At 59.5% G+C, this 461,373-nt stretch carries 374 protein-coding genes, 8 tRNA genes, 2 other RNA genes, 3 pseudogenes and 1 riboswitch (2 of these 388 only partly in view); of the genes and pseudogenes, 151 read left to right on the top strand and 236 right to left on the bottom strand.

Features of this window, described 5'->3' with window-relative positions; genetic code table 11:
• On the top strand, positions 1-636 hold the 3' portion of the coding sequence (locus tag ACUIAI_RS03610; protein ID WP_445342669.1) for a DsbA family protein. It extends 432 nt beyond the left edge of the window; the window shows 636 of its 1,068 coding nt (coding positions 433-1,068); the start codon falls outside the window, past its left edge; it ends in the stop codon at positions 634-636.
• A gap of 111 nt (positions 637-747) precedes the next feature.
• Here ACUIAI_RS03610 and ACUIAI_RS03605 read toward each other — a convergent pair whose 3' ends face one another.
• Genes ACUIAI_RS03605 through ACUIAI_RS03595 form a run of 3 tightly spaced genes read right to left on the bottom strand, consistent with a single transcriptional unit; the run spans position 748 to position 4,431 of the window.
• Positions 748-1,686 (bottom strand): LysR family transcriptional regulator, encoded by a 939-nt coding sequence (locus tag ACUIAI_RS03605; RefSeq protein WP_110412942.1) that lies wholly within the window; start codon positions 1,684-1,686, stop codon positions 748-750.
• A 24-nt stretch (positions 1,687-1,710) separates the two neighbouring features.
• Positions 1,711-2,493 carry a 2,3-bisphosphoglycerate-dependent phosphoglycerate mutase gene (locus tag ACUIAI_RS03600; protein ID WP_445342668.1) on the bottom strand — a complete coding sequence of 261 codons (783 nt, stop codon included), beginning with the start codon at positions 2,491-2,493 and terminating at the stop codon, positions 1,711-1,713.
• Positions 2,494-2,523: 30 nt separating this feature from the next.
• Positions 2,524-4,431 carry a bifunctional ADP-dependent NAD(P)H-hydrate dehydratase/NAD(P)H-hydrate epimerase gene (locus ACUIAI_RS03595; RefSeq protein WP_254477487.1) on the bottom strand — a complete coding sequence of 636 codons (1,908 nt, stop codon included), beginning with the start codon at positions 4,429-4,431 and terminating at the stop codon, positions 2,524-2,526.
• A gap of 169 nt (positions 4,432-4,600) precedes the next feature.
• Between ACUIAI_RS03595 and ACUIAI_RS03590 the strand changes: the two genes are divergently transcribed.
• Entirely contained in the window at positions 4,601-5,254 is a 654-nt protein-coding gene (locus ACUIAI_RS03590) for an MgtC/SapB family protein (RefSeq protein ID WP_254477488.1), read from the top strand.
• Positions 5,255-5,304: 50 nt separating this feature from the next.
• On the opposite strand, the gene ACUIAI_RS03585 is transcribed toward ACUIAI_RS03590, so the two are convergent.
• Together ACUIAI_RS03585 and ACUIAI_RS03580 are read right to left on the bottom strand one after the other, a co-directional pair.
• Complete coding sequence (locus ACUIAI_RS03585) at positions 5,305-6,906, bottom strand: ABC-F family ATP-binding cassette domain-containing protein (RefSeq protein ID WP_045935389.1); 1,602 nt, start codon at positions 6,904-6,906, stop codon at positions 5,305-5,307.
• A gap of 117 nt (positions 6,907-7,023) precedes the next feature.
• A complete protein-coding gene (locus ACUIAI_RS03580; protein ID WP_445342667.1) occupies positions 7,024-8,256 on the bottom strand; it encodes a hypothetical protein in 1,233 nt (410 codons plus the stop codon).
• 184 nt (positions 8,257-8,440) lie between these two features.
• Here ACUIAI_RS03580 and ACUIAI_RS03575 point away from each other — a divergent pair, with 184 nt between their 5' ends.
• From ACUIAI_RS03575 to hemH, 12 genes are all read left to right on the top strand, one after another.
• Positions 8,441-9,043, top strand: a complete 603-nt coding sequence (locus ACUIAI_RS03575) for a DNA-3-methyladenine glycosylase I (RefSeq protein ID WP_445342666.1) — start codon at positions 8,441-8,443, stop codon at positions 9,041-9,043.
• Positions 9,044-9,205: 162 nt separating this feature from the next.
• The gene (uvrA, locus tag ACUIAI_RS03570) at positions 9,206-12,127 is read left to right on the top strand and encodes an excinuclease ABC subunit UvrA (protein WP_445342808.1); all 2,922 of its coding nucleotides are present in this window, start codon (positions 9,206-9,208) and stop codon (positions 12,125-12,127) included.
• Positions 12,124-14,424, top strand: a complete 2,301-nt coding sequence (uvrC, locus tag ACUIAI_RS03565) for an excinuclease ABC subunit UvrC (protein WP_445342665.1) — start codon at positions 12,124-12,126, stop codon at positions 14,422-14,424. The genes uvrA and uvrC overlap by 4 nt, the downstream gene beginning before the upstream one ends.
• 59 nt (positions 14,425-14,483) lie before the next feature.
• Entirely contained in the window at positions 14,484-15,458 is a 975-nt protein-coding gene (locus ACUIAI_RS03560) for a shikimate dehydrogenase family protein (RefSeq protein WP_445342664.1), read from the top strand.
• A 2-nt stretch (positions 15,459-15,460) separates the two neighbouring features.
• A complete protein-coding gene (rapZ, locus tag ACUIAI_RS03555; RefSeq protein WP_445342663.1) occupies positions 15,461-16,354 on the top strand; it encodes an RNase adapter RapZ in 894 nt (297 codons plus the stop codon).
• 120 nt (positions 16,355-16,474) lie between these two features.
• Positions 16,475-17,434 (top strand): DNA-binding protein WhiA, encoded by a 960-nt coding sequence (gene whiA, locus ACUIAI_RS03550; RefSeq protein WP_045935384.1) that lies wholly within the window; start codon positions 16,475-16,477, stop codon positions 17,432-17,434.
• Between the two features lie 79 nt (positions 17,435-17,513).
• Entirely contained in the window at positions 17,514-18,710 is a 1,197-nt protein-coding gene (locus ACUIAI_RS03545; protein WP_198208527.1) for a phosphoglycerate kinase, read from the top strand.
• Between the two features lie 90 nt (positions 18,711-18,800).
• Positions 18,801-19,583 (top strand): triose-phosphate isomerase, encoded by a 783-nt coding sequence (gene tpiA, locus ACUIAI_RS03540; protein ID WP_445342662.1) that lies wholly within the window; start codon positions 18,801-18,803, stop codon positions 19,581-19,583.
• A 60-nt stretch (positions 19,584-19,643) separates the two neighbouring features.
• Positions 19,644-19,892 (top strand): preprotein translocase subunit SecG, encoded by a 249-nt coding sequence (gene secG, locus ACUIAI_RS03535; RefSeq protein WP_046322919.1) that lies wholly within the window; start codon positions 19,644-19,646, stop codon positions 19,890-19,892.
• A 363-nt stretch (positions 19,893-20,255) separates the two neighbouring features.
• Entirely contained in the window at positions 20,256-21,014 is a 759-nt protein-coding gene (hemQ, locus tag ACUIAI_RS03530) for a hydrogen peroxide-dependent heme synthase (RefSeq protein WP_445342661.1), read from the top strand.
• A 55-nt stretch (positions 21,015-21,069) separates the two neighbouring features.
• Positions 21,070-22,416, top strand: a complete 1,347-nt coding sequence (locus tag ACUIAI_RS03525; protein ID WP_445342660.1) for an MFS transporter — start codon at positions 21,070-21,072, stop codon at positions 22,414-22,416.
• Positions 22,409-23,332 carry a ferrochelatase gene (gene hemH, locus ACUIAI_RS03520; RefSeq protein WP_254477498.1) on the top strand — a complete coding sequence of 308 codons (924 nt, stop codon included), beginning with the start codon at positions 22,409-22,411 and terminating at the stop codon, positions 23,330-23,332. The genes ACUIAI_RS03525 and hemH overlap by 8 nt, the downstream gene beginning before the upstream one ends.
• A gap of 91 nt (positions 23,333-23,423) precedes the next feature.
• On the opposite strand, the gene tal is transcribed toward hemH, so the two are convergent.
• Positions 23,424-24,533: a transaldolase gene (gene tal / locus ACUIAI_RS03515; protein ID WP_024628055.1), complete on the bottom strand. Its 1,110-nt coding sequence runs from the start codon at positions 24,531-24,533 to the stop codon at positions 23,424-23,426.
• Positions 24,534-24,688: 155 nt separating this feature from the next.
• Entirely contained in the window at positions 24,689-26,791 is a 2,103-nt protein-coding gene (gene tkt / locus ACUIAI_RS03510) for a transketolase (RefSeq protein WP_445342659.1), read from the bottom strand.
• Between the two features lie 184 nt (positions 26,792-26,975).
• Here tkt and hrcA point away from each other — a divergent pair, with 184 nt between their 5' ends.
• Both hrcA and dnaJ read left to right on the top strand, forming a co-directional pair.
• Positions 26,976-28,049 (top strand): heat-inducible transcriptional repressor HrcA, encoded by a 1,074-nt coding sequence (gene hrcA, locus ACUIAI_RS03505; RefSeq protein ID WP_110412922.1) that lies wholly within the window; start codon positions 26,976-26,978, stop codon positions 28,047-28,049.
• Between the two features lie 84 nt (positions 28,050-28,133).
• On the top strand, positions 28,134-29,270 hold the full coding sequence (gene dnaJ / locus ACUIAI_RS03500) for a molecular chaperone DnaJ (protein ID WP_445342658.1): 1,137 nt from the start codon (positions 28,134-28,136) through the stop codon (positions 29,268-29,270).
• A 10-nt stretch (positions 29,271-29,280) separates the two neighbouring features.
• On the opposite strand, the gene ACUIAI_RS03495 is transcribed toward dnaJ, so the two are convergent.
• Complete coding sequence (locus ACUIAI_RS03495) at positions 29,281-30,075, bottom strand: fructosamine kinase family protein (protein ID WP_445342657.1); 795 nt, start codon at positions 30,073-30,075, stop codon at positions 29,281-29,283.
• A gap of 145 nt (positions 30,076-30,220) precedes the next feature.
• On the opposite strand from ACUIAI_RS03495, the gene uppP reads away from it, so the two are divergent.
• The 3 genes from uppP to ACUIAI_RS03480 all read left to right on the top strand — a co-directional run bounded on the left by uppP (position 30,221) and on the right by ACUIAI_RS03480 (position 36,179).
• Positions 30,221-31,096, top strand: coding sequence for an undecaprenyl-diphosphatase UppP (gene uppP / locus ACUIAI_RS03490; RefSeq protein ID WP_445342656.1), 876 nt, complete (start codon positions 30,221-30,223; stop codon positions 31,094-31,096).
• Positions 31,097-31,346: 250 nt separating this feature from the next.
• Positions 31,347-34,796: an RCC1 domain-containing protein gene (locus ACUIAI_RS03485; RefSeq protein WP_445342654.1), complete on the top strand. Its 3,450-nt coding sequence runs from the start codon at positions 31,347-31,349 to the stop codon at positions 34,794-34,796.
• A gap of 729 nt (positions 34,797-35,525) precedes the next feature.
• Positions 35,526-36,179, top strand: a complete 654-nt coding sequence (locus ACUIAI_RS03480; protein WP_046322910.1) for a helix-turn-helix transcriptional regulator — start codon at positions 35,526-35,528, stop codon at positions 36,177-36,179.
• A gap of 559 nt (positions 36,180-36,738) precedes the next feature.
• On the opposite strand, the gene ACUIAI_RS03475 is transcribed toward ACUIAI_RS03480, so the two are convergent.
• The 4 genes from ACUIAI_RS03475 to ACUIAI_RS03460 form a co-directional block, all read right to left on the bottom strand.
• Positions 36,739-36,811 (bottom strand) — tRNA-Val (locus tag ACUIAI_RS03475).
• A 31-nt stretch (positions 36,812-36,842) separates the two neighbouring features.
• Positions 36,843-36,914, bottom strand: a tRNA-Val gene (locus ACUIAI_RS03470).
• Between the two features lie 23 nt (positions 36,915-36,937).
• Positions 36,938-37,008, bottom strand: a tRNA-Cys gene (locus tag ACUIAI_RS03465).
• A gap of 27 nt (positions 37,009-37,035) precedes the next feature.
• Positions 37,036-37,108, bottom strand: a tRNA-Gly gene (locus ACUIAI_RS03460).
• Positions 37,109-37,270: 162 nt separating this feature from the next.
• Between ACUIAI_RS03460 and ACUIAI_RS03455 the strand changes: the two genes are divergently transcribed.
• From ACUIAI_RS03455 to ACUIAI_RS03375, 17 genes are all read left to right on the top strand, one after another.
• Positions 37,271-38,101 carry a PAC2 family protein gene (locus ACUIAI_RS03455; RefSeq protein WP_045924425.1) on the top strand — a complete coding sequence of 277 codons (831 nt, stop codon included), beginning with the start codon at positions 37,271-37,273 and terminating at the stop codon, positions 38,099-38,101.
• A 76-nt stretch (positions 38,102-38,177) separates the two neighbouring features.
• Complete coding sequence (gene thrS / locus ACUIAI_RS03450; protein WP_445342653.1) at positions 38,178-40,223, top strand: threonine--tRNA ligase; 2,046 nt, start codon at positions 38,178-38,180, stop codon at positions 40,221-40,223.
• Positions 40,224-40,226: 3 nt separating this feature from the next.
• Complete coding sequence (gene pgsA, locus ACUIAI_RS03445) at positions 40,227-40,901, top strand: phosphatidylinositol phosphate synthase (protein ID WP_445342652.1); 675 nt, start codon at positions 40,227-40,229, stop codon at positions 40,899-40,901.
• A 4-nt stretch (positions 40,902-40,905) separates the two neighbouring features.
• Positions 40,906-41,916, top strand: coding sequence for a phosphatidylinositol mannoside acyltransferase (locus tag ACUIAI_RS03440; RefSeq protein WP_445342651.1), 1,011 nt, complete (start codon positions 40,906-40,908; stop codon positions 41,914-41,916).
• Entirely contained in the window at positions 41,891-43,177 is a 1,287-nt protein-coding gene (locus ACUIAI_RS03435; RefSeq protein ID WP_445342650.1) for a glycosyltransferase family 4 protein, read from the top strand. The genes ACUIAI_RS03440 and ACUIAI_RS03435 overlap by 26 nt, the downstream gene beginning before the upstream one ends.
• Positions 43,178-43,238: 61 nt before the next feature.
• The gene (locus ACUIAI_RS03430; RefSeq protein ID WP_024627747.1) at positions 43,239-43,994 is read left to right on the top strand and encodes a YebC/PmpR family DNA-binding transcriptional regulator; all 756 of its coding nucleotides are present in this window, start codon (positions 43,239-43,241) and stop codon (positions 43,992-43,994) included.
• 4 nt (positions 43,995-43,998) lie between these two features.
• A complete protein-coding gene (ruvC, locus tag ACUIAI_RS03425; RefSeq protein WP_445342649.1) occupies positions 43,999-44,580 on the top strand; it encodes a crossover junction endodeoxyribonuclease RuvC in 582 nt (193 codons plus the stop codon).
• 42 nt (positions 44,581-44,622) lie between these two features.
• A complete protein-coding gene (ruvA, locus tag ACUIAI_RS03420) occupies positions 44,623-45,234 on the top strand; it encodes a Holliday junction branch migration protein RuvA (RefSeq protein WP_445342648.1) in 612 nt (203 codons plus the stop codon).
• 3 nt (positions 45,235-45,237) lie between these two features.
• On the top strand, positions 45,238-46,314 hold the full coding sequence (ruvB, locus tag ACUIAI_RS03415; protein ID WP_445342647.1) for a Holliday junction branch migration DNA helicase RuvB: 1,077 nt from the start codon (positions 45,238-45,240) through the stop codon (positions 46,312-46,314).
• Between the two features lie 66 nt (positions 46,315-46,380).
• Entirely contained in the window at positions 46,381-46,977 is a 597-nt protein-coding gene (locus ACUIAI_RS03410; protein ID WP_082067684.1) for a preprotein translocase subunit YajC, read from the top strand.
• Between the two features lie 107 nt (positions 46,978-47,084).
• Positions 47,085-47,669, top strand: coding sequence for an adenine phosphoribosyltransferase (locus tag ACUIAI_RS03405; RefSeq protein WP_110412910.1), 585 nt, complete (start codon positions 47,085-47,087; stop codon positions 47,667-47,669).
• A gap of 22 nt (positions 47,670-47,691) precedes the next feature.
• Positions 47,692-48,906, top strand: coding sequence for an ADP-forming succinate--CoA ligase subunit beta (gene sucC / locus ACUIAI_RS03400; RefSeq protein ID WP_313841980.1), 1,215 nt, complete (start codon positions 47,692-47,694; stop codon positions 48,904-48,906).
• Positions 48,903-49,826, top strand: a complete 924-nt coding sequence (sucD, locus tag ACUIAI_RS03395) for a succinate--CoA ligase subunit alpha (RefSeq protein WP_445342646.1) — start codon at positions 48,903-48,905, stop codon at positions 49,824-49,826. Before sucC ends, sucD begins: the two co-directional genes overlap by 4 nt.
• The gene (locus ACUIAI_RS03390; protein WP_445342645.1) at positions 49,823-51,199 is read left to right on the top strand and encodes a cell division protein PerM; all 1,377 of its coding nucleotides are present in this window, start codon (positions 49,823-49,825) and stop codon (positions 51,197-51,199) included. Before sucD ends, ACUIAI_RS03390 begins: the two co-directional genes overlap by 4 nt.
• A 52-nt stretch (positions 51,200-51,251) precedes the next feature.
• Positions 51,252-52,853 (top strand): bifunctional phosphoribosylaminoimidazolecarboxamide formyltransferase/IMP cyclohydrolase, encoded by a 1,602-nt coding sequence (purH, locus tag ACUIAI_RS03385; protein WP_445342644.1) that lies wholly within the window; start codon positions 51,252-51,254, stop codon positions 52,851-52,853.
• A gap of 131 nt (positions 52,854-52,984) precedes the next feature.
• The gene (locus ACUIAI_RS03380) at positions 52,985-54,358 is read left to right on the top strand and encodes an NAD-dependent succinate-semialdehyde dehydrogenase (RefSeq protein WP_445342643.1); all 1,374 of its coding nucleotides are present in this window, start codon (positions 52,985-52,987) and stop codon (positions 54,356-54,358) included.
• Between the two features lie 160 nt (positions 54,359-54,518).
• Positions 54,519-54,866: a DUF3017 domain-containing protein gene (locus ACUIAI_RS03375; protein ID WP_445342642.1), complete on the top strand. Its 348-nt coding sequence runs from the start codon at positions 54,519-54,521 to the stop codon at positions 54,864-54,866.
• 30 nt (positions 54,867-54,896) lie between these two features.
• On the opposite strand, the gene ACUIAI_RS03370 is transcribed toward ACUIAI_RS03375, so the two are convergent.
• Positions 54,897-56,165: an aquaporin gene (locus tag ACUIAI_RS03370; protein ID WP_445342641.1), complete on the bottom strand. Its 1,269-nt coding sequence runs from the start codon at positions 56,163-56,165 to the stop codon at positions 54,897-54,899.
• A gap of 170 nt (positions 56,166-56,335) precedes the next feature.
• Between ACUIAI_RS03370 and ACUIAI_RS03365 the strand changes: the two genes are divergently transcribed.
• From ACUIAI_RS03365 to ACUIAI_RS03355, 3 genes are all read left to right on the top strand, one after another.
• Entirely contained in the window at positions 56,336-57,109 is a 774-nt protein-coding gene (locus ACUIAI_RS03365; protein ID WP_024627734.1) for a pseudouridine synthase, read from the top strand.
• On the top strand, positions 57,106-59,214 hold the full coding sequence (der, locus tag ACUIAI_RS03360; RefSeq protein WP_445342640.1) for a bifunctional cytidylate kinase/GTPase Der: 2,109 nt from the start codon (positions 57,106-57,108) through the stop codon (positions 59,212-59,214). The genes ACUIAI_RS03365 and der overlap by 4 nt, the downstream gene beginning before the upstream one ends.
• A 246-nt stretch (positions 59,215-59,460) precedes the next feature.
• The gene (locus tag ACUIAI_RS03355) at positions 59,461-59,937 is read left to right on the top strand and encodes a GNAT family N-acetyltransferase (RefSeq protein WP_445342639.1); all 477 of its coding nucleotides are present in this window, start codon (positions 59,461-59,463) and stop codon (positions 59,935-59,937) included.
• Between the two features lie 446 nt (positions 59,938-60,383).
• Here ACUIAI_RS03355 and ACUIAI_RS03350 read toward each other — a convergent pair whose 3' ends face one another.
• Both ACUIAI_RS03350 and ACUIAI_RS03345 read right to left on the bottom strand, forming a co-directional pair.
• Positions 60,384-61,112, bottom strand: coding sequence for an SdpI family protein (locus ACUIAI_RS03350; RefSeq protein WP_445342638.1), 729 nt, complete (start codon positions 61,110-61,112; stop codon positions 60,384-60,386).
• A gap of 10 nt (positions 61,113-61,122) precedes the next feature.
• Positions 61,123-61,461 carry a metalloregulator ArsR/SmtB family transcription factor gene (locus tag ACUIAI_RS03345; protein WP_044097886.1) on the bottom strand — a complete coding sequence of 113 codons (339 nt, stop codon included), beginning with the start codon at positions 61,459-61,461 and terminating at the stop codon, positions 61,123-61,125.
• 284 nt (positions 61,462-61,745) lie between these two features.
• Between ACUIAI_RS03345 and ACUIAI_RS03340 the strand changes: the two genes are divergently transcribed.
• The 15 genes from ACUIAI_RS03340 (at position 61,746) to ACUIAI_RS03270 (ending at position 76,461) form a co-directional block, all read left to right on the top strand.
• Positions 61,746-62,420: an HAD family hydrolase gene (locus ACUIAI_RS03340; protein WP_445342637.1), complete on the top strand. Its 675-nt coding sequence runs from the start codon at positions 61,746-61,748 to the stop codon at positions 62,418-62,420.
• A gap of 174 nt (positions 62,421-62,594) precedes the next feature.
• Positions 62,595-63,164 (top strand): endonuclease III domain-containing protein, encoded by a 570-nt coding sequence (locus ACUIAI_RS03335; protein WP_445342636.1) that lies wholly within the window; start codon positions 62,595-62,597, stop codon positions 63,162-63,164.
• 248 nt (positions 63,165-63,412) lie between these two features.
• Positions 63,413-64,453 (top strand): zinc-dependent alcohol dehydrogenase family protein, encoded by a 1,041-nt coding sequence (locus tag ACUIAI_RS03330; RefSeq protein ID WP_445342635.1) that lies wholly within the window; start codon positions 63,413-63,415, stop codon positions 64,451-64,453.
• Positions 64,454-64,767: 314 nt separating this feature from the next.
• Complete coding sequence (locus tag ACUIAI_RS03325; protein ID WP_445342634.1) at positions 64,768-65,499, top strand: ABC transporter ATP-binding protein; 732 nt, start codon at positions 64,768-64,770, stop codon at positions 65,497-65,499.
• Positions 65,500-65,549: 50 nt separating this feature from the next.
• Positions 65,550-66,917 (top strand): hypothetical protein, encoded by a 1,368-nt coding sequence (locus ACUIAI_RS03320; RefSeq protein WP_445342633.1) that lies wholly within the window; start codon positions 65,550-65,552, stop codon positions 66,915-66,917.
• 281 nt (positions 66,918-67,198) lie between these two features.
• Positions 67,199-67,732 carry a ClbS/DfsB family four-helix bundle protein gene (locus tag ACUIAI_RS03315; protein WP_445342632.1) on the top strand — a complete coding sequence of 178 codons (534 nt, stop codon included), beginning with the start codon at positions 67,199-67,201 and terminating at the stop codon, positions 67,730-67,732.
• Between the two features lie 209 nt (positions 67,733-67,941).
• Entirely contained in the window at positions 67,942-68,538 is a 597-nt protein-coding gene (locus tag ACUIAI_RS03310) for an RNA polymerase sigma factor (protein ID WP_445342631.1), read from the top strand.
• 14 nt (positions 68,539-68,552) lie between these two features.
• Positions 68,553-69,398 (top strand): hypothetical protein, encoded by an 846-nt coding sequence (locus ACUIAI_RS03305; protein WP_198229338.1) that lies wholly within the window; start codon positions 68,553-68,555, stop codon positions 69,396-69,398.
• Between the two features lie 239 nt (positions 69,399-69,637).
• A complete protein-coding gene (locus tag ACUIAI_RS03300) occupies positions 69,638-70,123 on the top strand; it encodes a hypothetical protein (RefSeq protein ID WP_445342630.1) in 486 nt (161 codons plus the stop codon).
• The gene (locus ACUIAI_RS03295; protein ID WP_445342629.1) at positions 70,120-70,878 is read left to right on the top strand and encodes a murein hydrolase transporter LrgB; all 759 of its coding nucleotides are present in this window, start codon (positions 70,120-70,122) and stop codon (positions 70,876-70,878) included. Before ACUIAI_RS03300 ends, ACUIAI_RS03295 begins: the two co-directional genes overlap by 4 nt.
• Positions 70,879-70,909: 31 nt before the next feature.
• Positions 70,910-71,770 carry an ABC transporter ATP-binding protein gene (locus ACUIAI_RS03290; protein ID WP_445342628.1) on the top strand — a complete coding sequence of 287 codons (861 nt, stop codon included), beginning with the start codon at positions 70,910-70,912 and terminating at the stop codon, positions 71,768-71,770.
• A 35-nt stretch (positions 71,771-71,805) separates the two neighbouring features.
• A complete protein-coding gene (locus tag ACUIAI_RS03285; RefSeq protein ID WP_445342627.1) occupies positions 71,806-72,210 on the top strand; it encodes a DUF2511 domain-containing protein in 405 nt (134 codons plus the stop codon).
• A 459-nt stretch (positions 72,211-72,669) separates the two neighbouring features.
• Positions 72,670-74,355 (top strand): MFS transporter, encoded by a 1,686-nt coding sequence (locus ACUIAI_RS03280; RefSeq protein ID WP_445342807.1) that lies wholly within the window; start codon positions 72,670-72,672, stop codon positions 74,353-74,355.
• A 97-nt stretch (positions 74,356-74,452) separates the two neighbouring features.
• On the top strand, positions 74,453-75,835 hold the full coding sequence (locus ACUIAI_RS03275; protein WP_445342626.1) for a sensor histidine kinase: 1,383 nt from the start codon (positions 74,453-74,455) through the stop codon (positions 75,833-75,835).
• Complete coding sequence (locus ACUIAI_RS03270; protein ID WP_445342625.1) at positions 75,832-76,461, top strand: response regulator; 630 nt, start codon at positions 75,832-75,834, stop codon at positions 76,459-76,461. Before ACUIAI_RS03275 ends, ACUIAI_RS03270 begins: the two co-directional genes overlap by 4 nt.
• Before the next feature lie 195 nt (positions 76,462-76,656).
• On the opposite strand, the gene ACUIAI_RS03265 is transcribed toward ACUIAI_RS03270, so the two are convergent.
• Both ACUIAI_RS03265 and ACUIAI_RS03260 read right to left on the bottom strand, forming a co-directional pair.
• A complete protein-coding gene (locus ACUIAI_RS03265; protein ID WP_445342624.1) occupies positions 76,657-77,193 on the bottom strand; it encodes a VOC family protein in 537 nt (178 codons plus the stop codon).
• 84 nt (positions 77,194-77,277) lie between these two features.
• Positions 77,278-78,081 (bottom strand): MerR family transcriptional regulator, encoded by an 804-nt coding sequence (locus ACUIAI_RS03260; protein ID WP_445342623.1) that lies wholly within the window; start codon positions 78,079-78,081, stop codon positions 77,278-77,280.
• A gap of 328 nt (positions 78,082-78,409) precedes the next feature.
• Here ACUIAI_RS03260 and ACUIAI_RS03255 point away from each other — a divergent pair, with 328 nt between their 5' ends.
• The 5 genes from ACUIAI_RS03255 to ACUIAI_RS03235 all read left to right on the top strand — a co-directional run bounded on the left by ACUIAI_RS03255 (position 78,410) and on the right by ACUIAI_RS03235 (position 83,103).
• Positions 78,410-79,399, top strand: a complete 990-nt coding sequence (locus ACUIAI_RS03255; RefSeq protein WP_445342622.1) for an ATP-binding cassette domain-containing protein — start codon at positions 78,410-78,412, stop codon at positions 79,397-79,399.
• A gap of 95 nt (positions 79,400-79,494) precedes the next feature.
• A complete protein-coding gene (locus ACUIAI_RS03250) occupies positions 79,495-80,247 on the top strand; it encodes an ABC transporter permease (protein WP_445342621.1) in 753 nt (250 codons plus the stop codon).
• Positions 80,244-81,044 carry an ABC transporter permease gene (locus tag ACUIAI_RS03245; protein ID WP_445342620.1) on the top strand — a complete coding sequence of 267 codons (801 nt, stop codon included), beginning with the start codon at positions 80,244-80,246 and terminating at the stop codon, positions 81,042-81,044. Before ACUIAI_RS03250 ends, ACUIAI_RS03245 begins: the two co-directional genes overlap by 4 nt.
• Before the next feature lie 161 nt (positions 81,045-81,205).
• The gene (locus ACUIAI_RS03240; RefSeq protein ID WP_445342619.1) at positions 81,206-82,432 is read left to right on the top strand and encodes a sensor histidine kinase; all 1,227 of its coding nucleotides are present in this window, start codon (positions 81,206-81,208) and stop codon (positions 82,430-82,432) included.
• Positions 82,429-83,103, top strand: a complete 675-nt coding sequence (locus tag ACUIAI_RS03235) for a response regulator transcription factor (protein ID WP_445342618.1) — start codon at positions 82,429-82,431, stop codon at positions 83,101-83,103. Before ACUIAI_RS03240 ends, ACUIAI_RS03235 begins: the two co-directional genes overlap by 4 nt.
• Positions 83,104-83,171: 68 nt before the next feature.
• Here the strand turns inward: ACUIAI_RS03235 and ACUIAI_RS03230 are convergent, their stop codons facing one another.
• Both ACUIAI_RS03230 and ACUIAI_RS03225 read right to left on the bottom strand, forming a co-directional pair.
• The gene (locus ACUIAI_RS03230) at positions 83,172-83,750 is read right to left on the bottom strand and encodes an alpha/beta hydrolase family protein (protein ID WP_445342617.1); all 579 of its coding nucleotides are present in this window, start codon (positions 83,748-83,750) and stop codon (positions 83,172-83,174) included.
• 794 nt (positions 83,751-84,544) lie between these two features.
• Positions 84,545-85,069, bottom strand: a complete 525-nt coding sequence (locus tag ACUIAI_RS03225) for a hypothetical protein (RefSeq protein ID WP_198190777.1) — start codon at positions 85,067-85,069, stop codon at positions 84,545-84,547.
• Between the two features lie 943 nt (positions 85,070-86,012).
• Between ACUIAI_RS03225 and ACUIAI_RS03220 the strand changes: the two genes are divergently transcribed.
• The 3 genes from ACUIAI_RS03220 (at position 86,013) to ACUIAI_RS03210 (ending at position 88,917) form a co-directional block, all read left to right on the top strand.
• Positions 86,013-86,336 (top strand): MFS transporter, encoded by a 324-nt coding sequence (locus ACUIAI_RS03220; RefSeq protein ID WP_445342616.1) that lies wholly within the window; start codon positions 86,013-86,015, stop codon positions 86,334-86,336.
• Entirely contained in the window at positions 86,290-86,979 is a 690-nt protein-coding gene (locus tag ACUIAI_RS03215; protein WP_445342615.1) for an MFS transporter, read from the top strand. The genes ACUIAI_RS03220 and ACUIAI_RS03215 overlap by 47 nt, the downstream gene beginning before the upstream one ends.
• A gap of 1,518 nt (positions 86,980-88,497) precedes the next feature.
• Positions 88,498-88,917, top strand: coding sequence for a hypothetical protein (locus tag ACUIAI_RS03210; RefSeq protein ID WP_445342614.1), 420 nt, complete (start codon positions 88,498-88,500; stop codon positions 88,915-88,917).
• Positions 88,918-89,247: 330 nt separating this feature from the next.
• Here ACUIAI_RS03210 and ACUIAI_RS03205 read toward each other — a convergent pair whose 3' ends face one another.
• The gene (locus tag ACUIAI_RS03205; RefSeq protein WP_445342613.1) at positions 89,248-90,150 is read right to left on the bottom strand and encodes a hypothetical protein; all 903 of its coding nucleotides are present in this window, start codon (positions 90,148-90,150) and stop codon (positions 89,248-89,250) included.
• A gap of 1,870 nt (positions 90,151-92,020) precedes the next feature.
• The gene (locus tag ACUIAI_RS03200; RefSeq protein ID WP_445342806.1) at positions 92,021-92,407 is read right to left on the bottom strand and encodes an Abi family protein; all 387 of its coding nucleotides are present in this window, start codon (positions 92,405-92,407) and stop codon (positions 92,021-92,023) included.
• Between the two features lie 968 nt (positions 92,408-93,375).
• On the opposite strand from ACUIAI_RS03200, the gene ACUIAI_RS03195 reads away from it, so the two are divergent.
• Together ACUIAI_RS03195 and ACUIAI_RS03190 are read left to right on the top strand one after the other, a co-directional pair.
• Positions 93,376-94,956 (top strand): ATP-binding cassette domain-containing protein, encoded by a 1,581-nt coding sequence (locus tag ACUIAI_RS03195; protein WP_445342612.1) that lies wholly within the window; start codon positions 93,376-93,378, stop codon positions 94,954-94,956.
• 684 nt (positions 94,957-95,640) lie between these two features.
• The gene (locus tag ACUIAI_RS03190; RefSeq protein ID WP_445342611.1) at positions 95,641-96,231 is read left to right on the top strand and encodes a helix-turn-helix transcriptional regulator; all 591 of its coding nucleotides are present in this window, start codon (positions 95,641-95,643) and stop codon (positions 96,229-96,231) included.
• A gap of 661 nt (positions 96,232-96,892) precedes the next feature.
• Here ACUIAI_RS03190 and ACUIAI_RS03185 read toward each other — a convergent pair.
• Complete coding sequence (locus ACUIAI_RS03185; protein ID WP_110412869.1) at positions 96,893-97,555, bottom strand: alpha/beta hydrolase; 663 nt, start codon at positions 97,553-97,555, stop codon at positions 96,893-96,895.
• Between the two features lie 385 nt (positions 97,556-97,940).
• Positions 97,941-98,159, bottom strand: a complete 219-nt coding sequence (locus ACUIAI_RS03180; protein ID WP_045924388.1) for an alpha/beta fold hydrolase — start codon at positions 98,157-98,159, stop codon at positions 97,941-97,943.
• Positions 98,160-98,515: 356 nt separating this feature from the next.
• Here ACUIAI_RS03180 and ACUIAI_RS03175 point away from each other — a divergent pair, with 356 nt between their 5' ends.
• The 4 genes from ACUIAI_RS03175 to ACUIAI_RS03160 all read left to right on the top strand — a co-directional run bounded on the left by ACUIAI_RS03175 (position 98,516) and on the right by ACUIAI_RS03160 (position 101,490).
• The gene (locus tag ACUIAI_RS03175; RefSeq protein WP_267458827.1) at positions 98,516-99,871 is read left to right on the top strand and encodes a sensor histidine kinase; all 1,356 of its coding nucleotides are present in this window, start codon (positions 98,516-98,518) and stop codon (positions 99,869-99,871) included.
• The gene (locus ACUIAI_RS03170; RefSeq protein WP_267400013.1) at positions 99,868-100,491 is read left to right on the top strand and encodes a response regulator; all 624 of its coding nucleotides are present in this window, start codon (positions 99,868-99,870) and stop codon (positions 100,489-100,491) included. Before ACUIAI_RS03175 ends, ACUIAI_RS03170 begins: the two co-directional genes overlap by 4 nt.
• A gap of 293 nt (positions 100,492-100,784) precedes the next feature.
• The gene (locus tag ACUIAI_RS03165; RefSeq protein ID WP_267400015.1) at positions 100,785-101,309 is read left to right on the top strand and encodes a hypothetical protein; all 525 of its coding nucleotides are present in this window, start codon (positions 100,785-100,787) and stop codon (positions 101,307-101,309) included.
• On the top strand, positions 101,302-101,490 hold the full coding sequence (locus ACUIAI_RS03160; RefSeq protein ID WP_267400016.1) for a helix-turn-helix transcriptional regulator: 189 nt from the start codon (positions 101,302-101,304) through the stop codon (positions 101,488-101,490). The genes ACUIAI_RS03165 and ACUIAI_RS03160 overlap by 8 nt, the downstream gene beginning before the upstream one ends.
• 111 nt (positions 101,491-101,601) lie before the next feature.
• On the opposite strand, the gene ACUIAI_RS03155 is transcribed toward ACUIAI_RS03160, so the two are convergent.
• Complete coding sequence (locus tag ACUIAI_RS03155) at positions 101,602-102,870, bottom strand: tyrosine-type recombinase/integrase (RefSeq protein WP_052692763.1); 1,269 nt, start codon at positions 102,868-102,870, stop codon at positions 101,602-101,604.
• Positions 102,871-102,961: 91 nt separating this feature from the next.
• Between ACUIAI_RS03155 and ACUIAI_RS03150 the strand changes: the two genes are divergently transcribed.
• Entirely contained in the window at positions 102,962-103,186 is a 225-nt protein-coding gene (locus ACUIAI_RS03150) for a helix-turn-helix domain-containing protein (protein ID WP_045924380.1), read from the top strand.
• A 104-nt stretch (positions 103,187-103,290) separates the two neighbouring features.
• Here the strand turns inward: ACUIAI_RS03150 and ACUIAI_RS03145 are convergent.
• Positions 103,291-103,364, bottom strand: a tRNA-Pro gene (locus tag ACUIAI_RS03145).
• A gap of 179 nt (positions 103,365-103,543) precedes the next feature.
• Here ACUIAI_RS03145 and ACUIAI_RS03140 point away from each other — a divergent pair.
• The 7 genes and pseudogenes from ACUIAI_RS03140 (at position 103,544) to ACUIAI_RS03110 (ending at position 111,137) form a co-directional block, all read left to right on the top strand.
• Positions 103,544-104,974 (top strand): UTP--glucose-1-phosphate uridylyltransferase, encoded by a 1,431-nt coding sequence (locus tag ACUIAI_RS03140; RefSeq protein ID WP_445342610.1) that lies wholly within the window; start codon positions 103,544-103,546, stop codon positions 104,972-104,974.
• A 143-nt stretch (positions 104,975-105,117) separates the two neighbouring features.
• A pseudogene (locus ACUIAI_RS03135) lies at positions 105,118-105,901 on the top strand (helix-turn-helix transcriptional regulator); the annotation flags it as partial.
• Positions 105,902-105,975: 74 nt separating this feature from the next.
• A pseudogene (locus ACUIAI_RS03130) lies at positions 105,976-107,073 on the top strand (helix-turn-helix transcriptional regulator); the annotation flags it as partial.
• A gap of 21 nt (positions 107,074-107,094) precedes the next feature.
• Positions 107,095-107,418: a hypothetical protein gene (locus ACUIAI_RS03125; protein ID WP_445342609.1), complete on the top strand. Its 324-nt coding sequence runs from the start codon at positions 107,095-107,097 to the stop codon at positions 107,416-107,418.
• A gap of 13 nt (positions 107,419-107,431) precedes the next feature.
• The gene (locus tag ACUIAI_RS03120; protein WP_445342608.1) at positions 107,432-109,996 is read left to right on the top strand and encodes a DEAD/DEAH box helicase; all 2,565 of its coding nucleotides are present in this window, start codon (positions 107,432-107,434) and stop codon (positions 109,994-109,996) included.
• An 84-nt stretch (positions 109,997-110,080) separates the two neighbouring features.
• Entirely contained in the window at positions 110,081-110,428 is a 348-nt protein-coding gene (locus ACUIAI_RS03115; RefSeq protein ID WP_045935333.1) for an RNA polymerase-binding protein RbpA, read from the top strand.
• Entirely contained in the window at positions 110,421-111,137 is a 717-nt protein-coding gene (locus tag ACUIAI_RS03110; protein WP_445342607.1) for an HAD hydrolase-like protein, read from the top strand. The genes ACUIAI_RS03115 and ACUIAI_RS03110 overlap by 8 nt, the downstream gene beginning before the upstream one ends.
• A gap of 665 nt (positions 111,138-111,802) precedes the next feature.
• Here the strand turns inward: ACUIAI_RS03110 and ACUIAI_RS03105 are convergent.
• The 24 genes from ACUIAI_RS03105 to ACUIAI_RS02990 form a co-directional block, all read right to left on the bottom strand.
• Positions 111,803-112,399: a MerR family transcriptional regulator gene (locus ACUIAI_RS03105; protein ID WP_254477152.1), complete on the bottom strand. Its 597-nt coding sequence runs from the start codon at positions 112,397-112,399 to the stop codon at positions 111,803-111,805.
• Positions 112,400-112,412: 13 nt separating this feature from the next.
• Positions 112,413-112,856, bottom strand: coding sequence for an FHA domain-containing protein (locus tag ACUIAI_RS03100; protein ID WP_254477151.1), 444 nt, complete (start codon positions 112,854-112,856; stop codon positions 112,413-112,415).
• 6 nt (positions 112,857-112,862) lie between these two features.
• A complete protein-coding gene (locus tag ACUIAI_RS03095) occupies positions 112,863-113,696 on the bottom strand; it encodes a DUF881 domain-containing protein (protein WP_110412769.1) in 834 nt (277 codons plus the stop codon).
• Between the two features lie 4 nt (positions 113,697-113,700).
• A complete protein-coding gene (locus tag ACUIAI_RS03090; RefSeq protein ID WP_015021764.1) occupies positions 113,701-114,033 on the bottom strand; it encodes a small basic family protein in 333 nt (110 codons plus the stop codon).
• Between the two features lies 1 nt (position 114,034).
• Positions 114,035-114,991: a DUF881 domain-containing protein gene (locus ACUIAI_RS03085; protein ID WP_445342606.1), complete on the bottom strand. Its 957-nt coding sequence runs from the start codon at positions 114,989-114,991 to the stop codon at positions 114,035-114,037.
• The gene (locus ACUIAI_RS03080) at positions 114,984-115,598 is read right to left on the bottom strand and encodes a CDP-alcohol phosphatidyltransferase family protein (protein ID WP_181414894.1); all 615 of its coding nucleotides are present in this window, start codon (positions 115,596-115,598) and stop codon (positions 114,984-114,986) included. The genes ACUIAI_RS03085 and ACUIAI_RS03080 overlap by 8 nt, the downstream gene beginning before the upstream one ends.
• Positions 115,599-115,602: 4 nt before the next feature.
• Positions 115,603-116,454, bottom strand: coding sequence for an ATP phosphoribosyltransferase (gene hisG / locus ACUIAI_RS03075; protein WP_445342605.1), 852 nt, complete (start codon positions 116,452-116,454; stop codon positions 115,603-115,605).
• A gap of 50 nt (positions 116,455-116,504) precedes the next feature.
• Positions 116,505-116,768, bottom strand: coding sequence for a phosphoribosyl-ATP diphosphatase (locus ACUIAI_RS03070; RefSeq protein WP_254477147.1), 264 nt, complete (start codon positions 116,766-116,768; stop codon positions 116,505-116,507).
• 31 nt (positions 116,769-116,799) lie between these two features.
• Positions 116,800-117,465 (bottom strand): ribulose-phosphate 3-epimerase, encoded by a 666-nt coding sequence (rpe, locus tag ACUIAI_RS03065; protein ID WP_445342604.1) that lies wholly within the window; start codon positions 117,463-117,465, stop codon positions 116,800-116,802.
• A 90-nt stretch (positions 117,466-117,555) separates the two neighbouring features.
• Positions 117,556-118,467: a prolipoprotein diacylglyceryl transferase gene (gene lgt / locus ACUIAI_RS03060; protein ID WP_445342603.1), complete on the bottom strand. Its 912-nt coding sequence runs from the start codon at positions 118,465-118,467 to the stop codon at positions 117,556-117,558.
• A gap of 37 nt (positions 118,468-118,504) precedes the next feature.
• Positions 118,505-119,395, bottom strand: coding sequence for a tryptophan synthase subunit alpha (trpA, locus tag ACUIAI_RS03055; protein WP_254477185.1), 891 nt, complete (start codon positions 119,393-119,395; stop codon positions 118,505-118,507).
• Positions 119,395-121,500, bottom strand: coding sequence for a tryptophan synthase subunit beta (gene trpB / locus ACUIAI_RS03050; protein ID WP_254477145.1), 2,106 nt, complete (start codon positions 121,498-121,500; stop codon positions 119,395-119,397). Before trpB ends, trpA begins: the two co-directional genes overlap by 1 nt.
• A 43-nt stretch (positions 121,501-121,543) precedes the next feature.
• On the bottom strand, positions 121,544-121,978 hold the full coding sequence (gene hisI, locus ACUIAI_RS03045) for a phosphoribosyl-AMP cyclohydrolase (RefSeq protein ID WP_445342602.1): 435 nt from the start codon (positions 121,976-121,978) through the stop codon (positions 121,544-121,546).
• A 162-nt stretch (positions 121,979-122,140) separates the two neighbouring features.
• Positions 122,141-122,917, bottom strand: a complete 777-nt coding sequence (hisF, locus tag ACUIAI_RS03040; RefSeq protein ID WP_445342601.1) for an imidazole glycerol phosphate synthase subunit HisF — start codon at positions 122,915-122,917, stop codon at positions 122,141-122,143.
• A 114-nt stretch (positions 122,918-123,031) separates the two neighbouring features.
• A complete protein-coding gene (gene rlmN / locus ACUIAI_RS03035) occupies positions 123,032-124,219 on the bottom strand; it encodes a 23S rRNA (adenine(2503)-C(2))-methyltransferase RlmN (RefSeq protein WP_445342600.1) in 1,188 nt (395 codons plus the stop codon).
• A gap of 44 nt (positions 124,220-124,263) precedes the next feature.
• A complete protein-coding gene (locus tag ACUIAI_RS03030; protein ID WP_445342599.1) occupies positions 124,264-125,253 on the bottom strand; it encodes a phosphatidate cytidylyltransferase in 990 nt (329 codons plus the stop codon).
• A 26-nt stretch (positions 125,254-125,279) separates the two neighbouring features.
• Positions 125,280-125,834: a ribosome recycling factor gene (gene frr / locus ACUIAI_RS03025; protein ID WP_445342598.1), complete on the bottom strand. Its 555-nt coding sequence runs from the start codon at positions 125,832-125,834 to the stop codon at positions 125,280-125,282.
• 114 nt (positions 125,835-125,948) lie between these two features.
• Positions 125,949-126,704 carry a UMP kinase gene (pyrH, locus tag ACUIAI_RS03020; RefSeq protein WP_445342597.1) on the bottom strand — a complete coding sequence of 252 codons (756 nt, stop codon included), beginning with the start codon at positions 126,702-126,704 and terminating at the stop codon, positions 125,949-125,951.
• A 228-nt stretch (positions 126,705-126,932) separates the two neighbouring features.
• Entirely contained in the window at positions 126,933-127,784 is an 852-nt protein-coding gene (gene tsf, locus ACUIAI_RS03015; RefSeq protein WP_015021749.1) for a translation elongation factor Ts, read from the bottom strand.
• A gap of 27 nt (positions 127,785-127,811) precedes the next feature.
• Entirely contained in the window at positions 127,812-128,681 is an 870-nt protein-coding gene (gene rpsB / locus ACUIAI_RS03010) for a 30S ribosomal protein S2 (RefSeq protein ID WP_445342596.1), read from the bottom strand.
• Positions 128,682-128,902: 221 nt separating this feature from the next.
• Positions 128,903-129,388: a peptide deformylase gene (locus tag ACUIAI_RS03005; RefSeq protein ID WP_445342595.1), complete on the bottom strand. Its 486-nt coding sequence runs from the start codon at positions 129,386-129,388 to the stop codon at positions 128,903-128,905.
• Between the two features lie 3 nt (positions 129,389-129,391).
• Positions 129,392-131,374, bottom strand: coding sequence for an AMP-dependent synthetase/ligase (locus ACUIAI_RS03000; RefSeq protein WP_445342594.1), 1,983 nt, complete (start codon positions 131,372-131,374; stop codon positions 129,392-129,394).
• Positions 131,375-131,412: 38 nt separating this feature from the next.
• Positions 131,413-131,967, bottom strand: coding sequence for an Rv3235 family protein (locus ACUIAI_RS02995; RefSeq protein WP_445342593.1), 555 nt, complete (start codon positions 131,965-131,967; stop codon positions 131,413-131,415).
• Between the two features lie 161 nt (positions 131,968-132,128).
• Positions 132,129-133,253 (bottom strand): GuaB3 family IMP dehydrogenase-related protein, encoded by a 1,125-nt coding sequence (locus ACUIAI_RS02990; protein WP_445342592.1) that lies wholly within the window; start codon positions 133,251-133,253, stop codon positions 132,129-132,131.
• 163 nt (positions 133,254-133,416) lie between these two features.
• Between ACUIAI_RS02990 and ACUIAI_RS02985 the strand changes: the two genes are divergently transcribed.
• Together ACUIAI_RS02985 and ACUIAI_RS02980 are read left to right on the top strand one after the other, a co-directional pair.
• Positions 133,417-134,646 (top strand): NADP-dependent isocitrate dehydrogenase, encoded by a 1,230-nt coding sequence (locus ACUIAI_RS02985; protein ID WP_445342591.1) that lies wholly within the window; start codon positions 133,417-133,419, stop codon positions 134,644-134,646.
• A 211-nt stretch (positions 134,647-134,857) separates the two neighbouring features.
• Positions 134,858-136,447 carry a hypothetical protein gene (locus tag ACUIAI_RS02980; RefSeq protein ID WP_445342590.1) on the top strand — a complete coding sequence of 530 codons (1,590 nt, stop codon included), beginning with the start codon at positions 134,858-134,860 and terminating at the stop codon, positions 136,445-136,447.
• On the opposite strand, the gene ACUIAI_RS02975 is transcribed toward ACUIAI_RS02980, so the two are convergent.
• The 7 genes from ACUIAI_RS02975 to arfA form a co-directional block, all read right to left on the bottom strand.
• On the bottom strand, positions 136,417-138,243 hold the full coding sequence (locus ACUIAI_RS02975) for an AMP-dependent synthetase/ligase (protein ID WP_445342805.1): 1,827 nt from the start codon (positions 138,241-138,243) through the stop codon (positions 136,417-136,419). The two genes, ACUIAI_RS02980 and ACUIAI_RS02975, sit on opposite strands and share 31 nt — an antisense overlap.
• Positions 138,244-138,361: 118 nt before the next feature.
• Positions 138,362-138,919 carry a M23 family metallopeptidase gene (locus ACUIAI_RS02970; protein ID WP_258334429.1) on the bottom strand — a complete coding sequence of 186 codons (558 nt, stop codon included), beginning with the start codon at positions 138,917-138,919 and terminating at the stop codon, positions 138,362-138,364.
• Positions 138,920-139,527: 608 nt separating this feature from the next.
• Entirely contained in the window at positions 139,528-140,586 is a 1,059-nt protein-coding gene (locus ACUIAI_RS02965) for a LacI family DNA-binding transcriptional regulator (RefSeq protein ID WP_445342589.1), read from the bottom strand.
• Between the two features lie 152 nt (positions 140,587-140,738).
• Positions 140,739-141,638, bottom strand: a complete 900-nt coding sequence (locus ACUIAI_RS02960; RefSeq protein WP_110412751.1) for a carbohydrate ABC transporter permease — start codon at positions 141,636-141,638, stop codon at positions 140,739-140,741.
• Between the two features lies 1 nt (position 141,639).
• A complete protein-coding gene (locus tag ACUIAI_RS02955; RefSeq protein ID WP_110412750.1) occupies positions 141,640-142,566 on the bottom strand; it encodes a carbohydrate ABC transporter permease in 927 nt (308 codons plus the stop codon).
• 60 nt (positions 142,567-142,626) lie between these two features.
• Positions 142,627-143,997: an ABC transporter substrate-binding protein gene (locus ACUIAI_RS02950; protein WP_258334427.1), complete on the bottom strand. Its 1,371-nt coding sequence runs from the start codon at positions 143,995-143,997 to the stop codon at positions 142,627-142,629.
• Positions 143,998-144,053: 56 nt separating this feature from the next.
• Entirely contained in the window at positions 144,054-145,589 is a 1,536-nt protein-coding gene (gene arfA / locus ACUIAI_RS02945) for an arabinosylfuranosidase ArfA (RefSeq protein WP_445342588.1), read from the bottom strand.
• Positions 145,590-146,084: 495 nt separating this feature from the next.
• Between arfA and ACUIAI_RS02940 the strand changes: the two genes are divergently transcribed.
• Positions 146,085-147,248, top strand: coding sequence for an IS1249 family transposase (locus ACUIAI_RS02940; RefSeq protein WP_445342580.1), 1,164 nt, complete (start codon positions 146,085-146,087; stop codon positions 147,246-147,248).
• Positions 147,249-147,431: 183 nt separating this feature from the next.
• Here the strand turns inward: ACUIAI_RS02940 and ACUIAI_RS02935 are convergent.
• The 13 genes from ACUIAI_RS02935 to ACUIAI_RS02875 form a co-directional block, all read right to left on the bottom strand.
• Positions 147,432-147,504: transfer RNA gene (locus ACUIAI_RS02935), tRNA-Asn, on the bottom strand.
• A 78-nt stretch (positions 147,505-147,582) separates the two neighbouring features.
• The gene (gene tsaD, locus ACUIAI_RS02930) at positions 147,583-148,626 is read right to left on the bottom strand and encodes a tRNA (adenosine(37)-N6)-threonylcarbamoyltransferase complex transferase subunit TsaD (protein ID WP_445342587.1); all 1,044 of its coding nucleotides are present in this window, start codon (positions 148,624-148,626) and stop codon (positions 147,583-147,585) included.
• Positions 148,619-149,131 (bottom strand): ribosomal protein S18-alanine N-acetyltransferase, encoded by a 513-nt coding sequence (gene rimI, locus ACUIAI_RS02925; RefSeq protein ID WP_445342586.1) that lies wholly within the window; start codon positions 149,129-149,131, stop codon positions 148,619-148,621. The genes tsaD and rimI overlap by 8 nt, the downstream gene beginning before the upstream one ends.
• The gene (gene tsaB / locus ACUIAI_RS02920) at positions 149,128-149,916 is read right to left on the bottom strand and encodes a tRNA (adenosine(37)-N6)-threonylcarbamoyltransferase complex dimerization subunit type 1 TsaB (RefSeq protein ID WP_254477129.1); all 789 of its coding nucleotides are present in this window, start codon (positions 149,914-149,916) and stop codon (positions 149,128-149,130) included. The genes rimI and tsaB overlap by 4 nt, the downstream gene beginning before the upstream one ends.
• The gene (gene tsaE / locus ACUIAI_RS02915; RefSeq protein ID WP_254477128.1) at positions 149,913-150,515 is read right to left on the bottom strand and encodes a tRNA (adenosine(37)-N6)-threonylcarbamoyltransferase complex ATPase subunit type 1 TsaE; all 603 of its coding nucleotides are present in this window, start codon (positions 150,513-150,515) and stop codon (positions 149,913-149,915) included. The genes tsaB and tsaE overlap by 4 nt, the downstream gene beginning before the upstream one ends.
• Positions 150,512-151,489, bottom strand: coding sequence for a DNA polymerase III subunit delta (gene holA, locus ACUIAI_RS02910; RefSeq protein ID WP_254477127.1), 978 nt, complete (start codon positions 151,487-151,489; stop codon positions 150,512-150,514). Before holA ends, tsaE begins: the two co-directional genes overlap by 4 nt.
• Positions 151,486-153,006, bottom strand: coding sequence for a ComEC/Rec2 family competence protein (locus ACUIAI_RS02905; protein ID WP_445342585.1), 1,521 nt, complete (start codon positions 153,004-153,006; stop codon positions 151,486-151,488). Before ACUIAI_RS02905 ends, holA begins: the two co-directional genes overlap by 4 nt.
• 659 nt (positions 153,007-153,665) lie before the next feature.
• Positions 153,666-154,331: a ComEA family DNA-binding protein gene (locus tag ACUIAI_RS02900; protein ID WP_445342584.1), complete on the bottom strand. Its 666-nt coding sequence runs from the start codon at positions 154,329-154,331 to the stop codon at positions 153,666-153,668.
• 100 nt (positions 154,332-154,431) lie between these two features.
• Positions 154,432-157,401: a leucine--tRNA ligase gene (gene leuS, locus ACUIAI_RS02895; RefSeq protein ID WP_445342583.1), complete on the bottom strand. Its 2,970-nt coding sequence runs from the start codon at positions 157,399-157,401 to the stop codon at positions 154,432-154,434.
• A 75-nt stretch (positions 157,402-157,476) separates the two neighbouring features.
• Positions 157,477-158,307 (bottom strand): glutamate ABC transporter substrate-binding protein, encoded by an 831-nt coding sequence (locus ACUIAI_RS02890; protein WP_110412739.1) that lies wholly within the window; start codon positions 158,305-158,307, stop codon positions 157,477-157,479.
• Positions 158,308-158,316: 9 nt separating this feature from the next.
• On the bottom strand, positions 158,317-159,267 hold the full coding sequence (locus ACUIAI_RS02885; protein WP_029678922.1) for a magnesium transporter CorA family protein: 951 nt from the start codon (positions 159,265-159,267) through the stop codon (positions 158,317-158,319).
• 106 nt (positions 159,268-159,373) lie between these two features.
• Positions 159,374-160,186: a DUF1287 domain-containing protein gene (locus tag ACUIAI_RS02880; protein WP_445342582.1), complete on the bottom strand. Its 813-nt coding sequence runs from the start codon at positions 160,184-160,186 to the stop codon at positions 159,374-159,376.
• A 5-nt stretch (positions 160,187-160,191) separates the two neighbouring features.
• Positions 160,192-161,217 (bottom strand): D-2-hydroxyacid dehydrogenase, encoded by a 1,026-nt coding sequence (locus tag ACUIAI_RS02875; protein WP_445342581.1) that lies wholly within the window; start codon positions 161,215-161,217, stop codon positions 160,192-160,194.
• A 213-nt stretch (positions 161,218-161,430) separates the two neighbouring features.
• Here ACUIAI_RS02875 and ACUIAI_RS02870 point away from each other — a divergent pair.
• Together ACUIAI_RS02870 and ACUIAI_RS02865 are read left to right on the top strand one after the other, a co-directional pair.
• Positions 161,431-161,503, top strand: a tRNA-Ala gene (locus ACUIAI_RS02870).
• Between the two features lie 1,081 nt (positions 161,504-162,584).
• Positions 162,585-163,748, top strand: coding sequence for an IS1249 family transposase (locus ACUIAI_RS02865; protein WP_445342580.1), 1,164 nt, complete (start codon positions 162,585-162,587; stop codon positions 163,746-163,748).
• Positions 163,749-164,309: 561 nt separating this feature from the next.
• Here the strand turns inward: ACUIAI_RS02865 and ACUIAI_RS02860 are convergent.
• The 5 genes from ACUIAI_RS02860 to ACUIAI_RS02840 form a co-directional block, all read right to left on the bottom strand.
• Positions 164,310-164,597 (bottom strand): hypothetical protein, encoded by a 288-nt coding sequence (locus ACUIAI_RS02860; RefSeq protein WP_254477121.1) that lies wholly within the window; start codon positions 164,595-164,597, stop codon positions 164,310-164,312.
• A complete protein-coding gene (locus ACUIAI_RS02855) occupies positions 164,594-164,797 on the bottom strand; it encodes a substrate-binding domain-containing protein (RefSeq protein WP_211120908.1) in 204 nt (67 codons plus the stop codon). Before ACUIAI_RS02855 ends, ACUIAI_RS02860 begins: the two co-directional genes overlap by 4 nt.
• A gap of 818 nt (positions 164,798-165,615) precedes the next feature.
• Positions 165,616-165,969, bottom strand: coding sequence for a hypothetical protein (locus tag ACUIAI_RS02850; protein ID WP_445342579.1), 354 nt, complete (start codon positions 165,967-165,969; stop codon positions 165,616-165,618).
• 366 nt (positions 165,970-166,335) lie between these two features.
• A complete protein-coding gene (locus ACUIAI_RS02845) occupies positions 166,336-168,750 on the bottom strand; it encodes a beta-L-arabinofuranosidase domain-containing protein (protein WP_445342578.1) in 2,415 nt (804 codons plus the stop codon).
• 76 nt (positions 168,751-168,826) lie between these two features.
• On the bottom strand, positions 168,827-170,146 hold the full coding sequence (locus tag ACUIAI_RS02840) for a dicarboxylate/amino acid:cation symporter (protein WP_254477119.1): 1,320 nt from the start codon (positions 170,144-170,146) through the stop codon (positions 168,827-168,829).
• Positions 170,147-170,282: 136 nt separating this feature from the next.
• Between ACUIAI_RS02840 and ACUIAI_RS02835 the strand changes: the two genes are divergently transcribed.
• The 5 genes from ACUIAI_RS02835 to ACUIAI_RS02815 all read left to right on the top strand — a co-directional run bounded on the left by ACUIAI_RS02835 (position 170,283) and on the right by ACUIAI_RS02815 (position 177,312).
• A complete protein-coding gene (locus tag ACUIAI_RS02835; RefSeq protein ID WP_445342577.1) occupies positions 170,283-171,263 on the top strand; it encodes a helix-turn-helix domain-containing protein in 981 nt (326 codons plus the stop codon).
• Positions 171,264-172,601: 1,338 nt separating this feature from the next.
• On the top strand, positions 172,602-172,775 hold the full coding sequence (locus ACUIAI_RS02830) for a hypothetical protein (RefSeq protein ID WP_211120929.1): 174 nt from the start codon (positions 172,602-172,604) through the stop codon (positions 172,773-172,775).
• Positions 172,776-173,731: 956 nt separating this feature from the next.
• The gene (locus ACUIAI_RS02825) at positions 173,732-174,730 is read left to right on the top strand and encodes an ADP-ribosylglycohydrolase family protein (protein WP_445342576.1); all 999 of its coding nucleotides are present in this window, start codon (positions 173,732-173,734) and stop codon (positions 174,728-174,730) included.
• A 154-nt stretch (positions 174,731-174,884) separates the two neighbouring features.
• Complete coding sequence (locus tag ACUIAI_RS02820; protein ID WP_445342575.1) at positions 174,885-176,351, top strand: purine-cytosine permease family protein; 1,467 nt, start codon at positions 174,885-174,887, stop codon at positions 176,349-176,351.
• Complete coding sequence (locus ACUIAI_RS02815; RefSeq protein WP_445342574.1) at positions 176,344-177,312, top strand: PfkB family carbohydrate kinase; 969 nt, start codon at positions 176,344-176,346, stop codon at positions 177,310-177,312. Before ACUIAI_RS02820 ends, ACUIAI_RS02815 begins: the two co-directional genes overlap by 8 nt.
• An 89-nt stretch (positions 177,313-177,401) precedes the next feature.
• On the opposite strand, the gene ACUIAI_RS02810 is transcribed toward ACUIAI_RS02815, so the two are convergent.
• The 12 genes from ACUIAI_RS02810 to glyA form a co-directional block, all read right to left on the bottom strand.
• Positions 177,402-178,487 carry a glycerol dehydrogenase gene (locus ACUIAI_RS02810; protein ID WP_445342573.1) on the bottom strand — a complete coding sequence of 362 codons (1,086 nt, stop codon included), beginning with the start codon at positions 178,485-178,487 and terminating at the stop codon, positions 177,402-177,404.
• 128 nt (positions 178,488-178,615) lie between these two features.
• Entirely contained in the window at positions 178,616-179,542 is a 927-nt protein-coding gene (locus ACUIAI_RS02805) for a hypothetical protein (protein ID WP_445342572.1), read from the bottom strand.
• A gap of 94 nt (positions 179,543-179,636) precedes the next feature.
• Entirely contained in the window at positions 179,637-180,377 is a 741-nt protein-coding gene (locus ACUIAI_RS02800) for a histidine phosphatase family protein (RefSeq protein ID WP_198206513.1), read from the bottom strand.
• Entirely contained in the window at positions 180,370-180,846 is a 477-nt protein-coding gene (gene rsfS / locus ACUIAI_RS02795) for a ribosome silencing factor (RefSeq protein ID WP_445342571.1), read from the bottom strand. Before rsfS ends, ACUIAI_RS02800 begins: the two co-directional genes overlap by 8 nt.
• Before the next feature lie 41 nt (positions 180,847-180,887).
• Complete coding sequence (gene glmU / locus ACUIAI_RS02790) at positions 180,888-182,282, bottom strand: bifunctional UDP-N-acetylglucosamine diphosphorylase/glucosamine-1-phosphate N-acetyltransferase GlmU (protein WP_302328141.1); 1,395 nt, start codon at positions 182,280-182,282, stop codon at positions 180,888-180,890.
• A complete protein-coding gene (locus tag ACUIAI_RS02785; protein WP_015021717.1) occupies positions 182,279-183,076 on the bottom strand; it encodes an HAD-IIA family hydrolase in 798 nt (265 codons plus the stop codon). Before ACUIAI_RS02785 ends, glmU begins: the two co-directional genes overlap by 4 nt.
• 67 nt (positions 183,077-183,143) lie before the next feature.
• Positions 183,144-183,214: transfer RNA gene (locus tag ACUIAI_RS02780), tRNA-Gln, on the bottom strand.
• An 81-nt stretch (positions 183,215-183,295) separates the two neighbouring features.
• Positions 183,296-184,312 carry a ribose-phosphate diphosphokinase gene (locus tag ACUIAI_RS02775; protein WP_254477111.1) on the bottom strand — a complete coding sequence of 339 codons (1,017 nt, stop codon included), beginning with the start codon at positions 184,310-184,312 and terminating at the stop codon, positions 183,296-183,298.
• Between the two features lie 103 nt (positions 184,313-184,415).
• A complete protein-coding gene (nadD, locus tag ACUIAI_RS02770) occupies positions 184,416-185,096 on the bottom strand; it encodes a nicotinate-nucleotide adenylyltransferase (RefSeq protein WP_445342570.1) in 681 nt (226 codons plus the stop codon).
• A gap of 5 nt (positions 185,097-185,101) precedes the next feature.
• Positions 185,102-185,659 carry a phosphoribosylglycinamide synthetase gene (locus ACUIAI_RS02765; protein ID WP_445342569.1) on the bottom strand — a complete coding sequence of 186 codons (558 nt, stop codon included), beginning with the start codon at positions 185,657-185,659 and terminating at the stop codon, positions 185,102-185,104.
• Positions 185,656-186,969 carry a glutamate-5-semialdehyde dehydrogenase gene (locus ACUIAI_RS02760; protein ID WP_445342804.1) on the bottom strand — a complete coding sequence of 438 codons (1,314 nt, stop codon included), beginning with the start codon at positions 186,967-186,969 and terminating at the stop codon, positions 185,656-185,658. The genes ACUIAI_RS02765 and ACUIAI_RS02760 overlap by 4 nt, the downstream gene beginning before the upstream one ends.
• A gap of 118 nt (positions 186,970-187,087) precedes the next feature.
• Positions 187,088-188,395 (bottom strand): serine hydroxymethyltransferase, encoded by a 1,308-nt coding sequence (gene glyA, locus ACUIAI_RS02755; protein ID WP_445342568.1) that lies wholly within the window; start codon positions 188,393-188,395, stop codon positions 187,088-187,090.
• Between the two features lie 203 nt (positions 188,396-188,598).
• Between glyA and thrC the strand changes: the two genes are divergently transcribed.
• Complete coding sequence (thrC, locus tag ACUIAI_RS02750; protein WP_445342803.1) at positions 188,599-190,080, top strand: threonine synthase; 1,482 nt, start codon at positions 188,599-188,601, stop codon at positions 190,078-190,080.
• Between the two features lie 17 nt (positions 190,081-190,097).
• On the opposite strand, the gene ACUIAI_RS02745 is transcribed toward thrC, so the two are convergent.
• The 16 genes from ACUIAI_RS02745 to ACUIAI_RS02670 all read right to left on the bottom strand — a co-directional run bounded on the left by ACUIAI_RS02745 (position 190,098) and on the right by ACUIAI_RS02670 (position 208,734).
• Positions 190,098-190,814, bottom strand: coding sequence for an ABC-2 transporter permease (locus ACUIAI_RS02745; protein WP_445342567.1), 717 nt, complete (start codon positions 190,812-190,814; stop codon positions 190,098-190,100).
• Complete coding sequence (locus ACUIAI_RS02740) at positions 190,811-191,767, bottom strand: ABC transporter ATP-binding protein (protein WP_445342802.1); 957 nt, start codon at positions 191,765-191,767, stop codon at positions 190,811-190,813. Before ACUIAI_RS02740 ends, ACUIAI_RS02745 begins: the two co-directional genes overlap by 4 nt.
• Before the next feature lie 22 nt (positions 191,768-191,789).
• Positions 191,790-192,197 carry a GntR family transcriptional regulator gene (locus ACUIAI_RS02735; protein ID WP_110412725.1) on the bottom strand — a complete coding sequence of 136 codons (408 nt, stop codon included), beginning with the start codon at positions 192,195-192,197 and terminating at the stop codon, positions 191,790-191,792.
• Positions 192,198-192,272: 75 nt separating this feature from the next.
• Complete coding sequence (locus ACUIAI_RS02730) at positions 192,273-192,413, bottom strand: hypothetical protein (protein WP_445342566.1); 141 nt, start codon at positions 192,411-192,413, stop codon at positions 192,273-192,275.
• Positions 192,414-192,637: 224 nt separating this feature from the next.
• Positions 192,638-194,410 carry a DNA repair protein RecN gene (recN, locus tag ACUIAI_RS02725; RefSeq protein WP_445342565.1) on the bottom strand — a complete coding sequence of 591 codons (1,773 nt, stop codon included), beginning with the start codon at positions 194,408-194,410 and terminating at the stop codon, positions 192,638-192,640.
• Complete coding sequence (locus ACUIAI_RS02720) at positions 194,410-195,348, bottom strand: NAD kinase (protein WP_445342564.1); 939 nt, start codon at positions 195,346-195,348, stop codon at positions 194,410-194,412. Before ACUIAI_RS02720 ends, recN begins: the two co-directional genes overlap by 1 nt.
• 70 nt (positions 195,349-195,418) lie before the next feature.
• Positions 195,419-196,732 carry an ATP-dependent Clp protease ATP-binding subunit ClpX gene (gene clpX / locus ACUIAI_RS02715; RefSeq protein WP_445342563.1) on the bottom strand — a complete coding sequence of 438 codons (1,314 nt, stop codon included), beginning with the start codon at positions 196,730-196,732 and terminating at the stop codon, positions 195,419-195,421.
• 144 nt (positions 196,733-196,876) lie between these two features.
• A complete protein-coding gene (locus tag ACUIAI_RS02710) occupies positions 196,877-197,545 on the bottom strand; it encodes an ATP-dependent Clp protease proteolytic subunit (protein WP_198176552.1) in 669 nt (222 codons plus the stop codon).
• 9 nt (positions 197,546-197,554) lie between these two features.
• On the bottom strand, positions 197,555-198,142 hold the full coding sequence (locus ACUIAI_RS02705) for an ATP-dependent Clp protease proteolytic subunit (protein WP_029678947.1): 588 nt from the start codon (positions 198,140-198,142) through the stop codon (positions 197,555-197,557).
• Between the two features lie 181 nt (positions 198,143-198,323).
• Positions 198,324-199,700, bottom strand: coding sequence for a trigger factor (gene tig / locus ACUIAI_RS02700; RefSeq protein WP_445342562.1), 1,377 nt, complete (start codon positions 199,698-199,700; stop codon positions 198,324-198,326).
• Positions 199,701-199,749: 49 nt separating this feature from the next.
• Complete coding sequence (locus tag ACUIAI_RS02695; RefSeq protein ID WP_339346580.1) at positions 199,750-201,036, bottom strand: HRDC domain-containing protein; 1,287 nt, start codon at positions 201,034-201,036, stop codon at positions 199,750-199,752.
• 400 nt (positions 201,037-201,436) lie between these two features.
• On the bottom strand, positions 201,437-202,318 hold the full coding sequence (gene pflA / locus ACUIAI_RS02690) for a pyruvate formate-lyase-activating protein (protein WP_445342561.1): 882 nt from the start codon (positions 202,316-202,318) through the stop codon (positions 201,437-201,439).
• Between the two features lie 98 nt (positions 202,319-202,416).
• Positions 202,417-204,792, bottom strand: a complete 2,376-nt coding sequence (gene pflB, locus ACUIAI_RS02685) for a formate C-acetyltransferase (RefSeq protein WP_198176556.1) — start codon at positions 204,790-204,792, stop codon at positions 202,417-202,419.
• A gap of 242 nt (positions 204,793-205,034) precedes the next feature.
• Complete coding sequence (locus ACUIAI_RS02680; RefSeq protein WP_110412718.1) at positions 205,035-205,271, bottom strand: hypothetical protein; 237 nt, start codon at positions 205,269-205,271, stop codon at positions 205,035-205,037.
• Positions 205,272-205,276: 5 nt separating this feature from the next.
• Positions 205,277-206,956, bottom strand: coding sequence for an NAD+ synthase (locus ACUIAI_RS02675; protein ID WP_445342560.1), 1,680 nt, complete (start codon positions 206,954-206,956; stop codon positions 205,277-205,279).
• An 83-nt stretch (positions 206,957-207,039) separates the two neighbouring features.
• Complete coding sequence (locus ACUIAI_RS02670; RefSeq protein WP_445342559.1) at positions 207,040-208,734, bottom strand: MFS transporter; 1,695 nt, start codon at positions 208,732-208,734, stop codon at positions 207,040-207,042.
• 206 nt (positions 208,735-208,940) lie between these two features.
• Here ACUIAI_RS02670 and ACUIAI_RS02665 point away from each other — a divergent pair, with 206 nt between their 5' ends.
• The 5 genes from ACUIAI_RS02665 to ACUIAI_RS02645 are packed head-to-tail and all read left to right on the top strand — an operon-like array spanning position 208,941 to position 212,079.
• Positions 208,941-209,648 (top strand): TetR/AcrR family transcriptional regulator, encoded by a 708-nt coding sequence (locus tag ACUIAI_RS02665; protein ID WP_445342558.1) that lies wholly within the window; start codon positions 208,941-208,943, stop codon positions 209,646-209,648.
• On the top strand, positions 209,639-210,010 hold the full coding sequence (locus ACUIAI_RS02660) for a YccF domain-containing protein (RefSeq protein WP_110412714.1): 372 nt from the start codon (positions 209,639-209,641) through the stop codon (positions 210,008-210,010). Before ACUIAI_RS02665 ends, ACUIAI_RS02660 begins: the two co-directional genes overlap by 10 nt.
• A gap of 13 nt (positions 210,011-210,023) precedes the next feature.
• On the top strand, positions 210,024-210,563 hold the full coding sequence (locus ACUIAI_RS02655; RefSeq protein WP_445342557.1) for a peptidylprolyl isomerase: 540 nt from the start codon (positions 210,024-210,026) through the stop codon (positions 210,561-210,563).
• Positions 210,564-210,575: 12 nt separating this feature from the next.
• The gene (locus ACUIAI_RS02650) at positions 210,576-211,067 is read left to right on the top strand and encodes a very short patch repair endonuclease (protein WP_445342556.1); all 492 of its coding nucleotides are present in this window, start codon (positions 210,576-210,578) and stop codon (positions 211,065-211,067) included.
• Positions 211,033-212,079 (top strand): Gfo/Idh/MocA family protein, encoded by a 1,047-nt coding sequence (locus ACUIAI_RS02645; protein WP_445342555.1) that lies wholly within the window; start codon positions 211,033-211,035, stop codon positions 212,077-212,079. Before ACUIAI_RS02650 ends, ACUIAI_RS02645 begins: the two co-directional genes overlap by 35 nt.
• 79 nt (positions 212,080-212,158) lie before the next feature.
• On the opposite strand, the gene ACUIAI_RS02640 is transcribed toward ACUIAI_RS02645, so the two are convergent.
• From ACUIAI_RS02640 to ACUIAI_RS02605, 8 genes are all read right to left on the bottom strand, one after another.
• Positions 212,159-213,166 (bottom strand): ABC transporter permease, encoded by a 1,008-nt coding sequence (locus ACUIAI_RS02640; RefSeq protein ID WP_445342554.1) that lies wholly within the window; start codon positions 213,164-213,166, stop codon positions 212,159-212,161.
• A complete protein-coding gene (locus ACUIAI_RS02635; RefSeq protein ID WP_445342553.1) occupies positions 213,163-214,242 on the bottom strand; it encodes an ABC transporter permease in 1,080 nt (359 codons plus the stop codon). The genes ACUIAI_RS02640 and ACUIAI_RS02635 overlap by 4 nt, the downstream gene beginning before the upstream one ends.
• Positions 214,239-215,795 carry a sugar ABC transporter ATP-binding protein gene (locus tag ACUIAI_RS02630; protein WP_445342552.1) on the bottom strand — a complete coding sequence of 519 codons (1,557 nt, stop codon included), beginning with the start codon at positions 215,793-215,795 and terminating at the stop codon, positions 214,239-214,241. The genes ACUIAI_RS02635 and ACUIAI_RS02630 overlap by 4 nt, the downstream gene beginning before the upstream one ends.
• A 135-nt stretch (positions 215,796-215,930) precedes the next feature.
• A complete protein-coding gene (locus tag ACUIAI_RS02625; RefSeq protein ID WP_445342551.1) occupies positions 215,931-216,905 on the bottom strand; it encodes an ABC transporter substrate-binding protein in 975 nt (324 codons plus the stop codon).
• A gap of 177 nt (positions 216,906-217,082) precedes the next feature.
• Entirely contained in the window at positions 217,083-218,831 is a 1,749-nt protein-coding gene (locus tag ACUIAI_RS02620) for an LpqB family beta-propeller domain-containing protein (protein WP_445342550.1), read from the bottom strand.
• Positions 218,828-220,462, bottom strand: a complete 1,635-nt coding sequence (gene mtrB, locus ACUIAI_RS02615) for an MtrAB system histidine kinase MtrB (RefSeq protein ID WP_445342549.1) — start codon at positions 220,460-220,462, stop codon at positions 218,828-218,830. The genes ACUIAI_RS02620 and mtrB overlap by 4 nt, the downstream gene beginning before the upstream one ends.
• Positions 220,459-221,172 (bottom strand): MtrAB system response regulator MtrA, encoded by a 714-nt coding sequence (mtrA, locus tag ACUIAI_RS02610; protein ID WP_445342548.1) that lies wholly within the window; start codon positions 221,170-221,172, stop codon positions 220,459-220,461. The genes mtrB and mtrA overlap by 4 nt, the downstream gene beginning before the upstream one ends.
• Before the next feature lie 137 nt (positions 221,173-221,309).
• A complete protein-coding gene (locus tag ACUIAI_RS02605; RefSeq protein ID WP_445342547.1) occupies positions 221,310-221,888 on the bottom strand; it encodes a haloacid dehalogenase-like hydrolase in 579 nt (192 codons plus the stop codon).
• 405 nt (positions 221,889-222,293) lie between these two features.
• Here ACUIAI_RS02605 and ACUIAI_RS02600 point away from each other — a divergent pair, with 405 nt between their 5' ends.
• Positions 222,294-222,734, top strand: a complete 441-nt coding sequence (locus tag ACUIAI_RS02600; RefSeq protein WP_110412709.1) for a MarR family winged helix-turn-helix transcriptional regulator — start codon at positions 222,294-222,296, stop codon at positions 222,732-222,734.
• A gap of 112 nt (positions 222,735-222,846) precedes the next feature.
• On the opposite strand, the gene ACUIAI_RS02595 is transcribed toward ACUIAI_RS02600, so the two are convergent.
• On the bottom strand, positions 222,847-224,244 hold the full coding sequence (locus tag ACUIAI_RS02595) for an MFS transporter (protein WP_445342546.1): 1,398 nt from the start codon (positions 224,242-224,244) through the stop codon (positions 222,847-222,849).
• Between the two features lie 185 nt (positions 224,245-224,429).
• Complete coding sequence (locus ACUIAI_RS02590; protein WP_445342545.1) at positions 224,430-225,824, bottom strand: replication-associated recombination protein A; 1,395 nt, start codon at positions 225,822-225,824, stop codon at positions 224,430-224,432.
• Positions 225,825-226,095: 271 nt separating this feature from the next.
• Here ACUIAI_RS02590 and ACUIAI_RS02585 point away from each other — a divergent pair, with 271 nt between their 5' ends.
• On the top strand, positions 226,096-227,610 hold the full coding sequence (locus ACUIAI_RS02585) for an amino acid ABC transporter substrate-binding protein/permease (RefSeq protein ID WP_445342544.1): 1,515 nt from the start codon (positions 226,096-226,098) through the stop codon (positions 227,608-227,610).
• A gap of 86 nt (positions 227,611-227,696) precedes the next feature.
• Entirely contained in the window at positions 227,697-228,422 is a 726-nt protein-coding gene (locus ACUIAI_RS02580; RefSeq protein ID WP_045936082.1) for an amino acid ABC transporter ATP-binding protein, read from the top strand.
• Positions 228,423-228,432: 10 nt separating this feature from the next.
• Here ACUIAI_RS02580 and ACUIAI_RS02575 read toward each other — a convergent pair whose 3' ends face one another.
• The 7 genes from ACUIAI_RS02575 to hisS all read right to left on the bottom strand — a co-directional run bounded on the left by ACUIAI_RS02575 (position 228,433) and on the right by hisS (position 238,096).
• On the bottom strand, positions 228,433-231,036 hold the full coding sequence (locus tag ACUIAI_RS02575) for a DEAD/DEAH box helicase (RefSeq protein WP_445342543.1): 2,604 nt from the start codon (positions 231,034-231,036) through the stop codon (positions 228,433-228,435).
• 83 nt (positions 231,037-231,119) lie between these two features.
• Positions 231,120-232,310: an amino acid ABC transporter permease gene (locus ACUIAI_RS02570; RefSeq protein WP_445342542.1), complete on the bottom strand. Its 1,191-nt coding sequence runs from the start codon at positions 232,308-232,310 to the stop codon at positions 231,120-231,122.
• Between the two features lie 6 nt (positions 232,311-232,316).
• Positions 232,317-232,994 (bottom strand): amino acid ABC transporter permease, encoded by a 678-nt coding sequence (locus tag ACUIAI_RS02565; protein WP_110412705.1) that lies wholly within the window; start codon positions 232,992-232,994, stop codon positions 232,317-232,319.
• A 1-nt stretch (position 232,995) separates the two neighbouring features.
• Positions 232,996-233,826: a glutamate ABC transporter substrate-binding protein gene (locus tag ACUIAI_RS02560; protein ID WP_445342801.1), complete on the bottom strand. Its 831-nt coding sequence runs from the start codon at positions 233,824-233,826 to the stop codon at positions 232,996-232,998.
• 43 nt (positions 233,827-233,869) lie between these two features.
• Positions 233,870-234,724, bottom strand: a complete 855-nt coding sequence (locus ACUIAI_RS02555; RefSeq protein WP_415873604.1) for an amino acid ABC transporter ATP-binding protein — start codon at positions 234,722-234,724, stop codon at positions 233,870-233,872.
• A 144-nt stretch (positions 234,725-234,868) separates the two neighbouring features.
• Positions 234,869-236,671: an aspartate--tRNA ligase gene (aspS, locus tag ACUIAI_RS02550; protein WP_445342800.1), complete on the bottom strand. Its 1,803-nt coding sequence runs from the start codon at positions 236,669-236,671 to the stop codon at positions 234,869-234,871.
• A gap of 39 nt (positions 236,672-236,710) precedes the next feature.
• Positions 236,711-238,096, bottom strand: a complete 1,386-nt coding sequence (gene hisS, locus ACUIAI_RS02545; RefSeq protein ID WP_445342541.1) for a histidine--tRNA ligase — start codon at positions 238,094-238,096, stop codon at positions 236,711-236,713.
• Between the two features lie 84 nt (positions 238,097-238,180).
• Between hisS and ACUIAI_RS02540 the strand changes: the two genes are divergently transcribed.
• Positions 238,181-239,743 carry a DUF349 domain-containing protein gene (locus ACUIAI_RS02540; RefSeq protein WP_445342540.1) on the top strand — a complete coding sequence of 521 codons (1,563 nt, stop codon included), beginning with the start codon at positions 238,181-238,183 and terminating at the stop codon, positions 239,741-239,743.
• A 208-nt stretch (positions 239,744-239,951) separates the two neighbouring features.
• Here the strand turns inward: ACUIAI_RS02540 and ACUIAI_RS02535 are convergent, their stop codons facing one another.
• The 3 genes from ACUIAI_RS02535 to ACUIAI_RS02525 form a co-directional block, all read right to left on the bottom strand.
• The gene (locus ACUIAI_RS02535; protein ID WP_258334425.1) at positions 239,952-242,312 is read right to left on the bottom strand and encodes a RelA/SpoT family protein; all 2,361 of its coding nucleotides are present in this window, start codon (positions 242,310-242,312) and stop codon (positions 239,952-239,954) included.
• Positions 242,313-242,395: 83 nt separating this feature from the next.
• On the bottom strand, positions 242,396-242,860 hold the full coding sequence (gene dut / locus ACUIAI_RS02530) for a dUTP diphosphatase (RefSeq protein WP_445342539.1): 465 nt from the start codon (positions 242,858-242,860) through the stop codon (positions 242,396-242,398).
• Positions 242,860-243,153 carry a DUF4193 domain-containing protein gene (locus ACUIAI_RS02525; RefSeq protein ID WP_024627827.1) on the bottom strand — a complete coding sequence of 98 codons (294 nt, stop codon included), beginning with the start codon at positions 243,151-243,153 and terminating at the stop codon, positions 242,860-242,862. The genes dut and ACUIAI_RS02525 overlap by 1 nt, the downstream gene beginning before the upstream one ends.
• A 167-nt stretch (positions 243,154-243,320) precedes the next feature.
• Here ACUIAI_RS02525 and sepH point away from each other — a divergent pair, with 167 nt between their 5' ends.
• Complete coding sequence (gene sepH, locus ACUIAI_RS02520) at positions 243,321-244,406, top strand: septation protein SepH (RefSeq protein ID WP_110412702.1); 1,086 nt, start codon at positions 243,321-243,323, stop codon at positions 244,404-244,406.
• Positions 244,407-244,428: 22 nt separating this feature from the next.
• Here sepH and ACUIAI_RS02515 read toward each other — a convergent pair whose 3' ends face one another.
• Positions 244,429-245,652: an alkaline phosphatase family protein gene (locus ACUIAI_RS02515; protein WP_445342538.1), complete on the bottom strand. Its 1,224-nt coding sequence runs from the start codon at positions 245,650-245,652 to the stop codon at positions 244,429-244,431.
• A 112-nt stretch (positions 245,653-245,764) separates the two neighbouring features.
• Here ACUIAI_RS02515 and ACUIAI_RS02510 point away from each other — a divergent pair, with 112 nt between their 5' ends.
• On the top strand, positions 245,765-248,398 hold the full coding sequence (locus ACUIAI_RS02510) for a DNA gyrase/topoisomerase IV subunit A (RefSeq protein WP_445342537.1): 2,634 nt from the start codon (positions 245,765-245,767) through the stop codon (positions 248,396-248,398).
• 17 nt (positions 248,399-248,415) lie between these two features.
• Here the strand turns inward: ACUIAI_RS02510 and ACUIAI_RS02505 are convergent, their stop codons facing one another.
• The 4 genes from ACUIAI_RS02505 to ACUIAI_RS02490 form a co-directional block, all read right to left on the bottom strand.
• Positions 248,416-253,347 carry an ATP-dependent helicase gene (locus ACUIAI_RS02505; protein ID WP_445342536.1) on the bottom strand — a complete coding sequence of 1,644 codons (4,932 nt, stop codon included), beginning with the start codon at positions 253,345-253,347 and terminating at the stop codon, positions 248,416-248,418.
• A 47-nt stretch (positions 253,348-253,394) separates the two neighbouring features.
• Positions 253,395-255,752, bottom strand: coding sequence for a DNA gyrase/topoisomerase IV subunit B (locus ACUIAI_RS02500; RefSeq protein WP_445342535.1), 2,358 nt, complete (start codon positions 255,750-255,752; stop codon positions 253,395-253,397).
• Between the two features lie 129 nt (positions 255,753-255,881).
• Positions 255,882-257,306: an RNA polymerase sigma factor gene (locus ACUIAI_RS02495; RefSeq protein ID WP_445342534.1), complete on the bottom strand. Its 1,425-nt coding sequence runs from the start codon at positions 257,304-257,306 to the stop codon at positions 255,882-255,884.
• Between the two features lie 113 nt (positions 257,307-257,419).
• On the bottom strand, positions 257,420-258,028 hold the full coding sequence (locus ACUIAI_RS02490) for a DUF4192 family protein (protein ID WP_445342533.1): 609 nt from the start codon (positions 258,026-258,028) through the stop codon (positions 257,420-257,422).
• Between the two features lie 191 nt (positions 258,029-258,219).
• On the opposite strand from ACUIAI_RS02490, the gene ACUIAI_RS02485 reads away from it, so the two are divergent.
• Both ACUIAI_RS02485 and ACUIAI_RS02480 read left to right on the top strand, forming a co-directional pair.
• Positions 258,220-259,455 (top strand): polyprenyl synthetase family protein, encoded by a 1,236-nt coding sequence (locus ACUIAI_RS02485; protein WP_445342532.1) that lies wholly within the window; start codon positions 258,220-258,222, stop codon positions 259,453-259,455.
• Positions 259,448-261,679, top strand: coding sequence for a protein kinase domain-containing protein (locus ACUIAI_RS02480; protein WP_445342531.1), 2,232 nt, complete (start codon positions 259,448-259,450; stop codon positions 261,677-261,679). Before ACUIAI_RS02485 ends, ACUIAI_RS02480 begins: the two co-directional genes overlap by 8 nt.
• A gap of 25 nt (positions 261,680-261,704) precedes the next feature.
• On the opposite strand, the gene ACUIAI_RS02475 is transcribed toward ACUIAI_RS02480, so the two are convergent.
• Positions 261,705-262,394 carry a lysophospholipid acyltransferase family protein gene (locus ACUIAI_RS02475; protein WP_254477064.1) on the bottom strand — a complete coding sequence of 230 codons (690 nt, stop codon included), beginning with the start codon at positions 262,392-262,394 and terminating at the stop codon, positions 261,705-261,707.
• A gap of 48 nt (positions 262,395-262,442) precedes the next feature.
• On the opposite strand from ACUIAI_RS02475, the gene ACUIAI_RS02470 reads away from it, so the two are divergent.
• On the top strand, positions 262,443-262,988 hold the full coding sequence (locus ACUIAI_RS02470) for a hypothetical protein (protein ID WP_445342530.1): 546 nt from the start codon (positions 262,443-262,445) through the stop codon (positions 262,986-262,988).
• Positions 262,989-263,070: 82 nt separating this feature from the next.
• Here ACUIAI_RS02470 and trpD read toward each other — a convergent pair whose 3' ends face one another.
• The 3 genes from trpD to hpf form a co-directional block, all read right to left on the bottom strand.
• Complete coding sequence (gene trpD / locus ACUIAI_RS02465) at positions 263,071-264,171, bottom strand: anthranilate phosphoribosyltransferase (protein ID WP_110412691.1); 1,101 nt, start codon at positions 264,169-264,171, stop codon at positions 263,071-263,073.
• A gap of 229 nt (positions 264,172-264,400) precedes the next feature.
• Positions 264,401-267,355 (bottom strand): preprotein translocase subunit SecA, encoded by a 2,955-nt coding sequence (gene secA, locus ACUIAI_RS02460; protein WP_445342529.1) that lies wholly within the window; start codon positions 267,353-267,355, stop codon positions 264,401-264,403.
• 225 nt (positions 267,356-267,580) lie between these two features.
• Positions 267,581-268,255 carry a ribosome hibernation-promoting factor, HPF/YfiA family gene (gene hpf / locus ACUIAI_RS02455; protein WP_445342528.1) on the bottom strand — a complete coding sequence of 225 codons (675 nt, stop codon included), beginning with the start codon at positions 268,253-268,255 and terminating at the stop codon, positions 267,581-267,583.
• 177 nt (positions 268,256-268,432) lie between these two features.
• Between hpf and rnpB the strand changes: the two genes are divergently transcribed.
• An RNA gene (gene rnpB, locus ACUIAI_RS02450) (RNase P RNA component class A) lies at positions 268,433-268,809 on the top strand.
• A 36-nt stretch (positions 268,810-268,845) separates the two neighbouring features.
• On the opposite strand, the gene ACUIAI_RS02445 is transcribed toward rnpB, so the two are convergent.
• From ACUIAI_RS02445 to ACUIAI_RS02415, 7 genes are all read right to left on the bottom strand, one after another.
• Positions 268,846-269,760: a regulatory protein RecX gene (locus tag ACUIAI_RS02445; RefSeq protein ID WP_445342527.1), complete on the bottom strand. Its 915-nt coding sequence runs from the start codon at positions 269,758-269,760 to the stop codon at positions 268,846-268,848.
• A 4-nt stretch (positions 269,761-269,764) separates the two neighbouring features.
• Positions 269,765-270,919, bottom strand: coding sequence for a recombinase RecA (gene recA, locus ACUIAI_RS02440; RefSeq protein WP_445342526.1), 1,155 nt, complete (start codon positions 270,917-270,919; stop codon positions 269,765-269,767).
• Between the two features lie 228 nt (positions 270,920-271,147).
• The gene (locus ACUIAI_RS02435; protein WP_015021655.1) at positions 271,148-271,381 is read right to left on the bottom strand and encodes a DUF3046 domain-containing protein; all 234 of its coding nucleotides are present in this window, start codon (positions 271,379-271,381) and stop codon (positions 271,148-271,150) included.
• Positions 271,382-271,526: 145 nt separating this feature from the next.
• On the bottom strand, positions 271,527-272,045 hold the full coding sequence (locus ACUIAI_RS02430; RefSeq protein ID WP_373637637.1) for a helix-turn-helix domain-containing protein: 519 nt from the start codon (positions 272,043-272,045) through the stop codon (positions 271,527-271,529).
• Positions 272,046-272,315: 270 nt separating this feature from the next.
• Positions 272,316-272,885, bottom strand: a complete 570-nt coding sequence (locus ACUIAI_RS02425) for a CinA family protein (RefSeq protein WP_015021653.1) — start codon at positions 272,883-272,885, stop codon at positions 272,316-272,318.
• Complete coding sequence (gene pgsA / locus ACUIAI_RS02420) at positions 272,882-273,487, bottom strand: CDP-diacylglycerol--glycerol-3-phosphate 3-phosphatidyltransferase (RefSeq protein WP_198206425.1); 606 nt, start codon at positions 273,485-273,487, stop codon at positions 272,882-272,884. Before pgsA (ACUIAI_RS02420) ends, ACUIAI_RS02425 begins: the two co-directional genes overlap by 4 nt.
• Positions 273,488-273,594: 107 nt before the next feature.
• Positions 273,595-276,303 carry a DNA translocase FtsK gene (locus tag ACUIAI_RS02415; protein WP_445342525.1) on the bottom strand — a complete coding sequence of 903 codons (2,709 nt, stop codon included), beginning with the start codon at positions 276,301-276,303 and terminating at the stop codon, positions 273,595-273,597.
• Between the two features lie 100 nt (positions 276,304-276,403).
• Between ACUIAI_RS02415 and ACUIAI_RS02410 the strand changes: the two genes are divergently transcribed.
• Positions 276,404-277,114, top strand: coding sequence for a Fic family protein (locus ACUIAI_RS02410; RefSeq protein WP_445342524.1), 711 nt, complete (start codon positions 276,404-276,406; stop codon positions 277,112-277,114).
• 10 nt (positions 277,115-277,124) lie between these two features.
• Here the strand turns inward: ACUIAI_RS02410 and ACUIAI_RS02405 are convergent, their stop codons facing one another.
• From ACUIAI_RS02405 to miaB, 3 genes are read right to left on the bottom strand one after another with little or no spacing between them, the layout of a single operon-like run.
• Positions 277,125-277,646, bottom strand: a complete 522-nt coding sequence (locus ACUIAI_RS02405) for a MerR family transcriptional regulator (protein ID WP_445342523.1) — start codon at positions 277,644-277,646, stop codon at positions 277,125-277,127.
• Positions 277,647-277,680: 34 nt separating this feature from the next.
• Positions 277,681-278,709, bottom strand: coding sequence for a tRNA (adenosine(37)-N6)-dimethylallyltransferase MiaA (gene miaA / locus ACUIAI_RS02400; protein WP_445342522.1), 1,029 nt, complete (start codon positions 278,707-278,709; stop codon positions 277,681-277,683).
• Positions 278,696-280,114 carry a tRNA (N6-isopentenyl adenosine(37)-C2)-methylthiotransferase MiaB gene (gene miaB, locus ACUIAI_RS02395; protein ID WP_445342521.1) on the bottom strand — a complete coding sequence of 473 codons (1,419 nt, stop codon included), beginning with the start codon at positions 280,112-280,114 and terminating at the stop codon, positions 278,696-278,698. The genes miaA and miaB overlap by 14 nt, the downstream gene beginning before the upstream one ends.
• A 133-nt stretch (positions 280,115-280,247) precedes the next feature.
• Between miaB and ACUIAI_RS02390 the strand changes: the two genes are divergently transcribed.
• A complete protein-coding gene (locus tag ACUIAI_RS02390; protein WP_232347151.1) occupies positions 280,248-280,958 on the top strand; it encodes a GTP pyrophosphokinase in 711 nt (236 codons plus the stop codon).
• Positions 280,959-281,078: 120 nt separating this feature from the next.
• On the opposite strand, the gene ACUIAI_RS02385 is transcribed toward ACUIAI_RS02390, so the two are convergent.
• The gene (locus ACUIAI_RS02385; protein WP_445342520.1) at positions 281,079-281,918 is read right to left on the bottom strand and encodes an aldo/keto reductase; all 840 of its coding nucleotides are present in this window, start codon (positions 281,916-281,918) and stop codon (positions 281,079-281,081) included.
• Positions 281,919-282,558: 640 nt separating this feature from the next.
• Between ACUIAI_RS02385 and ACUIAI_RS02380 the strand changes: the two genes are divergently transcribed.
• From ACUIAI_RS02380 to ACUIAI_RS02360, 5 genes are all read left to right on the top strand, one after another.
• Positions 282,559-283,713, top strand: a complete 1,155-nt coding sequence (locus ACUIAI_RS02380) for an InlB B-repeat-containing protein (protein ID WP_445342519.1) — start codon at positions 282,559-282,561, stop codon at positions 283,711-283,713.
• 132 nt (positions 283,714-283,845) lie between these two features.
• Positions 283,846-284,628 (top strand): RCC1 domain-containing protein, encoded by a 783-nt coding sequence (locus ACUIAI_RS02375; RefSeq protein WP_445342799.1) that lies wholly within the window; start codon positions 283,846-283,848, stop codon positions 284,626-284,628.
• Between the two features lie 522 nt (positions 284,629-285,150).
• Complete coding sequence (locus ACUIAI_RS02370; protein WP_445342518.1) at positions 285,151-288,702, top strand: RCC1 domain-containing protein; 3,552 nt, start codon at positions 285,151-285,153, stop codon at positions 288,700-288,702.
• 732 nt (positions 288,703-289,434) lie between these two features.
• Positions 289,435-292,797 carry an RCC1 domain-containing protein gene (locus ACUIAI_RS02365; protein WP_445342517.1) on the top strand — a complete coding sequence of 1,121 codons (3,363 nt, stop codon included), beginning with the start codon at positions 289,435-289,437 and terminating at the stop codon, positions 292,795-292,797.
• Positions 292,798-293,125: 328 nt separating this feature from the next.
• The gene (locus tag ACUIAI_RS02360) at positions 293,126-293,929 is read left to right on the top strand and encodes a Bax inhibitor-1/YccA family protein (RefSeq protein ID WP_445342798.1); all 804 of its coding nucleotides are present in this window, start codon (positions 293,126-293,128) and stop codon (positions 293,927-293,929) included.
• A 50-nt stretch (positions 293,930-293,979) separates the two neighbouring features.
• Here the strand turns inward: ACUIAI_RS02360 and acnA are convergent, their stop codons facing one another.
• The 12 genes from acnA to ACUIAI_RS02300 form a co-directional block, all read right to left on the bottom strand.
• Positions 293,980-296,715 (bottom strand): aconitate hydratase AcnA, encoded by a 2,736-nt coding sequence (acnA, locus tag ACUIAI_RS02355; RefSeq protein ID WP_445342516.1) that lies wholly within the window; start codon positions 296,713-296,715, stop codon positions 293,980-293,982.
• Between the two features lie 109 nt (positions 296,716-296,824).
• Positions 296,825-299,323: an HAD-IC family P-type ATPase gene (locus ACUIAI_RS02350; protein WP_445342515.1), complete on the bottom strand. Its 2,499-nt coding sequence runs from the start codon at positions 299,321-299,323 to the stop codon at positions 296,825-296,827.
• 14 nt (positions 299,324-299,337) lie between these two features.
• Positions 299,338-299,952 carry a hypothetical protein gene (locus tag ACUIAI_RS02345; protein ID WP_445342514.1) on the bottom strand — a complete coding sequence of 205 codons (615 nt, stop codon included), beginning with the start codon at positions 299,950-299,952 and terminating at the stop codon, positions 299,338-299,340.
• A 1-nt stretch (position 299,953) separates the two neighbouring features.
• Complete coding sequence (locus tag ACUIAI_RS02340; RefSeq protein WP_445342513.1) at positions 299,954-301,240, bottom strand: class I SAM-dependent RNA methyltransferase; 1,287 nt, start codon at positions 301,238-301,240, stop codon at positions 299,954-299,956.
• Positions 301,233-301,919 (bottom strand): DUF3159 domain-containing protein, encoded by a 687-nt coding sequence (locus ACUIAI_RS02335; protein WP_445342512.1) that lies wholly within the window; start codon positions 301,917-301,919, stop codon positions 301,233-301,235. The genes ACUIAI_RS02340 and ACUIAI_RS02335 overlap by 8 nt, the downstream gene beginning before the upstream one ends.
• Before the next feature lie 4 nt (positions 301,920-301,923).
• Complete coding sequence (locus ACUIAI_RS02330; protein WP_445342511.1) at positions 301,924-302,772, bottom strand: DUF3710 domain-containing protein; 849 nt, start codon at positions 302,770-302,772, stop codon at positions 301,924-301,926.
• Positions 302,773-302,809: 37 nt separating this feature from the next.
• Positions 302,810-304,807: a dipeptide ABC transporter ATP-binding protein gene (locus tag ACUIAI_RS02325; protein WP_445342510.1), complete on the bottom strand. Its 1,998-nt coding sequence runs from the start codon at positions 304,805-304,807 to the stop codon at positions 302,810-302,812.
• Between the two features lie 11 nt (positions 304,808-304,818).
• Positions 304,819-305,808, bottom strand: coding sequence for an ABC transporter permease (locus tag ACUIAI_RS02320; RefSeq protein ID WP_110412670.1), 990 nt, complete (start codon positions 305,806-305,808; stop codon positions 304,819-304,821).
• Positions 305,809-305,839: 31 nt separating this feature from the next.
• Positions 305,840-306,766, bottom strand: a complete 927-nt coding sequence (locus tag ACUIAI_RS02315) for an ABC transporter permease (RefSeq protein ID WP_110412669.1) — start codon at positions 306,764-306,766, stop codon at positions 305,840-305,842.
• Between the two features lie 190 nt (positions 306,767-306,956).
• The gene (locus ACUIAI_RS02310; protein ID WP_110412668.1) at positions 306,957-308,603 is read right to left on the bottom strand and encodes a peptide ABC transporter substrate-binding protein; all 1,647 of its coding nucleotides are present in this window, start codon (positions 308,601-308,603) and stop codon (positions 306,957-306,959) included.
• 126 nt (positions 308,604-308,729) lie between these two features.
• Positions 308,730-310,400: a peptide ABC transporter substrate-binding protein gene (locus ACUIAI_RS02305; RefSeq protein ID WP_445342509.1), complete on the bottom strand. Its 1,671-nt coding sequence runs from the start codon at positions 310,398-310,400 to the stop codon at positions 308,730-308,732.
• 172 nt (positions 310,401-310,572) lie between these two features.
• On the bottom strand, positions 310,573-311,505 hold the full coding sequence (locus ACUIAI_RS02300; RefSeq protein WP_445342508.1) for a tyrosine recombinase XerC: 933 nt from the start codon (positions 311,503-311,505) through the stop codon (positions 310,573-310,575).
• 104 nt (positions 311,506-311,609) lie between these two features.
• On the opposite strand from ACUIAI_RS02300, the gene ACUIAI_RS02295 reads away from it, so the two are divergent.
• Positions 311,610-311,882, top strand: coding sequence for a DUF6725 family protein (locus tag ACUIAI_RS02295; protein WP_445342507.1), 273 nt, complete (start codon positions 311,610-311,612; stop codon positions 311,880-311,882).
• Here the strand turns inward: ACUIAI_RS02295 and ACUIAI_RS02290 are convergent.
• The 14 genes from ACUIAI_RS02290 to msrB all read right to left on the bottom strand — a co-directional run bounded on the left by ACUIAI_RS02290 (position 311,872) and on the right by msrB (position 326,308).
• A complete protein-coding gene (locus ACUIAI_RS02290; RefSeq protein ID WP_445342797.1) occupies positions 311,872-312,909 on the bottom strand; it encodes a prephenate dehydrogenase in 1,038 nt (345 codons plus the stop codon). The genes ACUIAI_RS02295 and ACUIAI_RS02290 overlap by 11 nt on opposite strands.
• Before the next feature lie 65 nt (positions 312,910-312,974).
• Positions 312,975-313,961 (bottom strand): prephenate dehydratase domain-containing protein, encoded by a 987-nt coding sequence (locus tag ACUIAI_RS02285; protein ID WP_445342506.1) that lies wholly within the window; start codon positions 313,959-313,961, stop codon positions 312,975-312,977.
• Positions 313,958-314,422, bottom strand: a complete 465-nt coding sequence (locus ACUIAI_RS02280; protein WP_445342505.1) for an alcohol dehydrogenase — start codon at positions 314,420-314,422, stop codon at positions 313,958-313,960. The genes ACUIAI_RS02285 and ACUIAI_RS02280 overlap by 4 nt, the downstream gene beginning before the upstream one ends.
• A 71-nt stretch (positions 314,423-314,493) precedes the next feature.
• Positions 314,494-316,413, bottom strand: coding sequence for a translational GTPase TypA (typA, locus tag ACUIAI_RS02275; protein ID WP_445342504.1), 1,920 nt, complete (start codon positions 316,411-316,413; stop codon positions 314,494-314,496).
• A 114-nt stretch (positions 316,414-316,527) separates the two neighbouring features.
• Positions 316,528-317,190, bottom strand: coding sequence for an SMC-Scp complex subunit ScpB (gene scpB, locus ACUIAI_RS02270; protein WP_445342503.1), 663 nt, complete (start codon positions 317,188-317,190; stop codon positions 316,528-316,530).
• Positions 317,187-317,990 (bottom strand): segregation and condensation protein A, encoded by an 804-nt coding sequence (locus tag ACUIAI_RS02265; protein ID WP_445342502.1) that lies wholly within the window; start codon positions 317,988-317,990, stop codon positions 317,187-317,189. The genes scpB and ACUIAI_RS02265 overlap by 4 nt, the downstream gene beginning before the upstream one ends.
• The gene (locus ACUIAI_RS02260; RefSeq protein ID WP_254477035.1) at positions 317,987-318,826 is read right to left on the bottom strand and encodes a ParA family protein; all 840 of its coding nucleotides are present in this window, start codon (positions 318,824-318,826) and stop codon (positions 317,987-317,989) included. Before ACUIAI_RS02260 ends, ACUIAI_RS02265 begins: the two co-directional genes overlap by 4 nt.
• Before the next feature lie 45 nt (positions 318,827-318,871).
• Positions 318,872-319,801 (bottom strand): site-specific tyrosine recombinase XerD, encoded by a 930-nt coding sequence (gene xerD / locus ACUIAI_RS02255; protein WP_445342501.1) that lies wholly within the window; start codon positions 319,799-319,801, stop codon positions 318,872-318,874.
• A gap of 79 nt (positions 319,802-319,880) precedes the next feature.
• Positions 319,881-321,641 (bottom strand): spermidine synthase, encoded by a 1,761-nt coding sequence (locus ACUIAI_RS02250; protein WP_445342500.1) that lies wholly within the window; start codon positions 321,639-321,641, stop codon positions 319,881-319,883.
• A gap of 117 nt (positions 321,642-321,758) precedes the next feature.
• On the bottom strand, positions 321,759-322,142 hold the full coding sequence (rplT, locus tag ACUIAI_RS02245; RefSeq protein ID WP_110412658.1) for a 50S ribosomal protein L20: 384 nt from the start codon (positions 322,140-322,142) through the stop codon (positions 321,759-321,761).
• A gap of 48 nt (positions 322,143-322,190) precedes the next feature.
• Positions 322,191-322,385: a 50S ribosomal protein L35 gene (gene rpmI, locus ACUIAI_RS02240; protein WP_015021617.1), complete on the bottom strand. Its 195-nt coding sequence runs from the start codon at positions 322,383-322,385 to the stop codon at positions 322,191-322,193.
• Entirely contained in the window at positions 322,366-323,058 is a 693-nt protein-coding gene (gene infC / locus ACUIAI_RS02235) for a translation initiation factor IF-3 (protein WP_295907918.1), read from the bottom strand. The genes rpmI and infC overlap by 20 nt, the downstream gene beginning before the upstream one ends.
• A 236-nt stretch (positions 323,059-323,294) precedes the next feature.
• A complete protein-coding gene (asnB, locus tag ACUIAI_RS02230) occupies positions 323,295-325,184 on the bottom strand; it encodes an asparagine synthase (glutamine-hydrolyzing) (protein ID WP_445342499.1) in 1,890 nt (629 codons plus the stop codon).
• A 146-nt stretch (positions 325,185-325,330) separates the two neighbouring features.
• Positions 325,331-326,308: a peptide-methionine (R)-S-oxide reductase MsrB gene (gene msrB / locus ACUIAI_RS02225; protein ID WP_445342796.1), complete on the bottom strand. Its 978-nt coding sequence runs from the start codon at positions 326,306-326,308 to the stop codon at positions 325,331-325,333.
• Between the two features lie 169 nt (positions 326,309-326,477).
• Here msrB and ACUIAI_RS02220 point away from each other — a divergent pair, with 169 nt between their 5' ends.
• The 5 genes from ACUIAI_RS02220 to gap all read left to right on the top strand — a co-directional run bounded on the left by ACUIAI_RS02220 (position 326,478) and on the right by gap (position 330,088).
• Positions 326,478-327,215 (top strand): AzlC family ABC transporter permease, encoded by a 738-nt coding sequence (locus ACUIAI_RS02220; RefSeq protein WP_445342498.1) that lies wholly within the window; start codon positions 326,478-326,480, stop codon positions 327,213-327,215.
• Entirely contained in the window at positions 327,212-327,568 is a 357-nt protein-coding gene (locus tag ACUIAI_RS02215; protein ID WP_254477030.1) for a branched-chain amino acid transporter permease, read from the top strand. The genes ACUIAI_RS02220 and ACUIAI_RS02215 overlap by 4 nt, the downstream gene beginning before the upstream one ends.
• A gap of 14 nt (positions 327,569-327,582) precedes the next feature.
• Complete coding sequence (locus tag ACUIAI_RS02210; protein ID WP_445342497.1) at positions 327,583-328,377, top strand: thiamine diphosphokinase; 795 nt, start codon at positions 327,583-327,585, stop codon at positions 328,375-328,377.
• Between the two features lie 40 nt (positions 328,378-328,417).
• Positions 328,418-328,843 (top strand): arsenate reductase family protein, encoded by a 426-nt coding sequence (locus tag ACUIAI_RS02205; RefSeq protein WP_445342496.1) that lies wholly within the window; start codon positions 328,418-328,420, stop codon positions 328,841-328,843.
• Positions 328,844-329,032: 189 nt separating this feature from the next.
• A complete protein-coding gene (gap, locus tag ACUIAI_RS02200; protein ID WP_390133211.1) occupies positions 329,033-330,088 on the top strand; it encodes a type I glyceraldehyde-3-phosphate dehydrogenase in 1,056 nt (351 codons plus the stop codon).
• A 74-nt stretch (positions 330,089-330,162) separates the two neighbouring features.
• On the opposite strand, the gene ACUIAI_RS02195 is transcribed toward gap, so the two are convergent.
• Positions 330,163-330,759 (bottom strand): DedA family protein, encoded by a 597-nt coding sequence (locus tag ACUIAI_RS02195; protein ID WP_445342495.1) that lies wholly within the window; start codon positions 330,757-330,759, stop codon positions 330,163-330,165.
• Between the two features lie 77 nt (positions 330,760-330,836).
• On the opposite strand from ACUIAI_RS02195, the gene ybaK reads away from it, so the two are divergent.
• Positions 330,837-331,343, top strand: a complete 507-nt coding sequence (gene ybaK / locus ACUIAI_RS02190; protein WP_445342494.1) for a Cys-tRNA(Pro) deacylase — start codon at positions 330,837-330,839, stop codon at positions 331,341-331,343.
• 18 nt (positions 331,344-331,361) lie between these two features.
• Here the strand turns inward: ybaK and ACUIAI_RS02185 are convergent, their stop codons facing one another.
• Complete coding sequence (locus ACUIAI_RS02185; protein WP_445342493.1) at positions 331,362-332,429, bottom strand: 4-hydroxy-3-methylbut-2-enyl diphosphate reductase; 1,068 nt, start codon at positions 332,427-332,429, stop codon at positions 331,362-331,364.
• Positions 332,430-332,601: 172 nt separating this feature from the next.
• Between ACUIAI_RS02185 and ACUIAI_RS02180 the strand changes: the two genes are divergently transcribed.
• Together ACUIAI_RS02180 and ACUIAI_RS02175 are read left to right on the top strand one after the other, a co-directional pair.
• A complete protein-coding gene (locus tag ACUIAI_RS02180) occupies positions 332,602-333,570 on the top strand; it encodes an aldose 1-epimerase family protein (RefSeq protein ID WP_445342492.1) in 969 nt (322 codons plus the stop codon).
• Positions 333,571-333,666: 96 nt separating this feature from the next.
• Positions 333,667-333,741, top strand: coding sequence for a 50S ribosomal protein bL37 (locus ACUIAI_RS02175; RefSeq protein ID WP_099327425.1), 75 nt, complete (start codon positions 333,667-333,669; stop codon positions 333,739-333,741).
• 153 nt (positions 333,742-333,894) lie between these two features.
• Here the strand turns inward: ACUIAI_RS02175 and ACUIAI_RS02170 are convergent, their stop codons facing one another.
• Both ACUIAI_RS02170 and ACUIAI_RS02165 read right to left on the bottom strand, forming a co-directional pair.
• Positions 333,895-334,182, bottom strand: a complete 288-nt coding sequence (locus tag ACUIAI_RS02170) for a hypothetical protein (RefSeq protein WP_110412645.1) — start codon at positions 334,180-334,182, stop codon at positions 333,895-333,897.
• A 39-nt stretch (positions 334,183-334,221) separates the two neighbouring features.
• On the bottom strand, positions 334,222-334,842 hold the full coding sequence (locus tag ACUIAI_RS02165) for a sigma-70 family RNA polymerase sigma factor (RefSeq protein WP_445342795.1): 621 nt from the start codon (positions 334,840-334,842) through the stop codon (positions 334,222-334,224).
• A gap of 153 nt (positions 334,843-334,995) precedes the next feature.
• Between ACUIAI_RS02165 and ACUIAI_RS02160 the strand changes: the two genes are divergently transcribed.
• From ACUIAI_RS02160 to ACUIAI_RS02145, 4 genes are all read left to right on the top strand, one after another.
• On the top strand, positions 334,996-335,754 hold the full coding sequence (locus tag ACUIAI_RS02160; protein ID WP_254477024.1) for an exonuclease domain-containing protein: 759 nt from the start codon (positions 334,996-334,998) through the stop codon (positions 335,752-335,754).
• 172 nt (positions 335,755-335,926) lie between these two features.
• Entirely contained in the window at positions 335,927-337,495 is a 1,569-nt protein-coding gene (locus ACUIAI_RS02155; protein ID WP_445342491.1) for a Mur ligase family protein, read from the top strand.
• A gap of 86 nt (positions 337,496-337,581) precedes the next feature.
• Positions 337,582-338,826: a carboxylate--amine ligase gene (locus ACUIAI_RS02150; protein WP_110412843.1), complete on the top strand. Its 1,245-nt coding sequence runs from the start codon at positions 337,582-337,584 to the stop codon at positions 338,824-338,826.
• Positions 338,823-339,566 carry an aspartate/glutamate racemase family protein gene (locus ACUIAI_RS02145; protein ID WP_254477022.1) on the top strand — a complete coding sequence of 248 codons (744 nt, stop codon included), beginning with the start codon at positions 338,823-338,825 and terminating at the stop codon, positions 339,564-339,566. Before ACUIAI_RS02150 ends, ACUIAI_RS02145 begins: the two co-directional genes overlap by 4 nt.
• On the opposite strand, the gene smc is transcribed toward ACUIAI_RS02145, so the two are convergent.
• Both smc and ACUIAI_RS02135 read right to left on the bottom strand, forming a co-directional pair.
• A complete protein-coding gene (gene smc / locus ACUIAI_RS02140; RefSeq protein ID WP_445342490.1) occupies positions 339,499-343,137 on the bottom strand; it encodes a chromosome segregation protein SMC in 3,639 nt (1,212 codons plus the stop codon). The genes ACUIAI_RS02145 and smc overlap by 68 nt on opposite strands.
• Positions 343,137-344,558, bottom strand: a complete 1,422-nt coding sequence (locus ACUIAI_RS02135) for a bifunctional folylpolyglutamate synthase/dihydrofolate synthase (RefSeq protein WP_445342489.1) — start codon at positions 344,556-344,558, stop codon at positions 343,137-343,139. Before ACUIAI_RS02135 ends, smc begins: the two co-directional genes overlap by 1 nt.
• A gap of 206 nt (positions 344,559-344,764) precedes the next feature.
• On the opposite strand from ACUIAI_RS02135, the gene ACUIAI_RS02130 reads away from it, so the two are divergent.
• The 7 genes from ACUIAI_RS02130 to ACUIAI_RS02100 all read left to right on the top strand — a co-directional run bounded on the left by ACUIAI_RS02130 (position 344,765) and on the right by ACUIAI_RS02100 (position 353,798).
• Positions 344,765-346,315, top strand: coding sequence for an aminopeptidase P family protein (locus tag ACUIAI_RS02130; protein ID WP_445342794.1), 1,551 nt, complete (start codon positions 344,765-344,767; stop codon positions 346,313-346,315).
• 3 nt (positions 346,316-346,318) lie between these two features.
• On the top strand, positions 346,319-346,861 hold the full coding sequence (locus tag ACUIAI_RS02125) for an NUDIX hydrolase (protein WP_254477020.1): 543 nt from the start codon (positions 346,319-346,321) through the stop codon (positions 346,859-346,861).
• 248 nt (positions 346,862-347,109) lie between these two features.
• Positions 347,110-347,814, top strand: a complete 705-nt coding sequence (locus ACUIAI_RS02120; RefSeq protein ID WP_445342488.1) for a LytR/AlgR family response regulator transcription factor — start codon at positions 347,110-347,112, stop codon at positions 347,812-347,814.
• A gap of 5 nt (positions 347,815-347,819) precedes the next feature.
• Complete coding sequence (locus ACUIAI_RS02115; RefSeq protein ID WP_445342487.1) at positions 347,820-349,076, top strand: ATP-binding protein; 1,257 nt, start codon at positions 347,820-347,822, stop codon at positions 349,074-349,076.
• 107 nt (positions 349,077-349,183) lie between these two features.
• Complete coding sequence (locus ACUIAI_RS02110) at positions 349,184-352,117, top strand: glycoside hydrolase family 3 C-terminal domain-containing protein (protein ID WP_445342486.1); 2,934 nt, start codon at positions 349,184-349,186, stop codon at positions 352,115-352,117.
• Between the two features lies 1 nt (position 352,118).
• Complete coding sequence (locus ACUIAI_RS02105) at positions 352,119-352,493, top strand: hypothetical protein (protein ID WP_211120963.1); 375 nt, start codon at positions 352,119-352,121, stop codon at positions 352,491-352,493.
• Positions 352,494-352,772: 279 nt separating this feature from the next.
• Positions 352,773-353,798, top strand: a complete 1,026-nt coding sequence (locus ACUIAI_RS02100) for an alpha/beta hydrolase (RefSeq protein ID WP_254477018.1) — start codon at positions 352,773-352,775, stop codon at positions 353,796-353,798.
• 29 nt (positions 353,799-353,827) lie between these two features.
• Here the strand turns inward: ACUIAI_RS02100 and ACUIAI_RS02095 are convergent, their stop codons facing one another.
• Positions 353,828-355,063, bottom strand: coding sequence for an ROK family protein (locus ACUIAI_RS02095; protein ID WP_445342485.1), 1,236 nt, complete (start codon positions 355,061-355,063; stop codon positions 353,828-353,830).
• 192 nt (positions 355,064-355,255) lie between these two features.
• Here ACUIAI_RS02095 and ACUIAI_RS02090 point away from each other — a divergent pair, with 192 nt between their 5' ends.
• Positions 355,256-356,797 (top strand): xylulokinase, encoded by a 1,542-nt coding sequence (locus ACUIAI_RS02090; RefSeq protein WP_445342484.1) that lies wholly within the window; start codon positions 355,256-355,258, stop codon positions 356,795-356,797.
• A gap of 19 nt (positions 356,798-356,816) precedes the next feature.
• Here ACUIAI_RS02090 and ACUIAI_RS02085 read toward each other — a convergent pair whose 3' ends face one another.
• The 20 genes from ACUIAI_RS02085 to ACUIAI_RS01990 form a co-directional block, all read right to left on the bottom strand.
• On the bottom strand, positions 356,817-360,140 hold the full coding sequence (locus ACUIAI_RS02085) for a glycoside hydrolase family 2 TIM barrel-domain containing protein (RefSeq protein WP_445342483.1): 3,324 nt from the start codon (positions 360,138-360,140) through the stop codon (positions 356,817-356,819).
• Positions 360,141-360,195: 55 nt separating this feature from the next.
• Positions 360,196-361,272, bottom strand: coding sequence for a LacI family DNA-binding transcriptional regulator (locus ACUIAI_RS02080; protein ID WP_445342793.1), 1,077 nt, complete (start codon positions 361,270-361,272; stop codon positions 360,196-360,198).
• A gap of 369 nt (positions 361,273-361,641) precedes the next feature.
• Entirely contained in the window at positions 361,642-362,934 is a 1,293-nt protein-coding gene (locus ACUIAI_RS02075) for a glycoside hydrolase 5 family protein (RefSeq protein WP_445342482.1), read from the bottom strand.
• Positions 362,935-362,941: 7 nt separating this feature from the next.
• Entirely contained in the window at positions 362,942-363,781 is an 840-nt protein-coding gene (locus ACUIAI_RS02070) for a carbohydrate ABC transporter permease (protein WP_445342481.1), read from the bottom strand.
• On the bottom strand, positions 363,778-364,749 hold the full coding sequence (locus ACUIAI_RS02065) for a carbohydrate ABC transporter permease (protein ID WP_110412629.1): 972 nt from the start codon (positions 364,747-364,749) through the stop codon (positions 363,778-363,780). The genes ACUIAI_RS02070 and ACUIAI_RS02065 overlap by 4 nt, the downstream gene beginning before the upstream one ends.
• A 2-nt stretch (positions 364,750-364,751) precedes the next feature.
• On the bottom strand, positions 364,752-366,053 hold the full coding sequence (locus ACUIAI_RS02060; RefSeq protein WP_254477013.1) for an ABC transporter substrate-binding protein: 1,302 nt from the start codon (positions 366,051-366,053) through the stop codon (positions 364,752-364,754).
• A 100-nt stretch (positions 366,054-366,153) separates the two neighbouring features.
• Positions 366,154-369,303, bottom strand: a complete 3,150-nt coding sequence (locus ACUIAI_RS02055; RefSeq protein ID WP_445342480.1) for an alpha-mannosidase — start codon at positions 369,301-369,303, stop codon at positions 366,154-366,156.
• Positions 369,304-369,797: 494 nt separating this feature from the next.
• The gene (locus ACUIAI_RS02050) at positions 369,798-370,775 is read right to left on the bottom strand and encodes an EndoS/ChiA family endoglycosidase (RefSeq protein ID WP_254477011.1); all 978 of its coding nucleotides are present in this window, start codon (positions 370,773-370,775) and stop codon (positions 369,798-369,800) included.
• A gap of 88 nt (positions 370,776-370,863) precedes the next feature.
• Positions 370,864-371,727, bottom strand: a complete 864-nt coding sequence (locus tag ACUIAI_RS02045) for a carbohydrate ABC transporter permease (protein WP_254477010.1) — start codon at positions 371,725-371,727, stop codon at positions 370,864-370,866.
• Positions 371,714-372,469 carry a carbohydrate ABC transporter permease gene (locus ACUIAI_RS02040; protein ID WP_254477009.1) on the bottom strand — a complete coding sequence of 252 codons (756 nt, stop codon included), beginning with the start codon at positions 372,467-372,469 and terminating at the stop codon, positions 371,714-371,716. Before ACUIAI_RS02040 ends, ACUIAI_RS02045 begins: the two co-directional genes overlap by 14 nt.
• Positions 372,470-372,648: 179 nt before the next feature.
• Positions 372,649-374,007 (bottom strand): extracellular solute-binding protein, encoded by a 1,359-nt coding sequence (locus ACUIAI_RS02035; RefSeq protein ID WP_445342479.1) that lies wholly within the window; start codon positions 374,005-374,007, stop codon positions 372,649-372,651.
• Positions 374,000-374,926 (bottom strand): EndoS/ChiA family endoglycosidase, encoded by a 927-nt coding sequence (locus tag ACUIAI_RS02030; protein ID WP_254477007.1) that lies wholly within the window; start codon positions 374,924-374,926, stop codon positions 374,000-374,002. The genes ACUIAI_RS02035 and ACUIAI_RS02030 overlap by 8 nt, the downstream gene beginning before the upstream one ends.
• Positions 374,927-375,261: 335 nt before the next feature.
• Complete coding sequence (xylA, locus tag ACUIAI_RS02025) at positions 375,262-376,605, bottom strand: xylose isomerase (protein ID WP_445342478.1); 1,344 nt, start codon at positions 376,603-376,605, stop codon at positions 375,262-375,264.
• Between the two features lie 127 nt (positions 376,606-376,732).
• Positions 376,733-377,320 carry a hypothetical protein gene (locus ACUIAI_RS02020; protein ID WP_254477005.1) on the bottom strand — a complete coding sequence of 196 codons (588 nt, stop codon included), beginning with the start codon at positions 377,318-377,320 and terminating at the stop codon, positions 376,733-376,735.
• Complete coding sequence (locus ACUIAI_RS02015; RefSeq protein ID WP_445342477.1) at positions 377,313-379,796, bottom strand: glycoside hydrolase family 2 TIM barrel-domain containing protein; 2,484 nt, start codon at positions 379,794-379,796, stop codon at positions 377,313-377,315. Before ACUIAI_RS02015 ends, ACUIAI_RS02020 begins: the two co-directional genes overlap by 8 nt.
• Positions 379,797-379,931: 135 nt before the next feature.
• On the bottom strand, positions 379,932-380,393 hold the full coding sequence (locus ACUIAI_RS02010) for a hypothetical protein (protein WP_445342476.1): 462 nt from the start codon (positions 380,391-380,393) through the stop codon (positions 379,932-379,934).
• Complete coding sequence (locus ACUIAI_RS02005; RefSeq protein WP_445342475.1) at positions 380,390-383,500, bottom strand: glycoside hydrolase family 3 C-terminal domain-containing protein; 3,111 nt, start codon at positions 383,498-383,500, stop codon at positions 380,390-380,392. The genes ACUIAI_RS02010 and ACUIAI_RS02005 overlap by 4 nt, the downstream gene beginning before the upstream one ends.
• 180 nt (positions 383,501-383,680) lie before the next feature.
• Positions 383,681-384,979, bottom strand: a complete 1,299-nt coding sequence (locus ACUIAI_RS02000) for an ATP-binding protein (RefSeq protein WP_254477002.1) — start codon at positions 384,977-384,979, stop codon at positions 383,681-383,683.
• A complete protein-coding gene (locus ACUIAI_RS01995; protein WP_211120876.1) occupies positions 384,976-385,716 on the bottom strand; it encodes a LytR/AlgR family response regulator transcription factor in 741 nt (246 codons plus the stop codon). Before ACUIAI_RS01995 ends, ACUIAI_RS02000 begins: the two co-directional genes overlap by 4 nt.
• Before the next feature lie 72 nt (positions 385,717-385,788).
• Entirely contained in the window at positions 385,789-387,801 is a 2,013-nt protein-coding gene (locus ACUIAI_RS01990) for a family 20 glycosylhydrolase (RefSeq protein ID WP_445342474.1), read from the bottom strand.
• A 381-nt stretch (positions 387,802-388,182) separates the two neighbouring features.
• On the opposite strand from ACUIAI_RS01990, the gene ACUIAI_RS01985 reads away from it, so the two are divergent.
• Both ACUIAI_RS01985 and ACUIAI_RS01980 read left to right on the top strand, forming a co-directional pair.
• The gene (locus ACUIAI_RS01985) at positions 388,183-389,460 is read left to right on the top strand and encodes an ROK family protein (protein ID WP_445342473.1); all 1,278 of its coding nucleotides are present in this window, start codon (positions 388,183-388,185) and stop codon (positions 389,458-389,460) included.
• Positions 389,450-390,349: a carbohydrate kinase family protein gene (locus tag ACUIAI_RS01980; RefSeq protein WP_445342472.1), complete on the top strand. Its 900-nt coding sequence runs from the start codon at positions 389,450-389,452 to the stop codon at positions 390,347-390,349. Before ACUIAI_RS01985 ends, ACUIAI_RS01980 begins: the two co-directional genes overlap by 11 nt.
• Before the next feature lie 106 nt (positions 390,350-390,455).
• Here ACUIAI_RS01980 and ACUIAI_RS01975 read toward each other — a convergent pair whose 3' ends face one another.
• The gene (locus ACUIAI_RS01975; protein WP_445342471.1) at positions 390,456-391,949 is read right to left on the bottom strand and encodes a DASS family sodium-coupled anion symporter; all 1,494 of its coding nucleotides are present in this window, start codon (positions 391,947-391,949) and stop codon (positions 390,456-390,458) included.
• A gap of 283 nt (positions 391,950-392,232) precedes the next feature.
• Here ACUIAI_RS01975 and ACUIAI_RS01970 point away from each other — a divergent pair, with 283 nt between their 5' ends.
• The 5 genes from ACUIAI_RS01970 to ACUIAI_RS01950 all read left to right on the top strand — a co-directional run bounded on the left by ACUIAI_RS01970 (position 392,233) and on the right by ACUIAI_RS01950 (position 396,322).
• Complete coding sequence (locus tag ACUIAI_RS01970; protein ID WP_445342470.1) at positions 392,233-393,855, top strand: NAD-dependent malic enzyme; 1,623 nt, start codon at positions 392,233-392,235, stop codon at positions 393,853-393,855.
• A gap of 242 nt (positions 393,856-394,097) precedes the next feature.
• Positions 394,098-395,042, top strand: a complete 945-nt coding sequence (locus tag ACUIAI_RS01965; protein ID WP_445342469.1) for a LysR family transcriptional regulator — start codon at positions 394,098-394,100, stop codon at positions 395,040-395,042.
• Between the two features lie 113 nt (positions 395,043-395,155).
• Positions 395,156-395,554: a transfer-messenger RNA gene (ssrA, locus tag ACUIAI_RS01960) on the top strand.
• A 242-nt stretch (positions 395,555-395,796) separates the two neighbouring features.
• A complete protein-coding gene (locus ACUIAI_RS01955; protein ID WP_445342468.1) occupies positions 395,797-396,051 on the top strand; it encodes a type II toxin-antitoxin system RelB/DinJ family antitoxin in 255 nt (84 codons plus the stop codon).
• Between the two features lie 10 nt (positions 396,052-396,061).
• Positions 396,062-396,322 (top strand): type II toxin-antitoxin system RelE/ParE family toxin, encoded by a 261-nt coding sequence (locus ACUIAI_RS01950; RefSeq protein ID WP_445342467.1) that lies wholly within the window; start codon positions 396,062-396,064, stop codon positions 396,320-396,322.
• 321 nt (positions 396,323-396,643) lie between these two features.
• On the opposite strand, the gene ACUIAI_RS01945 is transcribed toward ACUIAI_RS01950, so the two are convergent.
• Positions 396,644-398,017, bottom strand: a complete 1,374-nt coding sequence (locus tag ACUIAI_RS01945; RefSeq protein ID WP_445342466.1) for an FtsX-like permease family protein — start codon at positions 398,015-398,017, stop codon at positions 396,644-396,646.
• Positions 398,018-398,283: 266 nt separating this feature from the next.
• A riboswitch (guanidine-III (ykkC-III) riboswitch) is annotated at positions 398,284-398,347 on the top strand.
• Between the two features lie 8 nt (positions 398,348-398,355).
• Here ACUIAI_RS01945 and ACUIAI_RS01940 point away from each other — a divergent pair.
• Positions 398,356-398,673: a DMT family transporter gene (locus tag ACUIAI_RS01940; RefSeq protein ID WP_198176677.1), complete on the top strand. Its 318-nt coding sequence runs from the start codon at positions 398,356-398,358 to the stop codon at positions 398,671-398,673.
• Positions 398,674-398,734: 61 nt separating this feature from the next.
• A complete protein-coding gene (locus tag ACUIAI_RS01935; RefSeq protein ID WP_445342465.1) occupies positions 398,735-399,253 on the top strand; it encodes a GNAT family N-acetyltransferase in 519 nt (172 codons plus the stop codon).
• A 162-nt stretch (positions 399,254-399,415) separates the two neighbouring features.
• Here ACUIAI_RS01935 and ACUIAI_RS01930 read toward each other — a convergent pair whose 3' ends face one another.
• Positions 399,416-401,002: an oligopeptide:H+ symporter gene (locus tag ACUIAI_RS01930; protein WP_445342464.1), complete on the bottom strand. Its 1,587-nt coding sequence runs from the start codon at positions 401,000-401,002 to the stop codon at positions 399,416-399,418.
• Positions 401,003-401,458: 456 nt separating this feature from the next.
• Between ACUIAI_RS01930 and ACUIAI_RS01925 the strand changes: the two genes are divergently transcribed.
• Entirely contained in the window at positions 401,459-403,777 is a 2,319-nt protein-coding gene (locus ACUIAI_RS01925) for a beta-L-arabinofuranosidase domain-containing protein (RefSeq protein ID WP_445342463.1), read from the top strand.
• A gap of 24 nt (positions 403,778-403,801) precedes the next feature.
• On the opposite strand, the gene ACUIAI_RS01920 is transcribed toward ACUIAI_RS01925, so the two are convergent.
• Complete coding sequence (locus ACUIAI_RS01920; RefSeq protein ID WP_110412602.1) at positions 403,802-403,996, bottom strand: hypothetical protein; 195 nt, start codon at positions 403,994-403,996, stop codon at positions 403,802-403,804.
• On the opposite strand from ACUIAI_RS01920, the gene ACUIAI_RS01915 reads away from it, so the two are divergent.
• Together ACUIAI_RS01915 and dtd are read left to right on the top strand one after the other, a co-directional pair.
• Positions 403,910-404,704 (top strand): AraC family transcriptional regulator, encoded by a 795-nt coding sequence (locus tag ACUIAI_RS01915; RefSeq protein ID WP_445342792.1) that lies wholly within the window; start codon positions 403,910-403,912, stop codon positions 404,702-404,704. The genes ACUIAI_RS01920 and ACUIAI_RS01915 overlap by 87 nt on opposite strands.
• A gap of 18 nt (positions 404,705-404,722) precedes the next feature.
• Positions 404,723-405,223, top strand: a complete 501-nt coding sequence (gene dtd, locus ACUIAI_RS01910) for a D-aminoacyl-tRNA deacylase (RefSeq protein WP_445342462.1) — start codon at positions 404,723-404,725, stop codon at positions 405,221-405,223.
• On the opposite strand, the gene ACUIAI_RS01905 is transcribed toward dtd, so the two are convergent.
• From ACUIAI_RS01905 to mraZ, 12 genes are all read right to left on the bottom strand, one after another.
• The gene (locus ACUIAI_RS01905; protein ID WP_445342461.1) at positions 405,216-406,493 is read right to left on the bottom strand and encodes a cell division protein FtsQ/DivIB; all 1,278 of its coding nucleotides are present in this window, start codon (positions 406,491-406,493) and stop codon (positions 405,216-405,218) included. The genes dtd and ACUIAI_RS01905 overlap by 8 nt on opposite strands.
• Positions 406,490-407,965 carry a UDP-N-acetylmuramate--L-alanine ligase gene (gene murC, locus ACUIAI_RS01900; RefSeq protein WP_445342791.1) on the bottom strand — a complete coding sequence of 492 codons (1,476 nt, stop codon included), beginning with the start codon at positions 407,963-407,965 and terminating at the stop codon, positions 406,490-406,492. The genes ACUIAI_RS01905 and murC overlap by 4 nt, the downstream gene beginning before the upstream one ends.
• A gap of 232 nt (positions 407,966-408,197) precedes the next feature.
• A complete protein-coding gene (locus ACUIAI_RS01895) occupies positions 408,198-409,430 on the bottom strand; it encodes a UDP-N-acetylglucosamine--N-acetylmuramyl-(pentapeptide) pyrophosphoryl-undecaprenol N-acetylglucosamine transferase (RefSeq protein ID WP_445342790.1) in 1,233 nt (410 codons plus the stop codon).
• A 70-nt stretch (positions 409,431-409,500) separates the two neighbouring features.
• Positions 409,501-410,724, bottom strand: coding sequence for a peptidoglycan glycosyltransferase FtsW (locus ACUIAI_RS01890; protein WP_445342460.1), 1,224 nt, complete (start codon positions 410,722-410,724; stop codon positions 409,501-409,503).
• Positions 410,708-412,147: a UDP-N-acetylmuramoyl-L-alanine--D-glutamate ligase gene (murD, locus tag ACUIAI_RS01885; protein ID WP_445342459.1), complete on the bottom strand. Its 1,440-nt coding sequence runs from the start codon at positions 412,145-412,147 to the stop codon at positions 410,708-410,710. The genes ACUIAI_RS01890 and murD overlap by 17 nt, the downstream gene beginning before the upstream one ends.
• 79 nt (positions 412,148-412,226) lie before the next feature.
• Positions 412,227-413,330: a phospho-N-acetylmuramoyl-pentapeptide-transferase gene (gene mraY / locus ACUIAI_RS01880; RefSeq protein ID WP_254476986.1), complete on the bottom strand. Its 1,104-nt coding sequence runs from the start codon at positions 413,328-413,330 to the stop codon at positions 412,227-412,229.
• A 74-nt stretch (positions 413,331-413,404) separates the two neighbouring features.
• A complete protein-coding gene (locus ACUIAI_RS01875) occupies positions 413,405-414,931 on the bottom strand; it encodes a UDP-N-acetylmuramoyl-tripeptide--D-alanyl-D-alanine ligase (RefSeq protein WP_445342458.1) in 1,527 nt (508 codons plus the stop codon).
• 9 nt (positions 414,932-414,940) lie between these two features.
• The gene (locus tag ACUIAI_RS01870; protein ID WP_110412594.1) at positions 414,941-415,822 is read right to left on the bottom strand and encodes a UDP-N-acetylmuramyl peptide synthase; all 882 of its coding nucleotides are present in this window, start codon (positions 415,820-415,822) and stop codon (positions 414,941-414,943) included.
• A gap of 46 nt (positions 415,823-415,868) precedes the next feature.
• Positions 415,869-417,650 (bottom strand): peptidoglycan D,D-transpeptidase FtsI family protein, encoded by a 1,782-nt coding sequence (locus ACUIAI_RS01865; protein WP_445342457.1) that lies wholly within the window; start codon positions 417,648-417,650, stop codon positions 415,869-415,871.
• Positions 417,647-418,138 carry a hypothetical protein gene (locus ACUIAI_RS01860; RefSeq protein ID WP_445342456.1) on the bottom strand — a complete coding sequence of 164 codons (492 nt, stop codon included), beginning with the start codon at positions 418,136-418,138 and terminating at the stop codon, positions 417,647-417,649. The genes ACUIAI_RS01865 and ACUIAI_RS01860 overlap by 4 nt, the downstream gene beginning before the upstream one ends.
• Positions 418,135-419,226, bottom strand: a complete 1,092-nt coding sequence (gene rsmH, locus ACUIAI_RS01855) for a 16S rRNA (cytosine(1402)-N(4))-methyltransferase RsmH (protein ID WP_445342455.1) — start codon at positions 419,224-419,226, stop codon at positions 418,135-418,137. Before rsmH ends, ACUIAI_RS01860 begins: the two co-directional genes overlap by 4 nt.
• A gap of 11 nt (positions 419,227-419,237) precedes the next feature.
• Positions 419,238-419,720 (bottom strand): division/cell wall cluster transcriptional repressor MraZ, encoded by a 483-nt coding sequence (mraZ, locus tag ACUIAI_RS01850; protein ID WP_445342454.1) that lies wholly within the window; start codon positions 419,718-419,720, stop codon positions 419,238-419,240.
• 277 nt (positions 419,721-419,997) lie between these two features.
• On the opposite strand from mraZ, the gene ACUIAI_RS01845 reads away from it, so the two are divergent.
• Entirely contained in the window at positions 419,998-422,232 is a 2,235-nt protein-coding gene (locus ACUIAI_RS01845; RefSeq protein WP_445342453.1) for a HelD family protein, read from the top strand.
• A gap of 27 nt (positions 422,233-422,259) precedes the next feature.
• On the opposite strand, the gene nrdR is transcribed toward ACUIAI_RS01845, so the two are convergent.
• A complete protein-coding gene (gene nrdR, locus ACUIAI_RS01840) occupies positions 422,260-422,742 on the bottom strand; it encodes a transcriptional regulator NrdR (protein ID WP_045935180.1) in 483 nt (160 codons plus the stop codon).
• A 158-nt stretch (positions 422,743-422,900) separates the two neighbouring features.
• Complete coding sequence (locus ACUIAI_RS01835) at positions 422,901-423,299, bottom strand: LysM peptidoglycan-binding domain-containing protein (RefSeq protein ID WP_445342452.1); 399 nt, start codon at positions 423,297-423,299, stop codon at positions 422,901-422,903.
• Positions 423,300-423,618: 319 nt separating this feature from the next.
• Between ACUIAI_RS01835 and lexA the strand changes: the two are divergent.
• Positions 423,619-424,269: pseudogene (gene lexA / locus ACUIAI_RS01830) on the top strand (transcriptional repressor LexA); the annotation flags it as partial.
• Positions 424,270-424,272: 3 nt separating this feature from the next.
• On the opposite strand, the gene ACUIAI_RS01825 reads toward lexA, so the two are convergent.
• From ACUIAI_RS01825 to hflX, 3 genes are all read right to left on the bottom strand, one after another.
• Positions 424,273-425,202 (bottom strand): cation diffusion facilitator family transporter, encoded by a 930-nt coding sequence (locus ACUIAI_RS01825; RefSeq protein WP_254476979.1) that lies wholly within the window; start codon positions 425,200-425,202, stop codon positions 424,273-424,275.
• A 71-nt stretch (positions 425,203-425,273) separates the two neighbouring features.
• Positions 425,274-426,236 carry an L-lactate dehydrogenase gene (locus tag ACUIAI_RS01820; RefSeq protein ID WP_046322674.1) on the bottom strand — a complete coding sequence of 321 codons (963 nt, stop codon included), beginning with the start codon at positions 426,234-426,236 and terminating at the stop codon, positions 425,274-425,276.
• A 97-nt stretch (positions 426,237-426,333) separates the two neighbouring features.
• A complete protein-coding gene (gene hflX, locus ACUIAI_RS01815; RefSeq protein ID WP_445342789.1) occupies positions 426,334-427,797 on the bottom strand; it encodes a GTPase HflX in 1,464 nt (487 codons plus the stop codon).
• 219 nt (positions 427,798-428,016) lie between these two features.
• On the opposite strand from hflX, the gene ACUIAI_RS01810 reads away from it, so the two are divergent.
• Genes ACUIAI_RS01810 through ACUIAI_RS01800 form a run of 3 tightly spaced genes read left to right on the top strand, consistent with a single transcriptional unit; the run spans position 428,017 to position 433,660 of the window.
• Positions 428,017-428,685, top strand: coding sequence for a class I SAM-dependent methyltransferase (locus tag ACUIAI_RS01810; RefSeq protein WP_445342451.1), 669 nt, complete (start codon positions 428,017-428,019; stop codon positions 428,683-428,685).
• A complete protein-coding gene (gene hrpA / locus ACUIAI_RS01805; RefSeq protein ID WP_445342450.1) occupies positions 428,682-432,776 on the top strand; it encodes an ATP-dependent RNA helicase HrpA in 4,095 nt (1,364 codons plus the stop codon). Before ACUIAI_RS01810 ends, hrpA begins: the two co-directional genes overlap by 4 nt.
• Positions 432,773-433,660 carry a hemagglutinin gene (locus ACUIAI_RS01800; RefSeq protein WP_445342449.1) on the top strand — a complete coding sequence of 296 codons (888 nt, stop codon included), beginning with the start codon at positions 432,773-432,775 and terminating at the stop codon, positions 433,658-433,660. The genes hrpA and ACUIAI_RS01800 overlap by 4 nt, the downstream gene beginning before the upstream one ends.
• A gap of 9 nt (positions 433,661-433,669) precedes the next feature.
• Here the strand turns inward: ACUIAI_RS01800 and glnA are convergent, their stop codons facing one another.
• The 16 genes from glnA to ACUIAI_RS01720 all read right to left on the bottom strand — a co-directional run bounded on the left by glnA (position 433,670) and on the right by ACUIAI_RS01720 (position 452,043).
• Positions 433,670-435,007: a type I glutamate--ammonia ligase gene (glnA, locus tag ACUIAI_RS01795; RefSeq protein ID WP_015021547.1), complete on the bottom strand. Its 1,338-nt coding sequence runs from the start codon at positions 435,005-435,007 to the stop codon at positions 433,670-433,672.
• A 46-nt stretch (positions 435,008-435,053) separates the two neighbouring features.
• Positions 435,054-435,785 (bottom strand): bifunctional 1-(5-phosphoribosyl)-5-((5-phosphoribosylamino)methylideneamino)imidazole-4-carboxamide isomerase/phosphoribosylanthranilate isomerase PriA, encoded by a 732-nt coding sequence (gene priA, locus ACUIAI_RS01790; RefSeq protein ID WP_445342448.1) that lies wholly within the window; start codon positions 435,783-435,785, stop codon positions 435,054-435,056.
• Position 435,786: 1 nt separating this feature from the next.
• Positions 435,787-436,560 carry an imidazole glycerol phosphate synthase subunit HisH gene (hisH, locus tag ACUIAI_RS01785; RefSeq protein WP_445342447.1) on the bottom strand — a complete coding sequence of 258 codons (774 nt, stop codon included), beginning with the start codon at positions 436,558-436,560 and terminating at the stop codon, positions 435,787-435,789.
• Between the two features lie 32 nt (positions 436,561-436,592).
• Positions 436,593-437,345, bottom strand: coding sequence for a hypothetical protein (locus ACUIAI_RS01780; RefSeq protein WP_110412581.1), 753 nt, complete (start codon positions 437,343-437,345; stop codon positions 436,593-436,595).
• Positions 437,342-437,944, bottom strand: a complete 603-nt coding sequence (gene hisB / locus ACUIAI_RS01775) for an imidazoleglycerol-phosphate dehydratase HisB (RefSeq protein WP_445342446.1) — start codon at positions 437,942-437,944, stop codon at positions 437,342-437,344. Before hisB ends, ACUIAI_RS01780 begins: the two co-directional genes overlap by 4 nt.
• A gap of 99 nt (positions 437,945-438,043) precedes the next feature.
• Positions 438,044-439,192 carry a histidinol-phosphate transaminase gene (locus ACUIAI_RS01770; RefSeq protein WP_445342445.1) on the bottom strand — a complete coding sequence of 383 codons (1,149 nt, stop codon included), beginning with the start codon at positions 439,190-439,192 and terminating at the stop codon, positions 438,044-438,046.
• Positions 439,189-440,586 (bottom strand): histidinol dehydrogenase, encoded by a 1,398-nt coding sequence (hisD, locus tag ACUIAI_RS01765; protein ID WP_445342444.1) that lies wholly within the window; start codon positions 440,584-440,586, stop codon positions 439,189-439,191. The genes ACUIAI_RS01770 and hisD overlap by 4 nt, the downstream gene beginning before the upstream one ends.
• Before the next feature lie 82 nt (positions 440,587-440,668).
• On the bottom strand, positions 440,669-444,226 hold the full coding sequence (gene dnaE, locus ACUIAI_RS01760) for a DNA polymerase III subunit alpha (protein WP_445342443.1): 3,558 nt from the start codon (positions 444,224-444,226) through the stop codon (positions 440,669-440,671).
• A 43-nt stretch (positions 444,227-444,269) separates the two neighbouring features.
• Complete coding sequence (locus tag ACUIAI_RS01755; protein ID WP_445342442.1) at positions 444,270-445,199, bottom strand: RluA family pseudouridine synthase; 930 nt, start codon at positions 445,197-445,199, stop codon at positions 444,270-444,272.
• Positions 445,196-445,726 carry a signal peptidase II gene (locus tag ACUIAI_RS01750; protein WP_445342441.1) on the bottom strand — a complete coding sequence of 177 codons (531 nt, stop codon included), beginning with the start codon at positions 445,724-445,726 and terminating at the stop codon, positions 445,196-445,198. Before ACUIAI_RS01750 ends, ACUIAI_RS01755 begins: the two co-directional genes overlap by 4 nt.
• Before the next feature lie 12 nt (positions 445,727-445,738).
• Positions 445,739-447,043: a DivIVA domain-containing protein gene (locus ACUIAI_RS01745; RefSeq protein ID WP_110412575.1), complete on the bottom strand. Its 1,305-nt coding sequence runs from the start codon at positions 447,041-447,043 to the stop codon at positions 445,739-445,741.
• Between the two features lie 92 nt (positions 447,044-447,135).
• Positions 447,136-447,420, bottom strand: coding sequence for a YggT family protein (locus ACUIAI_RS01740; RefSeq protein WP_110412574.1), 285 nt, complete (start codon positions 447,418-447,420; stop codon positions 447,136-447,138).
• Positions 447,421-447,461: 41 nt separating this feature from the next.
• Positions 447,462-447,929, bottom strand: a complete 468-nt coding sequence (locus tag ACUIAI_RS01735; protein ID WP_254476966.1) for a cell division protein SepF — start codon at positions 447,927-447,929, stop codon at positions 447,462-447,464.
• A gap of 18 nt (positions 447,930-447,947) precedes the next feature.
• Positions 447,948-449,129, bottom strand: a complete 1,182-nt coding sequence (gene ftsZ / locus ACUIAI_RS01730) for a cell division protein FtsZ (protein ID WP_445342440.1) — start codon at positions 449,127-449,129, stop codon at positions 447,948-447,950.
• A gap of 231 nt (positions 449,130-449,360) precedes the next feature.
• The gene (gene dusB / locus ACUIAI_RS01725; RefSeq protein ID WP_445342439.1) at positions 449,361-450,494 is read right to left on the bottom strand and encodes a tRNA dihydrouridine synthase DusB; all 1,134 of its coding nucleotides are present in this window, start codon (positions 450,492-450,494) and stop codon (positions 449,361-449,363) included.
• A gap of 31 nt (positions 450,495-450,525) precedes the next feature.
• On the bottom strand, positions 450,526-452,043 hold the full coding sequence (locus ACUIAI_RS01720) for a glycine--tRNA ligase (RefSeq protein ID WP_445342438.1): 1,518 nt from the start codon (positions 452,041-452,043) through the stop codon (positions 450,526-450,528).
• A gap of 198 nt (positions 452,044-452,241) precedes the next feature.
• Here ACUIAI_RS01720 and ACUIAI_RS01715 point away from each other — a divergent pair, with 198 nt between their 5' ends.
• The 4 genes from ACUIAI_RS01715 (at position 452,242) to ACUIAI_RS01700 (ending at position 456,845) form a co-directional block, all read left to right on the top strand.
• Entirely contained in the window at positions 452,242-452,577 is a 336-nt protein-coding gene (locus ACUIAI_RS01715; protein WP_445342437.1) for an MTH1187 family thiamine-binding protein, read from the top strand.
• 61 nt (positions 452,578-452,638) lie between these two features.
• Positions 452,639-453,712: a LacI family DNA-binding transcriptional regulator gene (locus tag ACUIAI_RS01710; protein ID WP_110412568.1), complete on the top strand. Its 1,074-nt coding sequence runs from the start codon at positions 452,639-452,641 to the stop codon at positions 453,710-453,712.
• A 266-nt stretch (positions 453,713-453,978) separates the two neighbouring features.
• Positions 453,979-455,271 (top strand): MFS transporter, encoded by a 1,293-nt coding sequence (locus tag ACUIAI_RS01705; protein ID WP_445342436.1) that lies wholly within the window; start codon positions 453,979-453,981, stop codon positions 455,269-455,271.
• Between the two features lie 50 nt (positions 455,272-455,321).
• The gene (locus ACUIAI_RS01700; protein ID WP_445342435.1) at positions 455,322-456,845 is read left to right on the top strand and encodes a glycoside hydrolase family 32 protein; all 1,524 of its coding nucleotides are present in this window, start codon (positions 455,322-455,324) and stop codon (positions 456,843-456,845) included.
• Between the two features lie 232 nt (positions 456,846-457,077).
• On the opposite strand, the gene ACUIAI_RS01695 is transcribed toward ACUIAI_RS01700, so the two are convergent.
• The 4 genes from ACUIAI_RS01695 to recO form a co-directional block, all read right to left on the bottom strand.
• A complete protein-coding gene (locus ACUIAI_RS01695; protein WP_445342434.1) occupies positions 457,078-458,274 on the bottom strand; it encodes an MFS transporter in 1,197 nt (398 codons plus the stop codon).
• Positions 458,275-458,362: 88 nt separating this feature from the next.
• Positions 458,363-459,793 carry an amidohydrolase gene (locus ACUIAI_RS01690; RefSeq protein ID WP_445342433.1) on the bottom strand — a complete coding sequence of 477 codons (1,431 nt, stop codon included), beginning with the start codon at positions 459,791-459,793 and terminating at the stop codon, positions 458,363-458,365.
• Between the two features lie 164 nt (positions 459,794-459,957).
• Positions 459,958-460,752 carry an isoprenyl transferase gene (locus ACUIAI_RS01685; protein ID WP_110412563.1) on the bottom strand — a complete coding sequence of 265 codons (795 nt, stop codon included), beginning with the start codon at positions 460,750-460,752 and terminating at the stop codon, positions 459,958-459,960.
• Between the two features lie 3 nt (positions 460,753-460,755).
• A protein-coding gene (gene recO / locus ACUIAI_RS01680; RefSeq protein WP_445342432.1) for a DNA repair protein RecO crosses the window boundary here: on the bottom strand, positions 460,756-461,373 show its 3' portion. 105 nt of this gene lie beyond the right edge of the window; 618 of the gene's 723 nt are visible here — the last part of the coding sequence; its start codon lies off the right edge, out of view — the gene reads right to left on this strand; its stop codon occupies positions 460,756-460,758.

Here is a 461,373-nt window from a genome sequence, read left to right as displayed (position 1 = left end):
AAGAAGGTTGCTGATGCGCCCACCCTTGAGATATTCATAGACCCCATGTGCCCATGGTGCGGCAAGGTGGGCCGGGTCATCGATCCCCAGCTGCAGCGCATGATCAGTGCCGGTCAGATCAATGTCACCTACAACTTTTTGAACTTCCTGGATTCGGCATCCAGCGACCAGTACTCCAGCCGTGTGGACAACGCCCTGGCCATGGTGGCCCAGGAGGATCCGGACCATCTGCCGGCCTTCGCCGCCGCTATCTTTGATACCGACTTCCAGCCCAATGAAAAATCCTATCAGGCCGTTTCCGATGCGCGCCTGGCCGACCAGGCCGTGGGGGTGGGCGTGCCCAGGTCCCTGGCAGACCGTTTTGCCCAGGGCACCTACAGACCATGGGTGGACAAGGTCAACGCCTATGCCATCACCCGCAAGGACGCCAAGGACGCCAAGGGGGAGTTCTCGACCCCTACCATCATGATCAACGGCAAGGTCTGGGATCTGACCGCAGCTGCAAAGAGCCAGGGAGGCCTGGAACATCTGGACCGGGCCCTGTTCAAGGCCCTGGGACTCAAATCGCAGGATGTGGGCCACCAAGGGAAGATGCCCTCCATCGGAGCACAAGGAAAAGCGCTGAAGGCAGAGTAAGCGGCAACTGCTGAGCGCCTACGATCTGTGGCAAAATTCAAGGACCGCCGTTATCAGATCAGCTGTTTGCTCGGTTAGTCTTGGTCGGTTCGGCTTTTGTTTGCCTGGCTGTTACTCGCTTGGCTCCTGTTCGATCAGCGAATATCCGTGGTTGGACACAACCTGGCGCAGCTTGTCCAAGTAGAGTCCGGCGGCATGGGACAGCTTGGTCCGGCTGTTGACAATCCAGCCCACCAGCATGGACTCATCCGACTCCAGGGGAACGCTGACGATCTTCTCGTTGTTCAGGTCCTCGTTGTCGATGCCGGTGCAGACCGTGTAGGCGTTGAGCCCGACGATGAAGTTGAGCATGGTGGCCCGGTCGCTCACGGTGATCTGCTTGGGGGAGTAGTCGGGCCAGACTGCCTCCTCTGCGAAATAGAAGGAACCCTCCTCGCCCTGCTCGTACTGCAGGAAGGGGTAGGGCTCCAGGTCCTTCATGGTCACCATGGCCCGATCAGCCAATGGGTTGGTCCGGGCGATAAAGACATGCAGATCTGCACGGAAAAGGGGATGGAAGTCCAGGTGTTTCTCGCGTAGCATCTTGGACAGGACCCGTTTGTTGAAGTCGGACTCGTAGATGATGCCTATCTCGGACTGAAGGGTGGCCACCTGGTCGATGATGTCCCTGGTGCGCGTCTCTCGTATGGTGAATTCGTACTCGTCCGAATCTATGGAGTTGATCATCTCCACGAAAGCTTCCACTGCGAACATATAGTGCTGGGTGGAAACCCGGCAGAGCTGTTTGCGGGGCCTGACCTGCCGGTAGCGGGCCTCCAGCAGGTCTGTCTGATCCAGAATCTGCCTGGCATAGGTAAGGAATTCCGCCCCGTCCACTGTCAGAGCAATCCCCTGGGAGTGACGGGTAAAGATTTCGATGCCCAGCTCGTTTTCCAGCTCCTTGACCGATGAGCTCAGAGCCGGCTGGGAGATGTAGAGCTCGTGCGAGGCCTCGTTCATGGAGCCGCATTCGACAATCTTGACGATGTAGCGCAGTTGGAGCAGTGTCATATAAGCAAATCTATACCCAAGGCCCTATCGGCCCAGGGCCGCGGTTTCAGCTATGCCCTGGTTCGCGGCCTTCTGATCAAGATAGCGACCCGGACCAAGGACTTGAAGGTTGCCATCTTCATCGGTCTCGAAGTTGTAGACCATGGGAACGCCCGTGGGCACGTTGATAGACCGGATGTCCTTGTCATCAACATCTTCAAGGACCTTGATCAGGCTCCGGACCACGGAACCATGGGTGACGATGAGCACAGTCCGACCTTGGGCCAGGTTTGGGGCTATCCGGCTTCGCCAGTAGGGATGCAGACGGAGCAGCAGATCCTTGAGGCACTCGGCGCGGATCTCGGCCGGATTCCGGCTGTCCAGTCCGTCGCTCATGGCCGGGGCATAGCGCGGATCCAGTCCCTGAAAGTAGGGTGAATCGTTTTCGATGGTCGGCGGCCTAACATCGTAGGAACGTCGGTAGATGTCGAATTGCTGCTGACCGTAGCGTCCCAACATGGCCGGTCGCGTCTGTCCCTGGAAGGCGCCATAGTGGCGCTCGTTCAGCCTCCAGGTGCGCTCTACCGGAATCCAGGCCCGATCAACCAGATCCAGCACCGTGTTGGCAGTGACGATGCTGCGGGTCAGCAGAGAGGTGAAGACCAGCTCGGGCAGAAGGCCTGATTCCTTGAGCAGCTGTCCGGCATGGCGGGCCTGTTGCAGTCCGCGATCCGTCAGAGGCACGTCCACCCAACCGGCGAAACGGTTGACCGACTTCTGAGTCCAGACGCTTTCTCCGTGACGCATGACAATAAGCTGCGAGGTCATCAAATCGACTCCTTTTCTGATGAAGCGTTTTTAGAACCAGAGCGAGCTGTTTTCAAAGAAGAGGGAAGCATCGTCCCCTTCCTGGGCGGATTGGTCGATTTGGTCAGCAGTCCCCTCAGCTCTTGACATGACCAGACCTATAGCCATGGGCAGGGCATCGGCTACCTGGCTGGCACGGATCGGCTGCCCCATAAGTCCTAAAGCTGTCCCGTGACCCTCCTGCTGGCTGTCCTGGGCTACCAGATCAGCAAAATCCTGAGGCTTACGCGGGTCGAAGATCAGCGGTTGCTCCCAGCCGGTCTGCCTGCCTCCGCTGGCTAGAGAACCGGCAAGCCCGTGCAGGAAGGCCGCAGCAGCCGTCAGATCCACCATCAGCGTGGCATCATCCTGGATTAGTCCGGCATTTTGTGCCAGCATGGCCCCGATGGTTCCTGAGAGCACATCTCCTGATCCGGCTGTAGACAGCCATGCTGGGCCGAAGCCAGTGGTCATGACGCGGGGACGGTCGGTACCGTCCTCGCCGACGACCAATGTGATGGCCCCCTTGAGCAGAATGGTGGCTCCTGTCAGCTGACAAGCTCGGATTGCCCAGTGCAGGGGTTCGGCCATGACCTGGTCGCCGTCCACGTTCTCGCCATTCGAGTTGAGCAGTGCGGCCATTTCGCCAGCATGTGGGGTAAGCACCGTGCGCGGGCCCAACCGGTCCGGCAGCAGATCCAAAGCACCGGCATCGGCTACCACCGGCGGGTCAGCTGCTGCCTCATCCTCGTCCAGGTCGGCGGCCTGACGGCTGAGTATATCGGCAATCAGACCACGCTGATCGTCCTGACCCTGGGGTCCAGCTGCCTCCTGGGCTTGCCTGGTGGGTACACCAGAGCCCAGAACCCAGGATTCAACCCTTCCGCGGCCCAGGACGGTCTCGGGCAGCTCCTGCAGGATCAGGTCGCCCACCTGCTCGGGGCCGCAGTAACGGATCATGCCCACGTTGCTGCTGGCAGCAGCCTTGCTGGAGAGCAGCCCGGCGCCATGGTAGAGGGCGGAGCCGGTGACCAGGCCGACCACGCCCCGGCTGTACTTGGTGTCATCCACCCGTGGCGCTCGTAGGAGACTGGCGCAGTCTTCAGCGCTCATGCAAGAGACGCTCGGGACCAGGGCCGAGGTGTCAAAACCGAAGTCCACCAGGACGATTCTGCCACAGACATAGGCGGCCGGGGGCAGCATCAGGCAGGGTTTCATGGCCCCCATGGTCACGGTCACATCAGCCGGGATGTAGGCCCCAGGCAGGGTGCCCTCGTCCACGTCCAAACCGGAGGGGGTATCCACGGCCAGCACCAAAGGCCTATCCTGACCGGCGGGGTCGTGCCAGGCTGGTCTGTCGGGCAGACCAGTCTCCATGCCCAATTCTGCGGCCAGAGCAGCAGGAATGCCGCGCAACGCCCCCTTGAGACCGATACCCGTCATGGCATCGATAATCAGATCCGCCTGTCGGCATAGCTCCAAGACTTGGTCCAGATCCTCGGATGCCTGATCCGGTCCGGAGGGGGTCTCGCAGCCGGGGATAGCTGCCTGAGGATCCAGAGCCGTGACCACTCCGCCGGCGCGGAGAAGGGCGTCTAACCCACCCTGATGCAGGCTCCGCCCAGTGGCCACCACAGTCACGTCGGCTCCATGCCCGGCCAGATCGGCCGAGGCATAAAGCCCGTCGCCGCCGTTGTTGCCGGCCCCTGCCAGCAGGACGATTCTGGCGCCTGCAGGCTCCAGCCCGGCCTGGGTGAGCATGACGTCGGCCACGGAAGCCAGAGATCCCGCGGCGACGCGCATCAAGGGGACCCCGTCATCCAAAAACGGCTGCTCAAGTGATCGGATCATGTCGGCGGAATAGGCGCTGGTGGCGAGGGTCCGGCGGGCTTCGCGGCGCTCATCTGATGACGGCTTCATGGCATCACACCCCTCATTCAAAAGGTCCACGTGCGGCGGCGTGGCCGGCCACGTGCTTGCTCCACTCTATCCGATGGCCATGTCCTGCAAGCGTTATAAGGTCTGCCTATTTAAGAGGGCAGGAAGGGAAATCATGCAGGGATTCGCATTGCCGAACCAAGGTCAGATTATGGCGGTGGTCTTGACGGTGGTTCTCTGTGGTCTGATCGGCTTCGAGCGCGAGTTCCTCAAGCACGACGCTGGCATCCGCACTCACATTCTGGTGGGTCTGGGCAGCTGCCTGTTCACCATGGTCTCCCTCTATGGCATACAGGCCGCTGTAGGCAACTACTCCTGGGATGCCTCGCGAATCGCAGCCGGGGTGGCCTCCGGCATAGGCTTCATCGGTGCCGGCGTCATCTTTTTCAACCACGATTCTGTCAAGGGTTTGACCACGGCCAGCGCCATCTGGGTGGCCGCCGCCGTGGGCATGGCCTGTGGAGTCCAGCTCTTCGCCATCGCCATCCTGGCGGTCGTCTTCTACTTTCTGGCCGTTCTGGTCATCGCGCCCATCCTCAAGTGGTTCCTGCGCAACCGTCAGAACACAGTCCTGCGCATCGTATATCAGGACGGCCACGGTTGCCTGCGCGAATCCCTGCTGCTGGCCACCCGCATGGGCTTCGAGTCCCGGGTGCTGACCATCCACGAGCTTCATCGGGATGCCTGGAAGGGCGCCGATGTCACCGTCAACCTGCTGGGCAAGGGGGATGTGACCGAACTGGTCGAATCCATAGGGCAGACTCCAGGGGTCAAAGGGGTTGAGGTCCTAGGGGAGGATGACTGACCCGCTGACCGACACAGACGACCCACAGGCATGGGCCAACCGATGGTTGCCTACTCTTCGGCTACCAGATCCAGATAGTCGTCGCTCCAGAGGTCCTCATCACCGTCGGGCATGAGCAGCACCCGCTCAGGGTTGAGCGCCTTGACGGCCCCTTCGTCGTGGGTGACCAGCACGATGGCTCCCTCGTACTTGGCGATGGCCTTGAGTATCTCGTCACGCGAAGCGGGGTCCAGGTTGTTGGTGGGCTCGTCCAACAGCAGGACGTTAGCCCGGCTGGTCACTAGGGTGGCCAGGGCCAGGCGGGTCTTCTCGCCGCCCGAAAGCACCTTGGTGGGCTTCATGGCGTCGTCCCCCGAGAAGAGGAAGGAGCCCAGGATGGTCCGCGCCTGGGTGTTGTCCAGGTCAGGGGCCACATGCTGCAGGTTCTCCAGAACGGTGACGTCGTTATCCAGTGTGTCATGCTCCTGGGCGAAGTAGCCGATCTTGGCCCCGTGCCCCAGGGTCACCTTGCCCGTGTCGGGCTGCTCGATGCCGGCCAGCAGGCGCAGGGTGGTGGTCTTGCCAGCGCCGTTGTATCCCAGGATGACCACCCGGGAGCCCTTGTCGATGGCCAGATTGATTCCGGCGAAGACGATGTTGGATCCGTAGGCCTTGGAAAGGTCCTCGGCCATGATGGGCGTGCGGCCGCAGGGGGCAGGATCCGGGAAGCGCAGGTCGGCCACCTTTTCGGCCTTTTCCGCCTCCTGGGTGTCGGCCAGCAGGCGCTGGGCGCGGCGCATCATGTTCTGGGCGGCCACGGCCTTGGTGGCCTTGGCGTGCAGTCGGATGCCCTGACGCATGAGACGATCGGCCTTCTTCTCGGCCACCTCCCGTTCGCGGCGACGGCGCTCCTCGTCCACCACCCGCTGGCGCAGGTAGGCCTTCCATCCCATGGTGTACATGTCGATGCAGGAACGCTGGGCATCCAGGTGCCAGATCCGGTTGACGGTCTCGTCCAGCAGCTCGGTGGAGTGGGAGATGATCAGGAAGCCGCCCTCGAATCGGCGCAGGTAGCCCTTGAGCCACTCGATGGAGTCGGCATCCAAATGGTTGGTGGGCTCGTCCAGAATCAGGGTGTCGGCATCGGAGAAGAGGATTCTGGCCAGCTCGACCCGTCGGCGCTGACCGCCGGAGAGGGTGCCCAGTGCCTGCTGCAGGGTCTCCTGGCTCAGCCCCAGGCTCTCGCCCATGACGATGGCTTGAGACTGTGCCGCATAGCCCCCGGCGTTCTCGAAGTCCTGCTGGGCCTTGTCGTAACGCTTCATGGCCTTTTCCATGATCCTGGGGTCAGGATTGGTCATCTCGGTCTCTGCCTTGCGCATCCGCTGGACGATGGATGCGATGTCCCTGGCGCTCATGACCCGGTCCAGGGCGCTTTGCTCGGAATCACCCGCATGTGTGGACTGGGGCAGGTATCCCAGCTGTCCGGTCACCCGCACCTTGCCGGCCGAGGGGAGCATGTCTCCGGTGATGACCCTGGTCAACGTGGTCTTGCCGGCGCCGTTGCGACCTACCAGGCCGATGCGGTCGCCTTTGGTCACATGGAAGTCGGTGGCTTGCAGCAGTAGTCGGGCACCTATTCGGATCTCAAGTCCCTGCGCCTCAATAGCCATGCCGCCTCTGACCCCGCTTTCCTTGTGGATTCAAAACTTGCAAGAAATTATGGTAGCAAGAAGCAAGCCCTGCCAGTGCGTCTCGGCTGACGGGGCAATGGATGAGTCGTGGATGAATCAGCGACGGACCAGTCTGAACTTGCTCCAGGGGAAGTAGACCAGGAAGGCGCCCACGGCCGTCAGGGCGATGACCAACACACCCATGGCGGCCGCGAAGGAGAAGATCCTGATGCCGATGCCCAGGCATGCCCAGATGACCACCAGGCCGAAGACCCAGTCCTTGCCATGCCTATTCATCAGATAGGCGACGGCCAGGAGGGCGCCTACCACGATGATGGTGGCGAATCCCTGGACGGCATTGCCGACCTTGTGCCCGGCGACCACCATGTATCCGGCGTTGACCAGGGTGGCAACGCTCAGCCAGCTGGCGTAGATGGAAAGGGGAATCCAGTCCAAAACCTTGGCGGCGGTCGGGGTTCCGGCCTTAGTGGCGTCCCTGCGCACTAGGGCATAGAGCATCCAGGCCAGCACAGTCAGAATGAGGATGATGACCAGGGCCCAGAAGTTGTGCTCCATGTGCCACAGAGCCAGCCAGGCGATATTCAGGCAGCAAGTGGCCACAAAGAGCAACCCGCTCAGCGTGAAGGGCAGGAATCCCAGGCGTTTGCGGCTGGGGCCCGCCAGGCAGAAGCGGAAGAGCCATATGGCCAGGGCAATGTAGATGACCCCCCAGATGGCGAAAACATAGCCGGCGGGCATGATCCAGAGGTCGACCTTGCGGGCCAGGCCACCTACGGTCGTGCCATTGAAGTGGTAGACCTCCGCATAACCGTTGAAGCCCACCATTGCCACCCAGGCCACCCAGAGCAGGATGTCCTCGAAGAGCTTCCAGCCGCGACCCTTGGAGGATTCCTGTTCCTTTTCAGGCTGATTCTGCTTTTGATACTGCTCTTTTGCTTGTTCCTGAGCCCGATTTGATCCCTGCGTCGCTTCATTGCTGCTGCGATCAGAGCGACCTTTGCCTCCATTGGCGGTCTCATCAGCACTGGTTTTCCCAGCCGCTGCCTTCTTTGACGAATCATCAGACTGCTTGGCTGCAGTACCCGAAGGCGATGAACCCGAAGCAGACAAGTCTGGAGTTGATAAATCCGAAGCCGACGAATTTGAAGATGCCGAACGTGCATCTGTCGAACTCCGAGTTGCCGATGCAGAGCTCGATTTCGTGGAACCTGCACCTGCTGAATTTTTGGCTGATTGGCTGCCCTGCATGGCAGGGGAGGTACGCTTGGCTCTCTCGACCGGATCGTCCTTGTCGGTCCAGAGTCTGCGCGGATTGTCCTTGTCAGTCATGGCACATGCTTCCTCTCCTTGCCGGCCGCAACCGTACTGCCGCCATGGGGATGGCCCCGGGCATGGGCCGACCGGCCTCTGCTTCAACTCTAAATCGGCCAGCCTGTCTCGGTGGTATTGACCACCCGGTCAGGACTGCCGCCGGTGCTAGCCTGAAGCCGAATGCCAGAAAGGGGAGTACAGCATGGCCGAACCTTCACATAGATGCGACTGGGCTCGAGTAGACGACCCGCTCATGCGCAGCTACCACGACCATGAGTGGGGCCGCCCCCTGCATGGCTCCCAGAGGCTCTTCGCTATGCTCTCTCTGGAGATATTCCAGTGCGGGCTCAGCTGGCAGCTGATCCTGCATCGTCGTCAGGCCTTCTTCAAGGATTTCAATAACTTCGATATTCAAGCGGTCGCCGCCTTCGACACCGACCGAATCGACCGTCTCATGGCCGACCCTGCCATCATCCGCAATCGACGCAAGGTCGAAGCCACGGTGGCCAATGCCGTCGTGGTCGCCAGCCAATTCCCCGGGGAGGAATTCGACCGCTACTGCTGGTCCTTTACCGGTGGGCTGACAATCAACCACGACTATCCGGACGATCCCTCCATACCGCGCTACGACCACCTGTCAGCCATCGTGTGCAAGGACATGCGCGACCTGGGCCTGCGCTTCCTGGGCCCGGTGACCGTCCACTCCTTCCTCCAGGCAGCCGGCATGATCAACGACCACCAGCACGACTGCTTCCTCAACGGTTGCAGCCGCCCGCCTCTGAATTCGCCGGACTTGTCCATCTAAGCCGTCATCGAACACCTGTTCGAATTATTCGGCCCCGGCGATATTATGGTCAGGCTTTGGCCTCAGCCTTGGCCATGGGTCTTCAGGGAAGCGGATGGGAAGCACGTGAAGCAGCAGAACAAGCCTAAATCGACAGTGGACGCGGCCATTGAAAACCCGCGCATGATCGAATCCAAGGGGTCCTTGGTGGCGGACCTGTCCATGGTGCCCAACGACCGCAAAATCGTCATCCAGGGCGCCCGGGCCCACAACCTCAAGAACGTTAACCTGTCCATACCCCGCAACCGGATGGTGGTCTTCACCGGCCTGTCAGGCTCCGGCAAGTCCTCCCTGGCCTTCGACACCCTCTTCGCCGAGGGTCAGCGCCGCTACGTGGAGTCCCTCTCCGCCTACGCCCGCCAGTTCCTGGGCCAGATGGACAAACCCGACGTGGACTTCATCGAGGGCCTGAGCCCGGCAGTCTCCATCGATCAGAAGACCACCAATCGTAATCCTCGGTCCACCGTGGGCACCATAACCGAGGTCTACGATTACCTGCGTCTGCTCTTCGCCAGAACCGGCATTCCCCACTGTCCGATCTGCGGGGCCGAGGTGCGCGCCCAGACGCCGCAGCAAATCGTCGACACCCTCATGTCCAGGCCCGAGGGAACTCGCTTCCAGCTGCTGGCACCCATCGTCAAGGGCCGCAAGGGTGAGTTCGTGGAGACCCTTGAGCTCCTCCGCTCCGACGGCTACTCCCGGGCCATCATCGATGGGGACATGCACCAGCTGTCCGATTCCATCAAGCTGACCAAGCAGAAGAAGCACACCATCGAGGTGGTGGTGGACAGGCTGGTCATCCGCGAGGGCATGCGTCAGCGGCTGACCGACTCTGTGGAGACGGCCCTGCGTCTGGCCAAAGGCACGGTAGTGGCCGACTTTGTGGATATGAATGCCAAGGATCCCGAGCGTCGTCAGCCCTTCTCCGAGAAGCGGTCCTGCCCCAACGGCCACGAGTTGGAACTGGACGAGATCGAGCCTCGAACCTTCTCCTTCAACGCCCCCTATGGAGCCTGCCCGGCCTGCACCGGCCTGGGATTCAACTTGGAGATCGACCCCGAGCTGGTAGTGCCTGACCCGGAGAAGAGCCTCAAGGACGGGGCTGTGGAACCCTGGAGCGGCACCAAGAGCCAGCAGCGCTTCTATGGCCACCTGTTGGACGGCCTGGCCAAGGAGATGGGCTTCTCCACATCGACCCCCTGGAAGGACCTGCCCGAGGAAGTCCGCCACGCTGTCATGTACGGACACGACTTCAAGGTGGATGTCTCTTACCGGAACCGCTGGGGCCGCCTGCGCGAGTACACCACCGGGTTCGAGGGCGTGGTCCGCACCCTGATGCGTCGCCACGACGAGACCGACTCGCAGCCTATGAAGCAGTACTACGAGTCATACATGCGCGAGGTACCCTGCCAGGTTTGCCACGGCAAGCGTCTGAAGCCCGAGGTCTTGGCCGTGACCGTGGACGATCTGTCTATTGCCCAGGTCTGCGACATGGCCGTGTCCGCCAGCCTAAAGTGGGTGGAGGGCCTGCATATGGAGGGCGCTCAGGCCAAGATTGCCGGCGAGGTCCTCAAAGAGATCCGCGCCCGCCTGCGCTTCCTCAACGACGTGGGTCTGAACTACCTGACCCTGTCTCGGGCGGCAGCAACCCTCTCCGGCGGCGAGGCCCAGCGCATACGTCTGGCCACCCAGATCGGATCCGGCCTGGTGGGCGTTATGTACGTGCTGGACGAGCCCTCCATCGGCCTGCACCAGCGGGACAACGACCGGCTGATCAAGACCCTGCAGCGGCTGCGCGACTTGGGCAACACCCTGATTGTGGTCGAACATGACGAGGACACCATCCGCCAGGCCGACTGGCTGGTCGACATCGGCCCTGGAGCTGGCGAACATGGCGGGGAGGTCATCTTCTCCGGGCGCTCGCAGGACCTGGTCAAGGCCTCCCGCTCCATCACCGCCGACTACATCGCCGGACGCCGTTCCATCGAGGTGCCCAAGCACCGCCGCAAGACCAGCAAGACCCGCCAGCTGACCGTGGTGGGGGCTCGGGAGAACAACCTGAAGAACCTCAAGGTATCCTTCCCGCTGGGAGTCATGACCCTGGTCACCGGCGTATCCGGCTCAGGCAAGTCCACTCTGGTCAACTCCATCCTCTATCCGGTTCTGGCCGACCAGCTCAACAACGCCCGCATCGTGCCCGGCAAGCACATCCGGGTGGAGGGTGTGGACCAGGTGCGCAAGGTCATCCACGTGGATCAGAACCCCATCGGCCGCACCCCACGCTCCAACCCTGCCACCTACACCGGCGTCTGGGACAAGATCCGTCAGCTCTTTGCCAAGACCCCGGAGGCCCAGGTGCGCGGCTATGGTCCCGGCCGCTTCTCATTCAATGTCAAGGGCGGCCGCTGCGAAACCTGCCACGGTGACGGAACCATCAAGATCGAGATGAACTTCCTGCCCGATGTCTACGTCCAGTGCGAGACCTGCCACGGCAAGCGCTACAACAGGGAGACCCTGGAAGTCACATACAACGGCAAGACCGTCTCGGACGTGCTGGACATGCCCATCGAGGAGGCCGCCCACTTCTTCAAGGCCTATCCCTCCATCGCCCGCTACCTGGACACCCTGGTTGACGTGGGTCTGGGCTACATCCGCCTGGGTCAGCCGGCGCCCACCCTGTCCGGAGGCGAGTCCCAGCGGGTCAAGCTGGCCACCGAGCTGCAGCGGCGCTCCGACGGCAAGACCGTCTACATCCTGGACGAGCCCACCACGGGCCTGCACTTCGAGGATGTCCGCAAGCTGCTCAAAGTCCTGCACGGCCTGGTCGACAAAGGCAACACGGTCATTGTCATCGAACACAACTTGGATGTAATCAAGACCGCCGACTGGATCATCGACCTGGGCCCCGAGGGTGGAGACGGCGGCGGCACCGTGGTGGCTCAGGGCACTCCTGAGCAGGTGGCCGCCAACCCGAACAGCTGGACCGGCAAGTATCTGAAGCCCATGCTGGATCCTGCCAAGGTAGCCAAGGCTGCACGATCATGACCCGCAGCTGCTTCGAGCGTCACACGCCGCAGGTATGGCGACGCACCGCCCAAGCCCTGGAGGAAGAGTCCGCCACCGGCACCATAACCGGCGTCAACAAGAACGGCGCGCCCCTGCTGGGAGACAGCCGGGACCTTTTCCGCCCTAAAACCTCCGACATCCCCGCCCAGCCGGGCGTCTACAAGTGGCGGGACGGCGACGGCCGGGTCATCTATGTGGGCAAGGCCAAGAACCTGCGCAACCGCCTGACCAACTACTTCCAGCCCCTGGAAAACTTGCATCCGCGCACCCAGACCATGGTGCTGACGGCCCGGAGCCTGGAGTGGACTGTGGTGGGCACCGACCTGGAGTCACTGACCCTGGAATATACCTGGATCAAGGAGTTCGACCCACGTTTCAACGTCAAGCTGCGCGACGACAAGACCTACCCCTACCTAGCTGTCTCCGTGGGGGAGGAGTTCCCCCGGGTATGGATGACCCGCGTGCGCAAGCGGCACGACACTCGCTACTTTGGTCCCTACGCCAAGGTCTGGGACATGAAGCACACCCTGGATGCCTTGCTCAAGACCTACCCGGTGCGCACCTGCACCCCCGGCGTCTTCCGCAAGGCCAAGCTCAGCGGCCGCCCTTGCCTGCTGGCATCCATCGGCAAGTGCTCAGCCCCCTGCGTGGGCCGGATCAGCGCCAGCGAACATCGGCGTCTGTGCACTGAGCTGACCGGGGTCATCACCGGTAGGTTGGGCAAGAGCTATCGGGCAGGGCTGACCAGAAGCATGCAGAAGGCCAGCAAGGAGCTGGACTTCGAGAAGGCCGCCCGCCTGCGCGACCAGATCGCCATGCTGGACACAGTCATCGAGCAGAATGCCGTCGCCTTCGCCTCAAACGTGGATGTGGACGTCTTCGGGGTGGCCTCTGACGAACTGGAGGCATCGGTCCACGCTTTCTTTGTGCGCTCGGGTGCCATCCGCGGCGAACGCAACTGGAGTGTGGAGCGGGTCGAGGACGTCTCCGACAGCGAGTTGATCAGCGACCTGCTGGTACAGGTCTACTCAGACCTGATGAATGAGAACGACAGCGAACTGCACAAGCTGCCCGAGAATTCCCATACACCCGTCTCCATCAGCCAGGACAGGGATGCCATGGGCTCCACCCAGAAGGTCACGGCCCTGGATGCCGAGGCCCGGGCCAAGGCCACCAGGAGTCGACACCAGCATCAGGATCAGACTGGACGTGCCGACCTGCTGGCCCCGATTTCGCCGGTGCCTCCCGAGGTCATCGTCCCCATCCAGCCCGATCGGACCGGTGACCTACAGGAGTGGCTGCGGGAGCTGCGCGGGTCGGCAGTGACCATCCGAGTGGCCAGCCGGGGGGAGAAGAAGTCCCTGATGGACCGGGCCAACGCCAACGCCCGCCAGGCCCTGCAGCGCAGCAAGCTCAGCCGCATGAGCGACATGGGCACCCGCACCCAGGCCATGAACGACGTGGCCAAGGCCCTTGGGCTGGATCGCGCCCCGCTGCGCATCGAATGCTACGACATCTCTAACACAGTAGGCGGCCAGTTCCAGGTAGCCTCTATGGTGGTCTTTGAGGACGCGGTCCCCAAGAAGTCCGAGTACCGTCGATTTGCTATCCGCGGCGAGGACGGCAAGGGCGCTGTGGACGACATGAGCGCCATCTACGAGACTCTGACCCGTCGTTTCCGCCACGGCAACATCGCTGGCGACAGCGGTGACAGCATGGAAGCAGAGCGAAAGGCCAGCGACAAGGCACCAGAATTGGTGGAGCAGGAGGAGGGGGCCATCGTTCAGCAGAACACCGCCGCCCGCCACTTCGCTTACAAGCCCAACCTGATCGTAGTCGATGGCGGCAAGCCCCAGGTGACCGCTGCTGCCCGAGCCCTGCACGACTGCGGGGTGGACGATGTGGCCCTGTGTGGTCTGGCTAAGCGCCTGGAGGAAGTTTGGGTGCCTGACGATGACTATCCCATCATCCTTAAACGCCAGTCCGAGGGCATGTACCTGCTGCAGCGCGTGAGGGACGAGTCCCATCGGTTCGCCATCACCTACCATCGGCAAACCCGACGCAAGGGTGCCCTCCGGTCAGCCCTGGACGAGATTCCAGGCATCGGCCCCGCCTACCAGAAGAAGCTGCTCAATCACTTTGGATCAGTGAAGCGCATGCGCCAGGCCTCCCAGGAGGAGCTTGAGGCCGTCAAGGGCATCGGCTCAGCCAAGGCTGAGGCCATCTACCAGGCCCTGCACAGCGACCAGGATCGGGCCGGGGACAGCCAGCGATAAAATGGCTCAAGAGGCGGGCAAAGGCCATGCCCTGAATTGATTGGTGCGTGATTGCAGATATGAATGGACCTGATCGTCGCTGTGCCGTCTTGGGCGATCCTATCAGTCATTCCCTCTCGCCCCTTCTGCACAGTTCAGCCTATGATGCACTAGGCCTGAACAACTGGCACTACGACCGAGCGCGCGTGGACGCTGACGGTCTGGCGAATTTTATCTACGGCCTTGACCCGTCTTGGGCAGGGCTCAGTCTGACCATGCCCTTGAAGAGTGCTGTGGGCCCCTTGGGCAATTTTTGTGATTACTGGTCTAAGACTCTGGAAGTGGCCAATACAGCAGTCTTTGAGCACAGCGGCCCCGCCAAAGGATTGTCTCTGTACAACACAGATGTAGAGGGGATAGTGGCTGCTCTACTGGAGGCTGCCGGCTGCTGCCGCGCTGATGAAGACGCTGACGATCTGGCCGCCCTGCTGGAGGCTGCCGGTCAGGGGCGGCAGGACAAGCTTCCCGACCAACCGTATAGGGGAGCGCGGGCCCTGGTCATCGGCAACGGAAACACAGCTGAGTCCGCCTTCTGCGCCTTGAAGATGCTGGGGGTCGAGCGTGTGGACCTGCTTGCTCGCAATCCGGAGCACTGTGACCATATGCTGGACCTCGCCTCGCGGCTGGGCTTGCCTGCGCCGGCCGTCACCGCCATGGACCAGGCTGGGAAGGCCGAAAGGACTCTAATAAGGGCCAATATAATCGTCTCTACTCTGCCTTCAGGTGCAGCTGATCCCCTGGCCGATCTGCTCAATACCGCTAGGAGTCCAGAGGCCGATGCCGACAGTTGCTTGTGCTCAGTCCTGCTGGACGTAGTCTATGAACCCCGACCCACCCAGCTCATGAAAGCATTCTGTCGCCGGCCGGCTGCTCGGGCCATCAGCGGCGAACGCATGCTGCTGTATCAAGCCGTGCGTCAAGTGGCGCTGATGACCGACCGACCCCTGGCCGCTGTTCCGGCAGCTGCTATGGACCAAGCCTTGAGGGAGACATGACTATGACGACGGAAAAACCGCCCTTCGCAGGCTTCGAGGTACTGCTGATCACAGGCATGTCCGGTGCAGGACGCACTCGCGCTGCAGACTCCATGGAGGACATGGGCTGGTATGTGGTCGACAACATGCCCCCGCGTCTACTTGTACCCCTTGTCGACATGATGACTTCTGCCGGAAGCTCCCTGCACCGCCTAGCTGCCGTTATCGACGTCCGTTCACGCTCCTACTTCGACGACCTGTCGGCTGTGCTCAGCCATCTGGACGACCTGGGCGTGCGTTGCCGCATCCTCTTTTTGGATGCCTCCGACCAGGTGCTGGTCAAGCGCTATGAGTCCGTTCGCCGACCCCACCCTCTACAGGGCTCCGGCCGCCTGATCGACGGTATTCACGAGGAGCGCCGCCTGCTGGGCGGACTCAAGGAGCGTGCCGACATGGTCATCGACACCTCCAACCTGAGCATCCATCAGCTCTCCACCCGCCTCTACGAAATGGTCTTGGGCTCCGGACCGACCACCGTGGGCGTGCACATCATGAGCTTCGGATTCAAGTACGGTCTGCCCATCGACGCTGACTTCATAGCTGACGTGCGCTTCCTGCCCAACCCTTACTGGGTTCCGGAGCTGCGTGATCTGAACGGCCATGACGGCCCGGTCCGTGACTATGTGATGGCCAGCAAGGGCGCTAAGGAGTTCCTGGATGCCTACACGACCGCCATTCTGACCGCGCTCAGCGGCTACGCACACGAAGATAAGCACTATGTGACCATCGCCTTTGGCTGTACTGGCGGACAGCACCGCTCAGTGGCCATGGCCGACGCTCTGGCCGCCCGTTTGCGGTCCCGGGGAATGGAGGTGACCGTCTCGGCCCGCGAGCTGCCGCACCGTCCCCGCGGATAGCCAAAGGCGCAATTTGTCCAAGATATTCGATATCACAGTAATCCGGTGGTCGGCATGGCAGGTGTGTCGTGCGGCCAAGAAGTATTCATTTTTCAGTATTTTTTCGTAGGAGGACGGCTCTTGGCCCTACTTGATGATGTCAAAAGCGAGCTGGCCGCGATTGACAACGAACCCCCCTCTGCCAAGAAAGCACAATCGGCGGCCATGATCCGCTTCGGTGGCGGTCTGCACATCATTCAGCGCCACATTGTGGTGGAAGCGCAATTTGACTCCCTTCCAGCAGCGCAGTGGTTGCAGAACACCATCAGGGACGTCTACGGCCATGATTCCGATCTGATCCAGGTCAAGCGACAGGCCCCCACCGGCAACCTGACCCGCTACTCGGTCCGCGTGCTACGGGCAGGCGGTGCCCTGGCCCTGCAGACCGGACTGCTGGACCGTCGCAAGCACCCGGTTCGCGGTCTTCCCGCCGACATCGTCTCCGGCAACATCGCCCAGGTCAAGGCCGCCTGGCGAGGAGCTTTCTTGGCTCATGGCGAGCTGTCCGACCCGGGCAAGGCCTCCTACCTGGAGATCGTCTGCCCCGGATCTGAGGCCGCCTTGGCCCTGGTAGGCGCTGCCCGCCGTCTGGGCATCAACGCCAAGGCCCGCCAGGTGCGCAGCTCCGAGCGTGTAACCCTGCGTGACCCAGATGTGATTGAGCGCATGCTCAACCTGATGGGCGCCCCCAAGTCCTCCAGGGAGTGGACCGGCAAGCGCAGCGACGGTGAATCCCGCGGCAAGGCCAACCGCCTGGCCAACTTCGACGATGCCAACATGCGCCGCTCCGCCAAGGCAGCTGTGGAGGCCAGTGCCAAGGTCACCAAGGCCTTCGAAATTCTGGGCGACGACATCCCCGAGAACCTGCGTGCGGCCGGCCAGCTTCGTCTGGACCACCGTGAGGCCTCCCTTGAAGAGCTGGGCCGCCTGGCCGATCCACCGGTCACCAAGGACGCCATCGCCGGACGCATCCGCCGTCTGCTCCAGCTAGCCACCAAGGTCGAAAAGAAGAGGGCCGAGGAACAGGCCAAACAAGAGTGAGATAGCTCACACAGGTCGGTCTGCCTGAGTACCATGGCAGGGGAGCGGGCGCATGGACCCGCAGTCAGAAAGGATACGCATGAAAACACTGAAGAGCCTCGGTGATCTCAAGGGCAAGCGCGTGCTCGTCCGCGCGGACTTCAACGTGCCGCTGGACGGCACCACTATTACAGACGACGGCCGAATCCGCGCAGCCTTGCCAACCATCGAGCAGCTTCGTGGCCAGGGCGCCAAGGTCATCCTCATGGCCCACCTGGGTCGCCCCAAGGGCAAGGTCGTTCCCGAGCTGAGCCTGGCCCCTGTGGCCGAACGCCTGGGGGAGCTGCTGGGCGTGCAGGTTCCTCTGGCCGAGGACACCTATGGTCCCGATGCCCATGCCAAGGTGGCTGCCATGAACGACGGCGACGTGGTCCTGCTGCAGAACGTGCGCTACAACCCCGAAGAGACCAGCAAGGATGAGGCCGAGCGTGATGCCTACGCCCGCAAAATCGCCGACCTGGGCGATGTCTTCGTCTCCGACGGTTTCGGCGTGGTCCACCGCGCCCAGGGCTCCAACTACTCTGTGGCCAAATTCCTGCCCTCTGCCGCAGGCCTGTTGGTCGAGAAGGAGGTCAAGGCCCTGTCCAAGGCGACCGAGAACCCCGAGCGGCCCTTCACTGTGGTCCTGGGCGGCTCCAAGGTCTCCGACAAGCTGGGCGTCATCGAGAACCTGCTCAGCAAGGCCGACCGTCTGGTCATCGGCGGCGGCATGGTCTTCACCTTCCTGAAGGCCGAGGGCTATGAGGTCGGCTCCTCCCTGCTGGAGGAGGATCAGGTCGATACTGTCAAGGGCTACATCGCCACTGCCCGCGAGAAGGGCGTGGAGCTGGTCCTGCCCACCGACATCGTGGTGGCTGACGAGTTCAAGGCGGATTCGCCTCACCAGGTAGTTCCTGCCGACGGCATCCCCGCAGACAAGATGGGTCTGGACATCGGTCCTGACTCCCAGAAGCTCTTCCACGACAAGATTGTGGACTCCAAGACCGTGGTCTGGAACGGGCCCATGGGCGTCTTCGAGTTCCCGGCATTCGCCGATGGCACCCGTGCTGTAGCTCAGGGCCTGGTCGATGCCACCAAGGCCGGAGCTTTCACCATCGTCGGCGGCGGCGACTCTGCCTCGGCCGTGCGCAACCTGGGCTTCCCTGAGGATGGCTTCTCGCACATTTCCACCGGCGGCGGCGCTTCTCTGGAATTCCTTGAGGGCAAGGAGCTTCCGGGTCTGAAGGTGCTGGAGTAAAATCGGCAAACAGACGGGCAATGCCGGGTCACCGGGTTTCGCATCCGGCGGCCCGGCATTGCTGTTGTTGCGCGGATGGAAAGGTCTGGTATGGCACGCATTCCCCTGGTGGCCGGCAATTGGAAGATGAACTTCGACCACCTGGAAGCCACCTATTTCGTGCAGAAGCTGGCCTGGCTCCTGCGCGACGCCCACTTCGACCGCAGGCGCTGCCAGGTGGCTCTTATGCCCGCCTTCACTGCCCTGCGTTCCGTCCAGGTGCTTGTGGAGGCCGACAACCTGCCAATTGAATATGGGGCCCAGGCTGTTTCCGTTACCACCCAAGGCGCCTTCACCGGGGATGTGTCCGCGGACATGCTGGCTCAGTTGGGCTGCAGCTACGTCATCGTGGGGCACTCCGAGCGGCGCAAGTACCATCCAGAGGACGATGCCAACATTGTCGACCAAATCCGTGCCGTATTGGCTGCGGACATGAAACCCATCCTATGTGTGGGGGAGAGCTACGAGGAGCGCCGCCAGGGCATCCAGCTGGACTTCGCCGTGGGCCAAGTCAACGACGTCACCCGCGACCTGGCCAAGGAGGACATGGCCAACCTGATTGTGGCCTATGAACCAGTCTGGGCCATCGGCACCGGCATGGTGGCCACTCCGGACACTGCCCAGCAGGCCGCTCGTGCCATCCGCGACCACATCTCAAGCAAATTTGGAGACCCAGCCGGCCAGTCCGTGCGCATCCTCTACGGCGGCTCGGTCACCTCCAAGAACGCCTCCCAGATGATCAGCCAGCCGGACGTGGACGGCTTTCTGGTGGGCGGCGCCTCCCTGGATGTGGAGGAGTTCGCACGAATCGTGAGACTGGCCGCCAAGGGCTGATGCGTTTTTCGCTGGGTATCTGTATACTTGTTCCCAGTTCCTTACATGGAGGTATATGCCGTGACCATTGTCAAGATTGTGCTCGAAGTCGTTGTGATTCTTGCCAGCGTGCTGTTAACCATGCTGATTCTGTTGCACAAGGGCAAGGGCGGCGGCCTGTCCGATATGTTCGGCGGCGGAATCGGCTCCAACGCTGGCACCTCGGGTGCAGCCGAGAAGAACCTGAACCGTCTAACCATTATTGTGGCTCTGATCTGGGTGGCCATCATCATAGCTCTGGACCTCATTTCCAAGTACAAGCTGGCCTGATTCCAGCAACCAATACCTGAAATACCTGGCCCCGGCATCAACCGGGGTTTTTCATATCTGGATGATTTTTCCCTTATAGCTGTTGGTCATGCCGGCCTACCAGCGCCTTTGACATCCTATTTTGCATGCCACTTTATCGTGATTCTATATGGATGTCTTATACACGAGGTCTGTACACAAGACCTGTTTTCTTCATCGATAGTGCAAGGCTCATAGTCCTTGACTGTTACCACAATATGTCATTCACAATGCACCGATAATCCAACGATTCAGCCTCTTGGCCTATAGAGTGAGTAAGGGTGTGCCGGATGAACGGCACATCACACAATGTCGTGCAAGCTAAGCAAGCGAAAGGATGTGCTCATGGCTGAGCAAGCTGCACCGAGCCTGGAGGGCTGGTTCTGTCTCCACCTCTTCTGGAAAATCGATTGGGCTAAGTGGCGCCGAGTGCCGCAAGACGAACGCCAGGAATGCCTGGATGAGTTCAAGGCCCTTGCCGCACAGCTGGACACAGTCCAGTCCCAGGGCCAGGGAAGCCACTACTGGTGCCGGGTCAATGGGCAAAAGGCCGACCTGGGCCTGATGGTCCTCAGGGAGACACTGGACCAGCTCCAGGAGGTCGAGACCTCCCTAGAGAAGCTGCGCATCTCCGATTATTTGGAGCCGACCATCTCCTATGTGTCAGTCACCGAGGTAGGCCTCTACTCGGGCAAGCCGACCACGGACCGCGGCTGGTCCTACGTCAACGCCAGCCTGCATCCCAAGACGCCCGACAAGCCCTATATCTGCTTCTATCCCATGTCGAAGACCCGAGTTCCAGGTGCCAACTGGTACACGCTGCCCTACGACCAGCGCAAGGCCTACATGCACGACCACGGCAAGATCGGCCGCTCCTATGCCGGCAAGGTCTCCATCATCCTGACAGGCTCCATCGGCCTGGACGACTACGAGTGGGGCGTCACCCTGTTCGCTGACGACCCCGTCCAGTTCAAGAAGATCGTCACCGAGATGCGCTACATCGAAGCCAGCTCCATCTACGGCGAATTCCCCTACTTCCTGGTAGGCACCCAGACCGATCCTGAGCGCATTGACAGGCTGCTCACGGACCAGTTGGGACAGTAACACCATGTCTACAAGAGAGAGAAGATCGATCCTTTCCACGCCCATATGGTTCTTCATGGTCATCGTTTTCATCACCCAGCTGGATGGGGGAGCGGTGCCGACCATGCTGCCGTCCATCACACGGACTTTCGGCCTGACCACCATGGGCTCCTCCTGGGTGGTCGGACTCTACACCCTGGGCCTGGTGGTGGGAACCCCCATCACCTCAAACCTCTCTGACGCCCACGGGACCAGGAAGGTCTTCCTCTGGGAATTGGCCTTCTGGTTCCTTGGATGTCTGATGACGGCGGTCTCGCCCAACTATGCGGTCATGCTGCTGGGCCGGTTCATCCAGTCCTTGGGAGACAGCGGCATCATGGTCCTGTCCATGAACGTCCTTCTGCAGCGCGCCCACAGGAACAACCAAGGCAGGAAGGTCTCCACGGTGGGCATCATCGCCGGTCTTTCCGCCATGGTCAGCCCGGTCTTATCCGGCATACTCCTGGGCATCACCCACGGATGGCGGGCCTACTACTTCATGATGCTGCCCTTCCTGGCCATCTTGTTCATCCTGGCTTGGTTCATGATGGGCGACTCCCAAACCGACCGCGCTTGGAAGACCGACTACCTGGGTCTGGGCTCCTTCAGCATCGCTCTGGCCCTGCTAATGGTGGCAATCACCTTCCTCCAGTACGGAACTACCTACCTGGCCCTGATCATCGGGTGCCTCCTGGTCGCAATGGTGGCCGGCGCGGTCTTCCTGGTGCATGAGCGCAACTTGGGCGACGCCAAGGACACCATGCCCTTCCTGCCCATCCGCCTGCTGAAGCTGCCCTCCTATGGGCTGACGCTTCTGTTGGGGACGCTGGGAGGCATGTTCTTCTCCCTCTTCGTCTACATTCCAACCTATGTCCACTCCGTCTTCGGGCTTCCGGTCCGCTCGGCCGGCATGGTCATGGTCGGCGTCGGGCTGGGCTCCGTGGTCGGATCCTGGCTGGGCGGGCTCCTTGTCGACAAGTTCGGCTACCGGACCACGCTCGTCTTCTCCTCATCGCTGATAGGCCTAATGGCCCTGGTGATCACCCTGACCCTGCACAACCTGCAGCTCTTCATGGTCCTGTCCTTCCTGATGGGGGTGGGCATGGGCTCGATGATGTCCTCGCCGCTCCAGGTCATCGCCGGAAGGCTGGCCGGGCCCGAGAACCGCATGCAGGCCATCGGCGGGCTGTCGGCCTGCAAGAAGATCGGCACCACCATCGCCCCCCTGCTCTTCGCCTCAGCCATTGAACTGGGCAAGGTGGGCGGAAAGGCCGGGCTGGCCTCCTACAGGAACATGTTCCTGGTGGTCATCGTCATAGCCCTGGTCAATATCGGCCTGACATACTGCATTCCATTTTCACAGAAAGAAGTTGCTAATGACTGAACCTACAGCTGTCCTCCTCATGGCTTACGGCACCCCCTACCAGGAGTCCGATATCAAGGGTTACTACACCAATATCCGCCATGGGCAGGAGCCGCCCAAACCGCTCATGGACCAGCTGGTCGGCCGCTACAAGGCCATCGGCCTGCCCTCGCCCCTGGCCAGGATCACCAAGGCCCAGCGCGACGGTCTTCAGGCTGCGCTGGACAAGGCCCACCCCGGTGCTTACAAGGTATACGAAGGGCTGAAGTATATCGCTCCCTTCATCAAGGATGCAGTCGACCAGATTGCCTCCGATGGCATCACCAGAGTCATTGGCATACCCCTGGCCCCGCAGTACTCCTCCTATTCGAGCGAGGACTACCACAACCGCGCCCGCAAGGCCGTCGAGGCCCATCCGGGTATGGAATACCTGCCCGTGCGGTCCTGGTGGAACCACCAAGAGCTGATCCATTTCTGGAGCGACCAGCTGGTTGCCAAGAAGGGGCTGACCGACCGGCCGGACACCAAGGTGATCTTCAGCGCCCACTCCCTGCCCCTGCGCATCATCCAGGGAGGGGACCCCTACAAGGATGAGGTCATCGGTCTGTCTAATGCCGTGGCTCAGGCAGCTGGCCTCAATGAGGATCAGTACGTGCTGGCCTGGCAGTCAGCAGGCCGTACCCAGGAGCCCTGGATCGGTCCTGATTTCGTCACCGTAGCCAAGGATCTGATCACCAAGAGCGGCATGAAGACCATCGTCTCCGCCTCCATCGGTTTCATCGCCGACAATCTGGAGATCTGCTACGACGTCGATCAGGAGCTGGCCAAGGCCATCGAATCCGCCGGCGGCACCCTGACCAGGCTGAACATGCCCAATGACAGCCCCGCCCTCATTGCCACCCTGCAGCAGGTGGTCGAGGAGACCAAGGCAGAGTAACTGATACCAATTGTGCCCCGTCCGGTTTGAACCGGACGGGGCACAATCTTTAATGGCGACTACTGACAGTCAGCGACTGTCAGTCAAGCGCTCAACCGTTGACGCGGTCGATACCCTTCTGTACGTCGGAGAGGACCGAATCCCAGGAGTTGATGAAGGCGGCGACGCCATCGGCCTCCAGCTTGTCGGTCACGTCCTTGATGTTGATGCCCAGGTCTGCCAGCTTCTGCATGATCTGGTGGCTCTCCTCGTAGGTGCCCTCAATGGAGGGGGCGCCGTTGCCGTGAGCGGCCAGGGCCTCAAGGGTCTTCTCAGGCATGGTGTTGACAACGTCAGGGGCCACCAGCTCGTCCACATACTTGCAGTCGGAGTAGGCGGCGTTCTTGGTGCCGGTGGAGGCCCAGAGCGGACGCTGACGCTTGGCGCCCTTGGCTTCCAGATCGGCCCAGCGAGGATCCTTGTCGAAAGCCTTCTCGAAGAGCTCGTAGGCCAGGCGGGCGTTGGCCACGGCGGCCTTGCCCTCCAGGGACTTGGCCTCGTCAGAGCCGTTGGCCTCCAGCAGCTTGTCAACCGCAGTGTCCACGCGGGATACGAAGAAGGAAGCGACCGAGCCGATGTGCTTCAGGTCCTTGCCGTTCTTGTCGGCCTGGGCGATGCCTTCAATGAAGGCGTCGATGACCTGCTGGTAGCGCTCCAGGGAGAAGATCAGGGTCACGTTGACCGAGATGCCCTTGGCCAGGGTGGCGGTGATGGCAGGCAGACCCTCCAGGGTGGCGGGAATCTTGATGAAGGCGTTGGGCCGGTCAACCTTGTTCCAGAGCTCTTCGGCCTGCTTCTCGGTTTCTTCAGTGTTGTGGGCCAGACGAGGATCAACCTCGATGGAGACACGTCCATCCACATAATCGGTCTTCTCGGCAACCTCGCGGAAGATGTCGGTGGCGTTGCGCACATCGGTGGTGGTCAGCTCGCGGACGGCCTCCTCGACGGGGATGCGGCCCAGCTGCTTGAGCTGCTCGTCATAGGGACCCACCTGGCTCAGTGCCTTCTGGAAAATCGAGGGGTTGGTGGTCACGCCCACCACATTGCGCTCGGCGATCAGCTGCTGCAGATTGCCCGACTCGATGCGGGTGCGGCTCAGATCGTCCAGCCAGATCGAGACACCTGAATCGCTGGTGCGCTGGGTGTTTGCATTTTCTGCCATCTTGTCACTCCTTATTTGGGTTCCCGATGGAATCACATTCACTATGCACTACCGGGAAGTATTTTGCTGTATTCCCGCAGGCCGCGTTTCGGGCGTGCCTGCAGGGGAGGGGGCCGGCGTCGCGGACGGCCCCCGATTTGTCATGAACGCCGGGTTCAGCGGGCCCGACGGACTTCCTCCAGGGAGGCCTGTGCTGCTTCGACCACATGATCGGCGGTAATGCCCAGGTCGCGCATGTTCTCGTCGCCGCTGCCCTGCAGGCCGAACTGCTCGATGGAGACGGGCTTGCCATAGCTGCCCAGGTACTTGTACCAAGGCGTGGCCAGTCCGGCCTCAACAGAGACACGAGCCTTGACGGAGGCGGGCAGAACAGCTTCCTTGTAGTCGTCGTCCTGCTCCTCGAACCACTCCAGCGAAGGCACGGAGATGACGCGGGCCTTGACGCCCTGCTCGGCCAGGGTCTTGGAGGCGGCCACAGCGTGCTGCACCTCGGAGCCGGTGGCCATGATCAGTACATCCGGCTGGTCCTCGGTGTCAACCAGCACGTAGGCGCCCTTGCGCACGCCTTCGCGTGCCTTGGCCTTGGTCTCCTCAAGGGTGGGCACGCCCTGCCTGGTCAGAATCATGGCCGTGGGGTGGGTGTTGTCCTTCTCGAAGAAGGCGCGGTAGGCCTCAGCAGTCTCATACTGATCGGCCGGGCGCACAACTTCCATCTGGGGGATGGCACGCACTGCGGTCAGATGCTCGATGGGCTGGTGAGTGGGGCCATCCTCGCCCAGGGCCACGGAGTCGTGGGTCCACACATATAGGTTGGGGATGTCCATCAGGGCAGCTAGGCGCACCGAGGGGCGCTCATAGTCGCTGAACTGGAAGAAGGTCCCGTTGTAGGGCCTGGTGTCCGAACCCAGCAGAATGCCGTTGGTGATGGCGCCCATGCCGAACTCGCGCACGCCGAAGTGCAGCTGGCGGCCGTACTTGCTGGCCTTGGGCCACTGGACGGTCTCGTCGGCCTCGGGAGCGAAGGAGACTGCACCGTTGATGTTGGTGTTGTTGGAGCCGCCCAGATCGGCGGATCCACCCCAGAGTTCGGGCATGATGGGGGCCAGGGCGTTGATGACCGCACCGGAGGCCTTGCGGGTGGCCACCTTGGAGCCGGGCTCGAAGCCAGCCTCCAGGTCGTCCAGGGCCTTGTCGAAGCCTTCGGGCAGCTTGCCGGCATGGATGCGGTCGTAGAGGTCGGCCTTGTCGGGGTTGGCCTTGCGCCAGGCCTGGTACTTCTCGTCCCAGTCCTTGTGAGCGGCCAGACCGCGCTGGGCAACCTCGCGTGCGTGGGCCAGGGCCTCCTCGTCAATCTGGAAGCTCTGCTCAGGGTCGTAGCCCAGGGTCTTCTTCAGGCCGGCGACGGCCTCTGCACCTAGGGCTGAGCCGTGGGCTGAAGGATCGTTTGTCTTGCCGGGAGTGGGCCAGGCCATCAGGGTGTCCACCTTGATGAACTTTGGCCGGTCGGTGACCTGCTCGGCCTTCTCCAGGACGGCAGCCAGGCCTTCGACGTCCTCCTTGTAGGAGCCATCGGGCTGGATGAAGCTGAACTCGTCGGTGTACCAGCCGTAGGCCTGGTAGCGCTTGAGGATGTCCTCGCCCAGGGAGATGCGGGTGTCGCCCTCGATCTGGATGTGGTTGGCATCGAAGATGACGGTCAGGTTGCCCAGGCGCTGGTCGCCGGCCAGAGAGCTGGCCTCGGAGGAGACGCCCTCCTCGACGTCGCCCTCGCCGCAGATGACCCAGACCTTATGGTCGAAGGGGGACTGCCCCTCGGGTGCGTCCGGATCCAGCAGACCGCGCTCGTAGCGCTGACCATAGGCGAAGCCCACGGCCGAGGCCAGGCCCTGGCCCAGCGGGCCGGTGGTCATCTCAATGCCGGGGGTCAGGCCGTACTCGGGGTGGCCGGGAGTCCGGGTGCCAGCGGTGCGGAAGCGCTTCAGATCGTCCAGGGTCAGTCCGTACCCGGAGAAGTAGAGCTGCACGTACTGAGTCAGCGAAGCGTGGCCGCCGGAAAGAATGAACCGATCACGCCCGACCCAGTCAGGGTCGTTGGGGTCGTGACGGATGAAGTGCTGGTAGAGCGCATAAGCGATGGGCGCCAGCGAAATAGGGGAGCCGGGGTGGCCGCTTCCGGCCTTCTCGACCGCGTCGGCCGAGAGGACCTTGGCCATCTTGACAGCCCGCTCATCGAGCTCGGACCATGTGAAATCTGCCATATGGTGCTGCTTTCCTTCCAATCTAGAGGTCTCCATGTTCGACTTGTGTCGAAAATGTTCGATTACCTTCACAATGCGTTTCCATCGTATCGGTTTGAGACGACACAATTCGGCTCTTCGCGCGACGTTTTGGCACTCTCATGGCCCGAGTGCTAATAATGAAACCATGACGGAAGGAGCGACATTGCCTAATACCAGACGCATGCTGGTGCTGCGCGCGGTCGTCGAGGACTATATTCGTTCTCGCGAGCCGGTAGGGTCGGGTTCGCTCACCAGAAATCATCAGCTTGGAGTCAGCTCCGCCACTGTGCGCAACGACATGGCGGCCTTGGAGAATGAGGGCTACCTGGTCCAGCCCCACACCTCGGCCGGCCGCATCCCCACCCAGAAGGGCTACCGTTACTTCGTCGACAGGTTGGCCACCATCGTGCCCCTGTCCGCCGCCCAGCGCCGGGGGATCAACGCTTTTCTCTCCGGGTCGGTCAACCTGGAGGACACCCTGCAGCACGCCGCCCAGCTTCTGGCCCAAATCACCGGGCAGATCGCCGTGGTGGCCTCACCCTCCCTGGCCAGTTCCAACCTGCGCCGGGCCGAGCTTATAGGACTGAGCCGGGGGACCGTACTTATGGTGGTCATCACCGACACCGGCCGGGTGGTCCAGCGCACCCTGCATGGGCCCCTGCAGGAGGACCCGAATGCCTTGGCAGACCTGTCTGACCAGATCAATAGGCAGTGCCAGGATCTGCCCCTGGACCGCGCAGCTGAGCGCTGCCGAATGCTGGCCGACTCCCTTACCGAAGGCCGCGACAAGTCCATGTTGTGCCTGGTAGCTACGGTCTTCGACGAGATGGCCACCCGGGAGCAGACCAGCGGCCTCTACATGGCCGGTACCTCCCAGCTGACCCACAGCCAGGCCGTCTCCCTGGGGGATCTGGGTTCACTGCTGGATGCCCTGGAGGAGCAGGTGGTGCTCATGCGGCTCATGCGGGCCCAGAGCGAGCTTTCCCGCGAGAGTAACGGGGTCAGCGTGGCCATCGGCACCGAGACCCGGACTCCAGAACTGGTCCATGCCTCTGTGGTGACCAGTGGATACGGGCACGCCAGGGCCAGGCAGACCGACGGCTCCGAGGCCGACGAGCCGGTCGCATTTGTGGGCTCCATCGGGCCTACCCATATGGACTATCCAGCGACCATGAGCGCGGTTCGTGCCGTGGCCTCTTACTTGACCGGTTTTCTGGCCGGCGACGGGGAGCCGTGACCGTCAAGGCAACGGCACAAGTCATAGGTATCGTGGGCCCATGCAACTATAGGTCGAGAGGGCATCAAACGAAAAGGATGATCGGTGGCAGATTACTACGAGGTTTTGGGAGTCGACCGCGGCGCGAGCGATCAGGACATCAAGCGTGCCTATCGCAAGATGAGCCGCAAGTACCACCCGGACATCGCCGGGCCCGAATATGAGGACAAGTTCAAGGAGGTCAACAGCGCCTACGAGGTGCTTTCCGATCCTGAGAAGCGGCGTATGTACGACGCGGGCGTGGATCCCAACGACCCCCAGGCCTCCCAGGGAAACGGCCCCTTCGACATGGGCGATGTCTTCAACCAGTTCTTCGGCGGCGGCTTCGGAGGCACCACCCAGGGGCCCATTCCGCGCACCCAGCCCGGTCGGGACGCACTGGCCCAGGTCTCCGTGGACATGAAGACCGCCATTTTTGGAGGCGTGGTACGCACCCCCATCAGCACCTATGGCCTCTGCCAGGAGTGCGGCGGCTCGGGCGCCCAGAAGGGGACCTCCCCGGTGACCTGCCCGGTCTGCAACGGTAAGGGCTATGCCCAGAAGGTGGTGCGAACCCTGCTGGGTCAGATGATGAGCCAGGCCCCCTGTGAGCGGTGTGAGGGCCACGGCACCATCATCGAACACCCCTGCCCGGTCTGCAACGGCCACGGCCGGGTGCGCACCCGGCGCGAGGTGGGCGTCAACGTGCCCGCAGGCGTGGCTGACGGTTCCCGGCTGCGGCTTGCCTCCCAGGGCGAGGTGGGCGAGGGCGGCGGCGCAGCCGGCGACCTGTACGTGGATATCACCATCAAGCCCGACAAGCACTACACCCGCAGCGGCCAGGACCTGCACTGCTGGATTGCCGTGCCCATGACCTGGGCCGTGCTGGGCCACCAGGTCGACCTGGAGACCTTCGACGGCCAGCGTCAGGTGGACATCCCCGCCGGCTGCCAGCCCGACCAGGAGATCACCATCAAGGGCCTGGGAGTAACCAGGCTCGGCAACCGGGAGGAGCGCGGCGACATCATCGTCCACGTGCTGGTCCAGATCCCCACCAAGCTGGACGACGATCAGCGACGCCTGATTGAGGACTTCGCCAACAGCCACGACTCCGAGGCCAGACAGGTCCCGCAGAGTGCCAAGCCTGCCGGAGCCGGGGGCCGCAAGGGGATCTTCGGCAAGCTCAAGGACATCTTCAGCTGAGTCGGCTGAGTCAGCCCAGCAGCGACCGGCACATGGACCGGTACTCGCTCACATAGCCGCCGCCGAAGAAGGCGCAGTGCCCGGCGATGGCGTAGAGCTGCCAGAGCGTGGTCCGGTTCTGGTAGCCGGCCGCCAGGGGATGCACGCTCTGGTAGCCGTCCAGAATCTGCCCCAGGTAGGGGATGCCGAACAGCTGCAGCATGGCCAGGTCCTCCTCGCGGTGGCCGCCGTGGGCCGCAGGGTCGATCAGGACGGCCTGGGTGTTCCCGTCGTTCCTGGTCCACATGACGTTCCCGCTCCAAAGGTCCCCATGAACCCGGGCGGGCTTGTCATTGGCGGCCGCGCCCAGCAGCTCCGGCAGCGCCTGGATCACCTCTTCGGTCATCTTCATGTCCTCGCGGTTCAGGGCGCGCCGATCCATGGCCATGCCCACCATGGGCTCCAGCCGTCCCTCGGCCCAGTAGGTGGCCGGGTCGTCCCAGGCGCCCACGTCCATGGGGAGCGGATCCTGCAGGGGTCCGAAGTAGCAGGTGCCCGTGTAGCCCTCGGGCGCGGAGCCGAAGTGGTCGGCCCCGGCATCATGCATGTGGGCCAGCTGGGCGCCGAAGCGGTAGGCCGCGCCAGGCGTGGGGGAGGCGGAGGTCACCTCCTCGATGTCCAGGTAGTCCGGGCCCCAGTCGTAGACGTCCACCACCCGGGGACCGCCCTGCGCCTGGGCCTGGCCCAGCCATTGAAGCCCGCGCCCCTCGCACTCGAAGAATCCCGCTGGGGCCCCGCCCCTGGATTTTCTGTAGGTCTTGGCCATGATGATCCACACCCCTATTCGTCGAGTCGTCGATTCCGACAAGATCCATTGTGGGCATTCTGCGAGACATGCCCGGCCCTTGGTTCTTCCTGCCCTGCGCGGTGGCTATGCTTGCCATTGTTGTCCGACATAGCAAGAGGGGTCCATGAATTTCTTCGAAGCCATTCTGTTCGGCCTGGTGCAGGCCCTGACGGAGTATTTCCCCGTCTCATCCAGCGCCCATATCCGCATTGTGGGCGGCCTGCTGGGCCAGGACCCGGGCGCAGCCTTCACAGCCATCATCCAATTCGGCACCGAGCTGGCGGTCCTGCTCTACTTCCGGCATGACATTGCCCGCATACTGACCCACTGGTTCCGTTGCCTGACCGGCAAGGACGGCTCCTCCTGGCGCGAGCGGATGGGTTCCAAGGACCATGATGCGGCCCTGGGCTGGTACATCATTCTGGGAACCCTGCCCATCGTTGTGGCGGGCCTGCTCTTCCAGAAGATAATCGAAACCAAGCTGCGCAACCTCTGGATCACCGTGGTGGTGCTGATCGTCTTCGGCCTCCTGCTGGACTACTTCGACCGCCACGGCCGCCAGAACAAGGAGATCCGCCAGATGAACGCCCGGGACGCCCTGCTCTTTGGCATCGGGCAGATGCTGGCACTGATCCCCGGCGTATCCCGCTCGGGCGGCACCATGACCTTCGGCCGCGCCCTGGGCTATACCCGCGAGTCCGCCACCCGGGTCAGCTTCCTCATGGCCATCCCCGCCGTCTTCGGTGCCGGCATCCTCGAGACGGTAAAATCCTTGAAGAACATCAACGCGGACGCCGCCTTCCCCGGCTGGGGAGCCACCATCTGCGCCACCATTGTCAGCTTCCTGCTGGGATACATCGTCATCATCGCCTTTTTGAAGATCGTCTCGCGCTTCTCCTACCGGGGATTCGTCATCTACCGGATCGGCCTGGCCATCTTTGTTGCCATCATGCTTATGGTCGGCGCCCTGCCCGCCGTAGGCGGCGTGGCGGCCAACTGAGCCTGCAAGAACTGCCGAGGAATTCGACGCTCTCCTGAATGCGTGATAATATTTTTTTGCATGTTGTCCATGGTTCTTAGGGGTGGAATCAGTCCAGGCCTCTATAAGGTCTGCGGTAAATAAGGCATCATGAGTTTTGGGGAGGTTTGAAGTGGTTTCGTCGTCTACGTCTGCTGATTCTCGCAGTCATAGGTTTGGTCTTCGGTCACTCATATCAACATTGGTGCTGATACCCCTGCTTCTGACCGGCATGGCTGCCGGCACCGTTTTCGCCTCCGACTCAGATGTCAACGGGGGGGGGGGTCGCTATACCGATCCGGTAGATAACGGTTCGCTTAGCAATTTACAACCTACTAGTCTGCCTTCTCCGTCGCCGCTGACGACTTCATCTGTTTCACCGTCGCCTGCTCAATCTCAAACAGACCTTTACAAAACACCGGAATCAACTCCGAGCAATTCCCACGAGGATGCTAAAACCCAGTCAGCTACTGGCGATTCCCACACCGTGGTATTTGATTCTGCCAATGGAGGCAAAGCAGAACGCGTAACTGTGCCGGATGGTTCCTTGGCGTCACCGCCTATTCGCAATCCGCAGCGTGACGGCTATCGTTTTGACGGCTGGGCGGAGCATGACGGAATCATGGATTTCCGCACCCCGATTACCAGAGACATCACCTTAAAGGCCAAGTGGACCGCGGTTACTGATTGGACTCTGAGTCCCGACCATGGTCCGGCTTCCGGCGGCACCAGCATAACCATTTCACCACCAAGTGCAGATTCGCCTTCGTTCAGCGCTTTGGAAGCACATGCTGACAGAGTTATTGGTGTGACAGGCGATGGACGTCTGTTCACGTGGACATCGAACGCTAAGATGCCTGCTCAGGTGCCGTCGCCCCAAGGTGAGTCAGGCGACGTACGATTCATAAGGGGAGTCGTTGGTGAGAACGGCTACGCGGCCTTGAGCCGGGCTCACCGCATCTACGCTTGGAGAAAGAGCGGAGATACACCTGCGTTACTTAACGCAGATTCCACAACCTACACCAGCATTGCCATGACCAATGACCGCCTCATGGCAGTGGATCAAGAGGGCCATATCCACACATGGGTTAGTCAGGTGGAGTCAAACAGTCAGAAACTATTTTGGAAGTCTGCAGTGAAAACTATAAGCCTGCCCAGACAGGCCTTAGCGGTTGAGGCAATAGGCAACGCTGATCATCTTCTCGCCTTGGACCGTCAGGGTAACGTTTGGATTTGCAAGCCAACTGCAACCAATACGGATCAGATCCAACCTATTAAGCTTGCCAATCGTGTTACCCAGATATCGGCCATGGTTCATGGCTTTGTGCTTTTAAACTCATCAGGTCAAATTAGCTATCTTGATAACGGGCAGCCCCAACCAGAGCTACTGGTTTTGCCCGACAGTTCTGCCGCCACAACCATAAACAGTGATGCCACACAAGCAACTGTTGTTAATTCCAAAGGCCACCTTTGGACCTGGCAGCCTCGTGAGACGCCTGTGCGCGCGGACAGAGGGAACCAGCGGTATCTGCAGGCTGTAACCTCCGAAAACTGGATCACAGCAGTTGACCGGCAGGGGAAAATGTCCAAGTGGAACCTTGACGAGCAGGGTCAGTCCAGCAAACCGGTAAGAATCAACACCACCACGATACCCACCGTGGAATCAGCCAACTTGGATAGCGAGCCACTCAAACTCACCAAGACCGGCGACGCCTGGCAAGTGCAGACATCCGCGCACAAGCCTGGGCCTGCCGCTATTACACTCGCCGGCAGGCAGGACGGCCAGCCCTTCACCAGAAGCCTGGACTATACCGTCGACCAGCCGCTGTTACGGAACGCCCGGAAAGTCTCCACCTACCAGGTCACCTTCGAGACGGACGGCGGAAGCACCAAACCCGGAGATCAGAGTGTCTCCTACCCATACGGCAGGGTGAAACGGCCTTCTCCCGACCCCGTACGTGATGGCTACCAGTTCGATGGGTGGTTCATTGGGGAGGTCGCCTACAACTTCAGCAAGCCCGTCACCGAGAACCTCACCCTCACTGCCAAATGGACACCCAACAAGCAGAACAACACATGGAGCATCAACCCCGACAAGGGCAGCCAGCTAGGCGGGCAACAGACCGTCATCACACCGCCAGACAGCAGCAGTGGCATCAAATTCAACCAGGTCAGCGCATCAGCAACTTACGGTAGATTTTCCTTGGCTGTGGGCAGTGACGGGAACGCCTACGCCTGGGGGGACAACATGTACGGCGAGCTCGGCGACGGGACGGAAATCAGCCGGACTACGCCGGTCAAGGTGAAAAAGCCTATAGGCGCGCCGACAGATTTTACCTACGTGCAGGTCAGCGCCGGAGAAGACCATTCGATGGCTTTGGGCAGTGACGGATACGTGTACGCTTGGGGAGATGGCGCGTTTGGCCAGCTCGGTAACAATGAAAAAGGATATGAGAATCGTTCATCTGTTCCCGTGCGCATGCACGATGGCAATAATTCTAGCAAGGGACTGGCTGCTGTACAGGTGAGTGCTGGACCGGCTTTTTCACTAGCTGTCGATAAAAATGGAAACATTTGGGCATGCGGACAAAATCCATATGGCCAGCTTGGTAAAGGTAGTACATACAACTCGTGGTATCCTACGCGGGTGCTATTCCCCAGTAATACAACGAGTGCGGTGCAGGTAAGCGCCGGAGACAGGCATTCGCTGGCAGTCGATACAAATGGTAACGCCTGGGCATGGGGACAGAACAGTGATGGTCAGCTCGGCAACGGAACTACGACCGACTGGCATGAGAACCCTAATCCCATATTGGTTAAGTTTCCTAAGAACACTGGCACCGTTAAAGTTTCGCAGGTTAGCGCCGGATTGACGACTTCACTGGCTATTGACTCGAATGGTAATGCTTGGGCATGGGGAAGCAATGAATATGGTCAGCTCGGCAATGGCACCAAGGGTGGCTATTCGGACCTTCCCGTGCAAATTCAGGACCCAAATGATGTCAGTAAAGTACTGAATGTCGTACAAATTAGCGGCGGAACGAATTATTCGCTGGCTATCGACAATGACGGTAACGCCTGGGCATGGGGAAACAATGAAGATGGTCAGCTCGGCGACAATACTACCAACGATCGGCTTTCCCCTGTAAAGGTGCTAGACTCCACGCAATCCGAGACTTCGGCTGGCCCCTGGCTGAATGCCGCTCAAGTAAGCGCAGGAGAAGGTCACGCGCTAGCTATTGACGCAGACGGGAACGCAAAAGCATGGGGAGAGGGATATGGAGTTCTTGGCAATCCTGACGCAGGAAATCAGAGTCTGGCACCTGTGCCGGTGATGTTCCCGTCGCAGCCAGTAATTACCGCAGTCAGTTTTGATACCAGTCCTGCCACCGATCTGACCCCTGTCAGCAACAGCAACAGTGTCACCGTGGTCACGCCTGCACATGAACCAGGCCAGGTCAAGGTTAGCGTTGACTACAAACTAGGCGACATAGCCCAGAAGCCATACACCTCCCTTACCTATACGTATACGCCGTACACACCTGCTGGCGTGCTCCCTAGCGCCGGCGGAGAAGGTTTTCTACTCGCCCTTGCCGCCGGCACGACCAGCATGGGTGGAGTCCTGGCCTCACGCCGCCACCGAAGAGAACAGCATCTACTTCTATACGCTTCACACGAGTAAGACGGGCCGCGGGCAGATTAATCCCCCTAGCTGCGGCCCTACGGGGGGCATAAGGAGGCATGTGTCACATAAGGCTCATCCCCAAGCGAGCCGACATACCTCCCACCCCCCACACACTACGTTTTCCTCAAGAAATAGGAAGCTCAGCCGGGCAGGTGCCCAGATCTAGATAAAACATGGGCGACCTGCATAGGAATCCATAGTTTCAAGCCAAGTCGGCTGTTGTCGTTCTTTCATAACGAACAGACCTATACAGAACCCAATGCAATGTGTCTATGAAAATTCACCGATACTATGACACGTGATCAGTCTCACATTGTTCTTACATCTTGTCCTGGGCACGCATCAGAAAATGATGCTCGGCTTTAAAGACCCTCGGTTTTCCGTGATTACTAGGCTTCCAATCTCGTTCTGGCATACTTAATCCATGGGAAACAGCTCGGTTATGAAGTTAAGTCTGGACGACTGGCCGAGTTTGCGAAAAGCAAGATTCAGCCGCCTTCTTGCGTTACCATGAAAATTCATTCGGCAATTCAGCACTCCTGCGGTCTCAATAGGTCGTATGTAAAGGACTGAAGTGCACAAAAGAAGGTCTAATATACGGGATTAGAGGAGGCCGATTGGCTGGTATGGAGGTGATGGACCATATCACGCCATCCAATACCTTTCGCTTCCCGCAGCACCAACCGGTGGTTGCAAGCCGCCCTGTTAGGATGTTGAGGATCAGCCATGCATTTCACAGTAGACAACCTTGAAGAGGTATTTCCCCTGGCAGAATTCATAGCCGATTCCTTCGGTCCCATGGCCGAGATTGTTGTGCATGACATCACACGCCCGGAAAATTCTATCGTCTTCATCCGCAACGGCCAGCTCTCCGGACGCTCCCTGGGCGACGCAGTCACAGACCAGACCCGACAACTGGCCATACGGGCCGACCAGGACGGGGCCGACTTCGTCTCCGACTACAGAGGGCGCCGGCTGAACAAGCACGAGTTTCGCGTCTCCTCCTATCTGGTCCGCAACCGGGATCAGACCGTCATTGGTCTGCTCTGCATCAGCATCAACATTACCGAGTTGCAGCAGGCTGCCCATGTGCTGCAGACGCTGTCCTCAATCGACTCCGACGATGTGCAGATCTCCACTGAGACCTCCCGCCGCCACGTGAGCGAGGAGCCCGCGGAGAACATTCGCAGGATTACCAGAGATGAGGTCCGCCAGTTCAACATTCCTATGGACAAGCTGACCAAGCAGGACAGGCTGGAGATCATTCGCAACATCAAGGACCGGGGCATCTTCCTCATCAAAGGCGCGGTGGGAATCGTAGCCCCTGAGCTCAAGATATCAATTCCCACCCTCTACCGGTACCTGCAAGCCCTGAAATAAGGGCTAAAAAGTAAGACCTCCGGCGGCAGGAGAGGGGGGTATATTTCTGTGCCGCCGGAGGAGCTTTACAGCACGGCCGCCGCCATTGGCGACAACCGGAACGTGGCCATACATACAAACCACGCAAGTATCACATAGGTAAAACAGGGAGCCCTCAGTTTCCTCGAGCTGGGGTGCATTGCAGATTCAGCCAGGCTAGACACGTGCCCTCATTGGCCTAGGCCTTTCTTCATGCTATCACCTCTTCAAGGATGCATCAGGTACTCCCGTTTCTGACAGGTCCCCCGACCTGCTGCTAAGAGCAAATTATCACAAGGTCCCGGACATACTCAACACTTCGTTCGCTATCCGCCACGAAAACCGGTAGACAGCCACTGTAATTAAGCATAAACAGCAAACTTCGGTCATGCTGGTAACAATAATTTATTACTTGCATCTTTGCCGGGGGAATGACTGGTGAGGGATTATCGAGCATTCAGAAAGTTCGCAAAATGACAGTCGCTGACTAAGAACTATCCGTAGATGGAAGATAGGGGGGGGGGTAGGGAGAAAATCCAGGTGGGCGATGCAGGAATCGAACCTGCGACCCCTTCGGTGTGAACGAAGTGCGCTAGCCGCTGCGCCAATCGCCCGGATTAGGAAAGACCACCGAAGTGATCCTCGTGGGCGATACTGGATTCGAACCAGTGACCCCTTCCGTGTCAGGGAAGTGCGCTACCTCTGCGCCAACCGCCCGGGTCATTCTCGTTTCGAGAGAGAGGTGGGTACGAGAGTCGAACTCGTCTATACGGCTTTGCAGGCCGCTGCCTAACCGCTTGGCTAACCCACCGTATTGGTTAAACTGCTCGAAACCTCGAGCGGGCAACGGGACTCGGACCCGCGGTCTCGACCTTGGCAAGGTCGCGCTTTACCAACTAAGCTATGCCCGCACATTCAACCTTCACCGTGGTGGTGACTGCCGAAGCACGTTGCACTACTGTAGCGTAGACCTCCGCACTTGGCAAAAAGCGCGTGTCGCCGCGTCATAAAGCCACCCTCCGCTGATGGCAAAGCCGCGCAATACAAGGCTTCCTACCGGTAGGGTGAGAGGTATGAGTGAAGAAGCCAGGCAGCACTGCACCATGGTGGCCGCCTTCGATGGCTGGAACGATGCATGCTCAGCCTCGACCAACGTCATCCGCCACCTGTTGAACGTCTACGAGTCCCACGAAATCGGCAGCATTCCGGGCGACGGGTTCTACGACTACCAGATGTCACGGCCCATGCTCTGCCATGTGCAGGGCAGGCGGCGGATCATCTGGCCCTCCGCCAAGATCTACCGGGTGCGGATTGATGACACCCACACCCTCCTGCTGGAGATGGGCCCGGAGCCCAACTACCACTGGAGCGACTTCTGCCGGCGCAGCATCCACTGGGCCGAAGACGACGAGGCGGAGGCCATCATCACACTGGGCGCCATGTTCGCCGACTGCCCCCACACCAGGCCCCTGCCCATCGACGACCTGGCCGGCGACCAGCCCAAAACCGACACCGACGGCCACTCCGGCCCCATAGGCATTCCCACCGTCCTGGATGCCCTGGCCACCCAGGACGGCTACAGCACCGAGTCCATCTGGGTCTCCGTGCCCCAGTACCTGGGCAGCGACGAGTGCGCCCAGGGTACCCTGCAGCTGCTGCAAAGGCTCTCGGCCATGCTTGGCGTCCACCTTGACGAGGGGGAGCTGCCCCGCAAGGCCGCCGAGTGGAAGGCCCAGGCCGGAATGCTGCTGCGCTGCAACGACGACCTGGCCAACTACGTCCACCGTCTGGAGATGGACGTCGACCAGGCCCAGGTGGACGAGCCGGCCGCCGAAGAGCTGGTCCGGGAAGCCGAGGATTATCTGCGCTCCATGGGCAACAAAGGCCCCTCCTTGTCTGAGTGACGACCTAGGCTATGGCTCGATAACCATGTCCAGCCTGCACCCTGTAACGCGGGCTCCGATAGCAAGGACGGCATTCATGACACAGTCGAGCATCTCCATCATCGTCAAGGGCGAACGGAAGGAGGTGGCGGCGGATCAGACTGGCGTCCAGCTTTTTGCTGACGACAAGGACATCATCGCCGTCGACCTCAACGGGCAGCCACGCGACCTCTACACACCCCTGCACGAGGGCGACAAGGTCGAGCCCATCACCTTGGAGAGCGACCAGGGACTGGCCATCATGCGGCACTCGGCCACCCACGTCATGGCTCAGGCCGTTCAGGAGATCCGCCCGGACGCCAAGCTGGGCATTGGCCCGGCCATCAAGGATGGCTTCTATTACGACTTCGACGTGGAAAAGCCCTTCACCCCCGACGACCTCAAGCAGATCGAACAGCGGATGAAGCGGATTATCAAGTCCTCCCAGAGCTTCCGTCGTCGCGTGGTGACCGAGGAGGAGGCCCGCAAGGAGGAGGCCGACCAGCCCTACAAGCTGGAGCTGATCGGAGCCAAAGAGGCCGAGATCAATAGTGAGGAAGCCACTGAGGTGGCCACCGGTGGCGAGCTGACCATGTACGACAATCTGGACCGCGAGGGCAACACGGTCTGGAAGGACCTATGCCGTGGCCCCCACCTGCCCAACACCCGCTACATCCGCTGCTTCAAGCTCATGCGAACGGCAGCCGCTTACTGGCGCGGGGACGAGAAGAACCCCATGCTCCAGCGCATCTACGGCACTGCTTGGGCCAACAAGGATGATATGAAGGCCTACACCGCCCGTCTGGAGGAGGCCGCCCGCCGCGACCATCGCAAGCTGGGCGCCGAGATGGACCTCTTCTCCTTCCCTGATGAGATCGGGCCCGGACTGCCCGTCTTCCACCCCAAGGGCGCGGCCGTCATCAACGTCATGGAGGACTACTCCCGCCAGATGCACCGGCGCAACGGCTACTCCTTTGTGCAGACCCCGCACATCACCAAGGGCCACCTCTACGAGATCTCGGGCCATCTGCAGTGGTACAAGGACGGCATGTACCCGCCCATGCACCTGGATGAGGAGAAGGATGCCAACGGCAAGGTCACCCGCCAAGGCTTCGACTACTACCTGAAGCCCATGAACTGCCCCATGCACAACCTGATCTTCAAGTCCCGGCAGCGCTCCTACAAGGAGCTGCCCCTGCGGCTGTTCGAGTTCGGCACCGTCTACCGCTACGAGAAGTCCGGCGAGGTCCACGGCCTGACCCGCGTGCGCGGCCTGACCCAGGACGACTCCCACATCTACTGCACCCGAGACCAGATGAAGGGGGAGCTGACCAACCTGCTCCAGTTCGTGCTCAAGGTGCTCAAGGACTTTGGCCTCAACGACTTCTACCTGGAGCTGTCCACCAAGGATCCCAACAAGTTCGTCGGCTCCGACGAGGTCTGGGAGGAAGCTACCAACACCCTGGCCGAGGTGGCCAAGGACTCCGGGCTGGAACTGGTTGACGACCCCGAAGGCGCCGCCTTCTACGGCCCCAAGATCTCCGTCCAGGCACGCGATGCCATTGGGCGCACCTGGCAGGTTTCCACCATCCAACTGGACTTCAACCTGCCCGAGCGCTTCCAGCTGGAATACATCGCCGCCGACGGTTCCCACCAGCGGCCGGTCATGATTCACCGGGCCCTCTTCGGCTCCATCGAACGCTTCTTCGCCATCCTGCTGGAGCACTACGCCGGCGCCTTCCCGGCCTGGCTGGCCCCCGTCCAGGTGCAGGCCGTGCCCGTGGCCGACGAGTTCGCCCCCCACCTGGAGCACCTGCTGGACCAGCTGCGCGACGACATGGTCCGCTGCGAGATCGACCGCTCCGACGACCGCTTCGGCAAGAAGATCCGCAACGCGGCCAAGTCCAAGGCCCCCTTCATCCTGATCGCCGGCGAGGAGGATGCCTCCAAGAACGCGGTCTCCTTCCGCTTCCGCGACGGCAGCCAGCTCAACGGGGTGCCTGTGGAGCAGGCCCGCGCCTGGATCAACGAGGCCATCAAGGTCCGCGCCCAGATCAACTCGGCAGACGACTTCCGAGCGAACACCTCCTGCAGTCAGGACTGACCAATGTTCGAACATCTACGGCGCCCCTGGAAGCGCATCATCGCCCCCATCGCCCGCGGCCTGGTTCGTCTGGGCGTGAGCGCCAACGGTGTCACCATCAGCGGAGCCGTAGGCACCACACTGGTAGCCATCGCGACCGGGTTCACCGGCTGGCTCCTGCCCGGGGCCATCGTCCTGGCCATCCTGGTGGCCTTCGACTCCCTGGACGGTTCCGTGGCCGCACTGACCGGCGGTGGCACCCAGTTCGGGGGCTTCCTGGACTCCACCCTTGACCGGATAGCCGACTGGGCCGTCCTGACCGGGGTCATCATCTACCTGCGCCGCCACGAGCTGGCCTGGGTGGCCGATGGCAGCCACCAGGGTCCCGACATCTGGGCCCAGGTGGGCATGGCTGCAGCCCTCTTCGCCATCATGACCTCCTTCGTCACCTCCTACGCCCGGGCCCGGGCCGAGGCCGAGGGGTTCGAGGCCAAGAACGGCATCGCCACCAGATCGGACCGGCTGGTCATCATCCTGGTGGGCATGGCCCTGACCGGGGCCGGGCTGCCCCTGGCCGTGCTCAGCTGCTTCCTGGTACTGCTGGCCCTGTTGGGCGTCGTCACTGTCTGGCAGCGGATCAGCCACGTCGCCAAGGATATGAGTCGCAACCCACAGCCTGCCAACCCCAACCACGAGTGAGCCTATGCCGGACCGACTGCTCATCTTTCTGGCGCAGCACGCGCGCCTAGTGCCCGAGCGGCTGCTACGCGGCCTCTTCCTGGCGGCAGCCGACCTCTGCTGGCTCTTTCGGATAGGCGGCGTCAGACAGTTGGAGCGCAACCTGGCTCATGTCATGCCAGAGGCCGACCGTCGTAGTCTGAGGCGCACCTCGCGCCAGGGCATGCGCTCCTACTTTGTCTACTTCGTTGAGGCACTGACCGTGGGGGCACGCACCAAGGAGCAGCTGCTGGCACGCATACACGGTGGCGGCAACGCCTACCCGGATCCGGCCAAGACCGATATCAGCCTGCGCTCCCTGCCCATCGGCATGGGCCACCAGGGCAACTGGGACTACGCAGGCTTCTGGGCCTGTTCCACGGTCGGCCAGGTCACCACGGTGGCCGAGCGACTGCGGGACCAGGGGATGCTCAAAACCTTTGCGGACATCCGTGGCCGCCTAGGCATGAACATCCTGCTGACCGGTGAGCCGGACATCATCGGCCGTCTGACAACCCTGCTGCGGAAGCCTGACCAGGTAGTGCCCCTACTGGCCGACCGGGATCTAAGCCGCCGAGGCGTCTTCGTCAAGGCCTTCAACTCCTGGATTCGCGTGGCCGCAGGTCCTGCCGTCATAGCCCTGGATGCCCGTCTGCCCCTCTATACCGTGAATATGCACAGGGAAAAGCTGACGGGGAAGCGCCGGCGGCAGGCCAAGACCCCCTACGGCTATGTCTGCCAGGTGGACGGGCCCATCGCCATCGAGACCTACCTGGACATGCCCCGGGAGCAGGCTATCAACGATCTGACCCAGGCCTGGGTGGACCAGTGGGCCCAGGGTATTCGCGAGCATCCCGAGGACTGGCACATGCTCCAGCCGATTTTCCTTGAGGATCTGGATCTTTCCCGGATGCACGACCTGCCGGACTTCATCCTGGCCCAGGCATCCAAAAACAAGAGAGGTGACGGGCATGAAGGCACCCGAGCAAAGGCCTGAGCAGGAGCAAGAACGGGCCGCCATCAAGGCGCCTCTGCGAGTGGGGATCATCTCGCCCTACTCCTTCGAGACCCCGGGTGGCGTCCAACTGCACATCCGCGACTTCGCCAGGCATCTTATGGACCGTGGCCACCAGGTGCAGGTTCTGGCCCCGGGCCGACGCACCCAGGACATGCCCCTCTGGGTGCAGACCACCGGCTCCTCCTTCTCCATCCCCTACAACGGATCCGTGGCCAACCTGAGCTACTTCGGCGTGGCCGGTCACAAGACCCGGCAGTGGGTTAGGCAGGGCCACTTCGACATTCTGCACCTGCACGAGCCCGAGGTGCCATCCCTGAGCCACAAGCCCTTGAGGCCCGGATTCATTCCCTGCCCCTATGTGGCCACCTTCCATGCGGCCTTCGATTCGACCCCGCTGGCCCTGAGGCTGACCAGACGCTACCTGCGCCGATACCTGGCCAATATCAGCCAGGCCATCTTCGTCAGCCCCTCGGCCATGCAGAACGCCCGGAATCTGCTCGATCCGGGCATACCCAGTCAGATCATCCCCAACGGTATCGAGACCAGTGCCCTGCGCAATGCCCGTCCACGCCCGGAATGGCAGGGGAGCGAGCGTGAACCCACCATCGGATTCCTGGGACGGATGAAGGAGGAGCGCAAGGGGTTCAAAATCTTGGCCCAGGCCGCACCTGCCATTCTGCAGCGCGTGCCCGGAGCCCGCTTCCTGTGTGCAGGGGACGGCCAAGCAGAGGCACGGAAAATACTTGAGGACGCCGATCCCGGACTGGCCCAGCACTTCACCTTCCTGGGTCGGATCAGCGACGAGGACAAGGCCTCCTTCTACCACAGCCTGGGCCTGTATGTAGCCCCGCAGACCGGGGGAGAGAGCTTTGGCATCGTGCTGGTTGAGGCCATGGCGGCAGGATGCCCGGTTGTGGCCTCGGACCTGCCAGCCTTCGAGGACGTCTCCCAGAAGGGCCGCAGCGCGCGTCTGTTCGCCACCGGAAACCCCCAGGACTGCGCCAGGTCGGTCCTTGAACTGCTGGACGACCGACCTGCCCGCCTGAACCTGGCCTCGTGCGGGATGCGGCGGGCCAGCGACTACGACTGGGAGCGGGTCACCGACCAGGTCCTGGATGTCTACGCCCAGGCCTTGGCAGCCCGGCCCGATCATCGCCGGGGCCTGTTGGGCAGGCTGGTGGGTCGGAAGGCTGGTTCTCCTTACGATGAAGCCCCAACGGAAGGGCCTGAAAACCCGTAAAATTGTCGAAGAGCGGAACTAGAATTCCATTCGTTTACGCATTCGTACCGTCAGGAGACATATGTCAGGGCATTCGAAGTGGGCGACCACCAAGCACAAGAAAGCAGCCATCGACGCTAAGCGTGGCAAGCTCTTCGCCAAGCTGATCAAGAACATCGAGATCGCTGCCCGCACCGGCGGCGGTGACCCCGACGGCAACCCCACCCTCTACGACGCCATCGTCAAGGCCAAGAAGTCCTCCGTGCCCGCAGACAACATCACCAGGGCCGTCAAGCGCGGCTCGGGCGAGGAGGCTGGAGCAGCCAACTACGAGACCATCGTCTACGAGGGCTACGCTCCTGCCGGCGTGGGCATCATCATCGAGTGTCTGACCGACAACCGCAACCGCGCGGCCGCCGAGGTCCGTTCCACCCTGACCAAGGGAGGCGGCTCCCTGGCGCAGAACGGATCGGTCAGCTTCAACTTCGAGCGCAAGGGTCAGATCATCGTCCCCTCGGAGGGACTGGACTACGATACGGTCTTCGAAAAGGCCGCCGAGGCCGGTGCCGAGGACGTGCAGGACAACGGCGAGAGCTACACCGTGCTGACTGCCCCCGGCGACATGGTCAACGTCCGCAAGGCCCTGCAGGACGCCGGCATGGACTACGACTCCGCCGACCTGGTCCTCAACCCCAAGAGCGAGGTCACCCTGGACCTGGACTCCGCCCGCAAGGTCTCCAAGCTGATCGACAACCTGGACGACCTGGACGACGTGCAGGAGATCTACAGCAACTGGACTGCGCCCGACGAGGTCATGGCCCAGTTGGACGACGAGTGACTTTATGATCGTTCTCGGCGTCGATCCGGGGCTCACCCGATGCGGCGTCGGCGTCATTGAAGCCGGTGCATCGCGCCGGCTTTCCTTTGTTCATGTGGACGTCGTGCGCTCGGACCCCGAACAGAGCCAGGACCTGCGGCTGCTGGCCATCTACCAGGGGCTGACGGCCGCCCTGGACCGTTTCAGCCCCGACGTGGTGTCCATCGAGCGGGTCTTTGCCCAGTCCAACCACAACACCGTGCTGGGAACCGCTCAGGCGGCGGGGCTGGCCATGCTGGGGGCGGCGCAGCGGGGGATTCCCGTGGCCCTGCATACCCCTACCGAGGCCAAGATGGCCGTGACCGGCAATGGCCAGGCCGACAAGATCCAGGTGCAGCGGATGGTGGCCCGCATCTTGGGGCTCAACCAGCTGCCCAAGCCCGCCGATGCAGCCGACGCTCTTGCCCAGGCCATCTGCCATGCCCTACGGCCTGCCGGGGCCATCCAGGGCGGGGAACGCGAGGAGCATCTGACCCAGGCCCAACGCCAGTGGGCCGAAGCCTCTGCAAAGTACGGCAAGCATCGGGGAGTCCAGCGAGACATGTAAGCTGATTCGAACAGACGTTCGATTCCATCGAGGGGTGATCAAGTGCTGGCAATGCTGACCGGGCGGGTGGCCGCCATCGAAACGGGCTCCGCCGTCATCGATGTTTCGGGGGTGGGTTTCGAGGTGCGCATGCCCCAGTCGGACCTGGCCTCCATGCGGGCCGAATCCACGGTCACTGTCTACACGTCCCTCTCCCTGACCCAGGATGCACTGACCCTCTACGGATTCCTCAGCCGCACGTCGAAATCCCTCTTCGCCCAGCTGCAGAAGGTCAGCGGCATCGGACCGCGCGTGGCCCTGTCCATACTCGCCACCCTGAACTCGGACCAGCTGGCCCAGGCCGTGGCCGACGGCGACGCTGCGGCCCTGTCCCGGGCGCCCGGCCTGGGCAAGAAGGGCGCTCAAAAGATCATCCTCGAGCTCTCCGGCAAGCTGGATCTGGATGCCGGCACGGGCAGACAGGGACCCGCCCACACCGACGACGGCGCCCACCAGGTGGTCGAGGGACTGATCTCCCTGGGCTGGCTGCAGCGTGATGCCGAGCAGGCCGTGGAGCAGACCTGCAGCGAGGGCGGCTACACCCTGCCCCTGCAGCCGGCCGACATTCCCAAGGTGCTCAAGCAGGCCCTGACCCGGCTGGACAGGGGGCGCTGACCCATGGCTGACAAGCAGATGTCCACCGGGTACATCGACTCCCAGAATGGCGATGCCCAGGAGGAATCCCTGCGGATGGTCTCGGCCAAGCCCATCGAAGGCGAGCCGGTCAGCGACGAGGAGCTGCGTCCGGAAACCCTGGACGGATTCATCGGACAGCCCCGGCTCAAGGCCCAGCTGGGCCTCTTCCTGAAGGCCGCCAAAAAGCGGGACGTGGCCCCCGATCACATCCTTCTGGCGGGCCCTCCAGGCCTGGGCAAGACCACCCTGGCCATGATCGTCGCCCACGAGCTGGAGGTGCCCATCCGCGTCACCTCGGGGCCGGCCGTCCAGCATGCCGGCGACCTGGCCTCCATCCTGAGCTCCCTGGAGGCCGGAGAGGTGCTCTTCATCGACGAGATCCACCGCCTGCCCAGGGCCGCCGAAGAGCTGCTCTACATCGCCATGGAGGACTTCCGCGTGGATGTCATGGTGGGCAAGGGTCCCGGAGCATCCTCCATTCCGCTGACCCTGCCCAGGTTCACGGTCATCGGCGCCACCACCCGTGAGGGCATGCTGCCCTCGCCCCTTCGGGCCCGCTTCGGCTTCACCGCCCACCTGGACTTCTACCCGGAGGATGAGCTGGAGAAGCTAGTCGAGCGGTCGGCCAAGGTCCTGGGCATCGTCCTGCAGGATGACGCAGCTCACCAGCTGGCCCTGCGCTCCCGTGGCACGCCCAGGATCGCCAACCGCCTGTTGCGTCGTGTGCGCGACTGGGCCATAGTCCACGATCTTGACCAGGTCGGCCCTGATGACGTCAAGCAGGCCCTGTCCCTCTACCAGATCGACTCCGAGGGGCTGGACCGTCTGGATCTGGCCGTCCTCAAGGCCATCGTCGACAGTTTCGACGGCGGACCCGTGGGCCTGAACAACCTGGCCGCCATGGTTGGCGAGGAGGCCGAGACGGTCGAGACGGTCTGTGAGCCTTATCTGGTGCGCGAGGGCTTCCTGGTACGCACCCCGAAGGGGCGTGTGGCCACCACCAAGGCCTGGGAGCACCTGGGTCGCAAACCGCCCGAGGATGTCATGAAGCTGTTCTAGACTGGGGTCTTCGCAGCAATGCATATCGCCGTTTGATACCCGCCGAAACAAGGAGTGGAAACAGCCATGGGATCCATGATTTTCATGATCGTCATCATCGCCCTGATGATCGCCATGATGTGGGGAAGCTCCCGCAAGAGCAAGCAGCAGCAGGCCGCGGTCCAGGACTTCCGCCAGTCCCTGCAGCCCGGTGACGAGGTAGCCACCACCACGGGCCTTCTGGGCAAGGTCGTCTCCGTGGACCTGGAGAAGGAACAGGTGGTCATCGACTCCGAGGGTTCGCAGTCCCGCTGGCGCATCCAGGCCATCACCAAGCCGCCCATCGTTCCGGCATACATCCACGATGACGAGGTTGACGAAAACGGCAACCCCCTGCCCGAGGACGCGGATGCGCCCGCCGAGGTCACCGCCGCTGAAGAAGACGACAAAGCCAGCGACAATGCCGACGGTGAGGAAACCGCCGCCGATGATGCTGCCGCCCAAAACTCTGCCGCCTCAGAAGGCAAGGATGATGCCGAGGCTAAGTCGGATACCCAGCCGGATCCTGAAGACGAATCGGACAAGGAAGAGACTGCGGAGAAGTCCGATGACACTGACGAATCGGATGCGTCCAAGGCTGCCAAGGCTTCCAAGACTTCGGATTCGACTTCCACCAAGTCCTGAACCTCATACGCGCGGCACACCTCCCGTCAGGCTGACTCCGAACGGAAACGCGGCGCGCGTATGATGGCCCCGCAACCACTTCCAAGGAGCAAAACAGAAAGAAGATCATGGCTCAATCGGACGATATCAAGGTTGGAGAACTTAAGCAGGTGGGCGATGATGACGCCGCTTATCTGATCTCATTGATCCGTACCATTCCGGATTTTCCCAAGAAGGGGATCCTTTTCAGGGACTTCATCCCCGCCATGTCGGATCCCAGAGGGTTGGCCATCATCCTCGACGCCATGAAGCGCACCCTGCCCGTCAAGCCGGAGGACTTCGACCTGGTGGCCGGGCTTGAGGCACGCGGCTTTCTGATCGGCCCCCAGCTGGCCACCGATCTGGGCAAGGGCTTCCTGCCCATGCGCAAGGCCGGCAAGCTTCCCGAGCCCACCTACAGCCAGGAGTATGCCCTCGAATACGGCAACGCCCGCATCGAAATCGAGCAGGGCTCCCTGCGCCCTGGCCAGCGGGTCCTGATTGTCGACGACCTGATCGCTACCGGCGGTTCCGCCCAGGCAGCAGCACGTCTGGTGGAGCAGGCCGGGGGCCAGGTGGCTGGTTTCAGCTTCGTCATGGAGCTCAACGGTCTGGACGGTCGCAAGGCCCTGGGTGCCTACCCGGTCACCTGCCTGATGAACATGCCTGCCTGAGCACGATTGGGGGACCTTCACCATGGATTTGTACGAATACCAGGCCAGGCAGCTGCTCGCTGAACATGGCATCTCCCAACCCAGGGCCGTCTATGCCTCAACCGCAGAAGAGGCCGGCCAGGCAGCCGACGTCATCGGCTACCCATGCATGATCAAGGGCCAGGCCACCATTGGCCATAGGGGACAGGCCGGAGCCGTCAAGCGAGCCGAGAATCACGATCAGGCCGTAGCCTTGGCCGAGGCCATCCTGCCCATGAACATCGATGGCCATCCGGTCAGCGGAATCCTGGTCACCGAGGCACGCAACATCCTGCACGAGTACTACCTGTCCATCTCGGTGGACCGCACCTCCCGGGACTACGATGTCCTGGCCACGGCCAGCGGCGGCACCGAGGTGGAGACCATCGCCCGCGAGCACCCTGAATCAGTCCGGCGCCTGCACATCGGCCCCCTGGAGGATTTCGACAGGCAGGCCGCCCGCACCATGGCCGAGCGCATCGGCTTCTACCATGCGGATCTGGAGCAGGCCGCGCAGATTCTTCTGGGCATGTGGCACACCTTCCAGGACAGCGACGCGACCCTGGTCGAGATCAACCCCCTGGCCAAGGTGGGCGACCCGGACGACGAGGCCACCAAGCACCTGGACGCCCTCGATGCCAAGATCTCCCTGGACGGGAATGCGGCCTTCCGGCACGACGGCTGGAAACGGTTCACGGACCCGGCGCAGGTCGACCCTCTGGAAGCCAAGGCCAAGGCCGCAGGCCTGCACTACGTCCATCTGGACGGCCAGGTAGGCGTCATCGGCAACGGCGCAGGACTGGTCATGAGCTCCTTGGATGCCGTGGCTGGGTCAGGACGCCGGCAGGGCGTTCCTGTTGGACCCGCGAACTTCCTTGACATCGGCGGCGGCGCCTCGCCCGAGGTCATGCGCACCAGCCTGGACGTGGTCCTCTCCGACCCCAAGGTCCGTTCGGTCATGGTCAATGTCTATGGAGGCATCACCTCCTGCCAGCAGGTGGCCCAGGGCATCCTGGCAGCCGTGAACGCTGCGGGCGAGCAAGACCAGAACGACGACCGGCCCATCGTGGTCCGATTCGACGGCAATGAGGCTGCCGAGGGACTGGACCTGCTGGCCAAGGCCCAAGAGCCTCGGCTCAAGGTGGCCCGCACCATGGAGGAGGCGGCGGACCAGGCCGTGGCCCTGGCCGCCCAGGCAGGAAAGGAGACGGGACGATGACCCTCTTCGTTGAAGACGGCGCCCCCGTCATGGTTCAGGGCATGACCGGTCGCCAGGGCATGGTCCACACGGCCCGCATGATGGCGGCAGGCACCAACATCCAGGCTGGGGTCAACGCCCGCAAGGCCGGAATCAGGGTCGACTTTGACGGCCCTGACGGCCAGGCTCGTCATGTGCCCGTCTATGCCGATTGCGCAGCAGCGCGGCAGGCGACCGGGGCTCGCACCTCCGTGGTCTTCGTCCCGCCCAGATTCGCCAAGGACGCCATGGTCGAGGCCATCGAGGCCGGCATCACCCTGATCGTGGTCATCACCGAGGGCATTCCCGTGGCCGATACCGCTTACTGCGTGGCCCTGGCCAGGGAACGCGGCTGCCGCATCGTCGGCCCCAACTGCCCGGGGCTGATGACCATGTCCGACCGGTCCAACGGCGTCGGGGCAGACCTGGGCATCATCCCACAGGGCATCGCCGGTCGCGGCCCGCTGGGTCTGGTCTCCAAGTCCGGCACCCTGACCTACCAGCTCATGGGGGAGTTGTCCTCCATCGGCTTCACCGCCTGCCTGGGCATCGGCGGCGACCCCATTGTGGGCACTACCATGCTGGAGGCTCTGCAGGCCTTCAACCGCGATCCCGAAACCAAGGCCTGCGTCATGATCGGCGAAATAGGCGGCTCGGCTGAACAGGAGGCCGCCCGCTGGGCCTCCACCCACATGACCAAGCCCATCGTGGCCTATATCGCCGGCTTCACCGCACCAGAGGGCAAGCAGATGGGCCACGCCGGAGCCATCATCTCGAGCGGCAAGGGCACGGCTGCAGACAAGAAGGAAGTGCTTGAGTCCGTCGGCATCCAGGTGGGCACTACACCCGGCGAGACCGCCCGGCTGACACTCGACCTGCTACGGGAGCATGCCATCATATGACCGACAGGGTGAAAGTATGGCTCCGGGGGGCCCTAGAGGCCTTCCTAGCCATACTTATCTACACTGTCGCCCTCGGGGCCTGCATGGCCCTGCTCCTGCTCATCATCTCCATCGAGGAGGGCGGGCCCTCCCTGTCCATGGCCACCGTGGCCCTGACAGAAACCATCACCCTGCTCACTCAAGGCTGCGGGTTCACGGCCGGGGCCCTGACCCTGACCATCATCCCCCTGCTGCTGACCGGCCTGCTGATCTGGATGATCCGCTCCCTGGTCAGTCGGCTGGGCATGTCCGTCGGCGGCTGCATTGCCGGCCTGGTCGTCTGGGTGCTCTGCAGCCTCATCCTCATGCAGGGCAGCCAGACCATCCAGGTGGACACCACCCCGGTCATTCTTTTGCGGACCAGCCTGGTCTTCCTATTGGGTTACGGCTGGGCCTGGGTCCGCTCTGAACCGTTCCGCCAGGCTTTCACCAGACGCATTGAAGAGGTTCTGCCGGTCCAGGTCCGCAGGATCATCCGGCTCGGGCTCACGGCCGGCTTGATCCTCCTGGCTGCCATGCTGGCCGCCGGCCTGATCGCCCTGATCGTCTGGATTGTTCTCTATCACGGAGACGTGGGCCGCCTGTTCAAACTGACACGTATGGGCACCGCCTCGGCTGTGACGACCAGCCTGGCGTCCCTGGCCTGGCTGCCCAATCTGATTGTCTGGGCTGCCTCCTGGCTCTTCGGTGACGGTTTCAAGATAGGCCAGCTGGCCGCCTTCACCCTCTGGTCCGGACACGCCTCAAGCCTGCCCTCGCTGCCCCTCTTTGGGCTTTTCCCAGAGCCTGTCTCCCGGCAGGGGGTTCGTCTGCTCCTGCTCAACCTGCCCCTGCTGGCCGGAGTGGTTGTCGGCATTCTCTTGCTGACCGGGCCCTGGGGTGTCAGAATTCACGCTGCCGTGCGCCAAGCAGGTCTGAAATCCCGAGATACCGCAGTTTGCTTCCTGATGGCAACCCTGGCCATGGTCCTGGCCTGGATGTTCGCCCTGCTCGGTCTTGCCCTGCTTTTCCAGCTCTCCAACGGGGCCCTGGGCCGCCAGCGACTGGCCGGAGTGGGCGTGCCCATAGCCTCCTCCCTGCGCATGATCGGGACCTCCCTGGGGGTCGGCCTGCTGGGAATATGGCTGCTGGCACTTGTCATCGCCGCCCTGATCATCATCAAGGACGTCCTGATTGACTATCTGCGCCAAGCAGACGCCAAAAAGACTTCCGCCCAGGTGGAAAACAAGAAAAAACACAACCAATCACGCGGTCAGGAGGGAAAGGAGCCCAAGGCAACCGACCGAGCAGACACACCACGACAGGTCTCGTCCACCCGCAGACCAGGCAAGTAGGTCCGAAGGTGGCGGGGCGCCTCGGCATTCAAGCATAGGAGTAGGAGTTTCCATGGTCACCACGAATCGAACCATCAACCGAGCGCTGGTCTCGGTCTACCACAAGCAGGGCCTTGAGGCCCTGGCATCGGCCTTCCGCCAGGCAGGCACCGAGGTCGTCTCCACCGGCAGCACCGCAAAGAAGCTGCAGGATCTGGGCGTCCAGGTCACCCCGGTGGAAAAGGTCACCGGTTTTCCCGAAAGTCTTGACGGCCGGGTCAAAACCCTGGACCCGCACATCCACGCCGGGCTATTAGCCGACATGACCAACGCTGATCATGTCCAGCAACTCAAAGACTTGGGCATCGCCCCCTTCGACCTGGTAGTGGTCAACCTCTACCCCTTCGAACAGACCGTCCTTGAGGGTGCCGATGCTGACCAGTGCCTGGAGCGCATCGACATCGGCGGACCCGCCATGATCCGGGCCGCCGCCAAGAACCATGCTAGCGTGGCTGTAATCACCGACCCGGACGACTATGCCCTGGCCGCCGAGCGCATCGCTTCCGGCACCGGTTTCAGCCTGGCCGAGCGCGGACGTCTGGCTGCCAAAGCCTTCGCCCTCACCGCCTCCTATGATGCGGCAATCGCCGAGTGGACTGCACGCACATGGGTCGACGACAAGCAGGACAAGACCGAAGATCAGAAACCGGCTCCGGCACTGACTCGCACTTGGCGTCTGACTAGCCAGCTGCGCTACGGCGAGAACCCCCACCAGAAGGCCGCCCTCTACCTGGATCCGCTGAACCGGGACGGCTTCGCTGCAGCAGAGCACCTGGGCGGGGCCAAGGAAATGAGCTACAACAACTATGTGGACGCCGATGCCGCCTGGCGCTCGGTTTGGGACTTCCCCGACCTTCCCGCAGTAGCCGTGGTCAAGCACTCCAATCCCTGCGGTCTGGCCGTGGGGGAGGACATCGCCCAGGCTCACCGCCGTGCCCACGCCTGCGACCCCATGAGCGCCTATGGCGGGGTTATTGCCGCCAACCGCACTGTCACCCTGACCATGGCCCAGCAGATCAAGCCGGTCTTCACCGAGGTAATCGTGGCACCAGGCTATGAGCTCGAGGCTCTGGACCTGCTGCGGACCAAGAAGAACCTGCGCATCCTGTCTGTCGAGCGCCGCCCGCGTCAACGCCCGGTCATCCGTCAAATCGACGGGGGAGCACTTGTGCAGACGCCCGACCTGATCGATGCCACGGGAGACAATCCCTCCACCTGGCGTCTGGTATCCGGCAGCCCTGCAGACCAGGCAACCATGGACGATCTGACCTTCGCTTGGCGGGCCATCCGCTCAGTCAAGTCCAACGCTGTGCTCTTAGCCAACCAGGGAGCCACCGTGGGCATCGGTATGGGCCAGGTCAACAGGGTGGACTCCAGCCACCTGGCAGTCGAGCGTGCCAACACCCTGGACAAGGGCCGTAACCGGTCCAAAGGTTCGGTAGCTGCATCCGACGCCTTCTTCCCCTTCGCAGACGGTCTGGAGTATCTGATTCAGGCTGGCATCAGGGCCGTGGTGCAGCCGGGAGGTTCCATTCGTGATCCCGAGGTGATCAAGGCCGCCCAGGACGCCGATCTGACCATGTATCTGACCGGAACCCGCCACTTCTTCCACTGATAAAACCAGACCCCTCGGTCAAATGTCGCCCTGCGATAAAATCCTTGACCGCGGGGTCCAATACGGTGATATGCTGAATGAACTGACCAGCGATGATGCTGACTAGGTACCCATAATTCGAAGGAGATATTGTGACCTATCAGACAGTCAATCCCTTTAACAATCAACTGATTAAAACCTACCCCGATGCCACCGACGAGGACCTGGAGAACGCCTTGGCCCGCGGCCATGACCTCTACAAGACCTGGCGCAAGCAAGAAGGCCCCGGAGACCGTCCCGCACAACTGCGCCAAGTCGCCAAGCTCTTCCGTCAGAACGAGGACGCCCTGGCAGCCAACCTGACCCTGGACATGGGCAAGCTGGTGGGCGAGGCTCGCGCCGAGGTGGAGCTGTGCGCAGACATCGCCGACTACTTCGCCGATCACGCCGAGGAGCTGCTGGCTCCCGTCCCCCTGGACAACCCCGCTGGCAAGGCCTACTACGTCAAGCAGGCCACCGGTATCGTGTTCATGGTTGAGCCATGGAACTTCCCCTACTACCAGATCATGCGCGTGTTCGCCCCCAACTTCATTCTGGGCAACCCCATGATCCTCAAGCACGCCTCCAACGTGCCAGGCTCGGCTGTGGCCTTCCAGGAGACCGTGACTGAGGCAGGAGCTCCCGAGGGGAGCTTGACCAACCTCTTCGTCAACTATGAGCAGGTGGACCATGCCATCGCCGATCCCCGCGTCTCAGGCGTGGCCCTGACGGGGTCGGAGCGCGGTGGTGCCTCTGTGGCTAAGTCGGCTGGAGCCAACCTGAAGAAGTCCTCCATGGAGCTGGGCGGCAACGACGTCTTCATCGTCCTGGATGACGCTGACTGGGATCTGCTCAAGAAGGTGGCTCCAGGCGCCAGGCTGACGAACGCCGGCCAGGTCTGCACCTCCTCCAAGCGCTTTATCGTCACGGAGAACCGTTACGACGACTTTGTCTCACTAATCGTCGACGCCTTCTCGCACGCGGTTCTGGGCGATCCCAGCAACCCCGAAACCACCTTGGCCCCCATGTGCATGGTCTCCGCCCGCGACAACCTGGCCAAGCAGGTCGAAAGCGCTGTGGCCGGTGGAGCCAAGGTCGCCTACGGCAATAAGCCCTACGATTCGCCGGGGGCCTTCTTCACCCCGACGGTTCTGACGGACATCGACCGCAACAACCCTGTATACAACCAGGAGATGTTCGGCCCTGTGGCTTCCATTTACAAGGTGGCCAACGAGGATGAGGCCATTGAACTGGCCAACGACTCCAGCTACGGCCTGGGCGGTGTGGTCTTCTCCTCGGATACTGACCATGCGGATGCCCTGGCCCGTCGCATTGAGACCGGCATGACCTTCATCAACGGCGGATGGGTGACCATGCCTGAGCTGCCCTTCGGTGGCGTCAAGAACTCCGGCTACGGCCGCGAGCTCTACAGCCTGGGCTTCGACACCTTCGCCAACGAGCATCTGATCTTCCAGCACAAGAACTGATCTGACTGCTCCGGCTTCTTGTTGAAACAGCGACCGTGCCGTCATCGTCCAAAAGCGGAGGCGGCACGGTCGATTTGCGTCATCAGCGCTGGTAGGCTCGAACCTGCAGAGCATGTGCAGCAGCAAGTGGAGGTCGTTGGGAATGCAGAAACTGGGGAGCATGGCAGACACAGACAAGGCCGAGAACCCAGACCTCAAGCCGCCACAGCCGTCCAAGTCATCTGGTCGAGGCCATCCCTTCGTCTCGGAGGCTCAGGAGGGTCGTCCTATATGTGAGGGCGTCATCTTTCTGGTGGTGCTGATCGCCGCGCTTGTAGCTTTCCTTGGATACACCTGGGCCGCGACTGGACTAGTGTCCGTCGCGGCCCTGGTTTGCGGCGCTCTGCGTCTGACTCTCAAGGATCGCAGCCCTTGGAAGGTTCGATCAGTGCCCTTCGATGCCTTCATCAGCATCGCCCTGGGCATCGGCCTTCTGGTCACCTACTTCAGCATTCAGCTGTTGCTGTGACCCCTTTCAGGCTTTTCGGTCCTCAGTGGTTTAGTTTCCAGTGGGCTTGTCTTTGGATGCCTCGTCACCGTCTTCTGTTTTGGATGCAGTGCGAAGGGGCTCTACCTGAAGGTCGGGAATAGTTCCTGCATCGGCAGGGGCAGCATCATCCTGGCCATCCTCAGCACTCTTGTCTGAATTGGCGTCTTGGCCAGCATCGACATCGGAAAGAGCCGATACATCAACAGTCTGAGCCGTGGTGTCTGCAGGAGCATTTTGAACCGGTGCAGGAGATGCCTGGGTCGATTGATTCTGAGCCTGGACACCCGCGGCAGCAAAAGCATCAACCTGTGCTTCAGCGCCCGCCTGAGTCTGGACACCGGTCGCAGCAAAGGCTTCAGGTTGTGCTTGCGCTTGAGCATCTGCACTTGCCTGTGCAAATGGCTGGGCATCAGTAGCGGTGCCCATGGCGCGCATGGCCATATTGTCGGTGATGATGTTGGTCATGATGATGACCAACGCCACCAGAGAGGCAGCCAGCAGGGGGCAGATCCAGAAGAGCCAGAGCTGCGAGATCGGGCTGACGGCCATGTGCTTGGACTGGGCGAAGATGGCGATGCCGGTAGACCGAGCCGGGTTCAGCCCCGAACAGGTGATGGGGTAGGTGACCAGCACGCCGACGCCGTAGGCCAGCCCAGTATAGAGGGCATGGTTGCGACGTGCGCGGCCGTCGGAGCGCAAGGTGGTGATGGCCGCAGCCACCACGATTATGCATCCGATCAGCTCAGCCACGATGGCCATGGGCGCCCCGAAGGCGATGTGTTGCTGGCCCAGGGTGGCTGCAGCAGGCGAACCGCCGGAAAAACCGTTGACAGAGAACATGAGCCAGGTCCTGTCCGGCACGGACTTGCTGACCGGAATAAGGGCGACGGCGATCGCACCGGCGCCAATAGCACCGATCACCTGGGCGACGATATAGATCAGTCCGTCCACCATGCCGATTTGCGAGGTGAACATGGCGGCGACGGTGACGGCAGGGTTGAAGTGTCCGCCGGAGACGCCGCCCAGCATGGCCGTCACGGCCAGGTAGGTCAGGGCGGTTCCCAGGACCGGCAACACCACACTCGGCTGGCCCATGACCAGTTGGCCGAAGCTGTAGGACAAGTAGATGACCGCGCAGATCAAAAAGGTGCCCGCCAGCTCGGCGGCCGCACGAATCCAACGAACATCACGAGGCCTGATCCGCCTGCGGACGGGCTTTGCGGCAACCTGCCCGTCGGCCTTTTCGAGGACCGGCTCAGCACTTGCTTCCATAGTCATGTTCCCCACCTTGCAATCCCTTCGACGACAATGAACAACAACAGTTTCAAGCTTAGGGCAAGCCAACAACACTTCCTTAGGCTCCGATATAGTATGATATGACCTTTCGGCGGCCGCGGCCGCCCAGAACGGTATCCGTTACATATCTATCGGGCCACGTTGGGAGAACGATGCCACATCCATACACACAGGCGATCAGAGCGCGCGAACAGGGGGAGGAGGGCATCCGCCTCCAGAAGGTGCTGGCCCAGGCCGGATTCGGCTCTCGTCGCAAATGCGAACAGATCATCACCCAGGGCAGGGTCGAGGTCGACGGCGAGCTGGTCACCACCCTGGGCAGCCGGGTTGACCCCTCCCACCAGCAGATCCGCGTGGATGGATCCCGCATCCATCTGAACGACAAGCACGTCACCCTGGCCCTGAACAAGCCTCGCAAGGTCCTTTCGACCATGGACGACCCCAAGGGCCGGTTCACCCTGCGCGACATCATCGGGGACCGCTACGAGCGGGTCTTCCACATGGGCAGACTCGACTACGACTCCGAGGGCCTCATTCTCATGACCGACGACGGGGAGCTGGCCCAGCACGTCATGCACCCGCGCTATGAGGTGGAGAAGACTTATATCGCTACACTCAGCGGCCACATTGGCGGCAATGTCTGCCGACGGCTGGTCACCCAGGGTGTAGAGCTGGACGACGGCCTCATCCGCCTGGACCATTGCGCCATCATCGACCACAACCGCGAGCACACCATCGTCAAGGTGGTCCTGCACTCGGGCAAGAACCGGATAGTCCGGCGCATCTTCGGCGCCATCGGCTACCCGGTGACCCGGCTGGTGCGCACCCAGATCGGCCCCATCCGACTGGGCGAGATTCGTCCTGGCTCCTACCGGGTCCTCTCCGCCGCCGAGATCAAGGCTCTGGATAAGGAGGTCGGACTGTGATCACTGTCGCCATTGATGGCCCTGCGGGAGTGGGCAAGTCCTCCACCTCGCGGGCCCTGGCCAAGCATTTCGGCCTGGCCTATCTGGACACTGGAGCCATGTACCGGGCGGTCACCCTCTGGTGCATGGATCGCGGGCTGGACCTGGACGTGGACCAGCCTGACCAGGAGGCGATCACCGAGGCCGTGGCGGATTCCATCACTGGCGGCCACCTGGTCATGGGGCTTGACCCCGAACGTCCCAGAGTCAGCCTGGATGACCGTGACGTGGATGAAGAGATACGCTCAACTGAGGTATCCGAACAAGTCTCCGTGGTCTCTTCGATTCCAGCTGTGCGACATATCCTCATCGCCGCCCAGCGAGCCATCATGGCCGACCAGGAGCGGGGTGTGGTGACCGAAGGGCGAGACATCACCACCGTGGTGGCCCCGGACGCCCAGGTCCGTGTGCTGCTGACAGCCCGTGAAGAGGTCCGCCAGGCCCGTCGCAGCGGCCAGGCTCAGGCCGGATCAGCCGGCGCCGAGGATCTGGCTGCCCGGGATGCCCGGGATTCCAAGGTCACCTCCTTCATGAGCGCCGCCGACGGGGTTACTACTGTAGACAACTCCGATCTGTCCTTCGAACAAACCCTGCAGGTCCTGATTGATCTGGTCTCCTCGGCCATGGAGGAGGACTCCTATGACGAGTACGCTCGCAACCTTGACGACTACGAACTGGACGAAGAAGACCGTGCCCTGCTGGAGGGCGGCTCTGAAAACCAGAATGACCAGGACCAAGGCCCTAAGGCCGTAGGCGTTCTGGCCGTGGTGGGAAGGCCCAACGTGGGCAAGTCCACCCTGGTCAACAGGATTCTCGGACGCCGTGCCGCTGTGGTCGAGGACACCCCTGGCGTGACCAGAGACCGGGTCAGCTACGAGGCCGAGTGGGCCGGCACCCAATTCAAGCTGGTGGACACCGGCGGCTGGGAGAGCGATGTGGAGGGCATCGAATCCGCCATCGCATCCCAGGCGCAGGTAGCCGTATCACTGGCTGATGCCGTCATTCTGGTCGTGGATGGCCAGGTGGGGCTGACCGCCAGCGACGAACGGATCGTCACCATGCTGCGAGCCGCGGGCAAGCCAGTCGTCCTGGCCGTCAACAAGCTGGATGATCGGATGGCCGACTACACCGCTTCCGAATTCTGGAAGCTTGGGCTGGGTGAACCCTATGCCATCTCCGCCATGCACGGCCGGGGGATAGGCGACCTGCTGGATGCGGCGCTAGAACAGCTCAGCAAGGCCGAGAAGACCTCGGGATTCCTCACCCCGGAGGGTCTGCGCCGAGTGGCCCTGGTCGGACGACCCAACGTCGGCAAGTCCTCCTTGCTCAACCAGCTGGCTCACGAGGAGCGGGCCGTCGTTCACGATGTGGCGGGCACCACCCGCGATCCGGTCGACGAAGTGGTACAGGTGGACGGCGAGGACTGGCTCTTCATCGACACCGCCGGCATCAAGCGCCGCCTGCATAAAATCTCGGGTGCCGAGTACTACTCCAGCCTGCGCACGCAGGCGGCCATCGAACGTTCGGAACTGGCGCTCATCCTCTTCGATGCCTCCCAGCCCATAGCTGACCAAGACTTGAAGGTCATGAGCCAGGCCGTGGATGCTGGTCGGGCCATCGTCCTGGTCTTTAACAAGTGGGATCTGCTGGACGACTTCGGTCGGCAGCGTCTTGAGCGACTCTGGCAGACCGAATTCGACCGGGTCACCTGGGCCGAGCGGGTCAACCTGTCTGCGAAGACCGGCTGGCACACCAACCGGCTGGCCAGGGCCATGCGGACCGCTCTGGAATCGTGGGACAAGCGCATACCGACCGGCAAGCTCAACTCCTTCCTAGGCAAGGTTCAGGCTGCACACCCGCATCCGCTGCGGGGCGGCAAGCAGCCAAGGATTCTCTTCGCCACCCAGGCCTCCACCAGGCCACCGCGTTTCGTGATCTTCGCCACCGGCTTTCTGGAGCACGGCTACCGCCGCTATCTGGAACGCTGCCTGCGCGAGGAGTTCGGCTTCGAGGGCACTCCCATCCAGATCTCCGTGCATATCCGCGAGAAAAAGAAGCGCAAATAAAGATGGTAGAAGGTCCCTAGCCCGGCTCTTAAGTCAGCCTAGGGACCTTTTCATACCCCTGCAGATTGGGCGCAGCACATCGATCATCTCACTCCAATAGCCTCGCAATGCAAACTTGGCTGACAGTATTTGTGTCTGTCCCCCAGTTCGGATTTTATTGATTAACCTTTGGGTTACTTAAACAAGATCTCTTGACTATTACTACCGATATTAATTCGGAGTCTGCACATTGAGTAAGGAGTAAATATGATATTTAAGAAAATAGCACACTTAACTCAGGCAAATGCAGACCAGATCGCTAGAAAATGGCACTATGGTGGCCAATACAGCTTTTATGATATGGAAAATGATCTAGAGGATCTTGAAGAGATAATCACTCCGAAGTTGCGCGGAGATAAGTATTACCAGGTTGTGGACGATCAAGATGAACTGGTTGGTTATTTTTGCCTGGAAAGGCTATCAGAGGTAAAAGTAGAAGTTGGTTTAGGATTGAGACCGGATTTGACTGGACACGGGTTGGGATTAAATTTCGTCAAAGGAATCGGAGAATTCATACAGAATAATTTTAATTATAGAATTATTGTTCTTTCAGTAGCCAGCTTCAATAAACGTGCAATTAAAGTTTATCAGGGCGCAGGATTTAAAATAACGGGTTCTAAAATGCAAAAATCGAACGATGGCGTATATGAATTCCTTAATTTAAGCAAGACTATGGATCGGTAATAGGACGTACGAACTTCCCTGAGATCTAAACTGACTAAATGGCTAAACGAATTTTATAGCATGCACGCAGAAGATCGCCGGGTGTGTAGACGGTCGTTATTGGGGTAATTAGATGAGAAAGGTGATGTTAAAGCTCTTACATCTCCAACAATCCCCGATAGGAGCGCACTGCTTTCGTCCTCATTTCGAGTGCATTCAACCTTGTTGCCATGAAATACAGGGTTTGTGCGGTGTCTGTTATTCCAGTTTCTAGGGTGAGAGCAGATAGCCTGTCCAGACTGTTGCAGCTTGGCTCGTGAAATGATACTGATGATGAAGGACCGTGTTGGCAGGTGCTTGATTTGATCTAAATCAGCTTTGAGTCCTTCAACGGACTCAAGAAGTTCTTACTTGTATCCTGAGCTGTCATTTACAGTCTCTTTTAGCTCACGCATTGCATACAGGAACTAACGGTGGTAGATAGGTTCTCCCTGCCCGGCATACTTTCTGCCAGCGTATGAACCATAGGCACATATGAGTACAAGGACGATTGCCAGAGCGGTTCCACAGATCCAGTAGAGCCTGACTCCGCTATAAGCCAGGGCGGCCAGGATCATGACCACGCCCAGAATCATGAAGAGCACCCCGCCAAACTGCTGACAACGGCGCCAAGCCTCGCGGCTGGAGTAGGCACCTGGCACCCGAAAACTGCTGATGCCATTGGGTCCGGTTTTAGGAGCAAGATTGCCGATGACTATGAGAGTCAGACCAGTCAATAGCATGGCGACCTTATCAATGCCGAAATCCGTCGGCCACCATCCCCAATGAGGATCAGCAACAGCTATTTCGAACAGATCTATAACCGCAAAAATAATCTGCATGCATAGACCACCAAGCAGAAAAACGGTCAAGGTATGCCCCGCTTCATCACCACGTTTAATCAAATATGCGCGCAGGACGAGCATGAGGATGGTCCAAATCAGCGCAATGACCAGACAGAAGCAGGGCATCCAAACCAGCTCCTGGGGAGAGCCCCAGCGATCCACCTGGTTCTGTGCATTCCAATGAAGCGGGACGTTTTCATTCGGCAGACGATTGACCACTATGCTGCTTACGCCCAGCATGATCAGCCCCGGTATCCACTGAGCCGCGACAAGGGTCGGGACGAACCGACCCGCTTTGCTGCCATCCGCCATGAGAGTCTCCTTAGGACTCAGAAACCGCCGTCGAACCAGTTTCCTTGCTCACGGTCTGCGGCTCGGGCAGACTTCTCTTGTCGCTGGCGCTTGTCCGCAAGCGGTAAAGCCACTGAATGGTGCTGTCCAGCACGCTCAGATTGAGTTCATAGATGACCCTGGTGCCCTGCTTGTGGCCGACAATCAGGTCTGCTTCTTTCAACTTCCTCAGATGATAGGACAGCTTGGATGGCGTCATTCCCAGCTTTTCGGCCAGACGTCCGGCCTCCATGCCGCCCTGTTCCAAAAGATCCAGCACACGACGACGCAGCGGATCAGCCAGAGCCGCTGTTGTTTCCTGAATAGCCATAAGACTCCTTTTTCGATGATTTTCTCTAGTATTTGCATGCTAACATTGTTTCAACCAATATTGTATATCTTCTTCAATTTTTATGCGCTTTTCACTCACTGAGCGCAAAATAATTGACAATCGCTCGGATTGATGCCTGGCGTGGCGACGTTAAACTATTGAACATACCTACTTTTCTGAAGCCAAGGCTGATTGGCGAGAACATTGGCTCAAAACCGGTGAGCCAGACCCGATCTGAGGTCATGCTACTATAAATAACTTCGGCGAATAGGAGAATTTGCAGCATGGGCGAAAATGGAATAAAAGTCAACATTGGCAAGGCTGCTATCTTCGATCTCGACGGCACACTTCTGGATTCAATGGGAGTCTGGAAGGAAATCGACCAACGATTCTTCGCTCGCCGCAACATTCCCATGCCGGACGATTACGCATCCGCAGTGGCCTCCATGCAGACCGGCGCCATCGCCAGGTACACCATCGACCGCTTCCACCTTGACGAGCGCTCGGAGGATCTAATTGAGGAGTGGAACCAGGACGCGCTCCTGCTCTACGCCACGGCTGTGCAGCCCAAGCCACATGCACTCGATTACCTGCGAGCGCTGAGGGCCAGCGGTGCCGCCCTGGCTGTGGCGACCAGCCTCCCTCCGCGCCTGCGACAGGCTGCCCTGAAACATGCAGGCATGATCGACTGTTTCGACCAGGTCTGCAGCGTGGATGACGCCGAAAGCATCGGTAAGGAAGAGCCGGAAATCTACCTGCTGGCTTCGCGGATGCTGGGCGTATCACCTGACCAATGCACGGTATTCGAGGATCTTCTCGTCGCCGTCGATTCGGCCAAGCGCGCTGGGATGAAGGTCTGGGCCATGTACGACCAGTCTTCGGCCAAGGATTGGGATTCCATCCGCTCTGAGGCCGATGGCGCTATCACAGACTTCGCCCAGGCGCCTGCCGTCCTCTGACTCGCTCCGCGCCGGCTGGAGCCAACTGTTACCATGAAAAGCGTCAAATAATTTTGTGGAGGCGCTATGGGCAATTCAGCCAGAATAAATGCCGGTTGCTCACAGTGGCTGTACTCACGTTTGCTCGCTCGTCTGGGATTGCAGAATTGGTGGCCGGCAGAGACTGACTTCGAAATGATGATTGGAGCGGTGCTGGTCCAACATACAGCCTGGGGAAACGCGGCCATGTCCATCGAGCAGCTACGCAAGGCCGATCTGCTCAACCCCTGCAATATGGCTGATGTCGACCTGACAAGGCTGACGAACCTGATCAGATCCAGCGGCTTCATGAAGGCCAAAGCGCGCACCTGCAAAGCCCTGGCTCAGTGGCTGCTGGCTCACGGCATCCGCACGGCTGATGTCGAGGACTGCGCGGATGAAGGCCTGCGTGACGACCTGCTCACCATTGCCGGGGTTGGACGCGAGACAGCGGACGTCATACGGCTCTATGCCTTCGGCCAGCGCTGCTTCATCTGGGACGCCTATGCACGCCGGATGCTGGACGGTCTGGGACGGGCCTCCTTGCGGTCATACCAAGAGGGTGAAGAGTACGAGGCGGATTTTATTCAGGTTGATCAATGGCCACTCAACGATCTGCGCGAATATCACGGGTTGATCGTCCAAGCAGGCAAAAACCATCGCAATCCCCAGGCCTATGCTGCCTTCCTCAAGGAACTTGGCAGTCCTGAAAGCTCTTCCAAGTGAGTTGATCCCTTGTGGTTCGGCCGAGTCACAAGGCATATGACGGCACCCTTATACGGCATTTATATATGATTTATATATGATTGCATCTTATGACCGTATTCCCGCGCAACAATCTTGTCCGCACCTCGGTGAATCGCGCACAATAAGGTATTGACTTGACTTCAAGCGGATTGAACTCCGTAGACTATGTTTCATCCGCATACTTGGCAGGCGAATACGCCAGGTAGTGAAGAATGGGGAGCAAGAGCATGAAGGCAGCAAAGTTTGTAAAGCCGGGCCGCATCGAGCTGGAGGAATCGCCGATGCCGACCATCGAAAAGCCTAAAGATGCCGTGATTCGGGTCATCCGGGCCTGCGTGTGCGGATCCGACCTGTGGTGGTACCGGGGTATTTCCTCAATGCCCTCAGGCAGTTACGTAGGGCACGAAGCCATCGGCCTGGTCGAGAAGGTGGGATCGGATGTCTCTCATGTCAAACCTGGTGACTTCGTCATAGCGCCTTTCACTCATGGCTGTGGGCACTGCGCAGCCTGCAGGGCCGGCTTCGATGGTGACTGCCTTGATCCGGACAGGCGGGGGAGCGGCGGCTATCAGAGCGAGTATCTGCGATTCACCAACGCGGACTGGGCCTTGGTGCAGATTCCAGGCCAACCTGAGGACTACAGCGACGACATGCTCGACTCCCTGCTGACCCTCTCCGACGTGATGGCCACCGGTTATCATGCAGCCGCTACAGCCCAGGTCAAAGAAGGCGACACAGTCGTGGTCATGGGCGATGGAGCGGTGGGTCTGTGCGGAGTCATAGCAGCCAAGCTGCGCGGGGCCGAACGCATCATCGCCATGAGCCGGCATGAGGACCGCCAGAAGTTGGCGCGTGAATTCGGGGCGACTGACATTGTGGCTGAACGCGGCGACGCTGCTGTGGAGCAGGTCATGGCCCTCACCGACGGAGGCGGAGCCGATGCGGTCCTGGAATGCGTGGGCACCGAACTGTCCACCGATACCGCCGTCAGGGTGGCCCGGCCCGCCGCAGTGGTCGGCAGGGTGGGTGTGCCGCAGCAGGCTACCATGGACACCTCTAAGCTGTTCTGGCGCAATGTTGGGCTGCGAGGAGGCACGGCCGCAGTCACCACATATGACAGGCATCTGCTGCTTGACCAGGTGCTCAAGGGCAGCATCCAGCCAGGCAAGGTCTTCACCCAGCGCTTTGCCTTGGATCACATCCAGGAGGCCTATGAGGCCATGGACCAGCGCACCGCCATCAAATCCCTGTTGCTTGTTGGCGAATGAGGCTGCAGCAGTAATCAGCTGATTCTCGGCGCTGCTGACATTACCGGTGGCGCCGCGTAAGCATACCTGCCTGAACATGCCTCTTATTCCGAAAAATCAGGGCCGAGTCAGGGATAATTCAGGGTAAATCAGGGTATTTCATCCCTTCTTTCGCTGATATCAATGGAATTGACTGATGACGACAAGGATGACCGTCATACAGGGTCAAGCGACGAACGAGGGCACATGACATCTGCGAGGCGAATCAGCATTACTGAGCGTAGATGCCTCGGTCTGGAAGGTAGTCGATGATCATCCAAGGGAAAGATGCAACCATGAATAACCCCAACGTAAGCGAAAGCAGAGGCCCGACACCAACGATTGAAGCTACGGGACTGTCCATGGTGGTCTCCCCGCGCCGCGGCGATTCACTGACCATTCTCAATGACATAGCATTCACTGCCTATCCGGGGGAGATGACCGGCATCATAGGGCCGTCAGGCAGCGGCAAATCGACGCTGCTGTACTGCCTGGCTGGGCTGGAGAAGGCCACTAGCGGCAATGTGCTTCTGCTGGGTAAGGACATAACCCGTCTGGGGCTGTCGGCCATGACCAAGTTCAGACGCCAGCATCTAGGCTTCGTATTCCAGTCCTACAACCTGATCACCAGCATGACAGTCGAGCAGAATCTGGCTCTGCCATTCACCCTTCGCGGATCCCGCTTTCCTAGAAAGACGGCGGATTCCCTCTTGAAGTACTTTGGTTTGATCGATCAGAAAAAGAAAAGCGTCACCCTACTGTCAGGCGGCGAGCAGCAACGTGTTGCCCTGGCCCGGGTTCTGTTATCCGACGCAGACGTGGTATTCGCGGACGAGCCAACTGGCGCCCTGGATCAGGAATCCGGAGAAAAGGTCATATCGGTGCTGAAGGAACTTGCCAACCACGAAAAGAAAACCATCGTACTGGTGACGCATAACAATGAGGTGGCAGGCCAGTGCGATCGGCTTTTTGCCGTGCGCGATGGCCGTATCAGCCAGTCATTCTCTGCGAAAGCGCCCATGGCATGAGAGGCGCTCTGTCCGAACTCAAAGCAGCGCCCATGGTCTGGAGCGCCGTCTTGCTGGCCATGGTCGTATCCCAGACTGTCATCTGCTCCCTCATCGCGATCGCCACGATCATTGATCAGGACTATCAGGGCCCGGAGCAGGTACTTGGATCCACATACACTGGTCCCGCCTTGGCATTCAGCGTGATCATCACCATAGCTGTGCTGCTATGGGTCATGAATTCAGCACTGAATCAACGCCGGCATCAACTGGCGCTCATGGTTTTGCAAGGCGCTCTGCCTTGGCAACTGCTGGCCTGGAATCTGCTGATAGTCATGGGATTATTCATCCTGTCCATTGCAGCCACCTGCCTTTTGCTGCCGGTGATTACGCCCTTGACCTTCGCCATGGTGACAAATCCATTTGATTTGCATTTGACCTATGCCGGCAGCCACCTGTTCGATTCGCTAGGCAAAGGCCTCGCTTTCAGCGCTGCGCCCATCTTCATAAGCACCTTGTTGACTATCCGTTCGCTCTCGAAAATACGACCAATGGAAGCCCTCAGGCAATCCCAGGACCCTCCAAAGCGGATAGGCGTCTTCCGCTTCCTCCTGGGAATCGTATGCTTGATTGGTGCTGGCTGCATGTTGCTGATTCCAGCTTTTGCACTTGCAACTAACCCTCGTGCCAGTCAGATGAGCAGCGCTGCCGCTCCAGATCGGATGACGGTATTTCTCGCCTTCGCCATGGGCGGCATGTTCCTCCTGATATTTTCGCTGGCAGCTTTCGCGCCATATCTCCTGCCCGGCTTCACGGCGATATGGACGCGTATTGTAGCGTTGCCATCCAGAACCTGGAGGCTGGCAGGCCAACAGGCTGTCGGCAGCATACAGCGCCAGGGAGCGACGATAATCCCGATGACTGCGGGTCTATCATTGCTGATGACCGTCAGCGGAGGGTTGAGCACAATGATCACCACCTTGCTAGTCGCTTTTCCCCACACACCAGGCAGCGTTCCGGCGACCACAGACATGTTTGCGAGTCTCTTGGCGCTCACTGGACCGCCAATAATCATCGCGATAACAGGTGCAATTGCAGGCACCTTGATCACTTCCAAAGGCAGAGGACTTGATCTGGCGCTGACCTACGTATCAGGTGCTGGAATCGGCCAGCTCAGAGTATTGGGCGCGCTTGACGGCATCATCACTATGATTACCAGCACACTGTTCTCCCTGGTCATCACATTGCTCTGCACCTCATCCCTGACTTTCATGCTCTCACGCTTCATGGGCAAAGCACAGATGAGCGTGCAATGGGGCGCTTGGATTGTAGTGGTGCTCATCGCATCCCTGCTTGGTGCCGCAGCCACAGGTATCCAAGCCCTGACCACCAGGTTCGAGAACTCTGTCAGTGTCATATCTCATGCCATCGGCGAGTAATAAAGCCTCGCCGCATACACGCGAATACATATTTGAGCCACAGCGAGCCTGCCGACCTCTGTCATTCCTCCATGTCTCTTGTTAAATAAATTAAGTCGATATATGCAGCGCTCGGCTTGATGAATTCAATTGGTAGGTGCAACTGTGAGCACTTGAATTCGCGACGATTTCCTACACGCGAGCATTTGCAAGGCTCATATAGGGTACAGTCGATGACAAACCGAGACAGGTGACGATGGACCAGTCAAATCTTGTCAACAACAGACAAATGGAGGACCGTCATGGCGCGACCTACCACCAAGGAAGAACTCATCAAGGCGGCTGATGATGGCTTCGACAAGCTGATGGCGTTGCTTGAGCCGCTGACACCCGAGGAACGCAACGGCCGCTTCTCCTTCGACCTTAACAAGAAGAAGGAGGCCCACTGGGCACGCGACAGGAACATCAAGGATGTGCTGGTCCACCTCTATGAGTGGCATCAGCTGCTGTTGAACTGGGTGGAAGACAACCAGGAGGGCAGGACCCACGACTTTCTTCCGGACGGCTACAACTGGCGCAATTACGGCGAGATGAATGTGAAGCTGCGAGACAAGCATGATGACACCACCTACGATCAGGCCTTGAACCTGTTTATCGAATCCCATAAGAAGGTCATGGCCCTGGCGCAATCGTTCACCAACGAACAGCTATTCACCAAGGGCGCCCTCCCATGGACCGGAAACTCTACCTTGGGCTCCGCCTTCATCTCTTCGACCTCCAGCCATTACGACTGGGCCCTGAAGAAGATACGGAAGTACTTGAAAGGACGCAAATAAGCGCTAGGACACCTGAAAAGAGCCAGCTTCACTCACAGACAGTAATGGGTTGCCCTGCGACTTTGCGACTAAATTCACAGTACGGGCGACCCTAAAGCAGCATCCCAGTATATTCGTAATAGCAATGGAGCATAACCGCGACAACCGCTTGCATAACAGTATGCAGGACGATATCTAGGATGTAGACAATACGGAGAAGGACATCATCAGTGAAACGATCTCGCATTGATCCAGATGCTGATGATATAAGGCTGATCAAAATGGTGGCTGACGAAAACGAAACGGCCTTTGAAACACTTTACAATAAGTATGCTCATACCGTCCAAGCCTTTATTTCCCTGCGAATATCCGACGATGAGGATGCTAGTGAAGTTTTTGCTGACACATGGCTGGGCTGCTGGCGTTCCTCAAAAACCTTCCGCGCAGACAGCAAGGTGCTTACCTGGATACTCAGCATTGCCCGACGGCAAATCTATATGAAACGTCGCAAACCGAAACCACCTGACCAAATGGATCAGATGGAACTTAACTCGATAACCGATGATCAGCTGGAGCCTGTAGAACTGGTCAGTAAAGATCTGACGATGGAAATAATACGGCAAAGGATTGATGCACTCCCAGCAGAAATGGCATATACGGTGACGCTGGCTTGGCTTCACGAGTTACCCTACCCGGAAATAGCCTCCCTGCTCGACGTTCCGGTCGGGACTGTGAAATCTCGCATTGCCCGGGCAAGACAGATCCTGCGCCCGCAGTTGACCGACCTCGCTCCAGTCAAAACCCAAAAACTGCAGAGCCAGAGATAATTGAAGGGGTGATTATGGCAGACCGATATAAGAGCACAAGCCCAGACAGCACAGGCCCGCTCACCGAAGAATACCGGGGTGAAGTTCAAGAGGCGCTTAGGGAAAGAGAGCAGAATGTTCAGCCGGCAGTTCCAGCTTTTAATAGCGTACTGAAGGCCATCCAACAGAAGCCGTCGCTGGCAACGGATCGACCAATACCATTCATGCGTCGAGTGCGTTCCTGTGGCCCGCTTGTTCTGGCACAATTCCGCCTCATACCGCGATATATCTTACTGGTGGAAATTGCGATAGCAGCGTGCTCCGTTTTAATTAGCAACCTTATGCAAGGTGCACGTTACGGCAGTCTCGGTACGCATATCTTTTCAAATATACTCATGCTCAACATGGCACTGACCATGATCCTGGTCTTTTCCATTAAAGATGATCGTGAATTAATGCTCAGTATGCCCCTGGGACCTCAAGTTGTAGTAGGTTCTAGGCTATTGCTGGCCTTCATCTCCAATATTGTCGTCGGGGGAGTAACCTTATTGATTGTCACTGCAATCAACCCTGGAATAAGACCCCTGACAGTTATTGCCCAAACGATAGCCCCCATAACACTCCTGGCGAATATTGTGGCCCTCTTATGCATATGGCAATGCTCGTGGATTGCACTGCTCCTAGGGGTACTTGCACCACTATTGAGAACTTTGCAGAACTTGAGGCCATCATTTTTCCTACCGGCATGGGTCAATTCGGTACCCACTACAACCGCAGCCTGGGCAGGGACCATCCTACTGACAGTGGGACTCCTATCTGCTGTTATCCTTACCGCTCCTCTTGCCTGGCATACTCGACTCGCCGGTGGAGATAAAAATTAATGAACCTTTTCATCCTCTCTCGCTACTAACTAAGCAGACGGAACGAGTAGCGAACAATGTCTGGCAGCAGCCGAGGCCAAAACCAGATATGAGGAAGGTGGACGAGGTTGGCTTTCGTAGGTATACAGCTCAAGAGGCTTTATAGGCTAGTATTACTGCCGTTCATACTGACTGCAGGTGTTCTTCTTGCGGGCTTCGTACTGGAGGGCATCTGGTCATTGAGCCGCATACGGCCGGTTATGATGGTTCTTACTCAGGTGCCAGTAATTGCTGCTGGCCTATCTACAGCTTTTGTGCTCAATGGTGACCCAATCGTTGAACTTACTGAGTCAACTCCAACTGGATGGCGGAAAGTTCAAGTGACCAGGCTGCTTATCATTACCGGAGCATTTCTTGCTGCCGCAGGCCTTCTTTTTATTGGCTTGCATATGATGCGACTTTGGCCACGCGACATGGGATGGGTGAGCATCATTACCCCGGTTGGCAGTATATTCATTGTCAACTGTCTGGTTTTCCTTATAGCCGTATTTACCATGTCTAAGCCAACCTCGTCGCTGGCTTCCATGGCTATTTGGCTGTTTTTATGTTTTATATGGGATCCATACATAACCGATCCGGTCCGGCAACGACTCATTCCATTGTTTATTGCAGCAGCAGGCGCAATCTTCGGATGGAACATGTGCGGTGATGCGGAGCGCAATGTTGCAAAGGTGGCAGCCCTATGAGGATACTGAGCCTTGTACGCATCACGCTACTGATGTTTTATCGGCGCAAAGCCTTGTGGATAGCCAGCATACCGCTGGCGCTCTTCGCCCTCTTTTTAGCCTACGCCTCTCCCATGTCACCTGGACTCAACACCATACAGGGTCTTGTCTTTACCGGACAGGTTCTTGCCATATTCACCTCGTTGGCATACGCAGCATCATTCAGCAACCTGATGACTGCCGGTAGGCGGACAGGAATGGACGAGCTTGAATCCACCTCCCCTTTACCGATGGCAGCCATCCGCGCAGCTCATGTCATGGGAGCATGGGTTATCTGCATATCATCATCCCTGCTTTTCCTAGTATTGATCGCGGTCTACCAAACCTTCCGCGGCAACGGTATGGCAATGCTTGCGGCCCTGGCAGTAGCGCTTGTCATACTCTCACCGTCAATGCTGATTGCCATGGGGATATCCGCCCTGCTGGGAGCCCTGTTACCCACAATCCTGGCCCGAATTCTCGCCGTCCTGGTATGGGCTTGGCTGGCTTTCTACACCCCCCTCTTACCACTTCCAACGCTCAATGGCGGCCCGCTGGCCGTCATTGGTGATCCCATTGCGCAGGGATGGTTCCATACAGATACTATGTACGTACCGGCGAATGGCCCCTTTACCGTCCAATCTGGGGTCATATCCCTGCTCTGGCAGGTGTGTATTATCTTCCTTCTTTTCACTGGTGCAAACATAGCCTCCAACCACATAAAAGCTCGGGTCTGACTTTCATCTGACTTTGAAAGGAATTACTCACATGTTTATCTCGATTGACCATCTAACCAAGGATTTTCGGGGGAGACCGGCCGCTTTGAACGATCTGACCGTCGATCTTCCACAGGGCATGATAGGGCTCATAGGACCAAATGGTGCCGGCAAAACAACCCTCATGCGTATTCTCACCGGAATAATCAAACCGACTAAAGGTAAAGTTATTATTGATGGGCAAGACCTGTCATCGCCGGCCAACAGGCGAAATCTAAAACGGCACCTGGGTTATCTGCCACAGCACATCACCCCCTACGACAACCTGACGCCACTTGAATTCCTTGACTATATCGGCATCTTGAAAATGATTGACAACAAACACGTGCGGCAGGAGCAGGCGCATACCCTCCTGGAACAGGTGGGATTGGAAGACATAATGAACCAACCCATCGGAGGGCTATCCGGGGGTATGAGGCGCAGGGTAGGCATCGCACAGGCACTTATGGGCGACCCCCGGCTACTGGTAGTCGACGAACCCACAGCGGGGTTGGATCCCGAAGAGCGCATGCGGTTCCGCACGCTCCTTGCCCAGCTGGGGCAGGATCAAACCGTTATCCTCTCCACCCACATACTCGATGATGTTGCACAAACCTGTCCTTGGGTGTGTGTATTACGTTGCGGACGCAACCAGTATGACGGGCCGACAGAGGGGCTGATCCATGAAGCTGCCGGTCACACCTGGGCCACGCCCCCCATCGCAGCCCCACCGGATAATGCCACAATCATCAACGCGGAACCTACCCCACAGGGGACAAGGTACCGCATAGTCACCGACACCCCGCCCGCAGGCTCTGTCGAAACCGCACCCAACCTTGAGGACGGATATATGGCTTTGGCCAGCGAGCGCTAGAAACCGTCCCCAAGTATGAAAGAACGTCGATAATTATGAAACAAATCAAGCAGAGCCTCAGAACCCTTTTCCTGATATGCGCCACAATTATGCTGACAGTAGGGGTTGGCGGCTGCACTGATGGCATGAAGCACCCTGAAGAATATTCCACTGATGGAAGCAACAGGGTTGCAGCTACCAGCAACCCGCAAACAATTTCGAAAGAAGATCTGGGTCACACCTGGCCTCTTAAAGTTGATGAGGGCACCGTATCATGCAAGCTCAGCAAGCAGGGAGACCCCATCCTCCGCTTTACCACCTCAGATGGTGAACAGTACGCGCTGAACCAGGTGCCAGAGAATGAGCATCTCAATAGCATTGAAACATTGAAATCGGATAAGGGTAAGTCAGTAGGAGCCCTGATGAGTTTCGCCTTCTCGGTCTGCGACATACCGAAATAAACCAATTTACAGAGCCAACAGCTAGCCAAACGGCGGGCAACAATGACGACAGGTCAACAAGATTGACCGCGTGGAGAATGTCCTCACATTGCATTGTCTGTCGCTGATATTACTCATTCATAGCGTCAGACGAATCCCGCTCACATTGGCCAGTGGAGAGGGCAGTTGCTCACGGGTCTTCTGGGTAATCTGCCTGCCATAACTATCGATTCCCCCCCCCCACCAATTGGCTTATAAAATCACTCGATAAACTGCGAGACAGTACTTTTCCCAGCATCAGATGGCCCTATAACTCACACAGTCAGATTTTCGCAAACTGTTGCATTGCTGATCTTCTAGCCCCAGCTCTGACACGACTGACATCATGTCATCCGAATGGGGGACAGAGATATAGCGACTGGGATGACATAAGAAGCGAGAAGATCTTTTTACTCTCATGGTGTAGCGCCTCCAAAGCCGATTACAGCGATACCAATTGCGCGAACACGAAAGAGAGACAGCATGCAAGATCGCGAAGTCAAAAGACAAGAAGACCCCTTGCCAGTGATTGAGGGTTCACAACCTCCTATCAATCACAAAAAACTCAGCCTGATCATGATTGGACTTATTGTCGCCGTCTCTATGACCAACATAGATTCGACAATCGTCTCCTTATCGAGTCAGGCAGTCCAATCAGGTCTGGGTCTGACCGCAAGCGGCATACAGTGGATTGTTAACGCCTATATGCTGGCTGCAGCCGCCACTTTCCCCATCTGCGGGCATCTGTCTGATCTAGCGGGCTACAAACGCATCATGCTTTCAGGTACATTCCTCTTTGGAATGGGCAGCTTATGTTGCGGACTTGTTCCTGCAAATTCACTGTCGCTGATGCTGATGATTCTCTCTCGAGCCCTGCAAGGCATCGGTTCAGCCATGATGTTCCCGGCCGCCATCGGTATTCTGTTCTCCTACTCGGGAGAAAACAAGAGGGCCGGAAACATGGCTCTGTTCTTCGCCATCACAGGCGCCATGACATGCTTGGGCCCCATTCTGGGATCTTGGCTGATTCAATACTCCTGGCGCGACATCTTCTTCATCAATCTGCCTCTTGCTCTGGTGGCCATCGTCATGATCGCCTCGATGATTCCAAAGGACTCACCCACAACCGAACACGGTAGTCAGCGTATTGACTGGGCTGGCGGCCTGGCCGTAGGACTCGCCATGATAGCTCTGATCGTGCCGATTCAACAGGGCAGCACCGTTGGCTGGTCGGATTGGCGCATTATTGCCAGTTTTGGTGCCAGCCTTGTGCTATTCCTGGTGTTCGGCTTCTGGGATTCGCACGTTGACAATCCAATCATTAAACTCAGAATCTTCCGCAACCCACCATTCGACATTTCCCAGCTCGCCATGTTGGTAGCCGCCGTGATCTTCCAACCCATCATGTACTTCCTCAGCGTCTATGGGCTCCTTGCACTCAACCGGTCAACATTGATGACCAGCCTATTCATCCTCTACTTTTTCTTAGGTTTCCTGGTTTCCGCCTTGTTAGGCGCCCAACTCTTCAACAGACATGGTATGAAACCGGTATTGCTGATTGCCGGCTTGATAGCCGCAACGGGTTTCTCCCTCATGTCGCTTACAGCCGGTTCACTCGATAAAGGACTTCCCTCCAATACCGTCTGGCTGTCACTTTCCATGGTGGTTGCGGGTGCAGGTATCGGATTCATGTTCTCGCCATCATCCACTGATGCGGTCAATCGGGCCATCAACGCCTCTTATGGCGAAGTCACTGCCATCAATCAGACCTTCAAAAACTTCGGCGGCGCCTTGGGCATGGCAATGCTTGGACCATTGTGCACCCATTATTTTGCCCTGGATATTCATAAAGCTTTGGGCAAGTACGGAGTAAGTGCATCCCGAGCGCAAGCCATCGCAGATACTATTGGATCCGGAACTTCGGCAGGTGCTCAATCACAATTCGCCAGTATGCCCCAATCCATGCGGAATATGATCATGCCTCTGATCAGGGCCGCCTATGCCAGCGGCAGCAGCAAGGTCTTCCTAGCAATGGGTTGTCTGTCCTTGCTATTCATTCCCTTGGCTCTCTTGTATCCCCGAAAAGGCAAGCAAATTTTCGCCGGGAAGACAATCAAAAACCAATGAAGATCCCGGTTTCGAGGCTCGGAAACAGGAAAACCCGACGATTTCTACAGGCATTTTGGCAGTAGGGTGAAAAGTGTGCAAGTCGTGGGAGACATGAGTGAAAATCACTGAGGGAATTAATCGAGAAAACCAACAGCAAGACCAGCTCTCGATGAATCTAAATGGTGATTGCGGCGACGGTCAACTTGACGCGACCGCAAGAACCGATGCCCAGCGTCAACGTCTTCATAACACCTGGAACTGGTATTTCATTGTGGAAGCAGGGTGCGTAATAGGAGCCGATTGCTTCTTCTCGACTGCATCCGTGACCCATAAGCTAGCTTCAAACCTTCTCATCTTATTGCCCTGCCTGTTTTTCATGATCTTGGTTCTGCCTAGGGTATTTGACAAACCTCAAGGGTCTGACCGGCAAACGGCAGATCAATCGGTGAGTAAAACAGGAGCATATGGTTGGATTTTTGCTCTGCTGACGCTGGTCTGCCTGCCCATGGGCGCTTGGTTGGATGGTACCGCTATTCTGGCTCAACTGTTTATCGTGCCACAACTCTTCATTGCTTTTGCCTACCTTCCTGCTCTCGGGTTGGTAGGAGTCCTGAATATAGCCTATTTGGCCATGGCTTTGGCTGGAAAAAGGTTCTTGAGTACAGATCTAACCGGCAACCTTATGCTCATGGTTCTCGTGGTGGTATTCTCGGCAATGATTGGAAAGTCCTTCAATGTCCTGGCTTTGACCAACGGACATAATCAAATGCTGCTGGATAAAATGGAGTCTCAACAAGAGACGATTCGCAGACTCAGCAGAGCCGAAGGAGCGTCCATCGAGCGTGAACGTGTGGCCAACGAAATGCATGACACGATCGCCCAGTCTTTGACTTCCATTCTGGCCTTGGCCAGGGTAGCTCATGAAGAACTGATCGACGACATACCTGCAGCTCAGAAACATTTGGAAATGATCGCCAGCACGTCGAAGGGTTCTTTGGATGACACCAGAAGAATGATTGCGGATTCGGTACCGGCTGATCTTGATGGCAGGGACCTGAAGACGGCCCTGGAGCGGACAGTGCATGCCACCGCAGCAAAGACAGGTTTTCAATCACAGTGTCGGATTCAACGAACCTTGCCGCCCTTGCCTAAGCAGACCGAGGTCAACCTGCTGCGTATAGTCCAGGAGTCCCTGACTAATATTTCCAAGCATGCCAATGCCCAGCATGTACAGGTGAGCTTGCTTTTGAAAGGGCAGGAACTGTTACAGCTTCGGATCAAGGATGATGGTCGTGGTTTTGATATTCAGAACTTGGATTTCCAGGAGATGGAAAAGGCTGGGCATGGCTATGGTCTGCGAGATATGGCCAAACGAGCTCAAGACGCGGGTGGGCGCTGTACGGTAACCTCCGTTCCCGGGGAAGGCACCTCCATAACTGTAAATATTCCTGTCGAAAGACCAAGTAACACTACTCGACCAGATAAGGAGGAAAGATGATCCGACTTGTCATGGCCGACGACCACCCCATGGTTCGGGAGGGCATACGCAGCATGCTGAAACGCCATGCAGACCTTGAAGTGGTTGCCGAAGCATGTAATGGCGCCCAGGCCATAGAGGCTGTAGCGAAAACACGTCCGGATTTGTTGCTACTCGATCTGCGGATGCCTGACATGAACGGTCCTGAAGTCACTCGGAAAGTGCTGGCTTCTTATCCCAAAACCAAGGTATTGATCCTGACTACTTACGATTCTGACGACGATATTCTGCCGGCCATAGAAGCCGGAGCCAACGGCTATCTGCTGAAAGACGTAGAACCTCATGTCTTGGCCCAAGCTATCCGTGACACTGTTGCAGGGTCCACTGTCCTGAATCCGACCGCCGCGGAAGCAGTCAGCAAGGCGCTGCGCCCTGCGACCAAACCAGCATTGTCCGAACAAGAGACACGTGTGCTGCGCGAGGCCGCCAAAGGCATGACCAATCGGCAAATCGCAGAACACTTATACATCAGCGAGTCAACAGTGAAAACATACTTCAGTCGGATCTTCGCCAAATTGGAGGTCAGCGATCGTACGGCTGCAGTAGCGGAAGCCATCGAAACTCTAGGCTTGAAATCCGAGCAGTAAACCTGCTGGCCTAACTTCCATAACTGGACTAACTTCATAACCAATAGCCCGCTAACCGATAGCCTCTTTCGAATCCAGGGGCAAGAACCGGCTTTATACATGAACAAACGTTATAAGTCTTATATATTTTCCATTCGGCCGTTCGAGACATCTAATCGTTGCTCTTTCAATCAAATCACGAGTAGGGGAGGTACTTCATCTTTGTTCAAGACCGTGCGAGTTCAGATAAACTTGACCCTTCTGTTTGTCGACAGCCAAAGCGGCTGTCAGAATAAGAATCAGGCCTTCCGGAGTGTGAATCCTGGCTTCGAGTGAGTTCCACGGCTTACGTAATGGAGCTGAAGTGGAGCCAGGACGGAGGCGCTCGCATGCATCCACAATCTTGCTGATCTGCTTTTCCGTGACTGCTACGCTCAGGCTTCCTATGGACTCCATATCCGTATCAGGGTCGCCAGTATTGGCACCACTCTTACGAATCAGCACATCCTGAAAGGCCCAGCGCCTCAAGTGAATCATCATGCCCGGCATGGTGTATAAATTGATGAAGCCCAATCCCTGCGTCCAGAAAACCTCTGATTCATCTAGATCGTCGCTATACAGGCACATGAACATGGGCATGAGATAGATGCCCCTATAAGGCTCCGGCGGTTCCGCATCCTTCCCCGGCTCCGGCACGGGACTTATGCCTGCACCTGCATAAGCAGTAGTTTTGGGCTGGTCATGGTTGTCCATGGCTACCTCGTTCCTTAGTTGAAGTGTTTTGAATTGGGTAGTCAAACAGAAAACGTGATACGTATATGGAAGGTACTGACTGCATCACTCCCATTTGACGGTTGCCGGATCTATCCCGTTTGCACGCGCTGCAGTTTCGATTGCAACCAGCATCCATTTCGCCAATCCAGGTTCCAGTTGTTCGTAATGGCGCCTGAAACGCGGGTCGGCCACATACATTCGCCCCAGAATGACATGCATGGACGGCGTCACATGGAACCATGACAAAGCCTGCCGATGCTCGTCAATCAGTTCGAGAACCTTATCTGATGTCGGAGCCAGACCTTTTCGTTTGGCTTGTGCAAGCTCACTTTCCACGTCTTTAAGCCGGGTCATGTCCTTTTTCTGTTCTTGTTCGGAGCGGGAAGCTTTTCGCTCCGCATACTCAAGCCACTGCCTGCTAGCACCCCAGCGTTCGTATGCTTCCGAAAAGTACTGGTCCTCCTGATCGATCTTCGTAGGAGCTGAATCATTACCTGACCTTCCCTCGGCAAAGGCTATGAGTCGGTCCAGACGATCCGCAGCTTTCCTAAGATGCTGGATTTTCTCATCAATTCGCGAGCGCTGTCCCTGCAACTCGTCCAAAGCAAGCGGTGTCTTGCAATCGAGCAATGCCTTGATTTGTCTGGCATTGAATCCCATCTCCCTGTAGGTCACAATTCGCTCCAGCCGTGCGAAGTCATCCTGCATATATTGCCGGTAATTCGACAGTCCACGAATGGGATAGATCAGTCCTTCCTCTTCCCAGTGGCGCAGCATTCTCCTACTGACCCCTGTAAGTTCAGACATCTGACCGATGCTCAAGCCGCTCTTGCTGCCTTCGCCACTGAATTCGCTCTCACGTGTCATGCCTTGACCCTAAACCCTGCCATCATGTCAAGGTCAAATCAATTGTTTCCTGGGGATGGATGAGGCAGTGCATGCACACACCGGCCCCAAACGCCCCAATAACAGGTTCTTGAGGAGGCAGCTTTTGATCCTGCTTGTTTGCGAAGTATTCCCCCTCCGATTATGAAAACGACTAAATCCAGCGCGACTCCTTTCTCATGGGTGCAAATTAGCCTCGTCAGCAGCGACGTGTCCCCTGCAGGGGACAGTTTCTTTTCCCGCGTTGAAGGATTGCGCCCGTCGAACTTGCATAGGAATCAGTTGAATTCCGATTGGAAGGGGAGGCGCAATGGCATATACGGACGGAAACAACGAACCGCAACTGGCTGTGTCCACACAGGGGTTGGTCAAGGCCTATGGCGGATTCAAAGCCGTGGATGGACTGAATCTACGGGTGCCGGCAGGCGGGGTCTACGGACTGCTGGGACCAAACGGAGCCGGAAAATCGACCACCATGAAACTCCTCCTGGGATTGACAAAACCGACTGCTGGAAGCATATGGATGCTTGGACAGCAGGTCGGAAAGAAGAGCAGGATTCAGCCGGGCCGTGTGGGCTCCATGATTGAAGGACCCAGCTTCTACCCAGGCCTGTCAGGTCTCGATAACTGCCGCATGGTAGCCGATTATCTGGATCTGCCAGTTTCGGCTGCCTCAGAAGTGCTCACCAAGGTTGGATTGCGGGGATACGAGAAGAGGAAGGCGGGCGCCTACTCTCTGGGGATGAAGCAGCGGCTGGGCATCGCCATGGCGCTGATCTCGCATCCGGAGCTCCTGCTCCTGGATGAGCCCACCAATGGCTTGGATGCCGAGGCAGTGGTCGAGGTGCGACGAATGATTATGGACTTGGCCGCCTCGGAGGGGGTCACTGTCATCATCAGCAGCCATATCCTGTCGGAGATTGAAAAGATGGCTCCGGTAGTTGGCATCATTGCCGATGGTCATTTGCTCTACCAGGGGACATTGGAAAATCTGCGCGAAGAGGGTCATATCGATCTACGGGTGTCCGATCTTGGGCTCGCGTCAGAGATGCTCGAAACTCAAGGCATTCAACACGAATATATCAGGAAGAGCGCAACCCTGCGCATTCCCGAGATACCAGATCCGCAAATCGGGTCGCTGGTAACTCGACTAGTATCGCATGGTCTGCAGGTATACCGTGTCGCCTCCGAACGCAAGAGCTTGGAAGAAGCCTTCCTCGAACTAGTGGAAAACCCGCAGAACCATGTAGCGCAGGGTCCTGTGAAGCCGTTCGGTCATAAACAGAGGAGCGCACGATGAGCTCTGTCGAATCATTCTCCATGCGGCCCAAAGAATTTCGATCGGGAAAGCCCCCACGCTCATCCCATCCAGGAAGGCTGCTTGTTCTGCTTTCGATGGAGCTTCGCAAGTTGAAAGGCTCCTCATTTTGGTGGATGGCCTTGGGCATGATTGCCCTGGTTTCGGCATGGTCGGGCTTGGCCTTCATGAAACGAGCCGAGTCTGCGAACCCCGCCACTCGTACCGTAGCCCTTGCACAAGGTGAGATCTTCCAAACTGTCGGTCTGCTGGCACCCATCCTTGCAGCGCTGCTGACCAGCCGGCTTGCCGTTCTGGAGAGCAGCGAGCGCATGGATCTCAAATGGCGATCCCTAGGCCAGAATGCGATTGGGAGGTTTCTTGCCAAGCTCGTAGTTGCGGGGTGTGTGATTTCGCTATGTTTCGTGATTCCTTTGGTGTGGATACCGCTGGCAGCTTCAGCACAAGGGTTCCATCTCGATGGCAGTCTGGCCGAATACATACTCCTTCCGGCACTGATTGCTTGCTTGTCATCCATGGCTGTCACGGCCATACAACTCGCCCTCTCCCTGACTATCGAAAGGCAGGCCATAGGCCTGGGTCTGGGTGTGATAGCCGGTTTGATCGGGACTGGACTGGGCCCGATGAATATGCCGGCTCTGGGCTGGTTCTTCCCAGCCGGGATCAGTTCCGCGGCCAGCCCGTTCCTGTTTTCAGCCAGCTCTGATGGTTTTGCCAGAATGACCTTGGTCACCAACCCCTGGATGAAGGTCCTGACCAGCCTTCTGGTCTGCATTATCTGGTCGGGAATATCAGCATTCGTCATCAAGGTCAAGGAGTCAGACCGATGAACAGACAGTACTCGACAAACACCATAACCATTAGCCCGATGAATCGCCCAAGGCCATCGATCACTGCCGCCTTCAGATGGGAGATCCGCAAGGCCGGCAATCTCTGGTACTGGCTGGCCACAGTGCTCTTCGACGCCATAGGAATATTCAACGGTTGGGACCAGTACCAGAGCTACAGACCGGACTTCCAGGCTCAAGGAGTGACCTGGGCTGCGGTCTGGGGGCAGGCGATCCTTCTGCCAAGTATGGTCTTCATACCAGTCCTGGTCGCAGCCTTTGCAGCCCAGGTTGAAGCCAACGAGCACAAGGGACGCAACTGGCAGCGCCTTAATGCCTCAGGCATGGTCGGGACTGCCATAGCCGGGAAGATGCTGCACGGACTGCTGGCATCCCTCCTTACCGTCGCCATTTTCGAATCCGAATTCATACTCGTGGGTGTTCTGGTAGGAGGCTTCGACCCTGCGGAACTCGGTCCCTATCTTATGCGTGGCGTACCGATGACGTTGTCAGTGTGGGCCATTATGACTCTGACCCAGGCCATAGCTGCCAGAGCCGAATCCTTTGCCTCAACCATGAGCATCATGTTTCTGCTCACTCTGGCAGGCTGTGCGCTGTCGATTGCCGCACCAGCCTTGGCGCTGCCTTATCCTCTGGCCCTGATCACCACTGCATCCGCCGCCCGCGACATGGGCAATATCGCGTCTACGGCCTCTATGGCGGCCTCGTGCATGACGGCAATCCTCTGGGTGCTGATCAGCCTCCTTATATTCCGGCACGAGGCCCGCAGAGCAGTCTAATTTTGATGCAGAGTCAATGAAGAGAGGATGCAGCACTCGCAAGGTCGCATATCTCAGTGTCTGACAGCATAATGGAATACCGGCAGTTATCAGGAAGAGGCTCACCGATGAGAGCAGGCAAGAAGACTCAAGGCTGGATTCAGTTGTGGAACCGGCCATATATGACCTTCGTGGCAGTCTTTTTCTGCGCCCTCTACGAGACAGGGATGCTGACCAGGCTGATCCTTGCCCCAAGCAGCGCCAACCAGACCCTCTACCAGGTCATGAAGTCTGCCAGCTGGGGCTTGCCCCTGTTTGTGGTCATTATTTTTCTCGCACTTGTCACCCTATGCCTGCGCCGTCTATATCCTATGGCGACCCTGCTGGTGGTCAGTGGCATGCTTGCCCTGACTGCCGCAATCTATGGCTCGGGATGCACCTATCTGATCATTCCCTGGCTCGTCAGCCTCTACGCCTGCGCGGTAGAATATAAGAGCATGGCATCATTGACAGCTGGGCTGGGCAGTTCCGCCATTCTGGACCTGCTCAGCATTGCATTCTCTGCCAATTGGCATCGTGATGTCCACTTCACCGACCTTCTGTATCCGATCGGATTGACTTTCGCCCTCTGCCTGACAGTCGCCTTTTTCTCACGCTCCGTAAGGCAATCACGCATGTCGGAGCAGGCGCTGGAGGAGGAGCGCTCGCATGCTCTAACCCTGGCCCATGAGCGGGACCAGGCCATGCATCAGTCCAGAATTGCCGCCCAACTGCATGACAGCGTGGGTCACGACTTGACCGCCATCATCGCCTTATCCGAAGGACTGGATCATGCCAGCGGAAAGCCGGAAATTGATGAGGCTATATCGGTGATTAATGACCTGGCACGGCAGGGATTGGACGACACTCGAACTGCTGTCAAAGCCCTGCAATCAGAGACAGATCCGAAAAACGACCTACAGCCGGCCACAGGGGAGAGGCATGGCTGGGAAGACATCAAACCCATCCTCGACCACGCCCGTCAAGCCGGCATCAGCACTGCCCTGACGGAAACGGGTCTTCGGCCACAGGATTCCGAACAGGCCGACCTTACCTTCACTGTCACCAGGGAGGCGATCACCAACGCCCTCCGCCACGGACAGGAGGTTAACCGTATTGTGGTCTCCTGGGATCACAACAGCCGGGGCGGCATAGATATCACCGTTCGCGATGATGGACGAATCTTGAATAACGAAGCCGACAATACCAGTAGCAGCGGTACAGGTCTTGCCAGGTTAAGAGCCGAGGTGCAAGCTCATGGTGGCAGCTTCCATTCGGGTCCTGGTTCTGATGGTTGGACCTTGCAGGCCCACATACCCTCGCTAGCCGCAATGGCAGCTAACAATATAGGCATGAAGGAGAACGCATGATCCGCGTCATGATCGTCGACGACCAGCGCCCGACCCGCATGGGACTGGCACTCATGGTCGCTAAGGATCCAACCTTGCAGGTCGTAGCACAGGCGGTCAACGGCCAAGAAGCTTTGGATAACTTGGCCACATCCGCCGAAAATCAACAGCTTCTGCCCGATGTGATTCTGATGGATGTGCGCATGCCTGTCATGGACGGGCTGGATGCCACCAGCCGTATCAAAAAGCTCCATCCTGAAATTAGCATTCTCATTCTGACCACCTACGACGAGGACGACTATGCCTTCACCGCTCTAGGGGCGGGGGCCTCCGGGTTCCTGCTCAAGGATGTCAAGACAGCGGATCTGCACAGAGCCATCCACGCGGTGCATGCAGGCGATGCAATTCTCACGCCGCGCATCACGGCCGAAGTAATCAGGAAAGGAGTTCCAAGGCCAAAAGCCAATGATGAATCTGAGGCTCGCGAGCAATTTGCCAAGCTGGGCAAACGCGAACTTGAGGTCGCTTCGCTGGTCAGCCGAGGCCTGACGAACGCAGAGATTGCCGAGCAACTCCAGCTACAGCCTGACTCTGTCAAAAAGACCGTCAGCCGCATACTGGCAAAACTCAAGGTCAGGGACCGGATCAACATCGCTGTCCTTTGGTATCAGGCCAACATGGCAAACTACTAAGTAGCACCGAATGCGGTCTCTCTCATTCGTTGATGAAAGAGGCTGTATCCGGCTGTATTTTTTGGGTCCTAATCCATATATTGGCGATAGAAGTCCGCCATTTGGTTCATCAACGGCACATCCAGCTCCAAGCCCTTTGACTTGTCGAAATGCTTGGTCGAATATACGTTATAGCTTTCGTTAGAAGGCTTTTGACCCAGTCGTCTCATGTGCTCCTTGTATTCCTGGTCGAATTGCTTTCGGTATCGCACCGAGTCCTGTGAATAGTAGACATAGGCGTGCCCGCGATCCTGGTATTCACGAAAACGGAATCGTGGGTTGGACTGAAATGTCTCATGGAAGAGGTCATAACTATATCTGACCGGGACCACCTGATCGTCACGGCTCTGAGTTATGAAAATTCCCGCCTTGGATTTCTTCAAGCCATCCAAAGCGGTATAGCCCGCAAACTTCCCGAACTTTACATGCTCATATAAGTCCAGGCAGGGCAGGATAAGCGAGACGGCAGGGCCAGCGATTTTTCTGCCGGGCTGACGCATCATATCGATTGAACGATTGAATCCAGAAACCATGACTGCGGCCTTGACCTCTGGGTGAAGATTGAGAACAGCGCCGACCGCATAGCCTCCCCAGCTCTGCCCGAACAAGAAAAGAGAAATTAGACGATTACATATCTCGATGGGAGTAAGGTAAAATACTAAAACCCTGGCGACCCACAGCTATAACACGATTTAAAAGCGCTATCTATCCGAAATACTACGAGACCACATGGGGTGCTAACACAAAGCAATCGAATAGGTCGTACGGGCACAATAAACCGGACTATTGCTCAATGCCCGGCGTTGTTCCTTTACAGGTGTATTACGAAACACTTGACTAACCGACCCAACCCCTTCAGCCTCAAATCCGGCAAATCTAAGCTCGTGCTCATCGCGCTCAACCTTACTAATGTCGTTTAGCTGTATTTGGATGTCGAATAAGACTGGCCCAACCTTCAAGAATTCATCTTCCACGAGCATAATGGTTCCCAAAACACACGTAATAAAACACCATCGAGTTGAAGAAACTTGTTTAGATCACTGACATGGACACGCAAACGTAAAACCTAACACGGAACCCATTAGCATGCTGTCCATGCATCTCGCCTCACTAGGTACCGCCTCCAAAAACCCACCCAGGAAATCGCGTACCACTCCATATAAGTGATTAGAGTGCGTCCTGTCGCACCATTAGTTTAGACAAACGCGTATAAGCCATATAAAACTCGACTCGGCTCCCGCCATCGAATAGTAATTGGAATCTAACTATTAGATGTGGAATTTGAGACAAGGTTGTATATAGAGTTGTCCTACAGTTTTGATCACAATACCTTTATGCAAAAATTGCATTGCTGCAAGACGGGAGGTGGGATATATAGACTAACCATTCTTTTTGAACAAGATTACTCTCTCTCCCATAGAGCTATCTGTAAACCTTCGGTCTGTGCCTCATCTTCTGTGATTGGGAACAGAGCAACAATCCTGTATTGACCGAGATATGTGTATATGTTGCGTCTTGTGTCTTGCTTATACATTATGAAGATATGGCGTTTAAGACCTATAGAATTACCATCACGCTTGGAATTCTCTTCTTTCGGCCAACGTTCAATAATGTATTTTCTATTTGGTGTAGATGAAACAAAGTCCCAGTTATCTTTTCCTTCTTTAAAAAATGATATTTGAAGGCTGGTTAAACCTGGAGAGGCAGCAGTGACATGAGGTGAATTTTTTGCATTTAAACCGGTAGATACCGTTGGCGACCATGAGGAATGCTGATAGAAGCTGTAAACTGACGGAACTTGTTGATTTGTAAAACTAACCTTATTTTGCGCCATGAAAGTAAGTGCTTCTGGAATTGTGTGGAATGTAGCCCCCTCATCAGGAATACGCAATGATTGCGATGCAATACCAATAGGATAGGAATCCATTTTTGTTTTCCTCCATATTCAGTGATCCAAAAATTCATCTAACACCTCACTAGTTTAGGATATGTATCATGTACTAAAAGCTGGTTCGTAAGCAGATTTCCGAGAATTTGCAATAGCATTAATTACGGTCCAAGATTCTTTATATAAAGCTTGTTTTCAATCTTTGTCATTCCTAGCCATCAAAGTTGTCTTCTAGAGTTTTATGGACTCTTCGATACTGCTTACTTTGCCATGCCTAAGTATCGCTATTTGTCTTGTCCTAATAACTTTTATATGATTCCAAGGGTCTTCATAAAATCCTTGCTCGTTGGGATTCTTTGCACGAATCCTTCATTTATATACGATTATTTTGTCTTTGAGAAACTACGACAATTCTATCAATGCCGTAAGAAGTAGCTAATTCCAAAATTGACTTATTAGCAAAACTAGTTTGTCACAGTCGTTATCTATTTTACAATATCTTGATAGCAAATGATGATTGAGCATTTGAAGAATAAGTGGCTTTTTTAAATTTGTCTATTTTGCTACGGGTATCTTTACATTTTTCTTACTTTACCCTCATAAGATATATACGACACAGTCTTACGCACGATTTTTTTATTTTGATCATTACTCTCACAATAGCATTTTATAATGCGTTCATTGTTTTCTCGTCGTTATATCTATTTTAGAAAATACCATCTTTGTGTAAGGCTTCAATAACCTTTACTGTTAATGCATGTGACCTATAGCGACTCAGGTAACAGAAAGAGCCGTTATAGGTATTTGAATCTTGCTGGTTCCATCATCAACGCCTTACCAGTAAATAATCATTGTGTGATATGCGGTACAACCGGCATTTGGCAGCGTCGCCGCTGACTTCGGCGTTTCAACAGCTGTGACAGTGCAGATTGTTACTGTTGTGATGGCCGGTTATCTTATCTGACTGGTACTGCTGGTTCCGTTGGCTGATCGCTTTTCGCCTGGTCGATTAGTTCCCATTCAATTGGTTGGACTTGCCATCGTGCTAGCAGCCGCAACCAGCGCTCCTACTGCAGTAGTATTGGTGGGCGTATTCGGACTTGTCGGGGTCGCTTCCCCAGTCGCTGCAGAAGCCGTTTCCGCCGTCGGGCGGTTCACGCCGCTCGAAGTTCGTGGCAGCCCAGTAGGAATCGTTCTTGCAGGAAATTCGGCTGGTATTCTTCTCAGCCGCTTCGTCGGAGGAGCCTTGACGAGCTTGCTTGGATGGCGCCTGGCATGCTTATCTGCTTCGCAACCCTGCTCGTAGCGACAGGCGTGCTCTGTGCAATCGTATTGCCTCGACATCAGGAACAAACCGGGAACAAAGGCTCGTACTTTGCCACTCTGCGAGCGCTTCCTCAATTGCTGCGCATCTCTCCAGCACTTCGACTGGCATCCGCAACCGGCATGCCCCGGTTTTCTGCTTTCAATCTCGTTTGGGTCAGCCTTTCAATAGCACTCTCCAAACCGCCCTACAGTCTGAATCCTACGCAGATTGGCTCTATAGCCTCGCCGGTGTCTTGGGGCTGCTCGTGACCAGTTGGGCCGGCAGCCTGACCGACCGTCACGGTCCGCATGTCGTCGTCATCGGTTGTCTGATCGCAGCCGCAATCGGCGCGACCATCCTGCTCATCGATATCGGCAACCCCGTACTTTGTGTAATCGGGTTCGCCATCTTTGATGCCGGTTGCCTCGGCACCCAAACAGCCAACCAGGTTGCTGTAGTATCCATCAATCCACCCCAGTCCGGTAAATTACAGCAGCGTGTATCTCACTCTCTATTACGCGGCTGGTGCTATAGGCTCATCCTTAGTGACGCCAATCCTGTCATTTTAGGGATGGACCAGAGTGACCCTCGTAGGAGTTGTTTTGCCCGCCGTTGGCGCGCTCATCCAATTGCTGAGACGTAGATTGAGAAGCTCGGTTAGATAGCGATCTATCAGCTCAACGAGATTCATTGGAGATCCCACCCAGTTTGTGATGCAAGCCGTTTATGAATTGGGCAAGAAACTCCAACTCCCGGCGTAGCATTGCGCCTACAGAACTCGTGGTGTTGAGCAATTTGACGGAAGGGCTGTTCTGAGCGAATCGAGAAGTAGACCCCGACACCATACACACGACCTGTGCCATCTGACCGGTTTTCCTATCAATTTTCGCAACAATCTGGGTGTTGTAGAACTGCGACGCGATTGGATCTGCCGCCTACCGGTTTATTGCGATCATAAAGTAATCACGTTATTTAATTAGTCCCATTACATTTGCTACCTATAACCTAATCACAGCAACGAGACGACCACACACGGGCTCTAGTTCCGCTATACGAATCGGCCAGCTTCGTCTTATATTACTTTTCGCAAAGACGTATACACCAAAGAAGATCCTCTTCAATTTCAGTAAGGCGTCGACAATGGTCATGCATACTTGATGTGACGATACCATAAATAATCAAGGAGCAAGGATAATGAAGACGGCTACGATTAAAGTTGAACGTTCTCCGATCTATTTACTCCAAACCCGTATTTTGTTTCATTCGAGTGGGGGGCTGTCAAAAGCTTCAACGTCGGTACTCGTTCCCTCGCAAAGGTCAATAGGATTCAAAACAATCAGGTTTATCTTAATTTGAGGATCGGTTCACTACCGGAATCGTCTGACCTGACCTGCACTTTTCTTCATTAATATATGTATACTACGCACGGGAACCATCGGATGGACGAACCTTAATATTGTCTGGACTCATAACTGGCAAAACTAAATGTTTTAAGCTCAGTTGAAATTACAATCAACGCAGAAAATCCATAAAGGTATGAAAAGTAATCATATACTTCAACCGATATGAGCTGAATGAGCAAGACAAAACATATATTTCGTCAGTATTCAAGCTATTAGTTGCTATCAAGATTTCAGTGCATCAGAGGGACAATGAACACAATGTGGCAATACGCTATTGCCCCGCAAATGAGACCAATTATCATGTAATGACTTGTTATAGCGTCCTTCCAAGGTCTTCCTACAGCCTAGGGAATCTCCCTTATCAGCAGCAGACAGCATCCTCCGCACTACTGTATAGTCAACAATTTTCTCGTCATATTGGAGAAACGACACCCCTTCGTGCGTTGAATTCCGGCCGAAGCGCAAATATCAATTTTTTCTGATTAGGAAATGAGTCTGTTAACGTTTGCAAAATAACAAGGGCGCAAAGGATTCACAGATTTTTTAATAAATAGACCCGTTTCGCTGATACCTATTAATGATTTTCTACCGAGTGCCCTGTTGATGACATCTAAAAAGCAGATACTAAGGCGTAGACCCGTTGCCATTGCTTATACTTATGTATAACATCAAACAGATCTGACGCAAGTTAGCTTTACTTTATTCTGGTGCTCATTCGGGTCGATAGGTCTGATTTGAGTTCAACAAAAGAGAAACCCATGAAGGACAAGAAGGGCAGCAAAGCAATAGTCGATGAACAACTCAAAATCATATGGTACTGTTCGTTTCGGCTCCCGTTCGCTATCAGCGCTCACAGCCGCTTTAATTCCAGGCCTGGTGAACAGCATCTTTCTGGTAGTCATCCTTGCTGGCTTCATACCGCGGTCAAGTCTTTAATAGATACTACTTTGTCTGGTAACCGTGAGCCTTTGGTGGGTCATTTTGGTGGATCCAAATACCTTAAGAGCCACTGTTATGGAAAACAGAGCAACTTACTGTGTTTTCATCTGGTCGGTGTCGGTCGTTGCCTGCTGGCCAGTTTGGTGGGGGGGCGATCAATGGGCGCTCATGCTCGTGTCCTTTCTAATAGTAATATCCATAGTCCTTTCCTTGACCTGCGATGTCGAGAATTTCTTTAATCACGGATAACCGCCTAGAAAAAGACAACAAAGAACGTGAGTGGTCTCAGATGAAACTCACAAAACTAAGAGTATAGCAACAAACGGTAGTACCGGCTGAAAAGGCCATTTCGTTTCTTCGCTTCAACAGAGCTGCTATATGGAGGACGTATTGGATTTTCACACATTCAAGAAATACTTCAACGCAAAATCGCGTTCTAAACTGTAACTCCGATTGGTTATAGCAGAAACAATACAAACTGGTCCGAGATTTGCTTTGGTCAGCAATGCATAGTCATTTGCACTTACAGAATTTGAAAATTCGTAAGCATAGCAAATTTTTATCAAAATTCAGTTATGCTTAGAATTGAAATTGAAACAAATCCACTTACCATTACTTCTTCGAAAAATAGATTTATGTGAGTTAAGTACAGCATTTATCTGCTTGCTAGCCAAACTCGAAAAGCGCTTAAAAAGATTGTCAAGTATAATCATGCTTATTTTTTCGAATCGCTCCTGCTGATCCTCTGGTCTGTAAATGAGCTCCCCATAAAGAATAAAAGCTATTGCATTTTCAGCTATCACCTTATAGTCTACTAAAGTTTGTAGTCTTAATTTTTGCTCGCCTTGTTTCATCTCTTTTGGCAGCCACTTCGTTCTTACCTGTTCAAACGTTTTCGGATCAATTGTGGGCTTCGCCTTTCCGCCACCATTTATCAATGCTGGATTATCTAATACGAGCATGAAATTCTCATCTAACAGTTCCAAATCGTCTGCTGCTGGAGTCAATGGCGTGACTGAATCTTTCACAACATCCAATAATAGATTCATAAGAGCACTCGCCCATTTTGTATCATCTGTTGAGTCTGTTTGTTGGGACCAATGACTGACACTGAGTCGTGACCTCATTAGACGCACTACATTGATTTGTCCATCAAGTGCATGCAGCCAATTTGTCAGTTGAGGCTGTGCAGTACTACTAGCCTCGATAGCATTAATCAAGGCAATGGAATTGGAGTGAAACATATCTACTAAATAAGTGGTATCTTCTTTTTCCTCAACAATACTGGAAACCAAAGCATGATATGCAGCATATACTTTATCGCGGTTCTCTTGTAAATCCTTTGCAAGATCCCTATGTGATTCTCGTCTATTAAATTGATAGGCTATAAAAGAAATCCATACGGATGCACACGCCGTCCCAATAGAAGCTATTTTGTTAATGATATCCAGCGATAAATCAATATTGATCATTTCTAACTCTTTTCGATGCAAGACTTCTTAATGTTATATCAACTAGTTGTTGACTTATCTGTCTTTCTGAATTTATATATAACCAGCTTGTGACTTTTATAGAATTTTGCAAAATAAATAGAGGGAAAGAAAAATAAATCTATGCCACAGCAACAGTATTAGGAAATAACAATATTCAGGTACAAAGGTAATAGCACTGCAATTATACGCACCTGCAATATTTAATATAGAGCTTGTATAAATCTAATAATTATAAGACAATTCGGAACTCTCATAGGTCATAGGAGGATGTTAGGTACTTTTGAGCACTAGCTTTCTTTCCTTGTATTAGATTTTATCCTACAGAGACGTTCAAAAGAACCAAGAAATAGATAACGCAATATTTCAATTTCTTATTGATTATTATAAATTTTACTCGCTCTGGTCAGTATCGCCTCTATCCAGATGATGCCTTTTCTTCGTTTTTCTCGAAATCATACACTGTCTTAAACTAGGTTCACTTTAAGAAAGCAAAGACAACGGTTACCAAGCAATCATTCCATATCGAAGTAGTTATACTTCTTGTATAACTAAGCGGCATAACTATGAATAGTGGCTATCATAAAGTCTACTTTGCAATTCTTTGTTGCTGTACATGGAAATATCACTGTGAACAAGTAAATATTGCAATAAGATTTCTGTATTCTTATAAAGCTTTTGATTAGATCGAATCAACAGTTTACACAGATCGAAAAAATAAATATGTCTTGAATAATCCAATGGTAATTTAGAGTTTATAAAGGCCCTGATGCCTAGACTCTTTGAACAATAGAACTCAGCAATAATGTCAGGCTGGATGGATTTGAAATCATGACCCATTATTAAGAGAAAGACTAGTAAGCATATATAAGCTGCCCTTCGTCGCTAATATCTATTGCCATGCTGCAAGTGCTAACAAGTTTCCCCCACTAACTGATATGAGCTAAAACCTGTACGTTAGTGTATCCATTTGCCCAAAATGCACCAGATCGGTTTCTGCGTGGTGCCTGGATCACAATAGATGAAAATCTATATTTTTCAATAATTCCTAGCATGGATATGTCCAAATACCTAGAGTCGGAATAATATAGAGGATTAAGAATCAGACGTCTACAGACGAAATTTTCTCTCTATGTCTGTGGACGATTAGAAAATGACATTCAATGAACAAGTCACTCATATTATATTATTAACATAATAATTAAGTCCTGCACTCTGAGAGAGTAACTTTCGGCTATAGCAATCATTGAAAATTATAATGTGCCGAATTCCACGAGCTCTGACGATCTGTATCAGTTCGACCATCCCGCCGCCCGCTCGTCTCCGAACACTACACACCGCAAAAAATTTGCCTCTTAAAGCTGGTGATATCTTGTAAGAGAAGATTCGCAACTTCATTGCCAGATGGGCAGCTTCTGCCAGTTGTTCGGAAAGCCAATCAGTTTGAAAGGAAAGCTGGGATAGCGTTTCATTAGGATTAAGAGGTTCCTGAACCAAAGAGTGACGCCCAGCTGCTTCAGCAGGAAGAGTTCCATGGCCAGGAATCCCGCACGGCCCTTTGACTTAGATCGGCGGAAAGGCTCCCATTCGTTGTCTTACCAATCATTACCTTCAGGTTCCAGCACGGGTTTGGTAGGTGTCATCTTTGAGTCGATGTAGTTCCATAATGTTCATGGTGGACGGTCTTGTTATGAGCGACACGCAAATTCCCGAGCCAGCCACGTAGCAGTTTCTCAATGCTGACCCTGGACTTATTGGACATGATTCCCAGATACAGGGCGAATCTGCTTTTGATGGCAGGGTTGGCACCTTTGTAAACAATTTTCTTAATCTACTGTAGGGCAAGCATACACTAGCGCCCAGATGGGTGGCAGTGAATCGCAGTAGGTGCTCTGGAAATGCTTGAGCTGTGGCAGCGAAGATCGCTTATAATCCTCGGCGATGCCGACAATCGCATTCTTATGCTCTTCGGTACTGAGTCCAGGCAGACCGGCAGGTTCAAGGCAGCCGAACAGGCCAGTTGCTTTGGCAAGTTCAGCAGCCAGGAGCTTTTGATAAAGACCTCAATGCTGATGATGCCATCAAAGATGATGTTGCGCAGCTCCTGGTCGAACACATACCATTCCCATATGGGATACTCTGCGGTGCTGAAGAGAAAAGGCAGCTTATGTATACTTCTACCCGCCATGGGAGTAGGAAAAGGATAGCAGTAGCCTTTGAGACGATAATAGCCTACCAACTCCAAACAATCCTGAGGTCCTACACTCTGATGCCTGTCAACCCGCTGTCCAAAAGCAGCTTAGCCACGTCTGCAGATTCGCGGTAAGGATGGCCAGGGTAAAAGGGCAGCTTGGTTGCGGTTGCGGATTTCATTTGCCCTCTAGATAAAAAAATACCGCCATAGTATGCGGTTCTACCCCGAAAAGCAGTAGAGACAGTGCTGGCTTCTAACACAACTGACTGCGCACCGTGCGAGCGCCAAACGCAAAAACTTCAAAACGCGATTGTGGCTTAGGGCTAAGGCTGAGCGTAGACGACACTAAATGAGATGGCGCTTGGGTCAAAACCAGTGCGGTGGATCTGATTGTGACACTCTGCCATGCTCCCACAGTGGCCCTAGTACACTCCTGGTGGTCCCGGTCAGAACGGGAGGAAACCGGCGACATCAGCTCTGACCGTTCACCAGCCCGACTCGCTTTCGAATCCGCGACGACCCAGCGACGAGAATCAAAATCCTTCCGACATCTCAGACCTATCCGCCACAGGCAACCGGATACCACCATCTGGAGGCAGCTCCATGCAAAAGATGAGATGCTAGGTTAAACTTGAATGTAGAAAGCTATTCGGAGGGACTGCCCCATATGCCAAGGTGGTCCAGTGAAAGAGGACCTCGACTTGCGTTTGTGATGAGACAGTTGCCTATGCGGTCGGTATAGACCGTCGAAATTGGTGAGCTTCGTTTCTAATCCGCCACCCTACTGTGTAGCGGCCAGAGCATGAGGTTCCCAGTTATTTGCGGCGACTGTCCCCGCAGGGGAATCCTCAGGCCAAAACTACCGTCACTCACATTCGCACCATCCACTGCAATTATTCCAACATAAGGTCGATGGCCCGAAGTTGCGCGATGACGGTCTGACCGCCCGACCAGTCACAGCCGACGATTCCCCTGATGATGAACCAGACCGCATCACCATCAGAAGGAAACCCGTGTCGAACCCTAGTATCATTACCATCACCGACCTCGGCTTCGCCTATCCGAGCAGCCCATCCGCCATCTTTGAGCATCTGTCCGCAACCTTGGATCGGGGCTGGACCGCCCTGCTTGGCGATAACGGCTGTGGTAAAACCACCTTGGCTCTGCTCCTGTGCGGACGCCTATCGCCGACCCAGGGAAGTATCAGCCCAAAACCCAACAGCTTGGTCTGCGAATACTGCCCCCAGGACATCGCCGAGCAACCGCATAACCTGGACGATTTTGCCAACGACTGGTCACAGCGGGCCGTTGCCATCAGGCGGACCCTGGGCATAGCAGACGATTGGGTCTACCGGTATCCGACCCTCTCCGGCGGTGAGGCAAAGCGCCTGCAAGTGGCCTGCTCCCTCAGCCGGGAACCTGACCTGCTGATCCTGGATGAACCGACCAACCATGTGGATGAAGTGACCAGGACTCGTATCGGCCAGGCCATGGACAGCTTCGCAGGCATCGGTCTATTAATCTCTCACGACCGGGCCCTGATTGATGCCAGCTGCCCCAGGTCGTTGGTCTTCCGCACACGTCACATGCAGGCCGGCAATGTGCAGACGCTGACCCAGTTCAAAGGCAGGCTGGCGCAGATCGAGGAGCAGGAGAAGGCTGAAGACCGTCACGCCCAGGAGGAATTGGATAGCAACCGCCGGGAATTGAGCAGGCTCAAGCGGTTCAAGGCTGCCCGCTTCCAGAAACTCCAGCATGTAGATGCTCTGAGACAGCAGGGAGGCCGAATCGACCCACACGACCACGACGCCCGGAACACTCACAAACTGGCTAAACCCGGGGCCTCGGGAACGGCAGCTGCCCGCAGCTACCGGCAAGCTGAAGCGCGCATCGTCGCAACCAGCAGAAAGAACGCCGACCTACAGACTGCCGCTAAACGCTATGACGGGAGCATGAGCCTGCAGGCCGAAGCCAGCCACAAACGTGAATTGGTCCGGGTTGATGGCGGCGACCTAAGTGACCGGATGGAAAGGCATGGTGTCGAAGACTTCCGCCTGTATCTGCGCGGGAATGCAGCTACAGACAGAGGGGCAGACAGCCAGCATGGTCCAGCCATAGAGACCATCAGCATCGGGCCGAAAGACCACATCGGCATCAGTGGACCGAATGGACGAGGCAAATCCACATTGCTCGAGCTACTGGTCGCCGGTCTGCCCGCGGATCTACCGCGCCTGATCGTGCCTCAGATCATTGGCTCGGCACGAATACACAAGGCCTTGGAGGACGCGGTCGCGCTGCCGGGGGCTCAGCGAAAGAAACTGATGACGGCATACGCCCAGCTCAACGCTGACCCAGAAGATCTCCTGGCCGGTCACGAACTTTCTGCGGGCGAAGGCCGCAAACTATTGCTGTGCCTGGGATTCTTGAAACACCCCCAGCTACTGATTCTGGACGAACCGACCAATCATCTGGACCTTCGCTCCCAGGCAGCTCTAGCCGAGGTGCTGACACCCTACCAGGGAGCCCTAGTGGTCGTCTCCCACGATGAAGGCTTCCTGGACGCTGTAAGTTCGATTCGCTGGGAGATCGAATGATCGCGGGACATCTGGCAGCCCGATATGGATGTGAAGGGTAGGGGACGCGAGTTAGTGAAATTCCAGTTGCATTGTGCCCTTCATATAAATATGCCACTCCCAATCCGCTACAGCGGGATGCAGAAAAGAACGAATAACACCAGAAGGCCGATGATATACCAAATACACGCCCAACGTCAGGGAATACAAATAATTCCATGGTTTAAAACCTCGGGTTCGTTGTTATTTGGCCGTGCCGACGGGATTTGAACCAGCAACCTCTTGTTGAGAAAAGCTGCTGTACGTGTGTACATGCTAGCTGCCCGTAACTGTTGTTAATAACGACTGGAATACTGCCTACACCATCGTGTCCCAAGCACTAGCTGATACAAGCTGAACTGCTACGTCCGCCTCCGCCGGGGTCAGCAGCTTGGTAATAGGCACCAGGAGGCGGGTGTGGTTGGTGTGGTGCTGATAACCCGTCCGGGGTGTTTCCCTCCAACCTGTGTTTAGGTTGAATTATGCCGATAATCCTTGAAAAACAAGGGTGTCAAAGACTTTTGGCAGGGGAATTTTTGGCGGGTGAGGGGTTGGGTTGATAGCTTGAAGAGGTCAGGCGTGCGCAGGACTCGATGATGCAGGCACACAGGCATCAACCAACAATCGGCCGGCGGACGATGGCCAGGGAAGGCGGGTGGCAGGGGTATGGAGCTGGGCAGTCAGATTCGCCGGTATCGCTCGGAGCGGGGCATGTCCCAGGACGATCTTGCCGGCAGGATATTCGTGTCCCGCCAGACCATATCCAACTGGGAGAACGACCGCACCTACCCGGACGTGCAGAATCTGCTCCTTTTGTCCAACCTCTTCGACGTGACCATCGACCAGCTGATCAAAGGAGACCTCGACACCATGAAGCAGGCACTCGATAGAGACGTACGAAGCATGAAGATCCTGAATCTGATCCTCTATGGCCTGGTCGCGGTCATCTTCATTGTGGATGGGCTGGTGCTGTATGGGGTTGCAGTTGCGAAGCGGGAGTGGCCGTGGCTGCTTTCACTCTTGGTGCTCTTCGCCCTTCTGGTCCTGTTGGGATTGATCGGCGGCCTTGAGGAGAACATCAAACGACGAAACGACATCCGGACCTACAGGGAGATCAAGGCTTTCCTGGCGGGTGAGGAGGTGGACCGGTCTGATCGTGACCATATGCCCAGCCTGAAGAAGAGGCTGGCGCTGCTGCTGCTCGTAATCGTGGTCTGCGCTGTTGCCGGGTATGCTCTTGCGGCCCTGCTCTGGTGACAGCCCCTCCTTGGCTGGCAACGGAAAATAGGGGCTTTACCTGTACCAACTTAACGGATAAGGCCACCACGAGAAGGCATCTCTGTTCCAGCAAGCAACCGGATACAAATCTTCTTCTTGCTTTGACTTCGAGTGCATTTAAGGTTCAGCCATCAGTCATCGGAGAGCGACAGAGGGGGGGGGGGGCTCATACCAGCATGCAGCCTGTTATGCCATACGGCACACTTGACTCCGTGCAGTTCTATAAGCATTGTTTTGGCGTATAACACGAAACACATTGCGGCCGGCAAAAGCTGGGAGAGGACCTTGCATAAACGATGCGCCCGAAATGTGCCCGATTCCGGAAATAAGAATGGTTCCGAGGCGAAGGAGCCTTGGAACCATTGGTTTCTTGTCGGGCCGGCGGGATTTGAACCCGCGACCCCTTGTAAGATAAGCCGCTGTTCTGGTACATGCTAGCTGCCTTTAACTGCTGCTAACTATCCAAGGAATACTGCCAATTCTAGCAGATTCCAAGTATGAACTGATGCAAGCTGATACGGGTACTTATGGGTAGCGATGTGCCCGAAATGTGCCCGATTGGATTAGCCAGAAGGAAGTGTCTGATGACATTGGCACAGAAATCGTCTGACTGCATAAAATGAGATTGCTTGGAACTGATTCAGGGATGAGATGTAAGTGTGTGCCGGATAACCTTGCTGGATCGGTCAGGTTTTCCGCTTATAAAATCCCTGATGGCCTCGGACATTTTTTCAGGCACATAGTCGTGGAGATAATGAGGGGCATCGAAATACCGTATCTGTGAGTTACCTTGCTGCGCTTTGAAGGATTCTTGGATGGATCGCCACTCATCCTTGCTGAAGCCAGTGCCTTTCCCGTTGGAAACCAGTTGCAGCATCTTGATCTGTGGCAATCCAGCTTCCGCAACCTTGCGGGCGTTGGCGTTGACCGTGTTGATCTCTCGCTGGATGTCTGGATCCATGAAGTTCTTGAAGAAGAGGGTCCGGTAGACCGCCTTATCTTCAGCAGACAAATTTCCTGCTTTGATGGCGGGTGACTGGTCCGCGGTCAGTCTGGGCAGGAGACGAGGAAGTCCTGTCCGGCAAAGGGCGCCCAACAGTGCTGTGGCTGCGGCGGGAGGCACCAGGTTGCGCGTCTCATAAGCCTGTGGCGTGGCCATATCCAATCCGATGATGGCCTCCACCTCGGCAGGGTACTTCTTGGTCCAGTAAAGTGCTTCAAGCCCAGACATTGAGTGGGGGAGGAGCACATAGGGCCCAGTCACTCCGGCCCCGTGCAGCGCCGCCCTGGTCTCATCCAACATCGTGTCGATATCTCTGGGGTCCCGAGACCAGTCACTAAACCCGTACCCGGACTTCTCCACCACAATCAGACAGTATGAGTTTTGCAGTCTAGTAATGAGAGCCTTGAAATCATACAGAGGGGAAGGGGTTCCACACCCTGAAAGCAGCACCAGTTTCGGGACGCTACCATGTGTGTCCCCGAACACCGCGACACTCAGTAGTTTATGTCCCACTCTCACCAGCTGACGATATTGTGCTTCGCCCTTATCTTCCAGGGGATTCCTCGTAATTACTTGGAGCATATAGACGAGTCTACAGTAGCTGACAGCTTGTGGCAGAGCAGCAGTAAAAGCATATTGAGGAAGTGCTTTCTCGGCAAAAAAAGGATTCCGGTTCTGCGATCAGTTATTGACTTAAGTCTTGCAGCACACATCCCAGGAAGCGGTCGGGTTCCTCCCATTGGGGGAAGTGGCCGGAGCGATCGAACCAGTGCCAGCTTTTGGGGCTGTCGATTGTCTCGTACCAGTCGCGGGCGACGGCGGAGGAGACGTGGTGGTCCTGTCTGCCCTCACAGAAGGTGACCGGCACCTCGAAGTGGTGGGTGTCGGTGAAGTCCGTGTCCATCAGCTCCTGGTGAAGTGGTCGCACATCGCAGGGTTGGTGGGTTGCTTGGCAGGGGAGAGCTTTGACAAGCCGGACATGAGAACGAGCAGAGGAGCTGGATGACTGGTTGAGGTTCTGATGGAATCCTCTTTGAGATTACTATCGGTGAATCTTGCATTATTGAGACATGGCCAGCGATAACACTATGGAACCGTGCGCTGCCCAAATGGTGGTGGCCTGCGATCTAGTGGTTCGGGTATGTCCTACTTTCTGTGAAAAGCCATCTGACTTAGGTGGGCAGCAAAGCTTGTATCGGGGCGGACACAACCCAAGGGGCTGGATTCAGGATCCGTGAGCGGAAAAACCAGGGGCGAGGGGTGGAAGACACAGTGAAAACCAGAGGAACTTCTCAGGGGCAGGTCGTTGCATCACGGACCAGCACCCAGCGTCGGCGCATCCACACCACATGGAATTGGTATTTCATCGTGGAGGCGGCCTGCGTGGTGGTGGCCGACTGCTGCTTCACATCGGTCCCTATAGGCGCCAGGCTGCTGTCGAGCCTGCTCATACTCGTGCCCTGCCTCTATTTCATGACCTTCGTGCTGGGGCGGGTCTATGACCAGCCTTACCAGATGGACGGGCCGGGCATGGCCGAGCCGGTGAGCAAGACCGGCGCTCACGGTTGGGTCTTCGCCTTGCTGTCCCTGGTCTGCCTGCCTGTGGGCGCTTGGTTGGACGGGGTGGCGATCCTGGCGCAACTCTTCGTGGTTCCGCAACTGTTTATTGCCTTCGCCTACCTGCCGGCCTTGGGGCTGGTGGGGGTCCTGAACGCGGTGTTCGTGGCCATGGCCATGGCCGGCGTCAGGTTCCTGGGCACCGACCTGGCCGGCAATCTCATGCTCATGGGCCTGGTAGTGGTGTTCTCGGCCATGATCGGCAAATCCTTCGATATCCTCGCCCTGACCAACGGGCACAACCAGATGCTCCTGGACCAGCTCGAATCCCAGCAGGAGACCATCCGCAGGCTGAGCCTGGCCGAAGGCGCCTCGATCGAACGCGAACGGGTTGCCGGTGAAATGCACGACACCATAGCCCAATCCCTGGCCTCGGTACTGGCCCTGGCCAGGGTGGCCCGCGAAGAGCTGGACGACGACCTGCCAACGGCCCGGCGGCACCTGGACATGATCGCCGACCTGTCACAAAGCTCCCTGGACAACACCAGGCGGATGATAACCGACTCGGCACCGGCCGACCTGGACGGCAAGGATTTGAGCATGGCCCTGGAAAGGACTGTGCAAGCCGCAGCGCAAGAGGCAGGATTCCAAGCGCAATGCCGCATCCAACAGCCTTTGCCGGCACTGCCGAGGCGGACCGAGGTCAACCTGCTGCGCATCGTCCAGGAGGCTCTGGCCAACGTCTCCAAACATGCAGAAGCCAGGCATGTGCACATCAGCCTGGTACCGCAAGAGAACGGGCCGCACGATTCACATCCGGGCACGCTGGAACTGCTGATAACGGACGACGGTCTCGGCTTCGACGCCGACAACCTGGATTCCATCAGAATGGAACAAGCAGGCCACGGCTACGGGCTGCGGGACATGGCCAAAAGGGCCAAGGAATCAGGCGGGGCCTGCACCGTGACATCCGGCCCCGGGCAAGGCACCCGAATAACCATCACAGTACCGACCGAAGAGCCCGGCGACCACGACCGGGCCGGCAAGGAGGAAGCATGATACGTCTCGTCATGGCCGACGACCACCCCATGGTCCGCGAGGGCATACGCAGCATGCTCACCCGCCACGCCGACCTGGAGGTCGTGGCCGAAGCCGGCAACGGCGCCCAAGCCATAGCCGCAGTGGCTCGGACCAGGCCGGACCTGCTGCTCCTGGACCTACGGATGCCGGACATGAACGGCCCGGAAGTCACCCGCAGGATCCTGGCGGCCCAGCCCGAGACCAAGGTGCTGATCCTGACCACCTATGATTCGGACACCGACATACTGCCCGCCATCGAGGCCGGCGCCAACGGCTACCTGCTCAAGGACGTGGAACCCCACATCCTGGCCCAAGCCATCCGAGACACCGTGGCAGGAGCCACCGTGCTGAATCCGTCAGCGGCGAAGGCGGTCAGCAAAGCCCTGCACCCGCAAGACAGACCGGTCCTGTCCGAACAGGAGACCCGGGTCCTGCGAGAGGCCGCGAGAGGGCTTACCAACCGAGAAATCGCCGCCCGCCTGTACATCAGCGAGACCACCGTGAAAACCTACCTCAGCCGACTCTTCGCCAAACTCGAAGTCAACGACCGCACAGCCGCCGTAGCCAAAGCCATCGAAACCCTGGGACTGAAACCCTGAAAGCAGGACCCTTCTAAGTAGCGCAAACTACTCTTCTTGGTCTTGCTTCGGCCTCAATTGCACATGAGAGGTCCAGCCATCAGTCATCGGAGAATGGCAGGGGACCTCATATCCGAATACCGCATTACACCTTCAATGATGTGAACTTCATCGTCAATGCTGTTGGTGATAGCCAAGGAGAAATGACGAAACAAAAATATGTCAAACACACTTGACGTAAAGCTAGCTTTACATTATAGTCGTGCTCAGACCGGTTTACCTGTTCAACATTCGCATTCGGCAAGGAGCACCCCGTGAAGAAAAACGAAAGCAAGGCAACATCCGACTTGACCCGCTCACAAAGTTTGTCCGAGCCAACGGCACATGCGCGACCAAGACCGTTTGGTACTGTTCGCTTTGGATCCCATTCGATGTCGGCTCTCACTGCAGCATTGATTCCAGGTCTGGTCAGCGGTTTCGTTCTGGGAATTATTGTCGCCAGCTTCATGCCGCAGACTATGCCATGGATTATTAAGGCGCTTATCGTGACTGCGGCATTTTGTCCAGTATCAGTCAGCCTTTGCTGGGTCATCTTGGTGGATACCGACACCTTGCCCGGAGCAGATCAGCATGCCGGGGAGAACATAGAGAACCACTGGTACGGGAAAGCCGAACAGCTCTCATATCGCATTTTTTTGGGAGTTGTTTCTTTCAGCTGCCTGCTGGCCAGTTTGTTGGGTAAGGATCAGTGGGCGTTCATGTTGGTGTGCATTCTGATAGCAATGCTCTTGGTTTTTGTCCTGGCCTACACAATCATGAGGTTCATCAGTCGTGGATAACCATCTGGCAAAGTTGCGAAAAGAACACGGTTGGTCTCAGGGGGAATTATCCAAAAAACTGGGAGTGAGCCGTCAGACCGTAATTTCGATTGAAAAGGGCCATTTCGACCCATCGCTGCCACTTGCTTTCCGCCTGGCGGATGCATTCGATTTAACTATAGAGGACATATTCGAACCCTGAACATGCCCGACGCTCAGACCCTGATTGGAAATAAGGGAACTCACTGGAAATTATGCAAGGGTGCTTTTGCCTAACAACAGGCAAAAGCACCCTTATTTATACTCCGCCATGTCAGATTTGGATATCCTGGCCGATGACTTCGGCCACCTCGCCGGTGCGGTTGGGCCATAGGTCCGCGTAGGTGTCCAAGGTCTCTGTGGCCGAGGCATGGCCCAGGACGGCCTGCAGGGTTTTCACGTCCGCCCCGGCCTTGATCGCCAGGGAGGCGTAGGTGTGGCGCAGGGAGTGGATGACCAGGCCCTCGATATCCTGCATGCCCGCATCCCGCAGTGCTGGAGCCCATACCCGGTTCCGCCAGTTAGTGGTGGTCTGTCTGCCGCCTCTCGGCCCGCGCAGTAGGTAATCCTCGGGGCCATGGCCGTCGAGCAAATCTTTAATTCTGGGCAGCAGTTGGCTGGGTATGGGCACAAACCTGGTCCTGTTTCCCTTTGGCAATGTCTCAACGATATGCGAATCAACATCGACCGACTGGGTGCGTAGGACATTAATCCGGTTTCTCCCCAGATCCACGTCCCCGCACCTCAGAGACAGTGCCTCGCCGATGCGCAGTCCCGTATACGCAAGCAAGTAAATGACCGTGGCATTGGCCTCGTCCATCTGACCCGCCAGGATCTTGATCTCTTGTGGGGTTAGATATATTCGCCGTTGAACCGCTCTGTTATGTGGCACCTTGGCTTTGGCGACGGGATTGGTATCTATCCAGCGGTTTTCCACAGCCACATCCAGAATCGAGCCCAACACAATCTTGCCTACGGAGCGGATTGAGGACGCGGACAGCGAGGAGGCCGAGCCTCGTTCACCTCCATAAGGCGCCGTCCCATCGGCTAGGCTGACGTACCAGCGCTGGATCCTCGCCGTGGAAATGTCCTTCAAAGCTACGTCACCCCATTGAGGCAGAACCCACACGCGCAGCTCACGCCGGTAGCGTCCCTCTGTCGATCCCTTGATAGTGCCCGCCAGACCCTGCTGCCATAAGTCCGCTGCCTGTCGCAACGGCCTGCAGGAGTCTCGGGGATCCATGTATCGGTTCGACCGTATCCGGTCCTCGATCTCGGCCATGAAAGCCTCCGCTTCACCCCGGTAGCGAAACAACTTCCTTCGTGTGATTCCATCAATCCTCCATCGCACCTCCCAGCGTGACCCTTTGCCGAAGTCCTTGGCCCTGTATCGCTCAGGGACCTTGGCGTTCTCAGGGTCGTCGGTGTGCTTGGATAGGGAGTGCTTCATATATGCGGACGGTTCCTCCTTGGAGGTGTGCCCCTGTGCCGTCGTGACCAGGGCGGCCTTCAACCATCTGTCGTTTATCCATGCTTTTGCCATATCAACCTCTATGCGTCAGATAACAATTTGTTCCATTTAGCGATATCCAGCACCAGCTAACGGCGGTGCGCGCTGACGCATAGGAACAGGTATGAGCCAAATACAGCAAACAATGAACGATAACCCGGCTATGACACCGACCAGGCTGCTGACCCCTGCGGAAGCGGCCGAGATCCTGGTGATACCGGTGAGCACCCTGAACGCCTGGAGGGCGCAGAAAATCGAGCTTCCGTACGTGCATATAGGTCGTCTGGTTAGATACCGGCCCGAGGATGTGGCGGCACTTATCCGTCGCAATACGGTGCGGCCGGAATGAGCCGGAATGTGCCCGAAGGCAAGGGCGATGTGCCCGAAATGTGCCCGATTCGGGGCATACAAAAAATTCCAAGGCCCGGAAGCCTTGGAATCATTGCTATCTCGTCGGGCCGGCGGGATTTGAACCCGCGACCCCTTGACCCCCAGTCAAGTGCGCTACCAAACTGCGCTACGGCCCGACAGTGCATCAGCACCGAGTAGAGATATTAGCACAGCGTAGCTGGACCGACAATGGTCCGGCGAGTCCCAGCAAACAAGTCCAGACAGACCGGGCCGCGTGATCAACTTGCTATCATGTTTCTGGACGGTCGACGCAATCCGCGTCGACCGCAAGTCGTCCCAGCCCGGAAGGGGTTCCATGAGCACAGACGTTTTCGACCTTTCGGCCGCGAAGATGCGAGACAAGGGCATGAGCGAAGTCTCCATCAACCAGTTCAAGCAGCTTTACGAAACTTGGGAACGGGGAGACGCCAAGGCGTGCGTGCGCGAGAAGGATGTCACTCCGCTCAAGGACGTGCCCCGTACCAAAGATATCCACGACACCATGGACATGGACATGGCCCTGGATGCATTCTCCCGCACCGCCTTCATCAAGCTTAATGGAGGACTGGGCACCTCCATGGGCCTGGAGAAGGCCAAATCCCTGCTGCCCATCCGTCGCCACAAGGCCCGTCGCATGCGTTTCCTGGACATCATCATGGGCCAGGTGCTGACGGCCCGCAAGCGCCTAGGGGTTCCGCTGCCGCTGATCTTCATGAACTCCTTCCGCACCTCGCGCGACACCATGCGCGCGGTCAAGCAGGACCGCCGCTTTGTTCAGAAAGACGTGCCCGTGGAGATCATTCAGCACATCGAACCTAAGATCGACGCTGACACCGGCCGTCCTGTCGACTTCCCAGCCAACCCCGACCTTGAATGGTGCCCTCCCGGCCATGGCGACATCTTCTCGACCATCTGGGAGACGGGCCTACTGGATACACTCAAGGAGCATGGAATCGACTATCTGTTCATCTCTAACTCCGACAACCTGGGCGCCCGGCCTTCAAGGACCCTGGCCGGTTATTTCGCGCAGTCCGGAGCGCCCTTCATGATCGAGGTGGCCAAGCGCACCGATGCTGATCGGAAGGGCGGCCATATCGTTATCGATAAGGCCAGCGGACGCCTTATCCTGCGGGAGATGTCCCAGGTGGACCCGCACGACCGCAGCTCAGCCATGTCCATCCGCAAGCATCCTTACTTCAATACCAACAGCATCTGGGTCAGGGTCGATGCCCTGCGCGACAAGCTGACCGAATACAACGGCGTGCTGCCGCTGCCCATCATCGAGAACCGGAAGACCGTGGACCCCACCAATCCATCCACCCGCCCCGTGGTGCAACTGGAGACCGCCATGGGCTCTGCCGCCACGCTCTTCGAAGGAGCCATCTGCGTACAGGTGGACCGTATGCGCTTTCTGCCGGTCAAGACCACCGACGACCTGTTCATCATGCGCTCTGACCGCTTCCATCTGACCGACTCCTATGAGATGGAGGATGGCAACTACGATTTCCCAAACGTTCAGCTGGATGAGCGCTACTACAAGTACATCGCCGACTTTGACGAGCGCTTCCCCTATGGGGTTCCCAGCCTGGCGGCCGCCAACTCGGTCACGATCGAGGGGGACTGGACCTTCGGCAGGGATGTGACACTGTATGCAGATGCCCATCTGAGCGATCAGGGACGCTCCTCATACGTGCCCAATGGTCAGTATGTGGGACCCCAAGGAATCGAACCGGACGAGTGGGTCTAAGGCCAGTCTCAGCAGGGTTCAGCCTGTCAAGAAAAGGTACCGTATTTGGGTGTTTGGCTCCCACGGTCCTGAAAATCAATCTATGATAGATAAACGTGCGTTAGGCGCACTGATACACAAATTTTAACGATACGCGAGGACTGATGGCAGAAGGCACGAACGGAAGACGGCGTTTCTCGGATAAATGGGGCAAGCACGAACTTGATGTCCTAGCCGTCTTATCGTCAGCTTTCCCACAATGGCTTACATCTCGGCAAATAGCCCAACGGGTCAAGGCCTATGCCGACTCCTATGGCGAGCTGGCTGACCAGGCCGCCAAGGCAGCCTTCGCCAAGCAGTTCCAGCGTGACCGCGCCAAGCTGGCGGCCATGGGCATAGCCATAGAATCCCGTCAGCCTGAGTATTCCTCCAAGTCAGAGGGGCAGGATTTCGCCTCCTACCGTCTGCAGCTGGGGGATGAGCCCCGCATCCGTATGCACTTCAATCAGGAGGACATGCCGGTGCTGGCCGCGGCCAACTACCTAGCGCGATCCATAGCCATGTCCCAGGAGGCCAGCGAGGAGCCGACCCGACCGGTCTCGCGCACCACGCCCCGGGTACCGCAGGTGCCCATCCCCGGCCTGGGCCTGGACTCCATAGCTCCGGGGCTGGGCACCCAGCGCATTCCCGACGATCTGGTCAAGGTCATCGATTCCCGCCGCTTCGCTGCCACCGTGGACGTAGACGGGGAGAACCTGAACGTGGCCTATGCCGACTCCGACGATTTGGCCATGTTCGTCCTGGAGCACCCCGATGCCTCCATCGTCAGCCCTCAGGAAGCTGCAGATGCCTTCCGGCGCCGTCTGGATGCAGCCGCCCGCTTTAAGCTGGCCGACGAGTCTTTGAGCCCTGGAGCGGCAACGGTCATCTCTCCGGAGATTGCCCGGACCAGCGTCGAGCATTTCGCCACTGACCTAAGCGACGACGACACCGACCTCCGCCACGCCCGTCGTGTCAGTGCATCCTCCTTCCAGACCGGATCCGAGGTGGACCGCCGCCTGCGGCTCATGCTCTTCCTGTCCGCCCACCTGGGTGAGGAGTTCTCCCTGGCCGAGCTGGCCGATCGCTTCATCGGCCATCCCAACAGCAAGGAAGAGCTGCGCAAATATGTCAATACCATTCACAAGGACATCAACACCCTGACTACGGTTTCAGACGACGGGGAGATGGCAGGCAGCCAGTTCTTCGATATCGACTGGTCCCTGCTGGACGACAGTGGCATCGTCTCGGCCACCAACTCGCTGGGGCTGGAACGACTGGCCGGCATTTCACCCCAGTACCTGAGCATGCTGACCGCCTCGCTCAACTACCTGGCCCATTCGCCCCTGTTGCCCGAGCAGTCCCGCACCCAGGCCGAGTCGCTCTACCAGCGCCTGCGCACGCATGTAGGGCCGGGTGAGACACCCTGGCTCTCCCTGACCGGTTATGAGACTGAGCCCAAGAGCTTCTCGGTAGTCCGACGTGCCATCAAGACCGAGTCTTTGCTGGACATGGAGTACACGGACGCCGCCGGCCGCACCCGCCGCAAGGTGGTGGCACCTGCCAAGATCTTCGTGGATGAGGGCGTCTACTATGTCGCCGCCTGGACCGATATAGGCGATGCAGCAGAGGGCACTGAGGCTGCGGATGCTCCCTCGGATTCCAGCCGCCACCTCAAGCAGGGCACCGGACGCAACAGACAGTGGCAAGTTCTGCGAATCGCCAGAATCGAGCACGCAACCATCGTCAAGCCCAGCCATAAGGTGGAGTTCCCGGATGTGCCGGTCAGCGAGCTACGCAAGTGGTCCTTCGACAATGGCACGGCTGCGGTCTTCATCACCGACCGGCCGGATCTGCCCTACATCAAATCCCTGCCGGGCGCCTCGGTCGAGCCATGCGGATCCGGGCAGAAGGTCCACCTGACCGTCTCCTCGGACTCCTGGTTCGTGGCCTTCTGCATTGCCCACGCCAAGCACATCACGGCAGTGGCGCCCAAGACACTGAGAACCATGATTCTGGCCCGTGCCCAGCGTGAGATTACCATCAGCGATGCTCACGACAAGGAGCAGGACCGGCACTAGTCCCGGTCGGAGAGGAGTTCCATGCCTGGATGGATCTGGATCCTTTTGGTGATCTTTATGCTGGCCATGCTGATTGGCGGAGCCGTATACGCCATCCGCCACGCCATGGCGGCCGGCCGCTCCATAGGGCGGGTCTCAGACGATCTGAACCGACACATGCCCCAGCCCCCAGTTACAGGACAGTCCCAGGCAACGGATAGGACTGAAGGTCCGGCTTTCGCCCTGCCCCTGTCGCAATCAACCGAGCGCTACAGCCAGGCTCACGCCCAGGTTCTGCAGCGCAGGGAGCAACGCAGGAGGAATCATGCCCGCGTCTGGCGGCGGTGGAAGCAGTTCAATAAGTAGTTCTTGGAGGAATATGTCAGGTCATCGTCACCACGGACAGGATTCATCAACATCCGAACCGGGGCCGGCGGAACGCTATGCCCGTTTCAGTCGTCACCGTAAGCGAATGACCGGAGCGCCCGCACGTTTTCAGTCCAAGTTGCCCTTCCCTTTGGACGACTTCCAGCTGGAAGCCATCACTGCTCTGGAGGATGGCGACAACGTTCTGGTGGCCGCTCCGACCGGCGCCGGGAAGACCATCGTAGCCGATTTTGCAGTATTTTTGGCCCAGGAGCAGAACGTCAAGACCTTCTATACCACCCCCATTAAGGCCCTGAGCAACCAGAAATACCATGACCTGGTCGACCGCTACGGCGAGGACCGGGTGGGACTGCTCACCGGCGACACCTCCATCAACTCCGAGGCGGACATCGTAGTCATGACCACCGAGGTCCTGCGCAACATGCTCTATGAGCAGTCCTCCACCCTGACGGCCCTCAAGTACGTGATTCTGGATGAGGTCCATTATCTGGCCGACCGCTTCCGGGGACCCGTCTGGGAGGAGGTCATCATCCATCTTCCTGCCTCCATCCGCATTGTGGGGCTGTCGGCCACCGTGTCCAACGTGGAGGAATTCTCCGACTGGATCTCATCGGTGCGTGGACGCACCCATCTGGTGGTCTCCGAACGCAGGCCCGTACCGCTGGAGCAGCACGTCCTGGTCCAGGCCGACAGGCACACCGAGCCCGAGATCCTGGACCTGTATCGGCACGACGGTTCAGGACGGCAGACCCCAAAGATCAACCCACGTCTGGTCTCCCGGCTGGCCCAGCTGGACAAGGCCGGACAGGAGCGCGCCCAGGCCCGCGACCAAGGACACCATCACCACCATGGTCGCGGCGGCAGGCCGGAGCGACGGATGGGGGAGCGGTATCGTCCAAGCCGGGCAGACGTGGTCGATGAGCTGGACTTCATGGACATGTTGCCCGGAATCTACTTCATCTTCTCCCGTACCGGCTGCGACCAGGCCGTCCAACAGTGCATCCGGGCAGGCCTGCAGCTGACTACTGATGAGCAGGCCCGCCGAATACGGCACATCGTGGACTCCATGGCAGCCGGCCAGCTCAGCAAGGAGGATCTCAAGGCGCTGGGATTCTCCCAGTTCCGTTTCGCTCTGGAGCAGGGCTTCGCCGCCCATCACGCTGGCGTGGTCACCCTCTTCCGGCAGATAGTCGAACATCTGTTCGAACTGGGACTACTTAAGGTGGTCTTCGCCACCGAGACCCTGGCTCTGGGCATCAACATGCCTGCCCGCTGCGTCGTGGTCGAAAAGCTGGAGAAGTTTGACGGCACCGGCCATGTAGCCCTGACGCCCGGAGAATTCACCCAGCTGACCGGTCGAGCCGGCCGGCGCGGCATCGACGACATCGGCCATGTAGTAGTGGTCGACCACCGGGACTTCAGCCCAAAGACCATGGTGGCCCTATCCAGCCGGAGAGTCTATCCGCTGCACTCCAGCTTCCGACCCACCTTCAACATGGCCGTCAACCTGCTCAACTCCTCCAGCTACACGCGTGCCCGGGATACCCTGGACCATTCCTTTGCTCAGTGGGAAGCCAACCGATCAGCCTCAGAGCTGGAGGAGCGCATCGAGACTCTGACCAGCGGCCTGGAGGACTACCGTAAGGCCGCCCAATGCAGCCGCGGCGATCTAATCGAGTTCATGCGCATCCGTGCAGCCCTCTCTTCGGCCCAGAAGAACGATCGCCGCCGTTTGAAGCGTCAAAGGTTCACCAGCGAGAAAGCTCGCGACCAGGCATTCCGTGACCTTGACCGGCACATCGACCAGCTGCGCGAGCAGGAGCGCAACCATCCCTGCCGCCAGTGCCCGGACCTGCCCAAGCACCTGCGCTGGGGGAACCGGTGGATCCGCATGGACAAGGAGCTGCAGAGGACTCGAGAACAGTACGAGTCCAAAACAGGATCAGTCTCGCGTCAGTTCGACAGAATCTGCCAGATTCTGGCTGACCTGCACTACACCCGTCCCGTTGACCCTGATGACTGCCGATTGACGCGCAAAGGGCAGCTGCTTCGACGCATCTACAGTGAGCAGGATCTGAGCCTCGCCGAGATTCTGGATCGGGGCATCCTCAACAATCTGGAGCCTGCAGAACTGGCGGCCGCCGTTTCCGGACTGGTCTACGAATCCCGACGTGGGGTAGGGGAGCAGCCGGGGGAGAGGGCCGGATACAGAGCTCCCAGGCTGGTCGAGGCCATGGATGATATGAAACGTCAGTGGTCCCAGGTGCAGGAACGTTGCGATCAGGCCGGGTTGGAACTGCCCCCGGAACTTGATTTTGACTTAGGGCCGACCATCTACGACTGGGCCTGCGGCGACTCTCTGACCACCATCCTGCGTGACAGTGATCTGACGGCGGGGGACTTCGTGCGCAACGCCAAGCGCCTGTCCGATGTGCTCACCCAGATCGTTCAAGTGGAACCCTACCTGGGCAGGGGAGGACATCACCTGGCCAGGGCCGCCAGCATCGCCGCCGACCAGGTCAATCGCGGCATTGTGGCATATACAGGCGTGGAGTGAACACGGCCGCAGACAGGGAATAAGTTTCAGGTCAACACTGTTCTGTAGCTTGGAGGCAGTGACGGACACGAGTAAGGAGGAATCATGGCAGAGCGTAGTCTTCGCGGTATGAGTATTGGGGCGAAGTCCCTGGAATCTGATCAGAATGTGGACTTCGCGGCACGCAGCGAGGTCGCCTACATCTGCCCCAAGGGCCATCGGACCATCCTGCCCTTGGCCGAGGGCGCTGAGGTGCCACAGGAGTGGGAGTGCCGCTGTGGGCAGATCGCTCACCTTGAGGGGCACGACGAGCAGGAGTCCGGCAAGACTGGCAAACCGACCAGGACCCACTGGGACATGCTGCTGGAGCGTCGGTCCGAGGATGAGCTCAAGGCTGTGCTTGACAAGCGTCTGAAAATGCACCGCGAAGGATGGTTCCCCGACTATGAGTAAATCACCGCGCCGCCTGGTTCTGCTGGATCTGGACGGCACCCTGACTGCTTCTCATCCGGGCATTATCGCCTCTGTGGTGCAGACTTTCAAAGAGCTTGGTCATCCTGTGCCCGACGAGAGCGAGCTTCGACGATTCATCGGACCAGCTATCGAAGTATCCTTGCGCAACAACGGCATTAAAGAGGAGGACGTAGATAGGGGCGTTCAAATCTACCGGCGCTATTACAGCGAGATAGCAGCATTCGAGAATCCTGAACACCCAGGACAACACATCCCAGGTCGACTGCTCGCCACGGTCTTTGACGGCATTCCCGATCAGCTGAACCGTATGCACGAGCATAGTCTGACATTGGCTGTGGCCACCTGCAAACCCGAGTACCAGGCCCTGCCGGTCTGTGACCACTTCGGACTGACTCCACTGGTAGACGGCGTCTATGGCGCCAGCAAGGACTCTACAAGGATCACTAAGGCCCAGGTCATCACCTACGCTCTGCAACAGCTTGGTTTCGAAGCCAAACAAGGCGACCGAGCCCTTATGGTCGGCGACCGCTGGACTGATGCCGACGGTGCACTGGAAACCGGCCTGGACTGCCTGGGATGCGGCTGGGGCTATGCCGAGCCCGGAGAACTTGAGTCTCACAGGTGCTACCGAGTCATCGACCAAGTCGGCCAATTGTGCCAAGCTGCCGAGGATTACTTCCAGGAATAACACCTTGTTCAGGATCTGTCTTGTGCCAACGAGCACACACTTTTGAGGCCAAAGACATATGCATGTCAGTATCAGCAAAGATTCGGGAACAGGGTATGCCGGTATGCCCATATATCTATCGATTTAAAGGCAGTTCAGTCAAAAATATGAGTCGATATTGAACTGCCTTAAGTCAGCACTGCAGTATTTACAATAAGCCAATAATGATGTTCCGGCCCTACATAGATGTACCCGCTTAACCCGGCAAATCAAGGAGTAGAACTACGAGAGCTATTCCCGAAGAAACAAATGCTTCAGAGGAAACAACTTACACTTCATCACTAAGGGAATGTGTTAATAAACTGACCTTTAGATGCCAAATTTTAGCTGTCATCGCCACAGCTTCAATAGCCGGTCATGTAGGTGCGGTTTTCGGGCTGTTGTCTTACTTGAATCACTGGTGATAAAGATCAGATTTGAGTTTTGCGATTGTCTGCGCACCAGGTAGTCGACAATCGCAAAACTCAAAGCAAGGACAGTAGCAACCGTGAAATCATAGTCAGCAAAACAAATTGTGGCGAAACACCAGTAAGCCGATAATGTACGTTATGTCAGATTACCCATTTTCTTTTCTCCCCTGTTTCAGATTCCACAAGCCGTTCGCGTAAGTTCCCGGTCATCTAGATTCATGCAGCCCGTTGACGTTGCTCGTGCTGATGCTCCAGCCGCTTGCGCAGACGCATGACCGTCAACTCGTCAATGGGCCGCTCAGGCAGACCCGGGGTCAGCTGTCCAGTAGTCAAATCTACATGGTCGAAGGTCTGCAGTTCCAAATCCATCCGATGCCAGATAGCGCCCACAGAGATGGCGAAGACGGCACGCCCGGACTGCATCAAAGTGAAGACCTGATCTGGGCCTGAGCACTCGGTAACCTCGTCCCCGTCGCAAACCACAGTCACATGCTCAAGCTGACCCACTGTCCGACGCTCAAGATAAGCCACAGTGCTCGTTGCATTGACCAGGTTGACGCCGGCATCCAGGAGTCGCTTGAGGACCGCCAGGATGACCACATCTTTAAAAGAATAGAGCCTGCGGGAGCCTGATCCGTGTGAGGCCTTGATTGAGGGCTCTACAATCCGTTTGCGGGCCCAATAATCCAGCTGCCGATAGGTGATACCGGCCACCTTGGCCGCTACAGTTCCTCGGTAGCCTCGGGTAGTGCCCTCGGCCTGCTCAGCCGAGAAGAGTTCCCCCTGCACCAGCGTCGGCACCTCTTCGGCCATGACATGCCCCCTATCAGCTCTTGGCGATGACTGCCCGATTATCGAAGTAGACCAGCCGGAACTTGCCAATCATGATTTCGTCTCCGTTGTGCAGGTCGGCCTGGTCAACGCGTTCACGGTTGACGTAGGTGCCGTTGAGGCTACCAGTATCCTCGACCCTGAAGCCTTGGTCAGTCCGTACGAATATGGCGTGCGCCCTGGAGACTGTCGAGTCGTCCAACAGAATATCCGCTTTTGGATCACGGCCCACGCTGATCTGATCCTCATCCAGCAGATAACGCGATCCCGACACCGCTCCCCTGGTAGATATCAGCAGGGCTGTACCCTCAGGCAATCGGGCCATAGTCTCCAGGTCGTCCTTGGTCAGTGGACGGTCACCGTTGGAAGTGACTGGAATGTTCAGGGCCGGCATGCCAATGATGGTCGTCTCGCCCGCAGTGGGAATAGGTTCTGTCATAACTGTCTATTCTACAGGCTTTGCATACTGGTAGTCCTGCACGCGTCGAACCTGGTCGATTCTGACACTATCGGACTGCTCCACTGATACCGATGCATGGAATTGCACCTTGATTCGCGAGCCTACTCCCCCGGCAATCTGAATGGCATTCTGCAGGCTGTCCGGGTCCCCGATGGCCTTGACTACGTAGGGACTGTGCAGCTTGGTATGATCGCACTGCAGGCCGGTGCGGGTATCCAGCAGATAGGTGTTGGTGACCACCCGGACATCATTGAAGGATATGACCTCGGCCCCGGCGTTGCGCAGCTCCTCAATCAGGTTGAACATGGTGGAGGCATCCACACGATCACTGTCCTCGGTGACCGTCACCACCACTCCCCTGCCCTGGGCCGGCAGCCGTCCGGACAGGATGCCGCTGCTCTGCTCGTTCTGCTGGGCGATGCGGGCGGCCTCCTTTTGCTTGTCAGCAGCGGACTTGATAGAGGTCAGCTGCTGGTTGAGCTGGCTCTTGCGCTCCTCCAGCTTATCGACCTGGTTGCTGGTCTCGTCCAGCACTCGCACCAGTTCTTCCTCGGATAAACTCTGGTAGGAGGACTGATTGTTGCGCACCTGGACGGCATACCCGAAGCCCAGCAGGGCGCACATAAGGGCCACTAGGACGCTGGTGACCAGCCTGACCCTGGTGGCGTTGGAGTTGAGTGTGCGCAGAGGCCTTCGACGAACCACAGGGAAAGCACCAGTCTGCGTATCGTCGGATGGAGCCCTGACCCGTCCAGGCCGCCTAGGCGGAATGCTCTCGGGCATTCGTTCATCGCGCTTTTTCCTGAGGGTGTGTCTCATGTACTCACCCCTTGAAAATGAACCGTCGAATAGCGGAGACGTTGGAGAAGATGCGAATACCTAGGACCACAATGACGGCTGTGGACAGCTGAGAGCCCACACCCAGCTGATTGCCCAGGAAGACCAGAAGCGTGGCGGTGATCACATTGGAGATGAAGGAGACCACGAAGACCCGATCTGAGAAGCTGCGCTCGAAGTAGGAACGGACTGCACCCATCAATGCATCCAGGGCCGCCACCACCATAATGGGGAGGTAGGGCTGCAAGACGATGGGAATGTCGGGCTTGAGGAAGATGCCCGCCACCACGCCTAGGATCAGGCCGAGAATTGCCGACATGTCAATGACTCCTTCCGGCATAGGACAGATTGGGCAGACCGACTGCATTCAAGTTCAGGCGCCGCTGCTTGTTCACATTGACGGTGATGTTCGCATCTTTCAGGTCACGCAGGCGGCTCTGTAGATCGCTGCGAGACATCAGATCAGACAGTGCACCCTGGTCGCCTATGGCTTCAATCTTGTAGGGTGCCTCGATGGAGGCGGTACCCACCAGGATGGTCTGACCGGCCGTGCGCACTGATGTCTGTGTTCCTATTCTATTGCCGTTGATGGCAATGGCCTCGGCACCCGCAGACCAGAGCTTGGTCAGAAACCACTGCAGATCCTGGTCGGTGACCAATTTAATCTGATCCGTATTGTCTCGGGCATCCTTGGAGGCAATAGGGTTAGCCAGGGTGATAACGATGCCTTGGCCTTGTACCTTACTGGTACCGTTGGTCAGATCATCGGCGGTTTGGGTGCCGTTCTGCCCTTGACCGCCAACTTGACCCGAAAGCGTGTCGATATTTCCGTTGAGATCCGAAATCTGGCCGTTGAGGTCATCGGCACGTTTGCTGACCACCTCTACCTGAGAGATCAGCTTTTCACGTACCTTCTGACGCGGATCCCGGTGCAACACCTGCACTATGCCCGTGCCTGCCAAACCAACCAGCACACAAATGACGAAGACCAGGATCCTATTGACCCAAACGCTCAGCGGTGACCTGCGCTCAGCAGGCAACAGGCGGGCATCCTCGAACATAGGATCCATAGGACGGTTGGTCAGATCATCGATCAGCCTCAAGGACTCATCGGCCATGCGTCGACGAATGGACTCCTGGGATGGCTCAGAGCTCTCTTCGTCAACATAGTGGCGTTGCAGACCAGCGCTGGAATGCGAAAAAGCCGCCCGGCGGTGAATCAGGGCACGGTCGGGCGGCACGGGGAAGGATTCAGGCACTCTCTGCGGTTCAGTCATGATGGCGGTCCTGACGAAGCAGTCCGATACCTTGACGTGCGTATATCAGCCCTGCCAGCCAATAGAGGCCCACCCCCCAAATGACGGCCGCCAGGGCCACCAGATGGAAGAAGCGGAAGAAGGCTGAAGTACCCACATCCGCAAAGATCAGGGCCGGTATGGCCAGCATGAGTACGGCTGTGCCGGTCTTGCCCGCGAAGTGAACCGGCAGAGGGCCATAGTTGTGCTGAGCCAGCGCCAGAACCAGCAGACCCATGAGCACGTCCCGGGCCCCGACCAGGGCCAGAAGCCACCAAGGGAGTATGGATGCGATGCTCAGAGCCAGAACCGAACAGAGAATGAGCAGGCGATCAGCCACAGGGTCTAGAATCTGGCCCAGCTTGCTGACCTGGTTGAACCTGCGAGCAATAATTCCGTCCACACCGTCTGACAGGGCCGAAATCAGCATGACCACCAAGGAGATGATCAAATGCCGGTTGGCCACCAGGTAGGCAATAAGAGGTATGGACAGGATACGAAGCAGGCTGATGACATTCGGGACGGTGAGAATTACGGACCGAGGCTCAGGGCTGTACCTGCTACGTGAAATTCGATCAATCAGTGCCATCCGACTACATTCTAGAAGCTTGTAGGGCTGTTACAAGGATGGCGCGCGCACCAATCTCATAGAGCCGATCCATGAGGTTGTTCACCTGGTCCCTGGGTACCATGGCCCTGACAGCCGCCCACTGCTTGTCGTGCAAGGAGGAGACTGTCGGAGATTCATAACCGGGCGTGATGCCTACAGCCATGGCTACACGCTCGACCGGGATGTCGTAATCCATTAATACATAGCGGCGGGCTGTCAGCACACCCTCCAGCCTGCGGGACATGACCGCCAGACGCTCATCATTCGGATCCAGGTGCGGCGACCTAATAAGAATTCCCTCCGATTTCAGAATCGGGTCACCGAAGACACGGAGCCCGGCATTGCGCAAGGTGGTGCCGGTGGAGACCACATCAGCGATCAGGTCAGCCACCCCGAGCTGGACAGAGGACTCCACTGCCCCATCCAGATGGATCAGTTCTGCCTTGAGCCCCTTGCTAACCAGGTAGTCACCAAGAAGCCGGTCGAAGGTGGTGGCGATCCGCTTGCCGTCCACATCCTGAAGACTGCTGATAGCACTGGCTTCGGGAGCTGCGAACCTAAAGGTGGATGCGCCGAATCCCAGCTGGGTGACCTCGACGGCCCCGGTGCCTGAGTTCAGTAGAAGATCACGCCCGGTGATGCCCAGATCGATGGTTCCCAGGCCGACATAGACCGCTATGTCGTTGGGCCTTAGGTAAAAGAGCTGAATATCGTTGTCAATGTCATCGACCACCAGCTGCCGATCATTGGAACGCAGACGGTAGCCAGACTCTGACAGCAGCCTCCATGCGGGCTGGGACAACATGCCTTTATTGGGCACCGCGACCTTCAACACGGCAACCTCCTAATTACGGAAGCGAATCTACAGCGGGATGGGATTTGGAGTTACAGGTACCTGTAGACATCCTCCAGGGTGATGCCCCGATCGATCATCATGACCTGGATGTGGTACAGAAGCTGGCTCATCTCTTCAGCCGTCCGCTCCTTGCCCTCATACTCAGCGGCGATCCAGGTCTCCCCGGCCTCTTCATTGATCTTCTTGCCAATGAAATGCGTGCCCTTGTCCAGCTCGTCAACAGTCAAGGATCCTTCTGGGCGCTCCTTTGCCTTGGTCGTGAGCTCCTCAAATAGCCCATTGAAGGTCTTCATCTGGCTATCTCCATTCTTCCTGCAAAACCTGTCAGTCCTTGTAGCTTACCTGCGCAGCCTGCCTGATCTGGTCAATGGCTTTAGCCGGGTCGTCGGCACCATAGACCGCTGAGCCTGCCACCAGAACATCGGCTCCAGCTTCTGCCACGATGGGAGCCGTGGTGGGGCTTACTCCACCATCCACCTGGATATGGGTCTTGAAGCCACGAGCAGTGATCTGGTCACGTAGGCGGCGGGTCTTAGGCATCTGATTGTTCAGGAACTTCTGGCCACCGAATCCTGGTTCCACGGTCATGACCAGAATCATGTCAAACTCATCCAAAATATCGAAGATCGGCTCTACGGGTTCGGCAGGACGCACAGCCAGGCAGGCCTTGACCCCCATGTCGTGCAGCTGTCGGGCCAGGCGGACCGGGGCATGGACGGCTCCAGTGTGGAAAGTGACGGAGGCGACACCCAGCTTGGCAAATTCAGGAGCCCAACGGTCGGGATCCTCGATCATCAGATGCACGTCCACCGGCAAGTCGGTTACCTGGCAGATGCGCTCCACCACAGGTTCGCCGAGTGTCAGGTTGGGTACGAAATGGTGGTCCATCACGTCGACGTGGACCATATCGGCATTGGCAATAGCCTTGAGATCCCGCTCCAAGTTGGCGAAATCGGCGGAAAGAATGCTGGGTGCTATCTGAATGCTCATGAAGATTATTCTATGTTGTACGGAAGACCGGCGGTACCGGTTTGTTGCTCAATTGCACAGGTCCCGACCCTCGGGCAACCGACCCCTGTCCTATTTGCTCTGGGACTCGGATTCCTGACGCACCTCAAGCTCGGTAATGGTCCTCAGCTTTTCGGACAACAGGGAGGTCGGCTTGCCCTTGCGCGCTATGAGGACGAAGGCTGCAGCAGCCAGGAAGAAGACCGTCATGGACACCCAGACGTTGATCCTGACACCTAGGAATTCGTGGGCGAAGTCGATGCGAAGGGCCTCGATCCAGGTGCGCCCCAAGGTGTACCACATGACATAGAGGGCGAAGAGGGAGCCAGCCTTGAGGATGTTCACGGCCTTGTGGCCGATCCAGACCAGGAGGGCCGCGCCGATCAGGTTCCAGATCATCTCATACAGGAATGTGGGCTGGAAGAGGGTGCCGGTCGGACAGGTGGCCCCGTCATAGCACTGTTCGCTGCTGCCGATGGCGGAACCTGCGGCGTCGATCTTCAGTCCCCAGGGCAGCGTGGTGGGAGCCCCATAGAGCTCCTGGTTGAACCAGTTGCCCAGCCGCCCGATGGCCTGGGCCACCAGAAGGGCAGGAGCCACGCTGTCAGCAAGCAGGGCGGTCGGGTAATTCTTGTGACGGCACCAGGCCCAGGCTGCTAGAGCTCCCAGGAGAACCGCACCCCAAATGCCCAGACCGCCTCGCCAGATGCGCAGAATGTCTGCTGGGTTGCCATCAGCTCCGAAATACCGCTCAGGAGTGGTGATGACGTGATAGAGCCTTGCGCCGACGATGCCGGCCGGTACCGCGCAGATAGAGATGTCCAGAATCTGATCAGTCCGACCACCCTCCTTCTTCCAGCGTCTAGTCGTGATCCAGGCAGCCACGATGATGGCCAAGAGCATGGTCAGGGCATAGAACCTGATGGTAACCGGCCCAAGATGGAAGCTGGATATTCCCGGCGATGGAATGTAGGCAAGCGTCATAAAGCCCCAATCTAGCCCCTAGGCCTTACAGCCCCACTCACTTCCTGGCCTGGGAGATGCCCCAGCGCAGGTCGGAGCAAACCTCAGCCAGGGCCTCCAGAGCCTTTCTGCGGTCTTTCCGCGGTCTGCCCTCGTCATCCAGAAGGCAGTGGACCAAGGCCGATCCGACGATTACCCCGTCCGCATAGGCGCCAACCTGAGAGGCCTGCTGGGCGGTCGAAACCCCGATGCCCACGCACACATAAGGAGCGCCCGCATGCCTGACTCTCGCCACCAGGTTCTGGGCCGAATTGGACATACTTGTTCGCTCGCCGGTCACGCCCATTCGTGAGGTCGCATAGACGAATCCTCTGGCGGCTCGAGAAGTGATCCGCAGACGTGCATCAGTGGAGTCGGGCGAAACCAGATAGACCCGGTCAAGGCCATAGCGGTCAGACTGCTCTATCCATTCCCCGGATTCGTCGACAATCAGATCCGGGGTGACAAGCCCGGACCCGCCAGCCTCGGCCATACGCTGGGCAAAGTCCGCTACGCCATGATGCAGAATCAGATTCCAATAGCTCATGACCAGAGCCCTTGCACCGTCCGCCTGGACCTGGCGAACCGCATCGAAGACGCCCTCGACCTTAACGCCATTGTCGATGGCGCACTTGCTGGCTGCCTGGATCACTGGGCCATCCATGACCGGGTCGCTATAGGGCAGTCCGATCTCAACGATGTCGACACCGCTTTTCACCATGACCCGCATGGCCTCCAAGGATGTTGGCACGTCGGGAAATCCGTAGGGGAAATAGCCGATGAAGGCTGGCTTGCCCTGCTGCCGGAGGGCCTGCAAAGTGGATGCCACCGGGCTGGCCGTGCGGCTGAACCCTTTGGGCTGGACGGGCTGCACGGGGGCTTTCTGCCATTGCCATAGCTGGTTGACCATCATCGGGCCTCCTCTTCTGCTTGATCACTCTTGCCATGCCCGGCCTGGGCTTCCAGTGCGCTGGCCTCCTGCTCGGACAGGTAGCCGAACCATCTGCCCGCAGTGGCCACATCCTTATCGCCTCGGCCCGAGATGTTGATCAGGATGACAGGATTCCTGATTCCCTTGCGCAAAAGGTCGGTGGCCGCCTTGCTGGCTCCGGCCAAGGCGTGCGAGGACTCCAGGGCAGGGATGATGCCCTCAGTCCGGCAGAGGTCGCTGAAAGCCTGCATGGCCTCCTTGTCTGTTGCGTAGTCATACTTGACCCGGCCCATGTCGTGCAGCCAGGCATGCTCAGGTCCCACCGAAGCGTAATCCAGGCCGGCCGAGATGGAGTAGGTGTCCATGGTCTGGCCTTGGTCATCCTCCAACAGATAGGACTTGGTCCCTTGGAAGACGCCGACCTGACCTGTCCCTGGCGACAGGCGGATGGCGTGCTCGCCCGACTTGGGCCCGTTCCCGCCGGCCTCGTATGCGTAAAGGGAGACACGAGGATCGTCCAGGAAAGTGTTCATGATGCCGATGGCGTTGGAGCCTCCACCGACGCAGGCCACAACCCCATCAGGATGGTCGATGCCATACGCAGACAGCTGAGCTGAGGCCTCTTCGCCGATGATCTTCTGAAAGTCCCTGACGATGGTCGGAAAGGGATGGGGGCCGGCCACCGTGCCCAGCAGGTAGTGGGTGGACTCCACGTTGGTCACCCAGTCGCGCAGGGCCTCGTTGATGGCATCCTTGAGAATCCTGGTCCCTGTGGTCACTTCGACGACTTCGGCTCCTAGCATCCGCATCCTGGCCACGTTCAGCGCCTGCCTACGGGCGTCGACCTGCCCCATGTAGATTCGGCACTTGAAGCCCAGGAGGGCACAGACCGTAGCCGTGGCCACGCCGTGCTGACCAGCTCCAGTCTCGGCGATGACGCGGGTCTTGCCCATGCGCTTGACCAGAAGCCCCTGACCCAGGGCGTTGTTGATCTTGTGGGCGCCCGTATGGTTCAGGTCCTCTCTCTTCAGGAAGACCCTGACCTGGCCTCCGACCCGGTCGCTGATAAGCTTGGCGAACCGAGGCGCAGGCGTCAGAGCCGAAGGGCGCCCTACATAAACTCGGTTGAGTCTGTTCAGCTCCTCACGGAAGGCCGGATCTGCCTTGGCCTCCTTGTATACACGCTCCAGCTCGTCAAGGGCACCCACCAGGGCCTCAGGGACGAAGCGTCCGCCATAAGGGCCGAAATAGGGTCCGTCATGGGTTGAGAGGGGTCTGGCCTCAGCGGCCTTGAAGCGATGGCCGGCCTGGACCAGCAGGCGAACCGTCCCCTCCTGGTCCTGGGAGGTGACCAGACCTTCTCCTATCAGGACTGCATCGGCCCCGGCCCGGGCGTACCGCTCCAGCTCGACCGTCCCGAACACTCCGGACTCAGCCACCTTGACCACATCCTTGGGCAGGTTGGAAGCTAAACGGGCATACTGGTCAACGTCAACGCTCAAGTCTTTCAGGTTGCGGGCGTTGATGCCAATCACCCTGGCGCCGGCCGCGATGGCCCGCTCAATTTCTTGACGATCATGCGTCTCGACCAGGGCGGTCATGCCCAGACTCCCAGCCAGATCGAGCAGGTGCTTAAGGCGGGTGTCATCCAAGGCCGCCACAATTAGCAGGATCATATCGGCCCCATTGGCTCTGGATTCCCAGACCTGATAGTCGGAGACGATGAAGTTCTTGTTGAGCACGGGAATGCCCACTGCCTGCCTGACCTGTCGCAAATCTTCCAAAGACCCCAGGAAGCGTCTGCCCTCAGTCAGGACAGATATGGCTGAGGCACCCCCGTTGGCGTACTGCCGGGCCAGGGCAGCAGGATTTTTGATGTCTGCAAGATACCCCTTGGAGGGCGAGGCGCGCTTAATTTCTGCGATAATCGGAATGCCGACGCTCTCCCTGAGCAGTCGGGCAGCATCCAGAGGTTTGCGCTTCATGCTCCTGACCTGTTGCTTGAGGCTTTCCAAGGGAATCTTCTGTACCCGGCCCCTAGCATCCTCCACGGCACCGGCCACCAGTTCATCCAAGACGGTCATAGAGCCCTTCCCTCCAGTTTCCTGTGTGTTCCCTGCCACAACCTTAGCGTCTTTCTGCAATGGATGGCCCTTCCTCACTATTCATTTCCGCCTGAGTACGATTGCCCTGCACTGCTGGAAGCGGTCCGCCGGCTTCGAAACACGACCTGGTCCCGGTATGGCAGGCCGCCCCTACTTGGTCCACCTCGATAAGAAGCGCGTCCCCGTCGCAGTCAATGCTGACTCCCTTAACGTATTGGACATGCCCGGAGGTGTCACCCTTGCGCCAGTATTCCCGCCTGGAGCGGGACCAGAATGTGACCCTTCCTGTCGTCAAGGTCCGTCTAAGGGCCTCCTCGTCCATGTAGCCGACCATAAGCACCTGGCGACTGTCATACTGCTGGACTACAGCGGCCACAAGGCCCTGATCGTTCTTCTTGAGCCTAGACGCTATGTTCGGATCCAAACGTTCTTCCTGGTCATTCGAAGACTGTGACATTGATCCTCGTTCTCCTTGATTCAGCTAATTGATTCAGCTGGTTTGTCCGACATAACCCTGTCGATTTATTGTTTATGGTATGGGTATAGTTTCCCGATGTCTGCCAACAAGGCCTGCAAACGCCGTGCACCGCGTGGTGCCGAAGTTCTCTGCGGGATTGGTTCAGGCCTGCCATCGAACCGGATACCCGGCCGCATGGAGCGCCTGCTTGACGTCCTGGATGGACACCTGACCAAAATGGAAGACGGAAGCAGCCAAGACCGCATCGGCCCCAGCCTTGACCGCAGGAGGAAAATCGGCGGCCTTGCCTGCTCCGCCACTGGCGATGAGCGGAAGAGATACTGCCCTGCGCACGTCGGCGATCATCTCCAGATCGAATCCCTGACGAGTGCCATCCGCATCCATGGAGTTGAGAAGTATCTCGCCGGCTCCGAGTTCCTGGGCCTGCTTGACCCAGTCGATAGCATCAATGCCGGTGGATTGGTGGCCGCCCATGGTGGTCACCTCATATCCCGAGGTAATGCCCTGTGCGTCGGATCGGCGGGCATCGACCGATAGCACCAGGACCTGGCGACCGAACCGCTGGGCGATGTCGCCGATGACCTGCGGGTTGGCAATTGCTGCTGTGTTGATGCCAACCTTATCGGCTCCTGACCGCAGGAGAGTATCGACATCCTGCGGGGTGCGCACGCCTCCGCCGACAGTTAGGGGGATGAAAATCTGATCTGCAGTGCTTTTGACCAGGTCCACCATGGTGGCTCGCCCGCTGCCCGAAGCAGTCACATCCAGAAAGGTCAGTTCGTCGGCTCCCTGTTGGTAATAGGCGGAAGCCAGTTCGACCGGATCACCCGCATCGCGCAGGTTCTTGAAGTGGACGCCTTTGACCACACGGCCCTGGTCGACATCAAGGCAGGGAATGACACGAACAGCTACCGTCATGCGACCTGCCTTCCTGCCTGAACCCATTTGTTTGAGTCAAAACCTTAGCTTCTGCAGTGTCCGAAGACCATGACATGTCCACACTATGGCATGACCACATTGCAAAACGCGGAATCAGGCCTGGAGCTTGACGGACTTGGCTGCCAGCTGTCCGCAGGCGCCGTCGATGTCCGATCCTCGGGTCTCCCTCATGGTTGCAGTGATGCCGGCCTTGTGGAGGATGTCCAGGAAGCGCTGCTCATCCTCGGGCTTGGAGGCCGTCCAGCGCGACCCCTCGATCGGATTCAGGGGTATGGGGTTGACGTGCGCCCAGTCGTCCCCGTAATGGTTGAGGCGCTTGGCCAGAAGGCGGGCGTGCTCGGCCTGGTCGTTGATGCCGCGCATCAGGGCGTACTCGATGCTGACCCGTCTGCCGCTGGCCAGGTAGTAGTCGTGGGCCGCGTCCAGGACCTGGGTGGTATTGAAGCGGCGGTTCATGGGAACCAGCTCGTCGCGCAGCTCGTCACTGGGGGCATGGAGGGAGACGGCCAGACGGACCGGGATTCCCTCCTTGGTCAGCTTGCGGATGCCGGGGACCACGCCGACCGTGGAGACGGTGATGTTCCTGGCCGAAATGCCGAATCCCTTGGGCGGCAGGGCACTGATCTGCCTGACTGCGGAAAGCACGGCCCGGTAGTTGCCCATGGGTTCGCCCATCCCCATGAAGACGATATTGCTCAGACGACCTGGACCTCCGGCAACCTGTCCGGACTTCATCATCCGGGAGGCGGCCCGGACCTGCTCCAGAATCTCACCGGTTGACATGTTCCGGGTCAGGCCCAGCTGACCTGTGGCGCAGAAGGGGCAGCCCATGCCGCAACCGACCTGGCTGGAGATGCAGAGGGTGGCCCTGGAGGGGTAGCGCATGAGCACGGATTCGATCCTGGATCCGTCGAAGAGCTCCCAGAGGGTCTTGATGGTGGTCCCCTGATCCGCCTTCTGAACGGTGACCGGGGTGATCAGTTCAGGGAAGAAGCGGTGTGCGGCCTCCTGGCGGCTGGCTGCGGGAAAGTCCGTGAAGTCGTCCGGATTGGTGGACAGATGATTGAAGTAATGGTTGGCCAGTTGCGAGACCCGGAATTTCGGCAGGCCCAGTTGAGCGCAGACCTCCTGTCGCTCCTTCTGGTCCATGTCCGTAAAGTGGCGCGGCGGCTTGCCTCGCCGGGCATGGTCGGCCGCCAGAACGTCCCTGAAGGCCCCATCCTTGCCTCCGGGGGTGATGCCGGTCTCAGGCTCGTCACCGGTCATGTCGACATCCGTCATACCTCAACCTCATCCTGTATCAGTCATCCGACCATCAATTCCGGTCACAGGCCGGTAGTCAAAAGAACCAGTGTGATGAACGGTGCGGACATGAGGATGGAATCCACCCTGTCCAGCACCCCGCCGTGGCCCTTGAGCAGGTGGCCCATGTCCTTGATCCCCAGGTCGCGTTTGATCAAGGAGGCACTCAGGTCCCCGAGGGTGCCTGTGGCTCCGACCATGATGCCCATGAGCAGGGCGACCCACCAGATTCGTCCCCAATCCGCCATGGGGTAGGTGGCCGCAAAGATGACCAGGGCGCCGACCAGGCAGCAAAGCATGGAGCCTGCCAGACCCTCCAGGGACTTGCCGGGCGAGATGCGGGGCGAGATCTTGTGCTTGCCGAAGAGCGAGCCGAAGAGAAGACCGCCGATGTCGCTCAAGGCAGGCAGGAAAATCACCATGAAAGCATGTGCGGCGGGATGCCCGCCGAAGGTGGTGGGCAGGGTTATCAGACAGGCCAGAAGGGTGATGTAGACAACGGTCAGGAGGGTGACTCCCACATTGGCCAGGCTGCTTGACCGGCTCTCACCCTCTGCGGTGCCGTAGGAGGCGTCGGCCATGGTCTGAGCATCCTTGCCCGACAGCTTGGCGTTCACCGCCTTGAGCAGACGGCCGCCCAGACGATGGCTGCGGGTGGCCGCAAGGGCCCCGACCAGGGCAGTGATCAGAACACCGGCGGTCATGACCGCCACATGGTCCGGCGCGTAGAACGAGGCCAGCATGGTGGCCGCCGAGCATACCCACAGCTCGACCACCGGTATGTGCAGGCCCGCCGTGGCAAAGTCCACCCTGAGCTCCCAGAGCCCCAGGGTCATGAAGATCACGATCAGATAGATGAATGCGTCGATGCGCACCAGGATGCAGGCCAGGATGATGACCACCAGAAGCGCACCGGTAGCCACCGCCTGCGGCATGTTGCGTCCGGTTCGTTTGTTCAGGGTTGCGACGGCATCCTGACCTGCCTTCTCGGCAGAGCTTTCCTTGGTACTCATGAAGTGTGGATCCTCCCCAGGCGGGATCAGACCTCGAGGATCTCCTTCTCCTTGGCATCCAAAAGCTGGTCGATCGTGTCGTTCTTCTGCTTGGTGACGGTCTCCAGCTCCTTCTGCAGCCGGTTGCCCTCGTCCTCGCCCAGGTCGCCGTCCTTGACCTTGGCCTCCAGCTCCTCCTTGACCTTGCGCCGGATGTTGCGGACGGCCACCTTGCCCTCCTCAGCCTTGTTCTTGGCCAGCTTGACATAGTCCCGGCGGCGCTCCTCGGTCAGCTCGGGCATGGTGACCCTGATGACATTGCCGTCACGATTGGGGTTGACGCCTAGGTCTGAATCACGAATGGCCTTCTCGACTGCGCCTGCCTGGGAGGGGTCGAAGGGGGTAACGGCCAGGGTGCGGGGCTCTGGAACACCAATGGATGCCAGCGACTTGATGGGTGTAGGAGTGCCGTAGTACTCCACCATGATGTCGTTGAGGAAGGAGGGGTTGGCACGCCCTGTCCTGATACCCGAGAAGTTCTCCTTGGTCGCCTCGATGCTCTTGTCCATCTGCCTTCCGGCCTGGTCCACCACTGTGGTCATGATCTGCTCCTTGCTGTATGGACCATCCGCCTGTGGGCGCGAGGTCCGTCATTCTTATACTCTACGGCCATGGGGTCACAGGGGCCAAGCGGCACGGGGTGTGCCCGCTACCGGTCACAGGGTGCGATCGGGACCGCCGTGGACCAGGGTGCCCAGGCGCTGGCCTTTGAGCGCTCCGGTCACGTTGCCTTCACCCTCCAGTCCGAAGACACGGATGGGCATGTCATTGTCCCGGGCCATGGACAGCGCTGCCGCGTCCATGACGGCCAAGTTGTCCACCAGGGCCCGCTGGTAGCTCAGATTGGTGAACATGCGCGCAGAAGCCTGCTTGTGCGGATCAGCCGTATACACGCCGTCCACACCGTTCTTGCCCATAAGGACCTCGACGCAATGTATCTCCAAGGCCCGCTGGATGGAGACCGTGTCGGTTGAGAAGTAAGGCATGCCGGATCCAGCGCCGAAGATGACCACGCGTCCCTTCTCCAGGTGACGTATGGCTTTGAGCGGGATGTAGGGCTCGGCCACCTGGCCCATGGTGATGGCTGTCTGCACCCTGGTGGCCTGACCATCCTGCTCCAGGAAGTCCTGCAAGGCCAGGCAGTTCATGACTGTGCCCAGCATGCCCATGTAGTCACCGCGCGAACGTTCGATTCCGGCCTGACTGAGCTCAGCTCCGCGGAAGAAGTTGCCGCCGCCCACCACAATGGCCACCTGAACGCCGCCCTGCACCGCCTGGACGATCTCCTTGGCCACCCGCTTGACCACCTGCACGTCAATACCGACCTCGCCTCCCCCGAAGGCCTCTCCGGAGAGCTTGAGCAGCACACGACGAGGCGATGCTGGGTTTTGCGTTGAATCGGATCCGGTCATAAAAGCCCTTTCTCCAGACATGATGATGGGCGGAATACGCCGCTAATTAGGGTATCTGGGCTGGGCGACAATCCCTCCCTGAGCAGGCTCAGGGAATAGCCCCAAGGAATTGACCTAGGAAAAAGGGGAGCGGCCACGAAAGCCACTCCCCTACTATCAATACCGATCATCTACCTATTCCTCAGGCAAGATCAGGTAGAACAACCCAGGGCATTGCTGGTCTGCTAACTACTCCTCGTCGCCCTTGCCGACCTCGAGACGGGCGAAGGCCAGAGCCTTGCCGCCAGCCTGCTTGAAGAGGTCGCCAATGGTCTTGGAGGTGTCCTTGACGTACTGCTGCTCCAGCAGGACGGTCTCCTTGAAGAAGGCGTTCAGACGCCCCTCGACGATCTTGGGAATGATCTTCTCGGGCTTGCCTTCGGCCTGTGACTTCTCGGTGGCCACGCGACGCTCGGACTCCACCACGTCAGCCGGCACATCCTCGCGGCTGAGCCACTTGGGGCTCATGGCGGAGATCTGCAGGGCCACCTCATGGGCGACCTGGGCACCAGCCTCATCAGTGGCAATCATGGCCACGATGGATGGGGGCATCTCCACGGACTTGCGGTGGGCGTAGATCTCCACACGGGGACCTTCGACCCGGGCCACCTGGCCGACCTTGACGTGCTCGTGGAAGAGCGCACCAGCCTCCTCCACGGTCTCCTTGACGGTGCCGGACTTGGATGGAGCGGCATCGACCTGCTCGGCGTTGGAGGCATCAGCCTTGGCCACGTCGTCGATGACCTCCTGGCCGAACTCGACGAACTGAGGGGTCTTGGCCACGAAGTCAGTCTCAGAGTTGAGCTCGACGGCATAGCCGATCTGGCCCTGTCCGCCCTCGACGACGGTGGAGGCGATCAGGCCCTCCTGAGCCTTGCGGCCCTCACGGGCGCCTGCGGCCTGGATGCCGGTGGCGCGGATGATCTCCTTGGCGCGGGCCATGTCGCCCTCGGCCTCGGTCAGGGCCTTCTTAACGTCCATCATGCCGGCGCCGGTCTGATCACGCAGCTCCTTGATCAGTGCAGCGGTGATTTTTGCCATGAAACTCTCCTATCTAGACGCCAGATTTCAGGCGGCCTGATCGGCAGCGGGGGTCTCCTGCTGCGGTTGCGCAGGCTGCTCGGCCTGGGGAGCCTGAGAGGTCTCCTGGGCTTGCTCCTGTGGCTGTCCGTCCTTGTTCTCCAGCAGGTTCTTCTCCCACTCGGCCATGGGCTGGTCGGAGGCCTCCTCGGTCTTGGCGGCCTTGCCGGAGCGCTCCAGCAGACCGTCGGCCACGGCATCGGCCATCAGCCTAGTCAGCAGTTCGACGCCGCGAATGGCATCGTCATTGGCTGGAATGGGGTAGGTGACAAGCTCAGGATCCGTGTTGGTGTCCACCAAGGCCACGACCGGGATGCCCAGCTTGTTGGCCTCGGAGACCGCCAGGGCCTCCTTGTTGATATCGACCACGAACAGGGCCGAAGGGGTGCGGCTCATGTTGCGGATGCCGCCCAGCTGACGCTCCAGCTTGTCCTTCTCGCGCCGCAGGAGCAGGAGCTCCTTCTTGGTCAGCCCCGAGCCGTGCACGTCGTCGAAGTCCATCTCCTCCAGCTCCTTCAAGCGGCCGACCCGCTTGGTCACAGTCTGGAAGTTGGTCAGCATGCCGCCAAGCCAGCGCTCGGAGACGTAGGGCATGTTCACCCGGGTGGCCTGGGCCTTGATGGCCTCCTGGGCCTGCTTCTTGGTCCCCACGAAGAGCACGGTGCCGTTGTGGGCCACGGTCTGCTTGATGAAATCATAGGCCTGGTCGATCAGACCGAGCGACTTGAAGAGGTTGATGATGTGGATGCCGTTGCGCTCCATCAGAATGTACTGCTTCATCTTTGGGTTCCAACGACGGGTCTGGTGTCCGAAGTGGACGCCGGCCTTCAGCATTTCGCTCATGGTGATCTGTGCCATGTCCGTACCTTTCATTGTCGGTTATTGCCTGGCCATGTGCACCTGCGTGCAACTCCGAAGAGCCGACCGACACAGGACGTCGCGGACATGGCGCGAATTTACGGCGTGTGTTTGAGAATACTCTTGGCGCGCCTGCCCACCCGTGACAGCGGACCTGCGCAATGACACGCCGAATTATTATGATACCCGAGGCCAATGACCTCAGGTACCATGTTCGTCCTCTACCTACCGGCCGATCTCAGCTGTTGCATAGCCTTGCGGCGGACATCGCTCTCCAGCCGATCCACGTAGACATGGCCGTCCAGATGATCGCATTCGTGCTGGATCATCCGCCCCATGATGCCATGGCCTTCTAGAGTCACCGTCTTGCCGTCCAGGTCGATGCCATGGGCTCGGGCGTAGTCGGCCCGCCTGGTCGGATACCAGAGGTTGGGCAGCGACAGGCACCCCTCCTCGCCATACTGCTCGCCGGAGGTCTTGTCGATGACCGGATTGATGATGTAGCCCACCTTGCCGCCGATATTATATGAGAAGACGCGCAGGCCCACGCCAATCTGATTGGCCGATAGTCCTGCCCTGCCTGGATCGTCGACAGTGTCCACCAGGTCACGCACCAGACTGCGCACAGCCGGGGTGATGCTGGTCACAGGATCGCAGGGGGTACGCAAAACCGGATCGGGAACCACTCTGATTGTACGAATCGCCACTGCCTACTCCTCGTCATCCCGGCCGTCGCGGCCGTCCTTCTCGTCCTCCGGGGCTGCTTCCTCCTCCTGGCGGCCTTCACGCTTGCGTCCGGTCATGCTGGCCAGGGAATCGCTCATGGTGGTCCGTGCCCTGCTGACGATGTCATTCTCCTTGACAGCGGGTTTGACTGGCGTCCTGGGCGCATAAAGGACCTTGTCCACAAGTTCGGCATACTGACGGAGCACCTCGGGGCGCACTACCTTCAGGCTGGGGGTCAGGGTACCGTCCTCCTGGCTAAAGTCCTTGTCCAGCACCAGGAACTTGCGCACCGACTCGGCCCGTGAGACGTTGCAGTTGGCCTTGTCTACATACTGCTGGATGAAGGCATGGATAGCATCGTTATGGCTGGCCTGCTCCATGCTCATATCAGCATCTAGGCCCTGGGAAGTCAGCCAAGATTTTAGCATTCCGGCATCCAGAGTGACCAGGGCACCAACGAAGGGTCTGCCGTCGCCCACGACCACGGCCTGGGAGACTATCGGACAGGTGCTGATTACATCCTCCAAAGGCGCCGGGCTTACGTTCTTGCCGCCGGCTGTGATGATGACATCCTTCTTGCGGCCAGTGATGAAGACGAAGCCCTGGTCGTCGATTTGGGCCAGATCGCCGGTATGCAGCCAACCGTCCTTGTCAAGTACGGTGGAATCCAGCTCGGGCTGGTGGTAGTAGCCCATGAAGACGCTGGGGCCCTTGACCAAAAGCTCATCGTCGTCGCTCAGCCTGACCGTGATGCCCGAGCCAGGTCGACCGACCGACCCAACTTCGTTGGCATCCTCGAAGTTGACAATGCAGGGGGCCGCCGTCTCGGTCATTCCGTATCCCTGAATGAAGGTAATCCCGTCGATTCCGTTGAAGAAGTGGGCCAGGTCTGCGTTCATGGGTGCGCCGCCGCAGGCCAGATAGCTCAGATTGGAGCCCAGGGCGGACTCGATCGTGTTGCCGACGGTCTTGGTGTAGAAGGCATGGGCCAGGCGAGTCAATGGCGAGTGGCCGCGCCCCTCCTGCTCATCCTTGGACCACTTGACGAAGTGCCTGGTGGCCTTGGCAAAGACCTTGCCTGCCAGACCTGCACCGGCCTTCTGTGAAGCGGCATTGTAGACCTTCTCGAAGACGCGTGGCACACCCAGCAGATAGGTGGGCCGGAAGGTGCGCAGGTCAGTCAGCAGGTGTTTGGCGTTAGAGACGTATCCGACCACGCCTTGAGCGCCTATGGCCACGTACTGGATGTAACGGGCGAAGCAGTGGGCCAGGGGCAGGAAGAGCATCAGGCGGGAGGGGGCTGCCAGCATGTGGTAGAGCACATCCCAGCCCACGAAGACGATGTGGACAAAGTTCCGGTTGGAAAGCATGGCGCCCTTGGGCTCACCGGTGGAGCCCGAAGTGTAGACGATTGTGGCAAGATCGTCGGCCTTGACCTGGGCGATGGCCTGATCCAGGCGTTCGTCGTCAATCCCCTGGCCGAATTCGCTGACTGCATTCAGACCCCCCGCCTCGAAATTGAATACATACTTGAGCTTGGGCGATGACCCCCGGACCTGCTCAAGAATCTGCGCATGCTCCGAGTCGCCGGCAAAGGCCAGGACGCAGTCCACATCCTGAACGATCTTCTGGGCCTGGCTAGGCGAGTCGGTCTCATAGATGGGCACAGAGACCGCCCCGATGGCGGCACAAGCGAAGTCCGTGACTCCCCAGTCGTAGCTAGTAGAGGCATAGATGACTACGGTGCTGCCTTTTCTCACACCCAGGGCCATCATGCCTTTGGCCACGGCGCGAACCCGTGCGGACATCTGCCCGGCCTTGACATCGTGCCAGTTTCTGGTCATGGGATCCTGCCACTGGGCAACCAGCTCCTCAGGATCGCGAGCGGTGCGTTTTGCCAGGAGTGAATAGATGGTGTCCTTGTCCGTCGTCGGGTGTTGAAGCTCGACCGTATATTCACGCAACATACCCACCATCATATGGGTCAACCCGCCAAAGCCGCCGCCTAGCCCATGTCGAAGCGCACACAGACCCAGCGCGAACCGCTTCTGGCGACAATCATGTTGGCCAGCACAGTGCGCTCGCCGACCAGGAATCTGATGGTGGTTTCGTATCGGTCGCGGTCCACGCGGTAGATCTCAACCAGGTTAGGAATCAGCGGTAGGTATGTCATGCCGGTATGATCTGCAGTGCGAACCATGCCTAGATGCCGATCATGCAGCAACCGGGCCAGCAGGGCCAGCCGTTCCATGCATACGCGGTTGAGCACACGATCCAGGCTCTTCATCGGCAGACGGCCCCGCAGCACATCGAAGACCCTGGAAGCCAATGCACACAGGTTGACGAGAATTCGCTTGAGACTCCCAGGCAGTCCCTCATTCTCAGCAACATCTCCCGGTCGGACGAAATTGACCGTTCGCACTGTCAGATTGATGTCGCCAAGTCCAAGCGGCACTTGCGTACAGGTGGACGGCCACCAGCCGTCGAACTCCTGTTCTGTTGGATCCTCGTTTGCCTGCTCACTATCCCAGGCCGGTGCTAGATCCATATAATCCGTCATACTTCTCTCCTCGCACTTCGACGTGCATGCTCCCCCTCCCATGCAGGCGAGGCGCAGCGAGCTACTGACGCAACGACAGCGATTACGTTCAGAGCAGGAATGCGCAGAGGGATTTAAATGTAAGGGTTATAAATAAATAGGCTGTGAATGTCTTCTTCTGCTTAGCTGCGGGGAGCAGGAGTCACTGCCACACGGCACTTCTGGAAGTTCTTGACATCCACGTAGCCGGTGGAAGCCATGGCTCGCCGCAGAGCGCCGATCAAATTCAGACTGCCATCGGTGCGATCACTGGGTCCGAAGAGTATGCGCTCCAGGCTCCCCACCTGGCCGACCTGGACCCTGCGACCCCTCGGCAGCTCAGGATGATGGGCCTCGGCTCCCCAGTGCATGCCCTGACCGGGAGCATCGGTAGCCTTAGCCAGAGGCGTGCCCAGCATGACCGCGTCGGCCCCCATGGCCAAGGCCTTGACAAAGGACCCCGAGGTGCCGGTCTCACCGTCGGCGATGACCTGAACGTAGCGTCCGCCGGACTCATCCAGGTAGTCGCGACGCGCCTCAGCCACATCCGAGATGGCCGTGGCCATGGGGGCCTGAATGCCGATGGTGGCGGAGTCAGTTGAGGAGGCTCCCCCGCCGAACCCGACCAGGACCCCAGCAGCACCCGTGCGCATCAAATGCAGGGCAGCCTGGTAGGTGGCGGCCCCGCCAACGATGACCGGAACGTCGAGATCGTAGATGAACTTCTTCAAATCCAGGGGCTCATGGCTGGTGGAGACATGCTCGGCCGAGACCGCCGTTCCACGGATAACGAAGAGATCCACGCCCGCATCAACCACCGTGGTGTAGAACTCCTGCGTGCGCTGAGGGGACAGAGCCCCGGCCACTGTGACCCCGGCCTTGCGAATCTCCTGCAGGCGGCGGGTAATCAGCTCTGTCTTGACCGGCTCCCGATAGACCTCCTGAATGATCCCAGTCGCTTGCTCCGGCGAGGCATGGGCTATCCGGTCCAGCTGCGGACGCGGATCCTCATATCGGGTCCACAATCCTTCCAGGTCAAGCACACCCAACCCGCCTAAACGTCCCAGGGCGATTACCGTCTCCGGACTGCTCACCGAATCCATGGGCGCCGCCAGCAAAGGCAGATCGAACTCGTAGGCATCCACCTGCCAAGCCGTGGAGACATCCTGGGGATCCCTAGTCCTCCTTGAGGGGAGTATGGAGACATCGTCGAGCGTGTAGGCGACTGTAGCCTTCTTGCCGAGACCAATTTCGAATTCCTGTGTCATGTCTGTCAGCCTAGCGCCTCATGATGACGCTCCGGCGTGCTACGAACGGGTTACGAGCAGGGGAACAGAGAGTAACAAACTTGGGATAGAACTGTTCGCGAGCGCAATTGCGGCATCGGGAGCAGGATCCGGCCCCCGACCCGCCGACCGATAGGAGGCCGCCATGGACAAGATCGCCGTGAAGGGACGCATCGTCGAGCTCGACGGTGACGAGATGACCCGGGTCATCTGGAAAATGATCAAGGAACGGCTGATTCTGCCCTATCTAGACGTGGACCTGGATTATTATGACCTGGGCATCCGCAACAGGGATGCCACCGACGACAAGGTCACCGTGCAGGCGGCTCAGGCCATTCAGCGCGAGCACGTGGGAGTCAAGTGCGCCACCATTACCCCGGACGAGGCCCGCGTAAAGGAATTCGGTCTCAAGCGCATGTGGAAGTCGCCCAACGGCACCATCCGCAACATCCTTGGCGGAACCATCTTCCGCGAGCCCATCGTCATCGACAACATTCCCCGGCTGGTTCCCGGATGGACCAAACCCATTGTGGTGGCCCGCCATGCCTTTGGCGACCAGTACCAGGCGACTGATTTCACCGTTCCCGGGCCGGGAAAGCTAAGCGTCGTGTTCGCTCCTGATGACGGGAGCAACCCGGTGAACCGACAGGTGACCATCTACTCAGGTCCGGGCGTGGCTCAAGTGCAGTTCAACCTTGATGATTCCATCCGCGACTTCGCGCGCTCCTGCTTCAACTATGCCTTGCAAAGGCACTATCCGGTCTACCTGAGCACCAAGAACACCATCCTCAAGGCCTATGACGGTCGGTTCAAGGATATTTTCGCACAAGTCTACGAGCAGGAATACCAGAGTCGGTTCGAGGAAGAAGGACTGACCTATCAGCATCGGCTGATCGACGACATGGTGGCCTCCTCGCTCAAGTGGCCGGGCGGATACGTCTGGGCCTGCAAGAATTACGATGGCGATGTCCAGTCCGATGCAATAGCTCAAGGGTTCGGGTCTCTTGGCCTTATGACCTCCATGCTGATGACGGCCGACGGGCAAACTGTAGAAGCCGAGGCTGCCCATGGGACCGTGACCAGGCATTACCGGCGCTGGCTCAAGGGCGAAACCACCTCCACCAACCCGATCGCATCCATTTTCGCCTGGACCGGCGGTCTCAAGCAACGGGCTCGACTGGATGATACGCCCAAGGTAGCTTGGTTTGCGCAAACTCTGGAATCTGTAGTTATCGATACTGTGCGCTCCGGCCGCATGACCAAGGACCTGGCCAGCCTGGTCGGTCCTGATCAGCCTTGGCTGGACACCGAGGACTTCATGGATGCCCTGAACCATGCCCTTGCCGAACGTATGGCTTCAGCTGTGGCGGACTAGCAGGTCGGCAGACCAGCCGAGCAAATAAAGCGCCGTCTGCTTTCTCCACTGTATGCAGTTAAATCGCTCGGATCAGTCTTGACCATCTGCTCCTTGACGAGAACCGTGGGCGCAAAATCATCGACGCTTCATGCGCTCCTGTCCGAGAGCCCATAGAATGGTTGCTCGGGACCCGGCCATAGTCGGGCTCTGTCGGGACTAAGGAGCGAATGTGAAGAAGACCGGCTTTGCACGGCATTTGTCCGGCTTGCTGGCCCTGCTGGCATGCCTGGTCATAGTGGCATCGACTGGTGCTTGCGGTCCGGCCCTAGGCAAGGGGGAACAGTCCCCGAGCGCCCCGCAGAGCCTGGCTACTCCTACTGCCGCTGCCGAAGTACCCGGTACGGTGGCCATTTTCACCCCCTCTGACGGCATCACCCTTTCCCAGCACACGCCCATCAATAAGTGGGCCGCTCTGATTCCTGAGCTCAAGGCGGCACTGTCCAAGGAGCATCTTTCCAGCAAGCGCATCGATGCCTACACCAGTGGGAATCTTGAGGATCAAAGCAAGGAACTGCAGGATTACGTGGTCAACCGTCTTTCGGAGCGCAAGGCCGGAAAGAGCTCAGAGCCGACCACACTGGTGGTGGCACCCATGACCTCGCCAGACTCCATTACCCGCCAGTATGGCGACTATATCAGCAAGTCACTGGATGCCGATGCCAAAGACAAGGCACGCTCACGTCTGGTCTCGTCTCTGCGTCTGGCTGCTGGAGCGGGCATGCATGTGGTGCTAATGGCCAACCAAGTGCCGGGCATTCAACCGGATCTGTTCGTACAGTTGTCTGACGCACGGGCCATTGGTCAGATGCAGGCGGAGAAACTGGCCAGCAAGCTGGAGCTGGACAAGGCCAGCAAGGACAACCCCTGCCGCATCGAGATTCTGTTGCCGAACCGCCCGGCCGATGCATCCTCTGCTGACAAAGGTGCTGAAGCCAGCCGGGCTGAGCAGGGCCAGCAAGAGGATCAGAATTCCTTCCCCTCCCAGGCCTTCGCCGGAATCTGGCAGGTGCTAGGGCCATATTTCAAGGATGGACGGGCGGACAGTCCCTCGGGACGCCTGCAGGCCGACAGTACCGAGCAGGACTGGCAGGCTGTCGCCTTCGATCCAGGCAAGGATGCCTCGGCTACAGGTAAAGAACTGGCATCCCGCCTATCCATGAACGACGGCGCTAAATCTCACACCGAGGTAGACGGCATTCTGGCCATGAACGACTTCATCGTTTCCGGAGTGGTCTCTGAGCTCAGGGATTTGGGATATCGCGGTTCGTCGGCGGACGTCAACCCGGAGATCTCCATATCCGGCATCGTGGGATCCATGGCCGGCCGTCAGGATCTGCACCGTCAGCGCGTGCCCAAACCCGCCCACAGCCCTGCAAACCAGAATTCGACGGGATCGCAAACGGATTCTTCACAAGCCACGGGCAAGACCCAAGAATCCACGTCCTCCGACGACCACACCGCCTGGCCCATCATCAGCGGATATGGCGCCTACGTGGACAACATTCCCCAAATCGTGGACGGGCAGCAGTGGATGACCGGGCTGGAGGACAGACTGGGGCTTGCGGCTGATATTGCCAAGGCCTGTGTCAGTCTCAACAGCCAGGGCAAGGTGCCAGCCATGGATACAATCCAGACCGTCAACCAGGACGGCAAACAAGTGCATCGTCTGTCAAGACCTTTGGTTGCGGTTTCGGCCTCCAACCTCAAGGCGACGCTGATTGATACCGGCTACATCAAACCTGCTGATGCTGGTCTTTGAGCATAGATCTCCTGCTCGATCCGATCCTCATACCGCTTGAGAACCTCCTGACGGCGGGGCTTGTATGACGCGGTCAGCAGACCGTTTTCACGAGTGAAGTCCTGGTCCAGAATCAGATAGCGGCGGATGCCCTCGGCCCGGGATACCTGGGCATTGGCCGCGTCCACTGCACGGTCGACCTCGGTGCGGATGATGGGGTTCTCCCCAGCTGCAGCGGCCTCTTTCAGGGGCTCAGCGCCCTGGTCCCGCAGCCAGCGGTCGACCTCCTCGGAATTGAGAGTGATCAGGGCCGAAATGAATGGCCTGCGGTCTCCGATGACCATGCAGTGGCTAATGATGGGCGAACGTTCAACAGCCGTCTCCAGAAGCATCGGCGAAATGTTCTTGCCTCCAGCAGTAATGATGATTTCCTTACGTCGGCCAGTCAGCCGAACGAACCCGTCCTCGTCCAGACTGCCCAGATCGCCAGTCAGGAGCCAGCCGTCGCGAATCTGCCTGGTGGTGATTTCTGGATGGTTGTGGTAACCCATGCACACGTCGGGGCCTTTGACGCAGAGCTGGCCCTCCTGGTCGATACCCACAGTGATGCCAGGCATGGGAAGGCCGATGGTTCCCAGCCGGTAGTCCTTGGTGGGGTTGACCGTCACAGGACCCATGGTTTCGGTCATGCCATAGCCCTCCAGCAGGGGCAGGCCTATGCCGTTGAAGAAGTCAGCAATGTCCCTCTCCAGTGGAGCTCCGCCCGAAATGGCATACTTGACTCGGCCGCCCAATGCCTCCAGGATGGGATCGTAGACGGTGCCCGTATACATGAGGTGCTTGGTCTTCAACGACATGGGAACGCGGGTGCCGTTCTGCTGATGACGGGACCACTGCCTGGCCACTCCTGCGGCATCCAGGAAAATCCTGCCCATGGCGCCTGTTCCTGCTCGCTGGGAGGCGGCGTTGTAGATCTTCTCAAAGATTCGCGGCACAGCCAAAATGAAAGTGGGCTTGAAGGTCTGCATGTCCTGCAGCAGATTGCGGATGGACCCCGTAAGCCCCAGGGTGAGATCCGTGGAAATGGCGAAGAACTGCAAGCAGCGGGCGAAAGCGTGTGCCAGAGGCAGGCAGAGCAGAAGCCGTCTACCCTCACCCAAGCAGATGTCAGGTACCGCCTGAGCACCCGAACGGACGGTGAAGACAATGTTGCTATGACTGAGCTCTATGCCCTTGGGCTTGCCCGTAGAGCCTGAAGTGTAGACAATAGTGGCCAGGTCGGAGCCTTGCACCGAGTCGGCTCGGGCTTGGAAGTCCGCCTGGTCCACCGCCTGTCCGTAGGCGGTTAGAGTGGTCAGCGCTCCTCTGGTAATCACATACAGGTCGTTCAGATAGGCGCAGTGGGACCGGACAGCGTCCACACGGGCCCTCATGTCGTCATCCTCCAAAAAGGCCATACCCACATGAGAGTCGTTGAAGATGCGCCGAATCTGATCGGGAGAGTCAGTCTCGTAGACCGGCACTGTCACCGCTCCGATGGACAGGATAGCCATGTCCAGGGCAGTCCACTCCCATCGGGTGTGCGAGACGATGGCCACCGAGTCCCCTTGGCCTATGCCCCGGGCCATAAGCCCTTTGGCCAGCGCGACAACGCGGTCCCGGAACTCACGGGCAGTGATGGTGCTCCACTCACGTCCGCTCCGGTATTCGATCAAAGGATCGTCCCCCAGGCGTTCAACCCTGTCCTCAAGCAGGGAAAAGACGCTGGCATCAGCATCTATCGGCTCCTCAAGCGGACGCGTGAATTCTTGCTGCATGTTCTGCATGACCACTCCCTGCTGAAACGGCGTTATGCTTAACGATTCTAACCGCTTCCCCAGGCTGGCGATATACCCGGCTTGCAAACGCGCGAGTCCTGCAAGCAAAACCACATTCCTACAAAGGCTTGAGACGAATGCGATGCCATCCGACCCTGGCGCCGGGATCCAGATAACGGCCTTGATCGTCTTTCAGTCCCCAGTGAAGACACTCCTGAGCACAGTGGTCGGAAATCCCTTCTACCTTTCCCCAGACTGTGCCGGCTTGCAGCCGGGTTCCCGTCGGCAAAGAGCTCTGAGCGGGCTCATAAGTGGAGGTCAGGTTGCCGTGACGAATGGAGACCACGTCCTTGCCTGCTACGGAACCTGCGTAAGCGATGATGCCGTCTGCCGGAGCACGGATTCGTCTGCCTTGCTTCGTTGTCAGATCTATCCCACGATGACCGCTCAGCCATGGACGATCCGGAGGATCGTAGAGGCGCATTACCTGCGGGGCGGCCTTATCTTTCGGGAGAGGTTCAAGAGGCCACAGCCAGCCCCGGCGGCAGGCTGCGGTTGTTGGAGTAACTTGACCGTTCTGCGCCGGGGCTGCAGCCGAAGGCAGGGTCGGCGCAGGCTGAGCCGTGACGGTTGCTGTAGGCCCTGCAGCCGACAGGACCAGCGCCAGCGTCAACACCAGCAGTGTCCTCGGAAACCAAGGGGGCCGACAGCCGGAAGGCATGATGGGCATCCGGCCGGTAATGCGCCTTCTGCCCTTGTTCTTATGGTCACGCGCACAGGCCATAGTCGCACCTTCATTCCGTCATCGTGGATGCCCGGATTGGGCCTCCACCATCATGATGGACTAGATGCCGAAACCTCGGGAATCGAGCAGGGACATGTGGTCGAACATGCCGTCGTCCACAGCACGTCTGTCAAGAAACCAAAAAACGATTACTCATGCAAAAATGCCAAGTTTGGTGGAAAATGACTTATTAAAAGTGCTGACTGATCTTGTATTATGTAAACCGTAAATCCTTTTAGGCAAGGTGCATACGGCCACGTTAATCGATATTGAATGCAGATATACCTTTACTTTTACCGCATCTAGCGTAGATATGCAAAAAAGAAACTTCTGCTAGACTACCAAAAAGAATTGAAAATCTAAGATCAGTCAGCTGGATAGAAGATCAGGCTCAAACCGAACTCACCAGAAGCTGCTTCAGCAGATCATTTCGTTTCTGAGAATTATTCGAGTTACATCGAAGGATTCAGCCGCCTCGGCTTGACTTGTTGGAGTTGCTGCTACAGTCTTTTGTCTTTTGGAAAAGTCAGGGTTGAATCACGCTCTACGAGCTGAAAATCAGTCACAAAGGTCCTCGGCTTGCCCTTGTACCCATTGATGCGCTCAACCAACATATCAATTGCATGCTCAACGTAGTCATTCAGGCTTGGATCTATGGTGGTTAGCGATGGAGTCGAGTAGGACGACTCAGGTACATCATCGAAACCCACAACCTGGACGTCTTCAGGAATGCGTATTCCCTCGTTCTGCAAGCCATGCAATGTGCCCAGAGCCATGGCATCTGTCAGACAGATGATTGCATCCGGTCGTATTCCTTTGGACAACATTTGCGTCACAACTTGTACACCACTGACTCCTTCCATCCAATCCTTGGGTAGAAGCATCCGCCAATCTACGGATAGTCCTCGCTCTTCGAAGGCCTCGATATAGCCTCTTATCCGCAGCTCCTGCGTCCCTTCAGTGGCACACATATATTCATTGCGTGTCTTTGGTTTTTCCGGTGCACCAAATACGGCTATATGACGGCATCCCATATCGAGCAGTCTGCCTGTGACATACCGAATGGCTCTCGTATTAGGCATGGTCACCCAGTCAACCCGATCATAGGATTCGTAATCACCTGCTAGAACGATCGGATATGGCTGATCGAGGATGATGCCCTTGTTTTTTAAAGGTTGATCTGAAAAAAGCAGCCACCCATCTGCTGATAGTTTGGTGATTTCATCCATGATGACAGGCAGACCTGATCCATCCGATCCATAAGTGCTGATTACTGTTCCATATCCATGTTTTCGCGATATGTCTATGACTTTATCTGCCAAGTAAGGGGCAAATGGCTGTGAAAAATCGAAAATTGCCAAACCTATCAGTTTAGTGGCGCCTATTTTCAATGAACGGGCCGATACATTGACCATATATCCAAGTTCACGAATAGACTCCTGCACACGTTTCCTGGTGGAATCACGCATGCTGCCAGTGCCATTGATGACGTTGGACACCGTTTTAATGGAAACACCAGAATGCCTGGCTACATCCTTGATAGTCACTCTGGATGTCAATAGAGCCCCTTACCAATCGGCAGTTACACATATTCCGAATCCACACAACTCCACATTGTGGAATCATGCGAATCCGGAATATGCGACAATATTTTTATTTTCAGTTTATCTCAACAAGAACATATAGTCTGAATACCAAGTCCTTCCTTGGATCATGATTTGACTGATCCAGCCGTCAATCCTCCTACCCAGTACCTTTGCAGGAAGAGGAAAGCCAGAACCATGGGAATAATGGAAATGAAGGCGCCTGAAGTCACCAGATTCCAGATCTGTTCTGATGCTGCTCCGGCCTGGGATTTTGTCTGCCACTGTGTCAGTCCAACCGTAATCGGGAATAGTTTTGGATTAGTGAGAACTACCTGAGGCAGGAAGAAGTTGTTCCAAGCACCGACAACGGAAAGCAGAAAGACTGTAGTAATTGCTGGGGTCATAATCGGCAGAGAAACTTGTGTAAAGGTTCTCAGCTCACCAGCCCCATCAACTCGAGCCGCCTCAATCATTTCATCGGGTAGGGATTGCATGCAGTAGATTCTCATCAAGTAAACACCCATTGGATTAAGCAGGGACGGCAGGAGCACGGCCCAAATGGTGTTGGTCATACCAATGTCAGACATTAGCAGGAACGTCGGTATCACCAAGGCTGTCGATGGGATCATCAAAGCACCGAGAACGATGTTGAAGTACAGATTTCGCCCACGGAATCTGAACTTGGAGAAACCATATCCAGCCATAACCGCCACTACTGTGGCGCCGAACCCTCCTACAAGAGCGTAAAGGAAGGAGTTGAAAATCCAACGCCAGTAAATACCATCCTGATAGGTCGTAAGCTGACTTATGTTCTTCCAAAGGTCGAAATCCTTATCGAACCACATAGAGCCATGGGCGCCGAAGAACAATCCCGAATTTGACTTTGTGGAAGCGACGATCAACCACCATACAGGCAAAAGGAAGTAGACCATGGCCAATATCAGTACTACATAAACGAAAACGCTGGTATTCCCCTGAATGCGTTTGGCGCTTCTGCGAACACCGCTTGTTCTTGTGGCTGACATGTCAGTCCTCCAATCCAGACTGATTGCGAGTCAGTCTCATGAACAAAACGCTGAATATCACCACGACCAGTCCCAGCGCAAATGAAACTGTGGCGGAGTAGTTGGTCTGGTTGTAATTGAAAGCAAGAGCTTGTGCGTACATATTGGGCGTATACTCCGGCGGTATGACCGTCGGCGCCTGATTACGCAGAATGGTGGGTTCAGTATAGAACTGCAGGGTGCCGATAAGCGAGAAGATAGTCACCATGACCAATGATCCTGAGACCATTGGCACTTTGATCCTTGTAGCAATCTTCAGTTCTGATGCCCCGTCTATTCTGGCCGACTCGTAGAGTTCATGCGGAATGGACTGCAAGGCCGAATACAAAATCACCATGTAGTAACCCGTCCATTGCCAAGTCACGACATTGACCAATGAACCGAAGATGCCGTTAGCAGTGAGGAATCCGGGGGTCTGCATTCCAAACAGCCCGAATATCGTAGTAAACGGGCCCATATTCTTGGAGTACATAAATCCCCACATCAACGCACCGATGACACCAGGTATTGCATAAGGCAAAAAGATAACCAGCCGGGAAACTGAGGCAAACTTGTTCTTAAAGGAGTCTAGGAGCAGAGCGAATATCAGCGCCAGTCCCAGCTGGATCGGAACCATGACAACGGTGTAAAGAATAACGCGGCCCATGCCGACCAGGAATATCGAGTCAGTAAAAACGCGCTGATAATTGGCGAACCCCGAGAAGGACTCCCCTTTGACCTGTGTGTAAGTGAACAATGATACATAGAATGCATAAGCCAGCGGTATCACAAGAAACAGCAGAAAGATGACCCCAAAAGGAGCAGTGAAGAACCAGCCCCACATCCCTCTATGACTGCTGCCGACATTGGATTTCGTCTTTCTGGGCTTGCCTATTGCGTTCGAAGCCATTTCAGAACCTCCTAAAAAGGAGGGATACCGATAACGACATCCCTCCAATTAAATGAGCAGTCACTCTACGGTGAAACCTTGCTGCTTTGCATAATTGTTCAGCTTGGTTTCAAGAGCCTTCAAGGTCTCCTTGCAATCATCACCTTTCTTGACAATTGCTGAGAAAGACTTGGTCTGTTCGTCATAGGCATAAGTCTGGAAGGGCAGGAACTCGTCGCCCTTCCAAGCGTCTGCCACAGGAATGGTGACTTCATTGGACTTCTGGTTGCCCAAGAATGGCTCTTGCATGTTCTTGAAAGCGTCAGATGCAAGCTGCTTCTTCCAGGACGGGAACAATCCGCCATCGGTGACACCAATATGCTGTGCTGTATCCGAATCGAACAGATCGTGAGCAACGCTGGCCGCTGCTTTGGTGTCTTTGGCCTGATCAGTCACAGCCCAAGCTGATCCTCCCTGGTTGACCTGAGGCGTGGAGTCATCCCAAACCGGCGCCTTATAGATCCTGAAATTGCCACCTGAGGAGTTATCCAAGCCCTTGATGTAGCCAGTCAGCCAGGAAGCCTGAACATAGGCCGCATACTTGCCAGCAATCATATTGTTGTTCCAGTCGGTCGTATTTGAGTCCGTGGTGTCGACCAGCCCCTCCTTGACCAGGTTTTGCCAGTACTCAAGAACCTTCTGTACACCTGGGGTATTCAACTTGATGCCTACCTTGTCAGGCGTCTTTGACGAATACTTGTATACCTTCTCTCCAGCCTGAGCGAAGAGTGCAGGATTGACAGCAGTGCCGTTAGGAGCCCAATCGCTCAGGAACCCGTCGAAACCGGCAGCTTTCAGATCCTTGCCTGCCTGCTCGAATTCTTCCCAAGTAGTAGGAACCTTGACGTGGTACTTATCGAAAATGTCCTGACGTACATACATGACGAAGGGACCAAGATCGACAGGAACGCCGTAGACGGAGTTGCCGCCGCCCATGCTCACGCTCTTCCAGGCACCTTCCGTGTACTCCTGCTTGTGGTCATTCATGCCATACTTGCTGAGGTCGACCAGATGCTTCTGGGCACCCGCAACGAATTGCGGCATTGCTTCATACTCGAGCTGGATGATGTCAGGGCCGCCGGACTTGGCCTTTATTGCATTATTGAATTTGGTGTACTCAGGACCTCCCTGACCAGCATTCGTCCAGCAAACCTGAATGTCGTCATGGTTCTCGTTGTAGTCGTCAACTACCTTCTGAATGGCCGGGTACCAGGCCCATACGGTAACCTTTTGAGCATTCGGCTTCTTGACCTTGTTCTGGCACTGAGCATTGGCATTCGCGGTTTTATCGCTGTGCTCAGCCTGACTTTCATTCTTGGCTCCTCCGCCGCCGCCACAGGCAGCCATGGAAATCGCCAAGACTCCCGAGAGTGCCGCTGCAATGATTCTCACAGTTCTCCTCATTATTTCTCCTTTGAATATATGTGGAAACCAACAATTTTTAATTATCAATCTATGTGGATAGACGTCCACGAAACCGGGGGAAGTATGATGCTCAATTTACCGTTCTCAAAGGTAAAGTCCTTACGCGTCTGCAAACCAACACGCTTAGGATCTTCAAGCGTATTGCGAGCAGCAACATCCTTGTCATGGATGCTCTGAATAACCACTTTCCCGGCTTTATAGAGTCCAGAAACGTCGGAACGATACTCCACGCTCCGATCAAGACTGCGATTGACAACGAAAATAGTCAGTGAGCCATCGGCTCCTCTGACCACCACAGAGTCCGTCATCGGCACTTCGCCGTATTGACTAGTTTCGCATGAATCAGCATCTTCCTGAGATGCCAGCACACTGCCGCCCTTGGCGTATTTGGCAGTCAAGGCAAAGGGGAAGAAGATGGTTTGTCTCCAAGCAGGGCCACCGGGTTCTGTCATAATTGGCGCAATGACATTGACCAGCTGAGCCAGGCTGGCAGAATGAACGATATTGACATTCCTGAGCAAGGTGATCAGCAGATCGCCAAACACCACTGCATCCGCAACCGAATAAATATCTTCCAAAAGTCTGGAACCTTGAGGCCAGTTGCCTATGCCTACTGGAGGCTTACTCGGTTCTGCATCCTGATACCAGACATTCCATTCGTCGAAAGATATATAAACCTGGTGTTTGCTCTTGAGTCTGCCTCGAACCGCAGCTATGACCGAAGCCACATCGCGGATGAACCCATCCATATCGACGCCAGAAGCCAAGAAACTGGCCATATCGCGATTATGCGGCTCATAATAAGCATGGCAGGAAATGAAGTCGATTTGATCGTAGGCTTCCTCCAGTACAGTCCGTTCCCATTCACCAAAGGTAGGCATACTGTGCGAAGAGGAGCCACAGGCTACCAACTCCAGACCCGGGTCGATCATACGCATGGCCGTTGCAGTCTGAGTAACCAGCCTGGCATATTCGTGGGCAGTCTTGTGACCGACCTGCCAAGTCCCGTCCATTTCATTGCCTAGGCACCACATTCGAATTCCGAAAGGCTGCTCGCGGCCATTGCGTCGACGCATGTCAGACAAGGCCGTGCCAGAAGGAATATTGGCGTATTCAAGTAGATCAAGCGCCTCTTGAATACCCCGTGTACCAAGATTGACAGCTTCCATGAGCTCGTTGCCGCCTAATTCATCCAGCCAATCCGCCATCTCATGAAGACCGAATTCGTTGCTCTCGCCCGAATGCCAAGCCAAATCGATACGCTTAGGGCGTTCAGAGCGCGGCCCGACACCATCCTCCCAACGATAGCCGGAAACAAAATTCCCGCCAGGATAGCGGATGGCAGTGACGCCAAGCTCCTTTACCAAATCAATGACATCCTGTCTGAATCCCGCCTTGTTTGCAGTCGGATGGTTCGGTTCATAGATGCCGGTATAGATGCCACGACCCAAATGTTCGACAAAAGAGCCGAAAACGCGGTCGTTAATGGGAATGGACCTTGTCCCCGTGTCTAGAATCAATCGCGCCTTCCCAGGCTTTGATTGTTGCCGTTCTTCCATGGATCTGGTCTCCTTTCCCCTGCCTTCTCTTTACTTTAAGTAGTGCAGGGTCTTACGCTTTGAGTACAACGTTGTTTTCACTAGGAAATATGCAGTTGGGTCATAATCTACCTCGCTTTTCTTCGTGCAACCCTGCACATCACTTCGTATACTATACAACAAAAAGAAAAAGCATGATCCACAATACATACAACGTTGTTCTAATTGGCCTGAAAATACGCGCGACACACCATCTAAAGCAACACGATGCCTATCGGACTTGCTGGTTTTTATGGCTGCTGTGTCCGTAGACAAAGCTCCAGGCCGACTATCCACGACCATGGTTAAGAAAACACAGGAAGGCAGATTTCTGACCATCTTCAGGGCTATAGGAACTAAACGCGTTGTTTATGTTGGGGGTTTGGCCTTGTGGCTGTAAGCGTGTTGGGTGGTTGTTAATAGGTCGGGTTGTTAATAGGGGTCTTGCAGGGGTGCCCGTTCCTGTTCGATTGGGGAATGAGAACCAGATCGAAGAGGGCCAGGCATTGCCCCATATGCCATGGGCGGATGCGCAAGCATGGGCGCAACAGATCAGGCACGCAGCGCTGGATGTGTCCGTCCTGCTCGATCACGTCCACCGCGCGCAGGCAGGACCGGGCCCGCGCCGCGCAGTTGAGGGAGTTCCTGGACTGGCTGCTGACGGGCAGGACCCAGGAACAGATGGGGGCCATGGGCGCCAGGGCCTGGCGTAAACGGGTCGGCTGGTGCTGGAACATCAAGCCGGCAATCACACCGGACGGGGTGGTCCATCACACGCTCATGGCCGACGGCACGTATATGGCACACGGCTGGTGCCTCCTGATAGCGATCGACGGGCAGACGGGCCAGGTCATCGACTGGCAGTGGTGCCATCAGGAGAACACGGCGGCCTACACGGCCCTGTTCTCCCGCATCCCCGGGCCCGACGTGCTCATCACCGACGGCCTTCGCGGCGTGCAGAAAGCCTGCCATGCCTGCTGGCCGGGCACGCGCATCCAACGCTGCCTGGTGCACGTGCAACGCAACACCAAAACCGACCTGACACTCAAACCACGACTTCAGGCCGGCAAGGAACTCAAGCGACTCTCCGACCAGCTCACCCGGGTCCATACCATCGAGGAAGCGGTGCGTTGGGGTGAGGCCTTGAACGCCTGGCACGAAAGATGGAAAACCCTCATCGACGAACGCACCATGGCCAAGGACGACCCAGCCAACCCCAAAGCCAGCCACCAATCCTGGTGGTGGACCCACCAGGAACTCCGCCGCTGCTACCGCAGGCTCGAACACCTCTTCCAAGACAGGCAGCTCTTCGCCTTCCTGGAACCCGAACTCACCGCCGGCGGGCCAGTGGAACGCACCACCAACCGGCTGGAAGGAGGAGTCAACTCACCCATCAAACGCACCCTCCTGCAACACCACGGCCTACCCGAGAGCCACATGAGACGCGCCTGCGAATGGCACTGCTACATGAAAACCGACAACCCCGACCCCGCCAGCCTGATCAGGGACGAACACCACCAGCCACAACCAGCACCCAAACGGGAAACCAGACAGGAACAGGACGAGCCCGAACACTACGGCACCGCCATCAACTGGAACGAGTTCCACACACCAGTCAGATACCCCAACACCACACTCTGACCAACACACAACCAAACCCACACACAGAACCTAAAACAACGCGTTTAGTTCCTATAGGCCCATCTTCAATCAGCTAGTTAATCGAAACAAATAAGCTAGCCTATGATAACGGCAATCCTGTTCATTGCAAAAGCACGAATACGCCCACATATGGAAAGCCGCCGGCTAACCGGCGGCCATTAGCTCCCGCAGCTGGGCTTGAACCAGCGACATTTCGATTAACAGTCGAACGCTCTGCCAACTGAGCTATGCGGGAATGTCCCGTTCAACTCTTGCTGAACACAATTACCATACTATAGTCAGGACCTTCGTATCCGACAACTTGGCGTGTCGATTACATCAGGATCCTGTCCATAGGCATCGCCGAATCAATGGAGAAATCAGAAGCAGAGGGAGACAGGCCAGCCTGGACCAGATTGACGCCTAGCATGGCCACCATGGCACCATTGTCTGTGCACAGGTTGACCTTCGGAATGCGGATCTTAACGCCTTCCCGGTCGCCGAACTCCTGAAGCTTGCCGCGCAGCTGCGAGTTGGCCGAGAACCCGCCGCCGACGATCAGGGTATCCGTGCAGAACCTGCGACAGGCGGCCATGGCCTTGCAGGATAGGACGGTGGCCACGGAATCCGCCAAGGAGGCGCAGACGTTATCAACGGGGATATCGAGCCCGGCCTGCTGTCTGCGTTCGACCCATCGAGCCACGGCGGTCTTGACCCCGGAGAAGCTGAAGTCATAGGGATGCTCGGCTCCAGCCCGGCCCTTTGTCAGCCCCTGGGGCACAGCGATGGCGTGAGGATCGCCCAGACGGGCATGGCGATCTATGTGGGGACCGCCAGGATAGGGGAAGCCAAGCAGGCGTGCAATCTTGTCGAAGCACTCCCCCGCCGCGTCGTCCAGAGTAGTACCCACCACCTGGACCGATCGCGCCAGGTCATCCACATGCAGCAGCGAAGTGTGGCCGCCGGAGACGATCAGGGCCAGGGCGTTCTGTGGGAAGGGACCGAATTGGAGCTGAGTGACAGCTATATGGCCGATGACATGGTTGACGCCGTACAGGGGCTTTTTCGCCGCCCAGGCCAGTGCCTTGGCACCGGAAACACCTACGGCCAGGCATCCAGCCAGTCCAGGACCAGCCGAGACCGCTATCGCGTCGATCTGGGAAAGGTCCATATCTGCATCATTCAGGGCCTTGGAAACGACCGGCACAAAGGACTCAGCGTGTGCCCGCGAGGCGATCTCGGGTATGACACCACCATAGCGGGCGTGCTCGTTCATGGAGGACGCCACCACGTTGGACAGCAGCCGGTTGCCCTGAACCAGGGCGGCCGCGGTCTCGTCACAGGTGGATTCGATGCCAAGCACCAGAGGCTCACTCATGGTCAATGATCCTTTCCTGTCCCTTTGAAAGCTTGTTGCCGCCAAAGCCCACCGGACCCGGTCCGACCGAGCTTAAGGGCCTGGTCATAGCCCAGGCATCCACGTCTTCGGGCTGATAATAGCCTTTACGCAGACCCGTTTGTGAGAAGCCGAAGTCCTTGTAGAGGTCAATGGCAGCGGAGTTGTCTACACGGACCTTCAGATCCATGCGCTGCAACCCCTCATAGTCGGCTGAAGCGATCAGCTTGGTCAACAGAGAACCCGCAATGCCCCGATTCCGGGCTTCCGGTAGCACTCCCATAGTCATCAGCTCGGCATCCCTTTCGCCCGACCAATACCCTCCGTAACCCAAAATGGCACTCTGGTCTTCCCATACCAGGTATGTGCGTGAAGGTCCAGACAACTCAAATCGCAGCTCCTGCCAACTCCAGGCCTGGTCGCCGAAGACGCGCGTCTCCAGATTGATAAGCTGGTCCAGATCCCCCAAGGCCGCTGCGCGAATCATGATTGGACAGCCACGTGCTTAAGCGGATTGGGAACCGAGACGTCCGGTCGACGAAGGTAAAGCGGCTCCACGGGGTCAATCAGCCCCTGCTGGGCACGTCGGCATGCACAAGCAGCCATCAGACTTGTCCCCTGTGTCCCATCCAACAGGAAGGATCCTTCGTCCAGCATCACCTGTATATCAGAACAATTATCCAGACGCTCCCACTGGTCAGCGTAGCGACCAGCTCCATGGCCGCTAATAACCAGAACAACAGGACCCTGGTCCAGAGACTCCTGCCCTTCTGCAATAACCGCGATTTTCTCACAGACAACGGCTGGGTAGTCGATGCTCATTTCGGTCAGCGGCCGGGCCGGGGCTTCCACATCTCCAAAGTCGTCAAAGAGACGGTAGTAAAGCTGCCGACGTCGAGCATCGTTGACAGCCAGGACCAGAAGCCGGATGTGGTCTTGGCCCTTCTGCTTGAACCGGCTGTAAGCATAGCGGGCCTGCGGCTCCAGAATGTCCTGGCCCAGCAGATGGGCACCCGTGGCAAACGCCAAGGCTTTGGCGGTGACGATGCCTGCCCGCAGACCGGTGAAAGGCGCAGGGCCCAGTCCCACCACGATGGTGCTCAAATCTTCTGCAGACAGCCCGGCCTGGTCCATGACCTTGGCGATATTGACCTGGAGACGTTCCACATGCGAGCGCGAATCGCTCTCTATGCACGGCTCCCGCCCGGGCAGTCCCACAGTCGAGCCATATGAGGTATCGATCACCAAAAGGGGCGTATCGGTCCCGCTCATGCCGTCATCGCCTTTCTCAGCTGCTCCAATCTGGTGGCCCATGACGGGCCTACTCCACGCAGACGTACCATACGCTGACCCTGGGAGCTGGGTGGCGCGTCAGGATCTTCCCGGGCATCCACGTGTCGGTCGATGACCACTTCCAGACGTTGATCGGCTAGCGCTGAGGCCATCTGCTCGCCCCATTCCATCAGCACGATGGTGCTTTGGCCCGGATCCTCCAACTCCTCATCCAAACCCAGGGACTCCAACTCGTCCAGGAGCCGATCAACAGCATCCTCGCCAGGCAGATAGTCCTGTCCACCCAGCCGGTACGCATCCACGTGGATCAGGGTGACCCGCGAGCCGTCGGACAGATGGCCATGCAGCTCTCTTGCGATGGTGAACGTGGGCGAGACCACAGGGCCGTCCACTCCAAGTCCGCTGCCCAGCCCCTGGGCCAGGGTGGTCTTACCCGCCCCCAGAGGTCCGGACAGAAGAATCACATCCCCACCATGCAGACAGGAGGCCAGGTTTCTGCCCAAGCGTTGCATATCCTCGCCCGTAGGCACGGCCAGCTCAAACCCATCCTGCTGCCCGGCGCTGTCCCGCAGGCTCATGCCAATGTCCTTCCCTTGGCGGCAATCATCTCCACTGCGCGTTCCAGAGCATAGCGAGCATCGCCGCTGCTGGTCTTGCTGACCTCATCAGCCTGGGCCAAGGCCTCAATGCAGGCCGCCAGACCGGAGGAGGTCCATCCATGCAGCTGCCTCTTGGCTTCTCGTAACTGCCAATATGCGGCCTTGGCCTCGGCTGTGGTGATGGATCCCGACTCGATGGCTGCCTCCTTGCCCAGCGTTCGCAGCTTCAGGGCCAGTACCCCAATCAGGGATATCGGTTCGTTGCCCTGTTCCAGAGCTGAACGCAGTGCGACGACCGCTTGAGCCGGCCTGCCAGCAAGGGCCCTGTCTGCCACAGCGAATCCGGATACAGCCGGGTTATCGGTCAAATACCGGTTGACGATCTCCAAGGTCATGGGATCCTGGTCAAAATCGAAGCAGAGCTGGGAGCACATGGATGCCAGTTCCGGAGTCCGCTCGCCCAGGACATCCACTAGGCGCTGGGCCGCCCGTGGCTGGATGCGACGCTGATGGGACTTGAATTGCCCATAGACGAAGTCGACCTTGTCATCGAACTTCTTCAGATCCGGCATACGCTCTATGACTGCTCCGGCCCGTTCCATCTGGTCCAGAAGCCTGCGGCCCCGGTTGCCCCCGTCATGACGTGCGATGACGATGCTGGATTCGGACCCTGCCGGCTCGTGGCAGAAATCCACCAAGGCCTGTGTCAAGGCCTCGTCGGCCGCCTGCAGATCCTCCAGAAGGACTACGGCCGTCTGACTGAGCAGGGAGGGTCCAACCGCCTCCTGAAAGGCGTAAGCGTCGCAGTCTGCCGCGTCCATCTCTATGTATTCGCTGTCCGGATGATCGGCACATGCCTTTGCACACAGCTCCTTGACGCGCTGCCCGTTGAGGAAGGGATCGCCGCCGACCACTAGATGGACGGAAAGGTTCTCCTGCTGAGCTTTGGTCATGACTCAAATCTCCCTTCATCACTGGACATTAACGACGGTCGCTTTTTGAAGACCAACTGAGCTAGAAGGCCATAGGTCTGCTGCAACCAGCCCCTGATTGCCGACCAAGCCGATGGCCGAAAGGGAACCCCGGAAGCCACGTTTGTCACAGCCGACCATGAGCGATCTTGCCCCCGGGCACGGATGAATTGAATCAGTCGATGAATGATCACGGCCATAACACCCAAACCCACCAGGCAGGCGCTTCCGACTGGCCCCGATGGCCAAGCCGCCGGAGCAGCCACCTCGCCCAGCCACGTAGAGACAAAAGCCATGACCCCGGTGCCCAGGGAGGTCAACCGGGCCAGCAGGAGTCCCAATGCGGGCCATAGCCAGGAAGTGAGCAGGGCCAGCAGGCCGGTCACAGTCGCGACGTCAACCACAGGAGTGACCAGCAGGTTGGCCAGTGGGGCCAGCAGAGGCAGTCCAGGGCTGAACAGCACCTGCACAGGAAGAGTCCCCGCCTGGGCGCATAAAGTTGTGGCCAATGGACGTGCCAGAAATGCTGGAAGATGGTCTTCAAGAAGGGCCATCACACGCCGGTTGCCCAGGCCGATACCCAACACGGCACCACAAGAGAGCGCGAAGCCGAAGCTTGCGGCCATGGATGGACGCAGAATCAGGACCAACAGAACACACCATGACAGCGTGTTCAATGATTGGGCAGGCCGACAGGCAGCCAGAGCCAACGCTGAAAGAAGCCCCATGACCTGAGCTCGCAAGACTGAATCCCCTGGGACCATCAGCATGCCTAAGCCTGGATAGGCAGCAGACAAAACCAAGGCCGTCAGCAAGGGGGGTGAGCGAAAGGCCCGCATGATCGTAACCAGCAGAGAGGCCAGGATCATGAAGTGCCCGCCGGAGACAGCCATCAGGTGAAGGGTGCCCGATGCCTGGAAGTCATGGGTCAGACGGGCGGCATAGGCGGGCTCCACTGCCGGTCTGCCGAGGGAAGACTCGGACAGGGCCTGGTTGCCCAGGATGCCCATAGTCAACCCAGGCACTAGGATCCGCCCCTGGTCTTCCAGTCTGTTGGTCTGTTCGAGAAAGGCCCCTTGCATGCGAGCGATCAATTGTCTGCTGGGCGCTGGTGGGCTGACCTGTTTCATGCCATCTTCCACAGCCAACCAAGGCATTGGACGACCGTACGCTGAAGGTTTCAAGAGTCCTCGCGCACGATACTGTCCACTCTGCTGCAACATGCATGACCGACCGCGGGCAAAGAGCATGATCCGCTCATTGGAAGGCATACGCACTCCGGCCAGAGTCACCCATTGCAGCCTGAGCTCTGTCTGACAATCCCAACCTCGACGAGAGGAGGCACTCATAGGTCCCACAGCCTCGCCACGAATCTCGGCCAGCGCCTTCCCCAGACGGACCTGCCGGGCTGCCGGCCCGCCACGCACTGACGCATGACCGACTGTGGCGGCCAATGCGGTAGTCAAAGCTACCACGGCCAGGACAGCCAGCGTCGGCAACTTCCTATGAGCAAGCCGAGTGGATGCCAAGGTCCGCAAAGCGGAGACAATCACGGAGGACGAACGGAATGAGGAAGAACCGTGAGCAGAATGGTGTCTGAACGGAGTACACGAACTTTCGCCTGAGAATCGGTACAGCCAATAAAAATGAGCACTCCGATAAGTCATGTTCAAATGGCTGGTGCCTCTGACATTCCAACAAGGCGGATTCCAATGGTTTTTCTTCAAACCTCTTTTACTCCAATGATTCTTGTTCCCAGTGCGCGCACAAACTCGAGGCAGCAGCTTCCGTCGACGTGAACGAAGGGACTGACGAAATACCAGACCCCTGTAATGGTGGTCATCTGTAGCTACCAAGCAGACGAGTTTGATGGCGAGCAGGGCCATTGCAATGAGTAATGAGAGCGCCAGGATAATCGGCATCACCCAGACCTTTAAGTCCATACCTCCAACGACCATGCCGCCTTTGGACTCCCCAGCCGTCTTGGCCCAGTCAGCGCGCTTGGCTGATTCGGGCATTGATCCGCCCATGCTCCTGTCCAGGAGCCAGGGGACCAGCAGCGCAACCGCCCAAGCTACACAAGCAGCGGGGAGCATACGAAGATTGCGATTGCCGTTCTCACGATCTGCTACATCCTGATCCCCTGCATGGACGGCCATCATCGCACAACCAGGTATGGGCGTAATCGAGCCAGGGTCTTGGCACCGATACCGGAAACATCCAGGAGCTGATCGACTGATGTATAGCGGCCGCCGATGGCGCGTCGGTGCTCCAGTATTTTTGCTGCCGTGACCGGACCGATTCCCTTGACGTTTTCCAGATCCTGCTGGCTTGCGGCGTTAAGATTCACGCGTCCGGCCTGATTGGCCGTCTTCGTTGAGTCACTGGAGGCCGACGTAGTAGTGGCATTGTCAGCCTGTTCGGCATTTTGAGCGGAGCCTGAGACTGGATCTGCCTTTTCGCTTTCCGCATCACCATGGGTGTTGCGGCTGTGTTCGTTTCCCAAGACATGCTTGCCTCGGTGCGCAGCACTCTTTACATCACTATTCGCCGAAGCCGATGACCTGGCACCGGATTCGTCATCGGCCACTCCTGCAGCCAGGGCATGTCCCTGTTGGGCCAGCAGGGTCAAGCTGACTGCCAGGGCCGCCACCAGAATAAGGATGGCTGTCAAGGCCTGAATCGGCGTAAACGACCAGACAGGCCGATCCCGTCGTGCCAGAGACTCGGCCATTCCTTGGGCTGGCCCCCTTGATCGAACGGATTGATTCAGAGCCAGAGCCTGGATGGGCGGCGCCGGGGGCTGGGTGATGTTGATGCTCATGAGCCCAGCCTGACACGAAAAAGCCCCCCGGTATGAGGTCGAGGGGTTATGTGGTCGAATGTCGTCATCCGTCCACAGCCTGGCTGCGGACAGCGCAGGGTCAGGCTGGCACGACCGAAACGATCCTAGGCGCCTTAACGATGACTTTGCGCGGCTCCTTACCGCCCAGCCGCTCCTGGACGGCGGGTAGTGCCAGGGCCATAGCCTTGAGCTGGTCGGGCGCGATGTCGGGGCTGACCTGCAGTTTGCCGCGAACCTTGCCCTTGACCTGGACCACGGCGGTAACCGTGTCCTCGCCAAGATATCGATCATCCCAGGTCGGCCATTGGGCATGCGCCAGGGACTCCTTATGACCCAGACGGCTCCAGAGCTCCTCACAGATGTGTGGGGCGATGGGCGAAAGCATGAGCACCAGTGGCTCAATGGCTGCCCTGGGCGTCGGATTCAATCCGGTCAGATGGTTGTTGAGCACGATCATCCTGGCGATTGCTGTGTTGGGACGCATGGCCTCCATCTCCACGGTCACATCGTGGATGGTGGTGTTGAGCAGCTTCAGTGTCTTCTGGTCGGGTTCGCCCTCGTCCAGGACAACCTCGCCGGTCTGCTCGTCCACCACATTGCGCCAGAGCCGCTGCAGGAAGCGCATGCCGCCCACCACGTTGCGCGTGTTCCAGGGTCTGGACTCGTCCAGGGGACCCATGCTCATCTCGTAGAGGCGGAAGGTGTCGGCTCCATAAGTGCGGTACATGTCGTCCGGAGTGATGATGTTCTTGAGGCTCTTGCCCATCTTGCCGAACTCGCGGTTAACCGGCTGCCCCTGCCAGGTGTAGCTAACCTTGCCGCCCTCCTCGTGCTCCTCCACCTCAGCGGCGGGCACGTACTGGCCGCGCTGGTCGGTGTATGCGTAGGCTTGGATCATCCCTTGGTTGAAGAGCTTGTGGAAGGGCTCCTTGGACGAGACGTATCCCAGATCGTAGAGGACCTTGTGCCAGAAGCGGGCATAGAGCAGGTGCAGCACCGCGTGCTCCACACCGCCCACGTAGAGGTCGACACCGCCTGACTCCCCGGCCGTAGCATTGTGCTTGGGTCCAAGCCAGTAGTCATATTCCTCCGGATCAACCATGTGCTGGTCATCCTTGGGATCGATGTAGCGCATGTAGTACCAGCAGGAGCCGGCCCAGTTGGGCATGGTGTTGGTGTCCCTGTGGTAGACCTTGGGGCCGTCACCCAGGTCCAGGGTCACGTTCACCCAGTCCTGGTTGCGGCTCAGCGGGGCCTCCGGGCTGGATTGGGCATCCTCGGGGTCAAAGGTCTTGGGCGAATAGTCGGGCACGTCCGGCAGGGCCACCGGCAACTGATCGTCGGGCAGCAGGTGCGGTAGGCCCTGGTTGTCATAGACAACCGGGAAAGGCTCGCCCCAGTAGCGCTGACGTGAGAAGAGCCAGTCACGCAGCCGGTAGGAAACCGTCCCGTGGCCCACCCCGGCCGACTCCAGCCAGGTAGTGACCTTCTCGATGGCCTGGTCAACCCGCAGACCGTCCAGGCTGAGCGGATCGCCAGCGGCCTGGGTAGCCTGGACCGAAGAGTTGACCACAACGCCGTCGTGGGAGACGAAAGGCGCCTTGCCCCGGTAGTCGTCCAGGGTCTGGCCGGAATCAGCCAGTGGGCTGACCGTGTAGACCACGGGCAGGCCGTACTTGACGGCGAAGTCGTAATCACGCTGATCGCCGCCAGGCACAGCCATGATGGCTCCGGTACCGTAGTCCATCAGCACGTAGTCGGCAGTGAAGATGGGCAGCTTGGCCCCGGTGATGGGGTTGACCGCGTACAGCCCGGTAAAGAGGCCGGTCTTGGCCCCGCCCTCGTCCACGCGATCCTTGGCGGTCTTGGCCTCGGCGGCCCTGCGATAGGCTTGCACACCCTCCGCAGGATTGGCATAGCCACCCTTCCACTGTTCAGGCACATCATCAGGCCAGTCATGGGGCAGATGTTGCAGCAGGTCGTGCTCGGGAGAGACCACGGCGAAGGTGGCGCCAAAAAGCGTGTCGGGACGGGTGGTGTAGACCTCCATGGTCTGATCGCCGTCAGGGCTGGGCACGGTGAAGTCCACCGAAGCCCCGTGTGACTCCCCGATCCAGTTGCGCTGCATGAGCTTGACCTTTTCGGGCCAGTCCAGAATGTCCAGATCCTCCAGAAGCCGGTGGCCGTAGGCGGTGATACGCATGGACCACTGCTTGAGCTCGCGCTGGTAGACCGGGTAGTTGCCCCGCTCGGAGCGTCCTTCGGCGGTCACCTCCTCGTTGGCCAGAACCGTGCCCAGCCCGGGGCACCAGTTGACCGGCGAGCGCGAGATGTAGGCCAGGCGGAAGTCGTTGAGCACCTCGGAGCGCTCAGCCTCGTCCAGCTCCTCCCAAGAGGCGTCGGGATGGCCTGGAATGGGCCTGCTTCCGGACTTGAAGGCCTCGACCAGTTCGCTGATGGGCCTGGCCGAGCCCATCCCCCCGTCGGCACGGCGGTAGTCGGGGTCATACCAGGACTCGTAGATGCGCGAGAAGATCCACTGGGTCCAGCGCACGTAGTCGGTATCGATGGTGGCGAAGGAGCGACGATCATCGAAGCTGAGCCCCAGCCGGTGCAGCTGCCAGCGCATGTTGGCGATGTTCTGCTCGGTGGTGACCCGCGGGTGCTGGCCGGTCTGGACGGCGTACTGCTCGGCAGGCAGGCCGAAGGCGTCGTAGCCCATGGCGTGCAGGACGTTCTCCCCCTTCATCCGATGGTAGCGGCTGACCACGTCGGTGGCGATGTAGCCCAGGGGGTGACCCACATGCAGGCCCTTGCCCGAAGGATAAGGGAACATGTCGATGACAAAGTAGGGACTGCGGCCTCCAGCGTGATCTCCCTGGGCATCCGTCAAGTCACCCTTGGTGTTGGCGGCCCAGAAGGTGCCCTCCTTGTCCCAGCGCTGCTGCCAGCGCTCCTCAATAGTCTGAGCCATAGCGGCATCGTAGCGGAATTGAGGCTGATCTGATTCCTGGGTCTGCTGATGATCCCTGTCTTCGTTCGCGTTCATATGGTGAATTATCGCCATTCACATGGACACGGCCAGGCCGATGTCCAGCATCCGTCATCCTGGCGGAATGCGTGCTCAGTGATCGCCGGGCTGCAGGGTGCGGGCAGCGGCATCCATGGAGAAACCAATCGACTTGGATGCCCGGCTCAGAGCAGCCTTAAAGGATCCGTCCCGCATCATCCTCTTCAGGGCCTGGTTGATGACGTCCACCAGCTCCGGATCTCCGTGGGGCAAACCGATACCGTACCGTTCATGGGAGAAGGGATTGCCTACCAGGCGCAGCTGGCCTCCTCCGCGAACATGAGCCAGCCCAGCCAGGGCGAAGTCGTCGCCACTGGCGGCATCGGTGTCCCCGCTGAGCAGAGCTGTGATGCATTCGGGAAACTCCTCACGCTCCTGGACCTGGGCCTGGGGGGCCAGCGAGCGCACCAGAACCCCGGAGGTGGATCCCGCAGCCACGCAAACCCGCTTTTGGGCCAGATCCTCCACCCCGGCAATGTCAGTCTGGGTGCGGCGAACCAGGAGGTCCTGTCCCGCAGCCAGGTAGGGCCCGGCGAAATCCACCAGCTTCTGCCGTTCCTGGGTGATGGAGTAGCCAGCCACGACCATGTCCACCTGGCCCTGTTCGAGCATGTGCTCACGGTCCGCAGGCTTCACTTGGCGAAAAACGATCTGCGACTCGGCGTATCCCAGCTCGTGGACCACATACTGGGCCACGTCCACATCCAGTCCTCGGTACTGGCCGGACTGGGCGAATCCAAGTCCAGGCTGGTCGAAGGAGATGCCCACGCTGATCTTGGGTCCGATGGAACCCGCACGGTAGGAATCCTCCTGAGATCCGCACCCGCTCAGGGGCGCCGCCAGAACCAGTGCCAGCAGAGCCGCCGCAATCCTGCGTGCAAACATGATCGATTCCTACTTGAACATTTTCGAACGTGTCAGGAACCAGGTTACCAAGGCGGTCACCAGGCCTGACAGAATCACCACGACCGCAAATCCCCAGGGCTTGTCAGTAAAGGGCATGCCGAACATGCCTTGGTTGAAGTTCATGCCATACATGGAAAAGATCAGCGTAGGCACCGACAGGCTGATGGAGATGATGGTGAAGATTCTCATGACGTTGTTGACGTTGTTGGAGACGATGGAAGCGAAGGCGTCGGTCATATTTGAAAGCACGCTTGAGTAGATGTTGGCCATCTCGATGGCCTGCTTGTTCTCCGTGATCACATCGCCCAGAAGGTCCTCATCGTCCGGGTAGCGCTTGATCCGCTCCAGGCCGGTCAGCTTCTCAAGGACGATCTCGTTGGACTTGAGGCTGGTGGCGAAATAGACCAAGGTCTTGTTGAGCTCCAGCAGCATGAGGATCTCTCGGTTCTGCATGGAGTGGCGCAGCTTGAGCTCCAGCCGGTCCGACTCGCGGTCGATGATGCGCAGGTATCGCAGGTAGAGGGTGGCGTTGCGGTAGAGGATCTGCAGGATGAAGCGGGACTTCATGAAGGTGTTGAAACCCCGGATGGTGCCCTCCATGAAGGGGTGGAGCAGGACGGTGTCCTGCATGCAGACGGTGACGATCAGATCCTCCGTAACGATGATGGACAGAGGAATGGTCTCATAGTAGTCCCGGCCGTCGCGCTCCTCGGCCCGGGGAATGTCGACGATGACCATGGTGTACTCGTCCTCCACATCCACACGCGAGCGCTCTTCATCGTCCAAGGGGGCACGCAGGTCAGCCAAGTCTATGCCCGTGGTCTGCGAGACGTTGGCCAGCTCGACATCGGTGGGCGCCGATAAGCATATCCATGAGCCCTTGGAAGCCTTGCCGATCTGCTCGATCTGCCCATTCATGGTGCTGAATACTCTCATCATCGCCATCACCGCCTCTCATGCTCGGACCTGGCCGACGTGTCTGGCCGAACCGATAGTAGCAGATAACCAGTTGTCGCCGTGCTCAATTTCGCAGGGTAGTCCCGGGTCACCCCCTCCATGGGCGCAGGACGGCGGGTTGGATTTTGGAGGCGTCGAAGCGGAAATGACCGGTGATGGGACGATGACCGGGCGATCCCAGGTAGTCGTTCTCCCTGGCGCGCTGGCCCATGTTGTGCAGAAGCAGGGGAATACCCCGGCTGTCCCTTTTATCCGAGGCCATGCCGATGTGCCAGGAGGTGTCGAAGATGACAATGTCGCCCTGCTGCCACTGGTCGGTGGCTGCGATGTCGTTGGTCAGACGCTGGGCGTGCCGGGACAGGAATACGCCGAGGACGTTGGTGCGTCTGAAGTCGATGTTCGGATCAGGCCTGCTGATGACTCCGGCATAGGCCCCGGGAGACGAGGCGATGTCAGCGTCGACCATGGCTTTGAGATCGTAGCCGGCCTGTCGGAAGGCCCTCCAGATCTCATCGGTGCAGGCACCCCGGTCATCGGGTGGATAGCCGCCCTGATAGTAGCCGCTGTCATAACGTGGATGGATGCGTGCCTCCTGATGGGCTCCACGCACCATAGCCGTGTAATCGTCCACACCGTCGTGGTTGTAGTCCACAGGCGAGATCAGAGGCGGGTGGACAGCAGTCTGCTCAGGAGAATACCCGGGAGGGCTATGGGAAGCGGTCTTGCGGCCGTTTGCAGAGGAACTTTGATTATCATGGCGAGCAGATCCGACACCCATCAGCCTGCCAGCCAAGGCCAAGGAGCCCGCCACAATCAAAGCAAGCGCCAGCAGAACGGCCACCCACCGCAGAACAGTCGTCCGCCCACGACTGTTGCCGCTACGGCTTTGCTCTGTCGGCACGGCGGTCACCTCATCCGGTTGCGAAGGGGTCTGCCATCCATGAACCGACGAAGATTATCCAGGCAAATTTCCCGAACCTTGTCCATGTTGGAGGGGAGATGAGCTCCCCCGGCTACATGCGGAGTGAGCAGGCAGCGTGGTTGCCTCCAGAGTGGGTGGTCTTCAGGCAGGGGCTCCGGTTCGGACACATCCAGCCCTGCACCGAAAATAACATCCTTATCCAGGACTTGGGCCAGAGCCATGCAGTCCACGGCATCTCCCCTGCCCGCGTTGATCAGCACGGCGGTGGATTTCATCATCTCCAGACGGCGGCCGTCGATGATGTGCCTTGTCTGCGGCGTTGAAGGCAGGGCCAGGGCCACCACGTCCATCTCAGGAAGCAGGGCATCCAGATCGTCAAAACCAGCCAGACGGTCGAACCCCTCCACCGGCTGGTCGGGATGGCGCCTGATGCCGATGGTCTGAGCGCCTACGGCCTTGGCCAGACAGGCGAACGAGGCTCCGATATCCCCTGTGCCTAAAACCAGGACCTGGCAGCCATGCGGCGAAAGGACGGCCCCGCGAGGTTCCCAACGGCCCAAACGCTGATTGTCCCGGTAGGCCGGCAGGTCCTTCATCAGAGCCCACATCATGGCGAACATGTGCTCGGAGACTGACTGCCCGTAAGCGCCTGAGGCACTGGTCAACATGGCGTCCGGAGGGAGAACCCCCGGTTTCAGGTAGGCATCCACACCCGCGCTGCTGGTCTGCAGCCAGACCAGGTTACGGCAGGCAACCACCTGCTCTGCCGGCGGATTACCCAAAATGATCGTGGCCTCCGATCGGAGGGATTGAGGGACATCGATGAGCCAATGCATGCTCTGCCGCATGTCCGTGTCGACAATGAACTCCTGATGAACGCCTAGAGCCGCCTGGAGGAATTCCTGTCGTTCACTCTGGTCCAAGGGCAGGCAGTTGATGATGAGTTGGTCCCCAGGATGGTTCTCGTTCCGCTTTTCAACCCGCACTCCGGCATCGTTTTTGCTGGTCATGGTCCGCCGCCTTTCTGTTGCTGCCGACCCCCTTGGTCGCCCCTTGTTCATCATGCTAGCGCACTTGCAAGCTCAGGAATGACTCAAGACCATTCGAGGATAAAATCCATCAAATAGCTCACAATCCCAGCAATTTCGGGGCAACACACTGAGTTGCTCCATTCGCCAATCCCGGTGTACTATAAGCAAGGCTTCACCAAGCAAGGTAAGCACGGGGCTATGGCGCAGCTGGTAGCGCGTCTCCATGGCATGGAGAAGGTCGGGGGTTCGAACCCCCCTAGCTCCACAGATAGGATCCCGAGGTCAACTCGGGATCATTTTTCATATCCAGTATCTTTGCCAACGTCAAGGTCCTCTCCTCTTACCTCACGCTTAGCCACAGCCAGTACAGGCCAGGGTCATTACCGATACCTGCGTTTTTGCACAGTCAAACTGCCATTATTGACGGGGATCAATCTGTAAAAACACTGTGGCCTGCGGCTCTTCCAATCGTTTTTGGCATAGCCGCAGCGAAGCATCGCAGACTTGCAATCACGAGCAATGGCTATCATGTAACGTTTTAGACCGCTGCTGTATGCAGATTGATAATAATCCTGGGATTTCGGAAGGTCCAGGAGGCTGCCAAGCAGCACATGGCCGCCTCCGCAAAGTCCAACTACTTGTAGGATAACCGGACGCGTACATGCGCTGCAGCCCTCATGACTAACTTATAATATAGCGGAAAATGGATCTGGCAGGATTTAGATCAGATCCCTGTGGCTTCAGCCAGGCAGAACAGCCTGCGCCAGACCTGAATCATGCGCGCATTATCCCGCCAGTACAGCGCTCCACCTAACACGATGCGACACCACTGCCAGGCTGGTCACCATTCCTGTCAGCCAATAACAGCTTGCCGGTGTCGCCAAAATTCACCCGTGCAGGACGAAGAGAAACCAGGTCTCTTTCAGCCAGAGCCAATACAGGTACCATGTCGAAGCCACATGCCATCGACGGTCGTGTTCCTTTGCTGTATGTCAGCCACGGTCTCAACCAGCCGTTCACCGAGTCGCTCCATGGCATCTTGCTCCCATCGGCCTCGGCGATCATATGATCCCATCATCGCTCACTCAGATGCGTGGTCCTGGTCACATCAAACGGAACCAAAATGGTGGGAATGCCAGATTGCAGCACCAGCCAGGCTGCCACTGGGTCGACGACAAAGTTGGTATCCGGCTCATCGCCGAAACCGATAGCGGGGCTATAGGAACTAAACGCGTTGTTTATGTTGGGGGTTTGGCCTTGTGGCTGTAAGCGTGTTGGGTGGTTGTTAATAGGTCGGGTTGTTAATAGGGGTCTTGCAGGGGTGCCCGTTCCTGTTCGATTGGGGAATGAGAACCAGATCGAAGAGGGCCAGGCATTGCCCCATATGCCATGGGCGGATGCGCAAGCATGGGCGCAACAGATCAGGCACGCAGCGCTGGATGTGTCCGTCCTGCTCGATCACGTCCACCGCGCGCAGGCAGGACCGGGCCCGCGCCGCGCAGTTGAGGGAGTTCCTGGACTGGCTGCTGACGGGCAGGACCCAGGAACAGATGGGGGCCATGGGCGCCAGGGCCTGGCGTAAACGGGTCGGCTGGTGCTGGAACATCAAGCCGGCAATCACACCGGACGGGGTGGTCCATCACACGCTCATGGCCGACGGCACGTATATGGCACACGGCTGGTGCCTCCTGATAGCGATCGACGGGCAGACGGGCCAGGTCATCGACTGGCAGTGGTGCCATCAGGAGAACACGGCGGCCTACACGGCCCTGTTCTCCCGCATCCCCGGGCCCGACGTGCTCATCACCGACGGCCTTCGCGGCGTGCAGAAAGCCTGCCATGCCTGCTGGCCGGGCACGCGCATCCAACGCTGCCTGGTGCACGTGCAACGCAACACCAAAACCGACCTGACACTCAAACCACGACTTCAGGCCGGCAAGGAACTCAAGCGACTCTCCGACCAGCTCACCCGGGTCCATACCATCGAGGAAGCGGTGCGTTGGGGTGAGGCCTTGAACGCCTGGCACGAAAGATGGAAAACCCTCATCGACGAACGCACCATGGCCAAGGACGACCCAGCCAACCCCAAAGCCAGCCACCAATCCTGGTGGTGGACCCACCAGGAACTCCGCCGCTGCTACCGCAGGCTCGAACACCTCTTCCAAGACAGGCAGCTCTTCGCCTTCCTGGAACCCGAACTCACCGCCGGCGGGCCAGTGGAACGCACCACCAACCGGCTGGAAGGAGGAGTCAACTCACCCATCAAACGCACCCTCCTGCAACACCACGGCCTACCCGAGAGCCACATGAGACGCGCCTGCGAATGGCACTGCTACATGAAAACCGACAACCCCGACCCCGCCAGCCTGATCAGGGACGAACACCACCAGCCACAACCAGCACCCAAACGGGAAACCAGACAGGAACAGGACGAGCCCGAACACTACGGCACCGCCATCAACTGGAACGAGTTCCACACACCAGTCAGATACCCCAACACCACACTCTGACCAACACACAACCAAACCCACACACAGAACCTAAAACAACGCGTTTAGTTCCTATAGGCCCGATAGCGCCACCTATGATGCTGATTCTCTCGATATGGCTAACAACCTGCGGCTCATCTCTGATCAGCCTGGCTATTGGTGAGAGGGCCTATGGCGGAAATGGACACCGGGCTGCCGCAAGCGAGTACATCCCACGCAGCTGATCAGGCCGGAAACCTTCGAGATGGTGGATGCCATTTTTGAGCTTGATGCCTCGGATCCTGCCTGCGCATCCACAGCATTCCTCCATACTTCTGGCTCCTCAGGCCAGCAGCTGCATTCAGCCTCTTCCTCAGCCACGGCTGACGTGATCCCTGCAGCGGGCCGTCCGCTCCTCGAAAGACAGGAACACCCATGCGTCCCATGGATCTCAGCAAAGCCTCTGCACTTGAATAACCAAGATCAGAAGTGGTGCTGTTGAACACGGTCTATATTGCTCTGATCTTAAGCTTTTTGGAACGCAAGGCGTAGGCAATGGCCAGGGCATCATCGACATTGGCTCTGGACACACCGTTGCCCGAGTCACAGCCGACAATAATGTTGACTGCTTCCACAGCTGCGACCTATGACCAGCGGCGGTATCGTCGGAATTGTGTCTACCCCAGTGCGGCCAGCAGTATCCGAATGATGTGTTTGAGCGACGGCAGTCTCGCATCCATCTGGATTGTCGGCATCTTCATCGCCATTGTCCTGATAGGCTCCGTCCGGTTCCAGCAGCACCTTGGCAATCTTATTTACTATCTCATCTTCGGAAAATTGGACGGCTGTCAGTGACGGAATCAAATATGCGGATTGATCAGTCTCATTCATCGCCGCCAAAGCCACATCAAAGCCACATCATCAGGCACCTTTTTGCCGCGCTGGGCCATGCCTGCCAGAAAACCCATGGCCTGAAGCTCATTTGAGGCAAATACAGCTTCGACCTGATCGTCTACCAGCTCCACCGCCTCGTATCCCCTGGTAGGTGTAAGGAACGAAGATCCCTTGCTCTGGCTCCATACCAGATTCACGTATGGCTCTCTTCCACCCACGGATTCTTTCCCGCAAGTTGAGACACGCTCCCGGGGCCAGCGATAATGGCTAGCCGCTGATACCCATACCCTATTAGGATGGGCTGTGGCCATCCTGGCATCTTCGCTTTCATCAAGGCCCAACCGAATTCAGGCCCCTGCAGAGGAACTCGGCTTCTGCCCTTCCGGTTGGTTGAGCATTACTTACCACCGTCCCCGGGTATGCATCGAGCGCATCCAGGGGAAGGGGCTGATTCACGCCATACCAGACCAGGCCTGAGACCTGCTGACGCTGAAAGGATTCCAACAGATCCATCTGGCGACCAGGGTCATCGCTGGAATTGCCCACCAGAAGGGTCTTGCCCGAGGAGAAAGCTTGTGCTCCAACCCCTTGGTCATCTAAGCAAGGAAGGGATTAGCCAGGTCTGTCGCCAGCAGAGCGTAAGTATCGCTGTCCCGTTGGCCAGTAACGTGGCGATATTGTTAGACACATAGCCGGTTCGCCTGTGGCCTCAAGGACCCTCTGCCTTGTCTGCTCGGAGACTGGACGTGGACCATAATTGATCACATAGTTCACCACAGCGGATGAGACACCCGCTTCCATGCTCATATCATCCCTTGTCGGACGCCTTGTCATGATGCCCCTCCTTGCAACTGGTTTCCTATCAGATTATCGATTCAATGGAGATTCATCAGATCGCATCGACAACCAGGGTCAGGTCTCTGCCACGGAACTCAGGAGCGAAGAATGTCGTTCAGACCGATCGAAGCCATCAGGCAGCAGTAGACAGCCAAGGGCGTCCAGGAGCTGAAGGTCGTCAGCAGCTTCGAGGCGACCATCGGAGCTGTGCCGCTGAGAGAATGGAACCAAGCTCCTTGGCGACTGCCATCCGGGATTGCCTGTGTTGAATGCCGAAGAGCTCGACTCCGTAGGTTGCTTGGACCCCGAAAATGCTCAGCAAAGCCAGACCCATGCCGACGATTATCACCAGGCTGACAACAATAGTGTTCTTTGACTCCAGCAGGGCAAAGGCCGGGAAGGCATAAAGGACCAGCAGCAGGCAGAAAACGCGGTAGACAATCCTGTGGCTGAACCGGTCGGAAAGCCATTTGGAGAAGGGGAGGATCAGGAAACCCAACAAAGAGGCAATCAGTAAGGCTGTATTGGGCACCGAGTTGTTTTTACGTATAGTACGACTACGTATCCGATAAGGAAACTCTGCGAAAGATACGAGGGACCATTCTCTCCTATGCGCAGGCCCAACATGTTCTCTTAAAAGAGAGTCTTAAATTTCTGTAAGACAGAGTAATATCAATCATCTTATAGACAATTCAGTGTAGCTTAAAAACTCAAACATATACGAAAACGGTCACCCCTCTATTGGAATAGAATTTCATTCTTTCCTTCGAAGAGTGACCGTACTTGGGTATCCACAAGACAATCTGACTTAGCCCTTGAACTGGAGACTAGGTTACATGTCAAATAGAATACTGATAAACGTAGGAACAATGCTCAAGCATCATTGTCCTGTTAATCCTTAACCGCGGTCATGGTCATTAGATAGCTTAACGTAAGCATGAAATCGATGTCCGGCAACCTTATTGATGGGCATCCAGGTGATTCCATCGACTGTAACCTTACCTTGGTCAATCCACTGACGGTGATTCAGCTCAACAGCTGCTTTCACATGAGAAGGTTCAACTTCAAGGAAATCCTGTTTATCAGATATAGCCGCCATGACATCGGGCCCATAAGCGAGGCTGATAATTTCAGGGTCATCAGGACAATGGTGAACGCGAAACAGTGGAACCCATGATATTAATATCATATCGTCGGTTTCCCAAGAACATTCTATGCTGACGTATCCGTCAGAATCGGGCTCTACGTTATCCTTTTCCTCGCTCTTACCATTCGCGTGTTTGATGTTAAGACTAAAGGCTGTTGCATAGTCTGGGTAGCGTAAACGAATCAAGAAGTTTCCTGGTCGGCGTATGGACAAGGTAAATGCGATTCGACGTCCTGATTGTTGATTGCTTATCACTTTTTCAAGTTTGAATGATCCCGCTGTTCCTTGTAGAAGTGCGGGTATATATAAATTGATACGCACATCGTGCCCTTGACACGTTTCGGTGGCGATCATAGATTGAAACCGAAAAGCATTTTCTAATCCCGAACCATGGCAGCAAGTGTTTTCACTAGTGTCGTAGGTGCAAATTCCACCCGGCCTTAATGGAAAGAAATATGTTGAGCCCCCATCCTTTTTACGGCTGAAAGTTGCGGTTATGTGGTTTCTTAGGACACGAGCATAATAATTCGTATAACGGGAATTAGGAGTACTTTCAAACAAACCCTGAGTTAACTTCATCATAGAATAACTAGCACAATTCTCAGCAGACTTATCAGTAATATTTCCCGCTTCTTCATCCGGTTTGCGGATCATTTCTGTTTCACCTATGCCGCCTTGGCAAAACGTATGGTGCTTGACGCATATTTCCCAGAAATGTTGTGCAGCCTGAAATGAAGTTGAGTATGCCGGCAATGATCCTCCCATTTCAAGATCGTCAGCATAAGTAAATAAGTCCAAAGCTCCAGTTACTTGTGGGATGTGCTGATTCGCATGCATTCCGGCTAAAGTATCTACATCGCGACTCATTGGGTATAGCAATTTGTCATTGTGCAAATATGTAGCAGTTTCTGCGAACGTAGGGTTACCTGTGAAACGATATAACCGGACCAAAGCAGAGCAAAGACCTCCGAATTCTCCCGCAATGTAGGTAGCCCACATAGTCGCCCGATGTTTTGGACTCAATCGTTTGAGCCGATTCGCGATCCACGTACCCATACCTGACGCAACGGACAAAGCCTGCGATTCTTGGGCGTACTCGTATGCGTCTAAGAGGCCAGACAGTATTTTATCCTGTGTATAGTAGGGAGCCCATACATCTGGATAATGGGCTCCCTCTTCCAAGAGTTCAAAGGGACGTTCGTCGTATGCAGCGAGGAATCCTTCTTCGCAGTTCTTTTTCAAATGCAGTTGTTTCTGGCATTCCATCAGAGCAGATACAAGATAATGAATTTTTTGTTTGAATCGATTGTTATTTGTGCATTGGTAAGCCAGCGAAAGTGCTGATAAATAATGTCCTGTTGTATGACCACGTAATTTAGAATCCGGAGCATCCCAGCCTGTCATTACTGAAGCAGCATGGGTGTCTATACCTGCCGCCATCCTAAAATTCACTAAAATATGGTCATCGTCTACACCAAGCAAATACTCACTCATTTCCTGAGCAATGTACGCAAGATCGCTATCTTGGATCAGCGTTGCTTTTATCGGTCGGTTTCCTAGCCTTGATAGGCGTGCTCGGTGAAGGTCTTCTACTCGGTTATCAATTGTGTGTTTAGTGATAATCGCCTTAACAGGGAATGTTTTTTCGTTGTCATAGGCAGTTCCATTAAGAATGTAATTGTTTTGTGAACCAGTTGTGTTATTGCTAGTCGTCGCATTTGCTTCTGAAACAGGCTGCCATTGGACTGGCAAAGTCGAGTACGAACCATCGGCACGTTCTGCCACTGCTACGTTGGATGGATGTGCGTCTTTCCCATTCATGACATCGCACGCAACGTCTTCAACACGTACTACTTCAGAAGTAGTTTCTTGCTCAAGCACAGTTACATCAAATATCTTGCTGGATTGGTTTTTATTTAACTTGGCTTTGACAGTGAGATGGATGTGTCGATTTCCTACCCCAGGCAAAGGTCTTGTCACTGTACCGTCGTCGGAAAGATATAGTTTGTCATCGGAAGACCATATGAACTCGGATCCCCTATGTCCCGTATTTGGCAACTGTATGTTCGCATCTACTGTGCCAAGGTTTCCTAAGTATATTTCCTGTATATCTGCTTCAGCGGGGTTGACAAAAGAATTAGAATCTCTCTTTTGAATTTTAGTCATAACAGTGCTCCTTAATGTTGTTGATTAATTGTTGTGATGGTTGATTAGTGGATGTAACTTGTGGGTCATGATGTATCTACTGCTGGACGGTGGATTGCATAGATAGTTGTTTCCCCAGCCAATGAGGCCCCTCGGTAAATCTGGATATTGTCATCGACAATGCTGGTTGGCTGGTGACTGAAGTCATCGTGCAGAACGGATCTGTTAGACTTCCCATGATGACAATAATTGGTACCACGCCAGTCGGAAATCCGAAGCTGGAGCAGATAAAGAGCTCTCCGATGAAACCTCCAGTGGGAATTGTTCCTACAATTACTCCAGATATTACAGCGACTACAATCGCTAGAAGTGCTGACTTAACGGTAAAAGACCGACCGAATATTCCGAAGAGGAACAAAATTTTAAAAATCTGTACAGCAACAACACCATTCTTATGAATCATGGCTCCAACGGGAACTGTGACATTCCCGATTTCGTCTGGTACGCCCATATTGTGGGTTACCTGCTGATTAATTGAAATCGTAGCTGATGAGCTGCATGTTCCCATAGCCATGGTCAAAGATGGCCAAACCATTGTCCAATAACGTTTTACACCCTGCATACCGGCACCGATCGCTGCATATAAAGTACCTTGCAAGACAGCAAAACAAACACAAAATAGCACGTAAATGATCGATAAACGTATAATCCCGCTGACGACGGTGGAGCCAACGTTTCCTACTAAGGAGGCGAAATAACATGCTATTCCGACTGGTGCCATATACATTATTATTTCTACCACTTTCGTTAGCACGGTTGTAGCGCTTGACAAAAAACGCTTAAAAGGCTGAGCTGCTTCACCAATACTGGCTGCTGCTACACCCATCAACATGGAAAAAATGATTAATGGCATCATATGCTTCAAAGATAAGAGATTTATAAAGTCATTCGTAGTCAACATTCCAACTATATCGATGGAACCACTGGCTTTATACTTCGCGGATTCTACCCCGATATTGCTCATATCGAGGTGTACGCCTTCTGCTGGATTCCAGATCAGACCGACCGCAAGAGCTAGCAGAGAAGTCACAATCCCACCGGCCACTATGGCGGCTAACATTACCCCGAAGATCTTTCCAAGCTTCGATAAATTCGACATATTTGCGATTGCGCTGGTAATTGAAACCATGATCAACGGGACAATTACAGTGAATACCAAGTTGAGAAAGATGTCTGCAACCGGCTGTACAACCTTCGCTTTTGAGCCAAATATTAGCCCTCCCAACGCCCCAACTATCAAGCCCAGAATCATTAGGATTGAGAATGAATAGTTTTTGATAATTTTCCTTATGTTCACAATGTCTGTTCCTTTCTGCAAAGCTGTTTCAGCGGCGGTTCTCCGTTGAAGTGCATTCATAGATTAATGAAAGGAAAACTATATATTTCAATCGTGTATGAAAAAACATGCATGAAAATAGTACGATTTGGGACATACTATTCATACTATTCTCACCTATTTATAGTTTTGCCAGGATTCACTGAATCCTTCTTTCATGCCTTTGGTTCTCAAAGTGATATGGTGGGCAAAAAGAAATCAATTGTACAAAGTAGCACAATACTTGCATTGGAGAGAATCTATGTGGATTAGCATTAAATGTCCACCGTTGCCTTATTGCATTGTGGGCGGAACATCATACTTCCGTACAGGTGATATCCATGAAAATCGTTGCCTTGAAAATGTTTTTGATCTGTTATTGGTAACTAAGGGTGAGCTATACATGCGTGTAGGGAAATATGATGTCACGGTTAAGGAGCGGCAATATTTAATGCTGCCTCCCGGAATTCGACATGGTGGTTATAGATATTGTATTGAGCCTACAGAGTTTTATTGGCTACACTTTTGCTCGGAAGGACGTTTTTCGATCTCATCAGACGACCGACCAGATGTACGTGTCCAGGCAAGCAAAAGTAAATTTTATCGGCGAGATCCTTTTCTCATAACAACATCGGTTTACGGGAACCTTGATCTTCATGCTTACGTAATGGCTCGTCAATATATGCAAATACTTAGCCAAGTTAAAGTAAGCCGTGCAACTCATCGAAAAACGTATTCGACAGGAATAGTGCCGATTGAACAACAGAGTACTTTTTTCGAATTACTTGATTTATTGAGCAGGAATAGGCAACATTCTGCAACGAGCAATAATTTGGCATCACATATCAGTGAATATCTTCGACACAACATATCGCGGCCTGTCTCAATGAATGAGCTTTCTACAGAATTCTCTTACAGTGCAAACTACATCAGTCGCGTCGTGAAGCAGCAATATGGCATGCCCCCCGTAAGACTTAGTTTGGAGATTCGTCTCGACCAAGCTAAAAGGATACTTGAGGAATCACAATGCTCCATTAAAGAGGTAGCTAAAAAAACAGGCTTTCAGAGCAACACATACTTTTCCAGACAATTTAAGAAATATACGGGTATGACGCCTAAAGAATATCAGTTAGCGGCATGGGGCTCAGTGTACTTGTGACATGGAGAAAGTTAATAGGCATTATATTGTTAGGCACCTTGTGGCTTCTCCAATCTATAATCTATAAATATCATCGGTCTTCTTGTTGCCGTATTTTCACTGTATTTGTGTTTTTATTCATTTTTGTCTAATCAGCATATTGCTTGTCAGCAATAGCAAGCTGCGCATAAACCGCATTCCTTATGTTGAAGATATACTCTCTGATATAATTAATAATCAGGATATCCTTTTACCTGACTTTCGGTGTTTGTTGTACGGAATTTCCTATAATCTTTATCTTGGATAGAAGTCATATATATATTTGAAAATATTCTTGATTTTGATCCTGATGTCTCTAAAGTTATTCATGCGTACTTAGTGGATAACCACACTGATCAATGAGATTTGGATGATAAATCTAAAAAACAGCTCTCGTGCAAAGGTGAGAGAGATAGACAGTGTCCTTCCATGAAAATAATCGTGATAGTTAAAATTTGTCAGATTAAATTTGGAGAGGAGCGATATTTATGTTTTTGAGATTGATTAAATTCGAATTAACGAAAAGGAATATCTCGTTACAATTCATCTTTTAGATTTTGAGAACTTCGGAAATTGCAGAACTAAAGAGATTGTGATAGGTTCGTTGGGATTCGTTTAGGTTTGGAATATGCCTAAATATTTTTGTGCGTAGTCTTTTATAATTTCTATCTATCCTCTTCTAACTTCTACCGCTTAATATATGAGCAAATCCGGAATGTTGCAGTTTTATTGCATTATTTCCAACCTACAAATGTCAGTGTCAGTGATGCTAAACAGGTAATTAGGTTAAAACAGTTACAGCAACGAAATATCCAGACCAATATAGAAGTATACTTAATTAACTTTGGAAAATTAAGATTTGAATAGTCGACGATCTTGAGACAGTAAAAACTGGTTGAAATCTATGCATAAGGGATAAAGATACATTCTTTAAGTAAATATGACCTTGATCTGTACGGTAGATTGACCTCCAGGCTGTGATCGCCATTTGACGCATATGAGCAAAGTTCATAAACCGATGCTTGTATAGTTGAGAAAAAGTTGTGGCGTTGAGCTCATAGATGAAGGAGCCGAAAAGGCGAACGAGGCAATAGACGGATGTAAATTGATTGGTGATTTTTCATTTGTTTCTCTTTTGTGTGCGCTATAGGACTGGCAACGAAGTGGCTTTTGCATGATCTGAAAAAGGCCAAGGCTACAATTATGCACATCGAACGTAGCACATGCTAAATATCAGTTATAGCGCCCTTGGTGGCCAACCAATCATATGTACCCAGAGCAGGTAGGCAAGTTTGTCATCCTGGTAGGACTACGGGATCGATGATGCCGTATGTGCCACTGGTTGGCGGTGACATCTGGAACACCGATTCAGCCGGTGTTCCACTTTCTATGTGGAAGGCAAAGATTGAAGCCTTAATGGCGGTAGTGGCCGATCATCATGTGGTTTTTGAGCAGCTCGAGCTGATGTTCCATACGCTTTATGACAGCGCATGACACTTGTCTGATGGGACGGGGTTGCAGGCGGCTAGTAAAAGATGCTGGCGTGTGAGGGGCGGCCAGTTGGCTATCGGCCGACACCATGCTATCAAGCAGACGACTACGTTCACTTCCGAGTTCTAAGCGTAACGTTGATCGTCTATTAAAAGAAGCCGTGCATACTTGTTGAAGATGATGGGGCCGGCGCTTTCTGCCCACTTGTCATAGCAGATGGTCAATGTGTTCCCAGTCGTTCTTGACGATTGGCTACTGCGATTTGTCACAGGTAAGGAGACAAATAATATTGTTCCCTGGTTATGTGAAGTATGTCTACTTCAAAAACGGACGGCAATCCGCTCAGCCAAGTGTGCTATGCAGCAGATAAGAACTGCATTTCCATTCATGTTTTGGAAGATACGCCGGAGATAACCCTTGACATGTATGTAAATCTAGATTGCGCAGAAAACTTGACTTAATGAACCTCTACAAGCGCACCAAGAATTAGCCTCTCGGTTCTCGACTATGTTTAAAGTATCGAATTTCCGATCGTTTGAATCGGAAATTTCCTGGAGATAGGTGGTTCGAGCCCCCTATCTTCACGGATAGAATCCCGAGGTCACCACGGGATTCTTTTTTATATCCGATATGCTGACTTATGCTGGAGCCCGAACTATGCAACACTACCAAACGCCGTTACGGCATCAATCGACAATCCTGACCAATGGCCGTCCCCACTCTATAGAACCCACACTTCAATCAAGTCTTTGACCTTGACTTGTCTGCATTTTTTCATTTTCCGCTTCACAAGGTGAAATCCGCTCAGATTCCCATTCTTCATTGCGAATCATGCCTGCTACAACTACTGTAGCAACAATCTTCCATGGGACTTACAATGATTCTGATTAAAAATGTCGCAGTTCATCTGCAAACAGATTAATGGGCTCATCGCAACGACTCCGGAGGCTTGCGCAACAATGACCAGAACTGACAAAGGCGCACTGGGTGCTCTTACCGGGCTGTCCTTAGGGGATGCGCTGGGCATGCCCACGCAGAGCATGAGTCCAGCAGCCATCCATGAGGCCTACGGCAGAGTCGACACCCTTCGTGATGCCATTGCGGATCAGCCGATAGCTCCCGGTATGCCTGCGGGGGCTGTGACCGATGACACCGAGCAGGCGCTGATCGTGGCGGAACTGATCATCGATGGCAAGGGACACATCGATCCGAAAGAGTTCGCCAAGCGCCTTCTGGCCTGGGAGGACGATATGAAGTCGCGCGGATCGCTGGACTTGCTCGGGCCCTCCACCAAGCTGGCCCTGGAACAGGTTCGCCAGGGCGCAGACATCATGACCACGGGAAGGACCGGCACCACCAACGGGGCCGCCATGCGAGTCACCCCGGTAGGGATAGCCAACAGGCCCAAGGACACCAGGAGGCTCGCCAATCGCATCTACGAGTCCTGCCAGGTCACCCACGACACGATCGCAGGCTTCCAAAGCGCCGCGTTGATCGCTACGACAGTCAGTCTGGGACTTGAGGGAATGACCGTTCGCCAGGCGTTGCAGGAGTCCCTGCGGCTGGTGCCCGCCATGGAGACCTCAGGGGCTTGGACCCCCAAGGCATCGGTTCCCGCACGGGCCCGCCAGACAATACGGCTGTCTGAGGAATTCAGTGATGAGGGCGACTTCGAACGCCACCTGATTGAAGACTGCGGCACCTCGGTCGAATCCAATGAGTCTGTGGCAGCCGCCTTCGCCCTGGCCTGGAGGTTCGCCGACGATCCCCAATCGGCTCTGTTCGCCGCAGTCAACCTTGGTGGCGATACGGACACCATCGCTGCAATGACCGGCGCAATGACCGGCGCGAGTGCAGGTCCCGAGGCCTTTGACCCCACACTCTGTTCCCGGGTGGCTTCGGTATCTCACCTCGACCTGCAGAAAACCGCCCGTGGCCTGATTGCTATAAGGCAGTAAAGCGCAAACCGACAAGACTGATTCCGTCAGGAATACAACAATGTAGAATCCAGTCCCCCCCCCAAGATTACGGGGACCCCACGGACCAGGCCAACTGCCAGAACAGCTGATCCATCGCTACATTCAGTACAACGTGAGTCAAAGGAGACAATCCATGTCAACTGCGCCAAAAGAGGGCACCATCCTCTCCAGGGTTGAGCAAAGGGGCATCGAGCCTGTGCCCGAGGACCAGAGGAACGGGTCGCCCGGCCAGCTCTTCTGGGTCTGGTTCGCCGCCAACATCTCAATCCTGGGGATCCCTCTGGGAGCTACCCTGATCGCCCAGGGCCTCAACCTCTGGCAGGCCGTGCTCGCCACGACCATCGGGGCCTTCGGATCCTTCGCCCTGGTCGGCATCATCTCCATAGCCGGCAGAAGGGGCGGCGCCCCCACGCTGACCCTGTCCAGGGCCATTTTCGGCGTCAGAGGCAATGCGGGCCCCACCCTGGTGGCCCTGCTGTCCAGACTGGGCTGGGAGACGGTGAACACCATGACCGGCGCCTTTGCGCTGCTCTCCCTGATCGCCATCATCTTCGGCACCTCGGCCGATGCCAGGCGCTCCCCCTTCCTGACCTTCGTCTGCATCGCCGTCTTCGTGGCCCTGACCGTGGTGGTCTCGGCCGCCGGTCACGCCATTATTCTCACCGTGCAGAAGTGGGCCACCTGGATATTCGGCGCCCTCACCCTCCTGGTGGCCATCTATCTGGCGACGACCGTCGACTGGTCCTCCTTCATCGGCAATGCCCCCGGCTCAGCCAGCGCCTTCCTGATCGGTGTCGGCACCATAGCCGCGGGGACGGGCATCGGCTGGGTCAACTCCGGCGCAGACATGGCCCGCTACCAGAAGACCTCGGTGAAATCCGGCTCTCTGGTCCTGACTGCAGCGGCCGGCGCCGGCATTCCACTGGTGGTCGTCATCGGCCTGGGGTCGGTCCTTACAGCCGGCAACTCCACCATTGCCTCCGCCGCCGATCCGGTCGCCGCGGTTCGAAGCGCCCTACCCGCCTGGGTCTCCATCCCCTATCTGATTGCCGCATTCGCCGGGCTGCTCATGTCCAACAACCTTTCCGTATATTCTGCCGGCCTGACCACCATCACCCTGGGCATCAGAATCCCCCGCGTCTACGCGGTCGTGGTCGACGTGGTGGTGACCACCTGCGGAGCCCTGTACTTCACGCTGGGTTCCGACGGGTTCTACGGCCCCTTCGTCACCTTCATCTCCCTGCTGGCAGTGCCTCTGAGCACCTGGGCAGGCATCTTCCTGTCAGACATGATCTTCCGCAAGCGATACGATTCCGACGGCCTTCTGAACCTTCGAGCCGACTCCCCCTACTGGTACTGGCACGGCGTCAACCTCCCAGCCATCATCGGCTGGCTGGTCGGAATAGCCGTCGGCTTCCTGTTCGTGACGGCCCAGGTCTCCAAGGACGAGGTCTGGTTCTCGGGGCCGCTGGCCGACAGCTTCCTGGGCAGGAACGGCCTGGCATGGCTGGTTTCCCTCCTGCTGGGAGGAATTCTCTACGCCATTCTGCACCTCCTCTCCGAGGATTCCATGGCGGTGAGGAGCAGTGGCGATGACTGAGCCAAGGATCCTCCATCTCGGTCAGGTGGTGGTTGACCTGAGCATGGACATCGACCACCTACCGGAGCGCGGAGGGGATATTTTCGCCAGGCGAAGCGCCATAAACGTCGGCGGCGGGTACAACGTGATTCGCGCAGCCAGGCAGATGGGGGCGCCGATAGCCTATATGGGGGCGATCGGCACAGGTCCGATGGCGGACATGGCCCGTGGGGCCCTTGCAGCCCTGCGGGTCTCCGCCCAAGGGCCTGTGCTGGATGACTGTGATACCGGATACTCGGTAGCCATGATCGAGCCCTCGGGCGAACGCACCTTTGTGTCGGCAAGGGGCGCAGAGACCCGCGTACCGGAGGGCACCTACGAAGGCATGGACCTGGTTCCCGGCGACGTCGTCTACCTGAGCGGGTATTCCTTCTGCCACAAGGACAACACCCGGAGCCTGGTCGGATTCGCGCACTTACACCAGGGCGAAGGATTCCCTGTGCTCTTCGACCTGGGACCCATGGTGGCCGATATTGCACTGGATGTGCTTGATGCTGTCAACGGACTGCATCCGATCTGGTCGCTGAATGAACGCGAGGGACCAATCCTGGCGCAACGTCTGGAGTGCCGACCCGAAACCGGCAATGCAACCGAGCCGGAATCCGTCTGCCGTTCGCTCTCGCTGAAACTGGACAGTCCGGTGGTTCTCAGGGCCGGCGCCCGTGGTGCCTGGTACTGCCAACCCAAGGATGCAAGGCAGAGCCAATACATTCCGACCCCGCAGGTCCATGCCATAGACACCAACGGTGCCGGCGATGCCCACTCGGGCGTCCTCTGTGCGGGCATCTTCCAGGGCCTGCCCATCGAGGAGGCACTGACACTGGCCAATTGTGCAGGTGCCCTTTCCACCACGCAGCCAGGTCCAGCCACATGCCCAGGCGAGCAAGCCATACGAAAGGCCGCTGCCTCCCTGCAGGAGTGACCAATGTAAACCCAAGCAAAATACAAGCGACCGCCGACTTCATGCCGACGGCCGCTTGGCAACCCACAGAGGGATCAGAACAGGAGAGCTCAGAGCTGCTTGCCCAGCTGATCGGCTGCGCGCAGAGCGTGAGCCACATCGGCAGGGGTCACCTTGAAGGGCATGTTGCCCATGGTCTCGTCAGGACCGCAGGCATGCTCGCCGACCTGGAGCAGATCCTCCTCGCTGGCCTGGCCGATGCCGATCTGCTCCAGGGATGTGGGCAGACCCACGCTACGGAAGAAGTCGTAGACCTGGCGGGTCTCCTCCAGGGGACGATCCTCAAGGACAAGCTGGGCCAGGGTGCCGAAGGCCACCTTCTCGCCATGCAGCATGGAGTGGGTGCCCTCCAGAGCGGTCATCCCATCATGAATGGCGTGGGCTGCAGCCAGGCCGGAGCTCTCGAAGCCCAGACCGCTCAGCAGTGTGTTGGCCTCGATGATCTTCTCCAGGGCGGCTGTGCGCACACCGGCCTTGGCAGCGGCCACGGCCTTGACGCCATCCTCCAGCAGGGTGTCGCGGCAGAGACGGGCCAGGGCGAAGGCGGCCATGGTGGCGTGTCCTCCGGTCATGGTCACGGCGTTCGACTGCACGCAGGCGGCCGCCTCATAGTATGTGGCGAAGGCATCGCCCAGCCCTGATACCAGGAAGCGCACCGGAGCCTTGGCGATGACGTCGGTATCCATAAGGACCACGTTGGGGTTGGCAGGCAGTGGCAGATAACGGTCGAAGACACCCTCAGGCGTGTAGAGCACGGACAGCCTGGAGCAGGGCGCATCCGAGGAGGCCGCCGTGGGCACAATCATGACAGGCAGATGGGCGAAGTGGGCCACGGCCTTGGCAGTATCCAAGGTCTTGCCGCCGCCGATGCCGATCACCGCGTCGCTGCCGCCCAAATGGGCACGATGACGGTCGATCTCCTCCATGGAGCACTCGCCGCCGAATTCCATCAGTTCGTAGGGGATCCCATCGTGCTCAAAGGAGGCGACAATGTCGTCGTGGTAGAGCCCGTCGATGACAGGATCGACGATCAGATGGGCACCCTTGGCGCCCAGAGCCGCGTATTCTCCAGCCAGCTTTCCCATGGCGCCCTCCTGCTGGACATAGGAGCCTGGAGAGCACAGAACCTTGCGCATATACACACCTTTCTCATTGCTGATCCCGCCTTCGGGACCAGATCCTTGGGGACGGGCCTCTTGGACCGCCCGAAAGTGACCCTAGTCACATTACATGGTGGGATGGGTGTGCCGCGCCGACCGACAGGTCAGTTACGAGGAGATGGACTGGTCGTGCTCGTCGGTGACGACTGTGGCGTAGGAGCCGTGCTTGAGGGACTTGGCGTGGAGCTGGTCGCGTCGGCAGACGGCGAAGGCGAGCTCGTGGGGTTCCCTCCCTGCGGTTGACTCTGCCCGGATCCCTGTTCGTTGCCTTGGTTCTGATTCGAGCCAGAAGGCTGGTTCTGAGGGGCACTCGGGGTCGTCTGATATTCAGGCTCCTCTGTGCGCCGCGCTGGCTTGGAGGGGGTCTCCTCCTCGCTGGGGGTTACCGTCTGGCTGATCGGCGGGCTGACCACGTTGCGAACCACCTTGTCGGTGCCTTCGCCCTTGGTCAGGGCATTGATGGCCAGGGCGGAAAGCAGTACGGCCACCAGGGCGCTGACCACGGAGACGATGATGACGTTGCGACGGCGCTGATCCAGCTTCTTCTTGCTGGTTGCCGTCATGGAGGCCGCATGGGTCCGTGGACCATTGCTGGACGAAACGGTCCTGCCGGTCTTGGCTGCCGACTTTTCGTCACCGACAGGGGGCATGACCTGGGTGGACCCATCCACCGGGGCCATGACCTGGGTGGATCCGTCGGCAGTATCGCTGGAATCGTCAGAACGACCCTTACCCTGAGCCGGCAAGGTGGTGGTCTTTCCATTGGCGTCCGAATCGGTATTCGAGTCAGTCTTGGAGTCGTCATCGTCCTGGCCAGCACCGCCGACCACGGACTCCTGCAGCTTTTGGCCAGAGGCTTCCAAAACATTCTTGTAGATCTGCGAGGCCACAGCAGAGACGATGGAACCGATGGCCACGCCGATGATGGATCCCGCCACGCCGATCTTGGCGGCCAGCCAGAAGGAGGTCATGGCTGCAAGAGCGCCGGCGATGATCTGCGCCCAGGAAATGTCATGAAAGAACTGCTTCACTCCGACCCCTTTTGATCCAACGGCTGGTTGCTGCGCTCTTATGGTAGCTGGTGGTCATGGCGATACTGTGATGGTCGGCCAACCCCCAAGGACCTCAGTCGGTCTGGACCAGCCCCCGGGGATTATCCCAGTCCCCCCGCATGGCGATGGCCGGACCGCGATTGTAGTCGATCATGGACCAGCGCAGACCGCCGTCCGGCAGATCCCGTGGCATCAATCGGGCCCAGTGGGCGTTGCGCATGGTGACCAGGCCCAGGTATTCGGGATATGCAGTGGCCATGCCCAGCAGGGCCTGAAGGGCCTCGGCGATGAAGGACCCATGGGAGAAGACCATGAGATCCGTGTCCGGGCCGGCCCGATGAATCCATCGGTTCAGGGTTTCCAGGCCCCGTTTGCCCACCTGGGGCTTGGTCTCGGCACCGTGGCGCAACTCTCCCCCGGCGCCCCTGGACCAGGATTCGTAATCCTCGGGCCAGCGTTGACGAACCTCCTCGGCGCTGGCTCCCTCCCACTCGCCGAAGCTGCGTTCACGCAGCCCGGGATCAAGATGGACCATCTGGCCCAAGGGGTCGGCGAAGGCGTGGGCGGTGGCGGCAGCCCGGCCCAGGTCAGAGGAGACCACCAGTAGGTGACGGTCTTCAGGGGCATCATCCACGTATTCAGCGCGAAGCTCCTCGGCGGTCCTCTCCACCTGCCAGCGGCCAACGCTGTTGAGCGGGATGTCGATCTGACCCTGCATCCGATGCCCTGCGTTGTATGAGGTCTGGCCATGGCGGACCACGGTCATGGAGCGCACATGCCGTCCATCCCCGGCGGCGGTATCCGAATCAGTCATGGTTTTCCTGAGGGTCAGCGAAACGGCTGCGCAGATCATCCCCGTTCAAATCGTCCGCCTTGGAGGCCAACCGGCCGTCCGGGTCATCATTCTTAAGGGTGAAGGGATGCTCCAGTTGCAGGTCCACCTGGGGACAATCCTTCCAGAGCCGTTCCAAGTCATAGTAGGCGCGGGCCTGCTTGTGCATGATGTGGATGACGAAGTCACCGTAGTCCAGCAGAACCCACTGGGCCTCCTGGACGCCCTCCCGCGAACGGGGGTCCAGATTCTTCTGTAGATGGAGCTGCTTTTCCACCTCCTCGGCGATGGCCAGGACCTGGCGTTCGTTGCTGCCGGTGGCCACCATGAAGATGTCGGTGATGGCGATGGGCCGGGAGACGTCGAAGGCCACGATGTCCATGGCCTTGACATCGTTGGCGGCCCGAGCAGCCACCTGGACCGCGTCGATGGATTCCTGCAATGCTGGCACTTGTCACGCCTTTCCTTGTTGTGAAGCAGATGCTGTCAAGGTTACCGCTCCCAGGCGGGCTTCCAGTCCGGAACCTCATGCTGGTCGTTGGTGGAATAGACCATGGCCCCGTCCTCGACCGGATGACGGATGACCGATCCGGCTCCGGTGGTGACCCCGTCGCCCACCTGGACGGGTGCTACGAAGAGGTTCCCAGCGCCCACATGCACTTCCGATCCGATCTCGGTCCGGTTCTTGTGCACGCCGTCGTAGTTGGCCGTGATGGACCCGCCTCCCACGTTGCTGTCGTGGCCTATATGGGCATCCCCCACATATGAGAGATGGGGCACCTTGGTCCCGTGGTCGATGGTGGCCTTCTTCATCTCCACGAAGGCCCCGGCCTTGGTGTCCTCGGCAAGGACGTTGCCGGCCCTCAGATAGGTCCATGGGCCGATGTTGGCCCTGGCTCCGATCCGGGTCTCCTGCACGCGGGAACGCTCCACCTTGGCCTGCGGCTCGATGATGGCATCAATCAAGGTGGTATAGGGGCCGATGACCGCATCCGAGGCGATCTCGGTATGACCCTGCAGGAAGCATCCGGGCAGAATGACTGCATCCTGCTGGATGACCACATCGTCCTCGATCCAAGTGGTGGACGGGTCCAGAATGGTCACCCCCTGGCGCATGAACTCCCGGCAGACCCGCAGGTTATGGGCCTTGGCCAGATCGGCCAACTGGACCCTGTCGTTGACGCCTTCGACCTTGAGCGGATCAGGGGCAGCGAAGGCCCCGACCCTGCCCAGGCGGCGGGCCGTCTCCAAGGCATCGGTCAGATAGAACTCGCCCTGGGCGTTGCTGTCGTCCAGACCGCGGACCGCCTGTCGCAGCAGGTCAGTCTCGAAGACGTAAACGGAGGTGTTGACCTCCTTGACGGCCAGCTCGGTTCCGGTGGCGTCCCGCTGTTCGACGATGCGCAGGACCCGTCCATCCTGGTCACGGATGATGCGGCCGTATCCGGTGGGGTCGTCCAGGTTGACCGTCAGCACCGTAGCCCCGTCGCCGGAGCTGACATGGTAGTCGAGCAGGCTACGCAGCGTGTCCGCATCCAGCAGGGGCATGTCCGAGGCAACGATCAGCACCTGGCCGTCGTGCCGAAGCTCCCCATCCAGCTGGTCCACGGCGCACTGGACCGCACGCCCCGTTCCCGGTCGGCTGTCCTGGCGCACGATGCGCACCTGGGAATCATAAGATCGTGCAGCCTGCGCCACCAGGTCGGCCTGATGATGAACCACCACAGCCGTCAGCTCGGGATTCAGGGCAGTCACCGAAGTCATGACCCTCTGCAAGAAGGTCTTGCCGGCCAGGGTGTGCAGAACCTTGGGATGGGCAGAGCGCATGCGAGTGCCCTCGCCTGCGGCCAGAATGATGCCAGCGGTCAGCGCCTGCCCGCCGCTCAAAACTCCACCACCCCGCTCTCGGCGATATCGATCAGATCCTGAATGGAGTCCACCACCTGGTCAGGGCGGTAGGGGAAGGTTTCCACCTCGGATCGTGTAGTGATACCGGTCAGCACTAGGAAGGTGTTCAGGCCAGCTTCGACTCCGGCCACCACATCAGTATCCATACGGTCGCCAATCATGGCCGTGGTCTCGGAGTGGCCGCCCACCCTGTTAAGAGCCGTGCGGAACATAATAGGATTGGGCTTGCCTACAAAGTAGGGCTCCCGGTTAGTGGCCTTGGTCACCAGAGCTGCGACGGCTCCCGCCGCAGGCAGGACGCCGTTCTCGCTGGGGCCTGTGGCATCCGGGTTAGTGCAGATAAAACGAGCCCCACCCAGAATCAAACGGATGGCTGTGGTGATGGACTCGAAGGAGTAGGTCCTGGTCTCGCCCAGAATCACATAGTCCGGGTTGATGTCGGAAAGAATGAACCCGGCCTCGTGCAGGGCCGTGGTCAGCCCGGCCTCGCCAATTACGTAGGCCGATCCCCGCGGCATAGTCCGTGATACGAAGTCTGCGGTAGCCAGCGCAGAGGTCCAGATCCGATCCTCGGGCACGTCGATGCCCGAACGACCAAGACGTGCCGAAAGGTCACGAGGGGTGTAGATGGGATTGTTGGTCAGCACCAGATACTGGCGGTTGTTGCGCTTGAGGGTGTCGATGAATTCGGCAGCGCCAGGCAGGGCGGTGTTCTCATGCACCAGCACGCCGTCCATGTCAGTGAGCCAGGTTTCGATCTTCTTGACTGCCAAGACAGTTCCTTTCGGTTGGTCACCGACCCCAAGGAGGCCGTCTCCGACCGGAATCGGCGAGCGTAAGCTCCCCCACCTGGATTCGAACCAAGACTAAGGGTTCCAAAGACCCGTGTGCTGCCTTTACACCATGGGGGAAAGGCGGAACCTTACGGCCCCGCCAAATTTATTATGCCACAGACGGACGATTACGCCACGCCATGCCGGGCAGGCAAGACTTTAAGCAAAGAGGAAGCCCTGACCATGATGGGCTGGATAGGTGTCGAAGAGCCGGGCCACCGAGCCGTCCTCGAAGACCGCCTTGATAGCCGAGGCCAGCAGGGGCGCGATGGACAGGACGGTCAGCCCATCCCAGCGCTTATCCTGGGGAATGGGAACCGTATCGGTCAGAATGACCTCCTTGGCCTTGCAGGACTTGAGCCGCTCCACGGCGGGTCCGGACATGACGCCATGGGTGGCCACAATGGTGATGGAGTTGGCGCCAGCCTCATCCAGCACATTGCAGGCCTCGGCAATGGTGCCGCCGGTGTCGATCAGATCGTCTACCAGCACGCAGTCCAGGCCGCGCACGTCGCCCACCACCCGATGGGCCACAGCCTTGTTGGGCTGAGTGATGTCGCGGGTCTTGTGAATGAAGGCCAGGGGCACGCCTCCCAGACGCTGGGCCCACTGCTCAGCCACCCGGATGCGGCCCGCATCGGGAGAGACCACGGCCACCTTGGACAGGTCCATCCGGTCGCGCACATAGTCCACCAGCACAGGCATGGCGATCAGGTGGTCCACAGGCCCGTCGAAGAAGCCCTGAGACTGGGCTGCGTGCAGGTCGACCGACATGATTCGGTCTGCACCGGCCGCCTTGAGCAGGTCGAACATAAGTCGGCAGGAGATGGGCTCGCGACCCAGATGCTTCTTGTCCTGACGAGAGTAACCCAGGAGCGGGCAGACTGCGGTGATGGACCGCGCCGAGGCCCTCTTGAGGGCGTCGATCATGATCAGCTGCTCCATGATGGACTTGTTGACCGGATCGGAGTGGGTCTGCAAAACGAAGACATCTGCTCCACGCACTGACTCCGTATAACGCACATACATCTCGCCGTTGGCAAAGTCATATGCTGTCGTCTCCAGGACGTCGATGCCGAGTTGATCGGCCACGTCCGCCGCGAGTTTGGGATGGGTCCGGCCTGTGACAAGTATGAGATTTTTTCCTGGTCTGCCTTTGAGTATCGCGCTCACCATATCTCCAAACGTTGTTTTCGCTGAAGCGGACAGCCTCCATAATAATGGCGCGCGCTGACACAGCAGGGCAGTCCGTGTTGGCGCGTCCGACGGTATGCGAAGCTCAGGAAGCCGAGCGGTATAGCCCGTGCTTGTTGATGTACTGCACCACCCCGTCCGGGACCAGGTACCAGACCGGCATGCCCCGGGCCGAACGACGCCGCACGTCCGTGGACGAGATGGACAGGGCCGGAATCTCCAGGGTATCAACGCAGTGGGCAGGCACCTGGAGGTTGTCGAGACTGGAGGAGTAGCCCGGCCGGGAGACGGCGACGAACTTGGCCAGATCCCACATTCTGTTGGCATCCTTCCAACGCATGATCTCGGCCACGGCATCCGCCCCGGTGATGAAGAAGAGGTCGCTGTCGGGACGCATCCGCTTGATGTCGCGCAGGGTGTCCACCGTATAGGTGATGCCAGGACGCTCAATGTCCACCCGGGAGACCGTGAACTTGGGGTTGGAGGCCGTGGCGATCACGGTCATCAGATAGCGGTCCTCGGCATTGGTCACCGTCTTGTTCAGTTTGAAGGCCGGGCGGCCGGTGGGCACAAAGATGACCTCATCAAGGTTGTAGACCCAGGCCACCTCCGAGGCAGCCACCAAGTGGCCATTATGGATGGGATCGAAGGTGCCGCCCATGATTCCCACCCGGGGCCGACGGTTAGGGTGGGCCGGTCCACAGGCCCCGTCAATATCTGATGGCTCCTGCCCCGATTCCCCCTCCTTGGACAGTTCAGACATCATCCGGTTCACGCCTGCTCACCCTCCCGTCTGGCTTCCGAGGCGTTCTCCTCGTTCTCAGACTCGGCCTCCTGGCGCATCTGTTCGGCGCTGGGGTTGACCCGGTCAGGATCGATCCGCTCCATGTCGGCATTCCACTCCTCCTGGACCACACGGCGGATCTCGGAATAGGTGGGCAGAGGGAAGTCCGGCTGGTAGGCCCGACGGACCTGGGCCACGCATCCGGTGATGGCTACCAATGAGTCGGACAGGTCGGCGATGCGCCCCTCCTGCTCCTGCTTACGGAAGACCGGCACCCGCTCCTCCATGACGGTGATATCGTGCCTGACCTGGTTGAGTTGGTCCTGATCCAAGTCACGCACATCATCGGCATGTTCGTCAGGCCAACCAATCAGGACTGCATCGGCGTACTCCAGGCAGGAGCGCTGGTCTGCATCCGGGATGCCGTCCTCGATTTGCACCAGAAAGACGTACCGCAACAGACTCAACCGCTCTGAAGCCACCCTCAACCAGATACGCGGATTGTCGTGTTCGCGTTGGAAGAGCTCTTCGATCTTCTCGTTCACGGCCGCACCTGCCCCCTGCCGTAGCCGATCCATTTGGTGGTGGTCAGCTCCTGCAGACCCATAGGCCCTCGGGCATGCAGCTTCTGGGTGGAGATGCCCAGCTCGGCACCCATGCCGAACATGCCGCCATCAGTGAATCGTGTTGAGGCATTGACCATGATCACAGCTGAATCCACCCGGCGGGAGAACTCCTCCACAGCCTCGTAGTCCCGGGCCAGAATGGCCTCTGTATGTCCGGTGGAGTGACGGTTGATGTGCTCAATGGCCTGATCCAGGGAGTCCACCACGCGGACCCCCATCTTCAAATCCAGATATTCGCGATCCCAGTCAGCCTCTTCTGCACGGACCAGCAGGTCTTCAGGCAGACCATGGCCGGCAAGGATGTCCATGGAGACCGTGTCCAGGTGCAGCTCGACCTGGGCCCTTGTCAGCGCATGGGCCACACGGGGCAGGAATTCAGCGGCTACATCCCGGTGGATGATCAGCTTTTCGGCGGCGTTGCAGACGCCCACCCGCTGGGTCTTGGCGTTGACGATGATGGGTATGGCCTGATCCATGTCCACCGAACGGTCCACGTAAATATGGACATTGCCAGCCCCGGTCTCGATGGTGGGCACTGTGGCCTGCTCAATTACGCTGCGAATCAACCCGCGGCCACCCCTGGGCACCAGCAGATCGATATGACCACGTGCCTTCATCAGAGCCTGGGCCCCTTCGCGACCGTATCGGTCCACGGAAGCCACCAGAGCCGGATCCAGCCCCTGCTCACGAAGAACCCCACCTATCAGTTCCACCAGGGCCCGATTGGTGCGATCGGCCGCGTGGCCTCCTCGCAGGAGGGCCGCATTGCCGGACTTGAGGCAGAGGGCCACCACATCGATGGTGACATTGGGGCGGGCCTCGTAAATCATGGCCACCACACCCAGTGGAACCCGCACCTGATTGAGCCGCATGCCGTTGGGCATGTCATGGCCGCGAACCACCTCGCCCAGGGGATCGGTCAGCCCAGCCACCATGCGCACGGCCCGGGCGGCATCAGCGACACGAACCTTGTCCAAGCGCAGACGGTCGATCAGACCGGCGCTCATTCCTTCTTCAAAAGCCTCGGTGCAGTCCTGCTCATTGACTGCGGCAATTTGATCGGCCTGGTCGACCAGTGCATTGGCCAGGGCCAGCAAGAGGGCGTTTCTGGCCTGACCGGTCATGCCTGCCAGACCTGCCTGTGCAGCGGCCGCCGCATCGGCCATGGTACAGACCCGATCGAACACATCCTGGCGACCGGAGTTATCGCTTTCACTCATGTTCGTCAGATCCTTTCGCCCTCACGGGTCCGCCAGACCCATTTCTGTACCGATTGTAACCCTCAGCAGGGGCAATGACGACAGGAGGAGGGAGGGCATTGCTGCACCTCCCTCCTCCAAGGGCCAATCAGTGGGTCTGGTCCAGCTCAGGATAGAGCGGGAAGGCCTCGACCAGCCGGTCCACCCGGGCCTTGAGGGCATCCAGATCCGCCTGAGAACCCTGGGCCAGCGCAGTGCCGATCACGTCGGCAACCTCCTCGTACTGGGCCGGGCCGAATCCGCGAGTAGCCAGGGCGGAGGTCCCGATCCGCAGACCGGAGGCCACAGAGGCCGGGCGCGGATCGAAGGGCACCGTATTGCGGTTGACAGTGATGCCGATCTTGGCCAGCAGGTCCTCCCCCTGACGACCGTCCATCTCGCTGTTGCGCAGATCCACCATGACCAGGTGGACGTCCGTCCCTCCAGTGAGTACGGTGATGCCGTTGTCAGCCACATCCTTGGCCATCAGACGCTCGGCCAGAATCTTTGCGCCCTCCAAGGTGCGCTCCATACGTTCCTTGAATTCAGGCGTGCCGGCCAGCTTGAAGGCCACGGCCTTGGCGGCGATCACATGCATGAGCGGTCCGCCCTGGTTGCCGGGGAAGACCGAGGAGTTGAGCTTCTTGGCATACTCCTGACGAGCCAGGATGAACCCGGACCGGGGTCCGCCAAGGGTCTTGTGGGCCGTAGAGGAGACCACATCGGCATAGGGCACCGGGCTGGGATGCAGACCGGCTGCGACCATACCAGCGAAGTGGGCCATATCCACCCAGAACTTGGCTCCCACCTCGTCGGCGATCTCCTTCATGGCTGCAAAGTCCTCAATGCGCGGATAGGCGCTCCACCCGCCGATGATCAGGGCCGGATGGGTCTCCAGGGCCCGTTGACGGATGATCTCGGGCTCGATGCGGAAGGTGTCCGGATCGACCCCGTAGGATTCGGCATGATAAAAGCGTCCGGAGAAGTTGATCTTCATGCCGTGGGTCAGGTGGCCGCCATGGTCCAGGGCCAGTCCCAGCACGGTGTCGCCGGGCTTGATCAGAGCCTGGTAAACGGCGGCATTGGCCTGGGCGCCCGAATGGGGCTGGACGTTGGCGTACTCGGCGCCGAAGAGGGCCTTGGCGCGGTCCCGGGCCAGGTTCTCGACCTGGTCCACCCACTCGCAGCCGCCGTAGTAGCGTCTGCCAGGATAGCCCTCGGCATACTTGTTGGTCAGCACGGATCCCTGGGCCTGCAAGACGGCCTTGGGCACGAAGTTCTCAGAGGCGATCATCTCCAGACCGCCGCGCTGACGCTCCAACTCTCCATCCAGCAGTGCAGCGATCTTCGGATCCACCTGCGAGATCGAAGAGTTCAGGACATCGTAGGATTGCTGTACCGGGTTCTCTTCGACCATGGGTCGCTCCTTTGTCTTTCACCTACAGCCTCGGATATAGGGGCTGGTGGGCTATACTGTACGCCATGCCGACCCTTGGCAGGCCCTCGCGTCCATAGATGGTTTCCTCCGCCAGCCGAGCAGGACCATGGTTCGGACCCAAGCACGGGGTAGAATGCCCTGGTAATGATCAGTTCGGCGACATGGCGGAGGGGCAGGCAACCATGAGCACATACCACAGCACCCGAGGCGGCAAGGGGCAGCTGCAGTCCAAGCAGGCCATCAGACGAGGCCTGGCTCCTGACGGAGGACTCTACGTCAGCGATGAGCTGGATGCTCTAACCATTGACCCCGCCTCGGTCGCCGGTCAGGACTACAGGGGCACAGCCAAACTGGTTCTTTCGGGACTGCTGAGTGATTACTCCTCCGCTCAGCTGGACTCCTGCCTGGATGCGGCATACGGAGAACAGTGGTCCGATCCGGCAATCACCCCTCTGGTGGACCTGGGCGGCAACGACTTCGTACTGGAGCTCTTCCGCGGGCCCACCTCGGCCTTCAAGGACGTGGCCCTGCAGCTTCTGCCGAGACTGATGGCCCTGGCCGGTGACGATGGCGAACGGATCATGGTGCTCACAGCCACCTCCGGAGACACGGGCAAGGCTGCGCTGGCCGGATTCGCAGACGCGCCGGGCACGGGCATCACCGTCTTCTACCCGCAGGGCAAGGTCAGCCAGATCCAGCGCCTGCAGATGGTCACCCAGGAGGGCGGCAATCTCCAGGTCTGTGCGGTTCGGGGCAATTTCGACGATGCCCAGTCCGCAGTCAAGTCCATCTTCGCCGACACTGATCTGGCTCGCGAACTGAGCGAGAAGGCCTCGACCGTGCTCTCATCGGCCAACTCCATCAATGTCGGCCGCCTGGCCCCGCAGGTCGTCTACTACTTCCGGGCCTATGGGTTCCTGATGGAACGGGGGGTGATCGGACCTGGGGATCCGGTCGAATTCTGCGTGCCCACCGGCAACTTCGGCGATGTGCTGGCCGGATACTACGCCAAGATGATGGGACTTCCAGTGTCCCGCCTGACCGTGGCCTCGGACCGTAACCGGGTCCTCAACGACTTCCTGACCACAGGCATCTATGACCGCAACCGTCCCTTCTACACCACCACTTCCCCCAGCATGGACATCCTGATCTCCTCCAACCTGGAGCGGATGCTCTACTACATGGCCGACGGCGACACCGAGTTGATTGCCTCGCTTATGGCCGACTTGGAGTCCACGGGACGCTACCAGGTGCCCGAAGCCGTTATGACCAGAATCCGCAGGCTCTTCTCCTGCGGTTGGGCCGACGAGAACCAGGTGGCGTCGGCCATCAGCAACTGCTGGGAGGACCGGGGATACCTGATCGATCCGCACACGGCCTGCGGATACCAGGTCATGACCGGGCAGACCGACAGGGATCCTGCAGTGCCCCGGGTGCTGCTGTCCACAGCCAGCCCCTACAAGTTCCCCCGGGTGGTCTGCCAATCCCTGGGCCTGGAGACCCCGGACAGTGATTTCGACTGCATGGACATCCTGGCCGAGGCTACCAACACCAGGCCCCCAAAGGCTCTGCGCACCCTGGAAAGCGCACCTGTGCGCTTCCGGGACTGCATCGATCCCGGGAACATGTCCGACTACGTCCGCCACGCGGTCATGCAGTTCTGAAGCCTGAGCGAATTGGCTCAAATCTCCTTCCTGGCATAGACCTTGCGAGATAGGACTATCGAAACCATATCAACCGCCAGAATCAAGGCCAGCCCGAGGAGCACTGGCCGCCACAGGTCGGATGTCAAAAATCGCATGATTGAATTCCAGAAGGTCCCCCAGTCCAAGGGCAGCAAACTGCCGATAAGGGCCATGATTGGCACCAAACCAAGAAGCGCCAGGAAGACTAGCATTGCTTTAACTGGTTCCAGCCAATAAAACAAGGGTGTAGCTACTGCAAAAAGCAAAGATTCCAACAGGAACAACCCCAGAGCAAACAAGACAGTGTCGCGCCAATGGTCCTGACCATGCAAAAATGAATCAGTAGCGTAGAAGAAGAATATTGCATAGCCGCAAGACTGAACTAGGACCAGCAGAATTACAGCAGCATAGCGTCCGAATACCTGGTGATCACGTGTTAAAGGCAGCAGACCATTCAACCGAATTGCCGTATTGTTGAAATCGACGAACATACCAAATACCAGGCCTACAAGCAGCCCGATTCCCATGCTGGTTACTGCCCCCGTCAACGCAGTCCGTGCATCTTCCCCGTCATTGCCTGTCAGGGCCATGACTAGATTCAGCAGAATTCCGATGAGGGGCACGGACATGAAAATCAGCACACCGACCCAGGTTCTCCCTGCTCCTGAGAAACGTTGCATGTCCAACCTGATCTGCTTGGCTATCGCCTTCATGACTCCACATCCTTATTCCTGTCGGTCGCGGCAGGTGAGCTCGCGGTCAGTCTGATGATGTTGTCAAAGTCGGCCCGCTCCACCAGGTAGCGGTCCTCTGAAGGCTCCACGGCGGCAGGAGAAGCCGATGCCAGAAAATCCGTCAAGTGTTCAGTGGGCACCAGAGCCTCGAAACCTGTGGCGGAACGTTGCAGGCCCATCAGATGCGGCATTTGAGCTCTAGCCAGATCATCCGGCCCTCCTCTCACAACCTGGAAAGCCTCCATCAACTCGTCCTTGGGACCGGTGTAGAAGACAGACCCCCGATTGATGTAGGTAACGAAGTCAGCCACCCGTTCGAGATCTTCGGTGATGTGCGTGGAGAAAAGCACCGAGTGACGACCATCGCCGATGTAGTCCAGGAGAATATCCATGAGCTCGTCCCTGGCCAGGACATCCAGACCACTGGTGGGCTCATCCAGAATCAAGAGCCTTGCGTCGTGGCTGAGCGCGACGGCCAGCATCAGTTTCATCTGCATGCCACGGGAGAGCTTGCCGATTTTGCGGTTTTCTTGCAGACCGAACCGATGCAGATAATCCTGATAACGATCACTGTTCCAAGCGGGATACATGGGTGCCATCACTGGCTCGACAGCCTTGACCTTCCATGTCTCCAGGAAATAAATGGAATCGAAGACCACACCCAGGTCTGCTTTGACCTCCTCCTCCTGTTTCAGGGGATCACGGCCCAGAATGCTGATTTCTCCGCTGTCTCGGCGGGTCATATTCAGCAAGAGCCGAATCAGGGTGGATTTGCCTGCGCCGTTGGGGCCTATCAATCCCATGATGTAGCCCATGGGCAGGTCCATGGTGACCTGGTGCAGACGGAAATCCGTGCCGTCGGCCTTGGCGTAGCTTTTCCCCAGGTCACTGACGCGCAGGGCATAGTCGACATCTTCGCCAGAGGTTGTCATCGCCGGTGATGCGCACATGCTGCTATTCCTTTCCCTCTTCGGACGCGGGTGCAGAACCCTTGTCGCCCAGCAGGCCGTCGAGCAGGCCGCGAATACGGTCCGGCTCCATGCCGGCCCGACGAGCCGTATCGACCGCCTCGCCCAGCAGGGACTGCACGCGGTCCTCCATATGCCGCCGCATGACCTGGTCGCCACTGTCAGCCACGAAGGTCCCCTTGCCTTGGATGTTCTCCACCAAGCCCTCTTGAGCGAGTTCGGTATAGGCGCGGGTCACGGTCAGCACGGACACCCTGAGCTCCTGCGAGAGATGTCGCAGGGAAGGCAGTCCCTCCCCCGCTTGCAGGTCTCCGGTCAGGATGGCCGAACGTATCTGGTCCTCGATCTGCCGATAAATCGGCTGCCCGGACAGGGATGAGATGATCAGCTTCATCCAAGCCCCTTTCATTGATTGTCGGCACGACCCTGGCTGAGCTGTACCGGTGTTCATGTATACACTATAACAGTTTCACCATGAAGGCAACTCGCCATTGATCTTCTGTCTGTGCGATTCAAGAATCGACAGAAACGGTGCTGCAGTGCTGAAATCCCGGCCGATCACGACTTCGGAGAAAATCCACTTGGAACAGATCATCGCCACATTGCTCATGTCCAGGGCGGGTACGGTGTCATCAAAGAAAATCCGGCACCTTCATTGATACAGGCTCATTGACAGCCGATTGCATACAGTCAAAGCATCAGAATGAAAAGCAACGGAATGACGGATGTCGAGCATGCATCGCACGGCCACAAAAGGCGGCAAAGCCGCCAAAGCTCGTCAAATTCGCTGAATTGTCGGACTTAGGTACAGCAAAGAGCAGACGACAACCAGACTTATCTGGTCTGGAGTCTGCTTGAGGCCAGAAGCTCTCGGGCGTGCTTCAGGGAGGTTGCAGACTCGCTGCCGGCCAGCATCCGTGCGATCTCCCGCTCCCTGTCTTCGCCTTCTACCTGGCGGACCAGAGTCTCTACGGCATCGCCGCCTTCGCGCCCTTTGGCCACGACGAACTGCCGATTGGCCCAGGAAGCCACCTGCGGCAGGTGGGTGACCACAATCACCTGGGCGGTGACGGCCAGCCGGGCCAGACGACGACCAAGCTCTACAGCAGCCCGTCCGCCTACACCAGCATCCACCTCATCAAAGATGAAGGTCATCGTCGGGTCGCCAACCTGAGAATCAAGGCCAATATGCCCAGCATCAGCTCCGTCAGACCCCGATGATGTCCGGGCTTCCGCGGCCACCAGCTCCAGAGCCAGCATGAGCCGGCTGAGTTCGCCGCCCGAGGCGCTCTTGCCCATGGGCAGAAGATCCGAACCTGGATATGGTCTGAAGAGGAAGTCGATCTGGTCCAGACCATGCCCGTCCATGTCTTGGTCCTGACGTGGCCTGACGCGAATCTCAAGCCCGGCACCCGCCATGGCCAGGGAGTGCAATTCGCCATCGACAAGATCGCTCAGCCTTCGTGCAGCCTTGGCCCGTGACGCAGACAAATTCCGTGCCGCCTTCAAGGCGCTTCCGCGAAGCTGCTCAACTTGACCTTGAAGCTCCTCCAGTTTCTCGGGTGAGGCATCCATGTCCTCAAGTTCAAATGCAGCCTTCTTGCGCCAGGCCAGAACATCGTCGATGTCCGGTCCCCAGCGTCGGGTCAGCTCATCCAGATCGTGGATGCGGGCGTTGATCTTGTCCAGATCGCCCTCCTGGCCTTCGTCATCCAACTGGCTGCTCAGGGTGAAGACCAAGTCAGACAGATCAGCATTCAGCGACCGCAACCGCTGGGCCGACTCCTGAAAGATCCCCTCCACACCGATGCCCTCCAGGGCGGCAATAGCTCGTTCCACCAGGGCCGTAGCCGAAGGTGCATCGGCATCCGGGTCTATCTGACCGGAGTCCAAGGCGGACAGCGCGGACATTACTCCCTGACTGATCTGGGCAGCATGCTCGATCCTGTCCCGCTGAGCCTTGAGTTCGCGATCCTCGCCGGAATGTGGGTCAACGCGATCGATCCGGGCAATGGATTCACGGAGATAATCAGCCTGGGCCATAGCACCGGACTGCTGGTTGCGCAGCTCCTCCAGATGGTCCTGGGCCTGTCGGTAATGCCTGAAGGCCTTGGAAAAAGCCTCCAGCTGCGGGCCGTCACCGGCATAGGCATCCAAAAATTCGCGCTGCCGGGCCGGACTGGCCATACGCATCTGATCCGCCTGGCCATGAACAGTGACCAGCATCCCAGCCACCTCCTCCAGCAGGCCACGAGGGGCCGTCCTACCATTCAGAGCGGCACGGGAACGCCCCTTGACCGGCATGGTTCGGGCCAAGAAGATCTGTCCCTCATCCTCCACAGGCAGGCCAGCCTCGGTTATTGCAGCAGTCACTGGATTCTCAGCTCCAGCGGCTCCAGCATCGAAAATCCCCTGGACCCACGACTCGCGTGCTCCAGGCGACACCAGTTGCGGTCGGGCAGTGGACCCCGAGATCAGCCTGATGGCGTTGAGCAGCATGGACTTGCCAGCCCCGGTCTCCCCTGTGATGGCCGTCATGCCAGCAGCAGGCCGTAGCAGGGCATGATGGATGGGACCCAGGTCTCGTACTTCCAGCTCTTCCAGCATCAGTGCTCCTTATTCGACTCCGGCAGCTCCCCCTGGTCCTGCCCGTTCGCAACCGCCGAAGCGCGATGCTGCTCCCTCCAGCCGACCACAGGCAGGTCGAACTTAGAGACCAGCCGTCTGGTGAAGGGCACCCCGGACAGCCTGGCCAGCCTCAGGATGTCGTGGGACTGTCGCACCACAATGCGGGACCGCTTGGGCACTGGCCGCTGACGGCGCCCGTCATTGCAAATCCAACCAGCCGACTGGGAATCACCCAGAATGTCCAGGGTGAACTGCGACTTTGGACCGATGATCAGGGATCGGGCGAAGAGTGCATGGGCAGCTATGGGCACCATCTGTAGCGACTGTGCATCCGGCCAGACGATGGGCCCGCCCACTGAAAAGGCATAGGCCGTCGATCCGGTCGGGGTAGCCACAATCATGCCGTCACAACCGAAGGAACTCATCTCCACATCGTCCACTCGGACCGATACCTCGATCATCTTGCCCCGATCATATCGTTCCAGGGTCATGTCGTTGAGGGCCCAGTCGCTCAGTGGTCGATCGGCCCCAGGTATCCACAGGTCCACATGGGCCACCATGCGCTCGTCGATGGAATAGTCATGATCAGCCACCCGACGAATGGCCTCCCCTATCTGGAAGCTCTCGAACTCTGCCAGGAATCCCACATGGCCTAGGTTGACCCCCAAAATGGGCACCTGGGTGCCCTTGACCAGCTCTGCGGCCCGCAGAATGGTCCCATCGCCGCCCAGAACGATGACAATCTCGGTGTCGTCGGCCACCTTCTGGCTGGGGCTGCCGAATTCCGGGGCGGCAATGTTGTCGACGATCGAAACGCGAAACCCGTCCCTGCGCAACTGCTCCTCGACCTCGTCCACCAGGTGGCCGCTTGCCCGGACCCTGCTGTGCGTGACTACGACAGCGCTACGAGCACCCATGGGGCCTCCCTTCCGGCAACAATGATCATCCTATCGGGCCCGGTCAACAGCGGCACTCGTCGTGGCGGGGTCAAGCCAAACGACGACCAGCAGCTGCGGCCACGCCCTGCCCGGTCTCATACCGGGGCGATCCGGTCCCTTCCACGGCATCGGCATCCACCACAACACGGGAGACATCCGTCCTATCGGGCAGCTCGAACATGGTCGCCTCCAAGGTGTGCTCGATGATTCCACGCAGCCCTCGGGCGCCGACCTTGCGCTCCAGGGCGATGGCAGCAACACGGTCCAGGGCGGCATCGGTGAAGACCAGATCGGCCCCGTCATCCAGGAACATGCGCCGGTACTGGTCGACCAGGGCATTGTCCGGTTCGGTCAGCACCCGCCGCAGCTCACGGGCGCCCAGCGGCTCCAAGGTGGATATGACCGGCAACCGCCCCACGAACTCGGGAAGCAGGCCAAACTGTTCCAGGTCCTCGGCCCTGACCTGGCTCATGACCCGGTCGCCGGGCACCCTATCGCTCCCCTGGGTTGCCGAGAATCCGCTCTCCCGCAGGCCCAGCCGTCGGCGGACGATCTCCTCAAGACCGACGAAGGCGCCGCCGCAGATGAAGAGGATGTTGGCCGTGTCCATGACGACCGTGCGGACATCGCCGTGCCGACGCGAACCCTGGACCGGCACACGGGCCTGGGTGCCCTCGATGATCTTGAGCAGGGCCTGCTGGACCCCCTCGCCTGACACGTCCCGGGTGATTGAGGTGTTCTCCCCGGATTTCCTGGCGATCTTGTCGATCTCGTCGATGTAGATGATCCCGCGCTGGGCCAGGTCCATGTTGCCGTCGGCAGCCTGGAGCAGCCCCTGCAGGACGGATTCCACATCCTCACCCACATATCCAGCCTCGGTCAGGCTGGTGGCATCCACGATGACGAAGGGGACGTTCATGATGGTGGCCAGGGTTCGCGCCAGGTAGGTCTTGCCCACGCCGGTGGGACCCATGAGCAGGATGTTGGACTTGTCCACCTGGACGCGTGGGGCCGCGTCCTTTCGCTCAAACGCAGTGTCAGCAATACGTCCACGGTCGCCCAGGTCCATATTGACGCGCTTGTAGTGGTTGTAGACAGCCACCGACAAGGTGCGCTTGGCAGCCTCCTGGCCGATGACATAATGGTTCAGATAGGCGAATATCTTTGAGGGCGCAGGCAGGGACACCCGCTGATCGGCGGCATCCTTGGCCATGTCCTCCTGGATGATCTGGGCGCATAGGCGTATGCATTCGTCGCAGATTGCGCAGGAAGGCCCCTTGACCAGACGACGCACCTGGTGCTCGTCCTTGCCGCAGAACTCGCAGCGATTCAGTCCGTCATTGTAGCTGACCACACGGCCCATGGCTCTCCCTTCCCGGAGAATCCGCAAGAATCGCCGAAATCATATGTGAGCGGCATCGTCCATGATGCCAAAAACGTCCGGAGGCCGTGGACCCCAGGGGCCCGCCGCCATCCGGACGATCAATCATGTGCGCAGTCACCGGAGCTAATCGCGGTGCTCCAGGACCTCGTCCACCATCCCGTAATCCTTGGCCTGCTGGGCGGTCAGAATGGTATCCACCTCGATATCCTTGCGGATCTTTTCCACATCCTGGCCGGTGTGCTTGGCCAGTGTCTCCTCCAGCCAGGTGCGCATGCGCAGCATCTCCTTGGCCTGGATCTCAATCTCGGTGGCCTTGCCGAAGTCCTGCTCCATGGCCGGCTGGTGAATGAGCACACGGGCATTGGGCAGGATCAGGCGCTTGCCCTTGGTGCCGGCGGCCAACAGAACGGCAGCAGCCGAGGCAGCCTGGCCCAGGCAGACAGTCTGCACATCGGGCTTGATGTACTGCATGGTGTCGTAGATGGCGGTCATGGCCGTCATGGATCCCCCCGGCGAGTTGATGTAGATGATCACGTCGCGGTTGGGATCCTGGCTCTCCAGAACCAGGAGCTGGGCCATGATGTCATCCGAAGAGGTGTCGTCCACCTGGACGCCCATGAAGATGATCCTGTCGTCGAAGAGCCTGGTGTAAGGGTCCTGGCGCTTGTAGCCGTAAGGGGTGCGCTCCTCGAACTGCGGCAGCACATAGCGATCGGCGGGCATGGCGGCCAGGCCACGAGGGCCGGCCAGTCGACGGGCCCGTGCTACAAATTGCGCTTCTTCAGATGCCATGTGGAGTGCTCACTTCCCTTGATCCGCGGTCATAGTGCCATGGGTGGTCACGATCCGGTCGACAAATCCGTACTCCAGGGCCTGCTGGGCCGTGAACCAATGATCGTATTCGTTGTCCCGGTAGATCTCTTCCAGGGTGTGGCCGGTCTGCTCGGCCGTCAGCTGGGAGAGCGTGCGCTTCATGTCCATGATCAGCTCGGCGTTGATCCTGACGTCAGTGGCCGTGCCTCCTACGCCGCCCGAGGGCTGATGCATGAGCACCCGTGCATGGGAGGTGACGAAGCGCTTGCCCTTGGCCCCGCTGGAGAGCAGGAACTGGCCCATGGAGGCAGCCATACCGACCGCGACCGTAGCCACATCGGGCTCGATCAGCTGCATGGTGTCGTAGATGGCCATGCCCGCCGTAATGGAGCCGCCAGGCGAATTGATGTAGAGCCAGATGTCCTTTTTGGGATCCTCGGCCGCCAGCATCAGCATCTGTGCGCAGATGACGTTGGCGTTGGCGTCCTTGACCTCGTCCCCCAGCCAGATGATCCTGTCCTTGAGCAGTCGGTTGAAGATGGGATCGGTCGGCGTAGGGGCCTCCCCCTCCTCCATCACGGGACTGGTTGCCAATGAGTTGTTCACCCTGTCTCCTTCGATAAACGTATCTGTATTGAGAGTAGCCCCCGCAATCGACGCGGCCGTGGTCTTTCCGCTCTTTGCGCAACCGCTACGACAGGGCCGCACCCAGGCTGTTTCGCCACTGGGTGCGGCCCTGTTCTTTGCGACTTGTGAGCTACTCCTGATCCTGGGAGAGCTGGTCGGCCACTTCAGCAGCGGCGGAGGCAGCCTGGACGCTCTCGTCCTGCTCCTCCTGGGCCTCGGGCTCATCTTCGCCCAGGAAGCGGCTCAGGTCCACCTCCTGGCCATCGGGATCCTTGAAGGTGACGGCCCGCATGCCGGCCAGCATGCCCTTGGAGCGGCCAACCTCCTGCACAGCCGAACCCAGCTGGCCGTTGCGAACGATGCCGTTGATGAAGGCGCTGGGATCCATGCCGTACTGCTGGGCGATGGAGGCCAGGAAGTTGGTCACATCGGCCTGGCTGACCGTGATCCCCAGCTTCTCAGCCAGGGCGTCCAGGGTCATCTGGTCGCGCAGTTCCTTCTCCACGCTCTCCTCGGCCTCGGCCTTCTCGTCCTTGCTGGCCTTGTCCGGGTCCTTGCCGGTGTTCTTGAGCTGATCGGTCACCATGGACTGCTTGATGCCCTTGGGCACCGGGATGTCCAGGCCGTCCTGCAGCTTGGCGATGAAGGCGTCGCGGGCGTCAGTGGCCTGCCGACCCTCGGCATCCACCTGGCACTGCTTGCGCACATCCTCGCGCAGCTCCTCCAGGGTTTCGAACTCCGAGGCCTCCTTGGCGAACTCGTCGTCCAGGTCGGGCAGCTCCTCGGCCTTGACCGAGTTGACCTTGACCTTGATCTGGGCCTTCTCGCCCTGGTGCTCGCCGGCCTCCAGGGTGCCCTCGAAGGTGGTCTCTTCCCCGGCCGACAGCCCGTCAAGGGCCTCATCCAGGCCGTCCAGCATGGTGTTGGAACCCAGCTCGTAGCTGACCCCCTGCTGGGAGTCCACGGACTCGCCGTCGATGACGGCATCCAGGTCGATGTTGGCATAGTCACCCTTGGAGGCTGGGCGATCCACACTGACCAGGGTGCCAAAACGCTGACGCAGGTTGTCCAGACGCTTGTCCACGTCCTCGTCGGTGACGGCGGGCTTGGGGACCTCAATCTCCATGCCCTCGATGTCGGGCAGCTCGAACTTGGGACGAATCTCCACCTCTGCGGTGAACTTGAGCTTGGTGTCGTCCTTGGCCGAGGAAGGAATGTCCTTGACATCGATCTGCGGCTGCGCCATGGCGTGCAGCTGCTTCTCCTCCAGAGCCTTGGAGTAGAGCTCAGGCACGCCGGCGTTGACGGCCTCGCCCGCTACGCTGGCAAAGCCCACGCGCTGATCGATGATGGGTCCGGGCACATGGCCCTTGCGGAAGCCGGGGATGGTCACCTGCTTGCCGATCTCCTTACGGGCCTGATCCAGGTAGGGGTTCAGCTCATCGGGATCGACGGTGATGGTGAGCCTGACCTTGGTGGGCTCGAGGTTTCTGACGCTGATTTTCACGCTGCGCTCCAATTCATCCAAACCGTTTGATCTGCCAGTAAGGCAACCGTTACATAATAGCGCGAGTCAGGGACTCTGACAGGAGCGAAACCTGCCAGGGGCGGGCACCCTCCTGACGCAGGAAGTCGGCCACATCCCGCTTCTCCGGTTCGTCGGTCCAGCAGAGGTTGCGCAGGTAGCGGGGCTTGATCAGAATCTCGTCGGGGGTGTTGGTCCGGCGTCCCACCTCAGTCACCGCCTTGCGCGCTGCCTCCAGCCTGGCATATCGGTCCGGGTGGCGGTGCCGCCAGACCTGCATGGACTTGGGGGCGTTGGTCTCCTCACACCGCGGCTTGGGCGGCACCGGCAGTTCTTCGGTGGGCAGACTCAGCGCTTCCAGGATGGCCTGTTTCCAGACCGAGGGCCTGACCCGGCGCTGGATGGGCGCATAGCGCTCAAACATCCGGTCCTGCTCGCCGCCGGTGTGGATCCTGACCCGCTCATTCAAGGATCGGATGGAGCGGAATTGGGCGTTGTTGTGCGGCTTGAGCCTGCCGGCCTCGATGATGGCCTTGTCAGGCAGGAGGAGCGTCGGAGCAATGTCATTGCGTCGTGCCAGCTTGTCACGGGTGGTCCACAGGGAACGGGCCACAGCCAGGCCTCGACGGTCATTGCGCAGGGCGTTGATATGCGAGATATGCCGCCAGGGCTGCTCAGGCTCCTGCTTGGGGATTTTGCCCTGCTGCAGCAACCAGGCGAATTCCTGCCTTGCCCATTCATCCTTGCCGTGATGGCGCAGATCATCCAGCTCGCACGACCGCACCCGATCCAGCAACTCCACGTCCAAGGCGGCATAATTGCGCCAATCACGGGGCAGCGGGCGGTAGGACCAGTCTGCAGCAGAATGCTCCTTGGCCAGCGTCAGCCCCAGGTAGTGCGCAGTCACTGCAGACAGGCCGTAATGACCCAGGTTGAGCATCCTGGCCGCCAGCTCGGTGTCGAAGAGCGATGAGGGCCTCATGCCCAAAGCATGGAAGCCGGGCAGATCCTGAGGGGAGTCGTGGATAATCCACTGGGCACCATCAACAGCCTTATTGAATTCCGACCAGTCACAGCCCGCCTGCCTCAAAGCCGGTGGGTCCAGCAGGAATATCCCCGCCCCCTGGCGCTTGAACTGGACCAGGTAGTCGTCGTGGCCATAGCGGAAGCCAGAGGCGCGTTCAGCATCAGCAGCCAGCGCACCGCTCCCCTGGGACAGTAGCCGGCAGGCCCGGCGGTATCCGGCCATATCGTCGATGACCGACGGCACACCCTGGGCGGGCTCTGAAAGCAGCTGCGTCTTAGGTTCCGTGGTCACCTGCGCTCAACCTCTTTTTTAGTTTGTCTTCCAAAACTCCACCGGACCTACCGGCCCGGAAAACACACGCCTGAAAGCATAGTCCATGGCCTCAACCCACCGACAATTTCTCACTGTGAATGCCATGTCGGGAATTTATCGATTTTTCAGTGTCGGTCATCCATTGAATCCGTCACCCATTGAATCTGCCAATCATTGAATCTGCCAATCATTAAGCCGGTCATTCGGCGTGCCATTCATCTGATGATTCTGTCATTCAGCGAGTCGGTCACTTGCTGATTGGCCGGCTGGCCTGCGCCCGAGCAAACAAAACTCCCCACGACATCTGCCGTGGGGAGTCACAAGAGAATTATTCGGGTTTCTCCTGGATCCGCCCTGGAACCAAATTGGGTTCCACGCCTCAGTAGACCACGAAGCCGTGGGCCTCCAGCTGCTTCTTGACCCGATCCTTCAAAGCAGCAGAGGGGCCTTTGGCATCCTCCAGCGGGTAGGGGATGCGCAGCTCATGCCACTTGGGCCGTCCAAGCTGATGGAAGGGAAGCACATCAATGTGCTCGATGGCATCCTTGAACTGTTCGCACACCCGAGCCACATTCTCGACGTTCTCCTCGGAGTCGGTCAGCCCTGGCACCAGCACAAAGCGAACCCAGATCTTGCTGCCACGGGTAGCCAGACGCTTGCCGAATTCGATTGTGGGGGCCAGCGTGCCGCCGGTCACCTTCTTGTAGGTGGCCTCGTCGCCGGACTTGACATCCAGCAGGCACAGGTCGATATCGTCAATCATGGCATCGGTGTAGTTGCGATTGAGGAAGCCCGAGGTGTCCAGGCAGGTGTGAACGCCCATCTCCTTGGCAGCACGAAAGACGCGTGAGACAAAGGCTGCCTGCATCATGGACTCGCCGCCGCTGAAGGTGATTCCTCCGCCCGTGCTCTTGAAGAGGTCCTGGTAGCGGGCCACCTTGTCGATCATGGCCTGCAGATATACGGGCTGGCCATCGCGCATCTTCCAGGTGTCGGGGTTCTGGCAGTACTGGCAACGCAGGGGGCATCCGCTCATGAAGACGGTCATCCTTGTGCCCGGCCCGTCCACTGAGGTGTTGATGTCCCAGGAGTGAACAAATCCGATGTCGCCCGTGCGTAGGGCATTCATACGGTCGTGCCGGTCCAGTCCAATGGGCGATTCGAACCCCGAAAGGCCGCCCATCAGGGTCTGGCTCTGGTAGACCTTGGATTCCTTGAGCATATGCGGCTGGGTGGTATGGAAGGTGGTGGTCTCCGTCATCGGATCCTCCTGAAAAAGACGAAAAGGGGGCAGGGCCTTGGTGCGCCCCGCCCCATGATTCACCGTCTCATCAACGGTTGACTATCGCACGAGGGCGATCAGTCGGTCACCGCGCCCTGGTGGAAGGTGCGGGAGATCACGTCGAGCTGCTGCTCGCGGGTCAGCTTGACGAAGTTGACGGCGTAGCCCGAGACGCGCACGGTCAGGTGCGGGTACTTCTCGGGGTGCTCGACGGCATCCTCCAACTGCTCCTTGCGCAGAACGTTGATGTTGGCGTGGTAGAGCCCGTGGCCGTTGCCGGCGTCCAGGATACCCACCAGGTTGTTGATGCGCTCATCCTCGTCGCGGCCCAGGCCGTCGGGGGTGATCGTGTTGGTCAGCGAGATGCCGTCCAGGGCGTCGTTGTAGTCAATCTTGCCCACGGAGAACATGGAGGGCAGCATGCCGTGCGAATCCATGCCGTTCTCGGGGTTGGCACCGGGAGCGTACGGGGTGCCCTTCTTGTGGCCGGAGGGGAAGGACCCGGTGTTCTTGCCATACTCCACGTTGGAGGTGATGGTCAGAATGGACTGGGTCGGCACAGCGCCACGGTAGACAGGCAGGCGCTTGATCTGGCCCATGACGGTGGACACGGTCCACTTGGCCAGGTCGTCAGCGCGATCGTCGTCGTTGCCGTAGATCGGGAACTCGCCAACGGTCTTGTAGTTGACGATCAGGTCGTCGTCAGCGCCCTCGACATACTCAGGGGTGCCCTTGGCATCCTTGTTGTAGATCGGGTAGACCTTGGCGTACTTGATAGCCGACAGGGAGTCAGCGGCGATGGACAGGCCGGACATGCCGCAACCCAGGGTGCGGTAGACCTCCTTGTCGTGCAGGGCCATCTCAATGGACTCGTAGTCGTACTTATCGTGCATATAGTGGATGATGTTCAGAGCCTCGACGTAGGTCTCGCTCAGCCACTGCAGGGCCTTCTCGTAGTTGTCCTTGACCTCCTGGAAGTCCAGAGAACCGTCTTCCTTGGGGGTGACAGGCTTGATTACGTCCTTGTCGATGACCTGCATGCCGGTCATCTCGTCACGGCCGCCGTTCATGGCGTAGAGCAGGGCCTTGGCGGAGTTGACACGGGCGCCGAAGAACTGCATCTGCTTGCCGACCCTCATGGGGGACACGCAGCAGGCGATAGCAGCGTCATCGCCCCAGTGGGCGCGAATGTCCTTGTCGGACTCGTACTGGATGGCGGAGGTGTCGATGGAGATACGGGCGCAGAAGCGCTTGTAACCCTCAGGCAGCTTCGGATCCCAGAAGATGGTGATGTTGGGCTCGGGACCGGGTCCAAGGTGCTCCAGGGTCAGGGTTGCCAGCAGACGGAAGGAGGTCTTGGTGACCATGGGCCTGCCGTCGTCGCCGAAGCCAGCGTCGGACCAGGTGGCCCAGTAGGGGTCGCCCGAGAAGATGTTGTCGTAGTCCTTGGTCCGCAGGAAGCGCACGATGCGCAGCTTCATCACGATGTTGTCGATGATCTCCTGGGCATCGGTCTCGTCAATCAGGCCAGCGGCCAGATCACGCTCGAAGTAGACGTCGAAGAAGGCGGACAGACGACCGATGGACATGGCGGCGCCGTCCTGGCTCTTGACCGAGGCCAGGTAGGCCATGTAGGTCCACTGGACGGCTTCCTTGGCGTTCATGGCAGGACGGCTCAGATCCAGGCCGTACTCCTTGCCCAGGTTCAGCAGCTGCTTCAGAGCCTTGATCTGCTCGGCGTGCTCCTCGCGGAAGCGAATCCAGTGCTCGATCTCTTCCTCGGTGAAGTCGTTGCGGTAAGGAATCGAATCCTTGTCGGCCTTCTTGCGGGCGATCAGCTCATCGATCCCGTAGAGGGCCACACGACGGTAATCGCCAATGATGCGGCCACGGCCGTAAGCATCGGGCAGACCGGTCAGAATCTTGTTGTGGCGGGCCAGCTTGATCCTCTTGGTGTAAACGTCGAAGACGCCATCATTGTGGGTCTTGCGATACCGGGTGAAGATCTTCTTAACCTCTGGATCGGGCTCCTTGCCGGCCTCCTTGAGGGCCTGCTCAACCATGCGCCAGCCGCCGTAGGGCATCATCGCACGCTTGCAGGGAACGTCGGTCTGTATGCCGACAATCACGTCGTCTTGGGTCTCGCCGGCAGGCTTGCCGTCGATGTATCCGGCCGGGAAGGCGTCAATGCCCGCCGGAGTGTGGGTGTCCACGTCGTAGACGCGCTGCTTGCGCTCTACGGCAAGGAAATTGTCATCCAGGTAGTTCCACAGGAACTTGGTCTTCTCTGTAGCCGGTGCCAGGAAGGATTCGTCACCGGTGTACGGAGTGTAGTTCTTCTGGATGAAGTCGCGAACGTCGATATCTTTCTTCCAGTCCTCGCCCTTGAAGCCCTTCCAAGCCTTGGCTTGCAGCTCTGCGGGAGAGACGGTATTGGTCTCAACTGCTGTCATAGTCAACTCCTTGTTGATATGGTCAATGGCGCTTCCTCACACCACTGTCACTTTCAAGTATAGGGGGCGCGTTACCACGGGAAACCGAATCGCGACGTGAGCTATATCACACTGCACGAAGACTCGCAATGGGCGTCACAACAATATCTTGCGAGCAGGCCCGGCACACCGCCTGAGTCCCGATCCGTTCTGACGGTATGGCCGACTGATCGCCAAAGATAGTGGGCGATCCAGCGGGAGCTTCATCTGTCAGCTGATGACTGCCCCTGCCCGGGATCACCCTCCCAGGCCTGCCGCCAACGGCGGTCTTCTTCATCCCATTCCTTGTTGCGGCGCTTGGCGATCTTCCAGGCATCAAGGGCCTCCTGCCTGCTGCGGTAGGGGCCCATCCGCCTGTCCTGCGGAGACAGCTTGCCCTGCTCGGGCCTGCCGGTGACAGTGTTGAAGTACCAGGCCGGTTGCTCCTCTTGGGGATCCATGGCAATCACTCTTTGAAGGCGTTGGTTACGGGCAGCCGGCGGTCACGGCCGAAGGCCAGGGAGGTGACCTTGGGCCCCAGCGGGTACTGGCGCCGCTTCCACTCGGCCCGATCCACCAAACGCATGACCGTGTCGACCGTGTCGGGATCGAAACCGTCGGCCAGAAGGTCGGCCCGACCATGCGCATGCTCGATGTATGCCTCCAGGACCTTGTCAAGCAGGCTGTAGTCAGGCAGGGAATCAGAGTCCTTCTGCCCTTGGCGCAGCTCGGCCGAGGGCGGCTTGACGATGGAGTTGACCGGGATGGGCTCACGTTCACCCCGTGCATGGGCCTGGGCGTTGCGCCAGCGGGCCAGCTGCCAGACCCGGGTCTTGAGCAGATCCTTGATGGGCGCGTAGCCACCGACCGCATCGCCATAGATCGTTGAATAGCCGCAGGCCAGCTCGGACTTGTTGCCGGTTGCCAGTGCCAGAAGCCCCTCGGCATTGGCATAGGCCATGACGATGACCCCGCGTATCCGGGCCTGCAGATTCTCTTCAGCCACCCCTTCCAGATGCAACTGCCCTTGGAAGGCGTCGAATTCAGGGCCTATGGCTTGCACCACGTAACGCACGCCCAGACGCTGGGCCAGGTCAGCAGCATCATCCCGGGAGCCCTCCGAGGAGTAGCGGCTGGGCATGGAGATGCCACGCACGTGCCCCCCTCCGCAGGCATCGGCGGCCATGGTGGCCACCAGGGCCGAGTCGATCCCGCCTGACAGCCCCAGGCAGACGCCCGTGAAATGGTTCTTGGCCATGTAGTCCTTTAAACCCAGCACGCAGGCCCGATAGACCTCCTCATCCCCAGGCATCTCTTCAGCCATGCAGGATTCACTGGGCAGAGGCCGCTCCCCTGGTGCAGGCAGGGTCCAAGTCGACAGATCCTGGACGAACCTTGGCGAGCGCTCCATTAGAGTGCCATCCTGGTCCACCACAAAACTGCCTCCGTCAAAGACCAGATCGTCTTGACCACCCACCTGGTTCAGATAGAGCAGAGGCGCGCCGACCTGCTTGGCCCGACGAGTCGCCCGCTCGTAACGGACGTGCCCCTTGCCCTCCTCGAATGGGGAGCCGTTGATGGTCACCAGGAGGTCGATGTCCCGGTCAGCCAGGTCGCTGATGGGATCGCCATCCTGCCAGATGTCCTCGCAGATGGCCAGCCCTATCCGGTGCCCCTGCACCTCCAGGACCACAGTCCTATCTCCCGGGGTAAAGATCCTGTACTCGTCAAAGACACCGTAGTTGGGCAGGAAGTGCTTGTCGTAGCCAGCCTCGACCCGACCCTGATGCAGGACCACCAGCCGGTTGCGGGGCCTGTCCTGATCCGTGTCGGTGCCGACGGTTCCCACGATCACATAGAGATGGCCCAGACCCTGCTCCTCCAGCTCCCTGGCCAGACGGTCGGCCCGAGACCAGGCGGCCCGACGGAAGCTGGCCCGGAATGCCAGGTCCTCGATTGGGTAACCTGTCAGGCTCATCTCGGGAAAGACCACCAGGGTCGCCCCCTGCTCAGCTGCCTTTCGGGAGTAGTCCATAATAATGTTGGCGTTGCCGTCAAGATCGCCCACACAGGTGTCGATCTGAGCCAGAGCCACCAGCAGATCGCCATCCCGCCGCGGCTGTTCCTCTTGTATGCCCATACCCATGATTCTAAACCGTGCCAGGGCCGGCCCACGGGCAGACAGTCCCGAATAGGGAGCGATACAGAGAAGTCGGGATTGCGGACGCCTCAGACCTTATCGGCACCAGCCTTACGGGCGGCCCGACGCACCAGTACCGAGGCGACCAATCCCAGGAAAAGCAGCAGGACTGCAAAGCCCATGGCCCACTGGGCACCTTGAGTAAACCCCTCGGTCAGGGCGTTGGTCACCTGAGGTCCCAGGACTCCCAGTCGGCCCCGGGTGCCCTGGGCCCGCATGCCGACAATGGCGTTTCCGGCTGAAGACTGGACAGATCTGACCAGGCCATCGGCTATCTGTGCCGAAATCCCCTTGAGTGCTGTCAGATGCCTTGGCAGCACCAGACTCAGAGCCAGGGAGAGGGCAGAACCTGAGACTGCAGCGCCCAAGGCGGTCCCCCACTGGCGGATGGTGGATTGGGTGGCCGAAGCCTGGCCGGATTGGGCCACCGGAACACCGGAGAGCACCAGGCTGGTCAGCTGTGCCGAGGCAAAGCCCAGACCGGCACCGTAAATGATCAGAGTCAGGGTCATGGGCCAGACCGGTACCGACCCACGCATGAGCAGAATGGACAGGGCCACGCCGACAATCTCCATCAGCAAGCCCGTCTGCACCGTGCCGCCGGCTCCCAGACGGGCTGAGGCCACCCGGGCCAGACCGCCCGAAACAACTGACCCCAGGGCCATGACACCCAGGATGGATCCGGCCCCCAGGGGGCTCAGGCCCCTGGCGTTGATCAGGTAGAGAGGCAGGATGAACATGACCGCGAACTGACCAGCGTTGACAATGGCGGCCGTGAGATTGCCCCAGCCGAAGGTGTCAATGGCGAACATGGACACGTCCAGGATGACCATCTTGCCCCTGCGCGCCCTGGCCAGCTCGATCAGCGCGAAGGCGGCCAGCAGGGCCAATCCAAGGATCAGACTGACCGGAACCGGCGACAGGGGTGCCGATGCAGACCAGTGCAAGGGGCCCAGTTCAAGTGCAGCACGGGGGCGCCACCAGCCGTAGGTCTGCCCCTCGATCAGCGCAAAGACCACCAGGGCCGATCCCAGGGCCGAAAGAAGTATGCCCTTCCAGTCGGCAAGCATCCCCCAGCGGTTGTCAGTCTGCCCGGGCGCTGACTTGGTTTCGGGCACAAAAACTGCACTGGCCACAAGAACAATCAGCCCCAAGGGCAGATTGACCAGGAAGATCCACCGCCATCCGATGGTGCTGGTGAAGACCCCGCCCAGGAAGGGGCCGACCGCCGCAGCGGAGGACATGACGGCCCCCCAGATGCCGAATGCAGTAGCCCGATGACGACCCCGGAAGGTTGCGGACACGGTGGACAGGGTGGATGGCATGACCAGGGCGCCGCCGATTCCCTGAACAAGTCGCGCCAGAAGCAGCAATGTACCGGAGGATGCCGATGCGGCGAAGACGGATCCCAGCACGAAGATGACCGTGCCCACCTGCAGAATCCGCTTGCGCCCGATCATGTCCCCCAACCGACCGGAAGGCAGGAGCAGGGCCGCCAGGACGATGCTGTAGAGAGCGGTCACCCACTGGGCTTGAGCCAGGTTGATGTGGATGGCAGCGATGATGGAAGGAATGGAGACGTTGACGATGGACGAATCCAGCACAATCATGGCCAGACCCAGGGCCAGCACCCAGAGAGCACGCCAGGGCGGTGCCGCCTCCTGAGACTCCTGGCTGCCTTTCTGACTGCCCTTCTTCACGTCTATGCTTGCCGATCCGGTCATCAGATCTCCCCTCACCATGGTCTGCGATTTTTTGCGACTATACGTCGCTAAAACCAGCCTGGCAAGTTCACTCAGCGCGGACAAGCCGCAGGCTAAAGAGGCTTTGGCAGCTTGGCTCTGTTGCAAATAGGCCATATCATATGTCCCAAGACCGGCCGAACCCGATTCACAATCGCAGCACCCGGCTGGCCAGACCAAGGAGGACCATGCCCAGGATTCGCGAATCCACGCTCCAGGAGCACCGAGCCAAAACCCTGGACCGGATCATCGCCGCCGCCGAGGCCATCCTGCGCACCGGCGGACGCGACCAGCTGACCATGGCCGAGGTGGCCCGACGAGCCAATCTGGCACGGAATTCCCTCTACCGCTACGCCCGAGACGCCGATCAGCTCTGCGACATGGTCATGGAGCGGCACCTGCCTGACTGGGGTCGTGCCCTGGACCAAGCCCTAGGCAAGGCAGAAGACCCGCGCCGAACAGTCGAGATTTGGACCCGCACCAATCTGGAGCAGGCCGGACTGCACGGACACGGTTGGCTGATGAACCTCTACGCCGAGCAGCACGACGAACAGCTACGTCAGGCCCTGATCTACGGGAGCACCTCGAATCCACATGAGAGCGCCCCAAGGAGCGATCGGTCCACAGACCGGCAGGTCCAGGCTCTGCTGGACTTCCACCGGCAGGTCAACCAGCCGCTGATCCAGGCTTGGACAGCCCTGCGACCAGCGGATCCGGCCATGGGCGTGGAAGTGACGCGAGGCATTGTCCAATCCGGTATGCGATTGATTGATGCCCTGGACCAGGAACTCGCCCCCGAACAGCGGCAGAAACGACTGACCACAATCATCGAGAAAGTGACCGACTGTGCTAAGGCCGTCACCGCCACCCTGACGGAAGGAACTACATGCGCCTGATCGGCAACATCTGCTGGCTGCTGCTGGGAGGACTGGCCATCGCACTGGCCTGGACACTGGTGGGCATCGTGCTCTGCCTGACCGTGGTGGGCATCCCCCTGGGTCTCCAGGCCTTCAAGATGGCCAGACTCACCCTGACCCCCTTCGGCAGGCAGGTCATCTATGGAGGCGGGCTGGGATCCTGGCTGGCCAACCTGCTCTGGATCATCCTTGGCGGCTGGTGGCTGGCTCTGGCCTATCTGGTGGCCGGTCTGGTCACCATGCTGACCGTGGTGGGCATACCATTCGGCCTGCAGGCCTTCAAGATGGCCCGCCTGGCCCTGATGCCCTTCGGGTCCTCGGTTCGCGTCGCCGTCTTATGAAAGGATTAAGGACATGAGCACAGTCATCATGCATACCTCAGAAGGCGACATCCGCCTGGACCTCTTTGACGATCAGGCCCCTGAAACCGTAGCCAACTTCCTGGATCTGGCCGCCGGCCGCAAGGACTGGACCGACCCCGAGACGGGCCAGAAGCGTCAGGATCCCTTCTATGACGGGCTGACCTTCCACCGGATCATCAAGGACTTCATGATCCAGGGCGGCTGCCCGCTGGGTACCGGCACAGGCGGTCCCGGTTACGAGTTCGATGATGAGATCGATCCCGCCCTGACCTTTGAGGAACCCTACAAGCTGGCCATGGCCAATGCGGGGCTGCGCCGGGACCCCGCCACCGGGAAGACCCACGGCACCAACGGATCACAGTTCTTCATCACCACCGTGCCAACCCCTTGGTTGAACGGGCACCACACCATCTTCGGCCAGGTTGCCGACGAGGATTCCCGGAAGGTGGTCGACAAGCTGGATGCCGTGGCCACCGACTCGGGCGACCGTCCCCTGGAGCCGGTCTTCATCAACAGCGTCGAAGTCCTCTGAGCCGGGCCGGGGATGGTTTCGAAAAAGACATCCAGCAGATTCCAGCCCGGCACACGCAGCTACACCATGTCCCGAATCAGGAGCACGGAAACATCAATAGAGCGCCAGGTCCGGTCCTACCTCTTCTCGCGTGGTCTGCGGTTTCGCAAGAACGACAAGAGGTACCCGGGCCATCCTGATGTGGTTCTGCCCAAGTGGCGAGCCATGGTATTCGTCAATGGCTGTTTCTGGCATATGCATGAGGGGTGTGCCAAATTCTCCCTTCCCAAATCCAATGTGGAGTTCTGGACCACAAAGCTGACGAGGAACCGTCTACGGGATCAGGAGCAACGCAAAAAGCTGAAAGCCATGGAATGGCGGGTCTTCACTGTCTGGGAGTGCCAGCTGGATGCCCACCATACTGAGGAAACCCTGCAGAAATTGTATGAGGCCATCACAGCAGATGGCGATCCAAACGAAGGAGTCAAGGATGAGCAGATTGAACGGCAAGCGGCAAGAGGCTGAGCAGAAGGGCATGCGGGTCAACTTCGCCATTCTCGGTGCCGGAAGGATAGCCAACGCCCTGGCCAAGACGGTGGTGATGATGGCTGGGGATCAACGGTATAGCCACCTGGTGGCCCCCTATGCTGTGGCCTCCAGGGATGGGGATCGTGCAGCCGCCTTCGCCAAAAAATATGGATTCCAGCATTCCTATGGCTCCTACCAGGAGCTCCTGGATGATCCCCAAGTGGATCTGGTCTACATCGCCACGCCTCATAGCCTCCACGCCGAGCAGGCCATCGCCTGCATGAAGGCCGGAAAGAACGTGCTGGTCGAGAAGTCCTTCACCGCTAACGCCGATCAGGCCAGGCGGGTCATGGAGACATCCGAGAGCACCGGCCTGCTCTGTACCGAGGCCATCTGGACCAGGTATATGCCCTCGCGCTCCATCATCGACGACATCATTTCCTCGGGAGAAATCGGCACAGTCAGGACCGCCACCGCCAATCTAGGTTACGTGACCGTAGGCAAGGCCAGAATGACCGATCCGGCCCTGGCCGGCGGCGCTCTGCTCGACGTGGGCGTCTACCCTCTCAACTTCATCGACATGGTCATGGGACCCAAGCCCATTGAACGGGTCTGCACAGATTGGGTCCGTAGTCCGGAGGGCGTGGACAGCCAGAACTCCACGACCATTTTCTACAAGGACGGATCCATGGGCGCGGCGACCAGCTCCATGGTCTCGGACAGCGACCGGACCGGCAGCATCTGGGGAGACCGGGGTTACCTGCAGTGCGCCAATATCAACAACGTGGAGTCCATCGACCTGTACGACGGGGACCACAAATTGAGGAAGAGCTACCCCATTCCCGAACAGCTGACCGGCTACGAGTACGAGGTGGCCAGCGCCGCACAGGCCATCCTTGACGGCAAGACTGAGTGCAACCAGATGCCTCACAAGGACACCCTGCGAATCATGGAACTCATGGACTCCCTGCGTCGCCAGTGGGGGCTGGTCTACCCCTTCGAATCATGAATTAGCAGTGCGAATGGGGGCTGATGCCGCAATCATCACGGCATCAGCCCCCATTCAGATCATCCGGAAAAACTCTGCTTCATTCCTTTCTTACAAAGGTCACCAAACGCTGGAGGATGACGAAGACCAGAATCATCAGACCAACCACGATGGTGACAGCCTCGGCTGGGACGCCGAAGTCCGAGGTCAGAGGGTCAATGATCGAACGGACTAGCGCACCTATGACGGAGCCCAGCACGTAGCCGTAACCTCCGGTGATCAAGGTGCCGCCGATGACCACCGCCGCCACAGCGTCCAGTTCCCAGCCGACGCCCATGGTGTTCTTGGCTGAACCGATGCCAGCGACATAGACGATGGAGGCAATGGAGGCCAGGACAGCCGAAGTCAGGTAGATGACATACTGCGTCCGCTTGACCGGAAGGCCCATCAGCTCCGCCGAGGACCGGGAACCGCCGATGGCGTAGATGGTACGGCCTGTCCGCGTCTTATGGAGGATGACATAGCTGACTGCCACAACCACCAGGGCAATGACCACGCCGAAGTTCAGCGAAAGGTCATTGGAAATCTTCGGATTGTCGATGATCTTCAGGCCCTCACCGCCTATCCAGCTGAAGTTGTTGTTCTCCGGCATATTGAGCGAATCGGTCGAGATGATGGAGGCTATGCCCCTGGCCAGGAACATGGTGGACAGCGTGGCGATGAAGGGCTGCATATTGAACTCTTCAATAAGCACACCGGCCAGAAGTCCGAAGACCGCACCGATGGCGATCATGATGACGATGACCAGCGGCGCTGGTACGCCGGCAATCATGAGCTTGACACCGACCACGCCGGTAATGGCTACTATGGCCCCTACACTCAGATCAATGCCGCCTGTAAGGATGGGAAAGGTCATGGCTACTGCCAGGATCACCAAGTAGGCATGGTCCATGAACAGGGAGGACATGAACCCCAACCGAATATAGGTGCCGAAGAGCACCTGGCCCATGATCAGCATGAGCAGGAAGATGACCACGGCAGCTACTGTAGGAATGGCCCTGGGGCTCAGACGGAATCCTGCTTGTCTACTTGCACTCTTTTTCATCATGCCACCACCTCTGCAGACTGCCTCATAGCTCGCCTGCGTTTGAACTCAGCGACCGCATTGTGCACCTTGGGCGCCTGCATAACGCAAATGATGATGACCACCACAGCGAAGAAGGCTGGCGTAGCGGCTGAATCAATACCCAGGGTAATGATGGTCTTGCGAATCATCGCGATAATCACGGCGCCAAAAGCGCTTCCCAGCAGCGAGAACTTGCCGCCCAGCAGGGAGGTACCTCCAATGACCACAGCCAGAATGGCGTACATCTCAAGGTCCTGACCGGTCTTAACCACGTCGACCCTCATTACTGATGCAGTGGCGAAGAGTCCTGCTACAGCCGCCAGCAAGCCGGAGATGGCGTAGACCAGGAAGAGGATTCGCCGGGGCTTGATACCGGTCATTCGGCTGGCTTCCTGATTGATGCCCACCGACTCAATCATCATGCCGGCGGCCGTTTTCCTCATCAGAAGGCCGACCAGACAGACGATGATCACTGCTATGACGAAATTGGCTGGGATTCCCAAAATGAAGCCATTAGCCATCCAGCGCAATGGACCGCTTCCGGCTACGCCTGAAGCGTCGGCATTCTGTCCGTTGGTGATGACCTTGGCCAGTCCTCTGCCTGCCAGCATCATAATCAGCGTAGTGATGAAAGGCTGGAGTCCCAGAATGGAAACCAGGGCGCCGTTGATGCAGCCCAGAACCAGGCCTACGGCCAAGGAGATCAGGATGGCCAGCCATACGTTCACCCCGCTGATCAGCATCTGCATAGCTGCTGCTCCCGCCACAGCCATGACTGAGCCGACCGAGAGGTCAATGCCTGAGGTCGAGATGACCAGGGTCATGCCGGTAGCAATCATCAGATATCGCGCAGACTCCTGAATCATGGTGATCAGAGGTCCTGCCAGACCGCCTGTACGCGGATTGTAGGACAGGCTGAGAAAGGAATGATCGACCATGGTACAGACCAGAATCAGAGCGAGGAAGGCGACCACGCTCCAAATCAGCTGATTGCCAAATATCCGGCGCAGGAAGGATGGACCTTCATCCTCCGATTGCTTCTTAGCGGGCTTGCTCATCTTTCCTCCTTTCCTTTAGATTGTCCAGAGACCGAGGTGTTGGCTATGTCTTCCACGATGGTCTGCTGGGAAACCGTATCGTCGTTATTCATCAGGTCGATCTTGTGACGGTCCTTGAGAACGGTTATCTGATCAGAGAGACGGACAACCTCATCCAGCTCGGATGAGATGAAGACCACACTCATGCCCTGAGCGGCCAGATCGAGCACCGTCTGCTGAATCTCCGCCTTGGCGCCGATGTCGATTCCTCTAGTCGGCTCGTCCAGGATCAGCAGCTCCGGATTCGTGGCCAGCCACCTGGCCAGAAGAACCTTCTGCTGGTTACCTCCCGACAGGTTCTTGATCAGTCTGTCGGGATCAGCAGGACGAACATTGAGCTCCTTGATGTACTTGTCGACTATCCGGTCGGCTTCCTTCCTGGGAATCGGCCTGAACATGCCTCGGGTGGCTTGAAGGGCCAGAATGATGTTCTCCCTGACTGTCAAATCTCCGATGATGCCTTCATCTCTTCTGTTCTCTGTGGAGTAGGCGATTCTGTTCTTCAAAGCGGTAGCCGGGCTGTCGATCGAGATTTTCTTCCCCTCAAAGGTGTATGTCCCCTTGTCAGGCTTGTCTGCTCCAAAGAGCAGACGGCCGATTTCGGTTCTGCCGGAACCCAGCAGGCCAGCCAGCCCCATGATCTTCCCTTTGTAAAGATCCATGTCGAAGGGGAAGATGGTGCCCTTTCTTCCGAAACCACGAACGCTGGCCAGTGGCCGATCCGTTGCCACCTGGGGTGTCCCTTTCCTTGACTTGGTCCCGATTAGCGAAAGCTCATCGGCGTTCTTGCCGATCATCTTGGTAATAAGGACATCGCGAGGCATGTCCTTGACCATGGTCTCCTCGACGAATTTGCCATTGCGCAGAATGGTCATTCTGTCGGCAATCTCGTAGACCTGATCCAGGAAGTGGGAAACGAACAGTATGGCGATGCCCCTGTCCCTGACCTTGCGCATGATCTGGAAAAGATCCTGAACCTCATTGGCATCCAGCGAAGATGTCGGCTCGTCCAGGATCAGGACTTTGGCATCGATGACCATGGCTCTGGCGATGGCCACCAGTTGCTGCATGGCTATGGATATCTCATTGAGCGGAGTGTGGGGATCCAGATTCGTCAGGCCCATCTGGGCCAGAAAGCCTTTGGCTGCCTCATGGGTCTTACGCCAGTTGATGCCCAAGTGCCCCCTCTCCTCGTGCCCAAGCATGACGTTTTCGCCCACGCTCAGGTTGGTGCACAGATTGACTTCCTGGTAGACCGTGGCGATGCCGGCGTTCTGCGCATCAGCTGTGCCGTTGAAAATCCTGTTCTGGCCGTTGACGGTAATGGTTCCCGCATTGATTTTGTATACCCCGGTGAGCGCCTTGATCATGGTCGATTTGCCTGCGCCATTCTCCCCCATGAGTGCATGAACCTCACCGGGGAACAAACGCAGATCGACATTGTCGAGCGCCTTGACACCAGGGAATTCAATGCTGATTCCCTTCATGGAGACCAAGGGTTCTTCTTTTGTCATTGTCTTGCCTCATCCAAACTGAATGCTGATCGAAGGGCGGTACCGCAGCCTCAAGGCCCTTTCCCACCCATGAAAAACGGCGTACCGCAACCTTCTCGGGTGCGCCGTCCTGCGTCCTATACGATCAGCGATATATCAGTACGCTCTGGAATCGATGACCTTCTTGGCCTCATCGGCGGTGAAGACCTTCGAATCAATGACGATGTTCTTCTTGACCTTCTTGCCGTCCAGGTAATCCTTAACGGTCTTGGCGGTCGTTTCGCCAAAGAGCGGGTTGTACTCGATTACCAGTGACAGATCGCCGTCGATTAGTGCCTTCAGAGCAGGCTTGGTGCCATCGATGGTGATGATCTTGACTTTGCCCTTAAGTCCTGCAGCATCAACAGCCTGTGCAGCGCCCAGGCCCATCTCATCGTTCTGCGAGAAGATGAACTGGACATTCTGGCTCTTGTACTTATCCAGCAGGCCTGCCGTGACGGTCTTGGCCTCGTCAGTGGACCAGTTGGCTGACTGGCTCTCCAGAACCTTGATGTTGCCACCAATCTTGGAATCCCAGCCCTTTTGACGGTCCTTGACCACCGACAAGCCGGCAGGCCCCTCCAGGATCAGGCCATTGGCTCCATCGGGGAAGTTCTTGTTGACGAACTCTGCCGCCTGCTGCCCTGCCCACTCGTTGGAAGGTCCGATGTGGGAGGCGACCAGGCTTTCGTCCTTGGTCTGCACGTTGCGGTCGACCAGGAAGACCGGGATCTCGGCCTCCTTGGCCTTCTTCAGCGACTCATCCCATCCGCTGTCCTCGGTGGAGGACAGGACGATGGCGTCCACCTCATCATTGACGAACTTGTTAAAGGCCTGGATCTGCTTCTGCTGATCGTTGTTCTGAGTCGGCGAATAAATCATGTTGAATCCGGCGTTCTTGAAGGCCTTCTTCAGATCGTTCTCGTTGGCCGTGCGGAAGCCGCCCTCGGGACCTACTGCAACAAACCCGATGGTTTTCTGCTTGTCACCGCCCTTGCTGGAGCTGGATCCGGAGGACCCGCAGGCTCCCATGGCCAGGACCGCAGCCGAGGCCGTGGCGATGGTCAGCACCTTCTTCAGTACCTTGTTCATTGTTCTCCTCCTTGAGTAGTCAGCATCGAGGCCACAGCATTATGATCACCGATGATGACATCCACGATTTCAGTATCGTTTTTCCTCTTGCCGAGCTCAAGGCGCAGTGATAACAAATCGATAACAGTTCAGCCACATGAAGAATCAGCCACAGCCGACCCTGCGCGTTCACGGCTTTTATCTGCCGCTGGTGACCGTCTCCACCTGGGAATCAATGATGTACCACATGCCTTCCAGAGCCCCGGAAAGGCAGTGAACGATGCCCGAACGGTCCAAGGCGATCAGACTTTGCATCTGATTGACCTGCCCTGCAGCCAAGTCCGTGGTCCCGGCCGGCAGATGCTGGACCATCTCCGGCCCGGGAGCGATCTGGGAATGGCCGCCCGCCTCCATATCGCCGTCCTTGTAGACCAGGGTGTTGTCGTTGTAGAAGGTCAAGGCCTTGATGTCCCGATGTCGGGCGATGACCTGGATCTGGTCGCTCAAGCCCTTCGGCCGCTGATTCTCGCCTCGGACGATTCCAAGCATGACCAGGGTGCTCATACCCTGCAGGCCGTCATCGAGCACCAGGCATAGACGCTGCCCCTCAGGTGCCACAGCTAGGGCAACCACGCGCCGCCCATGCAGCCAAGGCAGGTTGAATTCCAAGGCACCCGGCTTGCCTGTATCGACCAGAATGGCAGAATCACTCTGTCTGACAGCCCAAACCTCATCGGTGAAACTGCCGGCTATGGCAGTAATGGGTGTGTCGGCAAACAGCTTCCCACAGGATGAGGCATCGGGCTTAAGACAAGTCACCAGACCCTGATCGGACAGCAGCGCACCACCATTGGAGGAAAAGACCAGCCCCCTAGGCTCATGGAAGACGGGAGGCTGACCGACCCTGATCAGGTTCGAGGAGTTGAAACCTACAACCCCGCTGCTGCCCAGGCTGTAGATGCGGTTAGAAGTTTGCCCTGAAGCCATGGTTAGGTCATCATCCGCGTGGGAGTAGTCAATCCCTGCCGCATCGACCACGCGCAGATCAAACTCGCCATTGCCATCGCCCAGCAGCATCCTCATTTGATGAACCAGCATGGCTTTGTTCTCATTGCTCAGGGAGGCGAAGGAAGTGCTGACCCTGATCTCCATGCGCCCCTTGACCTGTTGCACGGCATCCACTGCCAGGGAGACCTTGGCAGTATTGAAGTTTGTCACGGAATCACCCAGCCAGGCCGGAGGGCCCTTCAACAGCTCTTTTAGGGCCAGGGTTCTCCAGTTTCGCCAGCCGAACCAGCGGTTGTCAGGGACAGGCACACCCTTGGCAAAGGGGAACTGATAGATAACTACCTGACGATAGACCTGCAGGAAGTCATCCGAAGAGATCACTATCACCGCTGGAGCCTTGCTAATCCGCCATTGGCCGCGAACTTTAGCCAGTTCAAACCGGTCGGTCCTGTCCACTGAGCCGGCATCCTGGTCGGTAGCGGAGAATATCCCATGGGCATCCAGTGATCCGACGCACTTGGTAGTCAGGTCGAGGGCAGCCGTCTTCCCACTGCCCTCGCCATCCACACGGTCATAGACGGGGGATTCTCTGTAGATGGAGACGGATGCATTGAAGTCCCAATCCGCAAAGGCCCGTTTAGTCATATATGACTTGGCGACGGCGAAGCCATCGCTTTGAATACCGGTAGGCAGAGCTGCTATGAAGCCTCTGACGATGCTCTCTGGTCCCGCTCCGTCCGCAGGGCCCTCCGGGGAGGAGAAGACGCGATGGGGCTGATTCTCGATGGGACTGAGTTGACGGACTGATCCGGAGGTAGGTAGCCCGAATGGATTGGCGCATCCTCCGGCGATCAGTGCAGCCACCATAGCGACACACAGACCGAGCACCCGCACAGGATGAGGGGTACTAGCCCAGCGGAACTGTCTGAAAATACTCACGATGCAGCCTCTTCAAAAGAGCCTTCCACATCCAGACCTTGGCCAAGCTGAAACCGGACCGGAACGCTCCCCTTGTCCAGCTGCTCGGAGACATTCCGGGGCAGGGTCAGCAGAAACCAAGTGCCTTGCCCGACCTGCGAGCGCACCTCCAGCAGGCCATGCATGAGGTTGGTGTTGTCCAAGGCTATAGACAGCCCCAGACCCGTACCGCCCGTCAACCGAGACCGTGAAGGATCGGCCCGCCAAAACCGTTCGAATATATGAGTCAGGTCTTCGGGTGCAATGCCGGTTCCCCAGTCACGCACACTGAACACCACAGTGTGCTCCGATGCAGCCAGCCGCAGCTGCACGGGATTGTCATCGGCGAAATCGATGGCATTGTTGACCAGGTTGCGCAGAATTGAAGAGCAGCGGCTGGCATCGACGGTCATCATTATCTTGTGATCGGGAAGGAGCGCATTGACAGAAACCCCCCTCGTACGGGCTATCTGGGCGACCTGCTGGACGACATTGCGCACCAAGTCACAGGCGTCGCACAGGTCTGGATTCAGGGAGGTCTGGCCAGCCTCGTATCGGGAAATTTCGAGAAGATCCTCAAGCATGCTGGCGAAGCGCGACACCTGCTTGTCCAGCAATTCCACGGTCCTGCGCTTGCTGGGATCCAAATCGTTCCGACTCTTGAAAAGCAGGTCTGTGGCCATGCGGATGGTGGTGACCGGCGTCCGCAACTCATGGCTGACGTCTGATACGAATCTGCGCTGGTAGGCCTCGGCTTCCTCTAGCTGGCCGATTTTCTCATTGATGGAATCGGCCATGACGTTGAAGGAACGCTGCAAGATGCCCAGCTCATCGGTACGGTCCTCGGTGACACGGATGTCCGACTCCCCCTGAGCCAACCCTTTGGCGGCCCCTGCCACCTTGGTCACCGGGCGGATGACGGAATGCAAGGCCAGGAACACGATGATCCCCATCATGACGCTGGTTACCACGCTGACCGCAAGAAGGGCCATCTGCACGGAGAGGACGGACCGCTGTTGGTCTGCGAAGGAGTAGATGGCGTAGAACTCGATTCCGCCTGTGGTGGCCGGCCTCAGCATGGACCCCATGACGATGCCTGGGATTGGGTACTGCCCCTTGTCGGCAGTATTGATCATCTGCGAGTAGGAGTGGCTGCCATTGGAGACGACAGCATTCCTGATTTCTGGGCTGATCAGATCGCTGTCCCCCGGGGCCGTTGAAACAGGGACGAACCTGCGGGCCGTGGAATCATCCGGCCAGATGAAGACCCCGACCATGTTGGGCGCCCCCTCGTTCTGGACGTTGGCCGCCATATTAACCACCAGTTTCTGATAGCTGCCCTCATCGCCGGTGATATCTGCGGAGTCAAGACCCCCCTGAGCCCTGGTCAGCTCTGCAGCAAAATCGGCCTGTGCCTGCCGCAGGACCTGGTTCAAAAGGGAAGCTCTGACCGAGTACAGGGAGGCTGTCATAAAGACGATGCCGATCAGGAGTGCCGAAACCGTTGCCATAAGGACCATTCGTATCTGCAGGGAGCTCTTGACTGCCCTGTAGAACCTACGCAGGAACATACCGACTGCAGACACACCCCTGTGCCTCGTGTGACTGCTCATGATCCTGGCTGCTCAGCCGCATACTTATAACCGATTCCCCGAACCGTCTCGATGATTCTGGGATTTTCGGGATCGTCTTCGATCTTCTGCCTGAGACGCTGCACGTGGACGTTGACCAGACGGGTATCGCCCATATCCTGGTAATCCCAGACCTTTCGCAGCAGCTCTCCCCGACTGAGCACCTCACCGGGATGCGAGGCCAGCACGTAGAGCAGCTCAAACTCCGTAGGGGTCAGAGAAAGCTGCCTGCCCCGCTTGACTGCAGTGTGCTCCTGCCGATTGATCTCTATCAGGCCATGGATGACGGCCAATGATTCCTGCCCTTCCTGATCAGTGCGGACCGAGACCGGGCGCAGACGTGCATGGATCCTGGCCAGGAGTTCATCAGTACTGAAGGGCTTGACCACATAGTCATCTGCTCCGGCTTCCAGACCCTCGACAATATTCTTGGTATCGGATTTGGCCGTCAGCATGATGATGGGGACATTAGATCTGGACCTGATCCAGCGAGCGATGCCAATCCCATCCATGCCAGGCAACATGATGTCCAACAGCACCAGATCAGGTTCCACCGTAGGGAATATCTCCACCGCTCTGGATCCATCCGTGCAGGTCACTGGCCTATAGGACTTCGTCTGCAGCACTATCGACAACATCTCGCCCAGATCCCTGTCATCGTCGACAATCAGTATCGTGGCCGGCTCTTTCACAAGAAGCCCTCCCTCGTTCTCAGCATGCCATTATGCTCACTTGCTTCTAAGCAGAACGATAGCAGGGTTACTCCGTGCCGAACCCGCCGACGAATGATGACAGGAATAAGAAGGGTTGGCTTATTTGAAGGGTTGGCTTATTTGATGCGGCGGACATTGCCATGCTCGACCAGATAAGCCCGCCGGGCAAGATCAATCATGGGCAGATCGAAGGCCGAATCGGTGTAGAAGGCATCAATGGCTGTCTCCTGGCCGAGGATCCGCTGAAAGTGCAGGGGCTTGTCAGGTCCAAAGTTAAGGTAGCCCACGGTCAGGGATTCCATATCCAGGGTGGAGCCGATACAACGGGTGATGCCTAGTCGGTGGCAAGCCTCCCCCGCCACTAGATCGAAGGATGCGGTCACCACCACGTCGTCGGCCTGAGGGGTGTACCAATCCATGATCTTATGCATGTTGACATCCCAGAACTGGCTGACCAGTCGGTCCATGTCAAAGCCGGGACGCGAGGTCAGCCGACGAAGATAGCGCGAACCTACCCGACGCATGGCCGAATCCAGCTGCTCTAGGGTGACCCGGCCCAAGCGGTAGCGAACGGCATAGAATAGGGCAACCGGCAGGTAGTGCAGCATCCGCGGATCCTTGCGGGCAGTGAACAAGTAGAAGTCAAGCAGACTTTCGCCATCATAGATGGTGCCGTCGAAGTCCAGTACCCGCATGCCAATCCTTTCCAGATCCCGTTACGAAAAGGGAACATCTTAGCATACCGTGGAGCAATGACGGTGATAGTCCCCGACTTCGGCCGAGCAAAGAGGCAATCCCTTTTAACCCAAAAGCCTGATGTAGACAGAAAATTTCTGGATGATCGAGTGACATAGACATCGAGTAGGAGCAGAGCCTGAGGAATCATGATGCGCCTGGCCCCTGTTCCGATTGTGGACCATCCTCATGGTGTCGACGGTATTGATATGATGAAAAATGCGTCGTCCGTGCTGGGCCGAGGCTAGGGAGTTGCCGGAAATAGGCCTGGAAGGGGAACGGCGCCGAAGGGGTCCCTGCGGTTATCGGGTTAACCATGCCCGCAGAATTCTCCGATCTTCCTTACCAGCTAGGGGGCAGCAGAGATGTTAAAGAAGAGCCACTACCACAACTTGAGCAGCTGCATAGCCGGAATCTACCGGCATGCACGCAACGATGCCAGCCGATATACAGGCGACTCCACCTTAAGGGGCACACAGGGTGACCTGATTGTATACCTCTATGATCATCCAGGCCTCAGTCAGCGCCAGATAGCCCGGGACCTGTGCGTAGATCCCAGTCTGCTGGCCCGGGATCTGAAAGCCTTAAAAGCCCTGGGCCTGGTCAGCCGTGAACAGAACCCTGCAGATCACCGCGTCAATATCATTACCCTGACCAGATCGGGCGCAGACATAGCTCGCAAGAGAATCAGGTCAGTCAACAACTGGTGGATCGACCTGTTCAAGCAGAATCCGGATATCGACCCCGAAACCTTCCAGACCGAGCTACGCTGCGTCTACAACCGGCTCCTGGCCAATCAGCTCTGATCACTCTTTGCTGACAAAGGAGCCTTGCTAAGAAGAGAAACTGGCCGAACTTTTCACCACCTCTCGACGGCTCCAGGCTCATGCCAGGTCCCTTGCTTTTCAGATGCTTGTATCAGCCCACCGAGCGGCCGGAAGTCTCCCAGCCCATCAGGCCCACAACCAGCATGGAGGCAAGAGCAACCAGGCTGATGGTGATGAAGATTGAGGTGCTCCCCCACTGGCTGAGCATGGCCCCGATCAGCACAGGCATGAGAACGTTGCAGAGCTTAGCGACGGCATTGGCAATGCCCACGCAGCGGAAACGGACCGTGGTCGGGAAGAGCTCAGGCGCATAGACGGCCACAACCGAAGACATGAGGACGTAAAGGCTGGCCATAAGCAGGATACCCACCAGAATGGCCGTGACCTGGCTGGTCTGCGCAGCGTAGAGCAGACCGAAGACTGCTGTCAGCAGGAAGGCCGTGACGATGATCCGCTTGCGGCCGATCCGGTCCAGAAGCAGGGATCCGATCAGGCAGCCCAGGGGAGCGCCCAGCATCATCAGCGTGCTGATCCACAGGGATCCGCTCAGATCTATGCCCCGCTTGAGCAGGATGGTGGGCACCCAGGAGGTGAAGGCATAGGAGCAAACGTTGGTGGCCGAGACAGCCACAGTGGCCACAATCAGGCCGCGAACAACGCCACCCGACGCCTTGGCAGCTGTCTCAACCCCCTCATTCTTCCCAGCGAGGGCGGAACCACTGACAGAGTCAGAGTCAGACTTTCTCTGACCATTATCGGCCTCCAAAAGCTGGACCACCCGGACGGCCTCGTCCATCCGCCCGTGCAGGGCCAGCCAACGAGGGGACTCAGGGATGTCACGCCGCAAGTACCAAATCAGCGCCGCCGCTAGACCAATGCCCACGAAGAGCGGCCGCCAGGACCAGCGCGGAATGATCCAAGCACACAGGAGCATGGCCAGAGGCACTCCGGTGTTGGCCACCAGCGAGACGATGGCGCTCCAGCGGCCGCGATGCCGGATGGGAGCGAATTCGTTGACCATGGAGAATCCGGTGACTATTTCGGCCCCAAGGCCCAGACCAGCCCCCAGACGGCAGGCCGAAAGGACGGCCATGTTGGGAGCCAGAGCGCCCAGCAGGGTAAAGCCTCCGAAGAGCAGCAGATTGATCTGATAGGCGGTCTTGCGCCCCCGCAGGTCCCCGACGAACCCGGCCAGCAGCGAGCCGACCAGAAGCCCCAGAAAACCCGCCGACAGGAAGAGGGAATTCTGGGCGACCGTGGACCACCCGGTGCTCAGCGCCGAACTGGCTACTGCGCTGCCCACATAGACATCGATGCTGTCCATGAGCATTCCCGCGGCCACCAGGGCCACGATCTTGTAAAAAGTAGCCGATTCACGAGCATTGTCTACTCGCCGGGTAATCTCCCGGACCGCCAGGCCGTCCCCGGCAAGGCCGGGATTCTTGGATTGCTCGGATATGTCTGCATTGTCAATGACCGCTGTCGACATCGTCACCCTCGCGCCCGTGCATGAGGCAGGCATGCCCCATGCGTCCATGCCAGACCTGCCGACGGCGACAGGCTCCTTCTGGGAGCATGGCGACCGTCAATATGGAAGGCCTGGACCCTGCGGCGTTTCGGTCATTGTGTGGCTACTCAACGTCTATTGGGTGACCAGTATAGGAGTCCGGACGGTCATTGCCCAGACCCGGCGTTTCCCTCCGGCCCGACGGCCCTGTCCAGGATGGCCCTGATCGCCTCCAGACGTGGGCCCAGCTGACGCTCATAGCCCCGATCATTGGGGTGATAGTAGCGCCGTCCGACCAGTTCGTCCGGCATGTACTGCTGGGGTGCCACTGCATCCGGCGCATCGTGGGCATACTGATAGCCCTCGTGGTTGCCCCAGGCCTTCATCAGCTTGGTGGGAGCGTTGCGCAGATGCAGGGGAACCTGACCGATATGCCCGGCGTCCACGTCCTCCAGTGCCTGGTTGATGGCCAGGTAAGACGCGTTGGACTTGGGTGCGGTGGCCACGGCGATGACCGCCTCGGCCAGAATCAGACGGGCCTCAGGCATGCCCACCATGGCCACGGCCTGGGCAGCCGCGACCGTGATCTCCAGCACTTCAGGAGAGGCCATGCCCACCTCCTCGGCGGAGGCGATCATGATGCGTCGGGCGATGAAGCGCGGATCCTCGCCGGCCCGGATCATCCGAGCCAGGTAGTGCAGGGCCGCATCCACGTCGGACCCCCGCATGGATTTGATGAAGGCCGATGCCACATCGTAGTGATCGTCGCCCTTCTTGTCATAGCGGACGGTGGCCACGTCCATGACCGAGGAGACCACCTTGGCGTTGATCAGCGGGCGACGCGCACCCTTGGCGCGAGACCCGTCCTCGGTGACCGCCCCGGCCGCAGCCTCCAGAATGGTCAGGGCCCGACGGGCGTCACCTCCGGCAAAGCGCACAATTTGGTCCAGGGCCTCTGGAGCCAGCCGCACCTGGTCCTTGAGCCCACGCTGGTCCTTGACGGCCCTGCGGACCAGCTTGGCCAGGTCCTGGTCGTCCAGGGCCTCCAGCTTGACCACCACCGAGCGCGAAAGCAGGGGCGAGATGACCGAAAAGCTGGGATTCTCCGTGGTGGCTGCGATAAACGTCACATCCCGGTTCTCCACGCTGGGCAACAGGGCATCCTGCTGCGACTTGGAGAAGCGGTGGACCTCATCGATAAAGAGGACCGTCTCCCGCCCCTGGCTGACCAGCCGCTCCCGGGCCTGGGCTAGGACCTGCCGCACCTCCTTGACCCCCGAGGTGACGGCCGAAAGCTCCTCGAAATGCCGCCCGGACTGTCGGGCCACAATATAGGCCAGGGTGGTCTTGCCCACCCCGGGAGGACCGAAAAGAATGACCGAACTGGGAGCGGTCAGACGGTTGTTCGGATCCGAGCGGGCCAGCCGTTCCAAGGGGGTTCCAGGAGCCGTGACCTTGTCCTGGCCGACCACCTCGTCCAGGCTTCTGGGCCGCATCCTGACCGCAAGAGGGAGGGTGTGCTCCTCGGGGGGATCCGCCGCCTGGAAGAGATCATCAACCATATGCACTACCTCATTCCTCGGGGCCCCTGTGGCTCCCCGCCCTCACCAGCATAGGCCTGTGCCTGCCACAAACAGCAGGACGAACGCGCTAGACTGGGAATCCATATGGCCGTATCGCCCAGCGCGTAGTTGGGTCCCGGAAACACGGTGTGTGTACAGTTTACTGGTCATCCGCCTGAATATATCTTCAGGTTGGCCCATGGACGGCAGCAAGGCCTGCCGCCTGAAAAACCCGGGACCGGCACAGTCGGAACAATAAGGAGAATCGCCAGTGATCGCCAAGCATGTTCGCCAGGGATGGACATCGGGTCCAGGCAGGTGGGCCATCGGCCTGCTCGCCCTGGTCCTGGGGCTCTCAGCCCTGATCGTCGCCCCCCTGGCCACGCCGGCGCAGGCGGCCGAGGACTCTCCCGCCGCTCAAGCGGTCCAAGGACGCACCTTCCGTGTCGCCACCGACACCACCTTCGCCCCCTTTGAATTCAGGGACTCCTCCGGCAAGCTGGTCGGCATCGATATGGATCTGATCCGCAAGATCGCCGACATCGAGGGGTTCTCGGTGCAGATCCAGTCCCTGGGCTTCAACGCCGCCCTTCAAGCCTTGAACTCCCAACAGGCCGATGTGGTCATAGCCGGTATGACCATCACCGACCAGCGCAAGCAGGTCTACGACTTCACCGACCCCTATTTCGACTCCGGCGTGCAGATGGCCATCGCCAAGGACAACGACCAGATCCACAGCTACAAGGATCTGCAAGGCAGCGTGGTGGCCGTCAAGACGGGCAGCGAGGGCGAGGCCTTCGCCAAGCAGCGTGCGGCCCAGTACGGTTTCACGGTCAAGGCGGTGGACCAGTCCTCCACCATGTATGAGATGGTCAAGTCCGGCAATGCCCAGGCGGTCATCGACGACTACCCGGTCCTGGCCTACGGCATCGCCCAGGGCAACGGGCTGAAGACCGTGACCAAGAAGGAGCCTGGCGCCTCCTACGGGGCGGCCGTCCGCAAGGGCGAGAACAAGGAGTTCGTGGCCGCCTTCAACGAGGGTCTGGCCAGGATGAAGGCTGACGGCAGCTATAAGAAGCTGGTCGATTCCTATGTAGGCAGCGGCCACTCCAGCAAGAGCGCGCCCGCATCACGGCCCGGATTCTTCGAACTGGTCCGCCAGGCATTCCCCTCCCTGATGCTGGGCCTGCGCAACACCCTGGCTATCACGGCCATATCATTCGTCATCGCCCTGGCCATCGGCGTCATCCTGGGACTGTGGAGGATCAGCCCCAACCGGATCCTGTCCTGGATCGCCCGCATCTACGTGGCGGTCTTCAGGGGCACACCCGTTCTGGTCTGGGCCTTCTTCTTCTACCTGGGTGTCCCCCAGCTGATCGGCCACCGCATCAGCATCTGGCTGGCCGGCGCGCTGACACTGTCCCTGAACTCCGGAGCCTACCTGGTCGAAATCGTGCGCGGGGCCATCGAATCGGTGGACGTCGGGCAGATGGAGGGAGCCCGCAGTCTGGGCCTGACACGTCGCATGGCCCTGCGCCGGGTCATCCTGCCCCAGGCCGTCAGGTTCGCCACGCCCTCCATCATCAACCAGCTGGTCATCATGCTCAAGGATTCCTCCCTGCTGCTGGCCATCGGCTTCGGCGAACTGCTCTACCAGGCCCAGCAGATCTACGCGGCCAACTTCCGCGTGACCGAAACCCTCTTCATGGTGGGCGTCATCTACTTCGTCGCCATCAGCGCCCTGACCTGGATGGCCAATATGCTCGATAGGAGGCTGCATCGATGAACTTCGAGGACCCGGACATGGACACCGGACGACTGACCCGTCGCATCCGCCAGAACCAAAGTCGCCTCAACCAGGGAACATCCCAGATGGCCGTATCCATCCGCGACCTGCACAAGCGCTACGGCGACACCGAGGTCCTCAAGGGGATCGACATGGAGGTCAAGCCGGGCGAGGTCATCTCCATCATCGGCCCCTCGGGCGCGGGCAAGTCCACCCTGCTGCGCTGCATCAACGCCCTGGAGATGCCGACCTCGGGCACAATCAGCGTCTATGGAATCGACATTTCCGATCCAAAAACCAACATCGACAAGCTGCGCGAACACGTGGGCATGGTCTTCCAGCACTTCAACCTCTTCCCCAACATGAGCGTGGCCGACAACATCATGCTGGCCCCCCACATGTTGCACAAGACACCCAAGGAGGATGCACGTCAACAGGCCCTGGACCTGCTGGAGACCGTAGGGCTTCAGGAGAAGGCTGACGCACGGCCCACGGACCTGTCAGGCGGGCAGCAGCAGCGTGTGGCCATCGCCCGCGCACTGGCCATGCACCCGGACATCATGCTCTTCGACGAGGCCACCTCGGCCCTGGATCCGGAGATGGTGGGCGACGTGCTTGAAGTCATCCGCTCCCTGGCAGAGGGCGGCATGACCATGATTCTGGTCACCCACGAGATGGCCTTCGCCCGGGAGGTCTCCTCCAGGGTGATCTTCACCGATGCCGGGATCATCGAGGAGGAGGGCACGCCCGAACAGATCTTCGGCCACCCGCAGAGCCCTCGGCTGCAGTCCTTCCTCTCCAAGGTCCTATAGAGACTCAGGCTTATAGGTCCATCAGTTCCTCGATGGGCCCCACCCGGTATTCCTTGAACACCACCTGACCGCTCTCCTGGGTGGCATCCAGGTCCACGATGCCGGCGATGCCCCAGTCGCGCTCCCCCTCGACGTCGTCGAAGATCTGCCGGACCCGCCAGGTGTGCCCCTGGCGCTCGTCACGGTCATCCAGGCTGAAGAAGTCCGAGGACCTGGCCTGGGCATCGGTAAGTATCTGCTCGTGGTCCTCGTAGAGGTCGTCCAGCGCGTCGCTCCAGGCCCGCAGGCCGTAGCCCCAGTCCGCATCCAGGTCGGCCAGGGCCTCCGGCCGGTCGGCGGCAACCAGTTCAACCCGCTGGAACATGGCGTTGCGCACCAGCAGGGTCAACCCACGCCGGTCCGCCACCACCTGGTTCTCCACCTTGGGCGGAGCGGCATCCAGGCCGCTTGCGACTTCGCCATTTTCGACCCTGCCTGCGGCCTCCCACTCATCAACCAGGCTGGAATCCACCGAGCGGACAATCAACCCCAGCCAGGCCAGGATGTCATCCAGCCGCTCATCCATGAACTCTTCGGGCACCGTCCTGCTCAGAGCCCGATAGGCATCGGACAGATAGCGCAGCAGGGTCCCCTCCGACCGGGATATTCCGTAGCGGGCGATGTAGCCGTTGAAGTCCGAGGCCGTCTCGATCATGTCCCGCAGAACGGACTTGGGGTGGATCTCATAGTCGTTGGCCCAGGGGACATCCCGGCGGTAGCGGTCGAAGGCCTCCCCCAGCAGCTCCTCCAGGGGCTTGGGCCAGGTCACCTCCTGCAGACGCTCCATCCGTTCCTCGTACTCCAGGCCATCCTCCTTCATCTGCTGGATGGCCGCGTCACGGGCCTGCCGCTGCTGGGCCTTGAGTATCTGCCGGGGATCCTCCAGGGTGGCCTCGACCATGGAGAGCAGATTCATGTCGTAGTCAGGGTCCTCGGGATCCAGCAGCTCCAGAGCGGCCAGCAGGAAGGGCGAGAGGGGCTGGTCCAGGGCGAAATCCTCGGGCAGGTCCACGGTCGTGAAGTAGTCCAGGCCGCCGTCGGGGTTCCGTTCGGTCTCGATGACCCCGGTGTCGGTCAGGGTCTGGAAGATCTCGTCGGCCCGGTCCTGCAGATGCTCCTTCTGCTGGGGCGTCTGACGGGAGTCCTCGATCAGGTCCTCGACCCGTCTCCTGGCATCACCGCCTTGATCGACCTCGTTGAGCACCATGGCGTGGGATATCTTCAGGTGCGGTGTCAAGGTCTCGGGACGTGCCTCGATCAGCTTGTCAAAAGTCCCCTTGCCCCAGGTTACGAATCCCTCCTGTGGCTTCTTGCGTTTGATCCGCTTGAGCTTCTTGGGGTCGTTGCCAGCCTTGGCCACGGCCCTGGCGTTCTCAATCTCGTATTCGGGAGCCTCGGCCACGACCAGCCCGCTGGTATCGAAGCCCATGCGTCCGGCCCTGCCTGCGATCTGATGGAATTCCCTGGCCCGCAGACGGCGCATCTTGTAGCCGTCGAACTTGGTCAGCCCGGTAAGCAGGACCGTGTGGATGGGTACATTGATGCCGACCCCCAGAGTGTCCGTGCCACAGATGACCGGTAGAAGACCATCCTGGGCCAGCTGCTCCACCAGACGCCGGTACCTGGGCAGCATGCCCGCATGGTGGACCCCGACCCCGGTGCGCAGCAGCCGCTGCAGAATCCTGCCGAAGGCCGTGGTAAAGCGGGTGCCGGCCATGGCCTCCTTGATCCGGTCGCGCTGCCCTCGGTCGGAAACCCCCGTGCTGGACAGGGCCTGGGCCGTCTCCAGGGCGGCATCCTGGGAGAAGTGAACGATGTAGACCGGCGAATCCCCATCGGCCAGCAAGGACTCCACAGTGTTGGGCAAGGGGGTGTCCACATAACGGTAGTCCAGAGGCACCGGTCGGGGGGCGTCGGCGACGATGTCCACCCCCACCCCGGTTTTGCGCTCCAGGTCCTGGGCGATCTGATCCACGTCGCCCAGGGTGGCCGACATGAGCAGGAACTGCACGTCGGGCAGGGTCAGCAGGGGCGCCTGCCAGGCCCAGCCTCGGTCCGGGTCCCCGTAATAGTGGAACTCATCCATGGCCACGCAGCCGATGTCGGCATGTCTGCCCTCCCTGAGCGCCTGGTTGGCCAGGATCTCGGCCGTGCAGCAGATGACCGGGGCATCTGTGTTGATATGGGTGTCGCCGGTGATCATGCCAACACGGTCGCGACCCAGAACCGAAACCAGGTCGAAGAACTTCTCGGAGACCAGAGCCTTGATGGGAGCCGTGTAATAGGAGCGGCGCCCGGTACACAGTGCAATGAAGTGCATGGCCAAGGCCACCATGGACTTGCCCGAGCCGGTCGGGGTCGACAGAATCACATGGTCGCCAGAAACCAGGGAGAGGACGGCCTCCTCCTGATGCGGCCAGGGGGTGATGCCCCGGGAAGCCACCCAGGAGAAGAAACGGTCGTAGATCTGATCCTCGGTCAGATTGCGGGGGCCTCCCGCCTCGGGGACCAAGTCGCCCAAGGAGACTGGTTGGTCGGTTGAGGCGGTTGAGGAATCAGCATGTTCTTGGACCATGTCCACCAGTCTATCCGGCCAGGCACACAAGTCCGGCCGGAGACTGGCTTCGTCCAGGCAACAAAGCAGCCGGGAGATCTTTGTCAGCCCCTGTTCTTGCCGTCTTTGTCGCTGCCGCCTTTCTTATCCTTCCTGGTCTTGCCCTCGGCCTTCTGATCACCAGCGGAACGGCTACCACGGCCCGGCTTGAGGAAGTCCGGAATCTCCAGGCTCGCCTTGTGCGGATCGACCAGCGTGTCGGGCTGGGTCCGGTCATAGCCCTGGATGTAGCGGGTCTTCCTCCAGTGCTGGATGGAGGCATTGGATCCACGGTGATGGGCGTGGTACTGCAACGGCGCACCGCCGTACCGGTCCTCGTCCACCTCCTTGGCTACGGCTATCTGGTTGACGTTGGAGGGATCCATGATGGCCACGGGCGCGGCCGGCTCCACGAAGTCGGCGGGGGCGGCAGTGCGCTCCTGCATCTTCTTGGGCAGCCAACGGGCGAAGTGCGACAGCAGGAAGCAGACGAAGAAGTAGACCACCGAGGCCACCACCAGGGTCTGCAGGATGTTGAAGTACATGGAGCCCAGACGACGGGACTCCTGCAGCAGATCCGTGTACATGATGATGGAGCCCAGAGCCGTATCCTTGAGGACCACGACCAGCTGGGTCACGGCCGCCGGTAGCATGGCGTAGACGGCCTGCGGAACCTCGATCTGCATCAGCGACTGGGTCCTGGTCAGCCCCAGTGCCAGGGAGGCCTCACGCTGGCCGTTGGGCAGGTTGCCCACCCCCGAACGAATCAACTCAGCCACCACGGAGCCATTGTAAAGAATGAGGCCCAGCACGACGGCCCAATAGGAGGCCTGGCTGACTCCGGCAAAGGCGAACCAGCGCCAGAAGAAGATCATCATCATAAGAACCGGGACGGCCCGGCAGAACTCCACGATGATTCCTGAGACTGCCCTTACCAGCCAGTTGGGCAGCAGACGGCCAAGGCCGAAGACAAACCCAAAGATGACCGAGCCAATCACTGCAACCACCGAAGCCTTGATGGTCAGCCAGAGCCCAGGCAGATAGAAGTCCGACCAAGCTTCGTAGTCCAGGGCCGGACGCCAAAGCTCCCAGCTGAGCTGGTTCTCCCCATCAGGAGGATTGTGCAGCCTCATCAGCACCAGAATGACCACTATGGCGAAGATGATAGCGGCTATCCAATTGGCGATTCGTATGGTGCGCCGACCCTTGGGACCGGGCTGATCGAAGAGCAGCGAGCTCTCATTATCTGGTGCCATGGCCGCTCACCTCCTCACTGCCAGCTTGTTGGACAGGTACGTGGTCAAAGCTCCGATGGGCAAAACCAGAATCACATATCCTAGGGCGAAAATCAGGAAGATGGCCACAATGGCATTGGCGTGGAACTCTATCATCTCGCTCATCAGGGAGGAGCTCTCGGATGCCACGGAGGCTGCTGCAGCCACGGTGGAGTTCTTCAGCAGGGCGATGAAGGTGTTACCCAAGGGCGCCACCGAACCACGGAAGGCCTGCGGCAGTATGATCTGCGAGGCCGACTGGAAGAAGCTCAGCCCCAGAGCGCGGGCCGCCTCAGCCTGGCCCAGAGGCACCGTGTTGATGCCCGAGCGCAAGGACTCGCAGACAAACGCTGCCGTATACAGGGACAGGCCGGTCACTGCCAGCCAGAAGAAGTTGACGGAGAATTCCGGCGAGAAGCTGATCTTGAGCTGTGCGAAGGCACCCAGGACCATGAAGACCATGATGATGGTCAAAGGCATGTTCTGGAAGAACTCCACATACCCTCGGCCGACGGCCCGCAGGGAGGAGATGGGCGAGATGCGCATGATCACCAGGATGATGCCCAGGATCAGCGAGAAGAGGGCCGACCAGAGGGTCAGCTGGATGTTGACCCAAAAGGCTGCCGGGATGTCGTAGTCGGTGAACAGTTCGATGATGGTTGACATCTCACTCCCCCTCCTTGGGCTTAGGTGGGTTGTAGCGCGGATCGGGTTTGTAATGGGTGCCCCGGGTGTTGTTCTCGAGCGCCCGCTGCCAGGAGCCGTTGGCCTCCATGTCGGCCAGAGCCGCGTTGATCTTGTGGGCCAGCTTGGTATTGCCTTTTTTGATGCCCACACCGTAGTACTCCTGGGTGAAGGGCTTGCCCACCAGCCGCAGCCTTCCACGGGAGGCAGAAGCCAGACCAGCCAGGATGATGTCGTCAGTGGTGACTGCATCGACGATGCCGGAGAAGAGGGCGGTGGCGCATTCGGCGTAGCCCGGCTGCTCCATCAGCTGGACCTCTTTGGCGAACCGTTTCTTGACGGTGACGGCCGAGGTGGATCCGGTCACTGAGCACAGTCGTTTGCCGTTGAGGTCTTCGGGGCCACGGATATGGTGGTCCTCCTTGCGCACCAGCAGGTCCTGTCCGGCCACGATGTAGGGTCCAGCGAAAGAGACGGCCCGCTTGCGCTCATCCGTTATGGAATAGGAGGCCAGGATCATGTCCACGTCGCCATTCTGGAGCATGGCCTCACGCTGCTTGGAGGGGGCCTCCTTCCAGACGATGTCGTCGGGGCTATAACCTAGCTTGTCGGCGATGTAGGCGGCCACGTCCACGTCAAAGCCCACATAGGTTCCGGCCTTCTTGAAGCCCAGACCAGGCTGGTCGAACTTGATGCCCACCCGAATCTTGCCTGCCTCCTTGTCGGAGCCACAGGCCGCCAAGGAGATCAGGCAACCCAAAGCGCACAGGATCGCGGTCAAATTCCTGGCAAGCCGTTTCAACGGCTGGCCCATGCCATGCATGCTTGCATTCATGCGGATACGCTTCCCTCCTGCTTCAGTGGGTCAGAATCTTGGACAGGAAGTCGGCGGCCCTCTGGGTCTTGGGGTGATCGAAGAAGTCGTCGGGGTCGTCCTTCTCCAGGATCCGTCCATCGGCCATGAAAACGATATGGTCGGCGGCCTGGCGGGCAAAGCCCATCTCGTGGGTCACGCAGATCATGGTCATGCCCTCCTGGGCCAGCTGAATCATCACATCCAGCACCTCGTTGACCATCTCCGGGTCAAGAGCCGATGTGGGCTCGTCGAAGAGCATGATCTTGGGCTGCATGGCCAGGGCGCGGGCTATGGCTACACGCTGCTGCTGGCCGCCTGAGAGCTGGGAGGGCATCTTGGAGGCCTGGGATTCCACGCCCACCCGGGCCAAGAGGTCCATGGCCAGGTCCTCAGCATCCTTCTTGGGCATATGGCGCACCTTGATGGGCGCCAGGGTCATGTTCTCCAGGATGGTCTTGTTGGCGAACAGATTGAAGGACTGGAAGACCATGCCCACCTCGGCCCTGAGCCGAGCCAGGTCACGTCCCTCCTGAGGCAAAGGCTCTCCCTCGATCCTGATGACACCGGAGTCGATGGACTCTAGACGATTGATAGTCCGGCACATGGTGGACTTACCGGAGCCTGAGGGGCCGACCACCACCAGCACTTCGCCGGTATCAACCTGCAGGTTGATGTCCTTGAGGACGTGCAGGTTGCCAAAATGCTTCTCGACGTGCGCCAGCTCGACCAGCGGCCCGGAGTTATCCTGGACGGGGCGATCCGAGGCCGGTTTCTCCGGCAGAATCCGCTCCGACGGCTGTTTGGTTGTTTCGCTCATATTGGGCAGTTTACTCATCATTTGTTGCAGAGCGGCCATAGAAACGGTTCTCCTGAAAAGCAGAGCCACTGGCCGAACGCGACCGATTGACCTGCTGCGCATAAACTGGCCTAAACAATAAGGGCCGGAATCCCGCAGAATTCCAGCCCTTTTAGACTCTCGTCGACCAGTGACGAAGTGCGCTCAGTCGGTATTCTCCTGATCCGGTTCCCAATCCACGCCGGTCTCGGCGCGTTGCTGGTCGGAGATGGGCGCTGGAGCCCCGGTCATGGGATCCTGGCCGCCACCGGACTTGGGGAAGGCGATGACATCGCGGATGGAGTCCGCTCCGGTCAGGATCTGGGCAGTCCTGTCCCAACCGAAGGCGATGCCTGCGTGGGGCGGAGCGCCGTACTTGAAGGCCTCCAGCAGGAAGCCGAACTTCTCCTGGGCCTCCTCGGGGCCGATGCCCAGCACTTTGAAGACCCGGTCCTGAATGTCATCGCGGTGAATACGCACCGAGCCGCCGCCCATCTCCTCGCCGTTGCAGACGATGTCATAGGAGTCGCTCATGGCGTGTTCGGGATCCTTGTCGAAGCGGTCGATCCAGTCGGCCGAAGGCATGGTGAAAGGATGGTGCATGGAGGTCCACTTAGAATGTCCCACGGCCACATCGTCGTCGTCCGGGTCGTCGGTGGGCTTGAAGAGCGGGAAGTCCACCACCCAGGTCAGGGCGAATTCGTCGGGTTTGAGCAGCCCCTGGCGACGGGCGATCTCCACACGGGCCGCGCCAAGCAGGGTTTGCGAAGCCTCACGGGGACCGGCTGCAAAGAAGACGGCATCCCCGTCCGTGGCGCCTACGGCCTTCTTGAGGCCTTGACGCTCGGCATCAGACAGGTTCTTGGCCACCGGGCCCTTGAGAGTGCCGTCGCCAGTGAACTGGACATAGGCCAGACCCTTTGCACCACGCTGGCGGGCCCATTCCTGCCAAGCGTCGAACTGCCTGCGGGGCAGGTTAGCCGCACCCTGGTAGACCACGGCGCCTACGTAGGGAGCCTGGAAGACCCGGAAGGGGGTGTTCTTGAAGTAGTCGGTCAGTTCGACGATAGGGTTGCCGAAGCGCAGGTCAGGCTTGTCGGAACCATACTTGTCCATGGCCTCCTGCCAGCTGATCCTGGGGATGGGCAGGGTGACCTCGAATCCTGCAGCCTTCCAGACCTCGGCAATGACCTGCTCAGCCATGGCCATGACGTCCTCCTGGGAGGCGAAGCTCATCTCGATATCCAGCTGGGTGAACTCAGGCTGCCTGTCGGCGCGGAAGTCCTCGTCGCGGTAGCAACGGGCGATTTGGTAGTAACGCTCAAAGCCGCCCACCATCAGCAACTGCTTGAGCAGCTGGGGAGACTGCGGCAGGGCGTACCAGGATCCGGGCACCAGGCGGGCCGGCACCAGGAAGTCACGGGCGCCCTCGGGGGTGGACTTGATCAGGGTCGGCGTCTCGATCTCGCAGAAATCCATCTTGTCCAGGGCAGCACGGGCGGCACGGTTCATGGCGGCCCTCAGACGGATGTTGTGCTGCATGGAGGGGCGACGCAGGTCCAGATAACGGTAGCGCAGCCGTACATCCTCGCCGGGCAGCTTGTTCTCGGCCTCGTTCTCCAGGGCTGTAGACACCTGGAAGGGCAGGGCTGCCGACTTGGCCAGAACCTCAATCTTGTCTGCAACGATCTCGATGTGTCCGGTGGACAGGTGTTCATTGTCATTGCCCTCAGGACGTTCGCGAACCTTGCCGGTGACCTGGATGACGTACTCGCTACGCAGGGGCCGGGCCTCCTCCTCGTCATAGATAACGATCTGCACCAGACCGGAGCGGTCACGCAGGTCGATGAAGGCCACGCCTCCGTGATCACGGCGGCGATCCACCCATCCGGCCACCGTCACCTGGCGACCGACCATATCTTCAGTGACATTCGTGGCGTAGCTCGTTCTGTAAGCCGACTGGCCCATGCTTTCCTGTACCTCCATAATGCTCGACCTGCCCCTGCGTCAGGCCTGGTATTCCACACTCTGCCGGGCATACAGGCTATCCGGCGTCCACGACACCAGGTCAGCCGGAGTCTGATCGCCGGTGATGATGTTCTTGACCTGGTCGCCCTCCTGCTGGCCCTCCTTGGCAGGGAACCAGACATAGGGGATGCCCAGGTGGTCGGCATAGCGGATCTGTTTGCCAATCTTGGCTGCAGTAGGCGCCACATCAGCGGCAATACCCCTGGCCCGCAGATCCTGGGCGATGTGGTTGCTGATGGTCCGATCCTCTTCGTCCCAGACGGCGACCATGACCGCAGCCGGAGAAACCCTGGAGGCCTGAACCCCGTGGGCCAGCATGTAGGAGAGCAGGCGAGAAAGCCCAATGGACAGCCCTACGCCTGGATAGGTCCGGTTGCCCTGGCTAGCAAGATTGTCATAGCGGCCGCCGGAACAGATGGATCCCAGGGACTGCGCCCCCTCCAGGAAGGTCTCGTAGACAGAGCCGGTGTAGTAGTCCAGCCCGCGGGCAATCTTCAGGTCGGCGATGACCGAGCCAGGCCGAATGCGGGCAGCCTCGTCGATGATCATGGCCAGCGTCTTTAGCCCCTCAATGGCTAAGGCGTACGAAGAAGACTCCTTATCGATGCCAACCTTGTCAACCAAGGCATCGAACCGCTGGCTCAGCTGCTTGCCATCGTCGGCGGTCAGCTCGGCCAGATCCAGGCAGGCCTTGGCCTGATCCTGATTGGCGCCGCACTCACTGACCAACAGGCTGGCCACCTCGTCAGGGCCAATCTTGTCCAGCTTGTCGATCTCACGTAGAACGCCCTCGACATCCTCCAGACCCAGACCCCGGTAGAATCCCTCGGAAAGCTTGCGGTTGTTGGCGTGCACAGTGGGCTTGGGCAGGCCAAAGGCCCGCAGCTCTTCCAGGGCGCTCAGCATGACCAGGGGTACCTCGACCTCATAGTGGTCGGGCAGCTCCCCGTTGCCGATCACATCAATATCAGCCTGGACGAACTCCCTGAACCGTCCCTCCTGAGGGCGCTCCCCCCGCCAGACCTTCTGAATCTGCCAGCGCTTGAAGGGGAAGGTCAAGTCGTTGCTGTGTTCCACTACATAACGGCTCAGCGGCACAGTCAGGTCAAAATGCAGGCCCAGCCGACGCTCCACTGGCACATCCTTCTCCTGCCCCAGATCCTGCAGTCGGGAGAGCAGGTAGATCTCCTTGCTGGTCTCCCCCTTCTTGAGCAGGCTGGAGCCCTCTTCTACAGCTCTGGTCTCAATGCCGATGTAGCCGTTCAATTCGAAGACCTTACGGAGCGTGTCGATGATGCGCTGCTCCACCACTCTTTGCGAAGGAAGCCATTCTGGGAAACCGGATAGAGATGTGCCTTTTGCCATAAGAACCTATACTATAGGAGGTCAAGGAAAATGGTATTGCCATATTTTGCGATCTCTCCAACACACAAGCCTAAGGAGCTGGCCATGGCCGACAACACCGCCGTCACACCCGAGAACACCTCGACACCACAGGAGGAGCACACCGCGGACGCGGAGGGCCAGGTCGCCGCTGCGACAACGCCCGAAGCCGGGCAGGAACAGGCTGCCCCCGGACAGACCGCATCTACTGAGGATGCACCAACCCAGAGCGCACAGGTACCGGCTGAGCCACAGCCTGCAACTGCTGAAGCGCCCGCGCCGGTAGCTACACCTGCTGCGCCCAAGCCCAAGGCGGTTCCCTCCCCCGCGGCTCTGGCCCACAAGGCCCCTCACGTCAAGGCCGCCCCGGCCGCTCCCACCTACAGTCAAGAGGAGATCGACAAGGCAGAAGCCTTCGGCCGGGTGGACGAGCAGGGCAACGTCTTCGTCCGCGAGGGTGATCAGGAGCGTCAGGTAGGCCAGTTCCCCAATGCTGATGCCAAGGAGGCCCTGGATCTTTACGCCCGCCGATACTTGGACCTCAAGGAGAAGCTGAACCTATTCGCCTCCAGACTGCGCAGTCCCAAGATCAAAGTCCACGAGATTGACGAATCCATAACCTCACTCAAGGAGGAGACCAGTCAGCCTGAAGCAGTCGGCGACCTTGCCGCCCTGCGCACGCAACTGGAGCAGCTGGCCGAAAAGGGGCAGACTCGCAAGGCTGAACTGGCACAGGCACGCAAGGACGCTATGGCCAAGGCCATCAAGGAGCGGACCGCCATTGTGGAGAAGGCCGAAGAGCTGGCCGCGTCCCTAGGCGACTCCACCAACTGGCGATCCACAGCGGACAAGTTCCGTTCCCTCTTCGAGCAGTGGCAGCACCACCAGCGCACCACCATCCGCATTGACAAAGCCGACGCGGACGCGCTCTGGAAGCGTTTCTCCTCCGCCCGCACCACCTTCAACCAGGCCCGCCGCAAGTGGGCCCAGCAGCGTGATGCCCAGCGGTCCGAGACCAAGCGGATCAAGGAAGAAATCATCGCCGAGGCCGACCAGATCAAGGACTCCACTGACTGGGGACCCACCTCCCATCAGTTCAACGAACTCATGGACCGCTGGAAGCAGGCCGGGCGTGCAGGACGTCAGGATGACGACGCCCTCTGGGCTAGGTTCCGTCAGGCCGCGGATGTCTTCTTCAACGCCCGTCAGGCCGACCGGGACAAGACCTCGGTCAACGAGCGCGAGAACCTGACCAAGAAGGAGGCCCTGGTGGCCAAGGCCGAGGCCTTGCTGCCCGTCAAGGACTCCAAGGCCGCCAAGCAAGCCCGGCAGGAGCTGGCCAAGATTCAGGAGGAATGGGACGCCATCGGTTTCGTCCCCCGTGACGACGTGCGCCGAATCGAGGGCAGGATGGATGCCGTGGACCGGCAAATCAAGGCCGTGGAAGATGCGGCCTGGAACCAGTCCGACCCCGAGGCCGATGCCCGCGTCTCCAGCTTCGAGCAGCAGCTGGCCGCCCAGCTTGAGGACTTGAATCGGCGGATTGCCGCTGAGCAGGATCCGGCCAAGAAGCAGGAGCTGGAAGCCGAAAAGGCCACTAAGGAACAGTGGATGAACGCCGTGCGCTGATTGATTGCAGCTGTTCCCGCTAAGACCCCCGGCCAGGTCATTGACCACCGGGGGTCCTTCTATAACCACCGTTTATAACCATCTATCAGACTTTAGTCCAGCGAATTTTCAAAAACTGAAAGCAAGTGATCGCTTCGACAAAACAGTTGGAACATGCCGTCGTCAGTGTATGAAGGAAAGGATGACATAGTGGTGGTTGGGGGAAAGGTCAAATGGCCCGCATATGAGGACTGGTCGAGCCCTTGGCTCCGGTCAGCCGGTAAGCATCGAAGACACCGTCTATCTTCCTGACAGCCGATAAGAGCGTGTTCAGATGCTGGGGGTCACCCATCTCGAAGACGAACTGGCTGACCGCCACCCGGTCCCGGCCGGTAGACTGGCTACCAGACAGGATATTGACGCCGTGGTCGGACAGCACCTGGGTGATGTCTGAGAGCAGATGGGGCCGATCCAGGGCCTCCACCTGGATCTGGACCATGAAGGTGCCCTGTTTACCCGTCCAGGAGACCTCGATGATCCGTTCGGGCTGCTTCTTACGCAGGTCCAGAAGGTTCTGGCAGTCGGACCGATGAACCGAGACTCCCTGATTGCGGGTGATGAACCCGGTGATGGGGTCTCCAGGTACTGGGGTGCAGCAGCGTGCCAGCTTGACCCAAACATCATCCACGCCCTTGACCGAGATCCCCTGGGAGGTCTCCGGCCGACTGGATTTGGTGACCCGCTGCAGGGGAATGGCCTCCTGCTCCACCTCGTCCTCAAGGGCTGACCGACCAGCGTCATGGACCAACCGCGAAATCACGTTTTGGGTGGATACCTGTCCGTCACCAATGGCTGCGTAGACCGCCTTCTCATTGGGATAGTTGAGCTCGTCGGCGGCCCCCACCATGGCTTCGGGCGTCAGCAGGGTGGCCACGGGAAGGTTCCGCTTGCGCATGGCGCGGATCAGCTCGTCCTTGCCCTCTTCGATAGTCTCCGAACGGCGCTCTTTACTGAACCATTGACGGATCTTGCTACGTGCGCGAGGGCTCTTGGCAAAGCTGAGCCAGTCGCGCGAGGGCCCATCGGTGTCCGACTTGCTGGTCAGGATCTCCACCGTGTCCCCGTTGCGCAGCTTGGTATCCAGAGGGACCAGACGGCCATTAACACGCGCGCCCATGGTTCTGTGGCCCACCTCGGTGTGGACGGCATAGGCGAAGTCCACGGGCGTGGAATCGGCTGGCAGGGAGATGATCTTGCCTTTGGGCGTAAACACGTAGACCTCGGCCGCGCCCAGATCGTCCTTCAGGGAACCCAAGAACTCGTTGGAGTCCGGAGTCTCGCTGGTCCAGTCGGCCAGCTGCTGAATCCAAGTCAGATTGTCTTCTTGGCTCAGCTCTCCCTCCTGGCGCTCACGCTTGACATCGGACTTATCGGGCTGGGAGAGCTCACGGCCGGCAGAACCGTTCTCCTTGTACTTCCAGTGGGCGGCGATGCCGAACTCTGCGCGGCGATGCATCTGCCAGGTGCGGATCTGAATCTCGACCGGCTTGCCGCCCGGGCCCACCACCGTGGTATGCAGGGACTGGTAGCGATTGGTCTTGGGCATGGCAATGTAATCCTTGAACCGCCCAGGCACCGGGCTCCACCGGGCATGGACTGCACCTAGGGCCGCATAGCAGTCGCGAATGGTGTCCACGATGATGCGCACCCCGACAAGATCATAGATGTTGGCGAAATCGTGCCCGCGCACAATCATCTTCTGGTAAATGCTGAAGTAGTCCTTAGGCCGTCCGGTCACCTGAGCCTTGATGCCTTGGGCGTCCAGATCCTCGTGAATCTCGTCCAGGATCTGCTGCAGGTAGACCTCCCGCTGGCCGGCCCTGCGGGAAACCAGCACTACGATCTCGTTGTAGATCTTAGGATAGAGGGTCTTGAAGCTGAGCTCCTCCAGCTCGGTCTTGATGGCGTTCATGCCCAACCGGTTGGCAAGGGGTGCATAGACATCCAGGGTCTCACGGGCCTTGCGCTGGGCTGATGCAGCCTTGACATAGCGCCATGTTCGGGCGTTGTGGACCCGGTCGGCCAGCTTGACCACCAGGACGCGCACATCCCGGCTCATGGCCACAATCATCTTGCGGATGGTCTCGGCCTGGGCCGAATCGCCGTAGTCCATCTTGGATATCTTGGTGACCCCGTCCACCAGGCCGGCAACCGTGTCGCCGAACTCGTCCCGGCACTGCTCCAGGGTGTAATCGGTGTCCTCCACGGTGTCGTGCAGCAGACCGGCCGAGACCACGGTGGGCCCCATGCCCAGGTCGGCCAGAATCTGTGCCACAGCCAGTGGATGGATGATGTAGGGCTCGCCGGACTTGCGCCTCTGGTCGGCATGCTGGACCACGGCCCGGTCGTAGGCGCGCTGGAGCATGGACAGATCCTCGCCGGGATGGTGGGCGGTGCAGATCTCCCAGATGGGCATCAGGGGGTTGAGCGGATCGTCGCTGACCTCGCATCCCAAGGCTCTGGAGGACAGGCCAGATGGGGCCTGGTCGCCGACATCATTGCTGCAGACGCTGCCCTCCTGAGTGACCATTCAAGCCTCCAATATCCCGATATAATGCACCAATCCTACACTTGCGTCTGGCCCATTCAGGCCGCCCGTGTCCGAAGGGTGCCTCAGCGGCCGGTCGAGCCGAATCCGCCATCCGAACGCACCGAGCCGGGCAGGCGTTCGGCGGGCACGAAACGGGCCTGCACGTAGCGCTGGATGACCAGCTGGGCGATGCGCTCCCCAGGCTCGAAGTGGACCGACTCATGCGGATCCAGGTTGATCAGCGGCACCTTGATTTCGCCCCGGTAGCCGGCATCGATGGTCCCGGGCGCGTTGAGCACGGTCACCCCCATTTTGACCGCCAGCCCCGAGCGTGGATGAACCAGGCCGACGTAGCCGTTGGGCAGGGCCAGAGCCACTCCCGTGGGCACCAAGGCCCGCTGGAAGGGGGCCAGATCTACAGCCACCCTGGCTCGCAGATCGGCCCCGGCATCGCCAGGCATGGCGTATTCGGGTACGTCGGCCCCATCCAAGGACTTGAACAGGACCTCGACTGTTTCGGGCTCGTTGTAGGACTCGTCATAGGCCATCAGGCGGCGCATTCCTTGCAGACGGGCTTGCCGTCGGGGGTTGTGTAGGCCAGCTGGCTCCGGTGCTTGACCAGGAAGCAGTTAGAGCAGATGAATTCATCGCCCTGCATGGGGATGACAGTCACCGAAGAGTCCTCATTGCTCAGGTCGGCGCCAGGCAGCTCGTAGTCCTCGGCGATGGCGTTCTCGTCATCGTCCAGGTCAGCCCCGGCATCCTGGCCGCTTTTGCCAAGCTCCTGCAGGGATTCCTCGTCTTCGTCCTTGTCTCGCGGGGTATCGTAATCCTGTGCCATCGTGTACCCTTTCCTTGTTCGACCAGCCACCTCGTATACCGGTCATTTCACACGATATGTACTGCGCATAGGATACACGATTTCAAAAGCACGTAAAATACCAACCGTAGGGCACAATGGAAATACCTGAGGCCGTGTAAAGGAACCGTAAGAGGATAGGGGCGTGCATGTCTGAGAATGGGACCAGGATGGCCAGCTTTGACCATGTCGACGACAGGGGCGATCTGGTCTTCGTCTGTGACCACCGGCACTTCGCCGTAAAGGTCGACGATGCGCTTGATCGCGCCATTCTTGAGGCCAAGCAGGTCAGGGAAGAAGAGGACGTGGACCCCCAAACTGGCAAGTCCAAGCCACTGCCTGTCTCTGCCATTCAGGCGGCTGTGCGCGCCGGCGCCCGCCCCGAGCAGGTGGCACAGCAATACGCTGTCAACGAAGCGCTGGTACGGCGTTTCGCGGCTCCGGTGGAGACCGAGAAGAAGTACGCCATCGAGCAGTTCCTGACCATGCCGGCGCCCAAGGGGTCAGGCGGGCGTAACTACCAGGAACTGATAGGCAAAGTACTGGCCCGTGCGGGGGTCAGTCTGGCACAGGTTTCCTGGCAGGCCACCAGGCGAGGGTACGAACCTTGGAATATCAACGGGGTGTTTACCTTGGACAAGCGGATCTTCAACGCCCACTGGGCCTGGAACATGCATGACAACACCGTGACCTGCCTGAACGGGGCGGCCAGGATGCTGCTGGACGATTCCGCAGACGACCATGGACAGGAGCGGCCCGCCTGGGACCAGGGTCGCGCCGAAGAGATCGACGACCAGACCGACAGGCGCCCTCCAACCCAGGACGATACCTTTGCCAAAATCGAAGACGAGGAAGATGACCGTGAAACGGGCGACCAGGAAAATGGTGAGCGTCAGGCGGCGCTCACGGCCTGGCTCTATGGCAAACCCAAGGAAGGCCAGGAGCGGACAACCGAACGAGAGCTCAACCACCCCCGTGCCGAGCTGACCGAGGACCCTGACACGGCCGAGCATCCCCCAATCAGGGACACCGAGTCCACTATGGTTTTGCCCGTTCAGAACCATGGACAAAGCCAAGCTGACCAGGAGCAGCTTCAGCAGCCGGATCAAAGCGATGATGCCAGTCAGGACGATCAGGAGGACGAGCCCAAGGAGGGTCGCCGCAGCAAACGGGCCAAAAAGCACTCCGGACGGTCGGCCGTACCCAGTTGGGACGAGATCCTCTTCGGTAAGTAGCTGAGCACTTTATCCCAGGCGGTCAGACCAGATCGATTAGGCAGGGAATCTGCGTCTCCAAACGGGTCCAAGAGCCGTGGACGCCAGGCAGCCTGGTCGCCGCATCAGTCTGATCGGCCGAATTCACCAGAGTGACCCGGTCACCGGCCAGAACCAGAAGGTCGCCGATCATGGGGCGAATCCGAGCGTCCACAGGGCCAAAGATTCCCTGTTCGATGGCTTGGTCCCGGGTCATCACCCAGGCCCGCTCCCCCAGTCGCTCCTGCCAACGGGCGGCCACGACCCGAGAATCCGCCCCCTGGTCCAGATAGAGCATGACCGCCCTGGGCTCGCCGCCCACCAGTCGCACATCCCGATTCAGCTCCGGGTCCTGGGCGATGTCAATGCGCTGATCCGGATCAGTTTCGATCATGCCGTGATCGGCTACGATCACTGTCAAAGTCCCGGCTGGCAGGCGGCGATGAAGCTCGGCCAGCTGTGCATCGGTCACTTCGAGAGCGGCCACCCATTCTTCGCCCTCCCAACCGCTGTGGTGGCCCACCTTGTCCACATCGCGAATGTAGAGGTAGGTCAGCCCTGGCTGGCGGGCAGCCTGACAGGCGGCCAGGAGACGCTGGCGGGAGTGGTTGTGGGCCAGGTACTCCCCGCCGCGCAGAGCCGCACGGGTCAGGGCGGAGTCACGAAAACGAGGCAAGCCCGAAGAGGTCACCCTGACCCCCTGCGCCTGGAGGGTCTCGAAGACAGTTGGACGGCGTTGCAGACGTTCGGGGTCCTGGGCCCCTCTGAACTGGATCATCTGGCCAAGCTGGCCGGTGTCGGGGTTCAGCTGGGTATAGCCGGTCATGCCGGTCAGCCCAGGGCTGGTTCCGGTGCCGAATACCCCCATAGCCGCCACAGTGGTCGAGGGCAGACTGGTGTAGAGGGGACGCTGATTGATGGGTTCGGACAGCAGCGAGCGCAGGTAGGGCACATGGCCCTGACGGCTGACCAGGTTCCAGAATCCCAGCCCATCCACTAGGACGACGACAACCGACCGGGCATCAGGCAGTTCCAGGGCCTCCTGGAGGGCCTTTGCAGACGGATGCACGTCGGTGGCCACAGGCACTCCCAGGCATGCGCTCAGGGCGGGCAGGACGGCAGACAGATGCCGAGGTCCGCCAACATGATTGTCCCCCGCCTGGTCCCCGTATTGGATAGGCAGACTCGGCTCCAGCAGTTCCTTCATGTCAGGTGTATCCAGACCCATGTCTTCCATTCAAGCACGGTCAGACCCCAGGCCGACACCGAACCCAGCAGGCACGCTTTGGCGGACCGTCCGGTTATCATAAGGCGGAACGTGAAGGAGCAGGAGCTGGAGCATGGCAACTCATCGCAGGAGCAAGGCAGCGGGGTACGACCCCCGGCAGGTCAAGGAGCACATCGTCGAAACCCCTCTGAACGAGGAGATGAGCAAGTCCTTCCTGGAATACGCCTACTCGGTCATCTACGCCAGGGCCCTGCCCGACGCCCGTGACGGACTCAAGCCGGTCCAGCGACGGATCATCTACCAGATGGGCCAGATGAACCTCAACCCGGACCGCCCATACATGAAGTCAGCCAGGGCAGTGGGCGAGGTCATGGGCAAGCTGCACCCCCATGGCGACTCATCCATCTACGAGGCCATGGTCCGCCTGGCCCAGCCCTTCGCCATGCGCCTTCCCCTGGTCGACGGCCACGGCAACTTCGGATCCCTGGACGACGGACCGGCGGCCTCCCGCTACACCGAGGCCAGGCTGGCCCCGGCGGCTCTTGGCATGAATGCCGACATCGACCAGGACACGGTGGACTTCTCTCCCAACTACGACAACAAACTCAAGGAGCCCCAGGTCCTGCCCTCGGCCATCCCCAACCTGCTGGTCAACGGAGCCTCGGGCATCGCCGTGGGCATGGCCACCAACATGATCACCCACAATCTGGGCGAGGTGGTGGCCGCCGCCAAGTATCTGATGGCCCACCCGGACGCAGGGCTGGATGAACTCATGCGCTATGTACCCGGCCCGGATCTGCCCGGCGGCGGGATCATCGTAGGGCGGGACGGCATCCGCAAGGCCTACGAGCACGGCCGGGGGGCCTTTGTGACCAGATCCGTCACCCACCTGGAAAACGTGACCGCCCGAAAGAAGGCCATAGTGGTCACCGAGCTGCCCTTCATGGTGGGCCCTGAGCGGGTTCTGGAGCGCATCTCCGAGGGGGTGCGCAACCACAAGCTGGAAGGCATCTCCAGCGCCATCGATCTGACCGACCGGCACAACGGGACCCGCCTGGTCATCGAAATCAAGACAGGATTCGACCCGGCTAAGGTCCTGGGCAAGCTCTTCAAGTACACGCCCTTGGAGGACTCCTTCACCATCAACAACGTGGCCCTGGTCCACGGACGGCCCAGAACCATGGGGCTCAAGGAGCTGCTGGAGGTCTGGGTGGAGCACCGGCGCACGGTCATCCATCGGCGCAGCGAGTTCCGCCGCAAGAAGGCCCTGGAGCGTCTGCACCTGGTCGAGGGGCTCCTGCTGGCCCTGGTCGACATCGACGAGGTCATCCAGGTCATCCGCAGTTCGGACGACGCGGATGCGGCTAAGGCCAAGCTGATGGCGGTCTTCGACCTGGATCAGACCCAGGCTCAGTATATTCTCGACCTGCGGCTGCGGCGGCTGACCAAGATGAGCAGGATCGAGCTTGAGGGCGAGCGCGACGACCTCAAGAAGCAGCTGGAAAAACTGGAGCGGATTCTGGACTCCTCGGCCGAGCTGGACCGGGTGGTCATCCAGGAGATGGATCAGGCGGTGGCCCAGTGGGGCACACCCAGGCGCACGGTCATCCTGGACCAGGAGCCATCCGGAGATCTGGCCCCTGTGCAGTCGGCGGCCAGTGATCAGCAGACCGCTCAACAGACCACCAGTAAGGCCAGTGCTGGCCGAAAGGTTGCACTGGCGGTCAACGGAGGAACCAGCCGCAGCGAAGATGGTGGCGATCTGCACATGGAGGACAAGCCCTGCACGGTCATGATGAGCGCCACCGGACTGCTGGCACGCAGCACTCCAGGCGCCCTGGATGCATGGCGGTCCCGGCCACGCAACCAGGACCGTGGGCATGACGACCAGATCATCGCCATATTCGCCACCACCACCCTGACCACATACGGCCTGGTCACCACGGCTGGACGGCTGATCACCGCTCCTGTGGCCGACCTGCCGCAAATCCCGGCCACCGCCAACCCCAACCTGAGCGGAGGCATCGTGGCCGACGAGCTCCTGAGCGGAACGGCTAGCACCGAACCCCAGGCCGACGAGCACGCCGTCACCGTCATCAACATGACCGACTCCCGGCCTCTGGCACTGGGCACACGCCTGGGCAAGGTCAAGCGCTGGAACCGCGAGTCGCCGACCACCATGGACTCCTGGTCGGTCATCGACCTCAAGGATGACGACCAGGTGGTCTTCGCAGCCCCCTGCCAGGACGGGGACCGCATGGTCCTCATCTCCTCGGATGCCAGCCTGCTGACCTTCACCGGGGACAAGGTCCGACCCCAGGGCCGCAATGCAACAGGCATGGCGGGCATACGTCTGGCCCAGGACTGCCAGGTCGCCACCTTCGCGGTCGTACCGGCCGGGGAGATCGGCTGGACTTACCAGGAGACCGGCGAGGATGGCATGAGCACCCAGGCCGGGGCCGTGGTCCTGACCGTGGCCGGCGACTCCGAGGCCCTGCCAGGCACCGAGAACGGATCGGCCAAGCTGACGCCGCTGGAAATGTATCCGGTCAAGGGCCGTGGCACGGGCGGTGTGCGCTCCCAGCGCTTCCTCAAGGGTCAGGACACCCTGCTGCTGGCCCGGGTGGGCTCCTGGCCCCTGCACGCCAGCACTGCTGCCGGATCGCCGGTCGAACTGCCCGACGTGGACATGCGACGGGATGCCTCCGGCCAGGAACTGGCGGCACCTATCGCCTTCGTGGCATGAGGACGCTCAGCAAAGGCTCAGTAGAGGGCCATGCCGCCCGGCCCGGCCGTGAATCCGGCAGCGGACATGGCCATGCCCACCGGTTCGCGCATAGTCAGGGGTCGGCCATTGGCATCACTGAAGAGAATGCGTCCCTGCCCGCCCCGCCTCAGCCATGAGGCCAGCTGGGCGAAGGCAGCCTCCAGCAATCCACGGTCCGGCTTGCCGAAGACCAGTAGATGATGACCCTTGGGCGCCGCATAGACCAGGGCGCGGCCTCGATTCTGCACCATGAGGTTCCCCATACGCCGAATGGGCCGACCACTGCCATCCCCCGATGTGGTTGGCCAGGCAAGAGCCGTGCCATATAGGTTGGCTGGATCGGTCACGTCCATGACCACGGGTTCGGGGGGCCGCTGCTCGGAATCATCGTTAGCGCGCTCATCCTCTTGGAAGCCTCTGAGCTGGTCAATCACCTCCCGGGGGGCGAACTGGGCGCCGCCGAAACCGTCAACGATGACTCCGCGCGTCAGCTGGCCGGCCTCCTCCATGCGTCTGCAGACCTGATAGAGGGCCGAGAATCCGCCAGGGAGGGACCGCACTTCAGACAGTACCGGAGACAGGAGCCCATAACGGTCCAGGATGGCTTGCTCCTCGTGGACCAGGCGGACGGTCCGCTGCCGGTCATCGTCCTGGCTACCTCTGAGCTCGTCGCTTGAATCAGCCTTGCGAGTCCCTGACGCACCTCCCGCTGCTCCGCGCTCATCCGCAACCAGAGTCCAAAACCCCTCCGCAGCCGCTGACAGCGCTGATGAGCCGGTTGTCCGCGTCAAGGCCGAACGACCCAAGGGCCTGCCTCGTCCACGCAATCCATGGGGCAAACGGCGGGTCCTACCTGAGGTCTGTGAGCCTGACCCTCGGACAAGGCGCCGTACTGGAGCCAAGGAGGCGTTGGTGACCATTCCACGCCTGACCAGCCACCAGAGCGACCGGGCCAGAGCCTCCTGGTCGGGGGCCTCAGAATCAGTAGAATCAATGTCACTCCTGCCCCGACCGGCGCAGGCTCGCAGAAGCCGATCGAAGCGGTAGGCTCCGCCATCAGCCAGAACACCCAGCAAGGCCCCTTCCAGATCGCCCACGTTGCTCGAGTTGCTCGACTTGTCGGCCTCATCCGTGACTGGTAAAGAACCGGCAGCTTGTGCTGGCAGCTCCTCATCTAGGTCCTCGGCCAGATAAAAGGTCATGGCGCCCAGAGGCCCCTCGCCCTGTTCGGAACCCACCCAGACCACCTGGCCCGCGGCCAGCAGATCGTCCATCAATGCGGGACCATAATCACGCACCCTGGCCGGGAAGATGGCCGATTCCCAGAGCGCAGGCGGAAGAGCCAGCCCTTCCAGTTGCCCGACTACCTCCAGCAGCCCATCAGTGCCCATCAGGGGTTCCTGACCGAGGGGGGCCAGACCCTGCCGATGAAGAAGAAAGTCGCTGTAAACATGGCCGGGAACGGGGCTGGCGGCCTTGCTCGCCTTGGCCAGGGACCTCGAGCGCAGCCGACGGAAGACCTCTGGATCCAGCCATCCTCGACGGGGTTCGCCTCCCTCCCATCCGGGCTCACCATAGGCACTCAGGTCAGGACGGGGGAAGACCCCGGTCATGAGTAGCTCGCGTGCGACCATGGAACGCAGTCTGTCCTCCAAGAGGGCACTGCCCAGGCCCAGGTGGCCAGCCAGGTCCGCGGTGGTGAACGGCCCATGGACTGCAGCGTATTGCCTGACCAGCTGGTCGAAGGCCTCGCTGTCTGATTCCTTTGTTGACTGGACGAATGGCTGGATACCTGGGCCCAGGACCGCCGTAAGCCGCCCCGCCTGACCAGCCCATACCCAGCAGTCGCGAGCGCCTAGCCTGATCTGTACCACCCTGTGCTGGGCCTTCAGCTCTTCCAAAATGACACGAACCTGTGCCTCCGTCGCCGGTTCGTCCTCCTGCCCGTGCATGCGCCGACGAATCCCCGCCAAATCCATGGGGCCCAGGATGCGTAGCAGGTCGGCCAATCCTTCGACCCCCTTGGCCCGGGTCCTGGGCGAGAGCCGCTGCAAATCAGCGGTCACCTGGTCTACTGTCTCCTGGTCCAGAAGGTCGGCCATGTCCACCTGGCCGACCATCTGCTCCAGCAGGTCGGAGTCGATGGCCAGCATGGCGGCATCGCGCTCGGCCTTGGGCATGTCGTACTGGTACATGAAGGTACCCAGGTAACCGAAGAGCAGCCCTGAGGCCATGGGAGAGGGGGTCTTGGTGGAGGCCGGGACCAGACGGACGCTCCCCTGCTCCAGGTCGGCCATCAGCTCGCGCAGGGCAGGCATGTCGTAGACGTCCTGCAGGCACTCGCGCATAGTCTCCAAGACCAGAGGGAAGTCATCCTCCTTCAGGGCTGCATCCAGCAGACGGGAGGCCCGTAGACGCTGCTGCCAGAGCGGAACCCTGCGGCCGGGCTCCATCCTGGGCATGTAGAGCGAGCGGGCTGCGCACTGGCGGAAGCGGGCTTGGAAGAGCGCAGAGCCAACCAGATGCCGTCGAACCTCGCGTTCCACCTGATCGGGGGTGAATCCGAATATTCGCTGATCTTCCAGGAAGGCATCCGTGTCTGGAATCTGCACGACAATGCCGTCCTCGCCTGCCCAGACGGATCCGTCATAGCCACGCTCGCGGGAGAGCCGTGCGGTGATGGCCAGAGCCCAGGGCTCGTTGACCCTGCGTCCGTATGGCGAATGGAGGACCAGCCTCAGGTCGCCCTCCTCGTTGGGGCAACGCTCGACCACCAGATGGCGGTCGTCGGGCACCTGGCCCGTAGAGGCCTGCTGCTCGGCCAGAAAGGCGGCCAAATTGTTGATAGCAGGATAGTCCAAGCCGTCCTCCAACAGACGAGAGCAGACGGCTTGAGTGAAGCCTGGCCGACCGGAGGCGGTCTGGACCGCCGGTATCAGACCCTGGGACAGTTCCCTGGCAAGCTTGCCCAGGCGACGGCCGAAGGCAGGGTCACGTCCAGTGCCTTCACCATGCCAGAAGGGCAGTCTGGCTGAGCGTCCCGGAGCGGGTACCACCACCACACGATCGCGGGTGATCTGCTGGATCCTCCAAGAGGTGGTACCCAGGGTGATCACGTCTCCCTTTCGGGACTCATAGACCATCTCCTCGTCCAGCTCTCCTACTCGACGGGGTTTGCCGCCGGCGGCCTCTGAAGGCATGACCACACTGTAGGAGCCACGGTCGGGAATGGTGCCTCCGGAGGTGACCGCCAGGCGTTGCGCGCCGGGGCGGGCCGTCAGGGTACCGGTCTGGTGGTCCCAGACCAGGATGGGGCGGAAGGCGGTGAAGTCCTGGGAGGTGTAGGCCCCGCTGAGCATGCCCAGCACCGCCCGGTAGACCTGCTGGTCCAGGTGGGCGAAGGGCGCGGCCTGTCTGACCGTGGCCAGCCAGTCCCCCTCCTTGAGCGGCCCCATGGCGGCCGCTGCCACCGTCTGCTGGGCCAGAACATCCAAGGGGCTACCGGGCATGACGGTGGGTTCGATGTCGCCCTGGACCATGCTTTCCATGCTGGCCGTGCACTCCAGGATCTGCCCTCGGGTCAAAGGGAAAAGTCTGGCCTGCGATACCCGTCCCACTTGATGGTCGGCCCTGCCGACCCGCTGTAGCCCCGAGGCGGTCGACAGCGGGGCGTTGACCTGGATGACCAGATCGACCGAGCCCATATCGATGCCCAGCTCAAGGCTGGAGGTGGCCACCACGCACCGCAGCCTGCCGGCCTTGAGATCATCCTCCACGTGGCGGCGGCGCTCCTTGGACACCGAACCATGGTGGGCCATGGCAATGGGTTGGTCGACAGGCTGGCCGGATGTTCTCTCGGAGGTGGACCCGGTGGCCGAATCGTAGTGGGCGGGCTCCCTGGCCTGCACAACCCTGCCCGTGGTCCGGTCTGTTTCAGGGCACAGACCTGGCTGGTCCTGCCCACTGCTGCCTCGCCTACAGTGGTTGGGCGCTTGCAGATCGGACTGGTGCAGGTCATTCAGCCGGGCGGTCAGGCGCTCGGCAAGACCTCTCGAGTTGACGAAGACCAGGGTGGTGTGGTGGGACAGGACCTGGTCCAGAATGGCCCGTTCGACGGCTGGCCAGATGGATCCGCTTCTTTGGTCGCCCTCCTGACCCTTCTGGCCGGATTCGCCGGGCGGTGCAGCCAGATCGCCCATGTCCTCCAAGGGCTCGATCAGCCGCAGGTCCATGGCCGTGGACGACTTGGGCTGGATCAGGCTGACCGGACGGCTGCCGCCCAGAAAACGTGCCACCTTTTCGGGCGGCCGTACCGTGGCCGACAGGCCGATCCGCTGCACGGGCTGCCCAACCAGATCGTCCAGCCGCTCCAGGCTCAGGGCCAGATGAGCCCCGCGCTTGTTGCCCGCCAGAACGTGGATTTCGTCCACAATAACGGTCTGCACATTCTTCAACGTGCTGGCTGCCTTGGAGGTCAGCATCAGATAGAGGGATTCAGGGGTGGTGACCAGAATATCCGGGGGATGGGCGGCCAGGGCCCTGCGGCCGCGGGCGTCGGTGTCCCCGGTGCGGATGCCCATCCGGACCTTGGGCGCTTTGCGTCCCTGCTGTTCGAATCGCTCGGCCATACCGTCCAGCGGAGCCTGCAGGTTGCGGGCCACATCCGTCCCCAGGGCCTTCATGGGCGAAATGTAAAGCACGGCGACCCCAGGCTTCCGGGAGCGCCGAGGCATGGTCATGAGCTCGTCGATGGCCCAAAGAAAGGCAGCCAGGGTCTTGCCTGACCCGGTGGGCGAAATGATCAGTGCATCACCGCCTGAGCGGATGGCCGGCCAGGCCTGCATCTGGGTCGGCGTGGGCCCGTCGGGAAAGGCCTGGCGGAACCAGCCGGCCGTCTGCGGGGAGAAATTATCCAAGGGATCGCCCATATGCGTCACACTCCTCTCCCCGTCCTTTGGGCCTTGCTGAAGGTCGATCAGGTGTCGATCTTGCTCCGGTCGAAGTCGTCGGCATTGTCCACGATGAACTGCTTGCGGGGCGGCACGTCGTCGCCCATGAGCAGGGGGAAGATGCCGGCCGCCTGAGCGGCATCCTCCATGCGGATGCGGCGCAACATGCGGGTCCGGGGATCCATGGTGGTGTCGGCCAGCTGGTCGGCGTCCATCTCGCCCAGACCCTTGTAGCGCTGCACATCGGGATTGTAGTCGATGTGCTTGGCCCGCAGGTCGGCGAGCTTGCCCTCCAGCTCATCGTCCGAATAGGTGTAGATGAACTTCCCCTTGTTCTTGCCTGCAAGCGCGATTCGATGCAGGGGCGGCACGGCAGCGTAGACCCGCCCATTCTCGATCAAGGGCCGCATGTAGCGGTAGAAGAGGGTCAGCAGCAGGATGCGGATGTGGGCACCGTCCACGTCGGCATCGGTCATCATGATGACCTTGTTGTAGCGGGCCTGGTCGATGTCGAAGCTGGCCCCCGAGCCGGCGCCGACCACCTGGATGATGGAGGCGCACTCCTTGTTGGTCAGCATCTGGGACAGGGAAGCCTTCTGCACGTTGAGGATCTTGCCTCGGATGGGCAGCAGGGCCTGGAACATGGAGTTTCGGGCTGCCTTGGCCGTACCCAGGGCGGAGTCGCCCTCGACGATGAACAGCTCGGCGATGTCGTCGTTGCCAGGCATGGAATCCGAGAGCTTGGAGGGCATGGAGGCCGACTCCAGGGCGTTCTTGCGTCTGGTGACCTCCTTGGTCTTGCGTGCCTGGACGCGGGCGTGCATCTCGCCGACGATCTTCTCCAGCACCTGGCCGGACTGCTCCTTGAAGCCGCGCTTGGAGCCGCTGATCATCTGGCCGAACTGGTCGTCGGTCATCCGGGTGACGATGGGCTTGACCTGGGCCGTACCCAACACGTCCTTGGTCTGGCCCTGGAACTGCGGCTCGGCGATACGCACGGTGACCACGGCCACCAGCCCGGCCAGGACATCGTCTCGCTCCACCTTGGTGTGGGAATCCTTGAGGTTGACCTTGAGGCGGCGGGCGTTGGCCTCCACGGCCTTGCGCACCTGGCGGGTCATGGCGTTCATGAACCCGTCCACATGCATGCCTCCGCCGGGCGTCTCCACCACATTGACAAAGCTGCGAACGACTGAATCGTAATCGTTGACCCAGCGCAGGGCGATATCCACCCCGCAGACGCGTTCCACCTGCTCGGCGTGCAACTCACCGTCCGAGCCCACCCGCTGGGTCTCCTCCTGGTAGGTGTCCTGGCCGCTGATCCGCCAGATGTCGCTGACCGGCTCGCCCTTGGACAGGAAGTCCACGAAGTCCGTCACCCCGCCGGTGTGCAGGAACTCCTCCACGCGCTGATGGCCGGACTCGTCCTCCGGCTGCAGCATGGCCCGGTCGGCCCGCTCGGTGGCCGAAAGGTCGGCATCATCCGGCTGCGCGTCCTCGGCACGTTCGCCTTCGGTGCCTTCTTCAGAGAGATCGTCGCTGTTGGAAGATCCATGAAGGTTTCCCCGATCGTCCTGAACGTTCTGATTGTCCGGCTCCGCAGCGGATTCGCCGTCAACCTCCAGGCGCAAGTCCTGTTCGGCGCTTCCTGTGGCGGGGATGCGGTCGTCAATCACGGTGATCTTGAGGCCGGGCACCAGGAAACTGGTCTGGCGCACCCGGTCGATCAGCTGGGCGTAGCTGAACCGGGCCGTGGGGTTGAAGATTTCCGGGTCGGCCCAGTAGCGCACCCTGGTCCCGGTCCGGGACTTGGGCACGCTGCCCACTACTTCCAGGGGTGTAGGCCGGTTTTTCCTGGTGCGCTTGAAGGGCGAGTCAGGCGAGGGCCGCTCCGGATCAGGGTCCTGGTAGATGCCGGGATGACCCTGGTGGAAGCGCATCCGGTGGGTCTTGCCATCCCTGTCCACCTCCACGTCCAGTCGGGAGCTCAGGGCGTTGACCACCGAAGAGCCCACGCCGTGCAGGCCGCCCACAGCCGTGTAGGAGGAGTTGCCGAACTTGGCACCTGCGTGAAGCTTGGTCAGGACCACCTCCACGCCGGTCAGCCCGGTTCGAGGCTCAATATCGACGGGGATGCCCCGGCCGTTGTCGTCCACCTCGATGGAGCCGTCCTTGTGCAGAATGACCTTGATATGGTCGCACTGGCCGGCTAGGGCCTCGTCCACGGCGTTGTCGATGATCTCCCAAAGGCAGTGCATGAGCCCCTGGCTGTCCGTGGTCCCGATGTACATGCCTGGACGTTTGCGCACTGCGTCCAGGCCATCCAGGACCGTCAGACTGCCGGCACCATAGGACTTTCCCTTTTCAGGCTTTTTCGCCACCATTTACCTCGCCGTTCACCTCTTGGCGCCCAGGGGACACGGGTCCTCGCATGGGCGGTCGCTTACGCACCGATGACCATTTCTAGCAAGGAGGCCTCGACAGCATCCGGACCTCCCCGCCGGGCGCAGAGGTCACTGATCCAGGAAGTCACGCAGGGTCTGCGAGCGCGAAGGATGCCGCAGCTTGGACATGGTCTTGGACTCGATCTGGCGGATGCGCTCACGGGTGACCCCGTATACGCGGCCGATGTCGTCCAGGGTCTTGGGCTGCCCATCCTCCAGGCCGTAACGCATCTTGATGACGCCGGCCTCGCGGGGGCTCAGGGTCTCAAGCACCTGCTGGAACTGCTCCTGCAGCAGGGAGAAGGCCACAGCATCCGAGGGGGCGATGGCGTCGGTGTCCTCGATCAGATCGCCGAACTCCGAGTCACCGTCCTCGCCCAGAGGGGTGTGCAGGGAAATGGGCTCGCGCCCGTACTTCTGGACCTCCTGGACCTTCTCGACGGGCATGTCCAGCTCACGGGCCAGCTCGTCGGGGGTGGGCTCGCGACCCAGGTCCTGCAGCATCTGACGCTGGACGCGGGAGAGCTTGTTGATGACCTCGACCATGTGAACGGGCACACGGATGGTGCGGGCCTGGTCGGCCATGGCACGGGTGATGGCCTGACGAATCCACCAGGTGGCGTAGGTGGAGAACTTGTAGCCCTTGGTGTAGTCGAACTTCTCCACCGCACGGATCAGACCCAGGTTACCTTCCTGGATCAGGTCCAGGAAGAGCATGCCTCTGCCGGTGTATCGCTTGGCCAGGGAGACCACCAGTCGCAGGTTGGCCTCCAGCAGATGGTCCTTGGCCTTCTTCCCGTCGTTGGCGGCCCACTTGAGCTCGCGGCGGCGCTTGAAGTCCATGCCCTCGCCTTCGGTGTCCAGCAGATGCTGGGCATAGAGGCCGGCCTCGATACGCTCTGAGAGATCCACCTCCTGTTCGGCGTTCAGCAGGCTGACGCGGCCGATCTGCTTGAGGTAGTCCTTGACGGGATCGGCAGTGGCGCCGGCGGTGACCACACGACGCTTGGGGTTGCCTGAGGGAGTGACATTCTCATCGTCATCGGAATCGTCGACGACGAAGGCGCCCTTGACCTTGGCGGCGAGGGCATGGGCGGCCTTGCGGTCCTCCTCGGCCTCATCCTCGACCTGGTGGGCCTCGTCCTCCTCCTGATCGTCCTCGTCGGGCTCGTCCTCCAGCTGATCCTCGCTCTTGTCCAGCTGGTCGTCGTCCTCCTGGTCCTCGAGCAGGTCCTCGTCGGGCTCCTGCTCCTCCGGCTGCAGGATGGGCTCCTCTTCGACCTTCTTCTTGGTCTTGGAGGCCGGGCGACGGTTGGTCTTGGCCGTCGAAGTGCTGGCAGTGGCGGTCTTGCGGGACGCGGTCTTGCGGGACGCCTTGCTGCTGCTGGTCTTGGACCTGGTGGCGGTCTTGGTCTTGCCGGCGGTTGAACTGGTCCGGCCCTTCCCGGTATCCACTGCGGCTGTCTTGGCTGACTTGGTGTCCTTCGTGGCCAAATTCTCCTCCTGGATCATCCCACCCGCCGACACTGCTTTCAAGGCACAGCTATGGCAAGGTCAAATCTTAGACTCACTAAGTGAACCACCCCAGGGGGACGATTATTCCCGATTCAGCCCGATTGCCTCCAGGCCGGGTCGATGCCGCGGCCGATCAAAGCCAGGACGATGGCGGCCAGACTGCATGAGCGGTCGTCGGAAAGAGCTTCCTTGGCGAACCCGGATGCCCGGGATCCCCCATTCCACCAGTCGACGTAGGCCGCGACCGCCAGGGGCTGGGACCGAAACCCCAGCGGAACCTGATCAGCTATGGCTTGAAGCATGGCCAGCCCGGCCCGGCAACGCGGATGGTCCGGCCGCGTGGCAGGGTCCTTGAAGACCGCATCCAGAATGTTGCAGAGCGCCGTCACATTGGACGCATCGTTGGGACGCACACACAGGTCCAGCAGCCGGTCAGCGTGCAGACCAGGCTCAGGCGCCAGGATTGACAGAATCAGCCCGTCGCGTATGGCCAGGGTTTCCTTGACGGCCACAGCCAGACGGTCCGCCGAGTCGGAGTCCAGAGGCGGGTGCGCCTGCTGCCGCCCCCTCAAGCCGGCAGTCCAGTCTGTCAAGGGTTGCTGGAGCCATCGCCTGTCAGCATTTTCCACACCCCATCGTCGTCGACCCTCTCGATAGTTCTCCACCAGTTTTGTCATGCCGTGTTCATATGAATCGTTCATGCCGTCATCGCCTCCCATCCGCTCCCGGTCTGTGGTCCGGGGAGCCTAGGCACCATCCTGAACCAGTTGGAACCGTTAGGAAGACCACAGCCGATCATGTGGTCAAATGGGGTCATCCATCCACCATGGTCCTTGCAGCCATGGGCCTTGCAGCCTGCCTGCTGGGCAGATATGCGGATAGGCTCTAAGGCATGAAGAGCGTGACTGCAGCACGGGTCGAACAACGCATGGAGGAACTGCTCCGGAGCCGATGCGACCACCTGACTGCTCCAGAGCCCGGACCGGACCATCCCCTGGATCAGAACCCCTCACAGGGGGCTTTGCAGGAGGTCATCCACCAGGCAATCGAGGCAGGCCGTGGCGGCAAACGACTGCGCGCCCTCCTGCTCTGCGATGTCTGGCGGGCTCTGGAATCCGAGCAGAATCCGGACCGTGAACAGGCGGCAGTGGACCTTGCCTGCGCCTTGGAGGTCTATCAGACCAGCGCCCTGGTCCACGACGACATCATCGACGGCTCCCCCCGTCGTCGGGGCCGTCCTGCCGCCCATCTGGCCCTGAGCCGGTCGGCCGCCGGAAACGATCCAAGCGACCGGCTCCCCGCAGGCCCCGATGCCCGTGGCACCGGCCTGGGCATCCTCCTTGGCGACCTGCTGGCATCACTGAGCACAACCATGGCCCTCCAGGCGGCTGCCGACCTGCCTCAGGAATCGGCCATCGGCAGAGCCTTTCAAGCCATGCAGACGGCCGTGGTCACCGGCCAGATCCTGGACATGGGTATGGAAGATGCTCCACTGGACGATCCGAAACGCCTGCGCAGTCAGGCCCTGCACACCATGGCCTGGAAGACCGCCTCCTACACCACCATGGCCCCCCTGGCCCTGGGCCTGCTGGCTGCCGGAACGGACCTGGAGGGACACAAAGATTCGGTACGCGCCCTGGGCCTGGATCTGGGTCTGGCCTTCCAGCTGGAGGACGATCTGCTGGATGTGGCAGGCGACGACCGCCACACCGGCAAACCTGTGGGAGGCGACATCCGTGAGGGCAAGCGAACCGTCCTCCTAGCTGACACCCTGGCCATGGTCGATCCTGATCAGGCCAAGGAGGTCCGCCGGCTGTACAATTCCCCCTCCCAACGCCGCAAGGATACACAAGTGAATATGGTTCGTGACCTGATGCGCTCCTGCGGGGCCGTGGAAGCCAGTCGTCGACGCATTGCAGGCCTGTCCTCCCGAGCCCAGGCCCGAGCCCAGGCCCTGGCCGATGCTCTGCAGCTGTCGACAGAGGGCCGAGCCATCTTCCTCAAGGCCTGCCGACGCTTCCTGCCGCTTGCCACCACCGCCGGGTATCATGAACGTGTATCTTCCATTGATGCCGAGGCCGGTCAGGCCTCCGAGGTGCAGAGGGCCGGACAAGACGAGCATGAGTGAAGCAGACGAGAGGACCAGCGACCGGATCATAGACGGGCGCTACCGCATTCTGCGCGAGATTGCGCAAGGTGGCATGGCCACGGTCTACGAGGCTCTGGACCTGCGGCTGTCCAGACATGTGGCTGTCAAGATCATGCACACCATGCTGGCCCAGGGGCCACATAGGGCCCAGTTCGAGGAGCGCTTTCGCCGGGAGGCCAGGTCAGCGGCTGCCATCGCCAACCCCCACATCGTCCAGGTCTACGATACCGGTGTCGACCAGGGGCTGGACTACTTGGTTATGGAGTATGTCCACGGAATAAGCCTGCGGCGGGACATGGCTCGGCAGGGCGTCTATCCCCTGAAGGAGACCCTGCGCATCGTGGGCGAAATCCTGGACGGCCTGGCCTCCGCCCACCGAGTCGGCGTCATCCATCGCGACATCAAGCCGGAAAACATCCTCATCAACGACCGCGGCCACGTAGAAATCACCGACTTCGGACTAGCCCGCGCCGCCGCTCAAGCCACCCTATCTTCGACGGGTATGCTCATGGGCACGGCCGCCTACCTGGCCCCCGAAACCATCGAGAACAACGAGGCCTCCCCCCAAAGCGACCTTTACGCCGTAGGCATCATCGCCTACGAGATGCTGACCGGCACGGTCCCCTTCGCCAGTGACAATCCGGTAACCATCGTCTTTAAGCACGTCCACGAGGACGTCCCCTCGCTGGCCAGGGTCTGCCCCGGAATCGACCCATCCGTAGCCGCCCTGTTCTCCGGACTGACCGACCGCTCCCCCGAAAATCGCCCAGACAACGCAGGCAAGGCCCTGGAAAGTCTGAGAAAGGTGGTCAGGGGGCTGGACCGGCAGGCCATGGACTACATGTTGCCTGCAACAGCTGCAACAAGCGGAGAGCCCGAATCCGCCATCGCCGGAACCCCTGGACACCACCCTGAGATGCCCGAATCGCCAACTCAAAAAGCTACAGCACCTAGCGACGATGCCGAAGATGCAGCCACACAGACCATTGCTGCAGCAACCGACCCGGAGGGTTCAGATACGGTCCCGGCTGTGCCCGCACCACCTGAAACCGATGCGAACGCAGCAACCAGACGCTATAGGCTCAACGACGTGGACACCCCCTCCAGGGCCGAAACTACAACTGTTCTGCAGCCTCAGGACATAACAGCTTCCCCCGCCGATATGGCTGCCGTACCGGCTTCCGTCCAGACAATGCAGCAAGGCGCTGCAGAGACCAAGCCCAAGCACCGGCATCACGGCTTGATCATCGTGCTGGTAGTTCTGCTGGTGCTGGCCCTGGCCGGAGGCGGCGGTGGCGCCTGGTGGTACTACCTAGGCCCGGGCAGTTATTACGCCCTGCCCAAGCCAGATGACATCTCCTGCTCCGAAAACCAGGAGTGCAAGATTATCGGTGCCGACTACGCCAAGTTCGCCCGCACCCTCAAGGTCGCAGGCATCGATGTCGACACCGACTACAACTTCAGCGACCAAGTGCCCAAAGGGGCCATCATGGCCGCGGATCCCGATACCGTTGGAGCTCGCATCAGCAAGCGGGGCGGCAGACTCAACCTAACCGTCTCCAAAGGGGTTCGCCAAGCCACGGTGCCCAAGGACATCCTCATTCCGGACACCTCCAACGGCAAGGACCCCTTGAAAGCCCTGAAGGCGGCTGGATTCGACAAGATCGACCATGACTCCTCCAAGGACCAGTACTCCATGGATATACCCGAGGGAGCGGCGATTTCGGTGGAGCCGGCCCCAGGGACCAGGACCCGACACGATACCAAGGTCAGCCTGGTCCTGTCCAAGGGTCGGATGCCGGTGGCCATGCCCGACATCATCGGCAAGGCCAGGGATGATGCCAAGGCGGCCTTGGAAGCCCTCCGGCTCAAGGTCAACTACAGCGAGAACTGGTCAGACACGGTCCCCCGCAACCAAGTGATTTCCGCCTCCCACCAGGCCCAGGAACAGCTTCACTGGGGTGATGCGGTCAACGTAGTGATCTCCAAGGGACCGCAGTCCATCACCATGCCCGACGTGAAGGGCAAGAGCCAGGACGAGGCCACCCAGATCCTGCAGGGATACGGACTCAAGGTCAACATCTCAGCGCCGCTGGGCAACCTGACCCACACGGTGCGAATTCAGGACCCCAACCCCGGCACCCAGGTCAAGGTGATCAATGATGACGGCTCGCCGGCTGTCGTGACCCTGACTGTGGTCTGACTACGCTACTCCTTGCAGTTCGTCGTCAGCCCAGTTCTTCTTTGCTCTCATGTGCCTTGATGACCTGGGCATACACATCCACGTAGCGCTGCCCGCTCATCTCCTGGATCTCCTGCATGATCCTGTCGGTCAGGTTGCGAATCTCCTCGTGGGTGAGGCTGTTGACCGGCATGTAGGGCACAGTAATGGGCTTGCCGAAGATGACCTTGGTCCTGCCACGATGCGGAAGCACATGGCCGGGCTCCTGAAGCTGCCGGGTACCGATGATGGCGGTGGGCACCACTGTCGTTCCAGTCTCGAAGGCAAGCCGCGCCGCCCCGGTGTGCCCTCGGTAGAGCCTGCCGTCAGGGCTGCGCGTACCCTCCGGATGGATGCCGAAGATGTGCCCGTGCTCAAGGATGGAACGTGCGGTTTCCATAGCTCCCAGCGACTTGGAGCCGCCCGACCTGTCGACGGGGAAGACTCCGACCGAACTGAACCACCACTTCTTGAACTTGCCCTTTATTCCCTTGCCGTTGAAGTACTCGGCCTTGCCCATGAAATGGATCATCCGCGGGCAGGTAATGGGTAGGAGGGCATCGTCGATGACGGCCAGGTGGTTGGAAGCGATGATGGCAGCCCCCTGCTTGGGAATGTTCCCCGTGCCTTCAACGGTCGGTTTGAACCATGTACGCGCCAACGGACCGAGCAGTTTGACGAAGAACCAGTACAGCACAGAGACTCCTTGGTAGCGAATGCGTGCGGCCGAGGTTACGATGGTTCTATGACCGAGCACAAGCATAACGACGCCGGGAATCAGTATAACAGCGAGGCGGGAACCGGGTCCTCACAGGGGAACGATGAGTGGGCGGACTTCCTGAACTCGCACGCTGACGAGCTAGGTTCCCTGGAATCGTCCAGGACAGCCAAGGAATTCGAAAAGAAGGCTCGAAAGTCCGAGAAGAAGGCGGCGCTGAGGGCCGAGGACTTGAAGCGCGACTCCTTCGTCGGCGGCTCCGGACCGCGCGATTTCCAAGGCAGGAGCTGGCTTGACACCGAGGAGGTCATGGACCAGTCGTCGAACTTTGTTCCGCCTAACCCCGACCTGAGCGACCTGGGCAAAAGGCGGATGGCTTTCATCATCATGACGGTGCTGGGCCTGGTCTGCTTCTTCCTGACCATCTTGATCCCCCGCTGGTCCAGCTTGACCGGCCTGCTGGCGGGCCTGCTCCTGCTGATAGGCATCGCAGGATTGATCATCGACCGGAAGAACTTCCGCGATGCCTCAAGCGGCCTCTTCGATGATGACAATCGGTTCTATCGGCAATGATGCTGTGGGCCGCCAATACGTTCGGGCCTCGCTGGCAGAAACATCAGCCAGCGAGGCCCGAACAGTTGTGGCAGCCGCGAACTTACACCAAGACCGGACGATGTGCCCGTTCCTCTTGCTGGCAGCGGGTTTGCGCTTCCTGGGCTCCGTGAATCCAGGCGGCAAGCAGGTCGGCGGCCCTGCCCTGGTCCACAACTTCCGTAGCCAGTTGGTAGGCCTGGGCAAACCGGACGCTCAGGTCGGCTTCCGGACCAGCATCAATCTGCGTGCCGTCTGCCACGATGGCCGACGCTGCATTGAGCAGGGCCGTTGAACGGGAAGGAACCGACTTTCCACCCAGGAAGTCCCTGACGACACTGGCGTTGAAGGCTGGATCGCCGCCGCGCAGGTCATCCAGATCCACCGGGTCAATACCTAGCTCACGAGTCGGGTCGAAGGACCGCTCTTTCACCTTGCCCTGGTGGATCTCCCAAATGGAAACCGGGCCTGTCGGGGCCATCTCGTCAAGGCCTTCGACCGAGGTGTAGACCATGCCCTCCTGACCGCGTGAGGCGTAAACCTGGGCCATCATGGGGCTCAGCTGACGCTGGGCACATCCAATGGCCACATAGCGCGGGTTTACCGGGTTGGTCAAGGGTCCCAGCAAGTTGAAGACGGTCGGGATGCCCAGCGACGAGCGGACAGGTCCTGCAAAGCGCATGGCAGGGTGGAAGGTCTTAGCAAAGACGAAGGTGATGCCGAAGCGGTCAGCCATAGCGGCAACCTCCTGCGGCGGCAGATCCAGGGGAAGACCCAGCTGTTCCAGACAGTCGGCGGTGCCGCTCTTGCTAGATGCGGCCCTGTTGCCGTGTTTGACGATTCTGACCCCTGCTGCGGCAGCCACGATGGCGCCCATAGTCGACAGATTGACCGTCGCCGCCCCATCGCCGCCGGTGCCGACGATGTCGGTCACGTCGCCACTGACCTTCAGCGGCACCGCATGACCCACCATGGCCTTGGCAGCCCCTTCGACCTCCGGGCTGGTCAGCCCCAGGGTGGACTGCATGGACAGGACGGCGCCTACCTGCACCGGGTCGGCATTCCCATCCATCAGGTCGTTCATGCACCACTCGGCCTCATCCGCGCTCAGGTGTCGACCGGACACCAAGGAGTTCAGGACGGATTTCCAGCTAAGCGGCCGCATGATGACTCTTTTCCTTTGAAGAAGCGGGGCCGGATGCCCCGCTATTTGCTCTAGGTTTACTGCCCAGCCCCTCCCCTGCACAAGGCCATCCCATATTTTGGTCACTTTGCTACCAATATATGAAAGTTTACAATCCAATATATGGAAACGGCCACCGCCTTGCGTGCGATGGCCGTCAATCAGATCAGCAACCCTGCCTGGGCAGTTCGCTGGCGATTACGCGTACCTGTCATTTCTTTTCGTTCTGGCCGTGGCACATCTTGTACTTGCGTCCAGAACCGCAGGGGCAGGGGGCGTTGCGAGGTGTACCTGGGAAGGTGCGGCCATCGGCCCAGGGCGAATGATCTTCTACGGCCTTTGGCCTCTTATTGGCAGGAACCTTGCCCTCGGCATGACTGATGGGCGCAGGCCCGACTGGGGCCGGGGCGCTAGCATCATCAGCCTCGCTAGCGTCAGCGACATCCTCGGAAGAGTCCTTATCGGAATCCTCTTCCGAATCCTCCTGGATGCTGCCAGCAGGAGCACCTTCATCACGCTCCTCGGCAGTCTCGTCGATGTCAGTGGTCTCGTCCTCGGCATCAGGCTCTTCAGGCGCCTGATAGTTGACCGGCTCGGATTGGCTCTCCTCGTTCTCCTTGCGCTCCTCGCGGGCCCGCCGCTCGTTCTCCTGGCTGGCCGCTATCTGTTTGAGGTCCACGTTGAAGAGCAGCTGCACGGTCTGCTCCTTGATGGCATCGATCATGGAGTTGTACATCTGGTAGCCCTCGCGCTGGTACTCCACCAGAGGGTCACGCTGACCCATCCCGCGCAGGCCGATGCCGTCCTTCAAATAGTCCATCTCATAGAGGTGTTCACGCCACTTGCTGTCCAGTACGGATAGGACCACCTGGCGCTCCAGTTGCCTGGATCCCTTCTCGCCCAGCTCATCCTCACGCTCCTGGTAGATGGAATCGGCATCCTCCACGACCTTGTCAGCCAGGGCCTTAACGGCCTTGTCGCCTTTCAGGTCCTCCAGAGAGTCCATGGTCTCATCCTGATCAAGACTGATCGGATACACGGAGGCCAGCGCCTTCCAGAGCCCGTCGGCATCCCATTCCTGTGGCTTGTCCGAACCGTTCTGAGCCCCGCGGATGTATGAGGTCACGGTCTCGCGGATGAAGCGGAGGATGTCCTCGTGAATGTCCTCACCCTTGAGCACGGCCTGACGCTCGCCATAGATGACCTGACGTTGCTTGTTCATCACGTCGTCGTACTTGAGCACGTTCTTGCGGATCTCATAGTTGCGGGATTCAACGGACTTCTGCGCGTTGCGCACACCTTTGGAGACACTCTTGGTGCCAATGGGTTGACCTTCGGGCAGGCTCTTGGAGGACATCATTCGGGCCACCAGCTGGGTGTTGAACAAGCGCATCAGGTCATCCTCCAAGCTCAGATAGAACCTGGATTCACCGGGGTCGCCTTGACGGCCGGAACGGCCGCGCAACTGGTTGTCGATTCGGCGGGACTCGTGCCGCTCGGTGCCCAGCACATAGAGGCCGCCCAGCTTGACGACCTCCTCATGCTCGTCCTTGACCTGCTCCTTAACGGAGTCCAGCATCTTGGGCCAGCGCTTCTCATACTCCTCTGGTGTGTCGTCAGGCGAGTAGCCCTGCTCCTTGAGCTTTTGATCGGCAAGGAACTCCACGTTGCCGCCCAGCATGATATCGGTGCCGCGTCCAGCCATGTTGGTGGCCACGGTCACGGCCCCCTTGCGCCCTGCCACTGCCACGACCGCAGCTTCACGCGCATGTTGTTTGGCGTTGAGAACCTGGTGGTCGATGCCGGCCACGTCCAGCAGGGAGGAGACCACCTCGGAGGACTCCACGGATGCGGTACCCAGCAGGATGGGCTGGCCCTTGGCATGTCGCTTGGCAACATCGCGGACGATGGCGGCCAGCTTCTCCTTCTTGGAGCGATAGATCAGATCGTCCTGATCCTTGCGGATCATGGGCTTGTTGGTGGGGATCGGCAGTACGCCTAGCTTGTAGGTATTCATGAACTCAGCGGCCTCGGTCTCGGCCGTACCGGTCATGCCCGCCAGCTTGTCGTACATACGGAAGTAGTTCTGCAGGGTGATGGTGGCGAAGGTCTGGTTTTCGGCCTTGACCTCCACACCCTCCTTGGCCTCGATGGCCTGGTGGAGACCCTCGTTGTAGCGACGTCCCTTAAGCAGACGGCCGGTATGCTCGTCCACGATCAGCACTTCGCCGTTCTGGACGACATAATCGCGGTCGCGCAGGAAGAGCTCCTTGGCCTTGATGGCGTTGTTCAGGTACCCGATCAGAGCGGTGTTAGCAGGCTCGTAAAGGTTGTCGATGCCCAGGTAGTCCTCCACCTTGGTGATGCCGGGATCCAGGATGCCGACGACTTTCTTCTTCTCGTCGACCTCGTAATCCTCATCCCTGGTGAGCTTGGGGACCAGCTTGGCGAACTGCCGATACCATCGGGTCACGTCGCCCTCGGCCGGGCCGGAAATAATCAGAGGAGTTCGAGCCTCGTCGATCAGGATGGAGTCCACCTCGTCCACGATGGCGAAGTGGTGTCCGCGCTGAACCAGCTCGTCCTTGTCCCAGGCCATGTTGTCACGCAGGTAGTCGAAGCCGAATTCGTTGTTGGTGCCGTAGGTGATATCCGCCTGGTATTGCTTGCGGCGCTCGGCGGGACGCTGATCGGTGATGATGCAACCCACGCTCATGCCCAGGAAGCGGAAGATGCGCCCCATAAGCTCGCTTTGGTAGGAGGCCAGGTAGTCATTGACTGTGACCACGTGCACGCCCTTGCCCTCCAAAGCATTCAGATAGCTGGGCAGGGTAGCCACCAGGGTCTTGCCCTCGCCGGTCTTCATCTCCGCGATGTTGCCCCAGTGCAGGGCCGCTCCACCCATCAGCTGGACATCGAAATGCCGCTGGCCCAGGGTGCGTTTGGAAACTTCGCGGACCGTGGCGAAGGCTTCAGGCATCAGGGAATCGAGGGATTCGCCGTTCTCCAATCGCTGCTTGAACTTAGGCGTCTGCGCCTTGAGCTCCTCATCACTCATGGCCGAGATCTGATCCTCGAAGGCGTTAGTCGCCTTGGCCACCCCCTGAAGCTTGCGAATCTGACGACCCTCGCCCATACGGAGGACCTTGTCCAAGACTGCTACCACGTTGCGCTCCCTACCGTTCCTTTATGGCCTTCACACGCCCTCAGCCGGCGTAGGCCCAGACCTTGATTATCTTACGCGAATGCACCGATTTTCTCGAAACGGATTGTTCCAGAAACCCAACTGCGGTCTTGGCAGCCGGACCGGGCATTGAAGAAGGGCCATTCTCCGGAGGTCAGACAACCTGCCGCCGAGGAATCGCCCCACAGTTCAATATCTATTCTTCGGTTACTGCTTACCGCCTACATGCTCAGGCGTATCGATCTCGAAGACACCGTAGCTCCATCCGTGCCGACGGTAGACCACTGATGGGCGCTTAGTCTCCTTGTTGACAAAGAGGAAGAAGTCATGACCGATCAGCTCCATCTCGTATAGGGCCTCGTCGATACTCATGGGCTCTGCGATGTGCAGCTTGCGGCGAATGACGATAGGGGTGTCTCCCACCTGCACTTCGACAGACTGGCCGGGCGCCAGGTCCGAGGCCACGGCGCTCTGAGCGCTGTTGTCGGGATTGGGCTCCTGGCCCTGATCTCCCTGATCGCCTGCCTGATCGTCCACGGACAAATCGACGGGCAGGGGCGGATGCTCCAGTCCACGGCGGTGGTCCTTGCGGCGGTCGCGGACTCGCCGCAGACGCTGGGTCAGCTTGTCCAAGGCCATGTCCAGCGCGCTGAACTCGTCGGCGCTGGAAGCCTCGGCGCGAATCACGGTCTTGCCGGCCTGGACAGTGAGCTCCACCCTCTTGGCGCTGTCAGCCTGGCGGGGATTGCCTTCATGTGTCAGAACGACCTGGATGCGCTGGGCATCGGGGGCGATGGCCGTCACCCTGTTCATCTTGCTGTCCACGACATCGCGGAACCGCTGCTTGATTTGGGTATGTCGACCGGTAATGACGATCTCCATGGGAATCTCCTTGCACTTGTGAGCGGATGAACCGCTGGTGCGATGGCGGACTTGGTCACCATCGACTGTGCTTCCGATTGTATCCGAAGAGCATGGCTGACTCACTGATTGAGCTTGTGGCCAGAGCGGGATCTTGACCGCTGGTCCGGTCGTTCAGTTCCGCTATGCTGTATCCCCGAGACCTCTCGGATGGCCGCGGCCCCTCCTCCTGGGAAGGGCTGAGGAACTTCCGGGCTCCACAGAGCACGATGGCGGATAACGTCCGCCCAGGGCGACCTGAGAGATAGCGCAACAGAGAACAGACCGCTCGCCTTGTTAAGGCGAGCAAGGGTGAAACGGCGGTGTAAGAGACCACCGGGTCGACGGTAACGCCGACCGCATGGCAAGCCTCATCGGGAGCAAGGCCAAGCAGAAGGCATTCAGGGGCTGCTCGTCCCGCCTTCGGGTAGGCCGCTAGAGCCTGGCGGCAACGTCAGGTCGAGATGGATGGCCATCCATTGTCCGGATTTTATCCGGTCGATGACAGAACCCGGGGTATATGAGAGGTCTCATCTTCTCTTTTACCGCGTGGTGCTTAGGCAGCAATCGGCTCAATCGAGAGGGTCGTCAGAGACGAAAAGGTCTGCTGCCACCTGGTTGAGGAGGCCGGGACTGTGGCCCTTGCGGGATCCAGCACTCCAGAATCGCCGTTTGCGCACCTTGAGATCAAGTCCGGCTGTCTTTCGGGCCACCTTGCGACCAAGCTCGTAGGCGGAGTCAACAAAGAGTCCCTCGCGAGAGGCCCGGGCTACCACCTGCGCAGCCAGTCCTGGATCCAATCCCTTGCGGGTCATCTCCGAGAGTACGCCCCGCTCCCCCATGGTGCGATGCAGGCAGGAACGCAGAAGATCCTGGGCATAGGCCAGGTCATCTACCAGACCCAACTTGGTCAACCGGTCTATCACCTGATCGACCACGTTCGTATCAAACCCCTTGTCGACCAGACGACGAGCCAGAGCCCCGCTTGAACGTGCTGCCGCATCCAAAAGGGTCAGAGCAGCCTCCCGGCAAGCATCCGCATCATCGGCATCTGCTCGCGGAGCTGCAGGCGCGGAACCTCCGCCAAAGCCGCCAGCACGTGGGCGACGGCCACGACGGCGGGTCCTTCTGTCGGAACCACGGGCAGAATGGCGGCCATAGGAATGGCGACCTGCCAGGGATTCATCAGCCATATCAGCATTGGCAGAACTGTCTACCTCTTCCAGACTGCCTCCGAACCGGGCGCTATGCCCCAGACCCAAGGCAGCAGCCCGCACTGGGCGGCTGTCCTCCTTGAAGCTGTCATCCTTCTGCTCAGGAGCAGGATCAAGGACTGTCACTGAATCTGCTGGACCATCCGATCCCACAGAATCTGTCTGTAACTGGTCCGACCGAGAATTCTTCGACTCTGTACTAGAGTCGGTAGAATCCTCGGCCTGCGCCAGGCGGACAGGATTATCCTTGAGGAAGTCCTCGGCCGAGATCATCGGGTCATGCAGCTTGGGCCGTGGGCACGGTGCTGTTGACATCGACCGGAGCCGAGTCGTCTTCCTTGCTGTCTTGGTCAGAGTCATCCGGATCAGCCTTGTCGTCCTCGGAGGGGGCGGGAATAAGGCCGAAGGCAACCTTGACCTTATCTTCAATCTCCTTGGTCAGGCCGGGGTTGTCCTTGAGGAACTGACGGACGTTCTCCCTGCCCTGACCCAACTGATCGCCCTCGTAGGTGAACCAGGAGCCCGACTTCTTGACGATATTGGTCTGCAGGGCCATGTCCAGAACCGAACCCTCCTTTGAGATGCCCTCCCCGTAGAGAATGTCGAATTCAGCCACCTTGAAGGGCGGGGCCATCTTGTTCTTAACCACCTTGACCTTGGTGCGGTTGCCCACCGCCTCGTCGCCGTTCTTCAGGGTCTGGATACGGCGGATGTCCAGGCGGACCGAAGCATAGAACTTCAGGGCCTTGCCGCCGGTAGTGGTCTCCGGGCTACCGAAGAAGACGCCAATCTTCTCCCTGAGCTGGTTGATGAAGATGGCCGTGGTATTGGCCTGGGATAGGGCACCGGTCATCTTGCGCAAAGCCTGGCTCATCAGACGGGCCTGCAGACCCACGTGGCTGTCGCCCATGTCGCCCTCGATCTCGGCCTTGGGCACCAGGGCGGCCACCGAATCGATGACGATGACATCCAGGGCGCCGGACCGGATCAGCATATCGGCGATCTCCAACGCCTGCTCGCCATTGTCCGGCTGGGAGACGATCAGGGAGTCCGTATCCACACCCAGCTTCTTGGCATACTCGGGATCCAGAGCATGCTCGGCATCGATGAAGGCAGCCACTCCACCGCCGGCCTGTGCATTGGCCACCGCATGCAGGGCCAGGGTGGTCTTGCCCGAGGACTCAGGACCGTAGATCTCGACGATGCGGCCGCGGGGCAATCCGCCGATGCCCAGGGCCATGTCCAAGGCCAGGGAACCGGTAGGAATGACCTCCACATCCTGGGCGGGCTTGTCGCCCAGGCGCATGGCCGAACCCTTGCCGAAGCTCTTCTCCACCTGCGCGAGGGCCGTGTTCAAGGCTGCCTGGCGACGAGGGTCGATCCCGCCCTCCTCTTCCTTCTTCGCCTTGCCACTGTTGCTCTGACGTGCCATATGGCTCTCCTTCTTCGTAACCGACCTCACGATGACGACATCCTGATTAACGACCTCACGATTGACAGCCTATCCGCCGTCGAAACCCGTCTGCGGTCCAGGCGCCCGATGTGGTCGAACATGCCGGTGGTCACCGGACCATGGGTATCAGTATACCCGACCATGCGAACAAATGTTCGAAAATCGCTTGGAATGGGGAATAAGTTCGCGGAGAATAAAACCCGTCGATCACGCTGCCGGCATGGGCGGCGCATTGTGGTCCTTCCCCCAGCGGCGGGAGTCGGGAATCTCCATCTGATCGCAGAGCACGTTCCAGACCACGCGCGGCTCCACGCCTGCATCCAGAGCCTCTATTACGGTCATGGCATCCAGGGCGGTCAGCCTTTGGTCACGGGCCAGACTGCGTCCATAGACTCGGCCGAAGACCTCCTCCAGCAGCTGCCAGAATTCCCGTTCACGCACCCGACATCACCTTTCGTTCAAGACCCACCCTGTCACACCCCTTCTACGGCAGCAACCGACAGTCAGCAGAAGAGGGCGCCTGGTTCATCAGAACCGGACGCCCTCAAGAACGGTCCACCGGATCAACCGGCTAGATCTGACATGCTTACTCCTGGGTGGACTCCAGGTAGTCCGCTACCATCCGCAAGGTCTGCGGCACACCCAGGCCCAGCGCGTCGGCGATGGAGCTCAGCAGCTCGGAGCTGGCCTCCTTCTGGCCACGTTCCACCTCGGACAGGTAGCCCAGGGACACGCCAGCCTTCTCGCTGACCTCACGCAGAGTCTTGTGATCATTGGTCCTCAGCTCGCGCAGCACGTGGCCCAGGGCCTCACGCAGGGAAACGGTATGGGTGACGGCCCGACCGTCGTTGGTGGAGGCTGCCCGCTGACGGCTGGCTTCCATGCCGTCCTCTTCCATCCACATCTTGTTCAGGTTTGCCTGGCGTTCCTCCTTGGCCTTCTTGGCGGCCTTGGCACGGATCACCTGCTGCTGCGCGAAGACGACGGCACGACGCTGGGCGGGTGTCAGATCACGAACCCGCGCATTGCGCTCCACTCCGGGTGCGGCCGGCTTGACATCATAGGTATCGTTGGTTCGAGTCATCACGGTCTCGGTGCTGGCCATAGCAGCCCCTTTCGCCATTATCGTGTTCAACTTCTTACACATTGATCAACAGACGAGCCAGTAGATTATTCCAGGGGAGGAACCCGAAAGGCCTGCTTTGTGACCAAGGTCACGTATATGAAAGAAAGGAATCAAGAGGCAGGAGCAATGACTCAATAAAGCCACCCTCTTTCCCTGGCCTGCTGGCTACAGCAGACCCCGCAAACGCAAGGTTCGGCATCGGCTTGCAGAAGCTGTAAAACCTCTAAAACGACCTACGGCATAAGGCCGTTAGCCGCGCGAGTGCAGGGCCCGATCCAGCTGGTCCAGAATCCGCATGACCGTACCCCGGCGCACCTGTTCGCGGTCGCCGTCCAGATGCAGCTCGTAGGCATAGGTCCGGTAGGCGTGGGACTGAAGGCCGGTCTCTATACGTCGACCCATCACACGGACGGGCAGGGCCAGACCGATGTAGACCAGCCCGGCAGGATCGTCCCCGTCAGGGCCCGGACCGGCCACACCCGTAGTGGCCATGCCGATGACCGTGTCCTCGTGCCCTGGCCTGGTGTAGAGCCTGGCCGTGCCCTCGGCCATCTCCTGGGCGACCCGTGGATGGACCGCGCCCTGGGTGGCCAGCAGATCCTGGTCCACCTTGAGGATGGCGGCCTTGGCGGCGATGTCATATGTGACGGCCGATCCAAGGAAGACGTCTGAGGCCCCGGGGATCCTGACGAAGGCATCGGCCAGCAGCCCTCCGGTCAGCGATTCGGCGGCGGCCAGAAACAGGCCCGAATCACGGCAGGTGTCGATGATCCGTCCAGCCAGGTCGTCGCAACGGCCCTGCACGCTCTTGCCGATCATCGCCGCATCCCTATCACGTATTCCGCGCCCGAGTAGAGGCAGAGGGCCAGGGCCACCAGGATGACCACACGGGTGGCCACCAGGTACCAGGGCCAGACGGCCGACAGGGGCACCATGAGCATGCCCAGGCCGATGCATTCAAACAAGGTCTTGTACTTGCCGGCCTGGGAGGCGGCGATGACCCGGCCCTGCTTGTTGATGACCAGGACCCGCAGCAGGGTGATGCCCAGTTCCCGCACCAGGAAGAGCAGGGTGACCCACCACCAGAGCTCGCCGAAGACGGAGGCCACGATCAGCGCCGAGCAGATCAGCAGCTTGTCGGCAATGGGATCCATGAGTTTGCCCAGCTCGGTCACCTGGTTGTACCGGCGGGCCAGCCATCCGTCCAGCTTGTCGGTCGAAGCGGCAAGGATGAAGAGCACGGCGGCGGTCCACCGCATGCCAGGCCTGCGCTCGCCCCAGGGACCGGCCATCAGATCCAGGACGATGAAGACCAGGACCAGGAGGATACGGGTGTAGGTGACCAGGTTTGGGGGTGAATTCCATCCTTCGAGAAGCCTGCGCCTCTCACGACCGGTCTCTGACTCGGCATGCTCCTGCATTGCCACTCCTTATACGCGATACTCGTGCGCTTGGGCCGTCCAACACTACATGCCGGGCGGCAGTTTCATCATAACGGTAGACCAGGCCTGGCTTTTTGGGCAGATGTTCAGCCATGCGCTTGCTCATCCGGGGCGGGATCCATGGAGGTGATGTCGCCTCGGATGAAGGCCAGGGCCTGCTGCAGCTGCGGCGGTTGGATGAGCACCTCGCGGGCCTTGGAACCCTCCGATGGCCCTACGATTCCCCTCGACTCGAGTAGATCCATCAGCCTCCCCGCCCTGGCGAAGCCCACACGCAGCTTGCGCTGGAGCATGGAGGTGGATCCGAACTGGGTAGTCACCACCAGCTCGGCCGCCTGGAGCAGCTCGTCCATATCGTCGCCGATCTCCTCCTGGATCTCATTCTTGTGGTCGGCCTTGTCGGCCATCTGCTCAATGTCCTCACGGTAGTGGGGCTTGCGCTGGGTGCGCACATAATCCACCGCCTTGCGAATCTCGGACTCGGAGACCCAGGCTCCCTGAACGCGGGTGGGCTTGGCCTGGCCCATGGGCAGGAAGAGGGCGTCGCCCTGGCCGATCAGGGTCTCGGCACCAGTGGCGTCCAGAATGACCCTGGAATCCGTGGATGAGGAGGTAGCGAAGGCCAACCTGGAGGGGATGTTGGCCTTGATCAGGCCGGTGACCACGTCCACCGAGGGCCGCTGGGTGGCCAAAACCAGGTGGACGCCGGCGGCACGCGCCAGCTGGGTGATTCGCTGGATGGAGCTCTCCACGTCGTTCTTGGCCACCATCATCAAATCGGCCATCTCGTCGACCACCACGACCAGGTAGGGGTACGGGGCCACCTTGCGATTGGAGCCCGCCGGGGCATGGACCTTGCCCTCGCGCACGGCCTTGTTGAAGTCCTTGATGTGCCGGAATCCGAAAAACTGCAGATCGTCGTAGCGGGCGTCCATCTCCTTGACCACCCACTCCAGGGCCTGGGCGGCCTTCTTGGGTTCGGTGATGATGGGCGTGAGCAGGTGGGGAATGCCGGCATAGGCGCTCAGCTCCACGCGCTTGGGATCCACCATGATCAGGCGGACCTGTTCGGGCGTGGCCCGCATAATCAGCGAAACCAGCATGGAGTTGATGAAGCTGGACTTGCCCGAACCCGTAGCGCCGGCCACCAGCAGGTGGGGCATCTTGGTCAGGTCGGCAGTCACATAGTGGCCTTCCACGTCCTTGCCCACGGCGGTCATCATGGGGTTGTCGTCCTGCTTGGCCTTGTCGGAGCGCAGCACGTCGCCCAAATGGACGATCTCGCGGTCCACGTTGGGAATTTCGATGCCGATGGCCGACTTGCCGGGGATGGGAGATAGGATGCGCACATCCGAGCTGGCCACCGCGTAGGCGATGTTGCGCTGAAGATTGGTGACCTTCTCCACCTTGACACCCGGGCCCAGCTCCACCTCGTACTGAGTGACCGAGGGGCCGCGCAGGAAGCCCACCACCTTGGCGTCCACGTCAAACTGCTGGAAGGTCGATTGCAGGGCTTTGATGACCGCGTCGTTGGCCGAGGTCCTGACCGCGTGGGGCTTGCCCTTGACCAGCAGGTCCGTGCTGGGCAACACATAGGGCCGACTCTCGTCCACCTCGCGATCATCTGAGGAACTTGAAGCGTCAGTACCCTGGGCTCCGGCCGTGTGATTCCCTGCTCCCGGAGCGGGTTGGGCATCCATCTGAACAGTGTCCGCCGCAGCTGCGGCAGCGGCCCAGGGGTCCGAGGCCCCCACGCCGGACAGGGCAGCCGGATCCACCTTGGGATGCCCCTGCTCTCTGGCATCCAGGAGGGCAGCCGTGGCCGGGGCCTCCACTGCGGGCATGCTCTGCGTGGACACCTGGTCAGATTCGGCATCCTGCGCCGACCGATCACCCTGGTCAGCCCCTTCAAGAGAAGCCGCCTGGGAAAAGGGCTCGTCAGCCTCGTAACGCTCCAGATGGGTGTCAGTATCCTTGCCGATGCGGCCATGCAGCAGCCGGCTGAACCAGCCGGCCACCCCGCCCTTGCCGGAGTTCTGGACATCCTTCTGGTCCGACTCCTCGTGGGTGGGCACGCCGGGTGCAAGGGGCAGGGTGTCATCCCCCAGCCTGACCTCGTTGGGGGCAGTCTGCGCCGAGACCGAGCCGGAGCCGTGGGTCCTCTTCCCGCGCAGCCAGGCCATAAGGTCGCTCATATGGAATCTAAAGGTGATGAAGAGGCCGAAAATTGCCACGAGGACGAAGATGATGACAGCGAAGACCTTGGACAGCCCCCAGGCCAGGGGCGAACCCAGAAAGAACCCCAGAAGACCGCCTGAGTCGCTGATGGCTTTCATGTCGAAGCCGCGATAATCCGAGGCCATGAGCACGTCCAGAATGGAGCAGACCGACCAGAGCACCACCATGAGGCCGCCCACCACAGGCAGGTTGCCCGCCTCTCGTTCGGTGTAGCAGACCAGCCGGAAGGCTGCAAAGAGCAGAACCACCGGCAGGATGATGCTGCAGAGTCCCAGAACGCCCGCAGCCAGGGCGTGCAGTCCCCGCCCCAGGAAGCCGTTCACACGGAACCATTCGCTGGCACAGAAGAGCACGGCCAGGATGACCAGCACGAAGCAGAGCCCGTCCTTGCGGTAGGCGGAGTTGTCGCCGTTCTTGCCGGCCACGGCACGCACCAGGGATCCCATGCCCCGGGGCAGGGCCAGCAAGGCCTTGTGCCAGAAGGGTTCCGGGTCCTGGCTGTCCTTGGATGCGGTCCGACCGCGACCGCGTGCGTCTGCTTGCTGCTTACGTGTCATAACCCTTTCAGCCTACCCAAAACTCCGGTCCGCATCGGGCCCGCCGGGTCAGTGTGCACAACTCTTTCAGACGGGGGCCGCCGGGGCTAACATCGTTGACATGACACCAGCAGAACGTCAGAGCTCCGTGGCTTTCGCCATGCGCAACCTGCTTCTGGATGTCCGTCAGCCCAGTCCCACGGCCCTGCAGACGGCAAGCGACTTTATGGCGGGCAGAAAGCAGGCCGAAGCGCTGGCTGACCACGCCCGGCGCTTGGAGGCCAAGGCGGATGCCCTGACGGATGCACTCTTTCTGCGGACCATCCTGATCTGTCAGCGGCCTTGGGCGACTGAGGGCGATCTTGAAGAGCTGCGAGCCATCCACCGCCGACTGCTGCCCAACCTGCCAGAAGAGCGGATGCTGCGCCGACCTCAACCGGGGGACGATGCCAGCCTGTATCCGGCGGCCATGCTGGATCAGGGAGCTGCGGCCATCGGTCAGGAGCTGGCGGCCGAACGCAATCTGGCCAGCCTGGACCGTCCGGTCTTCGTGGAGCGTCTGACCCACTACTACGATGAACTCTCCTACCTGCATCCCTTCGCCGACTGCGACGGCATGACCCTGCGCATCTTCCTCTCGCGCCTGTCCCACAATGCCGGCTGGGACCTGGACTGGGGATGGGCTGATCCGACCGCCCACCGCCGGGCCATCCGGCGAGCGCTCCGGGGCAACACCGACGACCTGCAGACCCTGATTGCAGGCATGGTCCGCCCGGTCAACCCAACCAGAATATTTCTGATTGCCGGGTGGGACCAGGGTCCCGCCCACTGAGCCGACAGCCTCAGCCTGCCAACCGCTCGTTGCCGCTGCGCTTGGCAGCCTGGATGATCTGGGCACTCTGATTGATCAATTCTGTCGCCCCGGCCTGGTCGTGGTCGCGGACGTGCCCCCAGTATTGTATTTTGAGCTGCACATACCGCTTCCTTGCGCGCAGGTCGGCCATCCGCTGGTCCAGCCGTCGTCCCTGCTCGTCCAGGAGTTCAATCTGCCGCCCGGCGGCCTCGGCTCCCCCTGCGCGGTTGCCCAGATACTCCCGCATATGCTCCAGGGACATGCCCGTGGCGCTCAGGCAGGAGATGGTCTCCAGCAGGTCCAGATCCTCCTGGTTGTAGCAGCGGTGGCCGCTTGAGGGGTCCCTGGCGATGGGCGGAATGATGCCGATGGTCTCGTAGTAGCGCAGGGTGGTCTCCGGCATCCCTGACATGAGCGAGGCCTGGCGGATGGTGTACCAGGGCCCTGATTCCTGGTCGGCTTGGGTTTGGGCGGTCTGGGTTTCAGCCTGGGGCTGCATGATGGTGGTCATACCCGTCCAGCCTAGGAACTTCAAGTACTTGAAGTCAAAGCGCACCCAGATGGTGTCTGGTCACCCTCCCCTGGTCCGACTGGTCGGCCTGGGCATCCGCCTGGTCGAAGCGGCCTTGGTCGGCCTGGTCCACCAGATTCAGGGCCTGCCGGGCCAGGTCCGGGGCCAGGGCATTCAGCCAGTGGATGCGCGGATCCCGGCCGAACCAGCCCATCTGCTTGCGGGCCAGGCGCTTGGTCTTCTGCGCTATCAACTCGAAGGCGGAATCAAGGTTGGTGCGGCCATCCAGGTAGTCCAGAATCTGCTGATAGCCCAGGGCGCGGGCCGCTGTGGTCCCCAGGCGGTTCCGTAGCCTGCTCACTTCGTCAACAAGCCCCTGGTCCCGCATGGCCTGGGTGCGCTGGTCAATCCTGCGGTCCAGCTCCTCCCGGGGCAGGTCCAGACCCAGCTGCAGGGCGGGCAACAGGTAGCGGTACCGGGGCAGGCTGGCCGAATAGGGCCGTCCGGTGATCTCCATGACCTCCAGGGCCCGCACGGTCCGCCGCACATTCCGAGAATCCATCCGGGCCGCAGCCTCCGGGTCCCGCTCCTGCAGCTCACGGAAGAGCAGCCCGGGGCCCTCCTCCCGAGCCCGCTCCTCCAGCCTGGCCCTGACCGCCGGGTCGGTGCCAGGGAAGGACAGATCGTCGATGACAGCCCGGGTATAGAGCCCCGAACCGCCCACCAGAATGGGACGAATCTTCTGCGCCCGCAGGTCGGCTATCAGGGACCGGGCCATGGCCTGGAAGCGGGCCACGCTCATGGCCTCTTCCGGCTCGATGATGTCGATCAGGTGGTGGACCACCGCCTGCCGCTCACCTACCGAAGGCTTGGCCGTGCCCACATCCATCCCCCGGTACATCTGGTAGGCGTCGGCATTGACGATATGAGCCGTCTGCCCGCGGGCTTGGAGAACCTGTGCCAGGGCCACGCCCAGGGCGGTCTTGCCCGATGCTGTGGGACCCACGATGGAGACGATGCGGGGCCCCTTCCCGGCAAGCTGCTCCGGTTCAGCGGATGTCATAGACCTGCCCCGCCCGGGGATTCGGGTCAGCAATCAGATAGTGTGGCCCGGCCTGGGTGACGGTGCAGGTGACCAGGTCCCCGGGCTCCGGCGCAGGCATCCCCTGGGGCACGCCGACGTGGACCAGAACCCCGGTGCGCTCATGTCCGGTCACGCGGTGGGTGCTGCCGTCGTGCCGACCATGCCCGTCGCCGATCAGCACCTCCACATCTTTGCCCAGGAAGGCCTGCATGTGCTCCAAGGTGATGGACTCCTGCAGGGCCTGCAGCCGCTCGAACCGGTCCTGAACCACGGCCTTGGGCAGCTGCGGCATGCGCGCGGCCGGAGTGCCAGGCCTGGGCGAATACTCAAAGATGAAGGCCGACGAAAAGCGCGCCCGGCGCACGACGTCCATGGTGGCCTGGAAGTCTTCCTCGGTCTCCCCGGGGAATCCCACGATGATGTCGGTGGTGATCAGGGCATCGGGCATGGCGGTCCGCACCTCGTTCAGTATCTCCAGAAAGCGCTGGGACCGGTAGGAGCGCCGCATGGCCCGCAGAATCCGGTCGGAGCCCGACTGCAGGGGCATGTGCAGCTGGTGCATGACCGTGGGCGTCTCGGCCATGGCCGCAATCACGTCGTCGGTGAAGGCCGCTGGATGGGGCGAAGTGAAGCGGATCCGCTCCAACCCAGGCACCTGGCCGCAGGCGCGCAGGAGCCGGGCGAAGGCGTAGCGATCCCCCGTGGACCAGCCGTAGGAGTTGACGTTCTGCCCCAGCAGGGTCACCTGGCGGGCCCCGGAGCGCACGCAGTCCTCAACCTCCTGCAGGATGTCGTCCATGGACCGGTCCCGCTCCCGTCCGCGCACCGAGGGCACGATGCAGAAGGTGCAGGTGTTGTTGCAGCCGACCGATATGGACACCCAGGCCTGCGAGCGCGAGGCCCTGACCGCCGGCAGCCGCCCGGGCAGATCCCGCAGTTCCTGCGTAACCCCCACCTGGGGCCGCCCATCCTTGCGGGCCTTGTCCAAAAGCCCGGGCAGCGAGCCGATGTCCCTGGTGCCGAAGACCGCATCCACCCAGGGCGCCGCCTTCACAATCCGCTCCCGGTCCTTCTGGGCCATGCAGCCGCCCACGGCGATGCGCGTGTCGGGCTTGTGCTGCTTGAACCTGTGCCAGCGCCCGATGGTCCCGTACATGCGCTGGGTGGCGTTGTCGCGCACGGCGCAGGTGTTGAGCACCATCACGTCCACCTCGCGCGCGCGTACCTGCTCGGGCGTGGCCTGCTGGTAGCCCTGAGCCCGGAGCACCCCGGCGATCCGCTCGGAATCATGCTCGTTCATCTGGCAGCCCAGGGTCCGCACATAGTAGACGCCCCTGCTGTCCTCACGCTGAGCGGTCACGCTCTTGCCCTCGCCTGCTTCCATAAATCATGATTGTATGCGCAGGTCGGGTCCCGCTGCCATCGGGGCCTGTGCGTACCATGAGTCATGGTTACGAACGGCGGCATGGGAGGTTCATGTGATACTCGACCGTAACAGTGCCATGAGCGCATCCGAAATGAAGCAGCGACTGTCGGACTTGGACGAAAAGGACCGTCCCAAGCTGGACATCGACGAGATAACAGAATTCGTCAATCTCATGCAGACCTACGAGGGGGCCATGTACGAGATTTCGACCAAGCTGGACGTGCTGGACACCGAATTCCAGGTCCGGTTCAGCCACAACCCCATCCACCACATGGAGCGCCGGCTCAAGAGCGTGGACTCCCTGATCGGCAAGCTGCACCGCAAGAACCTGCCCGTCACCATCCCCTCGGTGCGCGATCACATCTTCGACGTGGCCGGCGTGCGCGTCATCTGCAACTACCGGGACGACGTCTACTCGGTCTCCCGCTACCTCTCCGACCAGTCGGACATCCAGGTGCTGAGGGTCAAGGACTACATCCGCAACCCCAAGATGAACGGCTACCGCAGCCTGCACGTCATCTACGCCGTGCCGGTCTTCCTGACATCGGGCCCCCACTACACGCCGGTCGAGGTGCAGTTCCGCACCATCGCCATGGACTACTGGGCCTCACTGGAGCACCAGCTGCGCTACAAGTCCGACCTGCCCGACGCCCGCCTGGCCGAGCATTCGCAGACCCTGCTGGACTGCGCCCGCTCCCTGCAGAACATCGAGGTGCAGATGCAGTCCATCCACCGCGACATCTCAGGTTCGCCCCAGGAACAGGAGACCGACGACGAAGCCATCAGCGGCAATACCGATTAGCTGAATCCTCACAAATCCTTTACCATAGGAACCAGGCCAGGTGGAAGGGTTGGGGCTTCCGCCGGGTCCCAGGAGGAGGCCCCGCCTGCAAGGTCGGGTCTCCTCCTGTACCACCATTACTCAGAAGTCGAATTTGTCGGGATCCGCGCCGGTGCGCTCGTCCCTGTTCATGGCGGTGATGGCCTTCATATCCTCATCGCTCAGCTCGAAGTCGAAGACCTGCGCGTTCTGCTCAATCCGCTCCTTGTGGGTGGACTTGGGGATGACGATGACCCCACGCTGCAGATGCCAGCGCAGCACGATCTGCGCCGGAGAGCGGTCATAGCGCTCGGCCATGGCCTTGAGCCTGGGGTCGGCCAGCAGGTTGCCGCCGGTGCCTCCCAATGGGCTGTAGGCCTCCACGTCCACACGCAGGGTACCGTGGCAGTAGTCGATCAGGTCGTCGTTGACGAACTGGGGTGAGGACTCGATCTGGTCGACGGCAGGCTTAGTGCCGCTGATGGTGTGCAGCTCGTCCAGGTGGTGCTTCTGGAAGTTGCAGACCCCGATGGCACGCACCCGCCGCTGAGTGTAGAGCTCCTCCATGTCCTCCCAGGCCTGCTGCCAGCCCTTGGCGGGCCAGTGGATCAGGTAGAGGTCCAGGTAGTCCACGCCCAGCCTGTCCAGGCTCTCCTTGAAGGCCTCCTTGGCCCGCCCTGCACGGATGTCGTCATTCCAAAGCTTGGTGGTCAGAAAGACATCCCGCCGGTCAACTCCAGAACGGCGCAGACCCTCCCCCACTGACTGCTCGTTGCCGTAGATCATGGCGGTGTCGATGTGGCGATAGCCCGCCTGCAGGGCCCAGGTGACGGCCTGACTGGTGGCCTCTCCGTCGGGTGTTTGGAAGACCCCGAGCCCCAACTGGGGAATGCTGATCCCGTTGTTGATGGTGACGACGGTATCGGTGACGTTTCCGGTCATATAGGCATACTCCTTGTCGGCCGATCAGAGGCCGTGACGTGTTGTCTGTTCATTCTATCCGGCAGGCAAGATGGAATCAGCTGTTGTTTAAGGCCTACCGTCGCGCTTCTGCATTTCGTGCGTTCTCTGTTGGCTTGGTGGTAAAGTGAAAAGTGGGGATGTTGGGAGATAACTGGCTTCTGCTTTATGGGCGATCGACGCCCACAGTAGCGACGGTTCATCGACTTGAAAGACGTTAATGCTGATAGGCAGGCGGCCTTGATACCGCTTGGCATTGGTGAAGGGGATTGATTTCATGCATCTGGATACCCGCCTGCGTCGTGCATCGGCGACGGCGATCGTCATGCTGGGTCTGTTGGCAGGCCTGAGTGTCGCGTCCGCCAACGCGGACGATGTCGTGTCCGCCAGTCCGGCGGGCACTCCTGTATTTAGCGGGGGGGGGGGGGGGTCAGACCCCTCGCGTAGCTGAGCAAACCCCCGTCACACTCCCCTGCCTTCACCCTCGCCGCTGCAAACCGCATCACCCCTGGATCCCACGGCACCAAGCCCGGGCCCGTCAACGCCGAAGGATGCCATCAACAGCACAGAATCCTCTACAACCAAGCCATCCGGCAAGACGGACGGTCACGCCTCGCACACAGTGCGCTTCGACCCAGGCGACGGCAACACGCCTACCCGGTCAACTGTGAAAGTCGGCACCCTCGCATCCCCTCCGGAAAACAACCCCGTGCGTGAAGGCTTTCGGTTCGACGGGTGGACACGCGAAGGCCAGCCCTATGACTTCCAGACCCCCGTCCTGCAGGACACAACACTGAAAGCCAAATGGAGTAAAGCCACGGACTGGACGCTGAGCCCGGACCACGGGCCCGCCTCCGGCACCCGGTTGACCATCAGCCCGCCCAGCCGGATCCTCATCGTGGACTCGGACGGGCAAGCCTGGATCTGGAACACAGGCAAGACCGCCAACGTCAAGCCCGAACGCATCAGGCAGGACCAGGGCATGCGCATCAGGCAAGCTCAAACCCTCGGCCAGGGGTTCATCCTCCTGGACGCAAACGGGCAGGCCTATTACCTGGCCGACGGCAAGACAAGCCTCGCAACCACCGGCCTGCCGGAAAACATGAAAGCCAGCCGGATCACCACCAACAAGAACCAGGCCGTCACCGCCGGCACGGACGGCCACATCTGGACCTGGAAGCCCGGTGAGTCGCCCACGCGCGCGGACAACGGGAGCCAGCCCTACACGCAGGCCGCCATTACGGGCGGCAGGATCACCGCTATCAGCAGGCAGGGCAGCCTATACCAATGGAGCATCAACACCCAGAGCCAGCCAGACAAGCCAGCAAAAGTCAATACCACCCAGGCGGCCATTCTCGAATCAGCCAGCCTGGACGGCCAGTCGCTGACACTCAACAAAACAGACGGCTCCTGGCAGACGGAAATGCCAGCAAGCCAGCCCGGACCAGTCACCATCACACTGACCGGCAGGCAGGACGGCAAGCCCTTCACCCGAAGCTTCAACTACACGGTCGACCAGACGCTTCTGAAGGACATCCGACAGAGTTCCACCTACACGGTCACCTTCAAGACGGACGGAGGAAGCCCCAAACCCGGAGACCAGCAAGTCACCTATCCCTACGGAAGAGTCCAACGGCCCTCACCCGACGCGACCCGCAGCGGCTACCAGTTCGACGGATGGTTCATCAACGAAGTCGCCTACGACTTCAGCAAGCCCGTCACCGACAACCTCACCCTCACCGCCAAGTGGACCAGCAAACCCCCCAACACCTCCTGAAGGATCAGCCCCGACAAGGGCAGCCAGCTCGGCCACGAAACCACCACCATCACCCCGCCAGACAGCACCAGCGGTATCAGGTTCAGCCAGGTCGGCGGAGCAAAATACTATACCTTTGTTTTTTCCTTGGCCGTGGGCAGCGACGGGAACGCCTACGCAAGGGGAGACAACACCTATAGCTGGCTCGGCGACGGGACGACCACTCAACGGATTACGCCAAACATAGTGAGGAAACCTGCAGGCGTGCCGACCGACTTCACCTATGTGCAGGTCAGCGCAGGAAAATGGCATTCGCTGGCTTTGGGTAGCGACGGATATGTATACGCCTGGGGCAGCAACCAGCATGGTCAGCTCGGCAACAACACCGCAACGAATTCCTCTGTTCCTGTGCGCGTGCGCGACCCCGCCAGCCCCACGGATCCGAACAAAGGACTCAAAGCCATACAGGTCAGCGCCGGAGACGATCATTCACTGGCATTGGACAGCAACGGATACGCATACGCCTGGGGAGAAAACATCTATGGCCAGCTCGGCGACGGCACTACTGACGACTCAAACGTTCCTGTGTCGGTGTTGTTCAACCTGCAGCCGGTGATCACTGCAGCCAAGTTCGACACCGGCCCAGGCACGAACCTGGCTCCTGTTAGCAACAGCAACAGCATCACCGTGCTCACGCCCGCACACCAGCCAGGTGCGGTCACGGTCAGCGTCGACTACGCAATGGGCGGCGCAGGACAGGTTTTGACTGACAAATCTCTGACCTACCTGTATCTGCCTGCAGGCGTGCTCCCAAGGGCCGGCGGGGAAGGCATCCTGCTCGCCCTGGCCACCGGCATGACCGGCATGGGCGGGGTCCTGGCCTCGCGCCGCCACAGGAGAGAACGGCACAGGCTATTGCATACTTCGCACGAGTAAGACAGGCCGGAGGCTGATCAATCCCCCCACCTCCGGCTTACAACAGGGGCGCACGGAGGAATGCCACTTAAAACTCACCCCCAAGGGAGCCGGCACTCCTCTTGCGCCCCCACCACCACACTACTGTCAACTGCCGCTGACAGAAATTAGGAGCAGGCATGCGCGCCCCGCCTCTGCCCTCGAAAGGGAAACTCGGGCACGTGAATCAAAGGGCACAGAAACCCTAGTCCGCTCGGCCTTCGTCCGTGCTCCCAGTACCAGACAATCGCTGTAAACAAACGCTATTCCTCAACAAAAAATTCATTGTCGTCAAAGAGCTGATTTGACTTGTATGTGTTGTCTGTGGGCTGGGTGGTAGGATGAGAGACAGGGGAAGTCGAGAAGACGACTGGGTTCCGCCATGATTCGTGCAGTCTGTTGTGCGGACTGGCCTTGAGCGATTAGCAGCTTTCCGACAGGGAGAACCTTATTCTGCAAGCGGCGTTTGCTTCGCTTGGTGTTTGGTGAAGGGGCTTATGAGTCATGCGTCTGGGTAACCGGCTGCGTCGCATCCTGGTGATGATGATCGTCCTGCTGGGCCTGCTGGCAGGCTTGGGTATCGCATCCGCCCAAGAGAACGCTCCCATCCCCTCCGGGGAAGGGGGTCTTCAGACCCCTCGCGTAGCTGACGGAACCTCCGCCACTCCCCCCAGCAACGCAACAGACACTCCACTGTCCTCACCCTCACCAATACAAGCCACTACGCCACTAAGCCCCACGCCAGGCGCCCAGCCATCGACGACGGGCACGCCGTACAGCACAGACCACGCTCCGGCCAAATCAGGGGAGAAGACAGATGATCAAGCCGTGCATACAGTGCGTTTCGACCCGGCCGACGGCAGCAAGCCCACCCAGGCGAGCGTGAAAACCGGCACCCTCGCCACTCCCCCGCAACAGAACCCTCAGCGTCAAGGCTTCCGATTCGAGGGGTGGACGCTTGACGGCCGGCCCTTCGACTTCCGGACCCCCGTCCTCCAGGACATGACCCTGAAAGCCAAGTGGTCGAAGGCCACGGACTGGACGCTGAGCCCGGACCACGGGCCCGCCTCAGGAACCGTCCTGACCATCAGCCCGCCCGACAGGCAGGAGCCTCAGTTCGCCAGCATCCAAGCCGCAGGAAACCAGATCCTCGGCCTGACCGGGGACGGCAGCATCCACACCTGGACGCAGGACGGCACGCCCAAGCAGGTCCCCTTCCCAGCCCAGTCTGCCGACGGGTTCCGCTACCTGCAGGCCGCAGCCGGCAGCCAACGGCAGGCGGCCCTCGGATCCGACCAACGGATCTACACCTGGAACAACCAGCAGTCGACGCCCGCCATCCTCGACACCGGCCAGGATGCCGGGTTCACCAGCATCAGCATCACCGATAATCGGCTCCTGGCAGTGGACCGGCAGGGACAAATTCTCGTCTATCAGGCCAGGGATGCCGACAGCCAGGACCCGAACCCGAAACTCATACAGCAGGCCACAACCAGCCTGCCCGGAAAAGCACAGGCCGTCACCGCTGTCTCTTCTAGCAGCCGGATCCTCGCCCTGGACACGGACGGACAGGCCTGGACCTGGGACGCGAGCGATACCGGCAACGCCAAACCCGCACACGTCAAGCAGAAGCCGGGCATGCGCATCGTCCAAGCCCAAGCCCTCAACCAGGGGTTCCTCCTCCTGAATGAGAACGGGCAGGCCTGGTATCTCGCCGATGGCATGAGCAGCCCCACAGTCGCCGGCCTGCCCGACGGCACGCAGATCAGCAGAATCAACAGTAGCGGCGATCAGGCCACAGTCCTTGACAAAGACGGCCACGTATGGGCCTGGAAGCCCGGCAAGACGCCCGTCCGCGCGGACAACATGGGACAGGTTTACGTGCAGGCCACGGCTGCCGGCAGCGGGATCACCGCCATTGACAAACAGGGCAGCATATTCAGATGGAACATGGACGCCCAGGGCAAGCCCGGAAAACCAGCCCAGCCCGACACCATCCAAGCGCCTATCCTGGAAACAGCCAGCATGGACGGCCAGCCACTCAAACTCACCAGAGATAAGGATTCCTGGCAGACGGACGTGCCCGCCCACACTCCCGAGTCGGCCATCATCACTATCACCGGGAAACAAGGCAATCAGCCCTTCACCAGAAGCCTCGACTACACGGTCGACCAGACCTTGACCAGAGACGTCCAAGAGGGCTCCGCCTATACGGTCCATTTCAATACGGGCGAAGGAGGCCCGACCCCCCAGGACCAGAGCATCCAGCCGGTCTACGGCAGGGTCCAGCGCCCCTCCCCCGATCCGACGCGCCAAGGCTGCCAGTTCGACGGATGGTTCACCGGCAACATCGCCTACGATTTCAGCAAGCCCGTCACCGGCAACCTCACCCTCAGCGCCAAATGGACGCTTGTAGACCCCAACAACACGTGGAAGATCAACCCCGACAAGGGCAGCCAGCTCGGTAAGGAATCCACCACCATCACCCCACCAGCAACGAGAAACGGCATCAGGTTCAACCAGGTCAGCAGCGGAGGATACGTATATGGTGATCTGACGGGGTATTCGCTGGCTGTGGGCAGCGACGGGAACGCCTACGCCTGGGGCAACAACAAGTCCGGCCAGCTCGGCAACGGTACGACCGTCCAGCAGAACACGCCCGTCCCGGTGCCAAAGCCTGCGGGCACACCTATGGATTTCACCTACGTGCAGGCTGATGCCGGCGGCTATCATTCGCTGGCCATCGGCAGCGACGGGTACGTGTACGCCTGGGGGCTCAACGACCACGGGCAGCTCGGCAACAACACCACATCCAATTCGTCGCTACCTGTGCGCGTGCACGGGCCAAACAACTCCAGCGAAGGGCTGAAAGCCATCCAAGTCGCCGCAGGAGCCTGGAACTCCATGGCATTGGCCGCCGACGGCACCGTATACACCTGGGGCGGCATATCCAAAGGAGGCGGCTATGACTGCTTCAGCCCGCAGAACGTGCCCATGGCGGTCAAGGACCCTTCGGATGCGAGCGGCGTCCTCCACGCCGTGCAGATCAGCACCAGCTGGTCCTTCGACATGGCCCTCGGCCAGGACGGGTACGTGTACACCTGGGGCTACAACCACCATGGCCAAATCGGCAAGAACACCACCGACAATAGTGTCCACCTCACGCCCAGCCGCGTGTTCGCCTCAAACAAATCCACGGCTGCTGCGGGCCCCTGGCTGAAAGCCGTCCAAGTGAGCGCCGGCGGATGGTTCGCATTAGCTATCGGCGAGGATGGCAACACATGGGCATGGGGCTACAATCAGTACGGTTCGCTCGGCAACGGCTACAGCAGCACAAATACAGACACGAATTATGTTCCCCAAAAGGTGCGATACCCCGCGAATGCGGGCGCAGTGACAGCCGTGCAGGTGAGCGCAGGACTTTACCATTCATTGGCCGTCGACACGGACGGGAACACCTGGGCATGGGGACGCAACAACTACGGCCAGCTCGGCGACAACACCACCAGTGACCGGCATTCCCCGGTGAAGGTGTTTGCCTCCGCGCAGTCCACGAGCTCGGCCGAACCCTGGCTGAATGCCATGCAAGTCAGCGCAGGATGGCAGAATTCACTGGTGATTGGCACGGACGGAGTCGCCTACGCCTGGGGACAGAACTGGTATGGCCAGCTCGGCAATCCCAATGCAGGAAGGCAGAGTCTTGTTCCTTCACCGGTGGCGTTCAACCTACAGCCGGTGATCACCGGCGTCACCTTCAACACCAGCCCCGGCACGAACCTGATCCGCGGCGATGGCAGCAGCGTCAGCGTCACCACGCCCGCACACCTGCCGGGCACAGTCACAGTCAGCGTTAAATACACAACGGGCGGCGCGGGAAATAACCTGACCGACACTTCCCTCAGATACACGTACATGCCCGCAGGAGTCCTTCCCAAGGCCGGAGGGGAAGGCATCCTGCTGGTCCTGGCCACCGGTATGACCGGCATGGGCGGGATCCTGGCATCCCGCCGCCACCGGAGGGAAACACGCCAACTGTCACAAGCTTCGCACGAGTAAGACGGGCCGGGCGGCGTATCAATCCCCCCGCCCCCGACCCATATAGGGGGGGGGGGGGAGCAGGGAGAAACGTGTCATTTAAGTAAGGCTCAACCCCAAGAGAGCCGACACCCCTCCCGCGCCCCCACCACACTTCTGCCTGTGAGGATACAGGCAAACCTCTCTTGTTGCCGCCCAGGAATGGAGATGAACACAGAAGAGTCGACCATAGAGTTTGCAAAGTTTGCAACTCGAGCCGGCCCGGACGCTGTCCGTGCTCCCGTTCTCAAATAACGCTGTCAACAACGACTCTCCTTGACCGAGAGGATCACTGCCGCCAAGCAACTGCCTCTGGTTCGTGTGTTGTCTACTGACCGGGTGGTAGGGTGAAAAATAGGGGATGTCGAGAAGACAGCTGGCTTGCGCCATTGGCTCCTGCGATGTGATGCAGGGTTGGCGTTGGCAGGAAGAACTTTATTAGGCAGGCGGTGTCGATCCCGCTTGGTGTTTGTGAAGGGGTTTTGGTTTCATGCATGTGGTTTCCCGTCTGCGTCGCATCATGGCGATGACGATCGTCCTGCTGGGCCTGCTGGCGGGCCTGGGCGTCGCATCCGCCCAGGCGGACGCTCCCATTCTCACCGGGGGGGGGGTCGTCAGACCCCTCGCGTAGCTGAGCAAACCCCTGCCACTGTCCCCGGCAACGCATCAAATATTCCACTTTCCTCGCCATCGCCGATACAAGCCACCCCACCGTTGAGCCCAGCAACGCCAAGCCCGCACACCCCGTCATCGCCGACGGGAACACCTGAGGGCACAGGCTCCGCTCCGGCCAAGTCAACAGAGAAGACGGCTGATCTCGCCACGCACATGGTGCGTTTCGACCCGGCCGATGGCAGCAAGCCAACACAAGCGATCGTGAAGACCGGGACACCCGCCGCTCCCCCGCAGCACAATCCTCAACGTGATGGCTTCAGGTTCGACGGATGGACACGTGACGGCCAGCCCTATGACTTCCAGGCTCCGATCCTGCAGGACACGACCCTGAAAGCCAAATGGACGAAGACCACGGACTGGCGGCTGAGCCCGGACCATGGGCCCGCCTCCGGCACCAGACTGACCATCATCCCGCCCGACAGGCAGGAGCCCTATTACACGAGCATCCGCACGGCAGGAGACCAAACCGTCGGCGTGACCGGCGACGGCCGCATAAACACATGGACGAAAGACGGCACAACAACACAGGTGCCCTTCCCCGTCCAGGCTCCCGGCGGGTTCCGCTACCTGCAGGCCGCAGCCGGCAGCCGACGGCAGGCCGCATTGGGATCAGACCAGCGGATCTACACCTGGGCCAGCCAACAGCTCGTACCCACGCTCCTGGATACCGGACGGGATGCCGGGTTCACGAGCATAAGCATCAACAATGACCTGCTCCTGGCCGTGGACCGGCAGGGACAGGTACACGCCTATCAGGCCGGACAGGCCGACAGCCAAAATCCGAACCCGAAACCCGCAGCACAGGAAGCCATCGGCCTGCCCGGGCAGGCGCAGGCCGTCCTCGCCGTCGCATCCGGCAGCCGGATCCTCGTCGTGGACACACACGGGCAGGCCTGGACCCGGGAGACAAGCAACACCGGAAAAGCCAGACCGGAACCCATCAAGCAGGGCCCGGGCACGCGCACCGTCCAGGCCCAGGCCCTCAACCAGGGGTTCCTCCTCCTGGACGCGGACGGGCAGGCCCGGTACCTGGACGACAACACAGCCAGTTCTGCAGCCCTCGGTCTGCCCGAAAACAGAAAAGCCAGCAGTATCGCCGCCAACAAGGACCAGGCCGTGATCACCAGCACGGACGGCCGCATCTGGACCTGGGAGCCCGGCGCAACAGCCGTCCGGGCAGACAATGGGGAACAACCCTACACACAGGCCGCCGCTGCCGGCAGCAGCATCACCGCCATTAACCGACAGGGCGACATGTTCACGTGGAGCCTGGACGCTCAAAACAATCCGGGCAAGCCAGCCAGAACCGACAATGCCACCGGACCCACCCTGGAATCAGCCAGCATGGACAGCCAGGCACTGACACTCAGCAGGAAAGACAACTCCTGGCAGACGGAAATCCCCGCCCGCAAGCCCGGGCCAGCCGCCATCACACTCGCCGGCAGGCAGGACGGCCAACCCTTCACCAGGAGCCTCAACTACACCGTCGGCCAGACACTGACCAGAAACAACCAGCAAAGCGCCACTTACAAAGTCACTTTTAATGCGGACGGAGGAAACCCCGAACCAGCAGATCAGAATTTCTCCACCCCGAACAGCAGAGTGAAGCGGCCCTCCCCAGATCCGACACGCGAAGGCTATCAGTTCGACGGATGGTTCACCGGCAACATCGCCTACGACTTCAGCAAGCCCGTCACCGAAAACCTCACCCTCACCGCCAAATGGACCTTCCAAGACCCCAACAACACGTGGAGCATCAGCCCCGATAAGGGAAGCCAGCTGGGCAACGAGTCCACCATCATCACCCCGCCTAACATCACCAGGCGAAACATCAGGTTCAGCCAGGTCAGCGGATCGAAAAACGACAGTAGTACTACCTATGGCTTTTCCCTGGCCGTGGGCAGCGACGGGAACGCCTACGCATGGGGAGACAACAGGTATGGCCAGCTCGGCGACGGGACGACCACCGAGCGGCATACGCCGGTCATGGTGAGGAAACCTGACCGCGAGACGTATCCGGACCTGCCTGCGGATTTCACCTACGTGCAGGTTAGCGCCGGAAGCTATTACTCGTTGGCCTTGGGCAGTGACGGATACGTGTACGCCTGGGGATACAACAACTATGGCCAGCTCGGCAACAAGACCAAGTCCAATTCATCAAAACCAATACGCGTGCGCGACCCCGCCAACCCCGAGGATGCAAACAAAGGACTGCAAGCCACACAGGTGAGCGCCGGATACTCTCATTCGCTGGCCGTGGGCAGCGACGGATACGCCTACGCCTGGGGATACAACGAATATGGCAAGCTCGGCAACAACACCAGCGACGATTTGTCTGATGTTCCCGTGCACGTGCGCGACCCCGCTGACGTAAGCAAAGGACTGAAAGCCACCCAGGTGAACGCCGGATGGCGGCATTCGCTGGCCATCGGGACTGACGGATACGCCTACGCCTGGGGATACAACAAAAATGGCCAGCTCGGCAACGGGAAGACCAGCAGTACTAACGCGAATCCTGTTCCTGTGCGCGTGCGCAACCCCGCCAACCCTGATGACGAGAGCAAAGGACTGCAAGCCACACAGGTGAGCGCAGGATACTCTCATTCCCTGGCCGTGGGCAACGATGGATGCGCCTACGCCTGGGGATTCGACTACTGCGGCCAACTCGGAAATAACAGCACAACGGATTCGACGGTTCCCGTGCACGTGCGCGACCCCGCCAACCCTGATGACGAGAGCAAAGGACTGCAAGCCACACAAGTGGACGGTGGATACGAGCATTCATTGGCCCTGGGCAACGACGGATACGCCTACGCCTGGGGAGAGAACGATAAGGGCCAGCTCGGGAACAATACAACCAGCGGCTACTATTACCCTGTAAAGGTGCTCGCCTCCGAACAGTCCACAAGCAAGGCAGGCCCCTGGCTGCACGCGGTGCGAATAATCGCCGGTGACCAGCATTCGCTGGCCATCGACACGGACGGGAACACCAAAACATGGGGACGCAACGACTCTGGTCGACTCGGCGACGGCACCACAAACAATAAATCGGCTCCTGTGCCGGTGGTGTTTAACCTGCAGCTGGTGATCACCGGCGTCAGATTCGACCAGACCCCCGTATCAGGCTTGACACGCAGCGATGGCGGCAGCGTCACCGTGCTCACGCCCGAACACCTACCGGGCACAGTCACGGTCAGCGTCGACTACACATTGGTAGGCGCAGCCCAAAAGCCGGACACCTCCCTCAGATACACGTACCTGCCTGCAGGCACTCTTCCTGAGGCGGGCGGGGAAGGCATCCTGCTCGCCCTGGCCGCAGGCACAATGGGCATGGGCGGGGTGTTGGCATCACGCCGCCACCGGAGAGAACAACACCAGCTGCTTCACGCTTTGCACGAGTAAGACAGGCCGGGCGGCGTATCAATCCCCCCGCCCCCGGCCCTACATAGGGGGAGCAGGGAGGAAAATTGCCACGTAAGGCTCAAACCCCAAGAGAGCCGACACTTCCCTCCCGCGCCCCCACCACACTCCGTCCACCCTTCCAAGGGCTGGGCGGCACATCATTAGAGGGGTGGCCGCCATGGCGGGATGTGGGTATGCAACCGCCCTGCCATGGCGGCCATCCCCGCCTGATTCCAGCCAGAGCAAACACCCTTTATACCGCCAAACCGGCCATGTAGACTTGAATAAGACGACCATCCGCCACAGGCGGGAAGACAAGGAGGAGCAGATGGCTTTCAACGGGAATCCGCGGCCGCAGGCCCCATACGGTCAGTACACACAGCAGCCGATGCCGACCATGCAGGGTGGTGAGCCCTACGGCATGGGTTCGCCCATCGACACCAACGCAGCATACAGCTTTGAAAAGGCGGAGCGGGTCTCCATGTCCCGCGCCTATGCGGAGATGGCGGTCGGCCTGCTGGTCACTGCCCTGACGGCCTATCTGACCGCCCGGACTGGACTGCTCATGGCCTTCATGCAGGCCACGGGCGCCCTGGGCTGGATTGGCATGGCCGTGGTCCAGGTGGCCTTCGCCATGATTCTGAGCGTCCGGGTTATGCGCATGCGCACCTCCACCGCCCGGATCATGTTCTACATTTATGCGGCCCTGATGGGCTTCACCCTGAGCACCATCTTCATCACCTACTCCCTGCCGTCCATCATGCTGACCCTGGTGATCAGCGCAGGCTTCTTCTTCGTCCTCAGCATGCTGGGGCTGACCACGCGGCGCAACATGCTGGGCATGGGGTCCATCTTCATGGCCGGCCTGCTCATGCTGATCCTGGTCCAGGTGGTCATGCTCTTCGTGGCCCCCTCCAACACGGCCCTGCGCGTGGTCTCGGCCATCGGCATCATCCTCTTCGCCGGGCTCACCATGTATGACGCCCAGCAGACCAGGGTCATCTTCGCCACCTACCGCAGCCAGGGGCCGGAGGTCATCAAGCGGGTCTCCATCCTCTGCGCCCTCTACCTCTACCTGGACTTCGTCAACCTCTTCCTCTACATCCTGAACCTGGTCGGCGATCGCAACTGATAAAAGAAAATCCCCGCCCCTGACGTTGGGGGCGGGGATTTTTTATATCTTCAGTCCTCCTGGTCGGCCCTGGCCAGCAACCCGCGCAGCACGTACTGCAGGATGCCGCCGTTGCGGTAATACTCGGCCTCGCCAGGGGTGTCGATGCGCACCTTGGCCGCAAACTCCACTCTGCTGCCGTCGGGCCGCTGGGCCCGCACCTGGACCTGCCCGGGCAAGGAGTCGTTCAGGGCATCAACGCCGATCAGGTCATAGGTCTCCTGGCCGTCCAGCCCCAGGCTCTGGGCCGACTGACCCGCCGGGAACTCCAGCGGCAGCACGCCCATGCCGATCAGGTTGCTGCGGTGGATGCGCTCGAAGGATCTGGCGATGACGGCCCGCACGCCCAGCATCCTTGTGCCCTTGGCCGCCCAGTCCCTGGAGGAGCCCGTACCGTACTCGCTGCCGGCCAGCACCACCAGGGGCGTGCCCTGCCTAGCGTAGTCCTGCGCCGCCTCGAAGATGGTCGTCTCCTGGCCGTTCAGGAAGTCGTAGGTGAACCCTCCCGGCCGCACATCCAGCCCCACCGAGGCCAGAAGCTGGTTGCGCAGGCGGATGTTGCCGAAGGTGCCCCGGACCATGACCTCATGGTTGCCTCGCCGGGAGCCGTAGGAGTTGAAGTCCCTGGGGACTATGCCGTGCTCCTGCAGGTAGCGGCCGGCCGGGGCGTCGGCCTTGATGGCCCCTGCGGGCGAGATGTGGTCGGTGGTGACCGAATCCCCCAGCAGGGCCAGCACCCGGGCCCCGTGAATGTCCTCCAGGGGGTCGGGCTGGGCCTTCATGCCATCGAAGAAGGTCTGGCGGCGGATGTAGGTGGAATCCTGATCCCAGTGGAAGAGCTCGCCCTCCGGCACCTCCAGCTTCCGCCAGCGCTCGTCCCCGCCGAAGACGTCCGCATAGTCGCGCAGGTACATGTCCCGGTCCAGGGCGGTGCCCACCACGGACTCGATGGCCTCCTGGGAGGGCCAGATGTCCGCCAGCATGACCGGCTTGCCCTGGCTGTCCTGGCCCAGAGGGTCCCGCCAGGGGTCGAAGTCCATGGTGCCGGCCAGGGCGTAGGCCACCACCAGGGGCGGCGAGGCCAGGTAGTTCATCTTCACATCCGGGCTGATGCGCCCTTCGAAGTTCCTGTTGCCCGAGAGCACGGCCGTCACCGTCAGGTCGTGGTCGGCGATGGCCTGGTGGATGGCCGGGTCCAGGGGGCCGGAGTTACCGATGCAGGTGGTGCAGCCGTAGCCGACCAGCTCGAAGCCCAGGGCGTCCAGGTCCTTGCTCAGGCCGGTCCGGTTCAGATAGTCCGTCACCACCTGGGAGCCGGGAGCCAGCGAGGTCTTGACCCAGGGCTTGGGCTTGAGGCCCCGGGCGCGCGCCTGGCGGGCCAGCAGACCGGCGGCCACCATGACCGAAGGGTTGGAGGTGTTGGTGCAGGAGGTGATGGCCGCAATGACCACATCCCCGTCCCGCAGGCTGAACTCGCTGCCGTCGGCCTTCTTGACCGGCACAGCCTCGCCCTCGCCCTTGTCCTTGTCCTGGTCGCTGTAATCCTTGAGGTCCCGCTGATAGGTCTTCTGGGCCTGGTCCAGCAGGATGCGGTCCTGGGGCCGCCGGGGGCCGGCGATGGACGGACGCACCGTAGACAGGTCCAGCTCCAGCACCTGCGAATACTCAGGCTCGGGGCAGTCGGCATCCTCCGGGTCCATCCACAGGCCGTTGGCCTTGGCATAGGCCTCCACCAGGCGCACATGATCGTCGCTGCGACCGGTCAGACGCAGGTAGTCCATGGTGATTTGGTCGATGGGGAAGATGGCGCAGGTGGAGCCGAACTCGGGGCTCATGTTGCCCAGGGTGGCCCGATTGGCCAGGGGTACCTGGGCCAGGCCCTTGCCGTGGAACTCCACAAACCGGCCTACCACGCCCACCTCGCGCAGCATCTGGGTCACGGTCAGCACCACGTCGGTGGCGGTGACTCCCTCGGGTATGGATCCGGTCAGCTTGAAGCCCAAGACCTGGGGCACCAGCATGGAGATGGGCTGACCCAACATGGCCGCCTCGGCCTCGATGCCGCCCACACCCCAGCCCAGCACGCCCAGGCCGTTGACCATGGTGGTGTGGGAGTCGGTGCCCACGCAGGAGTCCGGGTAGACAAGGGCCGGCCCCTCCCCCTTGGTCCTGTCCCTGCGCATGACCACCTGGGCCAAGTACTCCAGGTTGACCTGGTGGATGATGCCGGTGCCCGGTGGCACCACGCGGAAGTTTTGGAAGGCCTGCTGGCTCCAGCGCAGGAAGCGGTAGCGCTCACTGTTGCGCTGGTATTCCATGTCCATGTTGTGTTCCAGGGCGCCCGGCACGCCCGAGCTGTCCACCTGGACGGAGTGGTCGATGACCATCTGGGCGGGGATGAGCGGGTTGACCAGGGAGGGGTCGTCGCCCAGGGCCTTGACGGCGTCGCGCATGGTGGCCAGGTCGACCATACAGGGCACGCCGGTGAAGTCCTGCATGAGCACCCGGGCGGGGCTGAACTGGATTTCCCTGTCAGGCTGGGCCTTGGGGTCCCAGTCCAGAAGCTGGTCCAGCTGGTCCCGGGTCACCGTGGTTCCGTTCTGGTGCCGCAACAGATTCTCGGCCAGGATGCGCAGGCTGTAGGGCAGGTGGTCGATCCCCGGCAGGTCGCTGATCCGGTAGTATTCGAACTCCTCGGAGCCCACCTTGAGCTTGGAACGACCGGCATCTTGTGCGGATTCTGACATGCACCACCCCTTCCTTGGACGCTCGGGCCCTGCCCTGGCGCCCATGCGGACCGGCGGCGGGAGGACCCCAGGCCGTCAGTGACGCTATCTGTGCTTGTGAGGTTCATTCTTAGCGCCCATGTGTTACCTGACGGATGTAACGTGCGCATGCCGGATAGCCCAGTACGGCCAGGACCATGAGCAGGGCACCCGCCAGAGCGAAGGCCACAGTGGCTGCCAGGGCCGGACCGGTGGGCAGGCTGATGGCGAAGAACTGCGCCACCAGGGGGATCAGGGCCCCGATCACCCCGGCTGCGGCGAAGAAGAGGACCAGCAGGCCCCTCCAGGAGCGCAGGGGCCGGGCCACCTGGGTCAGGACCAGCACGCCCATGCAGAAGAGGACGATGGCGCAGACCGACCGCCAGCGCCCCAGGTCCCCGGGCCGGGCCAGGTTCAGGCCCAGCAGGCCGGGCAGGCTCCAGGCCGCCGTCAGCACAATCAAAGCAGTGGCGATGCCCGAGGGCAGAGCGAAGGTGACCACCCGCTTGAGGAAGCCAGGCCGGTAGCGCCTGGTGTTGGGGGCCAGCGCCAGGAAGAAGGCCGGCGTGCCGATGGTCAGGGCGCCGATGTAGGTGATGTGCCTGGGCAGGTAGGGGAAGGGGATGCCGGTCAGGACCACGCCCAGGGAGATCAGGGCCGAGTAGACGGTCTTAACCAGGAAGAGGCCGGCCACACGCTCCATGTTGGCCATGACCTGCCGACCCCGGGCCACCACGTCGGGCAGGTGGGAGAAGCGCGAATCCACCAGGACCAGCTGGGCCACGGCCTTGGTGGCGGCCGCCGCATTGCCCATGGCGATGCCCAGGTCCGCCTCCTTCAGGGCCAGGGAGTCGTTGACCCCGTCGCCGGTCATAGCCACCGTGTGACCCTTCAGGTGCAGGGCCTGGACGATGGCCTTCTTCTGGTCGGGCAGAACCCGACCCAGCACGTCCAAGTCCTCCAGGACCTCGGCCAGGGCTGCCGTGTCCTTGGGCAGCTGACGGGCATCCATGGCCCGGGGGGCCCGGTCGCCAGTCAGGCCCACCTTGTTGGCAATGGCTGCCACCGTTGCTGGGTTGTCGCCCGAAATGACCCGGCACCGCACGCCCTGCTGGCGGAACCAAGCCAGGGTCTCGGCGGCGTCGTCGCGAATGTGCTCCGAGCAGGTGATCAGGGCCAGGGGCTTCAGGTTCCCGGGCAGGTCGGGGCTGCTGGTGAAGTAGTCGGGCCGGTCGGTGCCCGGGTACCCGTCGGGGGCGGCCAGCATCAGCACCCGGTAGCCGCGGTCGGCCAGGGCGGCCACCTGCTGGTCCACCTGGGGCCAGCTGCCCGCCTGGGATGCCAGGAGCACCTCCGGGGCGCCGAAGTACCAGATTTTGCCGGACTGGTCGGCCACGGCGCTCCACTTGCGGGCCGAGGAGAATGGCAGGCGGCTGACGGCCCTGCCCGGGTGCAGGTCGTCCATCCCCTTGAGGATGGCCCGGCCGGTGGCGTTGGGGCTCTCCTCCGCGCACACGTCCACCAGGGCCTGCCGGAGCTGCTGTGCCGGCAGATCCTTGGCCAGCGGGTGCAGGTCGTCGTAGACGATGCCCCCGTCGGTGATGGTGCCGGTCTTGTCCAGGTTCAGGGCATCCACCCGGGCCAGGGTCTCCACGGACTCCATCTGCTGGACCAGGGTCTGATGCCGGGCCAGGCGGATGGCGGCCAGGGCAAAGTTCAGGGAGGTCAGCAGGACCAGGCCCTCGGGGATCATGCCCACAACCCCGGCCACGGCAGACACCACGGCCTGCCGCCAGGCTCCGGTAGCCAGCGCCGTCTGGAAGCCGCCCACGGTCCGCATCTGGGTGAAGATGAGCAGCAGACAGAGGGGAATGACCACCACGGTCATGACCTTGAGGATGGTGTCGATACCCTCGTTCAGGTCGGAGCGGACCTTTTTATAGACCTTGGCCTTGGCAGTCAGTGTGGCGGCGTAGGAGTCGGCGCCCACGGCGGTCACCTGGGCCAGAGCCATGCCCGAGACAGCTGTGGAGCCCGAGTAGACCTGATCCCCCGGCTTATGCTTGACCGTACGCGATTCGCCGGTCAGCATGGACTCGTCCAGCTCCAGGCCGTAGGTGTCGATGATCTGCGCGTCGGCAGGCACCTGGTCTCCGGAGCGGATCCAGAGCAGGTCCCCCTTGACGATGTCATCGTGGGGCACGGTCAGGTTGCGCCCATCCCTGCGCACTGCATAGTCGGAGGCCACCAGGATGGACAGCCCGTCCAGGGTGTGCTTGGCCTTGAGCTCGGTGGCCACGCCGATGCCGGTGTTGATGATGATGACCAGGCCGAAGACTGCGTCCTTCCACTGGCCGGTCAGCAGGACCACCACCATGGCGGTCAGGATGATTCCATTGAAGAGGGTGAAGACGTTGTCGCGGACGATCTGGCCCAGGCTGCGGGAGGTTTGGTCCTGGGAGACGTTGACCAGGCCCTTGGCCTTCAGCTGCCCCACCTCCTGGGAGCTCAGCCCCGGCCGGTCGGTGTCCGGAAAGCCTGTGCCCGCTGCTGTGCCCGCTGTCGTCTTTTGCTCACTGCCTGTGCTCATCCTCGGCCCCCCTCTCAGTCGGCGCTCAGGCGCACGGCCATGATCCTGGCATGCGGTCCGTCGTCCACAATGGTCTGCAGAGCGTCAGCCAGCAGGGGCGCGTGCGAATGCCCGGCAGGATCCACCGGATGGACCGTAGCCGCATAGTAGAGCTTACCCGGGTCAGGGGTCCAAGCCTTGGCGCTTTGAGCGAACTCTACCACAGGGATGCCCGCCTTCCGGGCTGCCTTCAGGGCGGGGGTCCAGTCGCCGGCGCCGGGCCGACGGATCAGAATCAGGCTGACACCCCGGTTGATGGCATCCTGCACCCCATCCTGCTGATCGCCGGTGGTCTGCGCTGAGGAGAAATAGCCCTTCATGCGCTCGGCCTTCAAGGATGCCAGGATGCGGCTGTCCAGACCGGCATCTGGGTCCTTTTCGCCCTTCTGCGGGCATCCAATCAAAGCCACGAGCGTGTCGGAGCGATCCACGCCGTCGTGGGGCACGGTGCCCTCGTGCCAGGAGTCGCCCACGGCCCTGTCCTTGGGGGCGCATCCGGTCAGCATGGGCAGGCCTGCCAGCAGGGCGACCGCCAGCAGCAGACCCGCCAGCCGCCTGACCACTGCCAAGACCCGCCCGGCGCGGCTCATGTCAGCGCTGCCTTCCCGCCGTGCGGGTGAAGACCGCCACGGTCTCCACGTGGTGGGTCATCGGGTAGATGTCAAAGGCCTCAAGGTGCTTGGGGCTGTAGCCCAGGGAGATCAGGGTGGCCGTATCCCTGGCCAGGCTGGTCGGATCGCAGGCCACATAGATGATGGTCCCGGCCCTGCTGGCGGCCAGCAGTCGGCAGACATGGGCCTTGGCGCCGGCCCTGGGCGGATCCAGCAAGATCAGGTCGGGATGGCCCAGCCCCTTGGGCGCACCGCCAGCCAGGACCTTGGCCACGTCCCCTCGACGCAGGACCACCCAGTCCAGTCCGGCCTGCTTCACGTTGTGTTTCGCGCTGGCAATGGCTCCAGCGGATCCCTCCACAGCCAGGAGCCGGGCCCGTCCGTCGGCCAGAGCGGCCAGCGGCAGGGTGAAGAGCCCTGATCCGCAGTAAAGATCCCAGATGACCGGTTCGGCGACCCCGTCCAAGGCCTGCCTGGCCTGGTCCAGGACCGCCTTGGTCAGCACGACCGGTGCCTGACGGTGAACCTGCCAGAATCCGTCAGCCCTGACCTGGTACTCAGGTCCTTCCCCGGCCTCCAGCCGCTCTGTCAGCAGGCGGCTCCCTTTATTCAGGCGGCCATCCACCAGCAGGGCGTAGTTATCGCCGACCGGTCCCCCATCGCGTGACTGTGGCACGGCCAGGCGTATGCGTGCACCGGCGGGCAGGCCGCCTTCCCAGATACCCAGGTCCTCGGCCAGCTTCAGCAACTCCTGTGTGGCAAGGGGCATGGTCTGAATCGGTAGACGGTCATGCGATCCCCGCCGACGCATGGAGGGACGGCCCTGGTCATCGGCCACCAGCTCGATGCGAGTCCTCCAGTGTAGGCCGCCCAACTCTTCATCGCCCGGAACCCGGGCTACAGGCACCTGGACATTCATCCCGCCCAGGCGGGCCATCTGCTGGCCGATCAGATCGGCCTTCCAGGCCAGCTGACCGGGAAGGCTCACGTGAACCAGATCGGCACCGCCCAGGCCTCCTCCCCAGGTCAGCGGTCCAGCCAGGGGCCAGACTGGCTCACGGCGGTCAGGGTTGGCCTCCAGCACCTGGGTGACCTCGCCCGTAGCGAATCTATCGGTCCGGCCGTGAGGCTCGTCCAGAAGAACCTCCACCAGCTCCCCAGGCAAGGCGAAGCGGACGAAGACCACCCGGCCGTCCTCCAAGTGGCTCACACAACGGCCCTGGTCGGCATAGCGTTCGATACGCAGACGAACCTTGCTCTCAGTCATGATCGGCGTGGACCTCCTGGTCGACCTGGCGACGATGGTAGGGACCTCCGATCAGCAGCCAGCTGATCCAGATGCCCAGAGCGAACAGGGGCAAACCCAGGATCAAGCGCGCTGCGCCGAGAAACCCAACAGAGCCAGCTATGTAAAGTGGCACCTGGACCAGCAAACGAAGCGCGAAGACGGCGATCCAGACCAGGGTGGCCTGGGTGTAGGCCCGTACCAGCTCTGGTTCACTGCGCCAGGAGGCAAGCCATTGTCTCCACCCGGAGACGACGGGTCGGCGCAGATACTCCACCAGCAGGCCTATGCCGGGCATCCGTGCCAGCAATGAGGCGCCCAAAACGATAATCCAAAATCCGTTCGTCAAAAATCCTGGCAGATAATAGTTGCGGGCATCCCGGGTCAGCCATGCAGCCACCAGGCAGATACCAACCGAGAGCAAACCGGTCAGGGCTCCCAGAAAGGACTGCCGCTGGACCAGACGAATCAAGAGCTGCACAACGGCCAGAGCCGCCGAAACCGCCACAGTCAGCCCCAGACGGCCGGTAAGCAGAAAGAAAACCAGAAATACCAGCCCCGGCAGCAGGGACTCGACAACCCCCCGCCATCCGCCGATGGCCTCCATGACGGAGAAATCGTCGTCAGCCAGCGCTGCCAGTCCGGAATGCTTCTGCTTCACAGCCTTAGCGGACCTCCGAGAACATAGGTCCGCGTGACAGTGTGGTCTTCACCTCGGTCTGCTGATCCGAGTTGAAGGGGCCCTCCGGCTTGTCGGGGATCTGCGCTGCCTCATCGTCCTTGGACTCCGTATCTTCGGCTTCTCCTCGGCGCTGATTGGGGGTGATGGGCGCATGCATGGGAACCAGGTCACGGGGGGCCAGGGGCTCATCGCCACGGACCACCACCAGGTCGGCCAGGTAGCCGTCGAGAACATCCTTCTCCTTGCCTCCCTTGGCTGCAGGGCCGGAGAAGATGCCTCGCAGCATCCAACGGGGTCCATCGATGCCCACCACCCGGGTCAGCAGGTTCTTGCCTTTGACCTTGACGGGCAGGGTCAGCTCCTTCCCAAAGACGCCGTCCACCTCCTCGCAGGAAGGGTTAGCCTTGAGCAGGTCGGCCCGGACCTCATCCCACAGGCCCAGGGACTTGGGTGCCGCGAAGGGCTCCAGCTCCAGACTGGAGGACCCGTAGGTGATGGTGGCTCCCAGCACGTCTCCAGTCTGCGAGTTGGCCTTGAGCCTCAGCTCGCTGCCCTGTAGGAAGGGCAACATCAGGGCGCCGATATCAAGGTACTCATCGGTATCGGGGGCCTCGGGATCCATGCTGTCCCAGGGACCCTGGCCGCTCTGCTCGGCTTCGTCCTGCTCCGCAGCCGTCTCGTCACGGTCCTCCTCTGATGTCAGATCGGATTTCTCAGTGGATTCCTCAGCGCCCTCGAACTTGTCGAGCCCCTTGGACTGGTCCTCCTGATCCTCGATGTTCTCCTCAGCCTGCCTCTTGGCGCGTTTCCTGCCGAAACCGAACAATCCCATGATGCCTCATTTCCTTGTGAGTCTGTACAAAGGATACCTAGTCAAGACCCAGGCGCAGCTTGCCGCCGGGGATGGCGTCCAGCAGATCCTTGGTGTACTGGCGCTGCGGGTGGTCGAAGACCTCGTCGGTGGTGGCGTGCTCCACCAGCCGGCCGTGCTGCATGACCACCACCTCGTCGGCGATCTGCCTGACTACAGCCAGATCGTGGGTGATGAACAGGTAGCTCAGACCTTGCTCGGCCTGCAGGTCGTTGAGCAGCCGCAGCACCTGGTCCTGGACCAGCACGTCAAGGGCAGAGACTGCCTCGTCGCAGATGATCACATCCGGATTCAGTGCCATTGCCCGGGCGATGGCGATGCGCTGACGCTGTCCACCGGAGAGCTCGTTGGGGTAGCGCCCCATGACCGACTCGGGCATCTCCACCATGTCCAGCAGCTCCCTGACCCGCTTCTGCCGGGACTTGGCGTTGCCGATCTTGTGGATGCGCAGGGGCTCCTCGATGGAGCGGTAGATGGAGTACATGGGGTCCAGGGAGCCGTAGGGGTTCTGGAAGACCGGCTGCACGTGCCGACGGAACTCCATGAGCTGGTGGCTGCCGAAGTCGGCGATGTTCTGGCCCTCGTAGGTCACCCGACCTGAGGTGGGCTTGAGCAGGTGCAGAACCATGTTGGCCACGGTGGACTTGCCCGAGCCGGACTCCCCCACGATAGCCAGGGTGGTCCCCCGCTTGACCGAGAAGGAGACGTCGTCCACGGCCTTGAACATTTCCTTACGCCGCGGCAGCCTGAATTCACGGGTCAGGTGCTCCACGGTGATGACATGCTCACTGCGCTCCAGGGTGCTCTCGCCCTTGACGTGATGCTCCAGCAGGCCCTCGGCATCCTGACCGCGCTGCTTGGCGGAGATGATGCGCTGGGAGGCCAGCGAGGGCGCGGCCTGGACCAACCGCTTTGTGTAGGGGTGCTGGGGGTGCTGCAGGACCTCCAGGCTGGGCCCTGACTCCACCACCTGGCCCCTGTACATGACCACGATGTGCTGGGCGCGCTCGGCTGCCAGACCCAGATCGTGGGTGATGAAGAGCACAGCGGTGCCCAAGGACTCAGTCAGGCTGCGCAGGTGGTCCAGAATCCGCTTTTGGACGGTCACATCCAGAGCGCTGGTGGGTTCGTCCGCAATCAGAAGGTCGGGCCGGGAGGCCAGGCCGATAGCGATCAGGGCACGCTGACGCATTCCGCCCGAAAACTCATGCGGATACTGCCGCGCCCTGGTGGCGGCCTCAGGCAGTCCAGCCTCCGACAGCAGGCCGGCGATGCGGTCATTCATGTCCGAGCCGGTCACATGCTCCTTGGCCAGCTCCCAGGCCTTGTCGTCATCCACACCGGCGTCGATCAGGGACTTGGCCACGCCCCAGCGGGTCTCGGAGCCCACATCCCACTCGGCCTTCATGGCCTCCATGGTCTTGTCCACGTCGACAACCCCGGCATCACTCAGGGCCTGGCGAGCAGCCTCGAGCAGACCGGGCAGGTCCTTGGAGGAGATGAAGAGCTCGTCGTCAGACTTCTTTACCTTCACCTCTTCGTCGCCAACCAGGGCCTTTGCCAACCGGGAGCGCTTCTCCCGTGAGACATCCATATGGTTGGCGGTCAGCGCTTCCTTGACCTGGGAGCCGATGCGCCAGACCGGGTTCAGATTGCTCATGGGGTCCTGCGGAACCAGGCCCACCTGGGAACCGCGCAGCGCCTCGTAGTCCTTGCGGTCCAGGCCCACCAGCTCGCGGCCCTTAAGCCGGATGCTACCCCCGGTCACCTTGCCAGTACCGGGCAGAAGACCCAGCACAGCCATGGCCGAGGTGGACTTGCCCGAGCCGGACTCCCCCACGATCGCCACCCACTGGCCGGGATAGACGTTAAAGGAGGCGTCGCGAACTGCATGAACGGTGCGCCCATCGGCGGTGAAGTCCACCTGCAGGTCCCGTACGTCGAGCAAGGGCTGATTTTCCTGATTGGTAGTCATGTTCTTGTCTACTTCAGTCATGCTTCCTCCACTCAGGCCGTTCTGCTCTTGGGATCCAATGCATCCTTGACCGCGTCACCCATCATGATGAAGGCCAGCACAGTGATGGCCAGGGCTGCGGAGGGATAGAAGAGGACCGAGGGATTGGTGGTCAGCAGGCTCTGGGCCGTTGAGATGTCCCCGCCCCAGGAGACCACGGTGGAGGGCAGGCCGATGCCCAGGAAGCTCAGGGTAGCCTCCGAGACGATGTAGCTGCCCAGCGACATGGTGGCCATGACGATGACCGGGGCCAGTGAGTTGGGCATGATGTGCCGGAAGAGGTTGCGCAAGGGCGTGGAGCCCAAGGCCGTGGAAGCGGTGTTGAACTCCAGGTTCTTGGCCTCCAGGACGGCACTGCGGGTGATGCGCGCCATGTTGACCCAGCCGAAGAGTGTCAGTGTCAGGATGATCTTCCACAGTGAGGTGGAGGTACGGAACATCTGCAGGAGCACGATGGCTCCCAGAATCATGGGGATGGCGAAGAAGATGTCGGTGATGCGGCTGAGCACTGCGTCAACCCAGCCCCCGAAGAATCCAGCAATTGCGCCGATGAGCCCGCCGAAGACGGTGACCAGAATGGTGGTCATGATGCCGATGGCCACCGAAGTTCGAGCCCCGTGGATGACGCGGCTGTAGACATCGCAGCCCTGCAGGTCAAAGCCAAAGGGATGTCCCGGACGGCCCGGCTCCAGGGAATTGGAAAGATTGCAGGCCATGGGGTCCTGCTTGGCGAAGAGGTTGGGGAAGAGGGCCACCAGGATGACCACGATCGCCAGAATTGCAGAGATGATGAAGAGCGGGTTGCGCCTCAGGGTCTTCCAGGCGTCGGCCCACATACTGGTGGGCGGCACGTCCTCATCCACCGAGTCCACCTCGCGCAGGGGCGTCTCGTCAATGGGGGCCACGAACCGCTCCTGCCCCGGCAGGGGGCCGGGGAAGTAGACGCGGGCCTGGCTTTCGTTCTGTTCGCTTGACTCGTTCATTGCCGTTTCACTCATAGTCGGTCCCTCTCCCTCACGCATACCGGATCCGCGGATCGAGCACTGCGTAGAGCAGATCGACCAGGAGGCTGGTGATGACGAAGATCAGGACCAGAATGGTCACGATGGAGACCACTAGGGTGCCTTCGCCCCTCAGGATGGCCTGGTAGAGGGTGTTGCCCACGCCCTGGATATTGAAGATGCGCTCGGTGATCATGGCCCCGCCCATGAGTCCGCCGATGTCGGCGCCCAGGTAGGTGACCACGGGAATCAGAGAGTTGCGCAATACATGCCGGACGATGACAGATCGGTTGCTCATGCCTTTGGCCCGGGCCGTGCGCACGTAATCCTCGGAAATGTTTGAAGTGATCTCCGTCCTGGTCAGACGGATGATGGAGGCCATGGATACGGATCCCAGCACGATGGCCGGCATGAGCAAATCAATAAAGCCCGGATTCGCTCCGGCCGTGGCTGGCAGCAGATGCCATTTAACACCGAACAGGTACTGCAGAATGAAGCCGGTGACGAAGGTAGGCACCGAAATCAGCAGCAGGGAGAGGACCAGGATGATGTTGTCCGACCACTTGCCCTTGGTCAGGCCGCCGATGATGCCGAAGATCACGCCGAAGATGCCCTCGAAGACGAAGGCCATCAAGGCCAGCTTAATGGTCACTGGGAAGGCCCTGCCGATAACGCTGATTACAGGCTGACCGGCGAAGGTATTGCCAAAGTTCAGGGTCAGTGCGTTCTTCAGAAAAAGCACGTACTGCACGATGAAGGGCTTGTCGAGATTGTATTCCGAACGTATCTGTGCGGCAACGGCCTGATTGACCGGCTTGTCCCCGAACATGGCGGCCACAGGGTCACCAGGAAGCGCGAAGACCAGCGCGTATATCAGAAGCGTCGTGCCGAGAACGACGGGGATCATCTGCAGAATACGTCGCAGAAGATATTTACCCATCGGCTATTCTCCTTTGTCATCCGCGACCGGGATCGGCATGGGGATCGGGGCCGCCGCAAAAATTCTTGTTTGAGTCTACCAGCACACCTCAACAGGGGTGCAAAAACACCAAGGCCGACGCGGAGTAAATCCTCCCGCGCCGGCCCAGGCAGTATCAGTTTTGGGGTGTGGGATTCAAGCTCCCGTCACCTCACTTGCTGATGTTGTAGTAGGCGGGGGTTCCCTTCCAGGTGAAGGAAAATCCTTTGATGTTCTTGGCGGCCACACCGTTGGAGTTCTGGTAGTAGAGCGGGACTGCAGGCAAATCGCGGAAGAGCACCTCCTCGGACTGCTGGTAGATCTTGTTGGCCTCGTCGATGCTCTTGGCGGAGGCTGCTTTGTTCAACAGGGCGTCAAACTCGGGGTTCCTGTAGGTGTTACCGTTGGATACCGAGCTGGAGAAGTTACTCGACAGATAGCTCTCAGGCGAGGGGTAGTCAGGCTGCCAGCCAGAGCGGAAGGCCGAGTCATTGAACTTGCCGTTCTGCACGTTGGAGCGGAACTCGCTGAAGGTGGGCAGAGGGTTGCCCGCAGCCTGGATGCCCAGGGCGTTCTTGATGGAGTTGGTGACGGCATCGTAGATCTCCTTGTGAGCACCATCGGCGTTGTAGGCGATTTTGAAGGTGTCGCCCTCGCCCCAGGGGGAGATCTTGTTGGCCTCGGCCCAGAGCTCCTTGGCCTTGGACGGGTTGTACTTGAGCACGTCGGATCCCTTGATGCTGGTTGAATAGCCGGGGATGACGGGGGCCGTGAAGTCGTGGACCTCCTTGGCGGTTCCGGACAGCACCTTCTTGATGATGCTTGCTCGGTCGATGGACATGGAGACGGCCTGGCGACGTAGCTTGCCCTCCTGATCCTGGCCGAAGTGCTTCATGTAGGTCGGGATGGTGAACATCTGGATGACCGAACCCGGGTCGTTGACGGCCTGGACCGTGTTGTCGGTCTGGAAGGTTTTGCGAGCCGAGGCGGGCAGAGTGTCGAGTACATCCAGGTTGCCGGCCTGCACGTCGCGGTAAGCCGCGGTGGGATCGGTGTAGGACCGGAACTCAACACCGCCGTTCTTGACCTTGATACCGCCCTTGTAAGTGGAGTCCTTGACCAGCTTTATGGACTTGTTGTGCTCCCAGGACTGGAACTTGTAGGGCCCCACGGTCACTGGCTTCTCGCCAAAGGCCTTGGTGTCCTTATAGAAGGACTCAGGCAGCGGCGCAAAAGCGGTGTAGCCCACCTGAATGGGGAAGGTGGACGAGGGCGAACTGAGATCCACAGTGAAGGTCTTGTCATCGATGACCTTCAGACCGGACAGCTGGGCCTCGCCAGGGGTGCCCTCCTTCTGCAGGTCGTCATAACCCTTAATGTTGGCGAAGAAGCTGGAGGCCAGCGGCTTGTTACCGATGTTGGCCGCCCAGGACCAGGCTTTGGTGAAGGACTGTGCGGTGACCGGGGTGCCATCAGAGAACTTCCAGCCGTCGTTGATGGTCACGGTGTACTGGGTGTTGTCCTCATTGGCCTTGATCTGCTTGGCGATCTCGTTGACTGGTTTGCCCTTGTCGTCGAAGCGTACCAGCTTGGAGAACATGAGGTCGATGGGGTTGCCGCCCCCCACTTCGTTGGTCATGCCAGGGATGAGAGGATTGGTCGGTTCAGGGTTGAAGAACGAGATGACGGCATCCGAGCTGCCGCCGTTGGTACTATTGGCTGAGGAGTCGGACCCACCGGATCCGCCGCAGGCGCTCAGCGTGAGCGCCATGACGCACAGTCCGGCGCCGGCAATGGTCAGGGCCGATTGCTTCTTCATATATGCTGCTCTTTCCTTTGGTTGGTTTCCCGAATCCGCCGCCAGTACACAAGACCCGGGCACGAATCCGCTTTGCTGCGGATCCGGCCGGGTCGACGACGGATTATGCTGTTTTCGGCACGATCATCACTTCTTCTTAGACAACTCCGCGAGGTTCGGATAGCTGTTCCAGCCCAGAGTCAATCCCTGCACATTCTTGGCGGAGGCACCCTTGTTGTTGGCGTAGTAGAGCGGAACCGCTGGCATGTCCTGCAGAAGGATCTCCTCAGCCTGCTGGAAAAGCTTGTTGGCCTCGCTGGTGTCCTTGGCCTTTGCGGCCTGCTTCAGCAGGTCATCGAACTTGGGGTTCTTATAGTCGCCATCGTTGGACCCGTTGCCGTCAGCCGCCGAGCTGGCAAAGTTGCTCAACAGGTAGCTCTCAGGAGAAGGATAATCAGGTGACCAGGCCGACCGGAAGGCCGCGTCCTTGTAGGCGCGCTTGTTAACGTTGCCACGGAACTCGCTGAAGGTGGGTACAGGAGTGGCCTCAGCCTTGATGCCCAGCGTGTTCTTGATGGAGTTGGCCATGCCGTCATAGAAATCCTTGGCACCGCCGTCAGCATTGTAGACCATTTGGAAGCTCTTGTCGGCAGGCCACTGGCTGATGGCATCGGCCTTGGCCCAGTACTCCTTGGCCTTCTTAGCGTTGTACTTCAAATTATCGGAGCCCTTGAGGTTCTTGGAGTAACCGGGGATGGCCGGCGCGGTGAAATCAGTGGGCTGCACACCCAGACCACCCAGGACTTTGTCGATCAGCATCTTGCGATCCAAAGCCATGGAGATGGCCTGACGGCGCAGGTGACCCTCCTCGTCCTGGCCAAAGTGCTCCATGGTGGTAGGGATGGTGAACATCTGCAGGACGGAACCAGGCTTGTTGTAGCCCTGAACCAAGTTGTCAGTCATGAAGGTCTTCTGGGCTGAGGTGGGGACGGTATCGATCGCGTCCAGGTTGCCCGCCTGCACATCGGAGTATGCCGAACCGACGTCGGTGTAGACCTTGTAGTCGATGCCGCCGTTCTGGACCTTGACATCGCCCTTGTAGGTGGTGTTCTTGCGAAGCTTGACCATGGTATTGTGCTGCCAGGAATCGAACTTGTAGGGGCCCGAGCTGACCGGGTTCTCGCCATAGGCCTTGGTGTCCTTGTAGAAGGACTCGGGCAGCGGCGCAAAGGAGGTGTAGCCCACCTGGATGGGGAAGGTGGACGAGGGCGAACTGAGGTCCACGGTGAAGGTCTTGTCGTCCACGACTTTCAGGCCGGACAGCTGTCCATCCGCGGGCGCGCCCTGCTTCTGCAGATCGTCATAGCCCTTGATGTTGGCGAAGAAGCTGGAACCCAGCTGGCCGTTGTTCACATTGGCTGCCCAGGACCAGGCCTTAGTGAATGACTGGGCCGTGATGGGAGTGCCGTCCGAGAACTTGCGCCCATCGACCAAGGTGACCTTGTACTGGGTCATGTCGTCGTTGCCCTTGATCTCCGAGGCCAGATCATTGTGGGCCTTGCCTTGGTCGTCGAAGCGGACCAGCTTGGCATTGATGGCGTCCACCACCTGCCCGCCGCAGCTCTCCACTGTGTTGCTGGGAATGAGTGGTTTGGCCGGCTCACACCCATGGACCGAAACGACGGTATTGTTGCCTGACTGGCTGCTGGACGATTGCTGAGCGCCCTTGGTGTCTGAACCACTACCGCAGCCGCTTGCCAAAAGCGCCAAGGCACAGATGGTCGCGGACACGAGCGTGAGCTGTGAACCCTTCTTCATTGCTGCTGCTCCCTAATATTCATATATTTACTAACTGTCAACTTCACGTCTGCAACCAGAGACACTAGGATGACCGAACCTCAAAGATCCCTGACAGACGCGTAAGCCACAATACGCCATATTCTGGTACGAAGATATTTCGTAAAGCAAGTCTCGTCTCACTTGCCGAATCTCAAGCCCGCGGAAAAGCTTGCCTGTACCGGTCCCGCAGCTGCTCGATGGAGACGTGGGTGTAGCGCTGGGTGGTTCGCAGGGAGGAGTGGCCCAGCATCTCCTGAACCTCGCGCAGGTCGGCTCCCCCATCCAGCATATGCGTAGCGGCCGAGTGCCGCAGGGCATGGGGGGCGATGTCAGGCACCCCAGCCTGACCAGCCGCCTGATGAACCACCTTGCGAACCTGCCGCTGGCCAACCCTGCCGCCTAGTTGACCCAGGAAGAGGGCCTGACCTGCCTTGCGGGCCGATTTAGCCGTTGCGCCCGCCAGGACCGGCCGCCCCTCCCCCAGCCAGCGATCCAGGGCGCGGTCGGCGGGCAGGCCATAGGGCAGAACCCGCTCCTTGGAACCCTTGCCCAGGACCTTCACAGTGCGGCTGTGCCGATGCACATCATCCAGGTCAAGTCCGCAAAGCTCGGCAACACGCATACCCGTGGCGTACAGCAGCTCCAGCATGGCCGCATCCCGCACCTGCAGGGCCGCTTGAACTTTCTCGTCCTCCCTGGGCTCGACTGGATCCTGGTCAACCGTATCCATCAAGGTGCGGGCCTGATCATGCGTCAGGATTCGTGGAAGGTGCTCGGACTGCTTGGGACTGCTCAGGGCCAGAGTGGGGTCGGTCTTGATCCGGCCGTGCCTGCTCAACCAGCCGAAGAAGGACCTTAGTGCGGCCGTCTTCCGGGCCATGGTCGAGCGGGCGTGAGTGGCTGCCTCACGGGCCAGCCAGGACCTGATGGTGGCCAGGTCGATCTGCGCAGGGTCATCGATGCCGCGCAAATGCATCAGGTGCAGAAAGCCCGCCAGGTCGGCCCGGTAGGAACGCACGGTGTTGGGACTCTTGCCTGCCACCCGGGAAAGATAGTCGGTAAAGTCCTGCAAATCCTGGTCCACTACGGGTGCTCCCTTCGCTTAGCTGTGCAGTATGTGCAATACAGTCTAGGCGTTTTTGCCCTCGTCGCAGCTGCAGGCGATACTGACGAAGGAGGTGGATGGCCATGCGTTTGCCAGCAACCATACCGGCCGGAGCACGTCTGGTGGTCAGGATTGCCCTGGGGTTGAATCCGGAAGATGGAAGGCCAAAGTTCCGCGACTACGTGGGCCATGTAGTCGACTGGGACGGACATCGGCTGATCCTGGACAGGGATCCGGCGGCCAATGGGTCACGCCCCGGGGAGCGCGTGACCCTTCAGGCGGCAGACATGGTGGCGCTGAAGCCGGTTCCGGAACGCCGTTCGCCCCGCCCGGACCATCCGGATCTCAGTCGATGACCGGCGGGTGCAGCACGCGGGCCCTGCTGGTGGTCAGGAAGGCCGAGACCTGCTCGCCGCGCAGGGCCGAATCCAGCAGCTCCTGCCGCCAGTTGCCCTCCTGCGGATCCAGTTCCAAATCAATTGTGGGCATCTGCTCCTGGTCGCCCAAGGCAGCCTTGTAGCGCCGGAAGGGATCGGCCTGGAGAAAGAAGTCCCTACGCTTTTCAGCGGCCTCCGGCTTCGGATTCCTCAAGAGGGAAGCCATGTCCTGCAGATTCTCGACCAGGGCATCCAGAAGGTCGGCCACCTGGTCGGCGTTCTCCTCCACCATGGCCCGGGTCCGTTCCGGATCGGTCAGGGCCACACGTGTCATGTCCCGCCAGGATCCGGCCGCCAGAGCCGAAGCCACACGACGGTCAGGCGACCTCGTCAGGATGTTGGCCAGAGCGGTGGCCACCACATGGGGCATGTGCGAAATCAGTGCCGCGGCCCGGTCATGGGTGGCATTATCCAGGACGATCAGCCGGTTGCCCAGCCCCTGGGTGACCATATCGGCCACGGTCAGGAAGCGGCTGTAATCCGTATGCTCATCGACACAGAGTGCCCAAAGGGCATCTTCCAAGAGGGCCGGGTCCGAGTCCTCATAGCCAGAGCCCTCGCTGCCGGCCATGGGATGGGCGCCTACATAACGATCGGCCAGACCGGCCTGTTCGACCTGCCTGCGGACCGGACCCTTGACACTGCCCACGTCCGTGAGGGTGGTGCCACGGGTCAGCACCGGGGCCAAGGCCTGGAGCACGTCGGGCATGACCCGCAAGGGGGTGGCCAGCACCAGAACGTCGGGCTTGCCCTTGGCCAGCTCCTCCAGGGTGTCCACGCAATGGATTCCCTGGCTGCGGGCCTGCTCATAGGGACGGTCGTTATGGTTCCAGGCGATCACGAACCGACCCCGGGCGGCCAGGCGGCGGGCCAACGATCCCCCGATCAGACCCAGTCCCGCAACGGCGATCTTGTGGGCCGAGGTCAGCACCGGTGAGGCGGCCATGCCCGCTATCGGGTGCATGTGCTCGGGCCCGGACAGATCCAAGTGTGGGAAGGGCGCGGATTCATCTACCATAACAACTCCTTGCTGATTGTCTCGGAATCGGGGTCCTCACCCCGGAAGGCCCCCGCCCTGGGCAGCATCCATTCACGGATGGGGGGCGCTGGATGCGGGGTGCGCGGATGGACCGCCAGGGTCTTGAGCCAGTCCCCCCTTTCCAGCAGGTCGGCCAGCACCTGATGCAGACCCTTCTGCCACGGTGCGGCGTCGATGCTGGCTACGAAGCTGTAGGTTCCGTCGTGTCCCTTGATGGGCCGGGACATGAATGAGGTCATGTTCAGGCCCGCATCGCGCAGACGGTCCAGCAGGTTGGCCAGCACGCCCGGCCCGGTATTCAGGGGAATGAAGGTGACGATGGACTCGAAATCCCCGCCCGGCGCCAGGCGGCGCGCCAGCCGGGCTGCCTGATCCCGGGGTGCCAGCATAAGAAAGTCGGTGCGGGCCCCCTGATAGTCCTGCACCTCACGCCGATAGGTCTCCAGCCCGTAGAGGCTCCCACAGATGCGCGGACCCAGAGCCACCTGATCGGGGCCCAGATCACGGCAGGCCGCAGCGTTGGAGTTGGCTGTCACCGGATTCAGGCCGGTCTCTTGGATGAAGCCCTTGCACTGGGCCAGTCCGTGAGGGTGGGCGCCGACCTGGCGCAGGGTGCCATGGTCGGCCCGGACGAAGGCATCGAAAACGATGGGCAGACGGACCATGCCGAAGCCCGCTACCGCTTGAGCGTCAATCAAGGCGTCCATGTTGGGCACCACATGGCCCTCCACGTTGTTCTCCCAGGCCAGCACTCCCCAGCCTCGGCCCTCCTCCACGGCGGCCACAATGGCAGCTGCATCCGTACAGGGCCTCAGATCCGCCTGGCAGCCCAACCTTGTCTCCATGAGGTTGCTGGCCTCAAGGGCAGCCTGGTGGGTGAAGGTCCCCTCGGGTCCCAGGAAGTGCAAGGGTATTCGGTCGGGCAGAGTTAACGAAGTTCCTGATAGAACCTGGCTCATGCGGATCGCCCCTGACGACGCAGGGGGCCGTCAGCAAACCAGGAGGCAGGCAAGCAAATGGCCAGGGTCTGGATCAGGACCAGCCCGCCCATCCAGAGAAAGACCGCATACTTGGCAAAGAACGTAGGGAAGTTGGCATAAGGCATGAGCACATCGCCACCCGGCCCCCGCATGGAGAGCAACCAAACCACGACCGTCGATGCTACCAAATGCAGGGCCAGACCCATGGTGCCGCTGTCGCTGCGGACCCACCAGGCGGCCAAAGCCACCAGCAGATAAGCCAAGGCCATCCCCCAAGGCAGACCCTGAGCGGCCCCGGAGCGCTGGACTAGGGTTCCCAGCACGCCCACCGCCAGGCCAATAGGCAGGCCCAGCAAGCAACGGAGGGGACTTGTCTGACCAGACTCCTCCGCCAAATGGGAAGGATCCTGGTCATTGGATTTGGAAACCTGAGACTTCATGGGTTCAAGACTAGTCCGACCCGGTCACCATGGGGCGGCCGGGTCACACTGTTCTGATTGTGAGAGAAGGCTTACTTCTTGTTGGCCCTGCGCTGACGGGCGTTCCACTTGTACCAGGCATCCCTGTCCAGGATGATCTTGCGCACGCGGATGGACTCGGGGGTCACCTCCACGCACTCGTCATCGTTGGCGAAGTCCAGGGACTCCTCCAGGCTCATGTCGATGGGCGGGGTCAGGGTCTCCAGCACGTCGGCGGTGGAGGAACGCATGTTGGTCATGTGCTTCTCCAGGGTGATGTTGATGTCCAGGTCGCCGGGCTTGTTGTTGATGCCCACGATCTGCCCCTCGTAGACGGGCGACTGGGGCTTGACGAAGAACTCGCCGCGGGCCTGGAGCTTCTGCATGGCGTAGGGGCTGGCCTTGCCCGAGCGGTCGGAGACCATGGATCCGTTCTGCCGTGTCTTGATGTCGCCCGCCCAGGGGGCATAGCCGGCGGAGATCGACGAGGAGATGCCGGTGCCACGGGTGGCAGTCAGCAGGGCGGTACGGAAGCCCAGGAGGCCACGGGATGGCACGGTGAACTGCATCCTGACCCAGCCGGAGCCATGGTTGGTCATGGTCTCCATGCGGCCCTTACGATCGGCCATGAGCTGGGTAACTGCGCCCATGTACTCCTCGGGCACGTCGATGGTGTCGGACTCCATGGGCTCCTGAACCTTGCCGTCCACGGTCTTGGTAACTACCTGGGGACGGCCTACGGTCAGCTCGTAGCCCTCGCGGCGCATCTGCTCAGCCAGGATGGCCAGGGCCAGCTCGCCACGACCCTGAACCTCCCAGGCATCGGGCCGATCGGTGGGCAGCACCTTGATGGAGACGTTGCCGATCAGCTCGCGGTCCAGACGGTCCTTGAGCATGCGGGCGGTCAGCTTGTGGTCCTTGCCCTCGGTGCCAGCCAGTGGCGAGTCGTTGGTGCCAAAGGTCATGGAAACGGCCGGGTCGTCAACGTGAATCAGAGGCAGGGGGCGGGGATCGTCCTGGTCGACGATGGTCTCACCGATCATGATGTCCTCAACACCGGCTACAGCCACGATGTCGCCGGGGCCGGCCTCATCCACTGGGGAGCGCTGCAGGCCCTTGGTCCGCAGGATCTCGGTCAGCTTGAAGTTCTCAATGGATCCGTCCACACGCGACAGGCCGTACTGGCGGCCCTTGGTCAGGGTGCCGTTGTAGATGCGTACCAGACCCAGACGGCCCAAATAATCGGACGCGTCAATGTTGGTCACATGGGCCTGCAGGGGGGCGCCTTCCTCATACTCCGGGGCGGGGATGTTATTCAGGATGGCCTCGAAGAGAGGCTCCAGATCGTCGTTGTCTGGCACAGCGCCGTCGGCCGGCTGGTTGACGGACGCCTTACCAGCCTTGGCAGCGCAGTAGATGACCGGCAGGTCCAGGAGGGAATCCAGATCCAGGTCCACCCCCTCCTCGCTCACGTCCTGAGCCAGACCCAGGAGCAGATCGGTGGATTCTGAGACCACCTCGGAGATGCGGGCATCGGAACGGTCGGTCTTGTTGATGACCAGGATGACGGGCAGCTTGGCCTCCAGGGCCTTGCGCAGGACGAAGCGGGTCTGGGGCAGAGGCCCCTCAGAGGCGTCCACCAGCAGGACCACACCGTCGACCATGGAGATGCCGCGTTCCACTTCGCCGCCGAAGTCGGCGTGGCCGGGGGTGTCCACAACATTGATGGTGATGCCGTCGGGCTGCCCCAGCTTGGCTGCCAGAGGGCCTGTGTACTTGACGGCGGTGTTCTTGGCCAGGATGGTGATGCCCTTCTCCTTCTCCAGGTCGTTGGAGTCCATGACCCGGTCGGGCACCTCCTCCCGCTCGGAGAAGACGTGCGACTGCTGCAACATGGCGTTGACCAGGGTGGTCTTGCCGTGGTCAACGTGTGCCACAATCGCCACATTTCGTATATCGCCGCGTACCGCCATCAAAACCTCATTCTCGTGAATGCTATCCATGCCCCCACCGGCCTAGCTGCCGGCTGGCGTGGTCCAGGAATTGGACAAACAGAGACAAGTGTAACCGCCTTGTGTGACAGGCGTTCACTCCTCCTCGCCCTGGGACGAACCATGGGCAAGATCCGGGGATTCGGGCTGGCCAGACAGCTCCTGGCGGGCCTGGGCCAGAGCAGAGTCCTCATCAGGCAGGAAGGGGGCCAGGGAGGGCAGATCCTCCAAGGATTGCAGGCCCATCCGTTCAAGGAAGAGGTCGGTGGTAACCAGCAACGCGGCGTGGGTCTGCTCGTCCAGGCCTTCCTCACGAACCAAGCCGCGCACCAACAGAGCCCGGATGACCCCATCTGAGTTGACCCCGCGAATCTGGCCCACCTGGGCACGGGTCATGGGCTGACGATAGGCCACGATGGCCAGGGCCTCCAGGGCCGCCTGGGAAAGTCTGGCCGTCTGACCGTCCTTGACGAAGGCCGCCACCACGGGCTGGTAAGCGGCCCGACTGGTCAGCTGCCAGCCTCGGGCGGTCCGACGCAGTTCGAATCCTCGGTCGCTATAGGATTCGGCCAACGATTCCAGGGCGGAATTGACAGGCCCCGGATCCACGGCAAGCACCCGGGAGAAGTCCTCTGCAGTCAGCGGCCGATCCGTGGCCACCAAAATGGCCTCCAGACAGGCGGCCAGTCCGCCGGGAAAGTCCTGTACGTCGAAGTCAACGTATTCAGGACGGGTATCAGGAACCGAGGATTGGCTCATGCGAAGTCCCCCTCACTGATCAAGGCCGTTTCCGGCTCCTGGGTAGGCCCAACCCAGCGCAGGTAGAGCGGCTGGTAGGGACCATCCTGACGATACTGGATCAGCTCCTGCCTGAAGAAAATCAGCACAGCCAGAAATCGGGCCACCACCTGCGCCCGGCTCTGGGAGGAGGCGACCAGATCGGCGAAGGCCACAGGCTGCCCGGGCTGCGCCAGCAGGGCTTGGCGAACCTGGTCGGCCTCCTTGTTCAAATCAACCAAGGGTATGTGCAGCTGGTCCAGACGAACACGGGAGGCCGGAGCGTTGACCAGGGCATTGGCACAGAGCAGGGCCAGATCCTCTGGCTTCAGGGTCCAGACCAGATCAGGCAGCAGATGGGCCAGCTGGGGCTCCAGATACCCGGGATGCGGGTATCGGCCCGAGTTGGCGGCCAGCCTAGCTTGAAAGTCCCGTCCAGCCTGCTTGAATGCCCGGTACTGCAGAAGCCTGGCGAAGAGCAGATCACGCTCCCGAAGGGCATCCATGGAGGCCTGGTCGCGCATGGATTCGTCCTCAACAGGCAGGAGGGCAGCGCTCTTGGCCTCCACCAGAACAGATGCCACGTCCAGGAAGGCGCTGGCCTGGTCCAGACCCTGACTGAAGTCCAGTGTGCGTACGTAGTCCAGAAACTCCCCAGTGATGGAGGCCAGCGAAACCTCCGTCAGGGAGAGCTTTCGGTTGGCCAGCATGGCCAGCAGCAGGTCGAAGGGCCCCTGGTAGACATCCAGGTCGACGGCGAAGCCGTCCGCTGATCCGCTCACGCCACGATGCCGCGGGCGATCAGCTCGCGGGCGACCTCCCGATACTCCTTGGCGGTCTTGTGCTCGGGGGCGAACATGGTGATGGGCTCACCTGCCACCGTGGCGTCGGGCAACTTTATGGACCGGCTGATGATGGAGTGCAGAACCTTGCCTTTGAAGGCCTCGTAGATACGCTGAAGCACCTCGTCCGAATGCAGGGTCTTGGTGTACATGGTGACCAACACCCCATAGATCTGCAGGTCGGGGTTGATGCGGCTGCGGACCTTCTCTATGGATTGCATGAGCAAGGCCACGCCACGCAGGGCGAAGAACTCGGCCGCCACGGGAATGATGACCCCGTCCGCAGCAGTCAGTGCGTTGACGGTCAGCAAGCCGAGCGAAGGCTGGCAGTCGATGATGATAGCGTCGTACTCCTGTCGCAAGGGCCGGATGGTAGCCGCCAGGGCCTGCTCTCTGCCGACCTCGGTGACCAGCTGAATCTCAGCGGCCGATAAATCAATGTTGGCCGGAATGATGTCCAGACCGTCAAAACGGGTGTGCCGGACTACCTCGTGAACATCCAGGGAAGGGTCGAACATAGCGGTGTAAATGGTGTTGTCCACACTGTTGGCATTGATGCCCAGACCCACGGTGGCCGCGCCCTGAGGGTCGAAGTCCACGATCAGCACCCGTCGCCCATACTGACACATGGCCCCAGCGATATTGATTGATGAGGTGGTCTTGCCCACGCCGCCCTTCTGGTTGCACATAGCGAGGACACGGGCCGGGCCGTGCTGTTTCAAAGGCTCCGGGGCAGCGAACGTCTCATACTCGCGCCCTAACAAATCCGTAGGCATGCCTCTACCCTATCAAGTTTCCAACCGCTTTCGTGGGTTGGCGGGTCAGCGGGCGCGGGGATGGGCCGTCTGGTAGGTCTCCATCAGGGCCTGGGGACTGACGTGTGTGTAGATTTGCGTCGTAGTTACCGAGGCATGGCCCAGCAGCTCTTGGACCGAACGCACGTCGGCGCCTCCCTCTAGCAGATGAGTGGCGAAGGAGTGCCGCAGAGTGTGGGGGTGCAGAGGTCTGTTCAGGCCCGCCCGGCGACCGGCGTCCCTGACCACCTGCCAGACGGTCTGCCTAGTCAGCCGCTTGCCCCGCTTGTTGAGGAAGACTGCCCTCAGCTCCCTGCTCTTGGTGGCTCGATCACACAGGCGGGACCGCCCCATATTCAAGTAGGCCTGCATGGCCTGGCATGCGTAGGACCCCATGGGCACCAAACGCTGCTTGTCGCCCTTGCCGGTCAGACGGACTACTCGCTCGTCCAGGTCCATGTCCTCCAGGTCGGTGCCGACGGCCTCCGAGACCCGGCAGCCTGTGGCGTACATGAATTCCAGCAGGGCCTTGTCCCGCAGGACCACCGGATCCTTGGACCCGCCCATGGCGGCCACATCCAACAGCCGGGTCACCTGGTCCACGTCCAGCACATCCGGCAGGGCCGAGGTGCCCTTGGGAGCCTTGACGGTACGAGAGACATCCTGGTCGGTCACCCCCTGCTTGAGGGCGAACCGGTGCCACTCATGGACAGCGGCCATCCTCCGTGAGCGGCTGGCTGAGCTCTCATCGGCCAGATGGGCCAGAAAGCCCTCCACATCGGCAGTTCGAATCTGCTCCACGCTGGTGATGCCTCTAGCGGACAGCCAGCGAATGTACATGTTCAGATCGGACTTATAAGCCTTGACCGTAGCGGGGGCAAGACCCCGCTCCAGACCAGTGTAGGCCAGGAACTGATCCAGCAGAGCGGTCAGCCCCTCCTGATGATCACCGTCCACTACCGCTTAACCTCCGGTTCTCTTCATCAGTGCTGGTCTTTAGAGCATATTCTAACGCGTTGTGGATTGGAGCGAACGCTCAAGAGACTTCCCGAATCAGCCCTTGAATCCCTTCTTGCTGAAGAATCCGTCGATAGGGGCCGGCCTCCCTGCTGATGATTCCGTCAATGGCGTGCATGCCCAGCAGCTCCACTGGCGCATTGTCATCAGTCAATACCCTCCCATTTATATCCCCAACCGTGCTCAGGCGGGAGCTGACCTGCTCCATCATCTCGGACAGGTCCGGATCAGGGCTGACCCTGGCTGCCTCCTCCGCCAGTAGTTCGGAGGCCGGATAGTCCCTCATAGCCTTCCTCTTATCCCCTCCCGCTTCCGAGAAATCTGCGGAAACAGGGCGACGTGCAAAGAGCTCGCGGTTGGTGGTCTGGGGCACATCGGCCGTCAGGATGGCATCGGAGCCGAAGACCCTGGTGATGGTATTGGTCAGGGCCGCATTGATGGACCCCTGACCGTCGTCGATCATGTTCATGTTGACCACCATGACCCCGCCCGGATTCAGGTGGTTCCTAACCAGGGTGAAGAACTCGGTGGAACTCATCTGGAAGGGTATGGTGATGTCCTGGTAAGCATCGACCATAATCAGGTCGTAGTGCTGGCTGTTGGCCGCCAGCCAGGCTCGGCCGTCGTAGGTGGAAACCTGAATATCGGAGGGCTGATCAAAATACTTGATGGCCAGGTTGCTGATGGCCTGGTCAATCTCCACCCCCTGGATGGCCATCCGTGGATAGTACCGCCTCAGTTGCCGGGCATAGGTCCCGGTCCCCATGCCCAGGATCAGAGCCGAGCGGGACTGATCGGCCATGAGCGGTGCTGCCAGAGCCGTGTCGTAGTACATGCCGGTCATCCCGGGATGCTTCATAGTCACCGACTGGACGCCGAAGAGAACGTTGGTGGAAAGGATGGTTCTATCCGCCAGGGTTTTGACCTGCAGATAGTTGTAGATGGACTCGCCCTCATAGGCCAGGCCCTTCTCCCAGAATGCGAATCCCGTCATTGGCGAGAGGGCAGCTGAGACTACAAAGGCCACAGTGGCGATCAGGCAGGCCAGGCGGTGCGCATGGGAGGAAAGAAAATAGACCAAGGCCACCAGAAGCAATATCCCCGAGAAGATCAGAAAGGTAACGAAGGTCCCCACGGCAGGGATGGTCACAAAGGTGGGCAGGAAGGTGCCCAGGATGGATCCCACGGTATTGCAGGCGCTGAGCCGGCCGACCACCGAAGCGTTATCGTCCAGGGAGTCGGTGGCGCTCTTGACCAGGCCCGGTGTGATGGTGCCCAGGAGGAAGAGGGGCGGAACAAAGATGATCAGGCAGGAGATAAAGGCCGCCAGGACCAGGAAGTTGGTAGAGACGGCCACGATCAGCAGTCCCGAAATCAGAATGATCAGATACTTGCCGACCAAAGGAATCAGGGCGATCCAGACGGCCGCGGCCATAATGCTCAGGTAGAGCCTGTCCGGGTCAGGGTTCCGGTCAGCCCAGCGGCCGCCGACGACGGCACCCAGGGCCAGGGCGATCATGATGGTCCCGATGATGATGGTCCATACAATCTGAGAAGACGAGAAGTAAGGAGCCAGCAGGCGGGAGGCCCCCAGCTCAGCGGCCATAACGGCCATCCCCGAGAAAAACTCCGTTACATAGAGAAAGATGCGCGACCGAAGGATGGGGCGCGACTGATTGATTTTGGTTAGCTTGGATCTACCGCTGCCGCGAGATGGACTGGCTTGAACTGCTGATTCTGCCGAGACAGCCGACTCGACTACGCTGTGATCATCGTTCATGGCGGCTCCCGGCATCATTGTCGTCAATCAACTTACCGTCCCGCTGATAAATGGTCAAATATGCAAAGAACCCCGCCAAAGGCGAGGTTCTTGAAATACGGTATCCAGATCCGCTGATCAAGCAGTGACCGGAGCGTTCACATCGGCAGGCAGGGCCTTCTTGGCCTCAGCCACGATGGCGTTGAAGGTGTCGATGTCGTTGACGACCAGGTCGGCCAGAGCGCGGCGATCCAATTCGATCCCGGCCAGGCGCAGCCCTTGAATAAAGCGGTTGTATGTGATTCCCTGGGCGCGGCATCCGGCGTTGATGCGCTGGATCCACAGCTTGCGGAAGTCACCCTTGCGGGCCTTGCGGTCCCGGAAGTTGTATGTATATGAATGGAGCAGCTGCTCCTTGGCCTTGCGGTAAAGACGAGAGCGCTGGCCACGGTAGCCTGACGCACGCTCCAGGACGACCCGACGCTTCTTATGCGCGTTGACTGCCCGCTTGACTCGTGCCATAGATATTCCTCAGCTTTCTAAAATCTCACTCGACGCGACAGCACCCGCTCAGCGGGCCAGCATCCTCTTCATGTTCTTGGACTGGGTCGGAGCGAGCACCTCGTCAGTAGACAGGTGGCGACGCTTCTTGGCCGACTTGTGCTCCAGATTGTGGCGCATACCGGTCCCGGCGTGCATGAGCTTGCCCGAACCCGTGGTCCGGACGCGCTTGGATGCGGCGGAGTTACTTTTCATCTTCGGCATTGCTGCCCTCCTTGGATTTCATCTGCTTGGAAGAAGTATTGTTGGAGCCCGCAGTCTCCTTTTCGTCGGCCTTGGCAGCCAGATGGGCCGCCTGACGGGCTTTGCGCTCGGCGCGGGCCTGGCCGCCCCGCCGACGCTGCTCGGACTGGGTGTGAACCTTCTTGCCCTTAGGCGACAGGGTCATGATGATGTTGCGCCCCTCTTGCTTGGGGGCAAACTCAATGGAGCCCAGATCCGCGACATCGTCAGCAAGCTTGCGCAGGAGCTCCACACCGCCGATGGGCCGGGACTGCTCGCGCCCACGCAGCATGATGGTGACCTTGACCTTGTCTCCGGCGGACAGGAAGCGGCGCACGTGCCCCTCCTTGACCTCGAAGTCGTGGTCGTCGATCTTCAATCTGAAGCGGATCTCCTTGATCTCCGACATGCTCTGGTTGCGGCGCGCCTCACGAGCCTTGATCTTCTCGTTGTATTTGAACTTGCCGTAATCAATGAGCTTGGCGACCGGAGGCTTGGCCTTGGGTGCAACCTCGACCAGGTCAAGGTTGGCCTCCTTGGCCAGGTTGAGGGCGACGGAGGTCGCAATGATTCCCACCTGCTCGCCGTTGGGCCCGATCAGGCGTACCTGAGACACTCGTATATCGTCGTTAATCCTTGGTTCGTCGCTAATGATGACTCCTTCTCAAATACCACAACATCCACTGCTCGGCGAAGAACCCATAGGTTTCGAACATAGCCCTCGCAGCCGTACGGCAACGAAACAGCCAATGCCTGCACCGCACATAATGACAACCAGCCGTTACCGGCGCAGGTCGAACCCGAAGCCATGGAAGGCTCCCAGGTGGGATCATCCGCTTTCTTGATTTCTCAAGCCGGATAATAGTATAACACAGCCCTCAGGACAGATCCCTAGGCATGAAGATCCAGCAACCCTGGCTTGGCCCCGTCGTGGTTGAAGTAAACGTCATACCAGGTCAGGAAGGAGTAAACAGTCCAGATCTTCCGGCGGGCATCGTTGCGCTTGGCATAGTTGTCATCCAGCATCCGCAGCAGGGCCTCCTGGTCGAAGAACTCGGACACCCACTCCTGCTCGAACAGGCTGCGGACCAGCCGATAGTAACGCTCCTGATGCAGCCAGTCCCGGATTGGCACGGGAAAGCCCAGCTTTTCTCTGGCGGACCACTCTCTGGGAATATGACGGTCAGCAGCCTTGCGGAAGGTGAACTTGGTGTTCTGATCAGTGATCAGGTATCTGGTAGGCACCTTCTCGGCCACATCCATCAGCTTGCGGTCCAGCAAGGGAACCCGCAACTCCACCGAGTGGGCCATGGTCATCTTGTCGGCCTTGAGTAGGATGTCCCCGGGCATCCACTGATGTATGTCCAGATACTGCTTCTTCTTAATCTCGGACAAGTTGCGCCCCTTGAGTCGGGCATATATCCTTCCGGTGATCTCAGAGACTCTGGGAGCCTTGCGATAGGCCGGCTTGAGCAGTTTTCCGGCCTCGTCCTCGCCGAAGACCCTGGCCTGACCGATGAAATTCTCCTCAGCAGGGGCCAGGTTGGCATACAGGTGCCAGGCTCCGTGGAAGTGCTTGCCCTTGGCCCAGCGTCCGATAGCGTACCGAGCCTTGCGGGGCAATCGTCCCAGAAGGCGGGTGACATCCTTGATGATGCGCGAGCGCGTATGCACCCCGTAGTCTATATAACCGGCGAAGAGCTCGTCGGCGCCCTCCCCGCTCAGTACTACGCGCAGGTCTCGGCTGGCCAGCTCGGAAAGGAAGAAGAGCGGCACGCAGGAGGGATTCGAGTCAGGTTCGTCCATGTACCACTGGATCTGTGGGAAGTAGCTGAAGGCCTGGTCGCCGTCCAGGGACTCGCTGGTGTTGTTGAGATTGAGCATGGAGGCCAGTTCGCTAGCCTGGTCGGACTCGTTGTAGGTCCCCTTGCCAAATCCGATTGAATAGGTATGCCGGGGACGTGCCAGGGCTGTGACATAGCTGGAGTCCACCCCCGAAGAGAGAAAGGAACCCACCTCCACATCGGCTACCTGGTGGGCCTTGACAGAGTCCTGAACGGTCTTGTCAATCGCGTCGACCAAGTCCTTCAGGCTCTGCTTGCTCTCTCCAAATGCCGGATCGTAATACTGGTGGATGTCCATCTTTCCATCCCGAAAGGTGAACCAGTGACCCTCGGGAAGTTTGAATACGCCCTTGAAGAAAGTCTCAGGGAGCGCCGAATACTGGAAGGTCATGTAGGGACGCAGGGCCTGGTTGTTGAGCTCCTTGTGGAAATCTGGATGCTGCAAGAGACTCTTGATCTCCGAGGCATACATAAAAGTACCGCCCATCCGGGCGTAATAAAAAGGCTTGATACCGAAATGATCCCGGGCCCCGAAGAGCTCGCCGCGGCCACGGTCCCATATGACGAAAGCGAACATGCCACGCAGACGGTTGACAACCTGGTGGCCCCACTGCTCGTAACCATGCAGGATGACTTCGGTGTCCGACTCGGTGGAGAAAGTATGGCCCAGGTCGATCAGTTGGCGGCGCAGTTCGCGGTAGTTGTAGATCTCCCCGTTCATGGTGATGGCCATGGAGGAGTCCTCATTGAAGATGGGCTGGTCGCCGCCCTGCAAATCGATGATGCTGAGGCGCCGAAAACCCAAGGCTACCCGCTCATCCACGAAATGGCCCTCGCTGTCAGGCCCACGGTGGGCGATGATATCTGTCATCCGCTTAAGCACTGCCGTCTTTTCCTCAGCAGAGGCGTCGTTGACGAACCCAGCAATCCCGCACATAGGCCTGACTCCTTATTAGTTCACCAAGAGCCCACAATAGACCAAGAGGGCAACAGAAACAGGAAACAAACGAACCTTATGAGTAGACTGCGCCGGAACCCCCATGGGCTGAAAGCTCCGACGTGCCAATGACAGCAGAACTGTCATTATATTGCTGCATCCACCAGGGGCAGGTAATCTCCGTAGCCCTCCGCCTCCATCCGGTCCCGCGGCACGAATCGTAGGGCGGCGGAATTCATGCAGTAGCGCTGCCCGCCACGGTCAGCCGGGCCATCGTCGAAGACATGCCCCAGATGGATGCCGGTCTGTGCTGTCCGTACTTCGATCCGGGGCCGACCCAGCAACTTGTAATCCTTGCGATTGACCAGCAGTTGAGGGTCAATAGGCTTGGTAAATGCCGGCCAGCCACAGCCCGAGTCGTACTTGTCGGCCGAGGAGAAGAGCGGCTGCCCGCTGACCACGTCCACATAGATGCCCGGACGGAACTCTCCGTCGTAGACGTTGGTGAAGGGCCGTTCGGTGGCCGAGTGCTGGGTCACCTCGTAGCTTTCAGGGTCCAGGGACCAGATGCGCTCGATGTAGCGTTGGCGGGAAGCGGCATTGGCGATGGCCTCCAGGGGGATGTGGCAGTATCCGCCAGGGTTCTTGAGCAGGTAGTCCTGGTGGGACTCCTCCGCCGGATAGAAGTTGATCAGGGCCTCCACCTGCACAGCGGGATGACGGCCGGTCCGGCGCTCCAACTCCTCCAAGACGCGACGGAAGACGGGCTCCTCCTGCTCGCGATGCTCGGGATCCCAGTAGAGGCCGCTGCGGTACTGCCTGCCCCGGTCGTTGCCCTGCCGATCCACCGAGAATGGGTCGATCAAATCCAACAGAAGCAGGGTCAGGGTCCGTAAAGTGACGGTTTGGGGATCATAGGTCAGCCGCACACTCTCCACGGCGTCGGTGACACCGCTGCAGACCTGCTCATAGCTGGGGGCGGGCACTGTGGACTGGGCGTATCCTACCTGGGTGTCAATGATCCCGTCCACCTCTTGGAAGAACCGCTCGATGCCCCAGAAGCATCCCCCAGCCAGGACGACCGTGGCCAGGTTGTTGGTCGAAACCTTGTTCTTGTCCATGATTCCTCCTCACGTACCGGTGCCTATCGTTAGGTTCAACAAGAGCCGGAGAGCCCCTATTCCGCCCTTCCAGCCTCTTGACAGCCTTCTCACATTGTCGACCAGTCTGCCCCTGCGGCGCAAGAGGCAATTATCATATGACCATTTCCAAATCGAAGCCAGGAGGTTGACCATGCAGCGAGCGCAGGAAGAGGCAGACGACGATGCGAAGTCCTCCGGGACCATCCTCGACTCCCTGGCTGCAGCCTTTCCACGGACCCTCCCCATCTTGGCTGGATTCATGGTGCTGGGAGCCTCCTACGGTTTTCTGATGACCAGCCGTGGATTCCCGGTGATCTACCCGCTGGCTATGAGCGCCCTGATCTATGCCGGGTCCATGGAGTTCGTGACCGTGGACCTGCTCTTGTCCACTTTCAACCCCTGGGGTGCGCTGATGCTGACCCTAATGGTCAATGCACGGCATCTCTTCTACGGCCTAGCCATGCTGCCGGTCTTTCGAGGGACGGGCTGGAAGAAGCCCTATCTGATTTTCGGGATGTGCGATGAGACCTTCGCCCTGGAGTCCGCCGACCCTCACCCGGCCGGAACCGACAAGGGCTGGTACCTCTTCTTCGTCACCCTGCTTAATCAGATCTACTGGGTGGGCGGAGCCACCCTGGGCGCTGTGCTGGGCAACCTGGCGAACTTCGACACCCGGGGGCTGGATTTCGTGCTGACTGCCATGTTCCTGGTGCTCTTCCTGGAGCAGTGGCGGCAGGCCGAGGCCCGCGTGCCGGCCCTGATCGGTCTGCTGGCTTCGCTGGCCTGCCTGCTTGTCTTCGGACCCGACCGATTCATCATCCCGTCCATGGTGGTCATCCTGGCCATCTTCATCTTCTTGGACTTCCGCAGCCAAAGGGAGGCCTCATGACCACTGCACAGCAACTAATCACCATAGGCATTGTGGTCCTGGGAACCATGGCCACCAGATTCCTGCCCTTCATAATCTGGCCGGAGGGACGTCGGCCACCGGCCCTGGTGACCAGGCTGGGACGTCTACTGCCAGCCGCCGTCATGGGACTGCTGGTGGTCTATTCGCTCAGGCACACCAACCTGGTCGGAGGCGACCACGGGCTCTACCAGGCCCTGGCTCTGCTGGTCACAGCCCTGGTCCACCTGCGCTGGCGAAACATGATGGTCAGCATCGCCTGCGGCACCCTGACCTACATGGCCCTGGTGCAAGGGTGGCTGCTCTTCCTGATCCGTCTGGTTGGTCTGGGATGATGAGTGTGCGTCCAATGGGCGAGCGCAGAAAGAAGAATCTTATGCAGGATGACGGTCAGTCGGACCGTACAGGCCAGGCGAGTCAGGCACCGCTCTGCCGGATTTGGGGCGCAGGACAGTACTTTGGCGAAGAGACGGCACGCGGCGGACAGGCCATGGTCATCGCAGCGGACGGCGGGCTGGAGCCGGCCCTGGAGCACGATGACGAGCCGGAACTGGTCGTGGGCGACTTCGACTCCCTGCCCGCTGGCAGCCAGAAGCTGCGTACAGACATCCCCCGCCGGGTCCTGCCTGCTGAGAAAGACGACACGGACCTGCTGGCCGCAGTCAAGGTGGGCTGGCGGTACGGTTGCCGAAGATTCCTTATATATGGCGGCCTGGGCGGGCGCATGGACCACACGCTAGCCAACCTGAACCTGATCCATCTGATTGCTGCAAGCGGTGGCCGGGCCGAACTCTGGGGCCAGAGAATGCTGGTCACAGCTCTTGGCCCTGGAAGCCTGGACTTTCCCGCCTGGGACTGCCCGCCCAGGTCCATGGTCTCCGTCCTGGCGGCCGACGACCAGGCTCTGGGTGTGGTTGAGCAGGGCCTCAAATACCAGACGGACGGCATGACCATGACCAACCGGCAGGTCACTGGTGTCAGCAACGAGTTCCTGCCCGGTAAACCGGCCCACATAGCACTGAAACAGGGAACAGTGTTCGTCGCCTACCCCACCTCGGCGCCCGAGCCGGTCTGGAGCACCAACCTGGAACCCAAGGCCGACCTAGGCTCCCTGGAGACTCGACCCTCCCGTCGGCTGGCGTGAACCCTCTTTGACTTGGAATCCCACTTGGAAAGGAAAACCTATGGCGGAATCATCAACCACACTATCAACAGCACCAACAGCCGAACACCCGCTCTTCATCTGCTACAGCCGCTGCTCCACCTGCGCCAAGGCCCGCACCTGGCTGCGTGACCACAATGTGGACTTCACCGAGCGCGACATCAAGGAGGACCGCCCCACTCAGGATGAACTGACCGCTTGGTTGGACATGAGCGGCCTGCCCGTCCGGCGATTCTTCAACACCTCAGGTCAGGCTTATCGCAGTCAGGGGTTGAGCAAACGCTTGCCGCAGATGGATACGGAGCAGGCTCTGCAGCTGCTTTCCACCGATGGCATGCTGGTCAAGCGTCCCATCCTGCTGGATGGCCGCCATGTCCTGGTCGGATTCCGTCAGCAGCAGTGGGAGGATTGGCTGGCCAATACGAACGAAAATTCTCACAATTCCTGATCGTTTTGTTGCGCAAACAAACAACAAAATCTACCATTTTTTTTGTTCGTTTTTTCCTCGGCACAACCCGCGTAATCGCTTGCTATAAGTACACAGGGTTCTATAAACTATGAGATGTTATCAGTAATCGGCCATATACGGTCCGGTAATTTTTGTGCTGTATACGGCCAATCTCCAAGGGAGAATTGAATGACAGTAAAGATTGGCATCAACGGATTCGGACGTATCGGTCGTCTGGCCTTCCGGCGCATCTTTGAGCTCCAGGCCCGTGGCGGCGACGCCTCCAACATCGAGGTTGCCGCCATCAACGATCTGACCACCCCGGCCATTCTGGCCTATCTGCTCAAGTACGACAGCACCCAGGGCACCTTCCGTCACGACGATGGCACCCCTGTCTCGGTCACCTCCACCGACACTGCCATTGTAGTGGATGGCAAGGAGTACCCGGTCTACGCCGAGAAGGATGCCAACAACATCCCCTGGGTCAAGAACGACGGCGTGGACTACGTGCTGGAGTGCACCGGCTTCTACACCTCGGCCGAGAAGTCCCAGGCCCACCTGAACGCCGGGGCCAAGAAGGTTCTGATTTCCGCCCCAGCCAAGGACGACACCACTCCTACCGTGGTCTACGGCGTCAACCAGGAGACTCTGAAGCCCTCCGACAAGATCATCTCCGCCGGCTCCTGCACCACCGGCTCCCTGGCCGCCATGGTCAAGATGCTGGATGACAACTTCGGCATCCGCATCGGCTACATGACCACCATCCACGCCTACACCGGCTCCCAGATGCTGCTGGACGGCCCCAAGGGCAATAAACCACGCAACACCCGCGCAGCTGCCATCAACACCATCGAACATTCCACAGGTGCCGCCAAGGCCATCGGCAAGGTTGTTCCCTCCGTTGACGGCAAGCTTCAGGGCCATGCACAGCGTGTGGCCGTTCCCTCCGGCTCCGTCACCGAGCTGACCTGCGTCCTGGACAAGAAGGTCACCGTCGACGAGATCAACGACGCCGCCAAGAAGGCCTTCGAGGGCAAGGACTACTTCGGCTACAACGACGAGGGCATCGTCTCCTCCGATGTGATCGGCGACACCCACGGTGGCGTCTTCGATCCCACCCAGACCGATGTCAACACCCACGGTGACGACCAGCTGGTCCGCACCGTTGCCTTCTACGACAACGAATATGGCTTCACCAGCAACATGATCCGCACCCTGCTCTACTTCGCCAAGCTGGGCGACTGAGCATCCGGCCGGTTCTTCCGGCCATAGCGTTTACGGGGTCCGTTCCCTATACGGGGGACGGACCCCTTGTGTAATCAGCGCCTCCGGGTGAACGCCCGCATGGCCAGGTCGCAGACCAGGCCGACGACCATGCCCACCAGAAAGCCGATGGCCATGACGGCCAAAGGGTTGTTCTCCAACCAGGAGGCGGCCAGATACCCCAAGGTCCACATATAGATGGACCAGAGCAGACCGGCCAGTGCAGCCAGAGGCAAATAACGGTTCAGCGGATACCGCGCCGCCCCGGCAGTCAGATTTACCACGGTCCGGCCCGAGGGCACGAACCGCGAGGCCAGTGTGAAGAAGCCGCCTCCCTGCAATAGCGCCCGGTGGGCCCATGATGTCACAGCCTTGCCTGCGGCACCTCGAAAGACGGCTAGACGATTCAACGGGACAAGCCGCCCCAGCCCATAGGTGCAGGCATCGCCGCCCACGAAAGCCAAGGCACAAACCAGAAAGACCAGGACGGGAAAGGGTCTTCCTGTGGCCCGAAAGGCCGAAGCCGTGGCCAGGACCATAAGCTCCGTAGGTATGGGAATGATCAGCGCATCCAGAAAAGCTGCCAGAAAAAGTACGGCCAGCCCCCAGCCGCCTGTCACCGCATCGAGCAGCCAGGCATTGACAGCGGTCATGGACTACCCTTTCCGCGCAAATGGGGCCAAAGACACCCCTCAGCCAACCTAAACGGTCAGTACCTTAGCATGGAGTCATGAGCAAGAAGAAGCGAGCGGATTCGGATGCCGCGACTCCAGCCATGGCCCAGCTGGAGCGTCTGGGGGTTCCCTTCACTGTCCATGAGTATCATCACAGTGCCGACCACATGGACCAGGGGTACGGCATCGAGGCAGCCAAAAAACTGGGTCTGGATCCGCACACGGTCTACAAGACCCTGATGGCCGACACGGGCAAGGAGCGGGTCATCGGCATTGTTCCGGTGACCGGACACCTGATCCTCAAGCATCTGGCAGCAGCCGTGGGCGCCAAAAAGGCCCGCATGGCCGACAAGGCCCAGGCCGAGAGGGAGAGCGGATACGTTCTAGGCGGCATATCGCCCTTCGGACAACGCACCGCACACATCACCGTGTTGGACCAGGGCGCATTGGATTTCGACACCATCATGGTCTCCGGCGGTAAGCGCGGCATCAGCCTGGGTCTGGATCCTCGGGATTTGATCCGTGTCCTCAAGGCCAAGACCGCACCCCTAGCCACCGACTGAGAGTTTTAGCGCTGGGGCTTAATCCTGTGGCTGTGGAACCTCCCTAGATGCGCGTGCTGAGCGCAGGGCAGCAGGTAGGACGAAGTGCATGTGCTCGTCTACTGCTCGCTCCCGGGTCACCTGGGTGAACCCTCGGGAGGCCAGGGTCTCCAGTACCCCCTGAACCAGGTTCTCGGGAACCGACGCACCCGAGGTGAGCCCTACCGAATCCATGTCCTGCAGCCAGGTCGGGTCCAGCTCGCTCGCGTCGTCGACTCGGTGGGCCCTGCGCTCACCCTGACCAGGAAAGCGGACATCCAGGGCCTGACGGGCCACCTCGACCAAACGCACCGAATTGGAGGAGTTGGCCGACCCCACTACAATCATGCAGTCCGCCTGCCCGGCCACCAGCTTGACCGCCTGCTGCCTGTTCTGGGTGGCGTAGCAGATGTCTGAGCCCGGTGGCTCTTCTATCCAGGGGAAGCGTCGACGCAGGGCCGCAGCCAGGTCGGCGGTCTCATCCAGGCTCAGGGTGGTCTGGGTCAGCATGACAAGAGGCGTGTCCGGCCCGAAGTCCAAAGAGTCGATATCGGCCTCATGCTCCACCAAATGAACCCGGTCCGGGGCCTCCCCCATGACTCCAATAGCCTCGTCGTGCCCCCGGTGACCTATGTAAATGATCCGGTAGCCGTCCCGAACGAAGCGCTGCACCTCCCGGTGGACCTTGCTGACCAGGGGGCATGAGGCATCAACCACACGCATTCCCCGCCGCTGGGCCTCCTTGACGACCGAGGGAGCGATGCCATGAGCTGAGAAGACCACAGGCACCCCGGCACGGACGGCCTGGTCGGGAATCTGGTCCAGCTCGTCCACGAACACGGCCCCACGCCGGGACAGGTCCTCGACCACATGCCGGTTGTGGACTATCTGTCGGCGCACATAGACCGGGGGCAGGCCCTGGTGGGGGTTGTCCGCATCCAGGATGGTCTGCACGGTCTGGATGGCACGGTCCACCCCCGCGCAGAACCCGCGCGGATCAGCCAGGACGACCCGCCCATGCCCCTGTGGGGTCGGCTGTTCGCACACGGTGGTCCGAAATCCTGCCACTGCCGCTCCTTAACGATGTCAATCCGGACGGTTCCGGACACTGCAAGTCCATGGTAGAAAGCCAGGACGGCCCCCGGTAGTCCATCCGCCACTCTTTCACCAAGAACCCAAGACCACCCAGGCGCTAGGATGGTGGCGTACCAAGCATCAACGGCACTATGGAAGTGGGAGCATGCATACGAACGAGATGATGGGCGGGGCCGTGCCCCGGACAGGACAGCAGTACAGCATCCGTCATGGGGACTACGAAGCGGTGGTGACCGAGCTGGGAGCCATTCTGCGCGTCCTGAAATACCGGGGAAAGGACCTGCTGGCTTCATTCGACCCGGATGGGACCGTACCCTGCAGCAACGGGAACGTGCTGGTACCCTTCCCCAACCGGATCGAGGACGGCACCTACGAATTCCAGGACCACACCTATACCCTGCCCATCGACGAGCACGACCGGAACACCGCCATCCACGGGTACGGATACCGCGCCTACTGGCGGCTGCAAGCCCTGACCGAGGACTCCGTCAGCCTCTCCTGGCGGGTGCCCGACATGGGTGGATACCCCTTCGACGTGGTTGTCACCGTCACCTACACCCTGGACGACCAGGGGCTGACCATGACCACCCGGGCTCTGAACCTGGGCGACGATGCTGCACCCTGGGCCTTCGGCATCCACCCCTGGCTAGCCAACGGCAAACAGGGGGTTGGTGACCAGATTCAGAAAGACAACGCCCCCTGCACCCTGTCCATTCCCTGCCGCACCCACGTGGTGGTCGATCCCGACAGGCTGCTGCCCACCAGTACCGAACCCGTCCAAGGGCGAACAGATCTGCGCCAGGGCCCTTCGCTGGGTGAGGATGCGGACTTCGACGATGCCTGGACTGATGTGGAGCGGGACGACGACGGCACCTGTTCGGCCTGGTTCACCCGGCCGGACGGCATACGCATTCAGCTCTGGGGCGATGAGACCATCACCTCATGGCAGGTCTGCACTGGAACCGGCTTTGACGCGGGCATGCGCCCGGCCGGTGTTGCCGTGGAGCCCATGACCGCCTACGCTAACGCCTTCAGAACTGGTCGGAATCTGGTCATTCTGCAGCCTGCCGCCGTCTATACCACCCAGGTGGGCTACCGGGCACAAGAGGTCTGAACAGCGTCTGAGCAGCCTGGCTGGTCGACAAAGGTCAGCCCGGTGTGCGATAATCGGCAAGGCTTATAGGTTCATCAGTAGCAAAGGAGTCCAATCATGGGCATGCGCGGACGCAAGCGCAGGGATCGCCGCAAGAAGGCCGCCAACCACGGCAAGAGGCCGAACACCTGATCGTCTGCCCCGGCACCAACGGTGCCGGGGTTTTGCATATATAAATAAAAAAACCATGGCTGCATAGGCATGGCCATGATCCCTGCAATAGCCTGAACAGTCGGATAGAACCGACGTTTTGCCAAGAAATCGACGGGGTCTACCTAACTGAATCTACTTGTCCGTAGTGCGTTCCGTGGTCCCCTGCTCCAGTTCATCCATCTGATCGAACATGTGCCTGAGCCGGTCCAGCAGACAGTCCGGTGCACATTCGGGACGCAGGTACCGGCGCAGCTCCTCGATGACCATGCGCTCCCGCTCGTCGCAGCAGGAATCCGGATCGAAGCAGTCGCTGGGGTCAACGCAGGAGGCATCCTGGTAGATGCGAAGGCTGGTGTGGGTCACCCTGACAGAGCCGCCGCCATCGTATGCGTAGTGACTCATCTCCACGCGTCCGTCCATGCTCCTGCCCACTTCCTGATACCCGATCTTCGGGGGCCCTCAATGCCCCTTGCTACTGATCCCTTTTTTTATACTAGGCCTGGCCTCAACAGGTCCACGGCGTTCCGCTGAGGGCTTGCCTGCAACCCCGCGCTCCTGCTGATAGCCGCGCTCCTTGGCATACCGCTCCAGCTCCTGACGCAGCTGCGAGCGCGCACGGTTCAGTCGGCTCATGACCGTGCCGATCTTGATGCCCTCCTCGTCGGCCACCTGTTGGTAGCTCTTGCCATCGATGGCAGCGTCGATGAAGACCCGTCGGCGTTCCGGACTGAGCCGGTTCAGGGCAGCCATGATCTCCTCGGGGGCGAAGGTCTCCATGTACTCCTGCTCGGCGGATTTGAGCCCCTCGGACCCGTGCTCCGATGCCGAATAAATATCCCAGTCGTTGTACTCGCCAGTAGAGTCGTTGGCCCTTTGTGGGCGCCGCTTGGCCTTGTGGTACTGATTGAAGTAGGCGTTGCGCTCGATGGTGGTCATCCAGGCCTCGAAATTGCTGCCGGGCTGGAAGCGGTCGAAAGCCTTGAATCCTCGCTCGAAAGTGTCCTGAACCAGATCCTGGGCGTCGTCGGGGTTGTTGGTTAGGCGCATGGCCTGTCGGTAAAGCACATCCACCGCAGGCATGGCCAGGGCCTCGAATTGACGTTTTCTGCTTTCGAGTTCGCTGGTATCTGCCACACCCCTATTGTGCCATCCCCCCTCGCCCGTCGCGGTTCCGACCTGGTCGCGGGCCGGTCGGTCCTCGGTTACCATAATGACTGAGGAGAAATCACGCTTATGGAAAACACCGAGTACACAAGCATGGAGCAGGCGCTTCAGTCCGCTCCCCAACAAAGGGGATCGACACGCCTAGGGGACTCCTGGCTTCTGGGGTTCGACACCGAGACCACGGGCACCAAACCGGGCAAGGACGGCATTGTTTCGGCCAGCCTGGTTCTGCGCGACCCGACCAAGGGCTATTCAGGGGATGTAGTAGCCACCTGGATAGTCAATCCGCACCGACATATCAGCAAGGGGGCCAGCCGGGTCAACGGGTTTACCGATCAGCAGCTGACCGCCGAGGGCATGGAGCCTGAACTGGCGACCAAGCAAATGGCCGGATTCATCGCCCGCGCCCAGGACAAGTGCATCCCCCTGCTGGCCTACAACGCCCCTTTCGACGTGCAGATGCTGGACGGGGACATCGCCCACTGGTGCGCAGGCTCAGTCAAGCCCCTGAGCGAGGGGGATCTGCTAGTGGTGGACCCTCTGGTCCTGGACAGGGAGATCTCCCACCGGTCGGGCCGCCGCACCCTGGGGCTGACCAGCGAGTACTACGGCGTCATCCCCCATGGAAACTTCCACGATGCCACGGCGGATACGGTGGCGGCCGTGGACCTGATCAAGCCCATGACCACCCTATTCCCCCAGGTAGCGCGAATCACCATGGACTCCCTTATGGACTGGCAGCGGCAGGCACAGGCCAAGTGGCGGGAACACTTCAATCAATACCTGCTCTCCCAAGGCCGCCGTCCAGTCACCGACTCCTGGCTCTGAGGCTCAGATCCGAGGCCGACCCGCCGCCCGCTTTTGTCCATTCAGTCAAGGGGTCGCCGGATCCTCCTGCCTTGGCTCCAAGGCGGTTTAGACTTGGGTCTGGTCTCGATCAAGGTCACCAATCGGGGCTGGACAAGTCAGGTGACAATCAACAGACAAGGGGAAGACGGGCATGGCGCTGACGATGACTTCAACCCTGGAGTTGCTGCGCGAACAGGGCCAGCTACGCGAGGTAATCCAGGGCGATCAGTGGACTTTGAATACTCCAGAGGACACCCAGTCATCCAAACCATTCACAAATATCACCTACGACACCCGTCAGGCTGGAGCCGGCAGTCTGCTCTTCTGCAAGGGCCGTTTCCTGCCCGAATATCTGGATGCCTGCAATCCCGAAGGACCGGCTGCCTATGTAGCCCAGCAGGATCTATCCTCCCACACCAGAGCCACGGGGATCATCGTCAACGACGTGCGCAAGTCCATGAGCCTGCTGGCTGCCGCTTTTTACGATTATCCCCAGAAGCAGCTGACCCTGGTAGGAATTACCGGCACCAAGGGCAAGACCACCACCGCTTACTTTCTGCATGCCATGCTGGGCAAGATCTCCGCAGGCCGAGCGGCTCTGCTCTCCTCAGTGGACAACTGTCTGGACGGCCGCCATTACCAGGAGTCCCAGCTGACCACACCCGAGTCACTGGACCTCTTCCGCATGATGCGCCAGGCGGCAGACGCCGGCATGCGCTACCTGGTCATGGAGGTCTCCTCCCAGGCCTACAAGGTGGATCGCGTCTACGGGCTGACATTCGACCTGGGGGCATTCCTGAACATATCCCCCGACCACATCAGCCCCATCGAGCACCCCAGCTTCGAGGACTATTTCTACTGCAAGCGTCGCATAATCTACAACAGCCGGCAGCTGGTCCTGGGAGCTGAAGCCTGCGGAGCCGACCTGATCCGTCAGGATGCCCAATTCGTCGGCATTCCAGTGACCACCTTCGGCGATGGTTCCAAGCATGACGACATCTTGGTCCACAGGACTCCTGGCGGAGGCGACGACTATCTGATAGGGCCTTCGGGCGGAGTCATGATGCCAGTCAGCCTGTCCATGGACGGGGATTTCAACGCCCTGAACGCGGCTGCCGCCCTGGCCATGCTGATCCGTCTGGGTCTGGAACCTGACGCAAACGTCCTTCAGGCCATGGAGAGGGTCAGGATAGCCGGGAGGATGGAACGCTTCAAGGCCGACAACCGGGTGGTCTACGTCGATTACGCCCACAACAAGGCCTCGGTCACTGCGCTGCTGGACTTCGTGGACGAGCGCTACGGCGAGCGCAGACCCCTGATCACCCTGGTCTCCGGCTCTGCAGGCGGCAAGGCCATCGACCGCAGGAAGGGCATCGTCAATGCCGCCCAGGACCGCGTCGACCGGCTGATCCTGACCGCTGATGACGAGGACGGAGAAAGCTCGGACCAGGTGGACAGGCAGATGCTGGGCTTCGTGACCAACCCGGGACTGGAGGCCAGTATAGTGCCGGACAGGGCCCAAGCCATCAGGCAGGCCCTGGGAGATCCTGGCCGGCCGGAGGATCGTCTGCGAATCACCTTGGTCATCGGCAAGGGTGAGGAGCGCTGGTTCAAAAAGAACGGCAGCCATGTACCTTACGAGGGCGACGACCACGTTGTGGCACGTCTGTTGGGTACGGAAAGCTACGACCTGGGAGCCACAGGCGCAGCCCGCAGCTGACGATCCCGACGGTTCCCTAATATGGAAAGCCGAATGCCCCACAGCAGAATGGGGTGCACGAGTACATGGTAGGTGGTTTCAGAAAGATGAAAGAGTTCCAACCGGTCATACTGGGCACCGACATCAACGCCTACGGGATGGCGCGGGCCTTCCACGAGGCCTACGGACTGGTCTCCACTGTATTCGGCCACTACCAGTTATCCCCCACCAAGTACAGCCGGATCCTCGACGTGCACCTGGTTACCGACTTCACCAATCCCAAGGTCTTTGTGCCCGCCCTAAATAAATGGGCAGACGCCTATCACCGGGACCATCCAGGGGCCACCCTGCTCCTACTGCCCTGCGGGGACAGCTACGCCAACCTGCTGGACAAGTTCGGCAATTCCCTGCGCGACCGATTCGCCTTCAACGCCATCGACCAGGAGCTGAACCGGTCCCTCTCGCTCAAATCCTCCTTCTACGAGCTTTGCGATCGCTATGACCTGCCCCACCCGAAGACAGTGTCGGTAGATGCTGAGGACGTGAAAGCCGGCCGCCACCGGAATCTGCCCTTCGACTACCCGGTGGCCATGAAGGCAGCCGACAGCGACGAGTGGCTGAATATCAGTTTCCCCGGGCGAAAAAAGGCCTTTATATTCAGCGACCCGGATGAGCTAGACACCATGATCCGCAGGTCCTACCAGGCCGGGTACACCTCGCAGATGGTCATCCAGGACTTCGTGCCAGGAGGCGATGACAACATGAGGGTGCTCAATGCCTACGTGGACCATCACCACCGGGTGCGCATGATGTTTCTGGGCCATCCCCTGCTGGAGGATCCCACTCCCGAAGCCGTGGGCAACTATGCGGCCATCATGCCCGACTACAACCAGGACATCTTTGACCGGATCAAGGCCTTCCTGGAGGACATCAATTACAGCGGTGTGGCCAATTTCGACATGAAGTACGATCCGCGTGACGGCGTCTACAAGCTTTTCGAGATCAATCTACGCCAAGGCCGCAGCAGCTATGTGGTCACCTTGAATGGCTTCAACTTGGCCCGCTGCTTTGTGGACGACCTGGTCCTGGACACCCCCTTCAACGGACGCACCGTCTTCGGACGGGGGCATCGTCTATGGATGGAGATCCCCAGGGACATCTTCCGCAAGTACTGCGCAGACTCCGAGGACAAGCGACAGGCCATGGCCATGATCCGACGCGGGGACTGGGGCACCACCCTGGAGTACAGCAAGGACCTCAATTTCAAACGCTGGATGCTGATCCGTCACATGTTCTCAATCTATCGGCGTCGTTACCGGCGCTATTTCCGCGACAAGAGGACGCTGGCATGAAAAATTTCTTCGTTGTTCTGGGCGGCATGGGTACACTGGCCACCGAAAGCTTTGTCAGGGTGCTGGACCGTTTGACCGGGGCACGCAGGGATCAGGACTTTCTGGACTATGTGGTCTTCAATCATGCCAGCGTGCCCGACCGCACCGAGTTCATCCTGGGCCGCAGCAAGGATGATCCCTTCCCCTATCTGGCCGAGGACGTGCGTCAGGCCACAGCCATGGGGGCCTCCTTCATGGTCATGGCTTGCAACACGGCCCACGAGATTCTACCCAGACTCCAGGCTCTGACCCCGGTGCCCATTCTGGACATGCCCCAGGCCACCATCGACTGGGCAAAAAAGCGATATCCGGCGCAAACCCATCCGCGCATGGGGTACATGGGCACGGAGGGATCCCGTCATGCCGCCATCTACCAGGGCCCTGCCGATAGGGCCGGCTATCTGCTGGTGGACCCGGACCAGGCCCTACAGGACCGTGTAAGCGCGCTGATCTACGACGACGTCAAGGAAGGCCGCCTGGACCGGGATCGCTACCTGGGCGTCCTTGATGCCTTCCTGAATGACTACCACTGCGACTCGGTCCTGCTGGGCTGCACCGAACTCTCGGTGCTCAACGAAGCCTACCCCATGCCGCAGCTGCCCATCGTGGACTCTCAAGAAGTTCTGGCCCGGGTCACCCTTGATCGTGCTCAGGCTCTTCGCGACCTGAAGGATCCGGATTCTTCAGCCGCTGAGAGATGACGGCCGTCACCCCATCCCCTCGCATAGTGACCCCGTAGAGGGCGTCAGCGATGCCCATGGTCCGTTGTTGGTGGGTGATGATGATCAGCTGTGCATGCTCGCGCAGCTGCTCGAAGGCCTTGAGCAGCCTGGTCAGATTCACGTCGTCCAGGGCGGCCTCAACCTCATCCATAACGTAGAAGGGGCTGGGTCGGGCCGTGAAGATGGCCAGGAGCAAGGCCAGAGCCGTCAGTGACCGCTCTCCTCCCGAAAGCAGGGAGAGCCTGCGGACCTTCTTGCCGGCCGGGCTGGCCTCGACCAGAACGCCTGTGGTCAGCAGGTCGTCCGGGTCCTCCAGCCGCAACCGCCCGCGTCCACCAGGGAAAAGAGTGGCGAAGATGTGCTCGAAGGCCCGGGCAGTGTCGTCAAAGGCCTCCTTGAAGACCGTGACCATGGTCGAATCCAGATCCTTGACCAAGGCCATAAGATCGTCCCGAGACCCTACCACATCCTGACGCTGCTCGTGCAGGTAGCGGTTGCGGGACTCCAGGGCCTCGTATTCCTCAGTGGCCAGCGGGTTGACCTTGCCTAGGGCAGCCAGGTCCCGCTTGGCCTTGGCCAGCCGCTTCTCCTGCTCACCGCGCTGGTAGGGCACTGTTTTGAAGGCTGGCGAATCCCCGTCTTCCTTTGTCGCTTCCTGGTCAAGGGGCACCGGGTTGCCCTCGTCATCAAGGACAGGCACCGGACGGTCGGGGCCGTATTCGCGGATCAGCTCCTCCGGTTCCATGCCTAGGTCATCCTGGATGCGCTGACGCAGACGGCCGTCCTCGCCGGCCAGGCGCTCCCGCTCCAGATCCAGACCGTGCTCATCCTGTCGCAGACCTGCCACCTTCGGCTCCAAAGCGTCCCTGCTGGACCGCAGATCGGTCAGCTCCTTGTCGTGGGCCGAGGCCTTGGCTCTGAGATGATCCCGACGGCGAGCCGCACGCTCCATCCTCTCCTTGATCAGCTGGGCCAGCAGATCGGCCCTGAGCGCAATAAGCTCCAGGGAGGCCATGCCAGCCTTGCGCCGACGGTTCTCCTTGCCTATCCGCTGACGATGGCGTTCTGCTTGGTCGGCCTGATCTCGCAGCAGATCAATCTGACGCAGCAGTGAGGCGTGCCGCCGGTCGCTCTCGGTCCAGGTCAGCTTGGCCTCCATCTCGGCGGTGCGGGCCTGATCCAGGTCTGTTTCCAATTCATGCTGTCGGTCTTCCAGGCCCTCCGGGTCGTCAGAGTCAGACCCCCCGTCCTCCTGGGCACGGGCTAGACCTGCCTTGAGATCCTCCAGTTTGAGTTCGTGGGTGCGCACCTGGTCGCGCACCTGGGTCAACCGGTCATCCAGATCCTTGACCCCGGCCTGTGCCCGATCCGATTCCTTGCGGGCTGCTGCCAGTTCCCTGGCGGCCTGCTCGGCCTTGACCCGGGCCTCTGTGCACTGGTTGCGCGCCTCCTGCAGCTGTTGCTCAGCCTGCTCGAGGGCGGCACGGGCCGCATCCATCTGCGGCTGCAGGGTCTGGGACTCCTCCTGGAGGGCCTCCACCTGCACCAAGGCCTTATCCCTGCGCGCAGTCAGCGCCAGGTCGCTGGTTGCTGGAGCGGATCCGCCTACAGCACCAACCTGGTCATAGAGGTCGCCTAGGCGAGTCAACGCCTGCTGCCATCCGTCCTTCAGGGCACGGCGGGCCTGATCAGCGTCATCAACCGCAGCTGTGGAGGCCAGTAGACTGCGGACAGCCGCCAGCACCCCCTGGGCCCGGTCAGAATCGACAGGATGCTCCCGCAGGGCCACTAGGTCGGCGGCCGACCGCCATGGGCCATCACCGGATCTTATGTCTGCCCCCTTGAGCGGGCCTGATGCCAAAATCAGCGCGGCTCGTCCCAGACGGTTCCGGCGGGCCCGCTCCAGGGTCTGGTCGACCGTCTGGCCATCCTTGGCCACCAGGGCCGAGGCATAGTCGTGCAGAGCCTGAGCCAGGGGCTCCTCCCAGCCCTCCTCCACGCAAACGAAGTCGGTCAGCTGACCCAGCAGGGCCGGATCACCGGCCTGGGACAGGGCCTCGCCCGCGCCGCGATGGTCCAGCGTGTCCGCCAGGGCATCAGCCTTGGCCTGGGCCGAGATGGCATCGGACTGGATCCGGCGTTCCCGCTCCTGCAAGTCGTTGAGCATGCTGCGGGCCTGGTCCCTGACCTCGCCTGCCTGGTCCAGGGCCTGTCTGCCGTCCTGGTCAGGGCTCTCCTCCTGGCTGTCCAGGTCCCGCACCCGATTTCTGGCACGCTCCAGACCCTCCCTGACCTGATCCTGCTGTCGGATCAGGTCACGCTCGCGCTGCCTGGAAAGTTCCAGGGCCGATTCCTCCTTGGCCACCAGCTGCGTCAGGTCGCCCAGCCGAGCCTGCCGCTTTCTGGCAGCCTGCCGCAGCTCGGTCATGGTCTGCCGGTGAGCGGCCAGCCGCCGCTCCAGATCCGCACGGGCTTGAACGCAGCCATCCAGGGCGATCCGGTCGGCTCCGACCTGGCCCTCCTCCTGGTCGGCCTGGCCCCTGAGTTCGTCGGCCCGCCGCCTGAGCACCCCGGGATCCTGCCCCTGGTCGGCCACCATGCCGGCCTCCAGCGAACGGCTGCGCTCCCTGGCCAAGGATGCCAGGGACCCGGCCCGCTCACCCAGCTTGGTCAGGTCGTTCCACTGCTGGTTGACCGCCTCCAGGGCCGGACTGGACTGTCGGTCCAGCCCCTCCAGCTGTTCGATGCGCAACTTGACCCTGGTCAGGTCCTCCTGCCCCCTGGCCAGCTGCCCCCGAGTCTGAACCAACCGCGATCGCAGATCTTCCAGCTTCTTTTTCGAGGTCAGGGCGTCGTCGGCATGGATGCGGGCCTGGGCGTCCCGCAGACTGACCTGGATCATGTCGGCCCGGCGGGAGACCTTAGCCTGGCGACCCAGCGGCCCCAACTGCCGATGAATCTCGCCGATCAAGTCGTCCAAACGGGACAGGTTGTCCTCGGTGTTGGCCAGCTTGTGCAGGGCCCGTTCCTTGCGCTTGCGGTGCTTGAGGATGCCGGCCGCCTCCTCGATGAAGGCCCGATGGCCGGCCGGATCAGCCCGCAGGATGGCATCCAGCCGCCCCTGACCGACGATCACGTGCATTTGCTGGCCCAGCCCGGTGTCGCTGAGCAGCTCCTGAATGTCCAGCAAACGGCAGTCGGAACCGTTGATGGCATATTCGGACCCGCCGTTGCGGTAGATGGTCCGGCTGATGGTCACCTCGGTGTAGTCGATGTCCAAGGTCCGGTCGGTGTTGTCGATGGTCAGGGTGACCTGCGCCCGGCCCAGCGGCGGCCTGGAGGAGGTGCCGGCGAAGATGACGTCCTCCATGGATCCGCCGCGCAGGCTCTTGGCCCCCTGCTCGCCCATGACCCAAGCCAGAGCGTCGACTATGTTTGATTTGCCTGATCCGTTGGGACCCACCACAGCGGTGATGCCCGGCTCGAAGCGCAGGGTGGTAGCCGAGGCGAAGGACTTGAAGCCCTTGAGGGTCAGCTCCTTGAGATACATCAGGCGCGCTCCGCCTTAGGTTTAGCCAGATCGGGGTTGGGACGCTCGGCCAGCAGGATGCGGGCATCGCCGGCAGTGACGAAACTGCCGCAGATCAGCACCCCCCGGCCATAGCCCACTCCGGTTTGATCCTCGCTGTCGACCATGTCGACGGCCGTCTGGATGGCATCAGGCATCCGGTCGCGCCGGACCACCCGGTCTGGCCCGAATACCCTCACGGCGACCCGCTCCAGATCCTCGGCCGGCATGACCCGGCCCTTCCAGGAGTTCTCGGTGACTACGACGCTGTCCAGCACGGGCTCCAGTATGCCCAGATAGTCCTCCACCTGCTTGTCGGCCATCATGGAGATCACGCCCACCAGCTGCTTGAAGTCGTAGTTCTCCTCGATGGCCGCCCGCAGGGACTGGGCCGCGTTCAGGTTGTGCCCGCCATCGATGATGATGGTGGGCGAAGTGCGCACCTGCTCGATCCGTCCGGGGATGCGCACCTGGCTCAAGGCCTCGTCCACCAGATCCTGGTCCAGGGCCCCGTTGACGGGGATGACCGTCTCGGCCGCCGCCAGTGCCGCCAGGGCGTTGTGGGCCTGATGCTCGCCGAACTTGTCAATGGGTACATCCTTGTAGAGTCCCTGAGGCGTGCGCAAGGTGGCCACCTGACCGCCCACTGCGGGCATGCGGGAGACCACCTCCAGCTCGTTGCCGTCCCTTAAGAGGGTGGGGGCGCCCTGCTCGCGCACGGCCTGCTCGATGATGGGCATGACGGCATCCTCATGGGGCTGGGCACCGACGATGACCGTGGACTTGGGCTTGATGATCCCGGCCTTCTCCCCTGCTATCTGCTCGACCGTATCCCCCAGCCACTGCATGTGATCCATGTCCACCGGCCCGATGATGGAGGCATCCCCGTCGAGGACGTTGGTGGCATCCCAGCGGCCGCCCATCCCAACCTCGACGATGGCCACGTCCACGGGGGCGTCGGCGAAGGCCCAGACAGCCATAGCAGTCAGGACCTCGAAGAAGCTCATGGGAGCCCTGCCCTGCTGGGCGAAGCGGTCATCCACCATGGCGATGAAATCCTCGATCTGCTGGTAGAGATCCACAAAGTCCTCGTCAGAGAGCTCCTTGCCGTCGATGGCGATCCGCTCGTTGATCCGCTCCAGGTGGGGCGATGTATAGAGCCCAGTGCGCAGACCGTAGGCCCTCACCAGAGCCTCGGCCATCCGCGCGGTGGATCCCTTGCCGTTGGTCCCGGTGACGTGGATGACCCGGAAGCTGTGCTCAGGGTGGCCCAACAGGTCCAGCATCATCCCCATCCTGTCCAAGTCCAGATTGGGGCTGTCATGCTCGGCGGGACGCGCCATGATGGCCCGCTCGACATCGCGAATATTCTGACCCTTGCTGTTGGGGTGTTCGAATGACATATTCTGCCTGTGCCTCCTGCTGGCTGTGGATGCTTCCCGCCTATTCTATGCGCGACCGGCCCCGATTGAAGGCCGAAACAGCCGACTGACACATTGGTGAAACGCACTACCATGGAATCAACATGGTCGGAACCGGAATTTCAAGGAGGCTGGACGTGACCGCATCCGCACAGGAGCATCTACAAGGAGACATCGATCCGAAGAATGTGGACCTGGATGAGCAGAACATGGAGGATCGGGTGAACAACCGCACCCTGCGCCCCAATTCCCCCGCCTTCCAGAAGTTCATGACAACCGGCTGGCAGGCCCAGGAGCCGCAGATCGAGCCGCTGGAGTCCAGCAAATACACCGAGCGTCGCCTGCGGGAACTAGGCCGGCGTTTCCCCGGCGAACGGCTGGTCATCCCCGCCGGATCCTACAAGACCCGAAACAACGACAACGACTACGCCTTCCGCCCAGACACCACCTTCGCCTACTACACGGGTCTGGGCGAAGACTACGAACCCGGAGCCATCCTAGTCCTGGACCCGGTGGACCCCGACAGTCCTGAGGCTGCCAAGGGCCTGACCCATACCCCTGAGCTCTTCGTCCATCCCCGGGCCGATCAGTCCACCCGCGACTACTACCGGTCCGCCCAATACGGGGAATACTGGGTTGGTCCCCGAGCCGGACTGCGGGAGCTGGCCATCATGACCGGCATCCCCACCAAGGACATCGCCTCCTTCCCTGATGCCATCGCCAAGGATCTGGGACCGGACCAGGGAGCGGTCAAACTGCGTGTGATCCGCACAGCCGACCAGGAGATCTTGAACCAGGTGGAGGCCGCCCGCAAGGCCAACGGCATCGGGGGTCCGGACCGCAATGAGGAAGCCGACGACAAGCTCGAAGAGTTCACCTCCGAGGCCCGCATGATCAAGGACGACTACGAGGTGAACGAGCTGCGCAAGGCCATCGCCGCCACCAAGGACGGGTTCGATCGGATTCTGACCCATCTGCCCCAGGTGATAGGCAAGCCTCGTTCCGAGCGGATGCTGGAGGGCGTCTTCAACGCCAACGCCCGTGAGAAGGGCAACGACGTGGGCTACGGATCCATCATCGCCTCTGGGAAGCATGCCCCCATCCTGCACTGGATGCGCAATGACGGGACAGTCCAGAAGGGCGACCTGCTCCTGATCGACGCTGGCGTGGAGGTAAACAGCCTCTACACGGCCGACATCACCCGCACCTTCCCTGTAAGCGGCACTTTCAGCCCCCTGCAGAAGCGGATATACCAGACCGTGCTCAAGGCCCAGCAGGCCGGTTTCGAAGCCGCCAAGCCAGGTGCCACCTACTCGGACATCCATCATGCCGTCATGCGTGTGCTGGCTGAAACCCTGCACGAGTGGGGCATCCTCAAGGTCAGCGTGGAGGAGTCCCTCTCCCCCCAGGGCCAGCAGCACCGCCGCTGGCACGCTTGCGGATGCGCCCACCACCTGGGCCTGGACGTGCACGACTGCGCGGAGGCCAGGTACGAGTCCTACCAGGGTGCCCCCATCGCCCCTGGGATGATCTTCACCATCGAGCCCGGACTGTACTTCAAGGAGAACGACCTGCTGGTGCCTCCGGAGTTCCGCGGCATCGGCGTGCGCGTAGAGGACGACGTGCTCATGACCGAACAGGGGCCCCAGTGGCTGTCTGCGGGCATCCCCAAGACCGTGGAAGAGGTGGAGGCCTGGATGGCGCAGCGGGCAGCGCTGGCCGACCCGGACCGGGACTGACATATGCCCACTCCTGACTTCATACTCAGACTGCGCCGGTCCATAGGCCATGACCTGCTCTGGCTGAATGGTGTGACGGCTTTCGTCACCGACGACCAGGGCCGGGTCCTGCTGGGCCGGCGCTCCGACACCAGCCAGTGGGCTCTAGTCTACGGAATCAACGAACCTGGCGAGGATCCGGCCGACACCGTGGTCCGCGAAGTCAAGGAGGAAACCGGGGTGGATGTGATCGTCACCGACCTGGCTGCGGTCACATCCTCCCGGGAGGTGGTCACCTATGCCAACGGGGATAAGACCATGTACATGGATCATCTGTTCATCTGTTGGCCCGACCCCAGCGGTAATGCCGACCCTTATGTGGGTGACGAGGAGAGCCTGTCAGTCGGCTGGTTCGACCCCGGTCGACCCCCAGCCCCGCTGGCCCAAACCACTGTGGAACGCATGGCCCGAGCTCGAACCTATCTGAAACGCCTGCAAGGCGGAGATGCCCACGCCCTCTTCAAGGTCGGCGGCAGGGAGTTGCCTGCATTATCAGAAAAGCGCTAACCCACATTTAATGGCTGAGTGACCTTTCAGACAACTGCTGAACCGGCTCGTAGTTAGAAATTAGCAACCACTTTTTCCAATTGAGTGGCCCGCTCCTACTTTGCATTATTACTAGGGGTTGTCCCTTAGTCGTTAGAGAAGACTCTAATCACCTTTCCTGCATTGCATTCTGGCGAAAGCCTGCACTAAGCATGCCTTCTACACTCTTCGCCAAACTTCCAGCGCCGCTAATCACGTATCATAAAAACATGTTTCGCGTCGCTGTAGTAGAAGATGATCAAAATTTTGCAACACGTATGAAAAACTATTTGCGTCGTTATGCCAGTACTCAGCATCTAGCCCTTTCGTACGACTTTTATTCTGATGGACTCAGCTTTCTCGATGAATTTGCTGGACAGTATCAGCTTGTTTTCATGGATATCGTCATGCCTGGAGCCAACGGTTTGGAGACGGCTGCGAAAATGCGTCAGAAAGATCAGGATCTCTGTCTTATCTTCATTACAACCCAGCCACAATTTGCCTTACACGGATACGAGGTTTCAGCCTTCGACTTCATTGTTAAGCCGTTGCATTACAACTTGTTTGAAATCAAGATGAACAAAGCCATGCGATCCATTCATCCGGATGAAAGCATCGTAATAAACCAGCCGGGGGATGATTTTCGACGACTTTCCATTCGAGATATTTTCTATGTCGAAAGCCAAAAGCATTACCTTATTTTTCATACTTCACAAGGTGAATACAGAATGCGCGGTCGCATGTCAGATGTGAATGAACGTTTGCTTGTCCAAGGATTCGTGAATATCAGAAAATCGATTCTGGTAAACATGGCTTACATCACCCGCGTTGATAATGACACTGTTGGTTTGGATGGGACTTGCCTGCCCGTTGCACATTCCCATAAGCAAGAGTTTCGTCAGCAATTAGCTGTTTATTTGGCTGGAAAGGCGTAGAATACTTGAATTCTTATCTGGCCATCACCGTTGCTCACGGATATATTCCACAAATCCTCCTAGCTGAAACGCTCTTCACTTATCGCTTGAGCAAACGCACGCATTTTTACAGCCGATTGATTATCGGGCTGATCGTCGTTCTTCCATTGATGGTCGTCGTCCCCAACTGGATAAACAACCACTGGTCAGGTCTTTTCTCGCTGACGGTATTTCTTTTGTCTCTAATTTTATGGTGGGCTTGTCTTCTCCAAAGCTTCAAGGATATTTTGTTCTGTTGTGTTAGTGCGCAACTGGTGCAAAATCTGTCGTATAACCTCGAACAAGCACTGTATCAGCCTTTTGCCCAGCATTTCAACGCTGTTGGGAGCCTGGCTCTCTCAATCACTTGTACCTGTTTGACATACGGTCTGACCTATCTAGTCATAGCAAAACGCTCTGGGCCGCACCCTACAGCCGAAATTAACGATACATACGTCTATTCCTTCGCCTTGATCACAGCCGTGTTTGTGTATCTCATGCAATATCAATATCAAATCACTGGAATCGGAAACTATTGTGTATCTCATCTGCCCTTGATGCTGTGCTGCGTAGCAGGTCTCTGCGTGCAATACGGTTTTGTCGCCCTGAAAACTGCAAGCGGAGAGCGAATTGCACTGGAACGCCTTATGAGGCAGGAAGCCAAACAATATGAACTGACCAAGCAGAATATTGATCTAATCAATATGAAGGCACACGATCTCAAACATCAACTCTTGCGCATACAGGAAGGATTGGGAGAAGATAAGGATGACCTGTCTGAAATTAGTTCGATTCTTGACAGTTACGACAACAGTCCCCATACCGGCAACAAGGAATTGGACCTGATTCTGAGCCAAAAGGAAATGCTATGCAGACAGGATGAAATTGTCTTTTCTATCATGGTTCAGCCTGATTCCCTTTCTCGGCTCGATCCTGGTGATATAGCGTCAATATTCGGCAACCTTCTTGATAATGCGATTGAATACGAACGTAAAGTAAGTGATCATACTCAAAGATACATAGGTCTTAAAATTCGCACCATCGATGGCTTAATAGGAGTTCGAGTGGAAAACTACTGTCGAAGCAAGCCAATCATGAGCAATGGCCTGCCTGTCAGCACAAAGGACGACAGGAAAAACCACGGATTTGGCCTGAGAAGCGTTGCATACACTACGAACAAATACAAGGGCACTTTGCATTTGGGCATGGAGGGCGATCTTTTCGTTGCCAGCCTCCTTCTATGATTCCTTGCCCGAAAGCGGCCGATATTTGCCAAATGATTTTCCTCAGATTATGTATGTCATAGTCTGGCCGTGGTTCAGCCTAGTGGAACCGTGAGGAGAATACCGAAATGAGCAAACACAGCGCCGAACGAGCTGTGCGTGTTGCCACGGCGGCAACGAGCATTGTACTTGCCCTTTCTTTAGGAGCAGTATCTGGTGCCAGGACATACAGCTCTTATGTGACCACCGTACTTGGTGGGAGCCCTTTCACAATAAAGGATACAGAAAAAGCCAATAAAATTTACGAAGCCAGGGGCAATGGAATGCCCCTCTCCAAATGGAAGACCAAAGCAGACTCGCTTGTACAGACGGTTGCCGGTGAAGGCATCGTGTTACTGAAAAATGATGCGAACACGCTACCACTGGCAAAGGGCTCGAAGGTTACTCTGTTTGGCAGATCATCCACCGATTTGGTCCTGGGTGGTACTGGAGCTGGAGGCATAGATCCCGACAGAGCCGTCGACCTCAACAAGGCTTTGACCGCAGAAGGGTTCAAAGTCAACAAAACTATGTGGAACTTTTATCAATCCTACAAGGGTAAGCCTGGTTATATTCGTTCCAATGGAACATACATGGGCACACTACCCAAGGATGTGCATATAGCCGAACCACCCGTCAGCGAATACACAGCAGCCGTTCGCCAATCATACGATACCTTCGCAGACGCAGCCATCGTAGTGTTCTCACGCGTAGGCGGTGAAGGCTCTGACATGCCAACTGGTAAATTCGGCGACGGAAACCGATACCTTGCCCTTCAGGACAGTGAAAAGCAAGTGCTCAAGGAAATCCATGACAGCGGAAAATTCGGGAAAGTCATCGCGCTTATCAACACATCCAATGCCATGGAACTCAGTTGGATGGATCAAAACCAATACGGCATCAATGCATCCTTGTGGGCAGGCGGACTCGGACAAAGCGGAGCCAGAGCAATAGCCAGGATATTGGATGGCACAGTTAATCCTTCAGGCCGCCTGGTTGACACCTATGCGTCAAATTCGTTCTCGGCACCTGCCATGCAAAATTTCGGAGACTTCACCTTCACCAACGGCCAAGCTATCAACAAACGTATTGGTCCTGCCAACAAAGGCGACAAATATCTGGTTTATCGCGAAGGAATTTATACAGGATATCGTTATTATGAAACCCGATATGCTGACAGTGTCCTCGACCCGGAAGGGACAAAGGCCAATTCGTCCTCTGGCGCCTTTGCAGACAAAACTTGGAATTACGATCGTGAAGTAGTGTTCCCGTTCGGATATGGTCTCAGTTATGGCAATAGTGAAGGTCATCCTTTCCAGCAACAACTTGTTTCCTCTTCTGCAGACGAGCGGGGAGCGACTTTCGAAGTCAAAGTGACCAACACAGGCAATGTTTCCGGCAAGGACGTCGTACAACTGTATGCACAGCAGCCGTATCAACGTGGGGGCATCGAAAAATCGGCAATTCAACTTGTTGGCTTTGACAAGACACCGGTTCTTCAACCTGGGCAAAGTACTTTGGTCACTATCAAAGTGAGAGCACGCGATTATTCCTCCTACGATGCGCATACTTTGAAAACATATGTTCTTGATCAGGGTGATTTCTACTTTGCTATTGGCAACAATGCCCACCAAGCACTGAACAACATCCTTGCTAGCCGTGGAGCGAATCCCGCAAGAATGGATGAGCATGGTGATCCAGGATGCGTACATCTGTGGCACAACGAAAAGCCTATCAAGTTGGACAAAGCCTACTCAGGCAAAGTCATCGGCAACATATTCCAATCAGCCGGGCTGGAGCATTATGGAAAGCGAACAGGGTATCTGACACGCAGCGATTGGACAACATTCCCGAAACCATACAACAAGCTCAAAGCCACCGATGCGATGATTCATGATATAGATGCCGCTGGCGGATATCAAGCCGGAGACAAGGATACATCATCGATCACCACTAAGGCCAAAAATGGCTTAACCTTCGCTCAAATGCATAAGGCTCGGTTCAATGATCCAAGATGGGAAAAACTACTTGATCAAATGAGCGTGGATGATTTGGTGACTTTGGTAACACGTTCTGGACAGGTCGCAATTCCATCAATTTCATTCCCTGCTCAATTCATGAAAGACGGGCCTCAAGGCAACAACGTCAGACCATATGTAGAGGATGGAAGCAAGGCAACTGGATATTGTGGTGAGGTTACTGATGCTTCTACATTTAACCGTTCTCTGATACATCAGGAAAACGAAGCAAAGGCAGAGGATTGGATAAGAACGGACACAGCAGGTGCTTATGCTCCTGCGATGAATATCCATCGCACACCGTATTCTGGGCGCAACTTCGAGTATTACTCAGAGGATGGCTACTTGTCAGGCGAATTTGCCTATGAAGCAGTCACGGGATTGCAAAAACACGGTGTTGTGGCCTTTGCCAAGCACTTCGCCATGAATGATCAGGAAACCAACCGACAAGGCGTATGCACATTTGCCGATGAGCAAACCATCAGAGAGATCTACCTCAAAGCTTTTGAACGACCTTTCACTGATGGCCACGTTAAAGCCACAATGGGCTCGTTTAACCGCATTGGATGCATATGGACCGGAGCGCACCAAAAGCTGATCAAAAACCTGGTCAGGGGTGAATGGGGATCTATGGCGATTGTAGATACTGATATGGCTATTAACCCAATCCTGCAGAATGCCGGCGCCGGGTTGGAAGCAGGCAACACCATGTGGGCGACCTCAGCATCCACCTTCCACGACCAGATTGTCAAGCAAGCAGCACACGATAAGAAAATGCTGTCCAATTTGCGCCAGTCCGGACATATCATTCTTTACACCTTTGTCAACAGCAATGGCGTCAATGGTCTGTCCACAGCTTCAAGGGTGGTAAAAGTGACTCCGCCATGGCTGAAATTGGCTTATACGGTAGTTGGGTTGCTATGCGTGATCGATCTTGCACTCTTCATAACCCTGATTCGAAAGAGCAGAAATTCCGCTCATATCACTATTGAAAGCGACAATTGAAATGAATAAGGCGATAACCAATTTTGTTTGCATAGCAACAGCAGCAATCGCTCTTATCACATCACTGGTCTATATAACCTCCAAGGCCCAAGGCCACGTTATTGCGATAATGCTGTTCCTTATACTCGGGGCACTGCTTGAAATACTCTTACTGTTCAACCCGGGCTGGAAGTTTGTGGAGTATATCCCCTTCTTAAGTCTACTTGCAGCCGGATTATTATTTACCAAGTCAGGAGCTGATGAACTTTATGCGATCTTCTCAAAGATGAACATGGAGGGACTCAGCACCTCCTGGATTGTATCAGCCGTGCTCATTGTGGTGACTCTGATCCTAGCTGGTGCTACCACGGTTATTTACCCATACAGAAACAAGTGAAACCTGGCTATGTTCGTTCATATCCGTTCCCTTTTGAACACTCCGGTAGACTGCATCAATGTTGTTGGGACAGGCGCAATTACAATAATCTCGGTACTCGATGTTCTGAGATATGTAACATACGGATCGTTATTGCCTGTATTGACAATCGCATTCGTCGACCTGTGCTCCATACTCCTATGCGTTCTGACCGTAATGACACATTGTTCACCAATACTGATCCTGGTGGTTGGCATAAACCTTGCACTTGGAGATTTTATGAACAATCGGGGAACGGCTATGGACAACATAGCTTTCTTCGTTATCGCAGGTATTGCATTTCTAGCAGCTTGTATGGGCAGTTTAGCTATGGCAAAAGGCCATACCAAGATTGATTTGGTTGCCTGCCGGAAAATCCTGGCTGTATTGATTGTGCTTTGTGTAACAGCGGCCACCTTATGGCAGACATGCATGACCCTAGCCAGGGACAAAACTCAAGCCGGGCCAAGTATATGGTCGGTCCCAAGTGAGTTCGAATCAACGTCCAATCACCCTGGCACTGTCCGGCCCCTTAGGTATCGAACCCATGCCTACAGCAGCGACGGACGCGAAGTTCAGAAAACAGCCTACGTTTACCTTCCTTTCAAATACGATCGGCACAAGAGCTACGACATCCTTTATCTCATGCATGGAACAGGAGATAGCGCTAGTTACTGGCTTAAGAAGCATCCCGAAAATGTTCACATGGTTGATCAATTGATCGATCATCGAATCATCAAGCCAATGATTATCGTTACCCCTTCTTTTTATGTTCAAAATGATGCAAAAGACCATCTGGATACCTTGACGTATTCTTTCGCAAAAGAGCTCCGCAGAGATCTTATGCCTGCGGTCGAGTCCCGCTATTCCACTTATGCAAAAAAAATCGATGACCAAGGATTCCGAGCAAGCCGTAATCACCGAGCGTTCGCTGGCCTGTCGCGAGGAGCAGTCACCACCTACCATTCAGCAATAGAGCAAAATCTAGATTATTATTCCTGGTTCGGCACATTTAGCGGCAGCCGAACCAGTGCACATGAGTTCAAAACAACTGCCTGTGCTTACCCGTTTAGCACATATCCAATCCATTACCTATATGCATCAAGCGGTAGTTTTGATTTCGCTTTGGCAGGACAACTTAATGACTACCGTAACCTGCTCAAGGTTGACAACAGACTGGAGCCAGGCAAAAATACCCGATTCGATGTATTTCCTATGCGATACCATTCCTCTGGCAATTGGCATTTGGCCCTATACAATTTTTTACAGTGTATTTTTCACAATTAAACCGATTAAGAGAGACATATACAGATCGGTCATGCCGACAAAAAGTCCAATGGATTGTCAATGAACCTGCGCAAGCCCACCTGGGCCGCTCCCCTCAGAGCCGGATAATCAGCCGCCAAGGGCATCAACACACGAATATTGACCGCATCCCGTCCAAGAGAAAGCTCATTCAAACGTCGCTCAAGACGATCAGACAATTCAGAGCCAAAATTAGACCAGAACCCTCCTAGAATCACGGTATCGACATCAACTATGTTAATTACGGTAACAATTACAGAGATCATGGCATCCAATCCACGATCTATGGCATCAACTGCGTTGGCATCGCCCTGCTGCCAACGCTTGTAAAGTTCATCCATCGATTCAGACTTCACGGCATCATCCCCGGAAGCTATGCAAGCTGCCTCAACGAGAGCTCGCCGCCCTGCATAGGTTTCTAGGCATCCTCTACGCCCACAACGACAAGTAGGACCATTTAAATCCACAGAAACATGGCCAAGCTCGCCGGCGAAACCGTGATCTCCCGTCTCTACAGAGCCACGACGGACCACCGCACCTCCAATGCCGATATCCGTGGATAAATAGATAAATGAATCTGTAGGGGCAAGTGTGCACTCATGCGAACTTGTCAATCTTTGCGTTGCCTGTCCTGGAATCTGCGATAATGCGGCAAGTCTTGCCTCGTTGCCCGCTCTTGGTTTTAATCGTCTGACCACAGAAAACTGAGTCAGATCCAAGCGTTCCCATCCGAGATTCCTCGCCATGAGCAAGGTATTATCATCGGTTACCAACCCTGGCAAAGCCAGACCAGAACCCACCAGGCGATAGTGCTTATGATTCAGAGTCTTCTCAATAGGTCTAGACAAATCATCGAGTTCATCGAAAATATCCTTAGGATTAGTTCTTCGCATATCGTTATGAATCCATTTGGCATCGATAACCCTGCCATCCAGATCCAAAGCCATGCACCCGAAACCGTCAGTGTTGATCTGCAGACCTAAACCAGCCCATCTGCCATGAGCCACCGAAAGCGGTGTGCTTGGCCGTCCATGGGTCGCCTGAGAAATATCAGGTTCACCTTCACGAACAACATGATTATTGAGCAGTATGTTTGCCAGGAGCGACATGGTGGCCTTGGTCAGCCCGGTGGCCTTGGCCAGATCCGCCCTGCTGAGCGAGGTAGGCGACCGCAGAATGGTGTCGATGATGACCGAGAGGTTGTGGTTCCTCAAATCATCCTGATTGATAGAGCGCAGGGCAGTCACGGTTCAACAACCTTTCATGAACGAACATAGGCCCGCTGAATCCTGGGCCTCTTCAACATCTTACGTTCGAATCGGACGGCAGGTCAGCAATTGGAGGGCCCGGACCAAGGTCATTTAGTTTATCGATTTAATAATTGAGATACTATGGTGGAGTACTCCAATGACCGGAGCCCAGAAAGCAAGGAGGCTGACATGAATGAGATCCTGGTGGCGGGAGTGGACACATCGACCCAGTCCTGCAAGGTAAGGGTCACCGAGGCCCGGACCGGTCGGCTGGTCCGTTTTGGCAAAGCTCCTCACCCGGCAGGCACCAGCGTTGATCCCATGGCCTGGTGGAAGGCCTTTCAAGAAGCTTCAGCACAGGCGGGAGGTCTGAACGACGTTTCAGCCATCAGCGTTGGTGGCCAGCAGCACGGCATGGTATTGCTGGACCGTCAAGGGCAAGTGATCAGAGATGCCCTGCTCTGGAACGACACCCGTTCGGCTCCTGATGCCGATGAGCTCATCATCCGGCTAGCCAAGTCAAAGACCGGAGAGGCTGGAAGCGCTCAGGCGGAAAATGACGGTGCAAGCAAGAACCCGGACTCGGACCGGGACCTGGCCATGCGCGGCAAACAAGCCTGGGTGCGGGCTGTAGGCTCTTCCCCCGTAGCCTCGCTGACCATAACCAAGGTGGCCTGGGTCAGCCGGGTTGAGCCCGATAATGCCAGGGCCATCGCGGCCATATGTCTCCCCCACGACTGGCTAAGCTGGGCCATCGCCGGTCATGGCCCAGCAGCCAACCCGGGGACCGAACCCGGGCTGGAGGATCTCTTCACCGATCGCTCAGATGCTTCCGGCACCGGCTACTACGACCCCGCCGCCGACCGCTACCGGCGTGACCTTCTGGACATGGCCCTGCCTGAAGACATGGCCGAACGGGTGATCCTACCTAAGGTTCTTGGCCCCCACCAGGTCGGAGCCAAGGCCGACCCCCGCATCGCCGGCAGGGATGTACCCGGCGGCTGCATCATCGCACCGGGTGGCGGCGACAACGCTATGACGGCACTAGGACTGGCCATGCAGGTGGGCGACGTCTCCATCTCCCTGGGAACCTCTGGTGTCGCTGCAGCGGTCAGCCCGGTTCCAGCATATGATATGAGCGCCTCGGTGACAGGATTTGCGGATGCGACCGGCCACTGGCTGCCCCTGGCCTGCACCATCAACGCATCACGCATCCTGGACGCGGGTCTGGCCGCCCTGGGCACGGATTATGACGGTCTTGCTGAGCTGGCGGAGAAGTCCACGCCGGGTGCCGAAGGAATCACTCTGATTCCCTATTTCGACGGCGAGCGCACCCCCAACCGCCCTGATGCCCACGCCAGACTGGAGGGGCTGACCCTGGCCAACACCACGCGCCCCAACCTGGCCAGAGCATTCGTGGAAGGACTGCTCTGCTCCCAGCGCGACTGTCTGGAACTGCTGAAACGGCTTGGCACCACGGTCTCCAGAATTCTCCTGGTCGGCGGCGGCGCCAAGTCTCCAGCAGTCAGAGCCTATGCCCCAGGAATCCTAGGGATGGATGTCCAGCTGCCGCGGCCGGACGAGTATGTGGCCATCGGTGCGGCCCGCCAGGCAGCCTGGGCTCTGACTGGAGAAGAGGAGCCCCCCGTCTGGTCGGTGAACATCGACACCACGCTGACGGGAGACCCGTGCGAGCAGGTCTACCAGCAGTATCTGCGCTGGCGGGGATGAAAGGCCCCGCAAGCCTGGGTCACTTGGAATGGACTCGCAGATGCAGTCCGAAGACCAGATCGGTTTCATTCAAGCGGTAAGCTGGATCCAGCTCAGGTCCGCAGCTGTTGGAGCCTACGCCGCTTGTGGCATAGTCCAGGCAGAGCACGGTCGAGCCGCACTCCTCCAGCTCGTAGTCGTGCCCTTTGGCGGTCAGCTCCTCCTGCGTGTAGGGGGAGCAGTTGAAGCTAATGGGTCCATCCCCCGCTGCCTGCAGCAGGGAGCAGTCATCCTCCACCAGGACGTAGTCGCAGCCATAATGGGAGCCGTTCTCCTGGGGACGCAGGTAGTGCTCGACCATGCCTGACGCAGTGTCACGGAAGACTCCGTAGTGGCTGGCACGGTGCATGTCCCGGTAGCTCTCGTAGGGCCCATAGCCGCAGTAGGTGACCCGCTGCAGGCTCTTGGGCAGGAAGAGTCGCAGGCCGAACCTGGGCAAATAGGGGAACTCAGGATCCCGATGCAGCTCCATCTTCAGATCCAGCCCACCCTGGTCGCTCAGGGCCCATGTGGCAAGGATACTGCCCATGGGCTGGATGGAGGGTGCCACCAGAGACAGTGCAGCCTTGATGGTTGTCAATCCCCTGTCCTGATCGGTCTGCAGCTGACAGGACAGGGCCCTGGTACTAGCCCGGTCATACTCGGCTTTACGCCATTCCTCCTTAATGATGGCATCGTTGTCGATAGGCGCCCGCCAGAGGTTGACCTCCATAGGGGCAGTCAACAGGGAACGGTTGTCGATGCTCATGGATTCCACCATGCCGGTGCGGCGGTTGAAGACGTAACGCCAGTCGGACCCCTCCACATCGAAGCGGGTATCAGTCTGCCTAATCACCGGCCGGTGAGCACCCCGGGCTCCACTACCAGGATCGGCACTGATGACCCTGGCCACGCCATTGGGGCGTTCAGGCATCCCCATATCCGCAGCTTCAAGCTGGTCAAAGCCCAGCGAATGCCCTTGTGGAAGCACGGGATCGGTCTTGGCCAGGATGTACTCCACCAGCAGGGTCAGACGGCCATGCTCGGGCGGATCCATGGGCGGCAGGCCTACGGTGCCCTCAGCATGGGGTGCGATGTGCAGGCCGGTTCCCCGATCCAGCTCCGGCGTCCCGGAAGCCACCGGCTCCCCATCACACAGGAGGGTCCACGTCAGACTCAGGTATTCATCCAGGAAGGTGAAGTCCAGGTAATTGTGCAGGGTGAGCAGCTTAGTCTGCGAATTGTATCCGACCAGACGGGCCGGGCGGAAGACATTTTTGAACTCCCTGAGGCCGGTGTGGGGCCGCCGATCGGGATAGACCAGACCATCCATGCAGAAGTTGGCATCATGGGGGTACTCGCCGTGGTCTCCCCCGTAGGCGTAGATCCGATGGCCCTTGCGGTCTCTGCCCTGGTCGATGGCATGGTCTGCCCACTCCCAGATACAGCCGCCCAGAAGCCCGGGATGTGCCTGAATGACCCGGAAGTAGTCTTCCAGATCCCCTGGGCCCAGCCCCATGGCATGGCAGTACTCACAGAGGAAGTAAGGCTTCCGACCTCCATCTCCGTCATCCCCGTGGCTGCTGATGCCGTGAGGACCTTCCGGCGTGAAGTAATCCTCAATTTTCTTGATGCTGGGATACATTCGCGAGGTGATGTCCAGATTACTGTAATCCAGATCCTTCCGGGGCGAGCCGTGGATGGCCGACTCGTAGTGGGTCAGACGGGATGGGTCCCGAGATTTGGTCCAGGCCAGGGCTGCTTCGATGCCGCAACCGTATCCGCTTTCGTTGCCCATGGACCAGATCAGAATCGAAGGATGGTTCTTGTCCCGCTCCACGCTGCGCTGGACCCGGTCGACGATGGCCTTAGTGAACCGAGGCTCGTCGGTGATGCGACCATTCCAGTAATCGGGCTCCTTCCATTCCGGACTGTGATAGAGGGTCTCGATGCCATGGGTTTCCAGGTCGGCCTCGGCGATCAGATAGAAGCCCAGCTGGTCGTAGAGGGCGTAATACTGAGGGCTGTTAGGGTAATGGGAGGTGCGGATGGCGTTAACGTTGTGCTCTTTCATCAGGGTCAGGTCGCGCATGATCTGCTTCTGATCGATGGCAAAGCCGGTGCGCGGATCTCCGTCATGCCGGTTGACCCCGTGGATCTTGATGGAGCTGCCATTGACCTTGACCACCTGGCCGTCCACGCTGATGGTACGCAGACCGATGTACTCGGTAATGACTTCGTCGGGGTGCTCCCCCGGAATGGGCTCATTTGAATCGCCGGCGTCAGATGTGCTGGCTCTGGTCGATAACGTCAGCCGGTAGAGTTCAGGGTCCTCGGCATTCCAGAGGTGAGGATGGTTGACTTTCAGGACAAATTGCGCATGCTCCTTGCAACCCGTCAGCTCGGCCCGGGCCACCTCAACCCCATTGGGATCGTTCAGCAAAGCCTGAATGTCCAGAGCGGCATCGTCATGACCAGATACGCCGGTCGGATCCAGATCCACGGTCACACAGGCATGATCCATGTTCTCATCGAGGTCGGTGTGGACGAACCAGTCGCGCAGACGTACCTTGGGCCGACGCAGGATGTAGACATCGCGGAAGATGCCGCTCATGCGGAACTTGTCCTGATCCTCCAGATAGCTGCCATCGCACCACTTGAGCACAAGAACGGCCAGCTGATTGCGGCCCTGCCGCAGATGGTCGGTCACATCGAACTCGCTGGTGGCGTGCGAGACCTGGCTATAACCAATCAGATCTCCATTGACCCAGAGGTAGAAGCAGGAGTCCACCCCCTCGAAATTAAGCAGGGCACGAGGAGCCGAGGGATCGGGCTCGTAGTCGAAGGCGCGCAGGTAGATGCCGCAGGGATTGTCGGCAGGCACCCTAGGCGGATCGAAGGGGAAGGGATAACGCACGTTGGTGTACTGGGGGTTGTCATAGCCCTGGGTCTGCCAGACTCCTGGCACATGGATGGGCTTGTAAACTCCTCGGCCCGCATCCCCAGAAGGAATGTAGTCGCCTTCGAAGAAGACCGGATCCTCAGCCTCGATGGCGGACTGGACTTCGGCATCCAGCTGGTCGATGCTGGCGTAATAGCGGAAGTCCCAGTCTCCATCCAGATCCAAGTACCGGTCGGAGCGCCTTCGCAGGTCGCCACGCAAGTCCATGGGTGCGCCGGCCGGCACATAGTAGGCACGGTTGGGTTCGGTCCCCACATGCAGTGTGGCTGGATCCTCGTAATAACGTGGTATGAACATGACGACTCCATCCTCCTCGGTGGCCTTGGCAGCAGACGTTTCACAGGTATGACTGTTTACGCTCACATGCGACCATGATACCGGTGCCATGGCACACAATTTCCTACGCCTGTCACAGGCGTCATTGAACCGGACGTGCCGTGCTCTCGCGAATGACCAGCTTAGGTGTCAGGATGCGACGGTTGCCCCCCACCTGCTCCCCTCGGAAGATCTTCAGCAGGAGGTTGGCCACCTTGGTCCCGTAAAGCCCGGCATCACGGTGGACCGAAGTGATGGAGGGATAGGTGCTCTGGCAGATGAAACTGTCCTCGAAGCTGACCATGGCAGGAAGACTCATATAGACCGAAACAGGGGCCGCAATCTTATTGTCAGACTCCTGACCTGCCACAGACGCCATCCTGCTTTCCAGCATCGCTCGCAGACTTGCCGCAGCCATGATTTCGTTCTCGTAAATAAAAGCCGTATACGGATTCTTACCCGATGACAGAAGAAGAGTGAGGGCTGCAGCCTTGTCTGGTGTGAAGTCAGTGAACTCCACTTTCGGCTCCCCCAGGTTCCTTCGACGGACGAACTCTTTGAAGGAGGAGACACGGGCGCGGCTATAGTCAAGGTTTTCATCCCCCGACAAGTAGGCAATCCGTGCATGCCCACGCGAGCTCAAATGGTCCATGATCGTCGTCATGGTTCGCGAATCGTCGATTGACAGTGAGGGCAGGTAGTTGTTCGAGTCTGGCCCTCCGGCCAAGACTGCGGGCAGACCCAGATTGTGCAGGAGCCGGGGCCTGGGATCATCGGAGAGAAGATCCACCAGCACCACCCCATCGACGCGCTTGCGCCGGGCCCAATCCCGATAGGTGTCCAGTTCCTCATCCAACGTGGCGCAGGGGCGAAAGAGCAGGCCGTAGCCCGACCGGCTCAGGGAGGCGTGGATGCCGGCCATGAAGTGCAGCATGAATCCTTCAGTCTGGAAGGCATCCATGGACCTGGCGGGAGCGAAACCGACAGTCATGGTCCTTGAACTGCCCAAAGCCTGGGCAGCATATGCTGGCTTCCATCCCATCCTGGCAGCTGCTTCGCGAACCCTGCGCTTGGTCTGGACTGAGACTCCGGGCTTGTCATTGATGGCGAAGGAAACCGCGGTCTGGGATATCCCCAGCTCGTTGGCTATGTCCTTTAGGTTGACCCTGGCATCGTCCATTTCCCTATGAACAGACGAGCCCTTTCTGGCTTCTGTTTCTCCGCCATCGGACTCGCCGTCCATGCGCCACCTCATATCAACCATCCTCGTCGACACCCGTGATCCGGCTCGGCCGACTCAGCAGAACAGACTGCCTGCCACACGCTTTGGGCTTATACGAATATCGGCCTTTAACCCTAATTTAGACCCTCATCCGCACAAAACCATGGTCAACAACTTCGCCTGAGGCCAAAGCGTTTGTTATCGCTCACATTCTAGCCTCAGACAATACCAAGAGTCGAATCTGGAAACCGCGGGTATGCAGCAGTCAAGATGCTTGGGTGGACCGCTTGGGCAGATAGACGGCAGCATGCCTTCGATCGGGCTTGATCAGGACTTTTTCCGTAGAAGGGAGGGATCGGATACAGCGCTGTAAGAGCTTCCGCCAACAGGTTTGATGGCGATGCACTCACTGATGCCCCTGTCCTGCAGCCAGCTGCTATCCGCCGCGTGCAGGGATGTGACCAGGGCCGGCCTTGCACCTTGACGGCTGAGTTCCATCCACTTGTTGAAGATGGACCCGCCAGGCGCACAGGCAGATCTCAGCAAAGGATCATCGTGCTCGTTCACGTCCACCACCAGAGCGGTGGACCTGGAACGAGAGGCCTCCTTGCCGGAGTAGTCCTTCGCCACCTGAGCGAAGGCCTGGCCTATGGGCTTGAGACGCTTCTCTTGATCGAACAGACCCAGCTGATGCTCAAAGGGTGGAAAATCACCGAATTGTTGGTCGACGTCATGCGAGCACCACCAGGTGATGCCGAACATGTCGCTGCAATCGAGAGCATGCTCCACTGAAGACCTGCAAAAGTCAGCGGCCTGATCTGCTCCCATTACATTGAGCGGGGCACCGATCTCCTGCAGCCAAACCTGCCGATGGGGCTGATTGGCAAAGGCCTTCGACAGTTCCACCAGGTACTCGGCATGACGCGTGCTCTCCTCGGCCAAGGGACCGCACTCCTGCGCGGCGCCGTTGAAAACCCAGGAATGAATGCAGGTCATGTCTCCGATGTTGGACGCATATCGAGGAAGAAAAGCGTGGCCATCCTGATACCAGGCTGCATCATTTTCGGAATGCAGAAGCACCCGGCCTTCCTGGGATGCCTTCTCCCTCAACGGGGTCAACAACTCCAGCAGCCAGTCTTCAGCCTCCTTGGAGGTGGAGGGCATTCGACGCGGATGGACACGGTCAGTGAACTGGTTGCATTCGTTGCCTATGGTCAGACCGCGGAAATGCGGCAGGTCCGCCAGGGCTTCATAGACTGATGCGACCAGCCGGGCCTGAGCCTGAACTGCATCCGGATCCGTGAACATATTGGTTTCATGCCATGAGACAAGCCAGGAGGGCACGAAATCAAAACTGGACATGTGCCCTTGAATCACATCCGAATAGACATCCAACCCTCGTTCATCCGCCAGGGTGGCCATATGCCTCAGGTCGTCCAGAGCGGCACGGTTGATCCAGGTTCTGTTGGGCTGGAGCAGCGTCCACAGCGGGAAGATGCGGATATGATCCAGCCCAATGGAAGCAATGTCGTCGAGGTCTTTGGCGACGGCATCCCAATCCGGATGCAGCCAGAAATAGAACCAGTTATGGGAGGGGGTGTAATTGACTCCAAATTTCATGATGATGCTATTCCTTGATGCCACCCTGTTCCAGACCACGGAAGAAGTAGCGTTGGAAACAGGCGAAGAAGACCAGGATCGGTATCAGGGAGACCAAGGCACCCGCTGCTATCAATCTGGGATCCGAAATGAACATGCCCTTGAGTCGATTCATGCCCAGTGTGAGCGTGTAGTTTGACTCGTCGGAGATGACGATCAGGGGCCAGAGGAAATCATTCCAGGCGCCCACGAAGGCGAATATGCCGACGACAGTCATGGTACCTTTGACCTGAGGCACGCAGATCCGGTAGAACCGCTGCCAAAGATTGGCGCCGTCCACTTCTGCCGCCTCCTCCAGCTCGTCCGGAATGCCTTTGAAAGCATTGGTCATGAGCAGAATGTTGACAGCGCCCACCATGCCCGGCAGGGCGACAGCCAAAAGGGTGTTCTGCAGTCCGACGCTTCTGACGATCAGGAACTGAGAGATGACCACGCCCTCGACGGGGATGACCATGGTGCCCATGAAAATCGTAAAGAGCAGATTGCGCCCCCGCCACTTAAGCCGACCCAGCGCATATCCGGCCATGGTCGAGAAGATGACGTTGCCGCCTATGGAAAGGATGGCGACAATTACTGTGTTCATCATATACCGGAAGACCGGGACCTGCCTGAAGACGGATATGTAATTGTCCCAAGTGGGCGTCTTCGGGATGATATAAGGCGGAACCGCATAGACGTTGTCGCCCTTGCCCTTGAAGGAAAGCGACAGCTCCCAGACGAAGGGCCCCACCAGCAGGATAAAGACCAGTATGAGCACAAGGTACTGAATGACCTTGCCAACAGTGACTTTGGAGTGACTGCTTTTCATGAGTCCTCCCCCCGCTTCTGGATGATCTGCTGAAGAATCAGCATGGCTCCAACCACAACCAAGACAATCAGCGACAGAGCGCTGGCATAGCCCGTTCTGGCCTGGATGCCCGTGCCCTCCTTCTGGATGAGCATGGACATGGTGATGTCCTCGCCGCCGGGACCAGCCGTGCCGTTGGTGAGCACGTAGATTTCGTTGAACACGCGGAAGGCCGCGATGGTCGACAGCATCATGATCAGCACGATGGTGGATCTCACTCCTGGGATGGTGACATACAGGAATTGTCTTACCGGTCCTGCCCCATCCAGCGAGGCGGCCTCGTAGAGTGAGGCGTCGATGTTGGCCAGGGCGGTCAGGTAGATGACCATGTAGTATCCCAGACCCAGCCATATGGTGACGAACATGGATGTGAACAGTATCAGCCAGCGATCACTGAGGAATGGGATAGGGCTGTGGATGATGTGCAAGGACTCTAGAACCGAGTTGACCAAGCCCTTGGGGTCGAGCAGGTTGGTCCAGATCATTCCCACCACTACGGCCGACATGACCACGGGAGTGTAGAAAGAGGTCCTGAAGAACCCCATGATCCTAGAGTTCCCCTTGACAAGGTTGGCCAAGATCAGTGGAAGAATGACCATAAAGGGGACCACGCAAACCACGTACAAGGTGGAGTTGAGCAGCGCGGTCCAAAAATAGTCGTCATGCACGATCTTTACGAAGTTCTCGATGCCTACGAACTTGCCCGGTCGCAACAGCGTGGAATCGGTAAAGGCCAGCCGACAGGTATTCAGCGCAGCGACGATGACGAAGATGAAGACGATGGCAAAGGCCGGGAAGACAAACAGGTAGGGGGCCAGGGTCGTGGTCCAATGGGTCCCCTTGCCGCCTTGGACTCCGGCCTGGGGCCCGCCATGCCGGCCGAGGGCAGAAGCCTTCGGCCGAATGGCGGAAGAGTCAGCGCGGCTCATAGTTACTGCAGCTTCTCGTTGGCGTACTTGACGGCCTTGTCCAAAGACTCCTTAGCGGTCTGCTTGCCCTGCAGGGCCAGAGCGGCCTGCTGTTGCAGATAGTCCTTGCCATTGGCATCGGTGAACTCGGCAGGACGGCTTGAGTACCCGTTCTTTACGGAGTTCAGAGTAATTTTCAGGGCCTTGCCCTGAACATCGCTGGTGTCGATGTTGGCGTAGTAGGGATCATCAAGACCGCCCTTGCTGGAGGGGAAGGTGTTGGACTTCTTGGCGAATGCTAGCTGGTTCTTGGCATTGGTTACGTACTGGACGAAGTCCAGGGCGAGCGTCTTGTTCTTGGTCTGGGCGTTGACGGCCAGCATCTCATAGGCCAGGCTGGCAGACTTGCCCTGATCGCTGATCTTGGTGCCCACAGCCAGATGCTTGTACAAGTCAGGAGAGTTCTGCTTGAAGTCAGCCGCCGAGTAAGCGCTACCGCCCATGGCCACGATGGAGCCCTTCTGGAAGAACTCGCCCTGCTGAGACCATTGTGCGCTCAGAGCCTCCGGCGGGATTCCCTTCTTGTTGTAGAGGTCGACGAAGCGCTGCAGATGCTTGACAGCCTCGGGGGAATTGAAGATGTACTTGGTGTGGTCCTTGTTCATGATGGGGATCCCGGCCGATGCATAGTCATCGACGGCGCCACCCAGCATGGTGGACATATAGGCCCCGCAACCGCTATTGACCATGGTGTCTGCCTGAGAGAAGTAGTCGTCCCAGGTCACAGGCAGCTTGTTGGGGTCCAGTCCGCACTTCTGCATGAGCTCGGTGTTGTAATAGGTCGGTCCATCGTTGACGTACCAGGGGAAGCCATAGGCTCCCTCCTCGATGTCCTTGCCCTTGAAGGTGACTGCATTCCAGGCATTCTTGTAATAGTTGTTTTGGGCCTTGGGAGCTTCTTTACTGATGTTCATCAGGGCCCCGGCCTTGGCCAGGCCGTACATCAGTGAGGGGCCGGCATCGATGATGTCGGGCAGGGAGTTGGCTGCTGCGTCGGCGGACAGCTTCTGCTCATAGTTGTCCGAGGGCTGATCGATCCACTTGATAGTGGTGCCGGGATGCGACTTCTCATAGGCCGCAATCAGGTTTTTGAAGTACGGAGTGTACTTGTCGTTCTTCAGGTTCCAGGTCTGGAAGGAGATCTCGCCTGACGGCTTGCCATCTTTCGACCCGCCTGAACTGCTGCTGCTTCCTCCGCACGCCGCCAACGAACCCGCCATGGCAGTCGCGCAGATCAATACTGCTACCTTCTTCAGTGCTCTCATCGGAGCTTCCTTTCTTTTTACTACTCACTTCTTTGTGGAGGCTTCCGACCGGTCCAAATCGACGAACGAACCGGCCGGACAGACACCCCCGGTCAGGCGATCAGCGCCTGGAGAGTCTCAAGGTGGTGAACTGGAAGGGAACGAGATCCAGCAGGGCCCCGTCAGCTTGCCCACCCTGTTCGGAGCACAGGCCAGGCCGCACGCCTTCGGGCACAAGTCCGTCCTCCAAGGAGTTGGTCTCTTTCACAGTCGTGCCCTGCAGGACGGACCCAGTGTGCAGCCTGGCCTTGGAGGGCGACGAATCCGGGTTGTAGACCCTGACAATCACATCGCCGCTGTCGTCATCAGCCGTCTTGATCCAGTCGATGACGGTAGTACCCTGGATATCCTCGACGCCAGCCAGGGGCTCAACGGCAGGCAGTCCATGATGGAAGACCGGAGTGTTGAGGGCATAGGCTGCTTGCAGGATGTCGGCCTGGGTGTCCCCAGGGACGATGGACCAGGCAAAGCTGTGCTTGCCCCTGTCGGTATGCGGATCGGGAAAGACTGGAGCGGACAGGAGGGTCAGTCTGACCAGGGTACCCGCCTCTTTGCCGACCTTCTCGTCATAGTGGATCGGCGTGGTATCGCCGCCGTATGTCGAGGCGTTGACCACGCCGACGGCAAGGTCGTCGTCGCTGATCCTGACGAATCGGTGCGTGCAGCTCTCGAACTGGGCCTCTTCAGCAGCGTTGTTCTTCTGAATGGGCCTGTCGATAAAGCCGTACTGGCACTCGAATTGCGCATATCTGGCCTGAACGGCGACGGGAATATCCACCTTGAGCAGCTGCTCATCCTGGTGCCAATCCACATCAGCCGTAAAGTCCAACTGCCTGCCGCCCGGGGTCAGCCCGATCGTGGTGACGATTGTGGTTTCGCCATGCCGGCGTGATACCTGAACACCTGAATCCAAAGCCTCCATGGTGACTGGATCATCGACCGGAGAAGCAGTTAGCAGAGCATCGCGCTCCAGATCCCAGGCATCCCACATGTAGGGCTCATCCTTGAAGAGCTCGTATCCACCCACCGAGGAGCCCTGCGGGACCAAGTCCCTGCCGGAGGTCCTGTCAAGAATGGAATGGACTTCGCCATCCGAAGCGACGACGGCACGAATAAGACCATTATCCATAACGAATCCGTCGCCCTCTTGGCTGACTTGGACAGGCCTGATGTCCTCAGACCCCTCCTGGGCCTGGACTGGCCCGACGGCCTCCCAAGCCGTCTGGCCCTTGCCGTCCATAGGTACCAGCTTGGCATCAGACACCATGGAAGCCTGCGGCTGGGCGGAAGCTATAGCGCGGGCAGCCTCATCGCCAATCTGCTCCAGGCGAGCGATGTCCCTGCGGTAGTCTTCCCTGGCCAGCCTGTGCACCCAGGAGATGGCGGAACCTGGAAGAATGTCATGGAACTGGTTGAGCAGAAGCGTGCGCCAGATTTTGTCCAGCTCCTGACGCGGGTAGGTGTACGAGTCATCGACCAAGCCGGCGTAGGTGCACAGGTATTCGACCGTGCGCAGCATGGCCTCCTCCTGCCGGCAGCCCCGCTTCATATCCTGCTGAGAAGTCAGGGTCTTGCGGTGCAGCTCCAGGTAGAGCTCGCCCTTCCAGACGGGCATCTCGGAACCGGCCTCCGCGCGGATCTCTTCCTCGGACTGGCGGAAGAAATCTGCTGGAGCCTGATATCGCACCTTGGCCGACCCCTCTACATCATGCAGGCGCTCATAGCGTCCAAGCATCTCCCTGGTAGTGCCGCCGCCGCCATCGCCATAGCCGAACAGAACCAGGGCCTTGGTTGAGATGTCCTTGTCCTGGTAGTTTTCCTGAGAATGGTTGAGTTCACGGGCCGTCATGCTGGAGGCATAGGTATCCATAGGAGGGAAATGCGTGAAGATGGCCGTGCCGTCGATACCCTGCCAATCAAAAGTATGATGCGGGAATTTGGTTGTATCATTCCAGGAGATCTTCTGCGAGAGGAAGGAAGTCATTCCCGCACGGCGGGCAATCTGTGGGAACTGGCCCGTATAACCGAAGCTGTCCGGCTCCCAGACCACGGTCGTGTCTACCCCCAGATGCTCCCGGTAGTACCGCTTGCCATAGGTGAACTGGCGGGTCAACGACTCCCCTGATGGCAGCATGCCGTCGGACTCCACCCACATCCCTCCGACGGGGATGAACCTGCCTTCTTGGATGCGTTGCTTGACACGAGCGAAGAGATCAGGATGATCCTCCTCCAGCCATGCATACTGCTGGGGCGAGCTCATGGCATAGATGAATTGAGGATCGCGCTCCATCAGCGCAAGCATGTTCGAAACAGTCCGCGCAACCTTGCGTCTGGTCTCTCTCTTGGGCCAGAGCCAGGCGGAGTCAATATGGGAATGGCCCACTGCCGCATGGTCCAGGGCACTGGGGGTCGCCGGCACTGCCAGTACACCAGCCAGGGCCTGCCGAGCCGGTGCGAGTGTGGCGAGGTCACGCTCATCATAGATATTCAGCGAGCGCTGCAGGGCCTTGCCCAGACGCCAATACCGAGGTTGGCTCTCGTTGCATTCGCGGATCAGCTGGGCCGTGACCTCGAGATCCATGTAGTAGTTCCATGCCTCATGGTCAAAATGGCAGACATCCATCTGCTTGAGGACATTGGGCTCATCTGCACGACCTGTGGTTCCCTCGCCCAGCTGCGTCTCCACGAATGCGGGGGTGCCAAGCAGGAGCGGATTGCAGGCCGCTTCCAGATAGATGGTAAAGGTTCCATCAGGGTTAATAACCGAAGCCTCGTCACGGGTCGGATTCCCGTCCAGGTCGGTCCCGTCGAGCGGAATCCAGCGGTTGCGAGGATTAACGGCCTTGATAATCGATCCATCGCTCCTATAGGCCTGGGCTTCAAAATGGCCGCCGGGCGCATCAGGATGCCAACCCAGGTCGACCACCAGCTCGATCGGGGCCCTTGTCGCCCAGTCGGCATCGACGCGGCCGGTCACCTCCATCCAGGTGGTCCCCCAGGTCGTGCCCCAGGTATCCCCCAGGGAGAGAGGCCGAAAGTCCACGCTCTTGCTCTGTACTTTCTCGAAGAACTCCGATGACGGTATCGGTTCCCCGGAAATGACGAAAGAGCGGACTTGGACCTTGCCCATGGGCCGCTCAATCTTCGGTAGCACGCGTTGACGCATGACACGGTCGCACTTGTCAAGCACGCGTTCTATCTTCAGCTGCATCCTCACAACCTCCTCGTAGGTCCGCTTCGCATCTCTACTAAAGCGGTTTAGTTTAATTGTACCTTATCCAATCTCTAAACGATACCGTCTCGGAGAAAATGGCGTGTTAGCTGTTCACAAGTTCGAAATGTGACACAAGCCTGCCTTTCACAAGGATGCATTACTGGCAAAAGCGATATAAGAACATTTTCGAAACCTGCTCACGCTTCATGAAAACCCCAAACTTATGACAGTTTGCATTCTTCGACCACACTTTCAGCATTATGCTGCAGCTTCTCAAAATGGACTCTTGTTCACCGTTCGCGAATCGGCAACTTCCAGCGGTCAATGTCCGAGATTGTATCTTTACCGCCTATATGTTGAAGCGGCATTTTGCAATCAACGGTCCCCCTTAAAATCCGAAATGCAGCCTAAACAATCGGGACAGGCTATCAACAATAAAAGAGGGTCCAGGTGCCGGAACGCAGAAGGACCCTCAATCTTTCAAATGGCCGTCACTCCTTGTTCATGGCAGCCGAGAGGGCCTTGGTCCATTCGAAGGTTGTAGGTTGAAGCTTGTCGTCGCCACGGCGCACTCCATCCCTATCGACGGCATACTCAAAAATGCCGCCTTTTTGTGCGCCATCAGCCCCGTTATCAGGCTCCCAAAGAGCGTACTGCATGGCCCTGCTGGTCGACATCGGCTCTTCGGTGTCATACCACCATCCGCCACGCTCCTCATAGAACGAGAAACCCGGAATGTACTGTCTGCTCTTAATCGTGCCCTTGTAGGTCTCCCAGTCCCGCTGGAGGGCCCCGACCGAACGCCCATAAGCGTCGGCGAATACGTAAGAGACCACGTCGGACACTCCTCTATAGAGGCTGTTGGTCCCAGGTTTGTTGGTGTTATAAGCAAAGATGGAACTCGGCTCAGGTGACTTGGGCCCGTAGTAGCTCGACATGGCCCTGAGAACCCCCGTGGCTCGTTGAACATCAGTAGAAGTCATGCTCGCCTCGGCATTGACGACAAAGCCGTCAAGTCCAGGGAAATAAAGATAGGACTTCTTGAGCTCGCTGGCGCGTTTGGCGTATCCCTCTGCATTGCTCTCCATGGGCGAGAGAGACTGATGGTCATGAGGATCGTTGAAATCATCCTTATAGAAAAGGCTGATATCCAGACTCCTGATCACTTTCGTACCCTGCTTGTGCAGGGACTCAATTTGCCCAGGAAAAGTGTCCCAGAAGGCCTGAGTGGTCTCCGGGTTAGGGAAGGCGATAGCTATGTCCACCTGCTTGGGCAGATCCGACATCGAATTGAAATTGACCGTCGGATCCGAATGCGTATCCCTCCAGGCTCTAAAATAGGCAACCGTCATCTCGTGGGTCTTCCCCTGAACAGCAGGCTCAGCCCAAGCAGTAGCCGCTCCTACCGCGGACGTTCCGGCTAAGGCCAGAATGGCTATTGATGCCGTTATCAATCTCCGGATTTTCATGGTTGATCTCTTTTCAAACTTGCCTTTGCTTTAACAGAAGCAGATAAAATGTCGATTCCCTCCTCTCCATAGCATCGACGCTTCGCTTCTACTCCTTGACTGCACCTGCAAGCAGGGTTTGATTGCCAATGTATCTATTCGTAACTTCGTAAATAATCAGAATAGGTATCGAATACAGCAGCGAGAAAGCTGCCAGCTGGCCATAGGCAACCGTGCCATGCTGCCCGAAGAAGGTGTATATGCTGACGGCTGCCGGTTCCTTATCCGGAGACATCAGAAGCATGAAGGGAACAAAGAAGTTCCCCCAGTTTCCAGCGAATTCCGAAATAAAAATAACCAGAAGCGATGGAACCATCAGAGGCACGACCACATGGAACAGGGCCTGCATTCTCGTGGCTCCATCCACCCAAGCAGCTTCCTCCAAGGTAACCGGGACAGAATCCATGAAATTCTTCATCATGAAGATGCCCTGCGGCAATCCGCAGGCAGTCATGAAAAGGATGGTCCCGGTCAGTGAATCAATCAGGTGAAGCTGAACGAATATCCCGTAAACAGGGACCATCATGGCTGTAATCGGCAAACAACTGGCGAAGAGGATGGCGTTAACGGTCCGGTTGGTGGTCTTGGAACGGAATCTGGAGAGAGGATAGGCTGCCAGGACCGAAAAAGTCACCACCAGGACCGATGTACCAATACTGATAATCAGCGAGTTGACAATAGGCAACCCGAAGGTCTGCATGTTGAATACCTTCACGAAGTTCTGGAAGGAAAAACCCAAGTTGAACGAAGACAGGGTTGCATGCGTATTGAAGGAGGCCACCAGCAGCCAGAGCATAGGCGCAGCGAATAGAAACCCTATTAGGGCTGTCAGTACCGCAGCGACCAGCTTCATCCAGTCATACCTGTGTGGCGCGTTCATCCGTGGATCAAGAGTGGCTTCAGTCTTCATCATTCGTCCTTAGCAGCTTGATATAGAGCACCGAGAAGAGGGCACCCACGACGACCAATATCACCGAGATGGCGGTTCCATATCCCAACTTCGAGAAGTTGAAAGCCTCCAGGTAGGCAAGAACGGGAAGGGTGCTCGAATTCGTGCCAGGTCCCCCGCCGGTCAGCACAATGATGATGCTGAAGACAGAGAGCGTCTGCAGGGTGATCAACATCAGATTGGTAAGAATCGAGTGCCGCATGATAGGCAGCTTGATTCTGAAGAAAGACTGCCAGGCGTTCGCGCCGTCTATCTCAGCGGCTTCGATAACATCCTTGGAGATGTCGTTCAGTGCAGCTTGATAGATGAGCATGGAAAAGGCAGTGCCGCGCCAGACGTTCACAATGATGACGATGGTCATTGGATGGTAGTAAAGAAGAGCCGACCAATCAGCTCCCACCACCTTGCCCAAAGCGTCAAGAGTGCCTCCGCCAGCAAAGAGCGCATAGGCGCAGTAGCACCCGACAATGTCCGGAATGACCCAAGCCAGAACCACTATTGAGTCCACGACCTTCGTCAGTCTTCTGGGCGCTTTTTGACTGAGCAGAGCCAATACCATGCCCAGAATGTTCTGCCCAATTAGTGCCGAGGCTAGGATCAGAAGAATGGTAAGCCAGAGGGACTTGGGAAAAACAGGATCCGTAAAGAGCGCTACATAGTTCTTCAGGCCGACAAAGTGTGGGTTGACAGCCGTTGAGCCAACCATTGAATAGTCGGTCAGCGACGCATATAAGGACCATATGATTGGGCCAAGCAGGAAAAGCACCATCATCGCCGCTGCTGGCAGAATCGGGGTGTAGTGCTCAGCGTTTATCAATTTCTTTCTTGTGCTGCTATTCATTTTCTTCTCTCAGTCACGAAAGAAAACCAGCGAATGGAATTCGGTTACTTCGCGGCTTCTGTATGATCGGCACCTACAGTTTTGGTTATCGCAGAATCGTATTCGGCTGCTGCATCCTTGACTGACTTCTGGCCGGTCAATACGCTTTCCGTGGCTATAGCGACCTGGTCGGAAACCTCTTTGTACTGGGAGTTCGCCGGCCTGTACTGACTGTACTTGGCCAAATCCGTGAAGAACTTGATAGTGGGATTGGATCCCAGGTATTTCTTGTCTTGCTCTACATCCTTGCGTACTGCGATTGATCCGGAGATTGTGTCGTACGCTGCAGCGTGCTTCTCATTTTGGAAAACTTTAAGTGCTTTGAAAGCAAGATCAGGATTCTGCGTATGGCTGGACAGCGCCAGGCCCCAACCGCCAGACATGGAGATCAGACCAGGCTTCTGCCCGTTCTGAGTTGGGAATCCACACCAGCCAATATGCTTCTGCCAGTCAGCCCATTCGCTGTCGCCGCCGGGCATCCACGATGAAGCAAGCCAGTTGCCCTCGATCGACATCCCTAGTTTGGACTGAGGCATCCACTGTTGCCCGACCTTGTCACCAAGCTGAGGATCCAGAGCCTGCTGAGGCGTGGGTGCCAGACCCTTGCTGTAAATATCCTTGATGAACTGGAGGGAGTCTTTGAATTGCTTGGAACCAGTGACCCACTTCTGAGTCTTGGTGTTGTACAGTGTGCCGCCCTTGGTGCCATAAAGAAGCATATCGAAGCCCTGCATGACGGAGACCTCACCCAAAGGACGGCCGGCATAGAGGTTCATCGGTATTACATCGGGCTGCGTTTTCTTGATCTTCGTCGCCGCATCGATTACCTCATCCCAGGATTTAGGCTGCCAGTTGTCACTCAGGCCGGCCTTCTTGAGAATGTCCTTGTTATACCAGATACCCCTGGTGTCAGTGCCCAGAGGGACTGCATAGATTTTTCCATCATCGGCTTTGCCGGCATTCTTCGAACTTTCAAAATACTGCGACCAATCCTTCCACCCCTTCAGTTGATCATCAATGGGCTTCAGGTAACCAGCTGCGACATAGGGACGGATCATTTCCGTGTCAAGGATCATGAGGTCTGGAGCAGTTTTTTCGGATTTGCTCATCAAGGCCAGCTTGCTACCGTAGTCATCCCCGTTCGACTTGATAGGCTCCAGCTTCAGAGTAGCGCCTTTGTTCTCAGACTCAAACTGGGCTTTGACGTCTTTCATCCACTTGCTTATGGCACTGGTGTCTCCGGTGGCCTGGTAGGCAAACTTGACTGTTTTCTTATCCGATTCGGAAGAGCCGCACGACGATAAAATCCCGACGCTGGTAGCCGCAGCCAGCAACATGACTGATATTTTCCCTAGTTTATTCATGAGAGACTCCTTTGTTCTCCAATTGCTCTTTTACATAGTGCATAGTTTTAAAATCGGTTCGCCTCAACCGATCGTCACCTTGGGCAACCCCATCGCGATCTATTGCATAGGCGAACAGTCCTCCTGTGCGGTTCGAACCAGCCGGATGCCAGAATAGGAGGTCTTTGACCCTGCTTCCTTCAAACGGATATGTGACATCACCCCATCGAGGGCCTCCTTCTTCATAGAATGAAAAACCAGTGACGAATTTTGAAGCGGGGACAAAGTCACGAACCTGCTCGAAAAGTCCCTGAATACGACGAACATCCATGCCATAGGTGTCAGCAAAGTAATAGGAGCAATCCTTATAGACCTGAGCAATCAGACTGGTCTGAGGCAGAAGAATATCCTGATCGAAAATCATGAGGCGCGAGGACGCTGAACCAGGTCCCCACTTTTTCGCCAAAGCATGAAACACCTCGGCTGTGGCAGCCATTTGCTCGGACTCAGGTTCATGATCGACATCGATCACCAGGCCGTCGTAGTCAAAGGGCTTCAGGTAATTGGCAATTATCTCGTCGGCACGGCGATCTGGTCCGCCGTTTTCTTCGCCAAGCCTGCTGAAAATGTGGACTTTGCCGCAATCCTCGTAGGTATCCTGATAGAGGCAGTCCAAAAACAAGGTTCTGACTACCTTTGTGCCTTGCGAATGGAGTTTTTCGATGTAGGCCGGCAGAGCAACCCAAAAATCATCATCGACTTCTCCATTGGTGATGATTGACACAAGATCCAGATCTGCGGGCACATCGCCAAGCGAAATCGAATCCCCTCTCGGCTTTCCGCAGTTATCGTGCCAGGCGCGGTAATAACCGGCCAAAATAGGTCCTGGTTCATCACTTTCGCGATTACTGTCTGGCCTGCCCTCAGCCTCATTCGACATCGACAACCTCCATGTTGTTCGCAGTAGTTCTTCAATGATTTACTAAAGCGATTTAGTTCCATTATAGCCCCTTACCACATAAGAACTACAACAATCCTCGGAAACACAGAAAAGTCGCTTAAAAGAACAGAAATGCGAATACTTCCGGAATGGCTATTCCTCAAGCCTTAGGCATTACTCAAATCAGAAAATCCCCGCTTTATTTTTCCGCAGACATATCCGAGTGTCTCCTCACCATGACACGCAGCAATCCCGGATAGCCCAAAGCGCATAAGAAACCCCTGCACGACGGGGCGAATTCCCTCGCACAGGGTTGAGCGATGCTTGGTTAGATCTCAGGCCTGAGCCAGAGCCTCGACGATATAGTTGTTGATGGTGGCCTTGACCACTTCAAGATGGTCGGATTTGTCGGCGGCGATCAGTTCAGCCTGCGGCTTGTCAAGGCTGTACTCCTCCAAGGAGGCCAGTGTGGCTGTGCCATCCTTGACCGTCGAGCCGATACCGGACTCGAAGGAGGAATAGCGATCCTGCTGCAGCTTCTCTATATAGCCATCCTCATGCATCTTGGCCGCGACCAGAAGACCGGCGGCATATGTGTCCATACCCACGATGTGGGTCCTGAAGAGGTCCTCAGGCAGGAAGGAGGAACGGCGCGGCTTGGCGTCGAAGTTCAGGCCTCCGCGGGGCCCGATGCTGCCATTGGCCAGCACCTCCCACATGACGGCGGTGGCATCGTAGAGGTCCGAGGGGAACTCGTCCATGTCCCAGCCGATCAGCTTGTCGCCCTGGTTGGCATCCAGGGATCCCAGGAATCCGGCCTCGCGGGCCACGCGGACCTCATGCTGATAGGTATGCATGGCCAGGTTGGCGTGGTTGCCCTCGATGTTGAGCTTGAAGCTATCCTGCAGGTCGTAGGTGCGCAGAAAGTTGATGGTGGTGGCCGCGTCGTAATCGTACTGGTGGAGAGTGGGCTCCTTGGGCTTGGGCTCGATCAGGAACTGTGCGTCGAAGCCGATCTCCTTGGCGTAGTCCACGCACATGTGGAAGAGGGCAGCCATATGGTCCTGCTCCTCCTTCATGCGGGTGTTCCAAAGGGATTCGTAGCCCTCACGGCCGCCCCAGAAGACGTAGTTCTCAGCGCCAAGCCGCTTGCCGATCTCCAAGCTGTGCTTGAGCTGGCCTGCCGAGTATGCATAGATGTCAGCAAAGGGCGAAGTACCGGCGCCGGCCTCGAAGCGGGGGTTGGTGAAGAGCGACGAGGTGTTCCAGAGCAACTTGACGCCAGTGTCCTTCATGGCAGCTTCGATGCGGTCGATCACCTTGTCAAGATTGGCATCGGTCTCGCGCAGGGTGTCGCCCTCGGGAGCCAGATCGCGGTCGTGGAAGCAGAAGAACTCGACCCCAAGCTTGGTAAAGAGCTCGAAGGCGTAGTCCACCTTGGCCAGCGCCTGATCCATGGGATCGGTGTAGCGGTAGTAGGGCCTCTGCGCGGTGGGATCGCCAAAGGGATCCACCAGACCCTGGTTGAAGGTGTGCCACCAGGCTACGGCGAAGCGCAGCCAGTCCTTCATGGGCTTGCCGGCCACCACCTTATTCTTGTCGTAGTAACGAAAGCCCAGGCCCTCCTTCACGCCCTGGCGACCCACGTATTCGATCTTGTCGACGTCCCACAGACCCATACGAAATGCTCCTTTGCCTATTGCATTTGCTTTTACAGCGTTCACAGGGGAGGAAACCGGTTCCTTCCTCCTGATCAACAAGATTAGAAGGATGGATCGATTTTGTCAATTCGTTGAATTATATCCTTCACTGGCCTTTCCCCGAGACTGTCTGCGGCTTGCCCTCAGGGAAGATGATGGCGTACACGGGAAAGTAAATGACCATCTGCACGCCACCATTGATCACGGTGATCAGCACGTTATAAACCGACGGCGGAAAGAAACGTTTGCAGACGGGCACGTATAGCCCCATCAGCACAGAGCAGACGACGGTGATGGCGACAAAGGCGATGATATACCAGAAAATCTGATACCAGACATTGCCGTGCGACTTGAAAGTGACATTGCGCTGCATAGGAAAATTGACGCATTGGGCAACAAAAAGGGTGAACGCAAAGGCAGCGAAATATCCCATGCCGCCAGTGGCATCGCCGGTCACCGGGTAATCGAACACATAGGTATCCACAACGCCAATATGAATATGCCCAAGCTGAGCAGGTATCGAACACCAATCCGTAAACCGATAGACGACCTCCGGCAAAAAAGTCAGCATCAAATATTGCAAAAGCGTCACCAACAGGGAGAAGGCATAAAAGGTGAGAAACTGCGCGATCCGCCGATGACGGGATGCAAATCGTCTCCAGCGCAGGACCACAACCGAACGGATGTCACGCATGGCTCTCCTCCGCTGTCAACTCCTCATCACGTATCGGAATGCAGATGGCGCTTTGATGACGGCCGTCGGAAATCTCAAAGTCAAGCTTTGACGGACTCTGAAGGCTAACTGACCGATCGGCCTGCACCACTGCCAATGCCTGGCCGTAATAGCTGCGCGTATGCCCCTTGAGAAATCCCTCAGGATTATATGGTGCCGCACATCCAAGGGCCAGCAGCCGACCGCCCTGCACATGGCAGGCCAGCTCCCCATGGACCATCGGCTTATCGATTCCTTGATCATCCGTGTATCTCACCCGCAGGAAACACAGCCCGCCTGGACGTACATACTCTCGATCGGCATCCAAGGTAATTATCGTTTCTGTACCGGCAGAGCGTAGCTCCTGTCGGCCAATCAACTGACCGGACCGGTCGTATGCCAAAGCCTCCAGCATCCCGTGCTCATAAGGGCAGGAAAAGCGGAACCTAGTGCTTCCATGCGAACGCGAGCGCCCTACGCAACGTCCATTGAGCCTCAAGACAACCTCATATGCTCGGGCATATACCTCTACTTGTGCAGTCCGGCCCTCGCATCCATCCCAGCTCCACGAATCCAGGGCATCGGTCATCTTCCAAGCGCTGGGGGAATGCCGCTCCCCCGCATGGTTGATGGGTCGAACCGCAAGATAGGGACCAGTTTCAGCCCCTAATGCCACACGGGTATACAGGGCCTCGCCCAGTGGCCTGCCGGTCAGGTCCAGACGTCCGGAACCTGCAGTAAGCCAACCGAAGCCGCTGAACCGCGGCGCCTCCTGCCGATACTCCCAGGCTCCTACGCCGACTTCGCCCAGATAGTCCATTCCCGCCCAGACGAAGTCGCCGATCAGACGCGGATTCCGGTGGGCCAGACGCATGAATTCGTCAGCATCACTGCAGAAGGTCTCGGTGCCCAAAATAAGCCTATGAGGGTACCGGCGCAGATCATTTGCGTATCGTTTGATGCCATAGTTATATCCAGCAACGTCCATGCAGGCGAAGGCTCCGCGCGTCCGACGGTCGCAGGCTGGCAGGGTGGCCCCGGTCTTCATGAAATTAGCCCCCATGATTCCCGCCATGTCGTTGAAGAACTGGCTGCCTACCGCACCACGGTGCCGGCTCTGTGCGGAACCTGTATTTCGTTTAGCGCCTTGTGCAGCCTCCTTTTCGGCTTTTTTATCCGAATACACCCCTAGTCCGATGGAGCTCAGAAAGTTGAAAAAGATATTAACGCCGCATGTCACGGGGCGACCGGCATCCAGCCCGTGCAGAACCTCAACCATGCGTTTGGTCAGTTCAATCCCCTTCGGCTGTGCGGTTTCGCTGACCTCGTTGCCGATAGAGTACATGATGACCGATGGATGGTTGAAGTCCTTTGCCACCATGTCGGCCAGATCCCGACGCCACCATCGCGGAAAGTACTGCACATAGTCATGCACCGTCTTGTGTATGTACCAGTGGTCTATGTACTCGTCCAGGACCAGCATACCTAGACGGTCGCAGGCCTCCAGAAAGCTCTTGGAACAGGGGTTGTGGGCACTGCGGATGGCATTGTAGCCGTTGCGCTTGAGCAGCCTGACCTTCCGCTCCTCGGCCTCAGGCCAAGCACAGGCGCCAAGAATCCCGTTGTCATGGTGGACGCAGGCCCCTTTGAGGATTCTGCGGACACCATTGATGAGCAGGCCCTGATCTCCCCAGGCGACAGTCCGTATGCCGAACCTAGCCCGCGCGAGGTCCTGGCAGCCCGAGGAAGAGACGAAGAGGACCTGGCATTCATACAACGTCGGGCTCTCAGGACTCCACGGGCTCGCATCAGGAAGATCGATATCCGCCTGGGCCTTTCCTTCCGCATCCACAGGAACCTCGACATCAGCCAAGAATTCTCCCTGTTGCGCATCGGTGGGCAGAATGCGAATCTGCGCAATCCCTGCGGACGAGGCCTGCAAAGACACGTGAATGGCGCAGGGGTCGGTGCCCAGGGTGGAGACTTTGATGCCGCCGGGGCGGATGCATTGCGCCTCAGCGGTCCACAGCGTGACGGGGCGGTAGATGCCCGCCCCTGAGTACCAGCGGGAATTCGGCTGTTCAGCATTGCGCGCGACAACACGAATCGTCCCCTTGCCGCCTGGCTGCATTTTCCCGCTCAGATCGACGAAAAACCCCGTGTACCCATAAGGATGGAAGCTCAGTTTGCGATCGTCCAGCCAAACTTCGCTGTGTTGATATACCCCCTCGAACTCAAGAATCATCGTCTCATGCGGACCCAGTCCGTCCGTGCGGATTTCCTTGACGTATTCGTAGTCACGCCCCACAAACCATCCGCTGTTGGCCCCACTCGGGGCATCGGGTCTCCTGGGTTCCCCCAGCATGGCATCGTGGGGAAGCTCCACAGACGTCCAGGGCTCATCCCTCTCCTGCAAATGGCGGTATCGCCACCCCTGGTTCCACTCAGTTGCTTTCATGAAGTTCCTTCACTGTGTCGTAAGGTCTTGCCAACCGCCATCCTTTGAAGCCGGAGTGGCAGCCGACAAGACCAGTTCGAGAAAAGGCCGGCTGATGCCCAAAACTGGTGCCGACCCTTACTGCGTCCTTAAAAATCAGACCTTAGACCCAGAGCCTGCGGAAATGGCGAGCGGTCGGGGCTCACCGCAGAAGCGGACAATTACTGCCACGATGGCCACCGCATATCCCGCAACTCCGAGAATGGACCAATTGAGCGCCGTCTGCTCAGACGGGGGGTAATTGACCGGGATGAAATAGACATCCGCCGCCAATCTGACCCGCGACATGGCAAATACTGCGAAGGCAATCAACAGGAGCACCTCAGCCGCAAGAGACCTCATGGAAGCTACAACACTTTGCTCTCCATCAAGCCGGGCCAGCTCGACCGGTGCCAGGCACACCCATGCCAGCAGTGTGCAGACGATCACTACTGCGCTCAATCCTTTTCCAGCAAGATACCCCGTCATTGACGAGGCCAGGTAAATAGCCAAGCCCGCCACGGAACACACCAATGCCGTCCAGAGGCTGCCTTTACGTTCCATGTGCCAGCTGATCATCGAGCACCTCCTTCGTCAATATCTGCACCAGATGGAAGCGATTTACCTGACGAACGCCGCCAATCAAGTACGCAGCCAACCAATCCAAGCAAGGTGGCCAGAGCTGTAAGGGTGATGCCCGCAAGATACAATCCACGCCACCAGGTAAGCGTGTTCTGTGTATGTGTAGTCTCATTGACACCATTCATCGCATTGGAGTTGGCCAGTGCCCACAAGGCGTAGTGGATATCCTTCCGAATTGCCGACAGCATAGCTTTGTCGGAGCTTAGGGTTTCGGGATTCCAATATTCGACTCCCTGATTGCCGAATCCGCAAAAGGCTGTGGTTCCTGCCAGCAGAGACTCCTTGGGAGACGCATGAGGCGAGACCGAGGTGAAGTCAGTCACCGAGTAGCCTGTGAATCCCCACTCATCCCGCATGATGTCGTTCATGACACCAGCATTGGCACTGGATGCCACGGCGCCGATGCGATTAAAGGAAGTCATTACACCCAAGGCTCCTTGACGATAGTCGCCATGGGGGTGAGCACGGCCGTCGAAGTCATCCGGTTTGCCCTTGGCCTCGAAAGCCTGTTGTATATTGCGCAGATCCATCTCGCGAGCCTTCTGCTCGCTCATGAAGACCGCAATGCCAGAACGATTGATCTCCTGATCGTTGAAGGCAGCATGCTTGATATTGACCAGAGTGCCCTTGGATTGTGCCCCTTGAGTGACAGCGCTTCCCATGTATCCCGAAAGGATAGGGTCCTCGGAATAATACTCGACAGCACGGGAATTGTAAGCATGCCGATGCAGATTCATGGCCGGGCCGATCATGATTGGAAGATTGAAGACCAGGCTGCTTTCGCCCAAAGTGATTTGACCGTGCCGGTAGCCCAGAGCCTTGTTCCATGAATATGCCAGGTTGACGGGAGATGGAGCTACACGAGAGCTCTTGTCTGCATATTGGTCAGCATCGGCGTAAGGCTTGCCGCGATAAGTGCCCTCCTTGAGGTAATGTGAGTCCGATCCACCAGGACCGTCATCAGCCGTCATTGCCTGAAGTCCGACGGAAGGTATGGCGCCGATGGCATGTAAGGCCTTTTCAGCGAATGACATGAATTCTTTGACCGGAACCTTGTCTACGACTTCTTTCCACCGAGGATCATCGAATCGAGCGTTCTTCATATCATTGATAGTCAGGGAACTCGATCCCTTCCCCGTCTGAGTCTCCTTGGCATCAGCATCGTGCTTTAGAGGCACAAAATCGTTGTTGAGCAAAGTCGCCAGTCGTCCATCGGCCTTGAACCCCTTGTAAGTTGATGGGAAGGTGCCAGACCAGTCGGATCTGGTCAGATACTTGACGCTCCCTGGCTTAAATGCGTTGTAGTCCATAGAGTAATCGCCACGGGAAAGATGGTTGACGATCTTTTTGCCGGTCTTCGCTGTGGAGAAGGTCTTGTCGTCTATTCCACCCTGCCAGGACCAACGGTAGGCCTTGGCAGAATCTGCATGTCCTCCAGGCACCGACGTTCCCTGGGCAGCAAGTACTGAGTTCAAGGCCTGGTGTGCGTCATCACCAATGGCAACGAAGTAGTCGCCTGGATCCAAAATGTAAGTGCCGGCGCCAGAGGTATCATAGCTGGCCAAGTTGGCCAAGTCGACTGTCATGGTCACAGTCTGGCTTTCTCCGGGTTTGAGCGTGTCGGTCTTTGCAAAGTCAAGCAGGGCTATGGCCGATTTCTCAACATGCTGCCGACGGTCATAGTCAGTGTAGGGCGCAGAGCCATAGACTTGGACCACTGATTTGCCTTTACGCCCGCCTGTGTTGGATACGGTTACGCGCACCTTGGCGGTTCGCTTGTCGCCAGCAATTGTCACAGAATCCAAATGCTGACGGAAGCTCGTATAGCTCAGGCCATATCCAAATGGATACACGACCTCATGGTCGTAGGACCACTCCCCATCAGCTGTGGCCGGAGCACCGTCACGGTCGGACCAGGTCCCCGCCTTGGCCTGTTTGCCGCCCTTGCCGCCAACTATGTCCGCATACCTGGTCTCGTAGTACCGATAACCGGTATAAATGCCCTCAGCCTCTATAAGATAGGAATTGACCGCAGCTTCTTTCGAGAAGTCGTCTGCGTTGGCCCAGGGGATATTGCCGTAATTGCCCATGGCCGGCGCCAAAGCGCTGTTGCGGGCCATGACATCACCCAATCGCGCCGAGGGCGACACCACTCCGGTAAGCACATCAGCCAGGGACTCGAAGCCATAAGCTCCAGGGAAGCCGATCCACATGATGGCGCTGATCCGCGGGTCATCCTTCAGATCGCCTATCTCCATGGGGTTGACCGAGTTGATGAGGACAACGACTTTCTTGAAGTGAGACTCCGCCTCGCCTATAATCTCCTTCTCTTTTTGAGACAAGGCCAATATATTGCCGGTCGAAGTCGAGACACCGGGCGCAAGGCCGCGCTTGCCTGGATAATATCCGTCGCCGTTTTCTCCGCCAGGTCGGCCTACAACGACAATAGCCGCATCGCCGAACTGTGCATATTGCGATCTGAAGTCCGGATTGAGGCCTGTCAATTCATCAATCGATAATTCACATGGGTCGTTGTATTTGGTGATTTCCGCGTATTCAGGCAATATACCACCGCCGAACTTGGGAACCGTCCACTTCTTGCCTTTGAAATACTGCTGATATGCCTGGAGCGTGGATGGATTCAGCCGCAGTCCCTTCTTGGTGAAAGCCTGGGTGATCTGCTCAGTGGAATGCCCGTCAGTGACGGAACCTCCCGAACTGCCATAGATTGGCGCGAAACCTCTGACGCCCAGCATGGTCACCTTCGCATGCTCGGCAAGCGGGAGAGCCTCATGGTCGTTCTTGAGCAGGGCGAAAGTTTCCGGCGCCTCCTGAAGAGCTTCTTTTCTGAAGCCCTGATATGCGCTTCTTGCACTTTTGAATTCGGAGGCATAGGTCCAGGCGTCCTTGCCGTGGGCGGATTGATCAGTGACGATTCTCTGGCTCCTTGTGCCGAAAAAGGCATCGATCGATGTTCTATAAGTCTCCAAGACGAGGCTCGCCATGATTACCAAAGCGAGCAACAGGGCTCCGACGGACGTCATCGCCCTCCATAGCCGCGATTTCTTCGACATTTATTCTCCTTTTCTCGCATTGGCCGCGAGTTATGGCCGTCACCTTCATTGGCCAACGCATCATCCCGGCCGCTGCAGATTTCATTCTTCAACTGGCAGGTTCCACCGGCAAGACCAGGTGCCTGAATGGTCGAATTACGGCCTCGAACGTCAAGAAGCGCTCGGCAAGACAATGGTAAGAATGAACAAGTGATCCTCAGCCTTGATGAACAGCTTGCCATGGTATCGCTTAGCAATCATCGACATAGAACGTAGGCCAAAGCCATGATCACGCTCATCGCCCTTGGTGGTCATAGGCAGCCCATTGAGGAACCTGATTTCGCCAGGAAAGGGATTCTCGACCCGGATAAGCACCATACCCACGCGTTTTTTCACATCAAGGCTGATATATCGGCCATCTTTGGGCTCGAAACCAGCGAGCGCCTCCAACGCATTATCCATGGCGTTACCGAAGAGCGCATAAACATCAGTAGGATTCATGAACCCGAGCAGAGCCCCGTCTATCATCCTGTCGAACCTTATGCCACGACGTTCACAGACCAGAGCCTTCTGAGTCAACAGCACATCCAGAGCATCATTGCCAGTGTGCACCGAAGCATCATAGACATCTACCAGATTGGTAAGGCTGTTCATCTGATCGGAGGATAGCGCTTGGCCATACTGGGTGATCTGTTTTTTCAAATCATGCGCTTTTACATTGACCAGTTCAATGGTTTCCTTGGATGCCGACATCTGCCTGCGTTGCTGACGGAGGAGCTGACGAAGCAGCTCCCCCTCGTACCGCGCCTCCTGCTTGTCTTCCAGACCAATGCACAGCGAGAGCAGAAGAATGCAGGCCAGCATGTCGAAAGCGCTAAAAACACCTGTAACTCGAGGTCCAATGGGCGGCCTTATGGCATTGATTACATTAGTGAAGACGCTGACGCACAGAAACATACCTGCCAGCGTTGCCAGCAACGATTGCCCTTGGATGCGGATTTCACGATGATTTTTGAGCTTTCTCGCCCAGAGCAGGTACGAGCACAGCAGCATGGGTATCAAGGCAAGACCATAGACCGATGGCCGAAAGGACGCGCTCACTCGGTCTGTGGATATCAGGGTCACCATCGTTGCACCGCGATAACAAAGATGCTGGGTTGTGCCTCCAAGCACGAAGTACAGGAGGTCCTGCCGCAAATCCACTCGCCAGATGACCGCGATCCATAGAGCCAGCAGGAGGAAGACCACCAGGTTATCAACCATAGCCAACCAAGGAGAATCACGCGCGTATCTGTTCCATACGACGGATTGTGCGAGCATAACCACCAGCACCACACCGCCCCAAAAGATGCCCCGTCGGCGCCGTTCCAAGCGATAGGTGTAGATCAGTGTGGCAATCACGATCTCGAAGATAAAACCGTTCCGCTGCAGAAACAGAAGAACAAGATCCAGCACCCATTGAACCGTCATGTCAAACCCATAGCGGTTGGGCGCACCATCTCATTTTCCCTGGCCAACTCTAGAGCCAGGGACTGCATGAACTGCCTGCGATGCGATCTGCCAATAGTCAGATGACAGTTTCCTGTAACAATCACCTGCGTACCTTTGACAGCCAGGATGTGACGCACATTGACCAAATAGGCCTTATTACATCGTAGGAATCCACGATCTGCCAGTTGACCCTGGACGGCTTTCAATGTACCGGTGGCCTCCACCGATTCACCGTCACCGTGATAGATCAGCCTGTGACCACGGACTTCAATATAAACTATGTCCGCTAGACGTAATCGCCGTATACCGTCCCGCCTACTCACCGTGATAGTCGAGGCGCCCTGCTGAATAAGAGCGACAGCCCTATCCAATTTCCGGCAAAACTCGGTGTAGCCAACTGGTTTGACCATGTAGGCCAAGGCATCCACCTCGTAGCCAAGAACCGCATACTGGGCCATGTTCGTCACGAATATCAGCACCACGTATCGATCCAAATCCCGCAAGCGCCGGGCCGCTTCCATGCCATCCATGTTGGGCAGCTGGATATCCATGAGGACCAGATCCCAATTCGGACGGTATCCCTGGAGAAAAGCGGTGGGTTCAGAGAAAACCACAACCTTGATGCCTAGACCGCACTCGTTTCCGTACCGCCGCAAGTACTCCGACAGGGTGCTGGCAGCAGACGGGTCATCTTCGACCAGAGCCACCCTGAGCATAGAACCTCCTGTCAACCCCGCCCTGGAATAGCACCATTGTATCGGACCAAGGGACCATCGCGGCCGATCTAGTCAGCAGTTTGTCCCCCGTCGCAACATATCGGCAAAGCCCCAGACTATGGAGGCGATCCGCCCCAGCTCCGATTCACGGCTGACCTGACGCCAAAGCTTGGCGTAAGACTCGAACCAGATCTCCAGAGCATCCGCCAGATCCCGGTCGGCTCTGGCATCCGGAGCTCCAGGCAGAACATTATGGCGGACGGCCAGACTTCGACCCAGTGCATTGAAGAGGCGTTGGCCATGGACAGCCATCAACTGGGCCTGCAGGGTTCTGCGCGCATCAGACCGGCATCCGACGGCGGCTCTGCCCATGCGCACAGCCGCGTCAAGCAGCAGAGCGTCACGCTGATCCACCTGCTCAAGACGAATGCGCAAAGCCATGAGCAGGCTCCGTCGAGCTTCGCATGCATCAGCAGACGAATCCAGCCCAGGCATGCCTGGCAATGTGGAGACAAGGAAGTGGGCCACATCCTGGTTGAGGCCCCCATGGCCGTCATCAAGCTCCCAGTAGCGCACCATGTCGTCCCAGCCGAAAACCGAACTGGAGCCTGCCTGGATCAGTGCCGGCAGATAGTCTCCCGTCGCATCCCCGTAGATCAGCAGGCCCAGATCCCTGTCCACTCGGTCCCGATTATCGTCGTTCGGGTTCCAGAAGCACTGGGCGGCGTAGGCCATGCCAGGCAGGCTCATGCGCGGATCGTTGATGTGCCCGTAATCGCCCCAGTCGGTGACCATGGCCCCGACGGCACCGTACTGGATCCCGTATCGACTCAGACGGCTGATATTATTCCATGCATCGTCGATTCGAGGAAGGAGAAGATTCCAAGCGTGAACGGCCGAGCAGACTATCTGCCGCGCCCCGGTAGAAGCCACAAGGGCAACCTTTTCCGGCCCTACCTGCGGGTCATAGAGCCAGTTGAGCAGCGTACAGTCCTTGGGCAGCCTGTCCAGGACTCTGGGCATGGACACAGCAACATCGCACCAGAACATGGGATGACGGCCCTGCGCGTGCAGGTGATCACACAGGCCGATCATATAGTCGGCATACATGTCAGCAGGCTCCTTGCTGGAACCATCCTGCCGCGAACGCCCCTTGCCCAGATCGAAGGTCTCGTCCCCACCGATATTGAAGTTTCGCGTACGCATAAGCGGCGCATAGGCGTCAATCAGCTCAGTCGAGAAATCTAGGGCCTGCGGGTGGTTGACATTGATGGTGTGATGCTCCTGGCGCTCTATAAAAGAGTAGGGCCGGTCCGCCTGCTCAGGAAACTCGCCGAGATCTCTGAATCCGCGAGTACGAAGGTTGGTGTAATGGTGGCCGAAGGTGGAAATCGAAGGCACCAACTCGATGCCTAGGCGGGCGCAGTAGTCATCGAAGTCGGCGATCTGCCCGGGCTTCAGAGGGCTTGTGCCCCTCCAGGCTTCGCTCATGCCCGGGAAAGCCATGGTATGCTCAACGTAGAGCTGCAGCTGATTGAACTTATACAGAGCCAATATATCCGCACAGTGCCGCAGCCAGTCCATGGTGGGCACCCGACCCCGGGTCACATCCAGACTGTAGATGCGTGTTGGATAGGCGGGGCGATCCTGGATGCGCAGAGCCGGAAGGACCGGACCACATTGCATGACGATCTGGCGAAGGGTCTGCACCCCCAACCGCAGTCCCTGACCGTCTCCGCCGCGGATATCCACAATCGGGCGACGATCCCTCTGATCAGCGATGCGCAGAAGATACTCTTGGGGACCAAGTTTCTGGTCCAGATCCAACCCAATCGTGCCATTCCACGCCTGCCCTCGCGAATGATCCCAGACCATCCCAGTAGCCTGCTGAATGGTATCTATCAACTGGTCACTCAGAACAGAACCCAGCTCCTTGTCAACTGCTGCACCGCAGACAATTCGGCCCACCACCGGCAACAGCAGCTGGCCTCGATCCCTTTGCATGTGGATCGGCCGGGGAATCAGAGCTAATGGCCGCTCTCTCGGCGGATCGGCGACGGCGTCGATGCCATTATCAAGACTCATTCTCCATACCTTTCCCGCAGCAGATTGATGCCGATGACAACCGTATCGTCGGCATGTTCCAGCCATGACCATCGATGGTCACCCATCAATCTACCCATTTACCTGGGACGAGAAGAGACCCCGGCATCCATGGTGAACGTGCACTGGCAGAGTCGAATATTCAACGCATAAGCAGCTCACACATGGCGGTGAGCCTGCAAGAACCTACGATCCATCACACTGGTAAAGGAGACGTGGCCAACGATGGAATTCCCTTTGTTGAGAAACCCTAAACAGCTTTGAAAGGGTTTGCGGAAGAATAATAAACAGTGTTAATATATAAACGTTGTTCATAAAGTACGCGAAGTTCACGTGACTGCACCACTCAAGGAGGAGGTTGACATGCATGGCAGTCCATACGCCAGCACGCCGAAGGCCCTCTCCGAGCTCAACCAGTCACGCATCGTGCAGTATCTGCACCAGCACGGCACCAGTTCGCGAGCCCAGATCGCCCGGGACCTCAATTTGACACCAGCTGCGGTGGGCAAGCTGGTGGGCCGTCTGATCGGGTTGGGTCTGATCAGCGAGACCGGCAGCATGGACTCAGGGGGCGGCCGTCGATCTATAGGCCTGGCCCTGAACGCCCACCGCTACCAGGTCATCGGAGTCAAGTTCGCCCGCAGCCTGGTCACCATCGGACTGTTCGACATCAGCGGCCGCCTGCTGGACTCGGAAGGGCTGCCCCCCGTCGACCCAGATGACATTCCCGCCGCCGTGGCAGAGGTCAGAACCCGCGTGGAGGGACGACTGGAGACGAACCCTGCCATCGTGGCCGTGGGCATGGCCGTGCCGGGGCCTTATCTGCGCGAGACCGGCCGTATCGCCCTGGTCACCAGCATGCCCGGCTGGCGTGGTGTGGACTTTATCCACGAATTCGGCCAGGCCTTCCGTGTTCCCACGTTCATTGAGCAGGATGCCCGAGCCGGCGCACTGGCACATAGCCTGTTCGATCCCCGCGTCAGCGCATCCAGCATGGCATACTTCCTGGTGGGCGAAGGCGTTGGGCTGGGAGTCATCGACAGGGGCGCCCTGGTGGACGGAAGCCAGGGAGCGGCTACCGAAATCGGCCACGTCAGCATCGATCTGAACGGCCTGCACTGCGAGTGCGGCAACCGCGGCTGCCTGGAATGCTACTGCTCGGCGGTAGCCATCCATCGCCGCATGTGCCAGCCGGATATGCGGGATCACTTCCCTGGAGTCGAGGCCATGACCCACGCTGAGGCCTGCGCAAGTCTGTTCGACCTGGCCCGCACGGGTCAGCAGGTCGCCCAGAACTTGGCGGATCAGATCGCTGACTACGTGGGCTACGGCTGCGTGACCATCGTCAACGCTTACAATCCTGCCCAGATCGTCATCGGAGACATGGTGGGCGCCGCCGGTACCCGCCTGCTGGAACGGGTTCGAACCATTGTGTCCCAGCGTGCCCTGCCTGGGCTGCGTGAGCACACGCAGATTCTGCTCTCCAACCTACCTGCCGATGCGACGCTGACCGGGGCCGCCGCGGTAGCTGCCAGCCAATTTTTAGAACATCCGGCCAGCATCGGTCGCACAGCTGTGAAATCAACAAGCACAAGGCGGGCGCATCGCCCGTCATCAGGAAAGGAACACCATGACCAGTAAACCCGTGGTCCTCAGCATCGGCGAGATCCTCTGGGACGTCCTGCCAACAGGCAAGCGGGCCGGTGGCGCACCGGTCAACTTCAGCTATCACGCCGCAAAGAACGGGGCGGAAGGCTACGCCATCAGCGCCGTGGGACGCGACGACCTGGGCCGAGAGCTTGAGGAGGCGGTCCAGAAGGCCGGCGTCGATGCCGTCCTACAGCACAACGACCACCCCACCAGCACCGTCGAGGTCCAGCTGACCGACGGCATTCCCCAGTACGTCTTCAAGCCCGATGTGGCCTGGGATCATCTGGAATATACGGATGACCTGGCCGGGCTGGCCAGCAAGGCCGACGCCGTCTGCTACGGCACGTTGAGCATGCGCAGCAGCGGGTCCCGCGAGACCTGCCTGCAGGTCCTGCGCCACACCAAGAGCCATGCTATGCGCTTCTTCGACATCAACCTGCGCGGCACCTTCTACAGCAAGGATCTGATCCAGGAGCTGCTGGACATGGCTACGGTCTTCAAGCTCAACGACGAGGAGCTGGTCACCCTGCGCGACATGTTCCACGTCCCCGGAGCCACCGACGACGAGCTCTGCAGCTGGTTCATGGACCAGTGGCACCTGGACACCATCGTGCTGACCGCCGGCAACGACTACAGCACAATCTATCTGGCGGACGGCCAGTCCTCCCACCTGCCCACGCCTGAAATCACTGTGGCCGACACTGTTGGTGCCGGCGATGCCTTCTCCGGCACCTTCGCCATCAACCGCCTGCTGGGAGCCTCCCTGACCCAGTCCCACCGGGCTGCCGTCAACACCGCAGCCTTCGTCTGCACCCAGCCGGGCGCCTGGCCCGAATATCCCGAGCATATCCCCGACTACCTGGGCCAGCAGGGTCAATGATCCCCCACCTCTCCCTCTGAACATGATTTGGTCCCGCCCGTCGAACTGTCGACAGGACGGGACCAAACTTATATCTACACCAAACCTATATCTACGGTATCGGGATTTACCAGATGCCGATGAGCCGCCACCAGCCCAGACCCACGGTCAGGAAGATGGCCACGGTCACCAGTCCGCAGATCAGACCAATACGCAGGAACTCGGAGGTCTTGACGTATCCGGCACCGTAAATCAAGGCCGCCGGTCCGGAAGCGTAATGGGTCATGGCGCCGATCAGTCCGCTGGCGCATCCCAGCATCAGCGCTGCGGGCATGGCCGGGACCCCGGCAGCCACGGCCACGCTGACGAAGAGCGTGTAGATGGCCGCCACCTGGGCCAACTCGGAAGCGAACATGTAGTGGATGAAGAAGTAGAAGATCGTCAGAATCATCAGGACCAACACCCAAGGCATACCCTTGACCAGGCCCGCGATGATCTCCCCCGCCCAAGTTGTGACGCCCAGGGTATTGAGCGGTTCAGCCATGCCTACCAGAACGCCAAAGAAGATCAGCGTGGACCAGGCCGACTTGTTGGCAACCATGTCCTGCCAGGTGATGATCTTGGTGCACAGCAGCACGGCCACGCCCAGGAAGGCCACGGTGGTGGAATTGATATGAATCACCGAGCCGGTCGCCCAAAGGACCAGCATGACCAGGAAGGTCACGGCCATGATCCACTCGTGCATGCTCAGCGGACCAAGTCCCTTGAGCTCATCCTTGGCATCCTCCTGAGCCTGGGGCACGTTCCTCAAGGTGGGCGGGAAGATGCGATAAATTAAGGCGGGAATGAGAATCAGGCAGATAAGGCCAGGCACGATGCCGGCCAGGGCCCAGGTACCCCACCCGATGTCCACATGGAACTTCTGGGCTAGCTGTCCGACGACCGGGCCGGCTGCCATAGCCGTCAGGAACATGGCCGATGTGATGGCGTTGACGTTGTTGGCCGTAATCGCCAAATAAGCGCCGATGCGTCGCCGGGATTCATCAGTGTCCGGCTTCGAATCCTGCACATCGCTGATTGACGTAATGATCGGGAAAAGGATGCCGCCCAGACGAGCCGTGTTTGACGGGGTGGCCGGCGCCAGGACCAAGTCGGCAGCCGAGAGCCCGTATGCTATGCCTAAGCTGGACTTGCCCAATCGAGACAGAAAGACCAAGGCGATCCTGCGGCCCAGTCCGGTGGAGACAAATCCCTGAGCAATGAAGAAGGCCGCCACAATCAGCCAGATGGAGGCGCTGCCCAGTCCATTGAAAGCCGCCTTCTTGGGATCCAGGGCGCCGGTCAGCATCCCCACTGTCATGCCGATGATAGCCACCGCTGATGTGGGCAGGGGCTGCAAAATCAGCCCCAGGATGGTGCCCACGAAGACTCCCAGCATGTGCATGCCCTGAGGAGTCAACCCCTTAGGAGGCGGAATCAGGAAGATGACCAGCCCTACCGCTACACAGATCAGAGCCTTGACCAGCTGGCCCGTATTGAAAGGCTGACTGGCCCGCGTCTGGGGGTCTCCCCCGCCCCCGCCTGTTCGTACTGTTTCACCCATCATTGCTCCTTCGCTCATGGTCCGGCGTATGACCGCCTGAAAACCGCCGACCTCTTCGTCGGCTTGCTCATGTGGACTTATGCTATGCGGCAGACGACAAGGACGACAAATAAGCGCCTCCTATATGTAGGAAGCCATAACTGGCAGCCGTCTATGACTTCTCAGACCCGCCAAAGACCGGTAAATAGGCGCTTGACGCATATAGGCAATGCTTATTTGCCAGGCCACCAAGGGCTTTTCTAGGCTGATTGCAGAGGTCCGGCAACGCGGCCGGCCCCAATCGTGAAGGACAAGTGAGACCATGACAGGATTCGATACCATCAACGATTCCTATGCCAACCGGGGACTGGGATTCGACTATGAGCAACGGCGCGAGCTGAAGCTGGACGGGCTGCTGCCTGCCGCTGTGCAGGATGACGAACAACGCGAGCGCATCGTTTACCGCCGCTTCCTAGCCCAGCCCACCGATCTGGACAAGCGGCTCTACCTGATGAGTGTCTGCCGCACCGACCGTCGGCTCTTCTACAGGAGCATGGACAAGCACCTGACTGAGTACATGCCCATCGTCTACGCCCCGACTGTGGCCCAGTCCATCCAACGCTACGACGAGTTCTATTCAGGCAGCGACGTGGCCTACATTTCCATTGATCACCCCGAGGGGATTGGCGACGCCCTGGACCAGTACGCCGGCGACCGACCCATCGACCTAGTGGTCTGCACTGACGCGGAAGGCATTCTCGGCATCGGCGACTGGGGCGCCCAGGGTGCTGAGATTCTGACGGGCAAGCTGGCCGTCTACACTGCCGCTGCCAACATCGATCCCTCGCGCGTTTTACCAGTGATGGTGGATGTCGGCACCAACCGTCAGGCTCTTCTGGACAATCCAGACTACGTGGGCAACCACTTCGCCAGGGTCAGAGGCAAGCGCTACGACGACTTCATCGATGACTTCGTCCAGCAGGTCCTGCAACGCTACCCGGAGGCCCTGATCCATTGGGAGGACTTCGGCAGGCCCGAGGCGGCGCCCGTCCTCAAGCGCTATCAGGATCGGATCCTGACTCTGAACGATGACATCCAGGGCACCGGCGTAACCGTACTGGCCGCTCTGATCGCCGCAAGAAAAATCGCCGGAGCCGACCCCAAGGACACCAGGATCATGGTCTTCGGCGCAGGGACCGCCGGTGTGGGCATCGCCGACCAGATCGTGGACGACCTGATCATCCGCCAGGGCATGGATTCAGAGACCGCGCGGAGCAGGGTTCTGCTCTTCGACCGTCAGGGTTTGATCGAGCAGGGACAGGATGATCTGACTGAGGGGCAAACACGATATGCCCGCAAGCCGGATGAATTCGCCTCAGTCACCGACAAGACCTCGCTGGCACAGGTCGTCGACGCCTTCCAACCCACGGTGCTCATCGGCACCTCGACCAGGGCAGGAGCCTTCAACCAGGACGTTGTCGAGGCCATGGCCAAGCATGTGGAGCGGCCGCTGATCTGCCCCATCTCCAACCCTACGGAACTGGCCGAGGCCAAGGCTGCCGACGTAATCGCCTGGACCCACGGCCGCGGCTTCGTCATCACCGGCACCCCCTCAAAGCCTGTTGACTACCAGGGGGTCACCTATTCCATCGGACAGGGCAACAACGCCCTCATGTATCCCGGCATCTGCTTCGGGGCCATCGTCGCCAAGGCACGGCTGGTCACCAAGGGGATGCTGTTGGCCGCAGCCTACGCCATCTCCGACATGATCGACGTGGACAAGCCCGGAACCGCCGTATTGCCGCCGGTGGCCGATCTCAAGGAGATTTCACGTCGGGTCGCCACTGCTGTAGCTGCACAGGCGGTCCAGGAAGGCCTGAACCGTGAGCCGATTGAGGACGTGGATGCCGCCGTTGCCAAGGCACAGTGGCACTACGACGCCTGAGCGAAACCTGTACCTTCGCTTCTTGCGACATTGAAATTGGGGTCCGGCCGGCACGATTGATAATCGATAATCGTGGCGACTGGACCCCAATCATGGGTCAGGAACTGTAAATATTTTCAAGGGTCAATCTTCTCAAGTCCAGATGATAATGATATGGTTCTTATAAGTAGTCTTTCGCCAAAGTTGACGGATAAGCAATAAAGACAAGCAATAATCTGAGCACCAATCAAGGGAAGCGGCTCATGACCTATATGGATAATGTCCGCGACCTCGAGCTGCTTACCATGCTGGCCCGGTACGGCAGTTTCACCGACGTCGCGTTGGAGGCGGGCATCTCCCAGCCTGCCGTCTCACAGGCCATCAGAAGACTGGAAAAACGTCTGGGAACCAGGCTGGTCCAAAGGCAGCGCTTCGGCGCAGGTGACGGCACACAGCTCACCCAGGCTGGAAGAACAGTGGTGGACCATGTCGGCCAGGCCTTGGACCTGATCAACACCCTGCCCGAGGCCCTGGCTGCGAGGACCGGGATTCGACGGCGAACCATCGGCCTGCCGCCCATCATCTCATCGCTACTGAGCTCCGGACAAGAGGAGCAAGAGCGGTGCGGACCAGACAAGAACACGACCGTAGAAACCATAGGATCCCAAAAGCTCTTGAGCCAGATAGAGGCCCACCGTGTGGACTACGGGGCGGTGGCCAGCGTCGATGAATCGCTGAGCGTGGATGGCGTGGAGACGACCAAGCTGGCCTCCTTCCCCTTCGGCATGGTCTGCACCCAGTCCATGGTCGAACGACTGGGCACGGCGGGAATGACCAGCCTGCACCCCGAGGATCTGTCCATGCTTCCCGGGGATGTCCCCTTGGCCACCCTCAACCGAGATTTCGTCCATGCCCAGGCCGCCCAACGGCTGATTCACCTGTCTGAACCGGTCAGTCACCTGATTGAAGTCTCCGACGTGGAAACACTGAAAATGGTGACCACATCCGGCCTGGTCTGCAGCCTGATCACCTCGGCCGGCGTGCATCCTGGCGACGGCCTGCGCTTCATCCCCTTTGCCGGTGATGACATGCCTCGCTTCAACATCTTCCTCTTCAACGACACCAAGCGCGAGGCCTTCCACGAGGACGTGGAGGAGGTGCATGCCTTCAGCGACTATGCCACCAACCGACTGGGCTCTGTGGCTTGACCAAAATTGGAGTCAATGCCGAGGGAGAAGCGGGAATATCCGCAGCGTCCATCTGTTGTATACTGACGAGGCTGGCCCGAATTGGCGCCAGCGGAGCTTGATAATTCAAGATTGGGGCTGATCGGTTTCGACGGTGACCTGTTCGTCGCAGGGAAGCGTGCCGAGAACGCGGGGGTCCGCTCGTTAATGTCCTCCCGCAAACAACAAGTGCTAAATCTAACCGCACTGAGTTCGCTCTCGCTGCCTGAGCTTCGCGCCAGGATTAACCAGTGAGCAGCTGCTCCGTTCACTCCCCTTCGCCTTCGGGGGGATGCTGAGCGTCATTAAGAAGACTTGCCTGAACTGCCGCGCCACAGGGCGGTTCGGGGACTTTTACTGCGGCTATGCCCGCCACCGGTTGTCTGCGACACAGGTGGGGGCAGACAGATAGCCACAAAGGCCAGCAGACTACGCACGTAGAAGACTGAGGGTGCGGTCACCGGACCGGGGTTCAATTCCCCGCAGCTCCACAAGACAAGGGCCAGCCGGGGGTAACTTGGCTGGCCCTTTTCATACCGCTTTACGGTTCAAGATTCCATTTCTCCGCATTTTTTAGTGCATCACAGTGTCAACAACCTTATTCATGAATCTCAGGTCAACCTCGTTTCTTTATTCGTAGAGTTAAAATGACTCCAGAATAACTCCACTTGGAGCACTAATGGTGTAATTTTGGAGCTAAAGAAGACTAATAGAGCAATTGGAGCAGGTGAAAGTAATGAAAGAGACAGTGAGAATTCAAATTCGTACCAGCGAGGATATGAAGCGTCGAGCCTCACAGCTTTTCGAAGATTTAGGCCTTGATCTCGGCACGGCTATTAACATGTTTCTCTCTCAGTCCCTGCGCGAAGGAGGACTTCCATTTCGCTCCCAACTTTCCAAATTTGACAGGGAAATGGAGGAAGCCGAGGCTTCACCGGTCATCCACACGGGTGGCGTAGAGAATATGAAAGATATCATCCATCACGTATGAGTTTGCATATATGCAAAAATTCCTGCGTGATGTCAAGAAAATCAAGAAGAAGCATTTCGACTTAAGCAGACTCGATCAGGTACTCCACGACTTGGCTGACTACAATTCAGCACTGCTTAAGCGCAAATACCGAAATCATTGGTGGAAAGGACGCTGGTCTAAATACGAGGAGTTGCATGTCGACGCGGACAGGCTCCTTGTGTACAAGCGCGACAAGAACCGAACGATTCTTACCTTGATGACAACCGGCAGTCATGGCCAAACATTGTGACATTACTGAAAGCCTCGGCAATCGAGCCTTGTTCCGAATGACACGAATCACTGTAATCGTGGCCCAAATTTGACTGTACATTTGTATCTACTTCAAAGTTAAAAGTTAATCGTCCACTGAACCCTGAGAGATTGATTTATCATAACGAGGACCGGTATTTTCGAGCATTCAGCATGCATTTAGTGCATTGCCTAGGGCTGGCCTATCCCACGGAGAACTGCCCGTTGATGAATATGTCACACTCAGCCATGGCCGAAATCAATGCTTGGCAAGACCGCTCAACTACACATCGCGGACCCAACAATTAAAGCTCGCTGCCGATCATTCGCCTATAGCGCCTTGCAAAATGGCCATGGGCGAGCGCTTCAAAGCAGGCCGCGCCGTCAGCATAGTCGCCAGTGACCCGACGACGATGATCGGCAACCCGCATATAAGGAAGAACTGCCAAGGAAAGACTATGAACAAACTGTGGACAAGAGGCCAGTAGACCATAGCTGTGCTCAGTCCGACCAGTCCGGTGCCGCCTGCTGCGATGATAATGCCTGTAGTCATCACGATGGTGCCGTCCAATGTGGATATAGCAGTAAGCTGCTGCGGGTTTGCCCCAGCGATTGACAGGAGCGCCAAATCAAGGTCACGATCCCGAGCGGCGATGGCGAACCCCGCGATCACGCCGACCAGGGCGACCAGCAGCGCTGCCCAGAAACCATAGAGCAACTCCAAAGTCCCGCCCGCTGTGGCACTCGGTATTCCCGGCACCTTGTTTATGGCGACGGTACTGGTGCCTCCGGCAGTCAGCAGACCGCCGACCAAAAACATGCAGGCGGTCAACGCTATGACCGTTGAGCCGAATGTCGTGTCTTTGCTTCTGACCACAGCCTGTGAACGCGCTACCCGCCAGACGGCAGACGATGACGGCACCAGAGCAGTCCAGAGTTGAGTGACCCTGCCTATAACCGGCCCACCAGCGCGAGCCAAGGCTATCAGCAGCAAGAGAATGGCGAAAAGCGGTCCACTTCCAACGGCACTTATGACCGCCCGGACTTGCTTAGGATCCAAGGATACAGAGCCGCTGTGCGAAAGATAGGCAAAGACAGGCAACGGCAATAGCAGCAAGGCCAGCCCAAGGAAAAGGGCCACAAGACCACGTCCATGTCTCGGCCGTTCAACCGATTCGCTCTCCTCAGCACGGTGCACCATCCGGACTGGTGTCATCTTTCCCAAATCCCGCAATGTCCGGCTGGTCGCCAAGACGGCCGTGGCCAATCCCACTGCAAGACCAGTCAGGGCAGACCTGGGAAATCTGTGCCAGGTAAAAGCGAAATGTACCGACATTCGCATCCCGGTGGAATACCAATCGAGGATCCTTCCAGCCAGCGCAGGTGAAAGAGCCACGGCAATAAGGGAGGCCGGCAGAAGCAAAATCATCACCTGCAAAAGCGTAAGCACCAGGACCTGCTTAGGCGTAGCTCCCAGCAGCGAGAGAAGGGCCAGCCCCTGCCGACGTTGGCGAATTGATGCCTGCAGGGTTTGCTTGATCACCAGACAGCCGAGCACAATGACCGTGAGGAAGACCAGACTCAGGGCCGAAGCCAGACTCTTAGCAGGATCCCTGGTCTTGACCGACAGACCTTGGTAATAGCTGTTGACTCCCATGCTCACACTCATGGCACAGAGCAGAGTTTGCGTGACCACAAGAACGATAAAGACGCCAGCCCAAATGCCGCTATTGGCTTTCAGATCACGTAAGGCCCAAGTCATGATTCATTCACCTGCCACATCCTCGTGCGTACACCCTGCTAGATCCCTCTATTTATATGAATAGCCGATCGGCGGGGGAGACAACATCCGGCAAACCCCTGAAACGACCCTGAATTAACCCTGATTCCTTCTTACAATGAACCCTCGGCCGCTCCCTTGCTATTCAACTATCAGGGTGTTGCCCCGTGCTATTCTGATGGCCAGAATCTGATTCAGGTTCCCGGACGATGGTCAAGTACCCGGACAGCGACAAGACTTGCCGGAAGGGAACCATGTCCTCGTGGATCATACTTATACTCGCTGGCATCTGCGAATCGGTCTGGGCCACCGCCCTAGGCAAGTCTCAGGGTTTTACCAAAATCGTCCCTGACATCGTATTTATCGTGGGATTGATTCTGAGCATGGTGGGTCTGGCCTTTGCCATGCGCAGCATCCCTACCAGCACGGCCTATGCGATCTGGGTCGGCATCGGAGCTGCCCTGACCGTTCTATACGCCATGGCTACTGGATCGGAGCCTGTTTCACTCGCCCGCATTCTGCTCATCATCGGTCTGGTCGCCTGCGTGGTCGGACTCAAGATCGTCAACTGAGAACAGCCTATCAAAGCAGAAATATCCAGCAGCAGAATCAATGAAGAAAGGAATCGCCATCATGACCGCAACAATACGGCAATGCACCTCGGATGATGCCGGGCTGATATGTTCCTTGGGCATGACTACCTTCCGTGACACCTTCGCCGCCGACAACAGCCAAGAGAACATGGAAGACTACCTCCTGCATTCCTTCTCCTCCGAACTGGTCAAGTCGCAATTGTCTGAATCTGAATCCGTCCTTCTCCTGGCCAGCGTGGATTGCACGCCCGCAGCTTACATGCAGCTCAACACAGGGAAAGCCCAGACCGAGCAGTTCGGTGACACTTCAATAGAAATCGAGCGGCTCTACGTCCTATCGGACTTCAAACGCCAGGGACTGGGCACACTGCTGGTCAATCAGGCCTTCGAACGAGCCAGGAACCAGAGACTGAGCAAAATTTGGCTGGGTGTATGGGAGCACAATGAACCCGCTCAACGTTTCTACCAAGCCATGGGCTTCAAACGGACCGGCGAGCACACTTTCACCTTGGGCGCTGACATTCAGACCGACTGGATCATGACCGCAGCAATCAATTAATAGCTACCTCTGTGCAAACACGAGGCACCGAAAGCCACAAAATTGCGGATGGCCTCCGGTGCCGCTGTTGACAACAGCAAAGGGCTATTGCGAAACTGCTTACCTCTTCACTATCACCCGGTCTTTGTAGAGATCTTCGCTCGACAAAGACCGATCCATTCACTAATCATCGAGAATCATGGATTCGAAACGCTTGCTGAACTTCATTACCACAACCGCAACAACAATTTCCAAAGTGCCAATGATCAGGAATAGAGGAAGTTGCTGATCCAGCGACTTCAACCTTCCATAGACGACCAGCATGATGGCGGTACCGATGGCTGCAGACAATGTTAGTGAGGTCTGCATCTGCGTCTCGTAAGACTTCGGAGCAATTGCAGCAACAGTTGAGTTAGCTGCAACACCGTAGGGGAATCCACCGAAATTGCTGACCAAGTAATAAACCAGCAGCCATACCACCGAGTATTTTCCGGCGTGAGGATTGAGCACGACAGTCGGCACAATCAGGAGGAAATTGGCGATGCCGGTGAAGAAGAAACCAAAGCAGAGACGACTGCTCGACTTCCAACGCTTGCCCAGGTCGGTGACCCAGAACCAGCTGAAGAAGAGTCCTGAAAGCAGAGAAATAATACCCACAATAGTCGTGAAGGATCCTGGTGCGATTTCGATACCGCCAAACTTACGGTTGATACGCTGATCCAGGAACATCAGCAGGGTGGTGCCTTGGATGGCGTAGTCCACACCAATTACAATTTGCATGATCAACAGGGGAGTCACTGCGCGCAACCTATGCCGTTCAGTACTGCTGATGCGCTTGGAACGCCAGATAATGGCAAAGAAGAGAATCGCCACCACGAATGTGCACGAACTGACAGTATTGGCCAGGCTGTTCACACTGACCTTCTTGGACAAGAGCAGCACGGCTATGAAAGCAGCAATGACAACCAGGGCCACCAGTGCGATTAGACTGTAGCGCTTCTTTTCTTGGGCGCTCAAGGGCCTGGACGGCTTTGAACCCAAGGATCCGAAGAAACGATTACCGGGCAAGCCGATAATAGCGGCATAGAGTAGGGCCGCGACCGCCCCGATAGCAAAGCCGTAATGATAGTTGACCAGCCCCAGTTGAGCAGAAATCACAGGAGTGATAAAGCCCGCTATGTTGTTGGCGATAGCATGAATAGCGAAGGCCCCGTCACGGCGACTGTCATCGCGATGGAAGAGCATGCCGGTCAACGAGGCGTTGGAGGCACCGACGATAGGAATGTTCATGAGGACCATGCCCACTATGGCAAAAGCCCGACCCTGACCGATTGAGAATGCAGGGATAGCAAGAAGGCCACAGGACAGCCCCTTGGTGATATTGCCGATGACCAAAGCCTTGCGAGCGCCAAAAACTCGATCAGCCAACCAGCTGCCCAGTATTTCGAACATGGAATTGATGGCCGCCACGATGGCTATAAGCTGGGCCGCCTCACCCTGGGTGAATCCCAATCCCTTGGTCCAAGGCTTGTAGAGATAGTAAATCATCACAGCCCCGTAAGAGGCCCAGCAGATGGAGTTAAAAAGGTTGCCCGTGGCCAGTATGCCAATACCCTTGGGGTAACCGAAGAAGGAACGATCTGCTCTTAGATGTTCCAATTCCTCCTCTTGATGATGGTCGACCTTGAGACCGGACTCATCGACCACCAGGTTCGAATCCTGCTGGTCCTTGTCTGACTGCTCGTCGACATGTTCCGATGATGTTGCCATACGCTTCTCCTCGCTTCTCAATGGTGTCGACCCTCGTTGTTCGGCACCCTTTTGCTCTGCGTGGAACCACAGGCTGTTCCACTTGGAACGGTAAATCTTCAGCCCTTTGGACGTAGGTGCAAAGAGAATGGGAAAAGGTGGACATTTCTCGGTAATGCCATCTGGCCAATACCCGACAAGGCTCCCCTGGCAGGTCGTTCCTTGCTCAGAAAGCGCACCATTGCAAGGATTAGGAAGACATAGAAGCTAGCCAGAACAACTCCAAACCAAAGGCACAAGATTGTCCACCCATTCGACGATTTCCCCCACCTTCATAATCAGGCTTCCATCCATAGACTGATGAGGTAAGGCGCACCAAGGCGTCGGGGCAGAGCGGCGCCGACGGATCGGAGACGACCCGACGGAAAGCATGACCGACAAAATCCGCCTGTCAACGGAGGAAGTAGGTAATTCATCATGACATCATCCATGCACACTGATCAGGACTGCGTCGATGAGGCGGCCCGTCAGATCTACATCGGCAACACGGGCACCGTGGACTTCGACCTGAAACTGCCGACCGAAGGGGTGGAGGGAACCACCATCGAGTGGACCAGCAGCGACGATCGATGGGTGAACCCTCAAGGCAAGGTCAATCAGCCCGAATACGGCCTAGGCGACCGGAACGTAACCCTGACCGCGACCGTCACCAAGGGCGGCGGCGAGGCCCAGCGCAGCTTCGATGTGACCGTGTTGCAGATGCCCAACAAGATTGAAGTACGCAAGGTCTACCCCATCGAGATCAAGGCGCGCAAGGGCATCACCTACTATTTGCCCATGTTCACGGCTGTGCTGACCAAGGACGGCGAGAAGGTCTCCCAGCGGGTCAACTGGGACGAAGGTGTTGAGCAGAGGGATGAACAGACCGGCGAACATGACTTCCAAGGATCCATCGACGGCAGCGATATCCGTGTGCAGTGCAAGGTTCAGGTGATTGACGAAGACCCCGAACAGCCAGTGGATTCCAGGCCTAAGGTCCGCCGCGTGCCCATCTCCCGGGTGCGGCTCAACGGTGATGGAATGCTTGCAGGCAACCAGCGTCGGCGGATAGCCTTCCTGAAAACTCTGGACGACGATCAGCTCTTGGTGGAGTTCCGCCGGGCCGCCCACCTGGACACCAAGGGAGCCAAGCCTATGATCGGCTGGGACGCTCCGGACTCCAACTTGCGCGGCCACACCACCGGCCACGTCCTGTCCGCATACGCCTTGGGGTATGCCGCTACCGGCGACGAGGACATTCGGACCAAACTGACCTATCTGGTCGACGGGCTGGCCGAGGTCCAGGCCGCCTTTGCAAAGAGCGGAGCCACCAAGCCGGGCTTCCTGTCGGCCTACGACGAGAGCCAGTTCGACAAGCTGGAGCAGTACGCGCCCTACCCCACTATCTGGGCGCCCTACTACACCCTGCACAAAATTCTGGCTGGGCTGATCGACGCCTACCACTTCGCCGGCAATGAAACGGCTCTGCGCGTGGCCTCGGACCTGGGCGACTGGGTCTATGACCGCGTCCACCGTCTCCCCCACGAGCAGCTGCAAAACATGTGGAGCATGTACATCGCCGGCGAGTTCGGAGGCATGAATGAATCCCTGGCCCACCTGTACGCCATCACCGGACGTAAGGAGCACCTGGAGGCCGCTCGCCTCTTCGACAACGACCGTCTCATGGTCCCCATGCGTCAGAAGGTGGATGCACTGGGCGGGTTGCATGGCAACCAGCACATCCCCCAGGTCATCGGTTCGGTGGAACTCTTTCGCCAGACCGGGCTGCCCTACTACTTGCAGCAGGCCGAGTTCTTCCTCAAGTCGGTCATGGGCCATCACATCTACGCCATGGGCGGCACCGGTCAGGGCGAAATGTTCCAACAGCCCGACGTGATCGGCGCCCTGCTCAAGGACAACACCGCTGAGTCCTGCGCCTCCTATAACCTGCTCAAGCTGTCTGCGCTCCTGTTCTCCTTCGACCCCGATCAGGAGTATGCAGACTACACCGAGCTGACCACACTCAACCACATCGCCGCCAGCACCGACCATGTACCCCAGGGCGGCAGTCTCTACTTCTTCCCCACTCAGCCGGGCGGCCACAAGGAATTCGATGAGGAGAACAGCTGCTGCCACGGCACCGGCCTGGAATCGCACTTCTACTACGCCGATGGAGCCTTCTACACGGACGAGACGACCCTGTGGATCGAGCAGTATCTTCCTTGCAGCCTGAACGACATCGACCAGAAGATGGCCCTGAGCGTGGATGTGGACGACCGCTACCCCGAGAAAGTGACCATCACCATAGAGGCCCTGGACAGGCCGCGCCTGGCCCTGCGCATTCCCGCCTGGACCCGCAGCAGGGTCCACATTGACATCGACGGAACCCCGGTGTCCCAGGTTCTCATGGGCGCCGACCCGGCTGTGGCGGTCCTTGATGCGAGCGCCTGCGGTCTGAATTCCTGGTCAGGAACCACCATTACGCTGACATTCGATCCGACCATCCGGCTGATCGGCACCCCGGACCGGCCTTCCCTGGCCGCCGTGGCCTGGGGGCCCTACGTGCTTGCCGCCTTGAGCCCCAGCACTGATATGCAGAGCCTTGACATCGACCGGAAGGATCCTGGGTCCGCCTTCGAGCGCCAGGGCGAGAAGCTGGTCTTCCGTCACCGGGACAGCGGCCTGGAATTCGTCCCCCTCTGGACCATTGACGAAAGCCAGCCATATCATGCCTACGTCGAAGTGGCCAGCCACTGACCGCGTCCTAATAAGGCCAAGGTTTCAGCTACAGGGAGGACGGTCAGCACGGATCAGGCAATCATCACCAGTTTCCCCAACGATGCGGCGGTCTTCAAATCCGCAGGGCGCTTTATCGGCACCCCCGGATGGATCCACGAGCGCCGCACCGTCGACAGCTTTGAGCTGATCCTGGTTGAAGAGGGCCTCCTCCCGCTGACGGTAGCCGGGCGGCATCATGATCTGAAGGCAGGCGGCCTGTTGCTAATTCCGCCCGGAACTCCTCATGAGGGCAGTCGACGGCTGGGACAGGAGCCGCTGACCTTCTACTGGGCCCACTTCACCTTGCCTGACTGGCACAAGGTTCAAGGCCTGCCTGACGAACCGAGGGATGGAAATGACCAGGGAGCGGCACGCGTGGTGCTGCCCCTGGATTTTCGTCTGGCAGACAACAATCGGTTAACCGTCATGTTCAACCAGCTGCTTGACATCTACCAGCGCACCTACCCGGATCCCAGCCCCTACTGCAGCTATTTCATGACCTGCCTGCTCATGGAGATCGCCATGGGAAGGCCCGCGCCCAAGGGCCGTCAAGAAGCTGACGACGAGGACAGCACCCTCCAGAAGGTCCAAGATTGGATCCGTATCAACGCCTGCGACCGGATCAGTGTTGCCAGCGTAGCAGAAAACTTCAACTATTCGCCCTCGTACCTGTCGACCATCTATAAGCGGCGGTTCGGCATCGGTATCACCGGACAGATCAGGCGGATCCGCATCGAACGAGCTCAGGAGCTGCTCCTGTCGACCTCCATGGGCGTCAGACAGATAGCCGAAGCCTGCGGATATGACGACCCCAAATATTTCATGCGCGTCTTCAAACGGTTCTCCGGCCTGACCCCAACCAGATACCGATCCAGCTTTTCCCAGCGACACTACAACAACGCCTGAAATCTTTAGACTAAAAGCATGAGAATCGTCATACAGCGGGTCAGCCGTGCCAGGGTCGATGTGGTCGACGAGCAGGGGCAGCAGGATCCAGATTTCAAACCCCAGAGCATTGGCATGGGCCTCTTGCTCCTGGTGGCCGTTCAGAACGGGGACGGGGCTGACCAGGTGGACTATGCCGTCCGCAAGCTGACCCGGATGCGCATCTTCGCCGACGAGAAGGGCCGGATGAACCGGTCAATCCTTGATTGCGGCGGCTCCATCCTTTCCGTCTCCCAGTTCACTCTTTACGCGGATCTTCGTCACGGCAACCGTCCCAGCTTCATGGCTGCGGGAGAACCCCAACACGCCCAAAGCGTCTGGAAGGATCTGAACCGAGCTTTGGAGGCAACCGGTGTGCCGGTTGCCGCCGGACGCTTCGGCGCCCACATGCGAGTGGATCTGGTCAACGACGGACCGGTGACCATCCTGCTGGACACCGACAGATTGATGAAGCCGGCAGCTCCTTCAGCGACTATTTGACAATGGGCCTCAGGGGCGCCGACACATCCAGCTGATGCTTGTCGCCGATCTTGGATGGATCGTTGATGATCTTGTCGACTACGGCCTGCTTGAGCTTCAGGTCAGAGCCGTCGCCCCAGATGATGACATGTTTGCCCTGGTCCAGCTCGGTGGTAATGGAGTCTTGGGTTTCCGCAGTCACCTTGGTCACCGAATGGCGCATGGCCTCGGGCATGGTTGACAGAATCCGCAGGGTCTGCCTGACCGCCTGATCCTTCTGGGCACGCTTGACGGTAGCCACCTGGATGACCGGCACCCCCCCGACCGGCTTGGACACAGTATTGAGCACCCTCCCCTGTCTGTCGACGGCCGTCAGTTTGCGCTGCGCATCCTTGAAGACCGCAGTAGGCTCCTGGGCATCGAAGGTCACCTCCAGACCGTGCGGAAAACTCTTGCTGACCTTGGCATCGGTCACCCCGGCCATGCCGCTGATCTCCTGCTCTACGCCATTGGTGGAAATCAGCAGCAGAGAGCGATCCCCCTGATTGGCCACGATTGAGACCACTCGATCGTTGGACACCCAGGCATTGCCGCCGCTGACATTGATCTTGTCGGTCTGCAGGCGAAAGACCGGCGAAAGAAAGAGCAGCCATGCCAGTCCTGCTATCAGAGCTATAACCAGGAGGACTACACCTGTCCGGATCAAGACCAGCCTGCGGCTGACCTTCTTCTTTTCGCGCACTCGGGCCTGAAAATCCAGAACCTTGGGCCGGACGAAGATCCCCAGACCCTGGTCCTCCTGGTCGGTGCCTATTCTGCCCGAGACGGGTCGGTCCGGCGGTATGGCCCGGGCATCGACGAATCCTTCGGCCGAACTTGTCGAATGAGAAGTCGCGGATTTGGATGCCACAGACTTGGAGACTGATGCGCTACTGCCTTTTACCAGCGAGCGGGAGGATGATGAGGCGGATCTGGCGCTACGAGTCCGTGAGCCGCTTGTATTCTTGGAACGACTCGGACGACCCTTGAGACGCTTCGAACCTTTGAGAGACCTTGACCGCCTAAGGCGTCTGCCCTCACTGCCTGTTTTTTCAACCTTGGACCGGCTGGCCTGTACCGAAGCATCTGAGACGGTTGACTCGCCCGATCTAGCTGTTCTGCCAGTCCGCAGTCCTTCTTCCAAAGGCTTGGTATGTCCAGACCTGGCCGTCCGTGCGGCCTTGGCAGCCCGGACGGCCTTGGTTCTGGACGAGGCTCCGCTGGAGGCGCTGCGGCCCTTGCCGGTCTTCACTGCTTGTCCCGTTCAGCCAGCCTGTCAAGAATGACCGGCCCCATGTCTGTGACGTCACCGGCGCCTACGGTCAGGATTACATTCCCCGGCTCCGCCCGCTCGGCCAGATCCAGAGCTGCCTGATGCATATCCGGGCAGGCCCGGAAGACGGCCCCGGTCGACCTATTCCCAGTATTCTGAGACTTCTGGTCCGATGCCTTGCGGGCTGCGGCAGGGATGGTTCCGGCATCCACGCCCGGAAAATCGCTGGCCAGCTCACGGGCGGGGAAGATGTCAGTGACCGTCACATCGTCCGCCAGGGACAGAGCGGCAGCGAAACGGTCGGCGAAGATGGCGGTGCGCGAATACAGGTGGGGTTGGAAGAGCACCCTGATGGTCCGGCCCGGATAACGTCGTCTGGCGGCGGTCAGCAGGGCGGCGATCTCCGTAGGATGATGGGCGTAATCGTCCACTACGGTGACCCCATGCTGGCATCCGCGAACCTCGAAGCGTCGAGAGGCCCCACGGAAGTCGGCGGCGGAAGCGGAGGCCGTATCAGGATCCATCCCCAGCAGGATGGCGGCGATGATGGCTGCGGCGGCATTGCGGGCGTTGTGGATGCCGGGAATCGCCAAATCCACCTGCAGATCGAGAGGCTTGCTGACATCCAACCCTGCCGCCTGGAGCACTTGCGCGGGGAGAGCCAGACGGCAATGTTCACGGCCGCTGCCGCTGCTCTCGGACTCGGACCCGATGCGGACCAGGCCCAGAACCCCAGGCAGGGAGTCAATGCTCAGCCGGGGATCTGATGCATAGACGATGATCTTGGCGCGGCAGTCCCCTTGCAGCCGCCGCAACACCTCCAGGGCCCCCTGGTCGTCCCCGCAAACCACCAGGAAACGTCGGGCATGCCGGGCATGTTCCACAAAGGCCTGGTGGAAGGCATCAGCCGTGCCGTAGTGGTCCAGATGGTCGGGCTCCACGTTGGTGATGACGGCGATGTCAGGAGTGTACTTGCCAAAGCTGCCGTCGGACTCGTCCGCTTCGGCCACTAGAACCCGTCCGGCTCCCACGTGCCCGCCGTCCATGGGTCCCTGGCTGCTCTGGAGGCTGCCCCCGATGGCATAGCTGGGATCGGCCAGATCTCCTCGGCCGCCATTGGTCAGCAGGTGAGCCAAGAGCGCACTGGTGGTGGTCTTGCCATGTGCTCCAGCCACGGTGACCGAAATCCTGGAGGCCATAAGCAGGGCCAGAATGTCGCTGCGATGGACCAGCCGGGCACCCGCGTCACGAGCTGCCAGAATCTCGGGATTGTCAGGTTTGATGGCACTGGACCAGACCACCGTGCGGGCCCCGGCCACATTGCAGGCTTCTTGACCGATGGCGACCCGGATTCCCAGCTGACGAAGGCGTCGGGTCTTGTCCCCCTCAGCACGGTCGGATCCGGAAACTTGCACCCCCTCTTGGTGTAGCATCTCGGCCAGTACGCTCATCCCTGCCCCGCCGATGCCGATGAAGTGTGTAGGTCCCAGATCCTTGGGGTCGCGCACTCCGGCCTGAGCCAGGGCAGGAAGGCAGGGGTTCAGGACCGGCAGGGACCGGTCACCGCCATCCTGCCGACCGGGCACTGTATTCAATTCATGCTTGGGCACAGTAGTTGCATCTCCTCCAGCAGTTCATGACCATCCAGGACGGTCGCCCGTCGCCTGCCTCCATTATGCCCGATTAGGCCCTCCCAGATTCCTTGCGGGCAAGGTGTTGGTCAGCCATGGTCAGGATCTGCTCGGCCATCACCTGGGCGGCATCGCGAATCCCGTACTCCCAAGCCCCTCGGCGCATGTCAGCCAGCCTATCCTCGTCGGCCATAAGAGCAGGGACATGATCAGCCACCCATTTAGCATCCAGGGCCGCATCGTCCACCATGAGCCCTCCCCCGGCATTAACGACCGGCTGCGCGTTGAACCGCTGCTCACCATTGCCGATGGGCAGGGGCACGTAGACGGCCGGCACGCCCAGGGCGGCCAGCTCGCTGACAGAGCCTGCACCAGCTCTGCAGACCACCAGATCAGCACAGGCGAAGGCCAAATCGATCCGTTCCAGGTATTCAGCCATGTGATAGTCCCCTTGGCCCCGGTGAGCCGGGTCCAGATCGTTGATGGCCCCATCACCCAGGTCAGCCGCAACCTGCTCCCTGACCTGGTCGGCCTTGCCACGACCGGTCAGATGGATTACTTGGGTTCGGTCCAACAGCTGCCGGGCTGCGCCAGCCACCGCCTTGTTCAGGCTGAGCGCTCCCAAGGATCCCCCAGTCACCAACAGGATGGGCCTATCGGGATCCAACCCCAGAGAATGCGCAGACTCCCGGCGGGCTCCTGCAGGGTCAGCCTCCATCTGCTTGACCAGTCGGGCGATGGTCGGCCGCAAAGGCAAACCCACGCGGCGCACTGGCACACCGGCTCGGGCTCGAATGCCTGTGTTCTCATAGGCAGTACCTACGAAATCGGCCCAGCGGGCACCCAGCTTGTTAGCCATGCCCGCCCGGGCGTTCTGCTCATGGACGACGATGGGCAGGCCCAAGTTCCGTGCAGCCCTGTAGGCCGGCGCTGAGGCATAGCCGCCAAAGCCGACCACCAGTTCGGCCGACCGATCCTGCAAATACCCTCGGACCCGCTGCACCTCACGTCGCCAACGTCGGGGGAAGTCCAGGGCGGCCTTGCCGGGACGACGAGGGAAGGGAACCTTCTCAATCAGGTCCAAGGGAAATCCAGCAGCTGGCACCAGGTCATGCTCCAGCCCGACAGCGGTGCCGATCACGCTGACAGCCGCCTGGGGACAGCGCTCCCGAATAGCCGCAGCCACACTGAGCAGGGGGTTGACATGCCCTGCCGTCCCCCCGCCGGCCAACACCAGATGGGGACCAATGCCTTTTCCGGCATGCTCCTGGGCAACCCCAGGCATCCCTTTCTCGGTCCTCGTCGCTGTCGTCATCCGCGAATCCGCTTCCTTTCCGCCATGTCCATTCCGCATCTCAGGACCCGTCCGTGGCTGCCATCACGTCCGGTTGGGTCCGAATCATCTTCAGAGCCACCCCGGCCGAAGCCAGACAGGAGATCAGGGCGGTCCCTCCGGCCGACACAAAGGGCAGGGGCAGCCCGATGACCGGCAGCAGGCCCAGAACCACGCAGATGTTGATCAGAGCTTGGCCCACCAGCCACACATCCAGGCAAATCAGCACCATGCCCGCATACCGGTTCCTGGTAGTCAGGGCGATTCTCAGCATGCACCAGCCCATGACCACGAAGACCAGAATAAGCATGGCCGCCCCTACAAAGCCCAGCTCCTCGCCGATGACAGCAAAGATGAAATCATTGTGCGCCTCAGGCAAATAGTTCCACTTTTCCCTGGAGTTGCCCAGTCCGACCCCGGTCAGACCCCCCGAGGCCATGGCGTACAGTCCGTGGATGGACTGGTAGCAGACCCCTTGAATGTCATCAGCCGAGCACTTGCCGTAGGCGGCCATGATCCGCTGGGTCCGGTTGCTGTTACCGTAAACCGAAAAACCGATGACTGCAGCCATCCCCAGGACTGCCAGGCTGAGCAGCCAACGCAGGGGAAAGCCCGAAACCAGGAAGGCCACGAAGCCAATGATGACGATAATCATAGCCGTTCCCAGGTCCTTGCCCAGCATGATCAGCAGAAAACTGACCACAAATCCAGTGGCCGGCTTGGCATAGGCCTTGGCCAGGCTCTTCAAGTTGGAATCCTTGCCGACCTGCCGCTGGGCTTCGATTAGGGCCTGGGGCAGCCACAAGCACAGGGCCAGCTTGAGCAGCTCAGCTGGCTGCATGGAGATGCCCCCCACCGAGATCCACCCCTCATTACCGTTAGCAGAACGCCCAAGCGGAGTGCGGGTCAGCAGCTGGACGCCCTGGCTGGCGATCAGGAACCAGGTGCACCAGCTCCTGTAGTGGTCGATGCTGATCCTCAAGGCCAGTAGAGCCAGCAACAGCCCTATCACTGCGTATATGCTCTGGCGAATGACCTGGCTCCAGGGTGAGCTGCCCTGGGCCACCAGATCCACAGCCGAGGAAGAGAAGACCATCATCAGACCGAAAACGGTGGTGGCGACGACCGTAGCCAGAAAGCCGTAGTAGCACCAGAGCGGATTGAGTATAGCCCGCCAGCCCCGGTAGTCCCCCTTGCCGCCAGATACCCGGGAGGGAGCCGTGTGCGGATCAGTGCCGCGCTTCATGCTCGTGGACCCATTGCGTTGCCTGCTCAGCAAACTGGTCGCCCCGGTCGGCATAGGATGCGAACTGATCCATGGAGGCGCAGGCAGGTGCAAGCAGAACCACCTGACCGGGCCGCGCATAGGAACCGGCCGCACGAACGGCCCGGGCCATGACCTGGTCACCGGCATCAGGATCAATCATGGTAACCGGCAGATCGGGCGCCTGGTCCTTGATGGCCTGGACCATAGGCTGCTGATCCTGGCCGATGATCACGGCTGCTGCCAGCTTGGATCTGCGAGACCGGACCAGATCGTCGAAGCGAGCGCCCTTGGCCAGCCCACCGGCCAACCAGATCACCTGGCCGTCATGATAGCTGGCCAAGGAGGCCTCAGCGGCATGGGCGTTGGTGGCCTTGGAATCGTCTACAAATCGGATGGCCTGCGAACCCTGGCCCAGGGTGGCCACGGTGCTGATCCTGTGGTCGCCGGGCGTGAAAGCGCGTATGGCCTCGATGGCCGCGCCGACCCGGGCCCCAGCGCCCAGCGCCAGAGCCAGAGCGCAGAGCGCATCAGCCAGCAGATGGGGATAGACCGTGCCATCAGGCTCGCACAGGTCCGTCAGATCGGCCACCCGGACCAGCCTGACGCCCTCCTCAAGGTCCTGACCGGTCAATCCGCTATGGTCCACGACCCAGCCGTCCTCCACGCCCAGTTGTCCAGACTCGGGCCGGCCTAGGGTGAAGCCCGCCCGTCGGCAGCCTGGGGCTGGCTGTGCCTGTCTGGCCAGGTCGGAGACCCGGGAGTCGTCGGCGTTGTAGACCAGGGCCTTGCGCACCCCCCGGTAGATGCGCGCCTTGTCGGCCGCATAGGCCTCGAAGCCCCCGTGCCAGTCCAGGTGGTCGTCGGCCAGATTGGTGATGGCCGCGCACTCCAGGGCCGGCGAGAAGGTGAAATGCAGCTGGAAGGAGCTCAGCTCCACGCAGAGCATGTCATTGTCGGGATCCAGGACGGCTGTGGAGACGGCCTTGCCGATGTTGCCAACCGCAGGGGCCGTAACCCCGCTGGCCTGCATCATGGAGGCGACCATCCTGGTGGTCGAGGTCTTGCCGTTGGTGCCGGTGATCCCGATCCAAGGCGCTGGCCGACCGGTTCGCGCTGAGGGCACCCGCAGCATCCAAGCCATCTCCACCTCGCTGACCACGGGGATGCCGCGACGCTGCGCCTCAAGGATAAATGGGGTGCGCGGATTGAAGACAGGAGAAGCCATGACCAGGTCCACCTGGCTCCAATCCACCTGGTCGAAGTCATGGAGATCGGCCTGCGGAGCGCGCTGGTCCACAGTGGTCACCCCGGCCGCCCGACCTTGCAGGGCTGCGGCCACGCTCCGTCCGGAAATGCCCAGCCCGGCGACCAGTACACGCTTCTGGCTCAAGTCCATATTCATGAATACCTCATTCCGCTAGCTCCGGCACCTGCTTGGCATGATACCGGCTGCCGAAGTCCGGTACCGTGAATGGACGCGCTCAGATGGGCAACCCGGAGCGGACCACCCAGTCGGCATAGAAGCAGACCAAGGCCAACAGGACGAAGATCAGGTCCACCATCCAGAACCGGACAACCACCTTGGACTCCTGCCAGCCCATCAGCTCGAAGTGGTGGTGGATGGGCGCCATCTTGAAGACCCGCTTGTGGGTGAGCTTGAAGTAGCCCACCTGGATGACATCGGAGGCGGCCTCTCCCACGAAAAGCCCGCCCAGGATGACCGCCAGAAGCTCGGTATGGGTGGCGATGGACAAGGCTGCGAAGAGCCCACCCAGAGCCAGGGATCCGGTATCGCCCATGAAGATGGAGGCTGGGTTGGTGTTGTACCAGAGGAAGCCGAAGCAGGCCACAGCCGCACAGCAGGCGATGATGGCCAGGTCCAGGGGATCAGAGACCGCATAGGCATGGCCTGGATGGCCGCCACCCTTCAAGTGATAGCTCTCCCAGAAGGCGATAACCGTGTAACCCACGAAGGCGATCATAGAGGAGCCTGAAGCCAGCCCGTCCAGACCGTCAGTCAGGTTGACCGCATTGCTCCAGGCCGTCATCAGCAGATTGACCCAGATGATGAAGAGCACCACGGACAGGACGCTGCCCGCCATTCGGAAGTCGATGATGGGCTGCTCTACGAAGGATATGCCCGCTTGGGCGCTGGGGTAGCCGTTTTTGGTGGGCAACTTCAGAGCCAGCACCGCGTATATGGTGGCCAAAATAAACTGGCCGATGAACTTGGCCCTGACCGACAGACCCAGGTTCTGCTTTTTACGCACCTTAGCGAAGTCGTCGATGAAGCCCAGGAAGCCCATGGAGAGCATGGCGAACAGGACCAGCAAGGCCGACAGGGACACGGACTCCCCCCGCGACAGGTAACGGTAGAGCGCCGAGGCTGCCCAGCCCAGCAGAATAGCCAAGTTGATGACCAGCCCGCCCATGGTCGGGGTGCCGCGCTTGACCAAGTGGGACTTGGGCCCGTCCTGGCGGATGTACTGGCCGTAGTGCAGGCGGTGGACCAGTCGTATCAGCAAGGGGGTCCCCGCCAGCGTCACCACCAGGGCGACCAGGATTCCGATGATGAGGGCAATCACAGTGTGTACTCCAACTCTTGGATTCTGTCCTTGAATATTAGACCCCGCTGCGGGGATGCCAGTAGATTCATGGCTCAGCCCTGCCACCGGTCGGCCAGATCGGATAGGCCGGACATATGCGAGCCCTTGAGAAGGACAAGATTCTTCCCGCCCGAATGCTTGGCGCACAGGCGGCGAACCATCTGGTCAGCCTGGTCAGCGTCCTGGGCAAAGAGGACCCGCATGACCCCAGGCTGATCCTCGCTTGGATCGGATGGGCCGCCGGCACCACGGACCAGGGCTTGGACCAGACCGTCCATCTGCTGATTCCGGCAACCCACTGCGACCAATGCATCAATGCCCTGACGACGGCAGTAGGCACCGATCTCCTGGTGCAGCTGCTCCCCTCGATCGCCCAGTTCAAGCATGACCCCCAGTACTGCTATCCGATAGACCGTGCCATCGGATCCTCTCCAAGCGGCCAGAGCGTTTAGACCGGCCCGCACGGAGTCGGGATTGGCGTTGAAGGAATCATCAATCAGGGTGAAGGAGGCATCCGGCAGCTGGACCGAAGATACAGCCATCCGATGTGGGCTGATCCGCTGTTGTCGGCCCAATTCATCGGCGATGCGCCCTGCGTCCAGCCCTAAGGCGTGGGCCACCGTGGCGGCGGCCAGGGCGTTCATGACATTGTGCCGTCCCGGAATGCCTAGACGCAGCCGAATTGGTTGCTGACCACGCAGACGCAGCTCGAAAGCCGGCCTGTCCAGGCTGTCACTGTCCAGATAGCGAGCCGAACCGTCCAGGTCGCGGTCCTGCCCGCCGTCTTGAGCGGCCATGCCAAACTGCAGAACGGGCCCAGAGGCCAGGTCAGCCATGGCGGCCACCCGGGAATCATCTGCATTGAGCACAGCAGTCCCACCCGGCACCAAGCCTTGCACAATCTCGCTCTTGGCCTGGGCGATGCGCTCCACGGAGCCGAATTCGCCCAGGTGGGCTACTCCGACCTTGAGGACCAGGGCCATGTCCGGGGGAACCATTCGGGTCAGACCTGCTATCTCGCCCACGTGGCTGGCACCCATCTCCGCCACCAAGTAGCGGGTGTCCGGCCCTACCTCCAAGGCGGTCAGAGGAAGGCCGATCTCGTTGTTGAAAGACCCAACCGGGGCCACCACAGGGCCCAGCATGGCCAACAAGGAAGCCAGCAGATCCTTGGTCGTAGTCTTGCCGACAGAACCGGTGATGCCGATGACCGTGAAGGGGCCCGGGGCATCACGCCGAAGGTCCATGTTGGTCCGTGCCAGCATCCCCAGGGCAGCAACCGTATCATCCACAAGAATCTGCGGCAGGTCAGCGTCCGGAACGAGATGGTCGACCAGAGCCGCGCGACAGCCTTTGGTCCCCAAGCCGGGAACATAGTCATGCCCGTCCACGTGCTCGCCCTTGATGGCTACGAAGAGTCCATCGGCCCCCGCCTGCCGGGAGTCGGTCACCACCCGCATGCGCACGGACCGACGGTCGGGTTCGCGACCAGGATCGGCCTCAACCAGCCGACCGTGCACATATTCGACGACCTCTTCCAGGGTCATGGGCATGGACCCGGCCCCTACAGACTGACTCATCCTCACCTCTCAGGACATTTCGCGGGAGACGCGCAGGGCGCTCCTGATGTTGTTGCGTTTGACACCGGCGGCCATGGTCATGGCGATGCACAGGGACAGATCGTCGCTTTCTGCATCCGCGGGTAGTGACTGGCGGGCCAGCCCATCTGATTCCTCGTTGCGCCGGGCCACGATGGTGTGCCCGCCCAGGTTGAACCCGTATCGACGGGCTTTGGAGATCAGGCGCACGTGCCGCATATCACGGGTGGAGCCTTCTTGGGCACCCAGGGCCACCACATCCAGGTCCACAGCCTGGAGGGCATCCCTGGCCAGAGTCTGCTCATCCACGGAGATGACCATGGCGGCCGCCCCGTCCTCTAGAGCTATGGAGAGACTGCGTTGCACATCGAACATGCTCAGGGGGTATTCCAGGTCCAGTCGCCGATCCAACGAGTATGAACCCTTAGAGCTGAGAATGCCAACTGGATTGCCCAGCACGTGCAGAAAGTCGGCCAAGAGATCCACCTGATCCTGCACCTGAGAACCGACCAAGCCGAACACAGCCAAGGCTCCCGAAGGGTCCCCTGCGGTATTGGCAAGCAACTGGCCCATCTGCCAGGCATGCATGGTGCCGAAGAGCAGAGGTATGCGGGCTCGTCCCACCTCTTGACGGGCCGAAGTCGGTAGCAGAGCTGCATAGGCCCCACGACGCTCGGCCTCCTCGATCATGCCCTGGTCCACCTGTTGGCCTGCAGGTACGTACAAGCTGCCAGGCCGCACTGAAGGCAGATCATCCACCAATGAGGTCACCGTAACTGGTTCAGCGAAGTCGGGGACCAAGGTAAGCCCATAGCGCCCTTTGAGCTGACCCAGGGTCAACCGTCGGGAGATTGATTCACTCAGCGCACTCATGCTGCAATCTCTCCTTTGTCCGGGAACGCCATGATGCCTGCCGGTATCACCATGTTACCGGGATAGCATCGGTTCTGGGCGTGGACGTAGGGACCTGGTATTTCTGCATAAGGAATTCACCGATCTGAGCGAAGATGGGACCAGCGGTGACGCCGCCGAAAATCCCGGCACTGCCCTGGGGATTCTTCAGCACTACGGTAATCACGAAGCGGGGATCGTCAGCGGGCAGTATACCCACCCAATCGCTGACGATGCCACTCAGTTTGCCGGAACTGTCGGCCACCTCGGCGGTTCCGGTCTTGGCAGCTATCCTGTAGCCTTCTACCTTGACCATCTTATCGTATTTCTCTGACACTGACTCCATCGCGTTCATGACCTCAGCGGCCACCTTCTCGTCCACGACCCTGACCTGATTGGTTTTTACGGCGCCCTGACCACGGATGATGGTCTGGTCGGAACGGACCCCCTTGTTGGCCAAGGTGGCGATGGCATTGGTCAGCTGGACGGCATTGGTGGCATAGCCCTGACCGAACAGAACTGTGTTGCGGGTGCGCCGGTCCCAGGTCTGAGGCGTGGTCAGCAGTCCCTTGGACTCCCCCGGCAGACCCAGGGCCGATACCTGGCCGATGCCGAAGCGGGTCAGATAGTCGTAGCGCTTCTGGTCCGGGTAGTTTTGGCCTGCCATGACCATGCCCACGTTGGAGGAATTCTGCAGAATGCCGGCCAACGTCCAATGCTCGTCCCCATGGTTGAAGGAATCCTTGTATTGCTGCTTGTCAACGGTGATGTGATCGGGCACGGTAAAGCGGTCGGTCATGGAGTGCACCTGCTCCTGGAGCATGCCCGCAGCTGAGATGGTCTTGCCGACCGAACCGGGCTCGAAGGTCTCCGCCACCGCCCTGGAGGAGTTAACCTTGGCCTGATCGCTGCCAGCCTGGTAATCGTCGGTATCGGCCAGCGCCAGGATCTCGTTTGTACGGGTGTCCTGAACAACTGCCAGAGCCCAGTCCGCATGATAGTTCTGGCAGCCTGACTTGAGGGCCTGACGGACGTACCAGAGCACGTCCTGATCGATAGTCAGTCTCACATCCTTGCCGTTGACTGGATTGCGCTGACGGGTCATGGTTCCAGGAATCTCCTGGCCCAGCATCCCCTGCTGATAGACCGTATAGCCGTCAGTGCCGGTCAGCCGCCGATTCTCCATCTGTTCGATCCCGGCCACACCCTTGCCGCTGTCGTCAATGCCTCCGATCAGGGCTCCCATCAGATCCGCATGCGGATAGGTGCGTTCACTGCTCAGTTCGGCTGTGATGATCCCCTGCAGCCCCAGTTTATCGATGGAACGCTTGACCTCAGGAGTCACCCGCTTGGCCAGGACCACGTACCGTCCAGGGACGCTGAGCTTGCCGCCCAGCTCCATGGCGTTCATCCCCAGAGCCGGCGCCAGGAGGCGTGCTACGCCGGCAGCACCGTCAGCGCCAACCGGATGGCCCTTGATGCTGTGGCAGTCGCTGCCGGTGCGCTTGGTGCAGTTGATAGGTATGAAGGAGGCAGCCGCCTCGGGGTCACCGATGATGTTGTATCGCTCCAGGTTCTGTGCCAGCACCCGGCCATTGACATCCAGGATCCGGCCACGCTGGGCCTTGATGGTGTGCGGCACAGTGCGACTCGCCGCAGCAGCCTGGGCCATGGACCTTCCGTCAAAGAGTTGGATGTAAGCCAATTTGCCCAGGGCCAGAGCAGCCACCAGGATCAGAATCAGGCCCACAGACAGCGAACGCTTACAGAAGGACAGGTGCCAGGAGCGCTTGGTGCCCTTGCCGCTCATGGATGCCCCACCCTGCCCTGAGCATCCTGAGGGGGCTTGTAGCCCTGCAAATCGATGGAGTTCAGACCCTGCTGGGGCTGCATGCCCAACTGCTGGGCCTTGTCCGGCAGGGAGGCCTGGAGCTGGTCGAGCTTGTTCTGGTCATCCTGGACGTCCTGGTTGAGATTGCTGATCTCACGCTGGATCCGGGTGGCTTCGAAGGAATCCTGGACCATCTGGGTGCGCAGCATCAGGGAGCCGAACATACAGGCCGCCAGGAAAACCACCGAGGTCATGATCCGCAGCAGGGGATTGCCCCGGGTCCGAGTCCAGCCGATCAGACGCCGGGCCCCCTCAGCCACTGGACCTCGTTCCGGCTGGCGCGCCTTGCCGGTCTTGCCTGTGCCCTTGATCAGACTGAGCTCGGGCCTGGTGGGCATCTCCTGGATACGGGGATGGCCCTTGTCCGGGGAGGCCTTGGAACGGACCGAACGTGCTGGCATGGTCATGACCGGCGCCTCGATTCCGAACCGTGACCCACGCGGCGATGGCGATCAGCTGAGACCTCACCACGGGCCTCGGCCTGAAGCCGACGACGACGCTCTTCAGGGATGGTTCCGATCATCTCCACGGCCCGCAGGCGCACGGAGGCGGACCGGGGGTTGCGTTCCCGCTCCGCCGCGTCTGCCTTGATGGCCCCATGAGTCAGATCCGACAGATAGGGACGGGCCTGATCGGGCACCACCGGCATGCCAGCCGGCAGGTCCACATGCAGACCAGGTGCCATGAAGCGCTTGACCATGCGGTCCTCCAGGGAGTGATAGGACTCCACGACCAGACGACCTCCCTGGGCCAGCCGCAGAATGGCCTGGGGCAGGGTGCGCCTCAGACGGTCCAGCTCCCCGTTGACCTCGATGCGCAGGGCTTGGAAAACCCTCTTGGCCGGATTGCCCGGAGGACGGTGGCCGCGCGGTACTGTCCTGTCGACCAGACGGTCCAGCTGGGCCGAGGTGGTCAGCGGCTGCTCCTGCCTGGCCTCCACGATGGCCCGGGCGATGCGTCCTGCATAGCGTTCCTCCCCATACCGGGAGAAGATGTCGGCCAAGTGCTCCTGGTCATACTCGTCCAGGACCTGTGCGGCCGTCAGCTCCTGGCTGGTGTCCATGCGCATGTCCAACGGAGCATCCTGCCGGTAGGTGAATCCCCTGTCGCGCTGATCGATCTGCAGGGAGGAGAGCCCCAAATCCATGAAGACCAGGTCCACCTGGCCTACTCCCAGTGCGTCCAATTGCCGGTCCAGCTGGTCAAAGGGTGCATGCACCGGGGTGAAGCGGTCAGCCAGGCCCTCGTCGCGCATCCGGCCTGTAGCCAGATCCAGGGCCTCAAGATCCCTGTCGATGCCAATAAGACGGGCCTCAGGGCAGGACTTGAGGAAGGCGGTGGCGTGACCAGCCAGGCCCAGCGTGCAATCCACAGCCACGGCCCCCGGGCGCTCCAAGGCGGGCCGGGCCAGCGCAAGGCAGCGCTCCAGCAGGACCGGACGGTGGACCATGCCCCTGTCCACGGCCTCCTGATCGGGAGGATTGCGATTTTCCATGAGGGCCTCCATCAGCAATCCACCGCCGGAAGAACATCGTCGGCAATATCGGCGTAGCCCTGCTCCTTGCTCTCCAAGTAAGCGGTCCAGGAATCCTGATCCCAGATCTCAGCGCGGGTGCCCACGCCGATGACCACGACGGGGCCGGTCAGCCGTGCATAGGAGCGCAGCATGGGCGGAACCAGGATGCGGCCCTGCTTGTCGGGGACCTGGTCGACGGCACCGGACAGGAATACGCGCAGGTAGTCCCTGGCCGACTTGTCGCCCATGGATGTGTGTTGGATGCGCACTGCCATCCGCCGGAATTCGTCTGTTGGCAGCAGGCTGACGCAACGCTCCTGGCCGCGGGCCATGACCAGGCCCTGACCCAGCTGGGCGCGGAACTTGGCGGGCAGCGCCAGGCGGCCCTTGGAATCCATTTTGGGGGTGTAGGTGCCCAGAAGCATGAGCGGCAGGGAAGGCGAGGCGGCATCTGCGTCGTATGTATCGGCCATGCCCCACCTCCAATGCCAGTTCGGTAACCATGGGACGACCCCATCGGGTAGCGTCCCCTACGCAGTGCTCCCCACTTTACCCCACTTATCCCCATTGCTCACCACCTTGACACCACTTCAGGCCCAAACCCAACCATCCGACTCGCCAAAGGGTCCGCCCCGGCGTTTCGCCACCCGGCAAAGAGGGCGCGGCCAAGGGTCTGCCGGGCCGAAAAAGTAGAGGTCGAGCGGTATATTGGATCATCCGATTTTTGAACATTGGACAGAACGGACGCACATGTCGAGCTATTCCTCACAGCTGCATGAAGAGCAGACGGCGGTGGACAGGGCCTACGGCCGTCTGGACGAGCTGCGGACGCAGGCCAGGACCAGACTGGACGCGGTCCGGGCCGCCGGCTCCCACGGATCGCCCACCCAGCGCACCGAGCGGGATTCATTCGCCAACATGTATGAGGACCGGCTCACCCAGCTGCGGGCCGTGGAGGACCGTCTGGTCTTCGGCCGACTGGATACGGCCCAGGGCGGCCGACGATATATCGGGCGACTGGGCCTGCTGGACAGCAACCACGAGCCCATCCTGACCGACTGGCGTGCCGAGGCCGCACGCCCCTTCTACGAGGCCACCCCGGCGGACCACGGCGACATCGTCATGCGTCGGCACATCACCCTCAACTTCCGCCAGGTCACCGGCATCGAGGATGAGGTTCTGGACCTGTCGGCCCCCGAGGTGGACAAGGCGGCCCAGGGCGGCACGCTTGCCGGTGAGGGCGCGCTCATGGCCTCCCTGTCCAGCCGCCGCACCGGGCAGATGACCGACATCGTAGCCACTATCCAGGCCGAACAAGACCGGATCATCCGCTCCCCCATGACCCGCCCGCTGGTGGTCCAGGGAGGACCAGGCACTGGCAAGACGGCCGTGGCCCTGCATCGGGCGGCCTATCTGCTCTACACCCACCGGCGCAGACTGGAGAGTTCGGGCGTGCTGATCGTCGGTCCCAGCAACGCCTTCCTGCACTACATCGACCAGGTCCTGCCCTCCCTGGGTGAGACCGGAGTGCTCAGCCGCACCATGGGCGACCTCATCCCCGGCATCAGCACCGAACGCCAGGAGGACCCGCACGTGGCCCGGCTCAAGGGAGACATCCGCATGGCCGAGGCCGTAGCCAACGCCGTCGCATCTCGGGAGCGGGTGCCTGCCGCCCTGCCCACGGTCAAGGTGGACGGGGTTGCCGTACCCATGCTGGCGGTCGATCTGGAACAGGCCCTGGTCGATGCCCGACGCAGCCACCAGCCCCATAACAAGGCCAGAAACACCTTCGTACGCTCGGCCCTGAACGCCATGACCGCCCGTTATGCCGAGGGAGTGGACTACGAGCCCGGAGCCGAGGAACTTGCCCGGGTCACCTCCCTGTTGCGGCTGAACGACCAGGTGCGGCGGACCCTCAACCTGGCCTGGCTTCCCATGAACCCCCGCTGGCTGGTCAACGACCTCTGGTCCAGGCCGGACCGTCTGCACCGGTTCGCCCCCTGGCTGACCCCGGAACAGATTGACCTGCTGACCCGCCAGGACGGCGCCGAACTGACCGTATCCGACATCCCCATCCTGGACGAGGCCATGGAGCTGCTGGGTCCCGACCCACGCCAGGCTGATCGTGATCAGGCCGAAAAGGCCCGCCGCGATGAGGAACGCCGGTTTGCCAGCGACACCTTGGCCCAGAACGGCATCGGCACAGGCATCGTGACTTCGCAGATGCTGCTGGATTCCATCAATGGCGAGGACGAGAACCAGGCAGCCACCCAGGCGGCCGCCGACCGGGAATGGGTCTACGGGCACATCGTGGTCGACGAGGCCCAGGAGCTGACGGCCATGGACTGGAGGATGCTGGTCCGGCGCTGCCCTTCCCGTTCCTTCACCATCGTCGGGGACGTGGCCCAGACGGCGGCCCTCGGTGGCACCCGGTCCTGGGCCTCCACCATGGACAGGCTTTTCGGCCCGGACGGATGGGATCTGAGGCAGCTGACCATCGACTACCGCAACCCTCGCCAGGTATCCAACCTGGCCTCCTCCTTCGCAGCCTCCGAGGGTCTCGAGGTTTCCACGCTCAAGGCCGTTCGCGAGGTTGAAGGATCGGTCAGCCACCTGCGGGCCGACGATCAGTCCAGCCTGCTGGACCGGCTGCCTGACCTGGTTGACGAACTGGCGGAGCGACATCTGGGCAAGGACGGTACCGGACGCCTGGCGATCATCGTTCCCAGCGCCCTGGAAGCCGGGGTCAGCTCACGGCTGCATATTGATAAGGCTCAGGAGCACCAGATCACAATCACGACCACCAGTCACACCAAGGGTCTGGAATTCGACGCCGTGGTTCTGGTCGAGCCTGGAGCCATCCAGGACGAAGCCCCCTCCAGGCTGAGCGCGGCGGCCGACCTTTATGTGGCCATGACGCGACCGACCCAGGAGCTGATCATCGCCCAGACATCCGAGGATCAGAGGCTGCTGGACCTGGGATGACATGTCTAGGCGCCCGAGTGTCTAATTTCAGGACTGCGCAGTCGCAGACTGCTCCTCAACTGACTGGTCTTCGGCACGCAGGGTGTCGATGGCCTGCTGGAAGTCCTCCAGGTTGCTGAAGTTGCGGTAGACCGAGGCGAAGCGCAGATAGGCCACCTCGTCCAGCTCCCTGAGGGGCTTCAGGATGGCCCTGCCGACCTCTTCCGAATCCACCTGAGCCAGGCCGCGCGAACGCAGATCCTCTTCGACCTGCTGGCCCAGGAGCTTCAGGTCATTCTCATCGATGGGCCTGCCCTGGCAGGCCTTCCTCACGCCAGAGATGACCTTGTCGCGGTTGAAGGGCTCGGCATTGCCTGAGCGCTTCATGACCAGGAGAATCGAGGTCTCCACCGTGGTGAACCGACGCGAACAGTTCGGACACTCACGGCGGCGTCTTATGGCATGGCCGTCGTCGCTGATTCGCGTATCCACAACCTTGGTATCGGGATTCTGGCAGAAAGGACAGTGCATATGCATTATCATAGCGCCAAAGAACCTCAAGACCCACGTATACCGGGCCTATCAGCGTATAACCCTGGACAAACTCCTTGAATTCAGCTAGTACCTTTATCCAGACGACAAGTCATTGAAGCCCCGTCGTTGAACCCCCCGGATCGAAAGTCCCTGCCTCAATCGTCGCTGGGAATCAGGATTCGGTCACCAACGCGCAGGTTGGGCGAAGACATGTTGTTGATCTGCATGATACGGTCCACATTTTTTGTGACATCCTCGCCTTGTGGGGTGATCGAGGCCGCATAGGACCAGACATTATCGCCCGGACGAACCGTCCTGGTGATGACCTCCTGCGGTCCTGGAGCGGAGCTGGCAGGTCGAGCCATCCATCCGAGCCCAGCCAGTGTCAGCGCGCCGACAGCCAGAAAAACCGCGAATCCACGCAGGATGATACCCGCAAAACCCTGCTCGGACACACAGGCTTTGGCTACTCTGCGAAGGCTCTGCATGACGGACGAGAACAAGGAACTGACGTGCGCCAGGCAGGCCGAGGGCAGGTTCGACGACGTAGACATGCGGGAACTGGCACAGGCACGAACAGCCACGGTACACCTCTTTCGAACATTTGTTCTATCGAACAGATGTTCTCATTCTGGCATCTCAATCATCGTTTGGCAAGGCTGATTCGAACATTTGTTTGATTTTTCACTTGGGGCAGGTTAGACTGAGTTCAGTTTCCAAGGAAAGGAGCCCATCGTGAGTACCATCCCCTTTACAGGGTCCACGGCCACGAGCTCCCTCAACCAGTCCACTGCTGCCAACAGCGAAACCTCCCGGGAAACCGCTGGAAACTCAGCCAGCACCGAGAGCCTGAATCAAGGATCCCGGCCCAAGCTGACCGATCGCCAGACCAGGGTGTTGGAAGCCATTAAGCGGCACCTGTCGGAACGCGGATTCCTGCCCTCCTACAGGGAGATCGGCAAGGACGCGGGACTACGCAGCACTTCTTCCGTCAAGCACCAGCTTCAGGTCCTGCAGGATCTGGGCTACATCCGTCTGACTGCCAACAAAGGACGCGCCATAGAGCTGGTCCAGGACCAGCCTGAGCCGACTGCGGGAACCGCCAGGATCATGCCCTTCCCCGACACACAGGCCGACGAGGCCATCATGCAGTCGCGTGACGTGCCCCTGGTCGGCAGGATTGCCGCAGGTCAGCCCATTCTGGCCGAGCAGCATGTGGATGATGTCATGCGCCTGCCCGAGCGCCTGACCGGATCCGGCGAGCTCTTCATGCTTGAGGTCCATGGGGATTCCATGGTCGACGCCGCCATATGCGACGGGGATTTTGTGGTCGTCCGCCGCCAGCAGGAGGCTGAGAACGGGGACATCGTCGCGGCACTGCTGGACGATGGGGCCACGGTAAAGACCTTCCGTCGCGAGGAGGACCACGTTTGGTTGATCCCCCACAACCCCGCATACTCCCCCATTGACGGCACCCACGCCGTCATCATGGGCAAGGTGGTCACAGTCCTGCGCAAGGTCTGAAGGCTACATGTCCAAATGCTCGCCGCTGCTGTCCCGGTGACCCTGCGGTTCTATCTGGAAGGTCGTGTGTTCGACCGAGACCGGAAAATGATCGCGCAAGCAGCGCTGCATGCTGGTCAGAATTCGTTCGTTTTCAACGGCCGTCGTTCCCTGACGCACCACCACATGTGCCGTCAGCTGCGGCAGACCAGTGGAGACGCTGTTGGCATGCAGGTCGTGAACCTCCAGCACGCCAGGTACGCCCTCCAGGTGCTTCCTGACCTTGGCCATGTCGAGGTCCGCCGGGGTCTCCTCAAGAAGCACGGAGACACTGCTGGCCAGCAGTTTGATCGCGCGGGGAATCATCAGCAGAGCAATCAGGGCTCCCGCCACGGCATCGAATCCGGCCCAGCCGGTGAGCATCATAACCACGGCAGATACCAGGACGGCCACCGAGCCCAGTGCATCGTTGACCACTTCGAGAAAAGCGGCACGCATATTCAGGTTGTCCTTATGCCCAGAGGCCAGGACCAGGATGGACCCCACATTGGCAGCCAGACCCAAAATGCCGAAGAAGAGCAGCAACCCCTGCTGATGAACCTGGTCCCGCCCGGGCGACCAGAGCCTCAAGACGGCCTCCACAATGGCATAGATGCCCACAGCCAGCAGAACCAGAGCACCGCCAGCCGCCGTGATGACCTCCAGACGGGACCATCCCCAGGTCCGCCTGTTTGTGGGACGGCGCTCCATCAACACAGCAGTGACTGTGGAGGCGATCAGCACGGCCATGTCGGTCATCATGTGCCCAGCGTCGACCAGTAAGGCCAGGCTGCGGGTGACCAAGGCGCCGACGACTTCAGCTACGAAGACCGATCCAGTTAGAGCCAAGGTCGTCAGCAACTGTCGACGATGGGCGGATCCGCCACCCTGAACAACACCTTCATGAGCGCTCATGCATACCCCGTTTCATCAATCACCAAGGTATGCCACCAGGGACTGCGAGGCAAGAGTTTCCTGTGAAATACTCAGAAACCGAACTTGCTTGCCGTCTCCTTGAGGGTCTCGGCGGAACGCTTCAGAGCGGCCAGCTCGCCGTCGCTCAGCGGGGTGTTGATGTGGGTGTTGACCCCTTCGCGGTTGAGCACGCTGGGCACCGACATGCACACGTCCGATATGCCGTGGAAGTCTTCCAGCAGGGAGCTGACCGGCAGGATCCGGTCGGTGCCGTTCAGGATGGACTCGATGATGTCCACGCCGGACATGGCGATGGCGAAGTTGGTCGCCCCCTTGCCCTCGATGATCTGGTAGGCAGCGTTCTTCACCTCCTGGTGGATCTCCTCGCGCTTGGCCGCATCCAAAGGCTCATGGCCGGGCAGTTCCATCCAGTCGCACATGGGCACGCCGCCGATGGTTGCCGAGCTCCAGAGCGGGACCTCGGAGTCGCCGTGCTCACCAGCGATGTAGGCATGAACGTTCTTGACATTGACCCCGGTCTGCTGACCGATAAGGTAGCGCAGGCGGGCGGAGTCCAGGTTGGTGCCCGAACCGAACATCTGGTTGACAGGCAGTCCGGACAGCTCCAGCGAAACCCTGGTGACGATGTCGACGGGGTTGGTGATCAGCAGGAAGATGGCATTGGGAGCCACCTCGACCATCTGAGGGATGATGGACTTCATCATATTGATAGTGGCGCCTGCCAGATCCAGCCGCGTCTGCCCCGGCTTCTGCCTGGCTCCGGCCGTGATGACCACCATGTCGGCATCGGCGCAGATCTGCGGATCGTCCGAGCCGTCGATGGTGACCGTGGGGTAGAAGCTGGATCCGTGCTGCATGTCGCGAACCTCGGCCTCAACACGCTGGGCGTTGATATCCTCAAGAACGATCTCTCGAGCCACGCCACGCTGGGCCGCCGAAAAGGCCAGAGTCGACCCCACGGCTCCAGCTCCCACGATCGCTAGCTTGGTTGGCTTGATTGATGATTCCGCCATATTTTATGGACCTCTCTTATCGGAACCCGAGAAACGGGTTTGCCGCTGACAACATACGTAGTCTACCCAGCATAGGTGACCTGGTTCGCTTCTGCCCTTAAGAGTTCAGTCCGGCCGATGGCGTGTCACCCGCTGGAGCCTGCAAGGGCTTCTGATCAATGGCCTGGTCAAGCACGGCAGCCGCTAGCCGGTCATCCACGTCAGCGCTCAGCGCAACCCCATCGGCCCGGTATTCCAATGAATCCACCCGTCCCAACTGCCGTACCTGCTCCAGCAGGGAGCCGCTGGTATAGGGCAGGATGGCCTGGACATGCACAGCAGGGGCGGGCAACAACTCCTCCACCCGCCTGCGCAGAGCTTCCAGACCCTGACCCTGCCTGGCCGAGACCAGGAAGGCCTCCGGCTCAAGATTGGCGAGCCGCTGTCGGGCATCCTGGTCGATCAGATCCACCTTGTTGAAGACCAGCAGGCGGGGAATGGACTCGGCGCCGGGGATGTCTGCCAGCACGGCGTCCACAGCTTTGATCTGGCCGAAGGGATCTGGGTGGGAGCCGTCCACGACGTGCAGAATCAAATCGGACTGCCCCACCTCCTCCAGCGTGGATTTGAAGGCCTCGACCAGCTGGGTGGGCAGGCGGCGGACGAACCCAACGGTGTCCACATAGACGTAGAGCCGGCCGTCTGCCGCCTTGGTGCGCCTGACGGCCGTATCCAGAGTGGCGAAGAGGGCGTTCTCCACCAGTTCCTCGGAACCGGTCAGCCGGTTGGTTAGCGAGGATTTGCCGGCATTGGTGTACCCCACCACAGCCACAGCCGGCAGCTGGTAGCGCCGCCGGGATCCGCGCTTGACCTGACGAGAGGGGGCCATCTGGGCGATCTGGCGCTTCAGCCGGGAAATCCGCCGTCTGATGACACGCCGGTCTGTTTCGATCTTCGTCTCTCCTGGGCCGCGCGAGCCTATGCCGCCGGCCTGCCCGGCAGCCTGGCCACCAGCCTGGCGGGAGAGGGATCCACCCCAGCCACGCAGCCTGGGCAACATATACTCCAATTGAGCCAGCTCCACCTGGGCCTTGCCCTCGCGGCTTGTTGCATGCTGGGCAAAGATGTCCAGAATCAGGGCCGTCCTGTCGACCACCTTGACCTTGGTGACATCCTCAAGGGCACGTCGCTGGGAGGGATGAAGGTCGTCATCGGTAATGATGGTGTCGGCGCTCAGCCGGGCCACAATATCTGCCAGCTCCCGCGCCTTGCCCGAACCCAGGTAGGTGGCCGGATCCGGCTTGACCCGCTGCTGAAGCAGTCCGTCAAGCACCTCGGCCCCGGCAGTCCTCGCCAGGGCGGCCAGCTCACGCAGGGACTCCTCGGCCTGACCGACCGTGGTCCGCGAACCCGACCAGACGCCGACCAGGACCACCCGCTCCAGACGGACCTTGCGGTATTCCACCTCGGTCACGTCCTGGAGCTCACCCAGCCCCTCGACATGGCGGAAGGCATTGCGCTGACTGCGCTCCTCCCACTCCTGATCCTGGTCCTGCCCGGCCTGCCCTTCACTGCCGGTCAGTACCTCGGATTTGTGAGAGAGCGGGTCCTGATGGGCATCGTCAACTGCTGAACCATGCTCTTGGGTCGGTTTTTCTTGGGTCAAAGGCACCTCTGCGTTGATCTATGGACTGGGGAACGAATCCGGTATAGGCGGAATCATGACACAGTCTTTATTATCATCTTCTTAGCAGACATCAGCGGGTGCCCGAGGGACGGGCAGACTTCAAAGACGGATGGGATGGACATGACGCACAGGGACCATGGCAGCAGCCGGGGGCAATCCTCCAGGACCGAGACGGACGGAGGCGAACAGTACTTCGTGGCCCGTCCGGCCTCCCCCGACCAGCGGCGGACCATCCGGGTGGAGCTGGCCGGCCGCACCTGCCAGGTGGAGGTCTCCCACGGGGTCTTCTCGTCGGGCAGGCTTGACCTGGGCACTTCGGTCTTGCTCAAACGCGTCCCTCAGCCACCGACAGAGGGCGACTTTCTGGACCTTGGCTGCGGATGGGGGCCCATCGCCCTGAGCATGGCCATGCAGTCGCCCAAGGCCAACGTCTACGCTGTGGACACCAACCTGCGGGCCCTGGATCTGACTGCCCGCAACGCCCGATCCCAGGACCTTGACAAGGTGCGCACCCTGACCCCGGAGCAGGTGCCGGACGATTTGCGCTTCGATCTGATCTGGTCCAACCCGCCCATCCGAGTGGGCAAGACGGTCCTGCACGACCTGCTGATGACCTACCTGCCCAGACTGAAGCCCCAGGGCCGGGCCTATCTGGTGGTCCAACGTAATCTTGGTGCCGACTCCCTGATCCCCTGGCTGGCTGACGCCCTGGGCCCCGGCTGGACGGCCGAGAAGTATGCCTCGGCCAAGGGCTACCGAATCATCGAGGTGGGCCGGGCATGAGGTTCGAGTATCCTGCCGAGCTGCCCATCAGCGCGGCCAAGGAGGACATCGTCCATGCCGTGCAGTCCTCTCAGGTGGTCATCGTCTCGGGTCAGACCGGCTCGGGCAAGACCACTCAGATCCCCAAAATCCTCCTAGAGATGGGTCGCGGCGACCACGGCCGCCAAATCGTGCACACCCAGCCCAGGAGGATCGCCGCCAGAACCGTGGCCGAGCGCATCGCCTCGGAGACGGGCACCAGGTTGGGCGACCAAATCGGCTACCAGGTGCGCTTCACCGATAAGTCGAGCCGAAGCACCCGCCTGCGAGTGGTCACCGACGGCATCCTTCTGGCACAGATCCAGGGCGATCCCCAGCTGCGGGCCTACGACACCATCATCATCGACGAGGCCCACGAGCGCAGCCTGAACATCGACTTTCTGCTGGGGTATCTGACCGCCCTGCTGCCCAAACGGCCCGACCTGAAACTGATCATCACCTCGGCCACCATCGATTCGGTCAAGTTCCGCGATCACTTCGCCAAGGCCTTGCACACTAAGGTGCCCGTACTCGAGGTCTCGGGGCGCACCTATCCGGTCCAGACCCTCTATGAGCCCGCCGGGTCAGCTCCGGCCCTGATGCGACACGTCCCCGGGTTCGACTCCGAGGATGGCCAGGACAGGGAGGATCCGGACATCCCCAAGGCGGTGGCCCGGGCCTGCGCCGAGCTGGTCATTCACTCCACCCACACGGACGGCCCCAGGGACATCCTGGTGTTCGCCGCCGGCGAGCGCGACATCCGCGAGTACGAAACCGCACTGCGGCGCCATTTCGGCCCGCGGACCTCCGACATGCGCCGCCCGGACGCTTTGGAGATCATCCCACTCTTCGCCCGCCTGTCGGCCAAGGAGCAGCACCGGGTCTTCGAACGCCACGGGCATCAGCGCATCGTCATCGCCACCAACGTGGCCGAAACCTCCTTGACGGTCCCAGGCATCCGATACGTGGTGGATCCTGGGCTGGCCAGGATCAGCCGATACTCCAAGTCGGCTAAGGTCCAGCGGCTGCCCATCGAGCCCATCTCCCAGGCCTCGGCCGATCAGCGTGCGGGCCGTTGCGGACGTGTGGCCGACGGCATCGCCATCCGCCTCTATGCCAAAGATGACTATGACACCCGTCCCAAGTTCACCGACCCAGAGATCCTGCGCACCTCCTTGGGTTCGGTCATCCTGCACATGCTCTCGGTGGGCGTGGCCCATACAGCCGAGGATGTCACGGACTTCGGCTTTATCGATCCGCCCGACACCCGTGCGGTCAGCGACGGTCTGCGGGAACTGACCGAGCTGCAGGCCATCTCTCGGCAACAAGGCCTCATCCGGCTGACAAATCTGGGACGACGGCTGGCCAGGATTCCCATCGACATCCGCCTGGGCAGAATGATCCTGCAGGCCGGCCAGGATGCCACCCCGGATACCCTGGCCGCCGTTCTGGTGATCGTGGCCTTCCTCTCCCTGCAGGACCCTCGCGAGCGCCCGGAGGAAAAGCGCGAGGAGGCCGACCGGATCCATGCCCGCTACGAGGACCCCTCCAGCGACTTCCTGACGGCCCTGAACATCTGGAACCGCTTCTTCCCGCAGGACAAGGAGCCCTCCAACGGAGCCCTGCGCAAGGCCTGTAAGCAGGAGTACATGGCCTTCCTGCGCATGCGGCAGTGGCATGACCTCTACCGGCAGCTGGCCCAGATGTGCCGGGGCCTGCACATGAAGGTAGGCTCCCCTGTACCCGTCAAAGCACCGGATCAGGCCCTGCTGGCCCTGCCTATTGGGCAGCAGGCGGCACATGCCCTGGTCTGCTCCTGGGACGACCAGGACATCCACCGGTCCATGCTGGCCGGTCTGCTCTCCAGCATGGGCATGCAGGTGGTCCACGAGCCCAAGGCCTCCGATTTCGCTGGCCTGCATGGCGCAGCACGGGCCAAGGCCATGAAGCGGGCGCGCCGGCAAGCCAAGAACGACTATCAAGGGGCGCGCAGCACGCATTTTGCCATCTTCCCCGGTTCTGCCCTGGCCAAAGCCAATCCGCCTTGGATCATGGCCGCCGAGCTGGTGGAGACATCACGGCTCTGGGCACGTTGCTGTGCGGCCATCGATCCGGCCTGGGCCGAACCCCTGGCCAAGTCCCTGACCAGGACCACCTACGCCGAGCCCCACTGGTCGGCCTCCCGTGGTGCCGCAGTGGCCACTTCCAAAGTGCTGCTCTACGGCCTGCCCATCGTGCGCGACAGGACGGTCCAGTGGGCCCGGATCAACCCAGGCCAAGCCCGGGACATGCTGATACGCCAGGGCTTGGTCCAAGGTGAGGTGCGCGAGCGCTTCCCGCATGACGGCTTCATCCAGGCCAACCGACAGGTGCTCAGCGAGGCCGGCGAACGGACCAGCCGGACCCGCCAGGTCACCGGCACAGTCACCGAGGAGGACCTCTACGATTTCTACCAGGAGCGCATTCCCCAGGAGGCCACCTCACTGGCCGCACTGGGCTCTTGGTGGCGGAAGCACCACGATACGGACCCGCACCTGTTGGACTTCGATCCTGACAAGGTGGAGCGTCTGAACGACCAGTCCGCCTCCTACCGACCCGGGGACTACCCCGACCACTGGCACACCTTGGGCATCGACGACCGGTCCATGGATCTGCCCCTGACCTATCGCTATCAGCCGGGAGAACCGAACGACGGCATCACGGTCCACATCCCCTTGCACTGCCTGAACCAGCTGACACCGGGCCAGTTCAGCTGGACCGTGCCAGGCCTTCTGGACGATCTGATCACAGCCACCATCAAGTCCCTGCCCAAGGCCCTGCGAGTCCAGTTCGTTCCCGCCCCTGACGCTGCCCGGACCATCCGCGCCTGGATAGACGGTCACTATCCCCTGCTGCCCGGCGCCGATCCTGCGTCGGCGGAGCAGGCAACCTACGGATCGGCGGACAAGCAGACTGCGGACGAAGACGAAAACAGTACCGCAGTCATCCCCGCCGGGGGATGGCCGGACTTCGAGCAGGCCTTCACCGCAGCAGCCATAGATACGGTCGGTGCCCAGTTGCACCCTGAGGTCTTTACCCAGGCCAGGCTGGAACGACTGCCTGACTACCTGCGGCCTACCTTCCAGGTAGAGGAGGATCGACGCCAGGGCCACAGCCATGGCCGCAAGGGCCAGGGCCACCCCAAGGTCCTGGGCCGGTCCAAGTCCCTGACCGACCTGCAACGCGACCTGGCCGGACAAGCCCGGCAGTCAGCCCGGTCCCGGGTGGATTCCCAGGCCAGCAAGGCTGCCCGTCAGGGGCAGGTGGTCAAAAGCGCCGACCTGCTCCATCAGTCCGGCGCCACCACCAAACCACGCGAGGAGCTGATCTGGCAGGCCGCTCTTGACAAGCTCCACCTGCCTGCGCAGCGGATCTCCTCGCGCTGGCTGAGCCGGGAGGCCCTGATGCTGGCCTCAGCCCCCTACCCCGACACCTCCGCCCTGGCCGAGGACTTGCAGATGGCCGCTGTCAAGCGCCTGATCCCCCACACTGAGGCCATCACCGACGACCAGACCCTGCAGGAAGCCGTGGCCGGCATCAGCCAGATCTACGAGGACACTGTATATCAGGTGGCCAAGGATGTGGTCGCCATTCTGGAGACCTCGGCCCAGGTAGATAAGGCCGTGTCCGGCCCAGCCGATCTTCCCCTGCTCTCTGTCCTGCAATGGATACGACAGCACGCCGGCGGATTGGTGGCCAAGGGCTTCATCGGCACTGATCCACCCTATGCCCTTCCCCGTCTGCGCACATACCTTAAGGCGGACCTGATGCGCTTGGACAAGGCCCGCAGAGACAAGGACCGTGACGTACGATGGGCGTGGCAGGCGCAGACCGCCCAGGATTTGGTGGACCAGGCGGCCAAGGCGGCCCAGGCTCTGCCCGCCGGTCCCGGACGAGACCAGGCCATGGACCGTGCGCGAAGGGGACGTTGGATGATGGAGGAGTACTTCGTCTCCATCTGGGCCCAGGAGCTGGGGACGGCCATCCCTGTCAGCCTGCAACGAATCAGAAAGGCGCTGGAAGAAAAACCATGAGTACAAGGCCATCGGGACGAAGACGAGGGGGCGGCACCAAACGCGGACGAATGACCCTCCGCCGCGCGCAGACCCTGGGGACCACCCTGATGGCCATAGTCCTGGTCGTCGCCCTGTGCATCCTTGCCGTCCGCTTCGTCTCCTACCGGCTGATGGTCGGCCGCGTCATCCGCCACCAGGAGCAGCTCTCCCAGGAGTATATCTTCAATCCAGGCAGAATTATCACCGATCACCGCTTCCATGACACTGTGGACATGAATGCCGACGATGTCCAGGCCTTTTTGGACCAGAAGGGGGCATCCTGCAACGGATCCACCTGCCTGCGCAGCCTGCATATGGATGTTCCCGACCGTCACAGTGACGGTCTATGTGATGCCTACAAGGGCAGCAAGGGGCAGAGCGCGGCTCAGATCATCGACGGGGCCGCCCGGTCCTGTGGGATCAGTCAGAAGGTCCTTCTGACCATGCTGCAAAAGGAGCAGCATCTGGTGGCCACCGACCAGCCCGCCACCCAGGTTCAGCTCCAGTCGGCCATGGGCCTTTCCTGCCCTGATGATGCACACTGTGACGCCAACTATGCCGGATTCTTCAACCAGGTCTATGGGGCCGCCCACCGATTCCGCTACTACCAGGCCCATCGAGACCAGTACGCCTACCAGACCAAGGCCCTGAACGATGTGCGCTTCAGCCCCGATGCCTCCTGTGGCAGCGGCAAGGTCTACATCGAGAACGATGCCACTGCCCTGCTCTACATCTACACGCCCTACCAGCCCAACGAGGCAGCGCTACAGGCAGGCGACGGCGAGGGCAACCGCTGCTCAAGCTACGGCAACCGCAACTTCGTCATCATCTACAACAGCTGGTTCGGCCGATCAGACCAGTAAGACCCGGATTCAAAGCCTGGGCAGGTAGTAGGCCAGCTCGTAGGGTGTGACCTGACGGCTGTATCCGGCCCACTCCCGGTGCTTGTTGCGCAGGAAATACTCGAAGGTCTGCTCGCCCAACACCTGGGCCACGAAGTCCGACTTCTCCATGACCTTAAGCGCCGCGTCCAGACTGTCAGGCAGGGGCTCGATGCCCATGGCCTGCCGCTCGGCGTCGGTCAGCTCCCAGACGTCGTCGCTGGTAGGCTCGCCCAGGGTCATCTTTTGCTCGATCCCGTCCAAGCCGGCGGCCAGCAGCACCGAGTAGGCCAAGTAGGGGTTGGCCCCCGGATCCAGCCCGCGGAACTCCATCCTGGCCGAGTTGCCCTTGCCAGGCTTGTACTGCGGGATGCGCAGGAGGGCAGACCTGTTGTTGTGCCCCCAACAGACGTAGCTGGGCGCCTCGGCCCCACCCCAAAGCCGCTTGTAGGAGTTGACATACTGGTCGGTCACCGCGCAGATCTCGGCTGCATGGGCCAGAATGCCGGCGGCGAACTGCCGGGCCGTCTGGGACATGTTGAACTCCTGGCCCACCTCGTAGAAGGCGTTGGTGTCCCCCTCGAACAGGCTCAGATGGGTGTGCATGCCCGATCCCGGCTGATCGGTGAAGGGCTTGGGCATGAAGCTGGCGTAGATTCCCCGCTCCAGGGAGATCTCCTTGACCACGGTCCGAAAGGTCATGATGTTGTCGGAAGTGGTCAGAGCGTCGGCATAGCGCAGGTCGATCTCGTTCTGTCCAGGTCCGGCTTCGTGGTGGGAGTACTCCACCGAGATACCCATCTGCTCCAGCATGTTGACGCAGGCCCGACGGAAGTCCATCCCCGGGCTGCGGGGCACATGGTCGAAGTAGCCGCCTTCGTCAATAGGGGTCGGGACCTGGGACCAGTCATCCTGGTTCTCAAACAGGTAGAACTCGATCTCTGGATGGGTATAGAAGATGAAGCCCTTCTCCTTGGCCTTGGCAAGGGCCCGCTTGAGCACGTGCCTGGGGTCACCGCTGCTGGGCTCGCCGTCCGGGGTGAGCACGTCGCAGAAGATCCGCGCTGTGCCCTGGGGTCCGCCCCTCCAGGGAAGTATCTGGAAGGTGGACGGGTCGGGCTTGACGATCATGTCATCCTCGGAGACCCTGGTCATGCCCTCGATGGCCGAGCCGTCAAAGCCCAGTCCCTCCTCGAAGGCCACTTCCAGCTCGGTGGGCGCTATGGCCACCGACTTCAGGGTGCCCAAAACGTCGGTGAACCAGAGACGAATGAACCGGACATCGCGCTCCTCGACAGTGCGCAGCGCGAACTCCTCTTGCTTATCCATAGAGCCTATGCTCCCATTCCTATATTTCGCAGACTTGCTTATAGCGTTAACAATGCCCCGCGACCAGGTCCAGCGCCTGCTCCAGGGTGAAGGCCCCCTCATAAAGGGACTTGCCCAGGATAGCGCTGTCCACGCCCCGATCGGCCAGGTCCAGAATCCTGCGCAGGTCATCCAGGCTGGATATGCCCCCAGAGGCGGTCACCTTGGCCGGAGTCCGGTCAGCCACTTGACCCAGCAAATCCAGGTTGGGGCCGGTCATCATCCCGTCGCGGGTCACATCGGTGACCACGTATCGGCTGCACCCGTCCCGGTCCAGTCGCTCCATGGCATCAAAAAGGTCCCCGCCCTGTCTGGTCCAACCTCGGGCGGCCAGGGTGTGTCCGCGTACGTCCAGACCCACACAAACCCTTTCGCCGTAGCGACCCAGGACCTGGCTGGTCCACTCCGGATCCTCCAGAGCCGCCGTGCCGATGTTGACCCGGGTGGCACCTGCGGCTAGGGCGGCCTCCAGGCTTGCATCGTCGCGGATGCCGCCGCTGAGCTCCACCTTGACACGATCCCCCAGCTCGTTGACCAAGGCGGCCAGCTTGTCACGGTTGTCTCCGGTGCCGAAGGCCGCATCCAAGTCGACCAGGTGGAGCCACTCAGCACCTTGGTCGACCCAAGTCTTGGCTGCATCGGCAGGCTCCCCGTAGACCTTCTCGGAGCCGGAGACCCCTTGCCTTAGGCGAACCGCTTTTCCGTCGCGGACATCGACAGCCGGTAGAAGCGTGAGCATCTCATTCACCTTTCTCGGATGGGAGTCCGGAAGCCCCGGAAAGGGTCCGTACCCAATTGGTCAGCAACCGTGCTCCGGCCTGGCCGGACTTTTCAGGATGGAACTGGGTAGCGCTCAATGGACCACATTCGTAGGCGGCCACGAACCTGCTGCGTCCATAGGTGGCCCAGGTAACCAGTGGTTCACCGAAAGAAGCGCCCTGTGAAATCTTGTCAGACTCTGACTGGGCTAACCTTGGCTGGCTGTCACTCGTTCGAGTCAATGCTGACACTTGTAAGGACAAATCGGGCTTCATCCAAACGGATCGGTCATCCCCCTTCGCCGCCATTGCGGCATAGGAGTGGACGAAGTAGAAGCGTTGATCCTGGACCCCTGCCAAGAGTCGCGTTCCCTGAGGTGCCTGGACATGATCCCAGCCCATATGGGGCACTACATCAGCGTCCAGTTTCGTCACACGACCAGGTATCAAGCCCAGACCGGGCTCGCTGCGGCCGTCCTCGTCCCCGAACTGGAACATGACCTGAAGGCCTATGCAGACCCCAAGAACCGGCAGCCCCTGGGCCAGTCGATCCAGGATGATGCGGTCGCCGCCGACAGCCCGTAACCCCGCCATGCAGGCCCCGAAGGCCCCCACTCCGGGAATGACCAGCCCGTCGGCGTTCATGGCCAGGTCCGGGTCGGCGCTGATTTGCGCATCAACCCCCAGCTGGGAGAGGGCATGCACCATGGATCTGACATTGCCGAACCCATAGTCAAGCACCTGTATCCTGGTCATGTTCCTCCTAGCCAAGCCTTTTGCTTACGCGATTACTCGACGCGACCCTTGCGAGTCGATCCTCCGGCCCCGAACCTGGTGTGCGAGGCGATGATGCCCATGGCCTTCTCGCGGTTGTACTCCCCCGAGTCGAAGATGGCGGCCCCATCCTGGCGCAGCCTATCCACTGTGGTGGTCCCGATCATCAGGTCCTCTACAAAGTCGGCAGTGGCGGCAAAGAGGATTGGCGGCGCGAGCGTCTGTCCCGACTGCCCGCTGATCCATAGGGTCACCTCGAGCTTGTCCGCCCGGTTGACGGCCAGGATGGCGCTGAGCCCGGATACGACCGTGGTCAAATCGCGGATGGCTGCCTCGGGTCCGTCCCCGTCCAGATTTCTCAGGACGGCCACAGCACCCTCACGGGCCTGGATGCAATAGGCGGAGATATCGGATATCTGGCAGAAGGCCGCCAAAAGCTCTGCCGAAGCCAGGCGTGTCACCATTACGGCGGCCTTGGCCCGGTTGCCGATCAGACCTTCAAGCTCTTGGTCGAAATCGGCAGCAACGCCATCAGCCCCGTCTGGTTCAACCGAAGATTCGTCAGCGGGCGCGGAATCCAAACCAGCCTCGTCATCCACGCCTGATCCGGAGTGATCAACGGGCTGATCCGCTTGATTCTGTCCCTCATTGAACTCAGCCTCAAAGCTGGCCAGAGCCCGCTCGACCTCTTCCTCACTCAGATGATGGCCGGAATCCGGCAGGTCTTGATCCCTGCTGTCATTGTTGTCGTATTCATCCGCGCTCATAGCGACCCCTTGGTGCTGGGGATGCCCTTCACCCTGGGATCAGGCTCCACCGCGAAGCGCAGAGCCCTTGCTACGGCCTTGAACTCTGCCTCGGCGATGTGGTGCGGATCCCTGCCCGACAAGAGGGTCAGGTGAAGGCAGATGCCGGCATGCAGGGCGATGGACTCCATGACGTGCCGGACCAAGGAGCCGGTGAAATGCCCGCCGATCATGGCGTACTGGAACCCCTCAGGCTCGCCCGTGCAGACCGCATAGGGCCTGCCGGAAATGTCGACCACGGCTCGTGCCAGGGCCTCGTCCAGAGGGACGGTGGCATCGGCGAAGCGCTTGATGCCCCGCTTGTCGCCCAGGGCCTGAGCCAGGGCCTCTCCAAAGACGATGGCAACGTCCTCGACGGTGTGATGGACGTCGATCTGGGTGTCCCCGCTTGCCTTGATGGTCAGGTCGATCAGGGAATGCCTGCCCAGGGCCGTCATCATATGGTCATAGAAGGGAACCGAGGTGTCGATATCGGTCACTCCGGTGCCATCCAGATCCAGACTCAGGCTCACATTGGATTCACTGGTCTGGCGGGTGATGGTGGCTGTTCTGCCTGCCATTGCTGCTCCTCCGCTTTCTGCCGCACACTCCAGTTCTCGCTGTATCTTCTGCGCGGCGTCTAGACCACCAGCATAGCCGTGCCGCTGGTCCGCATCCTCCTAGAACCGCTTGAGGACATGGACCAGCGTTTGGCGGAATCGCTCCATCTCCGCGTCCGTGCCCATGCAGACCCTCAGGTAGCCCTGGGGACCCACGGCCCGGATCAACACGCCTTCATCCTTCATGGCCTCGAAGACGGCATCCCGGTCGGGGAAGGTGCCGAAGAGGATGAAATTGGAGGCCGAGGGAACCACAGTCAAGGGCTGACCATGGAACTTCTGCCCGGCCAACCATTCGGCGGTCTTCTGACGGGTCTGGCGAAGCTTATCCACCCGGGCCAGCTGGAGGTCGGTGTGCTCCAGGGCAGCCAGGGCCGCAGCCTGGGTCAAGGCGCTCAGGTGGTAGGGCATCCGGACGATGCGGACTGCATCGACTATTCCTTGGGATGCGGCCAGATAGCCCACCCTGGCGCCAGCGAAGGCGAAGGCCTTGGACATGGTCCGGCTGACTGCCAGATGGTCGTACTGCCCGATCAGACTGACCGCCGAGGGTGTGCCCGGATCGCGGAACTCGATGTAGGCCTCATCTACGACCACGATGGGCCGCGCGGAAGGATCCGCACCCGCTACGGGGACCTTAGAGCAAACCTCCAGGAGCTTGGTCAGCTGATCCATGGGCAGGGCCGTCCCCGTGGGATTGTTGGGGCTGGTCACCAGGACCATGGCTGGCCTCAAAGCCTTGATGCGCTCGATGGTCGTTTCAATATCAAGGCTGAAATCGGGCAGCCGGTGGGCCAGCTCCCAGTCAGTGAAGGTGTCACGGGCGTACTCCGGATACATGGAGTAGGTCGGATCGCAGCCCAAGGCGGTCCTACCCGGCCCGCCGAAGGCCTGGAAGAGCTGAAGCATGATCTCATTGGACCCGTTGGCCGCCCAGATCTGCTTGGGTTCAAGCGAGGCACCAGACTCCTTCTTCAGGTATGCAGCCAGGGCCCGCCGCAGGTCCTCATGCTCCCTGTCCGGATAGCGATTGAGGCTGGGGGCCACCTGGCGCACACGCTGGCAAATGGCATCGACCACCTCCTGGTCCAGGGGGTAGGGGTTCTCGTTGACGTTCAGGCAGACCGGAACATCCAGCTGGGGGGCGCCGTAAGGCTCTTCCCCGATTAGGTCCATGCGGAGGGGAAGATCAGCTGGTATGGCACTCACAGCAGACCAGCCTTCTCTTCGTTGGCTTCCAGGTCGGCTTTGTTGTAGGGGTCGTCCAGGAACCGGCTCAAGATACACTCGCCATGGGCGGGCAGGTCTTCGGATACGGCAAAATCATTGATCTTGGTCGCGATGGGCTTGAGCCCTTCCTTGTCATATTCGATGACTTCGACAGGCTTCATGAAGGTGTGGACGCCCAGGGCCACGTCGAACCGGGCTGTGCCGCCAGTGGGCAGAACGTGGTTGGACCCGGACATATAGTCGCCCAGAGGCACAGGAGAATAGGGGCCGCGGAAGATGGCGCCGGCATTCCGAATCCTGTCGATGACGGCATCAGGATCGGCCGTCTGAACCTCCAGATGCTCGGCGGCATAGGCATTGGCCACGTCGATGGACTGGTCGATCCCGTCGGTCAGGATGATTCCCGACTGGTTGCCGCCCAGGGAGGTGCGCACCCGGTCGGCATGCTCGGTTCGAGGCACCCTGCGCCCCAAAGCCTCCTGAACGCCCTGGGCCAGTTCCTGGCTGTCGGTGATCAGCACCGAACCGGCAAGCTCGTCATGTTCGGCCTGGCCGATCAGGTCTGCAGCAACCCAGTCGGGGTTGGCCTGCCCGTCGGCAAGAATAGCAATTTCCGTGGGTCCGGCCACGGCGTCGATTCCCACCATGCCGGAGACCATCTGCTTGGCTGTCGCCACAAAGATATTGCCCGGGCCGGTGATCTTGTCGACCGGGTCGCAGAGAATCTCCCCGTCCTGGGGCTCGGATCCCCTGGCCCCGTATGCAAACATGGCCACGGCCTGGGCACCGCCCACGGCATAGACCTCGTCCACTCCCAGAATGGCACAGGTGGCCAGGATGATGGCAGCCGGCAGACCCCGAGGGTCGTCAGAGGCGGGCGGAGTGGCCACGGCCAGGGAATCGACGCCGGCAATCTGAGCGGGCACCGCGTTCATGATGACCGAGGAAGGATACAGGGCCTTGCCTCCCGGCACGTAGAGGCCTACGCGTTCGATCGGAATCCACCGCTCGCTGACCCGAGCGCCAGGCGCCAGGTCGGTGGCCATGGGCTTGGGCACCTGGGTAGTGCAGACCTTGCGGATGCGGGTAACGGACTCCTCGATTGCCGCCCTGACCTTGGGATCCAGCTGCCTCAGGGCCTCCTGCATGGCCGATGCCGGAACCCTCAGATCATGGGGACGCACATGGTCGAACTTCTCCTCCAGGTCGCGCAGGGCCGCTGCCCCATGCTCACGTACTTGGTCAAGTATGGGCTGCACCTGGGCGCTGGCCTCCCGTGTACCCATATCGGCTCGGGGCATGGCGGCAAGGAGTTGGGCGCGGGACATGGTTTTCCCGCGCAGATCCATGGTTCTCATCATGAGCTTTGACATACTTTGATGGTAGTGAACTTTTGTGTCGCCAAAGCCAGCGACTCACCACCGTCCCAAATGGTGAGACGGTTCCGAGCGCGTCTTAGGCCGACGGCAGGCAGGAGGGTCCGAAGACCGACTTGATCTCGGCCATCATGGAGGTGTCGTGCCGGGTGCGGAATCCGTCGCCAAAGGTCAACAGACGGACGTTGCCCCGGTCGTCGGTGACGGCCAGACGGACCTGGCAGTAACCGGGGTGGGACTTGAGTATCCGAGCCAGCCGCTCCATGTGCCCCCGGTCCAGAGCCTGCTTGGGCAGGGTGATGGTCAGTGGCCGCTCATCCGCCGACTCCAGGACGGGCACCTCCATATCGTTGACGCGGATGTTGGTGGCCTCGTCACGAAGCTCGACCACTCCCCTCACCCTGATGACCGAGTCCAGGGCCAGGTCGTCGGAGTGGGCGTCGTAGACCTTGCCGAAGAACATGCATTGGATGGAGCTCTCCAAGTCCTCGATGGTGACGATGGCCCAGGGGTTGCCCTTCTTGGAGACCCGGCGGTCCACAGCAGTGACCAGCCCGGCCAGGGTCACCGCCTTGCCGTCCATGCTGTTAGACCGGTTGAGCAGCTGGGCGATGGACATGTCTCGCATGCCAGCCAAAACCGAGGTCATGCCGCTCAGCGGGTGGTCAGACACATACAGGCCCAGCATCTGCCGCTCGAAGTTGAGCTTGGTGGACTTGTCCCACTCGTCGATGTCGGGCACGGTCACCTGGGCGTCGCCCAAGGCATCCTGCTGGGGGGCGTCCTCATCGGCGTCGGCGAAGAGGTCGAACTGGCCCTCGGCCTGCTTGCGCTTGATGGGCATGACCTGGTCGACGGCTTCATCGTGGATCTGGAAAAGCGCCCTCCGGTTGGGGTCAATGCCGTCGAAGGCACCGCCCTTGATCAGGGATTCCACGGTTCGCTTGTTGAGCACCTCCATGGGCACCCGCTTGATGAAGTCCATGAAGTTGACATACTTGCCCCGGGGTCCCTGGCGCTCCTTGATGATGTCCGCCACCACCTTGTCGCCCACATTGCGGATGGCTCCCAGGCCGAAGCGGACCACGTCGCCGACAGCGGAATACTCGGACACGGACTCGTTGATGTCAGGCGCCAGGATGCGGATGCCCATCCTTCTGGCCTCGCCCAGGTAGAGTGCGGTCTTGTCCTTGTTGGTCCGCTCGTTCTGCAGCAGGGCGGCCATGAACTCCACCGGATAGTGGGTCTTCAGATAAGCGGTCCAGTATGCAATCAGGGCGTAGGCCGCGGAGTGCGCCTTGTTGAAGGCGTAGCCCGAGAAGGGCACCAGGACATCCCAGACCGCCTGGGCGGCCTCCTGGGAGTATCCGTGCTCCTTCATTCCCTCGAAGAAGGGAACCTGCTCCTTGGCCAGGACGTCTGGCTTCTTCTTGCCCATGGCCCTTCGCAGCACATCGGCTCGGCCCAGGGAGTAGCCGGCCAGAATCCGGGCTGCGGACTGGACCTGCTCCTGATAGACGATCAGGCCATAGGTCTCGTCGAGCACGCCCGCCAGGGGCTTGGCCACTTCGGGATGGATGGGCTCAATCTTCTGCAGCCCGTTCTTTCGCTTGGCATAGTTGATGTGCGAGTTCATATCCATGGGCCCCGGCCGGTAGAGGGCGATCAGGGCGGAGATGTCGTTGAAGTTATCGGGCTTGAGCATACGCAGCAGGGAGCGCATACCGTCGCCATCGAGCTGGAAGACGCCAAGGGTGTCGCCCCGGGACAGCAGCTGGTAGGTCTCCTTGTCGTCCAGGGGGACCTTCTCGATGCTGATGGCCTCCTTGCCGTTGCGCTTGATGTTGTTGACCGTGTCCCTGATGACCGTCAGGTTGGACAGCCCCAGGAAGTCCATCTTGACCAGCCCCAGGGTCTCGCAAGTGTGGTACTCGAAGGTGGTGGTCACCGTGCCGTCGGTGCGTTCCATCAGCGGCGAGGTATCGGTGATGGGATTGGAGGCCATGATGGTGGCGCAGGCATGCACGCCGGTCTGGCGGATGATGCCCTCGATACCCTTGGCTTCTTCGGTGATCCGCTTGACATCCGGGTTGGACTCGTATAAGTCGCGGAACTCCTTGGCCTCCGGGTAGCGCTTGGACTGGGGATCGAAGATCTCCTTGAGGCTCATGTCCTTGCCATTGACCGTAGGCGGCAGGGCCTTGGTGACCTGGTCGCCCACGGAATATTCGTAGTCCATGATCCTGGCTGAGTCCTTCAGGGCCTGCTTGGTCTTGATGGTGCCGTAGGTCACGCACTGGGCCACCTTGTCGGAGCCGTACTTACGACCCACGTAGTCCAGGACCTTCATGCGCCCCTCGGGGTCGAAGTCCACGTCGATATCAGGCAGAGAGACGCGCTCAGGGTTGAGGAATCGCTCGAAAATCAGCCCATGCTTGAGCGGGTCCAGCTCGGTGATGCCCATGGCGTAGGCCACCATGGACCCTGCCGCCGATCCACGGCCCGGTCCCACCATGATTCCGTGGTTCTTGGCCCAGTTGATGTAATCGGCCACCACCAGGAAGTATCCGGTGAACTGCATCTGGCAGATGACCCCGCACTCGTAGTCGGCCTGGTGGGATACCTCCTCGGGCACCCCGTCCGGGTAACGGTTCTTCAACCCCTCGTCCACCTTCTTCAGGAAAAGGGAGGTCTCGTCCCAGCCTTCCGGGCAGTCGAAACGGGGCATGAATGCCCCGTCCTCGTGGTCGTCGAACATGACGTTGCAGCGTTCAGCGATCTCCAAGGTGTTGTCGCAGGCTTCGGGGAACTCCTTGAAGATCTCGCGCATCTCCTGGGCCGAGCGGATGTAGTAGCCGCTGCCGTCGAACTTGAAGCGGCCGGGGTCGGTCAGCCGGGATCCCGAGTTGATGCAGAGCAGGGCGTCCTGGGCCGAGGCATCCTCCTTGCGCACGTAGTGCGAGTCGTTGGTGGCCACCAGGGGGGCATCCAGACGACGGGCGATCTCCAGCAGATCCTTGGTCACCCGGTGCTCGATCTCCAGCCCATGGTCCATCAGCTCGACGTAGTAGTTCTCCTTGCCGAAGATGTCCTGGAACTCCCCGGCGGCCCGCAGGGCCTCGTCGAACTGGCCCAGCCTCAGCCTGGTCTGGACGATGCCCGAGGGGCAGCCGGTGGTGGCGATGACCCCCTTGTGATAGGTGGATAGCAGGTCCTTGTCCATGCGGGGCCACTTGCCGACCAGACCCTCCAGGTTGGCCACAGATGAGGCTTTGATCAGATTGACCAGGCCCGTGTCGTCACTGGCCCAGAGGGTCATGTGGGTGATGAAGCCGCCGCCGGAAACATCGTCAGAGCGCTGCTCGTCGGTTCCCCAGTGCACCCGGCTCTTGTCCTGGCGGGCAGTCTCAGGGGTCACGTAGGCTTCAATGCCGATGATGGGTTTGATGTCAGCATCTACAGCCGTGCGCCAAAGCTCATAGGCCCCGTGCATGTTGCCGTGGTCGGTAATGGCTACGGCCGGCTGCCCCAGCCGTCCCACCTCGGCAACCAGGTCGGGGATCCTGCTGGCCCCGTCCAGGGTGGAATAGTGGGTGTGGGTGTGAAGATGAACGAAGTCTGACCGGGTTGAGGACATATCTCCAACTTACCCAGGACCCTGGCCGAATCGCCGGCGTCCGCTAGCTGCGTATACCACTGGCGCTCTGGCGCTCGATCTGCAGAGAGCGGCGCAGATCAACCGGGTAGGAGGAGACCACCTTGGTCCAAATCTTGGTGCGGGGATGGCGGAATTCCAGGCGCATGGCATGCAGCCACTGCCGCTTCAGGCCCAGCCTGTCCGCCAGGTCGGGGTTGGCCCCATACATGTGGTCGCCCACCAGGGGATGGCCTATGGAGGAGAAGTGCACGCGTATCTGATGGGTGCGCCCAGTCTCCAGATTGACGCTGACCAGGGTGGCCGAGCCGAAACGTTCCAGCACATCCCAATGGGTGATGGCCTCCTTGCCCGCAGGGGTGACCGTGAAGCGGAAGTCCGAGACCCGGGCCCGGCCGATGGGGGCCTCGATGGTGGCCTTGTCCTCGGTCAGATTGCCCTGGACCAGCGCATGGTAGATCTTGACCACCTCATGTCGGGCGAATTGCCGACGCATCTCCTTATAGGCCAGGTCGGACTTGCAGACCAGCATGAGGCCACTGGTGCCAGCGTCCAGGCGGGAGACGATGCCCTGGCGGCCCTGTGCCCCCATGGAGGTGATGTGGGTGCCCCGCTGCAGGAGGCTGCCCAGAACGGTTGGCCCGGTCCAGCCTATGGAGGGATGTGCCGCCACCCCAACTGGCTTATCGACAACGACTACGTCCTCGTCCTCGTAGACCACGGGCATGTCCTCGGCCACGGGCTCCACCTGTTTGGCTTGCTCAGGCTCGTCCAGCTCTATCAGATCGCCACTCATCAGGGTGGTGGCCTTGTTCACCCGGCGGCCCATGATCCGCACATGGCCCTGGGCCACCAGTTCGCTGGCCTTGGCCCTGGACAGGCCCAGCATCTTGGACAGGGCCATGTCCAGGCGCCGACCCACCAGGGCATCCGGCGCAGGAAGAAGCCGGGTCACTTGGCCGCTCCACCATGTTCTTTGGGCCTGTCCCTGTCGCTGAATCGCACATTGCAGATGATGAGCACCACTACGGCCACGCCTGCCAAGGTCAGATAGACATCGGCCACATTGCCCACTGACCAGCCGTAGTCCAGAAAGTCGACCACGGCACCGTCAAGAAAACCGGAGGCATAGGCCACCCTGTCGATCAAATTGCCTGCTGCCCCGGAGAAGGCCAGTGAAAGAACCAGGGTCCATACCATGGAGGTGGTGCGCAGAGCCAGAACAATGATGAGCAAACAGGCTGCCAGGGCGATCAGGGATATGATCCAGGTACTCCCCGACCCCAATCCAAGAGAAGCTCCGGGGTTGCGTACCAGACGCAGTCCACGCACTGGTCCAGGCAGAGTCACCCTCACGCCGTTGCCCAGCCACACCAGAGCCAGGGCCTTAGTCAGCTGATCAAGGGCTATAGCCACTGCCGCCAGAGCGACGAAGACGGCCACGCGCCCGCGCAGCCGTCTCATAGATGTGTTCTTCGTCATTACCGGATGGAATCAGTGGGCCTGTTCGGACTTCTTTTCCATGGACTGGTAATTGCTGGTGTCCGAGATCTGGTTGATCAACTGGTTGAGGAACTCGGTCAGCTTGCTGCGGTAGCCCGCCTCGAACTGCTTGAGCCCCTGGATGTTCTCCTCCAGAACCTTGGACTGATCCATGAGCTTGTTCTTGACATCGGCGGCATAACGGTCGGCGCTGTCGCGTGTGTTCTTGTCGTACTCCTGTGCCCGGGTCTGCACCTGGGTCTCGTACTCGTCGGCCTGGGTGTGCTGGCGCTTGGAATAGGCGTCAGCATCGGAACGGGTCTTAACTGAGTACTCGTCGGCCTGAGAACGTACGCGCTGCGAGTAGCCATCGGCCTCGGAGTGCACTCGCTTGGAGTACTCGTCCACCTCGGCGCGGGTTCTCTTGGAGTAGTCCTCAGCCTTCTTGACGATGTCGTCGTGTTGGGCGTGGCCCTCGGCCACCAGCTGGGAGGCGTTGGCCTTGCCCTTGTCCACGTACTGATCATGCAGTTGCATAGCCAGGGTGAGCATGGCGGTGGCTCTTTCGGGTTCGCTGCTGGCCTCGGCGCCAGCACCTGCAATCCGCTGCAGACTGCCCGTTTCGGTGGAGGGCTCAGCCTTGGAAACCTGCTGGCGCAACTGCTCCTCGCGCTTGCGCGACTCCTCCAGCTGCTTGTTCAACTGTTCTGTGCGCTGCTGCTGCTCCTGAGAGGCCTTCTGAGCCTGGGTGATCTGCTGGCGAGCTGTAGCCATGCTCTGCTGGGAGGCATTGAGCTGGTTGGTCAGAGCCTGGACCTGCTGGCGGGCCTGATCGCGTTCCTTTTGCATGGCCGTCAGCTGGTTGGTCAGAGCCTGTGTGTTGTTGCCCGCGGCGGCCTGAGCAGTCAGCTGGTCGATCTGGGAGTTGAGTTGCTCGACCTGACGCTTGAGCTGGTCGTTCTGGGAGGCCAGGGTCTTGACCTGACTCTGGGACTCGGCCAGCAGCCGCTTGGTCTGCGCATCCACGGCCGGTTGCTGGGCTGCGGAGCCTTGGGCCTGTTTCAGATCCCCATTCTCCTTTTGCAGCGATTCCACCTGAGCCGTCAGATCGGAGATCTTGGAGTTCAACGAGGCCACATCGGTGCCCAGAGACTGGGTTGAAGCGGCGCTGCCTTGCACGGCCTGCTTGCCCAGGGCTTCAACCGTATCGGTGACCTGATCCAGGAAGTCGTCGACCTCGTCGACGTCGTAGCCTTCCTTGAACCGCACTGTCTGGAAGGTATGCTCCCTTATGTCATTAGGCGTCAATAGAGCCATATGTTTCTCCACCTCGCTTCAGGCCAACCAGCCCGATTGTGTTCTCTTACTGCATGCTAGCACGGAGTATGCCGTATCCGCGGTCTTGTCTTCTACCCCAGAAGCACCTGGATGATGATCAGTGCGGCGTAAAGCACCATGAAGGAGACATCAAGCTGGATCCTGCCCATGGGCAGGGGCGGAATGTACCGGCGCAGCCAACGCAGCGGCGGCTCTGTCAAGGCATAGATCACCCGAATGAGCGAGGCTACGAAGCCACGAGGGTACCAGCGAGGCGACAGTACCAGAACCCAGTCCAGAATCATCCGCACGAAGAGAACCAGCAGGTAGGTCTCGATAAGGATGTCCACCAGATAACGAACAAAAGGAACAAGCATGCGTCTTCAGGCTCCTGCGGATACGACTGCCAGGGCGTCAGTCACTGGGCGAAAAGCCCCTTGGCCGAAGAGCCCGACTCAGGCTCCTCCACCTTGATGTTGACCTGTGCAGGACTAAGCAGGAAGACTCTTGGAGTGACCCGCTCAATGGACCCGCGTACCCCGAAGACCACGCCGGCGGAGAAATCGACGATCCTGTAGGCCACAGACTCGGACACGCCAGTCAGGTTGAGGACCACTGGCACCCCGTCCCGCAGGGCCCTGCCGACCATCTGGGCATCCTCGTAGGACTTGGGGTGAATAGTAGTAATGCGGTTGATCCGGCTCTGGAAAGGTGTGGACTCGGGCTCCTGGCTGTTGGATGTGGATTGCTGAGCCATGGGGGTCACAGAGTGATCGGTGTCGAAACCATCACGGGCCTCGTCATCGTCGTCCAGATCGTCGTCATCGTCGTCCACAACGTCCGACATGCCGAAAAAAGACATCGCGTTTTTCATCAATCCTGCCATATCTGCTCCTTCGCCTGATTACCGCAGAAAGTCAGGGATATCCAGATATCCCGGGTCGGATGTGCCGTCGTCGCCGGAGGCGGGGGGCACCACATCGTGTTCGGAGGTCTCATCGGACTCCGCCTGGACGGACGAATCCGCCATAGGCTGCTGGGGCTGCTGGGGCTCCTGGACCGGGGTGGCCGCTGCCGGTGCAGTAGTCGAGTCTGCTGCGGGAGCTTTGGTCTCATCCTTCTTTGGGGTGGGATCGAATCCGGCGGCGATGACCGTGACCCGCACCTCGTCCCCATAGGCGTCGTCCAAGGCCAGACCCCAGATGATCTGCGCCTCGGGATGGATGGCATCCTGAACCAACTGGGCGGCGGCAGATGCCTCCTGCATGCTCAGGTCGCTGGGACCGGCCACATTGATAAGAGCTCCATGGGCGCCCTCGATGCTCTCCTCCAAGAGCGGGGAGGAGATGGCGATCTCAGCAGCTTGCGTGGCTCTATCCTCACCCCTGGCTGCGCCGATGCCGAAGAGGGCGGTGCCGGCATCCTTCAAGATAGCGGTGACATCGGAGAAGTCCACGTGAATGTAGGAGTTCATGGTAATCAGGTCGGTAATGCCCTGAACGCCGGCCAGCAGGGCCGTGTCGGCGGTTTTGAAGGCATCCATGACCGAGACCGTGCGATCCGAGAGATCCAGAAGCCGGTCATTGGGGATAACGATAAGGGCATCGACCTCCTTGCGGAGGTTCTCGATGCCCGATTCGGCGGAAGCGGAGCGCCTGGGCCCCTCAAAGGTGAAAGGCCGAGTGACCACGGCGATGGTGAGCGCGCCTTGCTGACGGGCTGCACGCGCAACCAAGGGGCTGGCGCCGGTGCCTGTGCCGCCGCCCTCCCCTGCAGTGACGAAGACCATATCGGCACCCTTGAGGACCTCTTCAATGTCAGACTGATGATCCTGGGCGGCTTTGGCACCCTTCTCCGGATCGGCGCCGGCCCCCAGGCCGCGGCTGTTGGCATCAGAAAGGGAGATCTTCACATCGGCATCTGAGCGCAGGAGATCCTTGGCATCGGTATTGATGGCCACAAATTCGACATTCTGCAGACCCTCGGCGATCATGCGATTGACAGCATTGCCACCGGCTCCACCAACACCAACGACCTTGATGTTGGTCTTGTCATTGAAATTGTCATTCTGGGCAATCTCGCTCACAGTATGCTCCCGTCACTCACGTTACGCTCAACTCTAGCGCAGGTCATATACGCCAACACGCATTTGCCCACAGGCGTTCCGACCCTCCCTGACGGCCGTGGGCCTAGGGTCCGGGAGGTCAGAGCCAACCGCCCTGGTCTTCCGAAAGAACCTCCACGCCGTTCTGTCCGTATTCTAAACCCTGATTCTAGACCCGGATGCACATGCTTGGCGAGAGGGATATTTCCGGCTTCAGTAGGAGGCGTCCATGGGATCATTGCCAAAGAGCGTTTCGCGCTCCTGATGGGTGGTAGTCCGCGAATCCAGCCAGCCATAGGGCAGGCGAACCTTCTTGGCATAGCGGACCCGGCCCCGGGGCTTGCCGGCCACGGCACGCGGATAGGGCATGTCCTGGTCCAAGTCGGCGATGCAGCGATCCAGATCCTCCAGGTTCTCGCATGCCATGAAGTCGCGGCGCACCTGTCCCCCCACGGCGAAACCCTTGAGGTACCATGCCACGTGCTTGCGCATATCATGGACGGCCATGCGCTCGTCGCCGTCGTAGAACTCGACCAGGAGCCGGGCATGGCGGGCCATGATGGCCCCGACCTGACCCAGGGTGGGTTCCTGCCGTTCCGGCGAGCCGGCCAGGGCCGCAGCGATGTCGGCGAAGAGCCAGGGACGGCCCTGGCAGCCCCGGCCGATGGCCACGCCTGCGCAGCCGGTCTGAGCGAACATATCCAGGGCGTCCTCGGCTGTCCAAATGTCGCCGTTGCCAAAGACGGGGATGTCGACGGCCTGGACCAGCTGAGCGATCCGATCCCAGTCGGCATGGCCGCCATAGTATTCAGCCGTGGTTCTGGCATGTAAAGTCACGGCGGCGCACCCCTCTTCCTGGGCGATGTGCGCCGCTTCCAAGAAGGTCTCGTGCTGGTGGTCGATGCCCACCCGGATCTTTGCGGTGACGGGGATTCCGGCAGGCGAGCAGACAGCGACTACCCGATGGACCAGCTCGGAGAAGAGGTCGGTCTTCCAGGGAAGGGCGGATCCGCCACCATGTCTGGTGACCTTGGGGACTGGGCAGCCGAAGTTCATGTCGATATGATCGACCCAGCCCGCATCAAGCACCATTCTGGTGGCCTGCTCCATGATTTGAGGATCCACCCCATACAATTGCAGTGAGCGCACCTTCTCTTGAGGAGCGAAGCGACACAGCCGGAAGGCCTTGGGGTTGCGCGCCACAAGGGCCCGAGCCGTAACCATTTCCCCAACATACAGTCCGTCGGGTCCATACTCCCGGCAGAGCAAACGGAAAGGCCAGTTGGTCACGCCCGCCATGGGCGAAAGCATGACCGGCACAGGCACGGTTATAGGGCCCAGCTGCATCGGAGCAATCTTCTGGGTCGAGTGATCAGTCTCAGTACCGGCCACCGGCCTCGGCCACCTTGATGGGTTCGCTCTCGTCCGTGCCCGGCTCGCTGGCTAGGTCCGTGTAGCCGTCGGCGGCGCGCGCGCCGGTCAGGTCGGAGGGGCCCATGGGATAGCGCACCCGCTGTTCGCCGACGACCCGACGCACGTAGTTCTCCACATGGTCCAAGGCCACTCGGTCCTGCTGCATGGAGTCGCGGTTGCGGATAGTGACCGCCTTGTCGTCCAGGGTGTCGAAGTCCACGGTGATGCACAGGGGCGTGCCGATTTCGTCCTGACGACGGTAGCGGCGGCCGATAGCGCCGGATTCGTCATAGTCCACCATCCACTCGTTCTGGCGCAGGTCTGCGGCCAGGTCATGGGCTATCCGCTGTAGATCCGGCTTCTTGGACAGAGGCAGGACGGCGGCCTTGACTGGGGCCAGCCTTGGGTCCAGACGCAGCACGGTGCGCCGGTCGACCCCGCCCTTGGTGTTGGGAGCCTCGTCCACGTCATAGGCATCCACCAGAAAGGCCATCAGCGAGCGTGTCAGACCGGCCGCAGGCTCGATCACATAGGGGATGTAGCGCTCCCCGCTGGCCTGGTCGAAGTAGCTCAGGTCCTCGCCCGAGTGCTCGGCATGGGCCTTGAGGTCATAGTCGGTGCGGTTGGCCACGCCCTCTAGCTCGCCCCACTCGGAACCCTGGAAGCCAAACCGGTACTCAATGTCCACGGTCCGCTTCGAGTAGTGGGCCAGTTTCTCCTTGGGGTGCTCATAGTGTCGCAGGTTCTCCGGCTTGACACCCAGGTCCACGTACCAACGGGTCCTGGCATCGATCCAGTACTGATGCCATTCCTCGTCGGTACCGGGATGTACGAAGAACTCCATCTCCATTTGCTCGAACTCGCGGGTGCGGAAGATGAAATTGCCGGGCGTTATCTCGTTGCGGAAGCTCTTACCCATGTTGGCGATGCCGAAGGGGGGCTTGGAGCGGGAGGAAGCCATGACGGACTTGAAGTCCACGAAAATGCCCTGGGCAGTCTCGGGACGCAGGTAGTGCAGGCTCTTCTCGTCCTGGACTGGCCCCAGGTGGGTTTGCAGCATCATGTTGAAGTCGCGCGGCTCGGTCCACTGGCCCTTGGTTCCGCAGTCCGGGCAGGGGATGTCCTTGAGGCCATTTTCCGGATCATGGCCGTGCTTCTCGACGTAAGCCTCCTCCAGGGTGTCAGCCCGGTGCCGCTTGTGGCAGTTCAGGCACTCGATCAGGGGGTCGTTGAAAACGGAGACATGGCCCGAGGCCTCCCAGACCGCCGTGGGCAGGATGACCGAGGTGTCCACGCCGACCACGTCGTCGCGGGTGACCACCATGGTCCGCCACCACTCACGCTTGATGTTGTCCTTGAGGGCCACACCCAAAGGACCGTAGTCCCAGGCCGAGCGCGTCCCGCCATAGATCTCCCCTGCGGGAAAGACGAACCCTCGGCGCTTAGCCAGGGAGATGACCTCATCCAGTTTCGATACTGCCACTGATCACACCTTCTGTTCGGGAGCCCCTCCTGGGGGGCATACGACCTGATGACCGGCCTCCAGCATACCTTCGGCGGATGACCTGCTGTCAGCGTAGAGGCCTACCATCGAGGCAGATGTGGGAGGCCGCGCAGATGACCGCTGAGGACACCGGGCATCCTGCCTACGAACACCAATCGATGTGGAAAGGTTCCCGATATGCCTGATACGAATGACCAATCTTATCTAAACGCCGTAGCTGAAGTCACTATTGCTCCCTCTGGTCAGGGTGAGGAGCTGTCCACCTATGTGGCCCAGGTCATCAAGGTCATCAGGGACTCAGGTCTGCCCAATCAGACCAATGCCATGAGCACCGTCGTCGAAGGGGATCTGCATCGGGTCATGGAGGTTGTGGAAGAAGCTACACGGGTCCTGGCCGAACAGGGGTATCGGACCGGTGTCAGCCTCAGGCTGGACATCCGTCCCGGGAAGCGGGATCAGATCCACGAGAAGGTTGAGCGGATCGACCGGATCCTGGGCGGGGAAAACCGCTGAAAATTCCCTGTCACCGAAGATCGGCCGGGCTGAAATCGCCAGAGCAAGTTAAGGTGTGCCCATGATCACGATGAAGCAGATCGCCGAACGCACGGGCGTATCCGTCTCCACAGTCTCTCTGGTGCTCAACGGCCGCGACAAGGGCAGAGTCAAGTCGGAAACCGCGCGAAAGGTGCGCAGCACAGCCAAAGCCTTGGGTTATCGGCCCAATCCCATGGCTAGGTCGTTGCGTACCAGCAAGACCGGCATGCTGGGCTTCATCAGCGAAGAGGTAGCCACCACACCGTACGCAGGAGCCATCATTCAGGGCGCGCAGGATGCGGCAGCCGAGCGCGGCTATGTGCTTCTCACCGTCTCCACCGATGGAGGCGCCCGAGAATCCGAACAGATCCAGGCTTTAAAGCGCTATGGGGTGGACGGCTTCCTCTTCGCCAAGATGTACGACCAGAATGTTGACCTGCCCCAGGCCCTACGCTCCTACCCCGCCGTAGTGGTCAACGCTGTGGAACGCGGCGACCGCTGTCCCAGCATCGCACCTGACGAGTTTCTAATCGGCTACGATGCAACCCATCACCTGATCGAATCAGGCTGCCGACGTGTGGCCTACCTAGGCACCACACAGAATCTGCCAGCGCAAGAAGACAGAATTCGCGGATATCAGACCGCCCTGGAGGAAGCCGGCCTAGCTGCAAGTAAGGCCTTGATCCGACTGGTGGGATTCAACCAGGAAGCCATGGACCAAGCAAACGATCTTGTGGACAGCCAACACCCCGATGGGGTCTTCTGCTTCAATGATTCGCGCTCTTTCTACCTATACCAGGCCGCCGCAGCCCGTCATCTGGTCATCGGTAGAGATCTGAACCTGGTAGGCGTGGACAACCATCAGGTCATCGCTGAAACCACAGCACCCCCACTGACCACGGTCGAACTGCCCCACTACGAAATGGGATTCTGGGCAGCGCGGCGACTGCTGGCGCAAATCAACCCCCGTCGCGTTGTCCTGCCTCTACCCGATACCCGTGCCGTCCTGCCGCCGCTTGATCAAGCTGGCGGGGTGCGCATTCATTGCGCCCTGATCCGCAAGGGTTCCACCCGTCTCGATGCCGCCTCGGACCCGGTCCCAGCCAACCCCTAAAGCAAGAATCACATCTCCCCCTTCCCCATCGCAAGATGGTGAACCAAGGTCAGATTCTGGCTGGCTTGGCGCCAGTCACCAATCAGTCAGCATCCTCTGCTAGTTGCTCATCATGTTCGATAGGAAGATACAACAATCGTCAATCGTTTGACGTAAATCGATTGACGGCCTACTATACCTACCAGGATTCGCTCTGCACACAGTAAGTGCATCAGACCGGGAGGCACTGCGGGGAAGCGGTGCACAACAAGTGAGGGAGGGGCAGCATGGCCGCCAAATCATCAGCATGGAGGAATCCATCATATTTGGAATCCTCTACCGGAATATTCTTCTTCTTCTGCGCCTGGGGCATCTGGTGGTCCTTCTACTCGCCCTGGCTGATCAACGGCCTCGGTATGACCAACGCCCAGGTCGGCAACATCTACTCCATCAACTCCTTGGGCACACTGATAATAATGTTTGTCTACGGGGTCATCCAGGACGAGTTGGGGGTCAAGCGTAGGCTCGCCATCTTCATCTCGGCCATTGCGGCGCTGGTCGGACCATTCGTGCAGTTCATCTACGCCCCCCTCATGCATTCCAACCTGATCCTGGGCGCCGTAATCGGTTCAGTCGTTCTATCCGCAGGGTTCATGTCAGGTTGCTCCCTGATCGAGGCCATCACCGAGCGGTACAGCCGCAAATTCGGATTCGAATACGGTCAGTCCCGCGCCTGGGGCTCCTTTGGCTACGCCGTTGTGGCCCTGATTGCCGGGTTCGCTTTCAATATCAACCCGATGATCAACTTCTGGCTGGGATCCGCCTTCGGCGCGTGCATGCTCCTGGTCTACGCCTTCTGGATCCCCGATGAGCAGCGCGAAGAAATCAAGCGGGAGTCCACCCCCGAGGGCGAAAAGTCCCAGCCCTCCCTGCGCGACATGATCCACGTCCTGGGCATGCCCGCCCTGTGGCTCCTGATCGTCTTCGTGATCTTCACCAACACCTTCTACACGGTCTTCGACCAGCAGATGTTCCCCAACTACTACGCCAACCTCTTCCCCACCCCGGAACAGGGCCACGAGGTCTATGGCATTCTCAACTCCTTCCAGGTGTTCTTGGAATCGGTCATGATGGGCGTGGTTCCAGTCATCATGCGCAAGATCGGCGTGCGCAACTCCCTCTTGCTGGGGGCTACGGTCATGTTCGCCAGGATCGGCCTGTGCGGTTTCTTCCACGACCCGGTCATGGTCTCCATCGTCAAGCTCTTCCACTCCATCGAGGTCCCGCTCTTCAGCCTGCCGGCCTTCCGCTACTTCACCCTGCACTTCAACCCCAAGCTGTCCGCCACCCTTTACATGGTGGGCTTCCAGATCGCCTCTCAGGTCGGCCAGGTGGCCATGTCCACCCCGCTGGGCATCCTCCATGACCGCGCCGGCGACCGGGTCACTTTCTACACCATCTCATTGGTGGTGCTGGTTGCCCTGATCTACGGCATATTCGTGCTTAAGCGCGATGACCAGCAGGTGGACGGCGATCCCTTCATCAGGGACTCACAGAAGTCCGTCGTGACCCAGGGCTGATCACCACGTCAACCATAATCAGCACCCATCCAACCCGAAAGGATTCAAGGATGAACCAGTCAGTAACCAAGGAAAACGCCGATATGAGCGCTCAGCTGGACAAGGCCCAGAAGAGCATCGATCGGCTCTTCGCTACCCGCAATGACCGCTGGTATCCCCAGTGCCACATCGCCTCCAAAGCCGGATGGATCAACGACCCCAACGGTCTGAGCTACTACAAGGGGCGCTATCATGCCTACTTCCAGCTCAACCCGTACGGGAGCGAGTGGGGAAACATGCACTGGGGGCATGTATCCAGCACCGACCTGGTCACCTGGCGGCGCGAGCCCCTGGCCATGGCGCCCACCCTGGAGGTCGAAAAGGACGGGGTCTTCTCCGGATCAGCCGTGGTGGGCGACGACGGCCGTCTGACCATCTACTACACCGGTCACCGTTGGCGCAATGGGGTCAACGATGATGAAGGCAACCTCCAGGAACAGTGCATGGCTGTCTCCTCCGACGGCATCCACTTCGAAAAGAAGGGTGTCGTGGTCCCCTGCCCCGACGACAAAATCCTGCACTTCCGCGATCCCAAGGTGTGGAAGATGGGCGGGCTCTGGTACATGGTCTTCGGAGTCAGCACCCCTACCCATCGGGGCGAGATCTGGATGTATACCTCCAATGACATGGAGCACTGGACCTTCGACCGGGTGATCTACCGGCACCCCGACCCAGAAGTTTTCATGCTGGAATGCCCCGACATGTTCCCCCTAGAGGACAAGTGGGTGATCTGCTACTCGGCCATGGGCCTGAAGCCTCACGGCTTCGAAGCCCGCAATCATAACAACGCCGGCTATGTGATCGGCAGCTGGCAGCCCGGCGGTGACTTCCATCAGGAAACCGAGTTCCACCTCTGGGATGACGGCCATAACTTCTATGCACCGCAGACCTTCCAAGCCCCTGACGGCCGCAGACTGGTCTTCGGCTGGATGAGCCCCTTCACCGAACCTATTCCCATGCAGGAGGATGGCTGGTGCGGCCAGTTCACCGTGCCGCGCGAAGTCACTCTGGCCGGTGATCATCTGCGCTGCCTGCCGATACGCGAGTTCTCCAACCTGGACCAGGACCAGAAGGACTTCGGGCACATCGAGCTGGAGGTCAACGGCAGCCAGGATCTGGTGGACGACGCGCAGACCGCTGATATCAATATGGAGATCGATCTGAACAAGTCCCAGGCCGAGCGCATCGGCCTGGAGATCCACAGGACACAATCCGGCGACCATACGCTGGTCTGCTATGACGACCAGCTTGGCCGCGTGGTGCTTGACCGCCACTGCAACACCTACGGGGACCGAGGCTACCGCACAGCTCCCGTCGACAGGTCCTCGGGCAAGCTCAAGCTGCATATCATCGTGGACCGGGGCTCGATCGAGGTCGTCGTCAACGACGGGCTGGAGATCATGTCCTCCTACTCCTTCCCCGCCGAAGGGCCGCGCGGCATCCGCCTGATCGCCGAGTCCGGCGAGGGCAAGGCCCTGATTGGCTCCCTCTCCATCGCCAAATTGGACACCATCTGGGAGCAGCCGGATCGCTGACCCAACTCATATAGTCGGCATAGAAAGGCCCGTCCCTGAAATTACTCAGAAACGGGCCTTTCTCTTGCAAAACTCAATTTTCAGCATCCGTGGTCAGAACCGAAGAATCTGAGATCCCGGAAGAAGCGATCCTTTGGCAGTGACTCCTTGCCATAAATCGGCAGTCATGACTCGGCCTCAGACGTTTGATCTTCGGAACCGATGCCTGAACGAGGCCACCTCAACCTCGGCTTTACTTGCCTACCTTGACCAGCAGAGCCATCAGCCCTGAGGCGATGGCTGCCGCGCCCATGAAGAGGAATGCTCCGACGAAGGAGCCGCCGGCTGCCTTGACCAGGTAGCCGATGATCATGGGAGCCAGGAATCCGCCCAAGGTGCCGCCGGTGTTGATGATGCCTATGGCGGAGCCGATGATGTGCGGGTCCATGATCTTGTGCGGCCAGGTGAAGATGCCGGTGAAGGCCACCACAGAGACACAGGAGACCAGGATCAGCAGCAGGAGGGAGAGCCAGATGTTGCGCGAGAAGACAAAGCAGACAACCAGGACGGCACTGATTACCCCGGCGCCCAGGATGGCCACCTTCTCCCTGCCCAGGAAGAGCTTCGAGAGCAACTGACCGGCATAGATGGTGGCGACGGTCGTGAATACCGAATTGACCGCCAGCAGGATGCCGGCCTGACCAATCGAGAGTCCGAAGGTGTTTTTGATAAAGGTGGGCATCCAAGAAATATTGCCGTACAAGAGGATGTTGAGCAGGAGCATGGCCACGAAGAGGACCAGCACGTTCCGGTTCTTCAAGACCTCGAGGAACCCTGCCCCCTTGGCTCCCGGCTTCAGGTCGACTTCGGGCTGGCGAGGCTGGAAGGGCACAAAAATCAGGATGCAGACAAAGGCCAGCAGATAGAGGGTGCCCAGCACCGCGTAGGCCAGATGCCAGTTGATCGCAACCAGATTGGCTCCCAGAACGAAGGCCAGAATGCCGCCGATGCCCGAGGTCGACAGGATGAGGGACTGTACGAAGGTTCGCCGTTCCTGGGGGAAGTTCTCCGCAATCGACTTGGAGCAGGAGGGCGGGTAGCCGCCGTGGCCCATGCCAGCGAAGAACCGGACGATGATGAAGAAGACCAGACCATTGGCCAGGCCGAACAGGTAGCTGAACAGGCCGATGATGATCATCGAAGCCATCAGCACACGCTTGGCCCCAAGCCGGTCGGCCAGCCAGCCGCTGGGTATCTGCATGAGCGAGTAACCCAGGAAGAAGGCCGACATGATGATGCCTGTCTGCCCCGAGTCAAGGTGGAACTGCTCGGAGATGGGGATGATGGCGGTCGAGATCATGTTCTTGTCCATGTACACGATCGAGTAACCGGCCATCAGGGAGAAGATCAGTGTTCCGCTCGCCGTTTTTGAGGATTGCTTGATTGCCATTGGTCTGTCATCCTTCAGTCGAAGCCGACAGCCGCCGGGCGATGTAATCCGCAGGGATCAAAGGGCACGGCGACAGCCGAATAGTAGGTCAGTGGGGCATCACATCGTCAGGGATGACGACCTTGTACTCCTGGCCGGCGAATGTCTTGTCGAAGTCCTCCTTGGCAGCCTTGACCAGGTCCGGATCGGTAAAGGCATCATAAGCAGTCAGAGCCAGGGTTTTGCCTGCCGCAAGCAGACCCTTGTGGGCCACCGAGGACTTGCCGTTTGCCGCCCACTGCCAGGAATGTGGTGAGGTTCCCTGGGGCTCGAAGCCGCCGCTGAACTGGGCGGTCGGTGTCTGCCAGCTGACATCGCCGACGTCTGTGGACCCCGATGCCTTATCGGTGAAGGCCAGTGGATACTTCTTCAGGGCCATGGTGGACTCGGCCATCTTCCTGACTTCCTCATCCGGAAGATCAGGGAAGGCGGCCTTGGTGCGGCTGAGCACCCGCTGTTTGCCGGCCTCGGGGACCGTGTCGGTGTAACGGCGTTCGTAGTCCAGCTCCTGCTGGTCCAGAGGCAGGGGGCCGACAACGTCCAGATTCCTGTCTATGGCCTCGGTCAGGGGATGGTTGGGGATGAAGTTGTAGCAGGCCGCGTCGAACTCTTCCTTGACCTGGGTCTCGGTCATCAGGGCCGCACCCTGGGCGATCTTCTCCACACGTTTGAACAGATCCTGAGCCTGATCCATCCTGGGAGCGCGCACGAAATAGTAGAGCCGCGCATGGGACTGCACCACATTAGCCGACTCGCCGCCTGCGTCGATAAAGGCGTAGTGCACGCGGGCCTCATCGATCATGTGCTCACGCAGGAACTGCACTCCCACGTTCATCAGCTCTGCGGCATCCAAGGCGCTCCGGCCCAGCTCAGGGGCCGCAGCCGCGTGCGCCGGCACACCGGTGAAGTCGAAGTAGGCCTGCAGGACAGCCAGGCTGGAGGAGCCCCAGGCCTGGGTCACGTCCGAGGGGTGCCAGGACAGGGCCAGATCCAGCCCGTCGAAAACCCCGTCCCTGGCCATGAAGGCCTTGCCGTAACCCGACTCCTCAGCCGGGCAGCCGAAGACCTTGATGGTCCCCTTAAGCCCCTTCTCTTCCATGAAGGTCTTAATCCCAACTCCGGCCGCGACGGCCGCCATACCCAGAATGTTGTGGCCGCAGCCTTGCCCGTTGCCGCCTTCGACCAAGGGCTTGTGCTCACCTAGATCAGCCACCTGGCTGAGGCCTCCCAAGGCATCATATTCACCAGTGATACCGATCACCGGGCGGCCCGAGCCCCAGGTCGCCACGTAGGCATAGTCCATATGGCCCACGCCTTTCTCGATGTCAAAGCCCTCCTGCTCCAAAACCTTGTAGTGCTGCTGGACCGACTCCTTCACGGCAAACCTGGTCTCGGGGGTGCCCCAGATATGATCGGCGGCCTCGATGAACTCCTGTGACTTATCTTCGATGATCTGCATGATGCGTTGCTTGTCGTCCACGCCTGTCACTCCCTTGCTTCGTTTGCTGCCCTGATTTCCACAGCGGATATGGATTGCTCCGCTGCGATAAGACACAGACTACCTTTCAAGGGCATTGCAAGAGTGTTCAGACATGTAAATTTGGACGACTATGGTTAACTTCACAATTGTGAGGCCTTGTTTTCTCAGGCATTCTCTACGCCACCGAAGCGCCTGTCCCTGTGGATGTAATCGTCAATGGCCCGCCAAAGCACCTCCCGCCCGCAGTCGGGGAAGAGCTCAGGCACGAAATCCAGCTCCGCGTATGCCGCCTGCCAGGGCAGGAAGTTGGAGGTGCGTTGCTCGCCTGAGGTGCGCAGAACCAGGTCACAGTCCGGTATGTCGGGGTTGTAGAGGTGCTGGGCGATCATCTTTTCGGTCACCTTGGAACCTTTGATCTGCCCGGCCGCCACCTCCCGGGCGATGTCGGTGGCTGCATCGGCCAGCTCAGCCCTGCCACCGTAGTTGATGCAGAAGATCACATCGATCCTGGTGTTGTGCCGGGTGCGCTCCATGGCCGCCTCCAGCTCGTCAATGACCGACTTCCAGAGCCGGGGCCGACGGCCCGCCCAGCGCACGCGCACTCCCCAGTCATCCATCTGGGCCACCCGACGGTGGATGATGTCTCGGGAGAAACCCATCAGAAAGCGGACTTCGGCCGGCGAGCGCTTCCAGTTTTCTGTAGAGAAGGTGTACAGGCTCAGGTATCGAACCCCAGCCTCAATGGCCCCGGCTATGGTATCGAAGACCACCGGCTCGGCGGCCCGATGACCCTGGGTGCGCTCCATGCCCCTCTGCTTGGCCCAGCGGCCATTCCCGTCCATGATCACACCCAGATGACGCGGGACTGAACCCTCGGGAAATTGTGGAATTCGTCCTGGGTCGGAGAAGGGGGCTGCAGGCACGTCCAGGGAGGTGTAGTCGACAGGGTCAAAGCTCATGCTTTAAGAATCTAATAGCCGCAAGGACCTGATGGGCCGCTCCAGGTAATATTCGCCCCATTTCTCGACAAGACCATCGCAGAGGGGGGTTGAGCCCTTGCCGTCCAGCTTGGACCAATCCCCGCTGCTCAGCGCCCGGAAGCGGGCCAGGGTGGCAGGATCCACAGCCACGGCGTCAGTAGGCCTGTCCCGACTGCAGACCACCCCGCCGCCGGGCACAGAAAAGTGGGTCAGCTGGTCTGTCCGTCCGCAGACGATGCAGGAATCCAGCCGGGGCCGCCAGCCCGCCAGCGCCAGGGAGCGCAGCAGGTAGGAGGAGCCAATGTCACGGGGGTCATGTCGATGACCTGCCAGGCTGGCCAGGGCGGAGACCAGCAGACGGTATTGCTCCGGGGCCGGCTCGTGCTCGCCCACCACGAGCTTGTCGGCGGTCTCAAGCATGACGCCCCCGTTGGCGTAGAGGTCATAGTCGGCGCATATGGCATCCGCATAAGGGGCTATGCAGACCGCCTGTGAGACAATGTCCAGATTGCGGCCGCGGGAGATGAGCAGATCGTCACGCATGAAGGGCTCCAGCCTCGCGCCGAATCGGGACTTGGTCCGTCGCACCCCCTTGGCCAC

The sequence above is a fragment of the Bifidobacterium sp. ESL0827 genome, assembly GCF_052606685.1.
The sequence above is the reverse complement of the archived record's forward strand: the minus strand, read 5'-3'. Positions and strand labels throughout refer to the sequence as shown.

What these genes read in the sequence shown, in the direction of transcription:
- pflA (WP_445342561.1), bottom strand. Translation starts at nt 202,318, where the DNA reads ATGACGGAGACCACCACCTTCCATACCACCCAGCCGCATATGCTCAAG.
- ACUIAI_RS03190 (WP_445342611.1), top strand. Translation starts at nt 95,641, where the DNA reads ATGGAGCTGGGCAGTCAGATTCGCCGGTATCGCTCGGAGCGGGGCATG.
- ACUIAI_RS03070 (WP_254477147.1), bottom strand. Translation starts at nt 116,768, where the DNA reads ATGAAGACCTTCAATGGGCTATTTGAGGAGCTCACGACCAAGGCAAAG.
- pgsA (WP_198206425.1), bottom strand. Translation starts at nt 273,487, where the DNA reads ATGCAGGAGCATGCCGAGTCAGAGACCGGTCGTGAGAGGCGCAGGCTT.
- ACUIAI_RS01860 (WP_445342456.1), bottom strand. Translation starts at nt 418,138, where the DNA reads ATGACCATGCCAGCACGTTCGGTCCGTTCCAAGGCCTCCCCGGACAAG.
- ACUIAI_RS02675 (WP_445342560.1), bottom strand. Translation starts at nt 206,956, where the DNA reads ATGGGTATGGGCATACAAGAGGAACAGCCGCGGCGGGATGGCGATCTG.
- ACUIAI_RS01715 (WP_445342437.1), top strand. Translation starts at nt 452,242, where the DNA reads ATGCCTGATACGAATGACCAATCTTATCTAAACGCCGTAGCTGAAGTC.
- ACUIAI_RS03255 (WP_445342622.1), top strand. Translation starts at nt 78,410, where the DNA reads ATGGCATATACGGACGGAAACAACGAACCGCAACTGGCTGTGTCCACA.
- ACUIAI_RS02035 (WP_445342479.1), bottom strand. Translation starts at nt 374,007, where the DNA reads ATGAATAAACTAGGGAAAATATCAGTCATGTTGCTGGCTGCGGCTACC.
- ACUIAI_RS02570 (WP_445342542.1), bottom strand. Translation starts at nt 232,310, where the DNA reads ATGGCACCAGATAATGAGAGCTCGCTGCTCTTCGATCAGCCCGGTCCC.
- ACUIAI_RS01735 (WP_254476966.1), bottom strand. Translation starts at nt 447,929, where the DNA reads ATGGCAGGATTGATGAAAAACGCGATGTCTTTTTTCGGCATGTCGGAC.
- ACUIAI_RS02210 (WP_445342497.1), top strand. Translation starts at nt 327,583, where the DNA reads ATGGGCGAGCGCAGAAAGAAGAATCTTATGCAGGATGACGGTCAGTCG.
- leuS (WP_445342583.1), bottom strand. Translation starts at nt 157,401, where the DNA reads ATGAACGCGAACGAAGACAGGGATCATCAGCAGACCCAGGAATCAGAT.
- ACUIAI_RS02990 (WP_445342592.1), bottom strand. Translation starts at nt 133,253, where the DNA reads ATGACACAGGAATTCGAAATTGGTCTCGGCAAGAAGGCTACAGTCGCC.
- ACUIAI_RS03270 (WP_445342625.1), top strand. Translation starts at nt 75,832, where the DNA reads ATGATCCGACTTGTCATGGCCGACGACCACCCCATGGTTCGGGAGGGC.
- ACUIAI_RS02535 (WP_258334425.1), bottom strand. Translation starts at nt 242,312, where the DNA reads ATGGTCACTCAGGAGGGCAGCGTCTGCAGCAATGATGTCGGCGACCAG.
- ACUIAI_RS02310 (WP_110412668.1), bottom strand. Translation starts at nt 308,603, where the DNA reads ATGAAGAAGCAATCGGCCCTGACCATTGCCGGCGCCGGACTGTGCGTC.
- dut (WP_445342539.1), bottom strand. Translation starts at nt 242,860, where the DNA reads ATGGCCTATGACGAGTCCTACAACGAGCCCGAAACAGTCGAGGTCCTG.
- ACUIAI_RS02325 (WP_445342510.1), bottom strand. Translation starts at nt 304,807, where the DNA reads ATGACTGAAGTAGACAAGAACATGACTACCAATCAGGAAAATCAGCCC.
- hisI (WP_445342602.1), bottom strand. Translation starts at nt 121,978, where the DNA reads ATGTCACAGTCTTCGAATGACCAGGAAGAACGTTTGGATCCGAACATA.
- ACUIAI_RS02120 (WP_445342488.1), top strand. Translation starts at nt 347,110, where the DNA reads ATGTTTCGCGTCGCTGTAGTAGAAGATGATCAAAATTTTGCAACACGT.
- ACUIAI_RS02060 (WP_254477013.1), bottom strand. Translation starts at nt 366,053, where the DNA reads ATGAGAGCACTGAAGAAGGTAGCAGTATTGATCTGCGCGACTGCCATG.
- ACUIAI_RS03260 (WP_445342623.1), bottom strand. Translation starts at nt 78,081, where the DNA reads ATGACACGTGAGAGCGAATTCAGTGGCGAAGGCAGCAAGAGCGGCTTG.
- ACUIAI_RS02865 (WP_445342580.1), top strand. Translation starts at nt 162,585, where the DNA reads ATGAGAACCAGATCGAAGAGGGCCAGGCATTGCCCCATATGCCATGGG.
- miaA (WP_445342522.1), bottom strand. Translation starts at nt 278,709, where the DNA reads ATGACATCCGCTGAACCGGAGCAGCTTGCCGGGAAGGGGCCCCGCATC.
- ACUIAI_RS02775 (WP_254477111.1), bottom strand. Translation starts at nt 184,312, where the DNA reads ATGGTGAGCGCGATACTCAAAGGCAGACCAGGAAAAAATCTCATACTT.
- ACUIAI_RS03115 (WP_045935333.1), top strand. Translation starts at nt 110,081, where the DNA reads ATGGCAGAGCGTAGTCTTCGCGGTATGAGTATTGGGGCGAAGTCCCTG.
- sucC (WP_313841980.1), top strand. Translation starts at nt 47,692, where the DNA reads ATGGATTTGTACGAATACCAGGCCAGGCAGCTGCTCGCTGAACATGGC.
- holA (WP_254477127.1), bottom strand. Translation starts at nt 151,489, where the DNA reads ATGACCAAAGCTCAGCAGGAGAACCTTTCCGTCCATCTAGTGGTCGGC.
- ACUIAI_RS02090 (WP_445342484.1), top strand. Translation starts at nt 355,256, where the DNA reads ATGAATGAGATCCTGGTGGCGGGAGTGGACACATCGACCCAGTCCTGC.
- ACUIAI_RS02480 (WP_445342531.1), top strand. Translation starts at nt 259,448, where the DNA reads ATGAGTGAAGCAGACGAGAGGACCAGCGACCGGATCATAGACGGGCGC.
- hemH (WP_254477498.1), top strand. Translation starts at nt 22,409, where the DNA reads ATGACTGAACCTACAGCTGTCCTCCTCATGGCTTACGGCACCCCCTAC.
- ACUIAI_RS03590 (WP_254477488.1), top strand. Translation starts at nt 4,601, where the DNA reads ATGGCGGTGGTCTTGACGGTGGTTCTCTGTGGTCTGATCGGCTTCGAG.
- ACUIAI_RS03110 (WP_445342607.1), top strand. Translation starts at nt 110,421, where the DNA reads ATGAGTAAATCACCGCGCCGCCTGGTTCTGCTGGATCTGGACGGCACC.
- ACUIAI_RS02660 (WP_110412714.1), top strand. Translation starts at nt 209,639, where the DNA reads ATGCGCCTGATCGGCAACATCTGCTGGCTGCTGCTGGGAGGACTGGCC.
- ACUIAI_RS02250 (WP_445342500.1), bottom strand. Translation starts at nt 321,641, where the DNA reads ATGAACGATGATCACAGCGTAGTCGAGTCGGCTGTCTCGGCAGAATCA.
- ACUIAI_RS03545 (WP_198208527.1), top strand. Translation starts at nt 17,514, where the DNA reads ATGAAAACACTGAAGAGCCTCGGTGATCTCAAGGGCAAGCGCGTGCTC.
- hrpA (WP_445342450.1), top strand. Translation starts at nt 428,682, where the DNA reads ATGAGGTTCGAGTATCCTGCCGAGCTGCCCATCAGCGCGGCCAAGGAG.
- ACUIAI_RS02995 (WP_445342593.1), bottom strand. Translation starts at nt 131,967, where the DNA reads ATGACGGATTATATGGATCTAGCACCGGCCTGGGATAGTGAGCAGGCA.
- ACUIAI_RS02360 (WP_445342798.1), top strand. Translation starts at nt 293,126, where the DNA reads ATGGCTTTCAACGGGAATCCGCGGCCGCAGGCCCCATACGGTCAGTAC.
- uppP (WP_445342656.1), top strand. Translation starts at nt 30,221, where the DNA reads ATGAATTTCTTCGAAGCCATTCTGTTCGGCCTGGTGCAGGCCCTGACG.
- ACUIAI_RS03345 (WP_044097886.1), bottom strand. Translation starts at nt 61,461, where the DNA reads ATGGCTATTCAGGAAACAACAGCGGCTCTGGCTGATCCGCTGCGTCGT.
- ybaK (WP_445342494.1), top strand. Translation starts at nt 330,837, where the DNA reads ATGAGCAAGAAGAAGCGAGCGGATTCGGATGCCGCGACTCCAGCCATG.
- ACUIAI_RS01705 (WP_445342436.1), top strand. Translation starts at nt 453,979, where the DNA reads ATGGCCGCCAAATCATCAGCATGGAGGAATCCATCATATTTGGAATCC.
- ACUIAI_RS02565 (WP_110412705.1), bottom strand. Translation starts at nt 232,994, where the DNA reads ATGTCAACCATCATCGAACTGTTCACCGACTACGACATCCCGGCAGCC.
- ACUIAI_RS03485 (WP_445342654.1), top strand. Translation starts at nt 31,347, where the DNA reads ATGGCTGCCGGCACCGTTTTCGCCTCCGACTCAGATGTCAACGGGGGG.
- mtrB (WP_445342549.1), bottom strand. Translation starts at nt 220,462, where the DNA reads ATGAGCAGTCACACGAGGCACAGGGGTGTGTCTGCAGTCGGTATGTTC.
- ACUIAI_RS02580 (WP_045936082.1), top strand. Translation starts at nt 227,697, where the DNA reads ATGGCCGTATCCATCCGCGACCTGCACAAGCGCTACGGCGACACCGAG.
- tpiA (WP_445342662.1), top strand. Translation starts at nt 18,801, where the DNA reads ATGGCACGCATTCCCCTGGTGGCCGGCAATTGGAAGATGAACTTCGAC.
- ACUIAI_RS03405 (WP_110412910.1), top strand. Translation starts at nt 47,085, where the DNA reads ATGGCTCAATCGGACGATATCAAGGTTGGAGAACTTAAGCAGGTGGGC.
- ACUIAI_RS02285 (WP_445342506.1), bottom strand. Translation starts at nt 313,961, where the DNA reads ATGAGCCAGGTTCTATCAGGAACTTCGTTAACTCTGCCCGACCGAATA.
- ACUIAI_RS02350 (WP_445342515.1), bottom strand. Translation starts at nt 299,323, where the DNA reads ATGAGCACAGGCAGTGAGCAAAAGACGACAGCGGGCACAGCAGCGGGC.
- ACUIAI_RS02875 (WP_445342581.1), bottom strand. Translation starts at nt 161,217, where the DNA reads ATGACCAGCAAAAACGATGCCGGAGTGCGGGTTGAAAAGCGGAACGAG.
- rpsB (WP_445342596.1), bottom strand. Translation starts at nt 128,681, where the DNA reads ATGGCACAGATCACCATGAGCGAAATGCTGAAGGCCGGCGTCCACTTC.
- tsaE (WP_254477128.1), bottom strand. Translation starts at nt 150,515, where the DNA reads ATGAGCCTGCGGGACAGCGCCGGGCAGCAGGATGGGTTTGAGCTGGCC.
- ACUIAI_RS02900 (WP_445342584.1), bottom strand. Translation starts at nt 154,331, where the DNA reads ATGAGCATCAACATCACCCAGCCCCCGGCGCCGCCCATCCAGGCTCTG.
- ACUIAI_RS01750 (WP_445342441.1), bottom strand. Translation starts at nt 445,726, where the DNA reads ATGACGAAGAACACATCTATGAGACGGCTGCGCGGGCGCGTGGCCGTC.
- ACUIAI_RS02710 (WP_198176552.1), bottom strand. Translation starts at nt 197,545, where the DNA reads ATGGCATCTGAAGAAGCGCAATTTGTAGCACGGGCCCGTCGACTGGCC.
- ACUIAI_RS02155 (WP_445342491.1), top strand. Translation starts at nt 335,927, where the DNA reads ATGGCGCTGACGATGACTTCAACCCTGGAGTTGCTGCGCGAACAGGGC.
- ACUIAI_RS02555 (WP_415873604.1), bottom strand. Translation starts at nt 234,724, where the DNA reads ATGGCCGCTCTGCAACAAATGATGAGTAAACTGCCCAATATGAGCGAA.
- priA (WP_445342448.1), bottom strand. Translation starts at nt 435,785, where the DNA reads ATGCTCACGCTTCTACCGGCTGTCGATGTCCGCGACGGAAAAGCGGTT.
- asnB (WP_445342499.1), bottom strand. Translation starts at nt 325,184, where the DNA reads ATGTGCGGGATTGCTGGGTTCGTCAACGACGCCTCTGCTGAGGAAAAG.
- ACUIAI_RS02065 (WP_110412629.1), bottom strand. Translation starts at nt 364,749, where the DNA reads ATGAGCCGCGCTGACTCTTCCGCCATTCGGCCGAAGGCTTCTGCCCTC.
- hisF (WP_445342601.1), bottom strand. Translation starts at nt 122,917, where the DNA reads ATGACGGTAGCTGTTCGTGTCATTCCCTGCCTTGATGTCGACCAGGGC.
- ACUIAI_RS03185 (WP_110412869.1), bottom strand. Translation starts at nt 97,555, where the DNA reads ATGTTGGATGAGACCAGGGCGGCGCTGCACGGGGCCGGAGTGACTGGG.
- ACUIAI_RS01875 (WP_445342458.1), bottom strand. Translation starts at nt 414,931, where the DNA reads ATGAGTCAGTCTGTAGGGGCCGGGTCCATGCCCATGACCCTGGAAGAG.
- ACUIAI_RS02100 (WP_254477018.1), top strand. Translation starts at nt 352,773, where the DNA reads ATGGACAACATAGCTTTCTTCGTTATCGCAGGTATTGCATTTCTAGCA.
- ACUIAI_RS02045 (WP_254477010.1), bottom strand. Translation starts at nt 371,727, where the DNA reads ATGATGAAGACTGAAGCCACTCTTGATCCACGGATGAACGCGCCACAC.
- ACUIAI_RS03290 (WP_445342628.1), top strand. Translation starts at nt 70,910, where the DNA reads ATGTTTATCTCGATTGACCATCTAACCAAGGATTTTCGGGGGAGACCG.
- ACUIAI_RS01820 (WP_046322674.1), bottom strand. Translation starts at nt 426,236, where the DNA reads ATGGCGGAATCATCAATCAAGCCAACCAAGCTAGCGATCGTGGGAGCT.
- ACUIAI_RS02390 (WP_232347151.1), top strand. Translation starts at nt 280,248, where the DNA reads ATGAAGCAGCGACTGTCGGACTTGGACGAAAAGGACCGTCCCAAGCTG.
- ACUIAI_RS03315 (WP_445342632.1), top strand. Translation starts at nt 67,199, where the DNA reads ATGGCGCGACCTACCACCAAGGAAGAACTCATCAAGGCGGCTGATGAT.
- ACUIAI_RS03325 (WP_445342634.1), top strand. Translation starts at nt 64,768, where the DNA reads ATGAATAACCCCAACGTAAGCGAAAGCAGAGGCCCGACACCAACGATT.
- ACUIAI_RS02485 (WP_445342532.1), top strand. Translation starts at nt 258,220, where the DNA reads ATGAAGAGCGTGACTGCAGCACGGGTCGAACAACGCATGGAGGAACTG.
- scpB (WP_445342503.1), bottom strand. Translation starts at nt 317,190, where the DNA reads ATGAGCCAATCCTCGGTTCCTGATACCCGTCCTGAATACGTTGACTTC.
- ACUIAI_RS02885 (WP_029678922.1), bottom strand. Translation starts at nt 159,267, where the DNA reads ATGATGAGAGTATTCAGCACCATGAATGGGCAGATCGAGCAGATCGGC.
- ACUIAI_RS03375 (WP_445342642.1), top strand. Translation starts at nt 54,519, where the DNA reads ATGGCAGACACAGACAAGGCCGAGAACCCAGACCTCAAGCCGCCACAG.
- ACUIAI_RS03000 (WP_445342594.1), bottom strand. Translation starts at nt 131,374, where the DNA reads ATGTTGCGTGAATATACGGTCGAGCTTCAACACCCGACGACGGACAAG.
- ACUIAI_RS02105 (WP_211120963.1), top strand. Translation starts at nt 352,119, where the DNA reads ATGAATAAGGCGATAACCAATTTTGTTTGCATAGCAACAGCAGCAATC.
- ACUIAI_RS02345 (WP_445342514.1), bottom strand. Translation starts at nt 299,952, where the DNA reads ATGAGCCGCGCCGGGCGGGTCTTGGCAGTGGTCAGGCGGCTGGCGGGT.
- ACUIAI_RS02575 (WP_445342543.1), bottom strand. Translation starts at nt 231,036, where the DNA reads ATGGTCCAAGAACATGCTGATTCCTCAACCGCCTCAACCGACCAACCA.
- dnaE (WP_445342443.1), bottom strand. Translation starts at nt 444,226, where the DNA reads ATGTCCTCAACCCGGTCAGACTTCGTTCATCTTCACACCCACACCCAC.
- ACUIAI_RS01780 (WP_110412581.1), bottom strand. Translation starts at nt 437,345, where the DNA reads ATGAGCGCGGATGAATACGACAACAATGACAGCAGGGATCAAGACCTG.
- ACUIAI_RS03355 (WP_445342639.1), top strand. Translation starts at nt 59,461, where the DNA reads ATGATATTTAAGAAAATAGCACACTTAACTCAGGCAAATGCAGACCAG.
- ACUIAI_RS03030 (WP_445342599.1), bottom strand. Translation starts at nt 125,253, where the DNA reads ATGAGTACCAAGGAAAGCTCTGCCGAGAAGGCAGGTCAGGATGCCGTC.
- dusB (WP_445342439.1), bottom strand. Translation starts at nt 450,494, where the DNA reads ATGCAGCTGGGCCCTATAACCGTGCCTGTGCCGGTCATGCTTTCGCCC.
- nrdR (WP_045935180.1), bottom strand. Translation starts at nt 422,742, where the DNA reads ATGCACTGTCCTTTCTGCCAGAATCCCGATACCAAGGTTGTGGATACG.
- sucD (WP_445342646.1), top strand. Translation starts at nt 48,903, where the DNA reads ATGACCCTCTTCGTTGAAGACGGCGCCCCCGTCATGGTTCAGGGCATG.
- rimI (WP_445342586.1), bottom strand. Translation starts at nt 149,131, where the DNA reads ATGATTCGCGCAGCGGCCTTGGGGGATCTGGACCAGCTTATCAATCTG.
- ACUIAI_RS02070 (WP_445342481.1), bottom strand. Translation starts at nt 363,781, where the DNA reads ATGAAAAGCAGTCACTCCAAAGTCACTGTTGGCAAGGTCATTCAGTAC.
- ACUIAI_RS02410 (WP_445342524.1), top strand. Translation starts at nt 276,404, where the DNA reads ATGACACCAGCAGAACGTCAGAGCTCCGTGGCTTTCGCCATGCGCAAC.
- aspS (WP_445342800.1), bottom strand. Translation starts at nt 236,671, where the DNA reads ATGGGCCAGTCGGCTTACAGAACGAGCTACGCCACGAATGTCACTGAA.
- ACUIAI_RS01935 (WP_445342465.1), top strand. Translation starts at nt 398,735, where the DNA reads ATGACCGCAACAATACGGCAATGCACCTCGGATGATGCCGGGCTGATA.
- ACUIAI_RS02125 (WP_254477020.1), top strand. Translation starts at nt 346,319, where the DNA reads ATGCCCACTCCTGACTTCATACTCAGACTGCGCCGGTCCATAGGCCAT.
- recN (WP_445342565.1), bottom strand. Translation starts at nt 194,410, where the DNA reads ATGCTGGAAGAGCTGGAAGTACGAGACCTGGGTCCCATCCATCATGCC.
- ACUIAI_RS03600 (WP_445342668.1), bottom strand. Translation starts at nt 2,493, where the DNA reads ATGACCTCGCAGCTTATTGTCATGCGTCACGGAGAAAGCGTCTGGACT.
- tal (WP_024628055.1), bottom strand. Translation starts at nt 24,533, where the DNA reads ATGGCAGAAAATGCAAACACCCAGCGCACCAGCGATTCAGGTGTCTCG.
- glnA (WP_015021547.1), bottom strand. Translation starts at nt 435,007, where the DNA reads ATGGATAAGCAAGAGGAGTTCGCGCTGCGCACTGTCGAGGAGCGCGAT.
- ACUIAI_RS03090 (WP_015021764.1), bottom strand. Translation starts at nt 114,033, where the DNA reads ATGTCGGCAATTCTCGGCCTGATCCTAGGCGTGGTGGCGGGCATCTTC.
- thrS (WP_445342653.1), top strand. Translation starts at nt 38,178, where the DNA reads ATGACACAGTCGAGCATCTCCATCATCGTCAAGGGCGAACGGAAGGAG.
- hemQ (WP_445342661.1), top strand. Translation starts at nt 20,256, where the DNA reads ATGGCTGAGCAAGCTGCACCGAGCCTGGAGGGCTGGTTCTGTCTCCAC.
- ACUIAI_RS02625 (WP_445342551.1), bottom strand. Translation starts at nt 216,905, where the DNA reads ATGAACAAGGTACTGAAGAAGGTGCTGACCATCGCCACGGCCTCGGCT.
- ACUIAI_RS02500 (WP_445342535.1), bottom strand. Translation starts at nt 255,752, where the DNA reads ATGGTGGCGAAAAAGCCTGAAAAGGGAAAGTCCTATGGTGCCGGCAGT.
- ACUIAI_RS03140 (WP_445342610.1), top strand. Translation starts at nt 103,544, where the DNA reads ATGAGCACAGACGTTTTCGACCTTTCGGCCGCGAAGATGCGAGACAAG.
- ACUIAI_RS01700 (WP_445342435.1), top strand. Translation starts at nt 455,322, where the DNA reads ATGAACCAGTCAGTAACCAAGGAAAACGCCGATATGAGCGCTCAGCTG.
- purH (WP_445342644.1), top strand. Translation starts at nt 51,252, where the DNA reads ATGGTCACCACGAATCGAACCATCAACCGAGCGCTGGTCTCGGTCTAC.
- murC (WP_445342791.1), bottom strand. Translation starts at nt 407,965, where the DNA reads ATGAGCGTACTGGCCGAGATGCTACACCAAGAGGGGGTGCAAGTTTCC.
- tsaB (WP_254477129.1), bottom strand. Translation starts at nt 149,916, where the DNA reads ATGAGCGGGACCGATACGCCCCTTTTGGTGATCGATACCTCATATGGC.
- ACUIAI_RS02215 (WP_254477030.1), top strand. Translation starts at nt 327,212, where the DNA reads ATGACCACTGCACAGCAACTAATCACCATAGGCATTGTGGTCCTGGGA.
- rpmI (WP_015021617.1), bottom strand. Translation starts at nt 322,385, where the DNA reads ATGCCGAAGATGAAAAGTAACTCCGCCGCATCCAAGCGCGTCCGGACC.
- ACUIAI_RS02815 (WP_445342574.1), top strand. Translation starts at nt 176,344, where the DNA reads ATGACTGAGCCAAGGATCCTCCATCTCGGTCAGGTGGTGGTTGACCTG.
- ACUIAI_RS01925 (WP_445342463.1), top strand. Translation starts at nt 401,459, where the DNA reads ATGACATCATCCATGCACACTGATCAGGACTGCGTCGATGAGGCGGCC.
- ACUIAI_RS03480 (WP_046322910.1), top strand. Translation starts at nt 35,526, where the DNA reads ATGCATTTCACAGTAGACAACCTTGAAGAGGTATTTCCCCTGGCAGAA.
- ACUIAI_RS03225 (WP_198190777.1), bottom strand. Translation starts at nt 85,069, where the DNA reads ATGGATTCCTATCCTATTGGTATTGCATCGCAATCATTGCGTATTCCT.
- ACUIAI_RS02470 (WP_445342530.1), top strand. Translation starts at nt 262,443, where the DNA reads ATGACCGAGCACAAGCATAACGACGCCGGGAATCAGTATAACAGCGAG.
- ACUIAI_RS03335 (WP_445342636.1), top strand. Translation starts at nt 62,595, where the DNA reads ATGATGATTGGAGCGGTGCTGGTCCAACATACAGCCTGGGGAAACGCG.
- ACUIAI_RS02835 (WP_445342577.1), top strand. Translation starts at nt 170,283, where the DNA reads ATGCCTTTGGTTCTCAAAGTGATATGGTGGGCAAAAAGAAATCAATTG.
- ACUIAI_RS02595 (WP_445342546.1), bottom strand. Translation starts at nt 224,244, where the DNA reads ATGTCGACAGCGGTCATTGACAATGCAGACATATCCGAGCAATCCAAG.
- ruvC (WP_445342649.1), top strand. Translation starts at nt 43,999, where the DNA reads ATGATCGTTCTCGGCGTCGATCCGGGGCTCACCCGATGCGGCGTCGGC.
- rplT (WP_110412658.1), bottom strand. Translation starts at nt 322,142, where the DNA reads ATGGCACGAGTCAAGCGGGCAGTCAACGCGCATAAGAAGCGTCGGGTC.
- ACUIAI_RS02640 (WP_445342554.1), bottom strand. Translation starts at nt 213,166, where the DNA reads ATGATGAAAAAGAGTGCAAGTAGACAAGCAGGATTCCGTCTGAGCCCC.
- ACUIAI_RS02195 (WP_445342495.1), bottom strand. Translation starts at nt 330,759, where the DNA reads ATGACCGCTGTCAATGCCTGGCTGCTCGATGCGGTGACAGGCGGCTGG.
- ACUIAI_RS03365 (WP_024627734.1), top strand. Translation starts at nt 56,336, where the DNA reads ATGCCACATCCATACACACAGGCGATCAGAGCGCGCGAACAGGGGGAG.
- hisS (WP_445342541.1), bottom strand. Translation starts at nt 238,096, where the DNA reads ATGGCAAAAGGCACATCTCTATCCGGTTTCCCAGAATGGCTTCCTTCG.
- ACUIAI_RS03080 (WP_181414894.1), bottom strand. Translation starts at nt 115,598, where the DNA reads ATGGCACTGATTGATCGAATTTCACGTAGCAGGTACAGCCCTGAGCCT.
- ACUIAI_RS03560 (WP_445342664.1), top strand. Translation starts at nt 14,484, where the DNA reads ATGAATGGACCTGATCGTCGCTGTGCCGTCTTGGGCGATCCTATCAGT.
- ACUIAI_RS02860 (WP_254477121.1), bottom strand. Translation starts at nt 164,597, where the DNA reads ATGAATGAGACTGATCAATCCGCATATTTGATTCCGTCACTGACAGCC.
- ACUIAI_RS02735 (WP_110412725.1), bottom strand. Translation starts at nt 192,197, where the DNA reads ATGAAGCTGATCATCTCATCCCTGTCCGGGCAGCCGATTTATCGGCAG.
- ACUIAI_RS03095 (WP_110412769.1), bottom strand. Translation starts at nt 113,696, where the DNA reads ATGAGACACACCCTCAGGAAAAAGCGCGATGAACGAATGCCCGAGAGC.
- ACUIAI_RS02305 (WP_445342509.1), bottom strand. Translation starts at nt 310,400, where the DNA reads ATGAAGAAGGGTTCACAGCTCACGCTCGTGTCCGCGACCATCTGTGCC.
- ACUIAI_RS02840 (WP_254477119.1), bottom strand. Translation starts at nt 170,146, where the DNA reads ATGAATGCACTTCAACGGAGAACCGCCGCTGAAACAGCTTTGCAGAAA.
- ACUIAI_RS03390 (WP_445342645.1), top strand. Translation starts at nt 49,823, where the DNA reads ATGACCGACAGGGTGAAAGTATGGCTCCGGGGGGCCCTAGAGGCCTTC.
- glyA (WP_445342568.1), bottom strand. Translation starts at nt 188,395, where the DNA reads ATGGTCGAAGAGAACCCGGTACAGCAATCCTACGATGTCCTGAACTCT.
- frr (WP_445342598.1), bottom strand. Translation starts at nt 125,834, where the DNA reads ATGACCACAGTGGTGGACCAGGCCGGAAGGCAGATGGACAAGAGCATC.
- ACUIAI_RS02055 (WP_445342480.1), bottom strand. Translation starts at nt 369,303, where the DNA reads ATGCAGCTGAAGATAGAACGCGTGCTTGACAAGTGCGACCGTGTCATG.
- arfA (WP_445342588.1), bottom strand. Translation starts at nt 145,589, where the DNA reads ATGGAAGAACGGCAACAATCAAAGCCTGGGAAGGCGCGATTGATTCTA.
- hisB (WP_445342446.1), bottom strand. Translation starts at nt 437,944, where the DNA reads ATGGCAGGCAGAACAGCCACCATCACCCGCCAGACCAGTGAATCCAAT.
- ACUIAI_RS01740 (WP_110412574.1), bottom strand. Translation starts at nt 447,420, where the DNA reads ATGCTTGTTCCTTTTGTTCGTTATCTGGTGGACATCCTTATCGAGACC.
- ACUIAI_RS01825 (WP_254476979.1), bottom strand. Translation starts at nt 425,202, where the DNA reads ATGAGCGCTCATGAAGGTGTTGTTCAGGGTGGCGGATCCGCCCATCGT.
- typA (WP_445342504.1), bottom strand. Translation starts at nt 316,413, where the DNA reads ATGGCGGTACGCGGCGATATACGAAATGTGGCGATTGTGGCACACGTT.
- hpf (WP_445342528.1), bottom strand. Translation starts at nt 268,255, where the DNA reads ATGGAGATCGTCATTACCGGTCGACATACCCAAATCAAGCAGCGGTTC.
- rlmN (WP_445342600.1), bottom strand. Translation starts at nt 124,219, where the DNA reads ATGACGGATGTCGACATGACCGGTGACGAGCCTGAGACCGGCATCACC.
- ACUIAI_RS02525 (WP_024627827.1), bottom strand. Translation starts at nt 243,153, where the DNA reads ATGGCACAGGATTACGATACCCCGCGAGACAAGGACGAAGACGAGGAA.
- ACUIAI_RS03525 (WP_445342660.1), top strand. Translation starts at nt 21,070, where the DNA reads ATGGTCATCGTTTTCATCACCCAGCTGGATGGGGGAGCGGTGCCGACC.
- dtd (WP_445342462.1), top strand. Translation starts at nt 404,723, where the DNA reads ATGAGAATCGTCATACAGCGGGTCAGCCGTGCCAGGGTCGATGTGGTC.
- ACUIAI_RS02645 (WP_445342555.1), top strand. Translation starts at nt 211,033, where the DNA reads ATGAGCAGATTGAACGGCAAGCGGCAAGAGGCTGAGCAGAAGGGCATG.
- ACUIAI_RS01930 (WP_445342464.1), bottom strand. Translation starts at nt 401,002, where the DNA reads ATGGCAACATCATCGGAACATGTCGACGAGCAGTCAGACAAGGACCAG.
- ACUIAI_RS03575 (WP_445342666.1), top strand. Translation starts at nt 8,441, where the DNA reads ATGGCCGAACCTTCACATAGATGCGACTGGGCTCGAGTAGACGACCCG.
- ACUIAI_RS02015 (WP_445342477.1), bottom strand. Translation starts at nt 379,796, where the DNA reads ATGAAAGCAACTGAGTGGAACCAGGGGTGGCGATACCGCCATTTGCAG.
- ACUIAI_RS02740 (WP_445342802.1), bottom strand. Translation starts at nt 191,767, where the DNA reads ATGACAACCTCTGGCGAAGATGTCGACTATGCCCTGCGCGTCAGTGAC.
- ACUIAI_RS02320 (WP_110412670.1), bottom strand. Translation starts at nt 305,808, where the DNA reads ATGAACGAGTCAAGCGAACAGAACGAAAGCCAGGCCCGCGTCTACTTC.
- ACUIAI_RS03120 (WP_445342608.1), top strand. Translation starts at nt 107,432, where the DNA reads ATGTCAGGTCATCGTCACCACGGACAGGATTCATCAACATCCGAACCG.
- ACUIAI_RS02560 (WP_445342801.1), bottom strand. Translation starts at nt 233,826, where the DNA reads ATGGGCCAGCCGTTGAAACGGCTTGCCAGGAATTTGACCGCGATCCTG.
- ACUIAI_RS03125 (WP_445342609.1), top strand. Translation starts at nt 107,095, where the DNA reads ATGCCTGGATGGATCTGGATCCTTTTGGTGATCTTTATGCTGGCCATG.
- pflB (WP_198176556.1), bottom strand. Translation starts at nt 204,792, where the DNA reads ATGACAGCAGTTGAGACCAATACCGTCTCTCCCGCAGAGCTGCAAGCC.
- ACUIAI_RS02180 (WP_445342492.1), top strand. Translation starts at nt 332,602, where the DNA reads ATGCATACGAACGAGATGATGGGCGGGGCCGTGCCCCGGACAGGACAG.
- thrC (WP_445342803.1), top strand. Translation starts at nt 188,599, where the DNA reads ATGAGCACATACCACAGCACCCGAGGCGGCAAGGGGCAGCTGCAGTCC.
- ACUIAI_RS02430 (WP_373637637.1), bottom strand. Translation starts at nt 272,045, where the DNA reads ATGGCCAGCACCGAGACCGTGATGACTCGAACCAACGATACCTATGAT.
- ACUIAI_RS01985 (WP_445342473.1), top strand. Translation starts at nt 388,183, where the DNA reads ATGCATGGCAGTCCATACGCCAGCACGCCGAAGGCCCTCTCCGAGCTC.
- ACUIAI_RS01950 (WP_445342467.1), top strand. Translation starts at nt 396,062, where the DNA reads ATGCAAAAATTCCTGCGTGATGTCAAGAAAATCAAGAAGAAGCATTTC.
- ACUIAI_RS01970 (WP_445342470.1), top strand. Translation starts at nt 392,233, where the DNA reads ATGACAGGATTCGATACCATCAACGATTCCTATGCCAACCGGGGACTG.
- ACUIAI_RS02505 (WP_445342536.1), bottom strand. Translation starts at nt 253,347, where the DNA reads ATGGGCGATCCCTTGGATAATTTCTCCCCGCAGACGGCCGGCTGGTTC.
- ACUIAI_RS03250 (WP_445342621.1), top strand. Translation starts at nt 79,495, where the DNA reads ATGGAGCTTCGCAAGTTGAAAGGCTCCTCATTTTGGTGGATGGCCTTG.
- ACUIAI_RS03430 (WP_024627747.1), top strand. Translation starts at nt 43,239, where the DNA reads ATGTCAGGGCATTCGAAGTGGGCGACCACCAAGCACAAGAAAGCAGCC.
- ACUIAI_RS02205 (WP_445342496.1), top strand. Translation starts at nt 328,418, where the DNA reads ATGGCGGAATCATCAACCACACTATCAACAGCACCAACAGCCGAACAC.
- ACUIAI_RS02720 (WP_445342564.1), bottom strand. Translation starts at nt 195,348, where the DNA reads ATGGGTGCTCGTAGCGCTGTCGTAGTCACGCACAGCAGGGTCCGGGCA.
- ACUIAI_RS01955 (WP_445342468.1), top strand. Translation starts at nt 395,797, where the DNA reads ATGAAAGAGACAGTGAGAATTCAAATTCGTACCAGCGAGGATATGAAG.
- smc (WP_445342490.1), bottom strand. Translation starts at nt 343,137, where the DNA reads ATGTATCTCAAGGAGCTGACCCTCAAGGGCTTCAAGTCCTTCGCCTCG.
- ACUIAI_RS02220 (WP_445342498.1), top strand. Translation starts at nt 326,478, where the DNA reads ATGCAGCGAGCGCAGGAAGAGGCAGACGACGATGCGAAGTCCTCCGGG.
- ACUIAI_RS01940 (WP_198176677.1), top strand. Translation starts at nt 398,356, where the DNA reads ATGTCCTCGTGGATCATACTTATACTCGCTGGCATCTGCGAATCGGTC.
- ACUIAI_RS03340 (WP_445342637.1), top strand. Translation starts at nt 61,746, where the DNA reads ATGGGCGAAAATGGAATAAAAGTCAACATTGGCAAGGCTGCTATCTTC.
- ACUIAI_RS03105 (WP_254477152.1), bottom strand. Translation starts at nt 112,399, where the DNA reads ATGGCCGAAGAGGTGCCGACGCTGGTGCAGGGGGAACTCTTCTCGGCT.
- ACUIAI_RS02820 (WP_445342575.1), top strand. Translation starts at nt 174,885, where the DNA reads ATGTCAACTGCGCCAAAAGAGGGCACCATCCTCTCCAGGGTTGAGCAA.
- ACUIAI_RS03205 (WP_445342613.1), bottom strand. Translation starts at nt 90,150, where the DNA reads ATGATCAATATTGATTTATCGCTGGATATCATTAACAAAATAGCTTCT.
- ACUIAI_RS01800 (WP_445342449.1), top strand. Translation starts at nt 432,773, where the DNA reads ATGAGTACAAGGCCATCGGGACGAAGACGAGGGGGCGGCACCAAACGC.
- ACUIAI_RS02600 (WP_110412709.1), top strand. Translation starts at nt 222,294, where the DNA reads ATGTTAAAGAAGAGCCACTACCACAACTTGAGCAGCTGCATAGCCGGA.
- hisD (WP_445342444.1), bottom strand. Translation starts at nt 440,586, where the DNA reads ATGTCAAAGCTCATGATGAGAACCATGGATCTGCGCGGGAAAACCATG.
- ACUIAI_RS01710 (WP_110412568.1), top strand. Translation starts at nt 452,639, where the DNA reads ATGATCACGATGAAGCAGATCGCCGAACGCACGGGCGTATCCGTCTCC.
- ACUIAI_RS02975 (WP_445342805.1), bottom strand. Translation starts at nt 138,243, where the DNA reads ATGCAGCAAGAATTCACGCGTCCGCTTGAGGAGCCGATAGATGCTGAT.
- ACUIAI_RS02590 (WP_445342545.1), bottom strand. Translation starts at nt 225,824, where the DNA reads ATGGTTGATGATCTCTTCCAGGCGGCGGATCCCCCCGAGGAGCACACC.
- ACUIAI_RS03580 (WP_445342667.1), bottom strand. Translation starts at nt 8,256, where the DNA reads ATGACTGACAAGGACAATCCGCGCAGACTCTGGACCGACAAGGACGAT.
- ACUIAI_RS03285 (WP_445342627.1), top strand. Translation starts at nt 71,806, where the DNA reads ATGAAACAAATCAAGCAGAGCCTCAGAACCCTTTTCCTGATATGCGCC.
- ACUIAI_RS02665 (WP_445342558.1), top strand. Translation starts at nt 208,941, where the DNA reads ATGCCCAGGATTCGCGAATCCACGCTCCAGGAGCACCGAGCCAAAACC.
- ACUIAI_RS01975 (WP_445342471.1), bottom strand. Translation starts at nt 391,949, where the DNA reads ATGAGCGAAGGAGCAATGATGGGTGAAACAGTACGAACAGGCGGGGGC.
- ACUIAI_RS02385 (WP_445342520.1), bottom strand. Translation starts at nt 281,918, where the DNA reads ATGACCGGAAACGTCACCGATACCGTCGTCACCATCAACAACGGGATC.
- rsmH (WP_445342455.1), bottom strand. Translation starts at nt 419,226, where the DNA reads ATGGAAAATCGCAATCCTCCCGATCAGGAGGCCGTGGACAGGGGCATG.
- tsf (WP_015021749.1), bottom strand. Translation starts at nt 127,784, where the DNA reads ATGGCAAAAATCACCGCTGCACTGATCAAGGAGCTGCGTGATCAGACC.
- ACUIAI_RS02680 (WP_110412718.1), bottom strand. Translation starts at nt 205,271, where the DNA reads ATGGATCCCCAAGAGGAGCAACCGGCCTGGTACTTCAACACTGTCACC.
- ACUIAI_RS03300 (WP_445342630.1), top strand. Translation starts at nt 69,638, where the DNA reads ATGATGGTTCTTACTCAGGTGCCAGTAATTGCTGCTGGCCTATCTACA.
- ACUIAI_RS02730 (WP_445342566.1), bottom strand. Translation starts at nt 192,413, where the DNA reads ATGAGCAATGTGGCGATGATCTGTTCCAAGTGGATTTTCTCCGAAGTC.
- pgsA (WP_445342652.1), top strand. Translation starts at nt 40,227, where the DNA reads ATGTTCGAACATCTACGGCGCCCCTGGAAGCGCATCATCGCCCCCATC.
- ACUIAI_RS02280 (WP_445342505.1), bottom strand. Translation starts at nt 314,422, where the DNA reads ATGAAGTCTCAGGTTTCCAAATCCAATGACCAGGATCCTTCCCATTTG.
- ACUIAI_RS03100 (WP_254477151.1), bottom strand. Translation starts at nt 112,856, where the DNA reads ATGACAGAACCTATTCCCACTGCGGGCGAGACGACCATCATTGGCATG.
- hisH (WP_445342447.1), bottom strand. Translation starts at nt 436,560, where the DNA reads ATGACCAGGATACAGGTGCTTGACTATGGGTTCGGCAATGTCAGATCC.
- mraZ (WP_445342454.1), bottom strand. Translation starts at nt 419,720, where the DNA reads ATGGCCGATACATACGACGCAGATGCCGCCTCGCCTTCCCTGCCGCTC.
- ACUIAI_RS03155 (WP_052692763.1), bottom strand. Translation starts at nt 102,870, where the DNA reads ATGGCAAAAGCATGGATAAACGACAGATGGTTGAAGGCCGCCCTGGTC.
- ACUIAI_RS02040 (WP_254477009.1), bottom strand. Translation starts at nt 372,469, where the DNA reads ATGGTTGGCTCAACGGCTGTCAACCCACACTTTGTCGGCCTGAAGAAC.
- ACUIAI_RS02005 (WP_445342475.1), bottom strand. Translation starts at nt 383,500, where the DNA reads ATGACGTCCGTCGGAGCCCTGTTGCTCGCTTTGGTAATCATGGCGAGC.
- ACUIAI_RS03180 (WP_045924388.1), bottom strand. Translation starts at nt 98,159, where the DNA reads ATGGACACGGACTTCACCGACACCCACCACTTCGAGGTGCCGGTCACC.
- ACUIAI_RS02650 (WP_445342556.1), top strand. Translation starts at nt 210,576, where the DNA reads ATGGTTTCGAAAAAGACATCCAGCAGATTCCAGCCCGGCACACGCAGC.
- ACUIAI_RS02260 (WP_254477035.1), bottom strand. Translation starts at nt 318,826, where the DNA reads ATGCCTACGGATTTGTTAGGGCGCGAGTATGAGACGTTCGCTGCCCCG.
- uvrC (WP_445342665.1), top strand. Translation starts at nt 12,124, where the DNA reads ATGACCCGCAGCTGCTTCGAGCGTCACACGCCGCAGGTATGGCGACGC.
- ACUIAI_RS03210 (WP_445342614.1), top strand. Translation starts at nt 88,498, where the DNA reads ATGAAGGACAAGAAGGGCAGCAAAGCAATAGTCGATGAACAACTCAAA.
- ACUIAI_RS01995 (WP_211120876.1), bottom strand. Translation starts at nt 385,716, where the DNA reads ATGCTCAGGGTGGCTCTGGTCGAAGATGACCCGTCTGCTGCCAGCACC.
- ACUIAI_RS01890 (WP_445342460.1), bottom strand. Translation starts at nt 410,724, where the DNA reads ATGAAGCGCGGCACTGATCCGCACACGGCTCCCTCCCGGGTATCTGGC.
- ACUIAI_RS03245 (WP_445342620.1), top strand. Translation starts at nt 80,244, where the DNA reads ATGAACAGACAGTACTCGACAAACACCATAACCATTAGCCCGATGAAT.
- ACUIAI_RS03585 (WP_045935389.1), bottom strand. Translation starts at nt 6,906, where the DNA reads ATGGCTATTGAGGCGCAGGGACTTGAGATCCGAATAGGTGCCCGACTA.
- ACUIAI_RS02145 (WP_254477022.1), top strand. Translation starts at nt 338,823, where the DNA reads ATGAAAAATTTCTTCGTTGTTCTGGGCGGCATGGGTACACTGGCCACC.
- ACUIAI_RS02405 (WP_445342523.1), bottom strand. Translation starts at nt 277,646, where the DNA reads ATGACCACCATCATGCAGCCCCAGGCTGAAACCCAGACCGCCCAAACC.
- ACUIAI_RS02800 (WP_198206513.1), bottom strand. Translation starts at nt 180,377, where the DNA reads ATGACTGATTCGGATACCGCCGCCGGGGATGGACGGCATGTGCGCTCC.
- ACUIAI_RS02425 (WP_015021653.1), bottom strand. Translation starts at nt 272,885, where the DNA reads ATGATCGGCAAGAGCGTGCAGGGCCGTTGCGACGACCTGGCTGGACGG.
- ACUIAI_RS03435 (WP_445342650.1), top strand. Translation starts at nt 41,891, where the DNA reads ATGAAGGCACCCGAGCAAAGGCCTGAGCAGGAGCAAGAACGGGCCGCC.
- sepH (WP_110412702.1), top strand. Translation starts at nt 243,321, where the DNA reads ATGTCTGAGAATGGGACCAGGATGGCCAGCTTTGACCATGTCGACGAC.
- ACUIAI_RS02845 (WP_445342578.1), bottom strand. Translation starts at nt 168,750, where the DNA reads ATGACTAAAATTCAAAAGAGAGATTCTAATTCTTTTGTCAACCCCGCT.
- ACUIAI_RS01990 (WP_445342474.1), bottom strand. Translation starts at nt 387,801, where the DNA reads ATGAGTCTTGATAATGGCATCGACGCCGTCGCCGATCCGCCGAGAGAG.
- ACUIAI_RS01980 (WP_445342472.1), top strand. Translation starts at nt 389,450, where the DNA reads ATGACCAGTAAACCCGTGGTCCTCAGCATCGGCGAGATCCTCTGGGAC.
- lgt (WP_445342603.1), bottom strand. Translation starts at nt 118,467, where the DNA reads ATGACGCTTGCCTACATTCCATCGCCGGGAATATCCAGCTTCCATCTT.
- ACUIAI_RS02825 (WP_445342576.1), top strand. Translation starts at nt 173,732, where the DNA reads ATGACCAGAACTGACAAAGGCGCACTGGGTGCTCTTACCGGGCTGTCC.
- ACUIAI_RS02315 (WP_110412669.1), bottom strand. Translation starts at nt 306,766, where the DNA reads ATGGGTAAATATCTTCTGCGACGTATTCTGCAGATGATCCCCGTCGTT.
- ACUIAI_RS02075 (WP_445342482.1), bottom strand. Translation starts at nt 362,934, where the DNA reads ATGAAATTTGGAGTCAATTACACCCCCTCCCATAACTGGTTCTATTTC.
- ACUIAI_RS03370 (WP_445342641.1), bottom strand. Translation starts at nt 56,165, where the DNA reads ATGACTATGGAAGCAAGTGCTGAGCCGGTCCTCGAAAAGGCCGACGGG.
- ACUIAI_RS02110 (WP_445342486.1), top strand. Translation starts at nt 349,184, where the DNA reads ATGAGCAAACACAGCGCCGAACGAGCTGTGCGTGTTGCCACGGCGGCA.
- ACUIAI_RS02030 (WP_254477007.1), bottom strand. Translation starts at nt 374,926, where the DNA reads ATGTCGAATGAGGCTGAGGGCAGGCCAGACAGTAATCGCGAAAGTGAT.
- ACUIAI_RS02000 (WP_254477002.1), bottom strand. Translation starts at nt 384,979, where the DNA reads ATGACGGTTCAATGGGTGCTGGATCTTGTTCTTCTGTTTCTGCAGCGG.
- ACUIAI_RS03495 (WP_445342657.1), bottom strand. Translation starts at nt 30,075, where the DNA reads ATGGCCAAGACCTACAGAAAATCCAGGGGCGGGGCCCCAGCGGGATTC.
- ACUIAI_RS03595 (WP_254477487.1), bottom strand. Translation starts at nt 4,431, where the DNA reads ATGAAGCCGTCATCAGATGAGCGCCGCGAAGCCCGCCGGACCCTCGCC.
- ACUIAI_RS03170 (WP_267400013.1), top strand. Translation starts at nt 99,868, where the DNA reads ATGATACGTCTCGTCATGGCCGACGACCACCCCATGGTCCGCGAGGGC.
- ACUIAI_RS01845 (WP_445342453.1), top strand. Translation starts at nt 419,998, where the DNA reads ATGTCGAGCTATTCCTCACAGCTGCATGAAGAGCAGACGGCGGTGGAC.
- ACUIAI_RS03295 (WP_445342629.1), top strand. Translation starts at nt 70,120, where the DNA reads ATGAGGATACTGAGCCTTGTACGCATCACGCTACTGATGTTTTATCGG.
- ACUIAI_RS01695 (WP_445342434.1), bottom strand. Translation starts at nt 458,274, where the DNA reads ATGGCAATCAAGCAATCCTCAAAAACGGCGAGCGGAACACTGATCTTC.
- gap (WP_390133211.1), top strand. Translation starts at nt 329,033, where the DNA reads ATGACAGTAAAGATTGGCATCAACGGATTCGGACGTATCGGTCGTCTG.
- murD (WP_445342459.1), bottom strand. Translation starts at nt 412,147, where the DNA reads ATGAATATGGACTTGAGCCAGAAGCGTGTACTGGTCGCCGGGCTGGGC.
- ACUIAI_RS01870 (WP_110412594.1), bottom strand. Translation starts at nt 415,822, where the DNA reads ATGAGTGCGCTGAGTGAATCAATCTCCCGACGGTTGACCCTGGGTCAG.
- ACUIAI_RS02510 (WP_445342537.1), top strand. Translation starts at nt 245,765, where the DNA reads ATGGCAACTCATCGCAGGAGCAAGGCAGCGGGGTACGACCCCCGGCAG.
- ACUIAI_RS02605 (WP_445342547.1), bottom strand. Translation starts at nt 221,888, where the DNA reads ATGCGGGTACTGGACTTCGACGGCACCATCTATGATGGCGAAAGTCTG.
- ACUIAI_RS01745 (WP_110412575.1), bottom strand. Translation starts at nt 447,043, where the DNA reads ATGGCTCTATTGACGCCTAATGACATAAGGGAGCATACCTTCCAGACA.
- ACUIAI_RS03085 (WP_445342606.1), bottom strand. Translation starts at nt 114,991, where the DNA reads ATGACTGAACCGCAGAGAGTGCCTGAATCCTTCCCCGTGCCGCCCGAC.
- recA (WP_445342526.1), bottom strand. Translation starts at nt 270,919, where the DNA reads ATGGCACGTCAGAGCAACAGTGGCAAGGCGAAGAAGGAAGAGGAGGGC.
- ACUIAI_RS01685 (WP_110412563.1), bottom strand. Translation starts at nt 460,752, where the DNA reads ATGAGCTTTGACCCTGTCGACTACACCTCCCTGGACGTGCCTGCAGCC.
- ACUIAI_RS02515 (WP_445342538.1), bottom strand. Translation starts at nt 245,652, where the DNA reads ATGGGTCTGGATACACCTGACATGAAGGAACTGCTGGAGCCGAGTCTG.
- ACUIAI_RS02745 (WP_445342567.1), bottom strand. Translation starts at nt 190,814, where the DNA reads ATGAAGGCGATAGCCAAGCAGATCAGGTTGGACATGCAACGTTTCTCA.
- ACUIAI_RS02810 (WP_445342573.1), bottom strand. Translation starts at nt 178,487, where the DNA reads ATGCGCAAGGTTCTGTGCTCTCCAGGCTCCTATGTCCAGCAGGAGGGC.
- ACUIAI_RS02490 (WP_445342533.1), bottom strand. Translation starts at nt 258,028, where the DNA reads ATGAACGATTCATATGAACACGGCATGACAAAACTGGTGGAGAACTAT.
- ACUIAI_RS02960 (WP_110412751.1), bottom strand. Translation starts at nt 141,638, where the DNA reads ATGTCAGCCACAAGAACAAGCGGTGTTCGCAGAAGCGCCAAACGCATT.
- ACUIAI_RS02655 (WP_445342557.1), top strand. Translation starts at nt 210,024, where the DNA reads ATGAGCACAGTCATCATGCATACCTCAGAAGGCGACATCCGCCTGGAC.
- ACUIAI_RS02705 (WP_029678947.1), bottom strand. Translation starts at nt 198,142, where the DNA reads ATGGAGGAGGGGGAGGCCCCTACGCCGACCGATCCCATCTTCAACCGA.
- tkt (WP_445342659.1), bottom strand. Translation starts at nt 26,791, where the DNA reads ATGGCAGATTTCACATGGTCCGAGCTCGATGAGCGGGCTGTCAAGATG.
- ACUIAI_RS02415 (WP_445342525.1), bottom strand. Translation starts at nt 276,303, where the DNA reads ATGACACGTAAGCAGCAAGCAGACGCACGCGGTCGCGGTCGGACCGCA.
- trpB (WP_254477145.1), bottom strand. Translation starts at nt 121,500, where the DNA reads ATGACCGTCTTGGATGAACTGGTGGCCGGTGCCGTGGAGGATGCTAGG.
- clpX (WP_445342563.1), bottom strand. Translation starts at nt 196,732, where the DNA reads ATGGGCCGTGTGGTCAGCTACAATGACGGACTGAATCGCTGCGAGTTC.
- ACUIAI_RS02295 (WP_445342507.1), top strand. Translation starts at nt 311,610, where the DNA reads ATGCGTTTGCCAGCAACCATACCGGCCGGAGCACGTCTGGTGGTCAGG.
- ACUIAI_RS02940 (WP_445342580.1), top strand. Translation starts at nt 146,085, where the DNA reads ATGAGAACCAGATCGAAGAGGGCCAGGCATTGCCCCATATGCCATGGG.
- ACUIAI_RS02340 (WP_445342513.1), bottom strand. Translation starts at nt 301,240, where the DNA reads ATGACTGAGAGCAAGGTTCGTCTGCGTATCGAACGCTATGCCGACCAG.
- ACUIAI_RS03235 (WP_445342618.1), top strand. Translation starts at nt 82,429, where the DNA reads ATGATCCGCGTCATGATCGTCGACGACCAGCGCCCGACCCGCATGGGA.
- ACUIAI_RS02290 (WP_445342797.1), bottom strand. Translation starts at nt 312,909, where the DNA reads ATGGCCGCCTCACCGGTGCTGACCTCGGCCCACAAGATCGCCGTTGCG.
- ACUIAI_RS03455 (WP_045924425.1), top strand. Translation starts at nt 37,271, where the DNA reads ATGAGTGAAGAAGCCAGGCAGCACTGCACCATGGTGGCCGCCTTCGAT.
- ACUIAI_RS01920 (WP_110412602.1), bottom strand. Translation starts at nt 403,996, where the DNA reads ATGATGCCGCCCGGCTACCGTCAGCGGGAGGAGGCCCTCTTCAACCAG.
- ACUIAI_RS03150 (WP_045924380.1), top strand. Translation starts at nt 102,962, where the DNA reads ATGAGCCAAATACAGCAAACAATGAACGATAACCCGGCTATGACACCG.
- ACUIAI_RS02635 (WP_445342553.1), bottom strand. Translation starts at nt 214,242, where the DNA reads ATGAGCAAGCCCGCTAAGAAGCAATCGGAGGATGAAGGTCCATCCTTC.
- ACUIAI_RS02050 (WP_254477011.1), bottom strand. Translation starts at nt 370,775, where the DNA reads ATGAAAATCCGGAGATTGATAACGGCATCAATAGCCATTCTGGCCTTA.
- nadD (WP_445342570.1), bottom strand. Translation starts at nt 185,096, where the DNA reads ATGATGTCTGAACTGTCCAAGGAGGGGGAATCGGGGCAGGAGCCATCA.
- ACUIAI_RS02830 (WP_211120929.1), top strand. Translation starts at nt 172,602, where the DNA reads ATGATGCCGTATGTGCCACTGGTTGGCGGTGACATCTGGAACACCGAT.
- ACUIAI_RS02150 (WP_110412843.1), top strand. Translation starts at nt 337,582, where the DNA reads ATGAAAGAGTTCCAACCGGTCATACTGGGCACCGACATCAACGCCTAC.
- ACUIAI_RS02670 (WP_445342559.1), bottom strand. Translation starts at nt 208,734, where the DNA reads ATGACCGGATCGGCAAGCATAGACGTGAAGAAGGGCAGTCAGAAAGGC.
- tsaD (WP_445342587.1), bottom strand. Translation starts at nt 148,626, where the DNA reads ATGAGTGAGCCTCTGGTGCTTGGCATCGAATCCACCTGTGACGAGACC.
- ACUIAI_RS02170 (WP_110412645.1), bottom strand. Translation starts at nt 334,182, where the DNA reads ATGGACGGACGCGTGGAGATGAGTCACTACGCATACGATGGCGGCGGC.
- ACUIAI_RS02010 (WP_445342476.1), bottom strand. Translation starts at nt 380,393, where the DNA reads ATGATCAGCTGGCACATGGAACGTAAAGGCAGCCTCTGGACGGCATTG.
- ACUIAI_RS03265 (WP_445342624.1), bottom strand. Translation starts at nt 77,193, where the DNA reads ATGGACAACCATGACCAGCCCAAAACTACTGCTTATGCAGGTGCAGGC.
- ACUIAI_RS02985 (WP_445342591.1), top strand. Translation starts at nt 133,417, where the DNA reads ATGGACAAGATCGCCGTGAAGGGACGCATCGTCGAGCTCGACGGTGAC.
- trpA (WP_254477185.1), bottom strand. Translation starts at nt 119,395, where the DNA reads ATGGTCAACCAGCTATGGCAATGGCAGAAAGCCCCCGTGCAGCCCGTC.
- ACUIAI_RS03240 (WP_445342619.1), top strand. Translation starts at nt 81,206, where the DNA reads ATGACCTTCGTGGCAGTCTTTTTCTGCGCCCTCTACGAGACAGGGATG.
- trpD (WP_110412691.1), bottom strand. Translation starts at nt 264,171, where the DNA reads ATGCGGCCGCTTAGCTGGAAATCCGTCCTGAACTCCTTGGTGTCCGGT.
- rpe (WP_445342604.1), bottom strand. Translation starts at nt 117,465, where the DNA reads ATGAGCATTCAGATAGCACCCAGCATTCTTTCCGCCGATTTCGCCAAC.
- ACUIAI_RS02890 (WP_110412739.1), bottom strand. Translation starts at nt 158,307, where the DNA reads ATGTTTGCACGCAGGATTGCGGCGGCTCTGCTGGCACTGGTTCTGGCG.
- ACUIAI_RS02165 (WP_445342795.1), bottom strand. Translation starts at nt 334,842, where the DNA reads ATGCCTGCGGTGGATGTGCTTTACCGACAGGCCATGCGCCTAACCAAC.
- ACUIAI_RS03350 (WP_445342638.1), bottom strand. Translation starts at nt 61,112, where the DNA reads ATGGCGGATGGCAGCAAAGCGGGTCGGTTCGTCCCGACCCTTGTCGCG.
- uvrA (WP_445342808.1), top strand. Translation starts at nt 9,206, where the DNA reads ATGATCGAATCCAAGGGGTCCTTGGTGGCGGACCTGTCCATGGTGCCC.
- ruvB (WP_445342647.1), top strand. Translation starts at nt 45,238, where the DNA reads ATGGCTGACAAGCAGATGTCCACCGGGTACATCGACTCCCAGAATGGC.
- ACUIAI_RS03605 (WP_110412942.1), bottom strand. Translation starts at nt 1,686, where the DNA reads ATGACACTGCTCCAACTGCGCTACATCGTCAAGATTGTCGAATGCGGC.
- acnA (WP_445342516.1), bottom strand. Translation starts at nt 296,715, where the DNA reads ATGTCAGAATCCGCACAAGATGCCGGTCGTTCCAAGCTCAAGGTGGGC.
- ACUIAI_RS01965 (WP_445342469.1), top strand. Translation starts at nt 394,098, where the DNA reads ATGACCTATATGGATAATGTCCGCGACCTCGAGCTGCTTACCATGCTG.
- ACUIAI_RS02370 (WP_445342518.1), top strand. Translation starts at nt 285,151, where the DNA reads ATGCGTCTGGGTAACCGGCTGCGTCGCATCCTGGTGATGATGATCGTC.
- ACUIAI_RS03410 (WP_082067684.1), top strand. Translation starts at nt 46,381, where the DNA reads ATGGGATCCATGATTTTCATGATCGTCATCATCGCCCTGATGATCGCC.
- ACUIAI_RS03330 (WP_445342635.1), top strand. Translation starts at nt 63,413, where the DNA reads ATGAAGGCAGCAAAGTTTGTAAAGCCGGGCCGCATCGAGCTGGAGGAA.
- ACUIAI_RS01835 (WP_445342452.1), bottom strand. Translation starts at nt 423,299, where the DNA reads ATGTCTACGTCGTCGAACCTGCCCTCGGCCTGCCTGGCGCACGTCAGT.
- ACUIAI_RS01865 (WP_445342457.1), bottom strand. Translation starts at nt 417,650, where the DNA reads ATGAGCGGCAAGGGCACCAAGCGCTCCTGGCACCTGTCCTTCTGTAAG.
- rapZ (WP_445342663.1), top strand. Translation starts at nt 15,461, where the DNA reads ATGACGACGGAAAAACCGCCCTTCGCAGGCTTCGAGGTACTGCTGATC.
- ACUIAI_RS02955 (WP_110412750.1), bottom strand. Translation starts at nt 142,566, where the DNA reads ATGGCTTCGAACGCAATAGGCAAGCCCAGAAAGACGAAATCCAATGTC.
- ACUIAI_RS02330 (WP_445342511.1), bottom strand. Translation starts at nt 302,772, where the DNA reads ATGGGATTGTTCGGTTTCGGCAGGAAACGCGCCAAGAGGCAGGCTGAG.
- ACUIAI_RS02160 (WP_254477024.1), top strand. Translation starts at nt 334,996, where the DNA reads ATGGAAAACACCGAGTACACAAGCATGGAGCAGGCGCTTCAGTCCGCT.
- miaB (WP_445342521.1), bottom strand. Translation starts at nt 280,114, where the DNA reads ATGGAAGCAGGCGAGGGCAAGAGCGTGACCGCTCAGCGTGAGGACAGC.
- ACUIAI_RS02540 (WP_445342540.1), top strand. Translation starts at nt 238,181, where the DNA reads ATGGCCGACAACACCGCCGTCACACCCGAGAACACCTCGACACCACAG.
- ACUIAI_RS03440 (WP_445342651.1), top strand. Translation starts at nt 40,906, where the DNA reads ATGCCGGACCGACTGCTCATCTTTCTGGCGCAGCACGCGCGCCTAGTG.
- ACUIAI_RS02020 (WP_254477005.1), bottom strand. Translation starts at nt 377,320, where the DNA reads ATGCGTGACATCCGTTCGGTTGTGGTCCTGCGCTGGAGACGATTTGCA.
- ACUIAI_RS03305 (WP_198229338.1), top strand. Translation starts at nt 68,553, where the DNA reads ATGGCAGACCGATATAAGAGCACAAGCCCAGACAGCACAGGCCCGCTC.
- ACUIAI_RS02080 (WP_445342793.1), bottom strand. Translation starts at nt 361,272, where the DNA reads ATGGACGATGCCAGGGTCAACCTAAAGGACATAGCCAACGAGCTGGGG.
- ACUIAI_RS02445 (WP_445342527.1), bottom strand. Translation starts at nt 269,760, where the DNA reads ATGATCTCGGCCGAGGACTTCCTCAAGGATAATCCTGTCCGCCTGGCG.
- xylA (WP_445342478.1), bottom strand. Translation starts at nt 376,605, where the DNA reads ATGGGTCTGTGGGACGTCGACAAGATCGAATACGTGGGTCGCCAGGGC.
- ACUIAI_RS02630 (WP_445342552.1), bottom strand. Translation starts at nt 215,795, where the DNA reads ATGACAAAAGAAGAACCCTTGGTCTCCATGAAGGGAATCAGCATTGAA.
- pyrH (WP_445342597.1), bottom strand. Translation starts at nt 126,704, where the DNA reads ATGACCGGATCCGATTCAACGCAAAACCCAGCATCGCCTCGTCGTGTG.
- ACUIAI_RS01895 (WP_445342790.1), bottom strand. Translation starts at nt 409,430, where the DNA reads ATGCCTGGGGTTGCCCAGGAGCATGCCGGAAAAGGCATTGGTCCCCAT.
- ACUIAI_RS01810 (WP_445342451.1), top strand. Translation starts at nt 428,017, where the DNA reads ATGGACATGACGCACAGGGACCATGGCAGCAGCCGGGGGCAATCCTCC.
- ACUIAI_RS02135 (WP_445342489.1), bottom strand. Translation starts at nt 344,558, where the DNA reads ATGTCATTCGAACACCCCAACAGCAAGGGTCAGAATATTCGCGATGTC.